The sequence below is a fragment of the Ideonella paludis genome, assembly GCF_018069865.1.
GTDB lineage: Bacteria > Pseudomonadota > Gammaproteobacteria > Burkholderiales > Burkholderiaceae_C > Ideonella > Ideonella paludis.
On record NZ_JAGQDG010000003.1, the window covers coordinates 1 to 456,031 of the forward strand.

A 456,031-nucleotide genomic window follows, 5' to 3' on the forward strand; every position below is an offset into this window, starting at 1 on the left:
GTGCAGGAGGCCTTCAAGCTGGCAGTAGCTATCGCGAAGTCGCTGCGCCCACGTGACGAGGCTATTGATACTCGTCGGCCGGTGGTGGACTCCTTTGCTAAGTTTCGCGAGTGAGCCGTTGTGGATGTTGTAACTGCATGGCGGGCGACGGTTCTCTAGCGCGCAGCCTTGAGCATGGATGATCGAGCGTTTGCCCTTGCCTGGACCGATGCTTCTTTAGCTCGCTGGCTCTGTGCGGGAGCCTTGGCTGGCCTGGCTGCTTGCAGCCCCAGTGAGGCTCAGCTTCAGCCGCGCGGCCCATCACCGCAAGACATTGCAGAGGCCTACCACCCCACCTATGTGCCTGCTGCAGATGTGCGCAGCGAGTGCTTGGGGCGTGTGGTGTTTGAGGTGGGCAGCAAGGTTGAGCTGGCTTGGGGTCTTCCCAGGGGACGAAGCAACGAACAAATTTTGGGCTTTTCTCGCCTACTGCGTGGTGCGCATGACGGCATTCAAATAGGCAATGTGGCCGTGGTGGTGATTGCGGGGGCCAATCAGAAAACCATCTTGGATATGCAGGGTTCCGTCGATGACGATAAGCACATCGCGCTGCAGGACTTTGATGAAAACATCCGAGGCGACCTGTCGGTAGCTCAATCGCTTGAAAAAAGAACTACCGGCCCACAGGATATTTCGGATGCGGAGTGGCAGGCGTATCGTCAGAAGAATATCGCTAAGTTCAGAGCCTCGGCGGAGGAGTACAAACTCCGCAAACAAAACCTCGACAAAGACTGGCACCCCACCGACTGGGGTTTGCCCGACAGCACGGGCTACATCGCAGGCCCCACGCTGTACGCGTTTCTGCTGCGCGGCGGCTATGCCTTTCAGTTCATGTCCACCGGTGGTGAAGGAGAGGCGCCGTTTGAGCAACGGGTGGTCGCCTTCAAAGATTTGCTCAGTCGCTTTGAGCCCCGCTCGCTCTACCAAGTGCCCAACAAGGCGGGCGTTTGCATTCCGCATGGCTTTATTGCGGATGATGGCAAGGGGCCTTTCAATGCCGATGTGTCGTTCCGCTATGCCGACAGCCCTGGGGTGATCTACACCTTGAGCACAGGCATCGTAGGCGAGCGCAATGACGAGCCCAACGACCCGCTGATTGAAGCGACTGCGCGTGCCACGGTCTCGGCCGTGATCGGCAACAGCTACGGCCGAAAGCTCAAGGTGCTGGGGCCAAAGTCCGTCAAGATTGGTGCGCGAGGCGGCTTGTTGGGGGGCATCTCCACCGCAGAGGGTGCACCAGGCTACAGCGTCTATGCAGGCGTGGGTGGCGTGCCGGGCTCACAGGTCTTGCCCCACATCTCTCTGAACATGCGCAGCTTTGACAAGCAAACCGCGCCCGATGACGTCAAGGTCGACCCACCGCCGTTTGAGCAGAGCTTGCAGCGCTTTGAGCAGACCTTGAGCTCGGCGCGGACAAGGCGCACAGGCTCCTTGTAATCCGCCCGCCTGACTCGCAGGCCGCTCAATAGCAAAGATACGTCGTCTGCACCGTCATCGACGCGCCTTCCCAGGCGGTGGCGCCGCCCAGCGAGACGCCGAACTGCACGGTTTGGCCGGCGGTGATGGGCATCAGGGCGGTGCGGGTCACGGTGGGCTGGTAGCCGGAAATGCCGTGGCTGGTCAGGAAGTGGCGCAGGATGCCGTCGTCGCTGTCCACACCGCTGCGGTTAGCGGCCACGCGCATAAAGGCGGTGGTGGAGCCGGCCAGGGGCGGGGTGGTGTCCAGCACTTGCACGCTGCTGGTGACTTGGCACAGCGCGTCTTGCTTGGCCTTGAACGCGCGGGTGGCGTAGTAGTAGGTCTGCGCCGTGCTGATGGTGAACACCGCGCCCACGGAGCCGCTGTTCTTGATGGTGCCTGCGGTTTGGGCGCTGGCGGGGGCGCTGGCGGCCAGGCCGGCGCACAGGGCGGCGGCCAGCAGGGTCAGGCGGGTGGTGGTGTTGGTGGCGTTCATGGTGCTCCTCAGTGTGGTGAATGTGGGGGTCGTGTTAGCAGGCCTAGATCTCTTCTCGCAGGCGCTGGGCCATGGCTTGCATGGATGGTGCCGCGGCCGACAGTCTGGCGGGTAGGGTGCTGAAGTCTACGCGGGCCAGCGCCGCGGTTCGGCCCAAGGTGCTGGCCGCTTGTTGCAGCGCGGCTAAGGGCTCGGTGGTGAAGTCTTCGTAGCGGGCGGCCAGCACGGCCGTGGCGGGCAAGCGGGACAGGGCCTCGTTCAGGGCATCGGTTTCAGCCTTGGCGCGGCGGTAGTGCTGGTGCAGTGCGGCTTGGTCGTAGGGCACTTGGGCGATGAGGGCTTGGTGCTGGCTGCGCACTTGGCCGTGGACATGCCACAGGTCGGTGTGGCCCGCCACATACTTGGAGACGGCTTGCTCGGCCAGGTCGCGGCTGAGGTGGATGAATTGAAAGCCGCGCTCGTGCAGGCAGGCCAGGGTGTCGGCGGCTTTGGCTTGGCCCACCGCGTCGAACAAGAACTCCGAGATGATCTTGGTGCCAAACAGGCCACCCACATGGCCACAAGAGAGCACTTCGTCAAACACCTGTTCGCGCGACACGCCCGCCTGGCGCAGCACATGCACGAGCGGCGGGCGCAGGTGCTCGCGCGGTGCGCCCAGGCCACCGGCCTGCAGCAGCTCGCAGTAAAAGGTGCTGCCGGTGCGCGGCGTGCACACCACGGCAAAGTGCTGTTGGGGCGCGCCTTGGGGCTTGGCCGCCAGCTCGCCCTGCCGCCCCTTGGGGGAGCAGGCCAAGCGCGGGATGACATGGTGCAGCACGCCCAGCACGTCCATCTGCGGGTAGCGCTGGCGCGCGGTGTTCAGCAGCGCGGCCTCGTCCTGGGGGTCGTAGAGGAAGAGGCGCTTTTTGCCTTTGGGGATGTCGTCCAGCGTGGTGGCGCTGCTCCAGCCGGCGTCTGCAGGCGCCTTGGCACGCAGGTGCTGCAGCACATCGGCAGGGGCCACGATGTGCGCGGCGCCCTTGCGGCTGGCCAGGAAGTGGTCCAGCCGATAGTCGGCAGCAGCGGCAAAGAGAGGGACGGACATCTTCAAACTACAAAGATCGGCGGTTCAGTCGGTGCCGTCGTCCAATGCGGTTTCGTCGCAGTTCACCTCGACCAAGTGCGCAGAGCGGGCCAGGTGGGCGTCGCTTTGGGCGGGGGCGGGGTTTTGGGCGGGCACGGGGGCTTGCTGTGCGGGGCGGTCAGTGGCGTGCTTCAAGAAGAGCTTCATCACGTGCGCTACACCGGGCTCGGTGACAGAGCGCAGATCGTCCGCGTAATAGCTGCCGCGAGTGTAAGCGCCGGTGATGATCTCGTAGGAGGGGAAATACGCCACCTCTTCACGCGCTTTGATGATGCTGTCGCAAGCGACACGCAGCACGGCCTTGCTCAGTGTGGTGGAGACCAGCACATGCCGGTCTTCGGCGGTGGCCATCAGCGGCACGGGAGAGACCGTCAGGATCACGCGAGCACGTGGGTTGACGCTGCGCAGGGCGTCGATAAAGGCCAGCATGTCGGCCACCACTTCCTCGTGGGTGTAGTTGTGAAACTCATGCTGCTCGGCACTGAACACGCCGCCAGAGACACCGGGGCAGACCGGGTAGACGGTGCCGTCGCTTCGGGCGCGCCAGGTCTCGGTCAGGCCTAAGGTGAAGATGAACACATCCAGCTCAGCAAAGAGCTTGCGCACGGCGGCCAGGTGGGCGCGGCGGTCGGCTTGCAGCTCGCGCAGGGAGGCAAACCCGCCGGGCTGGATCTGCGGGCGCAGCGGGTCCAGCCAGGTGCCGTCGGCCTCTTGCCAGGCCTCATCAGCGGGGCTGAATTGGCCATGCGCGCGCTGGAAGAGCTGCAGCAGTTGGCGCGCGGTGTAGAGGTTGCCGTAGCGGGCGCTGAAGGTGCCGTAGTTGTACTGCTGGGCCTGCTCTGCACTGAGCATGGGGTGGGCCGCTTCGGTGCAGAAGTAGTTGTAGCCCCGGCGGCGCAGGTGGCGCGCAATGTGCTGGGCAAAGCAGCTTCCGGCGGTGGCAATGCGGTCGGTGGCGCTGAGCTTGAAGGGAAAGCTGACGACCGGGTCTACGTCCGCGGGCGGCACGCCCACCAGGGCGCGGCGCCAGTTGGCATAGCGGGGCAGGCCGTCGTAGGGGTGGCGCTTCATGTGGGGGCTCTTTGGGCGGCGGGGTTGGCCAAGGCGGCGGCGTGGGCTTCTAGCTGTTGCAAGACGCGCTCGCCATACCAGGCGTTGGCATGGGCGGGGTCGAGGTTCCAGCCCTCGGGGCGCAAAAAGCCGTGCTCGTCTTGCGTGCCCTCGGGCACCGGCAACTGGGCAAAGCCCAGCTCGCGGCAGTGCTCGGCCACGCGCTGTTCGTGCAGATGCCACAGCTTCAAGCGGATGGCGGCGGGGGTGACCTTGCCCTCGGCCAGCGCCTCGGCAAAGGCCTCGGGGTGAGTGCGGATGTGTGCCTCTGAGGGAATGGGCGGCGGCGCGGCCAAATGCACCACCGGCACCTTGGCCAGGTGGCTGAGCGCGCGCATCACGCGCAGGCCCATGCGCATTTGGCCTTCTAGCAGTGTGCGCACCAAAGAGAGCGGTAGCAGTTGCCGGCTCTCGTCCAGTGCCGCGTGCGGCTCCATCACAAAATCAAAAGGCACCGGGTGCTCGATCAGGCTCAGCACGGTGTGGGCATTGCCCGCCACCACCGAGACGATCAGCTCGGGCTGCAGCTTCTCCACCAGCTCGCGCACCGCGGGGCTGAAGGCCTCGGGTGAGGTGGGCGGCACATCGGGCGTCATGCGGTAGGCAGGCTTGCGCAACTGCACCACGGTGATCGGCAGGCTGGTGGCGCCACTGGCGCGGCGCTGCATCTGCGCGGTCTCAAGGGCGGCCAAGTGGCTATGGCCGATCATCAACATTTTGGGGAGTGTCATCACAGGGATTGCCCCCTCCTCGGGGCACGGTATGCTGCCACATATGCGATTCGATGAACTGATGTCCTTCGTCTATGGACAGGGGGGGCAGGCTTTGGGCGAACACCAGCCCACTCACGCCGCCCGAGACGAAAAAATTGTGCGCGCCGCCATGGCCGCACTGCGCCAACAACTGGCCAGCCACGCGGGCGGGCCCACCGAGGTGCCGGGCCTGGGCCGCTTCAAGCCCCGGCCCACGCCGCCCGACGCCCCGGCGGATGCGCCGCTGCGCTGGATTTTTGAGCCCGAGGCGGCCGACCATGCGGCCAAGGCTTGGCGCAAAGCCCTGCGCACCGTAGAGCGGCCGCTGATCCACCCCGAGCGCAAATTTGTTGTGCTGTTCTCGGCCAAGTCGGCGTGCTCCACCGTGGTGATCTGGTTCTTGCACACCCTGGGCCTGGCCGCGCAGGCGCGGGAGTTTTCAGAGTGGCCGCACCACTACCGCATCAACAAATACTATGCCCGCGAAGATTACTTGCAGGCGCGTGAAGAGCTGGGCCCAGACGACGTGACCCTGCTGCGCGTGGTGCGCGACCCGGTGGACCGCGCGGGCTCCAGCTTTCGCCATGCACTGGGCCTGAGCTATGCGCGCGACACCATCCGCGAGAAGCTCGGCATCGACACCGATGTGGACGGCTTGTCCTTCGAGCGCTTTATCGACTTTTTGGAGATGGAAGACCTGGACCGCTGCGACCCGCACCACAAGCGCCAGCGCCACCTGATTGAAGACCTGAAGCGGCCGGACTTCATCATCAATGCAAGCCGGAAAGATCTCTTCACAGAGCTGAATCATTTCGAGCGCATGATGGGCATGCCTGAGACCGACTTCAAGGCGCTGTCCTGGGTGCATGAGCTACAAGCCACCCGTGTGCCGCACAGCGTGGCGCATGGCGGCGACTCCTACCGCGCGGTGCTCACCCGCGAGCACGCCCAAAAAGGCCCCTGGCCCAAAGATTTGATCACCCCAGAAGCGCGTGCCCGCCTGGAGCGGCTCTACGCACAAGACATTGCCAGCTACGCAGTAACACCATGAACAACAACAACCCCCTCGACAACCACAAGCCCGGCGTCGCCAAAGCCACCTGGACGCCCGTAGACCTGGCTCAAGCCGTGGTTCAGGCGCACCCTGAGTGGGTCGGCCAGCCCTTGGATGCCCGTTTGCTGGGCCAAGCTCTGCGCGAAGCCTTCGGCATGCTGCGCGAACAGGTGGACGCGGTGGATGTGGGCACGGTGGCCGTGCCCTCGCTGGGCCGCTTCCATGCGCGCCGCGCCCCCAACAAGCCCGACCTGCGCCGCGTGCTGTTTTTGACGCCCAAGGGCAATGAGACTGCCGCGAGCGCGGCGCCGGCAGCAGCGCCGGCGGCTACCCCCGTGGCTGAGCGTGTGGAAGTGCCGCTGGCTGTGCTGGCGGCCCAGCCTGCCGCCGAGCCTGAAGCAGCCCCGGCCGCTGAGCCCGTGCCGGCTGCGGCCGAGGCCGCCCCTGAGCCTGTGGCGGCAGAGCCCGAGGCTGCGGCCCCCGCACCGGCCGAGCCCGTGCCCGCCAAGACCTCCGCCAAGCCCAGCAGCAAAACTGCCAGCAAGAGCAAGCGCAAGCGATAAGGACACCGCGTGGCACAGGTTTTTCTTCATGTCGGGCTGAACAAGACGGGCACCTCGTCGCTGCAAGACTTCATGGCCATGAACGCGGCGCTGCTGCTGGAGCGCGAGGGCGTGCTCTACCCCAGCGCGGGCCGCGTGGGCGCCGCCCACCATGGTGTGACCGAGCGGCTCAAAGGCAAGGCACCTGCCGGCCAGCCTGATGTCTTGCAGGCCTTGGCCGAGGAAATCCGCCACGCGGACAAGGTGGTCATCACCTCCGAGAGCCTGCATGGCATTGGCCCCAAGCCCCTGGCCTTGCTGGCCGAGACGCTGAAGGGCCACGAGGTGCAGGTGGTGTTCTACCTGCGCGAGCATGTGGCGTACCTCGCCAGTTGGTATCAACAGAATGTGCAGGCCTCGCAGTCGTCGATGGGCTTCGAGACCTTCTGCCACTACAACCACAAGCCCTTGCACAAAGTGGTGCAGCCCTGGGCGCAGCAGTTTGGGGCGGGCCAGGTCACGGTGCGGCTCTATGACCGCGAGGTGCTGGCTGGTGGCGACATCGTGCAAGACTTTGCGCAGGTCTTGGGCCTGAAGATCCCGCTCGCCGAGTGCCGCCGCAAAGGCTGGGAAAGCAACCCCAGCGTCTCGGGCAACCTGCTGTTCATCAAACGCTTGCTCAACAATTTCTACCGCCGTGAACAGGCCGCCAAGGTGGTGGACGAGTTGACCGAGCTGTCCAAGCTCAAGCCCAGCTTCAGAGGCCGCATGCAGGTGCCCGCGCACGTGGTGGCCAACTTGGTGAAAGGCTATGCCCAAGACCGCCAAGTGCTGGCCAGCCAGTGGGGCGTGCAGATCGCCCCGCTCAGCAGCGCGCTGGAAGGCCACTTAACGCCAGACCTCAGCACCTTGAAGCAAGACTGGGAGATGGTGATGGACGCAGCGGCCGCCAAAGGCATGGTCTTGGCCCGCGCTGCGCAAGCCTTGCGCTTGGGCGACGATTTGTCGGTGTTCAATGACTGATCGCTTGCGCTTCAGCCCAGGCCGCCGCGCCCTGTGCGCCGCACTGCCCAGCCTGTGGCTGGGTGGCCGGGCCTTGGCCCAAAGCCGTCTTCATTTGCCCAGCCCGCTGCTGCGCGCACGCTGGCTGGCGCGGCTGAGTTGGGGGCCGACGGCCGGCAGTGTGCAAGCGCTGGAGTCACTCGGCCCCGCCGCATGGCTGGCGCGAGAGTTAGCCCCCGCACCCTGGCCCCCGGCGCTGCCCAGCAGCTTGCCCGAGCGCACGCTGGCGCTGGGCACACCCGCGATGGCGGCGCTGCTGCAAAGCACCACCGCCCAGCAGCGCCTGGCCAACCAGCAATCCGACCCCGACGAAAAGAACAAGCAGAACCGCGCCTTTCAAGACCGCCTGACGGCCGAGAGTCGTCACGCGCAGTTTGAGCTGATTTGGCAAGGCTTGTATGGCGAGCGCCAGGTGCAGCAGCAGATGGGCTGGTTCTGGTTCAACCACTTCAGCGTCCACCGCTTCAAAAACCAGTTGCGGCCCATGATGGCCGACTACTCGCAGCAGTTGACCGCGCTGGCGCTGGGCCGCTTCAGAGACCTGCTGGGCTTTGCCGTCAAGCACCCGGCCATGCTGCTCTACCTGGACAACCAGGCCAACGCTGTGGGCCGCATCAACGAGAACCTGGCGCGCGAGCTGCTGGAGCTGCACACCTTGGGTGTGGACGGCGGCTACACCCAGGCCGATGTGCAGGCCATGGCGCGGGTGCTGACGGGCTTTGGCGTGAACATGACGGGCGAGGTGCCCAAGCTCAAGCCCGAGCATCAAGCTACGTATGCGCTGGATGGGCTGATGGAGTTCCACCCCGCGCGGCACGATGCTTCGCCGCAAACCTTGTTGGGCAAAGAGCTGCCGGGCAGTGGCCGGGAGCGCCTGGAGTGGGTGCTCGACCACCTGGCCGCTCACCCCGAGACCGCCCGCCATCTCTGCCAGCGCTTGGCGGTGTATTGGGTGGGCGACAAGCCTTCGCCGGCCTTGGTCGAGCGCCTGGTGCGCCGCTACATGCTGAGCCGTGGCCTGATCGCCGAGGTGATGCAGGAGCTGCTGGCCTCGGACGAGTTGATTGCCAGCTTGGGCCAGCAGTTCAAGACGCCGCAGCAGTGGGTGATGTCGGCCATGCGCCTGCTGTACGAGGACGTGCCCATCATCAACCCCATGCCCGTGCTGCGCTGGATGGAACGCTTGGGCCAACAGCCCTTTGACCGCCAAACCCCGGACGGCTACCCGCTGGAGGGCAGCGCCTGGGAGGCGCCTGGCCAGATGGTGACGCGCTTTGAGCTGGCGCGGGTGTTGGCCGCGCCGCAGGCCAATTTGTTCCGGCCCGAGGGCAGCCCGGCCGACCCCGCCGCGCCGCGCCCGCCCGCCCCCCGCTGGCCCCACGACACGGTGCGCGAGCTGTGGCTGCCCGCAGCCTCCGAGGCCACGCGCCAAGCGGTGCTGAGCGCGGCCAACCCGCGCGATGCTGCTGCGCTGTGGCTGTCTTCGCCTGAATTCATGATGCGCTGAGATGAGCGATTCACCTTCTCTGCTTCAAGACCCTGCGCGCCGCTTGTGGCTGCGCCAAGCCGCAGCCTGGGGCGCGGCCTCAGCGCTGCCAGTGCTCTCCACCCGCTTGTGGGCGGCGCCCGCCAGCCTGCCCCGCTTCTTGCTGGTGTTTTTGCGCGGCGCTTATGACGCGCACGGCCTGCTGGCGCCCACCGGCAGCGAGCTGTACTACAGCAGCCGGCCCACCACGGCCCTGGCCAAGCCCGATGGCAGCGAGACCGGCAGCCTAGCGCTGGACAGCGACTGGGCCTTGGCCCCGGCGGCGGTGCCTGCGCTGGCGCCGCTGTGGCAAGCCCGCCAACTGGCTTTTGTGCCCTTTGCGGGCAGTGCCGACCTGAGCCGCAGCCACTTTGAGACCCAAGACAGCTTTGAGCTGGGCCAGGGCGAGGGCCCTGGCCGCAACTATCGCAGTGGCTTCATCAACCGGCTGGCGGCGGTGCTGGGCGCCAGCTCGCGTGAGCCGGCCGGCCGCGAGGTGCTGGCCTTCACCCCCGGCTTGCCTTTGTCGTTCCAGGGTGCGCAGCCCACGGCCAACCACCCACTGCGCAATCTGCAAGGCTTGGGCGTGAACGAAGCGCAGGCCCGGCTGATCGAGCAGATGTACGGCGGCACCCGCCTTGGGCCTGCGGTGACCGATGGCTTTGAGACGCGCCGCGAGGTGATGAAAGAGCTGGGCCAAGAGTCTGCCGCCAGCCGCGGCGCCATGCCTGCCGCGGGCTTTGAGGCCGAGGCCCACCGCATCGGCACCCTGATGCGCGAGCGCGTGGCCTTGGGCTTTGTGGACATCGGCGGCTGGGACACCCATGCCAACCAAGGCGGCGCCACTGGCACCTTGGCCACCAAGCTGGGCGAGCTCTCGCGCGGCATGGTGAGCTTGTCCAAAGCACTGGGCTCGCAGTGGGAGAACACGGTGGTGGTGGTGGCCAGCGAGTTCGGCCGCACCTTCCGCGAAAACGGCACGCGCGGCACCGACCACGGCCACGGCACGGTCTATTGGGTGCTGGGCGGCGGGCTCCAAGGCGGCAAGATGGCCGGTGAGCAAGTGGCCCTGACCCCCCAAACCTTGCACCAAGGCCGCGACATGCCGGTGCTGAGCAACTACCGCGCGATGTTGGCGGGGCTTTGGGCCCGCCAATACGGCCTGAGCCCCACTCAACTGGCCCGTGTTTTTGCGGACACGCCGGCCTTGGATCTGAAGCTGGTCTAAGCCTTGTGTTCTAGGGCATACGTATAGGTCTTGCCCTAGGCCAAGCCACGACACGCCGTCGATATAGTGCGCCCACCAGCCATAGATGCTGGGCTATATCGTTGGGAGCTGTTCATGACAGGCTTAAGAGGAGGCGCTGCCCAGAAGGCCGCGCTGCTGATGGCTGCCGCCACCACACCCGCCGGCGGCTGGGCCCAAGAGGCCGCTGCAAACCCTACGCAAACGGTGGAGGTGCGCAGTGACGCGCAACAGGCGCAGCGCGCGGACATCGCGGGCAAGCGGGTGGTCAGCCGCGAGGAGCTGCTGCGCCATGGCGACACCCAATTGCTCGACGCCTTGCGGCGCGTGCCGGGCATCACCGTGCTGGGCTCTTCGGGCCGCGCCGAGCTGACGCTGGCAGGCTTGGGCGGGGGCTACACGCAGATCTTGCTCAATGGTGAGCCGGTGCCCAAAGGCTTTGCCGTGGAGCAGTTGTCGCCCGAGTTGATTGAGCGCGTGGAGATCCTGCGCGGCGGCAGTGCCGAGTGGAGCGCGCAAGGCGTGGCGGGCAGCATCAACATCGTGACTCGCCGAGCCCCACGCTGGGCTCAGCGCGAGCTGAAGCTGGGCACAGGGGCCTATGAGGGCCGCGCGCGGGCCTCGGCCGACCTGAGCCTGGGCGACAAAGACGGCGACCTGAGCTGGGGCCTGAACCTGGGCTTGGCCCATGAGCCGCTGCGCTGGCCGGTCAGCATGGTGGTGCAAAGCCGCGATGCGCAGGGCCAACTGACCCAGTCCTATGTGACCGACAAGCAAGAGAGCGGCCGCGACCAGAGCCTGACGCTGGCCCCGCGCCTGGCCTGGCGTTTGGGCGAGGGCCAACAGCTCAGCACCGATCACCTGCTGCGCGTGTTTCAAACCCCTGGGGGTTCCATCGACCAGCGCTTTGCCGAGCAAGGACCGCCACCGCAACTGAGCCGAAACCAACTGGTGCTGGAGCCTCGCAGCGTGATGCTGCGCAGCCGCCTGAGCTGGCAGCTCAAGCAGGCCGACGGCAGCCTCTGGGACGCGAGCCTGCTCTACACCGGCGTGCGGCGCAATCAAGTGGCCGACTTTGTGGGCGACAACGCCGCCGGCCTGCGCGTGCGCGAGACGCATGTGGACTCTTTGGCGGTGGACCAATCTTGGAGTGCCTCGGCCAAGTGGCAGCAGCCGCTGGGCGAGGCGCACACGCTGGCGCTGGGCGCCAACCTGGAGCGCGCCCAGCGCCAAGAAGACCGCATTCAGCGCGAGCAAGCCTTGCCCGGCGGCTGGCTGCCGGAAAACCTGGATGAGATCTATGACGCCCGGGTGCAGCGCATCGCCCTTTTTGCTCAAGACGATTGGGTGTTGAGCCCCGCCTGGACGGCCTCGGTGGGCCTGCGCTGGGAGGGCTTGCGCACGGTCAGCCAGAGTGAGCAGCGCAACCTGAGCCTCGCGGACACGGCGGTGGCGTCGGTGCGCCAGTCGCACTCGGTCTGGAGCCCGGTGCTGCAGGCGGTGTGGGCCGTGCCGGACAGCAAAGACCAGTTCAAGCTGGGCGTGAGCCGCAGCTATCGCCTGCCCAATGCGCGTGAACTGACGCCGCGCCGCTACGTGGCCAATGAAAACAGTGCCGTCACCCCCACCAACCAGGGCAACCCGGCCTTGAAGCCGGAATTGGCCTGGAGCTTGGATGGGGCTTGGGAGCATCCACTCGGCCCCGGCGCCCAGCTCACGGTGAATGCGGGGGTGAAGCGCATCGACAACGTGGTGCTGGACGAGCTGCTGGCCGAGCCCTCCACCCAACTGCCGGGCACCACGACCTGGGTGCTGCGCCGCGCCAACTTTGGCCGCGCCGAGGTCTTCAGCCTGGGGCTGGAGGCCAATGGCCCGCTGCAGCGCTGGTGGCCTGACGGCCCGGCGCTGGAGCTGCGCGGTGGGCTGACGCTGAACCGCTCTCGCCTGCTGGATGTGGCGCTGGCTGGCGGGCGCCTGCCGGCCCAGCCCCCGTGGGCCGTGAACCTGGGGCTGGACTATCGGCCCAAGGATGGGGCGCTGAGCGGCGGGGTGAACGTGCAGGCCCAGGGCAGCAGCAGCGCTGCCCAACCCAGCGGCAGGGTGCTGGGCTTTGGGGCGCAGCGCTCGGTGGATGTGTTCGGGGCTTGGCGCCAGACCCCGCAGTCGACCTGGCGCATGGCCCTGTCGCAATGGCTGGCCCGCGACGAGCAGGAGCGCATCAGCGTGGCCCAGGCCACGGGCAGCACCCGCTTGGATCAGCGCACGCAAACCCGGCCCTCGCTGCGCTTGAGTTGGGAGCGGAAGATCTAAGTTCTGCTCGTAGGCCCTGGCCGCTACGTCGTCCGGGCGGCGGCAAAGTGTTGAAAAGTGCCAGCTTGACCGGAACGCAGCAGGGTATTGGGGGTGGGCGCTTTAAGTTGCGGCCCAATCCGCCGAAGGTCACTGCATGTCTCCACGTCCGTCCTTGTCCAAGCTCGGCCGCGCCGGTGCCCTGCGCCAGCGTGGCTTCACCCTGATCGAACTGATCACCGTGGTGGTGATCCTGGGCTCTTTGTCGGCCGTGGCCTTGCCGCGATTCATCGACCTCAAGGGCAGTGCACAGGTGGCTGTTTTCCATGGCGGCTTGGCGGATGCGCGCTCCAAGATGTTTTTGGTCTATGGCATGGCCGCGCTCTTGGGGCCGGGAGGCACCAAGACGTCGCATGGCTGCACCTCCAGCCTGGACGCCAACGGCAACGGCACCATTTGCCTGCAAGACCTGGCCGTGCACACCGTGGCCTACAACATGAGCTGCCACACCGGCATGGGCCAAGCCACCATGTTCAAAGGCCCTTACACCGCAGGCCAGAACTCCACGGCCACCTATCACACCCAAGGCGATACGCCCGGGGGATCGAACTACTGGACCCATACGGCCTCGGGCTGCACCTTCACCTGCACCGCGGGCAATGGCTTGAACCAGATGAGCAAGATCACCGTGACCTCCTCGTCCTGCCAGTGACCCCCTGGCCCTGACACCATCGCGACGGCCCTGCGACAGGGACGGCCCACCGACAACATGCATACCGGTCTTTCCACCTCCGCGCTTTGGCGGGCCAGCAGGCGCCACGGGCGGGGTTTTACCCTCATTGAGTTGATCACCGTGGTGGTGATCCTCGGCGTTTTGGCGGCGGTGGCCTTGCCCAAGTTCATGGACTTGCGCAGCAGCGCGCAGATTGCCGCGTTTCACGGCCATTTGGCCGACGCGCGCTCCAAGATTGCGATGGTGCACAGTGCGGCGGCCTTGTTGGGGCCTGGTGGCACCAAGACGGCCAACGGCTGCACATCGAGCTTGGATGCCAACGGCACCGGCACGATTTGCCTGCAAGACGTGCCGGTTCAGACCTTGGCGTACAACCTCTCTTGCTTCGCGGGACTGAACCAATCGACCGCCTTCAAGGGCCAGGGCTATGCGAATCAAAACGCCCTGGTCTACTACAACATCTCGGGCAACGTGCCGGGCGGCACGATGTACTGGGATCATTGGCCATCGGGCTGCAACTTCACCTGCACCACCGGCAACGGCTTTGGCCAAATGACAAAAATCACGGTGAATACGGCGGCCTGTCAATAGCCAGCCCATGCAGGGTTGCCGAGGAGCGGACACCCGAGATATTGCGCTTACAGTGAGGTGCCGTATCAGTGTCCCCAAGGAGCACCATCTGTCATGTCAGGGTTTCAAGCCTTCATCGATGCCGCGTGGAGTGAGCACACGGTCGACCCCGAAGGTGTTGCGCAGCGCTTGAGCCTCAAGGGCGCTGCCTTGGCCACGCAGCCGGCCGATGTGCTGGCCTTGCTGCGCTTGACCGCCCACTTGTGGGGCGAGCATCTGGGCCGTTGGGCCGAGGGCGTGGCGCAGTTGCGCACCTGGGCGGCCTTGCCGGCCTGGGATGGTGGCCCCAGCTTGCAAGACGCGCTGGCCTGCCATGTGGCGGCGCTGCAATGGTGTGAAGGCCGCAGCGACGCGCTGAGGGGCCTCTCCAGCCCGCAAGTGGTCACCGCTTTGGCCTATGCCGCTGCAGCCATGACCGGCCGCAAAGAGCTGGCACGCGCTGTCACGGCCTACGGCATGGCGGTCGAAGAGGTGGAGGACGAAGACGGCCTGACGCAATGGCCGCATGAGGCGCCGGTGTGGCGCGCCTTGGCGGTGGCGGGCAACAACCTGGCCGCTGAACTCGAAGAGCTGCCCAGCCGCAGCCCTGCAGAGTCCGCGGCCATGGTGCAGGCGGCGCAAGGTGGCTTGATGGCGTGGCGCTTGGCGGGCACCTGGCTGCAAGAAGAGCGCGCCGAGTACCGGCTGTCCTGCAGCTTGCTCAAGGCGGGGCGGTCTCGCGACGCCTTGGTGGCTGCCCAACGTTGCGCGGCGCTGTGCCAGGCCAATGACGCACCGCCGTTTGAGCGCTTCTTCGCCTTTGCCGCCCAAGCCCAGGCCTACCGCGCCGCGAGCGACACCGCCGGCTTTGAGAGCAGCCGCCAAGAGGCCCTGCGTTGGTATGCCCTGACTCCCGCCGACGAGCGGCAGTGGTGTGAGTCAGACCGGCAGGCGCTGGGCTGATCACGCTGCAGTGCTGCTGGGGAGCGGCCCCAAATAGCGAGACTGCACCCACATGCGTTGCCCCACACCTCGTTGCTCCAGTGCCTGCGCCAAAGAGCCGGCTGTGCGGCTCATGTGGCACAGGCTCAAGGCGCCGTCTCGGGGCGCTTTGAGGGCCCGGCGCAGCGCGACTGCGCCCCAGTCGAGCGAGGGCTGCATCGGGTGCTCGGCACTCATGTGCTGAGCCCAGGTTGCCGCCGGTGAGCCCGCGGCCGTGGCCAGGGCCAAGAGGCCGGCGCCACGCGGGTCCCCCGAGGCAAAGTATTCGTGGTTGAAACCCGGCAGCGTATCACCCCGAGCGCGCCGAGAGGCGGCCACCGCAGCGGCATGGCCACTGGCCACGATCTCATCGAACAGCGCTTCCACCGCCTCGAACTCACCACCGCTGAAGCGCACAAAGCCAAAGCTCATGGCCGTCAGCACGCAGGCCCCCAACGAGCCTTGCACCGAGGCCAACATGCGTGCCGACAAAGACATCAGGTTGGTCACGTTGTCGCACATCAGCACCATGGCTTGACGCAGTTTGTCGTGGTGGGCTTTGGGCACCTTCCAGGCCTGTGCCACTTGCAGGTGCAGGGGGGCCGAGGACGGCGCCTGGCCCAAAAAGCAGGCCACGCCCAGGCGCAGGTGCTCGCCCAAGGCTTTGGCCAGGGCCTCGCCCTGCAGCCAATGGCCGCCCTCCAACTGCGGCATGGCCAAGCTCCACAGCGTGGCCGCACGGTGTTGCGCGGGGCTGTGGCGCAGCTGCTCGGCCAAGCTCAGCCATTCCGCGCTGACGCGGGGCGCGGGCGGTGAAAACGCGGCCTCTAGTGGCACCTGCCACAGCAGGGCCGCGGTGTCTTCCAAGCTGGCGTGCTGCGACCACTGCAGCAGATCATGGCCGCGCATCACCAGGCGGCCGTCCACGATGCCGGTGAGCTGGGTGTCGATCAAGGGCCAGCCGTCCAGCAGCGCGGCCTGCGGCTCCGGCGGCGGGCGCCGGCGCTCGGTGCGCTGGCGCAGCATCAGCTCGATCTCATAGGCCAGGTAGCGGCTTTGCTTGGGGTGGTCGGGGTCTGGCAGCGCCGTCAGCAGGCCTCGACTGACATAGGCGTAGAGCGTGGCCTTGCGCACGCCCAGCAAGGCACAGGCTTCGTCGGCCGTGTGCAGGCGGCCCGTGGAGCGAGGTGGGGGCGGTGGTGCCATAGGTTGATTAGGTTGATCAAGATTGACAGTGCGCCGCAGTGTGGATGAAATGGCCGGCCATGTCGAGGAGGACAACACCATGAAAAGAACACAGCGTGCGATCGTTTGGTCGCGACTTTGCGGCTGCGCCCTGCTGAGCCCGGGCCTGAGCGTGCTGGCGCAGACGCCGGCCACAGCGACCGCGCCCGCGGTGGAGCGGGTGGAGGTGCGCTCCAGCCCTGAGCAGCAGCGCCGCGCCGACATCGCTGGGCGCCAAGTGGTGGGGCGAGATGAACTGCTGAGCCACGGCCAAAGCGGCCTGGCCGATGCCTTGCGCCGCGTGCCTGGCCTGACGGTGGAGGGCCGCGGCACGGGCCTGGAGGTCAAGCTCGGTGGCTTGGGCCAGGGCTATACCCAGCTCATGCTCAACGGCGACCCGGTGCCCCGCGGCTTTGCGCTGGAGAGCATTCCCCTGGACAGCATCGAGCGCATCGAGATCGTGCGCGGCGGCTCGGTGCAGACGGCCCAGGCGATTGCGGGCAGCATCAACATCGTGACGCGCCGTGCGCCGGCGCTGGCCACCCGCGACGTCAAGCTCAACGCGGGCGCGCAGCAAGGGCGCCCGCTGCTGTCCGCGGGCCTGAACCTGGGCGACCGTTGGGGCACAGCGCAGTGGGGTTTGGGGTTGGTGTTGAGCCATGAAGATGGGGTCTGGCCCGCAACGTATCTGCAAGATCGGGCGGAAGGCGCGCAGAGCCTGGTGCAGCGGGTGCGCACCGACAAGCGGGAGACCTCGCTGGACCGCGCGGTGTCGCTGAACCCGCGCTGGAGCTGGAAGCAAGAAGAGGTGGATGGCAGCCAGTGGCAGCTCAGTACCGACCACAGCCTGCGTCACAGCCTGACCGATGATGAGGTGCACGACCGACGGCAGGCGGTGCTGGGCGCACCGCCGGCGCAGACGGTGAGTGACATGGACATGCACTTCAAGACCACGCTGTGGCGCGGCAAGCTGCAAGCCAAGCGGCGCGAGGCCGATGGCGCCAGCACCGAGGCGCGGCTCACCACCACCTGGTCGCGGCGCCTGCAACATGCGCAATTGCTGGGTCGCGACATCACCCTGCGCCCGGTGCAAGACCAAGTGGTGGACGGGCAGGCGGATGATCAGTCCCTCATCTTGGCCGTGAATCATCAGCGCGACCTCGGTGCTGCCCACCGCCTGGATGTGGGGGCGGAGTTGGAGCAAGCGCGCCGCCGTGAGAGCCGGGTGCAAGATGGGCGCGAGCTGCCGCTCGCACCGCCGCCTCAAGACCTGGACGAGCGCTATGACGCGGTGGTGCAGCGCCGTGCGCTCTACCTGCAAGACGACTGGACCGTATCGCCTGGGACGGCCGCGCAATGGGGCCTGCGGCTGGAGCAGTTGAACACCGACAGCAGCGGCAACGTCTTTGAGACGGTGCGCCAAAGCCACCGCTTGGTCGGGCCGCTGGCCCGCGTGTCCATCAAACCTGAAGGCGGCTGGGGTGTTTTCAAACTGGGGCTGACGCGGGGCTTCAAGCTGCCCGAGCCACGCGAGGTCATGCCGCGGCGCTTCACGCCCATTGAGGTGTCGGCCACCGCGCCGGCCATGACCGGCAACCCGCTGCTGCGGCCCGAACGTGCGTTGAGCGTGGATGCCTCATGGCAAGGCGGCGAGGCTGCGAGCCACTGGGTGGTGGCCGGGGCGCTGCGCCGCATTGACGATGTGATCTTGGATCAACTCAGCTACCGCCCCAATGACCCCAACTACCCCTGGTTGCTGGAGCGCTTCAATGGCGGCCGGGCGTGGTCGGCCAGCGTAGAGGTGGAGTGGAGCGGCCAGCGCAAACAAGGGCTGATCGACGGCCAGCCGCTGCGCTGGAAGACCAGCTTGGCACTGTACGAATCGCGTCTGGAGGCCTTGGCCGACAAGCCCAACCCCAGCATCGCCGGCCAAGCGCCGTGGCAGTTCAAGCTCAATGCCACCCAAACCTTGGCGCCCACGCTCACCACCACCTGGGGCCTGCAAGCCCGTGGTGCGGCGGTGGCCGATCAGTTCAGCGAGCGCAGCCTGGCCCTCAATGCACGCTACGGCCTGGACCTGAGCCTGGCCTGGCAGCCCCGGCCGCGCCAGAACTGGACGCTTTCCGTGAGCCGCCTGGGCGCGCCGGACGATGTGGCCACCAAGACCACGCGAGTGACCTCGCCCACAGGCCCTGTGGATTACCGTACCCAAGAAACCTGGTCCCGGGCGCCGCGCTGGCGCCTCGGCTTTGAGTCGGATTTCTGAGCACCCCCAGGTTGGCTGGGGGTCAGGCTCCGCCGGCGTTGCCTTCCGCCACACGCTTGCTCAGGTGGGCCAGGGCTTCTTCGACCTGATCGACCAGCACCAGGCACAAGTCGCCGGCTTTGAGGCGTGCCAGCGCGGTGTCAATGGCAATGAACTCGCCGTTGATCTCTTGCACATGGCGGGTGCGGGCGGCGCCCTCTAGGCCTTGGCGCAGCAGGGCGATGACTTCGCCGTCTTCGCGGCCGCGCTGGCAGGCGTCTTGGTAGAGGATGACCTCGTCAAAGGCCTGGCCCAAGATCTGGGTTTGCTCGCGGATGTCTTCGTCGCGCCGATCGCCCGCGCCGCTGATGACCACGCTGCGGGTGTTGCCGGGCAAGGCCTGCACCGCCGCCACCAGAGCGCGCATCGCGTCCGGGTTGTGGCCGTAGTCGGCAATCACGGTGGCGCCCTTGTAGTCCATCAGGTTGAAGCGGCCCGGCGCATTGCTGGTGTCGGCCTGGAAGCTGGCCAGCCCCGAGCGGATGGCGTCCCACGACAAGCCCACGCCCCAAGCCGCCGCCATGGCCGCCATGGCGTTTTCAACCTGGAAGCCGATGGCGCCGTTGCGGGTCAGGGGGATGTCGCGCAGCGGCACCGACTCACGCCAGGTGCCTTCAGAGGCCACGAGTTGGCCCTCATCGACAAACACGCAGCGCAGGCCTTGGGCGCGGTGCGTGGCCAGCACGGGGTGGTGCTTGTCTTGGGCAAAGTAGATCACGCCGCCCACGCATTTGGCGGCCATGGCCACGCAGTGCGGGTCGGTGGCATTGAGCACGGCATAGCCGGTCTCGGCCACGTTCATCACGATCACGCGCTTCAAGACCGCCAGGTCTTCGACGGTGGTGATGTAGTTCAGGCCGAGGTGGTCGCCCGCACCGATGTTGGTGACGACGGCCACTTGGCAGCGGTCAAAGCCCAGACCTTCGCGCAGGATGCCGCCGCGTGCGGTTTCAAACACGGCCGCATCGACCTCGGGGTTCATCAGCACATTGCGCGCGCTCTTGGGGCCGGAGCAATCGCCGGAGTCGATCTGGCGGCCGTTCACATGCACGCCGTCGGTGTTGGTCATGCCCACGCGCAGGCCGCTGGCGGCAAACAAGTGCGCCATCAGGCGGGCGGTGGTGGTCTTGCCATTGGTGCCAGTGACAGCCACCACCGGGATGCGGCCGTCGTCGCCGGGCGCATAGAGGTGGTTGATGATGGCCTCGCCCACCGCGCGGCCCTTGCCAAAGCTGGGGCTCAGGTGCATGCGCAGGCCGGGGGCGGCGTTCACCTCGACCACGCCACCACATTGCTCTTCCATGGGGCGGATGACGTTCTCGCACACTACATCGACGCCGCAGATGTCCAGGCCGATCATGCGGGCTGCCGCCACGGCGCGGGCGGCGACGTCGGGGTGGACGTCGTCCGTCACATCGGTGGCGGTGCCGCCGGTGGAGAGGTTGGCGTTGTTGCGCAGGATGACGCGCTGGCCCTTTTCGGGCACGGACTCCGGCGTCAGGCCTTGCTGCGAGAGGCGCTCGACGGCAATGTCGTCAAAGCGGATCTTGGTCAGCGAGGTGGCATGGCCGTCGCCGCGGCGCGGGTCGGCATTGACCTGATCGACCAGTTGCTTGACGGTGTGCGTGCCGTCGCCAATGACATGCGGCGGGTCGCGGCGGGCGGCGGCAATCAGCTTGTCGCCCACCACCAGCAGGCGGTAGTCGCTGCCGGGCAAAAACTTTTCGACCATGGGCTGGCCGATGACCTCGGCCGCTTTGTAGGCCAAATCAAGCTGCTCGCGCGTGGTGATGTTGACGGTGACGCCTTTGCCCTGGTTGCCGTCTTGCGGCTTGCAGACCACGGGCAGGCCGATCTCTTGCGCAGCCTCCCAGGCGTCGTCGGGGCTCTCGACAGGGCGGCCCAGCGGCACCGGCACACCGGCGGCGCGCAGCAGGTTTTTGCAAAGGTCTTTGTCTTGGGCGATGGACTCGGACACCGCGCTGGTGGAGTCCACCTCGGCGGCCCAGATGCGGCGCTGCTTGGAGCCCCAGCCGAACTGCACCAGTGAGCCGCTGGTCAGGCGGCGGTAGGGGATGCCGCGCGCCAAGCCGGCGTTGACGATGGAGCCGGTGGACGGCCCTAGGCGGATGTCTTCGTCCAGCTCGCGCAGCTCGGCCAGCACGGCATCGGCGTCAAAGGCCGGCGCGTCGGCTTCGCCCAGTGCGGCGCGGATCAGGGCCTCGGCGGCGGCCAAGGCCTTGCGGCCCACGTCTTCTTCGCTGTACTCGACCACCACCTGGAAGGTGCCACGCTCCACCGTCTCGGTGCTGCGCGAGAAGCTCACCGGGCAGCCGGCTTGGGCCTGCAAGGCCAAGGTGGCCGTCTCTAGGACATGGGCTAGAGAGGCTTGGTCGGGCTGGCGGCGCAGCGGCCCCATGCCGGGGAAGAGCGCGCGCAGGCGGTTCTCAAACTCGGGCAGGTTGGCCAGCGAGCGCTCTTGCTCGGTGCAGGCCACGATGGCCTCGACAGAGGTGTGGCGGCTCCAGAGATTGGGGCCACGAAGCGCGCGAATGCGGGAGATGTCCATGAGGGTGTCCGATGCTCAGGGCGAGGGAAATACTTGAAGAGGTGCTCAGGCGGGAGCGCGCAGCGGGAAGGTCTCAATGCCGGCGGCAATCAGCTCGGGCGAAATGCCAAAGCCCCAGGCGCTGGCCACGGCGGCCAGCAGGGCGTGGGTCAGCGCGGTGTCGCCGCCCATGCCGTGCCGCTCCAGCAGGCCGGCGACGTCCAGCGTGGCCACGCTGCTGGCACCTTGCTGCAGACGCACCGTGCCTTGGCGCAGCACGGCGGCGCGGCCGCCTTGGGCCAGGTGGTCCACCAGGGCGGCGGGCAGTTGGCCGTCCACCTCATGGCCGTAGAACAGCACTTCGCCATCGCACAGCTCGGCCAGTGCCGCCACGCGGGCGTCGTTGGCATTGAGCACGCCGGCGCCGTCGCTGAACACCACGTCGATCTGGGTGCGCAGCACCTTGTGCAGGTGGTCGGCTTCGCGCACATCGTGGCGGGCCAGGTTTTGCCAGCCCTCAAAGTCGGTGACCACGCCGACATGGCAGCGGTCGTAGGGCAGGCCGTCGTCCAGGATCAGGCTGGCGGGGTTCTCGAACACGGCGGCGCGGGCGTCGCGGTTCATCAGCAGGCGGTGGCTTTGGTCCCAGTACTGCTTGCCCGCACGTTCAATGCGGCGGCTGCCGATGAAGAGGCCGTCTTGGCAGGCCAAGGCGGTGGGGCGGCCGGAGAGGTGCACCAGCCAGGCCACGGCGCGCGCAATGGTGGCCGTGCCTTGCGAGCCCGCCACGCCGACGATGGGAATGCGCCCTGGGCGGTCGCCGTCGCTGTCCTGGTCGGAGGGGAAGAGGTGCTCGACGATGGCCTGGCCCACCGGACGGGGCTGGCCTTCGGCGGGCTTCAGGTGCATCAGCAAGCCAGGGCCGGCGTTGACTTCCACAATGGCGCCGCCTTGAGCTTGCAAGGGGCGACGGATGTCTTCGCAGACCAGGTCGATGCCGGCGATGTCCAGGCCCACGGCCTTGGCGGCCAGGCAGACGCTGTGGGCGACCTCAGGGTGCACGTCGTCCGTGCAGTCAATGGCCACATTGCCGTTGCGCTGCACCAGCAGGCGCTTGCCCACCGGGGGCACGTCATCCAGCCCAAAGCCTTGGCGCTGCAGGTCCAGCATGATCACCGGGTCTTCGCGCGGGTCCAAGCGGTTCAGCGGGTGGTCTTCGGTGGTGCCCCGGCGCGGGTCGGAGTTGATCTGGCTGTCGATCAACTGCGTCACGGTGTGCTGGCCATCCGCGGTGATCCAGGCTTCGTCGCCTCGGGCTGCCGCCACCAGTTGGCCGCCCACCACCAGCATGCGGTGTTCGTTGCCGCGAATGAACGTTTCGACGATGACTTCGGAGCCCTCTGCATCGGCGACCTTGAAGGCGGCTTCGATGTCTTCGCGCTTGGAGAGGTCGAGCGTCACGCCTCGGCCATGGTTGGCATCGGTGGGCTTGACCACCACCGGCAGGCCGATGTCTTGTGCTGCCTCCCAGGCTTCTTCGGGGCTGGCCACCACCACGCCCTCCGGCACCGGCACGCCGCAGGCCTTGAGCAAGGTTTTGGTCAGGTCTTTGTCACCGGCAATGGTCTCGGCAATCGCGCCGGTCAGGTCGGTTTCGGCCGTCCAGATGCGGCGCTGGGCGGCGCCGTAGCCCAACTGCACCAAATTGCCGTCGTTCAAGCGGATGTGCGGGATGCGGCGGTCGGTGGCAGCGCCCACGATGCAGGCGGTGGAGGGGCCTAAGTAGCAGTCGTCAATGGCTTCGCGCACCACATCGACGGCGGCTTTGACATCAAAGGGCTGGTCGTTGATGGCGGCCAGCAAGAGCGCGTGGCCCTGCATCAGCGCGGCGCGGCCAACTTGCTCATTGCGGGCCCTGAACACCATGCGATAGACGCCGGGCTGGGAGGTGGAGCGGGTTTGGCCAAAGCCGGTGGGCATGCCCGCCAGGTTCAGCAACTCGATGACGCAGTGCTCCAGGATGTGGCCGGCCCAGGTGCCCTCACGCAGGCGCTGGATGAAACCGCCGCGCTCGCCCACGCCGCAGTGGTGTTCTTCAAGGGCCGGCAGCAGGGCCAGCAGGCGGTCGGTGAAGCCGGGCAGGGCATTGGACGGGCTTTGCTCCAGGGCGCCTAAGTCCAGCCAGACCTCCATCACGGGGCGGTAGGTCCAGATATTGGGCCCGCGCAGGTAGGTGATGCGTTGCAGTTGGAGGTCAAAGGGGGCTGCGGTCATTGGCAATCGGGTCCAAAACGGGAGGAACGTGTCGAGGGTGTGATTTTGCGCCGGGAATGGGCGGTTCTGTGTTCGGGTCAACGCGCTGGCGCACTCGGCGTTGTGAGGCCTCGGCTTTGACCGAGAATCCCCCACCATGCATGACCACGACCACTCTCCCTCGTTGAGCCTGACGGGCGCCGGACCATCCGGGGCCATTGAGGCGGCTTTGGGCGGCGCGATGCCGCCGCTCCATGCGGCGGAAAACGCACTGGCACACCTGCCGGTTGACCTGGACGAGGGCTTGAATTTCGGGGCTGGCCATGTGCTGCTGACCTCGCAGCGCTTGCTGGCCCGCTTGGCCGGCAGCAGCGAGTGGGTGGCCTACCCGCTGACGGCCGGCCACAGCCTGCACCACCATGACCATGCCGGGGTGGGCACTCTGGAATTGCACTCGCCCACGGAGCGCCTGGCGCGCTGGCGCTTCACGCTCGGGGTGAATGTGCAGGCGCTGCGCTTTGTCAAACGCTTTGAGCAAGTGCAGGCTGCCTTGCAAAGCGGCCACACGGCCGAGGGTGATGACCCGACCCGCTGCCCGTCTTGCCATGCGCCGCTGCCCGACGACAGCGATGACTGCGCGCTGTGCAGCCGCGAGCTGACCGAGGCGCCGTCCACCTGGGTGTTGCTGCGCCTCGGCCGCTTTGCCAAGCCCTACAAGTGGCAGCTGATTTTTGGCTTTGTGCTGACCCTGGCCTCCACGGCGGCCACGCTGGTGCCGCCTTACCTGACCATCCCGCTGATGGACGAGGTGCTGATCCCGTTTCAGAACGGCCAGAAGATCGATGCCGGCTATGTGCTGCTGCTGCTCTCTGGCCTGCTGGGCTCGGGGCTGTTGGCCTGGGGCTTGGGCTGGGCGCGCACCTGGCTGCTGGCGTTGGTCTCTGAGCGCATGGCCGCCGACCTGCGCACCACGGCGTTTGAGCATTTGCTGGAGTTGTCGCTGGACTACTTTGGTGCCAAGCGCACGGGTGACCTGATGGCCCGCATCGGCTCTGAGACCGACCGCATCTCGGTCTTTCTCTCCTTGCATGCCCTTGACTTTGCGACCGATGTGCTGATGTTGGGCATGACCTCGGTCATCCTCTTTTCCATCAACCCTTGGCTGGCGCTGGTCACCTTGCTGCCCTTGCCCTTCATTGCCTGGATGATCCATCTGGTGCGCGACCGTCTGCGCACCGGTTTCGAGAAGATCGACCGCGTCTGGGGCGAGGTCACCAATGTGCTGGCCGACACGATCCCCGGCATCCGGGTGGTCAAGGCCTTTGCGCAAGAGGGCCGCGAGGCCGGCCGCTTCCGCGAAGCCAATAAGCAAAACCTGGCGGTCAACGACAAGCTCAACAAGACCTGGAGCTTGTTCACGCCCACGGTGTCCTTGCTCACCGACATCGGCCTCTTGGTGGTCTGGGCCTTTGGCATCTGGCAGGTCAGCAAGGGCGACATCACCGTCGGTGTGCTCACCGCCTTCATTGCCTATATCGGTCGCTTTTATGGCCGGCTCGATTCCATGAGCCGCATTGTCTCGGTCACGCAAAAGGCTGCGGCCGGCGCCAAGCGCATCTTTGACATCTTGGACCATGTCTCCAACGTGCCCGAGCCCACCGACCCTGTCAAAGACCCTCAGGTCTTGGGTGGCGTGACCATGGAGAACATCGCGTTTCGCTATGGCAACCGCTCGGTGATCCGTGGCTTGAACCTGGACATTCGTCCCGGCGAGATGATTGGCTTGGTGGGCCACAGCGGGTCGGGCAAGAGCACGCTGGTCAATTTGATCTGCCGCTTTTATGACGTGACGGATGGCCGCATCTTGATCGACGGCACCGACATCCGCCGCTTCAAGGTGGCCGACTATCGCAAGCACATCGGCCTGGTGCTGCAAGAGCCCTTTTTGTTCTTTGGCACGATTGCCGAGAACATTGCCTACGGCAAGCCCGGCGCCACGCGCGAAGAGGTCATTGCCGCAGCGCGGGCGGCGCACGCGCATGACTTCATCTTGCGCTTGCCGCAGGGTTATGACTCCTTGGTGGGCGAGCGCGGCCAGGGCCTGTCGGGTGGTGAGCGCCAGCGCATCAGCATTGCCCGCGCGCTCTTGATCGACCCGCGCTTGCTGATCTTGGACGAGGCCACCTCGGCGGTGGACACCGAAACCGAAAAAGAGATCCAAAAGGCGCTGGACAACCTGGTGCAAGGCCGCACCACGATTGCCATTGCGCACCGCCTCTCGACCCTGCGCAAGGCAGACCGCCTGGTGGTGATGGACCGTGGTGAAGTGGTCGAGGTGGGGCCACATGATGAGCTGATGGCCAAGCAGGGCCACTATTGGCGGCTCTATGAAGCCCAGGCCCGCAAGGCCGAAGCCGATGAGGACGGCGAGTCCGACCACGACGCTGTGCTGCTGGCCCAGCAGTTGCCCCAGCCGTCGGCCCACTCTGCATCTTGAGGCCCACGCCATGAGTCATCCCATTGCTTCAACGACCGACGGCCTGAGCTTGTCCCGCGACCCGCATGGTCGCCTGGTCTGCACCACCCCGGATGGGCACCGCCACGAGGGCGTGGTGCCGGTCCGCGCTTTTCCCATCAGCGCGCCGCGCGAACATATTTCGCTGGTCAGCGCCGAGGGCAAGGAGCTGGCCTTCATCGCCCGCGTCGATGCCCTGCCCGAGGCCAGCCGCAGCTTGCTGTTGGAAGAGTTGGCCGCACGCGAGTTCATGCCGCAGATCCAGCGCATTCGCAGCGTGTCCACCTTCTCCACGCCCAGCACCTGGGAGGTCGACACCGACCGCGGCCCCACTCACCTGGTGTTGAAGGTGGAAGAAGACATCCGCCGCTTGCCCGAGCGTGGGCGCTTGCTGATCACCAGCGGCCACGGCATAGTGTTTGAGGTGCGCGACCTCACCCAGCTCGACCGCCACTCCAAGCGGCTGCTCGAACGCTTTTTATGAGGTGACGGCGTCGGCGTCGGCCGTTGGTGCCGATGCCGGTGCGGGTGCCGGAGCGCTGCTGCCCGACAGTGCGGGCGGAGTCTCTTCGCGGGCCACAGGCAGCCAGATGCTGACGGTGGTGCCCTCGTTGAGCGCACTGTCCATCTGGATGGTGCCGCCATGCAACTGCACGATCTCTTTGACCAAAGACAGGCCCAGACCGGTGCCGGGGATGTGGCAGGCTTGGTCGGCGCGGAAGAAGCGCTCGAAGGCGCGCGCCAACTGCTGCGGTGACATGCCCATGCCGCCATCCCGCACGCTCATGCTCACGCCCGGCACGCCTTGGTGCGGGCAGGGCTTGGCGGCCACCACAATCTCGCCGCCCTCGGGCCAGTACTTCACCGCGTTGGAGATCAGGTTGTTCAAGACTCGGCCCATTTGTTGGCCGTCCACCGAGACCATGGGCAGCTCCGGCGCCACCTCGATGCGCGCCGAGTGCTTGCCACCGGGCACGATGATGGCCTCAACGGCTTCCTTGATCATTGGCTGCACGGCCTGAACTTGACGCTTGAAGTCCGCGCCTTGGCGGGCCTCGATACGGGCCAGGTCGAGCAGGTCGTTGACCAGCTCAATCAGTCGTTGAGTTTGGCGGTGCACCACCTCCAGCATTTCCTTGCGCTGCTCTTCGCGCACCGGCCGCTTGATCATCAGCTCGGTGTAGCCAAAGATGCTGACCATGGGCGTGCGCAGCTCATGCGCGGCGGTGGCCAAGAACTCGCTCTTCATGCGGTCGATGGCGGCCTCGCGGCTGACGTCGCGCACATACAAGAGCTGGCGGTATTGGCCCACGCCGGGGCGCACGGTGAGGTGCAGCACCATGTCGGTGGGGGTGCTGAAGGGCAGGGTGTACTCGTGGGGCTTGCCGTCCAGCCAGGCCTCGGCCTGCAGCACAGGCGCGGCGGGGGTCAGCCGCTCGCGGATGCCGTCGAGCAGGCCGCTGAGGGACTCGCCCTGGAAGGCGCAGCCCGTCATCAAGCGAAAGGCAGGGTTGGCATAGGCGAGTTGCCCGGTGTTGTCGATGACCGCAAAGCCGTCGGAGGACAGCTCGGTGATGGTATCGAGCTGGGCCACATGCTCGTGCTGGCGTTGGTATTGGTGGTGCAGGTGCACCGACGCAAAGTTCAGGGCCTGGCGCAGCTCGCGGGTTTCTTGCGAGCCGCCTTCGTCGTCCAGCGTGGACCCCACAGCGCGTGGCAGGCGGGCTGCGAAGCGCGCCGCGCGGCGCAGCGGCGAGAGGCTGCGCCGCAGCAGGATGTTGAGCAAGAGCAAGGCGATAGCCATCACCAGCACAGACACCAAGGTGCCGTAGAACAGCGCCGAGCGTTGATCGGCCAGGATGCCCTCGGCCGAGAGTTCGACGCGGATCCAGCCAATGACTTGGGCACCCAAGATGGGCGTCCACACCACGACCGCATCCGTGCGCTCTTCGATCAAGCCACCGTCAAAGGGGCTGCCGTGGACGGGGCGGCTGTCTCGCACCACACGGCCTTTGCGTGCGATGGCAGGGTCTGGGGCGGTGTCGATGCGTTTGCCGTATTGCGCTTTAGGCCGCTCGCTGGCACTGGCCACCACATCAGACAGCACCTTGCCTTCATGGGTGATGGTGAGGCGGCGGGCCTCCGGGAACTCGGCGATCTGCAGCAGCAGGCCTTCCAGTTGGGCCAGCTCGCCGGTCAGCACGGGCGTGGCGGCGGCGCCGCTGAGCGAGCGCGCCAATGCTTGAGCCTGGGCTTCAACGCGAGAGCGCTCATGCAGGCCTGCGTCGTGCACCGACCATGCGGTGAGGATGACGCAGACAGGCAGCATCAGCAGGCCCATGGTCCAGAGCAACTGGGCTTGCAAGCCCAGACGATGATGCCGGGCCATCAGGCGCCGCCACCAAGCAGGGGCAGAGGTGGTGGTCTTAGTTTCTTTGGACATATTTGTCCAGACCCAGGCTTTCCAGTGGCGCGTAGTCACGTCGGTAATCGGCCGTGACGATGCGGTCGAGTTGGGTGGCCTGCAGCAGCTTGCGGCCGGCCTCTTGTTTGGTCAGGCCCAGCAGGGTTTGGGTGATGTGTTGCTGCTGCGCTTCAGGGAGGCGCGGGTGAGCGCACAACGGATGCGAGGGGGTGGCTGGGGTTTCGAACAGCACCCTCAACTGCGCCCGCAGCTCTGCGGGCTCGGCGTCAAAAGTGGCTTTGACGCCGCCGGCCGCAATCGCCGTGCCCGCCACGACGGCGCGGTAGGCATTGCTGTGGGTCTTGAGGTATTGCGGGGTGAAGCGCAGGCCATGCTTTTCGGTCAGCAAGGCGCGCATATAGAGCGAGGCCCCAAAGGCATTCGGCGCGGGGAAGGCGATGCTGCGGTCCATCAACTCGGTGACTTGCCGCACCGTGCTGTCGGCTCGCACCACCAGCAGGCCAGAGAGGGAGTCGTCATCGCGCACCAGGGGCTTGTAGCCGTGGGCGCGATGGGCCATGACCGCGTGATACGGGTTCATGTAGGCCAGGTCCCACTGGCCTTGCATAAAGCCGGCTTCAAAGGCGGGGATGGAGCTGGGCAGCACCAGCTCCAGCTTCAGGCCGGTGCTGGCTTGCAGCGCCTCGACCAGGGGGCTCCAGGCTTTGTGAAGCTCCAGCGCGGGGAACTGCGGCACGATGGCCAGGCGCAGGGGGCCCGCTTGGGCACGGGAGGCGGTGGCCAGCGTGGCGCCAGCCAAGAGCAGTGAGCGACGGGTCAGCACGATGAAAGTCCCCGACAAGGCCCAAAGAGGCCTTTCAGTCAGGTCATCGGCGCTTCCGTGCCGAAGTTGAGACAGGAGCGCCCAGGGGCCCCTGTCTCAGTGAGCGCTTAGACGCGCTCGAAAATGGCGGCGATGCCTTGGCCGCCGCCGATGCACATGGTCACCAGCGCGTAGCGGCCACCAATGCGTTGCAGCTCATACAGCGCCTTGGTGGTGATGATGGCGCCGGTGGCCCCAATCGGGTGGCCCAGCGAAATGCCCGAGCCGTTGGGGTTGACCTTGGCCGGGTCCAGGCCCAGCTCTTTGACGACCGCGCAGGCTTGGGCGGCAAAGGCCTCGTTGGACTCGATCACGTCGAGATCATTCACGCTCAGGCCGGCACGCTCCAGGGCGATGCGGGTGGCGGGCACCGGGCCGATGCCCATGATGGTGGGCTCGACACCGGCGTGGGCATAGGTGACCAAGCGGGCCAGCGGGCGCAGATTGCCGCTCTTGACGGCGTCGTCACTGGCCAGCACCACGGCGCCTGCGCCATCGTTCAGGCCCGAGGCGTTGCCGGCGGTGACGCTGCCGTCCTTCTTGAAGGCAGCGCGCATCTTGGCCAGGGTTTCCAGGCTGGTGCCGGGCTTCACATGCTCGTCCGTGTCAAACACCACCGTGCCCTTGCGGCTGGCGATCTCAACGCCCACGATTTGGTCTTTGAAGCGGCCGGCCTCGATGGCGGCCGCAGCACGGCGATGGCTCTCGACGGCCAGCGCGTCCATTTGCTCGCGGCTGATGCCGAACTGCTCGGCCACGTTCTCAGCGGTGATGCCCATGTGGATCTTGTGGAAGGGGTCGTGCAGCGCGCCGACCATCATGTCCAAGACTTGGGTGTCACCCATGCGCGCACCCCAGCGGGCATTGGGCATCAGGTAGGCGCCGCGGCTCATGGACTCTGCACCGGCGCCGATGGCCATGTCGCAGTCGCCCAGCATGATGGCTTGCGAAGCCGAGATGATGGCCTGCAGGCCCGAGCCGCACAGGCGGTTCACGTTAAAGGCCGGGGTTTCTTTGGGCAGGCCGGCTTGCACCGCGGCCACGCGGGAGAGGTAAGCGTCGCGCGGCTCGGTGGGGATGACCGTGCCCATGGCCAGGTGGCCAATGCGGGCGGCGTCGGCACCGCTGCGCGCAATGGCGGTCTTGACGGCCAAGGTGGCCAGCTCAGACAGCGGGGTGTCCTTCAAGGTGCCACCGTAGGTGCCAATGGCGGTGCGGGCAGCGCCCACGACGAAAACGTCTTTGGTCTGGCTCATGTCAGTCTCCTGAATCAATGGATTGGAATGAGAGGGGCGGGCCTGTCGCCGCGAAGCGCTGCCCGGGTGGGCGCCAAGAGGCCTCGGTCAGGGCACAGCCTACGCCTGCCGGATTGCGGTGGGCTGACAGTGCGGCGCGTGGGGTGGAGGCCGCATGTCACGGGGCTGTCGTTGGGATACATCATCGCAGCCGGGTCGGTGTGATTTATAGGGGCAGACCCTCATTCCTGTCGCTGCGGCGGTGACAAGTTGTCACCGCGGCTCGGCACACTCGCGCCGTTTTCAACCCCTTGCCCGGAGGAGTCCGATCCATGGATACCGCATTTCTGCAGAACTTTCTGAGCACCACCGTCACCGAGCTGGCCATCAAGGTCTTGGCTTCGCTGGCGTTTTGGATTGTGGGCCGTTGGTTGATTGGCCGCGTGGTGGGCTTGGTACAAGCCGCCATGGGCCGCAACCATGTGGACCCGACGCTGACCAAGTACCTGGGCAATATCGTGGGGGTGGCCCTGAACATCGCCTTGGTGATGGGCATCTTGGGCTATGCCGGCATCCAGACCACCTCGTTTGCCGCCCTGTTGGCCGGTGCGGGCGTGGCCATTGGCGCGGCCTGGAGCGGCATGCTGGGCAACTTTGCAGCCGGCGCCTTCATGCTGGTGTTGCGCCCCTTCAAGGTGGGCGACTTTGTCAGCGTGGGCGGCGTGGTCGGCACGGTGCGTGAGCTGGGCCTGTTTGCCACCACCATCGTGACACCGGACAACGTGATGACCATGGTCGGCAACGGCAAGATCTTTGGCGACACCATGCAGAACTTCTCGGTGCTGCCCGCGCGCCGCGTGGACCGCACGGCGCAGTTGGCCGGCAGCGTGGACCCGATTGATGCCATTCGCCGCTTGCGTGAAGCCGTCTCCAAGATCCCCAATGTGGTGGCCGACCCCGGTGTGGAAGTGGCCCTGCTGGACATGAACCTGAACGGCCCAGTGATTGCGGTGCGCCCCTACGCCAACAATCAGCACTACTGGCAGGTGTATTTCGATACCAATGAGGCGATTGTTCGCGTCTGCCAAGAAGCCGGCTGGCCCGCGCCCACGCCAACGCAGATCACCAAGATCCAGCAAGGCTAAACAAATCAAGGATTTGTCCGCCCTTCTTCAAGCCCGGTGCTGCACCGGGCTTTTTTCTGGGTGGGCCTGCGGGTGGCGCGCGACATTTGTCACGCTTTATCGGCGGCTAGCAGAACGGTGACTGAGGTGTAAGCGATATCTGGGGCGAAACCGGCCTTGCTCCATCGATTCGAAATCGGTGGTCTGCCTAACATCGTTCGCATGATCTCGATGCAAGGTGTGCCGTCGGTTCTTATCGCCAAGAACCAATCCTGGGTCCGCAAACAGGCTCAGGCGTTGGTGCGCCATCTGCCTGCCAACGTAGAGCGTGCGGACCTGATTCAAGTGGGCCTGATCGCCGTGGCGCAGGCCGCGGTCAGCTTCGAATGGGAAGGGGACCGAGAGTCCGAAGAGGCGCAAGAAGCCTTTGTGCGCTATGCCCGTATGCGTGTCAAAGGCGCCATGCTCGATGAGCTGCGCCACATGGACTATTTGACGCGCGGCGAGCGCCGCAAGATCAAGGTCTTGCAGATCGCCCGCGAACGCTATCGCTCCGAGCATGGCCGCGACCCCAGCCCCAACCAGTTGGCGGGCCTGACGGGCATGCCCTCTGAAGAAATCAGCTCGCTGCTGCAGGCCGACCAGTTAGGGCGCTATCAGCAAAGCGTCGATGACGAGGAAGACGAGCAAGCGCATCGCTTCCATCCCGCCACGCCGCAAGAAGAGGTGGAGGCCCGCGTGGACACCGCCATCGTGATGCGGCGCTTGGAAGCCTTCTTCGCCGAGCTGCCCGAGCGCGAGCGCATGGTCATCGACGCCTATCTGGGCGTGGGTCTGAGCCCGGTGGAAGTGGCACGCTCTTTGAACGTGACGCCGTCGCGCGTCTCGCAGATCTACCACTCGGTTGTCAAGCGCGTGGCCGCCCACTTTGGCAATGGCCCAGCCGCCCAACCCGGCCGCGCCACCGACCGCCTGCGTGGTGCCGAGCTGACCGACCTGATGCGCGCCCGCGAAGACGAGCTCAAACGCACCGGCCAAGGCGCTTGGGGCGAGATGATGGAACAAGTGCTGCGCAACACCCGCCGCCAGCACGCCGACCCCGACCATCTCGAAGTCACCGACACCACCAGGTGGGGCTGAGGCCGGACGTGAGCCTCTGCCTGCGCAGAGGCGAACGCCTGCCGAAGCGGACCGGCATGCAAAGCCGGGCCGTGGGGCACACGCCAGGCCGGACGTGAGCTTCTGCCTGCGCAGAGGCGAACGCCTGCCGAAGCGGACCGGCATGCAAAGCCGGGCCGTGGGGGGCTTGTTGGCACAATCCCGCCCATGCACATGCCATCAATCCTCTGGGCGGCACTGGCCGCCGCCGGCCTTTTGGCCGCACCCAGCCTGCGCGCCCAAGGCGCGGACGAGTTTCAAACCTGCTTGAAGACGCTGAAGGACGACGCGCGCCGCGCGGGTGTCTCTGCGGCGGGCTATGACAAATTCACCGACGGCCTGCAGGCCGACCTCTCGGTGGTCAAGCTGCTGGATGACCAGCCCGAGTTCAAAACCCCGATTTGGGACTACCTCGCCGCCTTGGTGGACGAGCAGCGCGTGGCCGATGGCCGGGCGCTGCTGAACCAGCACAAAGAGGTGCTGGACAAAGTCGCTCAGCGCTTTGGCGTGGACGCCGCCACCGTGGTGGCCGTCTGGGGCGTGGAGAGCGACTATGGCCGCTCCTTTGGCAAGCGCCCCTTGCTGCAATCCTTGGGCACCTTGGGCTGCTTTGGGCGGCGCCAGGCTTACTTCCGGGGTGAATGGTTTGCCTTGATGCGCTTGATCGACCAGGGCGATTTGCGCATTGATGGCCCCCAAGGCGCAGCCGGCTTGGTGGGCTCTTGGGCTGGGGCTTTTGGCCACACCCAGTTCATGCCCAGCACCTATCAGCGCTTGGCGGTGGACTTTGACGCGGATGGCCGGCGCGATCTGGTGGCCAGCATCCCGGATGCCTTGGCCTCTACTGCCAACTTCTTGGACAAAGCCGGTTGGCGCACCGGCGAGCCTTGGGGCTTTGAGGTCAAGCTGCCCGAAGGCTTGGACACCAAGGGCCAAGGCCGCAAAGCTAAAAAGCCTCTGGCCGAGTGGGCGCAGGCCGGCGTGAAGCGGGTGGACGGCAAGCCCTTGGGCGAGGGCGGCCCGGCCGGGCTGCTGCTGCCTGCCGGCCCCAAAGGCCCAGCCTTTTTGGTGTTCCGCAACTTTGACGCCATCTATGGCTACAACGCCGCCGAGAGCTATGCCTTGGCCATTGCCCACTTGGCCGACCGCCTGCGCGGCGGCAGCCCCTTTGCTACGGCCTGGCCCACCGACGACGCCGGCTTGAGCCGTGCCGAGCGCCGTGAGCTGCAAACCCTGTTGGCCGCCAAGGGCCATGCCATTGGCGAGATCGACGGCATGCTGGGCGCGGCCACCCGCGCCGCCATCAAGGCTGAGCAGCAGCGCTTAGGCTTTGCCGCCGATGGCCGCGCCGGCCAAAAGCTGCTCAAGGCTTTGCGTTGAGATAAACCTCGGCCACGTCCATGCTGCTGCGCTCGCCCACGTCGCCAGCATGGTCAGCCAGCCACGCACTGGCGGCGTTGCGGCCCAGCTCAAACAAGCTCAGCAAGAGCCGCAAGTCGGTGTTGAGCTTGCTGGAGGCATCAAAGGGCGCCAAGCCCGCCTCATCGGCAATGCGGTGCAGGCGCAAGCTCTTGTAGCGGGTCGGGTCTACGCGGTCTTCTTTGAGCAGCTTTTGCACAAAGGCAATGGCACGCATCTCGGCCACCAAAGAGGCATTGAAGGTGATCTCGTTGACGCGGTCGGCAATGTCGGTGGCGGTGCGGGGAATGCCTTCGCGCACTCGGGGGTTGATCTGCACCAAGAGCACATCGTCGGTTTGCGTGCCGTAGATCAGCGGCCACAGCGCCGGGTTGCCTGAGAAGCCACCGTCCCAATAGGGCTCGCCGTCAATCTCCACCGTCTGCGCAATCTGCGGCAAACAGGCCGAGGCCAACAGCGCCTCGATGGAGACCTCCTGCTGGTCAAACACCCGGGGCTGGCCGGTGCGCACCGAGGTGGCGGTGATGAACACCTTCAGCGGCCCTTGGCGAATGGCGTCAATGCTCACATGGGCCTGGATCAAGCTGCGCAGCGGGTCCACATTCAAGGGGTTGAGCTGGTAGGGGCTCCAAAGCTGCAGCCAACTGTTGAACAGCGCCATGCCTGGCCATTGGTCGCGGTTGAAGGCCCAGGCCGGCAAGGTGGTGCTGGGCAAGTGCGCACCGCCCCAGCAGCCTGCGCTGCCCCCCACCGCATGCCAAAAGTCGTGCAAGGCTTGGCGCGCGCCCTCGCGGCCACCTTGGGCCCAGCCCGTGGCCAGCACGGCGGCATTCATGGCGCCCGCGCTGGTGCCTGAGACGCCGTCGGGTGTTAAGCGGCCATCTTCCAGCAGCGTGTCCAGCACGCCCCAGGTGAAGGCGCCATGCGAGCCGCCGCCTTGCAGGGCCAGGTCGATGGCGCCAGCTTGGCTGGAGGTGCGGCGGCGTGGGCGTGTGGAGGCTTTGGTCATGGTGTGGGCGCGGCAGATGAAGGCGTGATCGTAGGCCCAATGTGAGGACGTGGCCTGGAATGCGATGTGTGTGGCACCCAGCGTCGCATCCGCGCCGCAGTGTTGTGATGCCCTTGGGCGCAGGCCGCTTGTAAATCTATGTGGCTCAAAGGCCGCTTCCAGAATGAATGCATTGAACCCGCCCCCGTACCTGGGGCAGGCGCTTGTTTCCTCATCAACCTCTGTGGAGTTTTTTGCTCATGACCTCGATCCGTTTCTTGTCTGCTGTTGCTGTGGCCTCGGCCGCACTGTTTGGCGCTTCTGCCGTCTCCGCTCAAGCGGTCAATGACGGCCAATGGCACGGCAGCCTCAGCGCTGGCGGCGCCTTTGCGTCGGGCAACACCAGCTCGCGCGTGCTGACGGCCGGTGCCGACGCGACCCGCGCCACCGCTGCCGACAAGATCAGCCTCTATGCCAACGGCAACTACGCCCGCGCCAACGGCGTCACCACTGCCAACCTCGGCCGCCTGGGTGGCCGCTATGACTACAACCTGAGCGACGCGCTGTTCGCCTTTGGTGGCGGCGAATATGAAACCAACAAAGCCGGTGGCTTGAAATCGCGTTACGGCGTGAACGCCGGCCTGGGCTACCGCTGGGTGCGCAGCAAAGACGCGCAAGTCGATGTGTTTGGCGGCGTGGGCTACTCGGACAGCAGCTACACCAACAACACCAGCGCCGACGGCGCCGAGCTGATCTTGGGCGAAGAAGGCAGCTACAAGCTCAGCGCCTCCACCACCATCAAGCAACGCTTGGTGTTCTACCCCGGCCTCGGCGACCTGGGCAACCGCGCCACCTTCGACGCCGGTGTCGCCACCGCCATCTCCGGCGGCTGGACCCTGAACACCGGCCTGGCCTGGCGCTACAACAGCGAACCAGCGGCAGGCTTGAAGAAGACCGACACGCTGTTGACCGTCGGGTTTGGTTATAAGTACTGACACGGAAGAAGCATGTCCCCAGTGGGGACATGCCCGTGTCAGCGCGGTGGCGGCGTGAGCCGACACCGACAGGTGCTTCAGGCCCCTCAATGGGGCTTGAAGTGCCCGCGTGATCTGTTCGCGTGTTGGAGCGGGCTGGTGCTTTGCGAGCCCTGTCGCGGGGCAGTCCCCTGGGCTCATGGAGAGGCGGTCGGCTCAAGCCGACTGCCTTGCGGTGCTCGGGCTGGACTGGGCGCTGCAGAACTCGCTGCACTCACTGCGTTCGTTACGCTCAACCATCTGCTGCGAGTCAGAGATTGATGCGCGCTGCGCGCGCCCCAGCCCAGCCCTGCGCTCCTCAGCGCCTCTCAAATCGCCCTGGGGACTACCCCGCGCCAGGGCGGGTGGAGCGGTGGCGCGGCGCTGCCTATTCGCCAATCGCGGCCCGCTGCTGCTTCAGCAGCGGGAGCACAGCATGAAAGTTGCGAATCAAGTCTTGCTCTGACATGACTTGAAAGGGGAAGCGAACTTGGTAGACCCCCCAGCGCCCCGGCGAGGGCGTCGAGATGGTTTCAATGTCTGGCCCACTAACCTCCCACGAGATCCCTGCCTGCCTTCCGTCGGGGTCGACGACAAACAGATCACCTGACAACTTCGGCCACGGGCCGGGCCGTGGGATACCGATGTACCCCAGCATCCAGCCTTCTGACTCCGATGCGGCGATGAGCTTACTGTTGTCGTAAGGGGCGTCGTCCATGATTGACTCCAATGCCTGACGCCGCACCCCGCTCACACTTGAACCAGACGTGATGGGGGCTTGTCGTCACGGGCATCGCTTCAGACGAGAGTTGGTTCATCGTTGTCTCAAATGCACCGCATCTCGATGACGATGCTCGGGAGGTTGCTCTGAGCTTCCTCGCGCCGTGCTGCTAGCGCTGCCTGGCCCGGTATCCGTTTGATGGCCCAGACCGACAAGTAGCGGGCAACCAGAACGACGGCAGCGGCGAGGAAGTTCTGGCGTATGGCGAACACGAAGGCGAGGCCAAGAGACGCTAGCGTGACGATGAGCGGGGCTCGATCCAGCCAACGCTCACGGCATGTACTCGCTACTTCGATGGCCTGGGTGACGACCTCGTCCGGGATGTCGGTGCGATACGCCACCAAAGCATAACTGCCGGGACGGATGACGGCATCCGAACGAATGAGCCTGTTTGGCTTGAAATTTTGATGGGCCGATTCGACCCCGCCAAATGCGATGCGACCCGCGGTAGAAAACCTGCCGACCAGTTTGTCTTCTACAACACAGAAACGCATGATTTGCGCAGGTGGCGGCTCGTCCAATTACAGATGCAACAAGTAGCCACCATCGCCATCCGTCGGCAATCGGATCAGATGCTCCCTTGCGACAAGCGCATCGAGCCCTTCGCTGTCTAGCGAGCCGGAGGGTGGGAGAGACTCGACGTCAAATAGTGCCATCTCTGCAACGTCGGTTCCGGCAGGTAGGCGGTGGAGAGCCATGAGTGACTACACCTTAGTTCAAGCGACCAAGCCAGCGACGCTGGCTCGAGGGCTGCAGAGCGGGGTTCGGCGGCACATCATGGCACGGGGCCTTTGCCGTGAAATGCCTCATGGAATTGTCTGAGTCGCTTTGGCGTTACCTCCCAGTATGGTCGCGCCTTAACGCAGGCAACCTGCCAAAAGAGATTCTCCATAAAGCTGACATCCAAACAGTCGCGCAGTTCCGACGACCCACTAGCGAGCGCCTCGTCCAGAAACTTCAATAGCGCCTTGTAGTCGGCCGGATCGACTTCAGCAGCCATTTCGAGATTGATAGCGTTCGCCAGGCTCTCGAACCAAACGAAGGCGCCGCCTGCCTCTGGAGGGCCCCACCGCCGAATGTGCAACCCATCTGCCGTTTGGCTGATGAGAGGGAATCGCTCTCGAACGGAGTTGTACAACTCAGGCAAAGTCATCTTGTGCTGCTGACCGTTGAAGTTGAGCCGACGCGAGTCGGCTTGAGGGTTTGGCTTGAGCGCAATTGCCGCCACCGTTCCAGTGATAACGCCCATTGAGCGTACCGCCTGACGTGTGGCTTCGCACTCCCAGCACATTTGGCGCATACAGCATGAGTCCTCATTGCATCAATTTGCAGCGCCAAGCGAAGTTGATCCTTGAATTGCTCCGAAAAGGTTCCAGCGGCAAGACGTTCCGTGATGCAGCCTACAAGCGCCTCACGATGGGTCCGCCCAAGCTCGCAGTGCTTAAGGCGACGGCACATCATTGCCCTTGCTCGGCCGTGCCAAAGCCCTTGGGTTTCCGCCAATATGAACTCCACACATCGCTCCACGATCCAAGGCTCGGGCGCAAGCAATCCATCCGCCATGGCATGGAGATCAAGCTTTGAAAGGGCGGCGAAGTCCGTGTGAGCTGACGGGAGCTGCGGATTTCGCATAGGCGCTTTGATGTTTGAGTTCAATTGACCCAGGTTAGCGGAGTTGGCGCGGGTCGGCTGCCGCGAAGGGTTGAGCCTCAGCGCCCTGGACATGCTGCGGTGTACTCTGGATTCGGGCCAACCCGCTCAGCCAGCTTGCCACACAGCAAACGGTGCTTTGGAGAGCAGGCCCGGAGCCGAATGAGCAAGCGGCATGCGCTGTTCACGCCGTTCACCGAGGTTTCCTCTGGGTTGTAGAACACGCCCTGCAGGACCCATTTCAGGTAGTCGGGATCTTGCTCCGCCAAGCCTGCCAGTCTCTCAACTCCACGCTGATCTTGTAGTAGCAACTGAGTATGAATGGAGCTGATCGCCTCAGCCAGTGCGCCATCTGAACAGTGTCCGCGGTACTCCTTGAAATAAGAGTGGGACGCCTCCCAATTGCTGAATCGCTTGTGCCAAAGCTCGCGCTCTGCGGCGGCGCAGTCCTGGGCTGCTGCAGGAGCAGCCAATCCCAGCCCAAGCCACAGTAGTGCAATCGATAGAAGAATCTTGCGCATGATGCCCAACGGTCAAATTCAGCGGGCGGCTGCTGCGTCCGCTGCAATGCAGGGTTGGGCAGAAACGATTAACACCGACGATCCCGTTCCTGCCACCGACGATATTGCTTGATGAATCTGCTTGAGCGAACCTTCCGCAATTAGGGCTTCAGGGGAGGGTTGATTTCCGTGACCCGGATCGTGATACGCCATGAACTCACCCTCGACATCGCGCATAGCGAGAAATGACGTAGCAACGATGCCTTCTCCGCATTGAGCGCATCGCAGTACATACGATCCGTACTCAACGATCGCCTCGCTCTGCTTTGAATCACACTCCGAGCAGGTTGCTGAATCGCTCATTTCTCTGATGCACAACCGGGATTCTGGGCGATAGAGCTGCTGAGTAACAACAAAGCCTGTCCACGCAATGCCATGGGAATCGCAGTCAAAAAAGCCTGCCGTGGCAAAAGCTTGCAGCTTGTCCGATGTCCTTCCATTCAGCATATTCGGCCGTCAAAAGCGGCACCCTCCCTTGAAGACATTTTGTCTGCGAGTTCTGCCTGCAGCAAGCCTCGCTTGCACGAACTGATCACTGACAGACACGGCCTGTTTGGACGCAATGCCCGAGGCACAAAGGAGCGATTCGCCGCAGGCCGATGACGCCGGAATTGCGTTGGCGCAGGCCATAGCCCGGGGCGATTTCTGAGGCGCCGAGGCGCGCAGGGCAAGGGCGTGGCGCGTGTACTCACGCGCTTCAAGAACTGACTCGCCGTCATTGTTTGACCACAGCGAGCCAAAGGCGAGCGGAGGGAGTTTGACGGCGCACGCGCTTGACCGAGTACCGAGGGAAGTCGGCCTTGGCCGACCGCCGATGCATGAGCCCCGGGCTATGGCCTGTGGCAGCGCATGCTCAACCGTTGCAAGCCCAGCAACTGCAGCATGCCAAGACACCGCAGCAAGCCAAGAAACCGCCGATCAAGCGCCAAGCTCAACGCACGCAGGCACGCCAAGCAAACAAGTCAAGCCCGCGAAGAAACCCCCAACATCGCCGCCCCCAGCGCCTCGGCCACTTCAATGCCATCCACACCGGCCGACATGATGCCGCCCGCGTAGCCCGCGCCTTCGCCGGCAGGGTAGAGACCAACTGTGTTGAGGCTTTGGTAGTCGCGGCCGCGGTTGATGCGCAAGGGGGAGGAGGTGCGGGTCTCGACGCCAGTCAACACCGCATCGGCCATGTCAAAGCCGCGGATCTGGCGGCCGAAGGCGGGGAGGGCTTCGCGGATGGTTTGCAGCACATAGGGCGGCAGGCTCTCGCGGCCGGGTTCTGACAGGTCGGTCAGATGCACGCCGGGCTTGTAAGAGGGCATCACGCTGCCAAAGGCTTGGCCGGAGCGCGGGCCGCGTTGGTTCTTGAGGAAGTCGCCCACCAACTGGCCGGGGGCCACATAGCCGCCACCGCCCAGCTCATAGGCACGAGATTCCCAAATGCGTTGGAAGGCCATGCCGTCCAGCGGGTTCACCGGGCCGCTGCCGCCGGGGTCGCGGCGGTAGTCTTGGGGCGAAATGCCCACCACGATGCCGGCGTTGGCGTTGCGCTCATTGCGCGAGTACTGGCTCATGCCGTTGGTGACCACGCGCATTGGCTCGGACGTGGCCGCCACCACCGTGCCACCGGGGCACATGCAAAAGCTGTAGGCGGCGCGGCCGGTGCTGGCGTGGTGCACCAGCTTGTAATCGGCCGCCCCCAAGAGGGGGTGGCCGGCGTTGGGACCGAAGCGGGCCTTGTCGATCACGCTTTGCGGGTGCTCGATGCGGTAGCCGATGGAGAAAGGCTTGGCCTCCATCTGCACGCCGCGCTCGTGCAGCATGGTGAAGGTGTCGCGGGCGCTGTGGCCCAGGGCCAGCACGACATGGTCGCATCGAAGCTCTTCGCCGCTGGCCAATGTCAGGCCACGCACATGGCGTCGTCCCGAGCGGTCTTTCTCAACGCGCAGATCAACCACCTGTTGCCCAAAGCGGATCTCGCCGCCCAGGGCTTCGATGTCGGCGCGCATTTTCTCGACCATGCTCACCAGGCGGAAGGTGCCGATGTGTGGCTTGCTGACGAAGAGGATTTCTTCAGGGGCGCCGGCCTTCACAAACTCCGTTAAGACTTTGCGGGTCAGGTGGCGCGGGTCGGAGATCTGGCTCCACAGCTTGCCATCAGAGAACGTGCCGGCGCCGCCTTCGCCAAACTGCACATTGGAGCCGGGGTCCAGCACGCCCTGGCGCCACAGGCCCCAGGTGTCTTTGGTGCGTTCCCGCACGGCTTTGCCGCGCTCCAGCACGATGGGCTTCAAGCCCATCTGGGCCAGGATCAAGGCCGCAAAAATGCCGCAGGGGCCAAAGCCGATGACCACCGGCCGCAGGCGCTCGCCCGGCGTGTAGAAGTCGGCTGGCGCATGGCCCACAAATTGGTAGCGCGTGTCGGGGCTGGGGCGCACATGGGCGTCGCCCTGGTGGCGCGCCAGCACCGCGGCTTCATCGGCCAGCTCGCAGTCCACGGTGTAGATCAGCACCATGGCGGTCTTTTTGCGGGCGTCATAGGCGCGCTTGAAGACCGTGAAGCTCAGCAAGTCCGCATCGCGGGCCAGCCCGAGGCGGGCCACCACGGCGGGGCGCAGCGCGTCCTCGGCGTGGTTCAGGGGCAAACGCAGTTCGGTGATGCGAAGCATGATGGATGAAGGGTGTCGGCGGGTGGCTGATGGCGCAGGAAAGACGGTGGCCCGAAAACGGCAAAGCGGCCTTGTCGGTGGCACCACCTCGTCAGGTGGCTTCACACGGCAGGGCCGCTGGCGGGGGGCGGAGGTTGAACCGCCCGAAGGCGCTGTGTGAGCAGCACCCTGAGCCGATGAAGCGGATTAACCGCCCTTCTTGGCCCGCTTGCCAGGGTTCTTCTTGCTGCGGGTGTGCGAGCCGCGCTCCAGGCTCACCTTTTGGCCGTGGCCAGCAGTGAAAGCGACGCCAGTGGGGGCAGCAGGACGGGGAGTGGCTTTGCGGTCAGCTTCGGTAACGATCTTGTTGCCCATGAATGGCTCCGTTGAACGAGAAAATCAGGCGGAATGCGCCCCAGTGGCGTCATCCAGAACCCTCAATTAGGCCACAAAACTCAAACGGAGGTCCAAAACCGCTAGGTCAACTGATAGCGCACCTCACACGGGCCGTCGTTTTCAATCACCACCGGCCCGTCGCTGAAGAGCACGCGCGTGTGCCCCGCCGCCACAAAGTGGTCATCCGCATCGCCCGGCTCGGTCAGCCACAGCCGGCCTTGCAGCACGGTGACTTGGCGGCCTGCACAGCCGCGCAGTCGCCGCAAGGCGCCGGGGGCCAGTGTGTGCACTGGAGTGCTGGGCTGAGCGGCCTTGGGCACGGCGGTGGGGGCCATGGCTGCGGTGGCTGCGGGCGCCGCAAGCGGGGGGAGGGCGGTGTTCATGGCCCTGACGATAGGCAGGCACTGTGCGCCCTGCCAGCCACAGCAGGTGGCCAACTGGCCCCATACAGCGCTCGGTTTGCTGGGCCTGTATGGGTCGCTTTGGGCGTCATCTGTGTTGGTCGGGTTGACGGTGAGCCATACAGAATCGAGCCATGACCACGCACGACCCGCTTTACCTGCAAATTGCTGAATCGATTGCCGACTCCATCCGCGCCGGGGCCTTGGTGCGCGGCGAGCGCCTGCATTCGGTGCGGGACGTGGCGCGCACCCGGGGTGTGTCTATGGCCACGGTGGTGCAGGCCTATCGCAGCTTGGAAGATGCGCGGCTGATCGAGGCGCGGCCGCGTTCGGGCTACTTTGTGGCGGCCCGGCCCGCGGCCCTGCCCGAGCCCGAGACCTCGCGCCCGCCCGCCCAGTCGCAGCGGGTGGATGTGGGGGCGCTGGCCGCCACGGTGATGCGCATGGCCCGTGAGCCGGGTGTGGTCTCGTTTGGGGCGGCCTGCCCAGAGTCGGCCTTGTTTGATGTGGAGCGCGTGCGCCGGGCCATGAACCGTGCGGTCACGCGCCACCGCACCACGCTGTGCCAGTACCCGCATGGCCCGGGGGATGAACAACTGCGCCGCGCCATCGCCCGCCATGCCGTGACGCTGGGCTGCGCCGTGGACCCGAGCGATGTGCTGATCACCAGCAGTTGCCTGGAGGCCATTTCGCTGTGCCTGCGTGCGGTGTGCGAGCCGGGCGATGTGGTGGCGCTGGAGTCGCCCTGCTACTTTGGTTTTCTGGAGATTCTGGAGAACCTGCACCTGCGCGCGCTGGAGATCCCCACGCATCCGCGCACCGGCATTTCTTTGGATGCGCTGCAACTGGCCTTTGACACCCAGCCCGTCAAGGCGGTGTTGACGGTGCCCACGCTGTCCAACCCAGTCGGGGCCTGCATGCCGCTGGCCGACCGCCAACGCTTGGCGCGCATGGTGGCCGAGCGTGGCGTGCCGCTGATCGAGGACGTGATCTACAACGGCCTGGCCGAGCAAGAAGAGCGCCGCCGCGCCGTGCGCTCTTATGACAGCAGTGGCTTGGTGATGATGTGCGGCTCCTTCAGCAAGACCATTGCGCCGGGCCTGCGCCTGGGCTGGCTGGACGCCGGGCGCTGGCGCGACAAGCTGGAGCGGCTCAAGGCGGCCACCGCTGGCGGGCAAGCCACTTTCATGGAGCGCGCCATGGCCGACCTGCTGACCCAAACCGGCAATGAGGCCAGCCTGCGCCGCCTGCGCAGCACCATTGCGGCGCGCATGGACGAGGCGCGCGGCTTGATTGCGCAGCACTTTCCGGCGGGCACACGCGTGACCGACCCGCCGGGCGGCTTCATCCTCTGGCTGGAGCTGCCCAAAGGGCTGGACTCTGTGCTGCTCTATCAGGCCTGCTTGGCCGAGGGCATTTGCATTGCACCCGGCACCATGTTCAGTGCCACGGATCGCTTTCGGCATTGTGTGCGATTGGGCTTGGGCGGCCTGTGGGACGACGCGCACCGCCAAGGGCTGCGTCGCGTGGGCCAACTGGCCTGCGCCATGCTGGCGGCAAAGAAGGGCAAAGCGCTGCCGCTGGTGGCTTGAGCACAGCCTGCGGCTGACACAATGCCGGGCTATGAGTGCCCACGCCGAGATCAAGATGACCAAACCTCTGAGCACGCTTGCCCTGATGTTGACGGCGCTGTGCGCGGCATCCGCCGTGCAGGCCCAAGTCTTCAAAGAGCCGGCGCTAGAGGCCCTGCTGCTGAACGACAACTACACCGAGCTGGCGCGCGTGGGCAGCGCTCGGGCGGCCGCCGACCCGAGCGATGAGCAGGCCGTGCTGGCGATGGCCTTGGCGTCCTTGCGCAGCGACGCACCGGCGCAGCGGCAACAAGCGCTGGCCCGGGCGCAGCAGTGTGTGGAGCGCGCGTCCAAGTCGGCGGCCTGCCATTACGCCTGGGGTGCTGTTTTGGGCGTGCAAGCCATGTCCGAAGGCCTGATGAAGATGGCAGGCAGCGTGGGCCGCATCAAGGAGGAGCTGCGCACGGCTTCTGCCCTGGAGCCCGCGTGGTTCCCGGCGCGTGGGGCGGTGGTGGAGTTTTATCTGCAAGCCCCGGGTTTGGTGGGCGGCAGCGTCAGCACCGCCAAAGAGATCGCCCAGGCCGCCCCCAAGCCTGAGCAGGTGACGGCGCTGCAAGGCCGTTTGGCCCTGCATGACAAGCAGTTCGACCAAGCGCTCAAGGTGCTGGGAACTTTGCAGTTGGACCCCAACACCAGCTTGGCCCGCGACGTGCGCCAATGGCAGCTGTCGGCCGCCATGTCTTTGCTGAACGACGGGCACACCGAGCGCGTGCGCCCCACGCTGGAGCGCCTGATGCGCGAGCGCGCCGATGCCCTGGGCCTGTGGGGCATGGCGCGCTTGCACGCCGTCAGCGGCGCGCATGAGCAAGCCCTGCAATTGCTCGACAAGCTCGCCCCCTTGCCCGGCGCAGACCGCCTGCCGGTGGACTACCGCCGCGGTGTCTCGCAACAAGCCCTCGGCCAGTTAGAGGCCGCCAAGGCGGCATTCCAGCGCTTTGTGGCCAAGGGCTCATCCGCCAAGAACTTGGTGGAGGACGCCAAGCAGCGCTTGGACACGCTGCGCTGAGCGCAGCCAAGAAAAAGCCGCCCCGAGGGGCGGCTGGTGCTGTCGGCCAATGGCGCTTACTTGAACTGATAGGCCGCAGAGGCGTACCAGAAGCGACCACGCGGGTCGGCGAAGGAGCCCGCAAAGCCTGCTGCATGGGAGCCATAGCTGGACGAGGCCACAAACGGCGGCTCGGTGTCCAGCAGGTTGCGCACACCCAGTGTCAGCTTCAGGTTCTTGAAGCCGCTGTAGCCCACCGCCAGGTTCCAGCGGCTGGTGTCTTTGACGTTGTAGGGCTCACTCACACCCAGGTTCGAATCCACCACTGCGGCGGTTTCGGTCCAGCCGCTGGTGAAGACGTTTTCCAGTGAGGTGTTCCACGCGCCCCAAGACCAATCAAAGCCCAAGGTGTGCTGCCAGCGTGGCACCGGCGCGTTGACGCCGGTAGACAGTCCAACATAGTCGGCATAGGGCTGATCTTTGCCGTCTTGTTGCGACCACTTGATGACATACGTGCCGTTCAGGCTCACCCCCACTTTGCCCAGGTCGCCCAGGCCAAAGCCGGTGCGCACGTCCAGATCCAGCCCAGACGTCTTCAAGCCGCCGAGGTTTTCAACTGGCGTTTCGATGTAGGAGATGAAGCCTTCGCTGGTGCGCTTAACGCGGTCTTTGTACCTGGCATAGAGCTCAGGCTTTGACATGATGCCGTCGCCAGAGATCACGCCAATCTGATCCTTCTTCTGGATGTTCCAGTAGTCCAGCGCCACGCTCACATTGCGCACCGGCTCCAAGACCATGCCAATCGCGAACTGGCGGCTGGTCTCGGGCTTCAGGTTTTTGTCGCTGGAGAAGCGGACGTTGAACTGCGTCTCGCACCGAGGATCGTCCTCTTTGCCGACCGGGCATTCAGGGTCGGTGCGCGCGTCGGCCGTGTTGGAGTTGGAGACGGGGCTGTTCACGTCCCACAAGGTCGGTGCGCGAAAACCGGTGCCCACGCTGGCGCGCAGCAGCAGGTCTTTGCTGGGCTGTACGCGCAAGGCCAAGCGGGGGTTGAAGCTGCCGCCAAAGTCGCTGTATTTGTCATAGCGCGCGGCTGCGGTCAGCTCCACGCCCTTGGCAAAGGGCATGGACAACTCTGAGTACACCGCATAGATGTTGCGGCTGGCCGTAGTGGTGGGCACCGAGCCCTCACCACCAATGTGTGAGCCCTTGGAGTACTCGGCGTTCACCGGCCGGTCATTGGCCTTTTCTTGGCGCAGGTCGGTGCCAATCGCAATGGCCATCGCGCCTCCGTCCATCTTGCCCAGCTCGCGGCTGGCCTTGGCATCAAATGCCAAGGTGGTGCCGGTGGACTTGCGCACGGTGCCGCTCAGGCCAGCCGCCGCCAGCAAGTCTTTGCCCGCTTGGTCGTTCGGCCCAAAGGGATTGACGTTGCCGGTGCGCAGCGCAGCGAGATAAGGCTCTTCGAGCAGATAGCCGCTATAGACCAAAGTGCCACGAGACTGCGCGTAGTTGAGGCCCGCGTCATAGTCCCAGCCTGACAGCACCCCGGTGGCACCCACCACCACGCGGTACTGCTCGTTCGTGTTGTCGCTCACGCGGTTGCCCACGTCCAGGGAGCGGGTCGCGATCTCGGCAAAGCCGTCGCCGTCCGGGTCCCAGTCGGCGGCGGTATAGCCCAAGCGGGTCAACAACGCGATCGGAAAGTACTGGCTGGTGGTGGGCATCACCACGTTCGGGTAATTGCCGTCGGCGCGCACCTTCATGGCCGAGCCGTCAATCGGGGTGGGGGCCACCCGGCCAATGGTGGCATTGCGAGCCATTGAGGCTTCGACAAAGACTTGGTGATCGGCACTGAGGTTGAAGGTGGCTCGGCCAAACAGGTCCGACTTGGTGCTGTCGGGCAGGTTGTCCAGGAGTGCGGCGTAGATCGCGCGACAACGCAAGACAGGGTCTCCGCTGGGCGTGGTGCCCGCGCCGGTTTGAACCACGCTGTTCACCGGATCACAGGCCGCCATATTGGCGCCGGGGTTGGTGTAAGCGCCAGGGGTAATGCCCAGGTCCATCAAACGGCCCGGAAAGGCTCGGAAGGAGGTGGGAGGGAGCGAGCCGGGCACTTCGCTGGCGTGGCGCAAATACAGCCCTTGGTCGACGGCCTGGATACGGGTCTGCTTTTTGACGTTGCCCGTGACCAAGAAGTTGTAGCCATCTTTGCTCAAGTCGCCTGTACCAAAGGCGAGAGAGGCGCCGGTTTCTTTGCCGCCCACACCAGCTTCGGTGTCACCGTAGCGCAGCTTGATCTCACCGTTGGTGTAGTCCTTGCGGGTGATGAAGTTGATCACGCCGCCCACGGCATCGGTGCCGTAAATGGCGGAGGCGCCATCGCGCAGCACTTCAATGCGGTCAATGGCCGCAAAGGGAATGCTGTTCAAGTCCACCGCCACCGAGCCTCCAATCGAGCCAAAGGGGTGACCCGCCAAGCGCCGGCCATTCAGCAGCACCAAGGTGGAGTTGGGACCCAGGCCTCGCATATTGGCGTTAGAGGTGGCATAGCCCACGCCTTGGGTGCTGTCGGAGAGCATGCCGGAGCTCGCTGAGACGCGGCGCAGCACGTCTTCGACATTGGTGGCCCCACTCTTCTCGATCTGCTCACGGTTGATCACCGTCACCGGCAGGGCGGTTTCAGAAGCCAGTCGCTTGATCGACGAGCCGGTGACCTCAACCCGCTGGGTTTCTGCGGTGGCTTGGGCTTGCGCGCTGCTGCTGAAGGCCAAGCTGCCGCTGAAGGCCAGCATCAGGCTGGCACAGAGTCGTGTGCGTTGGAACATGGGCGTCCTCTCCAGGAAGATTTGATGTACACGCAGGCCTGAGCGAGAGGCTGGCCTGCATGAAGTGGAAACCCATTCTGGCGCTGGGGGTGATCCGCGCCCTCCGTTTCAACCCTATGTGTTGCGTCAGCGTGTATCGCCGTGTGTCAAGGCCTTTTGAGCGTGAGCGGCGGCGCGATGCGCGCTTGCTCAATGTCTGCACGGTGGAAGGGCAGCACCGGCCATTGCTTGGCCACGTAACGCTGAAGTTGATCTGTGGCATGCACGGAACCCGGCTCGCTGCTTTGGCCGTAGGTCAGGAGGGCTTGGGCCAGCGGGCCACGTTCGTCAAAAGTGACGGTCTGCACATAGCTGGTGCCATAGTCGATGCGCAGGCCCTTGGGGCCGATGCCCGGTGCGGCGCGGTCGCCCAGGTTGTTGAGCACGCCTTCGATCTCGTCGCCGCCATGCAGGCCAATGGGCTGGTCGGTGATGACGGGGCGCTGAACGCTGGCCAGTGGCGCATCCAGGGCAAAGCCGGCATCTTTGACCTTCTTGGCCGCACCCGCCAAGGCCTCCCACACCTTGCTGGCCACGGCGTCGTCAGCCATCCTCAAGCCCGTGGGCGTGGCCACAGGCTGGGCGGCGTCAAAAGGAATACGGTGGACTTGAGGAATGCTGCGCGCGGTGCGCCAAAACTCTCTGAAGAGATGGGCGCCGCGGGCGTCCCCATTGCTGGTCAGGTTCCAGCCCTTCAGCGCCGCGCAGCCCTCTCTGGCGTCTGCGCTCGCCGGCGGGCTGGCTTGGCAAGCCGCCAGCAGGTCGGGCACCACTTGGGCGCCGATGAAGTTCTGGTTGGCAAAAAGCTGCTGCTGCACGCTGGCCGGGCTGGCCTTGCCGCGGGCCAGCATCTGCGGTATCTCGCTCAAGCCTGCGCGGGTGCGTGGCCGGTTGACGCTGGCGTCGCCCACCAAGGGCGAGATGCCCTCAAACTTTTGGGCGGGGTGGCTGTAGAAAAAGCTGTCATTGCTGTTGTGGACCCAGTCGGTGCGCACCGCCAGAGGCAGGCGGCTGATGGGCGTCAGGCCCGGCACGGCAGAGGTGCTGTCGCGGCGCCAGTCGCAATCGCTGCGGCTGCCATTGAGCACCACCAAGCCAGCGGCCTTGAACAGCGCGGCTGCCCCTGCGCTGGGCGCGCAGCGCTGGAGTTGGGCGGCGTCGACATCGGGCACCACGCTGGCGTCCGCATACAGGGCTTGGCCATGGCGGTCGGCGGCAATGGTGTTGACCCAGGGCGTGCCCAAATTGGCCAAGCCTTGGCGCATGTCGGCCACGCTGCTCGCACGGTTCAGCGCCAGCCAGGTGTCGACCGAGCGGGCGTTGCCGCTGTTGGCATCTTGCAAGGCATAGGCGGTTTGCGCCGTCCAGCCCAGCCGAGCATTGGGCACCACCACCACCGGGCCCCAGCGGGTGGCCCAGACGGTGTGGGTCTTGGTGGCGAGGCTGCCATCGGCCTGCTTGACCTGAATGCTCAGGCTGCGCGAGCGCATGGCTTCAGGCTTGCCGTCCACCAGGTATTGCGTGGGCTGGCCCTCGACCAAACTCAGCTCATGCAAGGTAAAGCGCTTGCCGGTGGAGACCGTGTGCGACCAGGCCACATCTTTGTTGAAGCCGATCTGCACCACCGCGCCGTGGCCGATGGCCGCGCCCATCACATCCAACTGGCCGGGGATGGTCAGGTGCATCTGCCAAAAGCGGTTCACACCCACCCAAGGGAAGTGCGGGTTGCCCAGCAGCAAGCCCCGGCCATTGGCGCTGCTGTCTTTGCCAAAGGCCCAGGCGTTGGAGCCGTAAGGCGAGTCGAGCAGGCCCCGCTCGCGCATTTCAGCGGCGGCCAGCGCCAGCGGCGGCAGGCTTGCGGCCTGGGCTGCTTTGGCTGCTGGGGGCTGCGCCCCCAACATGCCATCGGCCAGGGCTGCAATGCCGGCCTGCACACTGCTGATCTCACTGAGGCGACGCATGTCGGCTTCGGTCATCGGCCGCACCCAAGCCTGGCCGGCGCAAGACGCCGGCAGCTTCTGGGCATGGTCGGCCAGATAGCGGTTGAAGCCCGCCACATAGCCGCGCACCATGGCTTGGGCTTCAGTGCTGCTGCGGGCCCAGGCGCGCTCTAGCGCGGCATCGTCCATGTGGGCCGCAATGAAAAAGTCGATTTGTTCATTGGGCAATGCCCGCAAGCCCAGCAGGCCGCGGGCGCTGCCGCCCAAGAACTTGGAGCGCTCCCCGCGCACCGTCAGCAACTGCTGCGCGGTTTGGCAGACGTTGTCTTGCGCATGGGCATAGGCCACCCCGTAGGCCAAGGTCTCCATGTCCGGTGCCGTGATGTGGGCCACGCCGTGGGTGGTGCGCTCGATCTGGGCGGTGCGGGCGGCCAAGATGTCGGGAGTGGAGCCGGTGCTGGTGCAGGCACCCAGCAAGGCGGTGATGCTGCAAAGCAGGGCGGCGGAAGGGGGGAAGCGTGACATGCAGGCTCCTGGGTTTGAAGTGATGGCCCCATGTTGCGACTTTGGCCACGCTCCCGCCACCGCATCTACCCCAAGCGCTCAAGCCCCTGTGGCGCCGGACGATAAGCCGATGTCCTCTGACATGCCCACTCATGCCCACCTACGTCTCCCCCTTGCTGTCTGGCGTTGGCGCACCCCGCGCATTGCAATGGGTGTGGGCCGGGGCACGCACTGATGACACCGCGACCCAGCGCCGCAAGCTGATGCAGACCAATGTGGCCGCCGGCATGATGATGGCCATCATCCTGGCCTTCAACGGCATCTACACCGCCATTGGCAATCCGGGTTTGATGCAGTCTGGCTGGGCGCAGCTGCCCTTTGCCATGTTGAGCCCGTTGATTTGGCGCTTCAATGCGCAAGGCCGGCGAGATTGGGCGCGTTGGCTGCTCTTTGCCCTGGCCATGGGCGGCTGCGTGGCCGTCATCACGGGCGGCCAAGGCACCGAGGGCATGGCCCACAGCTACTTTTTGCTCTATGCGGTGATGGCAGCCTGCTTTTTCCCTATGCAAGAGTGGCGCTCCGCCTTGGTGTTCTCCGCGCTGAATCTGCAGATTTTTGCGGCCTTGCACGTCTATGGCTGGCCGGCCCATCACACGGTCTATGCCCTTGACCCCCATGTGCTGACGGGGCTGAAAGTGGCCCTGCAAGGGGGCTGTGTGCTGGTGGTGGTGGGCGTGGTGCTGCTCAGCGAGACCGTGGCCGAGCGCAATGAGCATCAACTAAGGCAGTTGGCCATGACCGACCTGCTGACCGCCTTGCCCAACCGCCGCGCCTTCAGCCAGGCCTTGGTCAATGAGTTGGCTCGCAGCCTGCGCCATGGCCACCCCTTGTCGCTGGCGGTGATGGACCTGGACCACTTCAAGCGCATCAATGACAACCACGGCCATTCGGCCGGCGACGAAGCCCTGCAGCACACCGCCAAAATCTTGCGCAGCCAAGCCCGCTGCGAAGACATGGTGGCCCGTATCGGCGGCGAGGAGTTTGCGCTGCTGATGCCCGAGACCGCCGCCGAGCAAGCCCTGGAAGTGGCCGAGCGCATGCGCAAAGCCGTGATGGCCCAGCCCTTGAGCGCCCGTGCCGGCGGCGAGCCTGTTACGACCAGCGTAGGCGTGGCCACCGTGCCGCCCGGCATGGACGGCGAACAAGCCCTGCACGCCGCCGACCGCGCCCTTTACGAAGCCAAGCGGCGCGGGCGCAATTGCGTGGTGGCGGCCGCGGCGTAGCGTGGGTGGACACGTCGGCATTTTGGATATACATTGACAATTTGTATATCCAAAGGAGCCAGCCATGCAAGTCGCCAAATGGGGCAATTCACTCGCCGTGCGCTTTCCGTCCAGTTTGGTTGCCGCGCTGGATCTCAAAGAAGGCGAAGAGGTGGAGTTGCACTTGGTCGGTGAGCGCAGTTTTGAGGTGCGCAAAAAGGCTAGCGCTGCTGAACTACTGAGCCGACTGCGGCAGATGCGGGGCCGCCTGCCTGCTGATTTTCACTTCGACCGACTCGAAGCCAACGAGGCACCATGAGCGGCGTTTTTCTCGACAGCAACATCATCTTGTATGTGCTGTCGGCAGACGCCAAGAAAGCCGACCGGGCCGAAGCGCTACTAGGGCAGCAACCCACGATCAGCGTGCAGGTGCTCAACGAAGTCACCTCGGTTTGCCGGCGCAAGCTCCAGATGAGTTGGGACGAAACCCATGCGCTCTTGGCTGCCGTCAAAGCCTGTTGCCAAGTGCAACCCCTGACGATAGAGACCCACGCTGCGGCCTGCCGACTGGCTGAGCAACATCAGCTTTCGTTTTACGACGCCAACATCGTGGCGGCTGCGCTGCAAAGCGCCTGCCAAACGCTGATGAGCGAGGACATGCACCACGGCGCCAAGATTCAAGGATTGGAGATCTGCAATCCCTTTGTGGCTGCTGCTTGATCGTCGGGTGGGAAGTCGCTATCGAGCACAGACACTTCACCCATCACCGACACTCGCACTCCAACAAGGGGTCATGAAGTGGATGCTGCTTTGGTGTTTGAGGCCCTCGCTGGAGGAGAGCCCCTTGCTTACCGGCGGTCGCGCATTGGCGCTGACAGGCTTCGGCCTGCGTAGGGCGCAGACTGATCAAGTAGGCCACCAAGAGCGACACCACCACCAACACCAGAAGAGCAAGACCGACCGACAGGCGGCGCTCAAGGTGCTTGAGCATATTTACCTCGATGTGTATTACATACTCCGCCGATACTGCCCACCCACCTCAAACAGCGCCGAGGTGATCTGGCCCATGGAGCAGACGCGCACGGCGTCGACAAGCACCTCAAACACGTTTTGGTTGGCGATCACGGCCTGCTTCAGGCGCTCCAGCATGGCGGGGGCCTGGGCGGCATGGCGGCTGTGGAAGTCGGCCAGGCGCTTGAGCTGGGATTGCTTTTCGTCTTCGGTCGAGCGGGCCAGCTCGATGGGGCCCTGGGCGGCGTCGCCCTTGGGGTTGCGGAAGGTGTTCACACCGATGATGGGGTACTCGCCGGTGTGCTTGAGCATCTCGTAGTGCATGCTCTCTTCCTGGATCTTGCTGCGCTGGTAGCCGGTTTCCATGGCCCCCAGCACGCCGCCGCGCTCGGCAATCTTTTCAAACTCGGCCAGTACGGCTTCTTCGACCAACTCGGTCAGTTCGTCGATGATGAACGCACCCTGGTTGGGGTTTTCGTTTTTGGCCAGGCCCCACTCGCGGTTGATGATCAGCTGGATGGCCATCGCGCGGCGCACGCTGTCTTCGGTGGGCGTGGTGATGGCCTCGTCAAAGGCGTTGGTGTGCAGGCTGTTGCAGTTGTCGTAGATCGCGATCAGGGCCTGCAAGGTGGTGCGAATGTCGTTGAACTGGATCTCCTGCGCGTGCAGGCTGCGGCCTGAGGTCTGGATGTGGTACTTGAGCTTTTGGCTTCGCTCATTCGCACCGTATTTTTCCTTCATGGCCACGGCCCAGATGCGGCGTGCGACGCGGCCCATGACGGTGTACTCCGGGTCCATGCCGTTGCTGAAGAAGTAGCTCAGGTTGGGCGCGAAGTCGTCGATGTGCATGCCGCGGGCCAGGTAGGCCTCGACAAAAGTAAAGCCATTGCTGAGGGTGAAAGCCAACTGGCTGATAGGGTTGGCCCCGGCTTCGGCAATGTGATAGCCCGAGATGGACACCGAGTAGAAATTGCGCACGTCATGGTGCACAAAGTACTCGGCGATGTCGCCCATGACCTTGAGGCTGAACTCGGTCGAGAAGATGCAGGTGTTTTGACCCTGGTCTTCTTTGAGGATGTCGGCCTGGATGGTGCCGCGCACATTGGCCAGCACCCATTCTTTGATCTTGGCCGCTTCGGTGTCGGTGGGCTCGCGGCCGTTGTCGGCCTTGAACTTGTCAAGTTGCTGGTCGATGGCCACATTCATGAACATGGCCAGCATGGTGGGGGCCGGGCCATTGATGGTCATGGAGACCGAGGTGGTGGGGTTGCACAGGTCGAACCCCGAGTACAACACCTTGAGGTCGTCCAACGTAGCGATGCTCACGCCGGAGTTACCCACCTTGCCGTAGATGTCCGGGCGCGGGTCGGGGTCGTTGCCGTAGAGCGTGACCGAGTCAAAGGCGGTGGACAGGCGCTTGGCCGGCATGCCCTCGCTGACGAGCTTGAAGCGGCGGTTGGTGCGGAAGGCATCGCCCTCACCGGCGAACATGCGGGTCGGGTCTTCGCCCTCGCGCTTGAAGGCAAAGGTGCCGGCGGTGTAGGGGTAGCTGCCGGGCACGTTGTCCAGCATCAGCCACTTCAGGATTTCGCCGTGGTCTTCATACTGCGGCAAGGCCACTTTGCGGATGGTGTTGCCCGACAGCGTGGTGTGGGTCAGCTTGGTGCGAATCTCTTTGTCGCGGATCTTCACCACATACTCATCGCCCGCATAGGCCTGCTGCATTTGCGGCCACATGGCCAAGAGCTTTTTGGCGTCGGCGTCCAAGCGGGCTTCGCGTTGCACGGCCAGGTCTTCCACGGCCTCGGCGGCACGGCTGCGCTCGGGCTTGTCCACCTTGAGCATTTGGGCGCTGGCGCGCAACTGTTGCACCTCGCGCGCCAGGCGGGCTTGGGCACGGGCGCGGGCTTTGTAGCCGCGCACGGTGTCGGCGATCTCCGCCAAGTAGCGCACGCGGGCGGGTGGCACGATGGGCGTTTGGTGGGTGCTGTGGCGGGTGTTGACGCGCGGCAGCTTGCCTTCGGTCATCTGGAGGCCCAGCTCGACGAGGCGCGCCTTGAGCGCTTGATAGAGCGCAGTCACGCCGTCATCGTTGAAGCGGCTGGCCATGGTGCCAAACACGGGCATGGCATCGGGCATCACGGTGAAGGCCTCGCGGTTGCGCTGCACCTGCTTGGCCACGTCACGCAGCGCATCGGCTGCGCCCTTGCGGTCGAACTTGTTGATGGCCACAAACTCGGCAAAGTCCAGCATGTCGATTTTTTCGAGCTGGCTGGCGGCACCGAACTCGGGCGTCATCACATACATGGGGATGTGGACCAGCGGCACGATGGCCGCATCGCCTTGGCCAATGCCCGAGGTCTCGACGATGATCAAGTCGAACCCTGCGGCCTTGGTGGCGGCCAGCACATCGGGCAGGGCGGCGGAGATTTCGCTGCCCGTGTCGCGGGTGGCCAAAGAGCGCATGAAGACACGCGGGCCGTTTTGCCACGGCCCTGTGGCGTTCATGCGGATGCGGTCGCCCAGCAAAGCGCCACCACTCTTGCGGCGGCTGGGGTCGATGCTGATGACGGCGATGCGCAGCGCATCGTCTTGGTCGAGGCGGATGCGGCGGATCAGCTCGTCGGTCAGGCTGGACTTGCCCGCACCGCCGGTGCCGGTGATGCCAATGACCGGCGTGCTGCTGCTGGCCGCGGCGGCCTGCACTTGTGCCACCAAGGCGCCATCGGCTTTGCCGTTCTCCAGCGCCGTGATCAGCTGGGCCAAGGCGCGCCAGGCTTCGGGCGTCTGGCCTTGGATGGCGTCGACCGTCTTCGGGGCGTAGGGGGAGAGGTCCTTGTCGGCGCGCATCACCATCTCGCCGATCATTCCTTGCAGGCCCATGCGTTGCCCGTCTTCGGGGCTGTAGATGCGCACGCTATGGCCGGCCAGCATGCTGATCTCCTCGGGCACGATCACACCGCCGCCGCCGCCAAAGACCTGGATGTGCTCGCCGCCTCGGGCCTTGAGCAGCTCGACCATATAGGTGAAGTACTCGTTGTGGCCGCCTTGATAGCTGCTGACCGCAATGCCCTGCACGTCTTCTTGCAGCGCAGCCGTCACCACCTCGTCCACCGAGCGGTTGTGGCCCAGGTGGATGACCTCCGCGCCCATGCCCTGCAGGATGCGCCGCATGATGTTGATGGCCGCGTCATGGCCGTCGAACAGGCTGGCGGCGGTGACAAAGCGCACCTTGTTCGTCGGGCGGTAGTTGGCCAGGGCTTTGAATTCGGCGGAGAGGTCGGTCATGGCACGGCTCGATCAGTCAAAAGGAATGATTGACGTTAACGTAAACGTCAACTCGGAATGATGCCATCAAGCGCTTGGCCTTGCCTGACGCTCTAGGGCTTGGAGCGTGGGTGTTTTCCCCTAAGCCCTCGGAAAAGCCATTTGCGCTGGTAGGCTGTGCGCCCAAGAGCCTTGGGTGGCGCCTGTGTGCGCTACCCCTGAGGAAGAATGCCGCGTTGGGGGCGTGCTGAGCCTGTTGAAGGTGAACGTTTGAGTTTTCTGGCCATCGATATTGGGAACACCCGCCTGAAGTGGGCGCTGTATGACTCGCCCCGCCCTGGGGCGGTGATTCAGGCCCAGGGGGCCGTGTTTCTGGAAACCATTGACGAGTTGGCCGAAAAGGCCTGGAAGCATTTGCCTGCGCCGACCAGCATGTTGGGCTGCGTGGTGGCGGGCGAGGCCGTGCGCCGCCGGGTCGAAGAGCAACTGGAGCTGTGGGATTTGCAGCCGCGCTGGGTGGTGCCTGCGGCCCAAGAGGCGGGCGTCAGCAACGGCTACGACCACCCCATGCGCCTGGGCGCAGACCGTTGGGTGGCGCTGATCGGCGCCCGCGGCCATGTGTTGGCCGGTGGCCCACCGCGCCCGGCCTTGGTGGTGATGATCGGCACCGCGGTGACCGTGGATGCGATAGACCGTGACGGCAAGTTTGTGGGCGGCTTGATCCTACCCGGCCACGGCATCATGCTGCGCGCGCTGGAGAGCGGCACCGCTGGCTTGCGCGTGCCCACCGGCGAGGTGGTGCGTTTTCCGTCCAACACCTCAGACGCCCTGACCAGCGGCGGCACCTATGCCATCACCGGCGCGATTGAGCGCATGGGCCGGCATTTGGCCGAGCTGAGCGGCGGGGAGGTGCCCCGCGTCATCATGACGGGCGGCGCGGGCTGGAAAGTGGCGCCCTACCTGGACATGCCGCACGAACTGATTGAATCACTGATCTTTGACGGGCTGATCCACATCCAGGCCTACCGAGGCCGCTGACCCAGAGGGGGGATGGCGCAGTGCCGCCACCTCGCTGCGCAACTGCGACAGCTCGGCGCTGACCCGGCCGAGTTCCCGGTGCAGGTCTCTCAAGATGTCGTGTTCAATGCGCCGCTCCTCCGTCTCGACCCAGCGGGTGGCGATGGCGGCCGTGACCAAGGTGAGCACGCCATAACCCAGCAGCACCACAAACACCGAGAACACTTTGGCCGTGGGTGTGGTGGGCACCACATCGCCATAGCCCACGGTGGCCGCCGTGGTGAAGGCCAGCCACATGCCTTCGCCAAAGCTGTGAATGCTGGGGTCTATCCACCAGTAGCCCAGGCCACAGCCCGCCAGCACCACCACCGACACCAGTAGCAAATAGGTGACACTGCCGCGGGAGATCAAGTGCTGCACCGACCACACCATGCGCGCCAGGCTGACGAGGGCCACCATCAGGCGCACGCCGAGTGCGACGGCCGAGGTGTTGCTGGGGGGCAGCCCCGCGGCCAGCAACAGCCCGACGATCAAGGCCACGTCGGTCACATTGGTGGCGATGTGCCGCCAGGGGTGTGGGCAGCGCAGGCTGACATGACCCAAGGCACACGCCAAGATCACGGCGGCCACGCCGTAAAGGGCCGTATCGATCCACCCCCAGCGGGCCGGCAACAAGTCGGCATAAAAGGCAGGGATGGTCGCCAGCAGTGCCACCATCACGGGGACCCGCCAGAGCCGTTGCGCCTGCAAGGCGCGCACCTCCCCCGGGCGTGGCGACGACAAACCCCAGCGCTTGGCGCTCTTGGCCGAGTGAGAGGGAGGGGCAGCACGCATGGTTGACATCAGGAGCCGGGGTAAACCACAGTTTGGCACGTGACTGACCAGTACTTTGGGGCTGCCTCTGTCAGTGAGCGGGCGTATGCTTGAAACCCACTTCTTTTGATGGCATGACGAAGGCGCCGCACCGCACTGCTCAGCTCACCGCTCGTTGGCGGTGGTTATCCTTTGGCGTGCGTGCCGAAGACACGGCCACGCAGGTGCGCAAGATTGTGCAAGTCAATGCAGGGGTGTGGCTGCTGATCGGCACCGTGCTGATCTTCAATGCGCTGTTCTGGTTGATTGGCAATGAGGCTTTGATCCAGTCCGGCCTGTGGCAGTGGCCCGTGATGCTGGCTGCCCCCACGGTGTGGTGGCTGAACGCGCGCCGCCATCTGCACGCCGCCCGCTGGCTGATGATTTTGCTGGCCATGGTGGACTGCCTGTTGGCGGTGGCCGGAGGTCAGGGCACCGCGTCCACGGTCCATGTCTACTTTCTGCTGTTTGCCGTGATGACCCCGACCTTGTTTGCCGTCGAGGAATGGCCTGCCACGCTGATTTTGGTGGTGACGAATCTGGGCATGTTCTTGGCGCTGCAGTTTGGCCATTGGCCTGCCCACCCGGCATTTGCGCTGCTGGACGCCCACACCCAAGCCATGATGATTCAGTCGATGGTGGTCTCCTGCGTGCTGATCTTGATCTTGATGACCATGCTCACCGAGATCGCCGCCGCTGATAACGAAAACCGCCTCATCCGTTTGGCAGAAACCGACCCCCTCACAGGCTTGCCCAATCGCCGCCAGTTCCGCCAGGCCCTAGAGGCCGAGGGCAGCCGCATGGCGCGTGAGGGGGGCAGCTTTGTGCTGGGGGTGTTCGACCTGGACCACTTCAAGCGCGTGAACGACGAATGGGGCCACGACGCGGGCGACCAGGCCTTGGTGCACATCGGCCACGTGGTGCAAGGCCAGTTGCGGGCCTACGATTTGGTGGCGCGCACCGGCGGTGAAGAGTTCGTGCTGCTGCTGCCGCACACCGACCTGGCCGAGGCTCGTTTGGTGGTCGAGCGCATTCGCCAGGCCTTGGAGAAGGACCCCTTCACCTATTCCGGGCAGGCGCGCGTGATCACCGTCAGCATCGGCCTGGCCTTGGTGAGCGATGCCGCCACCATGGACCAGCGTCTGCGCCAAGCTGACGAGGCCATGTATCAGGCCAAGCACGAGGGCCGCAACCGCGTCTGCTGCGCGCCCTGATCGCGCTTAGAGGATGTAGCGCGACAGGTCTTCGTTGCGGGCCAATTCGCCCAGGCGCTCGCTCACCGCGGCCGCATCCAGCGTGATGGTTTGGCCCGAGTACTTCGGGGCATCAAAGCTGATCTCTTCGAGCAAGCGCTCCATCACGGTGGACAGCCGCCGCGCGCCGATGTTCTCGGTGCGCTCGTTGACCTCACAGGCAATCTCGGCCAAGCGGCGGATGGCGTCCGGCGCGATCACCAGCGTCACGCCTTCGGTGGCCAGCAGGGCTTGGTACTGCCGGATCAGGTTGGCATGGGTGCTGCTGAGAATGGCTTCAAAGTCATCCACGCTCAGCGCCTGCAGCTCCACGCGAATGGGGAAGCGGCCTTGCAGCTCAGGGATCAGGTCGCTGGGCTTGGCCAGATGGAAGGCGCCTGAAGCGATGAACAGCACATGGTCGGTGCGCACCATGCCGTACTTGGTCTGCACCGTCGTCCCCTCCACCAGCGGCAGCAGGTCGCGCTGCACGCCTTGGCGCGAGACCTCGGCGCTTTGGGTGTTACTGCGCGCGGCGACCTTGTCGATCTCGTCGATGAAGACAATGCCGTTTTGCTCAGCGTTGTGCACCGCCCGGGTCTTGATCTCTTCTTCATTGACCAGCTTGGCGGCTTCTTCGTCGGTCAATTGGCGCAAGGCTTGGTCAATGCGCAGCTTGCGGGTGGTGGTTTTGCCGCTGCCCATTTGGCTGAACAAGCCCTTGAGCTGCTCGGCCATCTCTTCCATGCCCGGCGGCGTCATGATGTCCACATTGGCGCGCGGCTCGGCCAGCTCCAGCTCGATCTCGCGGTCGTTCAAGCTGCCCTCACGCAAGCGCTTGCGCATCACTTGGCGGGCGGTGTTGTCGGCGTCGGCCGCCCCGTGGCGCGGCGGGGGCACCAGGATGTCCAGAACGCGGTCTTCAGCGGCGTCTTCGGCTTTGAGGCGGGCGCGCTTCAAGGCGGCTTCGCGCTCTTGCTTGACCGAGACCTCAATGAGGTCGCGCACGATGGTGTCCACATCCTTGCCCACATAGCCCACCTCGGTGAACTTGGTGGCCTCGACCTTGATGAAGGGCGCATCGGCCAGCTTGGCCAGGCGGCGGGCGATCTCGGTCTTGCCCACGCCCGTCGGGCCAATCATCAAAATGTTCTTGGGGGTGATTTCGGGGCGCAGCTTGTCGTCCACCTGCTGGCGGCGCCAGCGGTTGCGCAAGGCAATCGCCACCGCGCGCTTGGCGGCCTTTTGGCCGACGATATGGCTGTCCAGCTCGGAGACGATCTCCTGCGGTGTCATGCTCATGATTCCAACACCTCGATCGTGTGGGTCTGGTTGGTGTAGATGCACAGCTCGCCCGCAATCTCCAGTGAGCGCTTGACGATGTCCTGGGCCGGCATCTCGGTATGGGCCAGCAAGGCGCGTGCGGCAGCTTGCGCATAGGCGCCGCCCGAGCCGATGGCCACTAGGCCGTGCTCGGGCTCCAGCACATCGCCATTGCCGGTGATGACCAAGGAGTTTTCCAAGTCGGCCACCGCCAGCATGGCTTCCAGATTGCGCAAGACCTTGTCGGTGCGCCAATCGCGGGTCAGCTCAATGGCGGCGCGCACCAAGTGGCCTTGGTGCTTGTCCAGTTTGGCCTCGAAGCGCTCGAACAAGGTGAAGGCATCGGCCGTGGCGCCGGCAAAACCGGCCAGCACCTTGTCGTGGTGCAGGCGGCGAACCTTGCGGGCGCTGGCCTTGATGACGATATGACCCAGCGTGACTTGCCCGTCGCCGCCCAGGGCGACTTGCCAGCCCGTAGGGGTGCGACGACGCACGCTGAGAATAGTGGTGCCGTGATAGGGTTCCATGACGGATCCATCTGGGGCCAAACGGCCCGGGTTCAAGGACAGAGAGTGGCAGCGCAGGGCCGCGCTGCCCAAGTGGCTTTAGTCAGGCGTGGCGCAGTTGGACTTGCGCATGCTCGCCCACACCCATGGCGCTGAACATCAAGGCCACCAAACGGTGCACATCGATGAAGCTGATTTGGCGGCCTTCCGCTCGCTTGGCCACGACCCAGTTCAGCAGGTCGCCCGCCGCCACAAAGTCGACGCGGATCAGCAGCGCGCAGGAAATCCGCACAATCTCTGAGGCGCCCAGCTTGGCGTTGAGGCTTTCCAGGGTGGGGTTGATGTCGCCAGAGAGTTGGCCCACCAGCTCCAGGGTGGTGACGGGCTGCGAGCGGCCCCCTGACTGTTCATCCAGCAAAGTGGTGACGGGCTCGCCCACCAGGGACATGGAGGCCGAGCGGGTGCTGACAGCGCCCGTGGCGCTGCCGCTCAAGCGCGCCACGCACTCGGCCGGCTCCCAGCTCGGCGGCGAGACCTCGTAGGTCACGCAATAGTCGATGGCGACGTCGTCGAACTGGTCGGGCCGGTTGACCAAGCGCATGGCCTCCAAGCGGGCCAGCCAGATGGCGGGGTCGGCGTCACGCACGCCCACCGGGGCGGAGTCTTGCAGGATGGCAAAGAGGTGGTCACCGCCAATCCAGCGCATTTCCACATCCATGCTGGCCCATTGGCGGAACAGGGCGCGCAGGCGCGAGGCGCCATCGGCATCAATCACCTGCAGCACCGACCAATCCAGCACCCAGGGCTTGGGCAATTGCATGGTCTGCGAGCTGAGCTGCACCACGGCCTCGGCATCCAAGGTGTTGGGGCAGACCCAGCCTACGGCCACCGGGCCACCATCGCGCTGACGCGACGCGGTGGAGGTGGTGGCATCAGCCACCAGGCGCGGCAGGGAGAACCACTGCGGCGCCGAGCGTTGGAAGTGCTGGGAGAAATCCAGGGACAGGTTATCGAAGGGATTGTGCTGGCCGGTGGCGCGGAACAGGTCGAACACGGTCAGCCATGTGTCCAAGTGCGTGCGCCGGCTGCCTTTGTGGCTGATCAGGTTGAGCAGCAGTTTCTCGGCATGGGCAAAGTCGGCATTGGCAAAGGCGATGACGGCTTCGTCCAACTCGGGGTCGTGCGCAATGTCGCTGACTTCAAGGTCGTGCAGCGCCCGTTGGGCCAAGAGCAAGCCGCCTGCAGGGGCTTGCGGGGCCTTGGGCGCGGCAGCGACCGGCGCGGACAGAGCGCCCAAGGGGTTGGCCGCAATCGCGTTGGGCTCAGCCGCAGCGGCCGACGGTGCCGAGCCCAGCGTCATGGGCTCGGTGGGCGTGTCAAAGCCGGAGGCCACCAAGCCCATGGGCACGGTGGGCTCGGCATCAATCTGGGCCGTTAAGGTGGGCAAGTTGCTGATCGGTGGACGCACGCCGGGCCGTGGGGCCACGGCTGTGCGTGTCAGCGACGAGGCGCTGCCGACCATCTGCTTTTCGATGGCGTCAATCTTGTCCTTGACGGCCGTGCTGCCGGGCGGCTGGGTGTGCCGGACCTCGGACTCGTCAATGCGCGAGGTGGCGTCCAAGGCCGCCGCTTGCTCGGGGGAGAGGCCTTCTCGGCGGATGCGGCGCAGCATGTCGAGCTCGCGTTTGCGCACGAAGTCGTTACGCCGCTTGCGCTCGATCATGGCCTTGAGTTCGGCCTTCTCGGCCTCGGCCGCCGCGTCGCGCGCTGAGGATTCGCCGCTGAATTTCATCATGTCTCGCGCAGGAGTGGTGGCGCCCCTTCTCTCGTCACTGAGCCAGGTGCTCAGGCAAGGGCATGGGTCATGCAGGGGTCACAGCCCCTGAGTGAAACGCTGAGATCAGTCCCCAAACATTTTTTGCTTCATCTCGCGGCGCTGTTGCGCTTCGAGCGAGAGCGAGGCGGTGGGGCGGGCCAGCAAGCGGCGCAGGCCGATGGGCTCGCCCGTTTCATCGCAGTAGCCATAGTCGCCCGAGTCGATGCTGGCAATGGCTTGTGAGATCTTTTTCAGCAGCTTACGTTCACGGTCGCGGGTGCGCAGCTCCAGCGCGTGCTCTTCCTCAATCGTGGCCCGGTCTGCCGGGTCCGGCACGATGGAGGTGTCTTCGCGCAGATGTTCCGTGGTCTCACCCGCATTGGAGAGCAGGGCGTCCTTTTGCGACTGCAATTCGTGGCGGAAGTACTCCAACTGCTTGTCGTTCATGTACTCCGACTCAGGCATGGCTAACAGCTCTTCCTGGGTCAAATCTTTGCCAGCCTTGGTTTTCCAGGCATTGGCCAACTTGGGGTCCACCTTGGCGGCGGGCTTAACTGCTGTCATGGGTTCCGGATAGGTCTTGGTCTGAGGCTTAGCGGGCGAGAATCGGTCATTGAAACTCGACGTTGAGCCAGTGGGGGCTGCTGCGCGAGCAGGCTCGGCAGCCACAGGGGAAGGTTTGGGGGCCGCCTTGGGCGCAGCCGCGGTTTTGGCTTTGGCAGCCGCAGCAGCCGGGGCTTTGGCTGCAGCAGGTGCTGCAGCCGATGTCTTGCTGGCTGCCGAGGCAGCACTTTTGGCGGGCGTCTTCGCCGCAGCGGCAGGCTTTTTCTCAGCACCTTTTGCCGTGGCGTCAGCTTTAGCCGGGGTCTTGCTCACAGTCCGTCTCCTCACCCAGGTCGCACGTGAAGCGGTGGTTATACCCCCGCACCCCCGGGTGACTGTGGTTAAGACACCACGATGGGCGCGCGGATTGTAGCCACCACGCTGCTGCTGTGGGCGACCAATTTCCCCATCAGCACCAGCTGGGAGCGGACATTCTGCGCACAGACCCTGGCATTTGTCATGCCAAACAACCCTCCAGGCCCTGCAAAAGAATATCTTTGGGCAAATCGATGCCAATAAACACCATCTTGCTCACTTTGGCCTCGCCGGGCGCCCACTTGGGGCCCAAGTCGCTGCCCATGAGCTGGTGCACACCTTGGAAGATGACCTTGCGCTCGGAGCCTTTGAGCCACAACACGCCCTTGTAGCGCAGCATCTTGGGGCCGTAGACCTGCACGATGGCGCCCAGGAAGTCTTCGAGCTTGGTGGGTGAGAGCGCCTTGTCGGTGCGGAAAACAAAGGACTTCACATCGTCATCATGGTGATGGTGGTGCGGGTGGTCGCAGTCTTCGCCATGCTCATGGTCGTGATCATGGTGGTGGTCATGACCGTGGCCTTCGCTGAGGAAGTCAGGGTCGATGTCCAGCTTGGCATTCAAATTGAAGCCACGCAGGTCAAACACGCTGGCAATGGGCACCTCGCCGAAATGAACCTGGTGCTGCGGCGCGCGGGGGTTCATGTGCTTGAGGCGGTGCTTCAGGGCGTCCACGCTGGCGGCGTCCACCAAATCGGTCTTGCTGATGAAGATCTGGTCGGCAAAGCCCACCTGGCGGCGCGCTTCTTGGCGCTCGTCGAGCTGGGTTTGGGCGTGTTTAGCATCCACCAGGGTCAAGATGGAGTCCAGCACATAGCTCTCGGCCACCTCGTCATCCATGAAGAAGGTCTGGGCCACGGGGCCGGGGTCGGCCAGGCCGGTGGTCTCGATCACGACCCGTTCAAAGTCCAGCTCGCCCTTGCGGCGCTTGGCCGCCAACTCGGCCAAAGTGGTGCGCAAGTCTTCGCGGATGGTGCAGCAGACACAGCCGTTGCTCATCTGGATGATCTGCTCTTCGGTCTCGGTGACCAAGATGTCGGTGTCGATGTTCTCTTCGCCGAATTCGTTCTCGATGACCGCGATCTTTTGCCCGTGGCTCTCCGAGAGCACGCGCTTGAGCAGTGTGGTTTTGCCGGAGCCCAAAAAGCCGGTGAGGATGGTGGCTGGAATCAGGGACATGGTGAGTTCTCTAGAAGAATCAGGAAGGCCGAGGGCGGCGTGGGCGGCGCCCTTGCCGGGTGGCCAAGGGCGTGATTGTCAAGCAGATGGAGTATTCTTGCTGGAACTCAACTCCCGGCACCCGTTTGTGTCCGAACCTCAGTCTTCTAGGCCGCCACGAGGCGGCCACGGCCCGCAGCACCGCCACGGTGAGGCGGCCCACGGCGATAAACGCAGCTTGTTCGAGCGCTTGGTGGAGTTCATTTCACCCGGGCCAGACTCCAAAGATGAGCTGATTGAGACGCTGGCTGAAGCCGAACAGCGCGATTTGATCGAGCCGCAAAGCCGAGCCATGTTGGAAGGCGTGCTGCGCATGGCCGACATGGTGGCCGGTGACGTCATGGTGGCCGCGCCGCGCATGGATGTGCTGGACATTGACGCCCCGTATGAAGAACTGCTGGCCACCGTCATTGAGACCGGCCATTCGCGGTTTCCAGTCACCGAGGACGGTCGCGACAACATCATTGGCATCTTGATGGCCAAGGACTTGCTCAAGCTGCAGCGGGCGCCTGAGCTGAACCTGCGCACCTTGCTGCGCCCGGCGGTGTTTGTGCCCGAGTCCAAAGGCTTGAACGAGTTGCTGCGGGACTTCCGCTCCAACCGCAACCACCTGGCCATCGTCATCGACGAGTTCGGCACCACGGCTGGCTTGATCACCATTGAGGATGTGCTCGAAGAAATCGTCGGCGAGATTGAAGACGAGTTCGACGATGCCGATGCGGAGAGTGGCATCTACACCTTGGCCGATGGCAGCCACCGCGTGGCTGGTGACGCCGACATCGCGGTGGTGGCCTCGACCTTTGGTGTGGAGTTCTCCAGCGAAGACTTTGACACTATTGGCGGGCTGATTGCCCACCAACTCGGCCATGTGCCGCGCCGCGGTGAGACGGTGGAGTGCGGCGGCTTGGCCTTCACGGTGATGTTGACCCGTGGTGGCGCTGTGCGCTGGTTCCGCGTGCGCCGCTTGGACGCTGGCTCGTCCTCCACTTCATGAGGGCCGCCGTCACCTCGCGCACCTCGTTCTGGGGTGGCGGGCTCGCGCTGTGCCTCGCTGGCGCGGCGCACAATTTGGCCTTTGCGCCATGGGGCTGGTGGGTGCTGCAATGGCCCTTGCTGGCCTTGTTGGCAGAACTGGTGCTACAGGCCTCACCAAAACGCGCGGCGTGGTGGGGCTGGTGTTTTGGCGTGGGCTGGTTGTCGGCGGGCCTGTGGTGGCTGCACATCAGCATGCATGAGTTCGGCGGCATGCCGGCACCGCTGTCCGTCACCGCGGTGGTGTTGCTGGCGGCGGCGCTGTCGCTGTATCTGGCTTTGGCGATGGCGGCGGTGGCGCGCTGGCGCAGTGGCGCGCCCCTGTCGGACGCCTTGCTCTTTGCCGGGGCCTGGCTGGCCGCCGAGTTGGCGCGTGCCCAGTGGTTCACCGGTTTTCCCTGGATTGCCTCGGGCTATGTGCACACCGACGGCCCGCTGGCCGGCTGGGCGCCTTGGGTCGGGGTCTATGGCATGGGGGCGCTGGCAGCGCTGAGTGCGGCGTGCTTGGGGCGATTGCTGCGCCACCGCTCGCTTGGGGTGCTCGCGGGGTTGCTCTTGCCCCTGCTGTTGGCTGCGGTGCCGCGCTGGGCGGGGGTGTCTGAGTTCACCACGTCCGCCGGCGTGTTGAGCGTCAGCCTGCTGCAGCCCAATGTGCCGCAGCACATCAAGTTCGACCCTGATCGTTTGGCGGGCAATATGCAGGCCTTGTCCGAGCAGATGCAGGCCGCGCGGGGGCAGTTGGTGCTGACGCCGGAGTCGGTGTTGTCGGTGCCGCGCGACCTGCTCGACCCCAGCTATTGGGCTGAGCTGACGGCGCCCATTCGCCGCTCAGAGAACCGAGGTGCTTTGATTGGCACGTTCTTGGGCAGTGATGACAGCGGTTGGGTGAACTCCTTGGCGGGCATCTCGCCCGGCTCGGGCGAAGACTATGCCTATGGCAAACGCCACCTCTTACCCTTTGGCGAGTTTGTGCCGCCGGGCTTCCGTTGGTTTGTGGACCTGATGCGCATCCCGCTGGGCGACCAGGCCAGCGGTCAGCAAGAAGCCCCCTTCGCGATTGGCGGCCAGCGCGTGCGCCCCTTGATCTGCTACGAAGACTTGTTTGGTGAAGACTTTGCCCACAGCGTGCTGGGGCCAGACGCCGCCACCCTGTTTGCCAATGCCACCAACCTGGCCTGGTTTGGCCGCCACATGGTGCAAGAGCAGCACCAGCAGTTCTCGCGCATGCGGGCGATAGAGTTCCAGCGGCCCTTCATCCGCGCCACCAACACCGGGGCGACGGGGGTCATCAACCACCGCGGCGAGGTCACCGCCAGCTTGCCGGCTTGGACCACCGGCATCTTGGAGGCCCAGGTCGAAGGGCGGTTGGGGGAGACCCCGTATGCGCGCTGGGTGGCGCGTGCCGGCTTGTGGCCGCTCTGGGCGCTGGCGCTGCTGTGCGTGTTGCCGGCATGGGTGCGGCGCCGACGCGCCCCTTGAGCCGGCCCCCACCGCCTTAGAATCACCCCTCCCTGATCGATGGGGGCTGCACGCCCTGTCGTCCTCTGCCCCACAAGAACCCTGGCCGCACGATGCTCACCTTCCAGCAAATCATTCTGAAGCTCCAAGCCTATTGGGATGCCCAGGGTTGCGCCCTGCTGCAGCCCTATGACATGGAGGTCGGCGCCGGCACCAGCCACACCGCCACCTTCTTGCGGGCCTTGGGCCCCGAGCCCTGGAAGGCCGCCTATGTGCAGCCCAGCCGTCGCCCCAAGGACGGCCGCTATGGCCAAAACCCTAACCGCTTGCAGCACTATTACCAATACCAGGTGGTGCTCAAGCCCGCGCCGGCCAACATCTTGGAGCTGTATCTCGGCTCGCTGGAGGCGCTGGGCTTTGATCTCAAGAAGAACGATGTGCGCTTTGTCGAGGACGACTGGGAGAACCCCACGCTGGGCGCCTGGGGTCTGGGCTGGGAGGTCTGGCTCAACGGCATGGAGGTGACCCAGTTCACCTACTTCCAGCAGGTCGGCGGCATCGACTGCAAGCCCATCACTGGCGAGATCACCTATGGCCTGGAGCGCCTGGCCATGTATCTGCAAGGCGTGGAAAACGTCTACGACCTGGTCTATGCGCCGGGCATCAGCTATGGCGATGTGTTCCTGCAGAACGAGGTGGAGCAATCAACCTACAACTTCGAGCACAGCAATGTCGAGTTCTTGCTGCAGGCCTTTGGCGCGCACGAGGGCAATGCCCAGCACCTGATGAGCCAGCAGTTGGCCCTGCCGGCGTATGAGCAGGTGCTCAAGGCCGCACACACCTTCAACCTCTTGGATGCCCGTGGCGCCATCAGCGTCACCGAGCGGGCGGCCTACATCGGCCGTATCCGCAACCTGGCCCGCGCCGTGGCCCAGAGCTACCTCGACAGCCGCGCGCGGCTGGGCTTCCCCATGGCGCCCAAGGCCTGGGGTGAAGAAGTCATCGCCCAGCTCGCCGCCAAGGCCGCTAAAGCCGAGCAAGCCGCCCAAAAAGACAGCCCCAAAGCGCAGGCCTGAGACCCACCATGAGCACGCAAAACCTCCTCGTTGAACTGTTCGTTGAAGAGCTGCCCCCCAAGGCACTCAAAAAGCTGGGTGAGTCCTTCGCCGCCACGCTGGCCGCCAGCCTGAAGGCCCAAGGCCTGGCGGCGGCCGATGCGGCTGTCACCTCGTTTGCCTCGCCGCGTCGCTTGGGCGTGCATGTGGCGGCTGTCGCCCCCAAGGCTGCGGACAAGGCCCAGCAGATCAAGCTGATGCCCGTGGCCGTGGCCTTGAATGCGGAAGGCCAGGCGACGCCGGCTTTGCTCAAGAAGCTGGCCTCGGTCGGGGCCGATGCCTCCGTGCTGCCTCAACTCAAGCGTTTGCCCGATGGCAAGGCTGAAGCGCTGTTCTTGGACAGCGTCGTGCCCGGCGCCAGCTTGGCCGAGGGCTTGCAAAAGGCCTTGGACGAAGCGCTGGCCAAGCTGCCCATTCCCAAGGTCATGACCTACCAATTGGCCGATGGTTGGAGCGATGTGAAGTTTGTGCGCCCCGCCCACAAGCTCGTGGCGCTGCATGGCGCAGAAGTTGTCCCGCTGCAGGTCTTGGGCCTGCAGGCCGGCCGCAGCACCCTGGGCCATCGCTTTGAGGCGGCGCAGGCCGTGGTGGAGATCAGCCACGCCGACCACTATGCCCAAGCCTTGCGCGAGCAAGGTGCAGTCATTGCGAGCTTTGACGAGCGCCGCGCTGAGATCGTGCGGCAGTTGGCCGCCGCAGCCGCCAAGGAAGGCCTCAAGCCGATTGACGACGAGGCCTTGTTGGATGAAGTCACGGCCTTGGTCGAGCGCCCGAATGTGCTGACCTGCCAGTTCGAGAAGGAATTCTTGGGCGTGCCCCAAGAGTGCCTGATCTTGACCATGAAGGCGAATCAGAAGTACTTCCCGCTGCTGGACAGCCAAGGCAAGTTGACGAATAAGTTCCTCATCGTCAGCAATATTGCGCCGGCCGACGCCAGCGCGGTGATCCAAGGCAATGAGCGCGTGGTGCGCCCGCGCTTGGCCGACGCCAAGTTCTTCTTCGACCAAGACCGTAAGAAGACACTGGAGAGCCGTGTCCCGGGTTTGGCGCGCGTGGTGTATCACGGCAAGCTGGGCACCCAAGGTGATCGCGCCGAGCGCGTGCGCGCCATCGCGCATGAGATCGTCAAGCAGCTGCGCATGGCCACCGTGCCCTACACGGCCGAAGCCAAAGACGAGTTTGATGTGCTGGACAGCAAGGTGCAGCAAGCGGCCTTGTTGGCCAAGACCGACCTGCTGACCGACATGGTGGGCGAGTTCCCTGAGTTGCAAGGCATCATGGGGGGCTACTACGCCCGGCACGAAGGTCTGCGCGACGGCGTGGCCATTGCTATTGAAGACCACTACAAGCCGCGCTTCGCCGGCGACGCGCTGCCGCGCAACCACACCGGCACCGTGCTGGCGCTGGCCGACAAGCTCGAAACTTTGGTCGGCCTGTTTGGCATTGGCCAACTGCCCACCGGCGACAAAGACCCCTTCGCGCTGCGCCGGCATGCCTTGGGCGTGATCCGCATCTTGGTTGAGAAGAACCTGCCGCTGAACCTGCCCGAGTTGCTGAACGGTGCTGTGCCCGCCTTTGGCGAGTTGATCAGCAACCCCGTGGAAGCCTTGAGCAGCTTCATGAGTGACCGCCTGGCCGTCTCCTTGCGCGACCAGGGCTACAGCGCCCAAGAGGTCGAGGCTGTGCTGGCGCTCAAACCCGCGCGTCTGGGCGATGTGCCCAAGCGCTTGGCGGCGGTGCGCAGCTTTGCGGCCTTGCCGGAGGCGGCTTCATTGGCGGCCGCCAACAAGCGCGTCGGCAACATCCTGAAGAAGGTGGAGGGCGAGCTGCCCACCGTGGTCTCTGAGGCACTGCTGAAGGAGCCTGCTGAGGCCGCGCTGCAGGCGGCGCTGGCGCAGGTGGGCCCTGCCGCCGACCGGCTGTTTGAACAGCATGACTATGCCGGCTCGCTGACGGCGCTGGCGGCGCTGAAGGCACCGGTGGATGCCTTCTTTGATGGGGTGATGGTCAATGCGGACGACGCCGCTTTGCGCGCCAACCGCCAAGCCTTGCTGAACCAGTTGCACCAGGCCATGAACCGCGTGGCCGATTTGGCCGCGCTGGCCAGCTGAGCCCAGGCCCTGCGCCATGCAAGCCCCCAAGCTCATCATCATCGGCCGCGACGGCATCCTCAACCGCTTTCGCGAGGACCACGTCAAAGAGCCGTCGGAATGGGAGCCGCTGCCGGGGGCCCTGGAGGCGGTGGCCAAGCTCAACCATGCCGGCTGGCATGTGGTGATTGCCACCAACCAAGGCGGCATTGGCCGCGGCCTGGTGGACATGAGCTCGCTCAATGCGGTGCACGTGCACATGATGAAGCTCTTGGCGGCCAAGGGAGGGCGTATCGATGCGGTGTTCTTCTGCCCCCACCCTGCGCACGAGCACTGCGAGTGCCGCAAGCCCGCACCGGGCTTGATGCACGAGATCGCCAGCCGCTATGGCGTGGACTTGAAGAATGTGCCCATGGTGGGGGACACCCCACGCGATTTAGAGGCCGCCCTGGCCGCTGGCTGCCCACCGCATTTGGTGCGGACGGGCCGTGCCAGCCGGGTTCAGCCCGAAGAAGTGGCCCAATGGCTGGCCGCTGCGCCAGGCGCCTTGGTGCACGATGACTTGATGGCCTTTGCCCATCACCTGTTGGAGCGTGACGCAAACCCGCGCACCGGACATTGATAACAAGAAAGCCATGCAACGACTGCTCTCGGCGCTGCGTTCAGCGCTCTACATTGCCTTTTTAACGGCCACCGTCATTCCTTGGGCCACCGCAGTGGTCTTGGCCTCCGTGGTCTTGAGTGGCACGCGCATCTACTGGATGTGCGCCGGCTGGCTCAAGCTTTCTATTTGGGGCGCGCGCGCTATTTGTGGCGTGCACTATCGCGTTCACGGCATGGAGAACGTGCCCGACGCGGCCCATGCCCGCGATGCGGTGATCTTGGCCTCCAAGCACCAAAGCACCTGGGAGACCTTTGCCTTCCCGGCCTTGATGCCGCATCCGCTGTGCTATGTGTTCAAGCGCGAGTTGCTGTGGATTCCGTTTTTTGGCTGGGCCATGGCCCGCATGGACATGATCCACATCGACCGTAGCAAGCGCTCCGAAGCTTGGAACAAAGTGGCGGAGCAGGGCAAGCGCTACATGGCCGAAGGCAACTGGGTCATCATGTTCCCGGAAGGCACACGGGCAGCGCGGGGCGAGCAAGGCGTCTACAAATCCGGCGCTTCGCGCCTGGCCATTGCGGCGGGCAAACCCATCGTGCCCATTGCGGTGACTTCCGCCGTGTGTTGGCCGCGCAAGAGCTTTTTGCTGAAGCCCGGCACCATCGATGTCTCCATTGGCCGCCCCATCTCCTCAGAAGGCCGTCAAGCGGATGAGTTGATGCGCGAGGTCGAGACCTGGATCGAGGCCGAGATGCGCCGCCTGGACCCCGCCGCCTACTGAAGGCCAGGGTGGGGCCCGCCTAGAATTTCGGCCATGTCTCGGTTTCGGCTGCCCCTTCAACTTTCGCTGTTCGACGCACTGCTGGAGCCAGCAGAAAAACCGACCGCGGCACCAACGCCGCTGTCGCAAGCCCCGGCACAGCCGCCTCGCCCGCCGGCACCGGAGCATCCGCGTCTGACCACGCTGGCCCCGCATGCGCCGGGCACCGTGGACCACCGCCACCCGCAAGCCGACCGCGAGATCCTGCTGGGCGAGTCGCTGGTGGCCTACCAGCTCAAACGCGCACGCCGCAAGTCGGTGGGCTTTGTGGTCAGCGCTGATGGCCTGGTGGTGACTGCGCCGCGCTGGGTGGGGCAAAGCGAGATCGACAAGCTCTTGCGCGAGAAATCGGCTTGGTTGCTGCGCAAATTGGCCGAGCAGCAAGAGCGTCGCAAGCGCCTGGAGTCCTCGCGCATCGAATGGCGCGATGGGGCGACCTTGCCGTTCTTGGGCGAACCCTTGCGCTTGGTGCTGAATGCATCTGGTGCTAGTGCTCACTTGCAGTCAATACCAGACGCCCCAGCGGGTGAGCCACGCCAAGCTCTGCACTTGGCCCTGCCACTCAGTGCTGAGCCCCAACAGATCCGCGATGTCGTCCAAAGCTGGCTGCAGCGTCAGGCCAAACAGGTCTTCGAAGCGCGTTGCCAACACTTTACGATGGCGCTGGGGGTGACCATGAAGCGCCTGAGCCTCAGCTCTGCCCAAACCCGCTGGGGGAGTGCCACGGCCGATGGCGCCATTCGCCTGAACTGGCGCTTGATCCATTTCGGCCTGCCAGTGATCGACTATGTGGTGGCGCATGAGTTGGCCCACCTGCGCGAAATGAACCACAGCCCGGCCTTTTGGGAGGTGGTGCGGTCGGTGGTACCCGACTTCGCCACCGCCCGCGAAAGCCTCGCGAAAGACGTGTTGCCGCCACTGGGCTAGGGCCTGTTAACACTACGGCAAGGGGCGCGAAGCGACGAATTGGGGCGCCCATGTAGGCGCAATGCGCTGCCCGCACTCGTGTGCGGGCGAGCGTTGCAACGACGAGGGGCACCCCAATACGCCGCTTCCCATCGGGTTGTGGCCAAAAAGGGCGCAAGCGGCGTTGCAAATCCTCGCCGGGCGGATAGCCCGGCTGCGGTTTGCGCCTTGCCTGCGCCCTTTTTGACTCACAACGCGTCCCCTTGCCGTAGTGTTAACAGGCCCTGGCTGATCTTATGTCTCTGAATCGAGAGACGGATGCCAACTTTGTTGCGGAAAACGCCCTTGCCCCCTGTCATCCCCCCCCAAAGGGGGATAGTGGATTGACCCCCCCCTGGGCACACTCTCTTCACCGCTGTCACGCAAGGCTAGATGAAGGTCCAGGGAGGACTAAAACGCTTCTGCGGCATCAAAGAGGGAGGAAGCCGGTCAACGCAAGTTGATCGGCTTTCTTATTTCTGCTGCCTCTCACCGGGCTCTGGCGAGCGCGCCTCTGAGGGTCTCCCTGTGGACCGTCCGGCGAACAGATGACGTAGACTGACGTTTACGTCAACGTCAACTGATCGCTGCCACCATGCCCACTGCTTCCCGCCAAGCGCGCCGCGCTGCGGACGCCGACGACTCGGTCGACAGCCGGGGCGAGCCTCGCACCTTCACCATCACCGAGCTGGCCCAAGAGTTCGACATCACGCCCCGCGCGATTCGCTTCTATGAAGATGTGGGGCTGATGGAGCCTGCCCGCTCGGGCCGTAACCGGGTCTACACCCACCGAGATCGCACTCGGCTCAAGCTCACCTTGCGCGGCAAGCGATTGGGGCTGAGTCTGCAAGAGATCAAGCAATTGGTGGACATGTACGAGTCGGGCACCGACACCCGGCCGCAACTGGAGGCCTTCATGCAGGTGCTGGCCAACCACCGCAGCCAGTTGGAGCAGCAGTTGGAGGATATTCAAGTGACGCTGGCCGAGATCGAACAACATGAATTGCGCTGCCGCAGCCTCTTGGCCAAGCGGCCCAAAACCTGAGCCCTATGACCACCCAACTGACCGAACTGTTTGAAAGCAACCGCCAATGGGCGGCGCGCACCGAGGCCCAAGAGCCTGGGTTTTTCAGCAAGCTGCTGGAGCAGCAAACGCCTCAATACCTGTGGATTGGCTGCGCCGACAGCCGCGTGCCCGCCAATGAATTGGTGGGCCTCTTACCGGGTGAGTTATTCGTCCACCGCAATGTGGCCAATGTCGTCGCGCATTCCGACCTCAACGCCTTGTCCGTCATTCAGTTTGCAGTTGACGGCTTGAAGGTGCAGCACATCATCGTGGTGGGCCATTCCAACTGCGGTGGCGTCAAGGCGGCGCTCAACGATATGCGCCTAGGCTTGGTCGACAACTGGCTGCGTCATGTCAAAGATGTTCGCCACCAGCACCAGGCCTTGCTCGAGCAGATTCCCCCCGAGCGCCGGGTCGATGCCTTGTGCGAATTGAACGTGCTGGAGCAAGCGCGCAATGTCTGCACCACCACGGTGGTGCTCGACGCCTGGGCCCGTGGCCAGGAGATCGTGGTGCATGGCTGGGTTTATGGCCTGCACAACGGCTTGTTGGACGACTTGAAGATGACCGCCCGAGCGGCCGAGGACGTGGACGCGGCATACGCGCAAGCGCTTCGCGGCATTCGCCAACGCTATGTGGCTGATTGAACCCCTGTCTCTGTGAATGAAGGAGCTTTCTCATGAGTGATCCCATCGTCATTGTTTCGGCCGCCCGCACCCCCATCGGTGGTCTCTTGGGTGACTTTGCCAACCTGCCGGCCTGGGAGCTGGGCGGGGTGGCCATCAAGGCCGCGGTCGAGCGCGCGGGCGTGCCCGGCGACGCCGTGAACGAAGTGCTGATGGGCAACTGCCTGATGGCTGGGCAGGGCCAAGCGCCGGCACGCCAAGCGGTGCTCAAGGCCGGCTTGCCGCAGTCGGCCGGTGCCGTCACGCTCAGCAAGATGTGTGGCTCGGGCATGCGCGCCATGATGTTTGCCCATGACATGCTGGCCGCAGGCAGCGTGGAGGTGTTGGTCGCCGGCGGCATGGAGAGCATGACCAACGCCCCGCACCTGATGTTCGCCCGCAAAGGCGTGAAGTACGGCGCCACCCAGATGTTCGACCACATGGCCATGGATGGCCTGGAAGACGCCTACGAGCGCGGCAAGGCCATGGGTGTCTTTGCAGAGCAATGCGTGGCGAAGTACGGCTTCACCCGCGAGGCCCAAGACGCTTTCGCTATTGCGTCAACCACCCGTGCCAAGCAGGCCAATGAAGACGGCAGCTTCGACTGGGAAATCGCCCCCGTGACCCTGGCCGGTCGAGGTGGCGAGGTGCAGATCAAGCACGACGAACAGCCCTTCAAGGCCAAGCTCGACAAGATCGCTGGCCTCAAGCCTGCCTTCAAGAAAGACGGCACCATCACCGCCGCCAATGCCTCCAGCATCTCTGATGGCGCTGCGGCGCTGGTGCTGATGCGGGCCTCCACCGCCGCGCGCATGGGCCTCTCACCTGTGGCGCGCATCGTTTCGCACGCCGTGCATGCGCAAGCGCCCGAGTGGTTCTCCACCGCCCCGGCCGGCGCCATCCAAAAGGCCTTGGCCAAGGCCGGCTGGGGGCCTGAGCAGGTCGACCTGTGGGAAGTCAACGAGGCCTTTGCTGCGGTGACCATGGCCGCGATGCACGAGTTCAAGCTGCCGCACGAAATCGTCAACGTCCACGGCGGCGCCTGTGCCCTGGGTCACCCCATTGGCGCCTCGGGTGCGCGCATCGTCGTCACCCTCTTGGGTGCGCTCAAAAAGCAAGGCAAAAAGCGCGGCATGGCCTCGCTGTGCATTGGCGGCGGCGAAGCCACGGCCCTGGCCGTCGAGATGCTCTGACGCACCATGACTCACCCTCAGTCGGTCCTGGTGATTGGCGCCTCGCGCGGCATTGGCTTGGAGCTGGTGCGCCAGTACCGCGCCGCGGGTGCCCAAGTGGTGGCTACCGCGCGCGATGCGGCGGGCTTGGCCCGCCTTAGCGCGCTCGGTGCCAAGGCCTTAACGCTGGACATCGCTGACGCGGTGAGCGCCTCAGGCTTGGCCTGGCAGATCGACGGTGAAGCCTTTGAGGTGGTGGTCATCAACGCCGGCGTCTATGGCCCGCGCCAAGATGCGCTGAGCATTCCCACCCAGGCCGACTTCGACCAGGTCATGCACACCAATGTGCTGGGCCCGATGCGGGTGTTGCCGCAAGTGGCCGAAGCCTTAGCGCCGCAGGCCCGGCTGGCCATCATCTCTTCGCGCATGGGCTCCATGGGCCTGCGCAGCAATGCCTCGGGTTGGCTCTATCGGGCCTCCAAGGCGGCGGTGAACTCAGTGCTCAAAGATGCGTCCTTGGTGTTGCAGGGCAAGGCCCTGTGCGTGGCCTTGCACCCCGGCTGGGTGCGCACCGACATGGGCGGGCCCGAGGCCGACCTCAGCCCTGAAGACAGCGCCACGCAACTGCGGGCGAACATGGCGGGCTTGCAGGCCGAGCACCACGGCTGCCTCTTGGATATTGACGGCCAAGTGCTGCCTTGGTGACCCACGAGCCAAGCCATGAGTCTTCAAGAAGTCGAGCAGTTTGTTCAGCGCTACCAAGCGGCTTTCAATGCCCTGGACGGCGACGCGGTGGCAGACCTGTGGCACTCGCCGTCGGGCATTGCGGATGAGCGCGCTGGTCAGGGGGCTTTGACTTGGTGGCCTGACGAGGCTCCCATGCGGGCTAACCATCGCGCCCTGTGCGGTGTCTATGCCCAGGCGGGCTTTCATGCCACCGAGGGGCGCATCGTGGCGCATCAAGACCTGGGTGCCCAACACAGCACGGCCTTGCTGCACTGGGTGATCCGTCGCCAAGATGGCTCAACGCTCCAGTCCTTTCACACTCACTATCACCTGATGCGCGGACCGCAAGGCCCTCAAGTGCTGCTGTGCACCGCATTCCAAGAAAACCTGTCGGAGATGAAGCCCTATGCTGCTCAGTGAAGACCATCGCGCCGTTCAAGATGCCGTGCGCTCTTTTGTGCAAGACCAGATTGCGCCCCATGCGGCGCGCTGGGACAAGGAACACCACTTTCCTGAGCTGGAGCTCAAGGGCTTGGCGGCCTTGGGCTGCTACGGGGTGGCCGTGCCCACCGAGTACGACGGCGCGGGCCTGGACTACCTGGCGCTGGCCTTGATCTTGGAAGAAGTCGCAGCCGGTGACGGCGGCACCTCCACCGTGGTCAGCGTCAACAACTGCCCGGTCTGCTCGATCTTGATGGCTTTTGGCAATGAGGACCAAAAGCAGCGCTTTCTGAAGCCCCTGGCGCGTGGCGACATGCTGGGCGCCTTTTGCCTGACCGAGCCGCATGTGGGCTCCGAGGCGGGCGGCCTGCGCACCACCGCGCAGCGGGATGGTGACGACTACGTGCTCAACGGCGTCAAGCAGTTCATCACCAGCGGCAAAAATGGCGACGTGGCCATCGTGATGGCCGTCACCGACAAAGCCGCAGGCAAGAAGGGCATCAGCGCCTTTCTGGTGCCCACGGCCACGCCGGGCTATACCGTGGCGCGCATCGAAGACAAGATGGGCCAGCACAGCTCGGACACAGCGCAAATCTTGTTCGAAAACTGCCGCATCCCGGCGGCCAACCGCCTGGGCGATGAAGGCCAGGGTTTGAAGATCGCGCTCTCTGGCCTGGAGGGCGGCCGCATCGGCATTGCCAGCCAAAGTGTGGGCATGGCCCGTGCGGCTTTTGAGGCAGCCCTCAAATACGCCAAGGAGCGCGTGGCTTTTGGCGAGCCCATCTTTGAGCACCAGGCCGTGCAGCACAAGCTGGCCGACATGGCCACCCAGATCGAGGCCGCGCGCCAGCTCATCTGGCATGCGGCCAGCTTGAAGGACGCCGGCCTGCCTTGCCTCAAAGAGGCGGCCATGGCCAAGCTCTTTGCCAGCGAGATGGCCGAGAAGGTCTGCTCCGCGGCCATCCAAGTGCATGGCGGCTACGGCTATGTCAGCGACTTTCCCGTCGAGCGCATTTACCGCGATGTGCGCGTCTGCCAGATCTATGAAGGCACCTCTGAAGTGCAGAAGATCTTGATCGGCCGGGCCCTCGCCAACGCATGAAGCCGGCCGATGCCGCGGTCTTGCGCGGCTTGAAGCGGCGACTCGACAGGCCGGCCGCTGATGCCTTGGTGCACCTTCACGGCGAGCGCCCGGTATCGCCCACGCTGGCCGCTTGGCTGGCGGCACGCGGCTCGCTGTCAGCGCGCCTGCACCGGGCGATGGGGCCGCTGGCCGTGGCCCGGCTGGCGCAAGGCCTGCAGCCCGCTTGGAGTGATGAGCACGCCTTGTTGGGCCTGCCCGCCACGTCCCCATTGCATGCCCGCGAAGTGCTGCTGTATGGCGCAGGCCTGCCCTTGGTCTATGCCCGCTCGGTGACCTCGCAACAGGCCTCGCGCGGCCCATGGCGCGCCATTCGCGGCCTGGGCCAGCGGCCGCTGGCGGAGCTGCTCTTCATGCGGCGAGACATCACCCGCTCTGAGCTGTGCGCCCGCCGCCTGTGCGGGCCTGAGGCGCAGCGCGTTGGCCACGCTTGGGAGAGGGCGGTTGGCGCATCACCCAGCGGCCCCTGGTGGCGCCGCCATTCGGTGTTCCACTTTCATGGCGCGCCCCTGCTGGTGTGCGAGTACTTTGGGGCCCATGCCCAATACTGGCCCCACCCCTGAGTCCGCTGCCCCTCAGTTTGGCACCACGTCCGTCGGGTACTTCCAGAACTCCTTGAGCAGGTAGTTCATCGGCAGGTTCAAGGCCGTGTTCTTGGGCGGGATGGGCTTCATGAACCAGCGCTCATACAAGGCCTGGGCCTCGCCACTGCGGATCAGGCGCTTCAACTCCTCATCGACCAAGCGCTTGAAGACGGGGTCATCCTTGGGCAGCATGATGGCCAGCGGTTCAATGGTCAGCAGCTTGCCCACCACCTTGAGGCTCTCCGGGTTGGGGCTGGCGGCTCTCAGGCCGAACAACAGCACATCGTCCATCGCAAAGCCATCGGCCTCACCTTTGGCCACCATCTCCACGGCCTTGGCGTGGTCCGGCGCCTCCAAAATCTGGATCTTCAGCAGCCGGTCTTTGTTGGCGCGCTCAATGGCTTTGAGGGGGGTGGTGCCCTTGGTCGACACCAAACGCTTGCCCTCAAAGTCCGCCAGGTCCTTGATGGGGCTGTCCGCCCGGACCAAGTAGCGCGCGCCGGTGATGTAGTGCGGCACGGTGAAGGCGACCTTGGCACGGCGCTCTGCGTTGTTGGTGGTGGAGCCGCACTCCAGCTCGGCCTGGCGTGACTCGATGACCTGAATACGATCCGCCCCACTGACCTGACGCCAGGTGATGGGCAAGTCCTTCAGGGCCAATTGCTTCTTCACCGCCTCGGCCACTTTCAGGCAGATGTCCACCGCATAGCCCATGGGCTTTTTGTCGGGGCCCAAGAAGGAGAACGGCACCGAGGACTCGCGATGTGCGATGGTCAGGTTGCCCTTCTTGCGCACCTGCTCCAGCACGGAGGCGCTGCCCTCTTGCGCTGTGACGGGGCTCGCCAAGGTCAAGGCGATGGTCAGGCCATAAAAGAGGCGACGGGGCTGGCGCATGATGCTCACTCGGGTACTGCAAAGGGGCGAGATACTGCCACGTGAGGGGCTGCCTTGCCAAGAAGGACTTGGCCTAGCGCGGCAAATAGAGTGCGTCGGAGTAGGTGGCCAGCCACTGCGGGCGGAAGGCGACAAAAATCGCCACCATCATGCCGGTCAAAAAGGCATCAGCCCAGGCGGAGAGCCAGCGGCCCAACAGCAAGTCCTCGGCCTGCACGCCGGCCGGCGGGCCTTGCACCAGCCATGCCAGCAGGCCGGCCATGCTCATCGCCAAAAGGCTGGCAAAAAAGCCGCGGCCCAAGATGTAGACGAAGAGGTGGTGCGGCAGCCAGCGGCGGATCAAGGCGCCCAGGACCACGGTCAAGGTCGCGGGCACCAAGCCCAGCCACACCAAGCGCGAGAGGCTCTCCACCCAGCCCAAGTCAGCCACCACGCCGGTGAGGGCGGCCACGCCCACCATGGCCAGCACACTCAGGGGCCAGCCCGCCATCATCACCAAAAGACAAGACCCGGCGATGGGCTGCACCAAGGGAATGCGGGCGATTTGATCCGCCCCCCACAGCAGCGGCATGACTGCCCACCAGGCCAGCCAGGGCCACGGCGGCCCCTCGGCGGGCGTGGCGCGCCAGGGGCGCAGGGCGAGCGCCACGCTCAACGCCACGGCGGCAAGGGCGATGTCCAGGGTCATGGCGGCATGCTAAGGCGCGCGGCGCTGCTGCGCATGACACATCGCAAATCTTGCCCCGTATCATCAGGGGCTATGAACATCATCATCTTGGGCGCGGGCCGCGTCGGGGAGAGTGTGGCCGAGAGCCTGGTCTCCGAGAAGAACGACATCACGGTGATCGACCCTGACCCAGCGCGCTTGCGGCCGCTGCAAGACCGCTTGGACCTGCGTGGCGTGGTGGGCAATGGCATTCAGCCCTCGGTGCTGGAGCAAGCGGGTGTGGCCGATGCGGACATGCTGATTGCCTGCGCGTCGTCAGACGAGACCAATCTCGTGGCCTGCAAGGTGGCGCATGACCTGTTCAATGTGCCGACCACCATTGCGCGCTTGCGCTCCAGTGAGTTTGAGCCCGGCTCGGCCTTGATGGCCAAGACCGGTTTTGCGGTGGATGAGGTGATCTGCCCCGAGGCCTCCGTCACTGCCACCATCCGCAAGCTGATTGCCTATCCTGAGGCCTTGCAAGTCATGGAGTTCGGCCACGGCTTGGTCAGCCTGATGGTGGTGCGGGCCGTGCCCGGTGGTGTGCTAGTGGGCCACCGCTTGGCCGAGGTGCAGACCCTGGCGCCTGGTCTGGACATGCGGGTCGTGGCCATTTACCGGCAAGACCGGGTCATGCCCTCGCTGGATGGGCAAACGGCGATCGAGCCCGGCGATGAGGTCTTTGTGCTGGCCGCCACCGAGCATATTGCCGCTGTGCTGGCTGCCCTGCGCCAAACCGAGCTGCCACCCGTCAAGCGGGTCATGCTGGCCGGCGGTGGCAAGGTGGGCTTGCGCCTGGCGCGCGAGGCCTGCGCCGACTATCAGGTCAAGCTGATTGAACAAGACCGCAACCGCTGCGACTATCTGGCCACACAGTTGGGCTCGCAAGCCCTGGTGCTGCACGGTGACTGCACCGACGAAGACCTGTTGGAGGACGAGAACGTCCGCGACATGGACCTCTTTGCCGCGCTGACCAATGACGACGAAGACAACATCATGGCCTGCTTGCTGGCCAAGCGCATGGGTGCTAAACGGGTGCTAGCACTGATCAACCGCAAGGCCTATGCAGACCTGGTGCAAGGCACGCAAATCGACATTGCGCTCTCACCGGCCAGCGCGGTGATTGGGGAGCTGCTGGCCCATGTGCGGCGCGGCGATGTGGAGGCGGTGCACAGCCTGCGGCGCGGTGCGGCCGAGGCCTTGGAGGCGGTGGTGCGGGGCGATTCGCGCACTTGCCGCATGGTGGGGCGCCGCGTCGATGAGCTGGACCTGCCGCATGGCGTGCAGGTGGGCGCCATTGTGCGAGGCCTGCACACGGCCGATGGCGCTTTGGCGGGCGAGGGTGCGCAGCCGCAAGTGCTGATGGCCCACCACGACACGGTGATTCAAAGCTTGGACCATGTGATCGTCTTCGTGCCCCGCAAGCGCATGCTGCGCCAGGTGGAAAAGCTGTTCCAGGTCGGCGCGACCTTCTTCTAAAGCGCGGAGACTGTTGTGGCTCACTTTGCGCCCGTGTTCACCGTGCTGGGCGGTGTGTTGATGATGTTTGCCCTGGCCATGGGCGTGCCCACGGCCTTTGCGTGGTGGGGCGGCGACGCGGCCTTGCAGGCTTTTCTGGTGTCCATCGCGATCACCCTTGCCTCGGGTCTGTGGGTGTTCCTCGCCACCCGCCACAGCCGGCGCGAGCTGCAGCCGCGTGATGGCTTCTTGTTGGTGACCCTGGTCTGGACGGTGCTGCCAGTTTTCGGCGCGATGCCGCTGTGGCTACAACTGCCCGGGTTGAGCTTTACCGACGCCTACTTTGAAGCCATGTCAGGCTTGACCACCACTTGCGGCACGGTGCTGACCGGGCTGGAGCAGTTGCCCTTGTCCATCAATGTCTGGCGCTGCTTCATGGTGTTGCTGGGCGGCATGGGCATCTTGGTGCTGGCGGTGGCGATTCTGCCTCTGCTGGGGGTGGGCGGAAGTCAAATCTTCAAAGCGGAAACACCGGGGCCGATGAAAGATCAGAAACTGACGCCCCGCATTGCAGAGACGGCCCGAGGTCTATGGGCGGTGTACTTCTTGGTTTGCGTCAGTTGCCTGCTGGCCTATCGGTGGGCAGGCATGGGATGGGCAGATGCCTTCATGCACATGTGCACGACGGTGTCGTTGGGCGGCTTTTCGTCTTATGACGCTAGCCTAGGCGCGTTCAACTCGCCTCTGATCGAGGCTGTCGCTGTGTTTTTCATGCTGGCTGCCGGTATCAACTTCGCGTTGTACTTTGTGGCCTGGCGTCGCAAGAGTCTCAAGGCTCTATGGGCTGACTTTGAGGCGCGCTGTTTTTGGAGCTTGATGCTCGGGTCGGTCTTGTTGATCGCCGGCGTCTTGCTTGCGCACGGGACTTACGCCGAGCCCTTAGAGGCACTACGTTTTGCGGCCTTCAACGTCGTGTCCATTGCAACCACGACGGGCTATGCCACTACCGACTATGCGCAGTGGCCCGTTTTTGTGCCGGTATTCATGCTCTTCCTCTGCGGCTTTGCCACCTGCGCCGGCTCCACCGGCGGTGGCATCAAGCTCGTGCGCAGCTTGTTGCTGCTCAAGCAAGCCAAGCGCGAGTTGGTCCGCATCCTGCACCCACGCGCCGTGCAGCCCGTCACCTTGGGCGGCGGCGTTGTTGGCAACGAGGTGTTGTCCGCGGTGCTGGCCTTCATGCTCATCTATGGTGCGGTCACCATCGGCGCCACCATGCTCTTGCTGCTGTCCGGCCTCGATGTGATCACCGCTTTCACGGCGGTGGTGGCTTGCATCAACAACACCGGGCCGGGCCTTGGCCAGGTTGGCCCCGCCGGCAACTATCAAGGGCTGACGGACTTCCAAACCTGGGTCTGCACACTCACCATGCTGCTGGGGCGCTTGGAGCTGTTCTCGGTGCTGGTGCTGCTGACGCCGCAGTTCTGGCGCAAATAGAGGGCCACTTGAGCGGCATTTCTAGGGGCATTCAGGGCAAGCCCGCTGGGCGGCAGTGCTGCTCAGCGCTTATCGTTGGATCGTGAAACCTGCCATCGAGTTCTACTTCGATTTCTCGTCGCCCTATGCCTATGTGGCTAACGAGTGGATCGACGCCTTGGCGGCCCGACATGGCCGCACCGTGCGCCGCCACGCCATCTTGCTGGGCGTGGCCTTTGCGGCGGCCGAGCTGAAGAGTCCCGTGGCCTACCCGCTCAAGCGCGAGTACTCGCTGCACGATTTCGCTCGCTCTGCCCGTTTTGAGCGCGTGCCCTATGTGCAGCCGACGCCCTTTCCCATTGCCACCCACCACGCGGCCCGCGTGTTCTGGTGGTTGCACGACACCCAGGGTGATGCTCCAGCCGCACAGTGGGCACGCAGTGCCTTTCGGGCGTATTTCACCCAAGGCGTGGTCTTGAGCGACCCGGGCGCTTTGCGTGAGTTGGCGCAAGCCTCCGGCTTGGACGCTGCCGCCGCCGAAGCCGCTTGGAATGATCCGATCTGGAAGGACCGTTTGCGCGAGGCCAATGAGCAAGCGCTGCGCGCCGGCCTGTTCGGTGCCCCCTTCTTCGTGGTGGATGGCGAACCGTTCTGGGGCAATGACCGAAAAGCACAGATTGAACGTAGGTTGGCCGAAGGGCCGTTTTGAGTTTTTTTGTTGGAGTCATCAATGAAATTTGTGGCATTGCTGTTGTGTGGGTTGGTGGTGATGAGCGGTGCAATGCAGACCGCTCAAGCCCAAGACAAAGTACCCGTTGAAGACTTTTTCAGAAAGTCCAAGCTGGCGGGTGTTACCTTGTCTCCAGATGGGAAACATCTGGCTTTTGTCGCCCCTTCCACGATGGGCGACGACCGCATGGTGCTAGCCATGGCTTCTGTCGAGAGTCCTCAAAAGTGGACTGTTGTTGCGCACATGAGGGATGCTGACGTTTCGACCGTCGATTGGGTGAATAACTCGAGGCTGGTGTTTCGCGTTTCTGATAGGCAGTCGACCATGGGGGAGCAAAAGGGCGCCGGTCTTTATGCAGTTAACCTGGATGGGTCTGAGTTTGTATGGTTGATTGCCCGCGAGTACGGGGAGCAAGATCACCCCATCCCATCAAAAAGACCACTGCTATACAACCATGTCTATGTGCGCACCATTGGAGATGGCTCCGACGATGTTCTTGGCACGTTGTATGACCGATTGAGCTATGTCGGCGAACCGACTTACTCGCGTCCCATCCGGCTCAATACCAAGACCAAGGGGGTCAAGGTCATTGAAGACGACTCACCAAAGGGCTCTCGAGGTTGGGCCGTCAACCGCACGGCGACGGCAGCTTCTTTCGTGACGACTTATCTGGATGGGCGAGTTAAGACGCTGTACAAGAAAGCGGGTAAGTGGGAGGTTCTCACGGATTACGACGCCTTTGTCACCGATTCAGAAGAGGTTATCGACCTCGCTTTCGTCGATGGCAAAGGGCAAATGTTCGTGACCGCTGAACGCAAAGACGAGATGCGAACCCGCGCCCTCTATCGCTTCGACCCCGAAAAGAAGCAAAAGGAAAGCGAACCTGTTTTTGCCGTCAAGGGATTTGACTTCAATGGTCAACCTTTGTTTGATGGTGACGACCGTCGCCTATTGGGCGTGAGCTACGTCAGTGATGCCGCTGGTGTTGTTTGGTTTGAGCCTGTCATGAAGGCCATGCAAGAAGAGATTGACCGGCAGTTGCCAGGTACGAATAACTTGATCGGTTGCACCAAGTGCGTACAGGCCAAGCATGTTGTGGTGGCGGCCTATTCCGATCGACAGCCGCTCGTATATTTCTTGTTTGATGTCGCGGCAAAAAAGCTTTCTTTAATTGGTGCTTCTCGACCTTGGATTGACTCCAAACGTATGGCCACTCAAGACCTTGTGTATGTCAAGACACGAGATGGTTTGCAGATGCCCGTTTACGTTACCAAGCCTCAGGGCAAAGGACCTTGGCCTGCAGTGACACTCGTGCACGGAGGACCATGGGTTCGTGGTGGGGCTTGGGGGTGGGATCCAGACGCTCAGTTCTTGGCTTCACGGGGTTATTTGGTCATTGAACCAGAGTTTCGAGGCAGCCTTGGATATGGATCTGAGTTTGTACGGCGGAGCTTTAAGCAGTGGGGCTTGGCCATGCAAGACGATGTGACGGATGCGACTCAGTGGGCGGTCAAAGAGGGGCTGGCCGACCCCAAGCGACTGGTGATTGCCGGGGCTAGTTATGGGGGCTACGCCACCATGATGGGTTTGGTCAAGGAGCCCGACCTCTACAGGGCAGGCATCAACTGGGTTGGTGTGACTGATATTGACCTGATCTATGACATCGGCTGGTCCGACGCGGATGAAGATTGGTTGCGGCTTGGCATGCCGCGAATGGTTGGCGATCAAAAGAAAGACAGAGCGCAACTTGATGCGACTTCGCCACTCAAACAAGCTCATCGCATCACCAAGCCAGTCTTGATGGCTTATGGCACCGATGACAAGCGTGTTCCTCTGCCGCACGGCGAAAAGATGCGGGATGCGCTGAATCGTCTTGGCAAGGCACCGGTGGAGTGGGTGACTTATAGAGACGAAGGCCACAGCTGGATGCTTGAAGCGACCCACATAGACTTTTGGAAGCGCGTCGAGGCTTTCCTCGCCAAGCACGCTAACTGATCGGGGTGGGTTCGCTGTCCACCTCCTCGAGCGCTCTGAAGCCCTGGCAGGTCATCACCGGCGGCATCTGCGGCTTGGTGCTGACCATTGGCTTGGCGCGCTTTGCCTATACCCCGCTGCTGCCGGCCTTGCAGGCGCAGACGGGGCTGAGTGATGCGGCCGCAGGCGGCTTGGCGGCGGTCAATTACGCCGGCTATATGAGTGGCGCCCTGGCGGCCGCCTGGATTGACGATGCGCGCTGGCGCCACCGGCTCTACAGCGCGGGTTTGTGGATGGCGCTGCTGTGCACGGCCTTGATGGCCGTCTCGGCCTGGTGGCCGGCCTGGGCGCTGTGGCGCTATCTGGGAGGCTTGTGTGGCGCGACGGGCATGTTGTTGGGCTCGGGGCTGGTGCTGGGCTGGCTGATGCGCCAAGGGCGGAGGCCGGAGCTGGGCCTGCACTTCATCGGCTTGGGCCTGGGCATTTTGGTGTCGGCCGTGGGGGCTTGGGTCTTACAGCGTGTCTGGCCTTTGTGGTCGTCCCAATGGCTGGCCTTGGCTGTGCTGGGGCTGGTCTTTTTTGTGCCGGCTTGGGCCTGGCGCCCGCCGGTGCCGCCGTCGGTGGCCACCGCCGCCGCGCAAGCCGCAGCGCCCACCGCGTCCAAGCGCTGGATGTGGACCATGGCCGGCAGCTACTTTGCGGCGGGCTGGGGCTTTGTGATCAGCGCCACCTTTACCGTGGCCATCGTCGAGCGCGAGCCGGCCTTGGCCGGGCAAGGGCCGCTGGCCTGGGCACTGGTGGGCTTGGCGGCCATGCCGGCTGTGTTTTTGTGGGACCGCGTCGCGCGGCGTTTGGGCGACACGCGCGCCTTGCTCTTGGCCTTTGGCTTGCAGACGCTCTCGGTGGTGTTGCCCGCGCTGTCGGGCTCACTGGCGGCGGCGCTGCTCGGGGCGGTGGGCTATGGCGCCACCTTCATTGGCATCGTCAGCCTGACCCTGGCCTTGGTGGGGCGGCGCTCGCCGGCCAACCCTGGCAAAGCCATGGCTCGGCTGACGCTGAGCTATGGCGCGGCGCAGATCATCGCCCCGGCCGTGGCCGGTGCCATGGCCCAGGCCAGTGGCAGCTTTCGCGGTGCGCTGTGGCTGACGGCCGCCGTGATGGCGGCGGGTATGGCGGTGTTGGCCACCTTGCCTGAGGACGCCCCGGCACCGCAAGCCTGAAACAGGGCCCAAAGCGCCTGCTTTTTTGCGGGGGCGGCAGGGGCGGCTTGCTCAGAATGAGCGGCATGAACACCGCTCTGAAAAGGACGTTGTGCGGGGCTGCTGCAGCCTGTGCAACATGGCTGACAGCCCTGCCTGCTGCCGCTCAGGCGCAGGGCCAGCACGAGGATGCCCGCCACGGTAAGCTGCTGCTGACAGGCGGCGTCTCCAGCGTGGACGGCTCTGCCGGCGGCGGCCTGACGCCTTGGGCGTTGACAGGCACTTATGCCACCGAGGGGCAATGGGGTTGGTCGGCCTTTGTGACGCGGCTGCGCACCCAAGACTATGGCTATTGGGGCGGCGGCTTGGCCCTCAGTGGGGACGACCGCTGGGAGTTGTCGCTGGCGCGCCAAGACTTTGACACGGGGGCCACCGGCACCGCGCTGGGCTTGCCCGGTTTGCACCTGAAGCAAGACGTGCTGGCCGCCAAGTGGCGCATGGCGGGCGAGGCGCTGTTGGACAGCGACAGCGCCTGGCCGCAACTGGCGCTGGGCGTGCAGATGCGCCGTCTCGACGCTGCGGGCCTGGCGCCGACTTTGGCCGCTTTGGGTGCCCGTACCCGCGACACCGAGTTCACGCTCAGTGCCACCAAGCTTTTGCTGGGGCCAGGGCTGCTGCTCAACGGCACGCTGCGCTGGACCCGCGCCAACCAAAATGGCCTGCTGGGCTTTGGCAGCACCGCCAGCCCTGCGCGCAGCCTTCAGCCCGAGCTCAGCGTGGCTTGGCTCTTGCGCCGCGACCTGGCCGTGGGCGCGGAGTACCGGCGCATGCCCGACAAGCTCAACCCGTCAGCCTTGGGCGAGGGCCTGGCCGCCGACGATTGGAAAGACGTGTTCGTCGCCTGGGCGCCCACCAAGACGGCTTCTTTGACCGTGGCCTGGGCCGACCTGGGCCGCATCGTTCCCGCCGTTGCCCCCAAGCCGCAGCGCGGCCTTTACCTCTCCGTGCAGGTCACTCCATGAGCCATTCTGCGTCTCCCCCTCCAACGCTGCGCTGGTGGTCCCATCCGGCGGCTCAGGCGGTGGCTGCGGCCTTGCTGTCGGCCAGCGTCTTCACCCTGACCTGGAGCCTGGCCACCCAGGCCCGCGCTGAAGAGCCAGACCCGGTGCTGCCCGACCTGCGTGACACCTACTTGCCCCCGATGCCGGCCGACGATGGCCTCTACCGCGCCTTGGGCGGCCAGCCCGGCATCGAGGCCTTGGTGGCGGTCTTTCACACCCGCTTGCTGGCGGATAGGCGCGTGGCGCCGTTCTTTGAAGGCTCGGACGCCCAGCGCTTCAAAACCGAGCTGGCACTGGAGTTCTGCCAGGTCAGCGGCGGCCCTTGCAGCCGCGCGCGCAACCACCGCCGCCTGCACAGCGGCATGGACATCAGCCGCGCTGACTTCAATGCCGTGGTGGAGGTGCTGCAGCACAGCCTGGACGTGCAAGGCCTGCCCTTCGGGGTGCAGAGCCGCTTGCTGGCGGTCCTGGCGCCCATGCACCGAGACATTGTCAATGTCCGTTAAATCTTACCTTAACTGAAGACTCAGAAAAGCTGACTTCACCTTATCCATCTGCCCTCCTAGGATGCTGACCAACGCAACCCAGATGGAGACTTCAGATGGACCAATCGAACCGTTATGCCGACCTGAGCCTGAGCGAAAAGGCCTTGATCGACGGGGGCCGCCACATCTTGGTGGCCTACAAAATGAAGCCCAAATCAGGGCACGGCTACCTGGAGGCCGCAGCGCACTTTGCGGCCGAGTCGTCGACCGGCACCAACGTCGAGGTCAGCACCACGGATGAGTTCACCAAGGGCGTGGACGCCTTGGTCTATTACATCGACGAAGCCAGCGAGGACATGCGCATCGCCTATCCGCTGGACCTGTTCGACCGCAACATCACCGACGGCCGGATGATGATCGTCAGCTTCCTGACCCTGGTCATCGGCAATAACCAAGGCATGGGCGACATCCAGCATGCCAAGATGATCGACTTCTACATGCCGCCCCGCGCCATTCAGTTGTTCGATGGCCCCTCCAAGGACATTTCAGACCTGTGGCGCATCTTGGGCCGCCCGGTCAAAGACGGTGGCTACATCGCTGGCACCATCATCAAGCCCAAGCTGGGCCTGCGCCCCGAGCCCTTTGCCAAAGCTGCGTATGAGTTCTGGCTGGGGGGCGACTTCATCAAGAACGACGAGCCCCAGGGCAACCAAGTCTTCGCGCCGATGAAGAAGACCATCCCGTTGGTGGTGGATGCCATGCGCCGCGCCATGGACGAGACCGGTCAGGCCAAGCTTTTCTCGGCCAACATCACGGCTGATGACCACTATGAGATGGTGGCGCGTGGTGAGTACATCTTGGAGGCCTTTGGCCCCGATGCAGACAAAGTGGCCTTCCTGGTCGATGGCTATGTGGGCGGCCCCGGCATGGTTACCACGGCGCGTCGCACCTTCCCCAACCAATACTTGCACTACCACCGTGCGGGCCACGGTGCCGTCACCAGCCCCAGCGCCAAGCGCGGCTATACCGCCTATGTGCTGGCCAAAATGTCGCGCCTGCAAGGGGCCAGCGGCATCCACGTGGGCACCATGGGCTTCGGCAAGATGGAAGGCGAGATGGACGACCGCGCCATTGCCTACATCATTGAGCGCGACAGCTACCAAGGCCCCATCTACCCGCAAGAGTGGTTCGGCATGAAGCCCACCACGCCGATCATCTCGGGTGGCATGAATGCGCTGCGTCTGCCAGGCTTCTTCGAGAACCTCGGCCACGGCAACGTCATCAACACCGCTGGCGGCGGCAGCTATGGCCACATCGACAGCCCGGCGGCTGGGGCCACCAGCCTGCGCCAAGCCTACGAGTGCTGGAAGGCCAAGGCCGACCCAATTGAATGGGCCAAGGAGCACCGCGAGTTCGCACGCGCTTTCGACAGCTTCCCCAAGGATGCGGACGCACTTTTCCCGGGCTGGCGCGACAAGCTGGCAGGCATCCACCGCTGACCAGAGAGAGGCTTGGCCATGAGCAACGATCCCCTGCGCGACTGGCGCATTGCCGAGCCGCCTCACTACCGGGCGCAAGCGGACGAGGTGGCCTTGTTCGAGGCGGCTTATGCCGCCCGTCTGCCGGTGATGGTCAAAGGCTCCACCGGCTGCGGCAAGAGCCGCTTTGTGGAGTACATGGCTTGGCGCCTGCAGCGGCCGCTGATCACCGTGGCTTGCAATGAGGACATGACGGCGGCCGACTTGGTTGGGCGCTTCTTGTTGGAGCCCAGCGGCACCCGTTGGCAAGACGGCCCGCTGGCCCTGGCCGCACGCCATGGCGGCATTTGCTACCTGGACGAAGTGGTGGAGGCCAGGCAGGACACCACGGTGGTCATCCATGCCTTGACCGACCACCGGCGCCAGTTGCCGCTGGACAAAAAGGGTGAGCTGATCCGCGCCCATCCTGACTTCCAATTGGTGATCTCCTACAACCCAGGCTACCAAAGCCTGATGAAGGACCTGAAGCCCTCGACCCGTCAGCGCTTCACGGCCTTCGACTTCGACTACCCCGAGGCCGATGTCGAGGCGGAAGTGCTGAGCACCGAGACCGGCATTTCCAGTGCGCAGGCCCATCAGCTGATTGCCGTGGCCCATGCTGCCCGGCGCCTCAAAGGACATGGCCTGGTGGAAGGCATGTCCACGCGCTTGCTGGTCAATGCCGCGCGATTGATTCAAGGTGGCGTCAGCCTGCACGCTGCCTGCCAGATGGCCATGGTGCGCCCCCTGACGGACGATGCCGATCTGCGCGATGCCTTAGAGCACGCGGTCTTGGCTGTGATCTGAGCCTGGAGCGGCAGTGAACTCGACCGCCCAAGCCCTTCGCTTGGAAGCCTGGCGCCAGCGCCTGGGCTCAGGCTTTGCTGAGGTGCAAGCCGTCTTCGAAGACCACGTCATGCAGGCCCAACAATGCTTGCCTGCGGGCGACATCGAGGCCTGGCTGGACTTCTGCGCCGGGCTGGGCCGTTTGGGCCGCGGCCCCGAGCCTTTGTTGGCGGGCCTGGACATCTTGCCAGCGTTGATCCAGCAGCAAGGCCCAGCCCTCCTGCCTACAGTGGCTGACACCGTGGCCGTGCTACAAAAGTCGCCCAACGGGCGAGCCATTGCCCCCTACCTGCAGAGCCTGCCGGGTGTGGCGCGGCGCCTGCCCGACATCCAGGCGCTGCAGGTCTACGGGCAGTTGATACAACGCTTGGTGCACGCCACCAGCGTCTCCATCCATGGCCGTCATGCCACCGAACCCAGCCCCAGCTTGATCGACTTCCTGCAGCAAGCGCCTCGGCTGGTGAGACAAGTCCCCTTGGCGGGTTTGGGCCGCTGGATGGAGGTGGGCATTCGCCTGCATGGGCGACATCCGCAGCGGCAACGTGCCTACTTCAGCCTGCAGTCTGAGGACAGCCGCGCCGTGCTGCAGCGGGAGCGCCATGGCGTGCTGCTGATGGATGTCCAAGCGCGCCTGACCTTGGGCCTGCGAGCGCTGTGGGCGCTGGAGGCTCAGCTCGTGCCCATGCCCATCGCACTGCAAGAAGGGGAGGCGGAAGGCCCGCAGGCTGCGGCGCCCTTGCAGCCTTACATGGCGCAGGATGGCGACCTGTTGGGCCTGCGCTTGCCCGAGGTGCTGGAGGACGCCGCCGGCGTCCCCGCACTGCTGAGCTATCGCCTGATGTTGGCGCACATGGCCATGCATAGGCGCGCCTCCAGCCCCTTGGTGGCCGACAACTGGAGCCCCCTGCAGCGCCTGGCCGTGGAGTGCTTCGAAGATGCCCGCATCGATGCCTTGGTGGTGCGCCATGCGCCGGGCCTGCAAACCACCATGCGCCGCCTGCACCCTTCACCGTCCCTGGAGGGGGTGGACGCCCAAGCACAAAGCGCCCTGAGGGTGCGTCTGACACGTTTGTCGCGCGCGCTGCTGTGGGGAGACCTGGAGGCCGACACCGAGCAGGCGGGCTTCATCACCCGTTTTCAAGCGGCCTTGGCCGAGGGCGAGAGTTCGACCCGTGAGATGGCTGAAATGGCCCTGGCCTGGGCGGCGCGCACGCGCCAGCAAAGCGATCAGCGCGCCGCGGTGGCCTTTGCGGATACCCATGTGCCGTGGCGCGACGACAACCGACACCTCTGGACCTTCATTGAGGACGGTGATGAGGAAGATCAACCCCAGCGCACGCGGCCCCAAGCCCCGCCACAAGCCGGCGGCCTGCCGCCGCGCCATTACCCAGAATGGGACCCCAGCAGCCAACACATGCGCCCAGACTGGGTCTGTGTGTTTGATGGCCTGCAGCCCGCCGGGGACGCCACGCAGATTGACCGATTGCTGGCCGAGCACAGCGCCACCAGCAAACACCTGCAGCGCTTGCTCGACGCCCTCAAACCCCAGGGCCGCCAACGCCTGCGCCAGCAAGCGCAAGGGACGGAGCTGGATGTTGATGCTGCGCTGCGCGCTGTCGTCGACGCGCGAGCCAGCGGACACACGCTCGACGAGCGCGTGTATTCCAGCCATCAGCGCCAAGGTCGAAACATGGCCGTGCTTTTGCTGCTGGACCTGTCGGCCTCGGTCAACGATGCGGTGCCGGGGGTGGAGGGGCAGACGGTGTTGTCACTGACGCGCGCGGCCGTGGCGCTGTTGGCCCAAGCCATCCAAACCCTGGGCGATCAGCTGGCGATTGCTGGCTTTCACTCCAACACCCGCCATGAGGTGCGCTACTGGCACATCAAGGGCTTTGGCGAACACTGGCAGGCAGACAGCGCCCCCAAGGCCCGCCTTGCGGCCGTGCAGGGCGCCTACTCCACGCGCATGGGCGCAGCGCTGCGCCATGCCGGGCATCTCTTGAGCGGCCGCCGGGCCGACAAACGTCTGTTGTTGGTCTTGACGGATGGCCAGCCTGCCGACGTGGACAGCAACGACCCGATGGACTTGATTGACGACGCCGCCCATGCGGTGCGCGAGTTACGCGATCAGGCGTCCATCTACACCCATTGCGTCAGCGTGGATGCCCAGGCCGATGACTATGTGCAGCGCATTTTTGGCGCGCGCTATTCGGTCATCGACCGTGTGGAGCAGTTGCCTCGGCGCTTGCCGGAGATCTTTGTGGCGCTGACCCGGTGAAGCACTATTCAGCTCAGCTTGCTCAGCAGGTGGAGCCCGGCAACAACCAGCAGACACAGCCAACCCAAGCCCTTGATGAAGCGGTCTGTGACGCGTAGCACGGTGGGATTCCAGCTGTCCGGCAGAGACAATACATCCGCGATGTCGACACCAAACCACACCAGAAGCCAGCCCACCACCGTCATGCCCGTCATGGTGGAGCTCAGCACGACATAGACCGGCGCCGAGGCGAAGAACGTCCCCAACAGGTACACAGTCAAGCCTGAGGCAATGATTCTGGAGAGCGTCATGGTCGACCACGATTGTGCGACGACTCCGCCACGGTGGGCTGGTCGAATGTCACACAGATCGACAGGACTCAAGGCCTCCGAAGGCCCTGCGCCCGAAGGAGTCTGTCAGCTCGGTAGTTTGAATTGCCCCACTGCCGCACTGAGCACCTGCGCTTGTTGCCGCATCTCCTCGCTGGCGGTGGCGCTGTGCTGCACGAGCGCAGCGTTTTGCTGGGTGGCCTGGTCCATGGCGGAAACCGCTTCGCCCACTTGCGCCACGCCTCGTGCTTGATCTTGGCTGGCCTTGTTGATGTCTTCCACAATATGGCTGACCTTGCGAATGGCCTGGACCACTTCATTCATGGTCGCCCCTGCTTGGTCGGCTTGCCGTGTGCCGCTTTCAACGCGCTCTACGCTGGATTGAATCAAGGCTTTGATTTCGCGCGCAGCGCCGGCTGATCGCTGAGCCAAGCTGCGTACCTCAGAGGCCACCACCGCAAAGCCCCGCCCCTGTTCACCGGCGCGCGCGGCTTCCACCGCCGCGTTCAGCGCCAAGATGTTGGTCTGGAAGGCAATGCCGTCAATCACGCCGATGATGTCAGCAATCTTGCGTGAGCTGTCCTGGATCTCTCGCATCGTGCCGACCATCTGGGAGACAGAATCCCCGCCGCGTGTGGCCACATCGGATGCACTCATGGCCAAGCTGGTGGCCTCTTGGGCATGATGGGCGTTTTGGCGCACGGTTTGGGCCAACTGCTCTGAAGAGGCCGCCGTCTGCTGCAGGTTCTGAGAGGTTTGTTCGGTCCGTTGGCTCAAATCACTGTTGCCTGCGGCTACTTCGACCGAAGCGTGAGAGATGCTGTCTGCGGCCGTACGCACTTGCTGCAGAGCACGCAAGAAGCTGGTGCGCATGGTGTGCAGGCGCTGCATCAACTCCCCGATCTCATCCTTGCCGTCGACCTGGATGTCCGCAGTCAAGTCCCCACTGGCGATGGTGGAGGTCACCGCATTGGCTTGCGCAAACCCATGGGTGATGCGGCGCAAAATCAGCGTGCAAATCACAGCACCGGGCAAGCCAAAGAAGATGGCCAAAAAGATAAAGCCTCCCCCGATGCGCTTCTGCAAGGTGAGTGCTTCTGCCACCGCCAGCCCACTTTGCTGGTTGTGGTAAGCCCGCAGCTCTTCTAGGGCGTCAATCATGGCCTTGCCTTGCTGCCGTGTTGACACCAAGAAGGCCGACATCACCTCAGGGCTGAAGTCGCCCTTGGCAAAGGCAGATGTGACGGCCTGAATGGTCGGTGCGAGGGCGGTTCGGGTCGTCAGTGCTTTTTCCACCAAGGCCTTCTCTGCGGGCGAGGCTTGCTCATTCTTCAAGGAGTCCCACAGGGTGTTGCTCTGCGCCTGCCGCTCTGAGATGGACTTGAAATGGTTGTCTATCGGGTGGTCGTGCGTCTTGCTCAACTCGCTCGAGGGGTCATGCTGGGCTGCTCGCAAGATCTCCAGCCGCTCCTGCTCCACCAAAAGTTGGATCTTGGTCAGGGTTTCGATCTGGACGGATCGATATTGCTGGATTTCAGCCAATACATCAGCAGACTTGCTCATGCCCCACCACGCGGTGCCGACCAGCGCCAGAAAGGCGATCCAGAAGGCCGTGAGTGCTACAAACACAAAGTGGTAGAGCTTGATGTTCTTGAACATGAGCCGTTCTCGTTGATGGGCTGAGGGGTATCGCGGCTGAACAGAGATCCGCGCTGCAGCTTAGCCGCCTCTACGTGCCTCAATCCGACGAGAACACCCTGCCGATGGCCGCATTTCGAGCCTTCGGTCGCAGAGGCCCGCGAGCGGTCAGTGCGGCTGTCCTGTGGCCTTAGCCACCCACCTTTCGCTGTGTTGCCACAAATCCTGGGCCAAGGCCAAGTCTTGGGCCACCGGGCTGATGGACCGCAGCCTGGCCCGGTCGTAATACCCACCGGCCTGCAGCTCAGCGCTGGGCGACAGCGCGCACTTCAGCGTGCTGCGCGCGCCTTCTTCGGGGGTGATCATGTTGAGCATCAGCTTCAGCAGCGGGCGCGCCAGCGCCGGCACGTGGCGCCACACCTCGGTGGCCACAATGCCGGGGTGCACCACATAGCTCTCGACGCCGGTGCCCGCCAAGCGTCGCGCCAGCTCGGTGGCAAACAGCACATTGGCCAGTTTGGACGCGTTGTACTCCGGCACGCCGGTCAGGCTGGCGGTGGGGCGCTGCAGCGCATCCCAATCCAGGCCTTTGGCCCGGAAGTGCATCTTGCTGGCCACCGTGATCACCCGCGCTGGCGCTGAAGCCTGCAAGCAGGGGAGCAGGGCTTGTGTCAGCGCAAAGTGGCCCAGGTGGTTGACGCCAAACGCCATCTCAAAGCCGGAGGCACTGCGGCCTCGCTGGCCTGCCAAGCCGGCATTCAAGATCAAGGTGTGCAGTGGCCAGCCGAGCGCCTCAAACACTTTGACGCAGGCAGCCACTGAGGCCAAGTCGCCCAAGTCCAGGGGCAGCCAGCGTGCCTCGGGGGCACCCGGCAGGGCCGCGATCTCTTCCAGCACCGGCTGGTGTTTGCGTTCACCGCGGCCGGCCAGCACCATGCGATGGCCTGCGCGGGCCAGCGCGAGGGCGGTGACGCGGCCGATGCCACTGCTGGCGCCGGTGATCAGGGTGACGGGGGCGTTGTGCATAGGGATGCTCAGGGTCGAGGAACGGTCAACACGCTTTGTCGGGTTCTGGTGACAGGACCGATCATGACAGCTCAAGGCGCGCATGGCGCAGCACACACGCACTGAGCTCATCCAGCAGCGGCACGTCCAGCATGACGACCTGCCAATACAGCGGCACATCCAGGGGCTTGTCGGGCAGCAGCTCCACCAAGGCGCCGCTGGCCAGCAAGGGGGCGACCAGGGGCAGCGGGTTCATGCCCCAGCCCATGTCGGCCAGGGCGGCGCGTACAAAAGCATCTGATGACGGCAAGCGATGCGCCGGCAAAGCCAGGCTGCGGCGCAGCAGGCGCTTGACCCAGCGCTCTTGCAGGCGGTCGTCTTGGTTGAACACCAGCGAGGGGGCCACGGCCAGGGATTCGGCGTTGACACCCCGCCCAAACCAGCGCGCCATGAAGCGCGGGCTGGCGGTGGCCACATAGCGCAGCGCACCCAGTTTGCGGCTGCGGCAGCCCGGCACTGCGGCGGCTTGGGAGGTGACGGCCGCCAAGACGTGGCCGCGCCGCAAGCCTTCGGCGGTTTGGTCTTGGTCAGCCACGGTCACGTCCAGCCAGGCCGTGCCGGCCTGGGCCATTTCGGCCAGCGCGGGCAAAAACCAAGTGGCCAAGCTGTCGGCGTTCACGGCAATGCGCAAGCTGCTGTGGGCGGTGCTGGCGCTGGCGGTGGCGGGCAGTTGGCGGCGCAGCTCGTCTTCGAGCAGGCCCACCATGTCGGCATGGCGGCAGAGCTTGGCGCCCGCCTCGGTGGCTGTGCAGGGCAGGCCCCGCAGTATCAGAGCCGTGCCCAGGCGGTCTTCCAGCAGGCGTACGCGCTGGGACACCGCCGAGGGCGTGAGGTGCAGGCGCTGCGCAGCGCGCTCGAAGCTGCCTTCCCGCACGACGGCGGCCACGGTTTGCAGCAGGTGGGTGTCAATCATGGTTGTTGTGAAGCATTGCTTCATCGACCTTAGCAGATTTCATCCAAGAAGCCACCCCACTCAGCGACACTGGGCGCATGTGGATCTCTGCTCAAACATGGCCGGTGCTGCTCACGGGCTTCACCCTCAGCGCCTCGCTCATCGTCGCCATTGGCGCGCAAAACACCTTGGTGCTGCAGCAAGGCATCAAGCGCGAGCACGTGGGCGCGGTAGTGGCCACCTGTGCCACGCTGGATGTGCTGCTGATGACGCTGGGCGTCAGCGGCCTGGCGGCCAGCCTGGGCCAGCACCCGGCCGCCTTGCAGGCGCTGGCGCTGGGCGGTGCGCTGCTGCTGGCTTGGTATGCCGTCTCAGCCTTTCGGCGCATGGGCCAGGCAGAATCCTTGAGCGCGGACGCGAACACCGCCACCCGACCGGTGGCCACGGTGCTGGCCCAGACCTTGACGTTGAGCCTGCTCAACCCCCATGTTTACCTCGACACCGTGGTGCTGGTGGGCGCGGTGGGCGCGCGCCAACCCCAGGGCACGCAGGCTGCGTTTTTGTTGGGGGCGGGTGGTGCCAGTGTGTTGTGGTTTGTGCTCTTGGGCTATGGTGCGCGGGCCTTGGCGCCGCTGTTTGCCAAGCCGCTGGCCTGGCGTGTGCTGGACGGCGTGGTCGGCCTGACCATGAGCGTGCTGGCCGTCAGCTTGGCCCGCCAAGCGCTTGAAGGAACACCCCTGTGACGATGTTCACCACCACCTTCACCTTTCTGCCAGGCGACTACGACGAGGCGTTTCATGCGCTGGATGCGCGCATTGCTCAAGCGGCCCGCGCGCTGCCCGGCTACATCGGTGAAGAGAGCTGGGATTCGGCCACGACGGGCCAGGTGTGCAATGTCTACTACTGGCGCGATTGGGCGTCAGTCCAAGCACTGATGGCTCTGCCTGAGCACCGCGAGGCCAAGGCCCTGCAGGCCCGCTGGCTCAAGGGCTATCAGGTGGTCATCGCCGAGGTGCTGCGCCATCATGGGGATGGGCGCTTAGCGCATCCGCTCGGTCAAACAGGGGGCTGAAGCCTCGGCGCAGCCGCAAACGCAAAGGTGTGGCCACGGTCGGCCGCTCATTGCACACTGATGCTGTCGATGCGGCCCTTCCAAAACGGATGCAATTTGCCCTGGGCACGCCGCGAGATGGTGAAATCCATCGGGAGCATTTGCAAGCCTTGGCGTTGATAGTTGCTGCGGGCCACATGCTCGCCAGAGCCGTGGTAAGGCGTGCTGAGGTCGCCGTCTGTTTCTGACTCCATCGCGGTCATCATGCCCTCGGGGCTGAAGTGCGCCACCATGCTGGCCTGCATCCCGGCCCATGTGACCACCGCCCGAGCGCTGTGCTCATTCAACGCTTCCCAGCGCACCGGCCCACCCGGCAGCAGCGCCACGGGGTAGAGCGCGCTCTCCAGCAGCCAGCGGCGAAGTGAGATCTGGTTGAGGGTGGGGCTTTGTCCTTCATCGACGACCGTGATGGTGGAGAGTATCTTGGCCTTCATCTCCATATCGCCCTCGGCAAAGAAGTCATAGGCGCGCGCCCAGACGCCGGGCACGATGGGCGTCGTCGCTGAGAACATCAGGGCCGGCACACCCGCTGCGATGACTTGCCGCGCCGTTGTGGGCGCAAAGCTGCTCGTGCCTGGACGACGGAACTGGCCACTGGCAGCAAGCCGCACGACCTTGTAGCGCGGCACGCCCTCTGGAAAGGTGTAGCGGAAGTAGCGCTGCACAGGAGCCGGCAAGGCCGCGAGATCCTGGGCGCTCACTGTGGGCGACGCATTGGCGCCCCCCAGGGTGGCGATGCGCTCTTCAAAGGCCGCGATGTCCTGTTCAGTGCGCCAATGGGCCAGGCCCACCACCATGCCGCCAACGGTGGCGCACAGCAGCAGAGCGAGGCTGAGAGATCTGAGTCGAGAGGTCATGAGAGGAGGGGTTTAAGGGTTTGATGTGGACTTAGAGTCATCGTTAGTACACGTGTGTACTGTTAATGGTGAAGTGTATATGCATGTACACTTTGGCCGCAAGTGCAATTTCGAGCGCCTCCACCATGCCGCCTACTTCCGACCGCCACGAACGCCGTACAGAGATTGAAGCGGCAGCCTTCGCCTTGCTCAAGGAGTTGGGCTACAAGAAGACCAGCATGCTGCTGATTGCGAAGCGGGCTCAGGCCTCCAACCAAACCCTGTATGCCTGGTACCGCAACAAGCAGGAGCTGTTTCGCGGCATCATTGCCAGCTTCGGCGGGGCCGTGCGTGAGCAGCTTCAAGCGTCGCTCCAGGCCGAACAGGACCCACACCAGGCCTTGCGCGCCCTCGGGCCTGCGCTGTTGCGCTTCACCACCGATGAGTACGCCATCATCATGAACCGCGCTGCGGTGATTGACGCGGCAGAGACTGGTGTGCTGCCTCAAGCGATTGATGAAGTCGCTCGTGATGTGCTGTACCCACTGATCTGTGCCTTGATGCAACGCTTGGTGCATCAGCGGGTGTTTGTCTCCGACATGGCGCCTGAGGGCATGGCACAGACCTACATCGATCTACTTTTGGGCGAGCTGCAGTTTCGGCAGGCCTTGGGCAATGTGCCGCCCCTGACCGAGCCTGAAATGATCGAGCGCTCGGAGCGCGCGTTTCGCCTGACTTGCCGCTTGTTTCAGAGGCCCGAGGCGCCGTGACTCGGCGGCCCCTCCGCTGGCTTCAACCATGGCGCATCATGCGCCGCCAAGTACTTTTCGCCTTCTTCTAGGATGAAGTAGCGAAAGGCCTCGGCGGCAGGGGAGAGCACGCGGCTTTGCAGGTGCACCACATTCCACAGCCGCATCACCGGGGTGTCCTCGACGTTGATGATCTCCAGCTCGCGCGTCTTCAGCTCCAGCCCCAGGGTGTGCAGGCTCAGAAAGCTCAGGCCCATGCCGGCCATCACGGCTTGCTTGATGGTCTCGTTGCTGGGCATTTCCATCGCAAGGCGCGGCTCTACGCGGTGGTCTTGAAAGAAGCGGTCCATCAGCGCGCGGGTGCCTGAGGCCGCCTCACGCACGATCAGCGGAAAGGCCGCCAAGGCCGACACCGGTGGGTGGCCGCTGCGAAAAATGGGGTGGCCCGGCGGCGCCACAAACACATGGGGGTTGGCCGCAAAGGGTTCCGAGCGCGCGGCCAAGTCGCGCGGTGGGCGGCCCATGATGGCCAAGTCCACCTCACCGTTCACCAAATGCGTCACCAACTGCTCGCGGTTGGCGCTGACGGTGAGCTTCACCTCCACGCCCGGGTGCTCCTGACGGAAGTTGACCAAGAGGCGCGGCACAAAGTACTTGGCGGTGCTGACCAAGCCCACCGTCAACAAGCCTGTCTCCAGCTTGCGAAAGCGCGCCATGGCGTCGTCCGCGTCTTTGAGTGTGGCCAGCAGGCGTTTGGCATAGACCAAGAAGTACTCGCCCGCCGTGGTCAGCGCCACTTTGCGGCCTTGGCGGTCAAACAGCGGCAGCTCGATGGCGCCTTCCAACTCCTTGATCTGCATGGTCACCGCCGGCGGCGTGAGGTGCAGGCTCTCCGCCGCCCGCACAAAGCTCAAGTGCCGCGCCACCTCCGTGAAAACCCTGAGCTGGCGGAAGGTCACAGTCTTCATTAAGTTTCTCTGAATCAAAAGCCAAAGATGAATGAATTTACCTTAAACGACGCCATCTCTACATTGCGTCATCGGCCCTGTCGCGCTTGGGGCCCCGCCTGTCAGAACCATAAGGAGACCTCCGCCATGCCTTTGTCCAACCGGTCCACGCTGACCCAGTACCTGATCGAGCAGCGCCGCCGCTTTCCAGGCGCCAGTGGCGAGCTCAATGCCTTGCTGCTGGATGTCTCGCTGGCTTGCAAGGCCATCGCCCGGGCCGTGGCCCTAGGGGAGTTGGGCGGCAGCAGCGGCGACGTGGAGATGGTCGGCGGCGCCGTCAATGTGCAGGGCGAGGTGCAGAAGAAGCTGGATGTGTTGTCGAACGAGGTCTTCATTCGGCGTAACGAGTGGTCGGGCCACTTGGCCGGCTTGGCATCTGAAGAGATGGCCGAGCCTTATCAGATCCCGGCCAATTACCCGCGCGGCAAGTACCTCTTGGTGTTCGACCCGCTGGATGGCTCATCCAACATCGACGTCAACGTGTCTGTGGGCAGCATCTTCTCGATCTTGCGGGCGCCTGATGAGGTGACGCAAACCGGGCGCGATGTCAAAGAGGCCGACTTCATGCAGCCCGGCAGCACGCAGGTGGCGGCCGGTTACGCCCTCTACGGGCCAACGACCATGTTGATGTTGAGCGTGGGCAATGGCGTGGCGGGTTTCACCCTGGACCCCAACCTGGGCGAGTTCATGCTCACCCATCCCGATGTGCGGGTGCCTGAAGACACCCGCGAGTTCGCCATCAATGCGTCCAACAGCCGCTTTTGGGAAGCGCCCATCAAGCGCTATGTGGACGAGTGCTTGGCCGGCGCCACGGGGCCGCGTGGCAAAGACTTCAATATGCGCTGGATCGCGTCCATGGTGGCCGAGGCCCACCGCATCCTGATGCGCGGCGGTGTGTTCATGTACCCCCGCGACAAGAAACCGAGCCCCCAGACGTCCGCGCTGCGGTCGTCGCCCCCCGAGGGGGTGGCGGGCACGCTTGGGAGCGGCCCGGCGCGTGCCCGCGACCCTATGCTGAATGCTGGCCGCCTGCGCCTGATGTACGAAGCCAACCCGGTGGGCTTCTTGATGGAGCAGGCCGGTGGCCGCGCTTCCACGGGCCGCCAGCCCGTGTTGGGGGTGCAGCCCACCGAGCTGCATCAGCGCATCGGCCTGGTGTTTGGCTCCAAGAACGAAGTCGAGCGCATCGAGCGCTACCACCAGCAGCCGGCACCGCGCGACGAGGTGGCCCCGCTGTTCACCGAGCGCAGCCTCTTCAGAGACTGACAGACCCCCTTCAAGCCGCTCTGCTGCACGCAGGGGCAGGCCGCCGCATTGCCCTTTTGGAGACGCACCATGTCTGAGAAACATCCCATCATCGCCATCACCGGCTCATCCGGCGCCGGCACCTCGTCGGTGACCCGAACCTTTGAGAACATTTTTCGCCGCGAAAAAGTCAGCGCCGCCATCATTGAGGGCGACAGCTTCCATCGCTATGACCGCTTGGAGATGCGCAAGCGCCAGGCCGAGGCCGAGAAGGAAGGTAACAAGAACTTCAGCCACTTCGGCCCGGAGAACAACCTCTTCCCCGAACTGGAGCAACTGTTCCGCAGCTATGGCGAATGCGGCAATGGCCAGCGCCGCAAATACCTGCACGACCCGGTGGAGGCTGCGCCCTACCAGCAAGACCCAGGCACCTTCACGCCCTGGGAGGCGCTGCCCGAGGGCACGGACCTGCTGTTCTACGAAGGCTTGCACGGCGCGGTGGTGACGCCTGAGGTCAACATCGCCCGCCACCCCGACTTGCTGATTGGCGTGGTGCCGGTCATCAACTTGGAGTGGATCCAAAAGCTCTACCGCGACAAGAACGTGCGGGGCTACAGCGCCGAGGCCGTGACCGACACCATCTTGCGCCGCATGCCCGACTATGTGAACTACATCTGCCCGCAGTTTGCGCACACGCATGTCAACTTCCAGCGCGTGCCGGTGGTGGACACCTCCAACCCCTTCATCGCGCGTGACATTCCGAGTGCCGATGAAAGCCTGTGTGTGATCCGCTTTGCGAATCCCAAGGGCATCGACTTCCCTTATTTGCTCAACATGATCAACGACAGCTTCATGTCGCGGGCCAACACCGTGGTGGTGCCCGGCGGCAAGATGGAGCTGGCCATGCAGCTGATCTTCACGCCCTTCATCTGGCGAATGATGGAGCGCAAGAAAAGAATCTTGGGCGCGCTCTAAACCGAGGCAAACGCAAATGGCATCAACTTCTTCAGACCGGGTGCTTCGCCCGGATAACGGCCAACGTCACCCCCTGGCCAACGCGCTTCGCGCCTTGGCGATGGATGCGGTGCAACAAGCCAACTCCGGCCACCCCGGCGCGCCCATGGGCATGGCCGAGATGGCCGAAGCGCTGTGGACACGCCACCTCAAGCACAACCCCGGCGACCCGCAGTGGTGGGACCGCGACCGCTTTGTGCTGAGCAACGGCCACGCCTCCATGCTGCTCTATGCGCTCTTGCACCTGACGGGCTATGACCTGCCCATGTCTGAGCTGAAAAGCTTCCGCCAGCGCGGCAGCCGCACGCCCGGCCACCCGGAAGTGGGGCACACGCCGGGTGTGGAGACCACCACCGGCCCGCTGGGCCAAGGCTTGACCAATGCGGTCGGCATGGCGCTGGCCGAGAAGCTCTTGGCCGATGAGTTCAACCGCCCTGGCCACACGGTGGTTGACCACCGCACCTGGGTCTTCATGGGCGACGGCTGTCTGATGGAAGGCATCAGCCAAGAGGCCATCTCACTCGCGGGCGCATGGCGCTTAGGCAAGCTCTGCGCGCTGTACGACGACAACGGCATCAGCATCGACGGTGCCGTCACCCCTTGGTTTGCCGACAACACGGCGGCTCGTTTTGAGGCCTCCGGTTGGCGCGTGATCGGGCCGGTCGATGGGCATGATGTGGACGCGCTGGACGCCGCTTTGCAGCAGGCGCGCGCTCAGCACGATCAGCCCACGCTCGTCATCTGCCGCACCACCATCGGCAAGGGAAGCCCGGCGCGTGAGGGCACGGCCAAGGCCCATGGTGAGCCCTTGGGCGGTGCCGAGATTGAAGCCACCAAGGCGGCCTTGGACTGGACGGCCGCGCCGTTTACCGTGCCGGCCGATGTGGCAGCGCGCTGGGATGCGCGCGAGGCCGGTGCCCGCGCGCAAGCCGACTGGCAGCAGCGCTGGGCGGCCTATGCGCAGGCCTATCCCACAGAGTCTGCAGAGCTGGCACGCCGTATGTCGGGCCAGTTGCCCGAGGGCTTTGAGGCCGAGTGGATCGCGCAGTTGGCGGCGGTGCAGCAGCGCGCCCAGACGGCGGCCTCGCGCAAGGCCTCGCACAACGCCATCGCCGTGCTGGCCCAGCGCTTGCCTGAACTGCTGGGTGGCTCGGCCGACCTGACCGGCTCCAACCTGACCGACTGGCCAGGGGCCCAAGCCGTGCGCGGCGGCGAGCCCGGTGGGCGCTACATCAACTACGGCGTGCGCGAGTTTGGCATGGCGGCCATCATGAATGGCGTGGCGTTGCACGGCGGCTTGATGCCCTTCGGCGGCACCTTCCTGACCTTCAGCGACTACAGCCGCAACGCCATCCGCATGGCGGCGCTGATGCGCCAGCGCGTGGTGCATGTGTTCACCCACGACAGCATTGGCCTGGGCGAAGACGGCCCGACCCACCAGCCAGTGGAGCACGCGGCCTCCTTGCGTTTGATCCCGCAGCTCGATGTTTGGCGGCCGGGTGATGAGACCGAGACCTTTGCCGCCTGGGGCATGGCGCTTGCGCAAACCGATCGCCCGTCGGCGCTGCTCTTGTCGCGCCAGAACCTCGCGGCTCAGCCGCGCAGCCCAGAGCAAGTCATGGCGATTCGCCGAGGCGGCTATGTGCTGAGCGATCGGCCTGATGCGCGCGCGGTGATCATCGCGACGGGCTCGGAGCTGGCGCTGGCCATGGCCGCACAAGCCCAGTTGGACGCGCGCGGCCTGCCGGTGCGGGTGGTCTCCATGCCGTCCACCTCGGTGTTTGACCGCCAGCCCGCCGACTACCAGCGCAGCGTGCTGATGTCTGAGCGTCCCCGCGTGGCGGTGGAGGCCGGTGTCACCCGGCTGTGGGCGGCCTATGGCTGCTGCGCGACCGTGGGTGTGGACCAATTCGGCGAGTCGGCCCCCGGGCCTGAGCTGATGAAGGCCTATGGCTTCACGCCTGAACATGTGGCGCAGGTGGTGGCAAAGGCCGTGGCGCATGCTCAGCCGCAGCCTGCGTCGGCCTCTGGCCATGAACAGTGAGGAGACACCCCTTATGCGTTACAGCGTCATCACCTTTGACCTCGACGGCACGCTCGTCGACACCGCCTCGGAAATTGCTGAGGCCGCCAACCGCACCTTGGTCGAATGCGGGCTACCCCGGCAGTCCGTGGAAGCCGTGTCTCAGTTCATCGGCGCCGGCACGCGCCAAATGATGCAAGGCCTCTTGGCCCATGTGCTGCGCGACTACCCCGGGCATCAGCTCAAGCTCGACGAGCTGCAGATGTTCAATCGCCTGGACTACCACTACAGCTGCACGGCCGGCATGGACCCGCGGCCTTACCCGGGCTGCGCAGAGAGCTTGCAGCGATTGCGAGCCGCCGGCGTGCGCGTGGCCTGCCTGACCAACAAAGAGCACCGCTTTGCCGTCAAGGTCTTGCAGGCCGCAGGCTTGTCGGCTTTGCTGGAGCTTGTGATCGGCGGTGACTCTCTGCCCCAGCGCAAGCCTGACCCTCAGCCGGTGTTCCACATCCTCAAGGTGCTGGGCGGGGAGGCGCACCGCGCAGCCCATGTGGGGGATTCGCGCACCGATGTGCAGACCGCCAAGGCCGCCGGCGTGGCCGCTTGGGCCGTGCCCTGGGGCTACAACGCGGGTGAGCCCATCGAGGCTTCGCAGCCGGACCGGCTCTTCTTCAGCTTGTCGGACATCGCTGATCACGCACTGGCCGCTAAGCGCGCCCACGACCCTCACTCACTGTCACCGTACGGAGCCTGACATGGCCTTGATCTCATTGCGACAACTGCTGGACCACGCGGCCGAACGGGGCTACGGCGTGCCCGCCTTCAATGTGAACAACCTGGAGCAGATCCAGGCCATCATGCAGGCCGCTCAGGCCACCGACAGCCCGGTGATCTTGCAGGCCAGCGCCGGTGCGCGCAAGTACGCTGGCGAGGCCTATTTGCGCCACCTGGTGCTGGCGGCCATTGAGACCCACCCCGACATTCCGGTGTGCTTGCATCAAGACCATGGCGCGTCGGCAGCGGTCTGCATCCAGGCTATTCGCTCGGGCTTTTCCAGCGTGATGATGGACGGCTCGTTGAGGGAAGACGCGAAGACGCCCGCCAGCTACGACTACAACCTGGCCGTCACGGCGGATGTCTGCCGCATGGCGCATGCGGTGGGGGTGTCGGTGGAGGGTGAGTTGGGCTGCCTGGGCTCCTTGGAAACTGGCGAGGCCGGCGAGGAAGATGGCGTGGGCGCAGCCGGCAAGCTCAGTCACGACCAGATGCTGACCGACCCGACGGAAGCCAAAGACTTTGTGGCTCGCACCGGTGTGGATGCCTTGGCCATTGCCATCGGCACCAGCCATGGCGCCTACAAGTTCACGCGCCCGCCTACCGGCGAGGTGCTGGCCATCGACCGCATTGCGCAGATCCATGCCGCCATCCCCAACACGCACTTGGTGATGCATGGCAGCTCCAGCGTGCCCCAAGAGTGGTTGGCCATCATTCGTCAGTACGGTGGCGACATCAAGGAGACCTACGGGGTGCCGGTCGAAGAGATTGTGCGTGGCATTGCCAACGGCGTGCGCAAGGTCAATATCGACACCGACATCCGCCTGGCCATGACGGGGGCGATGCGGCAGTTGATGGCTCAACAGCCCACTGAGTTTGACCCTCGCAAGGCCTGGGCCGCTGCCACCAAGGCCGCCCAAGGCCTGTGCGTGGCGCGCTTCGAGGCCTTTGGTTGTGCCGGCCAAGGCCACGCCATCAAGCCCTTGCCGCTGGAGGCTATGGTGAGGCGCTATGTCTGAGCTGCAATGTCTGCTGTGGGATGTGGACGGCACCATCGCCGAAACCGAACGCGACGGTCACAGGGTCGCCTTCAATCGTGCCTTTGCGCAAGCGGGGCTGGATTGGGGCTGGGACGAGCGGCGCTATGGGGCGCTGTTGCACATCACGGGCGGGAGGGAGCGCATCCTGGCTGACATGGCTGATCGCGAAGGTGTGCCCCGTGACCCTGTGGCGCGAGAGGAGTTGGCCCTGCGTTTGCATCGGCTCAAGAACAAGCTGTATGCCGCTCTGGTCGATGAGGGAGGCATCCAAGCGCGCCCTGGGGTTCTGGGGCTGATGCGGGAGGCCCGTGCGGCGGGCGTTCGGCAAGGCATTGTCACCACCACCAGCCGCAGCAATGTCCAGGCATTGTTGGGGCGGCTCTTGGGGGCTGATTGGCAGGCGTGGTTTGAGATCGTCGTGTGTGGTGAAGACACGCAACGCAAGAAGCCTGACCCGGAGGCCTACGTTCAAGCGCTACAGGCGCTGGGGCTGGAGGCTGACCAAGCCGTGGCGATGGAAGATTCCGGCCCCGGCGTGGCTGCAGCGCTCGCTGCCGGGCTCCAAGTCTGGTGGCGCCCCAGCGTCTACTTCCCGGTTCTGGAGGAGGCTGTCTTGGCCAGCCCCCGCGTGGCCCATTGGGCTGATGGGCCGCCTGGGCGGTGTCGCGCGGGGCGAGTGTGGCAGGGCAGCCGCACAGATGCGTGAAAGTCAGGAGATCGGACGTCGTTCAACTTGTATATCATTAATAAGGAATATAGTGCCTTGAACACAAGGTGAAGCGGGCTCAGCGTTTGAGCTGTGGGTAGTTTTGGAGATGATCAATGATGAACGTCAAGCAAGCAGCGACGGTGTTGGCCTTGGCCTTGGCAGCGGTGCCTGCCGCCCACGCCAACCTCGATTTGGCCAAGAAGAGCGCCTGCATGGCCTGCCATGCGGTGGACAAAAAGCTGGTCGGCCCGGCCTATCAAGACGTGGCCAAGAAGTACGCGGGCGATAAAGACGCCGTGGCCAAGTTGACCGAAAGCATCAAGAAGGGTGGCAGTGGCAAGTGGGGCCCCGTGCCCATGCCGGCCCAGGCCGCACTGTCTGACGCCGACGCCAAGACCCTGGCCGCCTGGGTGGCCGGCGGCGCCAAGTGAAGCAAACGCTGACGGCCCTGGGCCTGATGCTGGTGACGGCCGCCGCTGGGGCGGCCGACTTCACGGCTCAAGATCTAGAAGGGCTGAAACTGGACACTCGTCAAAAGGCGATGCCGGTTTTGCCACAAGTGGTGGGCATGGCCACGGCCGAAGTGCAGCAGCGAGGTGCAGCCCAGGCCATTCCAGTTTGCAAAGAGAAAGCGCCTCAAGCCCTGCAGCGCAAGGCCGAGGAAACCGGCTGGCGCTTGAGCCGCGTCAGCCTCAAGACCCGCAACCCCGAGCGAGGCCGGCCTGACGCCTGGGAGGCTCGGCACTTGGCCGAGTTCAACATCCGCGCAGCCCGGGGTGAAAAGCCTGAGGCCTTAGAGGTGGGTGAGGTGGTCCGGGACAGCCAGGGCAAGCCAGAATTCCGCTATCTGCGCGCCATCCCTGTGGGGCCATTCTGCGTGCAGTGCCATGGCGTTGGCGATCAGGTCAGCCAAGACCTGCGTGCCAGCTTGGCCCGCGACTATCCGCAGGACCAAGCCTTGGGCTACAGCGTCGGGCAGATCCGCGGCGCATTGTCGGTCCGCAGGCCACTTTAGGGCCGCTGCAAGCCCGCTCAAGGCGGGCTTCAGTCTGGCTGCGGCCGATCAACGCAAAGGGGGCCGCAGCCCCCTTTTTTTTGGTGAGCCGCTCAGCGCGGCGAGTACACCGGCGCAGACGCACCGGCCATCGGCGGCGTGCCCGCTGGGGCGCGCGTGACGCGCACCTTGCCGCCCGTGGTGACGATGATGACTTGCTCGCCCGGCTGCAGGGTTTCATTGCCCTTGGCTTGGACGATGGCACGGCGGTCACCGTTCTTGAGCTGAATCAGCAGCTCCACCGCTTCTTCTTGCGTGCCCGCCTTTTCAATGGCGTTGCCGACCACCGCCCCGGCGACGGCGCCCAGCACGCCAACGACCACGGACTCCCGCTTGCCGCCCACGGACGAGCCTGCCACGCCACCGACGACGCCACCAGCGACGCCGCCGATGCCGCTTTGGGAGCCTTCAACCTTGACCGGGCGGGTCGACAGCACCACGCCGTCTTGCACGGTGGACATGCGCTGGGCGTCTTCACGCTTGATGACGTCTGGGCTGGTGGTGGAGCAGGCAGCCAGGCTGGCCAGAACCAAGACGCTGAGAGCAATTTTCTTCATGAGAGTCTTCCTTAGAACAAGAGCGATACAGCGAACGCCGCCAGCCGCTGTGCCGTTGACCGGCGAAGCCTGCAGTATCGCGCCCGTTCGGTAAAGAAGCATGTCGGGCCGGTCAAGGCTTGGCCGTGAATCGGTAGAAGTCGCGGTTGAGTACAGCCGCAATCGCCGTCACTTCCTCAGGGAAAAGCTGCAAATTCAGCTCATTGGCGCACATGTCCACCATGCCGCGCAACGCCGCCGGGGTGTTGATCTTGCCTTTGGGGTTATAGATGTCGTCTGCGGGGCCATTCATGTGGCGGCCGTGGCAGCCGGCGCAGTTGTGGGTGCGGATCAGGGACTGCCCCAGCTTGAGATCGGCGCCTTCAAACAGAGGCACGGTTTGGGCCTGGGCGGAGGTGATCCAGACCCCCGCAGAAACGATGGCGACAAGCCAGGACTTCATCGGTACTCTCCTTTGGGGGCCCAGCGAACGAGGCCCATGATGTCTTCTTCGGTCATTTCACCAGGAATTCGTTCCTTGAACGAGCCATCCGCCGCGATCACGGCAGTGAATGGGATCACCTTGCGCGGTGTGACGCGCGCCCGAAGGGCTTGTGATCCCGCGCTGAGGGCAAAGCTGAGGCCTTGGCTGTCGCGGTAATGGCGCAAGGCGTTCAGGTCGGTGTCGGTCGCGGCACCGATCACCCGAATGCGATCGCCGTATTGGGCGGCGAGTTTGTTCAAGCGTTGGTTGTGGCGGCGGCAATAGGGGCAATCGATGCTGAAGAACACCAGCACGCACGGTTTGCTGCGCAGTTGTTCCTCGCTGAGTGGAGGGGCGTCCAGCAGCGGCAGCTGCGAGGGCCAGGCCATTTGAGCTGGCGCGGCCCCTGGCGTCTGGGCCGACCCCGCGCGCATGCCCGTGCACACCCAGGCCGCACAGGCCTGCGCCCAGCGCCGACGGCTGAGCCCGAGGGGGCGGGGGATGGGACTTGGTGAATTCATAGGCCAGAGGTATCTGTCAGGGTGAACTGTGGCGCCACTAGGGATAACACTGCATCAGCATTCAATGATATTTAGCCACACTTAGGGCCTGTTCACACGACCGTCGATGCAAGAGACAAGTCGGCTGCCCTCAAGCTTTATCGCGAAAGATCCGGATGATGCGAACTCCTACTCCCTCAGCGTTGACGCGTCGGCCATGGGCACCCGCCTTGGCGCTGGCCTTGTGTGCATGGGCGGGCCAGGCTGCGGCCGTCGATGCCAACAGCTTGCGCACCCGCGCATTGGCCGCGACCTGCGCGCAGTGCCACGGCACGGACGGCAAGGCCGTCGAAGGAGAAGCCATGGTCCGTCTGGCCGGCTTGCCTGAAGACTACATCCTGAGCCAGTTGATGGCCTTTCGCAATGGCCAGCGTCAAGCCACCATCATGCATCAGATCACCAAGGGCTACTCCCAGGAGCAACTGGAAACCCTGGCCAAGTACTTTGGCAGCAAGAAGTAAGGACTGATCATGATGCAACGCAGAACCATTCTGGCCGGCTTGGCCGCAAGCGGTGCACTGGGCCTGAGCGGCTGTGCCTCCATGGGCGGCAGCGACAACAGCCGAGCCAAAGTCTTGGTGGTGGGCGGGGGCTACGGTGGCGCCACGGTGTCCAAGTACATCCGCTTGCTGTCGGACTACAGCATCGACGTGATGATGGTCGAGCCCAGCAAGGCCTTTGTGTCCTGCCCGGTCTCCAACTTGGTGATTGCCGGCATGAAGACCATGAAGGACATCACCACGCCTTACGATGGCCTCAGCAGCAAGCATGGCGTGCGCATCGTGCATGACATGGTGACGCGCATCGACCCTGCTAAGAAGGTGGCGGTGCTGGCCAGTGGCGGCGAGGTGCGCTATGACAAGCTGGTGATGTCGCCCGGCATTGACTTCATGTGGGACCAAACAGAGGGCTTGAAAGCGGCCCATGAAGCGGGGCAGATCCTGCACGCCTGGAAGGCCGGCCCCGAGACCCTGGCCCTGCAAAAGCAACTGCAGGACATGCGGGATGGCGGCGTCTATGCCATCAGCATCCCTGAGGCACCTTACCGCTGCCCGCCCGGGCCCTATGAGCGGGCCAGCGTGGTGGCTGACTACTTCAAAAAGCACAAGCCCAAGTCCAAGGTGCTGATCTTGGACGCCAATCAAGACGTGACCTCCAAAGGCCCGCTGTTCAAAAAGGCCTGGAAGGAGTTGTACGGCGACATGGTCGAGTACCGGCCGCAGCACAAGGCCGTGGCGGTGGATGGCAAGACCCGCACCGTCAAGTTCGATGTGCAGGACGACGTCAAGGCTGATGTGCTGAACGTGCTGCCGGTGATGCGCGCCGGTGCGATTGCGGTGAGCACAGGCCTGGCCAATGCCAACGGGCGCTGGTGCCACACCAACTTCCTGAACTTTGAATCTACGGCGGCCAAAGACATTCATGTCCTGGGCGACTCGATTCAGGTGGCACAGGGCATGCCCAAGTCTGGCCACATGGCCAACTCGCATGCCAAGGTCACGGCGGCGGCCATCGTGGCGGAGCTCAAAGGGTGGGAGATCAACCCGCACCCCATGCTCACCAACGTTTGCATGAGCTATGTGGATGCCACCCATGTGATCCACGTGGCCAGCGTGCACGAGTACCAAGCGCCCAAGAAGAGCTTCTTCACCATTGGGGGTTCCGGCGGCGTGTCCGACGTGCGCTCAGACCTGGAAGGCCGCTATGCCGAAGCCTGGGCGGCCAATATCTGGGCCGACACGCTGAAGTAAGTTCACCCACCAGGCCTGGCGGCAGAGGCGGCCGCGCCTGATGCAGGTCAAGCCTCAGAAGCGGCGGCAGTGACACCATTCGTTTATACGAATGGAAAGAAAGAACCCTGGCCATGGGACTGGAATCACTGATGAGCCGCTGGGGGGAGATGTGGACCATCACCCTCACCGGCGGCCTGATCGGGCTGCTGTTTGGCTTTTTTGCGCACCGCTCGCGCTTTTGCCTGCGGTCTGCGGCCATTGAGTTTGCGCGGGGCACCCGCGAGGGCAAGCTCACCGTCTGGCTCTTTGCCTTCGCCACCGCCGTGCTGCTGACCCAGATCTTCATTCTGATGGGCTGGCTGGATGTGCGCGAGGCGCGCCAACTCTCGGCCCGCGGCAGCCTCTCCGGCGCCGTGGTGGGGGGTGCGATGTTCGGCGTGGGCATGATCTTGGCACGCGGCTGCTCCAGCCGCCTGCTGGTTTTGGCGGCCCAAGGCAACTTGCGCGCCTTGCTCTCGGGCTTGGTGTTTGCGGTGACCGCGCAGGCCGCCTTGACCGGCATGCTGTCGCCCGTGCGCCAGACCATTGCCGGCTGGTGGACGGTGGAGGGCGGCACGGCGCGCGACATCATCGCCTTGACCGGCATCGGCCACGTCGGCGGTGCCCTGTTTGGCGCGGTGTGGTTGGCGGCAGCCTTGTGGTGGGCCAAACGCCAGGGCGTGCGCTTCTGGGGCTGGTTCGGTGCGGTCGGTGTCGGTGCCATGGTGGCGGTGGCTTGGCTGTTGACCTACCAAGAGAGCCGCCTGGCCTTTGACACCATCATCCCCATCCAGGCCTTGTCCTTCACCGGCCCCTCGGCCGATGTGCTGATGCTGGTCTTGAGCCCCCCGGGCCAACCCCTCAAGTTCGACCTGGGGCTGGTGCCCGGTGTGTTCCTGGGCTCTTTCATCTCGGCCTTGCTGTGGCGCGAGTTGAAGCTGGAAGGCTTTCAAGGCGGACAGGCCATGCGCCGCTACATCGCCGGGGCCATGCTGATGGGCTTTGGCGGCATGTTGGCAGGGGGCTGTGCGGTGGGGGCTGGGGTGTCTGGGGCTGCGGTTTTCACGCTGACCTCTTGGGTCACTTTGGCGGCCATCTGGGCCGCAGCGGCGGTCACTGACTACTTGGTTGATCGTCGTGTCGAAGAGGCCAAGCCCACCAGCAAGACCTTTATGGAGCCGGGCTACGTCAGCCCTTGAGCCTGAGGGTCGGGCTTGGCAAATGCGGTAAGCACCAAACCTAGGCTCTGCCGAAGTTGGCATTCATCCAAATCAAGGCTTGAGGCCTCTCCAACCCAGGCCGCGTCCGTGGCCCCTTGCAGGAGATCATCAGCGGCCCGCTCGCACAGAGCATTTGGGCTGCTCACCGCCGATCCAGGCTCGGATCAATCTACAGCGGCAACACCCTCATCTCCGTCTGACCGGGCAAATCCCAACAAACGGCTCAGGTCGCGGCTTCGCTTCGCTGCGCGCGACCTAGCTCTTATTCGTTAGACACCAGTTTTTGCGCACACGATCTACCTCCTCCATAGCCTGTGCCAAAAGACCACCGTGCAAGCCCCAAAGAACAAGATGCTCACAAGGGCGGTATCTAGTGGCCCACCTAATACAGCTATAAGAACACCGCAAAAGACGAAAGCAAGCGAACAGAGCAGCATGACCCAGAGTAGCGGCCGACCAAAGGCTTTTGTATTCCTTTCGGTCAAAGTTCTCACGTACTCCGGCGATGGCTTTTCAGGTGGAGAAGTCAACGGTAGTCCGCGCGAGAAGAGCCAGAAGAGAACACAGTTTCCGCCCACGAAGAGTGGCATACCGACGCCTAGCAACTGCAAGATGGAGAAATCGTCGAGGTAGTACGTGAGTACGCAAAACATAATTGCGTAGTACAAGAGCTGAACCCTTGCGCGAACAACGCGCTGCTCCTCGCTCAGCACAAAGCAAGAGCCTCGTTTTCCCCACGGGCGAAACACGATTCGCCCATCTGGCGCACGATAGAAAATTGTGTCAGCAGTGACGTCGACCAAATTCATACCAGCCCGATGTATTTCTGGTGTCTAACGTCTTAGTTGAGCCGCGCTATGCGCCGCAGGGCCGCGAGGCGCATAGCGTCGGTTCGAACGCCAAGTTAGGCATCGCCGTTGCTCTCGTCGCCGACGTCCGGTTGAAGCAAGTGCACCTCGGTTCCCGGCGGAACTTGCTCCTTTGTGATCGGCGCCGGGAGCAGGATCGGCAACGTCAGCTTTTCCGGGCGTCGACTTCCGTAGTTGAGATGCTCCAGGCCTCGGATGTGCGATCGGATCTCACCGCCGTCGGGCATCCGCAGGAGGATTGGGCTGCCGACTCTGACCGGTGGACCGGCCCAATTCGCATTCGGTCCAGGCGCAAGTACGCATCCGCGATTCTTGATCTGGAACGCCAGCTCGACGGTGAAGAGAAGTGCGGGTTTCACGATGCCGAACGTAATGTACAGAGCAAGTTCTCCTCTATAAGTTGGGTGCTGCTCCATAAGTTGGTCATCTGTTCCCCCCCGGAGAGTGGCTTGCTTGCTAGCTCTGTGCTCCTTGAGCTGCATGAATGTACAGCATCAAAAACTCGGCTGAACCCAGCACCCCTGTGCTGTAGTCCAGCCGAATGTTGAACCAGTTGAGCGAGCGCACACGCGGCGCGCTTGGTCAGACCCTGAGGCCTCAGGCAGCCATACCCGGGTTGCCCTGCACACCCACCAACTTGGGCGTATTGATGGTGCGCGGGTTGACCCGGCCGCCCTGCGACTTGAACCAGGTCTCCATCACGTCCCAGATCGGCTTCACACCGGGCATGGTCTTGGCTTCTTCGGCCACCGGGGCCCAGCCCGCGACCTTGTACTTTTTGTCTGCTTCCAAGACCTTGCCTTTGAGGCGCATGTCTGAGATGCGGCTGCCCATCTTCTCGCCCGGTGTGCAGGTATAGGCCAAGCCGCCCACGCGCACCATGTCGCCGCCTTGTTGGTAGTAGGGGTCGGGGTTGAAGAGGTTGTCGCCCACGTCTTCCAGAATGCCCTTGATCTGTGTGCCGGTCATCTCGGTCAGCGTGACATAGGGGTAGGTGATGGCGATCTGGTCCATCATCAACTCGCGGGTGATCACATCACCTGGCAGGAGGGTGGTGCCCCAGCGGAAGCCCGGTGAGAAGGCGATGTCGGCGCCTTGCACGTCCATCAAGGCATCGCAAATGAGTTGGTCCCAACTGCCGTTGAAATTGCCACGGCGGTAGAGCAAGCCATCGGTGACGGCCATCCTTTCGGCCAGCTTGGTCTCATAGGGCTTGCGAATCTTGGTGATCAGGGCGTCCATCTCGGGGTCGGCCTTGAGCTGGTTGGCAAAGACGGGCAAGAGCTTGTAGCGGAAGTCCACCACCTTGCCGTCCTTCACCTCAAAGTCCATCACGCCCAAAAACTTGCCGTTGGAGCCGGCATTGGTGACCAAGGTCTTGCCACCAGCATTGCTGACGGGGATGGCCACGGGCACGCCGTCGTGGGTGTGGCCGCCAAAGATGGCGTCAATGCCCCGCACCCGGCTGGCCATCTTCAAGTCCACGTCCATGCCGTTGTGCGAGATCACGACGACGACCTTGGCGCCCTTGCCGCGCGCTTCGTCGACCATCTTCTGCATGTTCTCGTCTTGGATGCCAAAGCCCCAGTCCGCCACCATGTAGCGCGGGTTGGCAATCGGCGTGTAAGGGAAGGCCTGGCCGATGATGGCGCAAGAGATGCCATTGATCTCGCGCATCACATAGGGCTCAAACACCGGGTCGCCAAAGTCATTCGTCTTGACGTTTTGCGCGACGAAGCTCAGCTTGCCCTTGAAGTCTTTGTCGATGATCTCTTTGACACGCTCCATGCCATAGGTGAACTCCCAGTGGCCGGTCATCACATCCACGGTCAAGGCCTTGCAGGCGTCGACCATGTCTTGGGCATCGCTCCACAAGGAGGTGGCCGAGCCCTGCCAGGTGTCACCACCGTCCAGCAGCAAAGCACCGGGGCGGCTGGCCTTCATCATCTTCACCAAGGTGGCCAAATGCGCAAAGCCACCCACTTTGCCGTAGCGGCGGGCGGCTTTTTCAAAGTCCATGTAAGTGAAGGCATGGGCCAGATCGGTGTTGGGGCGTGCCCCCATGACCTTGAGCAAATGCTCGCCCACCAAGTGCGGCAGGTTGCCTTGCATGCTCCCAATGCCGAGATTGACGCTGGGCTCGCGGAAGTAAATGGGCTTGAGCTGCGCATGGCAGTCCGTCATGTGCAAGAAGGACACGTTGCCGAACCGTGGCAGGTCGTACAAGCCTTTTTGGGCGGTTGCCGCGTCGGCATCGGCCCATCGGCCCAAACCCATGCCGGCCACAGAGGCGGCGCTGAGCACCTGCATAAATTCGCGCTTACTGATATTCATGACGGACTTTCACGTGGGGCAGAGTGATGCGGGCGCCGTGATTGCACTCGACTTCGCTTGTGGCGAAGCCCCTCACGGCGCCCGGGAACAGTGACTTGGGGTTTATTGATTGACGGGCGAGGCCGGGTCCAGCAGCAAGGCCATGATGTGCTTCATCTGGCCCTCATCCAGCAAACCCTTGTGCCCAAAACGAGGCATGTTGGAGCAGGCGTTATAGGCCCAGCCGTTGTAGAGCTTGCCCCAGGTGTACTCCACGATGGGCTTGGAGGCCGGGTCGTTGGGGTTGCTCACGCCGCGCAGCTTGCCGTAGTTGTAGAGGCTAGGGCCGATGGTGCCAAAGGAGATCTCCGCCTTGCTGATTTGGTGGCAGTTATAGCAATTGCCACCGTTGGCAGAAGCGGCGGTGCTCTTGTCGGTCCAGGTCATGCCCCGGCCGTTTTGGGCCAGCTTTTCGCCCTCTTTCCAGTCACCAAGATACTTGCCGTCGCTAGGCGGCTTGATGGTGGCCAGTGCAGCGGTTTCGATTTTCTTGGTGGTGGCCTCATCCGGCGCGGTGCCGGTGGAGCAGGCTGCTTGCGAGGGCTCTTGCTGAATGCGGTCCAGCTTGGCGATGCCTTCGTCGCGGAAGGAGGTGTTCATCATCTGGGAGAACTGAGCGGCCAACTCAGACTCTGAAGGCATAGAGGCGCAGCCCGCCAGTGCGGCGGCCGCCACCGCACCGAGAGCCCAGCGATGTGCTTTGAAAAAGGTCTTCATGGTGACTCCTGGCAGATCAGCGCTTGATGGCGGGGGTGATGCTCTCGGCACCCTTGGCGTTCACGCCCATGTACACACTCAGTGCGATGGTGACGTCCGAGGCAAAGCCGGGGTAGGGGAAGCGCTGCTGGCGATAGCAGTCGTTCAAGCGGCGCTGCATGCTCCACATCTCGCCACTCGAGACTCGGTAGGCGGGCCAAGCCGCAAAGCCGATGCCGTCACCGGGGTTGCTGCGCAGGTCGGGCAGGTCTTGCAGGCGGATGCGCTTGCCGGCCTCGCCGTGGCAGGTGGCGCAGGCAAAGTCCATCGGGCCGCCCCGGAAGAAGAAGGCGCGCTTGCCCATCTCGTACATCTGCTTTTCAGCCGGATGACTTTGAGGCAAGGCCATCCGCAACCCTTTGGATTCGCCGGAGATCCAGGCGGCCAGGGCCTCCATGGTTTTTTGCTCGTCTCTACCAAAAGGTGTGGCGGCAATCTTCTTGGCGTCAAAGCCTTGCAAGGTCTCCATGCAGGTCAGCAGGCGAGACTCCAGGTCTTGCACGCGCTGGGTGTCGGCAAAGTAGCGCGGCAATTCGACCCACGCACCCTTGACGACGCCCGGGCCTTTGCCCAGGTCGCACTTTTCCAGAGAGGCGGCCTTAGGCCCACGCTTTTGCTTCCAGAGGTCTTCGCCTTTGGCTTCAAACAACTCTGCGGGGTTGCCGTCGGCCAACATGGCGCGGTACTCGGCAATGCCATCTGCGGCGGACTTTTGCGCGGCGGCCGGCAAGGCTGTCAGACCGGAGAGGCCCGCCATCAGCCCCAGGCCCATGGGCAGAAGGCGAAGAAGGCCTGATGTTGCGCTTGAAGGACGCGGTGTGAGCGTGAGCTTGGACATGGACGGCTTGTCTCCGGAGTGCGTGTTCTTGGGGCTTGTCTCATGCACGACCACCCGCCGTGGCGGGTGGTCGAGTGCGGCAGCGTGGGGCTCAGCTGACGGTGGCTTCGTCGGTGCGCTTGTCGCCCTTGTTGTCGGTCCAGGTCACGGCCACTTTGTCACCGGCCTTGGCACCCTTGATCGTGAACTGCAGGAAGGGGTTCTTGGACACGGACGGGCCAAACTGAGAGGTCATCACCACCTTGCCATTGAGGCTGGCAGAGAGCTCTTGGATGAACCAAGCGGGGATCACCTTGCCTGCTGCGTCTTTGCGCAGGCCGGTTTCCATTTCGTGGCTCATGAGAACGCGAACAGTGGTCTTGTCGCCGGAAGCTTGGGCGCGAATGCGCATCGGATCAGCCATGAGGGGCTCCTAGAAAATTGAGTGCTAACAAATGAGGATGCTGGTGGTCCACAGTCAGGGGCTTGGCCTTAACCGCCACACCCACCCAAGGTGACCTTGACTTCCTTCTTGGCAAACAGCACCTTGCCGTCGTTCATCATGGCCACGGCAAACACGTCGGACGATTGACCCATCTTGACGCGGGTCGCGACGTTGGCTTCGACAGCGTCGGTCACATCGAATGAGGCGGCCAGCATCGAGGGGTTCTTCTCGATCAGGATCAGCAAGCGCTTGACGCCAGGCAGGCTGGTCGAGGCGCCCACGGGCACCACGGCGCCGTTCTCGGCAATGTCGGGGCCGGTGACCGTGACGTCCTTGCTCTCTGCAGGCGCGCTGCCGCCCAGGGCCTTCATCAGGTCGGCCATGTTCTTGGCTTCAAAAGCGCCGCCATTCCAGGCAGCCATGGCAGAGGCAGGCAAGAGGCCTGCGGCGGCCATCAGGCCAGCGACGGTCGCGCTGTGCGCGAGCATTTGACGACGGGTTTGCATTTCACAACTCCTAGGGTTGGCGGTGATCAGTTTGACTCTATCGCAATACACGAATAGAGGCGAGGGTAGGTTTACTTCTTGGCGCCGTCTGCGATCCACTGGGCGATGGCTCGCGCGTCCGCGTCGGGCAAGGTTTGTGCAGGCATGGGGATCTGGCCCCACACCCCCACACCGCCCGCCTTGATCTTGGCGCTCAGGTAGTCCACAGCGTCCGCTTTGCCGGCCAGCTTCTTGCTGACTTCACGAAAGCCTGGGCCGACCAGCTTGCTCTCCACGCCGTGGCAGGCCACGCAGGTGTGCTTGTTGATCAGCGCCAATGCGGCGGCGCTGCCTGCATCGGCAGCTTTGGGGGCTGCAGCCGGAGCGGCCTTGGCCGGCGCGGCACCTTCAGGCTGGGTGGTGTCGGCACCGCGCTGCGGCCCCACCAGGCGGTTTTGCTCAGCCAAGTTGCCGTGGTTGTTGCGGGCAAAGGCGGGCAAGAAGGAGCCCACCTTGGCTTCCGGCGCGCAGTCGCTCATGCAGGCCTTGGCTTGCACGTCGGGCTTGTTGTGCCCGATGCCCTTGCCCGGCCACATCGCGTGGTCGGTGGTCATACCGTTGCGGTTGGGCATGCGGGCTTGGGCCTCGGCGATGGTCTTGTCAGACAGCACGAAGTTGTCCGGCACGATGCCGCCCATGTTCAGCAGATAGGCCGTGACGCCGTAGACCTCTTCGGTGGTCAGAGACTTCGGGGCCGTCCAGGGCATGGCGCGGTTGATGTAGTCCCACAGCGTGGAGACGGTGGAGACCTTCATCAAGGTGGTGCGGCCGGGGAAGGTCGGGTCCATCAGCTTGGCGACGCGGCCAGTTTTGACGTCATCGGCTGTGGTGCCGCCCACCAGTGGTGAGAAGACTTCATTGGCCTCGCCAAACACGCCATGGCAAGACGCGCACTTGGCCTCCCACACATCTTGGCCTTTGGCCACAGAGCCCGAGCCCTTGGGCAAGCCTTTGAAGTCGGGGCGGACGTCGATGTCCCAGGCGGCCACTTCCTTGGGCGTGGCGGGGCGGCCGACGCCGGGATAGGCGGTGGACTGAGCCAGCGACGCAGTACTCAGGGTGGCCATCGCCAGGGCCCATGTCAGGCGTGCGCGCATGGTGCTTGTCTTAGGAGAGCTGGACATTCTTCACCTCGCCGCTTTCCTGGACCAGCCAGGATTGGATGGAGTTGTTGTGATAGATCGAGCGGGTGCCACGCACCGCGCGGGTTTGCTGATAGCTGGGCTGCACATAGCCGGTTTCATCCATGGCGCGGCTTTGGATGATGGCGGGCTTGCCATCCCAGCTCCAGTCGATGTTGAAGCGCGTCAGCGCCTTGCTCATCACCGGGCCCTCCAGGCGCGCGGTGCGCCAGTTGCGGCCGCCATCCACCGAGACATCCACACGCTTGATCTTGCCCTTGCCCGACCAGGCCAAGCCCGAGATGTTGTAGAAGCCCTTGTCCAGCAAGACCTGACCGCCCGAGGGCGTGGTCACCACGCTCTTGCATTCCTGCGTGCTGGTGTACTGGCGATGCAGGCCGTCCTTCATCAGGTCGATGTAATGCACGGCCTCGTCTTTGGTGCCATAGGGCTTATCGCCCACCTCAATGCGGCGCAGGTACTTGACCCAGCTCACGCCTTGCACGCCGGGCACGACCAGCCGCAGCGGGTAGCCGTTCTCGGGACGCAGCATCTCGCCGTTCTGGCCGTAGGCCACAAAGACTTCACCGGACTCGATCAACTCCATCGGCACCGTGCGGGTCATGGAGGAGCCATCCGCGCCTTCGCCCAGCACAAAGCGGGCGCGCTTGTAATCGACGCCGCACATGTCCAGCAAGATCTTCAGCGGCACGCCGGTGAATTCGCTGCAGCTGATCATGCCGTGGGTGTACTGCACGGTCGGCACCGCTACATTGCCCCACTCCATGCCGGTGTTGGCGCCACACTCAATAAAGTGGAAGCGCGACACCGAGGGCAGGCGCATCAGCTCGTCCATGGTGAAGACCTTGGGGGTCTTCAGCAGGCTGGCGTCCGAGCCGTTGATCATCAGGCGATGCTTGGAGGGGTCGATGTCCCACCAGCCTTGGTGATGTCGCTCAAAGTGCAGGCCCGAGGGCGTGACGATGCCGAACAGCGACTGCAAGGGCGCAAAGGACACCGAGGCTTGCGCGGTCTGCGTCAGGCCCGGGCTTTGGCGGCGCTGCACATTGGCCTCGTACTTGGAGGGCTTGCCGTAGCCATCGGTCACGACCGGTTGGCCCAGGCCCTTGCTGTGCTCGGGCAAGGTCAGGATGTTGGGGTCGCCATCGCCCGACACCGGGTTGGATTGCGCGCGAGCTGTCGCCGCCAGGCCGGTGGCGGCGGCGGCCGCAAAGGCGTGGCGGATGAAGCCGCGACGACCTTGCTTGCCTTCGGCAAACACGGTGCGGACGCCGTCGGCGTCCAAAAAGTTTTCCGGGGCCTTGATCAGGCGACCCGAGGCGCCGTCAGGCCGCAAGATGAGATCGTCGTCGCGTTGCACAGTCGCTCCTTGGTGGATAGCGCAGCCTTGGCAGGCCAAGGCAAAAATCTATAAATAAGCAAAAACAGATATTAAGGCCAAGTGCCTGACGCGAAGCTGGTGAAAACACTGATGAAGCCGGTTGGCGTGTCGCGCGTCGTGGGTTTTGTGGCGCGCAAACCATGCGCCAGATCAAGGTGCCGGGCTTGACAGCACTCACTCAGGCCGGATACCTACAAAGCGGGTGACGAGGCCAGGCCCTTGGTGGCCCGGGCCTTCGTCCAACGTCACTTCGCCTTCCCAGCCCAGCACCTCGTTGAGTTCGCTCGCAAAGTCGGCACGCAGGTCGGCCAGGGTGTAGAGCATGTCCACATCCTGCGGGCCGCCGCTGGGGCGGCCCTTTTGCGCCGGGTGAAAAGCCTCCAGCACCAAGCGGCCGCCGGGTTTGAGGCTTTGCGCCAAGTGGCGGTGGGCGGGGCGGCGTAGCGCAGAGGCGAGGTGGCAATAGATCAGGATCACGGCGTCAGCGCTGTCCGGCGCCGGCCGCCAAGTGGCGAGGTCGGCACACAGCGTGGCATAGCGGCTGGGCTCAAGGTGACGCGTCTTGGCGAGTGCCAGGGCCTTGTCCAGCCCGGCCTGGGCATAGTCCACCGCCAACACCTGGTGCCCTTGCTCAGCCAGCCACACGCCGTTGCGCCCTTCGCCGTCGCCCACGGCCAGCACGGTTTGTGCGGCAGGCCAGGCGGCGGCTTGCTCCACCAAGAAGGCGTTGGGGGCGGTGCCGTATTTGTAGCCCGGCGCAGCGAACCGTTCGTTCCAAAAGCTTTGCATCAAAACGCTTCTTTCTCGGCTTCCAGATAGGCCAAGCTGATGTATTTGCCGATATTGCTGTCCCAGCCCTGGGTGTGTTTGGCATGCTTCATCACCCGCGGGTCAGCCAGCACGCGGGCTTTAGCGGCGGCTTCGTCTTGGCCTGCCTTGACCGCCTGTTCGCAGGGGCGGTAGATGCCTTCAAACAACTCACTCTGTTCGGCCAGCAAGGTGGCCGAGGCGTCGCCGTGGCCGGGCACCCACAGCTTGGCTTGAGTGTTGCGCGTCAACTCAGCCATGGTCTTCAGGCTGCCCAAGTAGCTCCCTTCGTCCATATTGGCAATCCGGCGGTTCATCGCCACATCGCCCACCATCACCACTTTGTCTTGCACCACCTCCACGCAGATATCGCCCGGGGTGTGGGCCACGCCATAGTGGTGGACACGCAGCACCGTGTCGCCGAATTGGAGTTCCTGACCGTGCACGGCGTTGTGCGTAGGCACGACCAACTCGGTGCCGGCAGTGGCGCCGTTGGTCCAACGCTCCATCATGCTGCGCCACATATTGCCTGCAGCACCTGAGATGTACTCGCGGCTGAAGGGGTGGGCATAGATGGGCAGCGCCTTGCCGAACGCGTCGACAAAGGCTTGGTTGCCCAAGAAATGGTCGCCATGGAAATGGGTGTTGATCAGCGCCACCACGGGCTTGCTGCTGAAGCTGCGCAAGCGGCGAATGGCCATTTCACCAATCTGAACCGAGGCCCCGGTGTCCACCACGACCACGCCGGCGCTGGTCTCGATGAAGCTGATGTTGGCCATCATCCCGCGGTTCTCTGGGGTGGGAAAGCCGTCGGGCGTCCAGACCATGCTCACGCGTGGGCTCAAGCGCTTGAGCGGATAGTCGGGTACCGCTGGCCCGCGGATGAAATCCGCCGCACTCTGGGCGGCTTGCAGCACGGGGGGCAGGCTCAGTGCGGCCGTGGCCGCCAGTCCGAAGCGGCCCCATTGCTTGAGCAGGTGACGGCGCGACGAAGCATCAGGGGAGGGCGAGGCGGGCAGCATGGTGGTTCCATCGGCTTTGACTTATAAATAAGCATACACCGATTAAAGCAAGGCGTCTGTACCTCAGACTCCGGCCCTGTCCACCCTCAGCCGTGGAGCCGGCTGCCCCGCGGCACGCTGGCCAGCAAGAACTCCATTTGGTCCGACAAGATGCGCCGGCCGCGCAAGATCATGTCTTCATGCAGGCTGGGCACATAAGGCAGATAGAGCAGGCTCATGCGCGCCTCTTCAGGCAGGCGGTTGCCTTTGTGGCCGTTGCAGCCGCGGCAGGCGGTGATGCAGTTCATCCAACTGTCTTCACCGCCGCGTGAGACGGGGACGATGTGCTCGCGAGTCAGGTCGTCGAGATGGAAGCGATGGCCGCAGTAGGCGCAGACTTGGCGATCCCGCGCAAACAACTTGGGATTGGTCAGCGCCGGGTTCACCCGCCAGGCCCTAGCCGGGATGGCGCCCTTGACGGCGATGATGGCGTGGACCTCGATGCGGGAGTTCAAGCCCGTGCTGCGTTGCACCCCGCCGCGCAGCACTTGGCAGGGGTCGCCCAGCGTCCAGGCAATCGCGTCGGAGGCATACAGCAGCGCCGCTTGACGCACCGTCATCCAAGCCTGAGGGCGACCAGAAATGTCGAGTTGCAAGACATCCATCGCAAACATGCTCCTTGAGCATTGACGCGGATAGGGGGGCACGCGATGCGCCTCCGCGCTGACCTTGGCGCATCAGGCTTGAGCATAGCGCTTTGCCGATGACAGGCTCAAGACACTTTGGCGGCCACGGCCACCATCGACCGAGCGACCAGGGAAAACCCTTGGCTGCAGCGCATTAGGCCGAGAACCCTAGAAATAAACAGGGTTGAGGGCTCGCCAAACGCCACGAGTTCTGCAAAATAGCACGACCGTTCGTTTCAGATTTGCTCTCTTTGTCCGACAACACGCCAGTGAACACCTCCGCCAGCACCCGTCGCAGCTCGTCGCGCACCTTGCACAAAGGCCAGCAGACCCGCGCCGCCATCTTGGAGGCCGCGCTGGGCTTGGCCTCCCACATGGGCTTGGAGGGTTTGTCCATCGGCGCTTTGGCCGAGGTCACCGGCATGAGCAAGTCGGGCGTGTTCGCCCACTTTGGCTCGCGCGAGGAACTGCAGATCTCGGTGATCCGCGAGTACCACACCAAGTTCGAAGAAGAAGTTTTCTTCCCCGCGATTCGCGAGAAGCGCGGTCTGCCCCGCGTGACGGCCCTGTTTGAGAACTGGGTCAAGCGCGTTTCGGTGGAAATCGACTCTGGCTGCATCTACATCAGCGGGGCTGTGGAGTTCGACGACCGCCCCGGCCCCGTGCGCGACGCCTTGGCCAGCATGGTCAAAGCTTGGCAATCCGCGCTGGCCAAAGCCATCTTGCAAGCCATCGACACCGGCGACTTGCAGCCCGACACCGACCCTGAGCAACTGCTGTTCGAACTGCATGGCTTGATCTTGGCCCTGCACCACGACGCGCGCTTCTTGCGCAACCCCGGCGCCGTCGAGCGCGCCCGCCGCGCATTTGCCCGAACCATCCGCGATTACGCCGAGCCCGCACCCACCGCCCCGGTGGTGCGAGCTTTCACCCGTCCCACCCCTTGAGCCGGCAGCGGCGCTGACCCTTTTTTCGACAGGAGCACACCATGGCCCAGTACACTCCACCTCTGCGCGACCTTCAATTCGTGTTGCACGAGCTGCTGGACGTGAGCAGCGAATTCAAGCAAATGCCGGCCCACGCCGACATCGACGCCGACACCATCAACGCGGTGTTGGAAGAGGGCGGCAAATTTGCCGCCGAGGTGCTCTTTCCTCTGAACATCAGCGGCGATGCCGAAGGCTGCAAGCTGGACAAGGTCACCCACGAGGTCACCCCACCCACCGGCTTCAAAGAGGCCTATGCCAAGTATGTGGAAGGCGGCTGGCCCGCTCTGAGCTGCGACCCGGAATACGGTGGCCAAGGCCTGCCGCACACGGTCAACCAGTGCTTCTATGAAATGCTCAACAGCGCCAACCAGGCCTGGACCATGTACCCGGGCCTGTCGCACGGCGCCTATGAGTGCCTGCACGCCCACGGCACCGAAGATCAAAAGCGCCTCTACCTGACCAAGCTGGTCAGCGGTGAGTGGACCGGCACCATGTGCCTGACCGAGCCGCATTGCGGCACCGATTTAGGGCTACTGCGCACCAAGGCCGAACCGCAGGCTGATGGCACTTACAAGATCACCGGCCAGAAGATCTTCATCAGCGCCGGCGAGCACAATCTGGCCGAGAACATCGTCCACTTGGTGCTGGCTCGCCTGCCCGATGCACCGGCCGGCTCCAAGGGCATCTCCTTGTTCATCGTGCCCAAGTTCCACATCAAGGCCGACGGCAGCCTGGGCGAGCGCAATGCCATCCACTGCGGCGCGCTGGAGCACAAGATGGGCATCCACGGCAACGCCACCTGCCAGATGATTCTGGACGGCGCGGTGGGCACCCTGGTGGGCCAGCCGCACAAGGGCCTGGCCGCGATGTTCGTGATGATGAATGCCGCTCGCTTGGGCGTGGGCAACCAGTCCTTGGGCCTGACCGAAGTGGCCTACCAGAACGCCGTGGCCTATGCCAAAGACCGCATCCAGATGCGCTCACTCACCGGCCCCAAGTCGCCCGACAAGCCGGCCGACTCCATCATCGTGCACCCCGATGTGCGCAAGATGCTGCTGACGGCCCGCGCCTTTGCCGAAGGGGGCCGCGCACTGGCCGTCTACACCGTGGTGCAGCTCGACAAAGAGCTGAGCCACCCCGACGAAGACGTGCGCAAAGAAGCCGCTGACGAAGTGGCGCTGCTGACGCCCATCATCAAGGCCTTCCTGACCGACAACGGCTGGCTCGCCACCTCGCACTGCATGCAGGTGTTTGGCGGCCACGGCTACATCCACGAGTGGGGCATGGAGCAGTATGTGCGCGATGCCCGCATCAACATGATCTACGAGGGCACCAACACCGTGCAATCGCTGGACCTGTTGGGCCGCAAGATCCTGGGCGACAACGGCAAGAAGCTGAAGGCCTTTGGCAAGAAGATCGCCGAGTTCGTCGAAGAAGAAGGCGTGCGCGAAGACATGCAAGAGTTCATCAACCCGCTGGCCGACCTGGGCGACAAAGTCACCAAGCTGACCACCGAGCTGGGCATGAAGGCTTTTGGCAATGCGGACGAAGTGGGCGGCGCGGCGGTGGACTACCTGCGCGTGGTGGGCCACCTGACCTTTGCCTACCTGTTTGCTCGCATGGCCAAGATCGCGCTGGACAAGCAGAACTCCGGTGATCCCTTCTACACCGCGAAATTGCATACCATCCGCTTCTACTTCGCCAAGCTCTTGCCAGAGACGGCCAGCCTCATCCGCACCGCGCGTGCGGGTGTGGCCCCGTTGATGGCCATGGACGAAGCCTTGTTCTGAGCCTTGCATCCCCTTCATCCTTCTACCCGACCAGGAGACCTCTCATGAAGACCACCCTCACTGCACTGGCCCTGTCTGTTCTGAGTGCCACCGCCTGGGCCCAAGCCAACCCGGTGGGCTTGTGGCGCACCATTGACGATGAGACCAAGCAAGAGAAGTCCTTGGTGCGCATCAGTGATGCGGGCGGGGTGCTCAGCGGCAAGGTCGAGAAGATCGCGGACCCCACCAAGGCCAATGCCGTCTGCGAGGCCTGCACCGATGACCGCAAGGGCAAGCCCGTGGTGGGCATGACCATCATCCGCAATGCCAAGCAAGGCGACGACAAAGAGCTGTGGGAAGGCGGCGAAATCCTCGACCCCAACAACGGCAAGACCTACCGCCTGCGCATGAAGCCCCTGGAGGGCGGCAAGAAGCTGGAAGTGCGTGGCTATGTCGGCCCCTTCCATCGCAATCAAATTTGGATCCGCGTCGAATAAAGCGGACATGAGACTCTGTGGTGCGGCCCAGCCGGGCGCACCGCTTTTGCCTACCGTTCTGGAACACACATGAGCAAATTCAACCCTCGCAAGGTGGCCGTGCTCGGCGCCGGCGTCATGGGCGCGCAGATTGCGGCCCATTTGGTCAACGTCAAAGTGCCGGTGGTCTTGTTTGACCTGCCCGCCAAAGAAGGCCCCAAGAGCGGCATCGCGCTCAAGGCCATCGAGAACCTGAAGAAGCTCAAGCCCGCGCCCCTGGGTGTGGCCGAGCATGCGTCCCGCATCCAGCCGGCCAACTATGAAGAGCACCTGGAGCTGCTCAAGGACTGCGACCTGATCATCGAGGCCATTGCCGAGCGCATGGACTGGAAGCTGGACCTCTACAGCAAGATCGCCCCCTTTGTGGCGCCGGGCGCCATCGTGGCCTCCAACACCTCCGGCCTGTCCATCAGCAAGCTGGCCGAAGCCCTGCCCGAGAGCCTGAAGCCGCGCTTTTGTGGCATCCACTTCTTCAACCCACCGCGCTACATGTACCTGGTGGAGTTGATCCCCACCCCCACGACCGAAGCGTCGGTGCTCGACCAGTTGGAAGCCTTTGTCACCTCTACCGTGGGCAAGGGCGTGGTGCGTGCCAAGGACACGCCCAACTTCATCGCCAACCGCGTGGGCATTGCCGGCATGTTGGCCACCATCCATGAGGCCGAGAAGTTTGGTCTGAGCGTGGACGTGGTGGACGACCTGACGGGCAAGAAGATGGGCCGCGCCAGCTCCGGCACCTTCCGCACCGCCGACGTGGTGGGCCTGGACACCATGGCCCATGTCATCAAGACCCTGCAAGACAATTTGCAGGCTGACCCCTTCTACCCCAGCTATGCCACGCCGGCGGTGCTGTCGGGCTTGATCGCCAAGGGCGCCTTGGGTCAAAAGGCCGGTGCCGGCTTCTACAAGAAGGAAGGCAAGAACATCCTGCGCCTGGATGCGGCCACGGCCAGCTATGTGCCTTCGGGCGGCAAGGCTGACACCATCGTTGAGCGCATCTTGAAGAAGCCAGCGGCCGAGCGCTTGAAGCTGCTGCGTGAATCCAGCAACCCGCAAGCCCAGTTTGTCTGGGCCATTCTGCGCGACAGCTTCCACTATGTGGCTGTGCACCTGGCCGACATTGCCGACTCCGCTCGCGAAGTGGACTTCGCGATGCGCTGGGGCTTTGGCATGAAGCAAGGCCCCTTCGAGCTGTGGCAAGAAGCCGGCTGGCAGCAAGTGGCCACCTGGGTCAAGGAAGACATTGATGCGGGTAAGGCCCTGTGCAATGCGCCGCTGCCGGCCTGGGTGTTTGACGGCCGCACTGGCGTGCACACGCCAGAGGGCTCGTGGTCCGCCGCCCAAGGCAAGTACCTTCCGCGCTCCAGCCTGCCCGTTTATGCCCGTCAGCACTTCCCTGAAAGCGTGGGCGGCAGCGGCGCGGTGGACCCGCTGAAGTCGGGGACCGAGCTGTTCAAGAACGAGGAAGTGCGGGTCTGGACGCTGGACGGCGAGGTCGTCATCGCCAGCATCACGGCCAAGCTGCACCTCATCAGCCCCACCGTCACCGACGGCTTGCTCAAGGCCCTGGAGATTGCCGAAGCCGGCTATCAAGGCCTGGTGGTCTGGAGCCCGGACGATGTGTTCTCGGCCGGTGCCAACCTGGAGTCGCTGATGCCCGTCTTCATGAAGCTGGGCGCCAAGGGCATTGCACCGGAAGAGAAAAAGCTGCAAGACATGATGCTGCGCTTCCGCTATGCCAGCGTGCCCACCATTGCTGCGATGCGCGGCCTGGCCTTGGGCGGCGGCTGCGAGCTGGCCGTGCATTGCAGCCAGCGCGTGGCCGCGATGGAAAGCTATGTGGGCTTGGTCGAAGTCGGCGTAGGCCTGCTGCCCGGCGGCGGTGGCCTGACCTACATCGCCCGCCGTGCGGCCGAAGTGGGCGCCGCAGCGCCGTCACTCGACCCGCTGGCCTTCTTGAAAGACGGCTTCCAAGCCGCCGCCATGGCCACCGTGGCCACCAGCGCACTGGAAGCCCGCAAGATCGGCTACCTGCTGGACAGCGATGTGGTGGTGCCCAACAAGGATGAGCTGCTCTATGTCGCCATCAGCCAAGCCAAGGCCTTGGCCAATGCGGGCTATCGCGCACCAGCCAAGCTCAGCTTCCCGGTGGCCGGGCGCAATGCCAAAGCCACCATCACGGCTCAGTTGGTGGGCATGCGCGACGGCGGCTTCATCAGCCAACACGACTTCCACATTGCCAGCCTGATCGCCGATGTGGTGTGCGGTGGCGACGTGGACGCCGGCACCCTGGTGACCGAGGAATACCTGATGGCGCTGGAGCGCAAGCACTTCTGCGGCCTGCTGGAGCACCCCAAGACGCAAGAGCGGATCATGGGCATGCTTTCGACCGGTAAACCGGTCCGCAACTGATCAAGGAACACATCATGACCAAGCAAGTGCAAGAAGCCTACATCGTTGCGGCCAGCCGGACGCCCATCGGCCGTTCGGGCCGGGGCTATTTCAAGAACACGCGTTCGGACGATCTGCTGATCACCGCGCTGCGCAGCGCCCTGGGTCAAGTGCCCACGCTGGACCCCAAGGCCATTGAAGACGCCATCATTGGCTGCTCCTTCCCCGAGGGCGAACAAGGCATGAACATGGCCCGCGTGGCCGTGGCCCTGGCGGGCCTGCCGCACTCGGTGGGCGGTGTCACCATCAACCGCTTCTGCGCCTCGGGTCTGACGGCCATCCAGATGGCGGCCGACCGCATTCGCGTGGGCGAAGCCGACGTGATGATTGCCGGTGGTGCAGAGTCCATGAGCCTGGTGCCCATGGGCGGCAACAAGCCTTCGTTCAACCCTGCCGTGTTTGCCGACGACGACAACGTGGGCATTGCCTACGGCATGGGCCTGACGGCGGAGAAGGTGGCCGAGCAGTGGAATGTGACCCGCGCCGACCAAGACGCCTTTGCCTTGACCTCGCATCAGCGCGCCATTGCGGCCCAGGCCGCCGGCCACTTTGCGGCCGAGATCTGCCCGGTCGATGTGATCACCCGCACGCCGAACCTGGAAACCGGTGAGATCAGCACCTCCAGCCGCACCGTCACCCTGGACGAAGGCCCCCGCCCCGACACCTCGCTCGAAGGCCTGGCCAAGCTGCGCCCGGTGTTTGCGGCCAAGGGCTCGGTCACCGCAGGCAACAGCTCGCAAACCAGCGACGGCGCCGGTGCCCTCATCTTGGCCAGCGAAAAGGCGGTCAAGACCTTCGGTTTGACCCCGTTGGCCCGCTTTGTCAGCTTTGCCAGCCGCGGCGTGCGCCCCGAGATCATGGGCATTGGCCCCATCGAGGCCATCCCCGCTGCGCTGGGCTATGCCGGCCTGAAGCAAGAAGACCTGGGCTGGATCGAGCTCAACGAAGCCTTTGCGGCGCAGTCGCTGGCGGTTATTCGCACCCTGAACCTGAACCCAGAGGTCGTCAACCCGCTGGGCGGCGCCATCGCCTTGGGCCACCCGCTGGGTGCCACCGGTGCCATCCGTGCCGCCACCACCATCCACGGCCTGCGCCGCACCAAGCAGAAGTACGGCATGGTGACCATGTGCGTGGGCACCGGCCAAGGCGCTGCGGGCATCTTCGAAGCTCTCTGAGCGCGCATGAGCACCACACCGCGCCGCGCCGTGTTGGCCTTGGGGGCTGCTGCCGTGCTGCCGGGCTGCAGCACCCCGCCGCCGCGGTTCGCCAGCCTGGGCGCGGTGCGCGAAGTGCTGGTGGACCTGTCGGGCTTGCACAGCACCGGGCCCTGGACTTTGGCGCAGGTGCTGGCGCACGCGGCACAGAGCATCGAGTACTCGATCGTGGGCTACCCAGCGCTCAAGCCGGCGTGGTTCCGAGCCAGTGTGGGCAGCGCGGCCTGGGCCTGGTTTGACGCCCGTGCCCAGATGAGCCACCCGCTGGATCAGCCCATTCCGGGTGCGCCCGATCTATCGCCCGCCCTGTCGCTGGACGAGGCGCGCCTGCGCCTGATCCGTGCCATCGACCAGTTCGAGCAACATACCGGCGCGCTTCAGCCTCACTTTGCCTACGGGGATTTGGACAAGGCCAGCTACGCCCGAGCCCATCTCCTGCACATTTGCAACCACTGGAGCGAGATCGAGCGTGTCGCCTCAGCGTGAACAGTCCCCCAACGGAGAATTCTTATGAGCATCAAAACGGCGGTGGTCAACGGCGTGGCCCTGATTGAGATCGCCCGCCCCGAAAAGAAGAACGCGCTGACTCAGGCCATGTACACCGCCATGGCGGAGGCCCTGCGTTCGGCCCAATCTGAGCCCAGCGTGCGGGCCGTGCTGATCACCGGCCAGCCTGGCATCTTCACCTCGGGCAATGACATCGAAGACTTTATGCAGCGCCCCCCGCGTGCCGATGGCTCGCCCGCGCCGGTGTTTGAGTTCATGCAGGCCTTGATCGGCTGCGACAAGCCCGTGGTGGCCGCCGTCACGGGCGCGGCCATTGGCATCGGCACCACCTTGCTGCTGCACTGCGACTTTGTCTTCATCAGCGACGAAGCCCGACTGGCCATGCCCTTTGTGAGCCTGGGGCTGGTGCCCGAGTTTGCGTCCAGCCTCTTGGTGCCGCAATTGATGGGCCATGTGAAGGCTGCACCCAAGTTGCTGCTGGGTGACCCCTTCACCCCGGATGAAGCGGTGGAATGCGGTATTGCCAATGCGGTGCTGCCCGGCGCCGAGGTGGTGAACCATGCTCGCCGCGTGGCCGAGCGCTTCAACCAACTGCCGCCTGCTGCGGTGCGTGAGGCCAAGCGTTTGATGAAGGGCCCGCAGCGTGAGCAGCTCGCCCAGGTCATCAAGACGGAAGGCGCGCTGTTTGCGCAGCGTCTGCAAAGCCCAGAGGCCAAAGAGGCCTTCACCGCCTTTTTCCAGAAGCGAGCGCCGGACTTCTCGCAGTTTTCGTGATCGACAAGCTCGCGCTCGCCCCGCTGCTGCTCTGGCAAGGCCGCCAAGTGCGGCGCTCTGCGCTGCGCCTGCCAGAAGCGGCAGGCCCCCGGCAGGGCGTGGAAGAGCCCGAGATGCGCTTTAACGTCGAAAGTGACCCGCTGAAGCTGCTGGTGCTCGGAGACTCCTCCGCTGCTGGGGTGGGCGTGGAGCACCAACACCAAGCCTTGGCGCAACCCTTGGCGGCTGCCTTGGCCCACCGCCTGGCCCGCCCGGTGGCTTGGCGCTTGCTGGCCCAAACCGGCCACACGGCCGCCGACGCGCTGGCTCAGTTGCAAGCCAGCCCACCCGAACCTACCGACTGGATGTTGGTCATCGTGGGCGTCAACGACGCGGTGGCTCAGACCCCAGCCTCGCGCTTCACACACACCCTGGACGCCATTGACGCTTGGGGCCGCGCCCACTTGGGCTTGCGCCACACCCTGCACAGCGCTCTGCCGCCCATGGACCAATTCCCGCTGTTGCCTTGGCCGCTGCGCAGCGTGCTGGGCCGCGACGCCCGCAAGCTCGACGCCGCCGCGCGCAGCCGTGTCTCCTGCGCCGCCGGCCGCCATCACGCTTTCTTGCCGGCACTGCCCGGCCCAGCCGCTCAATGGATGGCCGACGACGGCTTTCACCCCGGCCGCGCGGGGTATGCGGCCTGGGCCGAGCACCTGGCGAGCTTCATCGCCCAGGTGGATGAGGGTGAGGTGGATCAGGGCTTGGTGGCCTGAGCGTTCGTCCGAGCCGCGTTGGTCGTGCAGTGGATACGGATGTGACTGAGCCCGCCACTCAGTCCGCGAGGGCTTGCCGCTCCGCAGCCCGTTGATGGCTGATCCACTCGCTGCCGGCACGCAGCTTTTTGGCCAGCGGCGAGCCCGGGTCCACCACCCGCCAAAACGGAGTGACCTGTTGCAGCGGCACACCCGCCTGAATGTCGTCCCAGGCGGCTTCAGACACCGTCCTCAGGAAAATGGCGGTGGACACTGGGCAGGTAGCCTCTGCACCGTGCAGGGCGGCGAGTTCGTGCCGCACCTGTTGCACCTCCCGGGTCTCGCCGGCCGGGACTTTTGAGCGCAGGTAGTCTGCCAGTTCCACAGGGCAAGAAATTAACAAGCGTGATCCTGCAGGCACGCCCGCAAAATCTTTGTCCAGCACCACGGTGTGCGGGGGCTTGGCCTTCAATTTGTCCTTCCAGGTTTTGGGCTTTGTGGGCATGGGGGCTCCTTGTGGCGATGTGCGCAGCAGATTTTCTGCGCAGGGGGTCCAGAGACCAATAATCCCCGTGAAGACCCTGAGGGCTGGGCGCTGGCGCGTGACTGCGGCCTGCTTGCTTGGCGGGCAAGAGCGCCCGCCGCTTTTTTGCTACCGTAGGGCTGAGGAGGCTCAACATGAATTTCCCTACTTCTTTGGCCGGCCAACGTGTCCTGATCACCCATGCCCAGGCCTTTATGGGCCCGGCCCTTTGCGAGGTGTTTGCCAAGCAAGGTGCTGAGGTCGTGGCCAGCACGGAGGCCCTGGCCAGTGACGATGAAGTTCAGCAGGTGGTGGCCCGCGCGGGGGCCTTGGATGCCTTGGTCGCCAACCTGGCCTATGAAGCGCCGAGTACGCCGGTGACGGCGGTGGATCAGGCCGAGTGGGATGCCGTGTTTGCCGCCTTGGTGCATCCTTTGCCGTGGCTGTTCAAGGCCGTGCTGCCGGCGATGCAGGCGCGTCGCCGCGGCAAGATCGTGGTGATGGGCAGCGCGGCGGCGCTGCGCGGCATGAAGCGCGCCTCGACCTACAGCGCCGCGCGCGGGGCGCAATTGGCCTATGTGCAGGCGGTGGGCGTGGAGATGGCGCCGCACCAGGTGCAGGTCAATGCCATTGCCCAAAATTTTGTGGACAACCCGACCTACTTTCCGCCCGAAGTGCAGTCCAACCCGCGCTTTCAAGAGCGGGTGCAGCGCGAGGTGCCGCTGGGCCGCTTGGTGTCTGCCGAGGAAGACGCGGCTTTTGCGGCCTATCTGTGCAGCGACGCGGCCCACTGCTTTGTGGGCCAGGTGTTCCCGGTGTGTGGGGGCTGGGTGGGGCGATAGGGCTTAAGGCTTTGGCACCGGCCGGGGCTTGCCCTCGCGATCAATTGCCACATAGGTCAGGTCGGCGTCGGTGACCTTGACGATCTGCGGATTGGCCGGGTTGCGCTCGGCGAACACGTCCACATGCACCGACACTGAGGTGTTGCCGACGCGCGTGACGTGGGCATAGAAGCTCAGCAGGTCACCCACCGAGACCGCTTGCTTGAAGATAAATTGGTTGACCGCCACCGTGGCGACGCGGCCGCGGCTGATGCGCATGGGCAGCACCGCACCGGCCAAGTCGACCTGGGCCATGATCCAGCCGCCGAAGATGTCGCCATTGCCGTTGGCGTCGGCCGGCATGGGCATGACGCGCAGCACCAACTCGCGGTCGGTGGGCAGGGCCAGCGGGCTGGGGGTGGCTTGAGGCACACTGGCCGCAGTGGGATGTGTGTCGGGGCTGTTGGGGCTCATGGCGGCGTCCTGAAAATGTGAAAGCGCACCCGGTGCGCTCGATGAGCAGGATTCTTTCACGATGCGACGAATGAGTGCGGCCCCGGCAGAAATACCTGCTGGCCCCCAAGCTACCCCTGAACCCCGCTCGGATGCGGCCACCTTGAAGCGGCTGCTGCCCTATTTGTGGCCCTATCGCTGGCGGGTGGCGGCAGCGCTCACCTTTTTGGTGGCCGCCAAACTCACCAACCTGGGGGTGCCACTGCTGCTCAAGCAGTTGGTGGACAGCCTGAGTCTGTCCAACACTGACCCCAAGGCCTTGCTGGTGGTCCCTGCGGGCCTGCTGGTGGCTTATGCGGCGCTGCGCCTGGGCACCTCGGTGTTCACCGAGCTGCGTGAGCTGGTGTTTGCCAAGGCCACGCATGGCGCGGCACGGCAGATTGCGCTGGAGGTGTTTCAGCATTTGCATGCCTTGAGCCTGCGCTTTCACCTGGAGCGCCAAACCGGCGGCATGACGCGGGACATCGAGCGCGGCACGCGGGCGCTGCAGTCGCTGGTGTCCTACTCGCTCTACACCATCGTGCCCACGGCGGTGGAGCTGCTGCTGGCGCTGGTGCTGCTGGGGTCGGCCTATGACATGGGCTTTGTGTGGATCACGTTGGCGGCGCTGGCCGCGTATGTGGCCTTCACGGTGACAGTCACGGAGTGGCGCACGCAGTTTCGCCGCCGCATGAATGAGCTGGACTCCAAGGCCCACAGCCGCGCCATTGACGCGCTGCTGAACTATGAAACGGTGAAGTACTTCAACAACGAGGCTTTTGAGGCCCAGCGCTATGACCAGGGCTTGGATGCCTACCGCAAGGCGCAGATCCAGTCGCAGACCTCGCTGTCGCTGCTCAACACCGGGCAGCAGCTGATCATTGCGCTCTCGCTCTTGGCCATGCTGTGGCGCGCCACCACGGGCGTGGTGGAGGGGCGACTGACCCTGGGCGATCTGGTGATGATCAATGCGCTGCTGATCCAGCTCTACATCCCCATGAACTTCTTGGGCGTGCTCTACCGCGAGATCAAGCAAAGCCTGGCCGACCTGGACAAGATGTTTGGCCTGCTGGAGCGCGAGCGGGAGGTGGCTGATGCGGCCGGGGCGGCCGCGCTGCAGGTGCAAGGCGCCACCGTGCGCTTTGAAGAGGTGAGCTTTGCCTACGACCCCGCGCGGCCCATTTTGCAAGGCCTGAGCTTTGAGGTGCCGGCGGGCAAGACCGTGGCGGTGGTGGGCGCCAGTGGCGCGGGCAAAAGCACGCTGGCGCGGCTGCTCTACCGTTTTTATGACGTGAGCGGCGGGCGCATCACCATTGACGGCCAAGACATTCGCAGCGTCACGCAAGACAGCTTGCGCCGGCACATTGGCATCGTGCCCCAAGACACGGTGCTGTTCAACGACACGGTGGCCTACAACATTGGCTATGGGCGTACTGGCGCCAGCCAAGCCGAGATTGAAGCCGCGGCCCAGGCCGCGCGCATCCATGACTTCATCGTGGCCCAACCCAAAGGCTATGACACCGTGGTGGGCGAGCGGGGGCTGAAGCTCTCCGGCGGTGAAAAACAGCGCGTGGCCATTGCTCGGACGCTGCTCAAGAACCCACCCATCATGATTTTTGACGAGGCGACCTCGGCGCTCGATTCCGCCAACGAGCGCGCCATTCAAGGCGAGCTGCGCAGTGCCTCCGTCGGCAAAACCACCTTGGTCATTGCGCATCGGCTCTCCACGGTGGTGGACGCCCACGAAATTTTGGTGATGGATGCCGGACAGATTGTGGAGCGCGGTGCGCACGCCAGCTTGTTGGCCCGAGGTGGGCGCTATGCTCGGATGTGGGCGCTGCAAAACAGCGCCGAAAACGGCAGCGATGGGGCCGCTGCTGTGCCCAATGAAGGACGCTGAGCAATGGATACCAAGTGGCTTGAAGACTTTGTGAGCCTGGCCGAAACCCGCAGCTTTTCGCGCTCGGCGCAGTTGCGGCACGTCACCCAGCCCGCCTTCTCGCGCCGCATCCAGGCCTTGGAGGCGTGGGCGGGCATTGACCTGGTGGATCGCTCGTCCTATCCCACACGCCTGACGGCGGCGGGCGAGACCTTTCACGCACAGGCGCTGGAGATCCTGGGCAGCTTGCAAGCCACCCGCAACATGATGCGCAGCCACCAAGTGGGTGGGCAAGACATGATCGAGTTTGCGGTGCCGCACACCCTGGCCTTCACCTTCTTTCCCCACTGGCTGATGGATTTGCGCCAGAAGTTTGGCGAGGTCAAAACCCGCTTGATTGCGCTCAATGTGCACGATGCCGTGATGCGCCTGACCGAAGGCGGCTGCGACCTGCTGATTGCCTATCACCACGCCACTCACCCGCTGCAGCTCTCGCCCGACCGCTACGAGATGCTGACCCTGGGCCAAGAGACGCTGGCGCCCTATACCAAGGCCGACGCTTCCGGGCAGCCCATGTTCCGCATGCCGGGCAGCCCACGCACGCCGGTGCCGCTGCTGAGCTATGCCTCTGGGGCGTATATGGCGCGTCTGGTGGAGCAGATCATCAAACACGCCGCCACCCCGCCGCACCTGGACCCGATTTACGAGACCGATATGGCCGAAGGCCTGAAGGCCATGGCCCTGGAAGGTCACGGCCTGGCCTTCCTGCCCGCCAGCTCGGTGCGTAAAGAATTGCGCGCCAAGCGCTTGGTGGCGGCCGGCTCTAGCGACTATGAAATCACCATGGAGGTGCGCATCTACCGAGAGCGCCCCGAATCGGCGCGCCACGGCAAGCCGGCGGTGCAAGAACTCTGGGATTTCCTCCAGCAAAGTCGGGGTGCGGCCTAAGGCCTAGGGTTGACCCTCATGACCTATGCGCATAATGCATAGGCCTCCATTCAAACGGCATTTGCGGTGTATAGGCCTGCCCGCTACAGTCCGCGCCCAACGTGTGCGCTTGTGCATTCAAGCCTGCGGGTTCACCGCACATGACGGGTTTTACCGACTCGGCGTGTCGCCCCCTGTCCCTAGAATTCCGTTGTTGGAGTTCCTTCCTTCTCTTTTAGGAGTTTTTATGAAGAAGACTTTGCTCGCCTCTGTGGCGGCAGTGGCCATGTTGGCTGTGGGCGCAGCCCAGGCAGATACCCTGAAGAAGATCAAGGACAGCGGCAGCGTCACCATGGGCGTGCGTGAATCCTCGGGCGCACTCTCCTACACCCTGGGCGATGGCAAGTACACCGGCTACCACGTTGAGATCTGCGACAAGGTCTTGTCCGATGTGCGCAAGCAATTGGGCCTGAGCAGCCTGAGCGTCAAGTACCAGCCCGTGACCTCGCAAAACCGTATTCCTCTGGTGCAAAACGGCACTGTGGACATCGAGTGCGGCTCCACCACCAACAATGCCACCCGCCAGAAGGATGTGTCCTTCGCGGTGACCACCTTTGTGGAAGAAGTGCGCATTGCGGTGAAGGCCAACTCTGGCATCACCAAGATCGGTGACCTGAATGGCCGCAGCGTGGCCACCACCACCGGCACAACCTCGGTGCAGACCCTGCGCAAGAACGAGCGCGCCACCGGTGTGGACTTCAAGGAAGTGTTCGGCAAGGACCACGCTGACAGCTTCTTGCTGCTGGAGTCGGGCCGTGCCGACGCCTTCGTGATGGACGGCTCGCTGCTGGCGGGTTTGATCGCCAAGTCCAAGAACCCCGCCGACTACAAGATCGTGGGCGAAGTGCTGTCGGTGGAACCCATCGCCATCATGATGCGCAAGGATGACCCGGCCTTCAAGACGGCCGTGGACAACAGCATCAAGGCGATGATCAAGTCCGGCGAGATCGCCAAGCTCTACGACAAGTGGCTGATGCAGCCTATCCCCCCGGCCAATGCCAAGGTGGGCCTGCCCATGAGCGACAACCTGAAGGCCGCGTTGGCCAACCCCAACGACAACCCGGCTGAGGCCTACGTCAAGAAGTAAATCGCATCGCCGCCTCTGCCTTGGGCACGAGCCCTGGCACAGGCTGTGCATGCGCTGACGGCGCGGTGCCGCGACAAACGGCCCGCGCCGCGTTTTTTGAGTTGGGAGTCTTGAGTGTCGAATTTCGACTGGCAGGTGTTCTGTAAGGACACCATCGAAGGTGAGGTCGTTGAGCGCTGCTTCGGCAGCGGCGGCTCCATCACCTATCTGGATTGGCTGATGTCAGCCTGGGGCTGGACGCTCAGCGTCGCCCTGCTGGCCTTGCTGGTGGCCCTGGTGGTGGGCTCCATGATGGGCATATTGCGCACCTTGCCCAGCAAGACCTGGGTGTTGGTGGGCGATGCGTGGACCGAGCTGTTCCGCAACATCCCACTGCTGGTGCAAATTTTCCTGTGGTACCACGTGGTGCCCGCCTTGATCCCCGCGCTCAAGAGTGTCCCCAGTTTTGTGCTGGTGGTGCTGGGTTTGGGCTTCTTCACGTCGGCGCGTATCGCCGAGCAAGTGCGCGCGGGCATTCAGAGCTTGCCCAAGGGGCAGCGCTATGCCGGTTTGGCCATGGGCATGACCTTGGCGCAAACCTATCGCTATGTGATCTTGCCCAATGCGTTCCGGGTGGTGATCCCGCCGCTGACCAGCGAGAGCATGAACATCATCAAGAACTCGTCGGTGGCTTTTGCGGTGAGCATTGCCGAGCTGACCCAGTTCGCGATGCAGGCCCAAGAAGAAACATCGCGAGGCATTGAGATTTACCTGGCGGTGACCGGGCTCTATTTCGCCTCGGCCTTCTTGGTCAATCGGATCGCGCTGTTCATTGAGAACCGCGTGCGCATCCCCGGCACGTCGGGAGCGTCCAAATGAGTTTTGATTTTGCTTTCTTGACCTGGGACGTTATCTCCAGCTTCGTCCTCAAGGGCTTGTGGTTCTCGATCCAGCTGACCATTGTGGCGACCTTGGGCGGCATCGCCTTGGGCACCGTGCTGGCGCTGATGCGCTTGTCCGGCAAGAAGTGGCTGGAAGTGCCGGCTGCAGCCTATGTGAACACCTTGCGCTCCATCCCCCTGGTGATGGTGATCTTGTGGTTCTTCTTGCTGATCCCCATGCTGACGGGCCGCCCTATGGGCGCTGAGTTGTCCGCTGTCATCACCTTCACGGTGTTCGAGGCGGCCTACTTCTCGGAGATCATGCGGGCGGGCATTCAAAGCGTGTCGCGCGGGCAGGTCAATGCCGGCTATGCCATGGGCATGACCTACGGCCAGACCATGAAGCTGGTCGTGCTGCCGCAAGCCTTCCGCAATATGCTGCCGGTCCTGATGACCCAGACCATCATCCTGTTCCAAGACACCTCGCTGGTCTATGCCATCGGTGCCTATGACCTGCTGAAGGGCTTTGAAGTGGCCGGTAAGAACTTCAACCGCCCCGTCGAGACCTATGTGGTCGCGGCCGTGGTTTACTTTGTCATTTGCTTCTCGCTGTCGATGCTGGTGCGCCGTCTGCAGAAGAAGATCCAGATCATTCGATAAGGAGCCCTCACCATGATCGATATCAAGAACATCTCCAAGTGGTACGGCAGCTTCCAAGTGCTGACCGATTGCACCACCAACATCCAAAAAGGTGAGGTGGTGGTGGTGTGCGGCCCGTCGGGCTCAGGCAAGTCCACGCTGATCAAAACCGTCAACGCGTTGGAGCCCTTCCAGAAGGGTGACATCGTGGTCGACGGCGTGTCGATTGCCGACCCCAAGACCGACCTGCCCAAGCTGCGCAGCCGCGTGGGCATGGTGTTCCAGCACTTTGAGCTGTTCCCCCACCTGTCGGTGACGGAGAACCTGACGCTGGCGCAGATCAAGGTCTTGGGCCGCAGCGCCGACGACGCCAAAACCCGCGGCCTGAAGATGCTCGAGCGTGTGGGCTTGATGGCCCACAAGGACAAGTTCCCGGGCCAGCTCTCGGGCGGCCAGCAGCAGCGTGTGGCGATTGCCCGCGCTTTGTCGATGGACCCGATCGTGATGCTGTTCGACGAGCCCACTTCGGCTCTCGACCCCGAAATGGTGGGCGAAGTGCTGGACGTGATGGTGCAGTTGGCCAATGAAGGCATGACCATGATGTGCGTGACCCACGAAATGGGCTTCGCCAAAAAGGTCTCCAACCGCGTCATCTTCATGGACGCTGGCAAGATCATCGAGGACTGCAAAAAGGACGAGTTCTTCGGCAACCCCGACGCCCGCTCCCCCCGCGCCAAAGAGTTCCTCTCCAAAATCCTGCAGCACTGAACCCGTCGGCAAAAGAGTCCCTGCGGACTCTTTTGAGGGTTCAGCGCGAAGCTGCATGCAGGCGGCTTCGACCAACAAGCAAGGGCCTTCAATGGGCCCTTTCTTGTTCCCGTTGTCGGCCAAAGAGTCCCTGCGGACTCTTTTGAGGGTTCAGCGCGAAGCTGCATGCAGGCGGCTTCGACCAACAAGCAAGGGCCTTCAATGGGCCCTTTCTTGTTCCCGTTGTCGGCCAAAGAGCCACTGCGGACGCATCTCAGGGTGCAGCGCGAAGTGAGCGACACGCCAAGTGAGCGACTTGGGGGCGTGCTGATCGGCGGCAGCCAAGCGGGAAGCGCTCGATTGTTGGGGTTATTTGGGGCACTGGCGTCTCCGCAAGTTGCTACGATCTTTCCGCATGAAGTTCGTCACTCGTGCGGCAGTTCTGCACGCGCTGCGGGGAGGGTTGCTCCCATCGGTTGTCAGAGCCAGTGTTGTCGCCGGTTTGCTGGTGCTGGGCAGCGCTGCTGGATTGGCGCAGGTCCGCCCCACCTTGCCAGGCTTTGAGGCGGTCGGCTACCTGGAAGACCTCGGCCTTCGCGCTGCTGATGCGCGCCGAGGAGTGTTCCAGGCTATCGGGCCGGATGGCGCGCTCTGGGTCAATTCATCGTCCGGCACGCAACGATTTGACGGCCACGAGATGGTCGCCGTGGCCGATCTGTTCCCCTGGGCCAAGGGCCACGCCCTGTTGCCCTCGCTGTCCGAGGCCGGACAAGGTTTTCATGTCGACCCCCAAGGGCGGGTGTGGGTGGCGGCCAGGGCGGGCGTGGTGGTGCTGGACCCTTCCCTCAAGCGTTTGGATTTGCTTGCGCCGCGGCAGTGGCCGACCAGCCGCATGCAGCTCTTTCGCCGCGAGGGCCAGGTGCTGGTCATTGAGCGATCCGGCGTGCACTTGCGCGCCCTCCACCTCCAAGGCAGCCCGGCAGGCCTGCGGGCTCACCCGCCAGTGGTCCTGCCTCAAGTCAGCAGCAAGCTAGAGGACCTCCTGCCCTTGCATGTCCACGAGCAGGGGTTCAGCTTTGTCGACACCGAGCGCCAAGAGTGGGTGGAGATGTCTAGCCAAGGCCAGGAGCTCAGGCGCCGCCCGGTGCCACTGCCACTCAACAACGATTGGATCGCCATTCCAGGCTCGGACGAGCAGACGCTGCTGGCGGGCACCTCACACCTGATGCTGTGGACGGGGAAGTCGCTGCAGCCTTTGGCCGGCCCCAGCGAGTTCAAAGCCAGGCCGGAGCTGGGCTATGTGTTCAATTGGTTGCCCGCCGCTGAGGGGCGCCCTTTACTGCTGTACACCTCCGGCGGGATTCTGGCCTTGGACACGGCGACGGGGCGCGCCAAAGCTTTGAACTTCATGGTGGGCAACGACCCCGAAGCCATCAGCATGATCCAGTCGGCAGGGACCAGTTCAGCCAACATCAACTGGGCCTTGATCAAGCACTCTGCGTCGCGCTTTCACATCCCTGAGAAGGGGTGGCATTTCCTGAGCCGCGTGGTCCCTGCAGGCCAACAGCTGCCGGACCTCTCCAAGATATACGACCTTGCCGCGTCGCCAGAGGGATTGTGGGCGCTCTTCGGCAACTCAGACCTGGTGCTCTATCCGTCACACCCTGCGGCCAAGCCCCTGCATGATGCGGCGCTGCTGAGGACGGTGGGGGTGGTGTCCACAGCGGGTTTGGCCTGCTTGTCCTTGAGTGACGGAATCGAATGCCATACACCTAAAGGCGAGCGGCGCATACTGAACCGGCCCAAGGCCTATGTGGGTGATGGCTTGCCGATGCTGCACCGGATCGACGCGGAGCACATCATGGTCGCGTCGCAGCGGGCGCTGTACAAGGTGGATCGCCGGACCGGTGAGTGGCACAGAGCGGTCGGCCCTAGCCCCGACGCGCTGTTTCCCACGGAGTCGCGAGGTCTGCACCAAGCGGGCTCGGCGCTGCCCCCTTTGAAGAGCAGCCGACACCTTTGGTTGGGCGGGCAAGGCGATAAGTTGCTGAGATGGCAATTGGATGACAACCGCTGGGACACGGTCAGCCTACCTGCGCATCCGGCACTGGACACCAGTGCCTCGGTGATGGTGTTGGAGGACCTGGGGGAATGGGTGTGGCTGCAGAGCGGCAGTCGCCTGTTTCGCTTCCATCCCGAGCAACAAAAGCTGCAGCAACTGACCGAGGTTCACGGCAAGCGAATGCGTGCTGCTCGTCAAGACGAGCAGACGGTTTGGTTCGTTGCGGACAGTGACATCCTTCGCGTCGACGAACGCAGCTTGACCGTGCAGGCCTTGGACTTGCCGATGTCGGTACGGCGCAAGCTTGGCCGTGGACCGGTCCTCTTGGACAAACGCCTCTATGTGGTCACCGGTGATGGGCTGTTGTCGGTGGACGCCGAGCAGCCCATGCTGCGTCGTGCGGTGGCCGCCCCGGAGCTTCGGCTGCTGAAGTGGTTGGATACGGCGCAGGAGGGGCGCATCAGCCGCGTCATGCCCGAGGGCTTGCAATTGCACTACACCTCGCCGCTGGAGGTTTCATTCACCGTCCCAGGCCTGGCCAAAGGCGACGGCACGGCCTATCGCTATCGCCTGCGACGAGCCGGTGACCCTGCTGACCTTCCCTGGAGCGAATTGCCACCTGAGCAAAGCGAGGTGGTGATCTCCGGCCTTGGGGATGGAGAGCGGGTGCTGGAGTTCTCGGCTCGACTGCCCTATACCGAATGGGTTGATGCGAAAGTGCCCCTCACGTTCTCGGTTGCGCCGGCGCCTTGGCAGTCACCGGCTGCAAAGGCTGGCTATGTGGCCTTGGCGCTCTTGGTGCTTGGGGTCGGTTGGTTCATTCAGCGGCAACGAACCCGTTTGAAGCTGGGCACGGCTCAGCAAGAGCTGGTGGCCAATGTGGCCGAAGGCATTGTGCTGCTCGATGCCCGCGAGCGCATCGTCATGAGCAACGAGGCCGCGCGGCAACTCTTGAGCCGGCCGCTTGGGCAAGAGGGCTGCCGCGATCTAGAGGCGCTGCTGTCCGACCCCATGGGGGGCTTTTTTCATCCCCTGTCAGCGATCCGCAGCGCACTGCGGGGCGAGGGGCATTACGGTTGTGAGCTCAAGGTGCCCCTGCCGTCCGGTGTGTCGCATCGAGAGTTGATGGTGTCGTTCAAGCGCATCCGCGGACAAGATGACTTGCCCGGCTGCGCCGTGGTGTTGACAGACATCTCTGAGCGCAAAGCCCATGAGCAGGAACTGCTGCGGCGCTCTCGGTATGACGGCCTGACCGGCATGATCAATCGCAGCTACTTCAGCGAGCTGTTGGCCGAAGCCATGGACAAGGCTCGGGGAGGAGGGCGGCTCTTGGCGGTGGTGGGCATCGACATCGACCACTTCAAAGATGTCAACGACACCCACGGTCACTTGGTGGGAGATCGGCTTCTGTTCGACTTGGCGCGTCGTGTCAATCAGGCCTTGCCGCCGGAGAGTTGCGCGGCGCGCTTTGGCGGGGACGAGTTCGTGATGCTGGTGCCGGTGTCAGACACGCCGCAAGCACCGCAAGAGGCGCTCCGCATGGCCCAACACCTGCACGAGCAACTCAGCCAGCCCTGGTCGCACGGCACCTTGAATCTCGTGCCGTCTGCCAGCATGGGCATTGCCTTTTTCCCGACACATGCCGTCGACTTGGTGGGGCTTTACCAGTGCGCGGACCTTGCGCTCTATGAGGCCAAGCGCCAAGGTCGTGACCGAACGCAGATCTTCACAGACCGGCTCTTGACCCAGGCCACGCGACGCCTAGAGCTCAGCGAGGCCCTGCGCCACGCCGTGGATCGCCAAGAGCTTCGGCTCTTCTTGCAGGCCAAAGTCGATGCGCGCACTTTGGAGGTGGTGGGCGTGGAAGCCCTGTTGCGATGGCAGCGTGAAGGAGAGATGGTCAGCCCGGCGGAGTTCATCCCTTTGGCTGAAGAAAGTGGGCGCATCGCCGAGTTGGGGGCCTGGGTTCAGGAGGCCTGCTGCCAGTGGCAGCGCCGCCGCTTGGACCGTGGCCTGGCGCTGTTGCCTGTGGCCATCAATGCGTCGAGCAGGGAGCTGGAGACCAAGGGCTTCTGCGAGCAACTCCGCCGCCTCCTAGAGCGCTATGAACTGCCGGCCCAAGCTGTTGAGATCGAGGTCACGGAAGCGGCCATGTTCAACGACAGAAACAGCGCCATTGCGGAGATGAAGGCCTTCCGAGCGCTGGGCATCAATGTCGTGGGGGACGACTTTGGCACGGGCTATGCCTCGCTGTCCTACCTCACCGAGTTCCCGCTCAGCGGCATCAAGATCGACCCGACCATCATCCGCAGCATGACGGTGGATCACCGCATGAAGCTGCTGGTCGAGGGGCTGATGCGTGGTGTGATGAGCTTGGGCATGAGCTCGGTGGCCGAAGGCATTGAAACCCTCGAGCAGCAAGCACTCGCCCGCGAGATCGGTGTAGAGGCCTTACAGGGTTGGCTGTATGCCAAGGCGATACCTGCCGACGCTTTTGACGCCGAGCATTGACCACCGCTCTGCCGCTTTGTTTCAGACCGCCGAAAACCCCCGCAAGCCCTGCAGGTCCAGCACACGCAAACCACCGTACTCAATGCGGATCAGGTCACGGGCTTGGAGCACCTTCAGGGCCTCGTTCACGCGCTGGCGTGACAGCCCCACCAGGTAAGCCAACTCCTGCTGGGTGATGCGCAACATCTGACCCACGCCGGGATAGAGCACCGGGTGGAAGAGGGCCGCCAGATTGCGGGCCACGCGGGTGTCGGGGTCGCCCAGGCGGTCAGTTTCGCGCGCCGCAATGAACTGGCCCAAACGCTCGTTCAACTGGTTCAGCACAAAGCGGTTGAAGGCAATCGAGCGGCCCAGCAGGTCGTGAAACGTGTCCACCGGCAAGCCGGCCACCTCGGAGCGCCGCAGCGCCTCGATGTTGTAGCGATAGGGCTCGCGCTTGAGCAAGGTGCCCTCCCCAAACCAGGCGCCCGGCGGCACACCCGTGAAGGTGATAGCCGGCCCCTGACTTTGGTCGTTACTCATTTTGAGCAGGCCGTCCACCACACCAAACCAAAAGGTGGCCGGGCGGCCAATGCGGCAGATCAAATCGCCCACTTCCGCTGTCGCAATGGCCATGCTGCTGATGGCCATGGCGCGGTCTGGCTCGTCCAACACCGCCAGCCACGGGATGTTGGCCAACTCGTCGGCGCTGGGCTTTCGGGCCCGGTCGCGCAAGGCGCGGGGCGTGTCGCTGGGGTGGCTCATCCAAGCCTCCAAAAAAGGAAGGGGCGGGAAAGTCCGCTCCGGGCAGACCCCTAAATTGTCGTCCAACTGACAACATGACGTCAAACTTCTGCCTACGATGCCGGCATTGAACAGCGTTTCGTCGTGGCCTCGTCCCGGGGCCAGACTCACAGGAGAGCCTGTCCGTGCAGACCACCTTCGTGCAATTGATGCTCGACCATGCCGCCAAGCGCCCCCAGGGTGCTGCCTTGCGTGAGAAGGAATACGGCATCTGGCAAACCACCACTTGGAGCGAGCTGGCGCAAGAGGTGCGGGCCATGGCCTGCGGCTTGGCAGCGGCGGGCCTCAAGCGGGGCGACCACATCGTGGTGGTTGGCGATAACCGCCCCCGTTTGTCGGCGGCCATGCTGGCGGCACAGGCCCTCGGCGCCGTGCCCGTGCCGCTCTACCAAGATGCCCCGGCGGGCGACTATGTGTTCCCCATGACCAATGCTGAAGTCAGCTTTGCTGTGGTGGAGGACCAAGAGCAAGTCGACAAGATGCTGGAAGTGCGCGAGCAAGTGCCGGCGCTCGCCCGCATCTGGTTCGACGACGAGCGGGGCTTGCGCAAGTACGATGAGCCGGGCTTGGCCGCAGTGGATGCGCTGATCGATGCCGGCCGCGCCTATGACCAAGCTCACCCCGGCTTTTACGAGGCCGAAGTGGCGAAGTGCCAGCCCAGTGATGTCGCGGCCATGTTCTTCACCTCGGGCACCACGGGCAACCCCAAGGGCGTGGTGCACACCCACAGCTCCTTGCTGGACAGAGCCACGGCCGGCAAGAACTTCGACCGGCTGACGGAAGATGAGGAAGTCTTGGCCTATCTGCCGCCGGCCTGGATCGGCCAAAACATCTTCAGCTATGCCCAGTGGCTGGCCTGCGGCTACATCGTCAACTGCCCGGAGTCAGCGGCCACGGTGAACATCGACCTCAAAGAGATCGGCCCGACCTACTACTTCGCCCCACCCCGCATCTTTGAAGGCATGCTCACCACGGTGATGATCCGCATGGAGGATGCCAGCCCGATCAAGCGCAAGCTCTTCCATCACTTCATGGCGGTGGCCAAGCGCGTCGGCCCTGCGCTGATGGACGGCAAGCCCGTGGGCTTGATGGACAAGCTGAACTACGCCTTGGGCAATCTTCTGATCTATGGCCCGCTGCGCAACACCCTGGGCATGAGCCGGGTTCGCGTGGCCTACACGGCGGGTGAAGCGATTGGCCCCGACCTGTTCACCTTCTACCGCTCGATCGGCATCAACCTGAAGCAGCTCTACGGCTCGACCGAGACGGCTGTGTTTGTCTGCCTGCAGCCCGACCATGAGGCTCGTGCCGACACCGTGGGTGTGCCTTGTGAGGGCGTGGAGATCAAGCTCTCAGAGAGCGGCGAGGTCTTGGTCAAGTCGCCAGGCTTGCTCAAGGAGTATTACAAGAACCCCGCCGCTACGGCTGAGGTGCTGACGGCGGACGGCTGGTATCACACCAGTGACGCGGGCTTCATCGACGCGGAAGGCCACTTGAAGATCATCGACCGCGTCAAGGATGTCGGCCGCCTGGCGGGCGGTGCGAACGACGGCGCCATGTTTGCGCCCAAGTATGTGGAGAACAAGCTGAAGTTCTTCCCGCACATCAAAGAGGCCGTGGCCTTTGGCGACAAGCGCGAGAAGGTCTGCGCTTTCATCAACATCGACTTTGAAGCGGCCGGCAATTGGGCCGAGCGCCGCAACCTGCCTTATGCCGGCTACACCGACTTGGCCGCCAAGCCAGAGGTGCTGTCGCTGATCAAGGACTGTGTGGAACAAGTCAACGCAGACTTGGCCCGAGACGAGTTGTTGGCCGGCACCCAGATCCACCGCTTCTTGGTACTGCACAAAGAGTTGGATGCCGATGACGGCGAGATGACCCGCACCCGCAAGGTCAAGCGCGGCTTCATCAACGACAAATATCAGGTGCTGGTGGATGCGATGTACGGCGGCAAGAGCGAGCAGTTCATCGAGACCGCCGTCAAGTTTGAAGACGGCCGCACCGGCAGCGTTTCGGCGACGCTGAAGATCATGGACGCCAAGACATTCCCGGCTCAGACCAAGAAGGTGGCCTGACATGAGCAAGAAAATCGGTGACGTCATTCTCGACGTCGAGAACATCAGTTTGCGCTTCGGTGGCGTCAAGGCGCTGACCGACATCAGCTTCAATGTGCGCGAGCATGAGATCCGCGCCATCATCGGCCCCAACGGCGCGGGCAAGAGCTCGATGCTGAATTGCATCAACGGCGTCTACACGCCCCAAGAAGGCAAGATCACCTTTCGGGGCAAAACCTTCAGCCATATGAACTCGCGCCAGGTGGCCGAGATGGGTGTCGCGCGCACCTTCCAGAACCTGGCTTTGTTCAAGGGCATGAGTGTCATTGACAACATCATGACCGGCCGTAACCTGAAGATGAAGACCAACCTCTTCCAGCAGGCGATTCGCTGGGGAGCGGCTGAGCGCGAGGAAAGCGCCCACCGCGAGTTTGTCGAGCACATCATCGACTTCTTGGAGATCCAAGCCTTCCGCAAGACGCCTGTGGGGCGGCTGCCCTACGGCTTGCAAAAGCGTGTGGACTTGGGCCGCGCCCTGGCCATGGAGCCGCAAGTGCTGTTGCTCGATGAGCCGATGGCCGGCATGAACGTGGAAGAGAAGCAGGACATGTGCCGCTTCATCCTCGACGTCAACGACGAGTTCGGCACCACCATCGTGCTGATCGAGCACGACATGGGTGTGGTGATGGACATCTCCGACCGCGTGGTGGTGCTGGACTACGGCAAGAAGATCGGCGATGGCGCGCCCGACGAGGTGCGCGCCAATGAGGACGTGATCAGTGCGTACCTCGGCACTTCCCACTGACGAGGCGGCAGGAGACACATCATGGGATTCTTTCTTGAAACCTTGTTCGGCGGCCTGATGGCAGGCATGCTGTATTCGCTGATCGCGCTGGGCTTTGTGCTCATCTACAAGGCCAGCGGCGTCTTCAACTTTGCGCAGGGCGCGATGGTGCTGTTTGCGGCGCTGGCCATGGCGCGGTTTGCGGAGTGGGTGCCTGGCTGGATCGGGGTCGACAACAAGGTGGTGGTCAACCTCATTGCCTTCGGTCTGGCCATGGCCTGCATGATTGCTTTGGCTTGGGTGATCGAGCGCTTTGTGCTGGGCAAGCTGGTCAACCAAGAAGGCATTGCCTTGTTGATGGCGACCCTGGGCATCACCTACTTCCTCGATGGTTTTGGCCAGACTGTGTTTGGCTCCGACATCTACAAGATTGATGTGGGCATGCCCAAGGACCCGATCTTCTTGATGGAGTCCACCTTCCAAGGCGGCATCCTGATTGGCCAAGAGGACTTGATCGCCGCAGGCATTGCGGCTGCGCTGGTGGTGGTGCTGGCGATCTTCTTCCAGAAGACGGCCACGGGCCGCGCCCTGCGCGCCGTGGCGGATGACCACCAAGCGGCGCAGTCCATCGGCATTCCGCTGAACCGCATCTGGGTCATCGTGTGGTCGGTGGCGGGTTTCGCGGCGCTGGTGGCCGGCATCATCTGGGGCTCCAAGCTGGGCGTGCAGTTCTCGCTCTCGCAGGTGGCACTCAAGGCTTTGCCGGTGGTGATCCTAGGCGGCCTGACTTCGGTGCCGGGCGCCATCATCGGCGGCCTGATCATCGGTGTGGGCGAAAAGCTCTCCGAGGTCTACATCGGCCCCATGCTGGGCGGTGGCATCGAGATTTGGTTTGCGTATGTGATGGCACTGGGCTTCTTGCTGTTCCGCCCGCAAGGTTTGTTCGGCGAAAAGATCATTGATCGCGTGTGAAGCACGCACGTCAATGATGTTTCAGCAAAGTTATGCCGTAGCAAAAAGATCACCTCGAAAGTAAGACACCATGTTTTATCGTGAAAACGGCCAGTTCAAGACCAGCTACCGGTCGGACCAGCAGATCTTCCCCATCTTGCAAGACCGCTGGGCCATCGGCCTGCTGGTGGCTTTTGCTGCGATTGGCGTGCCCCTGCTGGCCAGCGAGTACTTGTTCAGGGCGGTGCTGATCCCCTTCCTGATCCTGTCCTTGGCAGCCATCGGCCTGAACATCCTGGTGGGCTATTGCGGTCAGATCTCTCTGGGCACCGGCGGCTTCATGGCGGTGGGTGCTTATGCGGCCTACAACTTTCTGATCCGTGTGGATGGCATGCCCATGCTGGGCGCCATCATCTTGGGCGGGGTCTGCACCACGGTGGTGGGCGTGCTGTTTGGCATTCCCTCGCTGCGCATCAAGGGCCTTTATTTGGCGGTGGCCACCTTGGCCGCACAGTTCTTCACCGACTGGGCCTTCCTGCGGATCAAGTGGTTCACCAACGACTCGGCTTCTGGCTCGGTCAGTGTCAGTGAGTTGTCGTTCTTCGGGCTGGTGATCGACTCCCCGGTGAGCAAGTACCTGTTCTGCCTGGCCTTTGTGGTGGTTTGCGCCTGGTTTGCCAAGAATCTGGTGCGCAGCCATATCGGCCGTGAGTGGATGGCCATGCGCGACATGGACGTGGCCGCGGCCGTGATTGGTATTCGCCCGGTCTACGCCAAGCTCACCGCGTTTGCTGTCTCGTCCTTTTTTGTCGGCATGGCGGGTGCGCTGTGGGGCTTTGTGCACCTGGGCTCTTGGGAGCCTGCAGCCTTCAACATCAACCGCTCCTTCGACTTGTTGTTCATGGTCATCATCGGCGGTTTGGGCTCCATCATGGGCAGCTTCTTTGGCGCCGCCTTCATCGTGATCCTGCCCATCATCTTGGACAACCTCACGGTCGCGGTGGGCCTGTCGACGGCCACGGCCTCGCACCTGACCTACATGATCTTCGGCGCCTTGATCATCTTCTTCCTGATCGTGGAGCCCCATGGCCTCGCTCGCCTGTGGTCGACCGCCAAAGAGAAGCTGCGTCTGTGGCCCTTCCCGCATTGAGTTCCTAGAGCTGTGGGCCACGAACCCACAGCCCCTTTCGCCCCGCACCACTGTGTGCATTTCACCCCCCTTATTGGAGGTAGACATCATGAAGTTCAAGTCCCTGGCCCAAGCGGCCGTGCTGGCGGCCGCAGGCCTTGCCGCAGTGGCAACTTCGCCTGCATTTGCGCAGGCCAAGGAGCAGTTCTTCCCGGTGCTGGTGTATCGCACTGGCGCTTATGCACCTAATGGTGTGCCCTGGGCCAACGGCCATGTGGACTACCTCAAGCTGGTGAATGCCAAGGGCGGCATCAATGGCGTGAAGGTGTCCTTCGAGGAATGCGAAACCGGCTACGCCACCGACAAGGGTGTGGAGTGCTATGAGCGCCTGAAAGGCAAGGGCGCCACGGTGTTCCAGCCGCTGTCCACCGGCATCACCTTTGCACTGACCGAGAAGGCCCCGGCCGACAAGATCCCGCTGATCACTGCAGGCTATGGCCGCAGCGAGTCGGCAGACGGCAATGTCTTCAAGTGGAACTTCCCGCTGCTGGGCACCTACTGGACGGCGGCCGACATTTTGGTGGGCCAACTGGCCAAGCGCGAAGGCGGTTGGGACAAGCTCAAGGGCAAGAAGATTGCCTTGGTCTACCACGACAGCCCTTATGGCAAAGAGCCGATTCCTCTGCTGCAAGAGCGCTCCAAGATGCACGGTTTTGACGTGCAGCTGCTGCCTGTGACCCACCCCGGTGTCGAGCAAAAGGCGACTTGGTTGCAAGTGCGCCAGAGCCGCCCGGACTACATCCTGCTGTGGGGCTGGGGCGTGATGAACTCGGCCGCCTTGAAGGAAGCCGTGGCCACGGGTTATCCGCGCGACAAGATGTATGGCGTGTGGTGGGCCGGTGCTGAGCCCGACGTGAAGGACGTGGGCGAAGGCGCCAAGGGCTACAACGCCATCACCATGCAGCACGGCGCTGAGCCGAACTCCAAGGTGGCGCAAGACATCCTCGCCACCCTGCATGCCAAGGGCCAAGGCACAGGTCCCAAGGAAGAAGTCGGCAGCGTGCTCTATATGCGTGGCTTGGTGCACGCCATGTTGGCCGTGGAAGGCGTCAAGCGTGCGCAAGAGCGCTTTGGCAAGGGCAAGGTCATGACCGGCGAGCAAGTGCGCTGGGGCCTGGAGAACCTGGCCCTCGACCAGAAGAAGCTGGATGCACTCGGGTTCGCTGGCGTGCTGCGCCCGGTCTCGACGTCCTGCGCTGACCACATGGGCGGCAGCTGGGCTCGTATGCACCAGTGGGATGGCAAGGCCTGGAAGTTCACCTCGGACTGGCTGCAGGCTGACGAGGCGCTGATCAAGCCCATGGTCAAGCAAGCGGCTGACAAATATGCGGCCGAGAAGAAGCTGAGCCGTCGCGACGCGGCGGACTGCGGCTCCTGATCCCCTGATCGCACAGGGCCTCTTCTGTGATTCAGAGGGGGCCCTCTCTGAAGCCTCGCGAGCGGGGTTTCAGAGAGCCAGCGATTCGCTCCCACTGCAAAGGCATGCCATGAGCACTCCCAACATTCTTCTGAACGTCAACGGCATTGAAGTCATCTACAACCACGTGATCCTGGTGCTGAAGGGCGTGTCCCTGCAAGTGCCTGAGGGCCAAGTGGTGGCGCTGCTGGGTGGCAATGGTGCGGGCAAGACGACAACGCTGCGCGCCGTCAGCAACTTGCTCGCCGGTGAGCGGGGCGATGTCACCAAGGGCTCGATTGAGCTGCGCGGTGAGCGCATTGAAAAGCTCAGCACCTCCGACATGGTGGCGCGTGGTGTGGTGCAGGTGATGGAAGGGCGGCACTGCTTTGCCCACTTGACCATCGAAGAAAACCTGATGACTGGTGCCTACACCCGCACCGACGGCAAAGCGGCGGTGGCCCAGACGCTGGAGAAGGTCTACAACTACTTCCCCCGGCTCAAGACCCGCCGCACCAGCCAAGCCGCCTACACCTCGGGCGGCGAGCAGCAGATGTGTGCCATTGGCCGCGCCCTGATGGCCAACCCCAAGATGGTCTTGCTGGACGAGCCCTCGATGGGCTTGGCGCCGCAGATCGTGGAAGAAGTGTTTGAGATCGTCAAAGACCTCAACACCAAGGAGAAGGTCACCTTCTTGCTGGCTGAGCAAAACACCAATATTGCGCTGCGTTATGCCGACTATGGCTACATCCTGGAGAACGGCCGCATCGTGATGGACGGCGCCGCCAAGGACTTGCGCGAAAACGAAGACGTCAAGGAGTTCTACCTTGGCATGGGTGGCGGCGACCGCAAGAGCTTCAAGGATGTGAAGAGCTACAAGCGCCGCAAGCGTTGGTTGGCCTGACCCCTGCAATCCGCTGGAGCGCGACATGAGTGAGCAAGACTGGGGTTTTGCGCTGCCCGCCTTCAAGCCGGAAGACGCGCTGCAGCGCCTGCGACGTGATGCGCGCGACATGGGCTTGACGGAACGCGCGGGGGTGTTCGAGCGCAAAGGGGTGGCCATCACCAAGTTTGTGCTGAGTGAGGGCGTGTTGACCGCAGCCGTGGTCAAGAAGCCCCAACGCAGCGGGCCCGAGTGGCTGAACAAGACATTGAAATCCGGCGCCGAAGTGCGCGACTTTTCGGCGGAGTTGAAGAAAAAGCTCTCCGCCTGGAGCGACCACGATGAGTGATTTTTTCGACGCCCTGGAAACCCGCTCTCCTGCTGAACGCGAAGCCGCCTTGATGGCCGCCTTGCCGGCCATGGTGGCCCATGCCCAGTCTCGCACGGACGCCTTTGGGGCCTCGCTCAAAGGCGTGGATGCGAGCCGCATCACCAGCCGTGCGGCTTTGGCGACCTTGCCTGTGGTGCGCAAGTCCGAATTGCTGGCCCGCCAGCAAGCCAGCCGTGCGGCAGGAGGCGATCCCTTTGGGGGCTTCTCGGCCATTGGTTGGCGCGGCCTCGCTGCTGCCTCGGGTGCCCGGCGCGTGTTCCAGTCTCCCGGCCCGATTTATGAGCCCGAAGGCGAGGGGGCAGATTACTGGCGCATGGGTCGTGCCATCTATGCCGCAGGCTTCAGGGCGGGCGACTTGGCCCACTGCAGCTTCAGCTATCACCTCACGCCCGCCGGCTCCATGATGGAAACCGGCGCCCATGCGGTGGGCTGCGCGACCTTCCCAGGTGGTGTGGGCAACACCGAGATGCAGCTCCAAGCGGTGATGGAGCTGAAGCCCCAGGGCTATATCGGCACCCCCAGTTTCTTGAAGATCATGGTCGAGAAAGCGCAAGAGGCCGGCGCCGACATCCGCAGCGTCAACAAGGCCATGGTCAGTGGTGAGGCCTGCCCGCCCTCGCTGCGCGACTGGTTTGCCAGCCAAGGCATTGCCGCCTTCCAGTGCTATGCCACGGCCGACTTGGGGCTGGTGGCCTATGAAACCTCGGCCCGCGAGGGCTTGGTGTTGGACGAAGGCGTGATCGTCGAGATCGTGCGCCCCGGCACCGGCGACCCGGTGCCCGAAGGCGAAGTGGGTGAGGTGGTCGTCACCACCCTCAACCGCGATTACCCTTTGGTGCGTTTTGGCACGGGGGATCTCTCCGCCGTCTTGCCTGGCACCTGCCCCACAGGCCGCACCAACACGCGCATCAAAGGCTGGATGGGCCGCGCTGACCAAACGGTCAAAGTGCGCGGCATGTTTGTTCACCCCGGCCAGGTCGCCGAGGTCGTCAAACGCCACCCCGAAGTCAGCCGGGCGCGCCTGGTGGTGCAGGGCGAAATGGCGTCTGACCGCATGACCTTGAAGCTGGAGACGGCCACGCCAGCAGACGGCTTGGCGGCACGCATTGCCGACACCGTGCGTGACGTCACCAAGCTGCGCAGCGAGGTTGAACTGCTGCCCGTGGGCAGCTTACCCAACGACGGCAAGGTGATCGAGGACGCGCGGTCGTATCAGTGATGCGCACCAGATCAGTCAGAGCAGCTTAGGCGCAGGGCACTCGTTTTGTCTCTATAAATCCCCGTCAGGGCGATGTCTCCCCGGGGATTCATCAAGCCATTGCTGACGGACGTGAGGCCGCTCACAGTGTCCTCGACGGCCAGGGTGGTGCCTGTGGCGAGGCGAACGAACCACTTTGATTGTCGGCTGACTGGGTCCGTGAAGCGGCCAAGAACCTGGCCGCTGTTGCTGATGGAGATGACATCGCCTGATGCGTTGGCGATCACTTGCGCCGGGCCGGTGGGTAGACCGTCCTTGAGTCTTACGAGAAACACGGTTTGCAAGCTGGGATTGATACGTTGATGTTCTACATAGCTCAGCCATTGACCATTCGCGCTCAACACAGGCTTGCCCACTGCGAAAGTGGCACCGTCTTGCTGTGGTTCGATGCGAGCCGTTTGCTGTCCTGTATCGCGGCGTTGCACCACAACCGCACCCGGCCATGCGTTGAACTCAATGGCCGCAACCCAAGTGGTTCGTGCAGTGCTGCGATATTCCAGAAAAGGTGAGACGCCTCCTTCAGCCTGCTGCCATGCGATGGCTTTTTCCCCATCGATCCATGTGGCAGCCGAATGCCGAATCATGGCTGGCGGATTGGATTGAGACTCCAGCCCGCTAGAGATGGCAGTCAGACCACCATTGCCCGCCCCAAGGTACGCAAAAGTCCGGGGTGCCAATGTTTGGCTGTCCAGTAGGCCGCGGGCAAATGGTCCGATCACTTGCCTGTTGATGAGGCTGGAGCGCAAGCCCACGACGCTTCCGGCATCGCTCACGCCGGTAGGTGTGTACCCGGCCCAGTCTTCCGGGTATGCGAAGGGGTAAGTGGCGGCTGTTTGACCAACTCGCTTGACCCAAAATGCTTCGTCACGTGCAATCATGCCTTGGTCACAGGCAAAGCTGCCGGCCACTGTACCGTTGGGGGAGATGGCGCTGATGTGGAGGGGCGAACCGAACTCGGTGGCTGAGCGTCGACAGTTCGGGATGGTGCCGTCATAAGTTAGGACGCGAGAGCCTTTCCAAACCACCGTTGAAGACAGTGTCTTGGATGGATACAACACCCATCCGGCGACCTGACCGGAGTCGCCCAATGCCGTCACACCGCTCGAAGATGCCTGAGGTGCGAGTTCCACCACGGAACAAGCGGCCGCAGCAAAGGCGAACATCGGTGCTGCCAACGACAAAAGCGCACATGGAAAAACCACGGCCTTGAGCTTGAAGTTCGGTCTGCAACGTTCCATGGGGACCTCCTCACTGTTTCGTGTTGATGTTGTCGGTCACGCAGCTTGGGGGCGATTCAGTCCAGAGCCCCTGCGGCCACGACCTTTCAATCATTGTGCGTGATCCACGATCACAAAGTGCTTGCGCATCGTCTCCAGCACTTCGAATGAGCCTTTGAACAGCGGCGGCAGCACCACCGCTTGGCCGGGGCCAAACTCCTCGTGGCCGCCTTCGGCGCGGTGCACGCGGCAGCGGCCCGAGAGCACGATGAAGTACTCGTGCTCCTGCGGGCCAAACTCAATGCGCCAGCGGCCTGGGTCGCATTCCCAAATGCCGACACACAGGCCCGCCTTGGCGTCTTCGTGCAGCACCCAGGTGCGGCGCTCGGGGCAGCCGACTTCTCGGCGCTCTTCGCGCGGGAAGTCGATGTCAGGTGGGGTGCTTGGCAGATCAATGCGGATCATCGGGGCTGTCATCCTTGCTCAGAGATGGGGCGTTGTCGGCAGGTCAAGCCTGCCTTGGATACGTAGTTTCCGAGTTTCGCAGGCTTGGCGCAGCCACTACGATGCCTGCACGGATCTTTCGATCATCCTCTAAGGAGTTTTTCATGAAGCGTGTCTCCCTCACCGCTGTCGCAGCGGCCTTGTCTTTCGCAGCGTTTTCTGCGGCAGCCGAGTACCCTGAGAAGCCCATCACCGTGGTGGTGCCTTTTGCGGCGGGTGGCCCGACGGACAAGGTGGCGCGTGATTTGGCGGAAGCCCTGCGCAAGCCCTTGGGCGGTCAGACCATCGTGATTGAAAACGTGGGTGGCGCTGGTGGCACGCTGGGCGCCGCCAAGGTGGCCAAGGCGGCTCCGGATGGCTACACCTTCTTGCTGCATCACATTGGCATGGCCACCGCACCCGCGCTCTACCGCAACCTGCAGTACAAGACGCTGGAAGATTTCGAGTATGTGGGCATGATCAACGAAGTGCCCATGACCGTGATTGGCCGCTCTACGCTGCCTGCCAATAACTATGCCGAGCTGGCGAAGTGGTTGGATGCCAACAAGGGCAAGATCAACCTGGCCAACGCAGGCTTGGGGTCAGCCTCCCACCTGTGCGGCTTGTTGTTCCAACAAAGCTTGAAGATCGACATGACCACAGTGCCTTACAAGGGCACGGCGCCGGCCATGACCGATTTGCTGGGCGGTCAAGTGGACATCATGTGCGACCAGACCACCAACACCACCAACCAAATTGAAGCCGGCAAGGTCAAGGCCTTTGCCGTGACCACCACCAAGCGCTTGACCACACCGTCGCTGGCCAAGCTGCCGACCTTGGATGAGTCGGGCATCAAGGGCTTCAATGTGTCCATCTGGCACGGCTTGTACGCGCCCAAGGGCACGCCCAAAGCGGTGCTGGACAAGGTCAATACCGCGCTGAAGGCCGCGCTGAAGGACCCCGAGTTCATCAAGCGTGAAGAAGCGTTGGGTGCCGTCATCGTGACCGACGCCCGCGTCAACGGCCCCGAGCACAAGAAGTTCGTTGAAGCCGAGATCAACAAGTGGGGCCCCGTCATCAAGGCGGCCGGCCAGTACGCCGACTGAAGACAGCTCACTGCGGGCTGACGACAAAAGGGCACCCTCGGGTGCCCTTTTTCTTGGTGGCTTCAGCGCAAGGTGATCGGAATGGTCACGGGCCCGTCGTTGACGAGGTGGACTTGCATGTCTGCCCCGAAGCGACCACAGGCGACTTGCGGGTGTGCTGCACGGGCTTCACGCAGCACGGCCTCATACAAGGCCTCGCCCAAGGCAGCGGGTGCTGCCCCGGTGAAGCTCGGGCGGTTGCCGCTGGAGGTGTCTGCGGCCAAGGTGAACTGCGACACCAGCAGCAGGCCGCCCGGAGTGCCGGCGCCATCCAGGTCTTGCACGCTGCGGTTCATCTTGCCCGCGTCATCGCTGAAGATGCGCAGCTTGAGCAGCTTGGCCACCAGCTTTTGGGCATGAGTGGGGGTGTCGGTGGGCTCGGCGCACACCAAGACCAGCAGGCCGGGGCCGATCTGGCCCACGACCTTGCCAGCGACTTCGACGCGCGCTTCGCGCACGCGCTGAACAAGCGCCAACACGGCGGCTTAGCGCTTGGCAATGCCCAGCAGTTCGACCTCAAAGTGCAAGGTCGCATTCGGCGGGATCACACCACCAGCACCGCGTGCGCCGTAGGCGATGTCGGGCGGGCAGGTCAGCTTGGCCTTGCCGCCGGGCTTCATCTTTTGCACACCTTCGGTCCAGCAGGGGATCACGCGGTTGAGCGGGAACTCAGCGGGCTGGCCACGGCTGTAAGAGCTGTCGAACTCTTTGCCGCCAGGCAGGGTGCCTTTGTAGTGAACACGCACGGTGTCAGTGGCACCCGGGTTGGCGCCTTTGCCCTCGGTCAGCGAGCGATAGACCAAGCCGCTGGGCGTGACTTCGGCGCCGGGCTCTTTGGCCGCTTGGGCGGCCGCGTCGTTGGCCCAGGCATGGCTCACGGGCAGGGTCAGGGCCAGAACGGTGAGGGCCAGTTGGCGTGTCAAAAACATGCAGGTCTCCAAGAGGGGAGGGTCAGGACAGGGTCACGCGCGCGAACTTGCGCTTGCCCACTTGCAGCACCATGGTAGCGGCTTCCACCTTGAGGCCGCGGTCAGACACCACGGTGCCATCAATGCGCACACCGCCGCCGTCCACCATGCGCAGGCCTTCGCCCGTGCTGGCCACCAAGCCTGCGGCTTTGAGCAGGTTGCCAATGGGCATGGGTGCACCGCTCAAGCTCAGCTCAGGGATGTCGTCCGGGATGCCACCCCGCGCACGGTTGTTGAAGTCGGCCTCGGCGGCTTCCGCGGCTGCAGCACTGTGGAAGCGGGTGGTGATTTCTTTGGCCAGCATCACCTTGGCGTCGCGGGGGTTACGTCCTGCCTCCGTCTCTGCCTTGAGCGCGGCGACCTCTGCCATCGGCCGGAAGCTCAGCAGCTCGAACCAGTTCCACATCAAGGTGTCGCTGATGGACATGACCTTGGCGAACATGGTGTTGGCCGGCTCGGTGATGCCGATGTAATTGTTTTTGGACTTGGACATTTTGTCCACCCCGTCCAAGCCGACCAGCAGCGGCATCGTGAGAATGCACTGCGGCTCCTGCCCGTACTCGGCTTGTAAGTGACGCCCCATCAGCAGATTGAACTTCTGGTCCGTTCCGCCCAACTCGATGTCGCTCTTCAGGGCCACCGAGTCATAGCCCTGCACCAGGGGATAGAGGAACTCATGCACCGAGATGGGCGTTTGCGAGGCGAATCGCTTGGTGAAGTCGTCGCGCTCCAGCATGCGTGCCACGGTGTACTTGCCGGCCAACTCAATCATGCCGCGAGAACCCAGGGCGTCACCCCACTCGCTGTTGTATCGCACCTCAGCTTTGTCCAGGTCCAGCACCAGGCGCAGTTGATCAAAGTAGGTGCGCGCGTTCTCTTCAATCTGCTCCCGCGTCAGTGGCGGACGGGTGCTGTTGCGGCCGGAGGGGTCGCCAATCATGGTGGTGAAGTCGCCGATCAGCGGGATGACCGTGTGGCCCAGGTCCTGCAGTTGACGCAGCTTGTTGAACACGACGGTGTGGCCGAGATGCAGGTCAGGCGCAGTCGGGTCCATGCCGAACTTAACGCGCAGCGGCTGGCCGGTGGCCTCGGCGCGTTGCAGCTTCTTGACCCAATCGGCTTGCGGCAGCAGCTCAGAGCAGCCGCGCAGGCTGACTTCCAGCGCATGACGCACGCCGTCGCTCAGGGCGGGGCTGGAGGGCTGTTCGGCGGCGGCGGGCGTGTTGGAGGACATGGCAGACGAGGCGGATGTGAGGGCCTTCACGCAGAAGGCGGGGGGGACGGCGTTCAGGGCTAGCCCGGGCTTCGGGCGGGGCTGGCCTGCGGTAAACTTACAAGGTGGCTGAGATTGCCCTGCCCGCGCTGCGGGCGCCAGGATGTTCTCGCCCAAGCCCGCAGTGTGGCGGCGCCCAATTCTACGGGCCTCCCGCGACCGCGGAGCGTCGAAGTCCCTCGCGTGATGCGTGGCCGCGCTGCGGCGTGTTGTCCCCATCACTCCTGTGCACGGATCCGTGCGTTTCGTCGCAGCGCTCAGGCGTTGCGCAGAGGATTTGATTTGCGTCTCGAACTCGAACAAGGTTTGGTGATGGTGCGAACGGCAGTGGCGCAAGCTGCAGCCATGGCCGCTCGCCATCCTCGCCGCATTGCGGCGGCAGTGCTGACGGTCCTGGCCGGTTTTGGCGTCACCGCCATCGCGATTGCGCCTTTGGCGCCCGATGCTGCGGACCTGCCGCGCCGCATGGTCACTGAAGTGGTCGAACCCGAAGCCATCGCCCCCCAACTGGAGGCATTGGCTGGGCATGAGCTGAAGCTGGAGCGCAGCGAAGTCACTCGGGCCAATGACACGGCAGACAGCTTGCTGCGTCGTCTGGGTCTGCGTGACCCGGCCGTGGCGGCCTGGCTGCGCACCGACAGCATTGCCAAGCGCCTCTTCAGCGGCCGCCCGGGCAAGATGGTGAGTGTCAGCCTTGATGGTCAAGGGCAGTTGCAGCGCTTGGTGGCGCGCTTCCCCGTGGATGCGGAAGGCCAAGGCCAGATGTCGCATTTTTGGCGTCTGACGGTCGAAGACAGCCCCGCCGGCTTGCGCTCCTCCATCATCGCCGCACCGCTCGAAAGCCATGTGCGCTTGGCCAGCGGCACCATCCGCTCTTCATTGTTTGCGGCCACGGATGACGCGGGCGTGCCCGACGCGGTGGCGGTGCAGATGACCGAGATGTTCTCGACCGAGGTCGATTTCCATCGCGAGCTGCGCAAAGGCGACAACTTCAGCGTGGTGTACGAGACGCTGATGGCCGACGGTGAGCCGGTGGCCTGGAACGAAGGCGTGGGCCGTGTGTTGGCGGCGGAGTTCGTCAATGCCGGCAAGACCCACCAAGCCTTTTGGTTCAACGAAGGCAAGGGCGGTTATTTCGACGCCAATGGCAAGAGCAAAAAGCGCGCTTTCTTGGCCAGCCCGCTGGAGTTCTCGCGGGTGACGTCGGGCTTTGCCATGCGCTTCCACCCCATCTTGCGGACTTGGCGTGCCCACCTGGGCACGGACTATGGGGCGCCTGTGGGCACGCCAGTGCGTGTGGTGGGGGATGGTGTGGTTGACTTTGCCGGTGTGCAAGGCGGCTATGGCAATGTGGTGCATGTCAAGCACTCGGGCGATCGCCTGACGGTCTATGCCCACCTCAGCCGCATCGATGTCCGCAAAGGCCAGCGCGTCGAGCAGGGCCAACGCATTGGGGCGGTCGGCGCCACGGGTTGGGCCACCGGGCCGCATTTGCACTTTGAGTTCCGCATCAACGGTGCCCACCAAGACCCACTGCGCATTGCCAAGGCCTCCGAGACCCTGGAGCTAGACTCAGCGCAGCGACCCAAGTTTGCGCAGTTGGCGCAGCGCTATCAAACCAAGCTTGATGTGGCGGACGACCTGCGCGGCTTGGCTGGCCGGGTGGATTGAGCGGGCGGCCTGCCTTGACTCCGACGGGCTTGGCCTTGCCTGCTGAGGCCTGGTACATCGGCCTGATGTCAGGCACCTCGCTGGACGGTGTGGATGCGGTCGTGGCCCGGTTTGGGGCGGGCTGCGCTGCCATCGAGGTGGCTGGTCATCAGCATCTGCCCTTTCCTGCCGCACTGCGAGCTGAACTGCTGGCGCTGAATACGGCGGGTGAGAACGAGCTGCATCGGGCCGCTTTGGCTGCGAACCAACTGGCCCGCGTGCAAGCAGAGGCGGTGCATGCGGTGTTGGGGGCCTCGGGTTTGCCACCTGCGCAGATTCACGCCGTGGGCTCGCATGGCCAGACCGTCCGGCACCGCCCTGGTGAGTTTGATGGTGTCGGCTATACCCTGCAATTGAACCAGCCCGCCTTGCTGGCCGAGCTGTGCGGCATCGATGTGGTGGCCGATTTCCGCAGCCGTGACGTGGCCGCCGGCGGCCAGGGCGCCCCCTTGGTGCCGGCCTTTCATGCCCAGGTGTTTGCCCAAGCCGGGCAGGCGCGGGCCGTCTTGAACATTGGCGGCATTTCCAACCTGACCTTGCTGCCTGCAGACGGTGCCCAGTCCGTGCGGGGCTTTGACTGCGGCCCGGGCAATGCGCTGCTGGACCACGGCGCAGCCCTGCACCTGGGGCAGGCTTACGACGCTGGTGGGGCCTGGGGTGCCCGTGGTCAGGTGGACGAGGCGCTGCTCCAGGCCTTGATGGCGGAGCCCTTTTTGAGCCTGCCGCCGCCCAAGAGCACAGGCCGAGACCTCTTTAATCCGGCCTGGCTGGCGCAGCGCTTGGCGCCGTTTGCAGGCTTGCGCCCTGTCGACGTTCAGGCCAGTTTGGCAGAGTTCACGGCTCGCGCAGCCGCTTCAGCGCTGCGTGCCAGCGCCCCGGAGACCCAGGCGCTTTATGTCTGCGGCGGTGGCGTGTTCAACCTGGATGTGATGCGCCGCTTGCAGGCCTGTTTGCCTGGTGTGCAGGTGGGCAGCACCGAGGCCTTGGGCCTGCCCCCCATGCAGGTCGAAGCCGCTGCATTTGCCTGGCTGGCCCGCGCGCATTGCTGTCGAGAACCTGGGCAGCGCACCGAAGTGACGGGCGCGCGGGGGCTGCGCATTTTGGGTGCGCTCTATCCAGCCTGAAAGCAAAACGCCTCCGTGCTGGAGGCGTTTGAGGGTGAAGCCCGGACGGCTTCAATGGATCAGGGCGATCCTCAGACCGAGAAGCTGGAGCCGCAACCGCAGGTGGTGGTGGCGTTGGGGTTCTTGATCACGAACTGCGCGCCTTGCAGGTCTTCTTTGTAGTCGATCTCGGCGCCGGTCAGGTATTGCAGGCTCATCGCGTCGATCAGCAAGGTGACGCCGTTCTTGCTCATCTGGGTGTCGTCTTCATTGACGATTTCATCGAAGGTGAAGCCGTATTGGAAGCCCGAGCAGCCGCCGCCTTGCACAAACACGCGCAGCTTGAGGTCGGGGTTGCCTTCTTCGGCCACCAAATCGGCCACCTTTGCAGCGGCGCTGTCCGTGAAGACCAGGGGGACGGGCATCTCGCCCATTGCGGGGGACAGGTTTTCAGCCACTGCGTTCATGATGAGGGATCCTTCAGGTCAATAAATCAGTTCTGCGAGGCCGCCAACTTCAGGGCGGGCTTTTCCTCGGAGGCGGCTGCGGTGTGCTTCAGCTCGCCGTCAATCTTGGCGCCTTGGTGCATCTCCAGGGCTTCGTACAGCACATCACCAATGATGCGGGCTTTGGGCTGCAATTCAAGCAACTCGGTCGAATGCACCGGGCCGCGCACTTCCCCGTTGATGATCACATGCCCGGCGATCACCTTGCCATGGATGCGGGCATTCTCGCTGAGCACCAACAGGCTGGGGCCGCTGCCCGCCGCCACCACATCGCCCTGGACTTCACCGTCAATACGCAAGCCCTCGGAGAACCGAAGCTCACCGTGAACGGAGGTGCCTTCGCCCACCAAGCTGCGGATGGGGGGCTGCTTTTTCTTTCCTGGCCACATACTGCTTCTCCAGTGAATTGCCGCTTTCGGCGGCAGGGTGTCCAAACGGGGTCGTGGACGCTTTTGTTAGAGCTTCAGCGTTTGCGTGGCGCGCACGGCACCTCCGCCATCGAGAATCCGAAGCTGCACCGTTTTTACCACGGCCTGCGGCGGATGGTCGATGAGACCCTCCAGCCGTGAGTACTGTTTGACCTGCATCGGCTGCGGCCCTCCCGGCATGGCTTGGGTCCAAGGTTTGTTGTCCAGGGTGCCGATCAAGGTCAGCTCATAGCGGCCATTGAAGGGGTTGACCTGCTTGCCACTCTGCATGATCAGCACTTGATAGCGCATCTGGCCGGGCGCTTGGGCTTCGGCCTGAATGCTGCGCACCGACAGGCCCTCTAGGCCTCCGGCCGCTGGCAATAGGCGCTCAAAAAAGCCCAGGTCGGCCTTCAGGGATAAGTTCTCAGACTCGGCCTGCCGCAGTTGCGAAGCCAGTCGTTCTTGGGTCGCCTTCTCCGTCTTGAGCAGGCTCTCTGCCGTGTTGGCAATACTCTGCGCCTTTTCGCGCTCGGCGCGCAACTCGGCGACCTCAGTGCGCAGTTGGGCCAGCTCTTCTTTCGCGCCTTTATCGAGGCCGGCAATGCTCTTGCCGAACTCAAAAGCCCACAGACCAATGGCGGCTGAGAAGCCCAGGGCCACGGCGGCTACCGCCCAGCGCAGCGGCCAGGGCAGGTGGCTGCGCACCGTCATGCGCGGTGCGGTGATGGAGAGGCGGCGGCGAAGTAGTTTCCAACGCATTCAGATGCTCCAACCACGGGGCCCAGAGACAGCAAAGGCCGCTGAGGAGCGGCCTTTGGGAGGATTGCAGTGCAATCTCGGTGAAGACAGACCCGAGGTCTGCCTTCGATCAGCGCTTGCTGAACTGCTTGCGGCGACGCGCGCCGTGCAGACCGACCTTCTTACGTTCGACTTCACGCGCGTCACGCGTCACGAAGCCGGCACGGCTCAGATCAGGCTTCAATGCTGCATCGTAGTCGATCAGGGCGCGGGTGATACCGTGGCGCACAGCACCTGCTTGGCCGGACTCGCCGCCACCGTGGACATTCACTTGAATGTCGAAGGTTTCTGCGTTGCCAGTCAGCAGCAAAGGCTGCTTGACGACCATGATCGAAGTTTGACGGCCGAAATATTGATCAACGGTCTTGCCGTTGACAACGATCTGGCCAGTGCCCTTCTTGATGAAGACGCGGGCCACAGACGACTTGCGACGCCCGGTGCCATAGTTCCAGTTACCGATCATCAATCCGCTCCTTAGATTTCCAGCACCTTAGGCTGCTGGGCGGCGTGCGGATGCTCGCTCCCTGCATAAACCTTCAGCTTCTTGATCATGGCGTAGCCCAGCGGACCCTTGGGCAGCATGCCCTTGACGGCCTTCTCCAGGGCGCGGCCTGGATGCTTGGCTTGCATGTCCTTGAACTTGGTGCCGTAGATGCCACCGGGGAAACCGGAGTGGCGGTAGTACACCTTGTCATTGGCTTTGTTGCCCGTGACACGGATCTTGTCGGCGTTCAGGATGATGATGAAATCACCGGTGTCCACGTGAGGCGTGTAGATGGCCTTGTGCTTGCCGCGCAAACGGAGTGCCACTTCGCTGGCAACACGTCCGAGCACCTTGTCGGTGGCGTCAATCACAAGCCACTCGTGCGTCACCTCGGCCGGCTTGGCGCTGAAGGTCTTCATGAGAGGTCGATCAAAAAATAAACACGGCTGTGTAACCGGTCAGCCAAGCACCATCGGAACTGTTTTTGGAAGTGCTTTGCAGCACTCGCAGCCTCTCAGGTCGCTTGGGCGCTTTGCCGCAGGCATGAAAAGCAGCACAACTGGCCTGCTCAACACTGCCCGAGCATAGCCCGGTCTCCCCGCCGATTGCAGGAAAGCCCGCGAGTATAGCCCAAAGTTCGAGCCACAGTGTTGAGAACTTTGACCACACAGACCCGTCAAATGCTGCGGCGCAACAATCGGAAAGCGTGTAACCTAGGGTTTGTACTAGATTCCCACCATCCTTGAGGAGGTCACATGGGTCACCCCGGTGCACATTCCGTTGTCGATGCCACTTCGTCCACTGCCGGCACACCGCAGGCTTTGGATGCATCTCAGGCTGCCTCCACACCCCCGGAGGCCACCAAAGAAGTTTTCCGTTGGGTGCCGATCCGCTCGCTGTCTGAGCGCCATCGCCCCCGCGTGTTGGCGCATCTGTTGTCGCTGGAGCCCCACGACCGCTATCTGCGCTTTGGCTATGCCGCCAGCGACACCCAGATCGGCCGCTATGTTGATCTGCTGGATTTCCACCGCGATGAGGTCTTTGGCGTTTTCAACCGCCGCTTAGAACTGATCGCCATGGCCCATCTGGCCTACATGACGGACATTCCGGCCGAGCGCAACATGGCTGAGTTCGGTGTGTCGGTGATCACCAAAGCCCGCGGCCGTGGCTACGGCGCCCGCCTTTTTGACCATGCCGTGCTGCATGCGCGCAACCGCCATGTGGACACGATGATCATCCACGCGCTGTCTGAGAACAGCGCCATGTTGCGCATTGCCCGCAACGCGGGTGCCACCGTGGTGCGCGAAGGCGGTGACTCCGAAGCCCGCCTGAAGCTGCCGCCCGAGACCCTGGTCTCCCACATCGAGGCCTTGGTCGAAGGCCAAGCGGCTGAGTTGGACTATCAGCTCAAGTCAGGCGTCCACCACGTCGACACCTTGCTCAGCATGTTTGCCGAGATTCGCGACGGTGTCGCCAAGGTCCGAAAGTCCACGATCGAGTGAAGACAGATCGGGTGCGGTGCGCTCAGTGCGCCAGCCTGGGCCGCACCCACAGCCAGGCGGTGATGCCAATGAACATCAGCGCCATGGAGGTGCAGGCCAAGAGCAAGGTGGAGTGCATCACCAGCGGGGCGATCACCCCGGCCACCAACGCATTGGCCACACTGCCCAAGCAGGCCTGCAATGAAGAGGCCATGCCACGCCGGTCAGGCGCCTGATCCAGCACCATCAGCGTCACCACGGGCACCATCATCGCCCAGCCAAAGGCAAACAGCGCGATCAGCGGGATGGCCCACCACGCCTGAAGCGGCAGCCACAAATTGGCCGCCACATTGGCCAGCGACACGGCCACCATGATCCGAAAGCCCCGCCGAATTTGCCGCTGCGGCGGCAGCTTGCCCGCCAGCCGGCCTGACACCCAGGCGCCGCCCATGATGCCGCTGATGGTCATCAAGAACAGCCAGAAAAACTGCTGCGGCGCCAAGTGCAAGTGCTCGCCCAAAAACACCGGCGCTGACAGCACATACAGAAATACGCCGTTAAACGGAATGCCGGAGGCAAAGGCCAGCGCCACAAACGTGGGGTTGGAGATCATCTCCCGGTAGCCCCGCATCAGCGGCTTGACGCCAAAGGGCTGCACCTGGTCCGCATGCAAGGTCTCGGGCAGCAGGCGCCAGATGGCCAGCCACAGGCTCACGCCAATGAAGGCTAAGAACCAGAAGATCGAGTGCCAGTCAGCATAGACAAACAAAAAGCCGCCAATCATCGGCGCGATGGCCGGCGCAATGCCAAAAAAGATGGTGACCTGCGACATCACCTTTTGCGCCTCGTCTGGCGGATACATGTCGCGGATGATGGCGCGCGACACCACCATGCCCGCCCCGGCCGACATGCCCTGCAGCGCCCGAAACGCCACCAGCCAGCCAATGCTGTTGGACAACGCACAGCCCACCGAGGCCAGCGTGAACATGGCCACCCCGGCCAAGACCACGGGCTTGCGGCCAAAGCTGTCGGCCAGCGCCCCGTGAAAGAGGTTCATCGCCGCAAAGCCCAGCAGATAAGCCGACAGCGTCTGCTGCATCTCCACCGGTGTGGCGCCAATCGACGCCGCGATGCCCGTGAAGGCGGGCAAATACGTGTCAATGGAAAACGGCCCCAACATGCCCAAGGTGGCCAAGAGGGCAGCGAGAGCCCAGCGCGGGTGGCGCCAGAGGGTAGAAGCTTGTGGGTTCATGCGGCTGGCAAAAAGCCAGTGTAGTGGCTAGCAGGGGTCCCGGCGGTCACACAGGAGACGCCGCAACGCCCGAAAAGAAAAGTGTGGAGCAAGCCGATAGGCCGGATTCTGTGCACAGCAGGCTTCTTGCGAAGCCTGCCGCGTGACCGCCATTCCTCTGGGCTGGGGTGTTACCACCCCTGCTCAATGCCACCTACCCGCCAGCTCAGCGAGCCGCTTCAATGCTGGCCTATTTGGTGTTGCTGCGCGTAGAGATTGCCGCGTTTCACCCGGACTTAACCGGCTCGTCTCTGTGGCTCTGATCCGCACCTTACGGTGGACGGGCGTTACCCGCTACGCTGCTCTGTGCAGTCCGGACCTTCCTCCCATGCGGCCTTTCGGCACTTGCACAGGCGGCGGTCTGGCCTGCTCCACGGGGGCGATTGTCCCATGCCACACGCTATCGCCGTGTCGCTTATGCGTTTTGGGCAGAAGCTCATGGGCGACAAGCGCTGGGGCTTACGGCATCATCAGCGCCTCTTGTCGTTTTGCATCGAGACCTTGCCCATGAAAGCCTCCAACGTTCTCGCCACCATTGGCAACACCCCGCACATCCGCATCAACCGCTTGTTTGGCGACGCAGCTCAGGTGTGGGTCAAGTCGGAGCGGGGCAACCCCGGCGGCTCCATCAAAGACCGCATTGCGCTGGCCATGGTGGAGGCGGCCGAGGCCAGTGGGCAGCTCAAACCTGGCGGCACCATCATCGAGCCGACCTCGGGCAACACGGGCGTGGGCCTGGCCTTGGTGGCGGCTGTTAAGGGCTACAAGCTGGTGTTGGTGATGCCCGACAGCATGAGCATCGAGCGCCGCCGACTGATGCTGGCCTATGGCGCCAGCTTTGAGCTGACCCCGCGCGAGAAGGGCATGAAGGGCGCGATTGCCAAGGCCGAAGAGCTGGCCGCAGCCACGCCCGGGGCTTGGATCCCGCAGCAGTTTGAGAACCCCGCCAACATTGACGTGCATGTGCGCACCACCGCGCAAGAGATCCTGGCTGACTTTCCCGAAGGCCTGGACGCCATCATCACCGGCGTGGGCACGGGCGGCCACCTCTCGGGTGTGGCCCAGGTGCTCAAGGCCCAATGGCCGGGGCTCAAAGTGTTTGCGGTGGAGCCCAGTGCCTCGCCCGTCATCTCGGGCGGCCAGCCCAGCCCGCACCCCATCCAGGGCATTGGCGCCGGCTTTGTGCCCAAGAACTTGAAGACCGAATTGCTGGACGGCGTGATCCAAGTCGAGGCCGAGGCCGCGCGTGAGTACGCCCGCCGCAGCGCCCGCGAAGAGGGCTTGCTGGTGGGCATCTCCAGCGGCGCCACCTTGGCCGCCATTGCCCAAAAGCTGCCCGAACTGCCCGCAGGCAGCCGCGTGCTGGGCTTTAACTACGACACGGGCGAGCGTTATCTGTCGGTAGACGGCTTTTTGCCAACGGCCTGAACACGCCTGCATCTGCATAAAACGCAGCGTCTTGCGCGCCGCCCGGCCACCACCCTGGCAGGCCCATCACCGGTAGTGGGCAAAAGGGCTTTTGGGCCCAGTCCTGGGCGCTCAAGGCCAGCGGGTCGGCCAGCAGCACATGGGCCGTCAGGCCTTTGCGCGGGCTGGTGCACAGGCTGTCCAGCAGGGCATGGCCCACCAGGGTAAAGCGGGCTTCGCGCCAGAGCGCGCGGTGGGTCAAAAACAGGTCTTGCCAGCGCCGCTCACGCAATGCAGCCAGCAGCGGGGCGGGGCCTAGCAGCACCGCACCGTTTTCGTCAAACAAGGTCAGCGCGTCGCGCAGTGGGCCGCGTGTAGTCTTTGGCGCGCTTTGGCTGGCGATGGCGTCGGCCTGCAAGCGGTTGAGCCGCAGCTTCCAGGCGGGCTGGTGCAGCCACAGCAAGCCGTTGAAGAAGTCATGCCGGTTGTCCCGCGTGGGCAGTTGGCCCGTGCGGCGAATAAAGGCTTCATAAGCCTCGCCGTCGGGCAGGCTGGCCTGGGGCACGCAATGGGGCAGGCCGCTGGGCGCTGGCAGTGCGTCAGGCCCGGTCTGGGCGGCTTGCCCGGCTAATGCGTCGTTCAGGGCTTGCGCGACGGGCTGGCCCTGGCCCCAAGCCTGAGCCACCGGCGCACCTCGCGCGGCCAGTGGCGCGAGCCATGGGCTCTGCCAATCGAGCGCGCTCAGGCTTGCAGTTGCCACGCCAGGGTTTCGCCGCCGCGCAAGGGCTTGAGGCTGGCGTCACCAAAGGGGATGCTCTCAGGCAGTGTCCAGGGCTGGCGCAGCAGGGTCACGGTGCCGGTGTTGACGGGCAAGCCATAGAAGGCCGGGCCATGCAGGCTGGCAAAGCCTTCGAGCTTGTCCAGCGCGCCTGCGGCCTCAAAGGCCTCGGCATACAGCTCCAGGGCCGAGAGCGCCGTGAAGCAGCCCGCGCCGCAGACCGAAGCCTCCTTCATCACCGACGCATGCGGGGCGCTGTCGGTGCCCAAGAAGAAGCGGTCTGAGCCGCTGGTGGCGGCGGCCACCAAAGCCTGGCGGTGCACCTCGCGCTTGAGCACGGGCAGGCAGTAGTAATGCGGCCGCAAGCCGCCCATGAAGATGGCATTGCGGTTGTAGAGCAGGTGGTGCGCCGTCAGCGTGGCGGCGGTGTGGGCACCGGCTTCGGCTACATACTGCGCCGCCTCTTTGGTGGTGATGTGCTCGAACACCACCTTCAGCTCCGGGAAGTCGCGCCGCAGCGGGATCATCACTTGGTCGATGAACACCGCCTCGCGGTCGAACAGGTCGATGGCCGGGTCGGTCACCTCGCCATGCACCAGCAGCAGCACGCCTTCGCGCTGCATGGCCTCCAGCGTCTTATAGGTCTTGCGGATGTCCGTCACGCCCGCATCACTGTTGGTGGTGGCCCCGGCCGGGTAGAGCTTGAGCGCCACCACGCCCGCCGCCTTGGCCCGGGCGATCTCTTCGGGCGGCGTGTTGTCCGTCAGGTACAGCGTCATCAGCGGCTCAAAGCCCAAGCCTGCGGGCAAAGCGGCCAAGATGCGCGCCTTGTAGTCCATGGCCTGGGCCGTGGTCGTCACCGGCGGGCGCAAATTGGGCATCACGATGGCGCGGCCAAACTGGCGCGCGGTGCCAGGCAGCACGGCCGCCAAAGCGGCGCCGTCACGCAGATGCAAATGCCAGTCGTCGGGGCGGGTGAAGGTGAGGGAGGTGGGGGCAGTCATGGCCGGTATTGTCCCGCATCAGGCCCGGCCAACCCAGTCGCCCTGTGCCTCAAGCGGATAGCGGCTCCATGCCCGTGGGCCCGCCAAAACAGGGCTCGCCTTCGGGTAGCGTGGCCCATGCGGCTTTGTCCGACGCAAAGTAGTGGCCCTTGGCATTGGGCACGCACTCAGGCGGAAGGATGCCCGCCGGAAGGCCCAGCACCTGCGGCATGCGGGCATCCGCCGTGAAGACATGCGTGCCGCACTGGCCGCAAAAGTGGCGCGTCACATGGGCGGTGGCGAAAAAGCGGCGCAGGGCTGGGCGTTCCTGGATCGCCACAGCGGCCTTGGGCACGGACACCCAAGTCGTCCACGCCGCACTGCTCAGGCGCCGGCATTGGCCGCAGTGGCAGTGAATAGGTGGGCGCAGCGGTAGGGGGACGGTGAGCGAGGCAGCGCCGCAGAAGCAGGATGCCTGCGCAGACTCAGAGTGCGCGTTGAAAGAAGTAGGCATAGGGCGCAATGGCGGGGTCCCAAGCGGCGGTTGGTTCAAACCCAAGCTGGCGATAAAACTGGTGCGAGGTCGTCAGCGCCTTGTTGGAGCTGAGGCAGAGGGTGTGGCCGCCTTGCTCGCGCGCGAACGAAGTGCATGCGGACATGATGCGCTGTGCAATACCCAGGCGGCGGTGGCTCGGTGCGACATAGAGGCGCTGAAACTCATGCCGTCCATCAACCATTCTCAGCACGCCACCGCAGCCCACCACGTCGTCGGCATCTCGTGCCACCAGGAACAGACCGAGAGGCGCACGGTAAGTGGTGGGCGAGAGGCCTTCCAGTACACGCTCATCATTCATGTACTCCCGAACCAAGGGGTCGGGATGGTGGCCAAAGTGTTCGCTCCACACGCAGCGTATCAATGCCTTGGCACCGGCCTGTGTCTGCGGTGTCAGCGGCTCAATGGTGAGTGTCGTCATGCCAGCTCAATCATTACTCACCCCCGCCGCCACATGCCCCGCTGGCACATGGGGCGCGGCGCTGTCACAGTGGCCGGTCTGGTCGTCGAAGAAGAAGTCGGGCTCGAACTCGCGCAGGAACTCGCCCTTGGGCAGGCCGCCCAGGAACAGCGCCTGGTCCACTTCCACCTCCCAGCCCATCAGGGTGCGGATGGCGCGTTCGTGCGCGGGGGCGCTGCGCGCCGTGACCAGGGCGGTGCGCAGGCGCATGCCGCTGGTGGCGTCGCCCCGCAGGCGGTGCAGGGCGTCCAGCAGCGGCTTGAAGGGGCCGGGGGGCAGAGGTGTCAGCGCCCGATGGCTTTCATGCTGTTGGAAGGCCTGCAGGCCGCTGGCCTGGAAGACCCGTTCGGCCTCGTCCGAGAACAGCACGGCGTCGCCGTCAAAGGCGATGCGCACTTCTTGCGGGTGGGCCTCAGACGCGCGCGCCGAGTGGGGATAGACCCGTGCGGCGGGCACACCGGCGGCCAAGGCCTCGCGCACATCGGGCTCGTTGGTGGAGAGGAATAAATGCGCTTTGAGGGGCCGCAAATAGCGCCAGGGCGCCTCACCGCGCGTAAACACGCCGCGCTCAATCGGCAAGCCATAGTGCTGGGCCGAACGAAACACCCGCAAGCCCGAGGCTGGGTCGTTGCGCGAGAGGATCACCACCTCCACCTGTGGCGTCTCGGCATTGAAGGCCAGCAGCTTGCGCACCAGCGAGAAGGCCACGCCGGGCTTGGCAGGCACCTCTAGGCGGTCGAGTTGCAGCCGCATGTAGGCGCGGTCGTCACCCGCCTCAAAGACGCGGTTCTCTTCTTCAAAGTCAAACAGGGCGCGCGAGGAAAGCGCGACCACCAGGCGGTGTTCCAGGGAGGCGGGCATGGCGGCGATGATAGCCGCCACGCCTCAGTGGCTGACCCCTCAGTGCACAAACCCCATCTGCCGCTTGCGCGCATGCACCACCGGCAGGTCGGACACCTGAATCTGCTCGCGTCCGGCCAAGCGGGCGTTGCCGAAGGCGGTCATCCAGGCGCGGCGCATCTCGCGCGGGGCCATGGCGGCCAGGGTGTCCAGCACGTCGGCGGTGGGTTGCTCGTCAAAGCGCTTGCCCCAGTCGTGTTCGCTGCGGATGCTGTCATAGAGCCGCTGGGCAATGCTGCGGGCGGCTTCGAAGCTGGGCATCTCGACCTCGAACACATTCATGCGGTTCAAGATAGGCTCGGGGATGCCGCGCGCGTCATTGGCCGTGGCCACCCAGATCACTTGGGAGGCGTCCACCGCGACCTCGGCAAACTCGTCCACAAAAGCTTTGGCCGTGTCGTGCTCCAGCAGGCTGTAGAGCGAGCCCAGAGGGTCATAGGCTTGCTCGGCGCGGGCCTTGTCGATCTCGTCGACCACCATCACCGGGTTGGCATAGTCGCCATCCACCAGGGTTTCAAACACTTTGCCGGGCTTGGCACCCTTCCATTGGCTGGAGGCACCAGAGAGCAACCAGCCGGCGGTGAGTGAGCTCATGGACATAAAGCCCATGCCGGTGCCCAGCAGCTCGGAGAGCTCGCGGGCGAAATGGGTTTTGCCAATGCCAGGTGGGCCCAGCAGCAGCATGGGCGTGATCTCCAGCGCGTCGCCGCTGCCATCGCACAGGGCCAGTTGGCGCTTGACGTCGTCGAGCACCTCGTGGAAGTTGGGCAGCTCGGCGTAGAGATGCTCCATGGCCGGCAAACCCGAGGGCTTGACCTGAAAGCGCTGGGCACCTTTGTCGAGCATGCGCTCGTAGACGGCGCGCAAGCCGTCGTGCTCCTGCGAGGGCAACTTGGCCATCTTGCGCGCCACGTCTTCTTCACGGTAGACGTTGCGCATGCGGGCCACCGGCAGCGCGGGCGCGCCGCTGAGGGTGAGGGCGTTTGAGGTGGACATCAAGACCTCCATCCAGAACATCAAGGCCTACGCTGAACTTTAGCGGCCTCCGTTCTATTCCAGCAAAAACACCGACACCCAAACTGTGGAATTAGGGGGAGAAGCGCCAGCATCTGCAAGATCGCACACCGCGCGTCGCGCCGTGGCATCAAGGCGAAACAGAGGCCTTCTACACTCCCACCCCAATTGAGGAGCACAACGATGACAAAAGCAGCGCGCTGGGTGTGGCTGGTGGGGGGAATGTTGGGTGCGGCCTTGCCGCTGACGGCGCTGGCCGCCAAAGTCACAACGATGACGCCCCAGGGTGAAACGCCGGTGGTCAAGCAGATTCGCTGGCGTTTTGACACCGATGTGGTGCCTCAAGGTGACCCGCGTCTGCCGGCTCCCGCCGTGCTGCGCTGTGAGGGCAAGCTGGTGGAGGGCAACTCCCGCTGGCTGGCGGGCAAAGAGTGGGTGTTGGACCTGCCCCAGCCCTTGGCCGCCGGCCAGCGCTGCGAGGTGGCCTTGGCCCCCGGCTGGACGCCCAGCCTGAGTGGCGCAACGGCCCCAACGGCCGTCACACACAGCTTCAGCACCAGTGGCCCGTCGGTGGCCAACACCTGGCCCTCGCCCTGGGCGCGCATCGAGGAAGAGCAACACTTCTTGGTGCAGCTCACCGGCCCCGTTCAGCCCGCGAGCTTGGCCAAGAACGCCTGGTGCGAAGTGGATGGCTTGGGCGAGCGCCTGAGCGTCAAGAGCATGAGCGGGGCGCCGCGCGATGAGTTGATCAAGCGCTATCGCTTGCAAGGGCAGGCTGACCGCGTGCTGCTCTTGGCCTGTCAGCGCCCATTTGCGGCTGAGGCCAAGGTGCGCCTGGTCTGGGGCGCTGGCATTGTGGGCACCCAAGGCACGGTGGCCACCAAAACCGTCCAGCGCTTTGAATGGACGGTGCGCGAGCGCTTTGAGGCCGAGTTCTCTTGCGAGCGCGAGCGGGCCCAAGCGCCTTGCATGCCACTGCGCCCCTTGCGGGTGCGCTTCAGCAGCCCGGTGCCGCGTGACTTGGCGGCCAAGCTGAGCGTGGAGGTGCAAGGGGGCTCAGCGCTCAAGGCCCAGCTGGACAAAGATGGCGACGCCGAGACCGTCACCGAAGTGAGCTTTGCTGCACCGCTGCCGGTGAATGCCAAACTCAAGGTTGTGATGCCCAGCGGGCTGAAGGACCAGTCCGGCCGCCCCTTGGCCAACGCCGCGAGCTTTCCGCTGGACACGGGCACTGGCGCCATGCCCCCGCTGGCCAAGTTTGCTGCAGCGCCCTTTGGCATTTTGGAGTCTGACCAAAAGGGCGGCGAGATCGCGATGCTGCCGGTGACGGTGCGCCATGTGCAGTCCGACTTGAGTGGGCTGACGGGCTCGGGCCAGGTGCGTATCAAGCGCATTGACGCTGCGGCGTCAGACTTTGAAATCCTGCGCTGGCTGGGCCGGGTCAACCGCTTTCACGAAAGCACCATCACCGCCAAAGAGGCGGGTTGGCCGGCCGACCAATGGACGGTGATGGAGACCGTCACCGACGGCCAAGGCCGCGAGAAGAAAGTGCGCCGCGAGCGCGACATTGGCACCCGCGAAGCCAGCCTGCTGCTCAGCGAGCCGGGGGTGCAAACGGCCAAGCTGCCGATGCTGGACGGCAAGCCGGATCAAGTCAGGCCATTCGAAGTGCTGGGCATCCCGCTGCCCCAGCCGGGCTATCACCTGGTGGAGGTGGAGTCGCGCCTGCTGGGCAAGGCCTTGCTGGCCAACCCGGCACCGATGTTTGTGCGCACCGGTGCGCTGGTCACCAACCTGGGTGTGCACTTCAAGCGAGGGCGCGAGAACTCCCTGGTCTGGGTCACCACGCTGGACCGCGCCAAGCCGGTGGCCGGTGCGGCGGTGGCCGTCAGCGACTGCCGAGGCAAAGAAGTGTGGTCTGGCAAGACAGACGACAAGGGCCTGGCCCGCATTCCGCGCGGTTTTGATAACGACCAGCATGAGCAATGCTTGGTGCGCCAGGCTTGGTTTGTTAGCGCGCGTGCGCCGGACGCTGCCGGCCGGCCCGACATGGCCTTCACCTTCAGCGACTGGATGGGTGGCATCGACCCCTGGCGCTTCAATCAGCCCTTGGCCTCGGGCGCCACGCCCGACACCGTGGCCCATACCGTGATGGACCGCAGCCTGTTCCGTGTCGGCGAGACGGTGCATATGAAGCACTACCTGCGCCAGCAGACCGCGCGCGGCCTGAAGCTGCCCCCAGCCGTGGGCGCGCCCACCAAGGTGATCCTGACCCACGCTGGCAGCGGCGAAGAAACCGAGCTGCCGTTGAGCTGGCCTGCCGGCAAAGGCCATGCTGCGGGGCAGTGGGCCATTCCGGCCACGGCCAAGCTGGGGGTCTATGACGTGGCCCTGGCCTCTGGCCATGAGCGTTGGTCATCGGGGCAGTTCCGCATCGAGGCCTTCCGCCTGCCGGTCATTGATGCGCGCTTGAGCGGGCCCAAGGCTGCACAGGTGGCGGTCAGCGAGACCGCGCTGGAGCTGCAGCTCAATGTCTTTGCCGGCGGCGTGATGGCCCAGGCTCGCACCACGGTGTCTGCTTTGTTGAAAGACCGCAGCCCCAGCTTTGCGGGCTATGGCGACTTCAGCTTTGACTTGCCCCGTGCCGGCCGTGTCGGCGAGGAGATGGATGATGACAGCGGCGAGACACCCGAGCATGACGACGGTTCACGCATTCTGCTGGCCCATCAAGCACTGAGCACCGATGCGAACGGTGCGGCACGAGTGCAGATCAAGAACCTGCCCAAGACCGAGCGCCCGGCCGAACTGCTGACCGAGGTCAGCTTCAACGACCCGAACGGTGAGGTGCAAACCGTGCGCCAGACCGTGGCCCTGTGGCCCAGCAGTGTGGTGGTGGGTTTGCGCTCGCGCAGTTGGGTCACCAAAGGCGGCTCCACCGCGCTGCAAGCCGTGGCTCTGGGCACCGATGGCAAGCCCCTGGCGGGCCAGGCTGTGCAAGTGCGGGCCAAGCTGATGAAGATGGTCTCCACGCGCAAGCGCTTGGTGGGCGGCTTCTATGCCTACGAGCACCACGAGAACAGCAAAGACCTCGGCGTGGTCTGCGAGGCCAAGACCGATGAGAAGGGCTTGGCCGCGTGTGATGCCGACCTGGGCCAAGAGCCCGGTGAGATCCAGCTCGTGGTCGAAGCCAAGGACGAGGCCAAGCGTGTGGCCAAGGCTGGTTTGTCCATTTGGCTGACGGGCCAGGGCGACAACTGGTTTGCCCAAGACAACGACGACCGCATCGACGTGTTGGCCGAGCAGGCGGAACTGCAGCCGGGCCAAACCGCCCGCCTGCAAGTGCGCATGCCCCACCGCGAGGCCACGGCGCTCGTCTCCATCGAGCGCGAAGGCATTTTGGACACCCGCATCGTTCAATTGCGCGGCGACAAGCCCATCATTGAGCTGCCTATTCCTAAAGCGGCGGGCGAGCAGAGCTGGGCGCCGAATGTCTATGTCAGTGTGATGGTGCTGCGCGGCCGGGTCCGTGATGTGCCCTGGTATTCCTTCTTCACCTGGGGCTGGCAGTCGCCCAGTGAGTGGTGGCAGGCTTGGCGCCATGAAGGCGTGGACTACCAAGCGCCGACGGCCATGGTGGACCTCTCCAAGCCCAGCTTCAAGCTGGGCGTTGCGGCGCTGCGCATCGGCTTGGCCGAGCATGAGCTGAACGTCAGCGTGACGGCCGACAAGGCCAGCTACGCGGTGCGCGACAAAGCCAAGGTCACGGTGCGAGTCACGCGCGGTGGCCAGCCCGCAGCAGGCGCCAGCGTGGCCTTTGCAGCGGTGGACGAGAGCCTGCTGGCGCTCAAAGCCAATGACTCTTGGAATTTGCTGGACGCCATGATGCAGCCGCGCGGCTGGGGGGTGGAGACCTCCACCGCGCAAGGCGAGATCATTGGGCGGCGCCACTATGGCAAGAAGGCCGTGCCGGCGGGCGGTGGCGGCGGGCGCAACCCGACGCGCGAGCTCTTCGACACCCTGCTGCTGTGGCGGGCCGACGTGAGCTTGGACGCCAACGGCCAAGCGCAGTTGGAAGTCCCCCTCAATGATTCGCTCACCAAGTTCCGTTTGGTCGCGGTGGCCGACGCGGCGGTCAAGCGCGGCGGCGAAACCCTGCACGATGTGTTTGGCACCGGCCACACCACCATCAGCGTCAGCCAAGACCTGCAGATGCTGGCGGGCCTGCCTTTGGTGGGGCGTGAAGGGGACCAGTTCGATGCCGGCTTCACCCTGCGCAACACCACGGCCAAGGCCATGACGGTTGAAGCCACGCTGCGCGGCGAGGTGAGTGGCGGCGAGCCGCTGGCCCTGCCCGCCAAGACGGTGAGCTTGGCTGCTGGAGCGGCTGTGGAAGTGACGTGGCCGGTGACCCTGCCCACGGTTGCGCAAGGGCCCGCCAGCGTGCGCTGGGTGGGCAGTGCCCGCGACAGCCAAGGCTCAGCCAAAGACCAACTGGCGGTGACCCAAACCCTGTTGCCCGCGGTGCCCTTGCGCATCTGGTCGGCCAGCATCCAGCAGGTGCAAGCGGCCGCACCCACCAGTGTGGCCGTGGCCGCACCAGCCGATGCGCTGGGGGTGAGCGATCAGCCCAATCCGCCCAAGCGCGGCGGTGTGCAAGCCAGCCTGCAGCCCACATTGGCGGGCGCCATGCCCGGCGTGCGCCGCTTCTTTGAGCAGTACCCCTACACCTGCTTAGAGCAGCGCAGCTCACGCGCGGTGGGCTTGGCGGACAAAGCCGCCTGGACGGCGGTGATGGCCGACCTGCCCGGCTACTTGGACATCGACGGCCTGGCCCACTACTACCCGCCCAGCAGCAGCGATGCATCGGGCGGCAGTGACCGCCTGACGGCCTATCTGCTGGCGCTGTCCGACGAGAGCGCCTGGCCCCTGCCTGACGCCGCACGCCACCGCATGTTGGACGGCCTGCAGGCCTTTGTGGAGGGCCGGCTGGAGCGCCGCTTCAACACGCCCAAGGCCGATCTGGATGTGCGCAAGCTGGCTGCGCTGGAGGCGCTGTCGCGCCACGGCCGGGCTCAGGCCAAACACCTGGGGTCTTTGCAGATCAACCCGGCCCAGTGGCCTACGGCGGCGCTGATCGATTGGGCCTTGGTGCTGCGCCGCGTGGGCACCATCCCGGAACGCGCTCGCCTCTTGCAAGAAGCCAGCAACCTGCTGCGCAGCCGCTTGGACGTCAGCGGCATGTCTCTGCGCTTCACCACCGAAGGCAGCGACTACTGGTGGTGGCTCATGGACAGCCCAGACAGCAATGCCAACCGCTTGGTGCTGGCCTTTGCCGACCAGCCAGACTGGCAGGCGGACATGCCGCGCTTGGTGCTGGGGGCGCTGGGCCGCCAGCAGCGCGGGGCCTGGCTGACTACCACCGCCAATGCCTGGGGCACGCTGGCCATGCGCCGCTTCAGCAGCCTCTATGAACGCAGCCCCGTGACGGGCAGCACCGTGCTGACGCTGGGCCCCAGCAGCAAGACGGTGGACTGGGCCGCCGAGCCCAAGGGCAGCACCCAACTGCTGCCCTGGCCGGCCACCAGCTCTGCGGCTCTGCAGGCGCAGCAGCAAGGCACGGGCAAGCCGTGGCTCACCGTGCAGACGCTGGCCGCCGTGCCCCTCAAAGCCCCGCTGGAGGCCGGCTACAGCCTGCAGCGCAGCGTGGAAGTGGTCAACCAAAAGACCCCTGGGCAATGGAGCAAGGGCGATGTGATGCGCGTGCGCCTGACGATCAACGCCCGCGCCGACATGGCCTGGGCCGCACTGAGCGACCCCATCCCCACCGGCGCCACCGCGCTGGGCAGTGGTCTGGGCGGCGACAGCCAGATCGCGACGCAAGGCGAAGGCAAAAAGGCGGAAGGCTGGACGCCCACCTATGTGGAGCGCGGCGCCGACGCTTGGCGCGGCGTCTGGCAATGGCTGCCGCAAGGCCAGCATGTGGTGGAGTACACCGTGCGCCTGAACCAAAGTGGCAGCTTCAACCTGCCGCCCACCCGCATCGAGGGCATGTATGCGCCCGACAGCTTTGCCGAGCGGCCCAACCCTGTTTTCAAGGTGGCCCCGTAAGGCGGCCTCCACACACTCAACCCATCAAGGAGTGAATCTCTCATGTTCAAACGAATTGCCTCCGAGGCCCTGGGCCTGAGCGACATCGGCGTCATCGTCGAGCCCAAAGACTTCGGCAGCGTCGATGCCGACGACTACCTCTTTCATGAGGACGGTGAAAAGATCTTCTTCCTCATCAAGTCCAAGAAAGATGAATACTGCTTCACCAACTTGGCGCTGATCCATGTGGATGGCGATTCAGCCGTGTCTTCCAAGCGCTCCATCAAGCGCTACGACTACGCCACCGAGCAGATCGAGCACGTGACGCTGGAGACCGCCGGCACCATCGACATGGACGTGGAGTTGAAGTTCAGCATCGGTGGCGAAGTCTTCAGCATCGATGTGCGCAAGACCTTCATCGAGCAACTCAAAGACATCTACAAAGCCCTGATCAGCATTGGCAAGCGCCAGCGCGCCGATGCCCTCTGCCGTGACAACGCGCCCTTGGCGCTGGAGGCCGTGGCTTCGCTGTACAAGATCAACCAAGTGGCCAGCCCGGAGGCGGTGTCCGCCCAGTTCCTGGACGTGTTGAAAACGCTGAACACAGCGGTGCTTGTCAGCTACACCAAGCGCGACTTTGGTGACGTGTTCGTCAAGTACATCCACGCTTGAACCCATGTTCCTGGGGCGGCCTGTCCTGAGCGCGCCTGCGGCATGGCGCCGTGGCCTGCTGGCTGTGCTCCTGGGCGCGGCCTTGCTGCCGGCCGTGCAGGCGGGGGTGCCCAGTTTCCACGCCGTGCGCCAAGCCTGGCGGCCCTCCGACCTGCCGGTGCTGGACCGCCACGGCGTGGTGCTGCAAACCGTGCGGGTGGATGGCAGCGCACGTCGCTTGGGGTGGGTGCCGCTGACCGAGGTGTCGCCCGCGCTGATGGCGGCCCTGGTGCATGGCGAAGACAAGCGCTTTTGGCAGCACAGCGGGGTTGATTGGACGGGCCTGGCCCGTAGTGCCTGGCAAAACACTCTGAACCAGCGCACCCAAGGCGGCTCGACGCTGACCATGCAGTTGGCGGGCTTGTTGGATGCGGACCTGGCACGGCCTGCGGGTGGGCGCTCGGTGCTGGGCAAGGTCTCGCAGATGTCGGCGGCGCGCGATCTTGAGGCGCGCTGGCGCAAGAGCGAGATCTTGGAGGCGTATCTCAACCTGGTGCCGATGCGTGGCGAGATGGTGGGCGTGGCCGCGGCCTCGCAAACGCTGTTTGGCAAGCACCCCAGCGGTTTGGATGCGCAAGAGGGGGCGATTTTGGCGGCCCTGGTTCGCGCACCTAACGCCAATGCTGAGCGAGTCTCTGCGCGGGCTTGTGGCCTGCTGCGTTCCCTGGCGGGCCAGGCGGAACAGCCCGCCGCCCAAGCCTTGCAAGACCCGCGTTGCCAGGGCTTGCCGCTGTTGGCGGCCAATGCCTTTGCGCGTCCGGGTGTTAAGCCACTGGGTGAGCAGGTCGCGCCGCACGCGGCCCGCTGGCTGTGGGCGCAAACCGTGGCGCAGCAGCGGGCCAAGCCCGGCGGCCAAAGCACGGTGGCCTCAGAGGACCAAGCCTTGGCCGACACGACAGTGGGCGCTTTGGCCCAGGCCTGGCCGGCGCAGATTTCCAGCACCTTGGACGCGCGCATTCAGCGCTTGGCGCTGCGGGCGCTGCGCGACCAATTGGGAGAATTGCAGCAGCGCCAGGTCACCGACGGTGCGGTGGTGGTGCTGGACAACGCCACGGGTGAAGTGCGCGCCTGGGTGGGCTCCCCGGGCTTGCTGAGCCAAGCGCCGCTGAGCGGCAGCGGGGCCGCCAAGTTGGCCGCCGGTGCACCGGACGTGGACGCGGCCTTGGCACGCCGCCAACCAGGCTCCACCCTCAAACCCTTTGTCTATGGCCTGGCGCTGGAGCGGCGGCTCATCACCCCGGCCAGTTTGCTGCACGACGCCCCCACTCAGTTGGCAGCGGGGGCGGGGCTCTATCTGCCGCAGAACTACAACCACCGTTATCGTGGTTGGGTGCCGGTGCGCGAGGCCTTGGCCAGCAGCCTCAACATCCCGGCGGTGCAGGTGGGCGCAATGGTGGGGCCCGATGCCTTGTTCGACAAGCTCAATGCCGCAGGCCTCAAGATCAGTCACAGCGGTGGCTTTCATGGCTATGCGCTGGCGCTGGGCAGCGCCGAAGTCAGCCTGATGGACTTGAGCAATGCCTACCGCAGCTTGGCGCAGCAGGGCCGTTGGTCGCCGTGGACGGCGCAGGCCGCTGCGACCCCAAAGACCCGGGTGCCAGTGCCCGCGCCCCAAGCCGTCTTCAGCCCCGAGGTGGCCTTCATGCTGGGGGACATGCTGGCCGACAACGCCGCCCGCGCGCCAACCTTTGGCCTCGACAGCCCCTTGGTTACGCGGGGCTTTGCGGCGGTGAAGACCGGCACCAGCAAAGACATGCGCGACAACTGGTGCATCGGCTTTACCAGCCACTACACCGTGGGCGTGTGGGTGGGCAATGCACGGGGCACGCCCATGCAGCGGGTCAGTGGCACGACGGGCGCGGCCCCCATTTGGCATGCGCTGGTGCAGCGCTTGCACGAGGGCCAGCCGTCGATGCCGCCTGCGCCGCCCGGCGGCTTGGTCCAAGTGGCGGTGCAACAGCCCGGCCAAGCGCTGCGCAGCGAGTGGTTCCTACCGGGCTCAGAGCCTGAGGGGGTGGCGGCCCTGAGCAGCCAGGCCGCTGCGCGCAGCGGCGCCGCCGCACCGCGCTTCGGCATCAAGAGCCCGGTGGGCGGCAGCATCTATGCGCTGGACCCGGACATGCCCCCGGAGGTGCAGCGCATCGTCTTGGACGGCGAGCCCGGTGAGTGGTGGCTCAATGGGCAACGTCTGGGCCGCACCACGGCTGCCCAGCCCACGCTGGCGTGGGCGCCGTGGCCAGGGCGGCATCACTTGGCGTTGCGCGCGGCCGATGGGCGGGAGATTCAAAGCCTCAGGTTTGAGGTGCGCGGTGCGACGCTCAAACCGGGCGCGAAGATAGCCAAGAAGGCCTAAGGCTGCGGGGCCACAAAAAAGCCCGCGCTTCGGGCGGAAGCGCGGGCTGTGTGCCTCTCAAGCGTCGAAGCGCTGAATCACTTCGAGGGCTCAGTAAGCGTAGCTCACACCGACGGTGAAGGAGGTGGGGTCCAGCTTGGCATCCAGGGTTTGGCCGGTGGACAAGGTGGTGCGTGTGCTCAGCTTGGTCTTGAGCACCGCAGCATCCACCGACCACTTGCTGTTGATCGCCACGCTGACGCCCAGCTGCACCGTGGCGGCCCACTTGGACTCCACGCTCAGGGTCGTCGGGGTGGTCGGCGTGCCGCCGGTCAAGGCGCTCAAGGCGGCGGTGCTACGCGCCTTGTAGAACTTGGCGTAGGTCGGGCCAAAGCCGATGTAAGGGCGCACCATGCTGCGGGCATCGCCAAAGCGATATTGCATCAGCAAGGTCATGGGCAAGGCCTTGACCTCGCCAATTTTGCCCACGCCCGCAATGGCGCCGTCGCCCACGATCTCGTGGGTAAAGCCCAGGGCCAGGGGGATGTCCACGGAGACGTTGTCGCTCCACATCCAGGTCACGCCGCCCGTGGGCTGCACATCAGACTTGATGTCGGCCTTGGTGCCCGCAAAGGCCGGGGCGCTGAGGTCACCGCTGGTGACGTCGGGGCTGATTTGTGTCGCGCCAATGCGGGCCATCAACGTGCCCGCGTACTGGGCCTGTGCGGCCGTGGCAGACAGCAGAGCGGCCGCAGCCACAACGGAAAGCTTGAGTCGTGTTCCCATGAATGAAACTCCTTCGGTTGGGCTTCAGAGCCAGCCGGCTTGGGCCAGCGTGCGGGAGATGAGTTGGGCCAAGAGTTGATGGCCGTAAGGGGTCGGATGGAAGCCGTCCGAGAAGGCGTAGGTCTTGTACCAGTCAGGGTTGTTGCTTGACCCTGCAGGCGGCTTAGCGGCCAGAGAAGCGTCGGTGCAGGTCAAGAAGTCGTAGGTCGGCAGGCCATCGGTGCCCACTCCCGTGGCGGGGCAAGCCGGAGTCTTCACGTTGGTCAGCGCGAACTGGGCTGGGGTCGCGATCTGGTTATTGAACTCGGTGTAGAAATCCACCACGGCCACACGTGTGTCACCTGCAAACTTGCTGGCGAGGCGGGCATTGAAGGCGGACACCCAGCCTTTGAACAAGGTTTCGCTGGAGGCACGCGCGGCGGCGCCAGCCGCGGCGGCATCTGCGTCTGTGGCTCCACCGGCCTTGGCTGCAGCGGTGGTGGCCGCGGCGACGCTGTCCAGCACCAACTGGAAGCGCGGCGTGTTGGTGATGCCCGGCATGTTCAACAGGGCGACGCGCTGTGCACCTTTGTCGAGTGCACCCGTTTTGATCAAGTTATAGAAGTTGTCGGCCAAAGCGGTCATGTAGGTCGTCCCCGCACTTGCCAGGCCTGCAGAGCCACCTGCCACGGCTGCCGCAACCTGTTCCGGGGTCAACACCGTGCCCAGCACCGTGGTGTAGGCCACACCACCGTCTTTGCCGGCGGCCAGATAGGCCCCGACCAAGGTTGCTGCGTCATTGCCCCCGCCGTCGATCAGCAACAGGTCATTGGCGCCGAAATTGCCAGCAGCCGTGGCTGTGGCCATTTGCACGGGCAGGCCGCGAGGATCCGCCGTGCTCAGGCCCGAGCCAACGGGGTTGATCACGCCGCCGCCAACGGCATAGTTGGTGCAGCCCGGAGTTGTGTTGGGCACAAAGGTGGTGCCCGTGAATTTGAAGAAGCTGCAACCCTTGCTCAGCCCATAGGTCTGGGCCACGCGCTCAGGGTAGGTGTCATTGCCCTGGATGGTGAATTTGATGCCAAACGTGCCCACGTCGGCCAGGCTGTCGCCCATGACCTTGAGGCTGCTGACGGGCGCGCGGGGGGTGGTGTCGGCACCGCCGCCACCGCAGGCCGAGAGGATGGCAGCCAGCGCCAAGGTGGCCAGCGCGATGTGTCCGGGTCGGTTCAGGATCATGGGAGCTCCTAGAAGGCATGGGCGCGCCAAATAGCACGACCGTTCGATTAAACAGCCATCACTGTAGGTGCAAAGCACCCTTGCCGTCGCATGGACAAACCCTGATGTAGAGGCAACTCTCCAACACCACCGAGGCGGCGTCTTGACGACGCCGCGCTATCGGCTTACTTGACCCAGGTGTTGAGTTGAATAATGGGCAAAAGCACGGCCAGCACGATCAGCATCACGACCACGCCCATCACCACGATCAGCAGCGGCTCCAAGATGGTGGCCACCGCCAAGGCGCGGCGCTGCACTTCACCACCGAGCTGGCGGGCCGCACGGTCGAGCATGACGGGCAATTGCCCCGTTTGTTCGCCCAGGCGGGCGAACATGGCCAAAAGGCCCGGAAAGCGCTTCTTGGCGGCCAGGGCGGAGGCCAAGGGGGCACCTTCGCGCACCTGCACCAAGGCGTCCATCGCGTCGGCCCGCATGGCGCGGTTGGACAGCGTCTCGGCTGCCGCCTGCAGCGCTTTCAAAATCGGCACACCGGCACTGGCCAACATGGCCAAGGTGCCGGCAAAGCGAGCGGCGTTGTAGCCCCGCGCTAAACGGCCAATCAGGGGCAGGGTCAACATGCCGGCATCAAAGCGCTGGCGGAAGGCCTCGCGTTTGAGCGCCACGCTCAAGCCCACGCTGCCCAGGGTGAGCATCACCAGCACCAGCCAGCCATAGCTGCGCACAAACGCGCTCAACGCCAGCATCGCCACTGTCAGGCCGGGCAGGGCACGTTTGCCGTTGCTGAATACGCTGGCCACCTGTGGCACGACATAGGTGACCAAGAACGTGACGATGACGATGGCGATCAAGGAGACGATGGCCGGATAAAGCATGGCGCCCATCAGCTTGGCCTTCAGGGCTTGGCGCTCTTCCAAGTCGTCGGCCAGGCGCTCCAACACGGCGCCCAGGGCGCCGCTTTGCTCGCCCGCCGCCACCACCGCGCGGTAGACATCGTCAAACTCTTTGGGCGCTGTGGCCAGCGCGCGCGCAAACGGGCTGCCGGCATTGACCTCGCTTTTGAGGTGCGCCACCAGCTCGCGCTGGCGCGGCTCCTCCGCCTCGTCAGCCAGCGCGGTCAGGGCACGCTCCAGCGGCAGGCCTGAGCCCACCAAACCGGCCAACTGCCGCGTCCACACCGTCAGGCCCGAGGCGGAAAAGGCCCGGCGCTTGAACTGCATCTGCCCACTGCTGGCGTCGGCCTGGGCCACGGGGGTGACTTCCAGGGGCACCAGCCCCAAGGCCCGCACTTGGGCGCGCGCGGCCTTGGCATGGTCGGCATCCACCAAGCCAGTCTTGGACTTGCCTGCAGCGTCTAGCGCGTCGTATTTGAAGGCGGGCATGGCAGCTTAGCGCTTGGCGGCGCGTTGCTGCGCTGCCCAGTAAGTGAACTCATCTTCGTGGACCTCGATGTCCAACTCGGCCACCCGCGCCTGCAGGCGCTCTTGGGCGTCGGCCACCCCTTGGTTGTAGATGGCGGGGCCAATCTCCTGCAAGAAAAAACCCAGCAAGCCGCCTGCGGCGACATTGCCGATGGGCTCGTCCATGTGCGCTTCAAAGTAGCGCTGGATCGATTCGATGGCCTGTTGCCGGGCCTGCTTGTGAAGCTCGATGGCCATACATCACTCGCGGGTGACCCGCAGCACTTCTTCCAAGGAGGTGATGCCTTCGGCGACCAAGCGCTCGCCGTCAGCCCGCATCGAGCGCAAACCGCCCCGCTCGGCAGCGGCGACGATCTCGGCGTCACTGGCGCGGCTGTGAATGAGGTTCTGCACTTCCTCCGTCACCGTCATCAGCTCATAAACGCCGGTACGGCCTTTGTAGCCCGTATGGCTGCACTCGGGGCAGCCCACGGCATGCCAGCGCGGGCGGCCGTCCAGGTCTTCGCCCCGGCGCTTGCAGTGCTTGCAGAGCTTGCGCACCAAGCGCTGAGCCAGCACGCCCAGCAGCGAGCTGGAGAGCAAGAAGGGCTCCACACCCATGTCGATCAAGCGCGCGACGGTGGAGGGCGCGTCATTGGTGTGCACCGTGGCCAACACCAAGTGGCCGGTCAGCGAGGCCTGGATGGCGATCTGCGCGGTCTCGCCGTCGCGGATTTCGCCAACCATGATCACGTCCGGGTCCTGGCGCAAAAAGGCGCGCAGGGCCTTGGCAAAAGTCAGGTCGATCTTGGCATTGACCTGGGTTTGGCTGATGCCCGGCAGCTCATATTCCACCGGGTCTTCCACCGTCAGCACATTGGTGGTGGAGGTATCCAGGCGGCCCAGCGACGCATAAAGCGTGGTGGTCTTGCCCGAGCCCGTCGGGCCGGTGACCAACACAATGCCGTGCGGCTGCTGCACCAGGCGGTCAAAGGCCTTGAGCACCTCGCCGTCCATGCCTAAGCCTTCCAGGGTGAAGCGGGACTCGCTCTTATCGAGCAAGCGCAGCACCGCCCGCTCGCCGTGGGCCGAAGGCAGGGTGGAGACCCGCACATCGATGGCGCGGCCCCCGATGCGCAGCGAGATACGGCCGTCTTGAGGCAGGCGCTTTTCAGAGATGTCCAGCTCGGCCATGATCTTCAGGCGGCTGATCAGCGCGGCATGCAGGGCACGGTTGGGCTGCACCACTTCGCGCAGCGTGCCGTCCACCCGAAAGCGCACGCTGGAGCTGCGCTCATAGGGCTCGATGTGAATGTCGCTGGCGCCGTCTTTGGCGGCTTGGGTCAGCAGCGCATTGAGCATGCGGATGATGGGCGCATCGTCCGCCGCTTCCAGCAGGTCTTCGACGGCCGGCAGCTCTTGCATCATGCGTGAGAGATCGACCGCGCTCTCCACCTCGCCCACCACGGCGGCGGCACTGGCCTCACCGCCGGCATAGACGCGAGAGATGCGCTCGGTCAGCACCGCGCTGTCTTCGCTCTCAAAGCGGTCCACGGCATAGAGCCGCATGACCTCGCCCAGCGCGCTGCGCGGGGTGCTGTCGGTCAGGCGCAGCACCAGTTGCTGGCCGTCGTCTTCCAGCAGCAAGGTGTTGGCCTTGGCAAAGCCATAAGGCAAGGGGTGACGCGCTGCCATGGTCTCAGTTCGCTCCAGCGGGTGCGGGCGGCGTGACCTTGACCAGCGGGGTGGTGGTTTGGCCCGGCTGCAAGGCAGGCAACACGGGCGCCTCGTTGACCGGCACCAAGACGCTGGGCTCGGGCTGGCGGGCCTCTTGCATGGCGCGAATGGCGTCGTAGCGGTCGACGGTCAAGCGGTCGGCATCGGCCTGGTTGCGCAGCACCACCGGGCGCAGGAAGAGCAGTAGATTGCTCTTGACACGGTTGCGGGTTTCATTGCGGAAGAGATTGCCGATGATGGGAATGCTGCCCAGGCCCGGCACCTTGCCTTCGCTGTCGCCGTACTCGTCTTTGAGCAAACCGCCCAGCACCATGATCTGGCCGTTATCCACCACCACATTGGTTTCAATGGAGCTCTTGTCGGTGATTTGGCTGTTGGGCTGCAGCGAGGAGTTCTCTTGGAAGATGGTCATGCGCACCGTGCCGCCTTCGCCGATCTGGCTCTTGATGCGCAGGGTGATGCCCACGTCCTTGCGTTCAATCGTCTGGAAGGGGTTGACCGCGCCGTTGCCGGTGCCGGTGTTGGTGAAGGAGCCGGTGGTGAAGGGCACGTTTTGGCCGATCACGATCTTGGCTTCTTCGTTGTCCAGCGACACGAGGTTGGGCGTGGACAGGATGTTGGCGCCGGTATTGGTTTCCAGGAAGCGGGCCAAGGCGCCCAAGGTGTAGAAGTCGCCGATCTTCTTGAGCAAGCCGATGTTCAAACCTTGAGCTGGGCGATTGGCGCTGGAGAGCAAGGTGCCCACGCCGGTGCGGCCATTCGCGGCCACGGCCGAGAGGTCCAGAATATTGTTGCCCGAGTTGCCAAAGTTGGTGCCCAAGCCGGAGATGGTGCTGTCGCCCTTGTCGCCGAACAGGTTTTGCCACTGCACGCCAAACTCGGCCGCCTTGTTGGCATCCACCTTGACGATCAGCGACTCGACATAGACCTGAGCGCGGCGCGTGTCCAACTGCTCAATGACTTGGCGCAGTTGGCGATAGACCGGCTCCGGCGCCGAGATGATCAGTGAATTGGTGGATGGGTCGGCCTGGATTTGCCCCCCGGTCGACGGCCCAGCCGACGGCGTGACCGGGCTGGTGGCTGCGGCGCTGAGGCCGGTCGATTGGCCGGTGGTCGCACCTTGCGGCAGGCCGGTCTGCAGGCCTGGATTGGTGGCGCGGCTGGCCGCAGTGCCCAAGCCGCTGCTGCTGCTGGTGCCGCCGCTGCTCGCCCCTGCACCACCGCTCATGGCGGCGCGCAGCACTTCGGCCAGCTTCACGGCGTCTGCATTCTTGAGGTAGACCACCCAAATCTTGCCGGCGGGCCCGCCGCCTTCGGTGGGGCGGTCGAGCTTGTCAATCAGGGCCTTGATCTGGCCCATCTTGGCAGCATTGGCGGCCCGCACAATCAGCGAGTTGCTGCGCGACTCGATCAAGATCTGCGTGCCACCGGCGGCGCTGGGTGCGGCGCCGGGCACCACGATGCCACTGCCGCCTTCACTGAGGCGCTGCACCAGCGGGGCGATGTCGGCCGCGACCGCATGCTTGAGGGGCACCACCTCCACGTCCGAGACGGCGGGCTGATCCAGCGCAGCAATGATCTTGGCCATGCGCTGCAGGTTGTCCGCATAGTCGGTGATGATCAGCGTGCTGTTGCCGGCGTTGGCGTTGATGGTGTTGTTGGCGCTGATCAAGGGGCGCAGCACCGGCACCAAGTTGTTGGGGTTCTCGTGGTTGAGCCTGAAGATCTGCGTCAGGATTTGGTCGCCTCGCGCTTGCGGCTGGCCGATCTGCACCGTGCCCGCTTGCAGCTTGGCTTCGGCCTCGGGCACCACTTTCAGCAGGCCAGCGTTTTCCACCACCGTGAAGCCCAGGCCCCGCAGGGCGGCCAGGTATTGGCGCCAGGCTTCAGCGGGGGGCACCGCCTTGTCGCTGGTCAGGTTGATCTGGCCGCGCACACGCGGGTCGACCAAGACCTGGCGGTCCAGCATGGTGCCCATGGCGCGCGAGACCATCTCAATTTCTGCGTTGGCAAAGTTCAGCGTCACCGGGGCACGGGCACGCGTGGCGGGCAGGGGCATGTCCTCGGCGGCTTGCAGGGTGGGGCTGACCAGCGGGAGCGCCAGACTGAACGCCACAGCACGGGCCACAGCAGACGATGAGAAGCGAGAGATGGAAGTCATGATCACCCGATCGAAAGTACCGAGGCAGCGCCGTTGCGCCGCCCGATGATATTCAGCAAATTATTCAAAGCGGCTTCTTGGCCGCTGCTGGCGCGTGCCTCGCCGCGCAAATGCAAGCCTTTGGCATCGACTTGGCCTTGTCCGCTGAGCTGCAGCGCGCCGTCCAAGGTCCGCAGGTTCACCAGCGTCGCACCACTGGGGTCGCCGGTCAGCGTCAGCTTGTAGCTGCCCAGCGGGTCGAGTGTGGAGAGACGCGACGAGGTTTGCAGCAGGTCCAACTCTAGGCGTCCACTCAGGGCAGCCCCTTGGCCTTTGCGCATCACGCTGGCGTCGTGGGCACTGAGGCGCAGGTGCCCGGCCGGGCGCAGGGTGTTCAGCGGCGCGCCCAAGCCTTCCAGCCAGCCCGCAGGCCATTGGCCAATCTCTTTGGAGGCGCCGGTTTGAATGCCCACGCGCCACTGGCCCCAGCCCGGTGACAGGGTTAATGAAACGTCGGGTGCCATGCAGCAAGCCTGAGCCAAGTCCAGCTTGAGGCCTTGGCCAGAGGCGCCCAAGCGCCACTCCAGGCGCGAGGGCAACACGGCGGCGTCGCGGCTGCCGGGGCCGCCGGTCAGCACCATCAAGGCGTGGCCATTCCAGACCGTGCCTTGGGCGTCGGCCAGGAGCAGGCGGCCATTGCTGGCGCTCTGCACCGCCTGGGCCAACCACGCTGCCGGCGCAAACGCCACCGCGCCCAGCACGGCGCCCAGCAGCGCGCCACCCAGCGCCCAAAGGCTGGCACGCTGACGGCGGGGCGGGCTGTTGCGGGTCATCACGGGGCCGTGGGCAGGGAGACGACAACCTGGCCTTGCAGGCCGTTGCTGCCGCGTTGAAGCTGTGCGGAGATGGGCCGTGCGCGAGCGCCCGCGCGGACCTCGGCCAGCCAAGTGCGCCACTCGGTCGGTGATGCATCGATCAAGGTGAGCGTGGCGCGGTCGCCCACGATGGCCAGCTTGCCATGAGCGCCCAGGCGGTCGGTGGCGGCCTTGAGGGCTTCTTGGGCCTGGGCGGGGCTGATGGTGGGTTGACCTTTGAGGTCTTTGGCATCGCTGGCCAGGAGCTGCAGTTGCAGCAACTCACCCTCGACTTGGCGGGTCTTGGCGGGCAGGTCACGCCACACCGTCCAGACGGGCTTGAGCACCAAAAGCCACACCAACAACAAGCTCACGGCGGCAGCGGCCAGAAGCACCAGGTGGCGTTCGCGGTCGTTCAGCGCCTGCCATCGTTGGGCCAGGCCAGCGCTGTTGGAGGTGGACTCACTCATATCGTTGCCTTGGGCTGGCCCGCACCATAGGGCGGCTGCTGTTCAGGTTGCACTTGCAGAGGCTCTGGCGCGGGCGGTGCGGCGCCGGGCGCGGGCCCGGTTGTCGGCGCCGGCAGTGGCCGCGCGCCTGGGACCGCGGCCGGTGGCGACAGTGGGCTGGGAGCGGCGACTGCTGCTGGTTTGGGCAAGGCCGGGGGGGCACCTGCCGCGGCGGGATTGGGCTTGAACTTGGCGGGGGTCAAGGTCAAGCGGCCCTGGGTGTCATCCACCTGGTAGCCCAGAGGCCGCAAGCGCTCGCGAAAGCCATCGACCTCTTGCGGTGTCCAGCCTGCGCTGACGATGACCAGCTTGCCCGGCTCGAACATCAGGTTGTCCGCCGCACCGCGTGAGGGCGGCCATGCCGTGTCAGCGGCTTGCAGCAGCGGCTCCAGGTCGGCGTCACCCGGCCGGCCGGCCGCGCTGCGCATTTGCTCCACCTCACGCTGCATTTGCGCCAGGGGCTCGCGCACCGCACGGATCTGCGGGAAGGTCTTTTGGACAATTTGCGTGCGGGCTGCGCTTTTCTGCGCCAAGGCTTTCTCCTGCTGCCAAGCCCACAGCCGCCCACCGACCAATTGCACGGCAACCAGGGCGATCAAGCCCCAGCGCACCCAGCGCCAGTTCTCGCCATGCCAAAACAGGCGCCAGCTCTCGGTGGCCATGCGGCTGCCGCGATGGCGGGCGGTCAGGTCGAATTGGCGCAGGTTCCAGTCGCTGCGCGCCGCGGCCAGCAGTTGCTGGTCGGCGGATTGGGTGGCCAGCGCATCACCGGCCCAGCGGGCGGCTTCTTCGGCGCCGTCGGGGCTGGCGGTCCAGGCCACGTTCTGATCCGCGGGCTGGCGGGCCAGCAGCAAGCGTACGGCCTCGCTGGCCAGCGGCAGGTGAAGCGCTCCGTCATCGTCGCGCCAGGCCAGCCAAGCTTGACCGGCTTGACCCGCCTCGGCACCACGGCGCCAGACATGGGCGGCGGGCGGGCCTTCCGGCGTCCAGGCCGGCACCACGCGGTCCACACTCAGGCCGGTGGCTTCAATGGCATCGAGCTGGGCTTTGAGCCAGGGCTTGTTCAGCAAGGCCACCCAGCTGGGCTCGCCCGCCTTGAACTGAGGCGAGAGGGCCACATGCAGGTCGTCCTCGTCATCGAGCACGGCTTCTTCCAGCATGCTGATGACGGCGGCCCGCAGCTTGCCGGCCGGGGCTTTGGGGGCGCTGAGGCGGTGCCAGGCGACGTCGCCAATCGGCACCACCGCCACCAGGGCGTCGGCTTTGGGCCAGTCGGCCACGGCCGCCAAGCCGCGCTGCAGCACCTGCTGACCATCAGCCGTCAAGACAAAGTGCAGGGCTGAATCGGCCCTGGGCAGGGGGACATCCGCCTGTGAAGCCTGGAGGCGGGGCTGTTCGGGCAGCAGGACGATCAGTGTGGACATGAGGATGACAGCAGGGCCGCAAGGCATGCGGCCGTCGGGAGACGCAGTATTGTGGCCTGTGCCTGAGGCGCCACGGCGCTGGGCGGGGCTTATTCTGGGGGGAGTCTTTCCCTACGAAGCACGATGACCTCCAAACCTCGGCGTTGTACCAAGCTGCGTTCCCGCAGCACGTATTGGTCGTAGCGCAGCTCGCCGTCGATCTCGAAATGGGTGGAGGCGATGCTGACCTGCTGGTTGAGCTTGATTTTCTCAGGCAGTTGTTTCTGTACCGCGTCTAGCGTGTCATAGCCTCCCGCAGGGCGGGCGCGCAGCAGCCGGTCGGCCATGCCGCGGTCCAAGCCCTCGATGGCCGCGACCAAGACTTCGGGGCTGGCGCTGTTGACATTCACTGGCGTGGCGGTGGGCAGCAAGACCACAAAGGGCGCCAGGCGCTTGATGGCTTCGGGGTCCAGCCCTAACCAAGACAGTTGCTCGATGCGATGGGGCGGCAAGGGGGTGTCCGGCGAGGCCGCGGTGCCACTGTCTTGCTCCGTGTTGGCGCCATTCAGGCCTTGTGCCACTTTGACGGCCGTGTCACCGGGCAGGCCCAGCGCATCGCAGAGGCGCTTGAAAGCCCGCAGTTGCGTGACGGCGGCGGCCTCATCGTCATTCACCAAATTGCGCAGGTTGAAGCGCCCTTGCGCATCGGTGATCTGGCCCGAGAGCAAGGCCTCGATCCCGCTGGAGTCGGCCACGTTGTTCTTGTCAGCCGCCAAAAAGTCGGACAGCTTCACATCGCGCAGCGGGATGCCCCAGTTTTCATCAGGGCTGTCCACATTGGCTTTGCCGCCGCTGCCGCGCGAGTCCTCCCGCAGGATCAGGCGGGCCCAGTCGGTGGTGCCTTCAATCAGCCAACTGGCCTGGGAGCGGGCGCGCTCGGCACCTTCGACCTCGATGGCGCGCCACTGCTGCCAGACCATGCCGGCGGCCAGCGTCGTGACCAAGGTCACGATGAGCATGGCCATCAACAAGGCGGCGCCGCGTTGGCGGCGAGGGGCAGGGCGGTGCTTCATCCGGCGGGGCGAACTTGAATGTCGCGGGTGAGTGAGCCTTGCGGCACGGTCAGCAACAAGCGCACGCCGATGGGCAGGGTTTCGTCGTCACCGTCGTCGGCGTTCGGTGCAGAGGCGCCTGAGGCCGGCGGCTGCGGCGCGTTAGGGGCATTCACATTGCCGCTGGACTGCGCATTGCTCCAGTTGTTGTCGCCTTGCTGAAAGAAGTAGACCTGCCAGGCGCTGGCCTGAGGCAGCATCACCAAGGCGTCTTTCTGCACCGCTGTCCATTGCTGGCTGCGAATCCACCACTCTTGCAGCTCGCCCACTCGGCTCGACGGCGGCGAGGTCCAACGGTAGAGCTTTTGGTCTTGCAGCGTCCACATCACCAATTGCACGCCTTCGCCGTAGCGCCGCGTCATGCGCAGGGCCGCGCCGTCAAACTTCAGGGCTGGCGCGGCGGGGCCAGGCTGCAGATGGGCCAAGTCTTGTTCCCACTGTGCCAGGACATTGCCCAGGCGCAGGCTGGCTTCTGAGTTGGCCTGGGCGCCATCGCGGGTGCGCACCAGCCCGTCTATGCCTTGCCAGGCCATGCCAGCCAGCACGGCCATGATGAACAGGGCCACCAACACCTCGACCAAGGTGAAGCCGCGCGGGGGCAGGGGCAGGTGGTGGCGGACCATCAGTAACGCGGAATGATGGCTGATAGCCGCACCAAGGGCACGCCTTGGGCATCGGCCACGCCCGCATCGACGATGCGGAAGTTGGGGTTGAAACTCGGCCGCACCAGGACCTTGAGCTTGTATTCGCGACCGAGTTGGGGGCAGACGCTATTGCTTTCGCCCACATCGGGAAAGTAGCGGGTGAGCTTCAAGTTGACCAGGTGGTTTTCAGCACACCACTGGGCGGCCGTGACGTCGCTCAGGCGCTGCGAGTTGTCGAGCAGGGCGCCAGCCGCCCGGCCGCCCGCGGCCAGGGCAATCGCGACGATGGCCACGGCGACCAGCACCTCGACCAAGGAGAAGCCCAGGCTGAAGGGACGTCGGACGCGCTTCATGGTTGCAGCAGCTTGCCGGGCTCCGGCTCCAGCACCACGGTGAAGGGCCCCATGCCGTCGGTGGCCAGCAGCAACTGGCGGTCTTCCAAGCGCAGCAGCACGCGCTGTGCGCCAATAAAGGGCTCGGGGCCGAGGCGCAACAGAGGCGCCCCCACCACCTGGCCTTGTGTGCGGGCGTCCAGCCAGTTCTTGGGCATCTGGGTTTTCTCAGACAGGCCGGTGAAGACAAAGCCGCTGGGCTGGTCGCCCTCAGCGGCGCGCGCTTGCCAACGCACTTCAGAGCCTTGGGTGCGAGAGTGAGCCCGTGCGCCTTCGAGCAGCGCGGCCAAGCGGGCCGCTTCCTCTTCGAGCTTGCTGGCGTTGCCGTCGCGCAAGGCCAGTGCCGCCATGCTGGCCACCACCGCCAACATGGCGACCACCATCATCAGCTCCAACAAGGTGAAGCCGCGTTGGCGTGGTCGGTGTGGCCGGGCCAAGGGGACGCGGCTTATTGCCAAGAGCCGATGTCGGCGTCTTTGCCTTCACCGCCGGGCTGGCCGTCGGCGCCGTAGCTGAACACGTCGATCTCGGCATTCACGCCTGGGTTAGCAAATTGGTAAGGGCGGCCCCAAGGGTCGGTGGGCAGCTTTTCCACATAGGGCTTCCAGTTGCCGGGGATGGGGCCGGCGGTGGGCTTGGCCTTCAGCGCTTCCAGGCCTTGCTCGGCCGTGGGGTAGCGCTGGTTGTCCAGCTTGTAAAGCTTCAGCGCTTGCATCAAGTTGCCCACGTCGGTTTTGGCGGCGGTCACACGGGCGTCGTCGGCGCGGTCCAGCACATTCGGGACGATCAAGGCAGCCAGCACGCCAATGATGACCAGCACCACCATCAACTCAATCAAGGTGAAGCCGCGTTGCACGGCAAGGGCCAATCGGGTGGGGCGGAGGTCTCGCATGATGTTTTGGGGGGGTAAAGAGGTGAGTTCTTGCAGTGCGCTGCGGGTGGCTTCCATCATAATCGCCGCATGGCTTCTAGATTATTAAGCTTCCTCGTCTGGGCACTGGCGATGGCGAGTGCTCTGTTCTGGGGGGTGAAACTCTTCGCGCAGGCGCCCGCGCTGCCCGATCAGGTTCAACTGCCCACGCGACCAGTCCTGCAGGTGGGCGATCTGGCGCGCCTGTTGGGAGCCTCTGACGACGAGGGCGACGGTGACGCTGAGCCTGCGCCTGCAGGCAGTGAGCGCTTTGCCCTTCTGGGCGTGGTGGCACCCCGCGGTGCGGCCATGTCCTCTCAAGGTGTGGCCCTGATTGCCATTGATGGCCAGCCTGCCAAAGCTTTTAAGACGGGCTCTGTGGTGATCGACGACCTGACCTTGTTGGCCGTCGAGAAGCGTCTGGTTCGCTTGGGGCCCAAAGGGGGCCCGTCGTCCATGGAGTTAAGCCTGCCCGAGCCCGAGCAACTGGCCGCTGCAGGCGCTGGCGCTGTCAATATGCCGGCAGGCCGACCCATGGGCATGCCGGGTGGCTTCCCTGGCCAGCCTGGTGCTCAAGGCGTGCCTCGGCCTGGTTTGCCGCTGCAAGCCGGCCAGGTGCCGGGGCAGCCCCAGAACAACGTCAATAACGACGACGAAGACGAAGAGTAAGCGTTCTGGGCACCCACGCTCCTAGGGGCAGCGCAAGGGCAGCTCCGGGGTGATCTCCCAGCCGTAAGGCCCGTCACGCAATTGCACTTGGCCTGCAGTGGCGCCGATGGGCGTGCACGGCGAGCCGCCACGCTGCCACTGCCAATCCATCCGCACCGCCCCACCATCGCCGCGCCAGCCCTTGAAGCTCAGGCGCACTCCGGCTGGGGGCTCATAGCGAAAGGCCTGGGTCCACCGTAAGGCGGTGCGCAGCCAAAGGGTCACGCTGCGGGGGGCCACGACCACCACCAAGCGCCCACCCGGTGCGGGCCAGGGCACATCGTCTGCGGCCATGGGGGGCTGGCCGCTTTCGGCCACCAGCAGCAGCGCTTGCGGTGCAGCAGGGCCGACCGTGCGCACCAATTGCAGGTCGGTGATGCCCAACTCACCCAGGTAGACATGCCGCAGCGCATGAGCGGGGTCACTCAACGCATCGTCCAGCACCAGGGCTTTGCCGCGCCGATGCAGCAGGCTCAGACGCGGCCCTTGGCGGCTGACTTGGCCCTGCGGTGCACGTGCCAAGACCTGAGCTTCAACCAGCGCATGGCAGGCGTGGTCAGGCTTGGCCGGGCATTGCTTCAGCACCTCGGCCAAGTTCTCGGGGCTCAAGCTGCACGCTGCCTGAGCCCAGACCAAGCCCGTCAAGCCGCACAGCGCTCGCGCACACCAGAGCATTCAGACTCCACCGGTAAAAAGGGCCGAACGATTCGCACCGTTCGGCCCCATTGTGGGTCAGAACGCCCGCGGGCGTTCAAGCCTTTGCCTTACTTGATGACCAAGAAGGAGGCGGTGATGGCGCCCCAGTTGCCTGCAGCATCCTTGCCGCGCACAAACACCATGTGTTTGCCCTTGGCCAAGCCGGTGGTGTTGAGCGAGCCCGTGGCGATCTCGGTGCTGGCATTGAAGCTGCCGTCCTTGGCGGTCAAGGCCACAGGGGTGGCGCCGGGCATCCAGGGCGGCGTGTCGATATAGGCTTCGGCCGCCGCAATGGCTTGGGTGGGCTCCGTGCCTTTGCGGGCGCTGTAGCGGGTGTCCACGGCCGTGGCGGTGACCGTCACGGGGGTGCCTGCCTTGACGCCCGTGGTCGCAGCCTTGTTGCTCAGTTTGAGCACGGTCACGTCCGGGCCGGCCGGGGTTTGATACGGCGTGCGCACCACCTTGGCGGCATACATCAGTGCCGGCAGGTTCTTGGGCTTGATGGTGCTTTCGTAGGTGGTGCAGCTCTGGAAGAAAGAAGTGCCCAACTCAAAGGTGAACGCCGCCACGCCCAACTCACCGTAGGAGACGCTGTCCGAGGTGCCGTCCGTGGCGTAGAGGCCAATCGACTGTTCAGGCAGATAGCCGTTGAAGAAGGCAAACTTGCGGCCCAGGGTTTGCAAGGCGATGCCATTGGGCGCCACCGTCTTGGTGTCACCCCAGGGCCACAGCACCAACTCGCTGTAGCTGTGGATGTCCAAGTGAATGCCGCTGGTGTCGACGGGTGCGGCATCGGTCTTGGCGGGGCCACGGCGGTCGGGCCACAGGCTGCGCACATAGCCTTCAATCGCTTGGGTTTCCGGCTCTGAGCCTGCCGATGGGCCACGATAGGTGTCAGCGCAGCCATTGCCACTGGAGCCCGAGCCGCCGGTGCTGTTCCAGCTGAAGGTGAAGTTGCGGTTGAGGTCTGCACCGCGGCTGTTGCTGGTGGCGCCGCAGTAGTTTTGATTGGTGTTCTTGCGCCAAGACAGGCCCGTCTCTGCCTTCTTGCGGCCGTCCGGGTTGGTGTGCAGCATCAGGTGCACTTCATGGTGGTCCAGGATCCAGGTCGCGTCAGCATTGCTGCCGTAGCCTTCGACCAGTTGGCGGGCAAAGGCCAGGGTCAGTGCGGCGGTGGTGTACTCGCGTGCATGGATCGCCGAGTTCACAAACAAGATGGGCTTGGCGGCGCCGTTCGGGCCCGTGGTGTTCTTGTTGGTGAGCTTGAGCACCTTGATGTCATAGCCGCCCAGGCCTTGGGTCTTCTGCCAGCTGTCGCCCACATCTTTCCACTCGGCCAAGCTGGGGTAGGTGGTGGTGAAGCCTTCAGCCGCTGCGAAAGTCTCTTCCACCGTTTCGTAGCAGGCGTAGCCCGGGATGGACTGAATGCTGACATCGCCCGAGGCGGCACGGTTTGCTGCGGCCTTGCCCAGCAAGCTGGGGGTGCCTGCGGCCCGCAAGCGGCTCAAGAACTCATTACGCTTGGCGATGAAGGCGGCGTCGCGCTCAATGCGGAAGTTAAAGGCCTTGAGCTTGGCGATGTCCTCGGCATCCAACTGCATCACCAAGTAGCCAGCCTTCCAGTGCGACTCCAGCATCTGGTTGTGGAAGGTGATGGCGGCTTTGCGGCCGGTGGCCTCGTCGGGGAAATACACGCGGAAGATGTTGTCCGCTGCCATTTCTTGCGACATCAGATGGTCAGTGTCACCGTGGGCCGAGGCCGCGGTGGGGCTCAGCGCAAAGAAAGCACTCAGCAGGGCGCTGAGCAGAACAGTTTTTTTCATGGGTGTCTCCAGCAGGTCGGGACCGAGGCCCCGCCTTGTGGGCGGGGCGGCTTTGGGTGGCCTACCGTCAAGGGTAGGTGCCGCTCGATTATGTTGGCCGCCAAGCCCGCTGCTATATCCCTAAGGACACTGGCCCCCTAATCTGGCGAGGCTCAAGCCGTGAAAAGTGCCTTGAACTGCTCGCGCAGCAGGTTCTTTTGCACCTTGCCCATGGTGTTGCGCGGTAGCTCGTCCAGCACAAACACCTTCTTGGGCACCTTGAAGTTCGCGATCTGGGACTTCAAGGCGGCCACGATGGCGGCGCTGTCCAAAGCGGCGCCAGGCTTGGCAATCAGCACGGCGATCACGGCTTCGCCAAAGTCGGGGTGGGGCACGCCGATGACGGCGCTCTCTGCGACACCGGCCATGTCATTGATGAAGCCTTCGACCTCAGCCGGGTAGACGTTGTAGCCACCAGTGATGATCAGGTCTTTGCTGCGGCCGACGATGGTGACGTAGCCCTCAGCATCGACGCGCCCCACATCGCCGGTTTTGAACCAGCCATCGGCGGTGAATTCTTCTTTGGTTTTCTCGGGCATGCGCCAGTAGCCGCCAAAGACATTCGGGCCCTTGACCTGGATGCCGCCGATCTCGCCCGCAGGCAAGGCTTGGCCGGCGTCATCTTGCACCCGCAGGCCCACGCCGGGCAGTGGGAAGCCCACCGTGCCGCCTTTGCGGGGGCCATCTTGCTCGCGGTAGGGGTTGGAGGTCAGCATCACGGTTTCGCTCATGCCATAGCGCTCCAAGATGGTGTGTCCGGTGCGCTGCTGCCAGGCTTGGAAGGTCTCGATCAACAAGGGGGCCGAGCCGCTGATGAAGAGCCGCATCTTGGCGCAGGCAGCCTTGTTCAAACCCTTCTCGCCCAACAAGCGCACGTAGAGCGTGGGCACGCCCATGAAGACGGTGGCTTCAGGCAAGCGGGCCAGCACGGCCTTGGGGTCGTACTTGGCAAACCAGATCATCTTGGCGCCGGCCAGCAAGGCGCCGTGCGAGGCCACAAACAGGCCATGCACATGGAAGATGGGCAGGGCATGGATCAGCACATCGTCAGCGCGCCAGCCCCAATAGTCTTTGAGCACTTGCGCGTTGGAGAGCAAATTGCGGTGACTCAGCATCGCACCCTTGCTGCGCCCCGTGGTGCCGCTGGTGTAGAGGATGGCCGCCAGGTCATCGGGCTGCTTCACGGCGGGTGTGTGGGTGTCTGCATGGAAGCTCGCGCGGTCCAGCAAGGTGCCGCCGCGCTGCTCATCCAGGGTGTAGACATGCTGGGTGCCGGCCTTGAAGGCCAGGCGGCTGATCCAGGTGAAGTTGTGCGGTGAGCACACCACCACGGCCGGCTCGGCGTTGCCAATGAAGTATTCGATTTCAGCCGCTTGATAGGCGGTGTTCAGAGGCAAGAACACATGGCCCGCCCGCAGCACGGCCAAGTACAGCACCAAGGCCTCGACGCTCTTCTCGGTTTGCACCGCAATGCGGCTTCCCGCCGGCAGGCCCAAAGAGTCCAGCAGATTGGCCAGGCGTGCGGTGGCACGTTCCAGGTCGCCCCAGGTGTAGTAGAGCGGGGCGCCTGGGCCATCGCCGGTTTCAATGGCGGTGGCGTTCAGGTCTTCGGGAAAGGCAGCGCGCAGGGCGCAAAACAAGTTGGCATTCATCTCAGTTCAGCCTGCTTAAATAGACAGTTAAAAGCGCGCTGGGCGCTTCTCGTTGAAAGCGGCCAAGCCCTCGCGGTGCTCTGCACTGGGGGCATAGGCAAAGTGGGGCTCGCGCTCGGCACGGGTGCTGGGCTCGCCGCAGGCAAAGCGGCGCAAAGCCTGTTTGTTGAGCCGCATGGCTTGAGGCGAGAGGGCCGCGATGTGCCGGGCGCTGCGCAGGGCCTCGGCTGCCACGGCCTCATCAGCCACCACGCGGCTGACCAGCCCTTTGGCCAAAGCCTCGTCTGCGCCGAGCACGCGGGCTTCCAGCAGCAATTCGCGCAGCACGGTCGCACCCACCACGCGCGCCACGATCTCGATCTCGGCCGGCGCCATCGGAAAGCCCAGCTTGGCAATCGGCACGCCGAAGCGGCTGCTGCTGCCGCACAGGCGCAGGTCGCAGCAAGCGGCAATCTCCAGCCCCCCGCCCACGCACGCGCCGTCGATTTGGGCGATCAAGGGCACATCACAGGCGGCCAAGGCCCACAGGGCGGGCGCGACGATGTCCTCATGAAAGTGCGCCAGTGTGGTCGGCTCAAAGCGAAATTGAGGGAACTCCTCGATATCGCCTCCGGCCACAAACGTGCCGCCCTCGCCGCAGACAATGACGACGCGGGTGTGCGCGTCTTGCTGCAGGTCTTGAGCGGCCTCGCGCAATTGCCGCCACATCTGCACATCCAGTGCGTTGAGCTTGCCCGGGTTGGACAAAGTCAGGCGGCGAATGCCTTGGGCATCCGTCGCGCTCAGGGTCACCGATCCAGCCATGCGTGCTCCGTGGCTCAATCCAGCTTGGCGCCCGAGGCCTTGACCACGCTGGCCCAACGCTTGACTTCGCTGCTCACAAACTTGCCGAAGTCGTCGCCCCACAGGTTGGGCGTGCTGGTGCCCAGGCCTGTCCAGGTGTTTTTCAACTCGTCGGAGTTCAAGGCTTTCTTGAGCTCGGCCTGCATCTGCGCCACCACCTCCTTGGGCGTGCCCTTGGGTGCCCACAGGCCATACCAAGTGGCCACTTGGTAGGTGGGCACACCGCCTTCAGCGGCGGTGAGCACGTCCGGGAACCCAGGCGCGCGCTTGTCGCTGCCCACGGCCAGGGCCTTGATGCGGCCGTTCTTGATGTGGGTGGCCGAGGAGCCCAGGCCGTCGAACATCACATCGACTTGGCCGCCGATCAGGTCTTGCAGGGCGGGGCCCGCGCCGCGATAGGGGATGTGGGTGATGAAGGTTTGGGTTTGCAGCTTGAACAGTTCACCGGCCAAGTGGTGCGAGGTGCCGTTGCCGGCCGAGCCGTAGTTCAGCTTGCCCGGGTTCTTGCGCACATAGTCCAAAAAGCCCTTCAGGTCGGTCGCGGGCACGCGCTGTGGGTTGACCACAATCACTTGGGGCACGCTGGAGATCAGGCCCACCGGGATGAAGTCAGACTCAATGTTGTAGTCCAGCTTGGGGTACATCGACGGGGCAATCGCATGGTGCACGGCACCCATGAAAAAGGTGTAGCCATCCGGAGCTGCTTTGGCCGCCAATGAGGCCCCCAGCGTGCCGCCCGCGCCGCCCTTGTTGTCGATGATCACCTGCTTGCCCATCTGCTTGCTGAGCACGGCGGTCAGCGGGCGCGCAAAGGCGTCCGTGCCGCCCCCGGCCGGGAAGGGCACGACAAAGGTCACGGGCTTGGTCGGCCAAGTTTGTGCCTGCGCCATGGCGGCCAGGCCCAGGCTGATGGCCGCAAGCAGCGCACGGCGGGTGAGGGCAAAGGTCTGGTTCATGGTGTCTCCGGTATGGTTGTGGTTACAGCAAGCGGCTCACCGCACGGGCATGCGCCACCTCACCTTGGGTGAAGGCTTGATGGCGCGCTTCGATGTGCGCGAGGTCGTACAAATAGTTGACCATCATCCCGGCCGCTTGTGCGCGGCCGCGGGCTGAGAGGTTTCCCTGGGGATTGATGCGTTCGAGCCGGGCGCCGTTGTCCAGATGAAAGCGCGCTACCGGGTCGCCGTGGGGCTGCGGGCTGACGTGCACCAAATAGTGGGCGCACAGTCGGTGCAATGCATCCTGCAGCTCCGCGGGCAGGGTGGGCAAGGTGTCCGCCTGCGTCAGTCTTGAAAGCTCTCCCGCACAGGCCTCGTGCACCTGCTGATGCGCGAGCCGCAATCGTTGGGCCACGGCTTTGCTCAGGGGCGCTAGGCTGTCGTCCAGCCGGCCCTGTTGCAGCCAGGCCATGAAGCCGGGAATGGGCGAGAGCGTGCAAAAGGTCTTCAGCTGGGGCAGCTCGCGTTGCAGCTCTTGCGCCACGCGCTTGATCAAGAAATTGCCCAGCGACACCCCGCGCAGGCCCGGCTGGCAGTTGCTGATGGAGTAGAAGGTGGCTACTTTGAACTGCGAAGGGGCCAGGGTCGGGCTGGCTTTGTCGATCAGGGGCGCGATGGCACCGGGCATCTCGGGCAGCAGGGCCACCTCCACAAAGATGAGGGGTTCGTCCGGCAGTTGGGGGTGAAAGAAGGCAAAGCAGCGGCGGTCGGGCTGCAGGCGGCGGCGCAGGTCGTCCCAGCCATCGATTTCGTGCACCGCCTCATGGCGGATCACTTGCTCCAAGAGTTGGGCTGGCGTGTTCCAGTCCACCCGCACCAGTTGCAAAAAGCCCGGGTTGAACCAACTCGACAGCAGGTGCAGCAGGTCGGCTTCCACGGCTTGCAGCTCGGGGTGCTTGGGCAGCAGCTTGAGCAGGCGTTGGCGCAGGCGCACGATGGCCGCCGTGCCGCCGGGCGCTTTGTTCAGGCGCCGCAGCAGCTCTTGGCGCGGGGGCTCAGCCGCTTCAGACAGAGCCATCAAGTTCGACGCTGTCGCACTGTGGGCATAGGCTTGGGCGCGCGTCAGCACCTCTGCGGGGTTGGGGTTGAAGTCCTCCGCCAGTGCTTTGAAGAAGGCCGGCGCCTGCTCGTCCGCCAAGCTGCTCAAGCGCTGCAACAAGCCTTGCGCCAGGGCGACACCGTTGGCCACACCTTGCTCGGACAGCAGGCGGTGGCATTCGCGCACGAGGGCTGTGAGTGCACGGTCTTTGCCCCGGGCGATGGGGGGTTGCGGCGTCAAGCGCCTTGCCATACGGCTGAGTTCAGGCAGCATGAGGCGCGCCCTTTGCTTCCAAGCGTTGCAGGGCTTTCAGGGCCGCCCATTGGGCCATCAGGTGGTCGTGCATGGCGCGCTCGGCCCGCGGCGCATCGCCCTGCAAAATGGCATCCAGCAGGACGCGGTGTTCATTGATCGAGGCCTCCATGCGGCCGGGCAATGCCAACTGCCGGCCGCGCCACAGGCGCAGGAACTTGCGCAAGTCGCCACAGACGCGGTCTAACCAGCGGTTGGCCGCCAGGGCTTGCACCTGGCTGTGGAAGACGTGATTGGCGGCGTAATAGCCTTCGCGGTCATTGGCGGCGGCGTGCTGCTCCAGCACTTGGTGCAGGCGCCTGAGTTCCGCCAGGTCGGCCGCAGTGGCGCGCTGTGTGGCCTCGTGAGCGCAGCGGCCTTCGAGCATGGCCATCACAGGAAAGAGCTGCTCGGCATCCGCATCACTCAGCTCCATCACCCGGCAGCCGCGCCGGGGCACCAGCTCAACCAGGCCCTCGGCGGCCAAGACCTTGAGCGCTTCGCGCAAAGGGGTGCGGCTGATTTGCCAGGCGCTGGCCAGGGCCAGCTCGTCAATCCAGGCACCGGGCTCTAGGTGGCGCTCGAACACCATGGCTCGCAGCCGGTCTGCCACGGAGTCGTGCAAAGAGGTGCCGCGCAGGGGAGAAGTCAGGGACATGAGCAGAGAATAATTCTGTAATTACAGAATTACAGCAGGGGTTTCCCTGAGCCGGGCAGGCGCCGCGCCGTCAAGTCTCCGAGCCCTCAACCCCCTCTATGGATGCCCCGCCGCACACCCGCGGCGGTAGGGCCAAGCACGAAATCCAAGGGTTGACACCCCCCTAAGCGGGAATTGCGACAAATTGTGGAGTCGGCATAGCATCCGCCCATCACCACAAAAATGAGCCGGGGAGGCAGACCACATGGTGAATTTAACGACGGGCTTGCTGATCCTGTTTTGGTTGACGGTGATCACCACCTTGGCATGGATCTTCATCACCGCAGCGCGGTCGCTGCTGCAGCCTCAGCCCGTGTTGCTGCCGCTGGTGCGGCCTGCAGAGCCTGAGACAATCGCGCCTGCTCCTGATACGGGAGCCAGTGGCCATGTGCGCTTACGCGGGGCATGGTCCCTGCAAACAGCCCATATTGAGGAGCGCGCATGAAACCTACCTTGTCTCGACCCACGACCGCTTTTGTCGGTGCCTCATGGGCCGCTTTATTGATTGGCGCCGTGGTTTATCTGATGGGCCTCTGGAATGCCGATGCCATGCAGCTCAATGAAAAGGGCTACTACTTCACCCTGCTGATGTTTGGCCTGTTTGCGGCGGTCTCACTGCAAAAGTCCGTGCGTGATCGCTTGGAAGGCATCCCTGTCACCAGCATGTACTTCAGCCTGTGCTGGGTCGCGCTGATCATGGCCGTCAGCTTGCTCACCGTTGGCCTGTGGAACGCCCCTTGGCCAGCAGCGAAAAAGGCTTCTACGCCATGTCCTTCCTGCTGAGCCTGTTCGGGGCTGTCGCCGTCCAGAAGAACGTGCGCGACTTGGCCTTGTTTAAAGAGCCGCTCGAGTCCGCTGCGGCCGAGGCTTGAGGGACTGAAGACGGCCGAGTGTACGGATTTCGTACACTCGCACCATGCCGCTCAAACCCTCTGCCGCCGCGCTGCTGCGCGATGCCGATGAAGTCCTGAAGCTTGCTGCCCGCAGCATGTTCGACACCTTTGCCCAGGCCGCCCTGGGCATGTTGGTGGTCGACAAGCGGCATCGCATCGTCTGGATCAGCGAAGGCTACAAACGCTTTTTGCCCGCGCTGGGCTTTGAGCATGAAGACGAGTTTGTGGGCAAGCCCGTCGAAGAGGTGGTGCCCAACACCCTGATGGTGCAGGTGCTGGAAACCGGCCAGCCCATGTTGGTGGATTTGCTGACCAACCGAGCCGGCACCTTCTTGGTCAGCCGCCTGCCGCTGCGCGATGACAGCGGCCAAGTGATTGGCGCGGTGGGTCTGGTGTTTGCCAACCATGGCGAGCACCACGAAACCACGCTGCAGCCCTTGATGCTGAAGTTCAGCCAATTGCAGCAAGACCTGGAGGACGCCCAGCGCCTTTTGGCGGCCGAGCAGGTCAAGAACCGCCGCCCCAAATACACGATCGCCAGCTTCATTGGCACAAGCCCGGCGGTGATGGAGGTCAAGCGCACCGCGCGCCGGGCCGCCAGCAGCGACGCCACGGTCTTGCTCTTGGGTGAAACCGGCACCGGCAAAGAGCTGATGGCCCAGGCCATTCATGCGGCCAGCGGTCGGGCCAGCAAGCCCTTTGTGGGCATCAACATCGCCGCCATCCCTGACAGCTTGTTGGAGGCCGAGTTCTTTGGTGTGGCGCCCGGGGCCTACACCGGCGCCGACCGCAAGGGGCGCAGCGGCAAGTTCAAGTTGGCCGATGGCGGCACCTTGTTCTTGGATGAGATTGGCGACATGCCCATGGCGGTGCAGGCCAAGCTCTTGCGCGTGCTGCAAGAGCAAGAGGTCGAGCCGCTGGGTAGCAACCGGGTCGAGCGCATCAATGTGCGCGTCATCGCTGCCACCAGCCGCGACCTGCCGGCCATGGTGGCAGCGGGCCAGTTCCGGGCTGACCTCTTCTATCGCTTGAATGTGCTGCCCTTGCGCCTGCCGCCCTTGCGCGAAAGGGTGGCTGATCTCGACGCCTTGGCCGAACACTTGCTGGATGACATTGCCCGCCGCAGCCACATGCCGCACAAGAGCTTGAGCGCCGAGGCTCTGGCCGCCTTGGCGCAGCACGCTTGGCCCGGCAATGCGCGAGAGCTGCGCAATGTGCTGGAGCAGGCTGCGCTGATGTCCGACGGCATGACCCTGAATGTCGGTGACCTGCAGCAGGCGCTGCCCGGACTTCAGCCAGGCCCCATCAGCACAGCCCCGCAGCACCAGGCTGCTGCGTTGATGCTGCCGGCGGAGGTTGGGCACAAGACCTTGCCTGCAGCAGTGGCCGAGTTGGAGGCGGCCTATATCGCCCAGGCCTTGGCGCAGACCGGCGGCAATAAGCAGGCGGCTGCCAAGCTGCTGGGCATTGCCCGCGCCACTCTGTACGAAAAGATGGCGAGCAAACCTGGCTGGCAGCCAAATGTCTGATGATCAGACGATCAGTGTCTGACTATTAGTCACTTCGGGCGGCGTGGACCGAGTGGCTGCGTCGCGCGCCCGCAGGGTCGCCCCCATAAAGCGGGTCAAAACGTCCAGATTGAGCCCCTGGAGCCCCCAAAAGCCCGTGTTTACCCGAGGCTGTGGCCGAGATGGCATGGGCGTTGCAAGTGGGACTCCACCCCTATCGAGGAGACCTCGCTCATGACCCGTGTTGCACCCACTGCGTTGGCGGTTCGCCGCGCCCCTCAGCGCCGCACTTTGCTGGCGGCTGCCTCCTTGTTGGCCGTGAGTGCGGCAGCCTTGAGCCTGCTTCCGCGCACCGCGCAGGCGGCCGATGGCGAGATCCGCATCGCCCACATCCACAGCAAGACCGGCCCCTTGGAAGCCTATGGCAAGCAGACCGCGCTGGGCTTCAAGATGGGCTTGGAGTACGCCACGGGCGGCACCATGATGGTGGCGGGCAAGAAGCTGGTGGTCATTGAGAAGGATGACCAAGGCAAGCCGGACCTGGGCAAGAACCTGCTGGCGGCCGCCTACTCCGATGACAAGGCTGACTTGGCCGTCGGCCCCACTTCCTCGGGCGTGGCCCTGGCCATGCTGCCGGTGGCCGAAGAGTACAAAAAGATCTTGTTGGTGGAGCCGGCCGTGGCCGACTCCATCACCGGCGAGAAGTGGAACAAGTACATCTTCCGCACTGGCCGCAACAGCAGCCAAGACGCCATCTCCAATGCCGTGGCGTTGGACAAAGCCGGTGTGACCATCGCCACCTTGGCGCAGGACTACGCCTTTGGGCGCGACGGCGTGAAGGCCTTCAAGGAAGCCGTCAAGACCGCCAAGATCGTCCATGAAGAATACCTGCCGACCACCACGACCGACTTCACCGCCGGCGCCCAGCGCCTGATCGACGCGCTCAAGGACAAGCCCGGCCGCAAGGTGATCTGGGTGATCTGGGCGGGCGGTGGTGGCAACCCTTTCAAGATCGCTGATCTCGATTTGAAGCGTTACGGCATCGAGATTGCCACGGGCGGCAACATCCTGCCGGCGATGGCGTCCTACAAGCAGTTCCCCGGCATGGAAGGGGCGACCTACTACTACTTCGGCATCCCCAAGAACCCGGTGAATGAATGGCTGGTGGCCAACCACTACAAGCAGTTCAAGCAACCCCCCGATTTCTTCACGGCCGGTGGCATGACGGCCGCCATTGCCGTGGTCGAGGCGCTGAAGAAAACCCAGGGCGACACCACGACCAACAAGCTCATCAGCACCATGGAGGGCATGGGCTTTGAGACGCCCAAGGGCAAGATGACCTTCCGCAAAGAAGACCACCAAGCCCTGCAAAGCATGTACCACTTCAAGATCAAGGTGGACCCGGCGTTTGCGTGGGGCGTGCCGGAGCTGGTGCGCGAGATCAAGCCCGAAGAAATGAACGTGCCCATCCGCAACAAACGTTGATGTTTGAACGTGCTTGAAACCCGCGACCTCACCATCCGCTTTGGCGGCCATGTGGCGGTGGACCATGTCTCCTGCGCTTTTGCGCCAGGCAGCTTGACCGCCATCGTCGGCCCCAATGGCGCGGGCAAGACGACCTATTTCAACCTGATCTCGGGCCAACTGCCGGCCAGCGAAGGGGAGGTGTGGCTGGATGGCATGAACATCACGGCCTTGCCTGCGCCCTTGCGCACGCGCCGGGGGCTGGGCCGGGCCTTTCAGCTCACCCAGCTCTTTCCTTCGCTCAGCGTGCAAGAAAACGTGCGCCTGGCGGTGCAGGCCCGTGCGGGCGGCGGCCTGAATGCCTGGGCGATTTGGTCTGACCGTCAAGACTGGCTGGAAGAGGCGCGCAGCATATTGCAGACCGTGCGCCTGCTGGAGAAGCGCGACATGCCGGCGGCCAGCCTGCCGCACGGCGACCAGCGCAAATTGGAAGTGGCCGTGCTGATGGCCCTGGACCCCAAGGTTTACATGTTCGACGAACCCACGGCGGGCATGAGCGTGGATGAGGTGCCAGTGATCCTGGACCTCATCCGCGCACTCAAAGCGCGGCGCGACCGCTGCATCCTGCTGGTCGAGCACAAGATGGACGTGGTGCGCGAGCTGGCCGACCGCATCATCGTGCTGCACAACGGCGCCTTGGTGGCCGATGGCGAGCCCGCCACCGTCATCGCATCGGACGTGGTGCAGCAGGCCTATCTGGGCACTGCCCCCGTGAGCGCGGAGGCCGCATGAGCGCAGCGCCACTGCTCAGCCTCAAGGGCGTGCACACCCACATCGGGGCCTATCACATCCTGCATGGCGTGGACCTGGAGGTGCCCGAGGGCGAGGTCACCATGCTGCTGGGGCGCAATGGGGCGGGCAAGTCCACCACCTTGCGCACCGTCATGGGCTTGTGGGCGGCCTCACAAGGCCGCGTGCAGTTCAAAGGCCAAGCCATCGGCGGCCCGGGCGGCCAGCGCACGACGCCCGAGATTGCGCAGGAGGGCATCGCCTATGTGCCCGAGAGCATGGGCATTTTTGCGGACCTCAGCGTGCAAGAGAACATGCTGCTGGCGGCCCGCGAGGCCCGCCGCGCAGCCGACCTGGACGCCGCCCGCCTGGACTGGATCTTCAGCCTCTTTCCGGCGCTGCATAAGTTCTGGCTCTACCCGGCGGGCAAGCTCAGCGGGGGCCAAAAGCAAATGCTGGCGGTGGCCCGCGCCATCATCGAGCCGCGCGCCTTGATCTTGATCGACGAGCCCAGCAAAGGCCTGGCCCCGGCCATCATCCACAACCTCATCGCTGCTTTGCAAGAGCTCAAGCGCCAGCGCACCACGCTGCTGTTGGTGGAGCAGAACTTCTCGATGGCCCAAGCCCTGGGTGACAGCGTGGCCGTGATGGACAACGGCCGCGTGGTCCACAGCGGCCGCATGGCCGACCTGGCCGCCGATCAAGCCTTGCAGCAACGCCTGCTGGGCTTGTCTTTGGGAGCACACCAATGAGCGTCGCCAAACCTCTGGCTGTGCCGCCTGGTGCGGGGGCGGCCATTCCCAAAGCCCAGTTCGACTGGCGCCCGGTGCTTCTGCTCTTGGCCGTCGCCTTGGCCGGCGTGCCCCTGGTGGGCTCGGGCAGCACCTGGCTGACGTTGACCGTGGCCGGCCTGGCCATGGGCCTGATCATCTTCATCATCGCCTCGGGCCTGACCCTGGTGTTTGGCTTGATGGACGTGCTGAACTTTGGCCATGGCGTGTTCATTGCCATGGGCGCCTTTGTGGCCACCAGTGTGATGGCGGGCATGGCGGATTGGACGGCCAGTGCCTCGCTGATGCACAACCTGGTGGCAGTGTTCTGCGCCATGCTGGCCGCGATGAGCGTGGCCGGTGCGCTGGGCTGGGCCTTTGAGCGCGTCATCGTGCGGCCGGTCTATGGCCAGCACCTCAAGCAAATCCTCATCACCATGGGCGGCATGATCGTCGGTGAGGAGGTCATCAAGATGATCTGGGGCCCGCAGCAGATCCCGCTGCCCTTGCCCGAGGCGCTGCGCGGTGCGCTGCTGTGGGGCGATGCCGCCATCGAGAAGTACCGCCTCTTGGCGGTGGTGATCGGCCTGGGGGTGTTTGCCGCGCTGGCCTACACGCTCAACCGCACCAAGGTCGGCTTGCTGATCCGCGCAGGCGTGCAAGACCGCGAGATGGTGGAGTCCCTGGGCTACCGCATTCGCCGCTTGTTTGTGGGCGTGTTTGTGGCCGGTTCTGCCCTGGCAGGCCTGGGCGGCGTGATGTGGGGGCTCTACCAGCAAAACGTGCACCCGCAGATCGGCGCCCAGGTCAACACCCTCATCTTCATCGTCATCATCATCGGCGGCCTGGGCTCCACCTTGGGCTGCTTCATGGGCGCGCTGCTGGTGGGCCTGATGGCCAACTACGCGGGCTTTGCCTTCCCTAAGCTGGCGCTGTTCTCCAACATTGTCTTGATGGTGGCGGTGCTCTTGTGGCGCCCGCAAGGGCTGTACCCGGTGTCTCAGCGATGAACGGGCTCCACAGACTCCTCTCCAAAGACCTGCCACGCAGCCGCTGGCTGACGGCAGCGATGCTGGTGGTCTTGCTGGGCTTGGCGCTGGAGCCCTTTGTGTTCAGCGGGGCCAAAGCCTTGGGCGTGGCGGCCAAGATGCTGGTCTTCATCTTGCTAGTGGCCAGCTACGACCTGCTCTTGGGCTACACCGGCATCGTCAGCTTTGCCCACACCATGTTTTTTGGCATCGGCGCCTACGGCGTGGCCATCAGTGCCACCCGTTTGGGCGGCGAAGACGGTGTCGGCTTTGGCGCGGTGCTCATCGGCTTGGGCGCTGCCTTGTGCGTGTCGGCGCTGTTGAGCTTGGTCATTGGCCTGTTCAGCCTGCGCGTCAAAGCCATCTTCTACGCCATGATCACGCTGGCCGTGGCCTCGGCGTTTCAGACCCTGGCCTCGCAGCTCAGCGACTTCACCGGCGGGGAGGACGGCCTGAGCTTCAAGGTGCCGCCGTGGCTCTCGCCTTCGTACGAGCCATTCGATACACCGTTTTTAGGCTTGATGATCGACGGCAAGATCATCAGCTACTACCTGCTCTTCAGCGTGGTGCTGCTGGCTGTGCTGGCCTTGCTGCGCATCGTCAACTCGCCCTTTGGCCGTGTGCTGCAGGCCATCCGCGAGAACGATTTCCGGGCAGAGGCCCTGGGCTATCGCACGGTGGTCTATCGCACACTCTCCAACATGATCTCGGCGGCCGGTGCCACGGTGGCCGGGGCCTTGCTGGCGCTGTGGTTGCGCTACACCGGGCCCGACACGACCTTGTCCTTCGAGATCATGCTGGACATTTTGCTGATCGTCGTGATTGGCGGCATGGGCACGATTTATGGCGCGGTCATCGGCTCGGTGCTGTTTGTGCTGGCCCAAAACTATCTGCAAGACCTGCTCAAGCTGGCCGGTGGCGAAGACGGCGTGCTGGCCCAAGTGCCGCTGCTGGGCACGCTCTTCTCCCCAGACCGTTGGCTGCTGTGGCTGGGCGTGTTGTTTGTGCTCGCGGTCTACCACTTCCCCTCCGGGGTGGTGGGGCGCTTGAGGGCGGCCGTCTCGCGCGCATCTGAGTCCTGAACGTAGTCCCGAGGCGCCGGGGTCATGGCGCCGCACAACGAGGAGACCGTGATGATGATGACGATTCGACAGCTCGGCCCGGTGGCCGCCGCCGCGGCATTGGCCGTCACTTTGCCGGTGCTGGCCGCCAGCACGCCCGCCACCCCTTGGCGCGGCCCGATTGCTGTGGCGAGCTATGACGGTGTGAGCAACGACCTGCTCACCGCCGGACTGGGCAAAACCGGCTTGATGGGCGCAGCCCCGGCCTATGCCAACCCGCTGGCCCCTACGGCTGCAGAGCTGCGCCGCAATGCCATCTACACCAACTACCGTGCGCTGGTGGACATCAGCGCATTGGGCGGCATGGGCGTGCTCTACGGCCCCAATATCGACGCGCAAGGCGCCGACACCTTGGGTGAGGGCAAGATTGCCGGCACCGAGTACATCGTCTGGGCAGACGATGGCACCGGCGCCCAGAACGTCACGCTGATGGTGCAGGTGCCCACCAGCTTCAACCCGGCCCGGCCCTGCATCATCACTGGCACTTCGTCGGGCTCGCGCGGCATTTATGGTGCCATCGCGACCTCCGGCGAATGGGGCTTGAAGCGCGGCTGTGCCGTGGCCTACACCGACAAAGGCAGCGGTAACGGCTTTCATGACCTGATGACAGACACCGTCACCGCCCGCGATGGCAGCTTGCTGAACGCCGCCACCGCTGGTACCGAGGCGCAGTTCAAAGCGGCGGTCAGCGCCGAGGACTTGGCCGCCTTCAATGCGGCCACGCCCCACCGCGTGGCCTACAAGCACGCGCACTCGCAGCAGTTGCCCGACAAGGATTGGGGCCGCAACACCCTGGACGCCGTGCGCTTTGCCCTGCATGTGCTCAACACCTATCACACGCCCGCAGCCTTGCCGAACGCAGGCGCCAAGGCCAAAGGAGCGAGCAAGCCCTTCTACCGCGCCAACAACACCGTGGTGATCGCGTCCAGCGTGTCCAACGGCGGTGGGGCAGCGCTCTCGGCGCTGGAGCAAGACACCGAGCGGCTGATCGACGGCGTGGCGGTCAGCGAGCCCAATGCCCAGCCCTATCGCACGCCAGAGCTGCGCATTCAGCAAGGCGAGCAGCTCGTGCCCAAGCACAGCCGTCTGTTGCTCGACTACTTCACGCATGCCAATGTGTACCAGGCCTGCGCCGTGTTGTCGCCGCAAGCCGGCATTGGCCTGAGCCCCTTGTTCTGGCCTGCCGCTTACACGGCCAGTGCCGAGGCCCGCTGCAACGCCCTGGCCGCCAAGGGCTTGATCCAGGGCGAGACCTTGACCGACAAGGCCGACGCCGCCCTGGCCCAGATGCGGGCCTACGGCTGGCAGGCCGAGAGCGACTTCTTGCAGGCCTCGCACTTCCGCTTTGCCACCAATGCGATCGCGGTGACCTACACCAACGCCTATGGCCGCTTCAGCGTGACCGACAGCGTGTGTGGCTACAGCTTTGCCAACACCGATGTCACCGGCGCCGTGGTGCCACAGTTGGCCGTGGTGCAGGCGGGCCTGTTTGCCAGCGGCAATGGCGTGCCGCCGACCAGTGGCGTCAATGTAGTGTGGAATTCCTCTGTGGGCGGCGCCAAGCTCGACTTTTTGGCCGCCTCGCCCAGCAGTGGCACGGCCGACTTCGCGCTGGACGGCGCGCTGTGCCTGCGCAGCCTGGTGACGGGCCGCGACCCGGTCACCCGCCAGCCCTTGACGGGCCTGCTCAAGACCCAAAGCGACCGGGTGCGGGCAGGCTTGTCTGAGGTGCGTCAAACGGCGAAATTGAGGGGGCGCCCAGTCATGATCGTGGCGGGGCGCAATGACGCGCTGCTGCCCGTCAACCACACGGCCCGCGCCTACTATGGCCGCCACCTGCTCAAAGACGGCCAGCCCAGCCAAGCCAGCTATGTGGAGGTGACGAACGCCCAGCATTTCGACAGCTTCATCTCCTTCGGGCCGCTGCTGGGCTATGACACCCGCTATGTGCCCTTGCATGTGTACTTCAACCGTGCGCTGGACGCCGTCTGGGCCCGGCTGACCGAGGGCACACCCCTGCCCCCCAGCCAAGTGGTGCGCACCACGCCGCGCGCCAGCAGCGTCACGCCCTTGGGAGCAGCCAACGTGCCGGCCATCGCCAGCAGCCCCGCAGTGGCCGACCAGATTGTGCTGACGGGCACCACCCTGCGCATTCCCGACTGAGCGAGCCCGCACCGCCATGAGCACCACCCCCACCTCTCGTTATGTGCGCTGCCTGGATCGCGAGATCCATGTCACCGAATGGGGCGCCCAGCACCGGGAGGTGGTAGTGGCCTGGCACGGCCTGGCCCGCACCGGGCGGGACATGGACGACATTGCCGCCCACTTGAGCCAGTGGTACAGGGTGATCTGCCCCGACACCCTGGGCCGGGGCTTGAGCCAATGGAGCCCGGCGCCCGAGCGCGAGTACTGCCTGGCCTTTTATGTCCAACTGGCCGAGAGCCTGCTGGACCAATGGGGCATTGCCCAGTGCCGCTGGCTGGGCACCTCCATGGGCGGCGCCATTGGCCTGCACGCGGCGGCCGGGCGGCTCCAGGGTCGCATCAGCCATTTGGTGCTGAACGACATAGGCCCGCAGTTGGCCACAGCCGCCGTCGAGCGCATTCGCAGCTATGCCGGCAACCCGGCGTCCTTTGCCACGGTCAGCGAGCTAGAGCAGTACTTCCGCACCATCTACCAACCCTACGGCGCATTGACCGACGCGCAATGGCGCCGCCTGACCGAAACCAGCGTGCGCCGCCTGCCCGACGGCCGGGTGACTCCGCACTACGACCCGGCCATGGTGCAGCAGTTCTTCCACCACCCGCAGGACTACGACCAGTGGCCGGCCTGGGACCGCTTGAGCATCCCCGTGCTGTGCCTGCGCGGCGAACACTCGGACCTGCTGGAGCCTGACGTCGCGCAGGCGATGACCCAGCGCGGCCCCCGCGCCCAGCTCATCACCGTGCCCGGCTGCGGCCATGCGCCGGCGCTGAATGTGGCGCAGCACTTCGAGTGGGTGAGTGGGTTTTTGGCGGGGTGAGGTGGGCTGGCGAGTTGACGCAATGCTCGGAGGAGCCCACTGTCGATTAGGTTGCCGCGCTTAGCTGTTCCTCCTAAATTGCGGCCTCCATTCAGGCGGCGCTGGTTTGATCAAGGTGCTGCTCACCCCTTCACCAAGCCATAAAGCGCCATGACGTCTGTCTCTGTCGCTCGCCTCTACCTGCTCGCTTCGGCCTTAGGCCTGGTGCCCATCGCTTTGTCCTATGGGCTTGCACCTGCGGAAGTCCTCCCTCGGGTCTTGGATCTCTCCGTGGGAAGCAGAGATTTGACGCACATCTTCCGAGCCATCATGGGGCTTTACTTTGCCTTTGTGGCGATGTGGCTCGTGGGCGCGTGGAAGCCGCGCTGGATTCGCACGGCCATCCTGCTGGAAGTTCTCTTCATGGGAGGGTTGGCGGCGGGTCGAGCCCTGAGTTTTCTCATGGACGGCGTGCCCAGCCCCATGCTCACGTTCTACTTCGCGGCCGAGGCGGTGTCCGCAGTGATCGGTCTTGTCTTGCTTCGACGTTTGCCAGCCACGGTGTCCTGAGCCGCCCTTCGTCCTGCCTGCGTCAATTGGGCCGTCCGCATTGAAGCGAGCGTAGGTGGGTGGGACATGGGCGGGCAGAATCGGCCCATGCAGATTCTGATCACCGGCGCTTCTGGCAGCGGCACCAGCACTTTGGGTGCCGCACTCGCTGAGGCTCTGCAGGGTCGTCACGTGGACGGTGACGACTGCTATTGGCTGCCTACCACGCCGCCTTTCTTGAGCAAGCGCCCCGCGCATGAACGTGCCGAGATGGTGTGCCGTGCCTTGCAAGCCCCCGGCCCCATCGTGATGAGCGGATCGGTGGTGGGTTGGGGCCACGACATTGAAGACGCCTTCGATCTGATCGTCTTTTTAACCCTGCCCACCGCACTGCGCGTCGAGCGCTTGCGCCAGCGCGAGATCGAACGCTTTGGCCACGCTGACCCGGCTTTTCTGGCCTGGGCCGCTCAGTATGAGCAAGGCCCACCTGAGGGCCGCAGCTTGGCCAAGCACTTGGCTTGGTTGGCGCAGCGCAGCTGCCCCGTGCTGCATTTGGATGGGGATTTGTCAGTGGCGCAGCGGCTGTCGAACGTGCTTCAATGGCTGAATTCGCGCACTCAGCCACAAGGCTCGCAGCAGTTGCGTATTGATCTGCCCGCCACACTTGATGACTCACATCCTTCCGCTCGGTGACGTCCTCGCCCTCGATGCCGAGGGCACCCTCATCAACCCTTGCCGCCGCGACCTGATTGCGCCACCGTGGTCCGCTGCTGTAGAGGCCATCGTCGAGGCCTATTGCGCCCATTTCGGCACCCGCTTGCACAGCGTTTATCTGCGCGGCTCAGTGGCCAAGGGTGGGGCCATTGAAGGCGTGGCCGACATCGATAGCTTTGCGGTGCTGCACTCTGAGCCTGGAGACTCTGACGAGGCATGGGTCGCTGCGCTGCAGGCGCGCATGAGCAAAGAGTTCTCTTTTCATACAGGGCTGGAGGTGAGCCTGGTGTCCCATCGCACGGTGCGCGAGGACCCGAAGGCCAAGGTCTGGCCCTTCTTGATCAAGACCCAATCTTTGTGTCTTTGGGGAGAGGACTTGGCCCCCAGCCTGCCCGGCTATCGGCCCGGGCCAGCACTGGCTGCGCATGCGCACCAGTTGCAGGCGGACCTTCAGGCCTTTCAAGCTGAATGTCCAGAAGGTGACACGGCCGAGATGGCCCAAGACATCCGCGAGTGGTGCCAATGGATCATGAAGCGCGTGGTGCGCAGCGGCTTTGAGCTGACGATGGCGCGGGAGCGCACTTACACCCGCGATCTCTATCCTTGCTATACGGCCTTTGCATGCCATTACCCTGAGCGAGCGCCGCAGATGCGACAGGCGCTGCAATGGGCGATTGCGCCCGCGGACACGAAGCAGCCCCTAGAGCAGTTCTTGGAGGATTTCGGGGGCTGGTTGGTGAGCGAGGTGGCCGCAGTGTTCCGTCGCCCCGAGGGGCCGTGCCACATCCGCCCAGGTACGCCGCTGGACGCGCCTCAAGTGTCTACCCTGGTGTGCAGTCTGACAGACGCGATGTTGGTGGATCCGCAAAGCGAGGAGACACAGGCCTTTTATGCGTGCATGCAGCCCCATTCGTTTGCGTTAACCATGGCCAAGCCAGATCGCTTTTTTCTCGTGGCCGAGCGCGACGAGCGCGTGGTGGGCATGATCATGGTGAAGGACCTGAGCTATGTGGGTCAGTTCTTCGTGGCTGCCGATGTGCAGGGCCAAGGCATAGGCTCGGCGCTCTGGGCCGCTGCGTTGTCACGTGTGCAGTGCGAACGTGGCGCCACGGAGTTCACCGTCTATGCCAGCATCGCGGCGGAGCCGGTGTATCGGCGATTCGGGTTCCTTCCGACAGGTCCAGCCACGGTGCAGGGCGGCTTTCACTGCGTGCCGATGTGCCGGGTGGCAGGCGTGGACTGAACGAAGCGTGCCTCGCGCCGCTGCTGCGACGCCACGCGGCACGCTGCTTTGTCTTCTTAGAGTTCGTCCACCTGCCCCCGCAACCACGCTGCCCGCTCTGAAATCGCCGCCCGCTCCTGGGGCTCAAATTTCTCCAACTGCCGCAGCACCATGCTCAAGCGCGGGTTGTGGGCAAACCGCTCGCGGTGCCGCTCAAAGAAATCCCAGTAGAGGGCATTGAAGGGGCAGGCTAGATCGCCGGTGCGGGCTTGGCGTTGGTAGGCGCAGCCTTGGCAGTAGTCGCTCATGCGGTGGATGTAGGCGGCGCTGGCCACATAGGGCTTGGTGGCCAGCAGGCCGCCATCGGCAAACTGGCTCATGCCCACGGTGTTGGGCAGCTCCACCCATTCAAAGGCGTCGATATAGACGCCCAAATACCACTGGTGCACGGCGGCAGGGTGGATGCCGGCCAGCAGGCAGAAGTTGCCGATGACCATCAGGCGCTGGATGTGGTGGGCATAGGCCGTCTCTAGCGATTGGACTATGGCGGTGCGCAGGCAGCGCATCTGGGTCTGGCCCGTCCAGAACCAGGCGGGCAGCGGCGCGTGATGACCCAGCGCGTTGCGCTGTTCATAGCCCGGCATGTGGGCCCAGTAAATGCCGCGCACATACTCGCGCCAGCCCAGCACTTGGCGGATGAAGCCTTCGGTGGCGGCCAGGGGCGCAGCGCCGGACCGGTACGCAGCCTCTGCAGCTTGCACCACTTCGCGCGGGTTCAGCATTTTGGTGTTGAGCGCGAAGGACAGCAGGGAGTGAAACAGCCGGGGGCTCTGGCTGCTCATGGCGTCTTCATAGTCGCCGAAGTGGGGCAGGGTGTGGGTGACGAAGGCCTGCAGTTGGGCCAGGGCCTCGGCGCGGTTCAGCGGCCAGCGCAGGCTTTCAGCCTGGGGCTCGCCAAAGGTGGCCACACCGGCCTGCACCACGGTCTGCCAGAGCGCCGAATGGTCGTGGCTGGGGCGGCTGTCGGCGGGCGGTGCGGGGTGGCCCGGCCAGGGCTTGCGGTTCTCGGGGTCAAAGTTCCAGCGGCCGCCTTCGGGCTGGCCTTGGGCATCCAGCAGCACGCCGTGCTGCTGGCGCATGCGCCGATAAAAGGCTTCCATCAGCCAGCGCTGGCGGCCCTTGAACTGGGTGGCTAGATCCTCACGCTCGGTGTAGAAATGCGCGCTGCTGACCATGCTGCAGGCATGGGGCTGGGCGGCGCACCAGTGCTTGAGCTGCGCATCCAGCCGCCACTCATCCGGCGCTTGGTACTCAAAGCAACTTGCCGAGTAGGCCTGCATCAGCGCGGCCAAGTTGTCGGGCAGCGTCTGGCGGTTGCTGGGGTCGTCCAGGGCCACATAGCGCACGCGGTGGCCCGCCTCGCGCAAGTGCCGCGCAAAGTCGCGCATGGCCGCCAGAATGGCCAGCACTTTCTGGGCATGGTGGCGCACATAGTCGGTTTCTTGCCGCACCTCCATCAAGACATAGACCACCTCGTCGTCGACCTGCTCAAACCAGGGGTGCAGGGGGTTGAGCTGGTCGCCCAGCACCAAGCGCAGGGTGTGGGCCGGCGTGGGGCGGCGCGGGCTCATGGCTGCGGGCCTGGGGTGGATGAGCCGCGAGCGCGGCGGCAGCGCTCAGAGCAGTACTTCACCTCGGTCCAGACTTTGGCCCATTTTTTGCGCCACACCATGGGCAGGCCGCAGTGGGCGCAGGGCTTCTGGGGCAGGTCGGCCTTGTGCTTCATGCGCATGGTCAAAAGTCCAAGGTTTGTTGCACGGCTTCAGGGGCCGAAGAGCGCCTGCGACGTGTGCCGGGCGCTGCATCCAGCCGGTCCCGCAGCGGGCCGCGCGAGCCGTGCTTGTCGACGATGGCCGCACGTGCGGCGCGCACCTCGGGCTGGGCGCGCAGCGTATGCACGCGGGCCTTGGCCTCGCGGGTGGCCGTGCTCAAGTCCACCAGAGGCACGGGGATGTCCACTCCCACCTGCACGCCGCAATGGGCTTGCACACTGGCGGGCATGCGCCAGGGCTCCAGCAGCCAGGTGTCGGGCACGCGGCGCAGGGCCGGCAGCCAGCGGCGCACAAAGTGGCCGTGGGGGTCGTGGTCTTGGGCTTGCTTGAGGGGGTTGTAGACCCGCGTGGTGTTGATGCCGGTGGTGCCGGCCTGCATTTGCATCTGGCTCCAGTGGATGCCGGGCTCGTAGTCCAAAAACTCACGCGCCAGCCACAGGCCCACCGGCCGCCAATGCAGCCACAAGGCATAGCTGGCCACCGAGACCAACATCGCCCGCATCCGAAAATTGAGCCAGCCGGTGTGGTGCAGCATGGCCACGCAGGCATCCACCAGCGGCCAGCCGGTGCGGCCATTCATCAGGGCTTGCAGGCGGACGGGGTCGGCCACCTCATCGCGCAGGCCGTCGTAGCCACGGTGCAGATTGCGCCACTCCAGCTCGGGCTCAGACTCTAGCTTCTGGATGAAGTGACAGTGCCAGTGCAAGCGGCTCATAAAAGCCTGTAAGCCGCGCTGCTGGCGCTGGCCACTGGTGGAGCTGAGCTGGGCCATGCGCCGCTGGGTGGCTTGCACCACTTCGCGCAGGCCCAGGCATCCCCAGGCCAGATAGGGCGAGAGTCGGGAGCAGGCGCTGGGGGCTGAGAGCGGCGAGGAGATGCCGCCCCGGTAGTCGCCGCAGCGCTCGGCCAAGAAGTCGGTCAACACCTGCAGCCCGGCCCGCCGCCCACCGAGCTGCCGGGCGGGCGGCTGGTGCGACCCCAGGCCCAGATCGGTGGGGCTGGGCCAAGGCCCGCCTGCCCAGGGCATCGTCTGCCTGTGGAGGCCGATCTCTGGGAGTGCTGTCAGACCTCTCAGGCTGCTGTCCTGAGAGACCGTCAGCCCTCTCAGGCTGCTGTCCTGAGAGACCGTCAGCCCTCTCAGGCTGCCGGGGGCCGGCGCGGGCAAGGTCGCCTGCCCCATGTGTTGCTGCCAGCGGGTGGCCCAGTGATCGCGGTTTTTCAGGCGTCGCACCACGCCATGCTGGGCAAACTCGTGCCACGCCACGCTGCGGCTGCGGCACCACTGGCCCACGGCCCGGTCGCGGGCATAGCTGGTGGCATTGCCGGTCTCCTCGTGGGAGAACAGGGCCTCAAACGGCTGGGCCGACCACAGCGCTTCCAAGACCTCCACCATCTCGCCCACGGCCAGGTGCAGGGGCACGCCGGCGCGCTGCAGTTGACGCTGCAGGTCGGCCACGCATTCTTGCCAGAAGGCATAGTGCTGCAAAGAAGCGTCCTCCTGGGCCCAGAGCGTCGGCTCCACCACCACCAGGGCCAAGAGCGGGCCGCGCGCGGCGGCCTGCATCAGCGGGGCATGGTCATGCACCCGCAGGTCGCGTTTGAACCAGACGACGCTGGTGCTCATGGCATGGCGCGCTCTACCAGGGCAAGGCCTGGCCGTCATAGGCGAAGAAGCCGCCCGACTGCTCAGGCCGCAGGCCATCCAACACTCGCAGCATGTCGGCCACCGCATGCTCGGCAGGGCGGCCGATTTCTGCGCCGTTGAACGGGGCCGAGAGGGCCGAGGTGACGGTGCCGGGGTGCAGGGCCACCAGCACGGCCTGGGGCTGGCTGCGCGCCACTTCAATGGCCGCCGTCTTGACCAGCATATTGAGCCCGGCCTTGGAGGCGCGATAGCTGTACCAGCCGCCCAGGCGGTTATCGCCTATGCTGCCCACCTTGGCCGAGAGGAAGGCCATCACCGCCCGTTCGCGACACAGCAGCGGCACAAAGTGCGCCAACACCAAGGCGGGGCCGATGGTGTTGATGCGAAAGACCTCGCTCATCTGCGTGGTGTTGAGCTGGGCCAGGCGCTTCTCTGGCCCGCCGCTGGCCGTGTGCAAGACGCCAGCCGCATGCACGATCACCTGAAACGGCCCCAAGGCTTTGAGCTGCTGGGCGGCCTGGGCCACGCTGGCGTCGTCCACCAAGTCCAGTGCGGGTGTGGAGTGCCGATGCAGCCCGATCACCTGCGCACAGCGCGGGTCGGCCCGCAGCGCCTCGACAAAAGCGTTGCCGATGGCGCCGCTGGCCCCAATGACGAGAGCACGATAACCCTCAGGCAGTGAGGGCAGCACGGAGAAGTCGCTCACGGTGGGTTCGCCTTCAAGGCTTGGGGTCTTGGCGCTCATGGCTGACCCAAATCAGGGCCTCGGGTGCAATGCCTAGCGCCTGGATGCGTGCCGTCAGCGCTTGCCGCAACTCGGGGCTCAAGGTGCGCTCGCGGGTCAAGATCCAGGCATAGCTGCGGTCGGGGCCCACCACGATGGACCAGCGGTAGTCGGCGTCCAAAGCCGCCACGTGGTAGCCGCCGTAGAAGGGGCCGAAGAAGGAGACCTTGAGCGAGCCGGTGCTGGGGGCGCCGGTGAACAGCGCCCGGCCCTCGGCCTCGCGCCAAGCCCCCTTGGCGGTGTCGAAGCCCCGGTTCAGCACACGCACGCTGCCGTCCGGCAGCAGGGTGTAGGTGGCGCTCACGTCCGTCATGCCGCGCTCAAAGCGGTGGTCCAGCCGCGCGGCTTCAAACCAACGGCCTTGGTAGCGCGCCACGTCAAACGGTGTGACGGCCACGATGCCCTCGGGCGGGGTGGTGGCGGCGCAGCCAGCCAGGCCCACTGCAAGGGTCGCGAGGAGGGCGCGTCTCAGCGGCATGTGGTGCATATTGAACTCATTAGTCACAAAATAAACCACATAGTATCAGTGCTTGGCAAGTGCTGCAGAGTGCAGGGCCGGGGATTGCGCCGAAGCCCGCCCGCGCGAGGGCTGGATCGTGTCAACATAGCGGGTTCCACTCCGCCAAAACCCCTGCTATGTCCTCTGGCCTGATCCGTATCCGTGGTGCTCGTCAGCACAACTTGAAGAACCTGGACCTGGACATCCGCACGGGGGAGATGACCGTGGTCACCGGGCCCAGCGGCTCGGGCAAGTCCAGCCTGGTGTTCGACACCCTGTATGCCGAAGGCCAGCGCCGCTATGTCGAGACCTTCTCGGCCTATGCCCGGCAGTTTTTGGACCGCATGGACCGCCCTGCGGTGGACCGCGTGGACGGCGTGCCCCCGGCGATTGCGATTGACCAGACCAACCCGGTGCGCACCAGCCGCTCCACCGTGGGCACGATGACGGAGTTGAACGACCACCTCAAGCTCCTCTTCGCCCGGGCCGCTCAACTCTTTGACCAAGACACCGCGCTGCCCGTGCGGCATGACACGCCTGAGACCATTTATGCCGACTTGCAGGCACGGGCGCTCATAGCCAACGACCCACGCTTGATCTTCACCTTTGCGGTGGAGCTGCCCGCCAACACCACGGCTGAGCAACTGGAGCAGTGGCTGCAGGCCAGCGGCTTTGCGCGGGTGCAGGCGGAACGCGTCGTCGGCGATAAGAAAGTCCTTGATGTGGTGGCGGACCGCTTCCGCCTCGGCAACGCTGAGCGGGTGCGGGTGATGGAGGCCATTGAGCTGGCGCTGAAGCGCGGCCAGGGCCGGCTCACCGTCTATGCCCTCGGTGAGGGCGATGCCACCGATTTCTGGCGTTATTCCACCGGCCTGCATTGCCCCGAGAGCGACCGCCGTTACGGCGAGCCGCAACCTGCGCTGTTCAGCTTCAACTCGGCCTATGGCGCCTGCGAGACCTGCCGTGGCTTTGGCCGGGTGATTGGCGTGGACTTTGGCCTGGTGATCCCCGATGAGCGCAAGACTTTGCGCAACGGTGCTATCAAGCCGCTGCAAACCCCGGCGTGGAAGGAATGCCAGGACGACCTGGTGAAGTACGCGGGCGAGGCCGGCATCCCGCGCGACACGCCCTGGGCCCAGCTCACGGCCGCGCAGCGCGAGTGGGTGCTGGAAGGCTCACCGAACTGGACGGGCAATTGGAACAAGCAGTGGTATGGCGTGCGCCGCTTCTTCGAGTACCTGGAGAGCAAGGCCTACAAAATGCACATCCGGGTGCTGCTGTCCAAGTACCGCAGCTACACCCCTTGCGGCACCTGCGGCGGGGCACGCCTCAAGCTCGAAGCCCTGCTGTGGCGCTTGGGCTCTAAAGCCAATGCGGATGCCGTGCTGCCGCCCGAGCAGCGCAAGCTGCCGCTGGGTGCCGCCTGGAGCGCGGAGCAATTGCAGGCACTGCCAGGCTTGAACCTGCACGACCTGATGCTGCTGCCCATCAGCCGCCTGCGCCGCTTTTTTGATGAATTGACCCTACCGGACGTCCTGCGCGACGAGGCCCTGAAGTTGTTGTTAGAAGAGGTGCGCACCCGCATCAAGTACCTTTGCGATGTGGGCCTGGGCTATCTGACGCTGGACCGCCAAAGCCGCACGCTCAGCGGCGGCGAGGTGCAGCGCATCAACCTGACCACGGCGCTGGGCACCTCGCTGGTCAACACCTTGTTTGTGCTGGACGAGCCCAGCATTGGCCTGCACCCGCGTGACATGAACCGCATCGTGCAGGCCATGCACCGCCTGCGCGACGCCGGCAACACCCTGGTGGTGGTGGAGCATGACCCTGCCGTGATGCTGGCCGGCGACCGCCTGATCGACATGGGCCCCGGCCCCGGCGAGAAAGGCGGCCAGATCGTGTTTGACGGCGGCCCCGAAGCCGCCCGCGATGCCGACACACTGACCGGCGCCTACTTGGGCGCGCGCAAGGTGGTGGGCCTGGGTTTCAAGCGCTTTGTCGATGAGGCCACGCCCAAGCTGATCTTGCAAGGCGCACGCCAGAACAACTTGCGCAACCTGACCGTGGCCTTCCCGCTGCAGCGGCTGACGGTGGTGACGGGCGTCTCCGGCTCGGGCAAGAGCACCTTGGTGCAAGACGTGCTGGTGCCGGCGCTGTTCCGCCACTTTGGCCATGCCACGGAGACGCCGGGCACCTTTGACCAACTGCTGGGCGCCGACCATCTGGCCGACGCGGTGTTTGTGGACCAAAGCCCCATCGGCAAAACGGCCCGGTCCAACCCCGCCAGCTATGTGGGCGCGTTTGACGAGATCCGCAAGCTCTTTGCCGTGGCCCCGCTGGCACAAGAGCGCAACTACACCGCGGGCATGTTCAGCTTCAATGCGGGCGATGGCCGCTGCCCCACCTGCGGCGGCTCGGGCTTTGAGCATGTGGAGATGCAGTTCCTCTCTGACGTCTACCTGCGCTGCCCCGATTGCGATGGGCGCCGCTACCGGGCGGAGTTGCTGGAGGTCAAGATCGAGCGTGGTGACAAGAGTTTGTCCATCGCCGATGTGCTGGACCTGACCGTGTCCGAAGCCGTCAAAGCCTTTGCGGGCGACCGCGAGGTGCTGCGCACCTTGCAGCCGATTGTGGACGTGGGCCTGGACTATGTGCGGCTGGGCCAGCCTGTGCCCACGCTGTCCGGTGGCGAAGCCCAACGCCTGAAGCTGGCCGGCTTCTTGGCCGAGGCGGCCGCCTCGCCGCGCCAGGCCGTGGCCAAAAAGGGCGTGCTCTATGTGTTTGACGAGCCCACCACCGGCCTGCACTTTGACGACATCGCCAAGCTGATGCGCGCCCTGCGCAAGCTTTTGGAAGCCGGCCACTCGCTGCTGGTGATTGAGCACAACCTGGATGTGATCCGCGCAGCCGATTGGCTGATCGACCTGGGGCCGGAGGGCGGCGATGAGGGCGGCGCGCTGGTGGCCGAGGGCACGCCCGAGGCGATGCGCGAGCACCCCACCTCGCACACCGGCCGGGCGCTGCGCGAATACGATGGCGCACTTCGGGCGGCTGAGAAAACCGCCGACGGCGCCTACCTGGGCGCTGTGGTGCGCGAGCGGGCGGTGGCCGACGACGCCATCCGCATCGTCAACGCCCGCGAGCACAACCTCAAAGCGCTGAATGTGGACATTCCGCGCGGCCAGTTCACGGTGGTCACCGGGGTGTCGGGCTCGGGTAAATCAACCTTGGCTTTTGACATCTTGTTCAACGAGGGCCAGCGCCGCTACTTGGAGAGCTTGAACGCCTACGCTCGCTCCATCGTGCAGCCGGCCGGCCGGCCCGAGGTGGACGCCGTCTGGGGCATTCCGCCCACGGTGGCGATTGAGCAGCGCCTCTCCCGCGGGGGCCGCAAGAGCACGGTGGCCACCACCACCGAGGTTTGGCATTTCCTGCGCCTGTTGTGGGTCAAGCTGGGCCTGCAGCATTGCGTGCATGACGGCGCGCCCGTGCGCCCGCAGTCGGTGGAGAGCATTGCGGCGCAGATCCTGCGCGACCACAGAGGCCAGCACATTGGCTTGCTCGCACCGCTGGTGGTGAACCGCAAGGGCCTCTATACCGACCTGGCCAAATGGGCCAAGGGCAAGGGCTACACGCATTTGCGAGTGGATGGCGAGTTCACCCCCGTGGCGCCGTGGCCCAAGTTGGACCGCTTCAAAGAACACACGCTGGAGCTGCCGGTGGGCGACCTGCAAGTGCGACCCGAGAACGAAGCCGAGCTGCGCCACTTGCTGGCGCTGGCGCTGGATGTGGGCAAGGGCGTGATGCACCTGCTCTCGCCCTTGGACGGCTTGGCCGGTAAGTTGGCCGCAGGCGCCAGCACCGTAGGCTTGGGCGAGGTCAAGGTCTTCTCCACCAAGCGGGCCTGCCCGCAGTGCGGCACCAGCTACCCCGAGCTGGACCCGCGCATGTTCAGCTACAACTCCAAGCATGGCTGGTGCGGCACCTGCGTGGGCACCGGCTTGGCGCTGACGCGCGAGCAGCGCAAAGCCTTTGACGACAGCGTGCGCGACGACGACAACAAGGGCCGGGAGCAGAGCTTTGCCGCCGAGGAGCCCGAGGTCGAAGGCATTGCCGGCGAGCCCTGCCCCGACTGCCACGGCGCCCGCCTGAACCCCGCCGCGCGCGGCGTGAGCTTCAACGGCAAAGGCATCCACGAGGTGGCGGCCTGGTCGGTGCAAGAGGCCCGTGCTTGGGTGGCTTCGCTGCACCTAGAGGGCCGTGATGCAGGCATTGCCCGCGACGTGATCACCGAGATTCAAGGGCGCCTGGAGTTCCTCGAGGAAGTGGGCTTGAGCTATCTGACGCTGGACCGCGCCGCGCCCACTTTGTCGGGCGGCGAGGCCCAGCGCATCCGTCTGGCCGCTCAGTTGGGCAGCAATTTGCAGGGCGTGTGCTACGTGCTGGACGAGCCCACCATTGGCCTGCATGCACGCGACAACACCATCTTGCTCAAGGCCTTGCAACGCCTGAGCGACCAGGGCAACACCTTGGTGGTGGTGGAGCATGACGAAGACACCATCCGCCGGGCGGACCACCTGATCGACATTGGCCCCGGTGCCGGCCGGCGCGGTGGTGAGGTGGTGGCGCAGGGCAGCCCGGCCGAGGTGGCTGCCAACCCGGCCTCGCTGACGGGCCGCTTTTTGCAGCATCCGCTCAAGCACCCCTTGCACGCGCGCCGTGAGGTGAGCGCTGAGACCCCTGCCCTGCAACTGCGCGGTGCCCATCTGCACAACCTGCAGCAGGTGAATGTGGACGTGCCGCTGCAGCGCTTGGTGGCGGTGACGGGGGTGTCGGGCTCGGGCAAGTCCACCTTGGCACGCGACGTGCTGCTGGCCAATGTGGCCGCGCTGGTGGCCGCCAAAGGGCGCAAGCCCGATGAGAGCGCAGCGGGCTCGGTGCTGCTGAGCGGCTGCCAAGCCTTGAGCGGCTGGGGCACGGTGGACCGCGTGCTGGAAGTGGACCAAACGCCGATTGGCAAAACCCCGCGCTCCTGCCCCGCCACCTACATCGGCTTTTGGGACACCATTCGCAAGCTCTTCACCGAGACCTTAGAGGCCAAGGCCCGGGGCTACACCGCGGCGCGCTTCTCCTTCAACACCGGGCAAGGCCGCTGCCCGGCCTGCGAGGGCCAAGGCATGCGCACCATCGAGATGAGCTTTTTGCCCGATGTGAAGGTGCCTTGCGATGTCTGCCACGGCCAGCGCTTCAATGCCGAGACCCTGGCTGTCACCTGGCGCGGCAAAAGCATTGGCGATGTGCTGAGCATGGAGGTGGACGAAGCAGTGGACTTCTTCGCCTCCATGCCCACCATTGCCCACCCGCTTCAATTGCTGAAAGACGTGGGCCTGGGTTATCTGACCCTGGGCCAGCCCAGCCCCACGCTGAGCGGCGGAGAGGCTCAACGCATCAAATTAGTGACCGAGTTGAGCAAGGTGAGGGATGACGTGACGAGGCGCGGCCAAAAGGCACCGCATACGCTCTATGTGCTGGACGAACCCACCGTGGGCCTGCACATGGCCGATGTGGAGCGCCTGATCCATGTGCTGCACCGCTTGGTGGATGGCGGCCACAGCGTGGTGGTGATCGAGCACGACTTGGACGTCATCGCCGAGGCCGACTGGGTGCTGGACCTGGGGCCGGAAGGCGGCACCGGCGGTGGCCGGGTGGTCTGCGCCGGCACGCCGGAGACCTTGGTCAAACTGGGCACGCACACGGGCGTGGCCATCCAGCCCGTGCTGGCCCGCTGAAAGGACAACAAGACATGGACATTGAACGTTATCTGCGTGACCACATCCGCACCGTGCCGGACTGGCCGGAGCCCGGCATCCAGTTCCGCGACATCACGCCGCTGCTGCAAGACCCCAAGGTCTTTCGGGTGCTGATCGACAGCTTTGTGCACCGCTATATGGACCCGGCCCTGCGCCCCACGGTGGTGGCCGGGCTCGATGCCCGAGGCTTCATCATCGGTTCCGTGCTGGCCTATGAACTGGCCCTGGGCTTTGTGCCCATCCGCAAAAAAGGCAAGTTGCCCTTCACCACCGTGGAAGAAACCTACGAGCTGGAATACGGCAGCGCCACGGTGGAGCTGCACACCGACGCCGTCAAACCCGGCGACCGCGTGCTGCTGATCGACGACCTCATCGCCACCGGCGGCACCATGATGGCCGGCAAAAAGCTGCTGGAAAAGCTGGGCGCCACCGTCACCGAAGGCGCCGCCATCGTCGACCTGCCCGAACTGGGCGGCTCAGCCCGGCTCAAAGCCGCCGGGCTGCCGCTGTTCACGCTGCTGGACTTTGCGGGGCATTGAGCGGCTTTGCGGATTCCGTCAGGCCGCCAGCCATACAGCGTCCTCGACGCCCCGCCAGAGATGAACTCTGTCGGCAGCCGAAAAGCTCAGTAGCTCCTGCGAGCTTTGGCTTTGCGTGGCGCCGGTGTCAAGCTGGGTTGAGGTGTCTGCCTGGCCAAATAGGCTCGTGTCTTGAAGAAGGTCATTCAAGGCCAAAGGCTCGACGATCGAGATGCTGACGGCCTTGGAGCGAGCGGACTCGTTGCCCGCGAGGTCGAAATAGCTGATGGCCACCTCGTGCTGTCCCAAGCTCAGTTCCTGATTCGGTTTGACAGTGCGTCCATCAACGCTCAATTGGGAGGCGACCGGCCCGCCATCAATCCACAGAGCCACAAAGTGGTCTGCCGGCGGCGATGCAAAGACAAACTCTGGCTGTTTGATGCTGGTGATGCCATCGTCAGACCGGACGCCGTCGTCGTCGATGGCACGAAGTGCAGGCGCGCTAACGGGAGCATCAGGTCGGGTGATGTCAATCAGGATCCGCAGGCTCTCCGAGGCCTCTGACAAAGCCCCTGAAGTACTACGGTATCTCACGGCCACGTCGTGCCAGCCTTCTTGCAATGGGTCGCGAGAAGAAATGTAACTGTCATAGCCTGTGCGGGTGATGGTGGATTCGACTCGCTTGCCGTCAATCAGAAGCTCCGCAACAGTATCGGGCGAATAAGTGACCTTGAATTCGGGCCACATTTCGTTCGTGATGTCGTCGCTCCAGAAGGTTCTTTCACTGCTTCCGTCTGCGGTGTGGGCAATCCAAGACTGAGGCCCTCGGTCATCAGAAGCAGTCAGATCTGGTTTCAATGGCGGTAAATCAGGCACCCGTGTGTCGATCGTGACATCCAGGTCGCCCCGGGCCTTCGGACCGTTGTTGCCTGCCGCATCACTGACGTAGAAATTGAAGGTATGCCGTCCATCGTTGAGTGGGTTCACTGGGGTCAGAGTCCCCTTTTGCTTGTCCCACAGTGATGCCACGGCCACGCCATCCACCAACAACTGCGCTGACGCATAGTCCCTGGTGTGACCCCAGCCGTTGACGATCAATTCAGGATGGAACATTGCGGGCGCGTTGATGCACGTCAGGTTGTCACCCTGATAGCCCAGGTCCGAAGCCGCGTCCAAACGCAGTGGATCAAGGGGGAACTGAACGGGGTCCTTGGTGTCGATGGTCAGTCGCTGGGAGTAAATCATGGGCATGAAATCATTGCCACTCACGGCACCGACCATGATTTGGTGCTCACCGTCTGACAACGGGTTGCTTGCTTGGATCAGACCCGAGGCAGCGTCCCATTGGCTGGCCACAACTTGACCATCGACCATCAAGCTTAGACTGTAGCCTTGGGGCAGTTCCGGGTGTCCGACAAAGAAGCGAGGTGTACTCACTCGGGTCAGACCGTCGATGTTGCTGATTCCTGAGTCATCGCGATCCAAGAGGTCTAGTCGATCAGGGAGCCAAGACGCCACGACACCGACCACCGTTGAGCCGGACAGTGTTGATTCCACGCCGTGTTGATTGACCCGAGTCCAAGCGACTTGGTGATCTTGGCAGGCTTGGTTGGGCAGATTGGAGCCAAATGCTTGGTCCATCTGCACCTGACCCGTCGCGGCGTCGTAGCTGGAGGCCACCAGCTTGCCGTCAACATAGAGGCGGGCGGTTTCATCGGGCCCTAAGCGACCGATGTCGAACACCGGTCGAGCACTTTGGCCAATGATCAACACGCTGCCCTGGCCGCCATCGTCGAACTCGGGCAGAAGCGTTGGTGACTGGGTGGGTGGTTCGGCGACAGCATCAATGTAGAGGGTGAGGGTAGGCGAAATGATGACAGGAGCCCCTACCAAATCACGTGGATAGCCATAGGCAATCTGGCACTCCCCCTCAGGCAGAGGTTGGTCTACCTGGAGAATGCGCTGACTCCTGTCTACCCATGAGAAACCCACCGGCACTCCGTTGACGATCAGAGCTAGACCATCCTGAATTGCGGCATCCGCAGGCAGTTGGAGCTTTGGACGCTGGTTGGCAGTTATGCCGTCTTGGTCGGACGAGCCGGTGTCGCTTATTGCGAGAAGGGCAATAGGATTTGCAGGGCGAGGGTCAATGATGACTTGGCACCAAGCTTCACTAGTCCCACCGCGTAGATCCGTAACGGTGTAGTTGAATCCGGTGATTGTTCGCTCTACCGTTGTCGTGGGAGCGTAGTAGTCGACCCACAAGCCGTTGAATCCGGCAATGGAAGATCCATTGATTGCCGTTCCGATTGACGGCCTGCTCACATCCGCAATAACGAAACGATCCTCGTTGACATCGCTATCGTTCTGTAGGACATAGGCTCTTACCGTTTGCCCTGTGTAGACGTGAAGCACATCATCTTGGACTGTCGGCGCGGTGTTGGTTGAATCGACGATGCGGATATACACCCTAGCCGAAGCACTGCCACCTTTGCTGTCGCTGACGGTGTAGCTGAAGCTGGTTTCGTTGCTGAAAAAAAACGGGCTGGGCGCTGTGAATTGAATCCGTCCGTCGTCCAGTTGGGTGAGATCTCCACTGCCTGACACGCTGCCCAATTCCAGTTTCAGAGGATCACCGTCCGGGTCCATGTCGTTGGCCAGAAGCTGGTCCACCGTTCCGGTGACTGTCGTCCCCGCTTCAATGGTGATCCACTCATCTTGCACTACCGGCGCTGAGTTGACGGGCGCAGTCACATTGATGATCAGCTTGCCTTCCGTGCGCAGGCCTTGGGCGTTTTCGACGGTGTAGCGGATGACTTCTTGGCCGACGAAATCCTTGGCGGCCACGTAGGTCAACTGACCTGAAGTGTCGCGGGTCAAGGCGCCATGTTGGGCCTCGCCGATGCTCACGATCTTGAGGGGGCCATCTAGGGGGTCGACGTCGTTGGCCAGCAAATCGTTCTCGTGGCCGGACACCGGTGTGCCTGCCACCACTGAGACTAGCTCGTCCTGAACGACCGGAGCATCGGCTGCGGCAACAATGGTCAAGTGGACCGTGCCCTGGCTCAATTGGCCTCGCTCATCTCGGACGAGGTAGGTGAATTCGTCGGTGCCGGTGTAGCCTGGCGCTGGGGTGTAGATGAGGATGCCGGCGGGGTCTTGGCTCAAGGTGCCATGAGTGGTTGACCCGATTTGAACTACCTCCAGCAGACCACCTTCTGGGTCGACGTCATTGGCCAGCAACATGGCCAAGGTGCCGAAGACGGTGGTTCCGGTGATGACGGTCACGTACTCGTCGTTGACACGTGGGACGACCATGGTTCTCTCTCCTGAGTTCATTGTTTTGATCACCTTTTTGAGGTGCAAGAACTCTATCAGGAGAGAGTGGCTATCCAAATGTCAAGAAGGTGGCATCCCCTCAATGAAGTCGAACGAATGGCTCAAGTTCATTCAGCGACTCCGTTGCCGCTTCAGCCGCCACCCCAGCAGCACCGCCACCAGTGCGGCATACACCGCCACCTCAGCAAAGTCGTTTTTGCCGGCGCGCATCCAGAAGAAGTGCAGCAGGCCCAAGAGGATGATGGCGTAGCTGAGTTGGTGCAGGCGTTGCCAAGCGCGGCCGCCCAGGGCCTTCATGGCGGAGTTGAAGGAGGTGGCGGCCAGGGGCAGCAGCATCAACCAAGCCAAGGTGCCGACCAGGATGAAGGGGCGTTTGACCACGTCTTGCCACAGTGCGGCGAGGCTCAGCCCTTGGTCCAGCCAGGCATAGGCCAGCCAGTGCAGGGTGGCGTAGAGGAAGGCGGCCACGCCCACATTGCGCCGAAAGCGCGCCAGGGCATGCCAGCCGGTCCAGTGGCGCACCGGGGTGATGGCCAGGGTCAGCACCAAGAGGCGCAAGGTCCAGTCGCCCAGGGCACGGATCAGGGCCTCGGCGGGGTTGGCACCCAAGGTGTTTTGAAAGGCGCCCCAGACCAAGCTGGCCAGGGGGGCGCTGAGCGCGAGCCACAGCACGGGCTTGGCCAAGGGGTGGAGCAGGAGCTTGTTCATGGAAGGGAGCGCCGCACCGCGGCGGGGGGCTGCGGGTGCAGCCCCAGAGGGCGGCACCTGCAAGGACCTCGGGCTGGACATGTCAGTAGAACTTCTTCAAATCCATGCCGGCATAAAGCTGGCCGACTTGGGGCTCGTAGCCGTTGAACATCAGGGTCGGGCGCTTCTTGGCGAACAGGCCGTCTTCGCCAATGCGGCGCTCTGAGGCTTGGCTCCAGCGCGGGTGGTCCACGGCCGGGTTGACGTTGGAGAAGAAGCCGTACTCTTGGGCCGCGGCGCGCTCCCAACTGCTGACGGGTTGCTTCTCCACCAGGCGGATCTTGACGATGGACTTGGCGCTCTTGAAGCCGTATTTCCAAGGCACCACCAAGCGCACCGGGGCGCCGTTTTGGTTGGGCAGCACTTCGCCGTACAGGCCAAAGGCCAGCAAGGTCAGGGGATGCAGGGCTTCATCGAGGCGCAGGCCTTCGGTGTAGGGCCAGTCCAATACGCTGGAGCGGATGCCGGGCATCTGGGCTTTATCGGCCAAGGTGAAGAACTGCACGTACTTGGCATTGCCGGTGGGCTCGACCTTCTTCATCAGCTCGGCCAGTGACCAGCCCACCCAAGGAATGACCATGGACCAGCCTTCGACGCAGCGCATGCGGTAGATGCGCTCTTCCATGGGCGCCAGCTTGAGCAGGGCGTCGAGGTCAAAGGTTTGAGGGCGTTTGCATTCGCCTTCGACCGTCACCGACCAAGGGCGAGGCTTGAGCGTGTGGGCATTGCGGGCCGGGTCGGCTTTGTCGGTGCCGAACTCGTAGAAATTGTTGTAGCTGGTCACATCGCCATAGGCGGTGGGTTTGTCCATCACCTGGGCACCGGCCACAGCACTGCGGGTGGCGGGCAAGCGCGCCAACTTGCCGGGGGCGGCGACTTGGGCATGGGCCTCGCGTGCGGCCCAGCCTGCCAAGGCGGTGCCAGCCGCACCCAGGGCCAGGTGCTGTAGCCAATCCCGGCGGCCATGGTAGACCTCGGGCGGCGTGATCTCAGAGCTTTGGGGGTGGTTGAAGCGGTGCGATTTCAGCAAGTGCATGGCAAGGTCCGGTGGAGGCAAAGGTGCTGAGCGTGCGGCAGCAAGCGCTCTATCGACTCAGCGTAACAGTGAGTCGATCCATCCGGCAAAACCTTACGCGGTTTCGGGCCTTAGCGCCCTTTGGGCGTGCGAGCAGGCGAGGCTTACTCGCTGTGGCTTGAGGGGAAGGTGGGGTCGAAATCACCGAACAGGCTGAGGGCCTGGCTGCCCCGGCGCTCGCGGAAGCTCTTGCGGGAGAACAGCTTGGCTTGCGCCTCGGAGGGCAGGTCGGTGATGTTGATCAGGTGCTTGGCAATCAGCGTGTCGATCACGTCTTCCAGCACCCGCACAAAGCCGGCATCGAGCTTGGCGAACTCTTCGGCTTCGTCGTCGATGCCCAGGAAAGCGCGGACTTCAGGCGCGCTGTCCGGCAGAAACTCGGCCGAGGGCGCAGGGGCATCTCGGTGCAGGCTGGCGATGGCGCCACTGGAGTCACGGCTGATGTAGGGCATGGCCTGACTGTAGAGCCAAAGTGCAAGGCTGAAAAGCAAAACAGCCCAGCAGGGGCTGGGCTGTTTTTCGGTTTGAGGTGGGGGCGCCTCAGAGCTCGCCGTAGGAATGCAAGCCGGAGAGGAACATATTCACACCCAGGAAGGCAAAGGTGGTGATCACCAAGCCACCCAGGGACCACCAGGCCGAGGCCACGCCGCGCAGGCCCTTCATCAGGCGCATGTGCAGCCAGGCGGCGTAGTTGAGCCACACGATCAGGGCCCAGGTTTCTTTGGGGTCCCAGCTCCAGTAGCCGCCCCAGGCTTCGGCGGCCCAGAAGGCGCCCAGCACGGTAGCGATGGTGAAGAAGGCAAAGCCCACCGCGATGGCGCGATACATCAGGTCGTCCATCAGCTCCAAGGAGGGCGAGCGAGCGTTAATGGGGCCGCGCAGTGCAATCATCACGCCAAACATGACGATCAGGCCTCCCAGCAGCCGGGCGGTCTTAACGACTGCCGTCTGCATGCCAGCGTCTGGGTTGCCCAGCAGCCAGTAGGCGCCCAAGGCCAGCAAGATGCTGCCTGGCACATAGACCAAGCCGGCCAAGAGCGCATTGCGGCTGGCGCTCTTGAGCACATAGGCCAAGCCCACCATGGCGGCCACCGCAAACGTGCCATAGCCCACGAAGTTGGCGGGCACGTGGATCTTCATCCACCAGCTTTGCAGCGCCGGCACCAAAGGCTGGATCTCCTGGGCGCCGCGGCTGACCGTGTACCACAGCAAAAAGGACACGGCGGCGCTGATGATGAGCATCACAAAGGCGCCCAGGCTGCGCTGCTGGTAGCGCTGCTCGTAGTAGAGGTAGAACAGGGTGGTCATCCAGCAAAACATCACGAAGACTTCGTAGAGGTTGCTGACGGGGATGTGGCCAATGTCGGGCGCAATCTGGTGGCTTTCAAACCAGCGCACAAAGGTGCCGATCAGGGCCATCACGACGGCGCCCCAGGCCAGCCCAGAACCGATGCGCAGCGCTGCACCATCGGCCTTGGGGCCGGAGCGCGCGAAGCCGATCCAGTATGAGATCGTGCTCATGTAGAACAGCACGCCCATCCAGAGAATCGCACTCTGGCTGGAGAGCATGTACTTCAGAAGGAAGACGTTTTCCGCCGCGGCCAGGTCGGCGCCAAAGCTGTCGGTCTGGCGCACGTAGAGGTTGATCGCCAACAAGCTGCAGGCACCGACCACCACCGTCAGCCAACGCAGAGGCTTCCAGAACCAGCCCAAGGCAATCAGGCTGGGGACGGCGCAGGCCAGGATGCCCAGCTCATAGCCGTCCATGGCCTTGCCGTAGCGGCTGAAGGTGTAGCCGGCGCCGCCGATGATCAGCAGCGCAAACAAGGCCTCGGACAGGCCGATGCGAGCCCAGGGGCTGGGCCGCCCCAAGGTCATGGTGGTGGTGGTCATACAGCGTCTCCGTGTGCAGCTTGGGTCTTCAGACCGGGGGCCAAAATCTCTTGGCGCAGGGCCTCAAATTCAGCATCAGCGTCCAGGGTGCGTCGCGGTGTGGACAGCGCGGTCAGCACATGGGTGGCTTTGTCAGGGGTGTCGGTGAGCCAGATCCACAAACGGCGCTCACGCACATACAGCATCATGATGACGCCGACGATCAACAAGATGGCGCCCAAATAGACCAAGGTCTTGCCGGGCGCGCGGGCCACTTGGAAGACGCTGGCCTGGACCTGCTCGAAATTGTCGAGCTGCAGAATCATGGGCGCGGGGTAGAAGAAGCTGTCCGAGATGGACATCACCGCCTGGGTCATGAAGCGGGAGGTGTCATCGTTGGCTTCCAGCGGCTTCAGGCCGTCGCGCTCGCGCGCGGCTTGGTTCAGCTCGAACAGCGAGCTGTTCAGGATGCGTAGCAGCACCTCCGAGAACTTGGAGCGCTCGGCCTCGGGCACAGTGGCTTCAATGTATTGGCTCAAGGCGGCCAGGCCGCCGGGCGCGTCTTTCTTGACAGAGGCGTCTTGCCCTGCGAACAAGGCCAAGGCGCGTCGCGAGCTCTGGCGCAGTTGCTCGCCCATTTGCGGGTTGTTGGGCGGCGTCGCAATGGCCGCGAAGCGCTGTGCGGCTTTGTCGCGCAGGGTCGGGTCCATCAAGGCCTGGCGTAGGCGTACCCAGCCCGCGATGTCGCCTTGCTCGTCCACCGGAATGCGCAGGTAGCGGAAGGCTTCATTCACGTTGTCGCGCACGCCAAAAAGATAGAGGCGCTGGCCATCCAGTTCGACCGGCACCATGTAGTTATGGAACTCGCGGCGCTGGCCGGCGCTGTCCACCAATTTGTAGGTGACGGCTGGGCCCACATTGCGCAGGCTCTTGTTGCGGTCACCCTTGGCCCCCGAGCCCAGGTGCTTGTTCAGGCTGGCGGTAAGGTCGACCTTGCGCACATCAGTCGCGTCGCCAGCGGACCCTGTGGCACTCATGTTCTCCACATTGATCACTTTGAGACCGGTGAGCTCCAGGCCCAGGGTTTCGGACCCTTTGCTGAGCTGGGTGCTCTCACCGACGCGCAGTTCCAGCGCCAAGGGTTCGGTGTTGCCGTTCAGGGGCAGGCCCTTGAGCTTGACCAGAGAGCCGCCGTCGTCAAAGCTGCTTTGGTAGATGGCAATGCCGCGGTGATGGGTGGGCTCGTTGACCTTGATGGTGGCGGGGGTGCTGGCGCCCGTGTCGCGGTCGTGAATGATCACATCGCTGGCAAACAGCTTGGGCATGCCGGTGTCGTAATACTCGACCTTGAACTTCTTCAGCTCAACGTCAAAGGGCAGGTCTTGCAGCACCGAGCCGTCAGGGGTGGACAGCACCGCGATGCCGGCGCGCGAGCCCTCGGACACAAACAGATTGCCACGGAAGGTGGGGTTGTTTTCAGAGAGGCGGTGCTGATCGGGCACATCGCGGATCATGCCGCCGCCCTCAAACACCGTTTTGCCCTGCCACCACATCTGGGCTTGGACGATCAGGTTGCCGTCCAACAGGCCGCCGAGACAAATCAACACAATGGCCGAGTGCGCGGCGAGGTAGCCCAGCTTGTTGGCGCTGCCTTTGCGAGCCGCCACCATGGTGCCGGTGTCACGGACCTGGGCCTTGGCTTGCCAGCCCCGAGCCGCCAAAACGCCTGTCAAATGGGCCAGAGTGCCAGCACGGTCGAGTGGCAGGGTGCCCTCAGCGCGGTGGTGGAAGGCGCGCAGGGATTGCTCGCGAACATGCTCTTTGAAGCTGCGCAGATCGGCCAGGATTTTCGGCGTATTGCGGATGATGCACAGCGTGGTGGAGATGACCAAAAAAGCCAGGATCACCAAGAACCAGGTGGCGCTGTAGACCGTGTAGAGGTCGAACTTGGCGAACACCTCGGCCCAGAAGGGCCCGAACTGGTTGACGTAGTTGTTGTAGGGCTCGTTTTGGCGCACCACGGTGCCAATGACCGAGGCAATGCAGATCACGCACAGCAGCGAGATGGCAAAGCGCATCGAGGCCAGCAGTTCCAGCACATCGCGGCCGAGGCGGGATTCTGGGTGGGGCGGGGTCGATGTCGCAGTCGTCATGGCGCGGATTATCCGGGCCAAGTGGCCCAACATGAAAAAGGGCCGGTCAATGACCAGCCCTTCAAGGTGTGTTAAGCCCGGCTTCAGCCCTGTGCGGGGGCCGCGGGCGGGGCGCTGGGGTCAGCGCAGGCCGGCGATGTAGTCGGAGACGGCCTTGATTTCTTTGTCGCTCATCTTGGCGGCGATGGCGGTCATTTGCACGCTGTTATTGCGCGTGCCCTGACGGAAGGCCACCATTTGCGCTTCCACGTAGTCGCCGTGCTGGCCGCTGAGGCGGGGGTACTGGGCCGGAATGCCAGCGCCATTGGGGCTGTGGCAGCCCGCGCAGGCCGGCACTTGCTTGGCGGCGATGCCGGCGCGGTAGATCTTTTCGCCCAACAAGACGGTGTCCTTGTTCTTGGCCGCACCGGGCTTGGCGGTCTTGCTGGCATAGAAGGCGGCGACGTTTTTCATGTCGGCTTCTGTCAGCGGGGCGACCATGCCACTCATCACGGGGTTGGCGCGCTTGCCCGACTTGAACTCCAGCAATTGCTTGGTCAGGTAGTCCGCATGCTGGCCAGCCAGGATCGGGTTGGCGGGGCTGCCGCGCGAGCCATCGGCCGTGTGGCAGGCGGCACACACTTGGGTCGAAATCTCTTGGCCACGGGCCAGATCTGGCTTGGCGGGCGCTTTGGCGTCAGCCGCGAAGGCCTGGGAAAGAGTCAGGCTGGCGAGCAAAGCGACGGTGCTTGCGCCGATCAGGAAGCGGGGTGCGCGGGTGGCAGGAGACGTCATCTCGAAGGGCCTTCAGCGTAGGTTGATGCGTGAAACAGCGCGGGTTGGGTGGGGCCATCTGCAAATAGACGGACGGCCCTGCATTTCGCTTAACCGACAGATTTTACAATGCTCCATGGCCGAATCTTCTCGCAATGCTGCTGCCGTGTCGCAAGACGCCCGCACAGCCCTCGCTTGGGCGCACAACGCCCGCTTCCTCACCACGGCCAGCAAGCTGGACCAACTCCCCCAGGGCGACCTGGTGGAGATCGCCTTTGTGGGCCGCAGCAACGCCGGTAAATCCACCGCCATCAATGCTTTGGCGCAGCGTCGGCAATTGGCGTTTGCCTCCAAGACGCCCGGGCGCACCCAGCACATCAACCTGTTTGCCTTGGGGCCTAAAGACGAGCCCGATGCCTATTTGGCGGACTTGCCGGGCTACGGCTATGCCACGGTGGAGCGCAATGCCAAGCTGCGGTGGCAGCAGGTGATGGCCGACTACTTGCTGATCCGCCGCAATCTGGGGGGCGTGGTGTTGCTGGTGGACAGCCGTTTGGGCTTCACACCGCTGGACCGCCAGTTGCTGGAGTTTGTGGCGCCGCGCGTGGCCAATGGCGAGGTCAAGCTGCTGGTGGCACTGACCAAGGCCGACAAGCTCAACCGCAAGGAGCAGCAGGCGTCTTTGGACGCGGCTTCAGCGGTCTTGGGCGAGCTGACCACCGAGGCGGCGGACGTGAGCATGCTGTTGTTCTCGGCCCCCAAGCGCATTGGCTTGGACGATATGGCCACCACGCTGTACGACTGGACGCACCCGCCAGCCGCGGCCCCCGAGGCGCCCGCGTCGGACCCCGTGTCCCCGACTTGACATCAGGCGGCCAGTGGGGCGGCTGATACTTCGGCGGCGCCAATGCGCGTGGTGAACAGGAGGAGCTTGGCATGATCCGCACCCAGCCTGTGGCATTGCCCCATGGCATCACGCTGAGCTGCCATCAGGCGGGCGCAGCAGGCCTGCCCCGCGTGCTGCTTTTGCATGGCTTCCCAGAGGCTGGTTTCATCTGGCAGCCCGTTCAGCAGCGTTTGGCGGGCCGAGCTCAGACCTGGGCGCCGAACTTGCGGGGCTTTGCCGACGCCAGCGCGCCGCCCGAGGTGGCGGCCTATCGCCCGCGGGCTTTGGTGGCTGATGTGGTGGCACTGATCGAGGCCATGGGCGCGCCCTTGGACCTGCTGGTGGCCCATGACTGGGGTGGCGCTTTGGCCTGGAACCTGGCAGCGCAGCGGCCCGACCTGTTGAAGCGTCTCCTGATCATCAATTCGCCGCATCCGGGTGTCTTCTTGCAGGCCCTGAAGCACGACCCGCAGCAGCAAGCCGCCAGCGCCTATATGAACCGGCTGTGTGAGCCGGGCATGGCCGCTCGTCTGGCCGCCGATGACTATCGGGGCTTGTGGGATTTCTTCGAAGGCATGAGCCCTTCTTGCAGCGATTGGCTCACCCCTGCGCTGCGCCAGCAGTACCGGGCGGTGTGGGCGCAGAGCCTGGAGACTTCGCTGAACTGGTATCGCGCCTCGCCCTTGAGGCCGCCTTTATCGGAGCACGATGCGATCTGGAAGGTCGAGTTGCCTGACGAAGCCGTCACGGTGCGTTGCCCCACGCGTGTGGTCTGGGGCGAGGCCGATGCAGCCTTGCCGGTCGGCCTGCTGCAAGGCCTGGAGCGCTTTGTGCCGCAACTCTCCCTGCGCCGAGTGCCAGGTGCGAGTCACTGGGTCATTCATGAGCAGCCCGAGTTGATCGTGGCGGAGATCGCTGCCCTTCTCGACTGAGCGGGCTGAGCTCAGGGACGGCCGATGAACAAGGCGAGCCCTGGCTCGCCGTCAGGCGCCCAAGTCAGGCCCAGGTACATGGGGCCGATGCCGGTGTCTGCCCCCAGGTAGAAACTGCCGCCGCCACGCAGGCCGGAGAGCTTCATGTCACGCCGGCTGGCCCAGGCTTGGCCCAACTCGGCCGAAGCACCGACGAACAAAGCCCGGGCAAAGATGGGCGGTTGGGCCACGCGCATGTACCAACCCAGGCGGCCCAGCAGCAGCGCATTGCCCGCCACCTGGCCGGGCCGATAGCCTGAGAGCTGTTGGAAGCCGCCCAAGGTGTAGGGGCCGACCAAGTTGTCGGATTGCGCATCCGCCGCCTTGACGACGCCATGCAGGTTGAGCGTGTGGGCGCCACGCGTCCAAGCCAGCGTGGCTTGGCCTTCTAGCCGGGCCATCCGGCTGCTTTGCTCGGTGGTGCGGCGGCCCAACACGGCTTCGCCTTCCAGCCGATAGCCGCTCTGCGGAAAATTGGCGAAGTCGAGTTGGTCAACCACGGCGCGCAGCCGCAGGCCAGCTTCTCGCCAATTGTCACTTTTGGCTTGACCATTGAAATTGGCGCCCAGCAGCAGGGGGCTGTTGTGTCCGCCTTGCAGCAGCAGGCCCAGGCGGAACTCGCCGAAGCTGCCCCAGGGCTGGCCCAGGTCCAGGCCCACGCGCCCGCTGCTGCGGCGCCACTCACTGGACTCGATGCCTTGGGCATCAAACAAGGTTTGCAAGCGCCGCTCGCCCAAGACATGCCCTGCCACAAACCAATCATTGGTGGTGCCCATGGTGCGGGTCAGCGGGTGGTAGATCTCGCTGAAGAGTTGTGGCGTCTCGCCGATCTGCACGCGGTTGCGCCACTCGGTGCCGTTGGCGGTGAGCCAGTGACGGTTGTGGCTCAATTTGATGTTGAAGGCGCTGCGGCCGCTGAAGTCGGTGGACAAGTCCAGGCCGACCCGCAGGTAGTTGGGCCCCCAGTGCTTGTCTTCCATGTCCAGCACCAGGCCATGGCCATCTTGGGTGTGCGCCAAGTGGTAGTCCACGCGCACGTAGTCGCCCGTGGCAGCCAGGGCTCGGACATCACGGGCGGCCGCAGCGGGGTCAAACAACTCGCCGGGGCGGGACTGCATTTGGTTGGCGAAGCGCGCCGGGTTGGTCAGCTCGGTGCCTTCAAAGGCGACGAAGTCCAGGACCACAGGCGGAGGCTCGGGGACTTTGCGCGCCTGACGCCATTGCGCGTACTGTGCGGCAGGGTGCCCCAGAGCAGCCAGCCGAGCTTGGTGAGCTTGTGCGCCTTGCTCGCCCACGGCAATGAAGTCCTTGGTGCGGTCGAAATCGGCCGCGGTCAATCGGCCCAGGGCTGGTGCGATCAAAAGGTCCTGCGGGCCCAAGCTTGCCAGGCTGCGTTTGACGTTTTGCTCGGTCAGGATGTTGACCATTTGCGCGGTCAGCCCGATGACGGAATTCAAAGTCTCGCGGCCTGACAGGGGGGTGCCGATGTTGACGGCAATGACCACATCCACGCCCATCGCACGCACCACATCGACAGGCAGGTTGTTGACCAAGCCCCCATCGCCCAAAACGCGTCCGTCGACCTCGATGGGCGGGAACACGCCCGGCACACTCATGCTGGAGCGCATGGCGGTGGCGAGGTCCCCCTTGTCGAGGATCACGGTGTCGCCCGTTTCCATGTCGGTGGCCACGGCCCGGTAGCGGATGGGCAATTGGTCAAAACTTTGCACATCGCGAACGGGCAAGGTGTAGCGCCGCAGCAGAGTTTCCAGGCCACGGCTGGAGACGGTGCCCTGGGGGGCTCGAAATTCGCCGTCGCGAAAGCCCAGCTCTACGGCCGTGGCGATCTCGAAGTCTTCTTCTTTGCGGCGCTGTGATAACTGCTGCCGGCTGACGCGGGGGGCGAACAGCAGGTTCCAGTTCACCCAGAGCAACTCGCGCTCGATCTCCTCGGCCGTCATGCCGCTGGCGTAGAGCCCGCCGACGATGGCGCCCATGGAGGTGCCGGCAATGGCGTCGATGACGATGCCTTGGCGCTCCAAGGCTTTGAGCACGCCGATGTGGGCAAAGCCTCGGGCGCCGCCGCCGGACAGGACCAAGCCGATGCGTGGCCGGGTATGGGCTTGGGGCGTGGCGGCCACGTCAGCCGCATAGAGCGGGGGCAGGGCCAGCACCAAGCCGGCTAACAGAGAAATCAGTCTCGTGAGCATGCGCTGCATTGTCCCAGGCGGAGACGAAAAAAAGCCACCCGAAGGTGGCTTTTGGCTGTTGGCTGTGAAGCCTGGGCCGGAGCAATTACATGTCCATGCCCATGCCGCCCATGCCACCCATGCCGCCGCCGGGCATGGCCGGTGCGTCATCCTTGGGGGCTTCGGCAACCATGCACTCGGTCGTCAGCATCAGGCTGGACACCGAGGCAGCGTTTTGCAGCGCGGTACGGGTCACCTTGGTCGGGTCCAGGATGCCCATTTCGATCATGTCGCCGTAGGTGTCGTTGGCCGCATTGAAGCCGTAGTTGCCCTTGCCAGCCAGGATGGCGTTGACCACCACCGAAGGCTCGCCACCGGCGTTGGCCACGATTTCGCGCAGGGGGGCTTCGATGGCTTTCAACACCAGCTTGATGCCGGCGTCTTGGTCAGCGTTGTCACCCTTGATGTCGCCAGCCGCTTGGCGAGCGCGCAGCAGCGCCACGCCACCACCAGCCACGATGCCTTCTTCCACGGCAGCGCGGGTCGCGTGCAGGGCGTCTTCCACGCGGGCCTTCTTTTCCTTCATCTCGACTTCGGTGGCAGCACCGACCTTGATGACGGCCACACCGCCAGCCAACTTGGCCACGCGCTCTTGCAGCTTTTCGCGGTCGTAGTCAGAGGTGGCTTCTTCGATTTGCACGCGGATTTGCTTGACGCGGGCTTCGATGTCGGCAGCAGCACCCGCACCGTCGATGATGGTGGTGTTTTCCTTGCCCACTTCGACGCGCTTGGCTTGGCCCAGATCGGCCAGGGTGACCTTCTCGAGGCTCAGGCCGACTTCTTCAGCGATGACCTTGCCACCGGTCAGGATGGCGATGTCTTCCAGCATGGCCTTGCGGCGGTCGCCGAAGCCTGGGGCCTTCACAGCCACAACCTTCAGGATGCCACGGATGGTGTTGACCACCAGGGTCGCCAGCGCTTCGCCTTCGACTTCTTCAGCGATGATCAGCAGCGGACGGCCAGCCTTGGCGACAGCTTCCAGCGTGGGCAGCAGGTCACGGATGTTGGACACCTTCTTGTCGTACAGCAGCACGAAGGGGTTGTCCAGAATCGCGGATTGCTTTTCTTGGTTGTTGATGAAGTAGGGCGACAGGTAGCCGCGGTCGAACTGCATGCCTTCGACGACGTCCAACTCGTTGTTCAGGCTCTTGCCGTCTTCAACGGTGATGACGCCTTCCTTGCCCACCTTGTCCATCGCGGATGCGATGATTTCGCCGATGGAGTCGTCGCTGTTGGCAGAGATGGTGCCGACTTGCGCGATTTCCTTGGAGGTGGTGGTGGCCTTGGAGGCCTTCTTCAGCTCAGCCACCAAGGCGGTGACTGCCTTGTCGATGCCGCGCTTCAGGTCCATCGGGTTCATGCCGGCGGCCACGTACTTCATGCCTTCGCGCACGATGGCTTGTGCCAGCACGGTGGCGGTGGTGGTGCCGTCGCCAGCGTTGTCAGAGGTCTTGGAAGCGACTTCCTTGACCATCTGTGCGCCCATGTTCTGGAGCTTGTCTTTCAGCTCGATTTCCTTGGCCACGGACACACCGTCCTTGGTCACGGTGGGGGCGCCGAAGGAGCGCTCGAGCACCACGTTGCGACCCTTGGGGCCCAGGGTGACCTTGACGGCGTTGGCCAGAATGTTCACGCCTTCGACCATGCGGTGACGGGCGTCTGCGCCAAAGATGACGTCTTTTGCTGCCATGTTGATTTCTCCGAATTCAGGGGTTCAAAGTGAAGTTTGCTGTTGTCTCGGGCGGGGTCGTCAGCGGTGCTGACTCAGCCTTTGACGAAAGGTCGTCGCAGGGCGACTTACTTTTCCACCACAGCAAACAGGTCGTCTTCCTTCATGACCAGCAGCTCTTCGCCGTCGACCTTGACGGTCTGGCCAGAGTACTTGCCGAACAGCACGCGGTCACCGACCTTGATGTTCAGGGCCACGAAATCGCCCTTGTCGTTGCGCTTGCCGGGGCCCACAGCCAGGACTTCGCCCTGGTCAGGCTTCTCTGCGGCGTTGTCGGGGATGACGATGCCGGAAGCGGTCTTGGTTTCTTGTTCCAGGCGCTTGACGATCACGCGATCATGCAACGGACGAAGTTTCATTGCGTCTCCTAAGACGGATAAGGGTCAGACATAAAGGGCGAGCCTGCGGTCGCACGCCACCCTTTCACCTCGAGTGTCACCACCTTGGCGGCGGTGACGAATGCTTGTTAGCACTCCACTCAATCGAGTGCTAACAAGCATTATAGGGTCGGCGTGGCGGGTTTCAAGAGGGGCCAAGTCGGCCGGCTCGTTAAGGGGCAACCAGAGTGGTTACTTACTCTTCGTCTTGCGCCGCAGTGGGTGCAGCATTGACGCGGTAGTGCTCACTGGCCCAGGCGCCAAAGTCGTGGCCTTGGCAGCGGGCGCTGCAAAACGGCCGGTAGGGGTTTTGGGCCGAGTACCACGTAGCCTCGCCGCAGCCGGGGCAGGCCACTTCGATGGCTTTGGTCAGGGCGGGCGCGGGCGTGGGGGCAGTCATCATCGAGGCGGCATCCAGGGCGCTGTCAGGCGCAGAGTGCCAAGTCCAGGGCGGTTTCTTCGGTGGCGGGGCGCAAGCGGCCGTCGGCATCGGGGCGCATCAGCCGCACGGAGACCATCAGGCGATGGCCGGTGATCTCAGGCACCAAGCCGCAATTCGGGTCGATGCGAACGCGCAAGAGCTGGTAGGTTTTGCCTTGGGGCAGGCTTTGTTGATACTGACCGCCTTTGGCCACCACACGGTGGGGCACGCCGGCATCGCGCAGCAGGCGCAGCAGCAACTGCAAGGCTTGAGCCAAAGGCACCAGCGAGGCAATCCACTTGCCCAGGTCGGCACGCCGGGCCGCGGCTGGGTGCTGCTGCCAAGCAAAGTAGGCGGGCAAGTCAAACTCACAGGTGCCTGCCGGAATGCTGATGCGGCTGCGGATGCTCATCAGCCATTCGTTGGTGGTCAGGGCTTGCCCCGCCTTGCCGGAAACTTGGTTGAGCGCGCCGTGCGTCTGGTCGATGCGGTCAATGACTTCATCCAGGGCTTTCTCAGACACGCCCGGATGGCCGCGATAGCTCTGCAACTGGTTGCGGTGGCGTTCCAGCTCTTTGAGCACGTCGGACTTCAGGTCCGCCCGCGAGGCCACATCCATGATCTCGAACAGCGTGACCAGGGCAAAGTGGTGATCGACCGCATCCTCCCGGGCCACCAGCATCTCCAGGCGCCCGAACAGGTGTTCGAGCCGCAGCATGGTGCGGATGCCTTCGTTGAACGGGTATTCGTAGAGAACCAAGATGATGTCCAGACCCAAGTGCGGTGACCGTGGATTGTTCCACAGCGCGGAGGTTTCAATCGGCTGAATCAGGGGGATGCCAACGATCCCACACAGCGTCAACCTCTTGCGCCAGGGTTGACAGGCTGATGCCGTCGTTAAGGATGACCGCATCGGCCACGGCAGCGCGTTCTTGGCGGCTGGCTTGCTTGGCGATCACCCGCAGCGTCTCGGCCTCGGCCCAGCCGCTGCGGGCCATCACGCGGCGCACCTGCTCTTCAGTGCTGCAATCCACCACCAAGACCTTGTCCACTCGCCTCAGCCAGTGGCCGGATTCGACCAAGAGGGGCACATCAAACACCACGGTTTGGCCCGCCCGCGCCGACTCAGCTTGAGATTGCGCTTGCGACTGGATGAGAGGGTGCAAGATGGCTTCGAGCTGCTTGAGGGCCACTGGGTTGCCAAACACCCGCTCGCGCATTTTCGCGCGGTCCAGCGCGCCATCGGCGCCGATCGCGTCTGCCCCGAAGGCTTGAGCGATGGCCGGGAGTGCCGCACCGCCTGGGGCGGTCAGGCTGCGGGCGATGGCGTCGGTGTCCACCACCAGCGCACCGCGGGCGGCCAGCAGCGCAGCAACGGTGCTTTTGCCACTGCCGATGCCACCCGTCAGGCCTATGCGCAGGGCTGCCGGCATCTGGGCGTCAAATGTTGATGAGGCTCATCACGGCCTGATGACCCATCAAGATCACGACCATGCCACCGCCTGCCAAGTAGGGGCCGAAGGGGATGGGAACTTCCCGGTTATGACCCTTGGCCACAATCAAAAAGATGCCAATCGCCGCACCCACCACCGAGGACATCAGGATGATGGGCAGCAAGGCTTGCCAGCCCAACAGGGCCCCTAAGCCGGCCAAGAGCTTGAAGTCGCCTTCGGCCATGCCCACTTGGCCTTTGATCAGGCCGTAGACGGTGGAGACCGACCACAGCGACAAATAGCCAAACACGGCGCCCAGCGCTGCATCGGGCAAAGACACACGGGTCCAACCCAGCCAGGCAGCGATCACGCCCAATGCAATCAGGGGCAAGGTGAGGTTGTCGGGCAGCAGCGTGGTGTCCAGGTCAATGAAGGCGGCTGCCACCATCACGGCGGTGGCGGTGCAATACACCAGGGTGGCCGCGCTGGCACCAAAGCGCCAAGCCACGGCGGCAAACAACAGGCCGGTGAGCAGCTCAATGAGCGGGTAGCGCACCGAAATGGGGGCTTTGCATTCCGAGCAGCGGCCCTTCAACAGCAGCCAACTGATGAGCGGAATGTTCTCGTGCCACGCGATCTGGTGCCCACAATGCGGGCAGCGCGAACGCGGCTTGGACAGGCCCAGGGGCGGTAGCTGAGCCAGCTCTGCGGCCAAGCGCTGGCCTTGTCCCGCAGCGTCCCCCAGACGCTTCATAGATGCATCGCCCAGCACGCGGCCCAGCGTCTTGCGGTCTTGCAGGAACTCGCCAATGTCGCCCAGCCAGCCACGCTCCAGCATCAGGGGCATGCGGTGGATGACGACATTCAAGAAGCTGCCAATCAACAGGCCCAGCACCAGCAGTGGCACGGGGGCGATCAGCCACTGCAGGGCGGTCAAGTCGAACATCGCTGCTTAAACCACTTGGCCGAGCTTGAAGATGGGCAGGTACATCGCGACCACGATGCCACCAATGATGGTGCCCAGGAACACGATGATGATGGGCTCCATCAAGCTGGACAGGCCCTTGACGATCTCGTCGACCTCTTCCTCGTAGAACTCGGCAGCGCGGCCCAGCATATCGTCCAAGGCGCCGGATTCTTCGCCAATGCCGGCCATCTGCAGCACCATGCTCGGGAACACGCCCGCTGCGTTCATGGACAGCGTCAGACCGCCACCGGCTGCCACATCACGTTGGATTTGCTCGGTGGCTTTGGCATACACCACATTGCCGGATGTGCCGCCCACTGAATCCAGGGCTTCGACCAAGGGAACGCCGGCCGCAAACATGGTGGACAGGGTGCGGGTCCAGCGGGCGATCACCGACTTGCGCACCAAGTCGCCAAAGATGGGCATGTTCAGCATGAAGCGGTCCATCACCAACTGCATGTGCTCTGAGCGGCGCCAGGTTTGGACGAACATATAACCGCCGCCGCCCAGCACCAGCAGCATGGCCCACCAGTAGTTGACGAAGAACTTGCTCATGGCGATGACCATGAGGGTGGGCGTGGGCAATTGCGCGCCGAAGCTGCTGAATACGCTCTCGAACGCCGGCACCACAAACAGCATGATCACGACCACGACGATGAAAGCCACCACCAACACGGCCGTGGGGTACATCAGCGCGGACTTGACCTTTTGCTTGATGGCCAAAGTCTTTTCTTGATAGATGGCCAGGCGGCTCAACAACTCTTCCAAGATGCCGCCTGCCTCACCGGCCTCGACCAAGTTGCAGTAGAGCGTGTCGAAGTACTTGGGATGGCGCCTGAAGGCCGCAGACAAACTGGTGCCGGTTTCGACTTCCGAGCGAATCTCCGTCAGCAAGCGCGTCATCCGGGGGTTGGCGCTGCCGCGGGCCACGATGTCAAAAGCCTGCAGCAGGGGCACGCCGGCCTTCATCATGGTGGCCAACTGGCGGGTAAAGATGGCGATGTCTTTGGCGCTGATGGAGCGCCCACCCGAGGTGCGGCGCTTGCGAATCTTAGTGACCAGCACGCCTTGCCGGCGCAAGCTGGCCGTGACGGCCGCTTCACCGCCGGCACGCTGCTCGCCCCGCACAATCTTGCCGTTGCGGTCCTTACCTTCCCACTCAAAGATGTAGTCTTTGATGCCTTTAACCGCTGTTGCTGTTGCCATTGAGCCTCCAAGCGCTCCCACGGTGATTTAACTGACTCGCAGCTGTGCTGCGGATCTCATTCATTGGTGGCAGAGATCACTTCTTCCAGGGTGGTTGCCCCGAGCGCGACCTTCACCAAACCAGATTGCCGCAGATCGCGAACGCCTTCCCGCTGAGCTTGGGCTGCGATTTCAGCCACGGTGCCCTGCGTGATGATCAGGCGTTCTATCTCATCCGATATCGGCATGGCTTGGTAAATCCCAAGCCGACCTCTGTAACCATTGTTGCAAGACGAGCAACCCACGGCCTTGTACGGCTTCCAGGTGCCATCCAACTCATCTTCCCGAAACCCCGCCTTGAGCAAAGCCTCACGAGGGTATTCAGTGGGCGTCTTGCAGTTTTCGCAGAGCTTGCGCACCAAGCGCTGAGCCGTGATCAACAGCACACTGGCGGCGATATTGAAGGGGGCTACGCCCATGTTCAACAAGCGATTCAGCGTCGACGGGGCATCGTTGGTGTGCAGGGTGGACAGCACCAAATGCCCGGTTTGCGCCGCCTTGATGGCAATGTCAGCGGTTTCCAGGTCACGAATTTCGCCCACCATGATGACGTCTGGATCCTGCCGCAGGAAAGCCTTCAGGGCCGATGCGAAATTCAAGCCCGCCTTGTCGTTGACGTTGACCTGATTGATGCCGGGCAAGTTGATTTCAGCCGGGTCTTCGACGGTGGAGATATTGACGCCGGGCTGGTTCAGGATGTTCAAGCAGGTATAGAGCGACACGGTCTTGCCGCTACCCGTGGGGCCGGTCACCAGCACCATGCCATAGGGCCTGCGGATGGCGTGAAGCAGGCGCTCTTTCTCGGCGGGTTCATAGCCCAGGGCTTCAATGCCCAGACGAGCGCTGGAGGAATCCAAGATACGGATCACGATCTTCTCGCCGAACAGTGTCGGCAAGGTGCTGACCCGGAAGTCGATCGACTTGGTGCCGAAGCGCAGCTTCATCCGGCCGTCTTGAGGCACACGCTTCTCAGAAATGTCCAGCCGCGAAATGACCTTGATGCGCGAGGCCAGCTTGTCCTTGATGGCGATGGGCGGCTGGGTGATTTCCCGAAGTTCGCCGTCAACGCGGAACCGGACCCGGTAATTGAACTCGTAGGGCTCAAAGTGCAAGTCCGAGGCCCGCATATTGATGGCGTCGACCAGCATTTTTTGCAGGAAGCGCACCACCGGCGCGTCTTCGACCTCGGCCACCGCCTCCGTATTGGTGGGAGCGGCCTCTTCTTCGGCAGAGACTTCGAAGTCGAAATCAGCAGCTGAGATGGCTTCAAGCGCTTGTGCCGCACTGGCATTCTGTTCTTGAAGCCGCATGCTCAGCTTGTCATGCTCGACCAGGATCCACTCGGGTGAGAGCTGGGTGGCGAATTTGATGCGCTCACTGGCCTCTTGATCGGTGGGGTCGGCGCAGGCCAAGAACAGACGGCTGCCGCGTTTGCCCAAGGGCAGCACTTTGTACTGCGCGATCAGTTTGGCATCTAAAAAGCCGCGAGGGATTTTTTGGGCATCAATCGCGTCCAGGTCCAGCAAGGGCACGGACAAGGCGTGAGCCAAAGAGTGCGCCAGGACGCCGGGCGTCATGGTGTTGGAGCTGATGAGCGCCTCGACAAAGCTGACCTTGCGATCTTTGGCTTGCAGCGTGAGCTCTTCTGCGGCTTTGGCCGTGAGGCGTCCGCCATGAACCAAGACTCGGGCAACGCCAGAGAGGGCAGCGGAGGGGAGTTCGTTCAGCGTATCCACGTCAGGGCAGCTCGTTCAGCACGCAAAAATTCCACAATGGAGCATCATCGCCGATGCGCTCGGGCCTGTAAACACGAGTGCCCCTGTGCAGTGACAGACTGCGCACACAGGGCGTTTAACTCAAGACTTGAGCGTGGAGAAAACCAGAGGAGCGGGGCGCAGCGCCACTGACCATTGCAGTCATCAAACTCCAGACTGGTCGGGGTGAGAGGATTCGAACCTCCGGCCTCTACGTCCCGAACGTAGCGCTCTACCAGGCTAAGCTACACCCCGTGCGATCGATGTTTGTGCCGCTCAAGACGAGCGATCAATCGATCGAGCCGATAATTCTAGCAGAGCCTTCAGGGCTGCTGAGGGCGGCAGGGCGGAAATGAATTCACTGGCGGCTTGAGCCTCCAAGCGGGCCGCGTCTCGTGTGGCTTCGAGGGCACCGGTGCGTCGAACGATCTCCACGATCTCCGCCAAGCGCTCCACCTCACCATGCTCGATAGCGTGCCGAATGAGTTGACGCTCTTGCGGTGCGCCACGCTCCATGGCCACCAGCAGCGGCAGTGTGGGCTTGCCTTCACGCAGGTCGTCCCCCACGTTCTTGCCAAGGGCTTCGGTGTGGCCTTCGTAGTCCAGCAAGTCATCGACCAACTGAAAAGCAGTGCCCAGTGAGCGGCCATAGGCCGCGCAGGCATCCTCGACCTCCTGGGGTGCATCGGCGATCACGGCGCCCAAGCGTGCGCTGGCTTCAAACAGCTTGGCGGTCTTGAAGCGAATCACCCGCAAATACTGCTCTACCGCAACATCGGGGTCGTGCATGTTCAGCAGTTGCAGCACTTCGCCTTCAGCAATCACATTCGTGGCATCGGCCAAGACTTCCAGCACACGCATGCGGTTGACCGACACCATCATCTGGAAAGCGCGTGAATAAAGGAAGTCGCCCACCAAAACGGAGGCCGCATTGCCGAACAGTGCATTGGCGGTTTCGCGCCCACGACGCAGCGAGGATTCGTCTACGACATCATCATGCAGCAAGGTGGCGGTATGGATGAACTCCACGATGGCCGCCAACTCGTACTGATGCTCGCCCTCATAGCCCAGCGCCTGTGCAAACAGCAAGACCAAGCGGGGGCGAATGCGCTTGCCGCCAGCGCCGATGATGTAGTGTGAAATCTGCTCAATCAACGCCACGTCGGAGGACAAGCGAGCGCGGATGACATCGTCCACCTTCGCCATCTCGGCGGCCATGGCGTCTGGCTGGCGGGGAGTGGCTGTAGCGGTAGGGGTAGCGGACGACATGATGGAGGGTGTGGGGCGGGGAGGCGGCAAGGAGCGCGATTATAGGAAGCCTGTCACAAGGCGCTCACGCCCCGCTTTTTCAGGAGTTTGCGGACCATTTTGGGTCGTGCTAGAATCTTTGGCTCGCCCGTAATGGGCCTGCCGGGAGTGGTGGGCTTTGGAGGTGCGAGTTAAAGAGGCTCTGGAAACAGGTTTCAGAGCATTGTTCTTGAGAGGTCATATATGTACGCGGTCATAAAAACCGGTGGCAAGCAATACAAAGTTGCAGCCGGCGAAAAGATCAAGGTAGAACAGATTGCTGCGGACGTTGGCCAGGAAATCGTGATTGATCAGGTGTTGGCTGTCGGTAACGGCGCTGAACTGAAGGTCGGGACTCCCCTGGTGAGCGGTGCAAGCGTGAAGGCCACCATCGTGGCGCATGGTCGTCATGACAAGGTTCGTATCTTCAAGATGCGTCGCCGTAAGCACTACCAGAAGCACGGCGGTCATCGCCAGAACTACACCGAGCTGGAAATCAGCGCGGTCAACGGCTGATCCAAGGAGTACTGATCCATGGCACAGAAAAAGGGCGGCGGCTCAACGCGTAACGGCCGCGACTCCAAACCAAAGATGCTGGGTGTGAAGGCCTTCGGTGGCCAAGCCATCTCGGCTGGTTCCATCATCGTGCGTCAGCGCGGCACCAAGTTCCATGCAGGCACCAATGTCGGCATGGGCCGTGACCACACGCTGTTTGCATTGGTGGACGGCACCGTGTCCTTCAAGGTGCAAGGCGAGTTGAATCGCCACACCGTGATCGTGACCCCGCTGTAATCCACAGCAGGTCTCGATTCGCTCCCCAAACTCGGGGGCGGCTCAAAGCCCCGGCATCTCCGGGGCTTTTCCTTTTTGGCGCTGAACATCATGAAATTCGTTGACGAAGCCACCATCGACATCGCTGCCGGCAACGGCGGCGCGGGCTGCGCGAGCTTTCGCCGCGAAAAGTTCATTCCGTTCGGCGGCCCCGACGGGGGGGATGGCGGGCGTGGCGGCAGTGTCTATGCCGTCGCAGACCGCAACCTCAATACCCTGATCGACTATCGCTATGCGCGCCGCCACGAGGCGCGCAATGGAGAGCCTGGGCGCGGGGCAGACTGTTTCGGTGCTGCTGCCGACGACATCATTTTGCGCATGCCGGTGGGCACCATCATCACCGACGTGGAAACCGGCCGCGTCATGGCCGAGTTGCTGGACCCAGAAACCCCGACCTTGCTGGCCAAGGGCGGCGATGGCGGCTTTGGCAACCTGCACTACAAGACGGCCACCAACCGCGCGCCCCGCCAGCACACACCGGGCTGGCCCGGCGAATCCTTCAAGGTCAAGCTGGAGTTGCGCGTGCTGGCCGACGTGGGCTTGCTGGGCATGCCCAATGCCGGCAAGTCCACCTTGATCTCGGCCATCTCCAATGCGCGGCCCAAGATCGCCGACTATCCCTTCACCACACTGCATCCCAACCTGGGCGTGGTGCGCGTGGGCCCTGAAAAGAGCTTTGTCGTCGCCGACATTCCGGGCTTGATCGAAGGCGCCTCAGAAGGTGCTGGCTTGGGGCATCGCTTTTTGCGTCACCTGCAGCGCACCCGTTTGTTGCTGCACATCGTGGACTTGGCCCCCTTTGATGACGCGGTGGACCCTGTCGCTCAGGCCAAAGCCATCGTCGCTGAGCTGAAAAAGTACGACGAAGAGCTGCACAGCAAGCCGCGTTGGCTGGTGCTGAACAAGCTCGACATGGTGCCCGAGGACGAGCGGGTCAAGCGCATCAAGGATTTCGTGAAGCGCTACAAGTGGAAGGGGCCGGTGTTCGAGATCTCGGCCCTGGCGCGCGAGGGCTTGCAGCCCTTGATTCATGCCATCTGGGCGCATGTGGCCGCCGAGCAAACGCCGCCGCCGCCTGAGCCGGACCCGCGCTTCGACCGCACGGATGTTGACCTCGACCCCCGCTTTGATCGCTCTGCAGACCAGTGAGCACCGGATGACTGACGCCCTGAAGCATGCCCGCCGCATCGTTGTGAAGGTGGGCTCCAGCCTGGTCACCAATGAAGGCCGGGGCGTGGATGCCGAAGCCATTGGGACCTGGTGCCGTCAGTTGGCGGCGCTATCCCGCCAAGGCAAAGAAGTCATCATGGTCTCCAGCGGCGCCATTGCCGAAGGCATGAAGCGCCTGGGCTGGGCCAGCCGCCCCAAAGAGCTGCATGAGTTGCAAGCCGCAGCAGCCGTGGGCCAAATGGGCTTGGTGCAGATGTACGAAAGCAAGCTCTCCGAGCACGGCATTGGCAGCGCACAAGTCTTGCTCACGCACGCCGACCTGGCCGACCGCGAGCGCTATCTCAATGCCCGCTCCACCTTGCTGACCCTGCTGGGGCTGCATGTCATTCCGGTGATCAACGAGAACGACACGGTCGTCAACGACGAAATCAAGTTCGGCGACAACGACACCTTGGGCGCACTCGTGGCCAATTTGGTGGAAGCCGATGCGTTGGTCATTCTCACCGACCAGCGCGGCCTCTACAGCGCAGACCCCCGCAAGAACCCCGATGCGCGCTTCATCGATGTGGCGCAGGCTGGCGACCCGGTGCTGGAGCAAATGGCCGGTGGCGCTGGGTCCGGGGTGGGCACCGGCGGCATGATCACCAAGATCTTGGCGGCCAAGCGCGCGGCCGGCAGCGGCGCCAGCACCGTCATTGCTTGGGGCCGCGAGCCGGATGTGCTGCTGCGCCTGGCCCAGGGTGAATCCATTGGCACCGCTCTTTTGGCGGGCACCGCCAAATTGGCGGCCCGCAAGCAGTGGATGGCCGACCACCTGCAACTGCGTGGCGCGGTCACCGTCGATGACGGCGCGGCCATCAAGCTGAGGGATGAGGGAAAAAGCCTGCTGCCCATCGGTGTGGTGGGCGTGGAGGGAGACTTCCATCGCGGCGACGTGATCGCCGTGCGTACCGCCGCGGGTGTCGAGATTGCCCGGGGCCTGGCCAACTACGCCAGCACCGAGGCGCGGCTCATTGCCCGCAAGGCTTCATCACAGATTGAAGCCTTGCTGGGCTTCACCAATGAGCCCGAGCTGATTCATCGCGACAACCTGGTGCTCACGGGCTCGGCGGCCCCTGCACTTCAGGGCTGAGCTCAGCCACCGGCTTGGGGTCGTCGTGCGGCTCGCGCCGCTCACCGCTGCGCATGCCGCTGCGCAAATAGCGGTTGTGGTGGTGCGGGCGCGGCAGATAGCGGGCCAGCTCTGTGAGCGCCATTTCATAGACGCCGCGCTTGAACTCAATCACCACATCCAGCGGCACCCAATAGTCGTTCCAACGCCAAGCGTCGAACTCGGGATGGCTGGTGGCGCGCAGGTTCATGTCGCTGTCACGCCCCAGCAAGCGCAGCAAGAACCAGATTTGCTTTTGGCCTTTGTAATGGCCACGCGCATCCTTGCGGATGAAGTGGTCGGGCACGTTGTAGCGCAGCCAGTCGCGGGTGCGCGCCAAGATTTGCACGTGCTCTGGGTGCAAGCCCACTTCTTCATGCAATTCGCGGAACATCGCCTGCTCAGGCGACTCGCCATACTTGATGCCCCCTTGCGGGAACTGCCAGGAGTGGGTACGCAAGCGCTTACCCCAGAAAACCTGGTTGCGCGAGTTGAGCAGGATGATGCCGACGTTAGGCCGGTAGCCTTCGCGGTCGAGCATAATCAAACCCCAATTTTTGAACTGAAACCAATATAGCACCGTGGGCCCCAGGTGAGCAGTCTCTCGCTTACCCGAACAGGGCCTCTGCTGTTCAGTTGCCTTCCAAAGCCGCGCCCATGAAAGCCTCCCAGTTCTTCATCTCCACCCTCAAGGAAGCCCCCGCCGACGCCGAAGTGGTCAGCCACAAGCTGATGATGCGGGCCGGCATGATCAAGCGCCTGGGCGCCGGCATCTACAACTACATGCCCATGGGTTTGCGGGTCATCCGCAAGGTCGAGGCCATCATCCGCGACGAGATGAACCGGGCCGGTGCGGTGGAGATGCTGATGCCGGTGGTGCAGCCGGCCGAGCTCTGGCAAGAAACCGGACGCTTTGACAAGATGGGGCCGGAGTTAATGCGCGTGAAAGACCGGCACGGCCGCGACTTCATCATCCAGCCCACTTCCGAAGAGGTGGTGACCGACGTGGCCCGCCAAGAGCTGCGCAGCTACAAGCAACTGCCCAAGAATTTCTATCACATCCAGACCAAGTTCCGGGACGAGCGCCGGCCCCGGTTTGGCGTGATGCGCGGTCGCGAATTCACCATGAAGGATGCCTATTCCTTCGACCGCGACCCTGCAAGTGCCGCCAAAAGCTACGAGGCCATGTTTGCGGCCTACAAGCGCATCTTCGACCGCTTTGGTTTGACCTATCGCGCCGTCGCTGCTGACACCGGCGCCATCGGCGGTGACCTCAGCCATGAGTTCCAAGTCATTGCCCAAACCGGCGAGGACGCGATCATTTATTGCCCCACGAGCGACTACGCCGCCAACATCGAATTGGCCGAAGCGGTGGCGCCTGCCGCGCCGCGCGCTGCGGCGACTCAGGCCTTGGCCAAGACACCAACGCCCGGCAAGAGCACTTGCGCCGACGTGGCCGCCTTCCTGGGCCTGGACCTCAAGCAGACGGTCAAGAGCCTGGTACTGGCGACGGATGAGCTCGACGACCAAGGGGTCATCGTCAAGTCCACCGTCTGGCTGTTGTTGGTGCGAGGTGACCACGACATGAACGAGGTCAAGGTCGGCAAGCTCGAAGGCTTGAAGGCGGGCTTCCGTTTTGCCACCGTGCCTGAGATCGAAGATCACTTCGGCTGCAAGCCGGGCTACCTCGGCCCCATTGGCCTGCTCAAGCCGGTGAAGATCGTCGCTGACCGCACGGTTGCTCAGATGAGCGACTTCGTCTGCGGAGCCAACGCTTGGGACCACCACTTCACCGGTGCTAACTGGGGCCGCGACTTGCCCGAGCCCGACATGGTGGCTGACATTCGCAATGTGGTGGAGGGCGACCCTTCCCCGGATGGCCAAGGTGTGCTGGCCATTGAGCGCGGCATTGAAGTCGGCCATGTGTTTTACCTGGGCACCAAGTACTCCAAGGCGATGAATGCCACGTTCTTGGACGAAACGGGAAAGCCTGCTTTGATGGAGATGGGCTGCTACGGCATCGGCGTGACCCGTATCTTGGGCGCCGCCATTGAGCAAAACCACGACGCGCGCGGCATCATCTGGCCGGCCAGCATTGCACCGTTTGAGGTGGCTTTGTGCCCCATCGGCATGGATCGCTCTGAAGAGGTCAAGGCTGCGGCGCAGCGCTTGTACGCTGACCTGCAAGGCGCCGGCGTCGATGTCATCTTGGACGACCGCGGTGAGCGCCCCGGTGCCATGTTTGCCGACTGGGAATTGATTGGCGTGCCGCTGCGCGTGGTCATCTCCGATCGCGGACTCAAGGAAGGCCAGTTGGAAGTGCAAGGTCGTCGCGACGCCGAAGCCTCCAAAGTCGCCCTGACCGAGGTGGTGGCCCAAGTCCGCTCGCGCTTGAGCGCTTGAGCCTGATGGCCATGGCCGGCAACGTCCTTCCGATCGGCCTGCCCCGGCGCAGCCTGTTGGGTGCGGCCGGAGGCGTGTTGGCCTTGGGCGCCGCCACACCGGTGCGGGCCGGGCGCCAGGCCGAAGAGCCGCTGGCCGACTCGGTGCGTGGGGCCTTGGCCGCGGCCGTGGCCGATGGCTCGCCGCCCAAAGTCCAGTTCGACCGGGTCGAAGATCGCTTGGTCTACCTGAAGTGGTTGGGCGCGATGAGCGACCGCCTCAAGCGCCGTAAATCAGAAACTCAAACCCGCTTGGAGTTTTTGGAGACGCTTTGGTATGAAAGCAAGCGCGCCGGGCTGGAGCCCGCGCTGGTGCTGGGCCTGGTGCAAGTGGAAAGCGGTTTTCGCAAATACGCCATCAGCGTGGCGGGCGCGCGCGGCTATATGCAAGTCATGCCTTTTTGGGCGCGGCTGATTGGTGACGGTGACCCGGCCAAGCTGTTTCACATGCAGACCAACTTGCGCTTTGGCTGCGTGATCCTGCGTCACTATCTCGACCGCGAAAAAGGCGACCTCTTCATGACCCTGGGCCGCTACAACGGCAGCCGAGGCAAGGCCGAATACCCGAATGCCGTGATGGCCTCGCGGCGGCTGTGGCTGCCGCCGGCCTGAAGCGCGGGGCCTAGAGCCCGGTCCAGCGCTGCGGTGCAGCCTCGCCCACGCCCAGCATCTCGATCACTCGCTCGACCGTGTCGGCCACCAAGGCCTCAATCGTCTGCGGCCGGTGATAGAAGGCCGGCAGCGGCGGAAAGATCACGCCGCCCATCTCGGTGACGGCCGTCATATTGCGCAAGTGCGCCAAGTTGAAGGGTGTTTCGCGGACCATCAAGACCAAGCGTCGGCGCTCTTTGAGCGTGACATCGGCGGCCCGGGTCAGCAGGTTGTCGCCAAAGCCATGCGCGATGGCGGCCAGCGACTTCATCGAGCAGGGTGCCACCACCATGGCTTGGGTGCGGTGGCTGCCGCTGGCAATGCAGGCGCCAATGTCACCGGGAGAGTGGCTCTCGCTGGCCAAGGCTTCGAGGCCCGCGCGATCCAGCCCCAACTCATGGTGCACATTCAAGATGCCTGCAGGCGTGGCGACCAAATGCGTGTAGGCGCCCAGCTCGCGCAAGCGCTGCAGCAGTTGAACCCCATAGAGCGCGCCGGAGGCGCCCGTGATGCCGACGATGATGCGCGGCGCGCTCATGCCCTGGGCCTTAGGCGGCCAAGGTCTGCTGCAATTCGCCCGACTGGTACATCTCCATCATGATGTCCGAGCCGCCAATGAACTCGCCATTGACATAGAGCTGCGGGATGGTGGGCCAGTTGGCATAGTCCTTGATGCCTTGGCGGATGGCGTCATCCTCCAGCACGTTGACGGTGACCAAGTTGCTCACCCCCGCCGCCTTCAGCACCTGGACCGCGCGGCCCGAAAAGCCGCACTGGGGAAATTGCGCCGTGCCCTTCATGAAGAGCACCACTTTGTTGCTCTTCACGAGTTGATCGATGCGTTGCTGTACGTCGTCCATGGAATGCTCTACAAATTCAAGAAGTGAAGCCGGGTTTATACGGCAAAGCGGGGTTGGAACGCTCGTCAAGCGTTTCAAACCCCGCTGGTTTGTAGTGCTGAGTATGCCGTGAACCGGCGCTGGCGCAGGCTTAGAAGGCGTAGGAGAGGTTCACCTGCAGCATGGGCGAGACCTGCAGGCTGCGCCACAGGCTCTCACTGCCGCGCCCGGCCTGCAGCAATTGGCCAGGGCGCTGGGACACCAAGCCCAGGTCAGCGCTCACGCCAATGCCCGTCTTAGCCCAGTAGGCGCTATAGCCCAGGCCCACATAAGCGGCCGGCTGCGCCGTGATATCGGGTTCGTGCGTGGACCAAGCGACATTGGCATGAGGGGCTTGGCGCCACAAGGGGCTGCTGAAGGGCTTGCTGTCGAGTTGCTGGGGCGTGGTGGCCCAGAGCAGCGCGCCGGTCGCCCGCAGGCCGCCGCTCTCGCCCAGGCGGCCCCAACTGAAGAAGTGATCACCGCTCCAACGGGTCGCGCCCAGCGGCAGATAAGAGCCCAAGCTCAGGCCGGCGTTCGCGGGTGTGGTATTCAGTGCGGCCACACGGCTTTGCCAAAGCGGCCAGGGGTCACGCTGTGCGTCCACTCGCAAGCCCTCGCCGGCGGCCAACGCAGTCGGTGCTTGCAGGCTCAAGGCACACAGCACGGCGGCGGTCAGAGTGAGGTGGCGCATGGTGACTCTCCTAGAAAGGTGACAGGGCGAGAAGCCCTGGGATGACGCTGCCTGGATATCGGCAGTTCACCGTCCATGGAGAACATCCTACTGCGATGCTCTCGAAACAGGGTGTTAATAACGCGGCAAAGTACCCCACAACCCGCCGCTTCAGATCTCAAAACAAGGGTTAACCCTTGGTTGTGCGTCCGCCCGTGCAACGCCACTGTCCACCCCAATCAGCCCGGCTTTGGATGTCCTCAAAGCCTGCCTGGCGCAACAGGCTTTGCACGGCCTCGGCTTGGTCCCAGCCGTGCTCCAGCAGCAGTGCACCGCCAGGGTTCAGGTGTGCGGGGGCCTGGGCAATGATGCGCCGCAGGTCGTCCAAGCCGTCGGGGCCGGAGGTCAAAGCCATCTGCGGCTCATGCTGCAGGGCCGCCAAGTGCGGGTCGCCTTCGGCGATATAGGGCGGGTTGGAGAGCACCAGGTCGAAGCGCTGCCCGGCCACGGCCTCCCACCAGGAGCCTTGGCGCCAAGTGACGGGCAGGCCCAGCCGCTCACCATTGGCTTGGGCTTGGGCCAGCGCGGCCGGGCTCAGGTCCACGGCCGTCATCTGGCAATGGGGGCAGGCTTGGCGCACGGCCAGCGCGATGGCGCCGCTGCCGGTGCCCAGGTCCAGCACCTGGGCGGGCCGCGCGGCTTCGGCCCGCGCCAGCACCTCCACCGCCCAGTCCACCAGGGTCTCGGTGTCCGGGCGGGGCACCAGCACGGCCGGGCTGACTGCCAGCCGCAGGCCATGGAACTCGCGCTCACCGACAAGGTAAGCCACCGGCTCACCGCGCTGACGGCGTGCGCAGAGCTGTTCAAACGCTGCGGCTGCTGCCGGCGCCAGGATCTGATCGTCATGGGTGATCAGCCAGGCGCGCTCGCGCTGCAGCACATGCCCCAGCAGCGCAAAGGCATCGACCCGGTCCAGCGCAGGCCCCGGTGCCGGGCTCATCGCGTGCTTCAGGGCTTGGGCGATGCTGATCCCGCTCACTGCCCGCTCTCCAGCGCCGCCAATTGCTGCTGGGCGCGAGCGGCTTGCAGGGCGGCCATCACGTCGCTCAGATCGCCGTTCATGATCTGGTCCAGCTTGTAGAGGGTCAGGTTGATGCGGTGGTCGGTGAGCCGGCCCTGCGGGAAGTTGTAGGTGCGAATGCGGTCGCTGCGGTCGCCCGAGCCCACCAGTTCGCGGCGGGTGGCGGCTTCTTTAGCTTGGCGTTCACTGCGCTCTTTATCCTGTAGACGCGCTTGCAGCACGGCCAAAGCCTTGGCTTTGTTGCGGTGCTGCGAGCGGTCGTCCTGACACTCGGCCACCAAGCCGGTGGGCAGGTGGGTGACGCGGATGGCGCTGTCGGTCTTGTTGATGTGCTGCCCGCCCGCGCCGCTGGCGCGGAAGGTGTCGATGCGCAAGTCCGCAGGGTTCAGCGTGACTTCAGCGGCCTCGTCGGGCTCGGGCATAACCGCCACGGTGCAAGCGCTGGTGTGGATGCGGCCTTGGCTTTCGGTCTGCGGCACGCGCTGCACGCGATGCCCGCCCGACTCAAACTTCATGCGCTCATAGACCCGGCTGCCTTCAAAGCGCAGCACGATTTCTTTGTAGCCGCCCAGGTCCGACGCGTTCTCGCTCATCACCTCGACCCGCCAGCCTTGGCCTTCGGCATAGCGCAGGTACATGCGCGTCAAGTCGGCCGCAAACAAGGTGGACTCATCGCCACCCGTGCCCGCACGGATTTCCACAAAGGCGTTGCGGTCGTCGTCGGGGTCGCGCGGCAGCAGCGCGGTTTGCAAGGCTTCCAGCAGGCTGCTCATGTCCGCCTCAGCCTCTTTGATTTCCTCGCGGGCCATCTCGCCCATGTCCGCGTCGTCCAGCATCTCTTGGGCCGCTGCGCGGTCGCGCTCACGCTGCGCAAAGCGCCGGAACAGGCCCACCACCTCGGCCGCTTCGGCCTGCTCGCGCGCCAGGGCGCGAAAGCGCTGCATGTCGGCTGCCAAGTTCGGGTCGGAGAGGCTGGCATCCAGCTCGGAGAGGCGCATCTCCAGCCGCTGCAATTGCACGCGCATGGCGTCTTTCATGGGGGCTCCGTGGGGCGTGAGGGCGGCGGCGTTGTGGGCGGGGCCGCGGCCAGAAGGCAAGAGGTGGGCAAGAGGTGAGGGCGCACAAGACGCCCTGCCGATGGGTCTGTTGCGCTGCAGGCTCAGTGGCCCGAGCAGCTTGACGCTGCAGCGTCGCTAGCGCGAGCCAGGTTCGGGGCTGGGCGGCGTGGGGGCTTCGCCCGCCGGGTCCAGCGGCGCTTGGCGCAAGAACAGGCGCGAGACGGTCTCGGCCAAATGCTGGCGCTGCGGGCCTTCGCTGGCGTGCAGCTCGGCCATCGCGCCGTGCAGCATTTTTTGCGTCAGGCCGCGGGTCAGGGCGTCCATCACCTTGTCGAGGTCGGCCCCTTTGGCCAAGGCTTTGCGGGCTCGTGCCAGCTCGGCTTCGCGCCAGGTGTCTGCCTGCTTGTGCAGGGCTTGGATCAGGGGCACGCTGGCGCGCTGATCCAGCCAATGGCTGAAGCTCTGCACGCCGGCGTCGATGATGGCTTCAGCCTGCTCCACCGCGGCTTGGCGCTTTTCACCTGCGGTTTGCACCACCTCGGTGAGGTCGTCCACCGTGTAGAGGTACACATCACTGAGGCGTCCGACTTCGGGCTCAATGTCGCGCGGCACCGCCAGGTCCACCATGAACATGGGCTTGCGTCGGCGGGCCTTCAAGGCCCGCTCCACCGCGCCCAAGCCGATGATGGGCAAGGTGCTGGCGGTGCAGGAAATCACCGCGTCAAACTCATGCAAGCGCGTGGGCAAGTCGGCCAGGCGGATGGCCTGGGCGCCAAAGCGGCTGGCCAGCTTTTCACCGCGCTCTAGGGTGCGGTTGGCCAGCGTCATGCTTTGGGGCTCGCGCGCCGCAAAGTGCGTGGCCACGAGCTCAATCATCTCGCCCGCGCCCACAAACAGCACTTTGATCTCCCGCAGGTCTTCAAACAACTGCGAGGCCAAGCGCACGGCGGCAGCGGCCATGCTGATGGAATGCGCGCCAATCTCGGTGCTGGTGCGCACCTCTTTGGCCACCGAGAACGAGCGCTGGAACAACTGGTGCAGCGTGGTGCCCAACGTGCCGGCTTCGTCGGCGCCACGGACGGCCTGCTTCATCTGGCCCAAGATTTGCGGCTCGCCCAAGACCATGGAGTCGAGCCCCGAGGCCACGCGGAAGGCATGGCGCGCGGCTTCGCGGTCTTCGCGCACATAGGTGTGGGCCAGCAGTTGCTCGCTGCTCACCCCACCATGGGCGGCCAGCCACTCCAGGGCGGGGCGCACAATTTCTTGTGGGCGCGGCACCTGGGCGGCCACATACAGCTCGGTGCGGTTGCAGGTGGAGAGAATGGCGGCCTCGGGCGCGGCGCGGCGCAGTTGCTCATGCAAGGCGCGCAAGGCCGGGGTGAGCTGCTCGGGGGCGAACGCAAACCGGCCCCGCAAATCCAGCGGTGCCGAGGTGTGGTTCAAACCCAGCGAGAAAACGCTCATGGGGCGGGATTATAAAATTGCAGGGCTTTGCCTGGGCTGAACAAACAGCGCTGGCAAGGTCCATCTGATTGATCAATGTCAAGTTTCAGCGGCGTGTGGCAGTCGTCCTGCGCTCTGGTTCTTGTCACTACGGAGTCCTTGTGGGCCCTCTCGACGCCTTCTGGCACCTCGTCAACTTCGCGGCCCCTGCGCTGGGCGTCGCGGCTTTGGCCGCTGTGCTGACCAAACTCTTGTGGCGCAAAGCCCTGGCCGCCCGTCCGCTGCGTCAGCTCTGGGCAGTGAGTGCGGCCGCAGGCCTGGGAGCCTTGGTGCTGGGGTGGGTGCTGTTTGGGCGTGATGGCCGCATGGCCACCTACGCCCTGCTGGTGTTCAGTTGCGCCGGGGCTTTGTGGTGGCGGGGCTTTGTGGCCAAGCCGCGCTGAGCACGAACCGGCATTAAGCGTTCACCCGGTCCACCGTCTTGACCTCCGCCCGCAGCGAATGCGGGTAGGCCAAGGTGATGTCCACCTCAATCATCTGGCCGATCAGCCGCTCAGGGCCGGGGAAGTTGACGATGCGGTTGCACTCGGTGCGGCCCATCAGCTCGCTGGCGTCCTTGCGGGCGCGGCCTTCCACCAAAATGCGCTGGGTGCTGCCCACCATGGCTTCAGAGAAGCGCTTGACGTTGTCTTCCAAGTGGGCCTGCAAAGTTTGCAGGCGCGCCAGCTTGACCTCATACGGCGTGTCATCGTGCAGCGCCGCCGCCGGCGTGCCGGGCCGGGGGCTGAAGATAAAGCTGAACGAGGCATCAAACTCCACGTCTTGCACCAGTTGCATCAGCTTGGCGAAGTCGTCGTCGGTCTCACCGGGGAAGCCGACGATGAAGTCCGACGACAGGCGGATATCGGGCCGCACTGCCCGCAGCTTGCGGATGATGCTCTTGAACTGCAGCCCCGTGTAGCCGCGCTTCATGGCCGAGAGAATGCGGTCTGAGCCATGCTGCACGGGCAAGTGCAAATGGTTCACCAACTGCGGCACGCGGGCATAGACGTCGATCAGGCGCTGCGTGAATTCATTCGGGTGGCTGGTGGTGTAGCGGATGCGTTCAATGCCGGGGATCTCGCCCACATATTCCAGCAGCAGCGCAAAGTCGGCGATCTCTGCCGTGTCGCCCATCTTGCCGCGATAGGCATTGACGTTCTGGCCCAGCAGCGTCACTTCCTTCACGCCTTGGTCGGCGAGGTTGGCCACTTCGGTCAGCACGTCTTCAAACGGCCGTGAGACCTCTTCGCCTCGGGTGTAGGGCACCACGCAATAGGTGCAGTACTTGGAGCAGCCTTCCATGATGGACACAAACGCGCTGCCGCCCTCTACCCGCGCCGGTGGCAGGTGGTCGAACTTTTCGATCTCGGGGAAGCTGATGTCCACCTGCGGCTTGTTCAGCGCGCGGCGCTGCGCAATCATCTGCGGCAGGCGGTGCAGGGTTTGCGGCCCAAACACAATGTCCACGTAGGGCGCGCGGTCCACAATCGCCGCGCCTTCTTGGCTGGCCACGCAGCCGCCCACGCCAATGATCACGCCCTTTTGCTTCAGGTGCTTGATGCGGCCGAGGTCAGAGAACACTTTCTCGGCGGCCTTCTCGCGCACCGAGCAGGTGTTGAACAGCACCAGATCGGCCTGCTCCACATCGTCGGTGGGCTCATAGCCTTCGGCCGCGTTCAGCACGTCGGCCATCTTGTCCGAGTCGTACTCATTCATCTGGCAGCCGAAGGTGCGGATGAATACTTTCTTCGTCGTCGTAGGGGTCGTCATCGCACGTGCTCGCTCAAGGCTTGGTCCAGGTCTGGGCCACCGGGTCAAACACCCAACTCTGCGCCTCTGCAGGGGTGCGCGGCCAGGGCAGCTTGCGAGCCTCTTCCTCGCGCAGGATCCAGATCTCATGCAACTGGCCCAGCGAGTCCAGCGTGTAGTTCACCACCACGCGTTGGCCCTTCAGGCTGCCCGAGACCACCATCATGTTGTTGGTGTCACGAATGCGCGCACCGGGCGCCAACTGGGTGGCTTGGCGGTTCAGCTGCGCCTGCGGCGGCTCACCAAACGTGACCTCGCCGCGCAAAGCCTTGGCGGAGAAATTGCGCTGGACTTGCGCTTGCGCCTCAAAGGGCAGCAAGGTGCTGACGAGCGGCAGGGCGAAAGTGAGGGCGAGGGTGCGGAGGGCCAGCGTGCGCAAGCCAGTGCGGCGGGCGGCTTGCGCCAACGATGCACAGCGGTTCATGGTATGTCTCCAGGGGCTGTGGAAAAAGGAAAAGCCCAAGAGGCTCTTGGGCTAGGCATTTAAAGGCGCTGTGGGGAATGGCGCCTCAAGCCTGTGAATTATGCTTGAGATCGCCTGCGGACAGCGCACAAGCAATCAACCAAGCGCCCGCGCCAACGATGACCGTCCCTTGGGCGCATTCCGTACCCGAGAATAGGCGTCATGAACGTCCAACAACTCGAAAACCAACTCTGGGAAGCGGCCGACCAACTGCGTGCCAACTCCAAGCTGACGGCGGCGGAATACGCGATGCCGGTGCTGGGCTTGATCTTCCTGCGTCATGCGGACAACCGCTTCAAGGCCTATCTGCCTGACATCTTGGCGGGCATCCCGGCCAAGATGCCGCCCGCCCAGCGAGAGGCGCTGATCAAGACCGAGTTCCAGGGCAAAGCCGCCATCTACCTGCCCGAGGCAGCCCGGTTCGACGCCATCGCCAGCTTGCCGCAAGGGGCAAACGTGGGCGAGGCCATCGAGGCCGCCATGGACGCGATCGAGGCCGAGTACCCCGCGCTCGAAGGCGCCTTGCCGCGCGGCTACACCGCCTTCGAGCCCGACTTGCTGGCCGACCTGGTGAAGATCTTCGACCGGCCCGCGCTCAAGACCGCCACGGGCGACGTGTTCGGCCGCATCTACGAGTACTTCCTGAACAAGTTCGCCATGACCGGCGCGCAAGAGGGCGGCGAGTTCTTTACGCCGCCTTCGCTGGTGCGGATGATCGTCAATGTCATTCAGCCAGACCGCGGCATCGTGTTCGACCCGGCCTGCGGCTCGGCCGGCATGTTTGTGCAGACCGGCCATTTCATTGAGGCCGTGCGTCACGCCAGCGTGTTGGAGTCGGTCACCTTCCACGGGCAGGAGAAGAGCGACACCAACACCAAGCTGGCGCGCATGAACTTGGTGGTGCATGGGCTGGACGCCAGCAACATCCGCCAGGGCAACACCTTCTACGACCAGGCCGAGCACCTGATCGGCCAGTGCGACTTTGTCATGGCCAACCCGCCGTTTAATGTGGACGGCGTGGACACCAAGAAGGTCAGTAAGCAGGTCGCCCCGCAAACGCCAGAAGAGGCCGCCCAGGCTGAGGGTGGCCCCTACCGCTTGCCCTTTGGCCTGTCGGGCACGAATGCCAAAACCGGTGCCATCAGCAATGCGAACAGCCTGTGGATCCAGTATTTCTACAGCTACCTGAACGAGACCGGTCGAGCCGGTTTTGTCATGGCGTCCAGCGCCTCAGATGCTGGCAATAAAGACCGCGACATCCGCGAAAAACTGGTGCGCAGCGGCCATGTCGACGTGATGCTGGCCATCGGCACCAAGTTCTTCTACACCCGCAGCCTGCCCTGCACCCTGTGGTTCTTTGACAAGGGCAAGCCTGAAGACCTGCAAAACCAGGTGCTGATGATCGACGCCCGCAACGTCTACCACGTGGTGTCGGCCCGCTCGCATGTGTTCACCGAAGAGCAGTTGCAGAACCTGACCGCGATCACCTGGCTCTACCGGGGTGAGCATGAGAAGTTTGTCGACTTGGTGGCCGGCTACCAGCGCCAAGCAGATGACTGGCTGGCGGCGCTGCCCAGCCGACTGCGCGCCGAGACCCGCACGTTGCGCCGGCTGGCCCTCAAGCTGATGCGCTTCGCGCGCGACGCCAAGGTGGACGAGGACTTGCTGCCGCCCCTGCCAACGGACCCCGCTCCCAAGCCCGAGCAGCAAGCCGAGCTGACCCAGCAGCGCGCAGAGCTGCAAGCCGCGCTCGACGCGTGGCGGGCCGATCTGGCCCAGGCCCTGACCGACACCAGCACCGCCGATGCGCTGGCCGCGCTGCAGGCCCAGGCGGCCCAGGCCCGCACGGCCATCGCCCAGGCCGACTTGGCCAGCCATGCCGGCCAAAAGGCGCTGCAGACCACCCTGGATGCACTGACGCCAACCCTGAAAGCCGCTGGCAAGACGCTGGAAACCCGGCACAAACGTGCGCTGGCCTTGGTGGATGCGGCCGAGAAGACCTTGCGCGCCCGTGCCAGCAAAGCCTGGCATGGCAAAGCCATCCGCGAGGCCCGCCGCGCTCTGCAGCCGGCGGATGCCAAGAAGAACGAAGACCCCACCGTGCGCGATCTGGCGCTGGAGGCCCCCAAGCAAGCCGCCTACTTCATCCACCAAGTGCACTGGCTGCACAGCCGCTTTGCCGATGGCCTGTACGAGGACGTGCCCGGCCTGTGCAAGGCCGTGACACGTGCGGACATCGCCGCCAACGACTGGTCCCTCACACCAGGGCGCTATGTGGGCGTGGCGGTGGCGCAAGACGATGGCGATGAAGACACCTTTGCCGAGCAACTGCGCGAGATTCACGAAGAACTGGCGGAGTTGAACGAGAAGGCGGTGGCGCTGGCGGGGCGGATTGCGGGCAATCTGGAGGGGTTGTTGGGATGACGATGCTCAATGACGTGGCCGACATGCTCGTCGGCTTCGCTTTCAAGAGCGCGGGCTTCTTGGATGAAGATGCTGATGGCCCTCGGCTTGTGCGGGGGGATAACGTTCAGCAGGGCTATCTGCGCTGGGGTGATAAAACAAAGCGTTGGTCTTCCGCCGATCTCGACGGTTTGGAGCGATATCAGCTGGCTGAGGGAGATGTGCTGCTGGCGATGGACCGGCCCATTGTTGGCGACGGCCTGAAGATGGCATGGGTTACCCAGGATGACTTACCGGCCATGCTGGTCCAGCGAGTGTGCCGCTTGCGTGGCAAACCCGGGATAGCTCGGACCGAATTCCTGCGATACGTGCTGTCGGCCCCTGACTTTTCGGCGCACATCCATCGGGTCACGACCGGCGCAAACATTCCGCATATCAGTGGACGAGACATTGGATCGTATGAGTTTGAACTCCCACCTCTTTCTGACCAAGATTCAGTCGCGCATTGCTTGAAGGCCTACGACGACCTGATCGCCACCAACCAGCGCCGCATCGCCCTGCTGGAACAGGCCGCCCGGCTGCTGTACCGCGAGTGGTTTGTGCAGTTGCGGTTTCCGGGGCATGAGTCGGTGCGGGTGAAACTTGGGGTGCCGGAGGGGTGGCGAATGGCGAGCATCGCTGAACAGGCCTCGTTTCTGAACCGCGGAATTGCCCCGAAGTACGACGACACAGCGAAGGGCTGGGTCATCAATCAAAAGTGCATTCGTGACGGACGCATCTCTATGGCACCTGCGCGCCGGCAGTCGAAGGATGTGAAGCCTGATCGCTTGGTGCGCTTGGGTGATGTACTGATCAATTCAACCGGCGCGGGCACCTTGGGTCGCGTTGCCCAAGTGCGGTCACACATCGATGATTGCACGGTTGATACCCATGTCACGATAGTTCGGCCAAGCGACAGTGACGCGTCGGCATATCTTGGCCAGGCACTGTTGAACTTGGAGCCGGTCTTTTCGGACATGGGCAAAGGCGCTACGAACCAGTTGGAGCTGAACCGGGCTGATATCGGCGACTTCAAGATTTGGCTTCCGCCGGAACATGTCCGCGTCGAGTTTCACCGATTGATCTGGCCAATGCTTGATCAAGCGGAGCAACTGAACGTTGCGATCCTGTCGTTGCAGAAGGCCCGCGACCTGCTCCTGCCCAAGCTGATGTCCGGCCAACTGGACGTGAGCCGCGTTCCCTTGCCCGAGGAGGCCGCTGCGTGACCCTGCCGATCGCGCCTGCGGCTGACCCCGTGGTTCAGCACAGCGAGTTCATCATCTACGTGGACGAAAGTGGGGACCACAGCCTGGAGGCGATCGACCCCGACTTTCCGGTGTTTGTGCTGTCCTTTTGCATCTTTCGCAAGGCCGACTATGTGCAGCGGGTGACGCCCGCCATCCGCGCGCTCAAGTTCGGCACTTTTGGGCATGACATGGTGGTGCTGCACGAGGCGGACATCCGGCGCAAGAAGGGCGCGTTCTCGCGTTTGTCCAAGGCGCCGCGCGAGGCGTTCATGACGGCGCTGACCGACATCATTGAGGCCGCAGACTTTCAGTTGGTGGCGGTAGTGATTGACAAGCGCAAGCTCAAGGATCGCTACCGTCACCCGGCGCACCCTTACCATCTGGCGCTGGAGTTCGGGCTGGAGCGCATCTACCGCCTGTTGCAGGCCGCAGGGCAGAACAGCGCGCTGACCTATGTGGTGTGCGAGGCGCGTGGGGCGAAGGAAGATGCTGAGCTGGAGCTGGAATTCCGCCGCATCCGAGATGGTGCCAACTACTTCAATAAGGCACTGCCGTTCGACCTGATCGTGGCGGACAAGAAGACCAATTCAGAGGGACTACAGTTGGCCGACCTAACGGCGCGCCCGATTGGGCTGTCTGTGCTGCGGCCCGATCAGGCCAATCGGGCTTGCGAAGTGTTGGAGGCGAAGTTCTATCGCGACCATCGGGGACACAAGCTGGGCGCAGGCCTGAAGGTGTTTCCGTGAGCGCCAAGCGCTGCCGCGCCCACCCAGAAAGCAGAAGGGCCCCTGTAGTACCAGGAGCCCAGCGCCGGCCGCGTAGTCGCAACCCATTTGCGGGCGAGTTTAGCGTTTCGCTAAGGCCGTGACAAGATGAAAGCGGGGAGAGCCAGTGGGCAAGAGTGAGTATTCCGAGGATGCTTTGATTCAAGCGCCGACGGCCGAGTTTCTGCACCAGGAGCTGGGTTGGGACAGTGTGCTGGCGCAGGACGAAGGCCCGCTGGTAGCCGAGGGCTTGCTAGGGCGCACCGCCGACACCCAGGTGGTGCTGACGCGCGACGTGCTGGCCGCGCTGCGGCGCCTGAACCCGGGCTTGCCTGAGGCGGCCTACACCCAGGCGCTGGAGGCGGTGGTGCAAAACGACAGCACCAAGACCCTGGTGCAGATGAACCAAGAAAAGTACAGGCTGCTGCGCGACGGTGTGCTGGTGAAGTTCCGCGACGCACCCGGCACGGGCACGGGTCAAATGGTCGAGAAGCGCTTGCGGCTGATCGACTTTGACCAGCCTGGGCGCAACCGTTTTTTGGCGGTGCGCGAGCTGTGGGTGCGCGGCCCGCTGCACCTGCGCCGGCCCGACTTGATTGGCTATGTCAACGGCCTGCCGCTGGTGTTCATCGAGCTCAAGCGCTTCGAGGTGCACGTGGACAGCGCCTACAAGCAGAACTACCGGGATTACCTCGACACCATCCCGCACCTGTTCCATTGGAACGCACTGGTGGTGATCAGCAATGGGCACGACGCCCAGTACGGCTCGATCACGGCGACCAAGGAGCACTTCTACCGCTGGAAGCGCCTGGACGAGGACGACCCAGAGCCCGGCCCAGCGCAGCCGCTGCTGCCTCTGTTGCTGCAAGGCATGCTGGACCAGCGTCGGCTGCTGGACATTGTGGAGAACTTCGTGCTGTTTGATGCCACCGAAGACGGTGTGCAAAAGATCGTGGCGCGGAACCACCAATACCTGGGCGTGAACCGGGTGATGGCCCGCCTGACCTCCGAGGACCCAACGGTGAAGGCCGAGGTGGCCGCCGGCCAATTGGGCGTGTTTTGGCATACGCAGGGCTCGGGCAAGTCGTATTCGATGGTGTTCTTGACCGAGAAGGTGCGCCGCAAGCTGTCGGCCAGCTACACCTTTGTGGTGGTGACCGACCGCACTGAGTTGGATAACCAGATTGCTGGCACTTACACCACCACCGGCCGTGCCAGCGCCAAGGCCGACCAGGCCAAGAGCGGTGATGCGCTGCGTCGCATGCTGCGCGACCAAAACCGCAGCTATGTGTTCGGCCTGGTGCAGAAATACCGAGAGCGGGTGACCGAGCCGTACTCCGAACGCGAGGACATCATCGTGCTGTCGGATGAGGCGCACCGCAGCCAATACGGACGGCTGGCGCTGAACATGCGCAAGGGTTTGCCACGCGCCAAGTTCTTGGGCTTCACCGGTACGCCGCTGATCGACGACGGCGAGAAGCAACTGACCCGCCAAGTGTTTGGTGACTATGTGTCGATCTACGACTTCAAGCGCGCGGTGGCCGACGGCGCCACCCTGCCGCTGTTCTATGAGAACCGGGGCGAGAAGCTGAGGATCATCGACCCTACCATCAGCGAGCGCATCGTGCAGCACATCGAGGCGGCCAAGCTCTCTGCCACTGCTGAAGACCCGTGGACCGATGAAAAGGAAGACAAGCTCTACCGTGCATTGGCCAAGGACTACCCCATTCTGACGGCACCGACCCGGCTGGACACGGTGGCCGCAGATTTTGTGGACCACTTCCATCAGCGTTGGCAGGTGGTGGCCAAGGGCGGCAGCAAGTCTCTGGTGGTGTGCCTGGACAAAATCACCTGCGTGAAGCTGTATGACCTGATCGCGGAGAAATGGGCTGCCAAGGCTGATGCGCTGGACGCTCTGGTGACCCACGAAGAAGCACTGTTCGCCGCCAAGGGCAAGGCACCGACCGAAATACTGAAGACACGCCGCGCCCATGTGGACTGGATGCGGGCCACGGAAATTTGCGTGGTGGTGTCGCAGGAGCAGGGGGAGGTGGCGGAATTCAAGAAATGGAAGAACCACCGCGATGAGCCACTGAACATCACGCCGCACCGCGAGAAGATGGTCAAGCGCAACCTGGAAGAGGAGTTCAAAAAGGCCGAGAACCCGTTCCGCGTGGCCATCGTCTGCGCCATGTGGTTGACCGGCTTCGACGTGAAGTGCCTGGCCACGATGTACCTGGACAAGCCCATGCAGGGCCACACGCTGATGCAGGCGATTGCCCGTGTGAACCGTGTGGGCGGCGGCAAGAAGCACGGCTTGGTCATCGACTACAACGGCATGCTCAAGAGCCTGCGCAAGGCGCTGGCCACCTTCGCCCAGGGTGACCGCAAAGGAACAGGAAAGGGCGAAGGTGAAGAGGACACGGTGCGTGACGACAGCGTGGCCCTGGCCGAGTACGCCGACAGCCTGCTGCAGGCGCGCCGCTTCCTGGAAGGGCTGGGTGTGGCTTTGGAAGCAGTGATCGAGGCCAAGGGTTTCGCCAAGCAGGGTTTGCTGCTGGATGCGGTCAACACTCTGGCCATCAATGTGGAGCGCCGCAAGACCTATGAGGTTTATGTGGACGACATCCAGTCGCGCTACCGGGCTTTGTTCCCGAACCCCGGCTTGTTCGAGCATGACGCAGTGGAAGGTGCCTTGGCCGCTATCTACAACAAGCTTCAGGATGCCCGCACCACCCCCGATATCAGCGCCTTGTTGCAATCGCTGTACGAAGTGGTGGACACGGCGCTGACGACGGATGGGCAGCCGCCAGCAACGGGTATCAGGCAAGCCATTGCGCGCTATGACTTGTCCAAGATCGACTTCACCCGCTTACGTGCGGAGTTTGAGAAGACGCCCCACAAAGCGGTGGCCATCCTGAATTTGCAAGAGCAACTGGAACAACGCTTGGCGGCAATGTTGAAGGCCAACCCGACCCGTGTGGACCTGTATGAGCGCTATCGGGAGATCGTGGCCGAGTACAACCGTGACAAGGACGCCGCCGAAGTCCAAAAAGTCATGGACGACCTGTTTGCGTTGAACGACAAGCTCAACGAAGAAGAGAAGCGTTACCTGCGCGAGGGGCTGGACAACGACGCCCAGTTGGCTGTGTTCGACCTACTCCAGAAGGACAGTCTGACCAAAGGGGATCGCGAGAAGATCAAGAAGGTGGCCAAAGACCTGCTGGACACGCTGGCCAACGGCAAGCTGCAAATCGACCATTGGCGCGAGAAGGCGGCAGCCCAGGCTCAGGTGAAGGCCGAGATCGTCAAGCACCTATGGGCGAACCTGCCAGATGGCGCCTACGGGGACGACGAGATCGACCTCAAGGCTGCTGCGGTGTACGCGCACATCTTCATGACGGCTGGCACTGGCGGGGCGCAGGTTTATCACTAACAACCGATGCGAGGTTGCTGGCTTTGACTTGGTCGGTGCAGGCACCGGACTGCACAGAGCCTCCACCGACCTGAGGTAGCCATTGAGCCATCCCTTGCTCACGGCAGCCAGCCAGTCTTTGCGGTCGCATCTATGACCAGAACAGGACCACCGACCACGCGGCCATCGTTGACCGGCCAATGAAAAAGCCCGCAACCTTTCGGATGCGGGCTTTCATTTGTTGGTGGCGCTTCAGGGATTCGAACCCCGGACCTGCGGATTATGATTCCGTCGCTCTAACCGGCTGAGCTAAAGCGCCTTGAGCCCGCTACTATAATCGAAATTTAGCGCTCAACGCAACGGTGTCTGAATCAATTGTTCGACAAATCGGTTGCGCTCCTCGCGGGGCAGGGCGGCTTCGGCGCCGGTCATTTGTGAGGCGGCCACCACGTGGCTGTAGAGCAGAAAGGCGCGGCTGCGGGCCTCCAGCACGCCAAAGCCCAGCGAAGAAAAGATCTGCGAGATGTAGGCCAAGCGGCTGGCGTCGGACTCATCCATCACCTGCCGCGCCACGGGGTCGCGGCGGGCCCAGTCGCGCAGGGCCAGCTCGATCTGCGCGGCCCGCACAGCCGAGCGGCCTCTGAAGGGCAGTGAGAGCACATCACGCACCTGCTCGGCCGGGTCGGTGTGGGCGGTTTCTAGGCGTCGCGTTAGCTCTTCCGTCGACTTGCGGCGCCAGGTTTGCAGGACTTGGGCGAGCAGGTCGTTGCGGTCTTTGAAGTGCCAGTAAAAGCTGCCGCGTGTCACTTGCAGCCGCTTGGCCAGCACGTCCACGCGCACGCTGTCGATGCCGTGGCTCACCAGCACGTCGGTGGCGGCGTCGATCCAGGTCTCGGGGGTCAGGGGGGTGCGTGCCGTGGCCTCCACCGGGGCGGCTTTGGCCTTGGTGGGTCGGCGGCGCGGGGTGGGGAGGGCCACATCAGCAGTCATGGTGCAACTGTATCAAGCCAGGGCGGGCTCTCCTCATGATGCGGCCAAACAGACAGTTGTGTACGGTTCATGGTGTAAGTACTGATGTCTCTGTGCTGCTGGGCTCTTAGCATCAGCACAAACAACATACACATATGTATGGAGACAACGGTGACGACGAATTTCTTCGACGACCCGCGCATGCTGGCCCCGCGCGCCACCACCAAGCTGGACTTGGCCGGCGGTGGTTTTGTGCTGCGCTCGCCCGAGCCTCTGGCGCCCTTTGCCCGCTGCACGGGCGAGTGGCTGGAGCGCTGGGCCCAAGAGACGCCCGACGCCCCGGCCTTTGCCGAGCGGGATGCGGCCGCCCCCGGTGGCTGGCAGCGCCTGACCTGGCGCCAAACCCGCGAGCGCGTGGGTGCGGTGGCTCAAGGCCTGCTGGACCTGAACCTGCCGCCCGGCCAGCCGGTGGTGATCCTGTCCGATAACTCGCTGGACCACTTGATCTTGGTGCTGGCGGCGCAGCACATCGGCCGGCCGGCCTGCACCGTCTCCAGCGGCTATTGCCGCTTGGCGCAGGGCGACTTCAGCCGCATCCACGGCATCTTGCATGCGCTCGGCCCGGCGCTGGTCTATGCGTCGGATGCAGCGGTCTATGCGCCCGCAATGGAGCGCTTGGGCCTGCATCCGGCCGTGGTGTTTTCCAAGGGCGCTGAAGGCGTGCCCGGCGCGCTCAGCTTTGCGCAACTCAGCAGTGCGGTGGAGACGCCGGCCGTGATGCAAGCCTTTGCGGCCATCACGCCCGACACCCACGCCAAGTACTTGCTGACCAGCGGCTCCACCGGAACGCCCAAGGTCGTCATCAACACCCAGCGCATGCTGTGCGCCAACCAGCAGCAGTTGGCCCAGGTCTGCCGCTTTTTTGAAGCCGAGCCGCCGGTGCTGGTGGACTGGCTGCCATGGAGCCACACCTTTGGGGGCAACCACAACATCGGCATCGTGATGCGCAATGGCGGCCAGATGGTGATCGACACCGGCAAGCCCTTGCCCGGCGCTATCGAGGCCACCGTGGCCAATCTGCGCGAGGTGCAGCCCACGGCCTACTTCAATGTGCCCAAGGGCTACGACATGCTCTTACCTTACCTAGAGGGCGACGAAGCCCTGGCGCGCAACTTCTTTGGCCGCCTGAAGATGCTGTTCTACGCGGGTGCGGGCATGCCCCAAACCACCTGGGCCCGGCTGGAAAAGGTGGCCGCCCAAGTGCGCACCGAGCGGCTGTGGATGACCACCTCCTGGGGCGCCACCGAGACCGCCCCGGCCATCACCCTGCCGAACTGGGCGTTGGACCGTGCCGGCGTGATCGGCGTGCCGCTGCCGGGCATTGACCTCAAGTTTGTGCCCAATGCGGGCAAGCTGGAGATGCGGGTGCGCGGCCCGAATGTCTTCCCTGGCTATCGCGGCAACGAGCAAGCCACACGCGACGCCTTTGATGAGGAGGGCTTCTACAAAATTGGCGACGCCGGGTTTCTGCAAGACGAGGCCGACCCCACCCAAGGCGTGGTCTTCAACGGCCGAGTGGCCGAGGACTTCAAGCTCACCACCGGCACCTGGGTGTCGGTGGGCACGCTACGCGTCAAGGTGGTGGCGGCGATGGCGCCTTATGCGCAAGACGTGGTCATCACTGGCCATGACCGCGCCGAGGTGGGGGCGCTGGTGTTCTTGAGCGAAGACGGCCGCAAGGCCACGGCCGAGGCCTTGCACACCCGCTTGCGCGAGGCGCTGGCCGACCTCAAAGCCCATGCCGGAGCCTCCAGCTCACAGTCGCCCCTTCGGGCCTGGGTCTTGCCCGACATGCCCAATATGGCCCAAGGCGAGATCACCGACAAGGGCTACATCAACCAGCGCGCGGTGCTGAGCCTGCGCGCCGACGTGGTGGCTGCGCTCTATGGCAGCGAGCCCGCGCTGCAACGCATCACGCTATAAGTCCTCACAACTTAACGCATTCATTCAGGGAATAGTCCGCATGAATCTTCAAGCCGCCACCGGCCTGCTGGGCCAGTTGCCACTGCTGCGCGTCGAGACCGACGGCCCAGTGCTGCACATCCACTTGAACCGCCCAGCCAAGCGCAACTCCATCAGCGACGAGCTGCTGGCCCAGTTGCACACCGTCTTCGTCAACCTACCCAAAGACATCCGCGTCGCGGTGCTCAGTGGCGCAGGGGATCACTTCTGCGCCGGGCTCGACTTGACCGAGGTCACCGAGCGCAATGTCACCGAAGGCATGAGCCACTCGCGCGCCTGGCATGCGGCCTTTGATGCCATTCAGTTCGGCCCGGTGCCGGTGATTGCCGTGCTGCATGGCGCGGTGGTGGGTGGCGGGCTGGAGCTGGCCTCGGCGGCCCACCTGCGGGTGGCTGAGCGCAGCAGCTTTTATGCGCTGCCCGAGGGCACGCGCGGCATCTTTGTGGGCGGTGGTGGCTCGGTGCGCATCTCGCGTTTGGTGGGCACCTCGCGCATGACGGACATGATGTTGACGGGCCGCGTGTTCGACGCCAACGAGGGCTACACCCTGGGCTTCTCCAACTACCTGGTGGAGCCGCAGCAGGGCTTGGCCAAGGCGTATGAGCTGGCCGTCAAGATCGCCGCCAATGCGCCGCTGTCCAACTACGCCATCACCCAGGCGCTGCCCCGCATTGCCGACCTCTCGCACAGCGACGGCTTGTTCATGGAGTCGTTGATCTCGTCCATTGCCCAAGGCGACGAGGCGGCCAAGGAGCGCGTGCGCGCCTTCCTGGAAAAGCGGGCCGACAAGGTCAGCAAGGGGGCTGCATGATGACCAAAGGTTTATTCAACCGCTTTGACGACGTTTGGATGCTGGACGGCGTGCGCACGCCCCAGGTGGACTACATGGGCGCCTTGGCTGACGCCAACCCCATCGACATGGGCATCAAGGTTGCGCGTGCGGTGCTGGCCCGCACGGGCATTGCGCCCGGGGATGTGGACACCGTGATCGCCGGCAATATGGCGCCGGGCGGGTTTGATCAGTTCTATGTGCCGCGCCATATTGGCCTCTATGCCGGCGTGCCCACCGAGGTGCCCGCCCAAATGGCCCAGCGCATCTGCGGCACGGGCTTTGAGCTCTTTCGCCAAGCGGGCGAGCAAATCAGCAGCGGCGCGGCAGAGCTGGCGCTGGTGGTGGGCACCGAGTCCATGACCCGCAACCCCATCGCCGCCTTCGACCACCGCCAGGGCTTCCGTCTGGGCGCGCCGCTGGGTTTTAAAGACTATATGTGGGAGGCGCTGACCGATTGCGCGGCCGGGATCAACATGATCCAAACCGCCGAGAACCTGGCCCAGCGCTACGACATCCGCCGTGAGGATGTCGACGCCTTTGCGGCACTCTCGTTTGCGCGCGCGGTGGCGGCGCAAGAGAGCGGCTGGCTGGCCGGTGAGATCGTGCCTGTCAGCACCGAGACCTTTGAATTGAGCGGCTACAAGCCCCGCCATCTGCGCCTGGCGGGCAAGGCCACTGTGGCCGACAAAGACACTCACCCGCGCCCTACACCGGCGGAGGTGCTGGCCAAGCTGCGCACCGTGTTTGCGCAGGGCGTGCAAACCGGCGGCAACAGCTCGGCCCTGACGGACGGCGCCGGCGCCGCCTTGGTCGCCAGCGGCGCCTATGCCCAGCGCTGGGGCCAAGCGCCCTTGGGCCGCGTGGCCGCGGCCGCCGTGGTGGGCGTGCCGCCCGAGATCATGGGCATTGGCCCCGCACCGGCCATTCGCTTGCTGCTGGAGCGCGCGGGCCTGAGCTTGGCGGACATCGCCCGCTTCGAGATCAACGAAGCTCAAGGCGCGCAGACCCTGGCCGTGCAACGCGAGCTGGGCTTGGAGGTGAACCGCTTGAATGTGCACGGCGGCGCGATTGCCCTGGGGCACCCGCTGGCGGCCACAGGCGTGCGGCTGACCTTGACGGTGGCGCGTCAGCTCCAAGCCATTGGTGCACGCTGGGGCGTGGCGTCGGCCTGCATTGGGGGGGGGCAGGGCATCGCCTTGCTCATTGAAAACCCACAAGGCCAAGGCCTGGGGAGTGCAGCATGAGCCCCACCCATATCTGGGAGATCGACATCCAGTTCGGTGACTGCGACCCGGCGGGCATCGTTTTCTTTCCCAACTTCTTGAAGTGGATGGACTGCTCCTCGCTGGCCTTCTTCATGGCCTGCGGTGTGCCGCCCTGGCGCGAGCTGGTGCAGACACGCGGCATCGTGGGCACGCCACTGCTGGAGATCCACACCCAGTTCAAAAAATCGGCCACCTATGGCGAGCGCATTCAGGTGCACACCACGGTCGAGAGCTGGGCCGCCAAAACCTTTACCCATCGCCACCGCGTCATGCGCGGTGACACCTTGTTGTGCGAGGGCACCGAGGTGCGCGCCTTTGTGCAAAAGCACCCAGACGACCCGAACCGCTTGCAAGCTATCCCGGTGCCCGAGGACATCAAGGCACTGTGCAGCTGATCGTTTTCAATAGAGCCCGACGCATCGGGCCGCTTCTTTCCTTCTCTCCCACCTTCTTCCACCTGACCCCCGCTTTTTCAGGAGACAAACCGTGAAGACTGCTTTCATCAAGACCGTGCTGGCTTCGGCCGCTGTGCTCGTCACCACCCAGGCTTTGGCCGAGATCACGGTGGGCGTCAGCATTCCCATGACGGGCCCGGCCTCGGGCCTGGGCATCCCGATGAACAACGGCCTGAAGATGTGGCCGGCCACGGTGGCGGGCGAGAAGATCAAGCTGGTGATCCTGGACGACGCGACCGACCCCTCCAAGGGCGTGCAAAACGTGCGCCGCTTGACCACGGAAGACAAGGTCGACCTGATCATGGGCTCGGGTGCCACCCCTGTGGCCATTGCGATGGCCGCCGTGGCCGCAGAAACCAGCACGCCGCAGTTGGCACTCTCGCCCATTCAACTGCCGCCCGGCAAAGACACCTGGTCCTTCCGCCTGCCGCAGTCCAATGGCGTGATGGCTAACGCCATGGTGAGCCACATGCTCAAGGGTGGCGTCAAGACCGTGGCCTTCATCGGCTATGCCGACGCCTATGGCGAAGGTTGGCTGCAAGAGCTGAGCCCGCGCCTGGAGAAAGCTGGCATCAAGCTGCTGGTGACTGAGCGCTTCAACCGCGCCGACACCAGCGTGACCGCCCAAGCCCTGAAGGTCGCGGGTGCCAATCCGGACGCGGTGGTGGTGGTGGCCTCGGGCAGCGGTGCGGCCATGCCGCAACTGGCCGTGTTGGAGCGTGGCTTCAAGGGCCGCATCTACCAAACCCATGCCGCAGCCTCCAAAGACCTGATGCGCGTGGGCGGCAAGGCCGTGGAAGGCACCTTTGTGACCGCTGGCCCGGTGGTGGTGGCCGAGCAATTGCCCGCCACACACCCCTCGCGCGAGTTGGGCATCAAGTTCAACGCGGCTTATGAGCAGATCCATGGCCCGGGCAGCCGCAACCAATTTGCCGCCCACTCCTACGACGGCTACCTGATGCTGGAGCAAGTGGTGCCGGTGGCTTTGAAGAAGGCCAAGCCCGGCACGCCGGAGTTCCGCGCCGCGCTGAAGGAAGCGCTGGAGAGCGCCAAGGGCTTGGCCGTGACCCACGGCGTGCTGGACTACACCCCCACTGACCACTGGGGCTTCCGCCCCGACACCGGCGTGGTGATGAAGGTCGTCAACGGTGAGTGGAAGCTGGAGAACTGAATGCAAATCGCCGGACAACATGCCCTGGTCACCGGCGGTGGCTCGGGCCTGGGTGAAGCCGTGGCGCGGGCCTTGGCCGCCGCCGGTGCGCGCGTCAGCGTGCTGGACGTGAATGCGGCCGGCGCCCAGCGCGTGGCGGCCGACATGGGCGGCTTTGCGGCCACGGCCGATATTGCCGACACCGCCAGCCTGACCGCCGCGCTGGACGCTGCAGAAGCTGCGCACGGCCCGGCCCGCATCGTGATGAACATTGCGGGCATCGGCACGGCCAAGCGCGTGATCGGCCGCGACGGCGAGCCCGCACCGCTGGAGGACTTTGAGCGTGTCATCCGCATCAACCTCATCGGCACCTACAACGTCATCCGCCTCACCGCCGCCCGCATCGCCAAGCTGGAGCCGCTGCAAGACGGCGAGCGCGGCGTGATGCTGATGACGGCCTCAGTGGCCGCCTTTGATGGCCAGGTGGGCCAAGAGGCCTACAGCGCGTCGAAGGGTGGCATCACCGCCATGACCTTGCCCTTGGCGCGCGACTTGGCCCAGCACGGCATCCGCGTGATGACCGTGGCGCCCGGCCTCTTCAGCACCCCGCTGATGAAGAGCCTGCCGCAGGACATTCAAGACGCTTTGGGCGCGTCCATTCCTTTCCCCAAGCGCTTGGGCCACCCCGAAGAATTTGCGGCCTTGGCCACGCACATCGTCAGCAATGTGCACCTGAACGGCGAGACCATTCGCTTAGATGGTGCGGTAAGACTGGCGCCTCGCTGAACGACCGACCACACACACCATGAGCTGGGACTACCGTGCACCGCTGCGCGACATGCGCTTTGTGATCGAGCAGGTGCTGCAAGCCCCCCGGGGCTGGCAGGCCTGCCCCGAGTGGCAAGAGCTGGACGCCGAGACGGCCGGGGCCATCCTGCAAGAAGGCGCGCGGTTTGCGCGCGAGGTCTTGCTGCCGCTCAATGCCAGCGGCGACGCTCAAGGCTGCACCCGTGGCCCAAGCGGCGCCGTGCGCACGCCCGAGGGCTTCCCAGCGGCCTACCGCGCCTTTGTGGAAGGCGGCTGGCCCGCCTTGCCCTGTGCGCCCGAGTGGGGCGGCCAGGGCCTGCCCCTGCTGCTGGATGCGGCCGTGCGAGAGATGCTCATCGCCTGCAACCAAGCCTGGGAGATGTACCCCGACTTGCTGCATGGCGCGTATGAAACCATCAAGGGCCATGCCCGCCCGGCACAGCAAGACTGGTGCTTGGCCAAGCTGGTCAGCGGTGAGTGGCTGGCCGCCATGGCCCTGACCGAGCCCCAGGCCGGCAGCGACCTCGGGCTGCTCAGCACCCGCGCCGTGCCCGACGCCAGCTTCGAGGCCGATGGTGCGCTGCGCGTGACGGGCGACAAGATCTTCATCTCGGGTGGCGACCATGACCTGAGCGACAACATCATCCACCTGGTGCTGTGCCGCCTGCCTGATGCGCCCCCCGGCACCCGGGGCATTTCCTTGGCCCTGGTGCCCAAGGTCTTGCCCGATGGCCAGCTCAACACGATGAGCTGCACCGGCCTGGAACACAAAATGGGCATCCACGGCAGCGCCACCTGCGCCATGCGTTACGAAGGCGCGCACGGCTGGCTGGTGGGTGCGCCGCACAAGGGCCTGGGTGCGATGTTCTTGATGATGAACTCCGCCCGCCTGCATGTGGGCCTGCAAGGCTTGGCGCATTTGGAGATGGCCGGCCAGAACGCGCTGCGCTATGCCTTTGAGCGCTTGCAAATGCGCGCGGCCGTGCGGCCTGAAATTCGTGCGGCCATGCGGCCCGAGGGGGCCAAGTCGGCCGCTGACCCCATCGCCCTGCACCCCGCCATGCGCCACGCCTTGCTCAAGGTACAGGCGCTGACCGAGGCCCAGCGCGTCATCGCCTATCGCGCGGCCCAATGCATTGACGAAGGCCACCACCATCCTGACGCCGCGTTGCGCGAGCGCGCCCTCAAGCTGGCCGCTTTGCTGACCCCGGTGGTCAAAGCTGCGCTCACGCACAACGGCTTTCACGGCACCAGCGACGCACTGCAAGTCTTTGGCGGCTATGGCTTTGTGGTCGAGACGGGCGTGGAGCAATCCTTGCGCGATGCCCGCATCGCGATGATTTACGAAGGCACCAACGAGATCCAGGCCATCGACCTGCTGCAGCGCAAAGTGCTGGTCGACGGCGGCTTGGCGCTCGGCCTCTTGCTAGACGACCTGGAGGCCGAAGCCCAGTGCTGCGAGGCAGCCCCCGCACTCGCCCCCTTTGCCCAGGCCTTGCGCGCGCACTGCCAGCACACGCGCGCGGCCACGGCTGCGCTGATGGAGCGCACCAGTACCAGCACCAGCACCGCTGCTGACCCAGAAGCCGCGCTGCGCGTGGCCGACGACTACCTCTGGGGCCTGACCCACACCCTCTATGCCTGGGCCTTTGCCGCCAGCGCCCGCGCCGCCACCCAAGAGCCCGACACCCCCTGGGCCCAGGCCAAGACCGAGCGCATGCGCTATGGTGTGGACTGGCTGCTGCCCATGGCCCAGGTCCACTGGCACCGGGTGCATGCGGTCGCATTACCCTTGCCTGCGTTGGCCCTGCCGGAGTGATCTCTGCGCTGCTCGGCGCGGGGCGTCTCCACGTGCCACCTTTAACGCTTTCGCGCTCATGAAATTCGCTGACTTCCACGAAGGCCAGGTCATCACCGCTGGCCCCTACCACCTCAGCCAAGACGAGGTGCTGCAGTTCGCCAACACTTACGACCCCCAGTGGTTCCACACCGACCCAGAGGCCGCCGCCCAAGGCATCCACGGCGGCCTGATCGCCAGCGGCTGGCAGACCTGCGGCATCGCCATGCGCTTGGTCGCACTTGCTGCGCTGCAAGGGTCAGAGTCCTTTGCCTCGCCGGGTCTCGCCTACGTCAAATGGCTGCACCCCGTGCGCCCCGGCGACGCGCTGAGCGTCAAAGCCACCGTGCTGCAAACCCGCAGCTCCGCCAGCAAGCCGGACCTCGGCATCTTGCGCTGGCGCTGGCAGCTCTACAACCAGAATGAGGTAGAGGTGCTGGACTTGGAGGCGACGAGTTTGTTCAAGTTGGTTGTCTAGACCACCCTGCGCTTCGCAGGTGCTTCTGGAGAACCGCGCGGTGAAGGCTTTGCCCGTAGCGCATGCATGGCGGTAGCCAATGAGCCGCACTGCGTCAAATTCGGCTCAAAAAATGAGCCGAATGTGTGAGAATGCGGCTCATGAGCCCCAAGATGCCATGGATTTGGCAGCAGCCTGATTGGCCCCGCCTGAGTGTCGATGCACAGCGCATCGCGCCTGATTTGGCGCTGGCGCATCGCTGGTGGGGTGTGCTCGAAGGCAAGGTGGCGGCCATTGGCTTGCCAAGCGGCCAGCAGATCGTGCTGGAGGCCTGGGCCGATGAGGTGCTGGCCACGGCGGAGATTGAAGGTCAGCGGCTGCCCTTGGAGGCTGTTCGCTCTTCGGTGATGCGCCGCTTGGGCCTTTCACAATCCCCTGGCCCGCAAGATAGGCATGTGGACGGCTTGGTCGAGGTGCTGGGCGATGCCAGCACGGCCTTTCAGCAGCCTCTCACAGAAGACCGGCTCTGCCGCTGGCAGTCGGCGCTGTTTCCTGGGGGAGTTTCGGGCATCCAGCGCATCGCCGTGGGGCGCTTGCGTGATCATGACGATCCCATGCAGATCGTCAGTGGTACGCTGGGCCGCGAAGTGGTGCACTACGAAGCGCCACCTTCCAAGCAGGTGGGGCGAGAGTTGCAACAGTTTCTGGATTGGTTTGCGGCCACCACACCTCCTCCCTCGGCACCGAGCGCCTCAGGCATGGACGCTCTGGTTCGGGCTGCCTTGGCGCACCTATGGTTTGAAAGCATTCACCCCTTTGAGGACGGCAACGGCCGCATTGGTCGGGCGATTGTGGACATGACTCTGGCACAACACATGGGCCAACCGCTGAGGCTCTGCAGTCTGTCGCGTCAACTGATGAGGTTTCGCAAGGATTACTACGACGCGCTCAATCAAGCCCAACGCGGCCCTTGCGATGTGAGTCTTTGGGTGCAGTGGTTCGCGCAGCAATGGGCGCAAGCTTGCCAATCGGCCAGTCAGGTCATTGACCAAGTGATCTTGAAGCGCCGCTTCTGGGAGACACATGCCGACATCAACCTGCATGAGCGGCAGCGCAAAGTGTTGCAGCGCTTGCTGGACGACGGTGACGGGGGCTTTCTGGGCGGGCTCAATGCCGACAAGTACATGAGGATGACCGGCGTATCCAAAGCCACCGCCACGCGAGACCTCAGCCAAATGGCGAGGGCCGGCCAACTTCGCAGCCATGGCGTGGGAAAGGCTGTGCGCTATGTGGTCAATGTGCCTGAATGGACGCACGGACTTTGAGCAGCCCAAGCGATTGAAGCGCTGCAGTGATTCTCACTGAGGCGAGTCTGCCCTATCCATCAGTGGCCGTGCTCGATCGAGCCCTTCGTGGCGCCTCTCTGAAAGGCTAGGTCGTACCCGCTGCACACGCCGCACACAGACACGCCTTGCCCCGGCTCTCCACTGGAATCCGCTCTAACGCCCCCGGCGCGATCTTGACAGTGGTGCACCAGCACACCACCTCAAAGCTGCCGGCAGCAGCAGGTGCGCAGCGGTTAGGCTCGCCGCATAAGGGGCAGGTGGGGGCGCAGGTGGGCTGTGTCGTGCAGGCGCCGGCGTTGGGCATGGGGTGCGGTGTCATGGCTTGCTGCGTTGGGTCTGTGAAGCCGCCAGCCACTCGTCGCGCAGCAGCCCCCAGATGTGGGTGTCATAGGTCTTCCCTTTGGCCGTCCAGCGCTGCCGCAGCGTGCCTTCTCGCGTAAAGCCCAGTCGTTGCAGCAGCGCGTTCGAGGCCGTGTTGAGCGGGTTGGCTTCGGCCTCCATGCGGCGCAGGCCTTCGGTGGCCCCAGCACCCGCGTGGCGGGCCAAGGCGTGGTCGAGCAGGGCGCTCAGGGCCTCACGCATCAGGCCTTGGCCCCAGTGGGCTTGGCTCATCAAATAGCCCAGTTCGGCCCGGGCGCTGGCTTCGTCATACTTGAAGATCACGGCCGCACCGATCACCTCACCCGACTCGCGCCGGGTGACCACCCACTGCTGGGTGCCGCCGGTGGCTTGCAGGCCTTCAATGCGTGTGAGCCAAGCCTCGGCATCCGACATGCTTTGCCAGCTTGCATACGGCAGGTGGTGGGTGACGCGGTCGTCCGCGTTGATGGGAAGCAGCTGCGTCAAGTCGGCGGCGGTGACGCCACGCACGGTCAGGCGCGAGGTGTGCAGCGGGGTGATGGGGATGAGGGGCATGGGTGCATCAACGCTGTTTAAGTGCCAATGCTAGTGTTGCCATGGACGTCAAATGAGTCATCCAGCAGTGGAGTCGCTGCCTCCCATGCGGCAATCAGCACCTTGGCCTGCTGCAACTGCTCATCGGGGACTTGGATGCGCACCATGGGCTCCGCGGGGAGCAGGCCTGCAGCCCCTTGCAGATAGCCTCCCAGAATGTGGCACTCCACACCTTCTTCGCGCAGCAAGTCGCACAGGATTTGGGCATCCGCTGCGTTCGCAGCATGGTAGGCGGTTTGCATGGTTTGTGATCCCGTAGTCAGCCGACGGCAGTGGGGGCGACGAGGTGACTATGCATCCAAAAGTCGCGGGCCACACCTCGGACTTGTCGGTAGCTGCGCAGCAAGCCTTCGCGCTCGAACCCACAGCGGGCCAGCACTTGCAGCGAGCGCGTGTTGCTCGCCATCACCGTGGCTTGCACGCGGACCAGCCCCACATGCGTGTGCGCCCAGTCCGTCAAGCTCCGTGCGGCGGCGCTGGCCAAGCCCTGGCCCCAAGCGTCGGGGCAGAGGTCATAGGCCAGCTCAGCACTGCGGTTGTCGGGCTGCACGGTGTGAAAGCCTGCCGTGCCCAAGAAGCGGTCAGTCTCGCGGTCGGCAATGGCTAAGCGCAGCAGGCTGGACGGCGTGAACTGTGCTTCGTCCCACACATACACCGCTAAGCGCTGCAGTGCGTCGGCGTCGTGGGTGGGCAGGTTCCAACTGGTGTGCTCCCACACGGCGGGCGCGCGCAGGGCAGCCAGCCAATGGGGCAGGTCGGCCTCACGCAAGGCCCTCAGCACCGCCTGAGGGTGCTGCAGCACAGGGCCTTGCGTGAACAGCATGGGTGGCCCTCAGCCCACCGCCCGTATACGCAGCCACGGGCTCACGCGGTAGCGCTCGCCGCGGTAGTGAGCGTCCAGGGCGTCCAGCAGGGTCACCACGGCGCCCACGCCCACGCGCTGCAGCCACTCGAAGGGGCCAGCGGGGTAGTTGACGCCCAGCTTCATCGCGGCGTCGGCGCCTTCGGTGCTGCACACGCCTTGCTGTACGGCGTCAGCGCCTTCATTGATCAGCATGGCGATGCTGCGGGCCACCACCAGGCCGGGCGCGTCGGCCATGCGCAGGGGGTGGAGGCCGGCGGCGGCCAGCACACCGGCGGCCGCCTGGGCAAAGGCCTCCGAGGCGCCTTCGGCGACGGCAAAGGCCAGGGGTGAGCCGGGGGCCACCGTGGGGGTCACGCTCCAGTCGAACACCGCCGTCTGGGCTTGGCCGTCTTGCAGCGCGCGCTGCAGCGCGGTGCGGCCGTCGGTCAGCAGCAATCGGCCTCCAGCCTCGCCGGCCCACAGCAGGCTGAGGGTGGGGGTGCTGGTGTCCCGGGTCACACCCACGCCCTGGGCTGTCAGCGCGTCAGCCAAGCGCTGTGCCTGGGCACCTTGGCCGGTGAGCGTCAACGCGGGTACCGGGCTTTGCGGGGCGGCGGCGGGCACCGCCTTGTCGGCCTCGCTTTGCGGGTAACGGTAGAAACCTCGGCCACTCTTGCGGCCCAGCAGGCCGCCATCCACCAGGTCGCGCTGCACGCCGCTGGGCACATAGCGCTTGTCATAGAAGTTGGCTTCATAGACCGAGCGGGTCACGGCAAAGTTGGTGTCGTGGCCGATCAGGTCCATCAGCTCGCAGGGCCCCATGCGAAAGCCCACGCTGCGCAGGCAAGCGTCGGCCACTTGGGGGCTGACGGCCTGTTCGGCCAGCAGGGCCAGGGTCTCGGCATAGTAGGGCCGGGCAATGCGGTTGACGATGAAGCCCGGTGTGGATTTGGCATGCACGGCCGTCTTGCCCCAGGACTGGGCCAGGGTGAAGATGGCCTCGGCCACCTCGGGCGCGGTGTGCAGGCCGGAGACGACCTCCACCAGCTTCATCAGCGGCACCGGGTTGAAGAAGTGCATGCCCACCAGGCGCTCGGGCCGCTTCAGGCCATTGGCCAGCGCGGTGACGGAGATAGACGAGGTGTTGGTGGCCAGCACCGCGTCTTCAGGCAACAGGGCCTCCAGCTCCGCAAACAGCTTGCGCTTGACGTCCAGGTTCTCGACGATGGCCTCCACCACCAGCGTGGCCGTCTTGCCGTAGCGCAGCGCGCTTATGGGGGTGATGCGGGTCAGCGCGGCCTCGACATCGTCATGCTGAAGCTTGCCTTTGCTGACCAGCACATGCAAGGCCACCGAGAGTTGGTCCTTGGCCTCTTGGGCCGCGCCTTCGCGGGCGTCGTGTAAGAACACATGGTGGCCCGCCAGCGCGGCGACCTGCGCAATGCCCGCACCCATGATGCCGGCGCCCACCACCAAGACATTGGCGGCCTGAAGATTCAAAGTGCTCATCGTCAAGTCTCTTAATTAATTGGTTATTCGGGTGCGATCCAAGCGGCGGGGCGCTTGGCCAGGAAGGCTGCAAAGCCTTCGCGGGCCTCGTCGGTGCCCCGCACGCGGGCAATGGTGGTGGCCGTCAATTCACGCACGTCGGGCGTGACGGGGCCGACCGTCAATTGGGCAAACAGGGCTTTGATCTCCCGCAGGGCCTGCGGCCCGCCCACCAGCAGCTCGTCGACCCAGCCTTGCACGGCCGCGTCCAACTGGTCTGCCGCCACGACCTCCTGCACCATGCCCATCTCCAGCGCTTGGGCAGCGGAGATGCGCTCGGTGGTCAGGGCCAGGCGCAGGGCTTGGCGCTTGCCCACGGCATTGGTCAGGTAAGGCCCAATCACCGAAGGCAAGATGCCGAACTTGGCCTCGCTGACGGCAAAGCTGGCGTTCTCGGCGGCCACGGCGATGTCGCACGCGCAGGTCAGGCCCACGCCACCGCCCAGGGCCACGCCCTGCACACGGGCAATGGTGGGCTTGGGGCAGTGGGCAATGCGGTGCAGCATGCCGGCAAAGCGGCGCGCGTCGGCCTGGTTCCATTCCAGGCTGGCAAGGCTTGCTCGTTGCATCCATTGCAGGTCCGCCCCGGCGCTGAAGGCCTTGCCCGCGCCTTCCAGCACGATGACGCGCACTTGCGCGTCGTCGGCGAGTTGGGCAACGGCGGCATCCAGCTCGCCAATCATGGCTTCATCAAAAGCGTTGAACACCTGCGGGCGGTTCATGCGCACGCGGGCCACGGGGCCGCCGGAAATCTCCAAGGTGCTAAAGGTCATCGTCATGGTGGTGTGCTTGTGATCGTGGATCGTGTTGCAGTCAATGGGCTGCAGTCTAAGCGCCTTGCTGGCTCAACCAGTCGCGGGGTGAGGCTCCGACCTTTTGGGCAAACGCCCGTGAAAAGGCCGAGGGGTTGGCATAGCCCAGCTCGTCTGAAATGCGTTTGATGGCCTCGCCTTGCCGCAAACGCTGGCGGGCAATGGCCAGGCGCCACTGCGTCAGATACTCCGCGGGCGACTCTCCCAACACCGCCTTGAAACGGGTCATGAAAGCGCTGCGGGACAAGTGGGCCAGCTCGGCCATGGTCTCGACCCGCCAAGCCTCTCCGGGCCTCTCGTGCAGGGCCACCAGCGCTGCAGCGAGCTTGGGGTCGGCCAGGCCACACAGCAGGCCCACTTCCAGGCCCAATCGCTGAGGATGCTGGATCATCCAGCGCAGCAGCTGCATCAGCACCACCTCGAACAAGCGATTGGCCACCAGGCGTTGGCCGCAGCGCACCTGTTCAGCCTCTCGAAACAGCAGGTTCAAGGCATCGCCCAAGCCATCTACCTCGTGCAGGGGCAGCACCACCAACGGTGGCAATGCGCGCACCAAAGGGTGATCTCCCCCGCCTTCAAACTCGACGGTGGCACACAGAAAGTCAGATCCGTCCTCGGGGGCGTTGTGAAAGTCATGCACCCAGGGCTGGGGGTAAAAGATGAGAGTGGGCTCGGTCAGCCGCTGGCGGCGCGGCAAGCCGCTGCGTGCGGGATGCCGCAGCTCCATCTGACCCTGTCGCAGCACATGCAAAAAGGCCCGCCCAGGCCGGGCGTCAAAGTGGGTGATGCCGCACAGCGGCCCCTCGTGGAACAGCTGCGCCTGCACCCGGAAGCGCTCCAGCAAGGGGGACAGGCGGTCCATGGAGGGCGTCATCACTTGTACGAATGGATATGTTTGGTGGCAATTATGGTGCCAAAAACTCTGTGTATCGACGCACAGTGAGGGTGTTGGCGGTGCTGCCAACACATTCATCACTGCGCCTTTGTGCGCTCAGCCGGAGTTCACCATGTCTCATCTGCCCCTTCTTACTGCCGACCAAGCCCGTGGCCCAGCCGCCCCTCTCTTGGCGGAGATTCAAACGGCTTTTGGCGCCACGCCGAATATGTTCAAGGCCGCGGCCAACTCGCCCGCCGCCTTGCAAGCCCTGTGGGGCAGCTTCAAAGCGCTGGGCCAGGGCACCCTGCCGGCCAAGCTGACCGAGCAGCTTGCCGTGGCCGTCGCCAATCGCAACAGCTGCCACTACTGCTTGGCGGCGCACACAGCCCTGGGCAGAAAGGCGGGGGCGACTGCGCAGGAGATGTCGGCTGCGCAGCTGGGGCAGTCGGAAGACCTGAAAACCGCCACAGCCTTGGGCTTTGCAGTGGCGGTGGTGGAGGGCCGAGGTCAGGTCAATCCGCCTCAGCTCGATGCACTGCGCGCCGTGGGCTTCACGAATGAAGAAATGATGGAGCTGCTGGCGCATGTCGCGCTGAACCTCTTCACCAATTATGTGAATGTGGTGTTTGACGTCGAGCTCGACTTCCCCAAGGTCGAGTTGCGCCTGGCCCAATGATCGATGCATCATGAGCAAAAGCCATCGCATCCTTACACCGCTGCAGGAGCGGGGCTCGCCTGCACCGCAGGCTGAGCATCAACACCGAAGATGGATGGTCCCTGCCTCAATAAGTCTCCAGGTGCAGCCGCCCCTCTGACTTGAGTTGGGCCCCGAGCTGGGCCCAGCTCCCTCCCGACTGCTCGATCAAGTCACGCAAGGCCATCACCACGCCTTCTTCCATGGCCTTCAGGCCGCAGACGTAGACAAAAGTGTTGGCGTCCTTGAGCAGGGGCACCAGGTCTGCGGCCCGCTCTTTGATCGCGTCTTGCACATACTTCTTGGGCTGACCTGCCACGCGTGAGAAGGCAAAGTTGATGTCGATGAAGTCCTTGGGCAGGTTCATCAGCGGCCCGAAGTAAGGCAACTCCTCCGGCGTGCGCGCCCCGAAGAACAGCATCAGCTTGCCGCCTTCGAATTTGCCGGAGGCGCGTAAGCGGCGGCGCCACTCCGTCATCGCCCGCATCGGCGCACTGCCGGTGCCGGTGCAGATCATGATGATGTTGGAGCGCGGGTGGTTGGGCATCAGGAAGCTGTGGCCGAAAGGCCCGATCACCTGCACGGTGTCGCCCACCTGCAGGTCGCACATATAGTTGCTGGCCACGCCGCGCACTGCTCGGCCTTGGTGGTCTTCCAGCACCCGCTTGATGGTCAGGGACAGGTTGTTGTAGCCGGGGCGCTCGCCATTGCGCGGGCTGGCAATGCTGTACTGGCGGGCATGGTGAGGCCGACCCTTCTCGTCAACGCCGGGCGGGATGATGCCAATGCTCTGCCCCTCCAGCACCGGAAAGGGCATGGCGCCAAAGTCCAGCATCACATGGTGGGTGTCGTACTCCTTGCCCACTTCCGTCACCCGCACATTGCCGACCACGGTGGCCGTGATGCTGCTCTGCGCGCTGGTGGGGCCATAGAGCTTGGTGTAGGCATGAGCGGCCGACCACGGCGGCAGCGTGGCGCCCCAATCGGCGCTTCGGAAGGGCTGCTCGCCGGTAGTGTCGGCGGGGGCTGCGGGCGCTGCAGGCGCTGCTGAGGGCTCGGCCGACGCTTCACCGCTGGGGGCCAATGCGGCCAATTGGTCTCGGCTCAACTCAGCCGGCAACTCGTCCCAACTGAGCTGCTCCTCAACGCTGTAGGCATGGCCTGGTGCGACGGTGCGGTAGTTGTCGATGGAGCCCGTGGGGCAGGGCGAGATGCAGGCATTGCACCAGTTGCACAGGTTCACATCCACCACATAGTTGCGCGAGTCGTGAGTGATGGCGTTCTGCGGGCACGTGGCCTCGCAGGTGTTGCAGCGGATGCAGATCTCGGGGTCGATGAGATGTTGCTTGAGCAACTTGGGCAGCGCAGCGTTCATGGAAAGAGCCTCGAAGAGAGATGCGAAGTATCGAAGCATGGCGGCGGCTTGTGTCGCGGGTGAAACCCGTCGACTCGAACCCGCCGGCGCCAAGGTGGCGCCCTGCGGGCGTCCGCCTTGGCGTCAGTTGAAGCGGACGTACTCGAAGTCCACCGGCTGGCGGTTGATGCCCATCACCGGCGGCGCAATCCAGTTTGCAAACTTGCCCGCATCGGTCACGCGGCCCATCAGCGAGGCCACAAAGGCGCGGTCTTCAGCGCTGGGCAGCCACTCGTTTTCACGGGCGGCAAACTCGGCGGCGCTGATGGCCCGGCCATCGGGCGTGATGTTGGCGCCGGCCAAGGTGCCGATCTTGCGGTTGAAGGCCTTGTGCGGGGTGCTCAGGCGGAACGGGATGCCGGCCTTCTCGATGACTTTGTTCCAGCGCTGCACGCCGCCGATGCTGTCCTTGATGTAGTCGTCGCGCAGCACTTCATTCAGGGCATTGAGCATGGGCACTTGGCGCTCGATCAACTGGCCGTCTTTCAGGCCCAGCACCGTGTAATGCTGGCCTTGCAGGCGGTGGTCGTCGCCGCGCTTGGTTTCTTCATAGCGGCCCTTCAAGCCGCTGTTGTAGAAGATGGCCGCATTGCTGGACTCATCGGCGCCGAAGAGGTCGATGGTCACCGAGAAGTGGAAGTTCAAGTAGCGCTGGATGGTGGGCAGGTCGATCACGCCGGCGGCGCGGATCTTGGCCGGGTCGTCCGTCTTCAGCTCATTCATCACCTGGCAGGTGCGCTGGATCACGCGGCTCACGCCCGACTCGCCCACAAACATATGGTGGGCTTCTTCGGTCAGCATGAACTTGGTGGTGCGGGCCAGCGGGTCAAAGCCGCTTTCAGCCAGCGCGCAGAGCTGGAACTTGCCGTCCCGGTCGGTGAAGTAGGTGAACATGTAGAAGGACAGCCAGTCGGGCGTCTTCTCATTGAAGGCCTGCAGGATGCGCGGGTTGTCCTGGTCGCCCGAGCGGCGGTCCAGCAGGGCTTCGGCTTCTTCACGGCCATCGCGGCCGAAGTGCTTGTGCAGCAGGTAGACCATGGCCCAGAGATGGCGGCCTTCTTCCACATTCACCTGAAAGAGATTGCGCAGGTCGTACTGGCTGGGGCAGGTCAGCCCCAGGTGGCGCTGCTGCTCCACGCTGGCGGGCTCGGTGTCACCTTGGGTGACGATGATGCGGCGCAAGTTGGCGCGGTGCTCGCCAGGCACGTCTTGCCAAGCAGCCTCGCCCTTGTGCTCGCCGAAGTTGACCTGACGGCCTTCTTCCTTGGGGTTCATGAAGATGCCCCAGCGGTAGTCGGGCATCTTCACATGGCCAAACTGCGCCCAGCCATCGGCCTCCACACTGACGGCGGTGCGCAGATACACATCAAAGCCATGCGAGCCATCCGGCCCCATGTCTTGCCACCAGTTCAGGTAGTTAGGCTGCCAGTGCTCCAGCGCGCGTTGCAGCGTGCGGTCTTCGCTCAGGTTGACGTTATTGGGAATCTTTTCGCTGTAGTTGATGCTGGACATGAGGTTCTCCATTCACGGTGACATGTGTTTGTCTGGCGAGCGCCGCAGGCGCCTCGGTGGGGCTCAAACTCTGTTGAAGTCGAAGGCAGCTTTTTCGCCCTTGCCATAGAGCTTCAGCGCACCCTTGTCGCCCACTGCATTGGGGCGCTGGAAGATCCAGTTTTGCCAAGCGGTCAGGCGGCCGAAGACGCGGGTGAACATGTTCTCGGGGCCGTTGAAGCGCAAGTTGGCTTCCATGCCGGTCAGGGCGTCGGGCGACATGGCGGCGCGCTCTTCCAGGGCCATGCGCACCTCATCCGCCCAGTCGATGTCGTCGGGGTTGGAGGTCACCAGCCCTAAGGCGAAGGCAGCGTCAGCATCCAGCGGCTGGCCCAAGCGCTCGCGCACGGCGGCCAGCGGGGCAGCCTCGTCATAGAAGCGGCGGCCCAAGCGGGACTGACCGGTGGCCATGGGGTAGAGGCCAAAGTTCGCCTCAGTCAAGGTCAGCTTGGGCGCTGCGGCTTCGTCGTCCGGCAGAGCCAGGTGGTAGCTGCGGTCGCAGGCCAAGGCCAGCTCGGCCAGGGTGCCAGCAAAGCAAGTGCCTTGGTCCAGCAGCGCAAACAAGGAGCGCGAAGAGACATCCAAGCGCGAGAAGGTGCGGCGCAAGAGGCCAATGGTCTCGCGCACCAGCCAGTGGTTTTGGTGGGCCAGCAAGGTGGCATCCAGGGCCAACACGCCTGCCGCGTCACCGGCGGTGCGCAGCACCCAGGTGCCGATGTCCAACTCGTTGGTGCGCAGGTGCAGGATGGCGTCTTCCAACTGGCGCGCCATCGCCAGTGGGTACCAGGCCGCACCGGCGGCTTCAATGTCGGCCACGGTGTTGGGCTGGCTGCCCTGTGGCGCATGCACTGTGATCTGCGCTTGGCGGCGTGCGCGGTCGATCTGCACCCGCACATGGTCCCAGCGCAGCAGGTCGCCGTCGAACTGGCGCTCTAGGCGCGTCAGGCTCACGCCTTGGGCCTGATCGGGCCGCTGGCTGGTGGCGGCCAGGGCCTGGGCACGCTCTTGCACCTTCTGTGCAAACACCGCAGGTTTGGCGACATGGTCCACCAGGCGCCAGTCCTTGGCCTTCTGGCCGCGCACGCCCTCGGTGGTGGTGCAGAAGATGTCGGCCAGGTCATGGCGCACCTTGCGCTTGTCGGTCACACGGGTCAGGCCGCCGGTGCCGGGCAGCACGCCCAGCAGGGGCACTTCGGGCAGGCTCACCGCCGAGCTGCGGTCGTCGATCAGCACGATCTCATCGCAAGCCAAGGCCAGCTCATAGCCACCGCCTGCGCACGCGCCGTTGACGGCCGCCACAAACTTCAGCCCGCTGTGGGTGGAGGAGTCTTCAAAACCATTGCGCGTCTCATTGGTGAACTTGCAGAAGTTCACTTTCCAGGCATGGCTGGAGACACCCAGCATGAAGATGTTGGCGCCCGAGCAGAAGATGCGGTCGCGGCTGGAGGTCAGCACCACGGTCTTCACGGTGGGGTGCTCAAAGCGGATGCGGTTGATCGCGTCATGCAGCTCCACATCCACGCCCAGGTCATAGCTGTTGAGCTTGAGCTTGTAGCCGGGGCGCAGGCCCGCGTCCTCGTTGACATTCATGGTCAGCGTGGCGATGGCGCCGTCCACACTCAAGGTCCAGTGCCGATAGGCGTCTGGCGAGGTGCGGTAGTCCACCAGGGCGGGGGCCAAGTTGGCTTGGGCTTGCGGTGCGTTCATGAGGGTCTCCGTCGATCAGATGCAACATGGTGCCCATACCTTCGGGCGGGATGGGTTGCATTATCGTGCATCAAGATTCATCGTCAACCGAAATGTGCAATTTAATGCCTGTTTGCGGGTTTATCCCAGGAATCGTGTCTGCGGGCAGGCCTGTTGCAGTTGCCGCCAGGCCTCTTCCAGGCTCAGGCCGCCGGTGTGGACCTGGGCGTCGGCCTTGCCGTAGAAGGCGGCGCGCTCGGCCAAGATGCGCTTCAAATCGTCCATGGCTTCGCGGTTGCCAGCCATGGGCCGCAGGTCGCCCTGAGCCATGACGCGGGCCATGTGTTCTTCGGGGCTGGCCTGCAGCCAGACGGTGTAGCAGTGTGTCAGCAAGAGGTTGAAATTGGCGGGGTCGGCCACCACACCGCCGGGGGTGGCGATGACGGCGTCCGGGTAGAGCTGAATGGTTTCTTCCAGGGCGCGGCGCTCATAGCGGCGATAGGCCGCTGAGCCCAGCAGGTTGTGGATCTCGCTGAGCGAACAACCCGCCACCCGTTCGATCTCTTGGTTGAGCTCGACAAAAGGCACATTCAAGTGCTCGGCCAGGCGGCGGCCCAGCGTGGATTTGCCCGCGCCGCGCAGGCCGATCAAGGCGATGCGCTGCAGCCGGGCATCAGCGGCGGGGGCGCCGAACAACTGGGCCAGTGCCTCGCGCCCTTTGCGCAACTCTGGCTCACTGCGGCCCTGCAGCAGGTTGCGGATCAGCATCCACTCGGGGGATTGGCTGCTCTCATCGCCCAGCAGTTCGGTCACCGGGCAATCCAGCGCGCGGCTGACCTGGCGCAGCACCAATACCGAGGCATTGCCCACGCCCAACTCTAGGTTGGCCAGGTGGCGCTCAGAGACCTCGGAGGCGCGCGCCAGCACGCGGCGGGTCATGCCGCGGCGCGCCCGCAGCGAGCGCACGCGCTCGCCCAGGGCGGTGAGAAAGGGGTCGCGCGGGTCGGTGGCGGGGGCGTCTGCGTCCGCGTCGTCCGGGCTGGTGGTCGGCTCTGCCGAGGCGGCTGCAGCCGTTGCTGAACGTGGGTGTGCCGCATCCGCTGAATGTGGTCGCGCCGCATCTGCGGCGGGGTCGTCAAGGGCGCTCATGAAGTCCGTGGTTTCCCGTAGATATGCACTATATTGCTTGACGCTGCGAGCGCCGAGGGCTAAGTTTCGGCCATGCACTAAATTTCCACAAGCACCCTGGCTTGTGGCGGATCAAGAAGTCCAGTGCATTTGGAGACTGCCGTGAGCACCTTGCCGCCCCCTGAGTCCTTTAATTTCGCCCAGCACCTGTTGAGCCTCAACAGCGGCCGTGCCGACAAGCCTGCGTTTGTCGACGAGCAAGGCGTGCTGAGCTACGGCCAGCTTGATGAGCAAGTGCGTCGCATGGCGGCGGCGCTGAAGGCGGCCGGCGTGAAGCGCGAAGAGCGGGTGCTGCTGCTGATGCTCGACAGCCTGGACTGGCCCGTGGCCTTCTTGGGGGCGATGTACGCGGGCGTCGTGCCCGTGGCCGTCAACACCTTGCTGACGGCCGATGACTATGCCTACATGCTGGAGCATTCGCGGGCGCAGGCCGTGCTGTGCTCGGGGGCGCTGCTGCCGGTGGTCAACGCGGCCCTGGTCAAGTCGGATCATGAGGTGCAGAAGGTGGTGGTGTCTCGTCCCGTCGCACCACTGCATCCGGCCGAGGTCGAGTTCCAAGCGTTCTGTGCGGCCCAAGCGCCTCTGGACAAGCCCGCGCCGACGCGTAGTGACGATGTCGGCTTTTGGCTCTATTCCTCGGGCTCCACGGGCCGCCCCAAAGGCACGGTGCACTCCCACGCCAACCCCTACTGGACGGCCGAGCTCTATGGCCGCGGGGTGCTGCAACTGCGCGAGGACGATGTCTGCTTCTCAGCAGCCAAGCTTTTCTTTGCCTATGGCTTGGGCAATGCGCTGAGCTTCCCGCTCAGTGTGGGCGCCACCGTGCTGTTGATGGGGGAGCGGCCCACGCCGGAGGCCACCTTCAAACGCTGGCGGGGCGACATTCAAGGGGCGAAACCGACGGTGTTTTACGGTGCACCTACCGGCTTTGCCGGCATGTTGGCCCACCCCAGCTTGCCAGCGCGGCAAGAGGTCTCTTTGCGCCTCGTGTCCTCCGCCGGCGAGGCCTTGCCAGCCGAGTTGGGCGAGCGCTTCAAGGCGCACTTTGGCGTGGACATCGTCGACGGCATCGGCTCCACCGAGATGCTGCACATCTTCTTGAGCAACCGGCCCGAGCGCGTGCGCTACGGCAGCACCGGCTGGCCGGTACCCGGCTATGTGGTGGAGTTGCGCGGTGACGATGGCCTGCCTGTGCCCGACGGTGAGCCGGGTGATCTCTACATCCAAGGCCCTTCGGCGGCGATGATGTACTGGGCCAACCAAGCCAAGACGCGTGAGACCTTCCAAGGCGGCTGGACCAAGAGTGGCGACAAATACATCCGCAATGCCGACGACGGCAGCTACACCTATGGCGGGCGCAGCGACGACATGCTCAAGGTCAGCGGCATCTATGTCAGCCCCTTTGAGGTGGAGGCCACGCTGGTGCAGCACCCGGCCGTGTTGGAGGCCGCCGTCATCGGCGTGCCCGACGCCGAGGGCCTGACCAAGACCAAGGCCTTTGTGGTCTTGAAGGCCGGTGGTCAGGCCAGCGAAGACGAATTGAAGGCCTTCGTCAAAGACCGCTTGGCGCCCTATAAATACCCCCGCCAGATCAGCTTTGTGGCTGACCTGCCCAAAACGGCCACCGGCAAGATCCAGCGCTTCAAGCTGCGCGACCAAGAAAAGGCTGCGGCCTGATGCAGCCTGAGTTCTGCACGCTGCCCTGGCAGGGCGGCTCGGTGCACATCGAGCTGGCCTGGGTGGGGGTGGACGATGCCGCCGCGCCCCTGATGGTGTTCTTGCACGAAGGCCTGGGTTCGTTGGCGGCTTGGCGCGACACGCCTGAGAAGCTCTGCGCGGCCTGTGGCTGGCGCGGTCTGGTCTATTCGCGCCCCGGCTATGGCGGCTCCACGCCGCGCCCGCACGCGCAAGCCTGGCCACTCGACTACTTGCAGCGCCAAGCCTGGGAGCTGCTGCCCGCTTTGCTGCAGGCTTTGGGTGTGCAAGGCCGCTATGGCCTCTTCGGCCACAGCGACGGCGGCACCATTGCCTTGCTGCATGCGGCACGCCATCCCTTGACGCACAGCGTCATCGTGCTGGCGCCGCACATCATGGTCGAGGAGTTTGGCCTGGCCAGCATCCGCGAGGCGCGTCGACAGTACCTGGAGGGAGATCTGCGCAGCCGCCTGGCCCGCTACCACGCCGATGTGGATTCCGCCTTCTGGGGCTGGAACGAGGCATGGCTGCATCCAGACTTCGGCTCAGCGCTTTCCCTAGGCGCAATTAGTTTAGAACTAAAGCATATTAGAGCCCCGATCCTGGCCATCCAGGGTCAGGAAGACCCTTACGGCACGATGGCCCAGATTGACGGCATAGCCGCCATACTGCCCGCCACCGAGCTGTTGAAGCTCCCGCGATGTGGCCATGCGCCGCACCGTGACCAGCCCCAGCGCCTGACGGAGGCTTGCCAAGCCTTCAGCCGGCGCTGCTTACCGCCCTTGCCACCCCAGAGAGACCTGCCATGATCCAACGCACACTCGGCACCACCCTGACGGCCTTGGCCGCTGCCACCTTGCTGCTTGCTGCACCCGCAGCCCATGCACAAGGCCAAAAGCTCAAGGTCGGTTTGATGCTGCCCTACACCGGCACTTTTGCCGCTCTCGGCACCGCCATCGAAAACGGCTTTCGCCTGCAGTTGGCGGAGCAAGGCGGCAAGATCGGTGGCCGAGAGGTCGAGTTCTTCAAGGTCGATGACGAGTCTGATCCCTCCAAGGCCACCGAGAACGTCAACAAGCTGATCAAGCGCGACGGTGTTGATGTGATCATTGGCTCGGTGCACTCCGGTGTGGCCATGGCCATGGCCAAGGCCGCCAAAGACAACAATGTGCTGCTCATCGTGCCCAATGCCGGTGCTGATGCCGTGACCGGCCCGATGTGCGCGCCCAACATCTTCCGTTCATCGTTCAGCAATTGGCAGCCGGGCTTTGCCATGGGCGAGGTGATGGCTAAGAAGGGCCACAAAAGAGTGGTGACCATCACCTGGAAGTACGCTGCCGGTGATGAGTCGGTCAAGGGTTTCAAAGAAGCCTTCACCAAAGGTGGCGGTGAGGTCATCAAGGACCTGACCTTGCCCTTCCCGAATGTGGAGTTCCAGGCCCTGCTGACCGAGATCGCTGCGGCCAAGCCGGATGCGGTCTTCACCTTCTTTGCTGGCGGCGGCGCGGTGAAGTTTGTCAAAGACTATGACGCAGCGGGCCTGAAGAAAACCATCCCGCTCTACGGCTCCGGCTTCTTGACGGACGGCACCCTGGAAGCCCAAGGCGCATCGGCCGAAGGGCTGTTCACCGCGCTGCACTACGGTGACAGCCTGAACACCCCGCGCGACAACGCCTTCCGCCTGGCCTATGCCAAGACCTACAAGCTGCAGCCCGATGTCTATGCCGTGCAAGGCTATGACGCGGCGCAAATCTTGGGCGTGGGCCTGAATGCCGTGAAGGGCGATGTGAGCAAGAAGGCAGAGTTTGCGGCCGCTGTTCAAAAGGCCAAGATCGACAGCCCGCGCGGCCCCTTCATGTTGAGCAAGGCGCATAACCCGGTGCAGGATTTCTATCTGCGGCAGGTGGTGGGCAAAGAGAACAAGGTGGTGGGGGTGGCGTCGAAGGCTCTGACCGATCCCGCCCGCGGCTGCAAGATGTAAGGTCACTGGCCCCCAGGCTCGCTGGCGCTCGCCACCCCCCAAGGGGGCTGCGCCAGCGGACTGGCAAAGCCAGTTCCGCGGCGCGGGCTTGAGTTTTCGGCGGCCTGCCAGCCGCCTCGTTTTCGCGGCAGCGATGTCGCCGTGATGGACTGTCGTGGACTTAGCCACCTTTCTTGTTCAGTGCCTGAATGCCATCCAGTACGGCTTGTTGCTGTTTCTGGTGGCGTCGGGCTTAACGCTGATCTTCGGCATCATGGGCGTGATCAATCTCGCGCATGGCAGCTTCTACATGATTGGCGCCTACATGGCTTATGCCTTGGCGCCGGGGGTGCAGCAGGTGCTGGGGGGCGGCTTCTTCATCACGCTGCTGGTGGGTGTGGTGCTGTCGGTGCTGCTGGGTTATGTGCTGGAGTGGGTGTTCTTCAGCTACCTCTATGAGCGCGAGCACTTGCAGCAGGTGCTGATGACCTATGGCCTCATTTTGGTGTTTGAAGAGTTGCGCAGCATTGCGGTGGGCGACGATGTGCATGGCGTGACGCCGCCCGAGTGGCTCTCCGGCAGCATCGCCTTGGGCGACTTGATGAGCTACCCGGTCTATCGGCTCTTCATCTCGGCCGTGTGCCTGGGTGTGGCGCTGGCCATGTGGTGGGTGTTGGCCAAGACGCGGCTGGGCATGCGCATTCGCGCCGGGGCCAGCAACCGCGAGATGGTGCAGGCCATGGGCATCAACATCCGCTTGCTTTATCGCATCGTGTTTGCGGTGGGCGTGGCCCTGGCGGCCCTGGCCGGCATGATTGCGGCGCCGGTCTCCAGCGTCTATCCCGGCATGGGCTCCAGCGTCTTGATCATCTGCTTTGTGGTGGTGGTCATTGGTGGCATCGGCTCCATCAAGGGGGCGCTGGTCGCCGCGCTGCTGGTGGGTGTGGTTGACACCTTCGGCAAGGTGCTGGTGCCCAGCGTGGCGGGCTTGTCCGTCTACCTGCTGATGGCGGCCATGTTGTTGTGGAAGCCAGAAGGCCTCTTCAAGGCGAACGGATGATGAGCAAGTTACCGTGGGCGAGGGTCATGCCGGTGCTGTTGGCCTTTGGGGTCTTGGCCGCCTTGCCCGCCTTGATCTCGGGCTTTTATGTCGAGCTGGCCATGAAGGTGATGATCCTGGCCATCTTTGCGCTCAGCCTGGAGCTGCTGGTGGGCCAGACAGGCCTAGTGTGTTTTGGCCATGCCGCCTTTTTCGGCATTGGCGCTTATGCCGTCACGCTGCTCTCGCCGGAGGGCGAAGCGGGCTCGCTGTGGTGGACGCTGCCAGCCGCCTGTGGCGCGGCCGGCGTGTATGCCTTGGCGGTGGGCGCGCTGTCGCTGCGCACCAAGGGCGTGTACTTCATCATGATCACGCTGGCCTTTGCGCAGATGGCCTATTTCGTCGTGCACGACACCCCCTTGGGCGGTGGCAGCGACGGCATCTACCTCTACTTCAAGCCGGTGGCCGCAGTGGCGGGCCACACCCTGCTGGACCTGGACAAGCCCACCCAGCTCTACGGTTTTGTGTGGGCCTGTTTGGGCGCTTGCTTTGTGGCCAGCGCCGTGCTGTTGAAGAGCCGCTTTGGCCGGGCCTTGGCGGGCATCAAGGCCAATGAGCAGCGCATGCGCGCCGCAGGCTTTGCCACTTTTGGCTACAAGCTGGCCATCTTTGTGGTCTCGGCCATGATGGCCGGCTTGGCGGGCTACCTTTTTGCGCTCAAAGATGGCTTTGTGAACCCCGAGATGCTGAGCTGGCACCAAAGCGGCGCCGTGCTCATCATGATCATTCTGGGCGGCCTGGGCCACTTGCGCGGCGCGGTCTTGGGCGCGTTTGCCTTTGCCTTGCTGCAAGAGCTGTTTCAGTCACAAGCCGTGTTCGGCGCCTTTGCCAAGCATTGGCAGTTGATGCTGGGCCTGACCATCATCGCCTTTGTGGCCTTGATGCCGCGCGGCTTGGTGGGCCTGCTGCACAAGGAGGGCGCGAAATGAGCACCTTGATGCTGCAAGCCCAAAGCGTGTCGCGGTTTTTCGGCGGCCTGAAGGCGGTGGAAGACGTGTCGGTGGACCTGCACCGGGATGAGCTGCATGCGGTCATCGGCACCAATGGCGCGGGCAAGTCCACCTTGATCAATCTGCTGTCGGGTGAGCTGCCTTTGAGTGCCGGGCGTGTGAGCTTGATGGGCGAAGACATCACCCACTGGCGCCAGCCCAAGCGGGCCCGGGCCGGCCTGGGCCGCAGCTACCAGCGCAACACCATCTTCACGCCCTTCACGGTGCGCGAGAACTGCCGCCTCAGTGCCCAGGCCCGCTGGCCGCGCGCCTGGAACTGGTGGCAGCCGGCCTCACGCTGTGCGCTCTCCAACACCGCCGCTGAAGAAGCGCTGCAGCGTGCCGGCTTGGGCGATGTGGCCGAGCGCGTGGCGGGCACGCTGTCGCATGGCCAAAAGCGCCAGTTGGAGATTGCCATGTGCTTGGCTGGTGCGCCCAAGGTGCTGCTGCTGGACGAGCCGCTGGCGGGCATGGGTGCTGAAGAAACCGAGCGCATGCTGGCGCTGCTGGGGGAGCTCAAGCGCGACCATGCCATCTTGCTGGTCGAGCACGATATGGATGCAGTGTTCCGCGTCGCGGACCGCATCACGGTGATGGTCAATGGCCGCGTCATTGCCAGCGACGCGCCCGAGGCCATCCGCCAGCACCCAGAGGTGCGCGCAGCCTATTTGGGTGATTCGGTAGGAGCAGGCCATGGCCACTGAGCACACCGCCTTGTTGGCCGCGCAAGACCTGCACGCCCACTATGGCCAGAGCCACATCCTGCAGGGCATCAGCTTCAGCCTGCAGCCCGGCGTGGCCTTGGGGCTGCTGGGCCGCAACGGCATGGGCAAGACCACGCTGATCCGCACGCTGCTGGCCCAGGTGCGGGCCAGTGGCGGCGAGGTTTGGGTCAAAGGCCACAAAGTCACCCAAGAGCGCACCGAGCACATCGTGCGGCGCGGCATTGGTGTGGTGCCCGAGGGGCGCGGCGTCTTCCCCAACCTGAGCGTGCGCGAGAACCTGCAAATGGCCGCACGCCCCGGCACGCGCGGCCAGGTGGACTGGACGTTCGAGCGCGTGCTGCAGACCTTTCCGCGCCTGGGTGAGCGGCTGGGCAACGGCGGCGGCCAACTCAGCGGTGGCGAGCAGCAGATGCTGGCGATTGGCCGTGCGCTGATGACCAACCCCGACCTGCTGATCTTGGATGAAGCCACCGAAGGCTTGGCGCCCTTGGTGGTGGCCGAGATTTGGCGCGTCATTGCCTTGATCCGCGCCTCGGGCATGAGCACCTTGGTGGTGGACCGCAACTATCAAAAAGTGCTGGCCCACACCGACCGTTGCCTGGTGCTGGAAAAGGGCCGCCTGGTGCTGGAAGGCGCCTCAGACGACTTGGCCGACGACGAGGCTGCACTGCACCGCTACCTGGGCGTGTGAGCCACCACTCCGCCGGCACAGGCTCAAGAGCTGGGCTTGGCCAACTGGGCCCGCAAGGCTTCTAGGCTCAAGACCTCCAGGCCTTGGCTGTGGCGTCGCACCACGCCCAGGCGTTGCAGTTGCCCCAGCACTTCGCTGGCGGTTTGCCGAGAGGTGCCGGCCAGCCCTGCCCAGTGCTCCAGCGTGATGGGCAGGCAGCGGGGCAGGGCGGTGCTGTCTGCCATGCCGTAGCCCTCTGCCAGGCGCAGCAGTTCTTGCAGCAAGCGGGCTTGGGCCGACTGTGCCGCTCGGTCGTTCAGGCGCATGAACAGCAGCCGCGTTTTGCCCGTCACCAAGCGCGCCAAATGGCGCCAGAGCACGGGGTGGCGCTCCAGCAAGTCATCCAGCAGGCTGCGAGACACCCACCACAGCCGCGTCGGCCCTTGGGCATGGGCGTCATGGGTGCGGGGGCCGTCATCAATGATGGAGATCTCGCCAAACCACGTCGGAGCCTGTAAGACCGCCAACACCATTTGTCGGCCATCGGCGCGACTGCTGCGGATCAAGACCGCACCGCTCAGCACGGCATACAGGCCATCGCAGGCATCGCCCTGCAAAAACAGGCGCTGCCCTGGCTCCAAGGCCTGAACTTGGCCGTGGGCGAGCAGGGCTTGCTGCAAGCCTCGGGGCAGTTGGGCAAACCACGCACCTTGGCTCAAGCAGGCCTGCAGATCATCGAGCGAGGGTGGGTTCGTCATGCGGTAAACCCTTAGGTGGACTGTCAGCCAGTTGATAGCGCGGCAGAGGCCAAGCTCCGATGATTGTCACCTTGTTCTCACTGCCAGGAGCGGCCCTTGAAAACCCTGAGCCAACACATGATCAGCTACGCGCGCTATCACCGCGACCCGCGCAATATCGCGACCCACTTTGTCGGCATTCCGATGATTGTGTTGGCGGTCACCATCCTGCTGTCGCGCCCGCAGTTCGCAGTCGGCGGCTTGCTGCTGAGTCCCGCCTGGGGCGTGGTGGCCCTGGTCTCGGTGTTCTATATGCGCCTGCATCTGGGCCTGGGTGCGGTGCTCACAGGCGTGTTGCTGGCGTGTGCGCTGTTCGCGCAAGGTGTGGCTGCAGGGCCTACCTCATCTTGGCTGGCTTGGGGCTTGGGCTTGTTTGCAGTGGGCTGGGTGTTCCAGTTTGTGGGCCACTTTTACGAAGGACGAAAGCCCGCTTTTGTCGATGATGTGATGGGCTTGCTGCAAGGCCCCTTGTTCGTGCTGGTGGAGGCGCTGTTCGCCGCCGGCTTGCTGGGTGAGCTGCGCCAAGCCATTGAGGCTGATGCGGGGCCTGTGCGCCGTGATCCGCACCGCGCCTCGGTAGGCGAGGGCCAGGCCCAGCCTTCGCGTTCTTGATGCCGACCCGAAAGGCGCAACGATGTCCACGATCAGCTCGACGGATGTTCGCTCCCAAGTCTCACCCGAAGAATGGGCCTTGCGCGTGGACTTGGCCGCCTGTTATCGCTTGGTGGCCTTGTACGGCTGGAGTGACTTGGTCTTCACCCACATCTCGGCCCGCATTCCCGGGCCTGAGCACCACTTCCTCATCAACCCGTATGGGCTGATGTTTGATGAGATCACGGCCTCCAGCCTGGTCAAGGTGGACCAGCACTGCAACAAGCTGCTGGACAGCCCCCACCCCGTCAACCCGGCCGGCTTCACCATCCACAGTTGCATCCACGCGGTGCGCGAGGACGCAGGCTGCGTGCTGCACACCCACACCCGCGCCGGCGTGGCCGTCAGCGCACAGCAGCACGGCATCTTGCCCATCAGCCAGCAAAGCACGTTTGTGCTGGCGTCCTTGGCCTACCATGACTATGAAGGCGTGGCCCTGCGGGACGACGAACAGCCCCGTCTGCAGCGCGACCTGGGCCAAGCCAACTATCTGGTGCTACGCAACCACGGCCTGCTCACCGTGGGCCGGGGCGTGGCCGAGGCCTTCTTGGCGATGTATACCTTTGAGAACACCTGCCGCATTCAGATCGACGCCTTGAGCGGAGGCAGTGCACTGACCACGGTCAACCCGGCCATCTTGAGCGGCATGGCCCAGGTCTACACCCAGGTCACCAAGGGCATGGGCGCGCAAATCGCCTGGCCCGCACTGCTGCGCAAGCTCGACCGCACCGACCCCAGCTACAAGGAGTGACGTCATGTCCAGCACCGACGCCCAAGCCACGGCCGCCCCCAAGTTCAACAGCTTTGCGGAGTTCTACCCCTTCTACCTGGGCGAGCACCGAAACCGCACCTGCCGCACCCTGCACTTCATCGGCACCAGCATCGGTGCGGGGCTCTTGCTCACGGCCCTGTTCACCGCCCAGCCTTGGCTGGTGGCGGTGGGCTTGGTGCAGGGCTATGCCTGGGCCTGGGTGGGCCACTTTGGCTTTGAGAAGAACAAGCCCGCCAGCTTCAAGCAGCCGCTCTACTCCTTCATGGGCGACTGGGTGATGTGGTGGCAGATGTTGACGGGGCGGATTGGCTGGCAGGGCTGAGCGCTGGGCGGCAAGGAGGCGGCAGCTGTCTGCAGAGTTCAGCCCAAGACGATCCCGACCTTGCCGAATTGCGTGCCGCTGCTGAGCTTGTCCAGGGCGGCATGCACCTCGTCCAGCGCGTAGCTGCTGTCGACCACCGGCACGAGCTGGTGGCGCTGCACCCAGTCCAGCAAGGTGCGGAACTCGCCCAGCGTGCCCAGGGTCGAGCCCATGACCTGCAATTGGCGGATGAAGAGCCGCCGCAGGTCGGCGCCGGGTTGATCGCCAGTGGTAGCCCCGCAGGTCACCAGGCGGCCGCCACGAGCCAGGGCCTTCATCGCGATGGGCCAGACGGCGGCTCCGACATTCTCAAACACCACCTCGACGCCTTGGCCTTGGGTCAGGGCCAACACCTCTTTAGCTTCCTGGCCGCTGCCCAAGAGCACGGTGGCGTCGGCCCCCATCGCGCGCGCTTGCTCTAGCTTGATGGCACTGCGCGAGCACGCAATCACACGGGCGCCCACGCTTTTGGCCAGTTGCAGCCCCGCTAATGACACGCCACCGCCCACGCCAAAAATCAGCACGGTCTCCCAGGGCTTGAGCTGGGCCTTGGTGAAGAGCATGCGCCAGGCGGTGAGGTGGTTCACGCCCAACGCAGCGGACTGAACAGGGTTCAAGTGGCTTGGGCGGGCAAAGACATTGCGTGCGGGCACAGAGACGTAGTCGGCCAGCGTGCCGTCGCGGTGCTCGCCCAGGTAACGGATCTGCGCGCACAGCACATCCTCGCCAGCCAGGCAGTGAGCGCATTGGCCGCAGCTCACAGCGGGGTGCAGCACCACCGCATCACCTTCAGCCCAAGGGCCTGCGCCGGGGGCCACCGCGTCGACCACCCCTGCGCCATCCAAGCCCATGATCTGCGGCAGGCTGTGGGTGATGCCCGCGCCGCTGTTGCGCATGTAGAGGTCCACTTGATTGAGCGTGGCGGCCTGCAGGCGCACCCGCACCAAGGGCTGACCTTGGGCGTCGTGGAGGGCGGGCAGGGGGCGCTCACCCACGGTGACCACCTCGTTGCCACCATGGCCAGTCAGATAGGCTGCTTTCAAGCGCTGCTCCTTCGCATTCAATCGGGTTCACACAGCATGCCAGAACCCACTGAACGAGGGCTGTCAGCCAGCCTGCACAAAGACCCGCGACAATAGCGCCATGTTCAGTTTCTTCCGCAAAAAGTTTGGCTCGGCACCGCCGCCGCCCGCACCCGCGCCCGCGCCAGCGACCGTGCCTGCAGCCGTTCCCGCACCAGCGGCGGTGGAGGTGCCCCCCGCGCCCCTGGCACCGCCATCGGCAGGTGGCGCACCCACGGAAGCTGTGGTCGCCTCAGTGCCGCAAGCGCTGGCCACCCAGCCCCAGGTGGCGGCGCCTGCGCCCGCGCCCATCGCTGCGGCACCTGCCGCGTCGGACCCACACGCCTTCACCCACGCGCCTGAGCCCACGGCCAAGCCGGAGCCCGCCGCGCGCGAAGGCTGGCTCAGCCGCCTGCGCAAAGGCTTGGCGCGCACCGGCTCCAGCATTGCCCAGGTCTTCACCGGCACCAAGATCACCGACGAGCTCTACGAAGAGCTGGAAGCTGCGCTGCTGATGGCCGACACCGGCGTCAAAGCCACCGAGCATCTCTTGGAAGATTTGAAGCGCCGGGTCAAAGAGGCCAAGGCGACAGACCCTGCGGCTGTCAAAGCCCTGCTGGCCGATGCCATCACTGAGCTTTTGGCACCGCTGGAAAAATCCCTGGTGGTAGGCGAGCACCACCCCACGGTGATGATGGTGGTGGGCGTCAACGGTGCGGGGAAGACCACCAGCATCGGCAAGCTCACCAAGCACTTGGCTGAGAGCGACTGCAAGGTGCTGCTGGCTGCGGCCGACACCTTCCGCGCTGCAGCCCGCGAGCAGTTGGGCGTGTGGGCCGACCGCAACCGTGTAGAGATCATCAGCCAAGAAGGCGGCGACCCGGCCGCCGTGACCTTCGATGCGGTGACCGCCGGCAAGGCGCGCGGCGCGGACGTGGTCATCGCTGACACCGCCGGCCGCTTGCCGACGCAACTGCACCTGATGGAAGAGCTGAAGAAGATCAAGCGCGTGATCACCAAGGCCGAGGCCACCGCGCCGCACCAAGTGCTCTTGGTGGTGGACGGCAATACCGGCCAAAACGCACTGACGCAGGTGAAGGCTTTTGACGATGCGCTGGGCCTGACCGGCCTGATCGTCACCAAGCTCGACGGCACCGCCAAAGGCGGCGTGCTGGCCGCCATCGCCCGCGAGCGGCCGCTGCCGGTCTACTTCATCGGCGTGGGCGAAAAGCTCGAAGACTTGCAGACCTTCAAGGCGCGGGAGTTTGCTAAGGCCTTGCTGGATTGAAGTGGCTTGCGCGATTGAGTTAACAACAGAGCGGGCCACTGACGGACGCCCCCCTCGATAGGCCCCCCGCGTGAAGGACGGACTGTGAGGGTGGCACTGCAGAACGAAGTCAAGGAGGAGGACGCGTCAGCGGCCGGGGGACATGAGTGGCGCAGTGCCGCCCTCGCGGTCCGGATGCTCTCCAGCGCAAAGGTTCTCAGCCTGTCGATCAGCTGTAGAGCCTGACAATCCTCCAAGCTTCTAGGGGAGCATCAGCCCCCCCCAAACCCCGGCGGCATCATCCCCTTCATGCCCTTCATGCCGCCCATTTTCTTCATCATCTTCATCAGGCCGCCGCCCTGCATCTTCTTCATCATGTCGCGCATCTGCTCAAACTGGGTGAGCATGCGGTTCACATCTTGAATTTGCACGCCAGCACCGGCGGCGATGCGGCGCTTGCGGCTGGCTTTGCTCTTGCCCTCTAGCAGCAACGCGGGTTGGCGGCGCTCTTTGGCGGTCATGGCGCTCAGGATGCCTTCCATGCGGCGCATGTCTTTTTCGGCCTTGTCCATGTCACCCTGACCGGCCTTGGCCGCCATCTGCGCGGGCAGCTTGTCCATCAGGCTGGAGAGGCCGCCCATCTTCTTCATCTGGCTGATTTGCGAGAGAAAGTCGTTCAGGTCAAAGCCACCGCCAGACTTGAGCTTTTCCGCCATCTTGGTGGCGGCGGCCATGTCCACGCCTTTGGTGACCTCTTCGACCAGGGCCACGATGTCGCCCATGCCCAGCACGCGCCCGGCGTGGCGCTCGGCATCGAACACCTCCAGTCCGTCGATCTTCTCAGAGACACCGGCAAACTTGATCGGCGCGCCGGTGATCTGGCGCACGGAGAGTGCCGCACCGCCGCGTGAGTCGCCGTCGAGCTTGGTCAGCACAATACCGGTCAGCGGCAGAGCTTCTTTGAAGGCCTTGGCGGTGTTGATCGCGTCTTGGCCCTGCATGGCGTCGACCACGAACAGGGTCTCCACCGGGTTCAGCGTGGCATGCAGCTCGCGGATTTCAGCCATCAAGGCTTCGTCAATCGCCAAGCGGCCGGCCGTGTCCACCAGCAGCACGTCAAAGTAATGGCGGCGGGCCCAGTCCAGGGCGGCCAGGGCAATGTCCTTGGGCTTCTGGTTGGGCTCGGAGGGGAACCATTCGGCGCCAGCTTGCTTGGTGACGGTCTTGAGCTGCTCGATGGCGGCGGGGCGGTAGACGTCGGCCGAGACCGTCAGCACCTTTTTCTTGCGCTTTTCGATCAGGTGCTTGGCCAGCTTGGCGGTGGTGGTGGTTTTGCCTGCGCCTTGCAGACCGGCCATCAAGATGATGGCGGGGGGCTGGGCCGCCAGGTTGATGTCGGAGATGCCCTCGCCCATTGTGGCGGCCAACTCTTTGTGCACCACCGAGACCAGCACCTGGCCGGGGTTGAGCGAGCCCACCACCTCTTGGCCCAGGGCCTTTTCTTTCACCCGGGCGATGAAATCGCGCACCACGGGCAGGGCCACATCGGCCTCCAGCAAGGCCATGCGCACTTCGCGCAGCATGTCTTGCACATTGGTTTCGGTGATGCGGGCCTGGCCACGCATGGTCTTAACCAGGTGTGACAGGCGATCGGTGAGGGTGGTGGCCATATGAGAAATGCGCTCCTTGGTGTGCCGGGCAGCAGCTCTGACGGCAAGGGCGCCGGTAAACTGTGGCCATGATTTTATCCGTTGACCCACTTCAAGCACCCGGCTTCGGGCTCACGGTGGTGGGCGCTTTGGCCTATTTGGTGGCGGCCATGCCGGCTTCTATCGAGCGCCGCTGGCCCGCACAGGCCTTGGTCGCCGCCTGGGGTTTGCATGGTTTGGCGCTGCTGGCAGGGCTGGGCCTGGGGCGCCAAGAAGGGCTGGTGATCGGCTTTGCGCCGGCCTTGTCCTTCACCATTTGGCTGGTCGTGGCGGTGTATGGCGTGGAGAGCCGCTTGGTGCCGGTCCCCGGTGTGCGCCGGGTCTTGGCGGTGTGTGCCATGGCCTTGATGGTGTTAGCACTCTTGTTCCCTGGCGAGGCACGGGCCGTGGCCCATTCGCGTTGGGCACCACTGCATTGGGTGTTGGGCCTGACGTCTTACGGCTTGTTCGGTGCCGCGGTCCTGCATGCCTTGATGCTGGATGCGGCCGACCAGCGCATGCGAGACAAGCGGGCCATCGTCTCTACGGTGTATGGCATGCCTCTGCTCAAGCTGGAGCGCATGACCTTTCGCTTTGTGGAGGCGGGCTTTGTGGTGTTGACCTTGGCGCTGGCGGTGGGCATGGCCTCGCCGCACTGGCGCTGGCTGGAGCACAAAACCGTGCTGTCACTGCTGGGCTGGGCCACTTTTGCGGCACTGATCATTGGGCGCGTCTGGCGCGGCTGGCGTGGGCGCCAGGCCACGCGTTGGCTTTATGCGGGCACCTTGCTGATGCTGCTGGCCTATATGGGCTCGCGCTTTGTGCTGGAAGTGTTATTGCAAAGAACATCGGGGTAAAGGCATGGCTCGCTTGATTTTGCTGCTGGCCGCGGTGGCCTTGGTGTGGTGGTGGCTTCGCAGTCGTCGCTCCCCTGTGCGCACCGATAGCGCGGCCCCAAAGCCCCCAGCGAACTCTCACGCTGCGCACGAGATGGTGTCATGTGCGCACTGCGGCGTGCATCTGCCGCAATCGGACTCGGTGTCTGATGCGGCGGGGGCGTTCTACTGCAGCGATGAACATCGACGCTTGGGCCCCGGTCCGGGGGAGAAGCCTTGAGCATGTCCAAGCCCGAGGCTGGCGCGTCACGGGCTCGCCCGGGCAATGAGGGGGAGTCCTGGTTTGCGGACCTGGGCATGCCCGCCGGTGTGGCGGGAGGGGATGACGAGCCCTCGCTGATGACGCCGGACTGGGCTGATAGCAACGAAGGCCCGGAAGACAGCACCTTTTTGTCGCGCCAAGCTCGGCGCTTGGTGCGTGCAGACGACTCCGCTCAGCGACGCGTCTATCGCACCTATCTGGCGGCACGGGCCGTGCTGGGGCTGGCCTTGTTTGTCACCCAGTTGGTGTTGATGTGGCTGTCCAGCCGGGAGCTGTCTTGGCTGCCCTTGGTCTCGGGTGCCTACGCGCTGCAGGCGGGCTTGACGTGGTGGCGCTGGGCGCTTTTGGGCGGTGGCCAGCATCGCTCGCTGCGCCGCCTGCACTGGTGGTCCACCATTGGCGTGGATGTGGTCGCCTTTGGTGTGTTGCATTCCTTGGACCCTGGCTCCAGCCTGAATCACGCGGCTTTGCTGGTGCTGCCGGTCTTGATGGCGGGCGTGCTCAGTCCTCGCTTACCCGCTTTGGCGACAGCGGCGGCGGTGGCCTTGATGCTGCTGGCTGCAGCGTGGCAGCGCGGCATGGCGGGTGGCGATCTGCTGTCCTTGCTGTCGCAGGCGGGCATGGCCGGCATCGGCATGTTTGTGATCGTGCTGGTGTCAGGCCAAATGGCCAGCCGCTTGGCGCGTGAAGAGCGCACCGCACGCGGCAGCTTGGAGCTGGCGCGCCAGCAAGCCGAGTTGAACCGTTTGGTGATTGACGAAATGAGTGACGGGGTGTTGGTGGTGGACCGCCAGTGCCGGGTGCGCTCGGCCAACCCTGCTGCACGCAAGCTGTTAGCCGAACAGGGGCAGTGCCCCGTGCCGCCGTTTTCCTTGCAGAGTGAAGACGGTTGGCGCAGCTTGGCCGAGGCGGTGAGCTCGGCCTACCGGGCCGGCCACTGGCCGCGTGACGGTGTCGACCTGGCGCTGTCCTATGCGGGTGCGTCACCGCATTCGGTGCGGGTGCGTGCCCGCTTTACTCGAGGCCAGCGAGGCACGGTGCTGGCCACCGAGGGCGGTGGTGAGGTCTTGGCCGTGTTGTTTGTGGAAAAGCTGCGGGATGTGCTGGCGCGGCAACGTCAGGAGCGCTTGGTGGCCATGGGGCGTATCTCAGCCGGCATTGCGCATGAGATCCGCAACCCCTTGGCGGCTGTGGCGCAGGCCAATGCGCTGCTGCGCGAGGACGCACTGCGGCCGGACCAAGAGCGCTTGCTGCGCATCGTGGCGGACAATGTGGAGCGGCTCAAGCGCATCGTGGATGACGTGATGGAGGCTGCTCCGGGCGGGCAAGCCCCCTCTAGAACGCTGGACCTGAACCAAGAGGTCAGCACCATTTGTGGAGAGTTCGCGCGAACGGTGGGCTTGGTGTTGGGGCACGAATGTCGACTGCGGGTTCAGATGCCCCTGGAGCCCGTGGGCGCCGTCTTTGACGGGGACCACCTGCGCCGCGTCTTGGTCAATTTGCTGGAGAACGCCCTTCGGCACTCGCGGGACATGGCCGGCTCGGTGCTGCTGTCCATTGAGATGCTGGATGGGCCTTATGTGCGCTTGTCGGTGGCCAGTGATGGCGACCCCATTGCGCCAGAGGTCGAGGCACACTTGTTCGAGCCTTTCCATTCCACGCGCAGCCGGGGTACGGGCCTGGGCCTCTATATTTGCCGCCAGTTGTGTGAGCGGCACGGTGCCAGCATCGACTACATGCGGCGGCCCGGCGCGCGCCACCCGAATGTGTTCCAGGTTGTGCTGCGGCGAGATTCCGTGGCCTCAGAGGGAAGACTCTACGTATGAACAGCGCAACATCTGGCACCGGCGTGCTGGTGGTGGACGACGAACCTGACTTGTTGACGCTCTACGAGCTGACGCTGCTGCGTGAAGGCCATGAGGTGGAGACCGCCTCCACGGTGGCCGAGGCCTGGGAAGCCTTGCAAGGCAAGGTCTACAAACTGGTCATCACCGACATGCGACTGCCCGATGGCACGGGCATGGATTTGCTCAAGCGCTTGGAAGCAGCCAGGCGCCCAGAGCGCACCATCGTCATCACCGCCTATGGCTCCACCGAGAACGCGGTGGAGGCTTTGAAGGTTGGGGCGTTCGACTACCTGACCAAGCCGGTCGATCTGAAGCAGTTTCGCACCGTGGTCTCTGGCGCCATGGGGCAGACGGCCACGCCGTTGCGCTCGGCGGTGGCTGGGCCGCTGGCGCCGCTGGCGCGTTTGGTGGGCCGCTCCAGCGCCATGCATAAGGTGCGGGAGCTGGTCGAGAAAGTGGCGCGCAGCATGGCCCCGGCGCTGGTGCATGGCGAGTCCGGCACGGGCAAAGAGTTGGTGGCCAGAGCCATTCACGATGCCAGCCCACGCGCGGGCCAGCCCTTTGTGGCCGTGAACTGCGGGGCCATTCCGGAAAACCTGTTGGAAGCCGAGTTCTTTGGCTATCGCAAAGGCTCGTTCACGGGTGCGAACGAAGACCGGGACGGTTTCTTCCAAGCTGCTCACGGCGGCACGCTGTTTTTGGATGAGATCGGTGACTTGCCCGGTGCAATGCAAAGCAAGCTGCTGCGTGTGATCCAAGAGCGAGCCGTGCGCCCGATTGGCGCCACGGCGGAAGCAGCGGTGAATGTGCGCATTGTCAGCGCCACCCACCGCGACTTGGCGCAGGAGGTGACGGCGGGACGCTTCCGCCAAGATTTGTTCTATCGCCTCAATGTCATCCGCATTGACGTGCCACCGCTGCGCGAGCGTCTGGATGACTTGGATGACATCACCGCTGCCTTGCTGGTGCGCATTGCCAAAGACGCTGGCTTGGTGCCGCCGCCCAGTCTCAGTGCGTCGGCGCGCAAGCGCTTGGCCGAGTATGACTTCCCGGGCAATGTGCGGGAGCTGGAGAACCTGCTGCACCGCGCGGTGGCGATGGCGGCCAGCGAGGTCATCAGCGCTGATGACCTGGGTCTGCCTGATGCGGCGTTTGGTGACACCGTGGCTGAAGCCGATGTGTTGGCCGCTGAGGCGGCCTTGGGGGGCAGCCTGGGTTCCAGCAAAGTGGTGTTGCCCGCCGAAGAAGAGGTGTTGCCCCATGACCTGGCCGCCCATTTGGATGAGTTGGAGCGGACCATCTTGCGGCGCGCCTTGGCGGCCCATGGCTTCAATCGCACGGCGGCAGGCGCTCGGCTGGGCTTGACGCTGCGACAGATGCGCTATCGCATGGCGCGCTTGGGCATCACCGAGGGCGGTGATGGTGGGGCGGACCTGACGGCACCTGAGTCGTGAGCGAGCCCATATGGCAGGCAGGTTGGTGGGCCAAGGCGCAGCGCTTGGATAGCCCCAACTTTGGCCCCCGGCCCGAGGGCGCAGAGGTCAGCCTGGCGATCATCCACTCCATCAGCTTGCCGCCGGGGGTATTTGGCGGTGGGGAAGTCGAAGCCTTGTTCACCAATCAACTCGATTGGGATGCCCACCCTTACTTCCAGGATATTCGGGGCTTGGAAGTCTCGGCGCACTTCTTCATCCGCCGTGATGGCGCATGTGTGCAGTTCGTGTCCACGCTCGACAGGGCGTGGCATGCGGGACGGTCCAGTTGGGCCGGGCGTGAGAACTGCAACGATTACTCGGTGGGCATTGAGCTTGAAGGCTTAGAAGGCGGGCACTTTGAGTCGGTGCAAATGCACAGCTTGGTGGCCCTGCTGCGCGATCTGGCGCTGCTCCACCCGCTTGATGCGGTGGTGGGCCATGAACATGTGGCCCCGGGTCGAAAGGCTGACCCCGGGCCGGGCTTTGACTGGGCTTGGCTTCGCCTCCAATTGGCGTGGCCTGAAGTGGCCATTGCGGCGGACAAGCCCGAAGAACGCTGAGCCCGCACAGCACGATCCTTGATTGGCAAGGCTTGGCGGGGCCAAAAGCCTGTCTGAGGCCCGTCATTTCAAGGCCTGTTGGGCGGCAGCAAGTCGGCATGGGCCTTGGCGGCAGTTGGGGCGTTTGAGGGGCGCGCTGAGGTGTGAGGTTTGCACTTGCAAATTGATGCGATCACGCTATCCGTAGTGCTTGAAACGCCCTTCGCCCCCAGATATAGTGTGCCCTCGTGCTAATCATTGAGTTGAAAAAGCCGTTCATGCACCCAGGTGTCTGAACCGCAGAACACCCACCAGACCAGTCAGAGCTGGCGGCATCGTGGGCGAACATCCCCCATGCCATGGAGGTTCGAGTTTCAACCAAGGACTCGCTCAACAACGCCAGGGAGGCGTGAACCATGCAAGAGGTTGCGGTGTCTGTTTGTCTTGAGCGCGAGGTTCGTCAGAAGTCCGTCACGACGGCTCCTGAGAACCGCTGAACTTTTATCTCTATCTATCCAACCGAGGAAATCCATGCAAGCTGTTGTGTCCAGCACGACTGACGCTTTGGCGTCCGCCCGTTCTGTCCCTTCATCCGCCGCCACCTCGGGCGCGGTCACGGCCTATCAGGGCTATCAAATCATCCGCCGCAATGGCGCTGTCGTCGCCTTTGCGCCCGACAAAATCGCTGTCGCATTGATGAAGGCCTTTTTGGCGGTTCATGGCACGCAAGGGGCCGCGTCGGCCAGCGTTCGTGAAACCGTCGATGCCCTGACTGAAACGGTCGTGCGCGCACTGATGCGGTCGCGTCCGGGCGGCGGCACCTTCCATATTGAAGACGTGCAAGACCAGGTCGAGTTGGGCCTGATGCGCGGTGGTCACCATGAAGTGGCGCGCGCCTATGTGTTGTACCGCGAGCGCCGCACCCAAGAGCGTGCGCGCCAAGCCACGGCGGCGCCGGCCGTGCCCTCCAATGCCTTGCATGTGCTGGACAAAGGTCAGCGCGTGGTGCTGGACGAGGCCCACCTCAAGAGCTTGATCGAGTCCGCTTGTGCCGGCTTGGGCGAAGACGTGAAGCCCGACCCCATCATTGCCGAGACCCTGCGCAATCTGTATGACGGCGTGCCCATTGATGAGGTCTACAAGGCCGCCATCTTGGCTGCCCGCACCTTGATCGAGCGCGACCCGGCTTATACCCGTGCCACCGCGCGCCTGCTGATGCACACCATCCGCCGCGAGATCTTGGGCGGTGAGGTGCTGCATGCCGAGATGCATGTCCGCTACGCCCAGTACTTCCCCCAGTTCATCCAAAAGGGTGTGGAGGCGGAACTGTTGGACGACAAGCTCTTGCAGTTTGACCTGGCCAAGTTGGGGGCTGCGCTGCAAGCTGACCGCGACCTGCAGTTCGACTACCTCGGCCTGCAGACCCTGTTTGATCGCTACTTCTTGCACATTGAAGAAACCCGCATCGAGATGCCTCAGGCTTTCTTCATGCGCGTGGCCATGGGCTTGGCGCTGAACGAGACCAACCGCGAAGCGCGTGCGATCGAGTTCTACAACGTGCTGTCGACCTTTGATTTCATGTCCAGCACGCCGACGCTGTTCAACAGCGGCACGCGCCGCTCGCAGCTCTCCAGCTGCTACCTGACCACCGTGGCGGACGATCTGGACGGCATTTACGAGGCGCTGAAAGAAAACGCGCTGCTGTCCAAGTTTGCCGGTGGCTTGGGCAATGACTGGACCAATGTCCGCGCCCTGGGCTCCTACATCAAGGGCACCAATGGCAAGAGCCAGGGTGTGGTGCCCTTCCTGAAGGTGGTCAACGACACGGCCGTGGCCGTGAATCAGGGCGGCAAGCGCAAGGGCGCGGTGTGCGCCTACCTGGAAAGCTGGCACCTGGACATTGAAGAATTCTTGGAGCTGCGCAAGAACACCGGCGATGACCGCCGCCGCACCCATGACATGAACACCGCGAACTGGATCCCGGATCTGTTCATGCGCCGTGTCATGGAAGGCGGAGACTGGACGCTGTTCTCGCCCTCGACCTGCCCTGATCTGCACGATCTGATCGGTGCCGAGTTCGAGCAGGCTTATTGCGCCTATGAGGCCAAGGCTGACCGTGGCGAGATCAAGCTGTTCAAGCGCATGCCCGCCAAGGACCTGTGGCGCAAGATGCTGTCCATGCTGTTCGAAACCGGCCACCCTTGGATCACCTTCAAGGACGCCTGCAATGTGCGCTCGCCCCAGCAGCACGTCGGTGTGGTGCACTCGTCCAACCTGTGCACCGAGATCACGCTCAACACCAATGACGAAGAAATCGCGGTGTGCAACCTGGGCTCGGTCAACCTGGCGCAGCACTTGAAGGACGGTGCGATCGACCATGAGAAGTTGAGCAAGACCATTGCCACGGCCATGCGCATGCTCGACAACGTCATCGATATCAACTACTACGCTGTCAAGAAGGCCAAGGACTCCAACCTCCGCCATCGGCCGGTGGGCTTGGGCATCATGGGCTTCCAGGATGCCCTCTATCAGTTGCGCCTGCCCTATGCCAGCGCTGAGGCTGTCGAGTTCGCCGACCGCTCGATGGAGGCGGTGTGCTACTACGCCTACCAGGCTTCCAGCCATCTGGCGGCCGAACGTGGCACCTACTCGACCTACGAGGGCTCGCTGTGGCACCGCGGCATCCTGCCGCAAGACTCGCTGGACCTGTTGGCCAAGGCGCGCGGCGGCTATCTGGAAGTGGACCGCAGCAGCACCCTGAACTGGGATGCACTGCGCCAGCAGATTGCCCAGCACGGCATGCGCAACAGCAACTGTGTCGCCATTGCCCCCACGGCCACCATCTCCAACATCATTGGGGTGGATGCGTCAATCGAGCCGGCCTTTGGCAACCTCTCCGTCAAGTCCAACCTGTCGGGCGAGTTCACCGTGGTCAACGAGTACCTGGTGCGCGACCTGAAGCGCTTGGGGCTGTGGGACAGCGTGATGGTGATGGACTTGAAGCACTACGATGGCTCGCTGCGTCGCATTGACCGTGTGCCCGAAGAGCTCAAGCGCCTCTACGCCACGGCGTTTGAAGTGGATGCTGTCTGGTTGGTCGAGGCTGCGTCGCGTCGCCAGAAGTGGATCGACCAAGCGCAATCGCTCAACATCTACATCTCTGGTGCCTCAGGCAAAAAGCTGGACGACACCTACAAGCTCGCATGGCTGCGTGGCCTGAAGACCACCTATTACCTGCGTACCATGGCTGCGACCCACGCCGAGAAGTCCACGATCTCCAATGGCTCCTTGAACGCGGTGTCTGCAGGTGGTGGTGTGAGTGGAGTCTCTGCCGAAGGTGCCGTGCCCGCAGCGGTGGTGGCCTCCGAGCCGACCCCCGCTACCGACATCAAGTTCTGCAGCATTGACAACCCGGACTGCGAGGCCTGCCAGTAAGCAGCTAACGCACAAATTGTGCGGATGATTTGATGATGCAGTGCTTGTGATGCTGATAAAGCGATGCAAGCCTGCAACATCGACATTGATTCAAAGTCAAGAAGTGCTTGGTGTTTCGACACAACACTCCGATAATTCACAGCCATAGGAAACACGCACATGCTGGTCTGGGAAGACGACACACGTACTCCGTCAACACCTGTTCATCGCAGCGCGCCAGAACCCGTCACCGGGTCCACCCTGAGCACGCGGCCAGCGGCACCGTCGGCGCCTGTTGCCGCCACTGCGACACCCGCTCTCCAATCCGTACCTGTAGCACCAGCGGCCATCGTGCCGGCTGCGCCTGTGGTTGCCGCACCAGCCGCCGCAGTGTCGGTGGTGGCCAGCAGTACGCGCCGCGTGAATGCCGCCGACAAGCGCATCATCAACGGCCAGACCGACGTCAACCAGTTGGTGCCGTTCAAGTACAAGTGGGCCTGGGAGAAATACCTGGCGACCTGTGCCAATCACTGGATGCCCCAAGAGGTGAACATGTCGCGTGACATCGCGACTTGGAAGGACCCCAACGGTTTGAGCGAAGACGAGCGCCGCATCATCAAGCGCAACCTCGGCTTCTTCGTGACGGCCGATTCGCTGGCGGCTAACAACATCGTGCTGGGCACCTATCGCCACATCACTGCCCCTGAGGCGCGCCAGTTCCTGCTGCGTCAAGCCTTTGAAGAGGCCATCCACACCCACGCCTACCAGTACATCGTCGAGTCGCTGGGCCTGGATGAGAGCGAGATCTTCAACGCTTACCATGAGGTGCAGTCCATCCGCGACAAGGACGAGTTCCTGATCCCGTTCATTGACGCGATCATGGATCCGCACTTCACCACGGGCACGCCCGAGACTGACCAGACCTTGTTGAAGTCGCTGATCGTCTTTGCGTGCCTGATGGAAGGTTTGTTCTTCTATGTAGGCTTTACGCAGATCCTGGCGCTGGGGCGCCAGAACAAGATGACGGGTGCGGCGGAGCAGTACCAGTACATCTTGCGCGACGAGTCCATGCACTGCAATTTCGGCATCGACCTGATCAATCAGATCAAGCTTGAGAACCCGCACCTGTGGACGGCCAGCTTCAAGGCCGAGATCAAGGCGCTGTTCGAGAAGGCGGTTGAGCTGGAGTATCGCTACGCTGAAGACACCATGCCGCGCGGCGTGTTGGGCCTGAACGCCTCCATGTTCAAGGGCTATCTGCGCTACATCGCCAATCGGCGTGCCACCCAAATTGGTTTGGAGCCGCTCTTCCCGAACGAGGAAAACCCGTTCCCATGGATGAGTGAAATGATTGACCTGAAGAAGGAACGTAACTTTTTTGAGACCCGCGTCATCGAGTACCAATCCGGTGGCGCTTTGAGCTGGGATTGATCCTGAGGGCAGCGCGCATCGGCGCGTTGTTCAACGGCGCAATGCCTTCAGCCTGATCAGGTTGAAGGCGGGCGGCCAACTCGCAGGCACGCGAGATGTCCTCCCTCTCAGTGTGAGAGATCAAGATCCTCGGCCCGAGTCGAGCGCTGGCAACAGAACCAGCGCCACGGGCCAGCCCCCATTCACCGCATCGGGGGCGCCCGAGTAGGAGTGAACCTGCCGGGAACACCCAGGTGCGGTGGATCGCCGGTCTGTATCGAGCAGGCTGGTGTGTTTCGTAACTTGATCAAGGAGTTTTGACATGGCAACTGCGAAGAAGGCCGCTCCGGCCAAGAAGGCTGCACCTGCAAAGAAGGCTGCCGCTGTGAAGAAGGCTGCACCTGCGAAGAAGGCTGCTCCTGCAAAGAAGGCTGCACCGGCTAAGAAGGCTGCGCCTGCGAAGAAGGCTGCACCGGCTAAGAAGGCTGCTCCTGCGAAGAAGGCTGCACCGGCTAAGAAGGCTGCACCGGCCAAGAAGGCTGCGCCTGCAAAGAAGGCGGCTCCGGCCAAGGCTGCTCCTAAGAAGGCTGCACCGGCCAAGAAGGCAGCTCCTGCCAAGGCTGCACCTAAGAAGGCTGCACCAGCCAAGAAGGCTGCGCCTGCAAAGGCTGCACCTAAGAAGGCTGCGCCTGCTAAGGTCGCTAAGGCGGCTCCTGCTAAGAAGGCCACCAAGGCCGCAGCACCTGCCAAGAAGGCTGCTGCTAAGAAGCCTGCCGCTTCCAAGCCTGCCCCTGCGCCTGCTGCATCGGCTGCCAAGACCGCATTGAGCCCGGCTGCTGCTTGGCCCTTCCCGACGGGCAACAAGCCCTAAGGCGCGCCAGCGCCCTTGAAATGCCCGGCTTCGGCCGGGCTTTTTTCTGCCCAGATCGTCTCCACGCCGTGAGCCCTTCTTTCCCATGCTTGCGAACCAGCGGCACGTTCTGCGTGCTCGACCTCAGCGCGGTCCCCGGCGCTAAGCGCACCGAGGTGGTGGGCTTGCACGACGGCGCCCTGCGCCTGCGCTTGGCTGCGCCACCGGTCGATGGCAAAGCGAATGACGAGATCGTGGCGTGGTTGGCCCAATCGCTGGGCTTGCCAAGGCGCGACGTGCAATTGCTGCGTGGCCTCACCAGCCGCCGCAAGCAAATTCAAATCGACGCGCCAGAGGCCGTGGTTGCGGCTTGGTTGGGCGGCTTGGGCCTGGCTTGAGCGAGTGGCTCAAGCCAAGCTGTTAAAGGCCCAGCGCGGCGCGATCCACATGGTGGTTTTGGCCGCCGCGACAGGCGATCTTCAGCGCGCCTAATTGGTTGCCCAGCGCCACGCAGCGCGCGAGGGGCCAGCCTTGCTCCAGCCCAAACAGCAAGGCGCCACGGAAGGCATCGCCACACCCGGTCGGGTCCAGCACTTCGGTGGCCGAAACGCCCGGCACATGCGTGCGCTGGCCTTGCTCCCACACATCACAGCCCTGTGCGCCCAAGGTCACCAGCACCCCTTTAAGGTGAGAGGTGGACAGCGCCTCGAGTGACAGGCCCGTGCGATCGCAAAGCATCTTGCCTTCGTAGTCATTGACGGCCACCCAAGTGGCCAGCGCGATGAACTGGCGCAACTCCTCGCCATTGAACATCGGCAGGCCTTGGCCTGGGTCAAAGACGAAAGGAATGCCGGCTGCCGAGAGGTCTTGGGCACGACGCAGCATGGCGTCGCGGCCATCGGGTCCGATCAAGGCCAGGCGAATGTCTGAGCGTGCAGGCAGATTGATCTCATGGGCATATTGCATGGCCCCCGGGTGAAAGGCCGTGATCTGATTGTTGTCTGCATCGGTGATGATCATGGCCTGTGCGGTGTAGCTGTCTGCCACTGTCAGCACCGCCCTTGTGTCGATGCCCAGACCCTGCATGCGGGCCAGATATTCCGCCCCATCATTGCCCAAGGCTGCGGCCACCACGGCTTGTCCGCCCAGGGCCTGCAAGGTGTAGGCGATGTTGCCGGCGCAGCCGCCCCATTCCCGGCGCAAGGTGGGCACCAGAAAAGAGACGTTCAGGATGTGAACTTGCTCAGGCAGGATCTGGTCCGCAAAGCGGCCGGGGAAACTGGTGATGGTGTCGAAAGCCAAAGAGCCGGAGACAAGACAGGCCATGATGTGTCGGCTACGCCGCTCGGTTAGGGGTAAAAAAGCTCTGTTGAAAAGCTGGCCACTTTCAGTGAGCCGACCTTGAGCAAGGTGTCTACATGCCAAACGCCATCGGCGTCGATGGCCGCAGGGACGGGCTTGAGATCCTCAGGCAAGATGACCTTGCGGACCAGCGTCTGGCCATTGCTATCGCTGAACAGCAACTCCAAAGCGGGGAGTCTCACCGCATGGTTAGCGGTGTTATGAAGATCTGCCGTAAAGCGCAAAGTCTCAGGGTAGGCGGTGCGTGTCAACTGGCTTTGGTCCAGCACGATGCGCTCCAAGGCGCGTGGCGGTGACACCTTGCACCCCAACACTTGGCACGAGGCCTGAAGGACGGGGGCTGTGATGGGCCATTTGGCCGACAGGTCGTCCCGCCAATGCAGCATCACTTGCAGCAGCAAGAGCAGGCTCAGCGCGGCCGAAGCGGCGCCCAAAACAGCGCGCACACCCGGGCGTTCCCAATGGGCAGCGCGCTCCACGCTGCGCATGAACTCCGGCTTGCGGCGACGTTTGCGTCGGCGACTGCGAGGATCACTCGGGTCCTTGAGGGTGCTGTTGCGTGGCTCTGCGCCGTCGGCCCGACTGCGCTCACGTCGCTTGCTGCGCCGCCGCTTGGGCAGGGCTTCTGCGGCTTCTTCCGCTTGCGGCGCGTTGGCGTCTTGCTCGGCGAACACCGAGGGGGCGGTGTCCACATAAGAAGACGCCTGCGGCGGCTCTGCAGGCGCAGGGGCGCGAGCATGGGGAGGCTCTTCGCTGGCCACCGCCAAGGCGGGTGGAGCCGGTGCCTCTTGCGGGATGCCCGCAAACTGCAAGGGCGGCGTTAGCGTGTCGGCCTCGTCCTCCACGGTAACTTCAGGGACGGGCAGGGGCTCATCGGTGGGAATGGGCCGTGCGCTCTCGAAATCCCAGGTGACCTCCGTCTGCGGCGGCGCGCCCGTGGTCAGCGCCACGTCTTGCGGTGCAGGCTCGGCCATGGCCGGCGCACTCACCGCGATGGAGGGCTCGGCCAGATCGACATCGGTGAAAGGGCTGGGCCGTTGCCGAAGCGGTGTCTCAGGCGGCTGCTCAGGCACCGGGGGGTGCAGATCAAACAAAGAGTGCAGCGCGTTGAAGACCTCCTGGCAGTGGCCGCAGCGGACCCAGCCTTCGGAAATTTTCAACTGGTCTTGGACGACCTTGAATGTGGTGCTGCAAGCAGGGCAGCGCGTGGCCAGACTCATGCGCTGAATGATGCCATGCCCAGATGGTGTCTCTGCGAGGGACGCCAGGCAAGGCGTAACAACGCCTTGCATCGGAAGACGGTGCGCATCAGGCGCGACGTTGGCCCGTCATCAGGATCCAACCGTCGTCGGTGTTGCTCACTTCCAGAGCGATCCACGGCGCATAAGCTTGCTGCAACTCGGCCGCCTGCCGCTCCAAAATGCCGGCCAGCACCAAGTGCCCGCCCTCCGCCACATGGCCGCAGAGCACTGGTGCCAGCAACTTCAAGGGGATGGCCAAGATGTTGGCCAGCACCAGGGGGTACTCGCCTTGTGCCAGGTCGGGCAGGCCGACGTTCAAGGTGACACCGTTGGCCTGGGCATTCAGCGCCGAGGACTCCACAGCGGCGGGGTCGATGTCCACGGCATCGATGTGCTGACCGCCATGCAAGCCCGCCCCAATGGCCAGAATGCCCGAACCGCAGCCGTAGTCCAGCACGCGATGCCAGCTTGACGACAGCGCAGGGGCTTGTTGGGCGATCCAGTTCAAGCACATGCGCGTGGTGGGGTGGGTGCCGGTGCCAAAGGCCAAGCCGGGGTCCAAGCGAATCACCGCGCGGGCCTCCTCGGGCACCTCATGCCAGGTGGGCACAATCCAAAACTCCGGCGTGATGGCCACCGGCGAGAACTGCGACTGCGTCAGGCGCACCCAGTCCTGTTCCACCACCGCACTGAGGGCTTGCACACCCAAGCCTTGGGCCCACTCTTGGGCCAGGAGCAAGGTCGCAGCCTCTTCAGCCTGCGCCTCGGTTTGGAACAGTGCTTTCAAGGTCGAGCGGTCCCAGCCTGCGCGCGGTGGCGGCATGCCGGGCTCCCCAAACAAGGCGTGCTCAGCCTCGGTGTCGGCATCGGCGTCTTCCACCGACACGGACAAAGCCTCCAATTCATTCATCAGGGCTTCAGAGACGGGCTCCACCAAACTTTGGGGCGCGGTCAACAGCAGTTCAAACATCGGCACAGGCGAGATCTCGGCTAAGGGCATGGGGCGACGCCACGACAGGCCCTTCGCCCGTGTGGGCCAAAGGCTTGTCGCGCGTGGCTTTCAGCGGCGGTGTTGGCTGAGCCAGCCTTCCAGGTAATGGATGCTGGTGCCGCCCAGCACAAACTTGGCATCGGCCATCAGCTCGCGGTGCAGCGGGATGTTGGTTTGAATGCCTTCCACCACCGTCTCCGACAGGGCGGTGCGCATACGGGCCAGGGCCTGCTCGCGGGTGTCGCCATGGCAGATGATCTTGCCGATCATGCTGTCGTAGTTCGGGGGCACGAAGTAGTTGGTGTAGGCGTGCGAGTCCACGCGCACCCCCGGGCCGCCGGGCGCGTGCCATGTGCTGATGCGGCCGGGCGAGGGCACGAACTTGTACGGGTCTTCGGCGTTGATGCGGCACTCGATGGCGTGCCCACGCATCTCGATTTGGCGTTGGCTGAAAGGCAGCTTCTCGCCGGCGGCTACGCGGATCTGCATCTGCACGATGTCGATGCCGGTCACCATCTCCGTCACGGGGTGTTCCACCTGCACGCGGGTGTTCATCTCGATGAAGTAGAACTCGCCGTTTTCAAAGAGGAACTCGAAGGTGCCTGCGCCGCGATAGCCGATCTTCTTGCAGGCCGCAGCGCAGCGGTCGCCAATCTTTTCGATCACGCGACGGGGAATGCCAGGCGCTGGCGCTTCCTCAATGATCTTTTGGTGGCGACGTTGCATGGAGCAGTCACGCTCGCCCAGCCAGACCGCATTGCGGTGCTCGTCGGCCAGGATCTGGATCTCCACATGGCGTGGGTTCTCCAGAAACTTTTCCATATAGACCTGCGGGTTGCCAAAGGCGGCGCCCGCTTCGGAGCGCGTCATCTGCACCGCATTGATCAGCGCCGCTTCCGTGTGCACCACGCGCATGCCGCGACCACCACCACCGCCGGCCGCCTTGATGATGACGGGATAGCCGATGCTGCGGGCGATCTTGATGATCTCCTTGGGGTCTTCGGGCAGGGCACCTTCAGAGCCTGGCACGCAAGGCACGCCGGACTTGATCATGGCTTGCTTGGCCGAGACCTTGTCGCCCATCAGTCGGATGGATTCCGGGGTGGGGCCAATGAAGACAAAGCCGCTTTGCTGCACCCGCTCGGCGAAGTCGGCGTTTTCCGACAAGAAACCATAGCCAGGGTGGATGGCTTCCGCATCCGTGACCTCAGCCGTGGCGATGATGGCCGGCATATTGAGGTAGCTTAAGCCCGACGGCGCTGGGCCAATGCAGACGGCCTCTTCGGCCAGCTTGACGTACTTGGCTTCGCGGTCGGCTTCAGAGTAGACCACCACCGCTTTGATGCCCATCTCTTTACAGGCACGCTGAATGCGCAGAGCGATCTCGCCTCGGTTCGCAATGAGAATTTTCTTGAACATAGTGCCTCGGCTCAATCGCAGCACGCTTCGCGCGCCGGGCCATTTGGTGTGACGCTCACATGCGCAGGCGCATATGAGTGCACCCCCGAGCCGGTGGCTCGAGCGCCTCGGTTCGCAATGAGAGTTTTCTTAAACATGGGCGTGGGCCGCTTATTCGATGATGAACAGCGGCTGTCCGAACTCCACCGCCTGACCGTTCTCGACCAGGATCTTGGTCACGGTGCCCGAGCAATCAGCCTCGATCTCATTCATGATCTTCATGGCTTCGATGATGCACAAGGCCTCGCCTTCCTTGACGGCGCTGCCCACGCTGACGAAGGGCTTCGCGCCTGGGGTGGCGGCGGTGTAGTAGGTGCCGACCATGGGCGACTTCACGACATGACCGGTGGGCTCGGCGGCCGGGGCGGGTGCCGCAGGGGCGGCCTCTGCCACAGGTGCTGCGGCAGCGACCGGAGCGGGCGCCAGGGCTGCTGGTGCGGCCATCAGCACGGGGGCGCCAGCCGACTTCACGATGCGAACCTTGCCTTCGTTCTCGGTGATCTCGAGCTCCGAGATATTGGATTCAGAGACCAGGTCGATGAGGGTCTTGAGCTTACGCAGATCCATGGCGTTGACTTCTCCAGGGTGAATAAAGCGGCACTCGCCAGCCTCTGCGGCATCCTTGGCAGCCCGATAGAGGCTGTTCAGGACGACATTCTGGTGCGGGTTGCGCCAGCGCAGGGGTGGTGGCTCAGGTGAGCCGGGCAAGCACGAGCTTTCAGTTAAGTTGCGATCAATCTTTCGCATTTTGCGCCTATCGGGCGGCAAATGCTATCTACTCTCCAGGTGCCCTGTGTGTGCTTGCGGCATTGTTGACCGAGCGCAAGAGAGAGAAATTGAAGTCAGTTCGAATTGAAAGGGGCGAACTTTACGCGTTTTGGAGGAAGATGACTACTTCCTTGCTGAAAAATGTGATGGGGCCTTGATTGCCGGCCTGACCGGTGCGGCCGCTTGGGGCGTGCGCGGCGTCAGGCTGTGGGCCGGGGTCGCCGCAAGCCGTCAGCGGATCGCAGCGGCCCATTGCGTCAATTCGGCGGCCGTGGTGGCGCCCATTTTTTGCTGCACGATCTGGCCGCGCGCGTCGAACAAAACCGAGAAGGGCAAGCCGCCACTGGGGTTGCCCAAAGCGCGCACCAAGCTCAGGCCATCCACGCCCACGATGCCGATCGGGAAGCTGACGGGCGTCTGGGTCAAGAACTGCTTGACGGCCTCTTGTTGATCAACGGCCAAGCCCAGGACCTGCCAGCCTTGGCCACTGTGGGCCTTGGCAAAGGCATCCAGTTCGGGCATTTCTTTGACGCACGGCGGGCACCAGGTGGCCCAGAAGTTGATCAGCAAAGGCCGCCCACGCAGGCTGACCAGGGGCATCTTGGCCCCGTTGGGCGTGAGCACTTCTTGTCGCCACACCAAGTCGGCAGCTTCGGGCGATGCGGCTTCCAACTGGTAGCGACGCCACGCCAGGCCGATGCCGCCCAAGAGGGCCAGCAGCCCCGCGCCCACCAGCACGCCTCGGCGAGCGGCAGGGGATTCAGGGGGAGAAGAGGTGTCGGTCATGGAGCGGTCTCCGGGTTGCTCAGCAGGCGGCGCAGGGCGGGCAAATCGCCTCGCCAACTGCGGCCACGGCTGTCGGGTTTCAAGGCGCCACGCAACTCGTCATGATCGTGGATGATGAAATGCAGGGTCACGGTGTCGTTCAGCGCGCGGCTGAACTCGGCCACGGTCAACACGCCCAAGCCATCGTCGGCCTCGCCGCCGTGGCTGTCGACATCGACGCCGGCATTGAGGAAGGCAATCTCGGCGGCCTTCGGATCGTCCACATACAGGTCAATGAGGACGGCCGACAGGCGGGTGGCGGTGCCCCGCCAAACGGCGCCGCCCAGATGCGGCCGGAACGCCTCCAGGCGTTCCATCCAAACGGCAGCCAGCTCGCGCAGGTGGTGCAACTCAGCGGGCTGGGTGTCGGCACAGAACAGACGCAGATAGTCCCAGACCTCGTCTTCGACGGCCTCGTTGCTGGGCAACTCAGCGCTGCGGCCTTGGCGGCGGCCCAGGTCGCGCGCGGCTTTGCGCTTGGCGGCCGCATAGTCCATGCCTTCTTCCACCACCAGTCGGGCGGCTTGGGCGGCGATCTCCAAGGAGGTTTGTTCACTCATGGCAGCTCCACCGATGACATGCGGGCCACGATGGTCGCAGTTCGGCCATTCATATAGGCAGAATAAGGTTGGCGCTGGCGCAACTTGGGGGCGGGGAGCATCACGGCCAGGCGGGCGGCTTGCTCGGCTGAGACCTTGGCTGCGGAGCTGCGGTAGTAGTGCTGGCTGGCCGCCTCCGCGCCAAAGATGCCGGCCCCGAACTCCACATGGTTCAAGTAGAGGGTCAGGATGCGCTGTTTGTCGAGCAGGCCCTCCAGCATAAAAGCCAGCAGCATCTCTTGGCCCTTGCGGGCCAAGGTGCGCTCACCCGACAAAAAGAGGTTTTTGGCCAACTGCTGGGTGATGGTGGAGCCCCCCACCACCTTGGCTTCAATCTTCTTGGCAGGTGCAGTGCCCCCTTTGGCAGCGGCTTGCGCTGCACGTTTGGCTTGCTGGGCTTGCAGGCGCTCAGCCCGGGCTTCCGCCTTCTCGTTGCGTGAAAGGGCTGCCTCGATCGCGTCCCACTCCACGCCGGGGTGGTCGACAAAACCAGCGTCTTCGCTGGCGATCACCGCGCGGCGCAGGTGTTTGGAGAGCTGATCTGCGGGCACCCATTCCTGGCTCCAACGGAACTCGTCCGCTTCGCCCAGCAGCCGCACCGCTTCGCTGCGCTGGAAACTGGTGGAGGCCGGGTCGATGACGGCCATGGCGGCGATGCGCAGCAAGAACCAGAGTTGCAAGCTCAGCGCACAGATCAAAACCAGGGCCAATAAGCGGCCCAGGTGTGCCCAGACGGGATGGGAAGTGCGCGCGCTGCTCATGGCTGCGGCGCAGGGGCGCTCACGGCAGCACGTAAATCGGCCAGGATCGGCGCCGTTTCGGGCCGCACGCCCCGCCATACCCAAAAGGCTTCAGCGGCCTGCTCCACCAGCATGCCCAGGCCGTCACGGGCCAGAGCGCCTTGTGCGCGTGCCCAATCCAAAAACGGCTGGGCGGCAGGGCCGTACATCATGTCCACGGCCAGGCTGCCCGGTGCCAGCACGCGGTCGGGGACGGGGATGGCGCCACCGCTCAAGCTGCTGGCGCTGCCGTTGATGACCACGTCATAGGCGTCTTCCACATCGCTCAAGCCACCCTGGCTCAGGCTCACGCCGTGCTCTTCGCCCCAAGCTTGGTGGCTGTGGATCAGCGCTTGCGCTTTGTCCGGGCTGCGGTTGACCACGCGCAGTGCCGCAGGCCGGGCGGCAATCAGCGGCCCCAGCACGCCCGCGGCCGCACCGCCGGCACCAATCAGCAAGACGCGTGCACCGGCCAACGGGCGCTGGCCGTGCACCTCGATGTCGCGCACCAAGCCCACGCCATCGGTGTTGTCCGCCCACCAGCCTTCCGCGTCAAAGCGCAAGGTGTTGGCCGCCTGCGCCAACTGCGCGCGCTCACTCTGGCGCGGGCACAAGGCAAAGGCCTCGAATTTGAAGGGCACGGTGATGTTGCAGCCTGCGCCGCCTTCGGCAGCGAAGCGCCTGACCGTGCCCACAAAGTCGTCCAGGGGGGCAAGCACGCGCTCATAGCTCAGGGTCTGCTGCGTGGCCCGGGCAAAGGCCGCATGAATCCAAGGCGAGCGGCTGTGCGCCACGGGGTTGCCGAGCACGGCATAGCGGTCCATCGTCTCAGTCTCTGGCGTGTTCACGGTGCGGGGCGGCCCGAGTTGCCCGCACTCAGCGAGGTCTCCAGGCCCTCATTGGCAGTGAAGCGGAAGCGCGAGGTCACCACAATCTCATCCGCCTGGCTGCGCATCGCGGGGCTGAAGGCGCCAAAGGGGCCTGCCGCGTGGACGATGGCCATGGCATGGCGATTGAGATGCTTGGACTTGGCCGGACGGATGATCTCGGCCTCAATGACATCGCCCGCCGCGTTGATGGTGATGTTCATCGTTAACTCACCATATAGCTTCTGGCCCTGATAGGTCGGGAAGTCGCGTGTGCCTCGGTCTTCGATCTTGCGCCGCAGATTGTCGTAATAGACGGCGTAGACCTCTTCACGGGTGGCGGGGCTGATGTAGCGCTTTTTGGGGCGCGCGTTTTCTTCATTGATGCGCTTTTCGATCTCGGCGAGCATGCGCAGCATCTGGCGGCGGCGCTCTTCGCGCTGGCTTTCTTCGGGCGTGGGCAGGGGCCGCATCGGGTCGGGTGGCGGCAGCAGGGCCACTTCGCGTCGGATCTGCGCCAGCAGTTGCTGCTGCACATCTTGCATCTGGTCGATCTGGCGCTGGTGCGCGTCTTCCGCCGCATCGCCAAACTGCTCAACCATGGACGGCGGCAAGGGCGAGGTGGCGCGGCCTTGCTCGGCCTCGCCTCCGCCGGCCAGCGTGGCTTGGGCAATCGCCTGCGCCTTGCTATTGAGCGCCTCTTCGCTGCGGGCATTGACCAGAATCACCTCCATGGGGGTGTCCTGGAAGATGCGATTGAAGCGCTCGGGGTCGACAAAGCGCACGGTCAATAGGGCGATGTGAACCAGCGCAGACAACACCACCGCCACGGACATGGGCGTCACGTTCGAGAAGGCAGCACGAAGACGAGACATGGTCGGTTGCGGCCTCTCAAGGGGTGTTGGCAGGCGGTGCGGCTTCGGCGTCGCCGGCGGGCTCGTCCACTGCAATGGCCAAGGCCAAGCCTTCGGGGGCGGCCTCGTCGTCGCCGTCGTCCTCACTGCCCTCTGGCGCGGAGGAGACCGTGTCCTCCAAGGCCGTGACCAAGCTGGCGTGGACCTCCAAGGTCAGCAAGTCCAAGCCCGTGATGCGCACCCGCACCCGCGTGCCACGCGGCAGGGGCTCGCAGCCCAGGGCTCTGAAGACCAGGGGCAGGGTGTCGGCCCGCACCAGGCCTTCTTTCATCACAGCCGCATCCAGCTCAGTCACCCCGTTTTGCTCCAGCCAGCGCATCGTCCAATAACGCTCAATGCCAGACTGGAAGCTGTTGTAGGCCGAGTAGGCTCCATCAAAGCCCGAGATGATGGAAAACAGCATCGCGTCCTTGGGCTTGAAGGGCGCGGCCAGCGCTGCTGTGTTGCCATGGCGGGCGCAGGCAATGATCTGCCATTGGTTGACCAAGTCCACATAGCGGCGCAGTGGCGAGGTGGCCCAGGTGTATTGCGACACACCCATGCCGGCATGGGGCGCGGGCTTCACGCCCATGCGCACCTTGACGCCTGGCGCCAGGCTGGCCTGGCTGCGGTAGATGCCGGGCACGCCCAACTCGCCCAGCCAACCGCCCCAGGTGCTGTTGGCCAGAATCATGGCTTCGGAGACGATTAAATCCAGCGGCGCACCACGGCGGCGCTCGCTGATGCGCACCGTTTCGTCGCCTTGGGGCTCGTCGGGGCTGCTGCCGTCGGCGCGTTCCAGCTTGAAGCTGTAGTCCGGCCGGTTGAACAACTCGGGCTTGCCGCGCACCACCTCGCGCGCCGCCTTCAGGTGCTTGGCCAGGCGGTGGCAAAACGCCAATTCGGTGGCGAAGGGATAGTCGGCCGGCGCCTCGCCACTCAGCGAGGCCTCGGTGACGAAGGCGTCCAGCTTGTCGTGGCGCAAGTTGGCAGCAATAGGCACCCGCTCCAGGCGGGTTTCACTGCCTTGGATGGCCAGCGTGGCTTCATCTAGGCGCACATACAGGCTGACGGCCGGGCAGTCGCGCCCCTCAATCAGGGTGTAGGCCTGCACCACGGCGTCGGGCAGCATGGTGATCTTGCCACCCGGCATATAGACGGTAGAGAGCCGCTCGCGCGCCACTTTGTCCAGCGGCGAGTCGGGCAGCAGGGCCAGGCCCGGCGCGGCGATGTGCACGCCAAACGTGATGGTGCCGCTGCCCAAACCAGTGACTGACAAAGCGTCGTCGATCTCGGTGGTCTGAGAGTCATCAATCGAGAAGGCTTGCACCGCAGCCAAGGGCAGCTCGTCGGTGATGGGCGGGGCTTCCCAGGCCGCAAAGCGATGGCCTTTGGGGAAGACTTCGAACAAAAAGCGCCGCCAGTGGAACTGGTAGGGGCTGGTGATGGCGCCGGCGTCTTTGAGCAGATCCAGCGGCGCGCGCTGGCTGCGGCGTGCGGCCTCCACCACGGCCTTGTACTCCGGCCCGTTTTTGTCGGGCTTGAACAAAATCTTGTAGAGCTGCTCGGTGACAGCCGCCGGGCAGCGGCCTTCCACCAGCTCTTGGGCCCAGGCTTCGATTTCCAGCGCCTGCTGCTTTTTGCGCTCAATGGCCAACAAAGCGGCCTTGACGATGTCTTCCGGCGCCTTTTTGAATTGGCCCTTGCCGGCACGGCGGAAGTAATGCGGCGCTTCAAACAAACGGAACAGTGCCGCGGCCTGCTGCTCGACCGAGGCTTGGGCTGAGAAGTACTCGCGCGCCAGGTCCGCAAAGCCGAACTCGCCCTCAGGGGCGAACTCCCACGCCAAGTCCAGGTCGATCTCGGGTGCCAGCGCTTGCGCAGCAGCGATCAGCGCCGCGGGTGCGGGCTTGTCAAAGCGCAGCAGCACATTCGCGGTTTTCACTTTGACGCGCTTGCCGGAATCCAGCTCGATTTGCATCGAGCTGTCGGCTTCGGACATCACACGGCCGGCCAGGAATTTGCCAGCGTCATCGTAGAGGGCATACATCACCGGCGGATTGTCGCCGATTGGTGTCCCTCATTCTCGAAACAGGGTGTGATGCATCACCGCTCAGGGCAGGGGGATGACACTGGCATTGAGCGAGCCAACGGTGCGGTCAAAGCGCCATTGTTTCTTGGTGGCCGACTCCACCAGCAAGGTGATGGTGCCACGGCAGGCTGGCCCGCTGTGGCTGAGGGTCACCTGACCTTGGGTATTGGTCTTGCCCGTCACGGTTTGGCTCAGGCCATAGCTGTCCAGATAGCGGCCTTTGACCGTGACTGCGGATTGAGGGTTGCCTGCTGCGTCGGTCACCGTCGCGACGGTCTGGACTTTTTGGCGTGCCTTTGGGGTGCAAGAGCCTGGCGCTGCGGGGTCACTGATGAAGGTGCCGCTGATGCTCAAGGGGCCGACTCGCAAGCAAGCGCCCGTGCAGGGACCGGTTTCGACCGCGCGGGCCAGCCGGGTCACTGTGCCCAGGGTGACGGCAACCACATGACGACCTTGGGCATCACGTCCTGCCGTGGAAACCAGACCCACCGAGGTGTAAGCCGTTGAGAGCCGCTCCTGCAGCGCCTGGGGTTGGCCGCTGGGGCCTTGTGCCAGGATGGCGCCACCCAGCCCCGTGCCCAAGACGGTGGCATCGGCTTCCAGGCTGCTGACGCCCACATTGCGCAGGGGCAATGCTCCCCCCAGCGCTTGCCATTGCTGGCTGGCGTCCAGCCAGCGGTGCATGCCGCCCAGATTGCTGGACGATGAGGTGGTCAAGAGCACGCCTGCCAAGTCGCCACTGTCATTGATGCGTAGCGACTGCCCCGTGGGGGCGCGGTAGCCGGTGGGTGGCACGGGCAAGCTGGTGACCGTGCTGGGGTCGCCCAAGCGGTAGCGATGGGCATCGGCCACCACCCAGCCTTGCGGGCTGATACGCCAGGGACGGCTGGCGGGATAGCCTTGGGTGCTCAAGTCCGTCATGCCGCTGGCCGCGGTCCACACAAAAGGCTTGGTGCTGACCATGGGCGTCAGCGCATAGCCGATCACGCGCTCTTGCTGGTCGACCGCTGTCGCAGCAGACTGGGCCAAGCCCAGTTGCCCCAATTCTTGAATGCCGTAGCTGGTGCCATTGAACTGCCAGACCACCGCTTTGGCGGTGGAGCCATAGTCGGTCAGCGAGCCCACCGCCATGCCGCTGGGCGAGAGTGCAGCCGGTGCTGCAGAAAGCCCCACTTGAGTCGGCAAGCGCAAGGCCTGTCCATCCCGCCACACGGCAGGCAAGGTCTGAGGTGCGCACAGCGTGGGGTTGCCGCAGGGCCAGCTTTGCTGATAGCCCAGGATGTGCCCTTGCGCATTCACGGTGATGGGGCTGGCATTGGCATCGACCAAATCCAGCACCAGGGTTTGGGCGCTCGCAGCAACCGCGGCACAGCACAGGCCCAAGCCCAAGGTCAGTTTCGTCAGTGTGGGGCGGGATGGGTTGCGCATGAGGCCTCCTTAAATGTGCAAATTGCACTGAGGCATCATGCCCTAGCCGGTAATGCTGATCCAGCCCCGACCTAGGGGGACGTGTGTCAAACCGTCAGACCGCCAGACACCTCGATCACCGCGCCGTTCACATAGCTGGCTTCGTCGCTGGCGAGGAAGGCATACACGTTGGCGATCTCCTCGGGCTGGCCCAAGCGGCGCAGGGGCACCTCGGCGCACATTTCTTGCAGCACTTTGTCGGGGATGGTCGAGAGGATGGGGGTTTCGACAAAACCCGGCGCCACGGCGTTGACCCGCACGCCTTTGGGGCCTAACTCGCGGCTCCAAGTTTTGGTGAAGCCGATGACGCCGAACTTGGCCGCGGCATAGTTGGTTTGGCCAAAGTTGCCGTAAATCCCCACCACGCTGGAGGCGTTCAAGATCACGCCGCTGCCTTGCAGCACCATGGTGTCCGCCACAGCCTGGGCGCAATGGAACACGCCGCGCAAATTGACGTCGATGACGGCATCAAACTGCTCCAGCGTCATCTTTTGCAAGCGGGCGTCGCGCGTGATGCCGGCGTTATTGACCAGCACATCAATGCGGCCGTGCTGGGCCTTGACGGCCGCCACCATGGCGTCCACTTGATCGCGCTGGGTCACATCGACGGTGTGGCCTTGGGCTTGGGCGCCCAGGGCGCGGCATTGGTCTACGGCAGCAGCCACGGCCTCGGCTTGGCGGTCGCAGACGATGACCACGGCACCCTCGCGGGCAAACTTCAAGGCGGTAGCTAGGCCAATGCCTTGGGCGGCGCCGGTGACGATGGCAATCTTGTGGGCGAGTCTCATGCGGTCAGATCCAGAAAGTTCATGACAAAAGGCAGGTGATCTTCAAAGTCGGAGAGGGCGTGGTCGCCGCCCTCGAGCAAGCGCAGGTGGGCGCCTTGATAGCGCGCGCTCATTTCACGCCAATCCAGCAGTTCATCACCCTTGGCGATGACGGCGGCATAGCGCCCGGGCTCGGCCAGCGCGGCGGGCTGCAGCGCGGTCAACTCGTCGACATGCTGCGGCAAGAAATCAAAGGCCGTGGCGGGGTCGTGCCAATGGGTGTGGTGGCCGATGTGCTGGGCCAAGTCGCGCTCAGGGTGGATGGCCGGGTTCAGCACCACGGCCCGGCAACCGCGCTCTTCGGCCAGCACCGTGGCATAAAAACCGCCCAGCGAGCTGCCCATGACGGCCATGCTGCCGGTCGGCCAGGCCGCTACACCGCGGCGAATCAACTGCATGGCCTCTGCCGGAGAGGGCGGCAGCTGAGGCAGCCACAAGGTCAACGCCGGGTGGTGTTGCGCCAGCCATCGCGCCACGATTTGGGCTTTGGCTGAGCGGGGCGAGGAGCGAAAGCCGTGCAGGTACAACAGATGGGTCAGTGCCATGCACTCAGTTTAAGGGAGGGATTCCGGATTGACGCCAGGCGAGGCCTGACGCACAGTCGAGGCAGCGCGCAGTCCCCCCGGAGACTTCGCCCAGTGGCGCTCATCCAGCGCCCTGTCTGGTTTGAACCCGCCACGGATCTGGCGGGTTTGTTGTTTGTTCCAGCATTTTTCAGTCATGCCACAACACACTTTGTCTCGCCCTGGCTCTCTGGCCTTGACGGCCTTGGCCGCTTCTTTGATGTGGGCTGCCGCCAGCAGCGCTTGGGCGCAGAAGCCGCCCGCGCCCCCGGCGGCGGCCGCATCGGGCGCCGCACCAGCGGCCAAGCCGCCCGCCGACCCGACCGCACCCAAGCCGTTTGCCGACGTGATCAAAGATGCCAAGCAGCAGGACGGTTATCTGCCGGTCTGGCGCAAAGATGACAAGGTGTGGCTCGAGATCCCCGAAGCGGTGATGGGCCAAGACCTGATGTTCACCGCCAACGTCAGCCAGTCGGTGGGCGAGCGCGGTCTTTATGCCAGCCAGATGGGCCCGGATTGGGTGGCGCAGTTCCGCCGCGTGGGCAACACCCTGCAATTGGTGGCCCGCAACACGGCCTACCGTGCGGGTGATGATGCGGCCAGCAAGGCGTCGGTGCAGCAGGCGTTTTCGGACAGCCTGCTGGCGTCGGCTCCGGTGGCCAGTGCACCGCACCCTGAGCGCAAGTCGGTGCTGGTCGATGCCAGCTTCTTGCTCTCAGACATCCTGGGCTACAGCACCCGCATTGAATACGCCTTCCGCCTGCCCTATGGCTTGGACCGCGGCAATTCGAACATCGAAAAGGCCCGGGCCGACGCAGAGTTGACCACGCTGAACGTGCGCATGCACTTTGCAACGCCCAAGATGCCGGCACCACCCTTGACACCCAGCCCGGTGCCCATGCCGCCCCCGCCCAAGACGGCCCCCGATGCACGCAGCTTTTTTGTGGGCGTGGTCTACAGCTTCGCACCGCTGCCCAAGGTGGCCATGGCCCCGCGCTTGGCGGATCCTCGCCTCGGCCACTTCACCGAGTCTTTCACCGACTTCAGTGGTGACATGAAGCCCAACCAACGGGTGCACTACATCACCCGCTGGCGCCTGGAAAAGAAAGACCCGCAGGCTGCGCTCTCCGAGCCCGTCAAGCCCATCACCTACTGGCTGGATCGCAACATCCCGGTGCGCTACCGCGCGGCGGTTGAAGCCGGTGTGCTGGAGTGGAACAAGGCCTTCGAGAAGATCGGCTTCAAGAACGCGGTGGTGGCCAAGCAGCAAGCCGATGACGCAGACTTCGACACCCTGGACGCCACCCACGCCTCCATCCGCTGGTTTGTGGGTGCCGATGTGGGCTTTGCGATTGGCCCCTCCAAGGCCGACCCGCGCTCAGGCGAAATCTTGGATGCCGACATTGGCATGAGCGATGTCTTCGGCCGCGGTGCGCGCCGCTTGGTGGTGGAAGACTTGACCGCCAGCAGCGAACAGCGCTTGGCCACCTTGATGAGCAACCATCGCGCAGGTCAAACCTGCAACTACGCCCACGAAGCCGCAGGTGAGTTGCAGATGGCGCTAGACCTGCTGGAAGCCCGGGGCGAAGTGGCGCCGGACAGCCCGGAGGCCGAGGCCATCGTGCAGCAGGTCATCAAGGACACCATCATGCACGAGGTGGGTCACACCCTGGGGCTGAAGCACAACTTCAAGGCCTCCACCACCATCACGCGCGAGCAATTGCGCAGCAAGTCCTTCACCGAGGCTCGGGGTATCTCAGGGTCGGTGATGGACTACAACGCCTACAACCTCTCGCTGCGTGGTGAGGCCCCTTCCACGCTCAACAACACCACCTTAGGCCCCTACGATTACTGGGCCATTGAATACGCCTACAAGCCTCTCGACGCCAAGAACGAAGCGGCGGAATTGGCGCGCATTGCCGCACGCAGCACCGAACCTGCCTTGGCTTTCGCGGATGACGCCGATGCGGATGGCCCGGCGGGCGTGGACCCGACGGTCAATCGCTTTGACCTGGGAGATGACCCGCTGGCCTGGTATCAGCGCCGCCTCAACCTCTCGCGCGAGCTGTGGCAGCGTGTGCAGGCCCGCACGCCCAAGGCCGGAGATGACCCGCTGCGCACGCGCCGCGTCTTGAGCAGCGGCTTCCGTCAGTTGATGGTCATGCCGGATCTGGTGAGCAAGTATGTGGGTGGCCTCTACATCGTGCGCGAGTTGCCCGGTCCGACCCAGTCCATCTACAAGCCTGTTGAGCCAGCGCGTCAGCGTGAAGCGCTGAAGTTCATCACCGAGGCCTTCTTCAAGGTGGACAGCTTCAGCTTCCGCCCAGAGTTCTTGGCCCAAGCGGGCCCGGACTACGTCGAGTGGGACCGTGCCGGTCCGATCAGCATCCCTGACACGGTGCTGCAACTGCAGACGCGGACGCTGGACCGCTTGATGGCGTCTGGCACTGCGCGACGCGTGCTCGATCAGACCTCCTATCTGGCTGAGTCACAGCGCAAGAATGCGCTGGGTCTGGCCGAGGTCTATGGCACGCTGCAAAGCGCGGTGTGGGCTGAGCTCAAGGGCAGCGGCGAGGTGGACCGCATGCGCCGCAACTTGCAGCGTGAGCACCTGAAGCGCGTGCAAGGCTTGCTGACCCGCACCGACCCCAGCATGCCCGCTGACGCGGTCAGCTTGGTGCGCTGGCACGCCGAGCGGCTGCAAGCTGATCTGCGCGGTGCCTTGGGCAAGCCGGGTCTCTCCATCGACACCCGTGCCCACTTGCAAGAAAGCCTGGGTCGCTTGACCGAAAGCCTGCGCGCCACCATGCAGCGCAGCTGATGCAGCGCTGGCTTGCTCAGTTCGGAGGGCTTACCAAGCTGTCTGAACTGAGCGCGCCCGCTGCTGAGTTTGATGCGTCGTCGGCGACGACGCGGTTGCGGCCCTCGCGCTTGGCTTGATAGAGCGCACGGTCGGCGGCGCTGGTCAGACTGTCCCATTGATGACCATGGGCATTCGTGCTGGCCACGCCGACGCTCACGGTGATGAACAAGGGCTCATCGAGTCCCTTGATGTGGATGGGTCTGAGCTCGACGCGGCGGCGGAGCATTTCTGCCTTGTCCAAGGCATGGTTCAAGGGGCAATAGCCCAGCAGCACCATGAATTCCTCGCCGCCGACGCGACCGCTGATGTCCTCGCAGCGCAATGAGAGTTGCAGGACCGAGGCCAAGGTTCTCAAGGCTTCGTCACCCACCGGATGGCCGTAGCGGTCGTTCACCAGTTTGAAGTGATCCACATCCAGCACCAGGGCGCAGACCTCAAAGCCATGGCGCTTGCCTTCGGCCAGCAAGGCCTTGGCCCGCAGCTCCACCGAGCGGCGATTCTCCAGACCCGTCAGCGGGTCCACCCCCACCAGCGTCCGCAATTCCAGCAGTTGCTTTTCTTGGCGGGCCTCCAGCTGCAGGCGCGCCTGGCTTTGCTCGACGAGTGAACCCACCAGCTCGGTCAAGCGGCTCACCTCGTCCTGATCAGCCGATGTCGACTTGCTGTTGTCTTCTTCCTCGCCGGCTGGCGTGCTGGTGATTCTCCGCAGTGACTCGGCAGCCTGGCTCAAAGGCTTCAGCACCCGCCGCTTGACCATCCACAGCAGCGTCAACACCAGCAGGTTCTGCGCCAAGCTCAAGAGCGTCCAGCCGATTTGGGCTTGCTGGGATCGCTCCAGGCTTGTCGCAGCAGCGTCTCGGGCGGTGCGCATGTACTGATTGCGCAGATCGACGATGGGTTCAATCATCGGCACATAGCGCTCTGCAAAAGCTGATGCCGAGACCGGCGCGACCTGCTGGGTGCGCTCGACGTAGTTCAGACCGTCCTTGAAAAAGCGCTGATCAACGCGTGCCAACGCCTGCTGTGTGGCAGCATCGGTCGACAGCAGTATGTTCAAGTCGAGATGGCGACGCATTTCCTCTGAGCGGCCATGAATCCGGCTCAGCATGCGCTGCTCCTCGGCCGTCAACGGTGTGCCGCGAATCAGTGCCATGGAGACGACAGAGCCCATGCGGCCGGCGTAGTCGCGCAGCGCTGCAGCAATGGTGGCCCGTGTCACCAAGGTTCGCAGTGATTGATGGTGGTCCGACACGCTGTTGGTGCCCACGGCCAGGCCGCGCGACAACTGGCTGGCCATATCGGCGGCGACGAACATCTCCTGGATCAATTGATTCGGCAGTGTGGCTTCACGCAATGCCGTGGCCTTGCCCAGATGGTCGTCCATGCGCTGGCGCGTCTGGGACAAATGAGCTTGCAGCGCCGACAGTGCCGCTTGTGTTGAGTCTCTCAGGCTGGGATCTCTCAGCGTGCTGGCGGCTTGGCGCGCGTGCGCCAAAGCACGGTCAGAGCGCTCACGGGCAGTGTCCAATGCGGTGCGGTCGAGGGCTGCTTCACGCGTCCCCATGGCTGCGTTGCTCGGGCCTCGTTCTCGGGCCACCGCCTCCACCATGTGCAGGGCTGAATCGACCACTTCCAAAGTCTCAGCCGCCGCCGCCGCTGAGGAGCGCTCCAGGTTCTTGCTGTAAACCAAGTACCAGCCCGCAGGCAGGGACAGGGCAATGATGACAACGCCCATCGCGCCCAATGTGTTGGACAGCGACATGGGCTTCTTGGGGCCAGCTTGCATTGTGGGCTCAGAGTGTTTGGAGGTGGTCCCGGTCGGCGCTTGGCTTGGTTGGAGTGTCGAGCTCTAGCAGCGCTGCCCACACCTGGGCAGGCCGAGCCAAGACCGCAGCGATGTGCTGGGGGGACTCGGGCCGACCGACCCAATAGCCCTGCAAAGCGCTGCATCCGATCGCATGCATCGCGCGAGCCTGGCCCAGTGTCTCCACACCTTCAGCACAAACGGCCATGCCCATGTCCAAACAAGTCCGCACCAAGGATTGAACGCCCCTGAACTCGCGTTGACTTTGTTCGGCTTTGCGCACCAGAGATCGATCCAGCTTGACCTTGTCGGAATCCAGCTCGATCAGTCGCGCGAAGTTGCAATGACCCGCACCAAAGTCGTCAATGCTGAGTTTGACGCCCAGCGATTGCAAGGCGTGCAAGCCTGCCTGCGGAGTCTCACTCTCGCGCAGCGCGAAGGATTCGTTGATTTCTAACTCCAGGCGTCCGGGAGCGATGCCGTAGCGATCGAGCAGTTCAGCCACTTTGTGAGCGAACTCGCTGGACTCTAGTTGGGTGGCGCTGACGTTGATGGCCAAAGTCAGTGGCACCCCGCCTGGCGAGGGCCATTGCGCCAAGTGCTGGCAGCCCTGCTGCACCACCCACAGGCCGACATCCATGATGTCTCCGGCACGCTCCAAGCGGTGAATGAACTCGCCGGGCAGCATCGCCCCGTGCCGGGGGTGGTGAAGGCGAAGAAGCGCTTCGCAGCCCACAACGCGAAGATCCTGCAGCCCCAAGTAGGGTTGATAGGCCACATGGAATCCAATCTCTGCCATGTCCGCCACCTGGAAGCCGCTGCGCTGCTGGGCATGCAGCACATACAGCTCTTTGAGCAAGGACGGGATGGGCACCTCACGGTCTTGGAGCAGCGCCTCTCGCTTGGCAATCTCGAGACGCAATTGGCGGGCCTCTACTTGAGAGCGCGCCAGTTGCAGGCGACTCTCCAAGTTTTGCAGCATGGTCAAGATGACTTTGGCTTCCAACTTGTCTTGAGTGCCCGCCGAGGGCCGAGCCAAGGCATAGGCTTGCTTGGTCAGCTCGCTGGCCTCAGCGGATTGGTTGTCACGCTGGGCCAGCTTGGCGCGCAGCAGCAGCAGGCGGACGCGTTCGACCGACTCCAGGACCAGGTCGATCTGCAGCAACTCGTTCACTCGTGTGCGCGCACCGTTGGCATCACCCATGGACAACAAAGTGTCGGCCACGATGCGCAGCGTCCAGCAATAGAAGTTCATGTTGTAGGCCGCCATCGGACGCAGGGCGGCCTCACTGTCCAGCATGGCTTGAGGTCGGCCATTGATGGCATGCACCACGGTTTGCAGGCACAGGTACCAAGCCTGTAGTCGCGGCGACAGGCTGGGGATGGCGGTCATCCGCTCGAAGGCCTTCAAGTGGTACTCGGCCTCCTCGGGCCGCAGCATGTCGTCGCAGTGAAAGCCCACCACGACCAGCCTTAAGCGCAGTGCCAGATTCGGGTCGCGCACCAGTTCGATGGCATCCAAGTGAAGCGTCTGCGCGTCTTCCAATCGGCCCAGCAAGGCCAGGGCACTGGCAGTCTTCGTCTTGAGGTGAGCCAAGAGGTCGGGGTCGTGGTTGTCGGTGGCCAAGACCAAGGCGCGCTCGAACAGGGGCAGAGCCTCCCCCGGAAATCCCATGTGAGAGGTGGCCGAGGCCAACTCAATCAAGGCGTCCCGCAGGAGATCAGGATCGTCGGTTTGCTCGGCCAGCGCGGCGGCCAATCCGGACCAATCCAGCCACTCGTCGATCCGGCCCAGGGCTTGCGCGCAGCGGCCCACCGTCAACAGGCCAAAGGCCACCAGCGTCGAGTCGCCAAGGCTGCGAACTTGGGTCAACCAAGCGCACGCCTCTTCATAGGCTTGGGCGGGGCTGTTGTCCCGCAAGCGGGTGATGTCCGACAGGGCTGCCAGCAGTTCTTTGTTGTCAAATGGACCTGCGGCAGTGGAGACCGACAAAAACATGGGCGGCTTTGATCAAGAGCAAACACTGGGTCAAGTTAACCCAGTACTCACCATTGTTTCGGTTCCGCACTGTTCTGCTCAATCCTGACATTTGTGGGGCGTGAGGGGCTGTGCTCACCGGGCCGATAAGGCCTGCAGCAGTTTGTCGTGGATGCCCCCGAAGCCCCCATTGCTCATGCACAACACATGGTCGCCGGGCCGCGCCGCCTGGACGACGGCTGCAATCAGTTTGTCCAGCGTGTCACAGACCACGGCTTGGGGCCCCATCGGGCTGAGGGCTTGGGCAGCGTCCCAGCCCAGGTTGGCGCTGTGGCAAAAGGCCAAATCGGCCTCTTCCAAGGACCATGGCAGTTGCGCCTTCATGGGGCCTAACTTCATGGTGTTGGAGCGGGGCTCAAACACCGCCAAGATGCGGGCATGGCCCACCTTGCGGCGCAGGCCGTTGACGGTGGTGCGAATGGCCGTGGGGTGGTGGGCAAAGTCGTCGTAGACCGTGACGCCTGCGGCCTCTCCGCGCCGCTCAAGCCGGCGACGCACGTTTTGGAACTCAGCCAAGGCGGCTGCGCTTTGCTCTGGGCTCACGCCCACATGCTCGGCCGCCGCGATGGCTGCCAAGGCATTGAGCTGGTTGTGTTCGCCCAGCATGTCCCACTCCACACGAGCGATCTTCAGCGCGCCTCGCAGCACGTCAAAGGCATGTGGCTCACCGCGCGCGCGCAGCGTGCCGGGCTCTTCTTTGCGGGCGCCAAAGCGCACCACCTCGCTCCAGCAGCCCCGCTGCAGCACGCGCTGCAGGCTCTCTTCACGGGCGTTGACCACCAAGCGGCCTTGGGCCGGCACGGTGCGCACCAAGTGGTGGAACTGGGTCTCGATGGCAGCCAAATCGGCAAAGATGTCGGCGTGGTCGTACTCCAGATTGTTCAAGATGGCCGTGCGCGGACGGTAATGAACAAACTTGGAGCGCTTGTCAAAAAACGCCGTGTCGTACTCGTCCGCCTCGATCACAAAGCTTGAGCCCTCGCCCAAGCGGGCCGACACCTGGAAGTTTTGCGGCACGCCCCCGACAAGAAAGCCGGGCTTCAGGCCTGCGTGCTCCAAGATCCAGGCCAGCATCGAGGTGGTGGTGGTCTTGCCATGCGTGCCTGCGACCGCCAAGACATGCCGGCCCTGCAGCACATGCTCAGCCAGCCATTGTGGGCCGCTGATGTAGGGCAGCCCTGCATTGAGCACGGCTTCCATCAGCGGCTTGCCCCGCGTCACCACATTGCCGATGACATAGAGGTCTGGCTTGAGCGCCGTTTGATCCGCTTCAAAGCCCTCAATCAGCTCAATGCCCAAGGCCCGGAGCTGGTCGCTCATCGGTGGGTAGACATTGGCATCGCAGCCTGTCACGCGGTGGCCGGCTTCGCGGGCCAGGGCGGCCAGGCCGCCCATGAAGGTGCCGCAAATCCCCAGGATATGAATATGCATGGTGTGAGTGAAAGAGTCGGGCGCGGGGTGGTCAGCAGCTCAGGGTCTGCAGGCCCACCCATTCGTCGTCGGGCATCACAGTGATGGGTTCGCGCACGCAGGCGGCTTCGACACACAACATCTGTGTCCAGTCCGCATCGGGCATGTCAGGCAGGGCGGCGGCGCCCTCTGCGCCAGGGTTCCACACCACCACATCCTCAAAGCCGTCGAGCTTGATCTCCAGCTTGCGGCCCAGCTCTCGCAGCACCAAGGGCTGGCCGCTGTGGCGGTAGATGCGATCAATGGGGCCAATCACGCTCAGCACATCGCCCCATTGCTGGTGGAACTCGCCTTTGAGGCAGTCTTCATAGGCGCAGGTTTGCAGGCCCTCTAACTGGGCCTTGAGCACATCATTGCAGCGCAAGTAGGTGTGCAGCGCGGCCGTGAAGTCGAGGGGCGTTTCACCGGTGTTGGTGACGGCCATCTCGATCTCTATCGTGTTCCCCGCCAGAGAGAAGGTCAGCTCGAGAGAAAAGGCTTGCGGCCAGATCGCCAGGGTTTCGGCGTTGCTGTCAAAGCGCAGCACCCCCAGGGCGTGGCCCCCCCGCACCACCGACTCCACGGCTTGCCAACCCCGGGTGCGCACCAAGCCATGGCGAGGCAGCGGGCCGCGGGTATTGAACTGCGGAAAGATCACCGGCATGCCGCCGCGCACTGACGAGCCTGCGCCATAGCGGGTGGTCGGTGAAAGATAGAGTTGCTCGCCTTGCCCGAGAGGCACCCACGACACCAAATGCCCGCCGTGCAGCAGCACGATGGCGGTGGAGCCGTCGGGGGCGCGCAAGCGCAGTGCGGGTTGGCCTTGGAAATCGACCAGTTTGATGTCGGACATGGCGAACTGGCTCAAACTTCAGAGGCTGGCAAAGGACTCGCGGGCGGCCGCCACGGTGGCGGCAATGTCCGCCTCGCTGTGGGCGGCCGAGACGAAGCCGGCTTCGTAGAGGGCCGGGGCCAGATACACACCGCGGTCCAGCATGGCATGGAAGAAGCGGTTGAAGCGTTCTTTGTCCGTGGCCATCACGGTGGCGTAGTTCTGCGGCAGGCTGTCGGTGAAGAAGAAGCCAAACATACCGCCTTCGTGGTCGCTGCTCCAGGCCACGCCTGCCGCTTTGGCAGCTTCGTCCAGGCCTTGGCGCAGGGTTTGTGTCTTGGCGGACAGACCTTCAAAAAAGCCGGGCTTGGTGATCTCGCGCAGTGTGGCCAAACCACAGGCCGTGGCCACCGGGTTGCCCGACAGCGTGCCCGCCTGATAGACCCCACCCAGAGGCGCCAAGTTCTGCATGATCTTGCGCGAGCTGCCAAAGGCCGCCAAGGGCATGCCGCCGCCAATGACCTTGCCGAACACCGAGATGTCCGGCGCAAAGCCGGGTAGGGCGCGGGCATAGACGCTCTGTGCCGAGCCGAGGGCCACGCGGAAGCCGGTCATCACCTCGTCGAACACAAAGAGCGCGCCGTACTGATCGCAGAGTTCGCGGATGCGCTTCACAAAGGGCACGCTGGCCCGCACAAAGTTCATATTGCCGGCGATGGGCTCGATCATCACGCAGGCAATCTCGTGGCCTTGGGCTTGGAAGGCGGCTTCGATCTGCTCAAGATTGTTGTACTCCAGCACCAGGGTGTGCTGCACCACCTCGGGCGGCACGCCAGCACTGGTGGGATGGCCGAACGTGGCCAAGCCTGAGCCCGCCTTGACCAGCAGCGCATCGGCATGGCCGTGATAGCAGCCCTCGAACTTGATGATCTTGCTGCGGCCGGTCGCACCGCGCGCCAGACGGATGGCGGTCATGCCCGCTTCGGTGCCCGAGCTGACCAAGCGCACCTGCTCAATGCTGGGCACTTGGGCGATGATGGCCTCGGCCAGCTCGACCTCGCGCTCGGTGGGGGCACCAAAGCTGAAGCCTTCGCGGGCGGCCGCCAACACGGCCTCAAGCACCGCCGGGTGGCCGTGGCCCAGGATCATCGGGCCCCAGGAGCCGATGTAATCAATGTAGCGCTGGCCTTCCGCGTCCCACATATAAGGGCCCTCGGCGCGGGCGATGAAACGCGGCGTACCGCCCACAGCGCGAAACGCACGAACGGGCGAATTGACGCCGCCGGGAATGGACTGCTGCGCCCGCTCAAACAACTGCACATTAGTGGACACGGCGAGGACCTCCGGGGGGAAGATTGGCAAGTTCTCCGCCTTCAGGGGCGGCATCGTCATCAGGCAGGGGCAGGCCATCGGGGCCGAGCATCATCTCTTCGTCCTCCGGCGGCAGCGCCCAGAAAAACCGATCCGGGACCACATTGCCCATGCCGGGCCTGAAGCCCGCATCCAGGCTTTGATCGAGGAATTGCAAGGCCTCGCCCACGGCGGCTTGAAGCTCGCTGCCGACGGCCAGCAATGAGGCCAGGGCCGACGACAAGGTGTCGCCCGCACCGATGAAGCTGACTTCAAAGAGCTCGAATTTCTCCCCCGTCAACGCGCCTTGGGCCGAGGCCAGCACGTTGTCGATGAACTGGTTCTGGCCCTTGTTGACCGATTTGTTGGGCAGCATCACGCCCGTGACCAGCACAAAGGGCGCACCATGCTCAGCGGCGGCCACGGCCAACTCGCGCGGCGAGGCGGGGCGGTCGGCGTCCCAGTCGGGCAGCAGAAAGTCGGTCAGGGTTTTGTGGTTGCCCACCAGCACGGCGCTGGCCGGCAGGATCAGCTCGCGAAAAGCGTCCAAATAGCTTTGCTGCTCATCCTCCTCCATCCATGAGAGGTTGGGCAGGTAGGACACCAGGGGCAGCTCGGCATAGTCCGACAACACCTCGGCCACGGCACTGACGTTTTCGGCCGAGCCCAAGAAGCCTACTTTGAAGCCGGAGGCCGTCACGTCTTCCAAGACGCTGCGGGCTTGCTCGACGATGGCGTCGGCGTCAATGACATGCTGATCAAAGACCTCGGCGGTATCGCGCATCAAGACACTGGTGACCACCGGCAAGGGGTGGGCGCCCATTGCCGAAATGGTGGAGATGTCACCACTCAAGCCGCTGGCGCCCGAAGGGTCGCTGGCATTGAAGCTCATCACGCAGGCGGGCGGTGCTTGATCTTGGATCAGCTCCTGGGCGCCATCGGCGCTGGGGATGGGGGCTGTGGTCATGGAAGAAGGGCCGGTTGGAGGAGGGGGTCGTCGGGTCAAGGCAAAGAGCCGGCCATCGGGGGCTGAGCAAGCACAAGTTTGTAGCATCTGTTCCTATAAACCCTTGGCAGTGCGCCTTGGGCCGTGGCTACAATCAACGACGATTGTAGTGACCTGGTGAAACCGACCGTGAGCGAATCTCGAACCTGGATGTGCCTGATTTGTGGATGGATCTACGATGAGGCTGCGGGCGACCCCGAGCATGGCATCGCACCGGGGACCGCCTGGGCGGATGTGTCCATGAACTGGACCTGCCCGGAGTGCGGCGCCCGCAAGGAAGACTTCGAAATGGTCGAAATCTAGCCTTGGGCCTGCTTTCAAACCCCATTAAAACAAAACACGATGCACCGCCACCGTTGGGAAGGTTGAAGTGACTGAACCCCATCCATCGGATCTCTCGTCCCCTATTCGGGTGCTGGTGATCGACGACAGCAACACCATCCGCCGCAGCGCCGAGATCTTTCTGCGCCAAGCTGGCCATGAAGTGATCTTGGCCGACGATGGCTTTGATGCTCTGGCCAAGGTCAACGACCATCAGCCGCAACTGATTTTTTGCGACATCTTGATGCCGCGCCTCGACGGCTATCAGACCTGCGCCATCATCAAGCGCAACCCGCGCTTCGCCCAGGTGCCCGTCATCATGTTGTCTTCCAAAGACGGTGTGTTTGATAAGGCGCGCGGCAGGATGGTGGGCTCGGACGACTACCTCACCAAGCCCTTTACCAAGGAACAGTTGCTGCGCGTGGTGGCTCAGTTTGGTGCTGTGGCCGCCTGAGGCTGCGGGCCTTTGGGCTTGTTTGATTCCCTGTTTTTCGCGATACCCCCGGTATCCCCGAGGACTTTGCCATGACCATTCGCAACATCTTGCTGGTTGACGATTCCAAGACTGAATTGCATTACCTCAGCGGCCTGCTGACTCAGCATGGCTATGCCGTGCGCACCGCGGAAACCGGCGATGAGGCCATGCGCTTGTTGTCTGAAGCCAAGCCAGACCTGATCCTCATGGATGTGGTGATGCCGGGCAAGAACGGCTTTCAGCTCACGCGCTCCATCACGCGGGACCCGCGTTATGCCGATGTGCCCGTGATCATGTGCACCAGCAAATCCCAAGAAACCGATCGGGTTTGGGGTTTGCGCCAAGGCGCGCGCGACTATGTGGTCAAGCCCGTCAAGGCGGAGGACTTGGTGTCCAAAATCAACGCGCTGGGCTGACGCCTCAGCGGTGAACCGGACTGCTCCGAACCATGGCCAATAAGGACGCCCTCAGAGACCTGCAAGTTCGCCTGGCCAACCGGCTGCGCGAAGCCCGTGAACAGCCGCGCCAAGTGGGTTGGTTGGCGGTGGAATGTGGCGGCAATGGCTTGCTGATGCCACTGGCGCAGGCTGGCGAGATCCATCCTTTGGGCCGCATCACCAAGGTGCCTCATGCCAAACCTTGGTTGGCTGGCGTCGCGAATTTGCGGGGCGAGCTGTATGCCGTTGTGGATTTGCCCGTGTTCCTGGGGCTGCAGGAATCGGCCAAGGCGGCTGGGCCGGCGCAAGGTCAACTGGTCGCTTTGAACGCCTCTTTGAATTTGAATGCCGCGCTGCGCGTTGACCGATTGGTCGGCCTGCGCGATCCCGAGCACATGAAGGTGGAGCACAGCGACGCCCCCCGCCCCGGCTTTGTGTCCGCAGGCTGGCGAGATGCCCAAGGGCGGTTGTGGCAGGCCTTGGACTTGGCCCAAATGGCCAATGACCCCGCCTTCTTGGACGTGGCCCACCGGCCCCAGGCGTCCGCGATCAAGCAGTAAGAGGATGACATGAGTCTGATTGACCGATTCCGTGGCCCTGGGCGTCCCCAGGCTGATACAGGCACCAAGGCCGCCGCACCGCTGCCGACGGCACTCAAGCCCGACGGAGCCGATCCTGAGGTGGACCTCTTGCTCAGTCAAATCGATGAACGACTGGGGCATTCCGCGAGCCCGGAGGACTCGGACTTGGCGGAAAGTGACATGATCGTGTCACGCTTTGTCACCGACGAAGAATTGGACGCCGCGACGCCCAAGCCCGCCGCTGTTGCTGCCGCAGCAGAGCCCACCGTCGACGACGCCGTGACGCTGCCCTTGCTGGGACACCGACCGGTGGCTCAGCACCAGCGTGTGCTCTTGACCATGGTGGGTGCAGGCGTGGTCGGTGTGTTGGCCATTGGTGCCTTGGCGCTGTCCGCCAGCAGCCAGCAAGCTGGGCAGCTGACCGCCACCGGCCAAGCCTTGATGCAGTCGCAGCGTTTGGCTAAATCGGTGTCACAGGCCTTGGTGGGTAACCCCGCAGCCTTCCCTGAAGTCAAGGACAGCAGTTCGGTGCTGGTGCGCAACATCAAGGGCCTGGATGCAGGCGGCGACGGTATCGCGGCCGTGTCAGGCGGTGCGCGTGATGCATTGACGAGCTTGCTGCCCATGATGGAGCGTGCCGAAAAGCGCTCGGCCGACGTGCTCAGCCAACAAGAAACCCTGACCAATGTCGGTCAGGCGCTGCGCCAGATCAACCGCCAATCGTCTGATTTGCTGGAAGTGGCGGAGACGGTCTCTTCGCTGAAGTTGCAGAGCGGTGCGTCGGCGGCCGAGTTGTCCGCGGTGGGCCAGTTGGTGATGTTGACCCAACGTATCGGCAAGAGCGCGAACGAATTCCTGACCTTGGAAGGTGTGAGCCCTGAGGCAGTGTTCTTGTTGGGTAAAGACTTGAACACCTTCCGCGAGATCACGGACGGTTTGCTCAAAGGTAACGCAGACTTGCGCCTGCCAGGCACTCGGGACCCTGCCACCCGCGAGCGGCTGGAGCAGCTCTCGGTCCTGTATGAGCAGACCCGCAAGCAGGCCAGCACCATTTTGGGCAGCTTGCAAGGCTTGGCGGCGGCCCGAGAAGCGCAGTCGGGCATCGTGCAGGACAGTGAGCCCCTGCGCAAAGGCTTGGAGCAGGTGCAAGAAGACCTGCAATCCGCCAGCGGCTTAGGTCTGTTGCGGGGCTTTGCGGTGGTGTTGGCGGCGGCGCTGGCGGTGGCGGGCGGTTTGGGCCTGCTGCGCCTGTATGTGTTCAACCAGGCTTTGCGTGCACGCCAAGCTGAGGAAGTGGCCCTCAAGGCCGAGGCCCAAGAGCGCGATGCCAAGCGTGTCAATGACGCCAATCAGGCGGCGATCTTGCGGCTGATGAATGAGCTGCAAACTGTGGCGGAGGGCGATTTGACCCACCAAGCCACGGTGACGGAGGACATCACGGGCGCGATTGCTGACTCGGTGAACTACACCGTGGAAGAGCTGCGAACCCTGGTGGCCCAGGTCCAGAACGCGGTGGCGCGGGTGACCGACACCACGACCCAGGTGGAGGCGACTTCTACCGAGCTGCTGGCCGCTTCCTCTGAACAACTGCGTGAAATTCTTGAAACCGGTGAGTCGGTGCTGAAGATGGCCTCGCGAATCAACGAGGTCTCGGCCCAGGCGCAGCAAACAGCGCAGGTGGCGCGGCAATCCTTGGCAGTGTCGGACACCGGCCGTAAGGCGGTGAGCGATACCATCGACGGCATGAACCAGTTGCGCGAGAACATCCAAGAAACCGCCAAGCGCATCAAGCGCCTGGGCGAGTCCTCGCAAGAGATTGGTGAAATCACCGAGCTGATCTCCGACATTACTGAGCAGACCAACGTGCTGGCGCTGAACGCGGCCATTCAAGCCGCGTCGGCCGGTGAAGCGGGCCGAGGCTTCTCGGTGGTGGCCGAAGAAGTGCAGCGGCTGGCGGAACGCTCCGGCGATGCGACCCGCCAGATTGCCGCGCTGGTCAAGACCATTCAGACCGACACCCAAGACGCGGTGGCCGCCATGGAGCAGTCCACGCAAGGGGTGGTGCAGAACGCCAAGCTGAGCGATGCGGCCGGCAGTGCGCTGGGCGACATTGACCGCGTGACGCGCCGCCTCTCGGAGCTGATTGAGCAGATTTCCAGCGAGGCGCGGCGTGAGGCCGAGTCTGCTAACGTGGTGGCTGCCAACATCCAGCACATTTTTGCGGTGACGGAGCAAACCGGTGACGGTACGCGCTCGACGGCGCAGATGGTGCATGAGCTGGCCCGTACCGCCGACGAATTGCGTCGCTCGGTTGATCGTTTCAAGATCGCTTGATCGCGCGGATGGTTTTGAATGTCCCTGGATCACACCACCCCTGATGCCGCCAGCCCCGCTGGCCAAGCGTCGGCGCCAGTCGGCGACCTGAGCGCCTTGGCTTGGGTGCATGATGAACTCCGGCGCACCCTGGAAGGTGCCCAGAAGACCTTGCGTCGCGCGCTGCGCGAGTCCACCAGCCGTGCGGCCAGCTTGAGCCCTGGCGCCGATGGGCAAGCCCCCTTGATGCTGCAGGCGCGGGGGCAGCTGCATCAAGTCGTGGGTGCGCTGGAGATGATCGGCCTGCCGGCCGCCGCTCGGTTTGTGCATGGCTATGAAACAGCCGTGCAACGGCTGGCCCAGTTGCCCAACAGCTTTGACACCGAGGCATTGGCCACGCTGGAGCGCGCGGGCTATGTGGTGATGGACTATCTGCGTCGCCAATTGGCGGGGCAGGACATTTCTCCCTTGGCGCTGTTCCCGTCCTATCAGCAAGTGATGACGCTGGCCGGTGTGCAGCGGGCTCACCCTGCAGATCTGTGCACGGTGGTGGTGAACTCTGCAGAGCCGGCGGCGCTGGCAGCCACCGCGGCGCCCTTGACAGCGGGCGTAGACGCTCGCGCCATCATGGAGCGCGAGCTGCTGGCCAGCCTGCGCGGCCGCAACGGCACCGCGCCCTTGCAGCGCATGAGCGATTTGTGCGCCAGCTTGGCGGCGGGGGCGCAAGGCCGTCTGGCTGAGGTGTGGCACTTGGCGTCGGCCTTCTTCGAGGCGCAAGCCTGTGGGCGATTGGCGGCCGATGACTTCAGCCGTCGCATGGCCTCGCGCCTGTTGGCTCAGCTGCGCGCCTCTGAGCGCGGCGTGACCGACACCCCCGACACGCTGATCCAGGACCTGCGCTTTTTCTGTGCTCGGGCCACCTCCGACGGCCAGGGCGCTGCACCGCGTTTGAGCCAGGTGCGGCGGGCGCTGTCGCTGCCGGAGCTGTCGCAGCTGGATTACGCCCAGAGCCCTCTGGGGCGCTTTGACCCTGCGCTGCTGCCATTGGCCAAGCGGCGTGTGGCCGCCTTCCGCGAGTCGTGGTCGGCGCTGTCCTCGGGCGACGCCAGCACGGCGGGCCAGGTCAATGAGCAAGCAGCTTTGGTGGCCGAGTCGGTGCGCCAGCTCTATCCCGATGGCGAGCAATTGGCGCAGGCCTTGCGTGCGGCTGTGGCCTCGCCGAGCCGGCCTGAAGGCGGCCCGCGTCCCGAAGTGGCGATGGAGGTGGCGACAGCCTTGCTGTGCGTGGACTCCTCGCTGGATGAAATGGATCTGGATGAGCCGCAGCTGGGCCAACGCGTCAAGCGATTGGCGGCGCGGCTGGACCAAGTGGCCTCGGGCAAAGAGCCCGCGCCCATCGAGCCGTGGATGGAATCGCTCTACCGAGAGGTGTCCGACCGCCAGACCATGGGCAGTGTGGTGCAAGAGTTGCGCGCCTCCTTGGCCGAGGTGGAGCAGCAACTCGACCGCTTCCATCGCCAGCCCCAAGATCGCGACCCCCTGTTCATGGTGCCGGGTCAGTTGGCCTCGATGCGCGGGGTGCTGTCGGTGCTGGGCCTGGACCACGCTGCGCAGGCTGTGCAGCACATGCGCGACGATGTCGACCGCATTGCGGCCTCGCCGGAGCACCAAGCCACCATTGACGCCCGATTGGCCGACAACCTCGGTGGCCTGTCCTTCCTGATCGACATGCTGGCCGTGCAACCGCAACTGGCCAAGTCGCTGTTCCGCTTTGACGCTGAGACGGGCAGCTTCACGGCCCTGATGGGCCGCGCCACAGTGGCCACCCCAGTGGCCTCTGCCGCGATGGACCCGACGTTGCAGGCCAGCTTGGCCTCGGTGGCGGAAGAAGCCCTGTGGGGCCAGACCACCCATGATGATTTGGCCCGGTCGCTCGAAGGCGTGGCCCAGCAAGCCATGGCGGCGGATGCGCCAGCCTTGGCGCAGGCTGTGACCCGTGCTCAAGAGGCCCTGGCCGATGCGCATGAAGGCGCGGACAAAGTGGCTGCGCGCGCCTCCATCGGTGAGACCATCGGCCAGATCGCCACGGCGCAAAGCGCGGCGCTCGCCAGCGCTGCGCCGCCGGCGCCCCTGGTGGATGCCGACATGCGCGAGGTCTTCATTGAAGAAGCGCGCGAAGTGCTGGCGCTGGCGCGCGAGTCGCTGCAGACCTTGTCGGCACAGCCGCGCGACCTGGGGGCCATGACCTCCTTGCGTCGGACTTTCCATACCCTCAAAGGCAGCGCCCGCATGGTGGGCTTGGCCGACCTGGGTGAGGCTGCGTGGGCTTATGAGCAACTGCTCAATGCCCGCTTGGCTGAAGCCGTGATCGAGGCCGACGCGGTGATGCGCGAGTTTGCAGCGCGTGCCGTGGCTGACCTGTCGGCGTGGGTCGATGCCATCGCCTTGTCGCCACAAGCCGCCTGGGATGCCTCAGCCTTGATGGCCGAGGCTCATGTGCTGCGAGACACGGCTGGGCAAGTCTCTGACGAAGCCCGCGCTGCGCCGCAACCGCCGGTGCTCACCAGCCCGGTCGATGAGGATCTGTCCGAAGACGACGTCACCCACTATGCAGAGCTGGACGTTGGCCCGTCACCCGCTGCGGCGACACCTACCGTCTTGCCCTCGTCATTGCTGGCGCTGGATCTCGACCTCAGTCACGACAACGATCCCCAGCCCACGCCCACGACCACGCCTCAGGCCTTGGATCTGGTCAGCGACACCCAGCCTGGGGCTCTGGACGGCGAAGCAACGCTCGCAGCAGCCGAGACCTCCGTCGCGCAGCCTGCGACCGAAACGGATGCCTCAGCGGTCGACCTGGAGTTGGACTTCTCGGTGCCTGTGGCGGAAGCGCCGACCGAGCCTGCGGACAGTGCGCCGCCGGAGCCCACTCCTGCGCCTGCTGTGCATGTGCCCCCGACACTGACCTTGGTCGAGCCGACCGCGGCGTCAGCGCAGGAGCCCGCCCCCGAGGACGACGCCGATCGCTTCAAGATGGTGGGCCATCTGCGGGTGCCGATTGGCCTGTTCAATGTGTTCTTGAACGAGGCGGATGAACAGTCTCGCCGTTTGTGTGTGGAGCTCGCCGAGTGGTCTTTGGAGCACCACCAACCGGTGTCAGAGACGTCCGAAGCGCTGGCCCACTCCCTGGCCGGCAACTCGGCCACGGTGGGCTACAGCGACCTCTCGGCGCTGGCACGGCGTTTAGAGCATGCGCTGGAGCATTCCCGCACCCGGGGCCAAGGCAGCCCGGCTGAAGCGCAACTGTTTGTCGACGTGGGCGACGAGATTCGTCGCCTCCTGCATCAGTTTGCGGCGGGCTTTTTGCGCGCAGCCTCGCCCGAGCTGCTGCAGCGCTTAGAGGCTCATGAAGCGCATGAGGCCAAGCTGCCCCATGCGGCCACGCCCGCTGCGGCACCCGTGGCACCGACGGTTGCGCTGGGGGAGATGCGTTACGCGGCCCTGAGTGACGAGCCCGAAGCCTTGGCGCCGCACACGCCCGAGCCGACCGCAGTGCATGCTGAGCCCGGTGGCTTGGCGGCTCTGAGCGATGTGCTGGAGTCGCAGGACGACCTGGACCCGGTGTTGTGGCCGGTGTTTGCCGAGGAAGGCGAAGAACTGCTGCCGGTCTTGGCGCAGGAGTTGCGTCATTGGGAGGCGGCCCCGTCGGAGCGCGCTGCGCCCGTGGCCGCCATGCGCGCCTTGCATACCTTCAAAGGCGGCGCCCGCTTGGCCGGGGCCATGGCCCTGGGTGAATTGGCGCACCGCTTAGAGTCCTCGTTTGAACAGGTGTTGGCGCATTTGCCCGCCTCTGCCGAAGGACTGGCCGCCTTGGCAGGCGGCGTCGACCGCTTGGACGAGCATTTCCAGGCTTTGCTGGCTCGTGCGGCTGGGCCCGCACCTTCTCCGGTGCCGCCTTCTGTGCGGGCAGAAGCCGCGCTGGCATCGCCCACCCCAGAAGCTGCTGGAGCGGCCATCGAGGAGCCCGCCAAACCGGCCGAGACTGAAGCGGCCCCCATCACGCCGGTCACGCCGGTCTTGGCCACCGCCCAGGCGGCGCCTGATTGGAGCCGCTTCCTGGGTGAAGAGGCTTTGCGTGGCCCCGACCCCGTGGCCGGCCAGCGCGCGGAGCCCTCCACGACCGTCGGTACGGTGCGCGTGCGGGTGCCTCTGCTGGACCGCATGGTGAGCCATGCCGGTGAAGTCAGTGCAGCGCGTGCCCGCATTGACAGCGAGTTGGGCCAAATGCGTCAGGGCCTCAAGGAGCTGACCGAAAACTTGGACCGTCTGCGTCGCCAGCTGCGAGATTTGGAGATCCAAGCCGAGACGCAAATGGCCTCGCGCATGGAAGCCGCGCGTGCCGCCCAGCAGACCTTTGATCCGCTGGAAATGGACCGTTTCACGCGGGTGCAAGAGCTGACCCGCATGTTGGCCGAATCGGTCAACGACGTGGGCACGGTGCAGCGCACCTTGCAGCAATCCATCCAGGTGGCCGAAGACCAACTGGCGCAGCAAGCGCGTCTGGCGCGCGACCTGCAGGACGACTTGCTGCGTGCTCGCATGGTGGAGTTCGACACCTTGTCTGAGCGGCTCTACCGGGTCGTGCGTCAAGCGGCCAAGGAAACCGGCAAGCAAGTGCGCCTGAACCTGGCGGGTGGCACCACTGAGGTGGACCGCGGCGTGCTGGACCGCATGGCACCTGCGTTCGAGCACCTGCTGCGCAATGCCGTGGTGCATGGCATTGAGGCCACGGCGCTGCGAGAGGCGACTGGCAAGGACCCGGTCGGCACCATTGACCTGCGCCTGCGCCAAGTGGGCAATGAAGTTCAAATTGAGGTGCGTGATGACGGCGCGGGCCTGGACTTGGTCCGGATTGCCGAGCGAGCACGTCGCACCGGCGTGCTCGCTGCCGACGCCAAGCCGACGGAGGCTGAATTGGCCGGCATGATCTTCCGCTCGGGCTTCACCACCTCCGAAGAGGTGACGGAGTTGGCCGGCCGCGGTGTGGGCATGGACGTGGTGCGCGCCGAGGTCACGTCCTTGGGGGGCCGCATCGACACCGCCAGCGCGACGGGCCGCGGCACAGCCTTCCAATTGGTGCTGCCGCTGACCACTGCGGTCACCCAGGTGGTGGTCTTGAATTGCGATGACTTGGTGGTGGCAGTGCCCTCCAATTTGGTCGAGCGTGTGACGCGCACGCCGGTGCAAGAGGTGGAAGCCGCTTACCGCGATGGCGTGATGCGCATTGGCGAAGACACCTTGCCCTTCTTCTGGATGGGCGGGCTGCTGGAACATGGCGGGCGCGGTGCCCTGGAGGGCAAGACGGCCTCTATCGTCGTCGCGCGCAGTGCGTCGCAGCGCGTGGCCCTGCATGTGGGGCAAGTCTTGGGTAACCAGGAAGTCGTGGTCAAGAACTTGGGCCCGCAGCTGGCCCGGCTGCCTGCCCTCTCTGGCTTGTCCATGCTGCCCGACGGCCAGACCGTGCTGATCTACAACCCGGTGGCCTTGGCGGCGATTTACGGAGCACAAGCCCGTGATCGCATGCGTCAGGCCGATGCCATGACGGTGGAAGGCGCTGCGGCTGAAGGGCGCGAGATGGCCATGCCGCTGGCCACCTTGGTGATGGTGGTGGACGACTCGCTCACCGTGCGTCGTGTCACCCAGCGCTTGCTGCAACGCGAAGGCTATCGGGTGCAATTGGCCAAGGATGGCTTGGAAGCCCTGGAGCTGTTGGGCAGTGAGAAGCCTGCCGTCGTGCTCAGCGATATCGAAATGCCGCGCATGGATGGTTTTGATTTGCTGCGCAACCTGCGCGCCGATGCGCGCCTGCGTGACTTGCCGGTGGTGATGATCACGTCGCGCATTGCCCAGCGACACCATGACCTGGCCATGACACTGGGTGCGAACGAGTACCTCGGAAAGCCGTATGATGAGCAGGCCCTGTTGAACTTGGTGCGTGGATTTGTCGATGCCGCCCACGGTGTTGGCGACCAGGGCTTGACGGAGTCCGGCGTAGATGCCCGAAATCATTGATCAACTGGCCGAGTTGACCGGCCTGCGAGACCGCGACACTTTAGATGTCAGCTTGGCGCTGGCCCTTCGCGACTTGCTGGCCCCGGAGTTAGTGGCTGTCCACCGCGTGGTGGGTGAGCCCGGCGACGAGCGCTGGCAAACCCGGGCGCGGCTGGTGCCTTCCGATATCACCGCCACTGCTGACACGACCTATTTCGACAATGGCACCTTGCCGGCCTTGGCGGAGCAAGCGCTCTGGCAGGATTGTTTGGTCAACAACCATACCGTCAGTGTGGATGGAGACCCGGCGGTCACCTTGTTTGCGATGCCCGCTGAATCTGGGGCGTCTGGGGTGGTGGAGGTGCATACCTCTCAGGCCATCGGCGCCGATGTGATCCGCTTGGTCAAAGGCGTGCTGCGGATCTACCGCAATGTGCATGCCTTGCTGGATTACAGCGAGCGAGATACCTTGACCGGTTTGCTCAACCGCAAGAGTTTCGATGAGACCTTTTACAAGATGGTCGCGTTGGGCATGCAGGCTTCTCAGCAGCTGGATGTGGCCGACCCAGAGCGTCGTTTGGCCGTGCCGGTGCGCTATTGGCTGGGGGTGATCGACATTGACCACTTCAAGCAGGTCAATGACACCTTCGGCCACCTGATCGGCGACGAAGTCTTGTTGTTGCTGTCGCGGGTGATGCGCGGCTGCTTCCGCCACAGTGATCGGCTCTATCGCTTCGGTGGCGAGGAGTTTGTGGTCTTGCTGCGCTGCCCCACGGAAGAAGACGCCCATGCCGCCATGGAGCGCTTCCGTGTTGCCGTGCGGGAGTACAAATTCCCGCAGGTAAATCACGTCACCATCAGCGTCGGCTTCACCGACCTGCGCCCGGGCGACACGCCCAGCTCCGCGGTGGAGCGGGCGGACAAGGCGGTCTACCACGCCAAGCACCACGGCCGAGATCAAGTCTGCAGCCATTCTGTGCTCGTCTCCGAGGGCTTGGTGGCCCCCGACAACCGCGACAGCGACGTCGAGTTTTTCTGAGCGCCCCTGCGGTTTCTCAGACCTTGGCCTTGGCCACGCCGAAGCGTTCCAGCGTCAGCTTGCGCGCCTCGTCATGGTCGATGATGGGCTCAGGGTAATCTTTGCCCAGCACCACATTGGCCTCGATCAACTCCATCGGTTTGGCGCGCCACGGTGCGTGGATGGCGGGGGCGGGCAGGGCGGCCAACTGGGGCAAGTAGCGCTTGATGAACTTGCCGTCCGGGTCGAACTTTTCGCTCTGCGAGACCGGATTGAAGATGCGGAAATAAGGTTGCGCATCGCAGCCCGTCGAGGCCGCCCACTGCCAGCCGCCGTTGTTGGCGGCCAGGTCAAAGTCGTTCAGATGCTGCGCAAACCAAGCCTCGCCCCGCCGCCAATCCAGCCCTAAGTCTTTCACCAAAAAGCATGCCGTCACCATACGCAGGCGGTTGTGCATATAGCCGGTCTTGCGCAGCTGCAGCATGCCGGCATCCACCAAGGGGTAGCCGGTGCGGCCCTCGCACCAGGCGGCAAAGCGGGCGTCGGCCTGCTTGCCGTGCTCCCACTTGATGGCGTCGTATTCCGGCTTGAAGGCATGGCCCACCACGCGCGGGTGATGGTGCAGGATCTGGTGATAGAAATCGCGCCAGATCAGCTCTGACAGCCAAACTTCAGCGCCCCGAGAGCCCGCTTGGGTGCGCTGCCAAGCCTCACGCGCACAGCGTCGGATGGAGACAGTGCCGAAGCGCAAATGCACGCCCAGGTAGCTGGGGGCCTTGATGGCCGGGAAGTCCCGGCCCTGGCCGTAGTGGTCGATGCGTTCCAAAAACTCGGCCAGCATGGCTCGCCCCCCCGACGCCCCCAGCCCCAAGCGCAACTGCGCCAGCCCAGAAGGCTCGAAGCCCAAGTCTGCCAGCGAGGGGAGGGGCTGGCGCAGCGCAGGCGGCAGGGCGGCGAGCCGCTCCACATAGCGCTCCACCGGCCAGGCCGAGAGATAGAACGGGGTGACCTTCTTCAGCCAGGCGTTCTTGTAGGGCGTGAAGACGCTGTAAGGGTTGCCAGTTTGGGTCAGCACCTCGTCCCGCTCAAAGATCACATGGTCTTTGACGGTGTGCAGCACGATGCCTTTGTCGGCCAAGGCGCCGCGGACCTTGGCATCGCGCGCCAGAGCGGCCGGCTCTGCGTCGTGGCTGGCATAAACGGCCTGGACCCCCAGGGCCGTTGCCACGCGCACGATCTCGTCCACCGCGGCCCCATGGCGCACCACCAAGCCTGCGTCGGCGGCGCCGTGGCCCTTGGCCGCCTCCCGCAAGTCGGCGTCCAAAGCCAGCACGCTGGCATGGATGAACTCGACACGTCGGTCGGCCCGGGGCAGCGGCGCCAGGATGTCGGTGTCGAAGACAAAACTGCAGTACACCTGTCGCGCGGCCTTGAGCGCGGCGAACAGCGCGGCGTTGTCTTCAAGGCGCAAGTCGCGGCGCAACCAGACCAAGGCGTGGGACAGCAGGGGAGCAGGAGATGAAGGCATGGGGGAAGTGTGAGGCAGAAGCTCAGCCTTTAGAATAGCCCCATGTCCAGCGACGGTATCAATCTCACCAACCAGTTTCTGATCGCCATGCCCGGCATGGCCGACGAGCAGTTCAGCGGCTCCGTGGTTTATCTCTGCGAGCACAGTGATAAAGGCGCATTGGGCTTGGTCATCAACAAGCCCACCGACATCACGCTGGAAGGCTTGTTCGACAAGGTGGAGTTGTCACTGGATCGTCCGGACCTGATGAGCCAGCCGGTTTTTTACGGCGGGCCGGTGCAAACCGAGCGCGGCTTTGTGCTGCATGACGCTCCGGCGAACGACGGTGCAGCCTTCATGTCCACGCTGCAAGTCCCCGGCGGCTTGGCCATGACCACCAGCAAAGACGTGCTGGAAGCCATCTCCAAGGGCGATGGCCCCAAGCGCGTCCTCGTCACGCTGGGCTACAGCGGCTGGTCCGCTGGCCAGTTGGAAGAAGAGATTGGCCGCAATGGCTGGTTGACGGTAGAAGCCACCCCAGAGGTGATCTTCGACACCCCGATCGCTCAACGCTACGAGCGTGCCTTGGGCCTGCTGGGCTTCGACCCCCGCATGCTTTCGCAAGAAGTGGGGCACGCATGAGCGCTGTAAAGCGCCCTGTGCCTGCTTCTGCCGCTTCCTTTTTGGCTTTTGACTTCGGCACCTTGCGGGTGGGCGTGGCCCAAGGCTCACGCTTTTTGGCGCAGGGCCAAGCCTTGCGCACCATCGCCACCCAAGGTGATGCGCGCTTTGCAGCCATTGCCGGCCTGATCAAAGAATGGCAGCCCGATGCCCTGGTGGTGGGCGTGCCCTTTCATCCCGACGGGGCCGAGCACGACAATACGCGCCGCGCTCGCCGCTTTGCCAATCAGTTGACCGGGCGCTTTTGCCTGCCTGTGTTCGAGGTGGATGAGCGCTACACCACCACCGAGGCCCTGGCTGCTGGGGCCCAAGATGCTGATGCCGCCTCGGCGGTGCTGATCCTCGATCAATTTTTCCGAGAGCTTGGACTATGAGTACCCTGACCCTGGACGCCGAAGCCCTCTACGCGGAGCTGCTGCGCGGTGTGCGGCCCTTGATGACCCCGCAGACGGTGTTGGTCGGCGTGTGGTCCGGTGGAGCGTGGCTGGCAGAGCGCCTGCAGGCCGACTTGGGGCTGGCCGGCACACCCGGTGTGATCAGCAGCACCTTGCACCGCGACGACTTTGGGGCGCGTGGCTTGGCCTCCGGGACTGACGCCACGCACCTGCCCTTCGCCATTGAAGGCAGCCACATCCTTCTGGTGGACGATGTGCTCTTCACCGGCCGCACCATCCGCGCGGTGCTCAATGAGCTGTATGACTACGGCCGCCCTGCCAGTGTGCAGTTGGCCGTGCTGGTGGACCGGGGCGGGCGCGAGTTGCCCATTGCGGCCGCCTTTGCGGCAGCGCGTGTGGCCCTGCCGACGACCCAGCGACTTTCGCTCAGCCGTACTGAAGAAGGACGCCTGAGCTTCAACCTGACCGAGGAGCACTGAGCCCATGCTCTCCCGACGACACCCCCAACTCAACAGCCATGGCGAGCTGATTCACCTGCTCTCCATTGAGGGCCTGCCCAAGGCGGTGCTGACCCACATCCTCGATACCGCGGGTACGTTTTTGTCGGTGAATGACCGTGAGGTCAAGAAGGTGCCGCTGCTGCGGGGAAAGAGCGTGTTCAACCTGTTCTTCGAGAACAGCACCCGTACCCGCACCACTTTTGAGATTGCGGCCAAGCGCTTGAGCGCCGACGTGATCAACCTGGACATTGCCAAGAGCAGCGCCTCCAAAGGCGAGAGCCTGCTCGACACGATTGCCAACTTGAGCGCCATGCACGCCGATATGTTCGTGGTGCGGCACTCCGAGAGCGGCGCACCCTACCTGATCGCCCAACATTGCGCGCCGCATGTGCATGTGGTGAACGCCGGCGACGGCCGCCATGCCCACCCCACGCAAGGGCTGCTGGACATGTACACCATCCGGCATTTCAAGAAGGACTTCAGCCAGCTCAGCGTGGCCATCGTCGGCGACATCGTGCACTCGCGCGTGGCCCGCTCGGACATCCATGCCTTGACCACGCTGGGCGTGCCGGACATCCGGGCGGTCGGCCCCAAGACCCTGGTGCCGGGTGATCTGCGCGAGATGGGTGTGCGTGTCTGCCACGACATGCGCGAAGGCATCAAAGATGCCGACGTGATCATCATGCTGCGTTTGCAAAACGAGCGCATGAGCGGCGCGATGCTGCCCTCGGCGGGTGAGTTCTTCAAGACCTATGGCCTGACGGACGACAAGCTGGCGCTGGCCAAGCCCGATGCCATCGTCATGCACCCCGGCCCCATCAACCGGGGCGTGGAGATCGCCTCGGCGGTGGCCGATGGCGGCCACAGTGTGATCCTGCCGCAGGTGACCTTTGGCATTGCCGTCCGCATGGCGGTGATGTCCATCATTGCCGGTAACGAAGCCTAAGTTCGGGAGAGAACAAGACCATGAAAATCCTGATCCAGAACGGCCGCGTGGTGGACCCAGCGACAGGCCGCGATGAAGCGGCCGATGTGGCCATTGCCGCCGGGCGCATCCTCAGCATCGGCCGCGTCTCGCCCGACTTCAAGCCCAGCCAAACCATTGACGCCAGCGGCTGCGTGGTGGCGCCAGGCTTGGTGGATTTGTCGGCCCGCCTGCGTGAGCCTGGCCACGAGCATGAAGGCATGTTGGAGAGCGAGCTCAATGCGGCGGCGGCTGGGGGCGTGACCAGCTTGGTCTGCCCACCCGACACCGACCCGGCGCTGGATGAGCCCGGCTTGGTGGATATGCTGAAGTTCCGAGCCCGCAAGCTCAGCCTGTGCCGGCTCTTCCCCCTGGGCGCTTTAACCAAAGGCCTGGCCGGCGAAGCCCTGACCGAAATGGCCGAGCTGACCGAATCCGGCTGCGTCGGCTTCTCTCAGGCCGAAGCCCCGGTGCGCGACACCGTGGTGCTGATGCGAGCCTTGCAGTACGCGGCGACCCATGGCTACACCGTCTGGCTGCGGCCCCAAGATGCCTGGCTGGGCAAGGGCGTGGCGGCCAGCGGCTCGGTGGCCACGCGTCTGGGCCTGTCTGGCGTGCCAGTGGCGGCAGAGACCATTGCCCTGCACACGATTTTGGAACTCGTGCGCATCACTGGCGCCCGCGTTCACCTCTGCCGCCTCTCCAGCGCCGCTGGGGTGGCGCTGGTGCGCCGCGCCAAGGCGGAGGGCCTGCCCATCACCGCCGATGTCAGCATCAACTCCCTGCATCTGACGGATGTGGATATCGGCTTCTTCCAGTCGGCCATGCGCCTGACCCCACCGCTGCGCCAAGCCGCGGACCGCGACGCGCTGCGTGCCGGCTTGGCCGATGGCACCCTTGATGCGCTGGTCTCCGATCACACCCCCGTGGATGAAGACGCCAAGACCCTGCCCTTTGGTGAGGCAGAGCCTGGAGCGACGGGCTTGGAGCTGCTGCTGAGCATGACGCTCAAGTGGGGCCAAGAAGCGGGCCTGAGCACCGCGCAAAGCTTGGCCCGCATCACCTGTGAACCTGTTCGGGTCTTGGGCGATGCCCTGGGCTCACTGGCCAGCAGCGCAGGCCGCCTGACTGAAGGGGGGGTGGCCGATGTGTGCGTGTTCGACCCTGCCGCCATTTGGCAAGTCACGCCTGCAGCCCTGCGCAGCCAAGGCAAGCACACGCCCTTTGACTTCAGCGTCACGGGCACGGCCTTGCCGGGCAAGGTCCGCACCACCTTGGTGGCGGGCTCGGTGGCCTATCAGGCCGCATGAGTGAGGTGATGGGGTCTTGCGGCAGCGATTCACAGCGGGGCTGACACTGTGCTGAACTTGGTTCGGGTGCTGTGGCGCCTGCTTCGCCTCACCCTGCACTTGTTCTCGGGCATGGCGGTGGTGGCCTGGCGCTTTCCGGCTTGGTCGGCGTCCCAGCGTGCCGACTATGTGCGGGCCTGGAGCTTGGGCACGCTGCGGGTGGCAGGTTTGGGCTTTAACGTACAAGGTCAGGCGCGCGGGCATGGCACTTTGCTGATCGCCAATCACGTCTCTTGGCTGGACATTCCCGCCTTGCATGCCGCCTGCCCGGAGGCCCGCTTTGTGGCCAAGGCGGACATGCTGCGCTGGCCTTTGCTGGGCTGGCTGGCCCGCAGCATCGGCACGGTCTTCATCGAACGGGAGCGCAAGCGCGACGCGATGCGGGTGGTCCACCATGTCGCCGAGACCTTGCAGCAGGGCGGCACGGTGGCCGTCTTCCCAGAAGGCACAACCGGCCCAGGCCCGCAGATGCTGCCCGTGCATGCCAATTTGCTGCAAGCAGCGATTGCGGTGGAGGCGCCCATCCAGCCTGCCGTGCTGCGTTTTCACAGCCCCACCGAACGCTTTGCCACGGCGGCTCAGTTCATTGGTGAGACCACCTTGCTGCAAAGCGTGTGGCGGGTGCTCAGTGCGCAGGGCTTGAGCGTGGAGGTGGTGGTATTGCCCGCCCAAGCCACGGCACACGCGGACCGCCGTGCCTTGGCCGCCCACCTGCAGCAAGAGATGCAGGCGGTGTTGGATCGTGCTTAAGCCTTAAGCCTTGCCTTGGCTGGCGACAGCCGCTGCTGCTTTGGCGGCCGCTTCCGCGTCACCCAGGTAATAGCGCTTGATGGGCTTGAGGTTGGCGTCCAACTCATAGACCATGGGGATGCCGTTGGGGATGTTCACGCCCACGATGTCCGCATCACCAATGTCGTCCAGATACTTCACCAAGGCGCGGATGGAGTTGCCGTGCGCGGCGATCACCAAGCGCTGGCCCGAGCGGATGGCGGGCGCCAAGGTGTCGTTCCAGAAGGGGATGACGCGCGCGACCGTGTCTTTGAGGCACTCGGTCAGCGGCACATCGCTGGGGTTCAGGGCCGCATAGCGTGGATCACGCCGCTCGCTGCGGCTGTCGCCGGCCTCCAGCGCGGGCGGCGGGGTGTCGTAGCTGCGGCGCCAGATCAGCACTTGTTCATCGCCGTATTGCTTGGCCATGTCGGCTTTGTTCAAGCCTTGCAAGGCGCCGTAGTGGCGCTCATTGAGGTGCCAGTCTTTGACCACCGGCAGCCAAGTGCGGTCCATCGCGTCCAGGCAATGCCAGAGTGTCCAGATGGCGCGCTTCAACACCGAGGTGTAGGCCACATCAAACTCATAGCCTTCAGCCTTGAGCAGAGCGCCTGCGGCCTTGGCCTGGGCAACGCCGGTGTCGGTCAGCTCGACATCGGTCCAGCCGGTGAAGCGGTTTTCAAGGTTCCAGGTGGATTCGCCGTGACGGATCAGAACAAGCTTGTACATGGTGGCAGCGCGGACCAGAGGGTCGCAGGTGGGGATAGAGGGGAGGGGGAGGTGCCAAGCGAGGTCCTTGGCGCCGGGGCGAATTCTATAATCCGCCCTTTCTCCGCTCTGACACACCTTCCCATGCTTTCCTTCTTGCTTGAAAACTGGTCGCTCGTGGCCGTGGCCCTGGTTTCTGGGGGCCTGCTGCTGTGGCCCACTTTGGTGGGTGGGGCCGGTGGCGGCGTGGCGCCGAATGAGGCTGTGCGCCTGATGAACCGCGAGAAGGCCGTGGTGATTGATGTCTGCGAGCCCGCCGAGTTTGAAGCGGGCCACATCACGGGCGCACGCAGCATTCCGCTGGCCAAACTGGAGGGCGCCAAAGAACTGCCCAGCAACAAAAACCTACCCTTGGTGGTGGTCTGCGCCAGCGGCATGCGTTCACGCCGGGCCGTGGCCCAGTTGCGCAAGGCAGGCTACGAGAAAGCCGACGCCCTGGCCGGTGGCATGAAGGCCTGGCGCGAGGCTGGCCTGCCGGTGGAGACGGGCGCTCGCTGAGCAAGTCCGTGCTTGCAGCCGGGTCTTGTGACCGGGCAGACAATCCGCCCCTCTCCCCATTGAGCCAAAGAGAGCCCTTATGAGCGCCGTTCTGATGTACACCACCCAAGTCTGCCCCTACTGCGTGCGCGCCAAAGCGCTGCTGCAGCAGCGCGGCGTGACGGCCATTCAAGAGGTGCGTGTGGACTTGGACCCGGCGCAGCGAGATCACATGATGGCCATCACGGGCCGCCGTACGGTGCCGCAGATCTTCATCGGTGACACCCACGTGGGCGGTTGCGATGACCTGATCGCCCTGGACCAGAAGGGCGGCTTGTTGCCGCTGCTGCAGGCCTGACGCACACCCCTTGATGTGGGGTGAACACGGAGCCAGAGGGGCTCTGTGGCTGCGTGATAATGCCGAAGTGCCGCCCGCGTTGCTTGAGGGACGCGGGCTTTTTGTTTTTTTGTTGAGTACGCATCATGGCCGAACAAGATCAGTCCCCCGTGTTTCAGTTGCAGCGCATGTACCTGAAGGATTTGTCGCTGGAGCAACCGAATTCACCGCAAATCTTGTTGGAGCAAGCCCAGCCTCAGGTCGACATCCAATTGGGCATGGCCGCTGAAGCGATTGCTGAGGGCGTGTTTGAAGCCTCGGTGACAGCGACCGTGACCACCAAGGTCGGTGACCGCACCATGTTCCTGATCGAAGCCAAGCAAGCCGGTATCTTCGAGATTCGCAACTTCCCCGAAGATCAAGTCCAGGCTATCTTGGGTGTGGTGTGCCCCCAAACCATTTACCCTTATTTGCGCGCCATCGTCTCGGATGTCTGCACGCGCGCCGGCTTCCCGCCCATCCTCTTGGCGGAAGTCAACTTCCAAGCCATGTTTGAAGCCCAGCAACAGGCTCAAGCCGGCAACGGCGCGAACTGAATCGCCTGACGACCATGCGGGTGGCCGTGTTGGGCGCTGGCGCGTGGGGCACCGCTTTGGCGGTCGCTGCGGCCCAGCGCCATGAAGTGCTGTTGTGGGCGCGGGACGCTGCCCAGGCTGAGGCCATGCGCACGGCGCGCCGCAACACCCGCTATTTGCCTGATGCGGCCTGGCCAGACGCCCTGCAAGTGAGCTCTGATGCCGCTGCGGCAGTGGCGCATGCACGGCGGGGTGGCTTGGTCGTCATCGGGACGCCCATGTCGGCCTTGCGCAGCACCTTGATGTCGCTGGATGCCGGGTGCCGCGTTTTCTGGTTGTGCAAGGGTTTTGAGGCCGCGACGGGCTTGCTGGGCCACCAGATTGCCGCGCAGGTCCAGCCAGACATGGCGGCCGGTGTGCTGTCCGGCCCGAGCTTTGCGCAAGAAGTGGCTGCAGGCTTGCCCACCGCGCTGGTGGCGGCGAGCCCAGACCCAGCGTTGGCCGACGCCGCCGTTGAGGCCTTTCATCACGGCGCGTTGCGGGTCTATACCTCGCCGGACCCGATCGGGGTTGAGGTGGGTGGCGCTGTCAAGAACGTGCTGGCCATTGCCACGGGCATTGCCGATGGTCTTGGGCTGGGGCTGAATGCGCGTGCCGCCCTGATCACCCGGGGCTTGGCCGAAATGACGCGCTTGGGTGTGGCCTTGGGTGCGCAGCCGGCCACCTTCATGGGCTTGGCGGGATTGGGCGACTTGGTGCTGACCGCCACGGGTGATCTCTCACGCAATCGCCGGGTCGGCTTGTTGTTGGCCCAAGGCCAGAGCTTGGCCGACACCTTGGCCACCTTGGGCCATGTCGCAGAAGGCGTTTACAGCGCCGCCACGGTGGTGGCGACCGCGCAGCGCTTGAACGTGGAGATGCCGCTGACCTTTGCGGTGCAAGATGTGCTAACGGGCAGATTGAGCCCTCGAGCGGCCGTCGGGCAGCTGATGCAGCGCGAGGCTCGCTCAGAGGTCTTTTAAGGGTCTCGGCTCGATGGAGACCTGAGGCGGCGCCCACGCTCCTAGCTGCCGCCTTCCCAGCCACATTGGCGCCAAGCGTCAAACACGGCTACGGCCACCGCGTTGCTGAGGTTCAAGCTGCGCTGGCCTTCTCGCATGGGCAGGCGCACCCGCTGGCCGGCGGGGAACTGTTCGCGCAGGGCGGGCGGCAGGCCTGCGGTCTCCTGACCAAACACCAAGGTGTCGCCCGCTTGCCAGCGCATCTCGCCCAGCAGTTGGCTGCCTTTGGTGGTGAAGGCAAACATCCGCGAGGCGTTGGGCTGCTCTGCCGCCAAAAATGCGTCCCAACCGGCATGGCGGCGGACTGGGGCGTACTCGTGGTAATCCAAGCCGGCACGGCGCAGATGCTTGTCGTCCATGTCGAAGCCCAGGGGTTCGATCAGGTGCAGGCTGCAGCCGGTATTGGCGGCCAAGCGGATGATGTTGCCGGTGTTCGGCGGGATCTCAGGCTGAACCAAAACGATGCGAAACATGCGGTGGATTGTCGCTGGAGTCTGCGTCGATGGGCTGGGGTGTGCGCGCCAGCAGCCACAAGCTGACACGGGCTGCACCGCCCTCTAGGGCCGCCATGCAGGCGGCATGACAGGTGGCCCCCGTGGTCATGACGTCGTCAATCAATGCGATGTGTTGGCCTTCGAGTTGGCGGCCGTGCAGCGGATCTGGCATGAAGGCGCCCTGCACGTTGAGGCGGCGTTCGCGGTGACCCAATGCGACCTGGTGCTCGGTTCGGCGCCAACGCGTCAATGCCTTGGCAGTCGCGGGCAAGCCCAACTGGCGGCCCAGTGCTTGTGCCAACAGCCAAGATTGGTTGAAGCCCCGGCTGCGCAGACGCTCCTCATGGAGCGGCAGGGCCACCAGCAAGTCAGCAGACGCGCCGCAGCTCGTCACGCGCTGGGCCATCAGCTCGGCCAAGGGCGGGGCCAACTCACAGCCGTCGTTGAACTTCAGCGCTTGAATCAAGCCTGTCCAGGGGTGGGCGTAGTCCACGGCCACGATCGTCCGTGCAAAGGGCGGCGGGTTCAGCAGGCAAGCACCACACCGCTGAACGTCCTCTGGGACCGGGATGCCACAGCTGTGACAGCGTTGCTGACATTGGGCATACCTGGCGACACAGGCGCTGCACAGTGCGTGTGTAGACCAACAGGCACACAGGGCACAGCGCGTAGGGAAGTGACGTGGCAGCAGGGGCATGGCGCACCGTGACGACGACAATGCGAGAGCCTCAATATACTGCCGCGAATGTCTGTCTCTCGCTCTCCTGATGCGCCTTTGGCGCGCGTCGATGTGGTGGCCGCCGCGCGCGTGAAGCGTCGTTTGGCCCACGCAGCTGATTCACCGTGGTTGCACCAGGAGGCCGCCTCGCGTATGGCCGAGCGGCTCAGTTTCATCAAGCGGCAACCCGCGGTGGTGATGGACTGGTCGCCAGACGCGCCTCTGCCGTCAGGCACACTGGCCAAGGCCAGCCCTCAGGCGCGCGTGCTGTATGTGCGCGACGCTGAGCAAGCGCTCGTGCCAGCGCCATGGTGGCGTCGGCTGGCGGGGAGGGGTGCTCACGAGCGCTGGATGTCCCCGTCTATGGCGGCCGGTAGTCAGGCCCAGATGCTCTGGAGCAATATGGGGCTTCATTTAGAGCCCGATGTCTTGGCGGTGATGCGTCAATGGCGAGCTGCCATGGCGGCTGACAGTTTTGTGATGTTCACCACCTTGGGTCCAGGGTCCTTGCCGAGCCTTCGCGCGCTGTATGCCGAGTGTGGCTGGGGCGAGCCCCATGCGCCTTTGACCGACATGCATGATTTGGGCGATATGCTGGTCGAGGCGGGCTTTGCAGACCCGGTGATGGACCAAGAAATCTTGACCTTGCACTACGCCACGCCGGAGGCCTTGCTGCAGGAGCTGCGTGAGATAGGCATGAACCTCAGCCCTGGCCGCTTCGCCGGGCTGCGCTCCCGGACATGGTTGACGGAGCTCAAGTCGGCCCTCAAGCGCCAGGCTGACGCGAACGGACGCATTCCCCTTCAGCTTGAATTGGTTTACGGCCACGCCTTCAGGGCTGCAGACCGAGGGCCGACCCTATCAGCAGATACCCGCATCCCTCTGGATGACATGAAATTGATGTTGCGCAAGCGGCCATAGGGCCAATCGGAGCAGATAGAATTTCCTGATTGATATCTATCAGGTACGCAGCGTTCCAGAGCGTTGTTTGTGCTCACTCCCTCAGGGTTTCTCTTGGGGAGGGGTGTTCCAAGACCTAGCGAGAATCCCTCTGGCTGACTTGGGGATTGCTCTGAGTGCCATGGTGTACCTGCGATTGATGTTTATCACGGCCTAGCGCCGTGGTTGTACCGAGCAGCGGCCAATCACCGGCCTGGGCCGGACGGGTCTAGAAATCAACTGACGACAACGATGATGATGACAACACTGCAAAAGCGTATCGCCAGTGGCGCGATGGCCATCGCCGCCACTTTGGCTGGTGGGGCGGCGTGGGCGGTCAATGACCTGCCTGGTGGCCCGGCCGTCAATCAGTTGGATCTGCACCCGCCCGTGACTCAGATCGCAAGTGATGTGCAGTCATTGCACTACTGGCTGATGGTGGTCTGCTTGATCATCTTCGTATTGGTGTTCGGGGTGATGTTCTATTCCATCCTCAAACATCGCAAATCGCTCGGTCACAAGCCGGCCAACTTTCACGAGAGCGTGACGGTTGAAATTCTCTGGACCATTGTTCCTTTCCTCATCGTCACAGCCATGGGTTTTGCGGCCACCAAGACCGTGGTGCAGCAAAAGGACACCAGCAATGCTGACATGACCATCAAGGTCACCGGCTATCAGTGGAAGTGGGGCTACGACTACCTGAAAGGTGAGGGCGAGGGCATTGCCTTCTTGTCGGCACTGGACCCCACCCAGCGCGAACTCTCCGATGCTGGCAAGCCTCAGGGCGACAACTATCTGCTCAAGGTTGATAACCCCTTGGTCGTGCCGGTAGACAAGAAAATCCGCATCATCACCACCGCCAGCGACGTGATTCACGCTTGGATGGTGCCCGCCTTTGCGGTGAAGCAAGATGCGATTCCTGGCTTCGTTCGTGACACATGGTTCAAGGCTCAGAAGCCTGGCGATTACTACGGCCAATGTGCGGAGTTGTGCGGCAAAGAGCACGCCTACATGCCTATCCACGTGAAGGTCTTGTCCGCCGAGGATTACTCCAAGTGGGTCGATGCCGAAAAGAAGAAGATGGCCGCCAAGGCAGATGACCCCAACAAAGTCTGGACGCAAGAAGCCTTGGTTGCTCGTGGCGAGAAGGTTTATGCCGCCAACTGCGCGGTCTGCCACAAGGCTGATGGCAAAGGTGCAGGCCCGATCAAGGCGCTGGACGCTTCGGCACTCGTCTTGGATGCTGACAAGACCAAGCAGTTGGGTGTCTTGCTGAACGGCCAAAACAACGGCGCGATGCCTGCATGGAAGCAGTTGTCTGATACCGAAATTGCGGCCGTGATCACCTACACCAAGAATTCTTGGAGCAACAAGACGGGTCAAGTCATGCAGCCTTCCGAGGTCGCTGCGGCTCGCAAGTGATCACCCCCTGGATATCTGAAGAGGAAACGTCATGAGTGCTGTTCTCGACCACCACGGGGCTCACGGTCACGACCATGATCACCACGATCATGGGGCTCCACACGGCTGGCGCCGTTGGGTCTTTGCGACCAACCACAAAGACATCGGTACGCTTTATCTGCTGTTCGCGTTCACCATGCTGATGATCGGTGGCCTGCTGGCGCTGTTCATCCGCCTTGAACTGTTCCAGCCAGGCCTTCAGTACTTCAACCCTGAGCAGTTCAACCAGTTCACGACCATGCATGGTCTGATCATGGTGTTCGGGGCCATCATGCCGGCCTTCGTGGGCTTCGCCAATTGGATGATCCCACTGCAGATTGGCGCCTCTGACATGGCCTTTGCCCGCATGAACAACTTCAGCTTCTGGCTGATGATTCCTGCGGCCATCATGCTCGTGGCGTCGTTCTTCATGCCCGGTGGTGCTCCTGCTGCAGGCTGGACCTTGTACGCTCCGCTGACGCTGCAGATGGGCCCCTCGATGGATGCCGGTATTTTTGCCATGCACATCCTGGGCGCCTCTTCCATCATGGGCTCGATCAACATCATCGTGACGGTGTTGAACATGCGCGCACCGGGCATGACCTTGATGAAGATGCCTTTGTTTGCCTGGACTTGGTTGATCACGGCCTACTTGCTGATCGCTGTGATGCCGGTGTTGGCTGGCGCCATCACCATGACGCTGACCGATCGCCATTTCGGGACCAACTTCTTCAACCCGGCGGGTGGCGGCGACCCGATCATGTACCAGCACATCTTCTGGTTCTTCGGTCACCCCGAGGTGTACATCATGATCTTGCCGGCCTTCGGCATCATCAGTGCCATCATCCCGGCCTTTGCCCGTAAGAAGCTGTTTGGCTACACCTCCATGGTTTATGCCACGTCTTCGATCGCCATCCTGTCCTTCATCGTGTGGGCGCACCACATGTACACCACGGGCATGCCGGTGACCGGTCAGTTGTTCTTCATGTACGCGACGATGTTGATCGCGGTGCCAACGGGCGTGAAGATCTTCAACTGGGTCGCCACCATGTGGAAGGGCTCCATGACCTTCGAGACCCCCATGTTGTGGGCGGTGGGCTTCATCTTCGTGTTCTCGATGGGCGGCTTCACGGGCTTGATCCTGTCGATGGCGCCGGTGGACCAGCAGTTGCAAGACACTTACTACGTGGTGGCGCACTTCCACTATGTGCTGGTGGCGGGTTCCTTGTTCGCGCTGTTTGCCGGTGTGTACTACTGGGGCCCCAAGTGGACGGGCGTGATGTACTCCGAGTTCCGCGGCAAGCTGCACTTCTGGGGTTCGTTGATCTTCTTCAACATCACCTTCTTCCCCATGCACTTCCTCGGCCTGGCCGGCATGCCACGTCGCTACGCCGACTACCCCATGCAGTTCGCTGACTTCAATGCGATTGCATCTGTCGGCGCCCTGGGTTTCGGTTTGATGCAGGTCTACTTCTTCGTCTTCGTTGTGCTGCCCATGATGATGGGCAAGGGCGAAAAGGCCCCGCAAAAGCCCTGGGAAGGCGCAGAAGGCTTGGAGTGGGAAGTGCCCTCGCCCGCACCCTTCCATACTTTTGAGAACCCACCCAAGCTGGATGTGACCGCGACCAAGGTCATCGGCTGAATCGAGTGAACGAAGGGCGACCCACACCATGCGTCAATCTCCAGAACAGCGTCGGGCCAACATCCGCTTGGCGTTGATCTTGGCTTCGGTGGCCTTGGTGCTGGGTCTTGGCTTCATTGCCAAGATCGCCATGACTGGCTCGCACTGACCGACAGCGTCTTCAAGGGCTATCGCATGTCTGGTTTTTTGTCACGACGCAAGGCCAACCTCCAGATGGTGGGCAAGCTCTGCGTGGTGGTGACCATGATGTTTGCCTTTGGCTACGCCTTGGTGCCGCTTTACAGGCACATTTGTGACGCGTTAGGCATCAATGTCTTGACGCTGTCCGAAAGTGGTGGGGTAGCCCGAGGTGCACGGCCTGAGAACACGCAGGTCGACCGTCAACGCACGATCACGGTGGAGTTTGACGCCAACGCACGCGGGCCCTGGGAGTTCAAGCCTGCTGTCAACGCAGTCACGGTGCATCCGGGTGAGTTGGCGACGGTCATGTATGAGTTTCAAAACATGCAGAACCGCACGATGGCAGCGCAGGCCATCCCCAGCTACGCGCCACATCAGGCGGCGCCCCATTTTTTCAAGGTGGAGTGCTTCTGCTTCAATGAGTACACCTTGTCGGCCGGCGAGAAAAAGCAATGGCCCGTGGTGTTCTACATCGACCCCAAGATTCCTAAGGACGTGACCACCATCACACTGTCCTATACCTTCTTTGAAGTCGGTGGCAAGACGCCCCCGGCGCCCACCGGCAAGACCGCAGCAGTCAGCACCGCTCAAGAGGTGCGTCTGTGAAGGACTCTGGCAATGGCCTTCAAGAAGCCGTGGCCCGCAAAGGCAGTTTTGTCGGCACCTTGCGTGCTGTCGCTTGGTCCTTTTTTGGGGTGCGCCGAGGCGCTGATCACGCCCAAGATGTGGCCAAGCTGAATCCGATTCACGTCGTCATTGCGGGTGTCTTGGGCGCAGTGGTGTTCGTGGTGTCGATCATTGTTTTAGTGAATTGGATCGTGGGCAGTGGTGTGGCCGCTTGAGGCCGCATGTTTCGCACACGATTTTTCAGTGTTTTTAGGTGACGAGGAGAGCGAGAACCATGTCCGCAGTCAGCAATCACGGCGGGACGCCGTACTACTTTGTTCCGGGGCCCTCCCGCCACCCCGCGATGGCCGCTTTGGGCCTGTTCTTCGTCATCTTGGGCGCAGGGCAGTGGATCAATGGCGCTGGCTGGGGGGCGTACTCTCTGGCCGCAGGCATGATCATTTGGCTCGCAACCCTTTACCAGTGGTTTGGTGATGCGATCCGTGAGAGCGAGGGCGGCCAGTACTCCGATCGCATTGACGTCTCTTTCCGTTGGAGCATGAGCTGGTTCATCTTCTCGGAAGTGATGTTCTTCGCGGCCTTCTTCGGGGCACTTTATTGGGCCCGAGTGCACTCCGTGCCGATGTTGGGCAATATCGATCATCAGTTGCTGTGGCCTGACTTCAAAGCTATTTGGCCCAGTGCGGCTGCGGGTGCTACAGCCTCACCTGCTGGCACGGTTGACGCGTTCTCGACCATGGGCCCCTGGCCCATCCCGACGATCAACACGGCGCTGCTGTTGACCTCTGGCGTGACCTTGACGATTGCCCACCATGCTTTGCTGGCTGACAAGCGCAGCAAGACCATTTTCTGGATGTGGATCACCGTGCTGTTGGGCGTGGTCTTCCTGGGCTTCCAAGTCTATGAGTACATGCATGCCTACAACGACCTGAACCTCAAGCTCACGTCCGGCATCTACGGTTCCACGTTCTTCATGCTCACAGGCTTCCACGGCTTCCACGTGTTCGTGGGCATGCTGATGTTGCTGTTCATCACCTTGCGCCTGACCAAAGGCCACTTCAACTCCAAGCACCACTTCGGTTTTGAAGGTGCCGCTTGGTACTGGCACTTCGTGGACGTGGTGTGGTTGGGTCTGTACCTGATCGTGTACTGGATGTAAGCCAGAGGCGCCCCGGCAGGGGTGCCCTGACAAAAACGCCGCGTTGTGACGCGGCGTTTTTATTGACGGTGTTCAATGCCCTGTTGGTATGCCGGTGGGTCGGATCCAACCCATCCAATACGAAAACAGCACAAACAAGAAAAGGCAAACCGACAAGCCCACCCGCATGGCCAGCGCCCAAGCCATGCGGCTGTCGCGCCCGCTGGCGTCTGTGGAACGCTTGCGCAACATGAACAGGCCGCCGCCTGCGAGAGCGGCCACAATGGCGAGAAGCGCCAACACAATCAAGGTCTTCATGGGCAGTCATTATTCCATCGTCAGGGTCAGCGCATGACGGGTACATCTGCACCTCTGCGACTTGGCCGCGCAGGCAAGGTAGTGGTGGCCCTGGCTGCGGTGGTGATGATGTTGATCACCGGCAGGTTGGGGTTTTGGCAGTTGGACCGCGCCCAGCAAAAGCTGGCGCTGCAAGCGGCCATTGAAGCGCAGGCGCAGGCTGTGCCCTTGAGCGCCTCTCAGTTGCCTCTCAACGCTGAAGAAGCCCAGACACAGTGGCACCGGCCGGTGAACTTGCGCGGGCGCTGGCAAGCGTCTGCGACGGTGTTTTTGGACAACCGGCAAATGCGTGGGCGGCCGGGCTTTTTCGTGATGACCCCCTTGAGTCTGCCGGACGGCAGCGCCGTGCTGGTGCAGCGGGGCTGGGTGCCCCGAGACCAGTTAGATCGCACTCGACTGCCGACAGTCCCCACGCCGGCGGGCGAGGTCGAGCTCCAAGGACGAATGGCCCCCTGGCCATCGCGGCTGACGCAGCTGGGTGAGGACGCTCCCGGCGCGATCCGGCAAAATCTAGACGCCCAAGCGTATGCGCAAGAGATGGCGCTGAGCTTGAAACCTTTTTCTGTGCAGCAGACCGTTGGTCCCGAAGGCGATGGCTTGTTGCGCGATTGGCCCGTCCCCGCAGTGGACGTTCACAAACACTACGGCTACGCAGGCCAGTGGTTCACCTTCTGCGCCATGATCGCAGGCCTCTATGTCTGGTTCCAAATCATCCGCCCCCGACGCCACCGATAAGCTCACCGAAGCCGTGGCTCTCACCGTTCACGCGGTGGAGCCACCCAGCTTGCCCAAGCCCGGTCGCGGTCGCATCACCTTGCTCTTGGTGCTTTTGGCCTGTGCCGCGCCGGTGATCGTTTCTTACTTCCTCTACTACGTCGTCAGGCCTGAGCCCAGAAGTAACTACGCCACGCTGATTCAGCCCACACGGAGCATGCCAGAGGCGCTGCCGCTGAAGACCCTGCAAGGTGAGCCCGTGGCGTCAAAGTCGTTAAAAGGCCAATGGTTGCTGACGGTGGTGTCGTCTGGCGCCTGCGACGCCCAATGCGAAACGCGTCTCTATCAGCAACGCCAATTGCGCGAGATGATGGGCCGCGAAAGGGACCGCGTCGAAAAGCTCTGGCTCATCACTGACGATGCAGCGGTTCCGCCGGCCGTATTGGCAGCAATGCAGGCGCAGCCTCCGGTCACCGTGCTGCGTGTGCCAGCGGCGGATTTGCAGGCTTGGTTGAGCGCAGGGGAAGGCAAAGCCTTCCACGAACATCTCTTCGTGATCGACCCGATGGGTGAATGGATGATGCGCACCCCGGCGCAGCCCGATCCGATTCGCTTCAAGAAGGACTTGGAGCGTCTGCTCAAGGCCTCCGCCTTCTGGGACAGGGCAGGTCGCCAACCATGAGCTGGCAGAGCATGGACGCGTTGACCTGGGCACGCTTGCTCGGCTTGGTGCTGCTCATGGCGGCCGTGCCGCTGGCCTGGATTTGGGCTCGCAAGCCGGGGGCTTCTCGGGCGCAGCGGTTGATCGCCCTGACCTCATTGACGCTGTTTCTAACCTTTGACCTGATCGTGTTTGGGGCCTTCACCCGTCTCTCAGACTCCGGCCTGGGATGCCCTGACTGGCCCGGCTGCTATGGGGAAGTCAGCCCCCTGGCCGCCCGTGATGACATTCACGCCGCCCAAACTGCGCAGCCCACCGGGCCGGTGACCTGGAGCAAGGCCTGGATCGAGATGATCCACCGCTACTTGGCCATGCTGGTCGGTGCATTGATCGTGGTGATGACGGCCTTGGCTTGGATGGAGCGCCGCAGGCTGCAGCTCAGCCCTTGGTGGGCCACAGCCACTCTTGTCTGGGTGCTGATCCAAGGCTTGTTCGGTAAATACACGGTGGTGCTCAAACTCTATCCGGCCATCGTGACCTTGCATCTTTTGGGGGGTGCGGTCCTGCTGGCTCTGCTAGTCCGTCAACGAGAAGCCTATCTGGGTCGAGCCCTGCCACTGCCTGCGGTGACCAAGGCTTGGGTGCCTGTCAGCTTATTGGCTGTCTTTTTCCAGATGGCATTGGGGGGCTGGGTCAGCACCAACTATGCGGTGTTGGCTTGCCAAGGCTTTCCCTCCTGCAATGGTCAATGGTGGCCGCAGATGGACTTTGCTGCGGGCTTCGAGCTTCTGCGAGAGTTAGGACGTACAGCCGAGGGCGGCTTCTTGCCCAGTGCAGCATTGGTAGCCATTCATTGGGTTCATCGTTTGTTCGCCTTGGTGGTGGTTGCGCTGCTGCTGGCATTGGCCTGGGGTTTGCATCGTGCGCCAGACACTCGACCCTGGGCCTTCGCCTTGGTCGGACTCTTGCTGTGGCAAGTCGGCAGCGGCATGGCCAATGTGGTGTTGCAATGGCCCTTGTTAGCAGCCTTGATGCACACCGCAGGCGCGGCGGCCATGGTGGGCGTGCTCACCGCCTTGTGGGTGCGCAGTCGCGCTGCCCCTCTTTCAATCCGATCTGATGTGCAAACAGGATCGCTCCAACCTTTGCACAGCCTGCCATGACGACTTCTGCAGTCTCTTCCTCGCCCGCACTGTCGCGCTGGGCCCAGTACTACGCGTTGACCAAACCTCGGGTGGTGCAACTCATCGTCTTTTGCGCGGTGATCGGCATGTTGCTGGCCACCCCAGGCCTGCCAGATTGGCGTGTGTTGCTCTCGGCCACGGTGGGCATCTGGCTGGTGGCCGGTGCTGCGGCTGCCTTCAATTGCCTGATTGAAGAGGCGATCGATAAGCGCATGAAGCGCACCGCATGGCGCCCCACCGCCAAGGGCGATGTGCCCCGCGCGTTGACGCTGACCTTCTCTGCCGTCTTGTGCAGTCTGGGCTGCATCATCCTGGCATGGGGCGCGAACATGCTGACCATGTGGCTGACCTTGGCCACCTTTGTCGGCTATGCCATTGTGTATACCGTGGTGCTCAAGCCGCTGACGCCGCAAAACATCGTCATCGGCGGTGCCTCCGGCGCCATGCCGCCAGTGCTGGGCTGGGCTGCAGTGCGTGGCGATGCCGGGCCCGAAGCCTGGCTCTTGTGCCTCATCATCTTTCTGTGGACCCCGCCGCACTTCTGGGCGCTGGCGCTGTACCGGGCGGAGGACTATCGCCAGTCTGGCCTGCCCATGCTGCCTGTGACCCACGGCTCCGAGTTCACCCGGCTGCATGTGTTCCTCTACACCATCGTGCTGTTCGCCGGCACTTTGCTGCCCTTTGTCTATGGCATGAGCGGTTGGATCTATCTGGTCAGTGCGGTGATTCTGGGTTTCGGCTTCATGGGCTATGCCTTCAAGCTGTGGCGGCAGTACTCAGATGCCTTGGCCCGGGCCACGTTTCGCTTTTCGATCTGGCACCTCTCGCTGCTGTTTGCGGCCTTGCTGATCGACCATTACCTCAGCCCCTGGCTGCATTGAGCAGGATATTCAGATGAGACGATTGATGTTGTGCGCAGCCCTGGCGGCTGGAGCTGGTGTGCTGGTGGGCTGTGATGGCAGCAAGCCCACGGCGGCGGCTGGCGGTGGTTTCAAGGGTGTGGACATCACGGGGGCCGAGTACGCCCGTGAGCTGTCCTTGCCCGATGCCTCGGGGCAGAAGCGCAGCTTGGCGGACTTCAAAGGCAAGGTGGTGGTGGTCTTTTTTGGCTACACCCAGTGCCCGGATGTCTGCCCAACCACCTTGGCGGAGCTGGCTGAAGTGCGCAAGCAGCTGGGCGCCGATGGCGCCAAAGTCCAGCCCGTTTTTGTGAGTGTGGACCCCGAGCGCGACACTGCTGAGCTGCTGAAAGCCTATGTCGGCAATTTTGGTGCCGACAACATTGCCTTGCGCGGCACGCCTGAGCAAACTGCGGCCATGGCCAAAGAGTTCAAGGTGTTTTACGCCAAGGTGCCAGGCAAGACAGAGACCAGCTACACCGTGGACCACACGGCGGCGTCGTACTTGTATGACCCGCAAGGTCGGGTGCGGGTGTACAGCCGCTATGGCAGCGGGCCAGAGGCTCTGGGGCACGACATCAAGCGCCTGCTCTCAGGCGCTTGAGGACTTGATGACGCTCAGGCCGGTGCCAGGGCCTTGCGCATCTTCTTGAGCGCGGCCACTTCGATTTGGCGGATGCGCTCGGCGCTCACACCGTACTCGGCGGCCAATTCGTGCAGGGTCATGCCGCCGCTGCTGTCGTCATTGACCTTGAGCCAGCGCTCTTCCACCACACGGCGGCTGCGCTCATCCAGCACCTCCAGCGCACGCTGGATGCCGTCGCCCGACAGCTCGTCGCGCGCACGCGCTTCCAGCACCCGAGTGGGCTCCTGGGAGACGTCCGACAGATAAGCAATCGGCGCAAAAGCCTCCTCGCCCTCATCGCTTTGCGGCTCCAAGGCGACATCGCCGCCAGCCATGCGCGTTTCCATCTCGATGACTTCTTCAGGCTTGACGTTCAAGCCTTGCGCCACCTGCGCCACCTCGTCGGCCGACAGGGTGCTGCGGTGGGTATCGCCATCCAGCGCGTCGCCCTTGAAGCCTTGCTTGAGTGAGCGCAGGTTGAAGAACAGCTTGCGCTGGGACTTGGTGGTCGCCACCTTGACCATGCGCCAGTTCTTCAAGATGTATTCATGGATCTCGGCCTTGATCCAGTGCAGGGCATAGCTCACCAGCCGGACGCCTTGTTCGGGGTCAAAGCGCTTGACGGCTTTCATCAGGCCCACATTGCCTTCCTGGATCAGATCGCCTTGCGGCAAGCCATAGCCCAGGTACTGCCGCGAGACTGACACCACCAACCGCAGGTGCGACAGCACCAGCCGGCCGGCTGCAGCCAGGTCAGCATGGTCGCGCAGTTGGCGGCCGAGGCTGAGTTCTTCGTCGGGCGTCAGCAAAGGAATGCGATTGACGGCGCTGATGTAGGCGTCCAAGTTGCCGATCGACGGCACCATGGCCCAAGGGTCGCGCACCGAGAGGGCGTTGGGGCTGAAAGAGGTGTTCATCGTGACGATAGAGTCCGTGTGGCCGAATTGGTTCCGTCAATATTAGCACTCTCCCGAAAGGAGTGCTAAACAGAGGTCAAGCCCCGGGTCGAGGGCTCCAGCAATTGATCCAACTGCGCCAAAAAGATCCCAATGTCCAGGGGCTTGGTGACGTAATCGGTCGCGCCTTCCCGGAAGGCTTGCTCAATGCTGACCGTTGTCGCGTCGGCCGAGACCATCATCACCGGGATATCCCGGGTGCTGGTGTTGGCCCTCAAGGCGCGCAAGATCGTCAGGCCATCCATGTCCGGCAATTGCATGTCCAGCAGCACCAAGTCGGGCAACTCGCTCAAGATGGTGGCCAAGCCCATCTCGCCCGTTTCTGCAATGCTCAGAGAGACTTGCGGGCGGCGCGACAGCACGCCCTTCATGACCTCGGCATTGGTCTCGTTGTCTTCCACATAGACCACGCGCTTGGCGGAATAGCTTTCTTGCGCACGAGCGCTGGCCTGGGCGCTGATCGCCTGTCCCTGGGGCGCCCGCGCTTCAGGCAATGTCAGTGTAAAGATGGAACCCTGTTGGTCTTGGCTGCTGGCCACCAAGGTTCCAGCCATCAACTCGGCCAAGCGGCGGCTGATCACCAGGCCCAACCCTGTGCCTTCAATCGTGGAGTGCTCTCTGCCCGCGCGGTTAAAAGGTTGGAACAGCCCGGCCAATTGCTCAGGGTTGAGCCCTAAGCCGCTGTCATGGACACGGATCTCCACCTGTCCGGCGCCGCCTCGGCGCACCTCGCATCGTACCGTCCCTTGAGGGCGGTTGTACTTGACCGCATTGCTGCACAAATTGGTCAGGATCTGCTTGACCCGGGTTCGGTCGCCCAGCACATGCAGCGGCCCCTGAGGGAACTCCTGCAGCAGTTGGATGCCTTGGATTTCAGCCGCGGGCTGCACCATGGCCAAGCATTCCGTCAGCATGTCAGACAGGGAGACGGCCGTAGGCTCTAACTTCATGTGGCCAGACTCGATGCGAGTCAGGTCCAGCATGTCGTCAATCATGTGCAGCAAGTGCCAGCCGGCGTGCTGGACCTGGGCGGCCCGTTCGGCCTGCCGAGGCGACAGCGGAGGCTGTTTGTCGAGTGCCAGCAGTTGGGTGAAGCCCAAAATGGCATTCAAGGGCGTGCGCAACTCATGGCTCATGCGGGACAAAAAGTCGCTCTTGGCACGGCTGGCCGACTCGGCGTGTTCCCGCGCCCGCTCTGCGTCAGCCAGCTTCAGATGCTCGGTGATGTCTTCAAACACGCCTACCAGACGCCAGACCTCGCCCTGCGGGTTGCGCAGGGCCGTCAGCCCCATCTGCATCCAGACCACTTGGCCGTCCGAGCGCATCAGCCGCAGGCGCTGGTGCACCGAGCCGGTGGGGTCGCGCCGAATCCGGCGGATCAGGGCGTCCAACGCCTGGCGGTCCGAGGGATGAGCCAGGGCGCCCAAGGAACGGGTGTGCAGTTCAATGGCGTCAAACCCCAGCTGGAGCCGCAGCTGAGGGTTCGCTTCGCGAATTCCCCCTTCCACATCGGCATAGATGATGCCCAGCGGCACATGGTCCAAGATATTGCGGATGCGTTCTTCGCTTTCTCGCAGCGCAGCTTCGGTGCGTTGCCGCTCCTCGACTTCACGGATCAAATCTGCGGTGCGCTCGGCCACGGCTTGCTCCACCCGCCGTGCGCGGCCGGTGATGGTCAGCAGCAATGCACTCAGCATCGCAACAGCCACCAAGCCCACGACGGAGAAGAACCAGAGACTCCAGCGCTGCGTCCCCGGCAGGCTGGCACTGACGGCGCTGACGCGCAACTCCCACTGCCGGCCCGCGAATGCGATGCGGCGGGGCAACACCAAATCCCCCGGGGTGGCCGATTCGCAGCCCAGAGCGCCAGCCAGGCGGGCACGCCCGATCGTCGGGCTCACATCCACCAGGCACCAATTCAGATAGGCCGGCGCTTTACCAATCAGCGCCGTCACGGCAGCGTCGGTTTGCAGCGTCACAAACACCACGCCACGCACACCGGGGCTGGACAGCGTCTGCCCGTTGGGCAACGGGCCTGCGGCGACCATCCGGTAAATCACCACGCCGGTTTCATCGCCCTTGGCTTGGGTCAGGCGAAAGCCTGCGCTGGCGGCGGGTGCATCGGTGGCCAAGGTTTGAAAGATGGCCCCCCGCGCCGCGGGCGCGGAGAGGGAATTCACCCCCAGTGCAGCGGCATTGGTACTCAGGGGCTGAATGTGGCGGATGGCCAGCACTTCTGATTCGTTTTGGGTCTCGGCCAGTCCGTCCGGACGCTCAAAGAATTTGAAATCGGGCAAGCCATCCGCCCGTGCGGCGGCCTCGAAGGCCGGGATCTGTGCCCGGCTGACACGCTGTGCAAAGCCCATAGCGTGCAGGCCGTTATGCATGCTGAGCCACGCCTGGGTGGCGGTTTCCATCTTCGCGCTGGTGACGTTGTCTGCCACCATGAACAGGCCTCGCAACGCATCCAGGGCATGCAAAGGCTCATGCAGACCGACCTCGACGGCATTGGCCAACTGAGATGCATCCCGATTGAACTGGTCGAGCCGGCGCTCTTCGTCACCCCGCGCCATCAGCAAGGTGGCGATGACCAGGACGGTGGTGACGGCTATCAAGGGCAGGCCCACGGTGAGGCGTCGGCTGGCCCACAAGGACCGAGGGGTGCCGATCACCGTCAAGGCGACGGGTGTCGCAATGAGCACCCCCAAGGTGTCGCCCGACCACCACGTCAACCAGGTGGCATACATCGCCTCTTCGGAGACGGCTCCTGAGAGCCGCAGCATCGCGGTGGCCACGCTGGCGTTGAGCAAGCAGGCCAGAGGCCCGCCCAAGAGTCCCAAAGCCAGCGCATCGCGAGGCTCGTCCAAAGCCAACTCGCCCTGAACATGGCGTCTCACCCACCAAGCACCTAGTGCCGCCTGCAGCGCAGCGCCCACACCAATGCCCGCCGCCGTGAGCAGGGCCTGGGCGTCATTCAACATGCGCAGATCACCCAAGGGGCCATTGACGATCAATGAGCCCACAAAGACGGCTGGCACCATGCGCCAGCCGTAGACCAATATCGCGGCAAGAGCCACACCTGCGGCAGGGAAGAGCGGCGCGGCGAAGGCAGGCGGCACGGCCAGCCAAAGCGCCAGCTTACCGGCCGCTCCATAGACCAAGGCAGTCAAGATGAAGGGCGTCAGCCACGTGGAGCGGAGGGACATTGAAGGCATGCGATAGAGGGCAACAGCCACCGAGCCGGGGATGGCGCAGTCCAGACTATCGCATCAAGAAGCTCACTCGGCGAAAGCAAACACGCGATCAAGGCCTCTCAATTTCGGCCCAAGTGATCCAAACCAAGGCTGGCCCGGCTTACAACGCTCAAGCTTCAGGGGGCAGACGTCGATAAGACAGGCTATTGCGGCTCTGTTCTATTTTCCCGCCATGAAAACTTCCTCCACCTTGAGTCGAGTGTTTGCGCTCGCGGCTGTCTCTGCGGCGGTCACTTCGGCATGGGCTTCCGACGCCGCACATGCGCCGGCCAAAGCACCCACCGCCGCGCGCGCCGCACCGGCGCCCGCCGCCAAGCCTGGGGCCAGTCCGGAGTCCATGGACGCGCTGCGCCAGAAGCTGGCGGAGCGCCTGGGCGCCTCTCAGCCGCCCGAGGTCAAGCATCCCAACGTGATGCGGGTGACCAACCCGGCCACCCATGCTGATGCGCAGGTGGCCAGCCCCAAACCAGCGCCCGCTGCTGCGGCGCACGGGGCCGGGCATGCGCCAGCCAAAAAGCGCAGCGCCCCAGCGGCACCCAAGGACGCTGCCCACGGCGGCGGCGCCCACAGCGCAGCGGCAGGCCATGCGGCCCACTGGGCTTATCAAGGCCCCGGCGGTCCGGAAGTCTGGGGTCAGTTGAAGCCCGAATTCTCGAAGTGCTCGACGGGCCAGCGTCAAAGCCCCATCGACATTCGCAGCGGCATTCAAGTGCAGTTGGAAGCCATCGAGTTTGACTATCAGCCCACGGGCTTCTCAGTCGTCGACAACGGCCACACGGTGCAGGTCAACCTGCCCCCCGGCAATGCCATCACGGTGATGGGTCGGCGCTATGACCTGCTCCAATTCCATTTCCACCGGCCATCCGAAGAGCGCATCAACGGACGGCAGTTCGACATGGTGGCCCACCTGGTCCACAAGGATGCCGAGGGTCGCTTGGCCGTGGTGGCGGTGCTGCTGGACCGTGGAGCCTCTCAGCCCGTGATCCAAAACGTCTGGAATGCCTTGCCGCTGGAGAAGGGCGAAGAGCAGGCTGCTCCGTCGGTGATCGACCTCAAGCGTCTGCTGCCCGAAGACAAACGCTACTTCACCTATATGGGCTCGCTGACGACGCCACCTTGCAGCGAGGGCGTGCTGTGGATGGTGATGAAGACGCCTGTCAACATTTCACCCGAGCAGATCAACATCTTTGCGCGCCTCTATCCCATGAACGCGCGTCCCATCCAGCAGGTCTCCGGCCGCTTGATCAAAGAGTCCAACTGAGGCCGGCCTGAGGCCCTTTGGCGGCGCCCACGGCTTCGGGCGCACCGGCCAGGGCCCTGTCGCGCCTGAACATCAGGCGCCTCCCCATCCTGCTGGGTACCCGACCGCAACCCCCTTGGGCTTGCGCCTGAAATGCGGCTGGCTCAGCGCTGGCCGCGGCCAGCCACGACCGCGCCGGGAGGCGCGGCGCAGTCACTTCGACGGCTGTCACCCCTCCGCACATCCATTTGGGTAGGCCGATCTGCGTCCGCGACGGCCCTCAGGGCTTGCCCCAATTGCTCAAAGTTCACTTGCGAAGTCGCGTGCAAGTCCTTGCTTTTAAAGGATTTTCACTTGCGAATGCGCTTGTAAGTGGTTGATTTCATTAGGTTTTTTTGGTCGTTGACGTTGACCCTGATGTGAAACGCCGGTACAGTGCAGATTAGTGCATTGGAGTGGGTTTTTGTGTCTACGACGGGCTTTTTCGGTGCGGCATCGCTGACCCTCGACGGGAAGGGGCGCTTGACCGTGCCTGCGCGCCACCGCGAAACCCTGCAGACCGAGGCCAAAAGCCAGTTGGCCATCACCAAACACCCGGACGGCTGTTTGCTCGTCTTTCCGCAACCGGTGTGGGAGCCCTTCCGTGACCGCGTTGCCGCGCTGCCCATGGAGGCTTTGGCCTGGAAGCGGGTTTTCCTGGGCTTTGTCAGCGAAGTGGAGATTGATGGCGCCTCTCGGGTGCTGATCGACCCCGTGCTGCGGGCTTATGCCGGCCTGCAGCGCGACGTGCTGCTGATGGGCATTGGCTCGCACTTTGAGTTGTGGGATGCCGGCCGCTATGCCGAGCGTGAGCAACAAGTCATCGCCCAGCCCATGCCGGACGCCATCAAGGGGTTCACCTACTGATGGATGCGCCCACCTTCATCCACACCACTGTCCTGCTGCAAGAGACGGTTGATGCGGTCTTCACCAGGCCTGATGGCACCTATGTGGACGGCACTTTCGGCCGGGGCGGTCATTCGCGTGCGCTGTTGGCCAAGCTGGGGCCGCAGGGGCGCTTGATCGCCTTCGACAAAGACCCTGCTGCCATCGCGGCCGCCCAAAGCGGCCCAGACGCCATCACCGATCCGCGCTTTCAGATCTGCCACACCTCGTTTGCCAATGCTGTTGAGGCCTTGGCGGAGATTGGCGTGCATCAGGTGGACGGTGTGATGCTGGACCTGGGTGTGTCTTCACCCCAAATCGACGATCCAGAGCGTGGATTCAGCTTCCGTTTTGACGGCCCGCTGGACATGCGCATGGACACCACCCGTGGCGAGACCGCTGCGGAATTCCTAGCCCGCGCCGATGAGCGCCTTATTGCACAGGTGATTCGCGACTATGGGGAAGAACGGTTTGCTGTATCGATTTCAAAGGCGATTGTTGCTCGCAGGGCGAGTGGGAAACCGCCTCGAACCACAGCTGAATTGGCCCAGCTCGTGGCTGGCGCGGTCAAGACCCGCGAGGCAGGCCAGAACCCTGCAACGCGCACATTTCAGGCTCTACGGATTCTCGTCAATGCCGAGCTTGAAGAGCTCGAGCAGGGGCTGAAGGCTGCGCTGGCGCTGTTGGCGCCGGGTGGGCATTTGGCGGTGATCAGCTTCCACTCGCTGGAGGATCGCATCGTCAAAACCTTCATCGCCCATGAAAGCCGTGAAGAGATTGATCGTCGCGCGCCCTTTGCGCCGCCCACTCGTGCGCTGCGCTTAGCGCCTTTGGGTCGCATCAAACCCAGCGAAGGCGAGGTGCGCGGCAATCCTCGTTCGCGCTCGGCCGTGTTGCGGGTGGCTGAGCGTGTGCGAAGCGCGCTGGAGGAGGGCGCATGACCCGGCTGTCCACGGTGCTGTTGATTGCCCTGGTGGCCAGTGGTTTGTACCTGGTCAAGGTGAGCTACGAAGCTCGGCGTTTGTTCGTTGATTTGGAGCGCGCCAAGGCGGAGGAGCAGCAGCTTCAGGCAGACGAGCGCCGCTTGGAAGCCGAGCGGCGCACGGCGGCCACCCACTTGCGCGTCGAGCGCGTGGCGCGTGACAAGCTGAACATGCGCCAAGCCAACGCCGAGACCACCGTATATGTGGCGGAGAAGCCCGCGTCGGGAGCATCGCGGTGAAGGCTCTGCGTCCCCAGGCTGGCGCCAGCCAATCCGTCAAAGGCGTCAACTATTCCACCAGCCCACTGCTGGCGTCCAAAACGCCACCGTGGCGCAGCCGCTTCCTGGTCTTTTTGGTCGGCGCAGCCTTTGCGGTGTTGGTGGGGCGGGCGCTGTATGTCCAGGTGCTGGAGTCCAGCTTCTTCATGAAGAAGGGCGAAGAGCGTTATGCCTCCACCCTGACGCTGCCCGCCAGCCGTGGCCGTATCTTGGACCGCAACGGCCAGATTTTGGCCATCAGCGTCAATGCACCCACCCTGGCCATCAATCCCAAGCACTTCGACCCGACACCCGAGCAAAAGCGAGCCCTGCTCGGTCTCTTGAAGGTCAAGGCGCAAGACTTTGACAGCAAGGTGGCTGACGGCGGTGCCTACGTGGTGATTCGTCGGCAGATGGATGACGGCATTGCACAGCAGATCAGAGCTTTGCGCATCAAGGGTGTGCAGATCGAGCCCGGCTATATGCGCCGCTACCCCGAGAGCGAAGCGGCTGCTCATGTGGTGGGCTTCACCGACATCGAGGACAAAGGGCAAGAAGGCATTGAGTATTCCTTCCAGAGTGCCTTGCAGGGCCACCGCGGTTCTCGCGGCGTGGTCAAAGATCGGCTTGGCCGCGTGGTCGAGGAGCTGGGTGAAGCCGTCGACCCTCGCGACGGCAGCGATGTGCAATTGACCATCGACTCCAAGATCCAGGCCTTGGCTTATCAGCGCATTCGCGACGCCGTGCAAGAACACAAGGCCAAGGCAGGCAGCATCGTGGTGTTGGATGCGCAGACCGGCGAAGTGCTGGCGCTGGCCAACTACCCCAGCTATGTGCCGGGAGAGCGCAAGGGCCTGAGCGGCAGTCAACTGCGCAATCGAGCCATCACCGACGTGTTCGAGCCGGGCTCCACCGTCAAGCCCTTTGTGGTCTCGCTCGCCTTGGACCAAGGCTTGATCAAGCCGGCCCAGATTTTGGACACCAGCCCCTTCAAGGTCGGGCCACTGTTGGTCAATGACGGCAACCACGGTCGTCCGTCCATGTCGATCTCCCAGGTGATTCAGAAGTCGAGCAATGTGGGCACGGTTCACATTGCTCAGCGTCTGGAAAACAGAGACATGGGCGAAATGTTTGCGGCCCTGGGCTTTGGCAGCAAGCCGCAAATCGGCTTTCCAGGCACCGCCACGGGCAAGCTGCGGCCCTGGAAGAGCTGGAAGCCGGTGGAGAAGGCCACCATGAGCTATGGCTATGGCTTGTCCGCCTCACTGCTGCAAATCGCCCGCGCCTACACGGCGATTGCACGAGATGGCGAGCTCGCACCGCTGACCTTGATCAAGGATCACCCGTCGCAGCCCGGCGCTCGGATCTTCAAGCCTGAGACGGCCCGCACCATGCGCGACATGCTGCGTGGCACCGTCAGTACGGACGGCACAGCGCCCAAGGCGCAACCCATGGGCTATTCCGCAGGCGGCAAGACCGGCACGGCTGAAAAGCTTGAAGGAAAGGGCTACAACAGCGACAAGCACCGGGCTTGGTTCGCTGGCATCTCACCCATCGACAACCCGCGGGTGGTGGTGGCGGTGATGGTGGACGAACCCTCCGGCGTCTACTTCGGCGGCTTGGTGGCTGCGCCGGTCTTCAAGACGGTGGTGGAGCAAACCTTGCGCACCATGGGGGTGGCCCCCGACATTGACATCAAGCCGCAGGTCGTGGCGCAAGCCGCAACGACCAACGCGCCAAAGGAATCGCGCCCATGAAGCGCCCATACGACATCGCCCGCTTGGGCTCCGCTATTCAGCGTCTTGGGAGGACCGGCCCATGGCGCTGACACGTCTGAAGAGCCCGGCTGCTGCGGCTCGCTGGTTGTCGTCCTGGGTGACGGGTGAGCTGCGCACAGACAGCCGCAAGGTCCAGCCCGGCGACGCCTTCATCGCTTGGCCGGGCTATGCCACGGACGGCCGACACTATGCAATGCAAGCCCTCAAGGCGGGTGCGACGACTGTGCTGGTGGAAGCCGACGGTGTCGAAGCCTTTGGCTTTGAACACGCGCGCATCGCTGCCTTGCCTGCACTCAAGGCGGGCACGGGCGCGATCGCCGATGCCTACTACGGCCACCCCAGCCAGACCATGAAGCTGGTGGCGACCACCGGCACCAATGGCAAGACCTCCACCGCCTGGTGGACGGCGCAAACGCTGAGTCTGCTGGGCCAGCCTTGCGGCGTGGTCGGCACCTTGGGCATCGGCCAGCCTCCCGCACCCGATGGCAGCTTGCCGCCAGAAGGCGCGATTGAGTTCACCGGCTTGACCACGCCGGACCCCGTCGTGCTGCAGGCGGGCTTTGCCCGCATGGTCGCGCGGGGCGTGCAGGCTTGTGCCATCGAGGCCTCTTCGATCGGCATCGTTGAGCAGCGTCTGGTCGGCACATCACTGGATGTGGCCCTTTTCACCAACTTCACGCAAGACCACCTCGACTACCACGGCGACATGGCCGCCTACTGGCAGGCCAAGCGTGAGCTGTTCAACTGGCCTGGCTTGCGTGCGGCTTGCATCAATGTCGACGATGCCCAAGGCGCGCTGCTGGCCGCGGAGTTGGCGGCTGGTCCACTCGATGTCTGGACGGTGTCGGTAGGCGGTGCAGCGCGCTTAACGGCTCAAAACCTGCGTTATTTTCCCGAAGGCTTGTGCTTTGATGTGCACGAAGGCGAGGAGCAGGCGACGCTCAGCACAGGCTTGATTGGTGACTACAACGTCAGCAACCTGCTGGTGGTGATCGCGGGCCTGCGGGCCCTGGGGCATGGCTTGGCGGACATCGCCGCGGCAGCCCGCCAAGTCACGCCGGTGCCCGGGCGCATGCAGCGCGTGGTGAATGACAACAAGGCTGGCGGCCCGGAGGTCGTGGTCGACTATGCCCACACGCCCGATGCGCTGGACAAAGCCCTGTCGGCCTTGCGGGCCATGGCCACCGCGCGCGGTGGGCGCCTGCGCTGTGTCTTCGGCTGCGGTGGCGACCGCGACCCCGCCAAGCGTCCTCTGATGGGGGAGATTGCAGCGCGATTGGCGGATGTGGTGATTGCCACCAGCGACAACCCGCGCAGCGAGTCGCCGCAAGCCATCTTGGAACAGATCACCGCCGGCGTGCCCGGCGGCGCCTCCCACCCCGCATGGCGCGTGATGGCTGATCGTCGTGAGGCCATCGCCACGGCGATTGCTGAGGCCGACCCACGCGACGTGGTGTTGATTGCCGGCAAGGGCCACGAAGACTATCAAGAGATCCAGGGCGTGAAGCATCACTTCTCGGATGCTGAAGTGGCCGAACAGGCCTTGAGCACCCGCCGCAGCGGAGGGGCCGCCTGATGATGACCTTGGCCCAAGCCCAGCGCTTGATCCTCGGCGCCACCTTGGTGGGGGACCCTGAGCAGCGCTTCAGTCGCGTCCACACCGACACCCGCAGCTTGCAAGCGGGTGACTTGTTTGTGGCGCTCCGTGGTGAGCGCTTTGACGCCAATGACTTTCTGGCGACTGCCAAGACGCAAGGCGCCAGTGCTGCTTTGGCCGAGCGCGGTTTGGCTGACGCCGGCCTGCCTGGTTTGCAAGTGCCCGATGCCCTGCAGGCTTTGCAGCAGTTGGCGAAGGGCTGGCGCGGCCAACACCAACTGCCGGTGATTGCAGTCACGGGCAGCAATGGCAAAACCACGGTCACCCAGATGGTGGCCAGCATCTTGCGCGCCGCTGTGGGTGAGGCGGCCTTGGCCACGGTCGGCAACTTCAACAACCACATTGGTGTGCCCTTGACGGTGCTGCGCTTGCGCCCTGCCCACCGTCTGGCCGTGGTCGAGTTGGGCATGAACCATCCGGGCGAGATCGCGGAGTTGGCGGCCATGGCGCAGCCGACCGTGGCCATCGTCAATAACGCACAGCGTGAGCACCAGGAATTCATGCACACGGTCGAGGCCGTGGCCCAAGAAAACGGCAGCGTCTTGAGCGCCTTGCCGGCCGATGGCGTGGCCGTGTTCCCGGCCGATGATGCTTATGCACCGCTGTGGGCGGGCTTGGCCGCAGGCCGTCGCTTGATGCGCTTTGCGCTGCAAGGCGACGCCGAGGCCGAAGTGCAGGGGCAGGCGCAGTGGACTGTGGATCACTGGCAGGTGCACATGCAGACGCCGCAGGGCTCGGCCTCTTTCAGCCTGCACATTGCGGGCGCTCACAACGTGAAGAATGCCTTGGCAGCCAGTGCCGCCGCCTTGGCTGCCGGCGTGGCGCTGGCGGATGTGGTCAAGGGCTTAGAGCAATTCGCCCCTGTCACCGGCCGCTCGCAAGTCAAACCCTTGGTGCGCCATGGCCAAGCCTTGACCTTGGTGGACGACACCTACAACGCCAACCCTGACTCCGTGCGCGCTGCCATTCAAGTGCTGGCGGCTTTGCCCGCACCGCGTCTCTTGATCCTGGGCGATATGGGCGAGGTCGGTGACCAAGGCCCGCAGTTTCATGCCGAGGTGGGCGCACAGGCCGCGGCTGCGGGGCTGGAGCAGGTGTGGTGTGCGGGCGCCCTGATGACGCATGCCGCCCAGGCCTGTGCGGGTGCTCGTCACTTCGCGGACACAGCCACTTTGCTGCAAGCCCTGCCAGAGCTGAAGCCCTTTGCCTCGGTGCTGGTCAAGGGCTCTCGATTCATGAAGATGGAACAGGTGGTGGCGGCTTTGCAAGGCACCCCTCCCGCACAAGGAGCCGCTCATGCTGCTTAGTCTGGCTCAATGGTTGCAGGGGCTCTATCCCGAGCAATTCGGTTTCCTGCGCGTCTTCCAATACCTAACTTTCAGAGCGGTGTTGGCCGCCATGACGGCTTTGCTCATCGGTCTGGCTTTTGGGCCCTGGGTGATTCGTCGCTTGACGGAGCTGAAGATCGGTCAGCCCATCCGCGAGTACGGTGTGCAAAGCCACTTGGCCAAGCGTGGCACCCCCACCATGGGCGGTGCGCTGATTCTGATTGGCATTGGCGTGGCCACCTTGTTGTGGAGCGACTGGAGCAATCGCTTCGTGTGGATTGTGATGATCGTGACCTTTGGTTTTGGGGCCATTGGCTGGACCGACGATTGGCGCAAAGTCGTGCTCAAAGACCCTGAGGGCATGCGCTCGCGTGAGAAGTTTTTCTGGCAATCACTGATCGGCATCATTGCGGCCATCTACCTGGCCTTTGCGGTCTCTGAGAACTCGAATCTGCGCGTCATTGAGCTGTTCTTCAGCTGGGTGCAGAGCGGCTTCTCCAACGACCTGCCGCCCAAGGCCGACTTGATGGTGCCCTTCTTCAAGACCATCAGCTATCCGCTGGGTGTGTTTGGATTCATGGCCCTGACCTACTTCGTCATCGTGGGGGCCAGCAATGCCGTGAACCTCACCGATGGCCTGGACGGCTTGGCCATCATGCCGGTCGTATTGGTGGCCTCGGCGTTGGGCATCTTTGCCTATGTCACGGGCAATGCGGTGTACTCCAAGTACCTGCTCTTCCCCTACATCCCGGGCTCGGGCGAGTTGATGATCTTTTGCTCGGCCATCGCCGGGGCAGGCTTGGCCTTTCTGTGGTTCAACGCTCACCCTGCGCAGGTGTTCATGGGTGATGTGGGCGCTTTGTCTTTGGGGGGGGCGCTCGGCACGGTCGCCGTGATCACGCGCCAAGAGATTCTGCTGGGCGTGATGGGCGGCGTGTTTGTCGCCGAAGCACTCTCGGTGATGCTGCAAGTCTCTTACTTCAAGTACACGAAGAAAAAGTATGGTGAAGGCCGCCGCATCCTGAAGATGGCGCCCTTGCACCACCACTTTGAAAAGTCGGGCTGGAACGAAACCCAGGTCGTCATCCGCTTCTGGATCATCACCATGCTGCTGTGCCTGATTGGCCTGGCCAGCTTGAAATTGCGTTAAGTCGCTGTTGCTGTGAATCATCTGCAGAACCTCTCTGTGCTGATCCTGGGTCTGGGGGACTCAGGCTTGGCCATGGCGCGCTGGTGCGCACGCCATGGTGCGGCGCGCATTCGCGTCTGGGATTCGCGCGCTACGCCGCCGCAGTTGGGCGCGCTGGCGGCCGACGTGCCAAGTGCCGAGTTCTTCAGCGGTGCGCTGGCCGAGTCTCAGCTTGACGATGCCCGCTTGGTCTTGAAGAGCCCCGGGCTCTCGCCGCTGGACGAGAAGGTCAAGCCCTTGCTGCAAGCCGCACAGGCGGTGGGTATTCGGGTGGCGGGAGAGCTGGATCTTTTTGCTCGCGCCCTGGCTGATTTGAAGCAGCAACGCCGCTATGCGCCCAAGGTGCTGGCGATCACCGGCACCAATGGCAAAACCACCACCACCTCACTGACCGCGATGCTGGTGGAGCGGGCCGGGCGTCGGGTCACCATGGCGGGCAATATCGGCCCGACCATGCTGGATACCTTGGCGGCTGCGCTGGACTTGGAGCCTGCACCGCAGGCGCCCGCCGCCGAGGCAGAAGAGGTGTCACAGAGCGCCGAGCTGCCGGGCACATTGGCCGATGACTCGGCCTTGAGCGACGACGCGCCCGACGAAACGCCTGATCTGAGGGCGCTCGACGGCGCCACGGAGCACGAGGTTGCCGCAGCGTCCGACGAGGCTGTGCCTGCGGACGATGTTGGTCCCGATGACGACGCTCCCTTGGTGCTGGCGCCGCCGCCTGAGCAGGCTCCCGTCTTTGAGCATCTCCCCGAAGTCTGGGTGTTGGAGCTCTCCAGCTTCCAACTCGACGGTGTGCAAGGCTTCGAGCCCGATGCTGCCACCGTCTTGAATGTCACCCAAGATCACCTCGACTGGCATGGGTCGATGGCGTCCTATGCCGAAGCCAAGTCCCGCATCTTTGGCCAGACCGCAATGATGGTGATCAACCGTGACGACACAACGGTGGAGGCCATGGTGCCGCCGCCGGTGTTGGTCAAGGGCGGACGCGGTCGACCGACCAAGGCGGTGACCCGTCCGCTGATACGTTTTGGTCTAGATGCGCCTCAACATGGCGGCGACTTCGGCCTCATCACCGAAGGTGGTATGGCTTGGTTGGTGCGTGCCATGCCGGTGGACGAGACCATCAAGCGCCGCAAAGGTGAGGAAGAGGAAATCCTGCTGCAGCGCTTGATGCCTGCCGATGCGCTGAGGGTGCGCGGCCGCCACAATGCGGCCAATGCCTTGGCGGCACTGGCCTTGGCCACTGCGATTGGATGCCCTCTCGCACCCATGTTGCACGGCTTGCGGGAGTACCGCGGCGAGCCCCACCGTGTGGAGTTGGTGGGCCAAATCGGCGGCGTTGAAGCTTTCGATGACAGCAAGGGCACCAATGTGGGCGCCACGGTGGCTGCCTTGCAAGGATTGGGCGCTGACAAGCTCAGCTCCAAGTTGGTGGTGATCCTCGGTGGCGATGGCAAAGGGCAGGATTTCGGCCCCTTGGCCGCGCCTGTCGCCCGCCATGTGCGGGCCGTGGCCACGCTGGGCAAAGATGCCGAGGCCATTGAGAGGGCCCTGGCTGAGACAGCCGTTCCCCTGCAGCGCCATGCTGACTTACCCAGCGCGGTGCGCTGGGCTTTCGAGCAGGCCCAAGCGGGCGACGCAGTGCTGCTGAGCCCGGCCTGTGCCAGTCTCGACATGTTCCGCAACTACGCGCACCGCGCCGAGGTCTTCATTGATGCGGTGAAGGCACTGGCCGAAGAGCGCGGGGAGATGATGGCGTGAAGTTCGCCGCCGATACCGCATCGTCCAGCGAAGAACCGTCCAGCGCCAGCTGGGGCAGCCGCTCGCGAAGCTGGCTGGGCCAGTGGTGGCGTCGGGGACGCGCAGCCGCAGGGCGCCTGCCCATCCGTGACGGCACTCCCTTGGGGGCAGGGCGTGCGGCGCCGGTGGCAGGCTTCGATGTGGCCCTGATGTGGGTGGTGATCTGCCTGCTGGCGCTGGGCTTGGTGATGGTGTACTCCGCATCGGTGGCACTGCCTGATAACCCCAAATTTGCGAAGTACACGCCGACCTACTTTCTCTACCGCCAAGCTTTGTTCATTGGGGTCGCGTTTGTTGCGGCCTTGATCACCCTGCAAATCCCAATTTCTGTGTGGGAGCGCTGGGCACCTTGGTTGTTTGCAGGCTCACTCGCCTTGCTGATCATTGTGCTGGTGCCCTTCATCGGCAAGGGTGTGAACGGCGCACGTCGTTGGATCCCGCTGGGCTTTATGAGCTTGCAGCCCAGTGAGTTGGCCAAGCTGGCCATCGCCATGTACGCCGCCAGCTACATGGTGCGCAAGATGGACGTGAAGGAGAACTTCATCAAGGCGGTCTGGCCCATGGCCGTGGCCTTGGGTGTCATTGGCGTGCTGCTCTTGGCCGAACCCGATATGGGTGCTTTCATGGTGATTGCAGCCATTGCCCTGGGCATCTTGTTTCTCGGCGGTGTGAATGGCCGCATGTTCTTCCTCAGTGTGGCGGTGTTGGTGGGCGCCTTTGTGCTGATGATCATGTTCAGCGAGTTCCGTCGCCAGCGCATCTTTGCCTATCTGGACCCGTGGAACCCGGCCTACGCCCAAGGCAAGGCCTATCAACTCACGCACTCCTTGATTGCCTTTGGCCGCGGTGAACTGTTTGGCCAGGGCTTGGGCTCATCAATTGAAAAGCTGCACTACCTGCCCGAAGCCCACACTGACTTCTTGTTGGCCGTGATCGGGGAAGAGCTGGGCTTTGTCGCGGTGCTCGGCGTGATCGTCGGATTCTTCTGGCTGACCCGCCGCATCTTCCATATCGGCCGTCAGGCCATTGCGCTCGACCGCGTGTTCGCCGGCCTGATGACCCAAGGCATCGGCATTTGGTTTGGCGGCCAAAGCTTCATCAACATGGGCGTGAACCTCGGCGTGTTGCCCACCAAAGGTCTGACCCTGCCCCTCATGTCCTACGGCGGCTCCGGCATCTTGATGAACCTTGTCGCACTCGCCATCGTGCTTCGCGTCGATCAGGAAAACAGACAACTCATGCGAGGAGGCCGAGCATGAGTGAGATGCGCAGCATGGTGCTCGCACACGGTGCGAGAGTGACGTTTCGGCGCAGCCAAAACAGACAACTGATGCGTGGAGGCCGAGCATGAGCAAGCGCTTGGTCATCATGGCAGCGGGCACAGGCGGGCATGTGATCCCGGGCTTGGCCGTGGCGCGAGAGATGCAAGCGCGGGGCTGGACCGTCACCTGGCTGGGCACGGCCGGTGGCATGGAAAACCGGTTGGTGCCACCCACGGGCATTGCGATGGACACGCTGGCCTTCAGTGGCCTGCGCGGCAAAGGCCTGCTGCAAACCATGACGGGCGGCTTGCGCCTCTTAAAGGCCTTCTGGGATTCTTTGGGCATCCTGCGGCGCAGGCAAGCTGATGCTGTCTTGGGCATGGGCGGCTATGTCTGCTTTCCGGGCGGCATGATGGCCTCACTGCTGGGCAAGCCCTTGATGCTGGTGAATGCTGATGCTGCCTTGCTGATGAGCAACAAGGCCTTGCTGCCCGTGGCGGACAAGGTCGCCTTTGGCTTTGATGGCCCGGCGGTCGCCAAAGTTAAGCAAGGCCTGGTCACCGGCAACCCGGTTCGTGCGGAGATCCAAAGCATGGTCGTGCCCGAGCAGCGCTTTGCGGAGCGAACGGGTCCGCTGCGCTTGCTCTTGGTGGGTGGCAGCTTGGGCGCCAAGGTGCTCAATGAAACCTTGCCTGCGGCTCTGGCGCAGATTCCTTTGGAGCAGCGCCCTTCGGTGACCCACCAAACCGGCATGGCGCATCTGGACGATGTGCGCGCGCGCTATGCCACCTTGGGGGTGGAGGCCGAAGTGCTGCCCTTTATTGACAACATGGCCGACCGGCTGGCGCACTGCGACGTGATGCTGTGCCGGGCAGGCGCCATCACGGTCAGCGAGCTGTGTGCGGCGGGGGTGGCCAGCGTCTTGGTGCCGCTGGTGGTGAGCACCACCTCGCACCAGCGCGATAACGCGCAATGGCTGGCCGAGCACGGTGCGGCCATTCACCTGCCGCAATCCGAGCTGACACCGCAGCATCTGGCGGAGGTGATTCGTGGCTTGACGCGCGAGCGCCTCTTGGCCATGGCTGTGGCTGCACGCCGGGTGGCCAAGCCCGATGCTGCGGCCAAGGTCGCCGACGAAATTGAAAAGCTGGTGCAGCAATGAACATCAGCGGGAGCTACACATGAAACATGCGGTCAAGCACATTCACTTTGTGGGCGTTGGCGGCGCCGGCATGAGCGGCATTGCCGAGATCCTTCACAACCTGGGCTATGTGGTCTCGGGCTCGGACCAGTCTGAGAGTGCCACCACCCGTCGACTGGGGGGCTTGGGCATTCGCATCTACCAAGGCCACGACGCTGCCAACATTCAAGGTGCCGAGGCCGTGGTGACCTCGACGGCCGTCAAGGGCGACAACCCGGAAGTGATTGCTGCGCGGGCCAAGCGCATCCCGGTGGTGCCTCGCGCGGTGATGCTGGCGGAGCTGATGCGCTTGAAGCAAGGCATTGCGATTGCGGGCACCCACGGCAAAACCACCACCACCTCTCTGGTGACCAGCGTGCTGGCCGAGGCGGGCGTGGACCCCACTTTTGTGATCGGCGGCAAGCTCAACTCGGCGGGCGCCAACTCGCGCTTGGGCTCCGGGGACTTCATCGTGGTCGAGGCCGACGAGTCCGATGCCTCTTTCTTGAACCTGATGCCCATCTTGGCCGTCGTCACCAATATTGACGCCGACCACATGGACACCTACGGCCATGATTTCGCCAAGCTCAAGAGCGCTTTCGTCGAGTTCCTGCACCGCATGCCTTTCTACGGTGCGGCCATCCTCTGCGGCGACGACCCTGGCGTGAAGAGCATCATCCCCATGGTGTCTCGCCCGGTCATTACCTATGGCTTTGGGCCGGATGTGCAGGTCAGAGCCGTGAATGTCCAGGCCTTGGAAGGCGGACAGATGCGCTTCACCTGCCAGCGCCGCAATGGTGTGGTGATGCCGGATATCGAGATCACCTTGAACCTGCCTGGTGAGCACAATGTGCTGAATGCCTTGGCCGCCATTGCCGTGGCCACCGAGCTGGAGTTGCCTGATGGCCCCATCGTCAAGGCCCTGGGCGAGTTTGATGGTGTGGGGCGCCGCTTCCAGCGCTATGGCGACTGGCCCACTCGCGCCAGCGCTGAGGCTGCCAGCGGCAGCTTCACGCTGATCGACGATTATGGCCACCACCCCGTCGAGATGGCGGCCGTGATTGCGGCCGCGCGTGGTGCCTTCCCCGGCCGTCGCTTGGTCTTGGCCTTTCAGCCGCACCGCTATACCCGCACGCGTGACTGCTTTGAGGACTTCGTGAAAGTTATGGGCCAGTCAGACGCTGTGCTGCTGACCGAGGTCTACGCTGCCGGAGAGCAGCCGATCGTGGCCGCCGACGGCCGCTCATTGGCCCGCGCTCTGAGGGTGGCGGGCAAGGTGGACCCGGTCTTTGTCGACGATGTGAGCACCTTGCCCGACGAGATCTTGAGCTTCGCGCGGCCTGGCGATGTGGTGATTGCGATGGGCGCTGGCTCCATCGGCGCGGTGCCTGCCCGCGTGGTCGAGTTGGCGAAGGAGATGGCATGAGCACCGATGTGAAGGCACTGGGCAAGGTGGCGGTCTTGATGGGCGGCACCTCCGCAGAGCGGCCGGTCTCCTTGATGTCGGGTCAAGGTGTGTTGGAGGCTTTGCGCTCGCAGGGCGTGGACGCGCATCCCTTTGACCCTGCGGAGCGTGACCTGGGCGACCTGAAGCGCGAAGGCTTTGCCCGCTGCTTCATTGCCCTGCATGGCCGCGGCGGCGAAGACGGCACGGTGCAAGGCGCCCTGGAATTGCTGGGCATTCCGTACACCGGCTCTGGCGTGATGGCCTCGGCGGTGGCCATGGACAAAGTCATGACCAAACGGGTGTGGCTGGCAGAGGGTTTGCCCACACCGCAGTGGCGTCGCCTGGGTGCGGGCCAGCACAGCTTGGAGGCGATTCGCACCGTGCCCGATGCCTTGGGTTTGCCGGTCATCGTCAAGCCTGCGCGTGAAGGTTCCTCCTTCGGTGTAACGCGTGTAAATGGCTACTCCGACATGAAGGAGGCCGTGAGCCTCGCGGCACAATATGACCCCGACGTGCTGTGCGAAGAATTCATCATCGGTGACGAAGTGACCTGCCCTGTCTTGGGCGAGGGTGATGCCGCGGTGGCGCTGCCCGTGGTGCGCATTCAGGCGCCCGACGGCAACTACGACTTCGAACACAAGTACGTCTCTAACGACACCCGCTATCTCTTGCCCAGCGGTTTGCCTGAGGCCGAGGAGCGCGAGATCCAGCGCATCGTGGTGCAGGCCTACCGCTTATTGGGGTGCCGGGGCTGGGGCCGCGCCGACCTGATGATCCGGGCGTCGGACCGCAAGCCCTTCTTGCTGGAGATGAACACCTCTCCGGGCATGACCAGTCACTCCTTGGTGCCCAAGTCTGCGGCACATGCCGGCATGAGCTACGAAGCGCTGTGCTTGCACTTGCTGGCCCAGGCCAGCTTGGATGGCCGCAGCGCGGCTGAGGCCGCTGGCCACTGACATCATGCGCGCCTCGCCCAGCCTCCCTCTGCCCACTGACGTGCGCGTCATGAACCTCACCGCGCGGGTGGTGATGGTGCTGATGCTGCTCTTGGTGTTGGCTGGGGCAGCGTTGTGGTTGGCAGCTCGGCCTTTCTTCGCCATCGGCAGCATTCGGCTGGAAGGCGATGTGGCGCGCAACAACGAAGTCACCATTCGAGCCAACGCCGGGCCACGTCTGGCCGGCAACTTCTTCACGATGGATCTCGACGCGACGCGCGCCGCGTTCGAAGCCGTGCCCTGGGTGCGCCATGCGGTGGTGCGGCGCATCTGGCCGAACAAGCTGGTGGTTCGACTCGAAGAGCACAGCCCAGTGGCCATCTGGAAGGGCGACGAAGGCAACGACCGCTTGGTCAACTCGCATGGCGAGATCTTTGAAGCCAATGTCGGCGACGTGGACGACGACAGCTTGCCCGACTTTGGCGGCCAAGACCAAGACGCCCCAGCGGTGTGGGCCTTGTATCAACGGCTCACACCCCTCTTGGCTCGCATCGACAGAAGCGTTGACAAGCTCAGCGTGAGTGAGCGCGGTTCCTGGACAGTGAGCCTGGACAACGGCTCGTCCATCGACATGGGGCGAGGGAGTGAAGATGAAGTGATCGCCCGCGTGGAGCGCTTTGTGGCCAGCGTGCGACAAGTGGCGGCCCGACAGCAACGCGCCTGGGACCATGCCGATCTGCGCCACGCTGACGGCTATGCCCTGAGATTGCGTGCCCCTTTGGGCGCCACCCCTAACTGAGAGGCTGAGGACAGCATGGCCAAAGACTACAAAGATATCGTCGTCGGACTGGACATCGGCACCGCCAAAGTCATGGTGGTGGTGGCCGAAGTGGTGGGGGGAGATTTGCGCTTGGCAGGTCTGGGCGTCGCCACGACCCATGGGCTGAAGCGCGGTGTGGTGGTGAATATCGACGCCACGGTCCAGTCCATCCAGCAGGCCTTGAAGGAGGCCGAGATGATGGCGGCCTGCAAAATCGAGCGGGTTTATACCGGGATCACGGGCAGTCATATCCGCGGTCAGAACTCCACCGGCATGGTCATCGTGAGAGATAACCGAGAGGTCACGCCCACGGATGTGGGCCGCGTGATTGAAACCGCCAAGGCGATCAATATCCCGAACGATCAGAGATTGCTGCTGGTGGAATCCCAGGAATTCGTGATCGACGGCCATGAGGTCAAAGAGCCTATTGGTATGAGCGGCAGCCGTTTAGAGGTGAAAGTTCACATTGCCACAGGGGCTCAAAGCGCGGCAGAAAACATTTTGAAATGTGTTCGGCGCTGTGGTTTGGAAGTCGAGCAACTTTGTTTAGCGCCCACCGCTTCATCGGCCTCGGTTTTGACCGATGACGAAAAGGAGTTGGGAGTGGCTTTGGTGGATATTGGTGCGGGCACGACGGATGTAGCCATCTATACCGGTGGCTCGATTCGCCATACGGCGGTGATTCCCATTGCTGGCGACCTGATCACCAGCGACATTGCCATGGCTTTGCGCACGCCGACCAAAGACGCCGAAGAAATCAAAGTGGAGTATGGCGTCGCCAAACAATTGCTGGCCGACCCGAGCGAGCAGGTCGAGGTCCCCGGCTTGGGTGACCGGGTTCCGCGCATGCTCAGTCGGCAAGCCTTGGCCGGTGTGATTGAGCCACGGGTTGAAGAAATTTATTCCCTCGTGCATCAAGTTATTAGAGAATCGGGGTATGAAGAATTGCTATCCTCCGGGATTGTGATTACAGGAGGTACGGCGGTGATGCCTGGCATGGTGGAGTTGGGGGAAGACATCTTCCTCAAACCAGTTCGTAAAGGGCTGCCCACTTATTCAGGCCCGCTTTATGACATGGTGGCGAGTCCGCGCTCAGCCACGGTGATGGGGTTGTTAGAGGAAGCTCGCTCCGCGCACACACGTGGCTACAAAGCTGCGCAACAGGCCGGGTCGATGAAAACATTTGTAGGTCGAGCGCGGGACTGGTTTCTTGGTAATTTCTAGATTAGCGGCCCAAAGAGGCTGGCACATCTGTTCATTCAATTTTGGCAACTGCTGACGACGAAGGAGGTTCCACATGGCCATCGAGATGATCGAAGAATTTGATCAAGGCACGCAGATCAAGGTGATTGGCGTGGGCGGCGGCGGCGGAAATGCTGTCGAACACATGATTGCGCAAGGCGTGCAGGGCGTGGAATTCGTCGTCGCGAATACCGATGCACAAGCTTTGAACCGCAGCGGCGCACAACACCTGATTCAATTGGGTGCCACTGGTTTGGGCGCGGGCTCCAAACCAGAAGTCGGCCGCGCTGCGGCCGAAGAAGCGGTGGAGCACATCAAGGCGGTGATCGCGGGTGCCAACATGCTGTTCATCACCGCGGGCATGGGCGGCGGCACGGGCACGGGCTCCGCCCCCGTCATTGCCCGCGTGGCCAAAGAAATGGGCATCCTGACGGTCGGTGTCGTGACCAAGCCTTTCGAGTTTGAAGGCGGCCGCCGCACCAAGCAAGCCGATGCTGGCGTGGCCGAGTTGGAAGCCAATGTCGACTCCCTGATCGTGGTGCTGAACGACAAGCTCCTGGAAGTCCTGGGCGACGACGTCACGCAAGAACAGGCCTTTGCGCATGCCAATGACGTGCTGAAGAACGCTGTTGGCGGCATTTCCGACATCATCCACATCCCCGGCTTGGTCAACGTCGACTTTGAAGACGTCAAGACCGTCATGAGCGAACCTGGTCGCGCGATGATGGGCACCGCCACGGCGGCTGGCCCTGACCGTGCCACCAAGGCTGCCGAAGCCGCCGTGGCGTGCCCGCTGTTGGAAGGCATTGACTTGGCCAATGCCAAGGGCGTGCTGGTCTTGATCGCAGCGTCGCGCACCAGCTTCAAGTTGGCCGAGAGCAAGAACGCGATGAACACCATCCGTCGCTATGCGGCCGAAGATGCGCATGTCATTTATGGCACGGCTTATGACGACAGCTTGGGGGACCAGCTGCGCGTCACGGTCATTGCCACTGGCCTGTCGTCTAACGCCAAGCGCCAGCAGGCCCCACTGACCGTGGTGCAGAGCGAGCCTGTGGCCTTTCAGCGCACCGGCACCGACAACCTGCCCATCATGAACCACCCGGTCGGTGGCATGGGCCTGGGGCAACCCGTCCAGCCCAACTACGACGGGCTGTCCACGCCCAGCGTCTGGCGCAATGGCCGCACGCAAGCGGCGGCCAAGGTGGAGGCACTGAGCTCCAACGGCATGGACGAAATCGAGATCCCGGCCTTTCTGCGCAAGCAAGCCGACTGAGTGCCCATCGTGAGGCCCGGGTTTCCTCCGGGTCAACGACAATACGGGGTGAGGGGTTCAATTCAGAGCCTCCACCCCGTTTGCCATTGGCGGACCGATTTTTATGCTCAAGCAACGCACCCTCAAATCCATCACGCGCGCCGTCGGCGTGGGCCTGCACAGCGGCCAACGGGTGGAGTTGACCTTGCGACCTGCGGCACCCGACACTGGCATCGTGTTTCGGCGTGTCGACCTGCCGCAGCCGGTCGATATTCCAGTGCGCTTTGACTCCGTGTGTGACACCCGCATGGCGTCCACCATTTCGCCCGGCGGCGACCCCGGCGCTCCCAAGGTCCAAACCATTGAGCACCTGATGTCAGCTTGTGCAGGTTTGGGCTTGGATAACCTCTATGTCGACATCACGGCCGACGAGGTGCCTATCTTGGACGGCTCGTCCGCCAGCTTTGTGTTCTTGCTGCAGAGTGCCGGTATTGAGCTGCAGAATGCCGCGAAGAAGTTTCTGCGGGTCAAAAAGACGGTGGAGATCAAGGAGGGCGAAGGCGAGCGCGCCATGTGGGCCAAGCTGGAGCCCCACCATGGCTGGCGCTTTACCTTTGAGATTGCCTTCAACCACCCGGCCCTGGATGCCACCGGCCAACAAGTGGTGTTTGAAATGGGCTCGGGCCGCTACAAGCAAGAGATTGCTCGAGCGCGTACCTTTGGCTTCACCAAAGATGTGGAAGCCATGCGCGCGCGTGGCCTGACCCTGGGCGGCAGCATGGATAACGCGATTGTCATTGACGACTATCGCGTGCTGAATGCTGATGGCCTGCGCTACGACGACGAGTTTGCCAAGCACAAGATCCTGGACGCCATTGGCGATCTCTACATCGCCGGCCACCCGCTCTTGGCGGCCTACACCTCGTTCAAAGGCGGCCATGCCTTGAACAACAAGTTGCTGCGCAAGCTCCTGGCCGATGCAGAGGCCTGGGAGTTGGTGACCTTCGAAGACGAGGCCAGAGCACCGGCAGGTTTTGCGCAACTGGCGCCTGCCTGGTGAGGACGGAATGCTGATCTTCCGCCTGGTCTTCGGCCTCTTGCTCTTGGCGGCCTTGCTGTGCTTTGGCACCTATATCGCCACACGCGACCCGCGTTGGCGGCAGCGCGGACAAGTCTTGGTGAAGTGGACCGTGCTGGCAGGGCTGGGCTTTTTTGCGGTGATCTTTTTGGAGCGTTTGGCCGTGATGCTGTAGCGCTATAGCGCACGCATCAATAGGTGCGCCCACCCTTGAACTGCGCATGGGTGCGGCGCTTCAAGTCGGTGGCTTTGGCCATGGCCGCAAATGAGGTACTGGCATGCGCATGGGTGATGGCCAGCCCTAAGGCGTCAGCGGCGTCCTTGCCCGGTAAGCCCGGCAGGTTCAGCAAGCGCTTAACCATCTCTTGCACCTGAGCCTTGTCGGCGTGGCCATTGCCAACGATAGATTTTTTCATCTGCAGCGCGGTGTATTCGGCCACCGCCAAGCCACTCGTCACCAGGGCCGCCAGGGCTGCGCCCCGCGCCTGCCCCAAGAGCAAGGTACTCTGCGGATTGACGTTGACGAACACGATTTCACAAGAGGCCTGCTGCGGCTGATAGCGCTCGACCACCTCGCGCACACCCTCAAAAATAATGCGGATGCGCCCGGGCAAATCACCTTGGGCAATGCCTGTCCCCGCGCCCGTGGTGCGGATGGTGCCGCTGGCCACATAGTGCAGCGCATTGCCTTCCTTCTCGATCACGCCAAACCCCGTGCATTGCAAGCCAGGGTCTATGCCCAGCACGCGCAAAGGGAGGCTTGGTGTCTGCACGGCTCAGCCTCGCAACTGGAAATACCAGCGCACGGAGTGAAAGAACACAGGGGCAGCAAAGGCCAGCGGCGCGATGCGGTCCAGCAAGCCCACCGCGCCCGTCAGGCCAGCCTGCGACAGGCTGCTGCCCGCTAGAGCACCCGCACTGTCCGATCCGGCGGTGATGGTGCTGCCATCTGGCATCTCGTGGGTCAGCGTGCGGTTGCCCCAAAAGCGTACGCCCACGTCTTTTTTGAGCGCCTTCATCACAAACTCGCCCAGCAAGCCGGAGCCTCCAGCGATCAGGCCCATGGCGAAGGCCTGCCAGGGCTTGAACGGGGTGATCCAATACAGCGCTGCGCCTGCCAAGGCACCGACCAGCGCCCCCAGCATCCAGGCCCGCCAAGAGAAGGAGCGGCTGATGGCCCGCGCCAGTGGCCGGCGACGCAGCCAGCGGCTGAGAGCCTCTTGCGTGACCTGAGCCACCATGGCCACCACCACCAGGAAAAAGACCAAAAAGGCACCTTGCCCGGCATGCTGGGGGAAATCCAGCAAGAGCAGGGCGGGGGCGTGCGAGAGGCCAAAAACGCAAACCATGATGCCCCACTGAATCTTGGCGTTACGCTCCAAGAATCGCTCTGGGTCTCCCGCCAAGGCGCTGATGACCGGAATGGCGATGAAGGCATAGACGGGAATGAAGACCGTGAAGAGGTCAAAGTTGCGGTTGCCGACCAGGGCGTACTGCAGCGGCAGCACCACAAAAAACGCGGCCAGCAGGCTGCGATGGTCACTGCGGCGCGTGTGCATCAGGGTGATGAACTCGCGCAGGGCCAAGAAGGACAGCAGGCCAAACAGCAAGGTCGCTCCCAGCGGCCCGCTCACCCAGGACAACCAGAACACGGTGGCGCCCAACCATGCCGCTCGCAGGTCCCGCTTGAAGCGCAGGTCGCGGGCCGCGGCGCTGCTGTTGCGCTCTCGCAGGCTGAAGAAAAAAGCGCCCAAGGTCACCAGGCCCAACGCGCCAAACACCATCACAAACAGCAGTGAAATCTGCTGGTCCACACTCAACTCACGCAGCCAGCCCATCTCAGCCTCCTACGGGCCGCAGGGCCATCACAGCGTCACGCGCCCGGGTCAGAAAGCTGGCTTTGTCCTCGTCGGGCAAAACTTGCATGGGTGCACCGAAGGTGACGGTGCACAAAATGGGCACCGGCACGACTTCACCCTTGGGCATCACCCGCTGCACGTTGGAGATCCAGGTCGGGATCAGCTGCACCTGGGGAAACTGCTTGGCCAAATGGTAGATGCCGCTCTTGAACGCCATGGGCTCGCCCTTGGAGCTGCGCGTGCCCTCGGGAAAAATCACCAAGGAGTCGCCGCCTTCCAAGGCCAGCGCCAAGGGGGCCAGCGGATCTTCGTCGTCGGTGCGCTGGCGATTCACGTAGACCGCCCTGAAGATCTCGCGCGTGATCCAGTGCTTCAGTGGCGAGGAGGTCCAGTAATCCTTGGCCGCAATGGGCCGCGTGGTGGCCCGCAACTCTGACGGTAAGGCCGCCCAAATCAACACCCAATCCAGGTGGCTTTGATGGTTGGCAAAGTAGATGCGCTGCAGCGCCTCGGGGGGGCATCCGCGCCAGTGTCCTTGTGCGCCGGTGATGAGGCGCGCCACAAAGGCCAGCACTTTGCCCGCAAGTTCAGCTCGGGTCATGTCGAGGATGGTAGCTCAGCCCCGGGGCCGCAGCACTTCAGGGGCGCTGCAAGGGCGGCATGGCGGCAAACGGCGTGATGCCGTGCGCACGCCAGATGTGGGCTGGGTCCAGCATCACGCCATCGCGGATCACCAACTGAACGCGTCGCACGGCGTTGATGTCGCGCGTCGGGTCACCGCTGACCAGGATCAAATCTGCTCGTTGCCCGACCTCGATGGCCCCCACGTCATGGGCCATGCCTGCAACTTTGGCGCTGCCCACCGTCGCCATGCGCAGCACCTCGCCGGGTGGAATGCCAGCCTTCACATAGAGCGCTAGCTCGCGCGGGTACATCAGGCCAGGGAAGTCGTCCGTGCCGGCCACCAGGGGCACGCCGGCCTGATGCATCTTGGCGACCAAGGCCAGCATCTTGTCGTAGGAGGCCGAGAATCGCTTGGCATTGCTGTTGTTAACGTCCATGGAGTTGCGGCGCAAGCTGCGCGCAAACTGCGGGGGCAGGTTCTCAGCAATGTCGTGATAGCTGGGGTTGAGTTGGCCTTGGCGCTGCTTGAAGCTGCCTTCAAAGGTGGACAAGGTGGGGTCCACCACCGTTTGGCGCTTCACCAATTGGCTCACAAAGCTGCGGGCTTCTGGGCTGTCGAGATTGATGCGATGGGCGTTGTCGCCGACCAGGTAAAAGCGCAGCAAGGTGCGGGTGTCGTCCTTGGGTTTGACAAAGAAGTTCAGCATCACTTGGTTGATGTGATGGATCTCGTCAAAGCCCGCCTCCAGCACATCCGCTGCACGCATAAAGGCCGGGACATGACCGCCCACCTTCAAGCCCTTTTTGTGGGCATGGGCCACGGTGGGGCCAACCCACTCTGGCTTGAAAGAGTTGTAGAGCTTGAGCTGGGTGTAGCCCTTGTCCGCATACAAGTCGACCGCCTTGAGCGCGTCGTCCAGTGAAGCCACCACAAAGCCGCCCCGCGCGGAAAAGGGGCTTTCCCCCTCAATGAAGCCGTTAGCCAACACCCTGGGGCCAAGCAACTCGCCCTGGCTCAACTGCTGTCTCAGTTTTCCCAGGTAGTCGTTGTCATTGCTCAGGTCGCGCACGGTCGTGACACCGGCGGCCAAGTGCAAGAGCAGGTCGGACTTGCCCACATGCACATGCATGTCCCAGAGACCTGGCAACAGGCTGCTGCCCGGCGCGTCAATGGTGTTCGTGATGTTGGCGTGGGCCGAAGCGGCAGGCCCGCGCGCGATGATGCGGCCGTTCTCGATCAGCACATCTTCTGGCTCGCGCATCACCGCTGCAGGGGCATCGAACCAGCGAGCGCCGCGAATCAAGGTCTTGCCCGGCAGGGACTGGCGAACGGCACTCATCAGGGCTTTGAGGCGCGCTTGCTCGGCGGCGTCTTGGCGCGCCAGCAGCTCGGGTGCGGCCGCTTCAAAGCCCTCTTCAATCAAGCTCCAACTGGGCCCGATATCCGCAAAGAAGGCGCGATCGGCATCCTCGCGCACCCAAGCCAGTCTCGGGAACACATCGGCACCGTGCAAAGCCACCAAGGCAAGCGGTATGGCCGTGGCATCCGCCTCGGGCTTGCGCCACAGCAGGCGGTCTAGCACTTCAATCCGCGCCGCGCCGCGGGGCAGGGTGGGCACGGAGTCCAAACCCAGTCGATGGGCAATGGTGAGCAGCGGGCTCAATGCCCCGGGGCTGCCCTCCATCGGGCTGTAGAACGCCAATTCGTCGGCGCCAAGCTTGGCACTCCCTTGATCGGCGCCGGAATCCCAACGCGCAGTCTCGCCTGTGCGGCTGAAGACTTCGCGGACGGGCGAGCCAAACTCCGAGCGGCCACTTATAGCGTGCTGCAACAGCCGCCCTTGCTCATCCACCTGCAGGGTCTCGGACAGGGTTGGCCCGCGCCCGTTGTTCAAGTACTGATACTGAATGCGCCACTGCGTCAGCGCTTGGGGGCTTGCACCGCTCTTGGACTCACTGACCACCATCTTGCCGGCAGCATGGCCTTGCGCCCAAGCCCCATAACGTGTGACGCGCTCTTGGGCCAGCACGGACAGACTGAGGCCTCCCGCAACAAGCGTCGCGGTCAAAACCCGAAGGATTGCGGGGCAAATCTGGGCATTGAAGACAGTGGATGCAGGCATGATGAGCACAAGGTGGGCTGACTTGGCCCGAAGCGTATCAAGGAATTGCGGCGCCGATGGCTCGGCATGACCCCGGGGCGGCGCACGTCATGATGGCCAGACTTCCTCGCCTTGTGTAGGACTCCAGCGCATGAAGATGATGTTATGGCGAGGCTTGGGCTTGCTGCTGATGTTGACGGCAATGGCTTTGCCCTTGATGCGTGCGATCGATCGACCGGTCGAGTCCTTGGTGGGCCGCTGGGCCATGCCGCCGTCCGACTTCATGGAGGTGGATGGCCAGTTGGTGCACTGGCGCGACGAAGGGCCACGCCAAGACCCGCACCCGATCGTGTTCTTGCATGGTGTGGCGGCCAGCTTGCATGTGTGGGAGGCCTGGGCGCAAGACTTGTCACCTCGGCATCGCATCATTCGACTGGACCTGCCGGGCTTTGGACTGACCGGGCCGCTCTCAGAGAGTCATCTCCAGGGCGCTACGGCTGACTACAGCGCAGAGAACTTGGCGCGATTCACTTGGCGCGTGCTCAATGAGCTCAAGGTCGAGCAGGCCACCATCGTGGGTCATGATTTAGGAGGTGAGGTGGCGTGGCGCTTGGCCCTGATGGCGCCCAGCAAGGTGCAGCGGCTGGTGCTGATGGGGGCCACGGGCTGGCCGGACCCACCCCAGCGCCAAGTGCTTGGGCTGCGGATGGCGCGCTGGCCGGTGCTTGGCGCTTTGGGTGACGGCATCATGCCGCGGGCCCTGGTGGCGCGGAGCCTGGCCGACACCTACGCACAGCCTGAACGCATCACCCCTGAGCAGGTCGATCGCTACCATGAACTGCTGCTCAGAGACGGCAACCGCGCTGCCTTACGACAGTTTCTGGCGCAGCCCGCAGATCACGATGCGGTGACGCGCTTGAAGGTCATGAGCCGCCCGACGCTGCTGATCTGGGGCCAGCAAGACTTGCAAGTCCCGCCGGCTGCGGGCGAGCGCTTTGCACGCCTGATGCCCCACGCTCGACTGTTGTTGCTGCCGCATGTGGGCCACCAAGTGCCCGAGGAGCAACCGGGCCTCGCGCTGGAAGCGCTCCGAACCTTTATGCGCCAGCCCTTGGGCTCAACGCAGCACCAGTAACGGCAGCTTGCACTTGCTCATCACCGACTTGGTGTGAGAGCCAAACAAGCGCTCACCGAATGAGCCGCGGCCGTGCGTCACCATCACGATCAAGTCGCAGCGCTGCGCTTGCGCGGTGCTGATGATGGCGTCATCGATCTCTGCGGTATGCGCCATCACGCCCTCGAAGGGGACCTGGGCTGCTGCCGCTTGGGCCTGAAACTCTTCCAGCACCTTGCGGGCATGGGAGTCTGCTGCCGCCTTGGCTTTTGAGGGCGTCTTGTCAGTTGCCGCGGGCTTGTCAGAGGCCGCACGCAGATCGGGCTCGGCGATAAAGCCGACGATGGCGGCGTGCAACTTACGAGCTAGCGCAATGCTGGCCGACATGGCGCGCTCAGCGGTGGTCGTGCCGTCGATGGGAACCAGGAGGCGCTCAAACATGGAGGGGTCTCGTCAGCAATGAAGACAAGACCATAAGCCTCGGCAGAGCGCGGTGGCTTGACTCCCGTCAAGAACCGCGCACTGTCTCAGGCCGATCCGTCAGGCCAGGGCCTGTCAGTTCGAGGCTGCCGAGGCGGCAGGCGTTGCTGCAGAGGCTGCGGGCATGACGGCTGCGGAAGCCGCCGCTGCTGACGATGCCATGGGTGCAGACGCACCGTGCGGAGCCGCGTGATCGACGCCGTGCGACTCACCCGCCATGCTCAAGCTATCGCCACCCTTGCTGATGACCCACATGGCAAGTGCCGCAAACACGACAAAGCCAACGACAATTTTCCACATATCTTTGCTCCTACGATGGTGGATGATTCCAGGGGAACCTTAGCTTATCAGCCTGACATTCAACCAACATTGAGCGTCAATGAAATGGCCTTGCTGATGTGAAAAAGCGGACCCGACAGGGTCCGCTTCGATGGAGGAGGGTGTCAGTTCTCCGACGCCCTCAGCGGGGGGGCTCAATCCCCAGCGTAGATGTCGACGTCGCGGGTTTCCTTGACGAACAACAGACCGATCACAAAGCAGATGCCAGCGATGGCGATCGGGTACCAGAGGCCGTGATACATGTTGCCGTTCTGGGCCACCATGGCGAAGGCGATGGTGGGCATCAGGCCACCGAACCAGCCGTTACCGATGTGATACGGCAGCGACATGGAGGTGTAGCGGATGCGGGTCGGGAACATTTCCACCAGCATGGCGGCGATCGGGCCGTACACCATGGTGACATAGATCACCAGGATGCTCAGGATGATCACGATCTTGACCTTGTCCATCTTCGCGGGGTCAGCCTTGGCGGGGTAGCCAGCAGCCTTCAGGCTGTCAGACAACTCCTTCTTGAAGGCCTTGATCGCGTCGCCGGAAGCTTGGTCGAACTTGTGACCACCAGCGGTCAGCACGCCTTGAGGAACGGCCAACTCCTTGTCGCCGATCTTCACCACCGTTGCGGTGCCAGCAGGCACAGCTTCGTTGGAGTAGCTGGCAGAGTTTTGAGCCAGAGCACGCTTAGCGATGTCGCAAGGGTTGGTGAAGTCCACCTCACGTGCAATCGGGCTGCCCTGGAAGGAGCAGGTGTTCGGGTCAGCCTTCACCGAGATGGGCACTGCAGCTTGCGCCTTGGCCAAGTCAGGGTTGGCGGCTTCCGTCAGCGCCTTGAACAGCGGGAAGTAGGTCAAGCAAGCCAGCAGCATGCCTGCCAAGATGATGGGCTTGCGGCCGATCTTGTCAGACAGCGATCCGAACACCACGAAGAACGGGGTGCCGATGATCAGCGACATGGCGACCAAGATGTTGGCCGTAGCACCGTCCACCTTCAACACATTGCTCAAGAAGAACAAAGCGTAGAACTGGCCGGAGTACCACACCACAGCCTGACCCATGACCAAGCCCACCAGCGCCAAGATCACGATCTTCAGGTTCTTCCACTGGCCGAAGGATTCGGACAGAGGTGCCTTAGAGGTCTTGCCTTCTTCCTTCATCTTCTTGAAGGCGGGCGATTCGCTCATGGACAAGCGGATCCAGACCGAGATGGCCAGCAGCAAGATGGAGACGATGAACGGAACGCGCCAGCCCCAGTCACCGAAGGCTTCTTCGCCGACGGCCGTGCGGGTGCCCAGAATCACCATCAGCGACAGGAACAAACCCAGCGTGGCGGTGGTTTGAATCCACGCGGTGTAGGCGCCACGGCGACCGTGCGGTGCGTGCTCAGCGACGTAGGTCGCAGCACCACCGTACTCACCACCCAGTGCCAAGCCTTGCAGCATGCGCAGGCCGATCAGGATCACAGGGGCAGCAACACCAATGGAGTTGTAGTTCGGCAGGACGCCCACAATGAAGGTCGCCAAGCCCATGATCAAGATGGTGACCAAGAAGGTGTACTTCCGGCCGATCATGTCTCCCAAACGACCGAACACCAGTGCGCCGAAGGGACGCACGATGAAGCCGGCCGCGAAAGCGAGCAAGGCGAAAATGAAGGCGGCTGAGGGGTCGAGGCCTGCAAAGAACTGCTTTGCAATGATCGGCGCCAAAGAGCCGTAGAGGTAAAAGTCATACCATTCAAACACCGTGCCTAGCGAAGAAGCGAAGATAACCTTCTTCTCTTCCTTGGTCATTGGCGCATGGGCGACAGCTGATGCCATGTGTTGTCTCCTAAGAACCCACGTCACTCGAAATTGGTGACGCTGGCCCGCACTATCTCGGCGCCCTCTGACCGTCTTCTGACGCGGGGCTGAACCGAAACTGACAATCTCGGGTGCAACCCTCGGGTTCTGTTTCAGCAGGTGAGATGGCGGGGGTGGGTGCGGGAAAGTCCCAGGGACTTGACCGAGCCGTTTGTCAGGCTTGAGCGCTCGGCGGATGGCTTGCGGCAGTGCGCTTTGGCAGTTCGGCCCAGACGGCCCGTTTGGCCTCGTCGGAGAGGCGCGACCAGGCCGCGATCTCATCCAAGCTGCGTGCACAGCCCGCACACAGTGCTGTGCGCGGGTCGATGCGGCAAACCCCGGTGCAAGGGGATGGGACGGGCGCGGTGCTCATGGGCTTGGGGTGGCTGTCTTGGCGTGCTGAGCCACATCCGCCGCTGGCGCACCGGTCAGCCGCAGCAAATCTTGCGGGCTGCAGCGAAACACACCGTTGGGGTGGCCGGCAGCGGCCCACACTTCGCTGAAGCGGAACAGCGTGTCGTCCACCAGCGTGACCGGCGGATGCAGGTGCGCCACAGGTGAGACGCCACCGATGGAAAAGCCGGTTTGCGCTTTGACGAAGTCCGCGTCGGCCCGGCCGATGGGGCCTACCAAGGCGGCCACCTTCTTTTCGTCGACCCGCTGGTCCCCTGAAGCCACCACCAGCACCGCCCGGCTGTCACTCTTGCGCTTGAAGATCACGCTCTTGGCGATCTGCCCAGTTTGCAGGCCCAAGGCGTCAGCCGCTTCTTGGCAGGTGCGGGCCGGCGTGGTCAGCCATTGGGCCGGATGAGGGTGGCCCTGGGTTTGCAAATGCTGGCTGACACGGTCAAAGCCATCGTGGCTGGGCTCTTGCGCTGTGTGGGTCATGGACAAATGGTCAAGGTTGCAGCCAGGCGGCGCGTTCAGGGGGACAGAGGCGGGCGCGGCGGTGGCCTTCAGGGTTCAGGCTCAACCAGTCCAAGGCTAACACCCGGGCGTGTACCACCGCAAAGTGGGGGCGGCTGGCCCCTGCCGGGCTCAGGCCCTGAAGGCTTTCGCCCGGCGCCAATGGCGAGAGGTAGTCTTGCGCCGCAGGCGACATTTTCAGGCGAGCCCAGCGTGAGGTCACGGCCAAGCCCTCGAAAGTCACCTCGGTGCGTACGGTCATGCGCAATTGCCAACCCAGACCGGGGTGCCACAGCACCAGCACCGCCTGGGCTTGGTGCTGCAGGTGCTGCAGGTGCTGCACTTTGGGCGAGCGGGCGTCGGTGAAGAACACCAAGGTCTGCTCGCGTTCATCCCACTCCCTGAGCACCACTGTGCGGGCGTCAGGCAGGCCTTCGGGGCTCACGGTGGCCAAGGTGGCCGTGCGCCAGGGGTGACCGCGGGTCGACACTGCCTGGGCCAACTCACCCCAGACTCGGGCGGCCAGCGCAGACAGCTCGTCCATGGCTTTAGCCTTCGCGGCGCAGCGCGGGGAAGAGGATCACGTCGCGGATGCTGGGCGAGTCGGTGATCAGCATCATCAAGCGGTCAATACCGATGCCGCAACCGCCGGTCGGGGGCATGCCGTACTCCAGAGCGCGGATGAAATCGGCGTCATAGAACATGGCCTCGTCGTCCCCGGCTTCCTTGTTCGCCACCTGGGCATGGAAGCGAGCGGCTTGGTCTTCGGCATCGTTCAACTCGGAGAAGCCATTGCCAAACTCGCGCCCAGTGATGAACAGCTCAAAGCGCTCGGTGATGGCCGGGTTGCTGTCCGAGGCACGGGCCAGTGGCGAAACCTCGACGGGGTAGTCGATGATGAAGGTCGGCTGCCAAAGCTTGTCTTCGACGGCGGCTTCAAACAGGCCGAACTGCAGCTGCGCCAGGCCCCAGTGCTTGGGTGGCTCTTCGCCCAAAGCTTGCAGCTTGGCCTTCACGGCTTCGGCCGAGTCGGCTTCGGCCTCGGTCAAGCCCGCATGCTTGACGAGAGAGTCGCGCACCGACAGGCGGGCAAAAGGCTCGTCCAAATGCACCTCTTTGCCCGCATAGGTGACGCGGGCATTGCCCGTGGCCGCGCGCGCGGCGTGGCGCAGCAGGGCCTCGGTGAAGTCCATCAGGTCGTGGTGGTTCCAGTAGGCCGCATAGAACTCCATCATCGTGAATTCGGGGTTGTGCCGAACGCTGATGCCTTCGTTGCGGAAGTTGCGGTTGATCTCGAACACCCGCTCAAAGCCGCCCACTACCAGGCGCTTGAGGTAGAGCTCGGGCGCAATGCGCAGGAACATCTCTTGGTCCAGCGCATTGTGGTGGGTCACAAACGGCCGGGCGTTGGCACCGCCAGGGATGGGGTGCAGCATGGGGGTCTCGACCTCCAGGAAGCCGTGCTCGACCATGAAATTGCGGATCGAAGACACCGCTTTGGAGCGGGCCATGAAGCGGGTGCGCGCGTCCTCGTCGGTCATCAGATCGACATAGCGCTGGCGGTACTTCTGCTCCTGGTCGGTCATGCCGTGGAACTTGTCCGGCAGGGGGCGCAGGCTCTTGGTCAGGAGGCGCACGGCGGTCGCCTTGACCGAGAGCTCACCCGACTTGGTCTTGAACAGCGTGCCTTCGCAGCCCAGGATGTCCCCCAGGTCCCAGTGCTTGAAGGCGGCCAGGACATCCGCACCCACGGCGTCCAGCGTGATGTAGAGCTGGATGCGGCCCGAGGCGTCTTGCAGGGTGGCAAAACAGGCCTTGCCCATCACCCGCTTGAGCATCATGCGCCCAGCCACCGCCACCCGCACGGGGTGGGCTTCCAGGGCCTCGTTCTCCAGCGTGCCGTGGCTGTGGTGCAGCGTGGCGGCATGGTGCGTGGGCTTGAAGTCGTTGGGGAACACCGCCACCCCACTGGCTTTGGCCTGCTCGCGCAGGGCGGCCAGTTTCTCGCGGCGCTCAGCGATCAGTTGGTTGTGGTCGTCGGGCGTCAGCGGGGTGGTGGAGTCGGCGCTCATGGCGGAGTGTGGGGGAGGTAAGAGAGAAGGTAGGGCGGGCCGAAGGGCCTGCCAAAGGAGGTCCGATTTTACGGGCAGCCCTGACGCTGGCCCAACGCCCTCCTAAAATCAATCCCTTTTGGCTGAACAGCCCTGGTTGAAGCTGGGGCTGTAGGAACTCTCATGCAACGTTTGGTCGATGTCGTCGGGTTGGGCTATGGTGTGGGGGTACCTACGGCTTTCGCATTGGGCCGCAAAGTGGCCTTCCTGGGCGGTAAGCCATGAGCAGATTTGCATTGGTCGGTGCCGCCGGCTACATCGCACCCCGCCACATGCGCGCCATCAAAGACCTGGGCCATGAATTGGCCGTGGCTTATGACGTGAATGACTCGGTGGGCATCATCGACTCCATTGCGCCGCAGGCTGATTTCTTCACTGAATTTGAGCGCTTCTACGAGCATGCCCAGGTCTTGCGCCGCGACCCAAGCACTGCGCTGGATGTGGTGAGCGTCTGCAGCCCGAATCACTTGCACCATCCGCACATTGCGGCGGGCCTGCGCTTGGGCTGCGATGTGATTTGCGAGAAGCCCTTGGTGCCCAACGTGGCGCTGCTGGATGAATTGGCTCGCATTGAAGGCGAGACAGGCCGCCGGGTCTTCAACATCCTGCAACTGCGCCATCATGAGGCGATCCTCGCCTTGCGCCACAAGGTGCAGCAGGCGCCCGCTGATCGCAAGTTTGATGTGGAGCTCACCTACATCACCTCCCGCGGCAAGTGGTACCACGAGAGCTGGAAGGGGGACCCGCGCAAGTCTTTGGGTGTAGCGACAAACATTGGCATTCACTTCTTTGACATGCTGCACTTTTTCTTCGGCGAGTTGCAGCAGAGCGTCCTGCACTTGAGGGATGACGATAGGTCGGCAGGTTTTTTGGAGTACGAACGCGCCCGGGTGAGATGGTTTCTCTCCATTGATGGGCGTGACTTGCCCCCACACGTTCAAGGCAAGAAGACCACCTTCCGCAGCATCGATATCTCGGGTGAGCAACTGGAGTTTTCGGAGGGCTTCACCGAACTGCACACGGTCAGCTACCGCGAGATTTTGCAGGGGCGTGGCTACGGTTTGGCAGATGCCCGCCATTGCGTGGAAACGGTCGAGGCGCTGCGGCAAATGGGCTTGACGGCCCCGGGTGCTGATGCCCATCCTTTTGTGCGGGCCGCACAGCCATGACGGCCTGGGTGCATCCAAGCTCGGTGGTGGATGAGGGCGCTCAGCTGGGCGCTGGCACCAAGGTCTGGCACTTCAGCCACGTGTGCGCAGGCGCCCGCGTGGGCGAGAACTGCTCGCTGGGCCAAAACGTGTTTCTGGGCAACGATGTGCGCATTGGCGACGGCGTCAAGATCCAAAACAATGTCTCGGTGTACGACGCCGTGACATTGGAAGACGGTGTTTTTGTCGGCCCCAGCGCGGTCTTCACCAATGTGCACAACCCGCGCGCCACCGTGGTGCGCAAGCACGAGTACCGCCGCACCCTGGTGTGCCAAGGCGCCACCTTGGGGGCCAACTGCACTATTGTCTGCGGCAGCACCATCGGGGCCTTTGCCTTTGTGGGGGCTGGGGCGGTGGTCACCAAAGATGTGCCCGCCCATGCCTTGATGGCCGGTGTGCCGGCGCGGCAGATCGGCTGGATGAGCCGGCACGGCGAAAAGCTGGCGCTGCCCCTCAAAGCCGTGGACGGCGCCGAGGCCACCTGCCCCGCCACCGGCGAGCGCTATCGGCTCAGTGATGGCCACCTGACCTTGATCGCTTGACATGCAATTCATTGACCTCAAGGCCCAGTACGCGGCCCTCAAGACCGACATCGACGCAGCCATCCAGCGCGTGCTCGACCACGGCCAATACATCATGGGCCCGGAGGTGGCGAAGCTGGAGTCTGCGCTGGCCGAGTGGGTGGGGGTGAAGCATTGCATCACCGTGGCCAGCGGCACCGAGGCTCTGCTGATCGCCTTGATGAGCCTGGGGCTCAAGCCGGGTGACGAGGTCATCACCAGCCCCTTTACCTTTGCCGCCACCGCGGAGGTCATTGTGTTGCTGGGGGGCGTGCCGGTGTTTGTGGATGTGGAGCCCGACACCGCCAACTTGGATGCCCGCCAAGTGGCCGCCGCCATCACCCCGCGCACCCGCGCCATCATGCCGGTGAGCTTGTACGGCCAAGTGGCAGACATGGCCGAGATCAACGCGATTGCAGCGACTCATGGGCTGCCGGTGATTGAGGATGCGGCGCAAAGCTTTGGGGCGCTCTATCGGGGGCAACGCAGCGGGGCATTGAGCACTTGGGGCGCGACCAGCTTTTTCCCCAGCAAGCCACTGGGCTGCTATGGCGACGGTGGCGCGCTGTTCACCAACGATGCGGCACTGGCCCAGGCCGCCCGGGAGATCCGAGTGCATGGCCAAAGTGCCCGTTACACCCATACCAGGGTGGGCGTGGGCGGCCGCATGGACACCTTGCAATGCGCCGTGGTGTTGGCCAAGCTGCCGCGGCTGGAGTGGGAGCTGGCGCGCCGCCATGCGCTGGGGGCGCGCTATCACCAGCTATTGGCAGGGGTCCACGTGGGCCTGATCACCCTGCGGCCCGACCGGGATTGCGTGTGGGGCCAGTACACAGTGCTGGTGGAGCAGCGCGCCGAGGTGCAGGCCGCACTGCAGGCCGCAGGTGTGCCCACGGCCGTGCATTACCCCAAGCCCTTGCACCAGCAAGTGGCCTATCAGGCCTATGCGCCCCAGGGCGGTTGCCCGGTGGCTGAACACCTGGCCCAGCGCGTGATGAGCCTGCCGATGAGCCCCGACTTGAGCGAGGCCGACCAAGACCAGGTCGTGGCCGCGCTGGCCGCTGTGGTGGGGCGGCGTGCCTGACACCCCCGCGCCGGGCGGCAGCCAGAGCTTCAGAGGCCTGGGCCGGGCCAGCCTGACGCTGCTGGCGGGCGGTGCGGCGGCCCAGGCCTTGCCGCTGCTGCTGGGGCCGCTGCTGACCCGGCTCTTCAGCCCGGTGGAGCTCGGCGTCTACCACCTGTTCGCCGCAGTGGCGGCCAATGTGGCCGTGGTGGCCTGTGCGCGATTTGAGTTTGCATTGCCCTTGGCGCACGACGACGATGAGGCGCAGGCCTTGCGGGTTTTGTGCCTGCGCCTGCTCTTGGCGTGCACCGTGCTCAGTGGGCTGGGCGCTATGGGCTGGTGGTGGGCGGGGGCCGGGCATTGGGTGGCGTGGCTGCCCCTGGCGGTGGCGGTGGCGGGCGCTTTGTCATTGGCCACGCTGTGGGCCACACGGGCCCAGCGCTTTGCGGCCCTGGCCACGGCGCGCGTGCTTCAGTATGGGGGGGCGGCGCTGGCCCAGGTGGCGGCGGGGTGGGCGGGTTGGGGCGTCCAGGGCTTGGTGGCGGCGCCCATCGCGGCGGCGCTGGTGGCTACCCTGTGCCTGCGCTTGCCTTTGAGTTTGAGCTGGCCAGTGCGCGAGGACGCAGGCTCTTCGTGGCGTGCATTGGCGCGCAAGTTCTCTGACTTTCCTTTGCTCAACACCCCTCACGCCTTTGCGGGGGCCTTGCAAGACACCGTGGCACTCGGTCTGGTGGCGGCCGCTCTGGGCCCTGCCGCCGCAGGCTTTTGGGGCCTGACGCTGCGTTATCTCAAAGCACCAGCCAGCTTGGTGGGTGGAGCGGTGTCTCAGGCGCTTTACCCCAAGCTCGCAGCGGCGGGGGATTCGCGGCAGGCGCGTGCCGCGTTGCGTCAAGTGATGCTCTTGCTGGGCGGCCTGGGCCTGGGCCTGACGCTGCTGTTGATGCTGGCCGCGCCTTGGGGCTTTGAGGCGGTGTTTGGCGCGCCGTGGCGGCCTGCGGGCGAACTGGCCAGAGCCCTGGCGCCCTACATTGGCCTGCACTTCGTGGCCTCGCCGCTGGGGGTGGTCACCATGGCGTGGGGCGGGCAGGCCTGGGCCTTGAAGCTCGCGCTGGTGGGGCAGGTCTTGTTTGCCGGGGCGCTGGCGCTGGGTTTGGCCTGGGGCGGCTTGGTGGGAGCCGGTTGGGCCGTGTCTGGCGCCATGGCGGCTTACTTCGCTTACTACTTTTGGCGCTTGCTGCATTGGCCCATCGGGCAGGTGGCTCAGCCGGGTAGCGGACAATCCAGCCTGTGAAAACCTCAACCGCCTTCAGAGCTTGGCTCAACCGTCTGCGCCGCCGCTGGTGGCATCTGTGGGCCTATCGCATGGTGTTTGGTGAACGCTCTGGCGGCGCGGACCCTCAGTTGCGCCGCTTTACCCGCATCTCGCCGGCCGCCTGCATCGAGCACCCCGAGCACCTGAGCCTGGGCGACCATGTCTATGTCGGCCCCTTCAATTTCCTGGAGTGCAGTGGCGGCCTCAGCCTGGGTGAGGGCGTTCAGATCACCAGCCATTGCAGCCTGGTGACTCACAGCTCGCACCGGGCCTTGCGCTTGCTCGGTGAGGGCTATACCGAGTGGCCCGCGCACCTCGGCACGCGCCCAGGCTGGATCGCCGGGCCGATTCGCATCGGCGCCTACAGCTTTGTAGGCCCGCATTCGCTGATCGAAGCCAACACCACTTTGGGCCGGGGCACGCTGGTTTGCGCCGGTAGTTTTGTGCGCGGCGACTACCCCGACTTCGCCATCCTAGAAGGCCGCCCCGCGCGCATCGTGGGCGACACCCGTCGCGCTGACGAGCGCCTTTTGCAGCGTTATCCCGACCTGGCACCGCTGCGTGAAGCCTGGGCAGGCCGCTTGGATGACGCAGGGGCGCGTTGAGCATGTTGCGCTTGGTGTTGATGGGCGATGGTGAGAGCCCGCACTTGCTGAAGTGGGCCCGTGCGCTGCAGGGCCGGGTTGACCTCTGGGCGGTGTCTAGCCGAGGCTTTGCCCCGGGCTTTGAAGACATCATCCCTGCCACGCAACGCTTGGCCCTGGGCACGCAGCCGAACTTTGAAGGCGGGAATGCCGGTTTGTTGCGTGCCTTGCCCACGGTGGTCCGCTGGCTCAAGGCGGCTGACCCTGACTGGCTGGCCCCCCACTACCTCACTTCCCACGGCACCTTGGCCTGGTTGGCGCAGCGCTGCGGCGTTCAAGCCCGCATTGTGGGCTCGGCCTGGGGCACGGACATCTTGTTGACTCCGCAACGCAACGCGGTGATGCGCTGGCTCACCCGCCGCGTCTTGCGCGCCTGCACGCTGTGCACCAGTGACTCGGCCCACATGACGCAGCGCATGCAGCACTTGGGCGCCGGCGAGGTCATGACCTTTCCCTTCGGCCTGGAGCAGATGCCCCCAGCCCCCATACCGGGTCACAAGAACGAGGCTTTGTTCTTTGCCAACCGTGGCCTGGAGCCCATCTATGCGCCTGAGCGCGTGCTGGCCGTGTTTGCCCACCTGGCCGCGCAGTGGCCCGAGGCTCGTTTGGTGATGGCCAACAGCGGCTCCCTGGGCCCAGCCCTGCAAGCTCAGGTAGCGCAGCAGGGCTTGGCCGAGCGGGTAACTTTGGTGGGGCGGCTAGGGGCAGACGAGCAAGCCCGCTACTACGCCCAAGCGCGCTGGTACCTGAGCCTGCCGCAGAGCGACTCAGTGGCAGTCTCGGTGTTAGAGGCGATGGCGCATGGCGCGATACCCGTTCTGTCGGACCTGCCCGCCAACCGCGAACTGGTGCAAGACGGCCGCAATGGTGTGATCTTGAAGGACGGCCAGGTGCTGGAGTGTGCGAGCCTGCAGCCCTTGGCGCAGCGTGCCGACGCGGTGGCGCGAGAGCTGCACGAATGGGTCGCTGAGCACGCACTGTTCCCTGAAGCTGTGAGCCGCTATGTGCAACGTCTAGAGGCCTTGACGCCATGAGCCCAGGCCTTCTGCCGACGTGATGCCAAGATGACGCAGCCATGAACATCCTCTACCTCAACCACTATGCGGGCTCGCCCCTGCACGGCATGGAGTACCGGCCTTACTACTTGGCGCGCGAGTGGGTGCGTGGGGGCCACCGCGTGCGGATGCTGGCGGCCAACTTCTCGCACGTGCGCTCGCGCCAGCCGAAGCAGGTGGGCCTTGAGCACATCGACGGCATTGAATACGAATGGTTTGCCTCGCCGCCCTACCAGGGCAATGGCCTGGGCCGGGTGAAGAACATCTGGGCGTTTCAGCAAGCCTTGTGGGCGGCCAGCCGCCGCATCGTCACCGAGGTGGCCCCTCAGGTGGTGATTGCCTCCAGCACCTACCCCATGGACATTTGGGTGGCCCGCAGGCTGGCCCGCATGGCCCGCGCCAAGCTGGTCTTTGAGGTGCACGACCTCTGGCCGCTCTCGCCGATTGAGCTCTCTGGCATGTCCCCTCATCACCCGTTTGCGCTGCTGTGCGGCTGGGCCGAGAAAACGGCGTACCGCGATGCTGATGTGGTGGTGTCCATGCTGCCCAAGGTGCACGACTATATGGCCTCGCGCGGGCTGGACCTGCGCAAGCTACACATCGTGCCCAACGGCATCTCGCCCGACGATTGGGCGCAAGCGCCTGCCGCCTTGTCGCCTGCAGTGGCGGCAGTGCTGGAGAAGGCCCGCGCGGCCGGTGAGGCCGTGGTGGGCTATGCCGGCTCCATGGGGTTGCCCAATGCGCTAGACACCTTGCTGGACGCCGCCGCGCTGCTGCGCGATGCGCCCATTCAGTGGGTGTGGGTGGGCGATGGTCATGAACGCGAGCGTTTGCTCACGCGCATCCAGGCCGAGGGCTTGAACAAGGTGCACTGGTGCGGCCCTATCCCTAAGGGCCAGATCCCTAGCTTTTTGGCGGCCCTGGATGTGGCCTATATCGGCTGGCAGCGCGTGCCCATCTACCGCTTTGGGATCGCACCCAACAAGCTGATGGATTACATGATGGCTGGCGTGCCCGTGCTGCATGCGGTCGAGGCGGGCAATGACCCCGTGGCCGAGGCCGGTGCCGGCCTGACCACGCCGCCGGACGATGTGCCAGCCATTGCGGCAGCGCTGCAGCGATTGCTCCAGCTCAGCCCTGAAGAGCGGCAAGCCATGGGCCAGCGCGGCCGTGCTTTTGTGCAGGCCCACCACACCTATCCGGTCTTGGCGCGGCGCTTTGTGGAGGCCTGCCAATGAGCGACGACCTGCGCCAGATGGCCGAGCGCTATGCCCGACGCGAGGCCGGCATGAGCCGCTATAGCCTCTTGCAGCCCGATGTGTGGCAACTGGTGCAAGAGCGCCAGCGCGCCATCCTGCAAGGCTTGAGCGCCCGAGGCTGGCACGATGTGGCCGGGCTGCGCTTGGTGGAGGTGGGCTGCGGTGCGGGGGGCAACCTGCTGGAGTTCTTGCGCGCGGGCTTCACACCCAGCCATTTGACGGGGTGTGAGCTGCTGCCGGAGCGGCTGGCCACGGCGCGCGAAGTGCTGCCGGCAGGGGTGCAACTGCTGGCGGGTGATGCTGCCGGCTTGAGTATCGAAGCCGCCAGCCAAGACATCGTGTTTCAGGCCACGGTGTTTTCGTCTCTGCTGCAAGACGACACCCAGCAACGCCTTGCCCAAGCCATGTGGCAGTGGCTTAAGCCGGGGGGGGCAGTGCTGTGGTACGACTTCTGCATGGACAATCCACGCAACCGCGATGTGCGCGGCGTGCCGCTCAGCCGTGTGCAGGCCTTGTTTCCTCAGGGGCGCCTAAGCGCACAGCGCGTCACCTTAGCCCCGCCCATTGCGCGCCGCGTCTGCCGCCTGCATCCTTCGCTGTATCACCTCTTCAATGCTTTGCCGCTGCTGCGTTCGCACCGGCTGGTTTGGATCCATAAGCCCCATCAGTCATGAGTACCGACAAGTTGCCCTTCCTGCCCTTTGCCCTGCCCGAGATCGGTGAGGAAGAAATCGCCGAGGTGGTGGACACCCTGCGCTCGGGCTGGGTCACCACCGGCCCCAAGGCGCGCCGTTTTGAAACCGACTTTGCGGCCTTTCTCGGCGATGAGGCTCTGCACTGCATCGCCGTCAACTCCGCCACGGCCGGCCTGCATCTGGCGCTCGAAGCCCTGAACATCGGGCCGGGCGATGAGGTCATCACCACCACCCACACCTTCACCGCCACGGCTGAAGTGGTGCGTTATTTGGGCGCAGACGTGAAGCTCGTCGACATTGACCCGGCCACGCTGAACATCTCGCCCGCCGCCATTGAGGCCGCCATCACACCGCGCACCAAGTGCATCATCCCCGTGCACTATGCAGGCTTGGCGGCCGACATGACGGCCATTTTGGACATCGCGCAGCGCCATGGCCTGAAGGTGGTGGAAGACGCTGCCCACGCCCTGCCCACCACGCATGCGGGCCAGATGATTGGCACTTTGGCCAGCGACGCCACGGTATTCAGCTTCTATGCCAACAAGACCATCACCACCGGTGAAGGCGGCATGCTGGTGACCCGCAATGCGGCGTTGGCGGCCCGCGCCAAGGTGATGCGCCTGCACGGCATCAACCGCGACGCCTTTGACCGCTTCACCGCCAAAGTCCCCAGTTGGTACTACGAGATCGTGGCGCCTGGCTTCAAGTACAACCTGACGGACATTGCGGCGGCGCTGGGGATTCACCAGCTTAAGCGGGCGCGAGACTTTCAGGCCAAGCGGGCGGTCTTGGCCCAGGCCTACAACGAAGCCCTGGCCGACCTGCCTGTGGTGCTGCCGCCGGCACCACAGCCCGGCGAGCTGCACTCTTGGCACCTTTATGTGCTGCGCCTCAAGCCCGAGGCTGCACTGCAGCGTGACGCGCTGATTGAAGCGCTCTATGCCGCAGGCATCGGCTGCAGCGTGCATTACATCCCGCTGCATCAGCACCCCTACTGGAAGTCTTGCTATGCGCTGCGCGCCCAAGACTTTGTGCACAGCCAAACCGCCTATGAGCAGATGCTGAGTTTGCCGCTCTACACCCGCATGAGCTTGGACGATGTGGAGCGGGTGACGACGGCGGTGCGCCAGAGCTTGATGTCCTGAGCGGCAGCCCATGTTCAAGCGCGCTTTTGATGTGCTTTGCGCGGCGCTGGGGCTGCTGATCTTGCTGGTGCCGGGCTTGCTGGTCGCGGCTTGGGTCAAACTTGACTCCCCTGGTCCCGTGTTCTTCCGGCAGGAGCGGGTGGGCCGGGGAGGGCGCCTCTTTCGCATCCATAAGTTCCGCACCATGCGGGTGGACGCCCCCAGCTTGGGTCCGCAGATCACCATTGGTGCGGACCCGCGCATCACGCGCTCGGGCCAGTGGCTGCGCGCCAGCAAGGTGGACGAGCTGCCGCAACTGCTGGATGTGCTGCGCGGCGAGATGAGCCTGGTAGGGCCGCGTCCTGAAGTTCCGCGTTACGTTGCTCTGTATCCGGCTGAGTTGCGCGAGCGGGTGTTGTCGGTTCGGCCCGGCATCACCGATCCGGCCTCGCTCAGCTTTCGTCATGAAAGTGAGCTGCTGGCGGCGTCGGATAACCCTGAGCAGACCTATGTCGAGCAAGTGCTGCCCCAAAAGCTGCAACTCTCGGCCGACTACATTCGGCGTGCGACGCTGGGGCGAGACCTCGTGGTGATCCTGCAGACCTTGCGGGTGCTGTGAAACGTGACACGCCGCAGCGGGCTGCGACAATCTGCCCACCATGAATTGGCTTGACCTTGACACCCTGTTGACCCGTGTGCGCCCTCATCGCGAGCGGCTGGCCCTGCTGCTGGACGCGTTGATGGTGGTGCTGGCTTGGCAGGCCACCTATTTGTTTCGCCTCGGCTTTGAGCGTTGGTTCTCGGCGAGGCCCAGCTATGACGTTTGGGTGCTGTGCGGCGTGGTGGCGGTCTACGGCCTAGGTCTCACGGCTTTAAAAGTGCCACAAGGCATGTGGCGGTTTTCAGGGTTTGGCGAGATCAAACGGCTGGCGCTGGTTTGTACAGCGGCGGGCTTGATCAGTGCGACGGGGGTGCTGATGCTGCAGTTGCAGCAGGTGCCCCGTGCGGTGCTGGCCTTGCACCCGCTCTTCACTCTGATGGGCCTGGCCATGATGCGGATGGGCTACCGCATGCTCTACGAGCATATGCGCCGCCAGATCAGTGGCAGTGCTCAAGAGCAACGCCGCGCCTTGGTGTTGGGCGCCGGTGATGCGGGGCGCTTGTTGGTGGCCGGCATACAGCACAGCCAGGGCTGGGTGGTGGTGGGCTTTTTGGATGATGGGCCTGGCAAGCAAGGTGGGCGCATTGCCGGCATTCCGGTGCTGGGAGACCTGAGTCAAGCGCCGCACTGGGTGTCCGTGCATGGCATCACCCATTTGATTGTGGCCATGCCTGGTGCCTCACCCAGCCAGCGCAAGCGGGCCTTGGAGTTGGCCTCGGCCACCGGCTGCCCTGTGCTGACGGTGCCCAGCCATGATGAATTGCAAGCGGGACGCTCGGTGAACCAGGTTCGCGACATCGAGCCTGAGGATTTGTTGGGCCGCGAGCCCGTGATGCTGGACGAAGGGGGCATTGCCGACAGCTTGGGCGGCAAAGTGGTGCTGATTACCGGTGCGGGCGGCTCGATTGGGTCAGAACTGTGCCGCCAAGTGGCGCGCTATGGCCCGCAGCGCATCGTGCTCTATGAAATGAGCGAATACGCGCTCTATGCGATTGAGCAGGCCTTGGGTGAGACCTATCCCCACATCCCCCTGCTGCGCATCATTGGGGACGTCAAGGACTTGGCGCATCTCAGCCACACCATGTCGCAGGTCCGGCCGCATGTGGTCTTCCATGCTGCGGCTTACAAGCACGTGCCCTTGATGGAGGACCACAACGCTGCCGCCTGCTTGCGTAACAACGCGCTGGGCACTTACAACGCCTGCCGAGCGGCGGCGCAGCATGGCGTGGGGCGCTTTGTGCTCATCAGCACGGACAAAGCCGTCAACCCGACCAATGTGATGGGAGCCACCAAACGGGTGGCCGAAATGGTGGTCAGCCACATGGCGCAGCAAGCGGCCGCCCAAGGCCTAAAGACGCGCTTCATGGCCGTGCGCTTTGGCAATGTCTTGGGCTCCTCTGGCAGCGTGATCCCCAAGTTCAAGCAGCAGATCCAGGCCGGTGGCCCCATCACCGTGACGCATCCGGACATCATCCGCTACTTCATGACCATTCCTGAAGCAGCCCGCCTGGTGCTTCAGGCCGCCGCCATTGGCGAGTCGGGTCAGGTGCTGGTGCTCGACATGGGTGAGCCGGTTCGGATCTTGGACCTCGCCAAGAGCATGATCCGGCTCTCAGGCTTGCGAGAAGAAGAGGTCGGCATCCGCTTCACGGGGCTGAGGCCAGGAGAGAAGCTGTATGAAGAACTGCTGGCAGACGCGGACACGACGCTGGCTACCCCTTTTCCGGCCATTCGTTTGGCCCATTTGAAGGCGCAAGACCTGGGGGCGCAAAGCGCCATGTTGCAGGGTTTGGAATCCACCACGTCGCTGCACTCGGACCAACACATACGCCAATGGCTGGTCGAGGTGGTGCAAGAGTTCGCACCGAGCCGGCCTTAAGCCGAAGTGTCCTCAGGGCTGTTGTTCAGGCTCTGCGTCGACTTGCTTGCTGTGCCTGAAGCGGCCCATCCAAGAAGGCGTGCGGAAGGTGACGATGCGGGAGTACAGGCTGAGATAAGCCAGCACAAAGACACCACAGGCGACAAGCATGGCCACGGAGTTGTCCCAGAAAACGGTCGCAGGGACGACGGATACGCTACTCAACACCCACAGATAGGGCGAGGTCATGGAATTGCCGCGCGTCGGCTCCATGCTGCCATCACGGCCAAGCGCCCAGCGCATCAGGCGGCGATAGATCAAGGTGTGCAGGTGGATGCCATCCGGCAAGGTCATCGGTCGCCCACGAATCACCTTGCGCCGATACATGGTGAAAAGCGTTTCAAACATCGGATAGGCCAGCAGCGTGAAAGGCAGCAAGGGCGAGACGGATGGGTTGCGTGCCACCAGCAGCAGCGACAGGGCCGACAGCCAAAACCCCAGCAGGTAAGCGCCGCCATCCCCCAAAAAGATCAAGCCCCGTGGATAGTTCCAAACGAAAAATCCAAGGCAAGCGCCAACGCCAGCGACCGACATGGCGGCCACAAAAACATCCCCCACCTGCAGCGCCACATAGGTCATGGCTGCAAACATGATGGCGGAACACATCGAGGCCAGACCGTTCATGCCGTCGATGATGTTGACGGAGTTCGCGAGACCTGCAACAAACAGCATGGTCACGCCTAGCGACACGGCGGTAAAGCCCAGAACTTGATCCACCACACCCATGCCAAGTGGCGCGACCTTAGCGCCTAGCAGCCACCAAGCGAGCAAGCCCGAGAAAGCCGTGGCCACCAAGCGGCGCCGGGGGGACACCGCTTTAGTCAAATCTTCATGCAGTCCTAGCGCAAAGGATGGGAGGGCAGCCGCCAACAACCACGCCAAGGAATTCCCCAGAGCGGGCCACTGCCAATAAGCTACGCCTAAGCTGGCCAACAAGCCGGCTGCAATGCCCACGCCCCCAATGCGCGGCACCACGTGTTGGTGCATCTTCTGTGGGCCGTCCAGATCGTGATCGGCCGACCATGCCGCATGGCGATGCGCCGAGGCAATCAGGCCAAAGCAGGTCGCCAATGCGATTGCAAAGGAGATGATGAGGACAATCAGCACGACATGACCCTGAGTAAGTGATGTGTCATCGAAGGGGTGCGATGCACCCGGCAGATGTTCTTATGATGAGTGTTGGGAGATAGGCTCGTTTAGATGCATTCTAAGTGCCTGACGAAAGGGGCAGATGGCCCAGGACCACGCATGATCAGGTTGCTGCTTCGGCGGGGCAATGCCACTTTTCCACCGAGCCACATTTCCGCGCCATGTGGTCGTTCAACTCGACAACTGCAACCTCACTCAAAGCTAGGCTCCCGCTTCCTCAACTTCGGCCGGGAGATGTGTTGTCTTCTTGATCAGCCGTGCGCCAAACTACCGTCGCTGAACGTCGAGCCAAAATTCTGCCGGTGCCTCTGAGCAGTTCCGCTCATCTGACGTCCGGGCCTGAGGTCTTCGGTCTACCAAAGTGCAGGTGCCGATCTGCTGCCGACGAAAATCTACAAAGGGAACGAAGCCACACGACGCAGATAGTCCCAGAGCCCAATTACAATGTTCAAGTTTAAACAGACCAATAAGAGCACGTTTGCCGCCAAGCCACCCCTGCAGTGGTCGTCTGCGCATCTGCTGAAGGAGACGCGGCGACGCGTAGCCCGCTTAGAGCATCCTTTCATCATGAACAGTCGCCAAGCCAAGCTCCAAGAAGACACGTCGTTTCGTGTGCTGCGTCTCCTTCAAGATAATCCCGACATCACCCAGCGCGAACTGGCCAGCAAGCTGGGTATCAGTGTTGGGGGGTTGAACTACTGTTTGAAGGCACTCATGGGCAAGGGCTTAGTGAAGATGAAGAACTTTGCTAGCTCTAAGAATAAATTTGGTTACGTGTACGTGCTAACTCCGAGTGGCATGGCGGAAAGGGCTGCTGTTACCCACAGGTTTCTGCAGCGCAAGATGGATGAGTATGAAGCACTTAAGGCTGAGATTGAAGCCTTAAAGAATGAAATCGCGATCAACACGCTGAAAGGATAAATTCCAATGAAGTCTGAGAAAAAAATTGCAATTATTGGCCTTGGCTATGTGGGTCTTCCCCTCGCTGTCGAGTTTGGAAAAATCCGTTCAGTTATCGGGTTTGATATCAACGCCAAGCGAATTGAGGAGTTGAAAGGGGGGCGGGATCATACGTTGGAGTGCAGCCCGCAAGAGCTATCTGAGGCAACGCATTTGCAATATAGTTGCCACCCCCAAGACCTTCTGAAGGCCCATATCTTCGTTATCACCGTACCTACCCCGGTAGATCAAGCCAACCGGCCGGACATGACGCCACTGATCAGAGCCAGTGAAACTGTTGGTAAAGTACTCAAAGTCGGTGACATCGTTATTTATGAATCTACCGTCTACCCCGGTGCCACAGAGGAAGTTTGCGTACCAGTATTAGAGAAATTGAGCGGTCTCAAGTTCAACCAAGATTTTTTCTGTGGTTATAGTCCTGAGCGCATTAACCCTGGCGACAAGGAGCATCGTCTACCCACCATCAAAAAGGTAACGAGTGGCAGTACCCTTGCAGTGGCCGAGGAGGTCGACCAGATTTATAAGGAAATCATTACTGCAGGCACTCACAAAGCGAGCAGCATCAAGGTGGCTGAGGCAGCTAAAGTGATTGAAAACACCCAGCGCGACGTCAACATTGCGCTGATGAACGAACTGAGTCTGATCTTTCACAAGTTGGGCATCGACACTCTCGAAGTGCTGCAGGCCGCGGGCACTAAGTGGAATTTCCTACCCTTCAGGCCTGGTTTGGTGGGCGGGCACTGCATTGGAGTTGATCCATACTACTTGACGCACAAAGCTCAAGAGGTGGGCTACCACCCGGAAGTTATTCTTGCGGGCCGCCGTATCAATGACAGCATGGCCAGCCATGTGGCCGATGAAACCGTCAAACTCATGTTGCGCAAAGGCTTGCCAGTGTTGGGGGGCAAAGTGTTGGTGCTGGGTTTGACTTTCAAGGAAAACTGTCCAGATGTACGTAACACTAAGGTAGTGGACATCATCAAGGCTTTGCAGGGCTACAACACCCAAGTAGATGTGTACGACCCTTGGATCGACCTGCAAGAAGCTGAACACGAATACGGCTTGAAGTGTCTGGCTGAAGTCCCTTCGGCGGGCCAGTACGCTGGCATCGTGTTGGCTGTTGGGCACCATCAATTCATTGAACTGGGCGAAGAAGGCATCAAAGCATGGGGCCAACCCAATGCCGTCCTGTTTGACGTAAAGAGCATCTTGCCCCTGGGCGCGGCAGACGGGCGTCTGTGATCATGAGCCGCTACGAACAATTGCAAACCCAACTGCGTCAAGAACCCAAGATCTGGCTCGTTACGGGTGTCGCTGGCTTCATCGGTAGCAATTTGCTGGAAGCTCTGCTAAAGCTCGACCAGCGCGTTGTGGGCTTGGACAACTTTGCGACAGGCTACCAACACAACCTCGACGAAGTACAAGGCTTGGTCACACCCGCGCAATGGGCTAACTTCCGGTTCATTCAAGGGGATATTCGCCAATTGGCTGACTGCCAACGGGCTTGCGCGGGGGTGGATTATGTGTTGCACCAAGCTGCCTTGGGCAGCGTGCCTCGCAGCTTAGCCGACCCAATCACCACCAATGGCTCCAACATCACAGGGTTCTTGAACATGCTGGTTGCAGCCCGCGACGCACAGGTGAAAAGCTTCACCTACGCCGCCAGCAGCAGCACCTACGGTGACCATCCAGCTCTGCCCAAGGTGGAGGACCAAATCGGTAAACCGCTGAGCCCCTACGCCGTAACCAAATACGTCAACGAGCTATACGCGGACGTATTTTCAAAGTGCTACGACTTTCACACCATTGGGCTGCGCTACTTCAATGTATTTGGCCCTCGCCAGAATCCCAACGGAGCTTACGCCGCTGTGATCCCTAAATGGGTGGCCTCGCTACTCAAAGGCGAAACGGTTTTTATCAACGGCGACGGTGAAACCAGCCGAGATTTTACCTTCATTGAAAATGCCATTCAAGCCAATCTGCTTGCCGCTACTTTGAAAGATCGTCAAGGCGGGAAGTGCACCGACGCGGCGACCCATCACCCTGCCCTAAACCAAGTCTACAACATGGCCGTCGGAGACCGCACTACCCTGAAGAGTCTCTTTGCCCTAGTGCGCGATAACCTTGTGCCCTTTGGTGTAAGGGCCAGTGCTGAGCCGGAGTACCGTGACTTCCGTGCTGGCGACGTGCGCCACAGCTTGGCTGATACAACCAAAGCCCACCGATTGTTAGGCTACGAACCCACCCACCGCATTGCCGACGGCATCCAGTCGGCGACCCGTTGGTATGTGGATCACCAGAATTTGTTGCAATGAACCACGAAGTTTGGAGTTGATGTGACCGATAAACCTATTTATGTGACTCAGCCCTACCTGCCATCACTGGACGAGTTCACACCATATCTTCGCCAGATATGGGACAACAAAATCCTTACCAACGGTGGGCCTTTTCATCAGCAACTCGAAAAGGCCCTGTGTGAATACCTCGGCGTTGAACACGTAGCGTTGTTCTCGAACGGCACATTGGCACTCATCACTGCATTGCAGGCGTTGCGCGTCAGTGGCGAGGTCATCACCACCCCCTACAGCTTTGTTGCCACGGCTCACTCCTTGCTCTGGCACGGCAATAAGCCCGTATTTGTTGATGTAGAACCAGAAACGCTTAATTTAGACCCGGCCAAAATTGAGGCCGCCATTACCCCGCAAACCACGGCCATCATGCCCGTCCACTGCTATGGGAATCCCTGTGACGTGGATGCCATTCAGAAAATTGCCGATAACTATAATCTAAAGGTGATTTACGACGCCGCTCACGCCTTTGGTGTGCAGTGTCATTGCGGTAGTGTGCTAAATCATGGCGACCTGTCGGTGCTAAGCTTTCATGCTACTAAGGTCTTCAACACCTTTGAGGGTGGAGCCATCATCTGTCCCGATGCCAAAACGAAACAGCGCATCGATCACCTAAAGAATTTTGGCTTTGTGGATGAAACCACGGTAGTGGCGCCCGGCATCAATGGAAAGATGAGCGAGATCAACGCTGCCTTTGGCATGTTGCAATTGAAGCACATGCCAGCCGTCATGCAACGACGGGCCGAAATTGATGCAACCTACCGCGAGGGGTTGAAAGGTGTGAAGGGCATTCGCTGCTTGCCCAAAGCGGGTCAAATCGTAGCCAACCACTCATACTTTCCAGTCATGGTGGACGCTGATTACCCCTTCAGTCGGGATGAGCTTTATCAACGGCTCAAAGATCACGGTATTTATGGCCGTCGCTATTTTTATCCACTGATTACGGACTTCCCAATGTACAGGGGCTTGCCTTCGGCTGCACGCAGTAATCTACCTGTGGCAACCGCTGCTGCTCAGAAAGTTCTCTGCCTACCCATTTATCCAAATTTGTCTAGTGATGCGCAGGGGCGTGTAATAGATTTAATTGGAGGTTGATCAGTATGGGCATGCTTTCAAGAGATGATCTAGTCAAGATGGGATTTCCATCTGTTGGCCAAAATGTCCTAATATCATCTAAAGCATCAATTTACGGTGCCAGCAGAATAAAGATTGGTGACAATGTTCGCATTGATGATTTTTGCGTCCTGTCTGCAGGCAGAGATGGTATTGTCATTGGAAGTAACGTTCATATTGCGGTATATTCTTTATTGATTGGGGCTGCGGAGATTGTGATTTCAGATTTTGCGGGTCTGTCGTCGAGGGTTTCAGTCTACTCAAGTAGTGATGACTATTCGGGTTGGACGATGACAAACCCAACTATTCCCGATAATTTCAAAAATCTGAATCATGCCTCGGTATTTATAGGAAGACACGTTATCGTAGGGAGCGGGTCAGTTATTTTGCCGGGCGTAAGGATTGAAGAGGGTGCCGCCATTGGTGCATTGAGTATGGTTAGTCGTGATTGCGAGAGCTTTGGTATATATTCTGGTAATCCTGCAAGGAAAGTCAAAGATCGTCAGCGTCATTTACTAAGTTTGGAGAAGGAGTTTTTGAGAGTGGGTAATTCCTAGCAATGAGCCTAAAGCGCAATATTGTCGCCAACTATGCTAGCCAACTGTATGTGACCGTAGTAGGCATCGTGATGGTGCCGCTCTACATACGATACATGGGCGCAGAGGCCTATGGCTTAGTTGGTTTCTTTGCCATGCTCCAAGTTTGGTTCGGGCTGCTTGACGTGGGATTGACACCGACCATGGCGCGCGAGTCGGCTCGGTTCCAAGGGGGGGCAAGCACTGCGCTGGAGTATAGACGTTTGACGCGTGCCCTTGAAGGTGTTTTTGTTGTAGTGGCGTTGTTTGCAGGCCTTTTGCTGTTTGCGACAGCCAGTCTTTTGGCCACAGAGTGGCTAAAGGCCGCTGAGCTACCTAAGAAAGAAATTACTCAATCCTTGCAGTTGATAGCGTTCATCATCGCGCTGCGTTGGATGAGTGGGCTATATCGGGGTGTGATCACGGGCGCAGAACGTCTGGTTTGGCTCAGCGGCTTTAACAGCCTAGTGGCCACCGGGCGGTTTGTATTGGTACTTCCCGTTCTCATGTATGTAAGTGCCACGCCATTGACTTTCTTTGCCTATCAACTCGGCATGGCCATGCTTGAGTTGATTGGGTTGGCTTGGATGGCCTACCGATTATTACCACCTATCGCTGAGGGCCAACGCATCCAATGGCAATGGGCGCCACTAAAGCCGGTTCTTAAGTTTTCGATGTCAATTGCTTTCACTTCATCTGTATGGGTCTTTGTCACGCAGACCGATAAGTTGATTTTGTCTAAGCTATTGCCCTTGGCGGACTATGGCTACTTCTCTGTGGCAGTCTTGGTTGCCAGCGGTATCATGATTGTGAGCAGCCCTATCAGCAGCGCCATCATGCCTCGCATGACCCGCTTGCACGCTGAGCGGAAAGACGCTGAGGTGATAGCAGTGTATCGGCGCGCGACGCAAATCGTATCCGTCACCGCGATTCCCATTGCAATTCTATTGATCTTCTTTTCGCCTAAAATTCTTTGGGCATGGACAGGCGATTCCGCTCTGGTGGAGCGGGCGGCCTCTGTTCTCCGCCTTTACGCTACTGGATATGCCTTTCTGGCTGTGAGCGCTTTCCCTTTCTATTTGCAATATGCTAGAGGTGACTTACGGCTGCACATGATCGGCAACGCATTATTTGTAGTACTACTCATTCCGTCTGTTATTTGGGCTGCTAATATTTATGGCATGAATGGTGCTGGTTGGGCTTGGCTGTTATCCAATGCAATATATTTTGCCGCATGGACGCCAATAGTCCATCATCGCTTCTCTCCTGGTTTGCACAAACTTTGGCTTTTGAGAGATATCGTTTCTATGACCATCTTGCCGCTTTTGGTTGTTGGACTTTGCTATCTATATTTTGGCGCAAGGGGAGATAGGTTATACATTGTTTTGGAATTGATATTTGTCGCGCTAATTTTATCGGTCTTGTCGTATGTGCAGCTTAAATTAATTAATCGAAATATAGAATGAGAAAAATTCACTTAGTCAAAAGCGAAGGTCCGGTAGTGTTTATTGGCGGAATGAATGCGATGCCAATGATGTATGCTATCGAGCTGCGTAAAGTTGGAATTGATGTCATTTACATTGTTGATCGGCCGAAATCAGATGGCTTGTCTCGACCTGAAAATCACTTCGAAGATATTCCCTATCCCTATCCTGATTGGATTATTGAATCGGTGCTTCCATCGCAGATTTTGGTAGCCATTTTTCCAAGATTGGTTTTCTGGTGGATTTCACGGAAAATCAAGTCCAGAACCACAAAGAGTCCGCAGGCCTGGGTATTGAACGGTTTTTTCTGTTCTATGGCATTTCTGATCCCAAAAAATAAACCTAAAGTGTTTTTGTCTCATGGCTCCGATCTGGACTGTTGGGCGGATGTTGAGTTGTCTGAAAAGTTGGCATCTTCTTTCCAAAATAGATCATTTTTCAAGTTTTTGCCATCGAAAATATCCACGTTTTTAATAAAAAGAATAGTTGCTCGGCAGCTTTCTGGCGCCTTGAGTTGTGACAAGGTTATATATTTTCCAAAGGGCTTTAATTCGTTTGGTGATCGTGTTGTAAGTAAGCTGGTTGATTCGGGTGTTGGGTATATTCCACGCTACGATGTTTCATTTGATGCATTAAAAAATGAGCCTCGTGGAATTCCTGACCGAGGTTCTGTATTGAGGATATTTTCTGGTGTCAGATTTTTGTTCGCTACCTTTCCCGAGGGAAATGAGGGTTATGGCAAGGGAAATGATGTAATTATAGAGGGGTTGGCGAAATACTTCAAGAGAAATAGGGATATTGAAATTCATTTCGTCGAGAAAGGAGAGGACGTTCTTTTGGCCAAAAAAATGTGCAAAGATCTTGGGATAGAGGATGTTGTCATTTGGCATAAAGAAATGAGGTTTATTGACTTGCTTAGTCTTTACAGAACTTCGGATGTTTGCTTTGATCAAGTCGGAGCTCATTGGATCGGCGCTATTGGTGTATATGCCCTTTGGCTTGGAAAGCCGTTGATTGCAAATGATTATCATCCGAAGGTGGTTGGGCTTTGGGATCATGGCTCACCAATACTATCCGCGAGCACTGCGGATGAAATATTTGGCCATCTTGTTTCATTGGAGTCAGTTTCGGAATCCAAAGTAATTTCTTCTAGATCGATGGAGTTCGCTGAGAACGTATTGGGCCCCCAAGCTGTTATGGACAGATTGTTTGAGGTGTCTGCATGAAGGTGCTGCACATAATTACTGGTCTTGATACGGGTGGTGCAGAACTCATGCTGTATAGACTCACTCAAGAGTTGCCAGGTGTGCAGCATTTTGTGATTTCTTTGACATCAATGGGTTCAGTCGCGGATCGATTGGCGAAGGCAGGAATCTCTGTCCGAGCACTAAATCTTAGTCCTGTAAATTTGGTGCGGTCATTCTTTAGGCTATATTCTTCTTGTAGAGCTATTAATCCCGATGTTGTGCAGACTTGGATGGTCCATTCCGATCTCTTGGGAGGGCTAGCGGTGCGTCTGGCGGGAGTACGTTCGCTGGTTTGGGGCGTTCGAACCACAGATTATTCAGTGGAGTCCCACAGCACACGCTTGGTGCGCTGGCTGTGCGCACGCTTGTCGCGTGTACTTCCTGCGCGCATCGTATGTGCAGCACACGCGTCGCTGCTCAATAGCCAAGCCGCTGGGTACGCTGCTGCCAAGCTGATGGTAATTCCCAACGGCTTCGACGTCGCTCGCTTGTCTGAGTCTTTAGGCGCAGGTGAGCCGATGAGGCAGACCTTAGGGCTGAATCGAGATGCGTGCGTGGTGGGTTGCTTGGGCAGATACAACCCAGCCAAAGATCACGCTAATTTTGTAACTGCGGCGGGCTTGCTGGCTGATCGCTTCCCCCATGTACGGTTCTTGATGGTGGGTCGTGGCTTGGATAAGGCTAATCAGGCGCTGATGCAGCATATTGAATCCACGGGCTTCCCAGAACGATTCATTCTGTTGGGGGAGCGATCCGACCCCGCAGTTTGTTTGAACGCTATGGATGTGTTTGTGCTCTCGTCATGCACTGAAGGATTCCCCAATGTCTTGGGAGAGGCTATGGCCATGGGCCTGCCTTGCGTCAGCACCGATGCGGGCGATGCAGCCATGCTTATGGGGAGCCGCGAATGGGTTGTACCTGTTCGAGACTCGAAGGCCTTAGCTGACAGGTTGGCGCAGTTGCTGGCTTTGCCGCTTGAAGTTCGTCAGCAAATGGGTGCGCAGGCGCGGCAGCGAGTGGTGGAGCAGTTTTCTATGTCTGCCACAGCTGATCAATTTATGAACCTCTATACCAGCTTGGTCACAGCCAAGTCATAAAGTGAAGCCAACATGTGCGGATTGACAGGATTTTTGGGCCGCAGCGTCTTAGAGCATCGTGATGCGGTAACTGAGGTTTTGGCTCACATGGCCCAAGCCATCGAATCTCGAGGGCCTGATGCTTTTGGTGCATGGTCTGATCCAGAGGCTGGCATTGCTCTGGCCCATCGACGTTTGGCCATTGTCGACCTATCGCCCGCTGGTGCTCAGCCTATGGTTGCTACGGGTGGGCGGTACGTATTGGTATTCAATGGCGAGATTTACAACCATGTTGCTTTGCGGCGTGAACTGGAATCCGTCGGGGCTTCGTCCGGCGCAACGACAATCGACAAAGTTTGGCGGGGCCATTCAGACACCGAGACCTTGTTGGCAGGGTTTGTGGCGTGGGGCGTGGAGGCCACGCTGCGTCGTGCTATTGGCATGTTTGCCTTTGCGTTGTGGGACCGTGAAAAAAGGGTATTGACGCTGGGCCGTGACCGTTTGGGCGAGAAGCCGATGTACTACGGTTGGCAAGGCCAAGGAGCGCGCGAGGTATTCTTGTTTGGCTCTGAGGTATCTGCTTTGCGGCGCCACCCAGAGTTTGCTGCGCCCATCAACCGCGATGCGCTGGCCTTGTACATGCGTCACAATTGCGTCGGCGGTGGGCATTCGATATATCAAGGCATTCACAAGCTGTTGCCTGGTCATTTGCTTACCTTAGCCGCGGGTCAAAATGAGCCCCGTCTGCAAGCTTGGTGGTCTGGGGCTGAAGTGGCGCGGCGTGGCGTTGCTCAGCCCTTTGACGGTTCGCCTGAGCAAGCGGTGGACGAGCTAGAAGCGTTGCTGAGCAGCGCTGTAGGTCAGCAAATGATGGCCGACGTGCCGCTGGGCGCATTTCTATCGGGAGGCATAGATTCTTCCACTGTCGTCGCCTTGATGCAGGCGCAGTCCAGTCGTCCAGTTAAGACTTTCAGTATCGGCTTCCACGAGGCTGGTTACAACGAGGCCGAACATGCGAAGGCCGTAGCCCAGCACTTGGGCACCGAGCACACGGAGCTATATGTCAGCGCGCGGCAAGCACTTGACGTCATTCCAAAACTGCCCAGGCTGTATGCCGAGCCCTTCGCCGATTCATCCCAAATACCCACTTTCCTAGTCAGCCAATTGGCGCGGCAGCACGTGACAGTATCCCTGTCGGGAGACGCGGGGGATGAACTGTTTTGTGGCTATAACCGATACCAAATGACTGCAAGGATGTGGGGGAAACTACAGCGGGTGCCTAAGTCAATGCGCCGCGCAGCCTCAGCCACTATCTGTGCTGTACCTCCTGCCCGTTGGGATGCGCTAGGCCGCCTGATGGCGGTGGCACGTTTGGGAGACAAGTTGCACAAGGGAGCGGCCTTGCTCTGCAACCAATCGGTGGGCGATCTTTATCGAGGCTTGGTGTCTCATTGGCCTGACCCTTGTGCGCTTGTCCTGGGTGGGCGTGAGCCGGCCACGGTACTCAAGGGCAACGAGCCTCCACTGGAAGGCTTGAACGATGTGGAGCGGATGATGGCGCTTGACATGCTCAGCTATCTTCCAGACGACATCTTGGCCAAAGTGGACCGCGCCGCCATGGGCGTCAGCCTCGAAACACGGGTACCTTTTCTCGATCACCGAGTAGTGGAGTTTGCATGGACTCTGCCTTTGACCCATAAACTGAATCACGGCGTGACCAAATGGCCGCTGAGGCAGATTCTCTACCGACATGTACCGCGAGAGTTGATAGAGCGGCCCAAAATGGGCTTTGGCGTGCCAATTGACCAATGGCTCCGTGGCCCCTTGCGCGATTGGGCCGAGTCATTGCTGGCTGAGTCTCGTTTGCTTTCTGAAGGTATATTTAATCCAGAACCCATTCGCCGAAAATGGTCTGAGCATTTATCTGGTCAGCGCAATTGGCAATACCATCTTTGGGATGTCTTAATGTTCCAGGCGTGGCATGAGGCTAATTCTTAAATGTGGCCCTATTTTATTTTGCCTCTTATCGTCCTATGGCCTGCTCTGACAGAGAGGTCGCAGTTTTATGGCAAGTGGAAGAGGCCGATGGAGTGGTATTGGCTGTTTGTCGCTGCTGTGATGGCCATGTTTATAGGTTGGCGGCATGAGGTTGGTGGTGATTGGATCAGCTATCTAGTATATGTAGATGACTTAGTCGGTGAAAGTGTGTCTGCAATAAGAGTAAACAATGACCCTGCCTATGCTGTTTTGAACTGGATTGGCGCTAACGTATTCGGAGATGTGTACTTTACAAACATTGTTAGTGGTATTATTTTTACAGGGGGGCTTTTCTATTTCTGCAAGAAGCTTTCTCGTCCGTGGCTAGGATTGTTTGTCGCCATCCCATATCTTGTAAATGTTGTTGCGATGGGTTATACCAGGCAAGGTGTCGCCATAGGTTTGGCCATGGTGGCAATAGCAAAGTTACTTTTTGAGAATAACGCCGGGAAATTCTTAATTTGGATAGCATTGGCTGCAGCGTTCCATAAATCGGCAGTTGTTTTGATTCTTGTAGCGCTACTTGCAGGTTCGAAGGGGAAGTGGCTTAAATTCTTCATGGTGGCTGTTAGTGCGCCATTTCTCTTTGTTTTGCTGTTGCAGGAATCCATGGATAGCCTGGTGCGAGGATACATCGAAGCAGAGTATAGCTCGGCAGGCGCGGATATCCGAGTATTCATGAATGCATTGCCCGCATGTCTTTTTCTTGTTTTTAAGAATAGATTTGAGCTTAAGGACGAGCATAAGGTCTTTTGGACGTGGATATCATTGCTGGCACTCGCCTTTGTTTTGCTGTTGAAGATTTCACCATCGTCAACTGCAGTAGATCGCCTTGCCCTCTATTGGATTCCATTGCAAATTTTAGTTTGGTCATCTATTCCGGATGTATTGGGAAGAAAGGGTGGGAAAAATTACAAATGGTCGGGCCTAGTGATTTCTTCTCAGATTTTTGTTTTGATGGTTTGGTTGTTTTTTTCCAATAATTCGGATGCCTGGATACCGTACAAATTTTATCCCTGGGAATGGATCTGGTCGTAGAAGTACACTGAATATTGAGTCAATGGTGTCGATTTGCGTCACGTAACGTGATGGATTGAGAAATCAACTTGCTTTTACTTGAGTGTTCATTTTTTTGATTCGGTGAAAGGCTTCTGTGGATTCTATCAATTGGAATTTTCAACAATATTAGTCGAGTGCCTAGATATCGCAAAGATGTGGCATGTGTGCCTTTTAATATTTCAGTTAAGAGCTAAAGAAGCTTAAATTTTCGATATGCGTATTGCAGTTGTGGCCAATACAGCTTGGTATTTAGTCAACTTCCGTTTGAACTTGATGAGTGCCTTGCAGGCGGCAGGGCACGAAGTGGTTGCGATTGCTCCCCCCGATGACTTGCAAGAGAGGTGTCTGCAAGCGGCGGGAGTGCGGTTTATCCCAGTCCCAATTTCGGGCTCAGGTACACATCCTTTGCGTGAATCGCGGAGTGTGCTACTTTTGCGGCGTGCCTTTCAAAGGCAAGGCGTGCATGTGGTTTTGAGCTACACGCCAAAGGGAAATCTATATTCCGCTCTGGGTGCCTTGAGTTTAGGCTTGCCTTTTGTCCCCAATGTATCGGGTCTGGGGCGTGCCTTCATTCGTAAGAATTGGGTCACGGCGGTGGTTAAGCTGCTATATCGACTGACCCTCGGGCGGGCGTCCACGGTTTTTTTCCAGAATTTGGACGATATGGCCATATTCGTGCACGCTGGTTTGGTTCCACCTGAGCGTTGCAAGCGTTTGCCGGGCTCAGGGGTGGACTTGTCACGATTTTCGGTCGCTCCCTTCCGTGTGCGCGAACACGACGCCCCAGTATTTTTATTGGTGGCACGTTTGTTGTGGGACAAGGGGGTTGGTGAGTTTGCCAAAGCGGCCCGAATGGTGCGCCGGCATTACCCCAATGCACAGTTCCAGTTGCTGGGCTTTCTGGATGTCGACAACCCGTCTGCGGTGCCTAGGGCTCAGGTGCATGAATGGGAGGCTGAAGGCTTGTTGACTTACCTGGGGCCGACTGATGATGTTCGCCCATTTTTGGCGGCAGCTGATTGCGTAGTGTTGCCCTCATACCGCGAGGGTGTGCCTCGCACCTTGTTGGAGGCTGCAGCCATGGGGCGTCCGGTGATCACAACAGATGCACCGGGCTGTCGAGATACGGTGGTGCATGGGCAAACAGGATTGATGTGCCGTGTGGCGGATGCCGATGACCTAGCTTCGCAAATGTTGGCTTGGTCGGCCCTTCCCGTTACTGAACGCCATGCCCAGGGCCAGCGTGGGCGGAAGCGAGTTGAAGCTGAATTTGATGAGCGGCTAGTGATTCAGGCGTATGTCCAAGTGGTGCAGCAGCTGGCAGCGAGCTTGAACAAATAGGTTTCACGATTGAGGTGATGACCGTGACTCCTCACTAGGGTGGTGTCAACCATCGCCACCTCCAATTGTCTTGCAGAGCTGTTGTCCATCTACCCTAACGAATAGCGTTTATCTGCCGCGCCACCCTGGCTGGAGACTGCACAGCCACTGATCGCGACAGTTAAACCCGGTTGAACTGAACCATGTGGAGTCGGCGGCAGGCAGCGCCTCGGTTTGTACTGGGGGTTTGATACGGAGGCCCCCGCTGATGCTGCTCATTGTCACCAGCGTCGCGGCCAGCAGACTCCAGATTTGCCACTAGCGGTGGGCTTGGCATCCTCAGTTTCTGGGATGCTGTGGACGGATTGCAGGACTCGCGCGGGCTTGCACCGGCTTCGGCGCATGCCCGCCCCACACGGCCCACAGGCCGCGTAGCGATGGCGATGAACCACGGCACAGCAGTTCATGGCGGTGGCCCCCTGGCTGTCGTCGGTGGCTGTGCTTGCCCCGGCGCAGGCAAGTGCTTCAGCTCTGGCAGTGTCTGCACAATCTTGAGCGGCGCTTGGCAGCATGGGCAGGCATTGAATTTGATGCGAGCCACGAGCGCCATGAAGTCTCTGGCCGATTCCGTGGCCTGCAGGTTCGGTGTGGGCTGATGCAGTGCTTGGCGCGCTTGCGCCAGTTGCGCCTTCTTGCAGCCATTGGCCAGCACGCCGTAATGGCGGATGCGCTTGATGCTGACCTGCCTCCTTCAGCCGTGCCAGTGAATTGTCAGGGGTCCTGAGGTTGAAGGTTAATGGATCTGGGCAGGAGTTTCGTGACGAGCTGCGTCGCCTGCCTGTCGACGTAACTGCTCGGCATACTTGGCCGGAGGAATCCGACCAATGCTGCTGTGGGGCCGCACCTCGTTGTAGTCGCTGCGCCAAGCAGCAATCTCGGTGCGTGCTTGGCTCAGGCTCTGGAACCAATGCTCATTGAGGCATTCGTCGCGGAACTTGCCGTTGAAGCTTTCGATATAGCCATTCTGCATGGGCCTGCCTGACTCGATCAGGATGTGCCTGATGGGGTGCTCCTGCGTCCAGGCAATGAATGCTCTGCTGGTGAACTCCGAGCCGTTGTCGGTTCTGACAACTTCCGCATATTCCCGAAAGCACGCCGCTTTGTGTAGCAGCCTGGTCACGTACAGGCCGCTGATGCCGTAGTCCACAGCGATATCAACACATTCGTGGCTGAAGTCGTCGGCCACGGTCAGGCATTTGATCCGCCGCCCATTGGCCAAGCTGTCGCTGACGAAGTCCATGCTCAATGCCTCATTGACTTGCCGTGCGATGTTGAGGGGTGTGCGCTCCATCACCGGCCGCTTGCGCACCGCCAAGTTGGCTGCACTGTAGAGCCGGTACACCCGTTTGTGGTTGACGCCCGGAAACTCCCGCCGCAGCAGGTCGTGCACACGTCTATAGCCAAAGCGCCTGCGGACGTGCGCGATCTCGACGATCTTGTCCTTCAGTGCTTGGTTTTGCACATTGGGCTGCGGTGGGCGCCTGTAGCTGTCTCTGCTTAGCCCCACAAGCCTACACGCGCGACGCTCAGACAACTGATGCTCCTGCACCAGCTTCCTGATCATCTCGCACTTGGCCTGTGGGGCTACCTTTTTACGCCAAGCACGCTCTTGAGCGCATGCAGGTCCAGATGGGCTTCGGCCAAAAGATGTTTGAGCTTGGCATTCTCAGCTTCCAGCTTGCGCAGCCAGCGCGCCTCCGAGACATCCATGCCGCCGAACTTCGCCCGCCACTTGTAGAACGTGGCGTCCGAGAACCCGCCTTTGCGGCAGATCTCCGCCACCGCCATGCCGGCCTCGGCCTGCTTCAGGAACCCAATGATCTGCTGCTCTGTGAATTTGCTCTTCCTCATGTCCGCGATTCTCCAGAAAAGCGGACCTCTTGCTACTTTAGGTTGGTAGGGCTAGAGGGGGGCAAGTCACACGTGCCGAAACAAAAAGCGGCTGGCCGATGCTACGTGGTTGATGGTCGAGAAGCAGTTCCCGCAGTCGCGCGCTAGGTGCACCATGTAGGCATCAATCTCGGCCGCATCCAGCGTGTCCGGGCTGCGCTTCAAGTGCTTGGCCATGCGCGCCAGGGCGTCCACATAGGCCTCTTGGGTGCGCGGGGCCAAACCCCGCACCACCATCGCATTGAGCATCTTGTGCCGCGAAGTAGTGGTCATCATCGTCTCCTTCAAGCTGGGGATCATTCCCCAGCCCGAAGGCTTGACCCACTTGCCTTCCCAGGCAAGCTACCCCACAACGAACAACACGGTGGCTGCCCTCAGCAGGCAGCCACCGCGTAGCGGTTTAGTTCAACGACTCTGTAGCCGGATCAATCCACGTCCAATCAGCCACGCTGACAGGGCAAGTCCCGCACCTAGCGCGGTCAGTATGGTGATGATAGACCGCTTCGGCTTATGCTTCAGCTCCGCCGCCTCAGCCACATCCACTACCTGAATTAAGGCTCCTTCACGCCCTTCATCCACTTTCGCTAACTCGTACTGCTTGGCCATGAGTTCAAACAAGGTTTCTTGATATCTGAACTCGCGGTAGCGGCTGACGTAATCTGTCTGTCTCTCGCTGTTTTTTCCGACCGTAAGCTCTTGGTCCGATAGCCGTTGGCGCAAAGCTTCGAGGGTGGTGCTAAGGGCCTGAACTTCGGGTGTGCTGTTAGCCAAGGTCGTGCGTAAGGCGCGCAGCTTAATCTCCGTCGCAGTGAGCTCAGCCTTGGTGCGTGCGTACGCCTCAGCCGCTGACTTTGGGTCCGCATTTAGTGCGCCAGAGTTGAAACCACTCTGCTCTAGAGAGACCTGGGCGTCGATGAGCTTTTGCCTGGACTCCTGCCACTGTTTCTCAAAGAACACCCGCCGCTGCTGGGCTTCGGTCAATGCGAGCTTGGCGTTGAGGGCGCGCAACTCCAAGACAAATTGATTGGCGATGTCCGCGGCACGTTTGGGGTCTGTGTCTTCAACTGTCACGTTGATCAGGCCATCTTTTTTACCCAAAGAAATCTGAACACGTTCATCAAGTTTTTTGCGTGCGTCGACACGGTACTTGGTTTCGTACGCTTCGGTGAGCCTGAACTTGTCGATAATCTTGTCGCTGACGGTCACACTCTGCATAAGTGCGACCATTTGGTCTGCTGGGGTCTTCATGCCTGCAGCACCGCCTGCCAAGCCAGCTAGGGAACCCAGTGAAGCCAGCGCCGACGCGGCGGCGCTTTGCTGTTGCTGAGGCGGCAAAAATGTGGTGGTGGCGACAAAGGTTGGCGTGATCAAAAAGCTGCACGCATAGCCTAGCCCACCAGCCACGAGCGGGGCAGAAAGCAATAGTTTCCAGTTTTGCAGCAATGGGTGGATGAGTTGACTGAACGTGATCTCGTCCTCCAACTGGTCATGGTGGGAAGGAGTAGTGGGGAATTGTTCACTCATATTCAAATCCCCAACGCCTTGATGCCGGCCAGGCCCAAACCAAACTGATAGAGGATTTGCGTCCAATCCTTGGCGTCTTGTGTGAAGGTTGTCTTATTCAACTCCTCAGGCACAAAAATGGTGTCGCCAGGCAATAGAGATGCGGCTTCAAAACCTGAAACACCCGAGCCCCAAAAGTTCGCACCTTGACGGGCGCTCACCACCGAACCATTGGCTCGGACCACGAACATGCTCCGTGCGTCCGCCCCCCGTGTGGGGCCGCCAGCCAATTTCAGGAAATCACCGGTTGTAGCACCAGCAACATAAATAAAGCTGCCGGCGTTGAAGACGCTGCCGAAGACACCGACCGACGTACTTTGACTAGGGATGTGTAGCTGATCGCCGTCTTCTAGAGCCAAATTAGGCAAATCCTTGGCTTCAGGGGCGACTTGCAAAACAACCCGGCCAGTCGGCCTCACCAAACGCAGCCGCTCAATCAGGCGCGCACTGGCTGCTGTAGCGTTAGTCTGGGCCGCTACTTCTTCACCCGTCGACACCCGCCGACTGGCCTGAGACTTGGCCATTTCAGTTTCAAGGTCACGCAAAGCTTTGTCGTAGTTGTCTTGCTGCTGTTGCCGAACACTCTCACGAGTGAATTCCGTGCCAAAGACGTACGCTGCGTTCGTCAAACCACCAGCGGCCTTGACCGCGTCGGAAATGGTGCTACCGGCAGGGAGGATGTACTCGCCCGGGTTGACAACTTCCCCTTCAACTTTGACGCGCTTGCGTTGCTTGTCCTTAGGTAGAGCGGCTGAGATACCGCTGAACGCGCGCACCAAGTCTCCGGTACCCAGCAAGCTGTTGCCGTTCTCAGGCAGGCGCATTTCAGCGACTCGACCGGTGGCGCGGTCTTCAAGACGCTCCACCGCGACACGTGTCCTATCTGCGACAGCGTTGAAGCCTCCAGCCATGCGCAGCGCGTCGTTCAGGTTTTCTTTGGGTTTGAGCTCGAACACCGCAGGTAGATTCACGCTCCCGACGACGGCGACTTGTGGGCCTACGGGGCTGATGTGGATGACATCATCGGCCTGTACGATCTGATCAGCCTTGCGGTCGCCGTGGATCAAGATGTCATATAGATCCAGTTTGGCGACAACCTGGCCAGCGCGGCGCAGTTGGATGTCTCTGAAGCTGCCAGCCGCCGATGGGCCACCGGCCTTGACCAAAACGTGGAGCACGGAGGCCAATCCGCTGACTGTCAGGCTGCCAGGGCGTTGGGCATAGCCGGTGACGAACACGCGCACGCCTTTGATCTGGCCGAGCGTCGCCGCAATCTGAAAATTTCTGAAGACGGTTGCAACCCTGCGGGCGATCACATCAGCCAGATCAGCATGGCGAACACCCGCCACCTGTACAGCGCCTATGCGAGGGATGGAGATCTTTCCGGTGCGGTCGACATTGAGGCGCAAATCAGCGTCGACTGAGCCCCACAGCGTCAGGCTGATTTCATCGCCGGGGCGGATGGTGTAGTCCGGCGGGATGGCGGTTTGGGCTTCGCTTCGGCCGTTGACAGGGTCCGTCAGCAACTCAGCGCCGAATCGCTTGAGATCCGTGATGCCAGATTGCGTTCGCGCGTACTGCTCAAACTCACCCGGTACATACGGTGTCGCCTTGGCACGTACTGGAGTGCTTGCGCTCTCCTCGACGTCCAACAAGTCCCGCGCTGAGGCTTGTGGCTGACGAAGGCGTACCGCACCCGAAGGCGCTTGGCTTTCAGCACCTTGCCCGGATCCAAAGGCATCGCGGCCCGCGTCGGCTGTGCTTTGCGCGAATGCGGGTTGACCGGCCGAAATGAAGAGGGCCACTAGGGCGCCCATCCATGGGAGTCGCTGAGTCAAGGGCTTGTTCATAGAGACAATGGTGAGTGGAGGAGGGCATTCGGCACCCCGCCGCGTGGTTCTAACGTAGGCGGACGATTCTATCGAGCACCAAGAGGCTCAATGCCTCATCTGTACAACTTCGCATGGGAGACTGAAGTTGGGCTGGCCGTAGCCGAGCCAGCGGTCAGCGGGCCTGATAGTTCGCTGCCACCCACTCTTTGTAGGCGCCGCTCTGCACTTGGGCCACCCATTCAGCATGGTTCAAGTACCACTGCACCGTCTTGCGAATGCCCGTCTCAAAGGTCTCTGCCGGCCGCCAGCCCAGCTCGCGTTCGATCTTGCGGGCGTCAATAGCATAGCGGCGGTCGTGGCCGGGGCGGTCCGTCACATAAGTGATCAAGCGCGCATAAGGGCCGGCCGGGTCTGGGCGCAGCTCATCCAGCAGCTTGCACACTGTCTTGACGATGTCGATGTTGGCCATCTCGTTCCAGCCGCCGATGTTGTAGGTCTCACCTAGGCGGCCGCCGGCCAGCACCGCGCGGATGCCGCTGCAGTGGTCTTTGACATAGAGCCAATCGCGGATCTGCTGGCCGTCGCCATAGACAGGCAAGGGCCTGCCTGCCAAGGCGTTGACGATCATCAGCGGGATCAGCTTCTCGGGGAAGTGATAGGGGCCGTAGTTGTTGGAGCAGTTGGTGGTGAGCACCGGCAGGCCATAGGTGTGGTGCCAAGCGCGCACGAGGTGGTCGCTGGCCGCCTTGCTGGCGCTGTAGGGGCTGTTGGGCTCGTAGGGGTTGGTCTCGGCAAAGGGCGGGTCGGTGGGCTTGAGGCTGCCGTAGACCTCGTCCGTAGAGACATGGTGAAACCGGAAGTTCGCCCGGGCCTCGCCTTGCAGCGTGCCCCAGTAGGCGCGGGCCGCCTCCAGCAGATTGAAGGTGCCTTCGACATTGGTCTTCATGAAGGCGCCGGGGCCATGGATGGAGCGGTCCACATGGCTTTCGGCCGCAAAGTGGACGATGGCGCGAGGCTGATGAGTGCTGAGCAATTGATCGACCAAGGCCCGATCGCCGATGTCACCATGCACAAACACATGGCGGCTGTTGCCTTGCAACGACGCCAGATTGGCCAAATTGCCGGCGTAAGTCAGCGCATCTAAATTGAGGACGGGTTCATCTGACTGGGCCAGCCAGTCCAACACAAAGTTGCTGCCGATAAAGCCGGCGCCGCCGGTGACAAGAATCATGATAGGCCTTTGAATGCGGGTGAGTGTGGCGATGCTTTTTTAAGTCTTTTTGGGCGCATCTCCGGAAAAACGCCATGGCGCATGCCAACCCGAGAGTGTAGTCAATCGCCGCAATTTCTAGCAAAAGGAGATAATGCAAGGCGATGACCCTTTCAAACACTGCCTTAGAGCCCAGCGTCCCTGTGGACGCTTCCCCCGCCCGTTTTGACACGCTCCCACTGGATCCCAAGCTCTTGCGAGCGGTGGAAGACCAGGGCTACGCCTTCATGACGCCGATTCAAGCCAAGGCCATTCCGGTGGTGTTGGCGGGCCGCGATGTGATGGGTGCCGCGCAAACCGGCACGGGCAAAACGGCAGCGTTTTCCATCCCGCTGTTGCAAAAAATGTTGCGGCACGAGAACAGCAGTGCCTCTCCCGCTCGCCACCCGGTGCGTGCCTTGGTGCTGGCGCCTACGCGCGAGCTGGCCGACCAAGTGGCTCAGAACGTCAAGGCCTATGCCAAGCACAGCAACTTGCGCTCGCTGGTGGTGTTTGGCGGGGTGGACATGAAGCCCCAGACGTTGGATTTGAAGCGCGGCGTCGAAGTCTTGATCGCCACTCCCGGCCGTTTGCTGGACCATATTGAAGCCAAGAACTGCTCACTGGGCCAAGTGGAGTACGTGGTGCTGGATGAAGCAGACCGCATGCTGGACATCGGCTTCTTGCCAGACCTGCAGCGCATCCTCAGCTACCTGCCCAAGCAGCGTCAAACCTTGCTGTTCTCGGCGACGTTCTCACCCGAGATCAAGCGCTTGGCCTCCAGCTATTTGCAAGACCCGGTGCTGGTGGAGGTGGCGCGTGCCAATGCCACGGCGTCCACGGTGGAGCAGCGCTTCTACAGCGTCGAGGGCGATGACAAACGTCGCGCGGTGCTCAAGCTGCTGCGGGACAACGACATCAAGCAGTCCATCGTCTTTGTCAATTCCAAGCTGGGTGCCGCACGTTTGGCCCGCTCGTTTGAGCGTGATGGCCTGCGCACCTCGGCCTTGCATGGCGACAAGTCGCAAGATGAGCGGCTCAAGGCGCTGGCCGCCTTCAAGGCCGGCGAGGTCGACTTGTTGGTAGCCACCGATGTGGCGGCACGCGGCCTGGACATTGCAGACTTGCCGGCCGTTTTCAACTTTGATGTGCCTTTCAATGCCGAGGACTATGTCCACCGCATTGGCCGCACCGGTCGCGCAGGGGCCTCAGGCTTGGCGGTGACTTTGGTGGCGCGCAGTGATGCGCGTCTGATTGGCGATATTGAAAAGCTGATCAAGAAGAAGATCGATCTTGATGCGCTGGAGTTCGAGGACGATCGGCCAAGACGCCCGGCCTATCGTGACACCGAAGACGCACCCGTTGCGCGGCCGCGCAGCGAGCCGCGCTATGAGTCGCGCGCCCCGGCCGCACCCAAAGACCCGTTCTTTGACAAGCCTTACGAGTCCTCGGAGCGCGACCAGCCCGCAGCGTGGGAGCGTGGCCCGGCACCTCAGGCGCCGGTGCGTCTGTCCCCCAACATCCGACCCAAGCGCAAAGTGGCGGCCTTGTTGGGCGGCAGCAAGCCCTGAGCGTCCGCATGCGTACTGATTGGCGCCCGCGGCTCTGGCGCGCTGTGTTTGTGTTCACCGTGCTGGCCATTCTGGTTTTGGCCCTGGCACCCATGCCGCCTTCACCCAGATCCGTGCCTTACGCCGACAAGGTGCAGCACGCTTTCGCCTTCTTCGTCTTGTGGGTGATGGGTGCTCGCACGGGCTGGTGGCGCACGCTGCCGCTCGCTGGCCTGCTGCTGGGGCTCGGCGCCCTGATTGAGGTGGCTCAGGGCTTCACGGGCTATCGCGATGCGAGTTGGGCCGACTTGGCGGCAGACGCTTTGGGCGTTGGCCTTGGCTGGGGATTGGTGGCCGTCAGGCCAGCCACATGAACACGGCGGGCAGGTCCGCGGGTAGCGTTGGGCTGGCTTGCTGGCGCCACTGAGCCACACTCAGTGTTTTGCAGCCACCGCCGGCCGAGGTCAGTCCCCAAGCGACGCTGAGTCGGGTGTTGGGCTTCAGGGCTTGGATCAAGGCCACCAACAGTGCGGTGTTTCGATAGGGCGTCTCGATCGCAATCTGGGTCTGTCCTTCTTGTGCGGAGCGCGCCTCCAGTGCGCGCACGCGTTGAGCCCGCTCAGCAGTGTCTTGCGGAAGATAGCCTTCAAACGCAAAGCGCTGGCCATTCAAGCCGCTGGCGGCCAAGGCCAAGGTCAATGAACTCGGCCCCGCCAAGACGTCCACCACGATGTCGCGTCGGTGCGCGGCGCTCACCAAGCCAGCGCCAGGGTCGGCCACGCCGGGCAAGCCCGCGTCTGACAGCAGGCCGATATCGTGCCCGTGCTGCGCAGGGGCCAGCAGCGCCTCCCAGGCCTCGGCGCTGATGCCGTCGGTGCTGCCTTTGCGGGCTCTGGGCATCTCCTGAATGGACAGTTCCTGCAAAGGCTGACTCAGAGGCTGCACCTCATTCACACGCTTGAGAAACGCTCGGGCGGTCTTGGCGTTTTCCACCACCCAGTGCTGCAGGCCTGCAGCGCGTTGCAGCGCGCCTCGGCTCAGCACCTGCTCAATCGCCGTCGGGCTGGTGGCCAAATCCAGCGTATTGGGCACCAAGATCAAGCGACCGCGGGAGGCGCTCATGCCAGCCCCTCTGCGGTCAGCAGCGGGTCCAGCCCGGCAGCGCGCATCAAAGCCGCAGTGCGGATCAAGGGCAGGCCGATCAAGGCGGTGGGGTCGTCAGAGACGATGGCTTCCAGGAGTGAGATGCCCAGCGTCTCGCACTTGGCGCTCCCGGCGCAGTCGTAGGGTTGCTCTAGACGAAGATAACGCTCAATATCGCTGGGCTCGAGTGTGCGGAACCGCACCTGCACCGGGGCCAGTTGCACCTCTGCAAAGCCGGTACTGCGGCGCACCACAGCCACCGCGGTTTGAAACACAATTTGTCGACCGCTCATGCGGGTCAACTGGGCCGCTGCGCGCTCGTGGGTGCCGGGCTTGCCTACGGCTTCGCCGTCCACGTCGGCCACCTGGTCAGAGCCAATCACCACCGCATCGGGGTACTGCTCGGCCACGGCTTGGGCCTTGGCCAAAGCCAGTCGCAGCGCCAAGTCTGCGGGCTGCTCGCCAGGCAGCGGGCTTTCATCGACGTGGGGCGACACGGCTTGAAAAGGGGTCCTGAAACGCTCCAGCAGCTCGCGCCGGTAGCGCGATGTGGAGGCCAAAATCAATGCAGGGGAGGGCGACATGCGCCGATTTTCCCACTCTTGCCCCTTTAAACTCCCGGCCATGACGGCAACTTCATTTAACCCCTTGCGGCTCGACATCAAGCCGCTGATCACGGACGCCCAAACAGTTCAGGGCCAAACTCCCGTGGCACAGTTAGAGCGCCTGCACGAACTCGTCATGGCGGAGCACATGCCGACAGAGGCTTCCGTGGCGTGGCAATTCCAAGGGGAGTTGCGCCCAGTGACCGGTGGGGCTCCTGAGATGTGGGGTCGATTGGCGGCCGATGTCGAAGTGGCGCTGGTCTGTCAGCGATGCCTGGGGCCGGTGCGTGAGCATCTGTCGCTGGACCGCTGGGTGCGCTTTGTGAACACCGAAGAGGAAGCCGAGGCGCTGGATGCGGAGTTGGAAGACGATGTCTTGGCCCTGCCACGTTGGCTGAACATCCTTGAGCTGATCGAGGACGAGTTGATTCTGGGCATGCCGCTGGTGCCGCGTCATGGCGTTTGCCCGAAGCCCCTGCCTGTGCCGGTGGATGACCTGCCGGTGGTGCCCGAGGAGAACCCGTTCGCTGCCTTGGCGGGCCTGAAGGGCAAGTTGGGCAAATGACGGGTGCATGCTATACTCGCGGACTTTCCCGGGCTTACAGCAGGCGTCGCAGTGATTGCGATATGCCCCTGATGAGAGCGGCGGGCGGCTCGCGAGGGCCGTGTGTGCGGTTTGGGCTTCAGTCCTGAATCGGTGATTTGACGAGCGCTGGGGTAAGCCCGCTGAGTCTTGTGGATGCAAGTGTCAGCCCTTGGGTTTATGTCGCGCTGTTTTGCGTTTTTTTAAGCGCACCAGGAGATTTCCATGGCTGTTCAGCAGAACAAAAAGTCGCCCTCCAAGCGGGGTATGCATCGTTCCCACAACGCGCTGACCCAGCCGGGCACTGCCATTGAGGCCACCACGGGTGAAGTGCATCTGCGTCACCACATCAGCCCGACCGGTTTTTACCGTGGTCGCAAGGTTCTGAAGACCAAGGCTGACGCCTGATCTTGAGGGTGGCTGAGCGCGCACCCTCCTGTGCGCGCTTGATGTCCATGTGGTGCGCCGCAGGTCCTCTCGAACGTTTACGCGTTCAGAGAGTGGGCGCTTGAAGTTTGCGCCCGCTTTGCCTACGCTGTGTCTCACACCGATTCTCTGACGCCCCTGTCGCGTGTCCGCTTAGCCGTGGACTGCATGGGGGGCGACCATGGCCCTTCCGTGACCTTGCCGGCCTGTCAGTCCTTTCTGGCAGCGCATCCGCAGGCCGAGTTGGTGCTTGTCGGTACGCCCGAAGGTCTCGCGCCTGCTCTGGGCTGGCCGCGCTGCATTCACGTTCATGCCTCCGAAGTCGTCTCCATGGACGACCCCGTTGAGGTGGCGCTGCGTCGCAAAAAAGACTCGTCCATGCGGGTTGCGATCAGCCAGCTCAAAGCGCAAGGGGAGGTCCCGGCTGCTGCAGATGCTTGTGTGTCTGCCGGCAACACTGGGGCCTTGATGGCACTGGCGCGCTACCTGCTGAAGACCTTGGACGGCATTGATCGGCCCGCCATCGCGTCGGTGATCCCCAACGACCGTGGCGAGTTCACGACCATGCTGGACCTGGGTGCCAATGTGGACTGCACGGCCGAACATCTGCTGCAGTTCGCGGTGATGGGCAGCGCCTTGGTGTCGGCGGTGGATGGCAAGACGGAGCCTTCCGTGGGGCTGCTGAATATCGGCGCTGAAGCCATCAAGGGCAGCGACGTGATCAAGCAAGCGGCTGATTTGCTGCGCGCGGCCGCCGATGATGGCCATCTCAATGTCTACGGCAATGTCGAAGGCAATGACATCTTCAAGGGCACGGTGGATATCGTGGTCTGCGATGGTTTTGTCGGCAATGTGGCGCTCAAGACGACCGAAGGCCTAGCCTCGATGCTGGCGCACTTCATCAAAGAAGAGTTCACTCGAACATGGTGGACCAAACTGGCGGCCTTGGTGGCTTTGCCGGTGCTGAAGCGTTTCAGAGCTCGGGTCGATCCGCGCAGTTTCAACGGTGCCGCGCTGCTCGGTTTGCGAGGCCTGGTGTTCAAGAGCCACGGGTCGGCCGATGCATTTGCTTTCGAGCGCGCATTGGTGCGCGCTTATGATGCAGCCAGAAATCGTCTGCTCGATCGGGTGCGCGACCGCATCATCGAGACCTTAGAGGCGATGCCTTCTGCAGCCGACAATGCGTCGGGTGCGCCTGTTGCAGCATGACCTCCTCTTCATCATTGCCCCGATACACCCGCATTGCTGGCACCGGTAGCGTGCTGCCACCGCGTCGCGTCACCAACGCTGATTTGGTGGCCCAGCTCGCAGAACGTGGTCTGGAAAGCTCGCACGAGTGGATTGTCGAGCGCACAGGCATTCACGCGCGCCACTTTGCAGCGCCCGAGGTGACCTCCAGCGACCTCGGCACAGAGGCCGCTCAGCGGGCGCTTGAGGCTGCGGGCATCTCCGCCCAAGAGATCGACCTGATCATCGTCGCCACCTCCACGCCAGACATGGTGTTCCCCTCGGTGGCCTGTTTGATCCAGCGTCGCCTCGGCATTGTGGGTTGCCCCGCCTTCGATGTGCAGGCGGTGTGCGCCGGCTTTGTCTATGGCTTGACAGTGGCTGACGCGATGATTCGCGCAGGCACCGCCAAAAAAGCCTTGGTCATCGGCGCCGAGGTCTTCTCTCGCATTCTCGATTTCAACGACCGCACCACCTGCGTGCTGTTCGGTGATGGTGCTGGCGCTGTTGTTCTCGAGGCCAGCGCTGAGCCTGGCCTCTTGGCCACCAAGCTTCATGCTGACGGCCGTTACGCCGATGTGCTGTGCACACCCGGTACGGTGTCTGGGGGCGAGGTCTTGGGCTCGCCCCTGCTGCGCATGGACGGCCAAGCCGTCTTCAAGCTCGCGGTCTCTGTGCTGGAAAAAGTCGCCCGTGAAGTGCTCGAGGCTGCCGGCCGTACCGAAGAAGACATCGACTGGCTGATCCCGCATCAGGCCAATATCCGCATCATGCAGGGCACCGCGCGCAAGCTCAAAGTGCCCACCGACCGTGTCATCGTGACCGTCGATCAACATGGCAACACCTCTGCGGCCTCCATCCCGCTGGCCTTGGATCACGCTGTTCGTTCTGGCCGTATCGGCCGGGGAGATACCGTGATGCTAGAAGGCGTGGGCGGTGGATTCACCTGGGGCGCGGTGTTGTTGGATTTCTGACTTCCCCACGCAAGACCGCCATGACAGCATTTGCATTTGTTTTTCCGGGCCAAGGCTCTCAAGCCGTGGGCATGTTGGATGCTTGGGGTGACCACCCCGCCGTTCGCGACACCCTGCGTGAAGCCAACTCAGCCCTGGGCGAAGACCTGGCTGGTTTGATCCAAGCAGGCCCCAAGGAGCAATTGGATCTCACCACCAACACGCAGCCTGTGATGCTCACGGCGGGCATTGCCTGCTACCGGGCTTGGCTGGCAGAAGGTGGCGCTAAGCCGGCTGCTGTGGCAGGGCATTCCTTGGGTGAGTACACGGCGCTGGTGGCTGCAGGCAGCCTCAGCTTGGCAGATGCGCTGCCGCTGGTGCGTTTGCGTGCGCAAGCCATGCAAGAAGCCGTGCCGGTTGGCGTGGGCGCCATGGCCGCCATCTTGGGCTTGGAGGCAGACGCTGTCAGAACAGGCTGTCTGGATGCCGCTGCCGCCAGTGGGCATGTGGTTGAGGCGGTGAACTTCAATGACCCCAAGCAAACGGTGATTGCTGGGACCAAAGAAGGGGTGGCTGCCGCCTGTGAGTTGCTCAAGTCGCGGGGCGCCAAGCGCGCCTTGCCGCTGCCGGTCTCCGCGCCCTTCCACTCGTCGCTGATGAAGCCAGCCGCCGAGCGTTTGAAGGCTCGTTTGAGCGAGATCGAGGTCCGCTCGCCCGAAATCGCTGTCGTCAACAACATCGATGTGGCGGCGGTGCAAGATCCGGCGGCCATCAAAGATGCGCTGTATCGCCAGGCTTTTGGCCCGGTGCGTTGGGTGGAAGTGATCCAAGCGCTGCGCGCGCGGGGTCTCACCCACATCATGGAATGTGGCCCGGGCAAAGTGCTGTCCGGCATGGTCAAGCGCATTGATGCTGAGGCTCAAACTGCGACTGTGTTTGACCCGGCCAGTCTGCAAGACGTTAAAGGAATGCTCGCATGAGTGAGGTCACCACCTTCGCGGGGCAAGTGGCCCTGGTCACCGGGGCGTCGCGCGGCATCGGCCGCGCCATTGCCATGGAGCTGGCGCGTCAAGGCCTGCATGTCATCGGCACGGCGACCTCAGAGTCCGGTGCGCAAGCCATCTCCGACGCCTTGGCGGGCTTGGGCCAGAGCCGTGGCGTGGTGCTGAATGTCAATGATGCTGCAGCCGTCGATGCCACCATCGATGGCATCTTGAAGGCGCATGGTGCTCTGCACGTGCTGGTCAACAATGCCGGCATCACCCGCGACACCTTGGCCATGCGCATGAAGGACGACGACTGGGATGCGGTG

General features: G+C 63.6%; 415 protein-coding genes, 2 tRNA genes, 1 other RNA gene and 1 pseudogene (1 of these 419 cut by a window edge). 234 read left to right on the forward strand and 185 right to left on the reverse strand.

Translation table 11 applies throughout. The features are described from left to right. Positions 1-174 precede the first annotated feature (174 nt). Positions 175-1,476 (forward strand): T6SS immunity protein Tli4 family protein, encoded by a 1,302-nt coding sequence (locus KAK11_RS07780; protein ID WP_210808003.1) that lies wholly within the window; start codon positions 175-177, stop codon positions 1,474-1,476. Between the two features lie 25 nt (positions 1,477-1,501). On the opposite strand, the gene KAK11_RS07785 is transcribed toward KAK11_RS07780, so the two are convergent. The 4 genes from KAK11_RS07785 to KAK11_RS07800 are packed head-to-tail and all read right to left on the reverse strand — an operon-like array spanning position 1,502 to position 4,957. Further along, positions 1,502-1,993 (reverse strand): hypothetical protein, encoded by a 492-nt coding sequence (locus tag KAK11_RS07785; protein ID WP_210808005.1) that lies wholly within the window; start codon positions 1,991-1,993, stop codon positions 1,502-1,504. Between the two features lie 43 nt (positions 1,994-2,036). Next, positions 2,037-3,077: a Stf0 family sulfotransferase gene (locus KAK11_RS07790; RefSeq protein WP_210808007.1), complete on the reverse strand. Its 1,041-nt coding sequence runs from the start codon at positions 3,075-3,077 to the stop codon at positions 2,037-2,039. Positions 3,078-3,101: 24 nt separating this feature from the next. Continuing rightward, on the reverse strand, positions 3,102-4,187 hold the full coding sequence (locus KAK11_RS07795; protein ID WP_210808009.1) for a GSCFA domain-containing protein: 1,086 nt from the start codon (positions 4,185-4,187) through the stop codon (positions 3,102-3,104). Beyond that, entirely contained in the window at positions 4,184-4,957 is a 774-nt protein-coding gene (locus KAK11_RS07800; RefSeq protein ID WP_210808011.1) for a hypothetical protein, read from the reverse strand. Before KAK11_RS07800 ends, KAK11_RS07795 begins: the two co-directional genes overlap by 4 nt. 43 nt (positions 4,958-5,000) lie before the next feature. Here KAK11_RS07800 and KAK11_RS07805 point away from each other — a divergent pair, with 43 nt between their 5' ends. From KAK11_RS07805 to KAK11_RS07845, 9 genes are all read left to right on the forward strand, one after another. After that, positions 5,001-6,029, forward strand: a complete 1,029-nt coding sequence (locus KAK11_RS07805; RefSeq protein ID WP_210808013.1) for a sulfotransferase family 2 domain-containing protein — start codon at positions 5,001-5,003, stop codon at positions 6,027-6,029. Continuing rightward, positions 6,026-6,595, forward strand: coding sequence for a hypothetical protein (locus tag KAK11_RS07810; RefSeq protein ID WP_210808016.1), 570 nt, complete (start codon positions 6,026-6,028; stop codon positions 6,593-6,595). Before KAK11_RS07805 ends, KAK11_RS07810 begins: the two co-directional genes overlap by 4 nt. A 9-nt stretch (positions 6,596-6,604) precedes the next feature. Beyond that, positions 6,605-7,597, forward strand: a complete 993-nt coding sequence (locus KAK11_RS07815) for a hypothetical protein (RefSeq protein WP_210808018.1) — start codon at positions 6,605-6,607, stop codon at positions 7,595-7,597. Further along, positions 7,590-9,143, forward strand: coding sequence for a DUF1800 domain-containing protein (locus tag KAK11_RS07820; protein WP_210808020.1), 1,554 nt, complete (start codon positions 7,590-7,592; stop codon positions 9,141-9,143). Before KAK11_RS07815 ends, KAK11_RS07820 begins: the two co-directional genes overlap by 8 nt. Position 9,144: 1 nt before the next feature. Further along, a complete protein-coding gene (locus KAK11_RS07825) occupies positions 9,145-10,389 on the forward strand; it encodes a DUF1501 domain-containing protein (RefSeq protein ID WP_210808022.1) in 1,245 nt (414 codons plus the stop codon). A gap of 114 nt (positions 10,390-10,503) precedes the next feature. Next, complete coding sequence (locus tag KAK11_RS07830) at positions 10,504-12,717, forward strand: TonB-dependent receptor plug domain-containing protein (RefSeq protein WP_210808024.1); 2,214 nt, start codon at positions 10,504-10,506, stop codon at positions 12,715-12,717. A 136-nt stretch (positions 12,718-12,853) separates the two neighbouring features. Then, positions 12,854-13,408 (forward strand): type II secretion system protein, encoded by a 555-nt coding sequence (locus KAK11_RS07835; protein WP_210808026.1) that lies wholly within the window; start codon positions 12,854-12,856, stop codon positions 13,406-13,408. A gap of 57 nt (positions 13,409-13,465) precedes the next feature. Next, on the forward strand, positions 13,466-14,020 hold the full coding sequence (locus KAK11_RS07840; RefSeq protein ID WP_210808028.1) for a type II secretion system protein: 555 nt from the start codon (positions 13,466-13,468) through the stop codon (positions 14,018-14,020). A gap of 93 nt (positions 14,021-14,113) precedes the next feature. Further along, a complete protein-coding gene (locus KAK11_RS07845; protein WP_210808030.1) occupies positions 14,114-15,001 on the forward strand; it encodes a hypothetical protein in 888 nt (295 codons plus the stop codon). Here KAK11_RS07845 and KAK11_RS07850 read toward each other — a convergent pair whose 3' ends face one another. Next, entirely contained in the window at positions 15,002-16,225 is a 1,224-nt protein-coding gene (locus KAK11_RS07850) for a citrate synthase (protein WP_210808032.1), read from the reverse strand. A gap of 79 nt (positions 16,226-16,304) precedes the next feature. Between KAK11_RS07850 and KAK11_RS07855 the strand changes: the two genes are divergently transcribed. Beyond that, complete coding sequence (locus KAK11_RS07855; RefSeq protein ID WP_210808034.1) at positions 16,305-18,509, forward strand: TonB-dependent receptor plug domain-containing protein; 2,205 nt, start codon at positions 16,305-16,307, stop codon at positions 18,507-18,509. A gap of 22 nt (positions 18,510-18,531) precedes the next feature. Here KAK11_RS07855 and cphA read toward each other — a convergent pair whose 3' ends face one another. Together cphA and KAK11_RS07865 are read right to left on the reverse strand one after the other, a co-directional pair. Continuing rightward, complete coding sequence (gene cphA, locus KAK11_RS07860) at positions 18,532-21,117, reverse strand: cyanophycin synthetase (protein ID WP_210808036.1); 2,586 nt, start codon at positions 21,115-21,117, stop codon at positions 18,532-18,534. 45 nt (positions 21,118-21,162) lie between these two features. After that, on the reverse strand, positions 21,163-23,370 hold the full coding sequence (locus KAK11_RS07865) for a cyanophycin synthetase (protein ID WP_210808038.1): 2,208 nt from the start codon (positions 23,368-23,370) through the stop codon (positions 21,163-21,165). Between the two features lie 136 nt (positions 23,371-23,506). Between KAK11_RS07865 and KAK11_RS07870 the strand changes: the two genes are divergently transcribed. Both KAK11_RS07870 and KAK11_RS07875 read left to right on the forward strand, forming a co-directional pair. Continuing rightward, positions 23,507-25,846, forward strand: a complete 2,340-nt coding sequence (locus KAK11_RS07870; protein WP_210808040.1) for a cyanophycin metabolism-associated ABC transporter — start codon at positions 23,507-23,509, stop codon at positions 25,844-25,846. Positions 25,847-25,856: 10 nt separating this feature from the next. Then, a complete protein-coding gene (locus tag KAK11_RS07875; protein ID WP_210808042.1) occupies positions 25,857-26,348 on the forward strand; it encodes a cyanophycin metabolism-associated DUF1854 family protein in 492 nt (163 codons plus the stop codon). Here KAK11_RS07875 and KAK11_RS07880 read toward each other — a convergent pair. From KAK11_RS07880 to KAK11_RS07890, 3 genes are all read right to left on the reverse strand, one after another. Continuing rightward, positions 26,343-28,307, reverse strand: coding sequence for a sensor histidine kinase (locus tag KAK11_RS07880; RefSeq protein ID WP_210808044.1), 1,965 nt, complete (start codon positions 28,305-28,307; stop codon positions 26,343-26,345). The genes KAK11_RS07875 and KAK11_RS07880 overlap by 6 nt on opposite strands. Next, complete coding sequence (locus tag KAK11_RS07885; RefSeq protein WP_210808046.1) at positions 28,291-29,112, reverse strand: phosphate/phosphite/phosphonate ABC transporter substrate-binding protein; 822 nt, start codon at positions 29,110-29,112, stop codon at positions 28,291-28,293. Before KAK11_RS07885 ends, KAK11_RS07880 begins: the two co-directional genes overlap by 17 nt. A gap of 107 nt (positions 29,113-29,219) precedes the next feature. Beyond that, positions 29,220-30,407, reverse strand: a complete 1,188-nt coding sequence (locus KAK11_RS07890; RefSeq protein ID WP_210808048.1) for an acetyl-CoA C-acyltransferase family protein — start codon at positions 30,405-30,407, stop codon at positions 29,220-29,222. Between the two features lie 311 nt (positions 30,408-30,718). Here KAK11_RS07890 and KAK11_RS07895 point away from each other — a divergent pair, with 311 nt between their 5' ends. The 3 genes from KAK11_RS07895 (at position 30,719) to KAK11_RS07905 (ending at position 34,048) form a co-directional block, all read left to right on the forward strand. Then, positions 30,719-31,531 carry a mechanosensitive ion channel family protein gene (locus KAK11_RS07895; protein ID WP_210808050.1) on the forward strand — a complete coding sequence of 271 codons (813 nt, stop codon included), beginning with the start codon at positions 30,719-30,721 and terminating at the stop codon, positions 31,529-31,531. A 201-nt stretch (positions 31,532-31,732) separates the two neighbouring features. Further along, positions 31,733-32,650, forward strand: coding sequence for a sigma-70 family RNA polymerase sigma factor (locus tag KAK11_RS07900; RefSeq protein ID WP_210808052.1), 918 nt, complete (start codon positions 31,733-31,735; stop codon positions 32,648-32,650). Positions 32,651-32,842: 192 nt separating this feature from the next. Continuing rightward, a complete protein-coding gene (locus tag KAK11_RS07905; protein WP_210808942.1) occupies positions 32,843-34,048 on the forward strand; it encodes a lytic murein transglycosylase in 1,206 nt (401 codons plus the stop codon). On the opposite strand, the gene KAK11_RS07910 is transcribed toward KAK11_RS07905, so the two are convergent. Further along, the gene (locus tag KAK11_RS07910) at positions 34,032-35,096 is read right to left on the reverse strand and encodes a patatin-like phospholipase family protein (RefSeq protein WP_210808054.1); all 1,065 of its coding nucleotides are present in this window, start codon (positions 35,094-35,096) and stop codon (positions 34,032-34,034) included. The genes KAK11_RS07905 and KAK11_RS07910 overlap by 17 nt on opposite strands. Positions 35,097-35,335: 239 nt before the next feature. Between KAK11_RS07910 and KAK11_RS07915 the strand changes: the two genes are divergently transcribed. Then, positions 35,336-36,070 (forward strand): DUF481 domain-containing protein, encoded by a 735-nt coding sequence (locus KAK11_RS07915; RefSeq protein ID WP_210808056.1) that lies wholly within the window; start codon positions 35,336-35,338, stop codon positions 36,068-36,070. A gap of 406 nt (positions 36,071-36,476) precedes the next feature. Here KAK11_RS07915 and KAK11_RS07920 read toward each other — a convergent pair whose 3' ends face one another. The 3 genes from KAK11_RS07920 to KAK11_RS07930 all read right to left on the reverse strand — a co-directional run bounded on the left by KAK11_RS07920 (position 36,477) and on the right by KAK11_RS07930 (position 38,118). Further along, a complete protein-coding gene (locus KAK11_RS07920) occupies positions 36,477-36,806 on the reverse strand; it encodes a hypothetical protein (RefSeq protein WP_210808058.1) in 330 nt (109 codons plus the stop codon). 107 nt (positions 36,807-36,913) lie between these two features. Continuing rightward, positions 36,914-37,363, reverse strand: coding sequence for a peptidase associated/transthyretin-like domain-containing protein (locus KAK11_RS07925; RefSeq protein WP_210808060.1), 450 nt, complete (start codon positions 37,361-37,363; stop codon positions 36,914-36,916). Between the two features lie 281 nt (positions 37,364-37,644). Next, the gene (locus tag KAK11_RS07930) at positions 37,645-38,118 is read right to left on the reverse strand and encodes a DUF7674 family protein (RefSeq protein ID WP_210808062.1); all 474 of its coding nucleotides are present in this window, start codon (positions 38,116-38,118) and stop codon (positions 37,645-37,647) included. Between the two features lie 56 nt (positions 38,119-38,174). On the opposite strand from KAK11_RS07930, the gene KAK11_RS07935 reads away from it, so the two are divergent. Continuing rightward, complete coding sequence (locus tag KAK11_RS07935) at positions 38,175-38,453, forward strand: hypothetical protein (protein ID WP_210808064.1); 279 nt, start codon at positions 38,175-38,177, stop codon at positions 38,451-38,453. Between the two features lie 125 nt (positions 38,454-38,578). Here the strand turns inward: KAK11_RS07935 and KAK11_RS07940 are convergent, their stop codons facing one another. From KAK11_RS07940 to KAK11_RS07960, 5 genes are all read right to left on the reverse strand, one after another. After that, positions 38,579-39,040 (reverse strand): hypothetical protein, encoded by a 462-nt coding sequence (locus KAK11_RS07940; RefSeq protein WP_210808065.1) that lies wholly within the window; start codon positions 39,038-39,040, stop codon positions 38,579-38,581. 18 nt (positions 39,041-39,058) lie between these two features. Continuing rightward, positions 39,059-39,526 (reverse strand): hypothetical protein, encoded by a 468-nt coding sequence (locus KAK11_RS07945; protein WP_210808067.1) that lies wholly within the window; start codon positions 39,524-39,526, stop codon positions 39,059-39,061. Positions 39,527-40,041: 515 nt separating this feature from the next. Beyond that, a complete protein-coding gene (locus KAK11_RS07950) occupies positions 40,042-41,736 on the reverse strand; it encodes an NAD(P)/FAD-dependent oxidoreductase (protein ID WP_210808069.1) in 1,695 nt (564 codons plus the stop codon). Positions 41,737-41,922: 186 nt separating this feature from the next. Beyond that, on the reverse strand, positions 41,923-42,090 hold the full coding sequence (locus KAK11_RS07955; protein ID WP_210808071.1) for a hypothetical protein: 168 nt from the start codon (positions 42,088-42,090) through the stop codon (positions 41,923-41,925). Positions 42,091-42,191: 101 nt separating this feature from the next. Then, positions 42,192-42,494: a DUF2917 domain-containing protein gene (locus tag KAK11_RS07960; protein WP_210808073.1), complete on the reverse strand. Its 303-nt coding sequence runs from the start codon at positions 42,492-42,494 to the stop codon at positions 42,192-42,194. A 152-nt stretch (positions 42,495-42,646) separates the two neighbouring features. Here KAK11_RS07960 and KAK11_RS07965 point away from each other — a divergent pair, with 152 nt between their 5' ends. Then, positions 42,647-44,104 (forward strand): aminotransferase-like domain-containing protein, encoded by a 1,458-nt coding sequence (locus tag KAK11_RS07965; protein ID WP_210808075.1) that lies wholly within the window; start codon positions 42,647-42,649, stop codon positions 44,102-44,104. 55 nt (positions 44,105-44,159) lie between these two features. Beyond that, positions 44,160-45,149, forward strand: coding sequence for a tetratricopeptide repeat protein (locus KAK11_RS07970; RefSeq protein ID WP_210808077.1), 990 nt, complete (start codon positions 44,160-44,162; stop codon positions 45,147-45,149). 56 nt (positions 45,150-45,205) lie between these two features. On the opposite strand, the gene KAK11_RS07975 is transcribed toward KAK11_RS07970, so the two are convergent. Beyond that, positions 45,206-47,956, reverse strand: coding sequence for a TonB-dependent receptor plug domain-containing protein (locus tag KAK11_RS07975; protein WP_210808079.1), 2,751 nt, complete (start codon positions 47,954-47,956; stop codon positions 45,206-45,208). A gap of 146 nt (positions 47,957-48,102) precedes the next feature. After that, positions 48,103-50,460, reverse strand: a complete 2,358-nt coding sequence (locus KAK11_RS07980) for a penicillin acylase family protein (protein WP_210808081.1) — start codon at positions 50,458-50,460, stop codon at positions 48,103-48,105. 131 nt (positions 50,461-50,591) lie between these two features. Between KAK11_RS07980 and KAK11_RS07985 the strand changes: the two genes are divergently transcribed. The 3 genes from KAK11_RS07985 (at position 50,592) to KAK11_RS07995 (ending at position 52,421) form a co-directional block, all read left to right on the forward strand. Next, complete coding sequence (locus KAK11_RS07985) at positions 50,592-51,722, forward strand: GGDEF domain-containing protein (protein ID WP_210808083.1); 1,131 nt, start codon at positions 50,592-50,594, stop codon at positions 51,720-51,722. A gap of 64 nt (positions 51,723-51,786) precedes the next feature. After that, the gene (locus KAK11_RS07990) at positions 51,787-52,020 is read left to right on the forward strand and encodes an AbrB/MazE/SpoVT family DNA-binding domain-containing protein (RefSeq protein ID WP_210808085.1); all 234 of its coding nucleotides are present in this window, start codon (positions 51,787-51,789) and stop codon (positions 52,018-52,020) included. Beyond that, complete coding sequence (locus KAK11_RS07995) at positions 52,017-52,421, forward strand: PIN domain-containing protein (RefSeq protein ID WP_210808087.1); 405 nt, start codon at positions 52,017-52,019, stop codon at positions 52,419-52,421. Before KAK11_RS07990 ends, KAK11_RS07995 begins: the two co-directional genes overlap by 4 nt. Positions 52,422-52,709: 288 nt before the next feature. Here the strand turns inward: KAK11_RS07995 and icmF are convergent, their stop codons facing one another. Continuing rightward, complete coding sequence (gene icmF / locus KAK11_RS08000; RefSeq protein ID WP_210808089.1) at positions 52,710-56,000, reverse strand: fused isobutyryl-CoA mutase/GTPase IcmF; 3,291 nt, start codon at positions 55,998-56,000, stop codon at positions 52,710-52,712. A 249-nt stretch (positions 56,001-56,249) separates the two neighbouring features. Between icmF and KAK11_RS08005 the strand changes: the two genes are divergently transcribed. Continuing rightward, positions 56,250-57,017: a type III pantothenate kinase gene (locus tag KAK11_RS08005; protein WP_210808092.1), complete on the forward strand. Its 768-nt coding sequence runs from the start codon at positions 56,250-56,252 to the stop codon at positions 57,015-57,017. On the opposite strand, the gene KAK11_RS21770 is transcribed toward KAK11_RS08005, so the two are convergent. Continuing rightward, entirely contained in the window at positions 56,967-57,830 is an 864-nt protein-coding gene (locus KAK11_RS21770; protein WP_246498686.1) for a potassium channel family protein, read from the reverse strand. The genes KAK11_RS08005 and KAK11_RS21770 overlap by 51 nt on opposite strands. Positions 57,831-57,943: 113 nt before the next feature. Between KAK11_RS21770 and KAK11_RS08015 the strand changes: the two genes are divergently transcribed. Continuing rightward, positions 57,944-59,062, forward strand: a complete 1,119-nt coding sequence (locus tag KAK11_RS08015) for a GGDEF domain-containing protein (protein WP_210808093.1) — start codon at positions 57,944-57,946, stop codon at positions 59,060-59,062. A gap of 6 nt (positions 59,063-59,068) precedes the next feature. Here KAK11_RS08015 and hslU read toward each other — a convergent pair whose 3' ends face one another. The 5 genes from hslU to KAK11_RS08040 all read right to left on the reverse strand — a co-directional run bounded on the left by hslU (position 59,069) and on the right by KAK11_RS08040 (position 64,820). Further along, entirely contained in the window at positions 59,069-60,385 is a 1,317-nt protein-coding gene (gene hslU / locus KAK11_RS08020; protein ID WP_310737782.1) for an ATP-dependent protease ATPase subunit HslU, read from the reverse strand. Then, entirely contained in the window at positions 60,379-60,930 is a 552-nt protein-coding gene (gene hslV, locus KAK11_RS08025) for an ATP-dependent protease subunit HslV (RefSeq protein WP_210808095.1), read from the reverse strand. Before hslV ends, hslU begins: the two co-directional genes overlap by 7 nt. Positions 60,931-61,012: 82 nt before the next feature. Further along, positions 61,013-62,704 carry an STAS domain-containing protein gene (locus KAK11_RS08030; RefSeq protein WP_210808097.1) on the reverse strand — a complete coding sequence of 564 codons (1,692 nt, stop codon included), beginning with the start codon at positions 62,702-62,704 and terminating at the stop codon, positions 61,013-61,015. A gap of 105 nt (positions 62,705-62,809) precedes the next feature. Continuing rightward, a complete protein-coding gene (gene dksA / locus KAK11_RS08035) occupies positions 62,810-63,601 on the reverse strand; it encodes an RNA polymerase-binding protein DksA (RefSeq protein ID WP_310737767.1) in 792 nt (263 codons plus the stop codon). Between the two features lie 184 nt (positions 63,602-63,785). After that, positions 63,786-64,820: a CobW family GTP-binding protein gene (locus KAK11_RS08040; protein ID WP_210808099.1), complete on the reverse strand. Its 1,035-nt coding sequence runs from the start codon at positions 64,818-64,820 to the stop codon at positions 63,786-63,788. Between the two features lie 127 nt (positions 64,821-64,947). Here KAK11_RS08040 and KAK11_RS08045 point away from each other — a divergent pair, with 127 nt between their 5' ends. From KAK11_RS08045 to KAK11_RS08110, 14 genes are all read left to right on the forward strand, one after another. Then, entirely contained in the window at positions 64,948-65,853 is a 906-nt protein-coding gene (locus KAK11_RS08045) for a CorC family transporter (RefSeq protein ID WP_210808948.1), read from the forward strand. Beyond that, complete coding sequence (lnt, locus tag KAK11_RS08050) at positions 65,850-67,370, forward strand: apolipoprotein N-acyltransferase (RefSeq protein ID WP_210808101.1); 1,521 nt, start codon at positions 65,850-65,852, stop codon at positions 67,368-67,370. The genes KAK11_RS08045 and lnt overlap by 4 nt, the downstream gene beginning before the upstream one ends. Before the next feature lie 92 nt (positions 67,371-67,462). Continuing rightward, positions 67,463-68,425: a glycine--tRNA ligase subunit alpha gene (gene glyQ, locus KAK11_RS08055; RefSeq protein ID WP_210808103.1), complete on the forward strand. Its 963-nt coding sequence runs from the start codon at positions 67,463-67,465 to the stop codon at positions 68,423-68,425. 8 nt (positions 68,426-68,433) lie between these two features. Beyond that, the gene (glyS, locus tag KAK11_RS08060; protein WP_210808105.1) at positions 68,434-70,575 is read left to right on the forward strand and encodes a glycine--tRNA ligase subunit beta; all 2,142 of its coding nucleotides are present in this window, start codon (positions 68,434-68,436) and stop codon (positions 70,573-70,575) included. A 16-nt stretch (positions 70,576-70,591) separates the two neighbouring features. Then, the gene (gene gmhB / locus KAK11_RS08065) at positions 70,592-71,176 is read left to right on the forward strand and encodes a D-glycero-beta-D-manno-heptose 1,7-bisphosphate 7-phosphatase (RefSeq protein WP_210808107.1); all 585 of its coding nucleotides are present in this window, start codon (positions 70,592-70,594) and stop codon (positions 71,174-71,176) included. Between the two features lie 13 nt (positions 71,177-71,189). Further along, on the forward strand, positions 71,190-71,939 hold the full coding sequence (locus tag KAK11_RS08070) for a lysophospholipid acyltransferase family protein (protein ID WP_210808109.1): 750 nt from the start codon (positions 71,190-71,192) through the stop codon (positions 71,937-71,939). A 33-nt stretch (positions 71,940-71,972) separates the two neighbouring features. After that, positions 71,973-72,905, forward strand: coding sequence for a M48 family metallopeptidase (locus tag KAK11_RS08075; protein WP_210808111.1), 933 nt, complete (start codon positions 71,973-71,975; stop codon positions 72,903-72,905). Between the two features lie 613 nt (positions 72,906-73,518). Then, positions 73,519-73,968: a MerR family transcriptional regulator gene (locus KAK11_RS08080; protein WP_210808113.1), complete on the forward strand. Its 450-nt coding sequence runs from the start codon at positions 73,519-73,521 to the stop codon at positions 73,966-73,968. A 5-nt stretch (positions 73,969-73,973) separates the two neighbouring features. Next, a complete protein-coding gene (can, locus tag KAK11_RS08085; protein ID WP_210808115.1) occupies positions 73,974-74,636 on the forward strand; it encodes a carbonate dehydratase in 663 nt (220 codons plus the stop codon). Positions 74,637-74,668: 32 nt separating this feature from the next. Then, the gene (locus KAK11_RS08090) at positions 74,669-75,847 is read left to right on the forward strand and encodes an acetyl-CoA C-acyltransferase (RefSeq protein ID WP_210808117.1); all 1,179 of its coding nucleotides are present in this window, start codon (positions 74,669-74,671) and stop codon (positions 75,845-75,847) included. Between the two features lie 6 nt (positions 75,848-75,853). Beyond that, a complete protein-coding gene (locus tag KAK11_RS08095; RefSeq protein WP_210808119.1) occupies positions 75,854-76,531 on the forward strand; it encodes an SDR family oxidoreductase in 678 nt (225 codons plus the stop codon). Between the two features lie 15 nt (positions 76,532-76,546). After that, positions 76,547-76,972, forward strand: a complete 426-nt coding sequence (locus KAK11_RS08100; RefSeq protein ID WP_210808121.1) for a DUF6841 family protein — start codon at positions 76,547-76,549, stop codon at positions 76,970-76,972. Next, complete coding sequence (locus tag KAK11_RS08105) at positions 76,959-78,095, forward strand: acyl-CoA dehydrogenase family protein (RefSeq protein ID WP_210808123.1); 1,137 nt, start codon at positions 76,959-76,961, stop codon at positions 78,093-78,095. The genes KAK11_RS08100 and KAK11_RS08105 overlap by 14 nt, the downstream gene beginning before the upstream one ends. After that, on the forward strand, positions 78,092-78,697 hold the full coding sequence (locus KAK11_RS08110) for a chorismate--pyruvate lyase family protein (protein WP_210808125.1): 606 nt from the start codon (positions 78,092-78,094) through the stop codon (positions 78,695-78,697). Before KAK11_RS08105 ends, KAK11_RS08110 begins: the two co-directional genes overlap by 4 nt. Positions 78,698-78,709: 12 nt before the next feature. On the opposite strand, the gene KAK11_RS08115 is transcribed toward KAK11_RS08110, so the two are convergent. Together KAK11_RS08115 and KAK11_RS08120 are read right to left on the reverse strand one after the other, a co-directional pair. Beyond that, positions 78,710-79,612: an amino acid ABC transporter substrate-binding protein gene (locus tag KAK11_RS08115; protein ID WP_210808127.1), complete on the reverse strand. Its 903-nt coding sequence runs from the start codon at positions 79,610-79,612 to the stop codon at positions 78,710-78,712. A 73-nt stretch (positions 79,613-79,685) separates the two neighbouring features. Further along, positions 79,686-80,300: a hypothetical protein gene (locus KAK11_RS08120; RefSeq protein ID WP_210808129.1), complete on the reverse strand. Its 615-nt coding sequence runs from the start codon at positions 80,298-80,300 to the stop codon at positions 79,686-79,688. 72 nt (positions 80,301-80,372) lie between these two features. Between KAK11_RS08120 and trkA the strand changes: the two genes are divergently transcribed. From trkA to KAK11_RS08170, 10 genes are all read left to right on the forward strand, one after another. After that, positions 80,373-81,797 carry a Trk system potassium transporter TrkA gene (gene trkA / locus KAK11_RS08125; RefSeq protein WP_210808131.1) on the forward strand — a complete coding sequence of 475 codons (1,425 nt, stop codon included), beginning with the start codon at positions 80,373-80,375 and terminating at the stop codon, positions 81,795-81,797. Between the two features lie 15 nt (positions 81,798-81,812). Beyond that, positions 81,813-83,270: a TrkH family potassium uptake protein gene (locus KAK11_RS08130; protein ID WP_375140675.1), complete on the forward strand. Its 1,458-nt coding sequence runs from the start codon at positions 81,813-81,815 to the stop codon at positions 83,268-83,270. 82 nt (positions 83,271-83,352) lie between these two features. Next, positions 83,353-83,958, forward strand: a complete 606-nt coding sequence (locus KAK11_RS08135) for a 2-hydroxychromene-2-carboxylate isomerase (RefSeq protein ID WP_310737768.1) — start codon at positions 83,353-83,355, stop codon at positions 83,956-83,958. 21 nt (positions 83,959-83,979) lie between these two features. Beyond that, the gene (locus KAK11_RS08140) at positions 83,980-85,974 is read left to right on the forward strand and encodes an alpha/beta hydrolase family protein (RefSeq protein WP_210808133.1); all 1,995 of its coding nucleotides are present in this window, start codon (positions 83,980-83,982) and stop codon (positions 85,972-85,974) included. A 5-nt stretch (positions 85,975-85,979) separates the two neighbouring features. Further along, positions 85,980-87,173 (forward strand): YbfB/YjiJ family MFS transporter, encoded by a 1,194-nt coding sequence (locus KAK11_RS08145; protein WP_210808135.1) that lies wholly within the window; start codon positions 85,980-85,982, stop codon positions 87,171-87,173. Positions 87,174-87,238: 65 nt separating this feature from the next. Continuing rightward, on the forward strand, positions 87,239-88,174 hold the full coding sequence (locus KAK11_RS08150; protein ID WP_210808137.1) for a DUF3034 family protein: 936 nt from the start codon (positions 87,239-87,241) through the stop codon (positions 88,172-88,174). Next, positions 88,171-88,719 (forward strand): group I truncated hemoglobin, encoded by a 549-nt coding sequence (locus KAK11_RS08155; RefSeq protein ID WP_210808140.1) that lies wholly within the window; start codon positions 88,171-88,173, stop codon positions 88,717-88,719. The genes KAK11_RS08150 and KAK11_RS08155 overlap by 4 nt, the downstream gene beginning before the upstream one ends. Before the next feature lie 95 nt (positions 88,720-88,814). Beyond that, a complete protein-coding gene (locus KAK11_RS08160; RefSeq protein ID WP_210808142.1) occupies positions 88,815-90,197 on the forward strand; it encodes a ribulose-bisphosphate carboxylase in 1,383 nt (460 codons plus the stop codon). An 18-nt stretch (positions 90,198-90,215) separates the two neighbouring features. Then, complete coding sequence (locus tag KAK11_RS08165; RefSeq protein ID WP_210808144.1) at positions 90,216-91,022, forward strand: CbbQ/NirQ/NorQ/GpvN family protein; 807 nt, start codon at positions 90,216-90,218, stop codon at positions 91,020-91,022. A gap of 13 nt (positions 91,023-91,035) precedes the next feature. Then, positions 91,036-93,339, forward strand: coding sequence for a nitric oxide reductase activation protein NorD (locus KAK11_RS08170; RefSeq protein ID WP_310737769.1), 2,304 nt, complete (start codon positions 91,036-91,038; stop codon positions 93,337-93,339). 8 nt (positions 93,340-93,347) lie between these two features. Here KAK11_RS08170 and KAK11_RS08175 read toward each other — a convergent pair whose 3' ends face one another. From KAK11_RS08175 to KAK11_RS08190, 4 genes are all read right to left on the reverse strand, one after another. Further along, complete coding sequence (locus KAK11_RS08175; RefSeq protein WP_210808146.1) at positions 93,348-93,629, reverse strand: hypothetical protein; 282 nt, start codon at positions 93,627-93,629, stop codon at positions 93,348-93,350. Between the two features lie 105 nt (positions 93,630-93,734). After that, positions 93,735-95,306: a methyl-accepting chemotaxis protein gene (locus KAK11_RS22035; RefSeq protein WP_259373544.1), complete on the reverse strand. Its 1,572-nt coding sequence runs from the start codon at positions 95,304-95,306 to the stop codon at positions 93,735-93,737. A gap of 147 nt (positions 95,307-95,453) precedes the next feature. Then, entirely contained in the window at positions 95,454-96,311 is an 858-nt protein-coding gene (locus KAK11_RS08185) for an SDR family NAD(P)-dependent oxidoreductase (RefSeq protein WP_210808148.1), read from the reverse strand. 61 nt (positions 96,312-96,372) lie between these two features. Continuing rightward, a complete protein-coding gene (locus KAK11_RS08190) occupies positions 96,373-97,263 on the reverse strand; it encodes a LysR family transcriptional regulator ArgP (RefSeq protein ID WP_210808150.1) in 891 nt (296 codons plus the stop codon). Positions 97,264-97,340: 77 nt separating this feature from the next. On the opposite strand from KAK11_RS08190, the gene KAK11_RS08195 reads away from it, so the two are divergent. Further along, entirely contained in the window at positions 97,341-97,985 is a 645-nt protein-coding gene (locus tag KAK11_RS08195) for a LysE/ArgO family amino acid transporter (RefSeq protein WP_210808152.1), read from the forward strand. A 2-nt stretch (positions 97,986-97,987) separates the two neighbouring features. Then, entirely contained in the window at positions 97,988-98,314 is a 327-nt protein-coding gene (locus tag KAK11_RS08200) for an antibiotic biosynthesis monooxygenase family protein (protein WP_210808957.1), read from the forward strand. Between the two features lie 47 nt (positions 98,315-98,361). On the opposite strand, the gene KAK11_RS08205 is transcribed toward KAK11_RS08200, so the two are convergent. Next, a complete protein-coding gene (locus KAK11_RS08205; protein ID WP_210808154.1) occupies positions 98,362-99,210 on the reverse strand; it encodes a DUF6920 family protein in 849 nt (282 codons plus the stop codon). Between the two features lie 125 nt (positions 99,211-99,335). Between KAK11_RS08205 and KAK11_RS08210 the strand changes: the two genes are divergently transcribed. Continuing rightward, positions 99,336-99,959: a TetR/AcrR family transcriptional regulator gene (locus tag KAK11_RS08210; protein ID WP_210808156.1), complete on the forward strand. Its 624-nt coding sequence runs from the start codon at positions 99,336-99,338 to the stop codon at positions 99,957-99,959. Here the strand turns inward: KAK11_RS08210 and KAK11_RS08215 are convergent. Beyond that, on the reverse strand, positions 99,938-100,906 hold the full coding sequence (locus tag KAK11_RS08215; RefSeq protein WP_210808158.1) for a LysR family transcriptional regulator: 969 nt from the start codon (positions 100,904-100,906) through the stop codon (positions 99,938-99,940). The genes KAK11_RS08210 and KAK11_RS08215 overlap by 22 nt on opposite strands. Positions 100,907-101,032: 126 nt before the next feature. On the opposite strand from KAK11_RS08215, the gene KAK11_RS08220 reads away from it, so the two are divergent. The 8 genes from KAK11_RS08220 (at position 101,033) to KAK11_RS08255 (ending at position 108,765) form a co-directional block, all read left to right on the forward strand. Continuing rightward, positions 101,033-102,211, forward strand: coding sequence for a class 1 fructose-bisphosphatase (locus KAK11_RS08220; RefSeq protein WP_210808160.1), 1,179 nt, complete (start codon positions 101,033-101,035; stop codon positions 102,209-102,211). A 69-nt stretch (positions 102,212-102,280) separates the two neighbouring features. Beyond that, on the forward strand, positions 102,281-103,165 hold the full coding sequence (locus tag KAK11_RS08225; protein ID WP_210808162.1) for a phosphoribulokinase: 885 nt from the start codon (positions 102,281-102,283) through the stop codon (positions 103,163-103,165). A 16-nt stretch (positions 103,166-103,181) separates the two neighbouring features. Further along, on the forward strand, positions 103,182-105,248 hold the full coding sequence (tkt, locus tag KAK11_RS08230) for a transketolase (RefSeq protein WP_210808164.1): 2,067 nt from the start codon (positions 103,182-103,184) through the stop codon (positions 105,246-105,248). A 13-nt stretch (positions 105,249-105,261) separates the two neighbouring features. Then, on the forward strand, positions 105,262-105,981 hold the full coding sequence (gene gph, locus KAK11_RS08235; protein ID WP_210808166.1) for a phosphoglycolate phosphatase: 720 nt from the start codon (positions 105,262-105,264) through the stop codon (positions 105,979-105,981). A 1-nt stretch (position 105,982) separates the two neighbouring features. Further along, positions 105,983-107,020 carry a class II fructose-bisphosphate aldolase gene (gene fba / locus KAK11_RS08240; protein ID WP_210808168.1) on the forward strand — a complete coding sequence of 346 codons (1,038 nt, stop codon included), beginning with the start codon at positions 105,983-105,985 and terminating at the stop codon, positions 107,018-107,020. Then, the gene (locus tag KAK11_RS08245) at positions 107,013-107,747 is read left to right on the forward strand and encodes an HAD-IA family hydrolase (protein WP_210808170.1); all 735 of its coding nucleotides are present in this window, start codon (positions 107,013-107,015) and stop codon (positions 107,745-107,747) included. Before fba ends, KAK11_RS08245 begins: the two co-directional genes overlap by 8 nt. A 119-nt stretch (positions 107,748-107,866) precedes the next feature. Next, complete coding sequence (locus KAK11_RS08250) at positions 107,867-108,181, forward strand: c-type cytochrome (protein WP_246498735.1); 315 nt, start codon at positions 107,867-107,869, stop codon at positions 108,179-108,181. Then, entirely contained in the window at positions 108,178-108,765 is a 588-nt protein-coding gene (locus KAK11_RS08255) for a Tll0287-like domain-containing protein (protein WP_210808174.1), read from the forward strand. Before KAK11_RS08250 ends, KAK11_RS08255 begins: the two co-directional genes overlap by 4 nt. 92 nt (positions 108,766-108,857) lie before the next feature. Here KAK11_RS08255 and KAK11_RS08260 read toward each other — a convergent pair whose 3' ends face one another. The 3 genes from KAK11_RS08260 to KAK11_RS08270 form a co-directional block, all read right to left on the reverse strand. Further along, positions 108,858-109,361 (reverse strand): outer membrane lipoprotein, encoded by a 504-nt coding sequence (locus KAK11_RS08260; protein WP_210808176.1) that lies wholly within the window; start codon positions 109,359-109,361, stop codon positions 108,858-108,860. Between the two features lie 112 nt (positions 109,362-109,473). Further along, complete coding sequence (locus KAK11_RS08265) at positions 109,474-109,803, reverse strand: c-type cytochrome (RefSeq protein ID WP_210808178.1); 330 nt, start codon at positions 109,801-109,803, stop codon at positions 109,474-109,476. After that, on the reverse strand, positions 109,800-110,345 hold the full coding sequence (locus tag KAK11_RS08270) for a TlpA family protein disulfide reductase (RefSeq protein WP_210808180.1): 546 nt from the start codon (positions 110,343-110,345) through the stop codon (positions 109,800-109,802). The genes KAK11_RS08265 and KAK11_RS08270 overlap by 4 nt, the downstream gene beginning before the upstream one ends. 158 nt (positions 110,346-110,503) lie before the next feature. Here KAK11_RS08270 and KAK11_RS08275 point away from each other — a divergent pair, with 158 nt between their 5' ends. From KAK11_RS08275 to KAK11_RS08285, 3 genes are all read left to right on the forward strand, one after another. Further along, on the forward strand, positions 110,504-110,845 hold the full coding sequence (locus KAK11_RS08275; RefSeq protein ID WP_246498689.1) for a c-type cytochrome: 342 nt from the start codon (positions 110,504-110,506) through the stop codon (positions 110,843-110,845). A gap of 9 nt (positions 110,846-110,854) precedes the next feature. After that, positions 110,855-112,135 (forward strand): NAD(P)/FAD-dependent oxidoreductase, encoded by a 1,281-nt coding sequence (locus KAK11_RS08280; protein WP_210808184.1) that lies wholly within the window; start codon positions 110,855-110,857, stop codon positions 112,133-112,135. Positions 112,136-112,248: 113 nt separating this feature from the next. Beyond that, entirely contained in the window at positions 112,249-113,355 is a 1,107-nt protein-coding gene (locus KAK11_RS08285; RefSeq protein ID WP_210808186.1) for a YeeE/YedE family protein, read from the forward strand. A gap of 925 nt (positions 113,356-114,280) precedes the next feature. Here KAK11_RS08285 and KAK11_RS08290 read toward each other — a convergent pair. The 11 genes from KAK11_RS08290 to KAK11_RS08340 form a co-directional block, all read right to left on the reverse strand. After that, positions 114,281-114,661, reverse strand: a complete 381-nt coding sequence (locus KAK11_RS08290; RefSeq protein WP_210808188.1) for a hypothetical protein — start codon at positions 114,659-114,661, stop codon at positions 114,281-114,283. 181 nt (positions 114,662-114,842) lie between these two features. Next, on the reverse strand, positions 114,843-116,579 hold the full coding sequence (gene soxB, locus KAK11_RS08295; protein WP_210808190.1) for a thiosulfohydrolase SoxB: 1,737 nt from the start codon (positions 116,577-116,579) through the stop codon (positions 114,843-114,845). A gap of 102 nt (positions 116,580-116,681) precedes the next feature. Beyond that, positions 116,682-117,335, reverse strand: a complete 654-nt coding sequence (soxX, locus tag KAK11_RS08300; protein WP_210808192.1) for a sulfur oxidation c-type cytochrome SoxX — start codon at positions 117,333-117,335, stop codon at positions 116,682-116,684. Between the two features lie 16 nt (positions 117,336-117,351). Further along, the gene (gene soxA / locus KAK11_RS08305) at positions 117,352-118,146 is read right to left on the reverse strand and encodes a sulfur oxidation c-type cytochrome SoxA (RefSeq protein WP_210808958.1); all 795 of its coding nucleotides are present in this window, start codon (positions 118,144-118,146) and stop codon (positions 117,352-117,354) included. A 157-nt stretch (positions 118,147-118,303) separates the two neighbouring features. After that, the gene (soxZ, locus tag KAK11_RS08310) at positions 118,304-118,615 is read right to left on the reverse strand and encodes a thiosulfate oxidation carrier complex protein SoxZ (protein ID WP_210808194.1); all 312 of its coding nucleotides are present in this window, start codon (positions 118,613-118,615) and stop codon (positions 118,304-118,306) included. Positions 118,616-118,683: 68 nt separating this feature from the next. Further along, on the reverse strand, positions 118,684-119,142 hold the full coding sequence (gene soxY, locus KAK11_RS08315; RefSeq protein WP_210808196.1) for a thiosulfate oxidation carrier protein SoxY: 459 nt from the start codon (positions 119,140-119,142) through the stop codon (positions 118,684-118,686). A gap of 71 nt (positions 119,143-119,213) precedes the next feature. Beyond that, positions 119,214-120,305, reverse strand: a complete 1,092-nt coding sequence (locus KAK11_RS08320) for a c-type cytochrome (RefSeq protein WP_210808198.1) — start codon at positions 120,303-120,305, stop codon at positions 119,214-119,216. Beyond that, the gene (gene soxC / locus KAK11_RS08325) at positions 120,289-121,683 is read right to left on the reverse strand and encodes a sulfite dehydrogenase (protein WP_310737770.1); all 1,395 of its coding nucleotides are present in this window, start codon (positions 121,681-121,683) and stop codon (positions 120,289-120,291) included. Before soxC ends, KAK11_RS08320 begins: the two co-directional genes overlap by 17 nt. 195 nt (positions 121,684-121,878) lie before the next feature. Beyond that, positions 121,879-122,493: a class I SAM-dependent methyltransferase gene (locus tag KAK11_RS08330; RefSeq protein ID WP_210808200.1), complete on the reverse strand. Its 615-nt coding sequence runs from the start codon at positions 122,491-122,493 to the stop codon at positions 121,879-121,881. Further along, positions 122,493-123,533, reverse strand: a complete 1,041-nt coding sequence (locus KAK11_RS08335; protein ID WP_210808202.1) for an MBL fold metallo-hydrolase — start codon at positions 123,531-123,533, stop codon at positions 122,493-122,495. The genes KAK11_RS08330 and KAK11_RS08335 overlap by 1 nt, the downstream gene beginning before the upstream one ends. 86 nt (positions 123,534-123,619) lie before the next feature. Further along, complete coding sequence (locus KAK11_RS08340) at positions 123,620-124,177, reverse strand: HNH endonuclease (RefSeq protein WP_210808204.1); 558 nt, start codon at positions 124,175-124,177, stop codon at positions 123,620-123,622. Positions 124,178-124,467: 290 nt separating this feature from the next. On the opposite strand from KAK11_RS08340, the gene KAK11_RS08345 reads away from it, so the two are divergent. The 8 genes from KAK11_RS08345 to KAK11_RS08380 all read left to right on the forward strand — a co-directional run bounded on the left by KAK11_RS08345 (position 124,468) and on the right by KAK11_RS08380 (position 133,190). Further along, positions 124,468-125,145: a TetR/AcrR family transcriptional regulator gene (locus KAK11_RS08345; RefSeq protein ID WP_210808206.1), complete on the forward strand. Its 678-nt coding sequence runs from the start codon at positions 124,468-124,470 to the stop codon at positions 125,143-125,145. Positions 125,146-125,186: 41 nt separating this feature from the next. Continuing rightward, positions 125,187-126,977: an acyl-CoA dehydrogenase C-terminal domain-containing protein gene (locus tag KAK11_RS08350; RefSeq protein ID WP_210808208.1), complete on the forward strand. Its 1,791-nt coding sequence runs from the start codon at positions 125,187-125,189 to the stop codon at positions 126,975-126,977. 44 nt (positions 126,978-127,021) lie between these two features. Next, positions 127,022-127,453, forward strand: a complete 432-nt coding sequence (locus KAK11_RS08355; RefSeq protein ID WP_210808210.1) for a DUF2147 domain-containing protein — start codon at positions 127,022-127,024, stop codon at positions 127,451-127,453. 69 nt (positions 127,454-127,522) lie between these two features. After that, the gene (locus tag KAK11_RS08360) at positions 127,523-129,904 is read left to right on the forward strand and encodes a 3-hydroxyacyl-CoA dehydrogenase/enoyl-CoA hydratase family protein (protein WP_210808212.1); all 2,382 of its coding nucleotides are present in this window, start codon (positions 127,523-127,525) and stop codon (positions 129,902-129,904) included. Positions 129,905-129,918: 14 nt separating this feature from the next. Continuing rightward, positions 129,919-131,118, forward strand: a complete 1,200-nt coding sequence (locus KAK11_RS08365; protein WP_210808213.1) for an acetyl-CoA C-acyltransferase — start codon at positions 129,919-129,921, stop codon at positions 131,116-131,118. Positions 131,119-131,124: 6 nt separating this feature from the next. Continuing rightward, positions 131,125-131,643 carry a DUF1569 domain-containing protein gene (locus KAK11_RS08370; protein WP_210808215.1) on the forward strand — a complete coding sequence of 173 codons (519 nt, stop codon included), beginning with the start codon at positions 131,125-131,127 and terminating at the stop codon, positions 131,641-131,643. A 24-nt stretch (positions 131,644-131,667) separates the two neighbouring features. Beyond that, positions 131,668-132,438, forward strand: coding sequence for an enoyl-CoA hydratase (locus KAK11_RS08375; RefSeq protein WP_210808217.1), 771 nt, complete (start codon positions 131,668-131,670; stop codon positions 132,436-132,438). Continuing rightward, on the forward strand, positions 132,435-133,190 hold the full coding sequence (locus KAK11_RS08380; protein ID WP_210808219.1) for an SGNH/GDSL hydrolase family protein: 756 nt from the start codon (positions 132,435-132,437) through the stop codon (positions 133,188-133,190). Before KAK11_RS08375 ends, KAK11_RS08380 begins: the two co-directional genes overlap by 4 nt. A 58-nt stretch (positions 133,191-133,248) precedes the next feature. Here the strand turns inward: KAK11_RS08380 and KAK11_RS08385 are convergent, their stop codons facing one another. Further along, positions 133,249-133,674, reverse strand: coding sequence for a hypothetical protein (locus KAK11_RS08385; RefSeq protein ID WP_210808221.1), 426 nt, complete (start codon positions 133,672-133,674; stop codon positions 133,249-133,251). Positions 133,675-133,847: 173 nt separating this feature from the next. Between KAK11_RS08385 and KAK11_RS08390 the strand changes: the two genes are divergently transcribed. Further along, positions 133,848-134,534 carry an SDR family oxidoreductase gene (locus KAK11_RS08390; protein WP_210808223.1) on the forward strand — a complete coding sequence of 229 codons (687 nt, stop codon included), beginning with the start codon at positions 133,848-133,850 and terminating at the stop codon, positions 134,532-134,534. Between the two features lie 3 nt (positions 134,535-134,537). On the opposite strand, the gene KAK11_RS08395 is transcribed toward KAK11_RS08390, so the two are convergent. Beyond that, positions 134,538-134,987: an acyl-CoA thioesterase gene (locus tag KAK11_RS08395; RefSeq protein WP_210808225.1), complete on the reverse strand. Its 450-nt coding sequence runs from the start codon at positions 134,985-134,987 to the stop codon at positions 134,538-134,540. 61 nt (positions 134,988-135,048) lie between these two features. On the opposite strand from KAK11_RS08395, the gene KAK11_RS08400 reads away from it, so the two are divergent. The 7 genes from KAK11_RS08400 to KAK11_RS08430 all read left to right on the forward strand — a co-directional run bounded on the left by KAK11_RS08400 (position 135,049) and on the right by KAK11_RS08430 (position 145,777). Next, complete coding sequence (locus KAK11_RS08400; RefSeq protein WP_210808227.1) at positions 135,049-136,905, forward strand: ABCB family ABC transporter ATP-binding protein/permease; 1,857 nt, start codon at positions 135,049-135,051, stop codon at positions 136,903-136,905. Between the two features lie 3 nt (positions 136,906-136,908). Further along, entirely contained in the window at positions 136,909-137,832 is a 924-nt protein-coding gene (locus tag KAK11_RS08405; protein WP_210808229.1) for a LysR substrate-binding domain-containing protein, read from the forward strand. A 226-nt stretch (positions 137,833-138,058) separates the two neighbouring features. After that, the gene (locus KAK11_RS08410; RefSeq protein ID WP_210808231.1) at positions 138,059-138,958 is read left to right on the forward strand and encodes an amino acid ABC transporter substrate-binding protein; all 900 of its coding nucleotides are present in this window, start codon (positions 138,059-138,061) and stop codon (positions 138,956-138,958) included. A gap of 114 nt (positions 138,959-139,072) precedes the next feature. Further along, positions 139,073-139,816: an amino acid ABC transporter permease gene (locus tag KAK11_RS08415; protein WP_210808233.1), complete on the forward strand. Its 744-nt coding sequence runs from the start codon at positions 139,073-139,075 to the stop codon at positions 139,814-139,816. Next, positions 139,813-140,478: an amino acid ABC transporter permease gene (locus tag KAK11_RS08420; RefSeq protein WP_210808235.1), complete on the forward strand. Its 666-nt coding sequence runs from the start codon at positions 139,813-139,815 to the stop codon at positions 140,476-140,478. Before KAK11_RS08415 ends, KAK11_RS08420 begins: the two co-directional genes overlap by 4 nt. Before the next feature lie 12 nt (positions 140,479-140,490). Continuing rightward, entirely contained in the window at positions 140,491-141,225 is a 735-nt protein-coding gene (locus tag KAK11_RS08425) for an amino acid ABC transporter ATP-binding protein (protein WP_210808237.1), read from the forward strand. A 394-nt stretch (positions 141,226-141,619) separates the two neighbouring features. Continuing rightward, the gene (locus tag KAK11_RS08430; RefSeq protein WP_210808239.1) at positions 141,620-145,777 is read left to right on the forward strand and encodes a putative bifunctional diguanylate cyclase/phosphodiesterase; all 4,158 of its coding nucleotides are present in this window, start codon (positions 141,620-141,622) and stop codon (positions 145,775-145,777) included. A gap of 21 nt (positions 145,778-145,798) precedes the next feature. Here the strand turns inward: KAK11_RS08430 and KAK11_RS08435 are convergent, their stop codons facing one another. Continuing rightward, positions 145,799-146,521, reverse strand: a complete 723-nt coding sequence (locus KAK11_RS08435) for a Crp/Fnr family transcriptional regulator (protein ID WP_210808241.1) — start codon at positions 146,519-146,521, stop codon at positions 145,799-145,801. Positions 146,522-146,685: 164 nt separating this feature from the next. Here KAK11_RS08435 and KAK11_RS08440 point away from each other — a divergent pair, with 164 nt between their 5' ends. The 8 genes from KAK11_RS08440 (at position 146,686) to KAK11_RS08475 (ending at position 155,427) form a co-directional block, all read left to right on the forward strand. Continuing rightward, complete coding sequence (locus KAK11_RS08440) at positions 146,686-148,635, forward strand: AMP-dependent synthetase/ligase (RefSeq protein WP_210808243.1); 1,950 nt, start codon at positions 146,686-146,688, stop codon at positions 148,633-148,635. A gap of 1 nt (position 148,636) precedes the next feature. Continuing rightward, the gene (locus KAK11_RS08445) at positions 148,637-149,419 is read left to right on the forward strand and encodes an ABC transporter ATP-binding protein (protein ID WP_210808244.1); all 783 of its coding nucleotides are present in this window, start codon (positions 148,637-148,639) and stop codon (positions 149,417-149,419) included. Between the two features lie 21 nt (positions 149,420-149,440). Next, complete coding sequence (locus KAK11_RS08450) at positions 149,441-150,370, forward strand: branched-chain amino acid ABC transporter permease (RefSeq protein WP_210808246.1); 930 nt, start codon at positions 149,441-149,443, stop codon at positions 150,368-150,370. 70 nt (positions 150,371-150,440) lie between these two features. Then, entirely contained in the window at positions 150,441-151,499 is a 1,059-nt protein-coding gene (locus KAK11_RS08455; RefSeq protein ID WP_210808248.1) for a branched-chain amino acid ABC transporter permease, read from the forward strand. An 88-nt stretch (positions 151,500-151,587) separates the two neighbouring features. Then, positions 151,588-152,916, forward strand: coding sequence for an ABC transporter substrate-binding protein (locus KAK11_RS08460; protein WP_210808250.1), 1,329 nt, complete (start codon positions 151,588-151,590; stop codon positions 152,914-152,916). A gap of 109 nt (positions 152,917-153,025) precedes the next feature. Further along, a complete protein-coding gene (locus tag KAK11_RS08465; RefSeq protein ID WP_210808252.1) occupies positions 153,026-153,838 on the forward strand; it encodes an ABC transporter ATP-binding protein in 813 nt (270 codons plus the stop codon). A 25-nt stretch (positions 153,839-153,863) separates the two neighbouring features. Continuing rightward, positions 153,864-154,166 carry a hypothetical protein gene (locus KAK11_RS08470; RefSeq protein ID WP_210808254.1) on the forward strand — a complete coding sequence of 101 codons (303 nt, stop codon included), beginning with the start codon at positions 153,864-153,866 and terminating at the stop codon, positions 154,164-154,166. Then, positions 154,159-155,427: a phenylacetate--CoA ligase family protein gene (locus tag KAK11_RS08475; protein ID WP_210808256.1), complete on the forward strand. Its 1,269-nt coding sequence runs from the start codon at positions 154,159-154,161 to the stop codon at positions 155,425-155,427. Before KAK11_RS08470 ends, KAK11_RS08475 begins: the two co-directional genes overlap by 8 nt. 11 nt (positions 155,428-155,438) lie before the next feature. On the opposite strand, the gene KAK11_RS08480 is transcribed toward KAK11_RS08475, so the two are convergent. Both KAK11_RS08480 and KAK11_RS08485 read right to left on the reverse strand, forming a co-directional pair. Next, the gene (locus tag KAK11_RS08480; RefSeq protein ID WP_210808258.1) at positions 155,439-156,704 is read right to left on the reverse strand and encodes a hypothetical protein; all 1,266 of its coding nucleotides are present in this window, start codon (positions 156,702-156,704) and stop codon (positions 155,439-155,441) included. 90 nt (positions 156,705-156,794) lie between these two features. Next, entirely contained in the window at positions 156,795-157,148 is a 354-nt protein-coding gene (locus KAK11_RS08485; protein WP_246498691.1) for a cupin domain-containing protein, read from the reverse strand. A gap of 143 nt (positions 157,149-157,291) precedes the next feature. Between KAK11_RS08485 and KAK11_RS08490 the strand changes: the two genes are divergently transcribed. Further along, positions 157,292-158,272 carry a tripartite tricarboxylate transporter substrate-binding protein gene (locus KAK11_RS08490; protein ID WP_210808262.1) on the forward strand — a complete coding sequence of 327 codons (981 nt, stop codon included), beginning with the start codon at positions 157,292-157,294 and terminating at the stop codon, positions 158,270-158,272. 62 nt (positions 158,273-158,334) lie between these two features. Here the strand turns inward: KAK11_RS08490 and dtd are convergent, their stop codons facing one another. Genes dtd through tyrS form a run of 3 tightly spaced genes read right to left on the reverse strand, consistent with a single transcriptional unit; the run spans position 158,335 to position 160,513 of the window. Further along, positions 158,335-158,790: a D-aminoacyl-tRNA deacylase gene (gene dtd, locus KAK11_RS08495; RefSeq protein ID WP_210808264.1), complete on the reverse strand. Its 456-nt coding sequence runs from the start codon at positions 158,788-158,790 to the stop codon at positions 158,335-158,337. A 6-nt stretch (positions 158,791-158,796) separates the two neighbouring features. Further along, complete coding sequence (locus KAK11_RS08500) at positions 158,797-159,240, reverse strand: FKBP-type peptidyl-prolyl cis-trans isomerase (protein ID WP_210808266.1); 444 nt, start codon at positions 159,238-159,240, stop codon at positions 158,797-158,799. 22 nt (positions 159,241-159,262) lie between these two features. Continuing rightward, the gene (gene tyrS, locus KAK11_RS08505) at positions 159,263-160,513 is read right to left on the reverse strand and encodes a tyrosine--tRNA ligase (protein ID WP_210808268.1); all 1,251 of its coding nucleotides are present in this window, start codon (positions 160,511-160,513) and stop codon (positions 159,263-159,265) included. A gap of 351 nt (positions 160,514-160,864) precedes the next feature. Between tyrS and KAK11_RS08510 the strand changes: the two genes are divergently transcribed. After that, positions 160,865-162,223, forward strand: coding sequence for a M23 family metallopeptidase (locus KAK11_RS08510; RefSeq protein WP_210808961.1), 1,359 nt, complete (start codon positions 160,865-160,867; stop codon positions 162,221-162,223). A 14-nt stretch (positions 162,224-162,237) separates the two neighbouring features. After that, a complete protein-coding gene (locus tag KAK11_RS08515; protein ID WP_259373545.1) occupies positions 162,238-163,386 on the forward strand; it encodes an anhydro-N-acetylmuramic acid kinase in 1,149 nt (382 codons plus the stop codon). A 71-nt stretch (positions 163,387-163,457) separates the two neighbouring features. Here the strand turns inward: KAK11_RS08515 and erpA are convergent, their stop codons facing one another. The 5 genes from erpA to rplM all read right to left on the reverse strand — a co-directional run bounded on the left by erpA (position 163,458) and on the right by rplM (position 165,982). Then, positions 163,458-163,832: an iron-sulfur cluster insertion protein ErpA gene (erpA, locus tag KAK11_RS08520; RefSeq protein ID WP_210808270.1), complete on the reverse strand. Its 375-nt coding sequence runs from the start codon at positions 163,830-163,832 to the stop codon at positions 163,458-163,460. A gap of 26 nt (positions 163,833-163,858) precedes the next feature. Beyond that, positions 163,859-164,260 (reverse strand): bactofilin family protein, encoded by a 402-nt coding sequence (locus KAK11_RS08525; protein WP_210808272.1) that lies wholly within the window; start codon positions 164,258-164,260, stop codon positions 163,859-163,861. A gap of 66 nt (positions 164,261-164,326) precedes the next feature. Further along, a complete protein-coding gene (locus tag KAK11_RS08530) occupies positions 164,327-165,040 on the reverse strand; it encodes a DUF6776 family protein (protein ID WP_210808274.1) in 714 nt (237 codons plus the stop codon). A gap of 109 nt (positions 165,041-165,149) precedes the next feature. Then, positions 165,150-165,542 (reverse strand): 30S ribosomal protein S9, encoded by a 393-nt coding sequence (gene rpsI, locus KAK11_RS08535; protein WP_210808276.1) that lies wholly within the window; start codon positions 165,540-165,542, stop codon positions 165,150-165,152. An 11-nt stretch (positions 165,543-165,553) separates the two neighbouring features. Further along, positions 165,554-165,982, reverse strand: a complete 429-nt coding sequence (rplM, locus tag KAK11_RS08540) for a 50S ribosomal protein L13 (RefSeq protein WP_210808278.1) — start codon at positions 165,980-165,982, stop codon at positions 165,554-165,556. 336 nt (positions 165,983-166,318) lie between these two features. Here rplM and KAK11_RS08545 point away from each other — a divergent pair, with 336 nt between their 5' ends. Beyond that, entirely contained in the window at positions 166,319-167,065 is a 747-nt protein-coding gene (locus KAK11_RS08545; protein ID WP_210808279.1) for a GNAT family N-acetyltransferase, read from the forward strand. A gap of 22 nt (positions 167,066-167,087) precedes the next feature. Here KAK11_RS08545 and KAK11_RS08550 read toward each other — a convergent pair whose 3' ends face one another. Together KAK11_RS08550 and rnpB are read right to left on the reverse strand one after the other, a co-directional pair. Next, complete coding sequence (locus KAK11_RS08550; protein ID WP_210808281.1) at positions 167,088-168,296, reverse strand: multidrug effflux MFS transporter; 1,209 nt, start codon at positions 168,294-168,296, stop codon at positions 167,088-167,090. Positions 168,297-168,377: 81 nt separating this feature from the next. Further along, positions 168,378-168,708: RNase P RNA component class A (gene rnpB / locus KAK11_RS08555), an RNA gene on the reverse strand. 134 nt (positions 168,709-168,842) lie between these two features. Here rnpB and cysK point away from each other — a divergent pair. Continuing rightward, complete coding sequence (cysK, locus tag KAK11_RS08560; protein ID WP_210808964.1) at positions 168,843-169,763, forward strand: cysteine synthase A; 921 nt, start codon at positions 168,843-168,845, stop codon at positions 169,761-169,763. Here the strand turns inward: cysK and KAK11_RS08565 are convergent. The 6 genes from KAK11_RS08565 to KAK11_RS08590 are packed head-to-tail and all read right to left on the reverse strand — an operon-like array spanning position 169,705 to position 174,412. After that, complete coding sequence (locus KAK11_RS08565; RefSeq protein ID WP_310737772.1) at positions 169,705-170,502, reverse strand: DUF3025 domain-containing protein; 798 nt, start codon at positions 170,500-170,502, stop codon at positions 169,705-169,707. The two genes, cysK and KAK11_RS08565, sit on opposite strands and share 59 nt — an antisense overlap. After that, positions 170,484-171,524 carry a dihydroorotase gene (gene pyrC / locus KAK11_RS08570; RefSeq protein WP_210808283.1) on the reverse strand — a complete coding sequence of 347 codons (1,041 nt, stop codon included), beginning with the start codon at positions 171,522-171,524 and terminating at the stop codon, positions 170,484-170,486. Before pyrC ends, KAK11_RS08565 begins: the two co-directional genes overlap by 19 nt. Before the next feature lie 49 nt (positions 171,525-171,573). Continuing rightward, a complete protein-coding gene (locus KAK11_RS08575) occupies positions 171,574-172,017 on the reverse strand; it encodes a GFA family protein (RefSeq protein ID WP_210808285.1) in 444 nt (147 codons plus the stop codon). Continuing rightward, positions 171,989-172,477: a GNAT family N-acetyltransferase gene (locus tag KAK11_RS08580; protein WP_210808287.1), complete on the reverse strand. Its 489-nt coding sequence runs from the start codon at positions 172,475-172,477 to the stop codon at positions 171,989-171,991. The genes KAK11_RS08575 and KAK11_RS08580 overlap by 29 nt, the downstream gene beginning before the upstream one ends. A 6-nt stretch (positions 172,478-172,483) precedes the next feature. After that, positions 172,484-173,377, reverse strand: a complete 894-nt coding sequence (locus KAK11_RS08585) for a 5'-nucleotidase (RefSeq protein WP_210808289.1) — start codon at positions 173,375-173,377, stop codon at positions 172,484-172,486. Positions 173,378-173,416: 39 nt separating this feature from the next. Further along, positions 173,417-174,412: an AAA family ATPase gene (locus KAK11_RS08590; protein ID WP_210808291.1), complete on the reverse strand. Its 996-nt coding sequence runs from the start codon at positions 174,410-174,412 to the stop codon at positions 173,417-173,419. A 201-nt stretch (positions 174,413-174,613) separates the two neighbouring features. Here KAK11_RS08590 and KAK11_RS08595 point away from each other — a divergent pair, with 201 nt between their 5' ends. Genes KAK11_RS08595 through pbpC form a run of 3 tightly spaced genes read left to right on the forward strand, consistent with a single transcriptional unit; the run spans position 174,614 to position 183,581 of the window. Then, positions 174,614-180,538: an alpha-2-macroglobulin family protein gene (locus KAK11_RS08595; RefSeq protein WP_210808293.1), complete on the forward strand. Its 5,925-nt coding sequence runs from the start codon at positions 174,614-174,616 to the stop codon at positions 180,536-180,538. Between the two features lie 42 nt (positions 180,539-180,580). After that, entirely contained in the window at positions 180,581-181,189 is a 609-nt protein-coding gene (locus KAK11_RS08600) for a PH domain-containing protein (protein WP_210808295.1), read from the forward strand. A gap of 4 nt (positions 181,190-181,193) precedes the next feature. Then, complete coding sequence (gene pbpC / locus KAK11_RS08605; protein ID WP_210808297.1) at positions 181,194-183,581, forward strand: penicillin-binding protein 1C; 2,388 nt, start codon at positions 181,194-181,196, stop codon at positions 183,579-183,581. A gap of 90 nt (positions 183,582-183,671) precedes the next feature. Here the strand turns inward: pbpC and KAK11_RS08610 are convergent, their stop codons facing one another. The 14 genes from KAK11_RS08610 to gspG all read right to left on the reverse strand — a co-directional run bounded on the left by KAK11_RS08610 (position 183,672) and on the right by gspG (position 196,644). Then, positions 183,672-184,346, reverse strand: a complete 675-nt coding sequence (locus KAK11_RS08610; RefSeq protein ID WP_210808299.1) for an OmpW/AlkL family protein — start codon at positions 184,344-184,346, stop codon at positions 183,672-183,674. A gap of 24 nt (positions 184,347-184,370) precedes the next feature. Further along, positions 184,371-185,564, reverse strand: coding sequence for an SGNH/GDSL hydrolase family protein (locus tag KAK11_RS08615; protein ID WP_210808301.1), 1,194 nt, complete (start codon positions 185,562-185,564; stop codon positions 184,371-184,373). A 164-nt stretch (positions 185,565-185,728) separates the two neighbouring features. Next, entirely contained in the window at positions 185,729-186,943 is a 1,215-nt protein-coding gene (gene gspF, locus KAK11_RS08620) for a type II secretion system inner membrane protein GspF (protein ID WP_210808303.1), read from the reverse strand. Positions 186,944-186,949: 6 nt separating this feature from the next. Then, positions 186,950-187,219 (reverse strand): DUF2164 domain-containing protein, encoded by a 270-nt coding sequence (locus KAK11_RS08625; RefSeq protein ID WP_210808305.1) that lies wholly within the window; start codon positions 187,217-187,219, stop codon positions 186,950-186,952. A gap of 3 nt (positions 187,220-187,222) precedes the next feature. Next, positions 187,223-188,656 (reverse strand): type II secretion system ATPase GspE, encoded by a 1,434-nt coding sequence (gspE, locus tag KAK11_RS08630; RefSeq protein WP_210808307.1) that lies wholly within the window; start codon positions 188,654-188,656, stop codon positions 187,223-187,225. 4 nt (positions 188,657-188,660) lie between these two features. Further along, complete coding sequence (gene gspD, locus KAK11_RS08635) at positions 188,661-190,859, reverse strand: type II secretion system secretin GspD (protein ID WP_210808309.1); 2,199 nt, start codon at positions 190,857-190,859, stop codon at positions 188,661-188,663. 2 nt (positions 190,860-190,861) lie between these two features. After that, positions 190,862-191,671 (reverse strand): type II secretion system protein N, encoded by an 810-nt coding sequence (gspN, locus tag KAK11_RS08640; protein ID WP_210808311.1) that lies wholly within the window; start codon positions 191,669-191,671, stop codon positions 190,862-190,864. Next, positions 191,671-192,162 (reverse strand): type II secretion system protein M, encoded by a 492-nt coding sequence (locus tag KAK11_RS08645; protein WP_210808313.1) that lies wholly within the window; start codon positions 192,160-192,162, stop codon positions 191,671-191,673. Before KAK11_RS08645 ends, gspN begins: the two co-directional genes overlap by 1 nt. Beyond that, the gene (gene gspL / locus KAK11_RS08650; protein WP_210808315.1) at positions 192,159-193,625 is read right to left on the reverse strand and encodes a type II secretion system protein GspL; all 1,467 of its coding nucleotides are present in this window, start codon (positions 193,623-193,625) and stop codon (positions 192,159-192,161) included. The genes KAK11_RS08645 and gspL overlap by 4 nt, the downstream gene beginning before the upstream one ends. 89 nt (positions 193,626-193,714) lie before the next feature. Further along, positions 193,715-194,677: a type II secretion system minor pseudopilin GspK gene (gspK, locus tag KAK11_RS08655; RefSeq protein WP_210808317.1), complete on the reverse strand. Its 963-nt coding sequence runs from the start codon at positions 194,675-194,677 to the stop codon at positions 193,715-193,717. After that, a complete protein-coding gene (locus tag KAK11_RS08660; RefSeq protein ID WP_210808319.1) occupies positions 194,674-195,339 on the reverse strand; it encodes a PulJ/GspJ family protein in 666 nt (221 codons plus the stop codon). Before KAK11_RS08660 ends, gspK begins: the two co-directional genes overlap by 4 nt. Continuing rightward, positions 195,339-195,713 carry a type II secretion system minor pseudopilin GspI gene (gene gspI, locus KAK11_RS08665; protein WP_210808321.1) on the reverse strand — a complete coding sequence of 125 codons (375 nt, stop codon included), beginning with the start codon at positions 195,711-195,713 and terminating at the stop codon, positions 195,339-195,341. The genes KAK11_RS08660 and gspI overlap by 1 nt, the downstream gene beginning before the upstream one ends. Further along, on the reverse strand, positions 195,710-196,189 hold the full coding sequence (locus tag KAK11_RS08670) for a pilus assembly FimT family protein (RefSeq protein WP_246498693.1): 480 nt from the start codon (positions 196,187-196,189) through the stop codon (positions 195,710-195,712). Before KAK11_RS08670 ends, gspI begins: the two co-directional genes overlap by 4 nt. An 11-nt stretch (positions 196,190-196,200) precedes the next feature. Further along, complete coding sequence (gene gspG, locus KAK11_RS08675) at positions 196,201-196,644, reverse strand: type II secretion system major pseudopilin GspG (RefSeq protein WP_210808967.1); 444 nt, start codon at positions 196,642-196,644, stop codon at positions 196,201-196,203. A 135-nt stretch (positions 196,645-196,779) separates the two neighbouring features. On the opposite strand from gspG, the gene KAK11_RS08680 reads away from it, so the two are divergent. Beyond that, positions 196,780-197,331, forward strand: a complete 552-nt coding sequence (locus KAK11_RS08680) for a hypothetical protein (protein ID WP_210808323.1) — start codon at positions 196,780-196,782, stop codon at positions 197,329-197,331. A 21-nt stretch (positions 197,332-197,352) separates the two neighbouring features. Here KAK11_RS08680 and KAK11_RS08685 read toward each other — a convergent pair whose 3' ends face one another. The 7 genes from KAK11_RS08685 to KAK11_RS08715 all read right to left on the reverse strand — a co-directional run bounded on the left by KAK11_RS08685 (position 197,353) and on the right by KAK11_RS08715 (position 205,409). Further along, positions 197,353-198,045 (reverse strand): hypothetical protein, encoded by a 693-nt coding sequence (locus KAK11_RS08685; protein ID WP_210808325.1) that lies wholly within the window; start codon positions 198,043-198,045, stop codon positions 197,353-197,355. 89 nt (positions 198,046-198,134) lie between these two features. Then, complete coding sequence (locus KAK11_RS08690; protein ID WP_210808327.1) at positions 198,135-199,889, reverse strand: M14 family metallopeptidase; 1,755 nt, start codon at positions 199,887-199,889, stop codon at positions 198,135-198,137. A gap of 152 nt (positions 199,890-200,041) precedes the next feature. Further along, positions 200,042-201,580 (reverse strand): malonate--CoA ligase, encoded by a 1,539-nt coding sequence (locus tag KAK11_RS08695; RefSeq protein ID WP_210808329.1) that lies wholly within the window; start codon positions 201,578-201,580, stop codon positions 200,042-200,044. Between the two features lie 27 nt (positions 201,581-201,607). After that, the gene (locus KAK11_RS08700; RefSeq protein ID WP_210808331.1) at positions 201,608-202,384 is read right to left on the reverse strand and encodes an enoyl-CoA hydratase/isomerase family protein; all 777 of its coding nucleotides are present in this window, start codon (positions 202,382-202,384) and stop codon (positions 201,608-201,610) included. 14 nt (positions 202,385-202,398) lie between these two features. After that, on the reverse strand, positions 202,399-203,379 hold the full coding sequence (locus KAK11_RS08705) for a Bug family tripartite tricarboxylate transporter substrate binding protein (protein WP_210808333.1): 981 nt from the start codon (positions 203,377-203,379) through the stop codon (positions 202,399-202,401). Between the two features lie 22 nt (positions 203,380-203,401). Then, complete coding sequence (locus KAK11_RS08710; protein WP_246498695.1) at positions 203,402-204,700, reverse strand: malonyl-CoA decarboxylase; 1,299 nt, start codon at positions 204,698-204,700, stop codon at positions 203,402-203,404. 22 nt (positions 204,701-204,722) lie between these two features. Next, entirely contained in the window at positions 204,723-205,409 is a 687-nt protein-coding gene (locus tag KAK11_RS08715) for a GntR family transcriptional regulator (RefSeq protein ID WP_210808337.1), read from the reverse strand. A 244-nt stretch (positions 205,410-205,653) separates the two neighbouring features. Here KAK11_RS08715 and KAK11_RS08720 point away from each other — a divergent pair, with 244 nt between their 5' ends. The 13 genes and pseudogenes from KAK11_RS08720 (at position 205,654) to KAK11_RS08780 (ending at position 218,528) form a co-directional block, all read left to right on the forward strand. Beyond that, entirely contained in the window at positions 205,654-205,893 is a 240-nt protein-coding gene (locus tag KAK11_RS08720; protein WP_210808339.1) for a hypothetical protein, read from the forward strand. Beyond that, positions 205,890-206,320: pseudogene (gene yiaA / locus KAK11_RS08725) on the forward strand (inner membrane protein YiaA). The gene KAK11_RS08720 and the pseudogene yiaA overlap by 4 nt, the downstream one beginning before the upstream one ends. A gap of 44 nt (positions 206,321-206,364) precedes the next feature. After that, positions 206,365-207,870, forward strand: coding sequence for a sigma-54 interaction domain-containing protein (locus KAK11_RS08730; RefSeq protein WP_210808341.1), 1,506 nt, complete (start codon positions 206,365-206,367; stop codon positions 207,868-207,870). Between the two features lie 213 nt (positions 207,871-208,083). Further along, on the forward strand, positions 208,084-209,334 hold the full coding sequence (locus KAK11_RS08735; RefSeq protein ID WP_210808343.1) for a substrate-binding domain-containing protein: 1,251 nt from the start codon (positions 208,084-208,086) through the stop codon (positions 209,332-209,334). Positions 209,335-209,343: 9 nt separating this feature from the next. Beyond that, on the forward strand, positions 209,344-210,105 hold the full coding sequence (locus KAK11_RS08740) for an ABC transporter ATP-binding protein (RefSeq protein WP_210808345.1): 762 nt from the start codon (positions 209,344-209,346) through the stop codon (positions 210,103-210,105). After that, positions 210,102-210,854 carry an ABC transporter ATP-binding protein gene (locus tag KAK11_RS08745; RefSeq protein WP_210808347.1) on the forward strand — a complete coding sequence of 251 codons (753 nt, stop codon included), beginning with the start codon at positions 210,102-210,104 and terminating at the stop codon, positions 210,852-210,854. The genes KAK11_RS08740 and KAK11_RS08745 overlap by 4 nt, the downstream gene beginning before the upstream one ends. After that, positions 210,851-211,882: a branched-chain amino acid ABC transporter permease gene (locus tag KAK11_RS08750; RefSeq protein WP_210808349.1), complete on the forward strand. Its 1,032-nt coding sequence runs from the start codon at positions 210,851-210,853 to the stop codon at positions 211,880-211,882. Before KAK11_RS08745 ends, KAK11_RS08750 begins: the two co-directional genes overlap by 4 nt. Beyond that, complete coding sequence (locus KAK11_RS08755) at positions 211,879-212,982, forward strand: branched-chain amino acid ABC transporter permease (protein ID WP_210808351.1); 1,104 nt, start codon at positions 211,879-211,881, stop codon at positions 212,980-212,982. Before KAK11_RS08750 ends, KAK11_RS08755 begins: the two co-directional genes overlap by 4 nt. A gap of 51 nt (positions 212,983-213,033) precedes the next feature. After that, entirely contained in the window at positions 213,034-215,184 is a 2,151-nt protein-coding gene (locus KAK11_RS08760) for a 3-hydroxybutyrate oligomer hydrolase family protein (RefSeq protein ID WP_210808353.1), read from the forward strand. 16 nt (positions 215,185-215,200) lie between these two features. Next, a complete protein-coding gene (locus tag KAK11_RS08765) occupies positions 215,201-216,043 on the forward strand; it encodes an alpha/beta fold hydrolase (RefSeq protein WP_210808355.1) in 843 nt (280 codons plus the stop codon). Between the two features lie 150 nt (positions 216,044-216,193). Then, positions 216,194-216,592 (forward strand): DUF4345 domain-containing protein, encoded by a 399-nt coding sequence (locus KAK11_RS08770; RefSeq protein ID WP_210808357.1) that lies wholly within the window; start codon positions 216,194-216,196, stop codon positions 216,590-216,592. An 87-nt stretch (positions 216,593-216,679) separates the two neighbouring features. Further along, positions 216,680-217,264: an AAA family ATPase gene (locus tag KAK11_RS08775; protein ID WP_210808359.1), complete on the forward strand. Its 585-nt coding sequence runs from the start codon at positions 216,680-216,682 to the stop codon at positions 217,262-217,264. After that, positions 217,239-218,528: a GNAT family N-acetyltransferase gene (locus KAK11_RS08780; RefSeq protein WP_210808361.1), complete on the forward strand. Its 1,290-nt coding sequence runs from the start codon at positions 217,239-217,241 to the stop codon at positions 218,526-218,528. Before KAK11_RS08775 ends, KAK11_RS08780 begins: the two co-directional genes overlap by 26 nt. A gap of 56 nt (positions 218,529-218,584) precedes the next feature. Here the strand turns inward: KAK11_RS08780 and KAK11_RS08785 are convergent, their stop codons facing one another. Genes KAK11_RS08785 through KAK11_RS08805 form a run of 5 tightly spaced genes read right to left on the reverse strand, consistent with a single transcriptional unit; the run spans position 218,585 to position 223,255 of the window. Beyond that, positions 218,585-220,138 (reverse strand): cryptochrome/photolyase family protein, encoded by a 1,554-nt coding sequence (locus KAK11_RS08785; RefSeq protein ID WP_210808363.1) that lies wholly within the window; start codon positions 220,136-220,138, stop codon positions 218,585-218,587. Continuing rightward, complete coding sequence (locus KAK11_RS08790) at positions 220,135-220,299, reverse strand: DUF2256 domain-containing protein (protein WP_210808365.1); 165 nt, start codon at positions 220,297-220,299, stop codon at positions 220,135-220,137. The genes KAK11_RS08785 and KAK11_RS08790 overlap by 4 nt, the downstream gene beginning before the upstream one ends. Positions 220,300-220,301: 2 nt before the next feature. Then, on the reverse strand, positions 220,302-221,963 hold the full coding sequence (locus tag KAK11_RS08795; RefSeq protein WP_210808367.1) for an FAD-binding domain-containing protein: 1,662 nt from the start codon (positions 221,961-221,963) through the stop codon (positions 220,302-220,304). 13 nt (positions 221,964-221,976) lie between these two features. After that, a complete protein-coding gene (locus tag KAK11_RS08800) occupies positions 221,977-222,729 on the reverse strand; it encodes an SDR family NAD(P)-dependent oxidoreductase (protein WP_210808369.1) in 753 nt (250 codons plus the stop codon). Continuing rightward, on the reverse strand, positions 222,704-223,255 hold the full coding sequence (locus KAK11_RS08805) for a lipocalin family protein (protein ID WP_210808371.1): 552 nt from the start codon (positions 223,253-223,255) through the stop codon (positions 222,704-222,706). Before KAK11_RS08805 ends, KAK11_RS08800 begins: the two co-directional genes overlap by 26 nt. A 149-nt stretch (positions 223,256-223,404) precedes the next feature. Between KAK11_RS08805 and uvrA the strand changes: the two genes are divergently transcribed. Further along, a complete protein-coding gene (uvrA, locus tag KAK11_RS08810) occupies positions 223,405-229,056 on the forward strand; it encodes an excinuclease ABC subunit UvrA (RefSeq protein WP_210808373.1) in 5,652 nt (1,883 codons plus the stop codon). 14 nt (positions 229,057-229,070) lie between these two features. Continuing rightward, entirely contained in the window at positions 229,071-229,616 is a 546-nt protein-coding gene (locus tag KAK11_RS08815; RefSeq protein WP_210808375.1) for an adenine phosphoribosyltransferase, read from the forward strand. Between the two features lie 18 nt (positions 229,617-229,634). Here the strand turns inward: KAK11_RS08815 and KAK11_RS08820 are convergent, their stop codons facing one another. From KAK11_RS08820 to KAK11_RS08850, 7 genes are all read right to left on the reverse strand, one after another. Next, complete coding sequence (locus KAK11_RS08820; RefSeq protein WP_210808377.1) at positions 229,635-232,961, reverse strand: Ig-like domain-containing protein; 3,327 nt, start codon at positions 232,959-232,961, stop codon at positions 229,635-229,637. A gap of 84 nt (positions 232,962-233,045) precedes the next feature. After that, on the reverse strand, positions 233,046-233,642 hold the full coding sequence (gene msrQ / locus KAK11_RS08825; RefSeq protein WP_210808379.1) for a protein-methionine-sulfoxide reductase heme-binding subunit MsrQ: 597 nt from the start codon (positions 233,640-233,642) through the stop codon (positions 233,046-233,048). 82 nt (positions 233,643-233,724) lie between these two features. Next, positions 233,725-234,717, reverse strand: a complete 993-nt coding sequence (msrP, locus tag KAK11_RS08830) for a protein-methionine-sulfoxide reductase catalytic subunit MsrP (RefSeq protein ID WP_210808381.1) — start codon at positions 234,715-234,717, stop codon at positions 233,725-233,727. Between the two features lie 143 nt (positions 234,718-234,860). Beyond that, a complete protein-coding gene (locus KAK11_RS08835; protein ID WP_210808383.1) occupies positions 234,861-235,208 on the reverse strand; it encodes a hypothetical protein in 348 nt (115 codons plus the stop codon). An 88-nt stretch (positions 235,209-235,296) separates the two neighbouring features. Continuing rightward, on the reverse strand, positions 235,297-236,649 hold the full coding sequence (gene ccsB, locus KAK11_RS08840; protein WP_210808386.1) for a c-type cytochrome biogenesis protein CcsB: 1,353 nt from the start codon (positions 236,647-236,649) through the stop codon (positions 235,297-235,299). After that, entirely contained in the window at positions 236,646-238,781 is a 2,136-nt protein-coding gene (locus KAK11_RS08845; RefSeq protein WP_246498698.1) for a cytochrome c biogenesis protein ResB, read from the reverse strand. Before KAK11_RS08845 ends, ccsB begins: the two co-directional genes overlap by 4 nt. Positions 238,782-238,901: 120 nt before the next feature. Beyond that, on the reverse strand, positions 238,902-239,555 hold the full coding sequence (locus KAK11_RS08850; protein WP_210808388.1) for a c-type cytochrome: 654 nt from the start codon (positions 239,553-239,555) through the stop codon (positions 238,902-238,904). A 115-nt stretch (positions 239,556-239,670) separates the two neighbouring features. Here KAK11_RS08850 and yihA point away from each other — a divergent pair, with 115 nt between their 5' ends. Together yihA and KAK11_RS08860 are read left to right on the forward strand one after the other, a co-directional pair. Continuing rightward, entirely contained in the window at positions 239,671-240,399 is a 729-nt protein-coding gene (gene yihA, locus KAK11_RS08855) for a ribosome biogenesis GTP-binding protein YihA/YsxC (RefSeq protein WP_210808390.1), read from the forward strand. A gap of 71 nt (positions 240,400-240,470) precedes the next feature. Beyond that, on the forward strand, positions 240,471-241,352 hold the full coding sequence (locus KAK11_RS08860; RefSeq protein ID WP_210808392.1) for an alpha/beta fold hydrolase: 882 nt from the start codon (positions 240,471-240,473) through the stop codon (positions 241,350-241,352). 11 nt (positions 241,353-241,363) lie between these two features. Here KAK11_RS08860 and KAK11_RS08865 read toward each other — a convergent pair whose 3' ends face one another. From KAK11_RS08865 to KAK11_RS08915, 11 genes are all read right to left on the reverse strand, one after another. After that, positions 241,364-243,601 (reverse strand): patatin-like phospholipase family protein, encoded by a 2,238-nt coding sequence (locus KAK11_RS08865; protein WP_210808394.1) that lies wholly within the window; start codon positions 243,599-243,601, stop codon positions 241,364-241,366. A gap of 85 nt (positions 243,602-243,686) precedes the next feature. Then, positions 243,687-245,330, reverse strand: a complete 1,644-nt coding sequence (gene groL, locus KAK11_RS08870) for a chaperonin GroEL (protein WP_210808395.1) — start codon at positions 245,328-245,330, stop codon at positions 243,687-243,689. Positions 245,331-245,437: 107 nt separating this feature from the next. After that, positions 245,438-245,728: a co-chaperone GroES gene (gene groES, locus KAK11_RS08875; RefSeq protein ID WP_210808397.1), complete on the reverse strand. Its 291-nt coding sequence runs from the start codon at positions 245,726-245,728 to the stop codon at positions 245,438-245,440. A 214-nt stretch (positions 245,729-245,942) separates the two neighbouring features. Beyond that, a complete protein-coding gene (locus KAK11_RS08880) occupies positions 245,943-246,149 on the reverse strand; it encodes a DNA gyrase inhibitor YacG (protein ID WP_210808399.1) in 207 nt (68 codons plus the stop codon). Positions 246,150-246,171: 22 nt separating this feature from the next. Further along, positions 246,172-246,927, reverse strand: a complete 756-nt coding sequence (zapD, locus tag KAK11_RS08885) for a cell division protein ZapD (RefSeq protein WP_210808401.1) — start codon at positions 246,925-246,927, stop codon at positions 246,172-246,174. A gap of 55 nt (positions 246,928-246,982) precedes the next feature. Next, a complete protein-coding gene (coaE, locus tag KAK11_RS08890; protein WP_210808403.1) occupies positions 246,983-247,600 on the reverse strand; it encodes a dephospho-CoA kinase in 618 nt (205 codons plus the stop codon). A 7-nt stretch (positions 247,601-247,607) separates the two neighbouring features. Beyond that, a complete protein-coding gene (locus KAK11_RS08895) occupies positions 247,608-248,546 on the reverse strand; it encodes a prepilin peptidase (protein WP_210808405.1) in 939 nt (312 codons plus the stop codon). A gap of 6 nt (positions 248,547-248,552) precedes the next feature. Continuing rightward, positions 248,553-249,773, reverse strand: coding sequence for a type II secretion system F family protein (locus KAK11_RS08900; protein ID WP_210808407.1), 1,221 nt, complete (start codon positions 249,771-249,773; stop codon positions 248,553-248,555). 56 nt (positions 249,774-249,829) lie between these two features. After that, positions 249,830-251,548 (reverse strand): type IV-A pilus assembly ATPase PilB, encoded by a 1,719-nt coding sequence (gene pilB / locus KAK11_RS08905; protein ID WP_210808409.1) that lies wholly within the window; start codon positions 251,546-251,548, stop codon positions 249,830-249,832. Positions 251,549-251,744: 196 nt separating this feature from the next. Beyond that, a tRNA-Pro gene (locus tag KAK11_RS08910) sits at positions 251,745-251,821 on the reverse strand. A gap of 21 nt (positions 251,822-251,842) precedes the next feature. After that, complete coding sequence (locus KAK11_RS08915; RefSeq protein ID WP_210808411.1) at positions 251,843-252,835, reverse strand: polyprenyl synthetase family protein; 993 nt, start codon at positions 252,833-252,835, stop codon at positions 251,843-251,845. A gap of 222 nt (positions 252,836-253,057) precedes the next feature. On the opposite strand from KAK11_RS08915, the gene rplU reads away from it, so the two are divergent. The 4 genes from rplU to proB all read left to right on the forward strand — a co-directional run bounded on the left by rplU (position 253,058) and on the right by proB (position 255,986). Beyond that, positions 253,058-253,369, forward strand: coding sequence for a 50S ribosomal protein L21 (gene rplU / locus KAK11_RS08920; RefSeq protein WP_210808413.1), 312 nt, complete (start codon positions 253,058-253,060; stop codon positions 253,367-253,369). A gap of 18 nt (positions 253,370-253,387) precedes the next feature. Then, positions 253,388-253,645 carry a 50S ribosomal protein L27 gene (rpmA, locus tag KAK11_RS08925; protein ID WP_210808415.1) on the forward strand — a complete coding sequence of 86 codons (258 nt, stop codon included), beginning with the start codon at positions 253,388-253,390 and terminating at the stop codon, positions 253,643-253,645. 90 nt (positions 253,646-253,735) lie between these two features. After that, positions 253,736-254,833, forward strand: a complete 1,098-nt coding sequence (cgtA, locus tag KAK11_RS08930) for an Obg family GTPase CgtA (RefSeq protein WP_210808417.1) — start codon at positions 253,736-253,738, stop codon at positions 254,831-254,833. A 7-nt stretch (positions 254,834-254,840) separates the two neighbouring features. Further along, positions 254,841-255,986, forward strand: coding sequence for a glutamate 5-kinase (proB, locus tag KAK11_RS08935; RefSeq protein WP_210808419.1), 1,146 nt, complete (start codon positions 254,841-254,843; stop codon positions 255,984-255,986). Here the strand turns inward: proB and KAK11_RS08940 are convergent. Beyond that, on the reverse strand, positions 255,952-256,545 hold the full coding sequence (locus tag KAK11_RS08940) for an RNA pyrophosphohydrolase (RefSeq protein WP_210808971.1): 594 nt from the start codon (positions 256,543-256,545) through the stop codon (positions 255,952-255,954). The two genes, proB and KAK11_RS08940, sit on opposite strands and share 35 nt — an antisense overlap. 116 nt (positions 256,546-256,661) lie before the next feature. Here KAK11_RS08940 and KAK11_RS08945 point away from each other — a divergent pair, with 116 nt between their 5' ends. Both KAK11_RS08945 and KAK11_RS08950 read left to right on the forward strand, forming a co-directional pair. Next, entirely contained in the window at positions 256,662-258,407 is a 1,746-nt protein-coding gene (locus KAK11_RS08945) for a proline--tRNA ligase (RefSeq protein WP_210808421.1), read from the forward strand. Positions 258,408-258,418: 11 nt separating this feature from the next. Beyond that, entirely contained in the window at positions 258,419-259,057 is a 639-nt protein-coding gene (locus tag KAK11_RS08950) for a lytic transglycosylase domain-containing protein (protein WP_210808423.1), read from the forward strand. Between the two features lie 10 nt (positions 259,058-259,067). On the opposite strand, the gene KAK11_RS08955 is transcribed toward KAK11_RS08950, so the two are convergent. The 6 genes from KAK11_RS08955 to hemA all read right to left on the reverse strand — a co-directional run bounded on the left by KAK11_RS08955 (position 259,068) and on the right by hemA (position 264,250). Then, entirely contained in the window at positions 259,068-259,634 is a 567-nt protein-coding gene (locus KAK11_RS08955) for a UbiX family flavin prenyltransferase (protein ID WP_210808425.1), read from the reverse strand. Positions 259,635-259,644: 10 nt separating this feature from the next. Further along, positions 259,645-259,956 carry a Grx4 family monothiol glutaredoxin gene (gene grxD / locus KAK11_RS08960; protein WP_210808427.1) on the reverse strand — a complete coding sequence of 104 codons (312 nt, stop codon included), beginning with the start codon at positions 259,954-259,956 and terminating at the stop codon, positions 259,645-259,647. A gap of 130 nt (positions 259,957-260,086) precedes the next feature. Beyond that, positions 260,087-260,668, reverse strand: a complete 582-nt coding sequence (locus tag KAK11_RS08965; protein ID WP_210808429.1) for a hypothetical protein — start codon at positions 260,666-260,668, stop codon at positions 260,087-260,089. Positions 260,669-260,837: 169 nt separating this feature from the next. Then, entirely contained in the window at positions 260,838-261,647 is an 810-nt protein-coding gene (gene prmC, locus KAK11_RS08970) for a peptide chain release factor N(5)-glutamine methyltransferase (protein ID WP_246498752.1), read from the reverse strand. Positions 261,648-261,682: 35 nt separating this feature from the next. After that, positions 261,683-262,765, reverse strand: coding sequence for a peptide chain release factor 1 (prfA, locus tag KAK11_RS08975; protein WP_210808433.1), 1,083 nt, complete (start codon positions 262,763-262,765; stop codon positions 261,683-261,685). Positions 262,766-262,921: 156 nt separating this feature from the next. Then, positions 262,922-264,250, reverse strand: a complete 1,329-nt coding sequence (gene hemA, locus KAK11_RS08980; RefSeq protein WP_210808435.1) for a glutamyl-tRNA reductase — start codon at positions 264,248-264,250, stop codon at positions 262,922-262,924. A 140-nt stretch (positions 264,251-264,390) separates the two neighbouring features. Here hemA and KAK11_RS08985 point away from each other — a divergent pair, with 140 nt between their 5' ends. Next, positions 264,391-264,672: a hypothetical protein gene (locus KAK11_RS08985; RefSeq protein ID WP_210808437.1), complete on the forward strand. Its 282-nt coding sequence runs from the start codon at positions 264,391-264,393 to the stop codon at positions 264,670-264,672. Between the two features lie 13 nt (positions 264,673-264,685). Here the strand turns inward: KAK11_RS08985 and miaB are convergent, their stop codons facing one another. Together miaB and KAK11_RS08995 are read right to left on the reverse strand one after the other, a co-directional pair. Next, a complete protein-coding gene (gene miaB / locus KAK11_RS08990; RefSeq protein ID WP_210808439.1) occupies positions 264,686-266,041 on the reverse strand; it encodes a tRNA (N6-isopentenyl adenosine(37)-C2)-methylthiotransferase MiaB in 1,356 nt (451 codons plus the stop codon). 13 nt (positions 266,042-266,054) lie between these two features. After that, on the reverse strand, positions 266,055-266,504 hold the full coding sequence (locus KAK11_RS08995) for a hypothetical protein (protein WP_246498700.1): 450 nt from the start codon (positions 266,502-266,504) through the stop codon (positions 266,055-266,057). 201 nt (positions 266,505-266,705) lie between these two features. Here KAK11_RS08995 and KAK11_RS09000 point away from each other — a divergent pair, with 201 nt between their 5' ends. From KAK11_RS09000 to KAK11_RS09015, 4 genes are all read left to right on the forward strand, one after another. Continuing rightward, the gene (locus KAK11_RS09000; RefSeq protein ID WP_210808441.1) at positions 266,706-268,967 is read left to right on the forward strand and encodes a type I restriction-modification system subunit M; all 2,262 of its coding nucleotides are present in this window, start codon (positions 266,706-266,708) and stop codon (positions 268,965-268,967) included. Next, positions 268,964-270,211, forward strand: coding sequence for a restriction endonuclease subunit S (locus tag KAK11_RS09005; RefSeq protein WP_210808443.1), 1,248 nt, complete (start codon positions 268,964-268,966; stop codon positions 270,209-270,211). Before KAK11_RS09000 ends, KAK11_RS09005 begins: the two co-directional genes overlap by 4 nt. Continuing rightward, positions 270,208-270,978 carry a DUF3800 domain-containing protein gene (locus tag KAK11_RS09010; protein ID WP_210808445.1) on the forward strand — a complete coding sequence of 257 codons (771 nt, stop codon included), beginning with the start codon at positions 270,208-270,210 and terminating at the stop codon, positions 270,976-270,978. The genes KAK11_RS09005 and KAK11_RS09010 overlap by 4 nt, the downstream gene beginning before the upstream one ends. A 145-nt stretch (positions 270,979-271,123) precedes the next feature. Then, positions 271,124-274,432, forward strand: coding sequence for a type I restriction endonuclease subunit R (locus tag KAK11_RS09015; RefSeq protein ID WP_210808447.1), 3,309 nt, complete (start codon positions 271,124-271,126; stop codon positions 274,430-274,432). A gap of 221 nt (positions 274,433-274,653) precedes the next feature. Here the strand turns inward: KAK11_RS09015 and KAK11_RS09020 are convergent. Continuing rightward, a tRNA-Met gene (locus KAK11_RS09020) sits at positions 274,654-274,730 on the reverse strand. 32 nt (positions 274,731-274,762) lie between these two features. Beyond that, complete coding sequence (locus KAK11_RS09025) at positions 274,763-275,401, reverse strand: TetR/AcrR family transcriptional regulator (protein ID WP_210808449.1); 639 nt, start codon at positions 275,399-275,401, stop codon at positions 274,763-274,765. Between the two features lie 138 nt (positions 275,402-275,539). On the opposite strand from KAK11_RS09025, the gene KAK11_RS09030 reads away from it, so the two are divergent. From KAK11_RS09030 to KAK11_RS09070, 9 genes are all read left to right on the forward strand, one after another. Continuing rightward, positions 275,540-277,363: a feruloyl-CoA synthase gene (locus KAK11_RS09030; RefSeq protein WP_210808451.1), complete on the forward strand. Its 1,824-nt coding sequence runs from the start codon at positions 275,540-275,542 to the stop codon at positions 277,361-277,363. 40 nt (positions 277,364-277,403) lie between these two features. Beyond that, a complete protein-coding gene (locus KAK11_RS09035; protein ID WP_210808453.1) occupies positions 277,404-278,213 on the forward strand; it encodes a crotonase/enoyl-CoA hydratase family protein in 810 nt (269 codons plus the stop codon). After that, positions 278,210-279,478 (forward strand): thiolase family protein, encoded by a 1,269-nt coding sequence (locus KAK11_RS09040; RefSeq protein WP_210808455.1) that lies wholly within the window; start codon positions 278,210-278,212, stop codon positions 279,476-279,478. The genes KAK11_RS09035 and KAK11_RS09040 overlap by 4 nt, the downstream gene beginning before the upstream one ends. Beyond that, a complete protein-coding gene (locus KAK11_RS09045; RefSeq protein WP_210808457.1) occupies positions 279,475-279,894 on the forward strand; it encodes an acyl-CoA thioesterase in 420 nt (139 codons plus the stop codon). Before KAK11_RS09040 ends, KAK11_RS09045 begins: the two co-directional genes overlap by 4 nt. A gap of 91 nt (positions 279,895-279,985) precedes the next feature. Then, positions 279,986-281,125 (forward strand): ABC transporter substrate-binding protein, encoded by a 1,140-nt coding sequence (locus KAK11_RS09050; protein WP_210808459.1) that lies wholly within the window; start codon positions 279,986-279,988, stop codon positions 281,123-281,125. Beyond that, on the forward strand, positions 281,126-281,890 hold the full coding sequence (locus KAK11_RS09055) for an SDR family NAD(P)-dependent oxidoreductase (protein WP_210808461.1): 765 nt from the start codon (positions 281,126-281,128) through the stop codon (positions 281,888-281,890). Between the two features lie 19 nt (positions 281,891-281,909). Next, on the forward strand, positions 281,910-283,730 hold the full coding sequence (locus tag KAK11_RS09060; protein WP_210808463.1) for an acyl-CoA dehydrogenase family protein: 1,821 nt from the start codon (positions 281,910-281,912) through the stop codon (positions 283,728-283,730). 58 nt (positions 283,731-283,788) lie between these two features. Further along, positions 283,789-284,226 (forward strand): MaoC family dehydratase, encoded by a 438-nt coding sequence (locus KAK11_RS09065; RefSeq protein ID WP_210808465.1) that lies wholly within the window; start codon positions 283,789-283,791, stop codon positions 284,224-284,226. A gap of 152 nt (positions 284,227-284,378) precedes the next feature. Continuing rightward, complete coding sequence (locus KAK11_RS09070; RefSeq protein ID WP_246498702.1) at positions 284,379-285,530, forward strand: Fic family protein; 1,152 nt, start codon at positions 284,379-284,381, stop codon at positions 285,528-285,530. A 106-nt stretch (positions 285,531-285,636) separates the two neighbouring features. On the opposite strand, the gene KAK11_RS09075 is transcribed toward KAK11_RS09070, so the two are convergent. Genes KAK11_RS09075 through KAK11_RS09105 form a run of 7 tightly spaced genes read right to left on the reverse strand, consistent with a single transcriptional unit; the run spans position 285,637 to position 290,571 of the window. Beyond that, on the reverse strand, positions 285,637-285,870 hold the full coding sequence (locus KAK11_RS09075) for a cysteine-rich CWC family protein (protein WP_310737773.1): 234 nt from the start codon (positions 285,868-285,870) through the stop codon (positions 285,637-285,639). Next, positions 285,867-286,466 (reverse strand): GNAT family N-acetyltransferase, encoded by a 600-nt coding sequence (locus KAK11_RS09080; protein WP_210808467.1) that lies wholly within the window; start codon positions 286,464-286,466, stop codon positions 285,867-285,869. The genes KAK11_RS09075 and KAK11_RS09080 overlap by 4 nt, the downstream gene beginning before the upstream one ends. A gap of 17 nt (positions 286,467-286,483) precedes the next feature. Continuing rightward, positions 286,484-286,747, reverse strand: a complete 264-nt coding sequence (locus tag KAK11_RS09085; RefSeq protein WP_210808469.1) for a putative signal transducing protein — start codon at positions 286,745-286,747, stop codon at positions 286,484-286,486. 17 nt (positions 286,748-286,764) lie between these two features. Continuing rightward, positions 286,765-287,328: a GNAT family N-acetyltransferase gene (locus KAK11_RS09090; RefSeq protein ID WP_210808471.1), complete on the reverse strand. Its 564-nt coding sequence runs from the start codon at positions 287,326-287,328 to the stop codon at positions 286,765-286,767. Between the two features lie 9 nt (positions 287,329-287,337). Next, complete coding sequence (locus tag KAK11_RS09095) at positions 287,338-288,858, reverse strand: 3-hydroxyacyl-CoA dehydrogenase (protein WP_210808473.1); 1,521 nt, start codon at positions 288,856-288,858, stop codon at positions 287,338-287,340. Between the two features lie 23 nt (positions 288,859-288,881). Next, positions 288,882-289,676 (reverse strand): enoyl-CoA hydratase-related protein, encoded by a 795-nt coding sequence (locus KAK11_RS09100; RefSeq protein ID WP_210808475.1) that lies wholly within the window; start codon positions 289,674-289,676, stop codon positions 288,882-288,884. Positions 289,677-289,725: 49 nt separating this feature from the next. Beyond that, the gene (locus tag KAK11_RS09105; protein ID WP_246498705.1) at positions 289,726-290,571 is read right to left on the reverse strand and encodes an AraC family transcriptional regulator; all 846 of its coding nucleotides are present in this window, start codon (positions 290,569-290,571) and stop codon (positions 289,726-289,728) included. A 145-nt stretch (positions 290,572-290,716) separates the two neighbouring features. Between KAK11_RS09105 and KAK11_RS09110 the strand changes: the two genes are divergently transcribed. Further along, entirely contained in the window at positions 290,717-291,262 is a 546-nt protein-coding gene (locus tag KAK11_RS09110; RefSeq protein WP_210808477.1) for a carboxymuconolactone decarboxylase family protein, read from the forward strand. 106 nt (positions 291,263-291,368) lie between these two features. Here KAK11_RS09110 and boxA read toward each other — a convergent pair whose 3' ends face one another. The 4 genes from boxA to KAK11_RS09130 all read right to left on the reverse strand — a co-directional run bounded on the left by boxA (position 291,369) and on the right by KAK11_RS09130 (position 297,080). After that, positions 291,369-292,655, reverse strand: a complete 1,287-nt coding sequence (boxA, locus tag KAK11_RS09115) for a benzoyl-CoA 2,3-epoxidase subunit BoxA (protein WP_210808479.1) — start codon at positions 292,653-292,655, stop codon at positions 291,369-291,371. Between the two features lie 123 nt (positions 292,656-292,778). Further along, positions 292,779-294,206 carry a benzoyl-CoA 2,3-epoxidase subunit BoxB gene (boxB, locus tag KAK11_RS09120; RefSeq protein ID WP_210808481.1) on the reverse strand — a complete coding sequence of 476 codons (1,428 nt, stop codon included), beginning with the start codon at positions 294,204-294,206 and terminating at the stop codon, positions 292,779-292,781. A 63-nt stretch (positions 294,207-294,269) separates the two neighbouring features. After that, positions 294,270-295,952 carry a 2,3-epoxybenzoyl-CoA dihydrolase gene (gene boxC / locus KAK11_RS09125; protein WP_210808483.1) on the reverse strand — a complete coding sequence of 561 codons (1,683 nt, stop codon included), beginning with the start codon at positions 295,950-295,952 and terminating at the stop codon, positions 294,270-294,272. Positions 295,953-296,072: 120 nt separating this feature from the next. Beyond that, positions 296,073-297,080 (reverse strand): helix-turn-helix transcriptional regulator, encoded by a 1,008-nt coding sequence (locus KAK11_RS09130; RefSeq protein WP_210808485.1) that lies wholly within the window; start codon positions 297,078-297,080, stop codon positions 296,073-296,075. A 141-nt stretch (positions 297,081-297,221) separates the two neighbouring features. Here KAK11_RS09130 and KAK11_RS09135 point away from each other — a divergent pair, with 141 nt between their 5' ends. The 7 genes from KAK11_RS09135 to KAK11_RS09165 all read left to right on the forward strand — a co-directional run bounded on the left by KAK11_RS09135 (position 297,222) and on the right by KAK11_RS09165 (position 304,278). Further along, a complete protein-coding gene (locus KAK11_RS09135) occupies positions 297,222-298,796 on the forward strand; it encodes a benzoate-CoA ligase family protein (protein ID WP_310737774.1) in 1,575 nt (524 codons plus the stop codon). Further along, positions 298,796-299,623: an alpha/beta fold hydrolase gene (locus KAK11_RS09140; RefSeq protein ID WP_210808489.1), complete on the forward strand. Its 828-nt coding sequence runs from the start codon at positions 298,796-298,798 to the stop codon at positions 299,621-299,623. Before KAK11_RS09135 ends, KAK11_RS09140 begins: the two co-directional genes overlap by 1 nt. After that, positions 299,620-300,795, forward strand: a complete 1,176-nt coding sequence (locus tag KAK11_RS09145; protein ID WP_210808491.1) for an ABC transporter substrate-binding protein — start codon at positions 299,620-299,622, stop codon at positions 300,793-300,795. Before KAK11_RS09140 ends, KAK11_RS09145 begins: the two co-directional genes overlap by 4 nt. Before the next feature lie 154 nt (positions 300,796-300,949). Beyond that, positions 300,950-301,834 (forward strand): branched-chain amino acid ABC transporter permease, encoded by an 885-nt coding sequence (locus KAK11_RS09150; protein ID WP_210808493.1) that lies wholly within the window; start codon positions 300,950-300,952, stop codon positions 301,832-301,834. Continuing rightward, entirely contained in the window at positions 301,834-302,802 is a 969-nt protein-coding gene (locus KAK11_RS09155; protein ID WP_210808495.1) for a branched-chain amino acid ABC transporter permease, read from the forward strand. The genes KAK11_RS09150 and KAK11_RS09155 overlap by 1 nt, the downstream gene beginning before the upstream one ends. After that, the gene (locus KAK11_RS09160; RefSeq protein WP_210808497.1) at positions 302,799-303,566 is read left to right on the forward strand and encodes an ABC transporter ATP-binding protein; all 768 of its coding nucleotides are present in this window, start codon (positions 302,799-302,801) and stop codon (positions 303,564-303,566) included. The genes KAK11_RS09155 and KAK11_RS09160 overlap by 4 nt, the downstream gene beginning before the upstream one ends. After that, positions 303,556-304,278 carry an ABC transporter ATP-binding protein gene (locus tag KAK11_RS09165; protein WP_210808499.1) on the forward strand — a complete coding sequence of 241 codons (723 nt, stop codon included), beginning with the start codon at positions 303,556-303,558 and terminating at the stop codon, positions 304,276-304,278. The genes KAK11_RS09160 and KAK11_RS09165 overlap by 11 nt, the downstream gene beginning before the upstream one ends. 23 nt (positions 304,279-304,301) lie before the next feature. Here the strand turns inward: KAK11_RS09165 and KAK11_RS09170 are convergent, their stop codons facing one another. Continuing rightward, positions 304,302-305,015: a Crp/Fnr family transcriptional regulator gene (locus KAK11_RS09170; RefSeq protein WP_210808501.1), complete on the reverse strand. Its 714-nt coding sequence runs from the start codon at positions 305,013-305,015 to the stop codon at positions 304,302-304,304. Positions 305,016-305,111: 96 nt separating this feature from the next. On the opposite strand from KAK11_RS09170, the gene KAK11_RS09175 reads away from it, so the two are divergent. The 3 genes from KAK11_RS09175 to KAK11_RS09185 are packed head-to-tail and all read left to right on the forward strand — an operon-like array spanning position 305,112 to position 306,799. Beyond that, positions 305,112-305,666, forward strand: a complete 555-nt coding sequence (locus tag KAK11_RS09175; RefSeq protein WP_210808503.1) for an Mpo1 family 2-hydroxy fatty acid dioxygenase — start codon at positions 305,112-305,114, stop codon at positions 305,664-305,666. 22 nt (positions 305,667-305,688) lie between these two features. Beyond that, positions 305,689-306,456, forward strand: coding sequence for a class II aldolase/adducin family protein (locus tag KAK11_RS09180; protein WP_210808505.1), 768 nt, complete (start codon positions 305,689-305,691; stop codon positions 306,454-306,456). Positions 306,457-306,460: 4 nt separating this feature from the next. Continuing rightward, a complete protein-coding gene (locus KAK11_RS09185) occupies positions 306,461-306,799 on the forward strand; it encodes an Mpo1-like protein (protein ID WP_210808507.1) in 339 nt (112 codons plus the stop codon). Positions 306,800-306,837: 38 nt separating this feature from the next. On the opposite strand, the gene KAK11_RS09190 is transcribed toward KAK11_RS09185, so the two are convergent. Further along, positions 306,838-307,881 carry a zinc-binding dehydrogenase gene (locus KAK11_RS09190; protein ID WP_210808509.1) on the reverse strand — a complete coding sequence of 348 codons (1,044 nt, stop codon included), beginning with the start codon at positions 307,879-307,881 and terminating at the stop codon, positions 306,838-306,840. 100 nt (positions 307,882-307,981) lie between these two features. Here KAK11_RS09190 and ftsY point away from each other — a divergent pair, with 100 nt between their 5' ends. Beyond that, complete coding sequence (ftsY, locus tag KAK11_RS09195) at positions 307,982-309,187, forward strand: signal recognition particle-docking protein FtsY (protein ID WP_210808511.1); 1,206 nt, start codon at positions 307,982-307,984, stop codon at positions 309,185-309,187. A gap of 251 nt (positions 309,188-309,438) precedes the next feature. Here ftsY and ffh read toward each other — a convergent pair whose 3' ends face one another. Then, the gene (ffh, locus tag KAK11_RS09200) at positions 309,439-310,836 is read right to left on the reverse strand and encodes a signal recognition particle protein (protein WP_210808513.1); all 1,398 of its coding nucleotides are present in this window, start codon (positions 310,834-310,836) and stop codon (positions 309,439-309,441) included. 68 nt (positions 310,837-310,904) lie between these two features. Between ffh and KAK11_RS09205 the strand changes: the two genes are divergently transcribed. The 9 genes from KAK11_RS09205 (at position 310,905) to KAK11_RS09240 (ending at position 321,945) form a co-directional block, all read left to right on the forward strand. Continuing rightward, complete coding sequence (locus tag KAK11_RS09205) at positions 310,905-311,711, forward strand: cytochrome C assembly family protein (protein ID WP_210808515.1); 807 nt, start codon at positions 310,905-310,907, stop codon at positions 311,709-311,711. 4 nt (positions 311,712-311,715) lie between these two features. Beyond that, positions 311,716-311,970, forward strand: coding sequence for a PP0621 family protein (locus KAK11_RS22040; RefSeq protein ID WP_259373546.1), 255 nt, complete (start codon positions 311,716-311,718; stop codon positions 311,968-311,970). Between the two features lie 2 nt (positions 311,971-311,972). Then, positions 311,973-313,838, forward strand: a complete 1,866-nt coding sequence (locus KAK11_RS09210) for a sensor histidine kinase (RefSeq protein WP_210808517.1) — start codon at positions 311,973-311,975, stop codon at positions 313,836-313,838. After that, positions 313,835-315,313 carry a sigma-54-dependent transcriptional regulator gene (locus KAK11_RS09215; RefSeq protein ID WP_210808519.1) on the forward strand — a complete coding sequence of 493 codons (1,479 nt, stop codon included), beginning with the start codon at positions 313,835-313,837 and terminating at the stop codon, positions 315,311-315,313. Before KAK11_RS09210 ends, KAK11_RS09215 begins: the two co-directional genes overlap by 4 nt. Then, positions 315,310-315,894, forward strand: coding sequence for a 1,6-anhydro-N-acetylmuramyl-L-alanine amidase AmpD (gene ampD, locus KAK11_RS09220; protein ID WP_210808521.1), 585 nt, complete (start codon positions 315,310-315,312; stop codon positions 315,892-315,894). The genes KAK11_RS09215 and ampD overlap by 4 nt, the downstream gene beginning before the upstream one ends. 510 nt (positions 315,895-316,404) lie before the next feature. Beyond that, a complete protein-coding gene (locus KAK11_RS09225) occupies positions 316,405-319,308 on the forward strand; it encodes a ribonucleoside-diphosphate reductase subunit alpha (RefSeq protein ID WP_210808523.1) in 2,904 nt (967 codons plus the stop codon). Between the two features lie 159 nt (positions 319,309-319,467). Beyond that, complete coding sequence (locus tag KAK11_RS09230) at positions 319,468-320,718, forward strand: ribonucleotide-diphosphate reductase subunit beta (protein ID WP_210808525.1); 1,251 nt, start codon at positions 319,468-319,470, stop codon at positions 320,716-320,718. Positions 320,719-321,019: 301 nt separating this feature from the next. Then, positions 321,020-321,568 carry a hypothetical protein gene (locus KAK11_RS09235; RefSeq protein WP_210808527.1) on the forward strand — a complete coding sequence of 183 codons (549 nt, stop codon included), beginning with the start codon at positions 321,020-321,022 and terminating at the stop codon, positions 321,566-321,568. A gap of 68 nt (positions 321,569-321,636) precedes the next feature. Then, a complete protein-coding gene (locus tag KAK11_RS09240; RefSeq protein WP_310737775.1) occupies positions 321,637-321,945 on the forward strand; it encodes a DUF167 domain-containing protein in 309 nt (102 codons plus the stop codon). A gap of 22 nt (positions 321,946-321,967) precedes the next feature. Here the strand turns inward: KAK11_RS09240 and KAK11_RS09245 are convergent, their stop codons facing one another. The 14 genes from KAK11_RS09245 to KAK11_RS09310 all read right to left on the reverse strand — a co-directional run bounded on the left by KAK11_RS09245 (position 321,968) and on the right by KAK11_RS09310 (position 336,260). Beyond that, positions 321,968-322,873: a carbohydrate kinase family protein gene (locus tag KAK11_RS09245; RefSeq protein ID WP_210808531.1), complete on the reverse strand. Its 906-nt coding sequence runs from the start codon at positions 322,871-322,873 to the stop codon at positions 321,968-321,970. 23 nt (positions 322,874-322,896) lie between these two features. After that, positions 322,897-324,129 (reverse strand): zinc-ribbon and DUF3426 domain-containing protein, encoded by a 1,233-nt coding sequence (locus tag KAK11_RS09250; RefSeq protein WP_210808979.1) that lies wholly within the window; start codon positions 324,127-324,129, stop codon positions 322,897-322,899. An 88-nt stretch (positions 324,130-324,217) separates the two neighbouring features. After that, a complete protein-coding gene (prmA, locus tag KAK11_RS09255) occupies positions 324,218-325,120 on the reverse strand; it encodes a 50S ribosomal protein L11 methyltransferase (RefSeq protein ID WP_210808980.1) in 903 nt (300 codons plus the stop codon). 90 nt (positions 325,121-325,210) lie between these two features. Next, positions 325,211-326,560: an acetyl-CoA carboxylase biotin carboxylase subunit gene (gene accC, locus KAK11_RS09260; protein ID WP_210808533.1), complete on the reverse strand. Its 1,350-nt coding sequence runs from the start codon at positions 326,558-326,560 to the stop codon at positions 325,211-325,213. Positions 326,561-326,710: 150 nt separating this feature from the next. Continuing rightward, positions 326,711-327,166: an acetyl-CoA carboxylase biotin carboxyl carrier protein gene (gene accB / locus KAK11_RS09265; RefSeq protein ID WP_210808982.1), complete on the reverse strand. Its 456-nt coding sequence runs from the start codon at positions 327,164-327,166 to the stop codon at positions 326,711-326,713. Between the two features lie 432 nt (positions 327,167-327,598). Continuing rightward, on the reverse strand, positions 327,599-328,153 hold the full coding sequence (locus tag KAK11_RS09270) for a TlpA family protein disulfide reductase (protein ID WP_210808535.1): 555 nt from the start codon (positions 328,151-328,153) through the stop codon (positions 327,599-327,601). Continuing rightward, positions 328,150-328,752: a hypothetical protein gene (locus KAK11_RS09275; protein ID WP_210808537.1), complete on the reverse strand. Its 603-nt coding sequence runs from the start codon at positions 328,750-328,752 to the stop codon at positions 328,150-328,152. The genes KAK11_RS09270 and KAK11_RS09275 overlap by 4 nt, the downstream gene beginning before the upstream one ends. Further along, complete coding sequence (locus KAK11_RS09280) at positions 328,749-329,552, reverse strand: transglycosylase domain-containing protein (protein ID WP_210808539.1); 804 nt, start codon at positions 329,550-329,552, stop codon at positions 328,749-328,751. The genes KAK11_RS09275 and KAK11_RS09280 overlap by 4 nt, the downstream gene beginning before the upstream one ends. Further along, on the reverse strand, positions 329,549-330,394 hold the full coding sequence (gene aroE / locus KAK11_RS09285; protein WP_210808541.1) for a shikimate dehydrogenase: 846 nt from the start codon (positions 330,392-330,394) through the stop codon (positions 329,549-329,551). The genes KAK11_RS09280 and aroE overlap by 4 nt, the downstream gene beginning before the upstream one ends. 20 nt (positions 330,395-330,414) lie before the next feature. Next, a complete protein-coding gene (locus KAK11_RS09290; RefSeq protein WP_210808543.1) occupies positions 330,415-331,311 on the reverse strand; it encodes an energy transducer TonB family protein in 897 nt (298 codons plus the stop codon). Between the two features lie 16 nt (positions 331,312-331,327). Next, on the reverse strand, positions 331,328-333,379 hold the full coding sequence (locus tag KAK11_RS09295) for a ribonuclease catalytic domain-containing protein (RefSeq protein ID WP_210808545.1): 2,052 nt from the start codon (positions 333,377-333,379) through the stop codon (positions 331,328-331,330). A gap of 63 nt (positions 333,380-333,442) precedes the next feature. Next, positions 333,443-334,849 carry a hypothetical protein gene (locus tag KAK11_RS09300; RefSeq protein ID WP_210808547.1) on the reverse strand — a complete coding sequence of 469 codons (1,407 nt, stop codon included), beginning with the start codon at positions 334,847-334,849 and terminating at the stop codon, positions 333,443-333,445. A gap of 86 nt (positions 334,850-334,935) precedes the next feature. Further along, entirely contained in the window at positions 334,936-335,676 is a 741-nt protein-coding gene (gene fabG / locus KAK11_RS09305) for a 3-oxoacyl-ACP reductase FabG (RefSeq protein WP_210808549.1), read from the reverse strand. Then, positions 335,673-336,260 carry a YqiA/YcfP family alpha/beta fold hydrolase gene (locus KAK11_RS09310; protein ID WP_210808551.1) on the reverse strand — a complete coding sequence of 196 codons (588 nt, stop codon included), beginning with the start codon at positions 336,258-336,260 and terminating at the stop codon, positions 335,673-335,675. The genes fabG (KAK11_RS09305) and KAK11_RS09310 overlap by 4 nt, the downstream gene beginning before the upstream one ends. A 175-nt stretch (positions 336,261-336,435) precedes the next feature. Between KAK11_RS09310 and KAK11_RS09315 the strand changes: the two genes are divergently transcribed. Beyond that, a complete protein-coding gene (locus KAK11_RS09315; protein WP_210808553.1) occupies positions 336,436-339,099 on the forward strand; it encodes a zinc-dependent metalloprotease in 2,664 nt (887 codons plus the stop codon). A gap of 16 nt (positions 339,100-339,115) precedes the next feature. Here the strand turns inward: KAK11_RS09315 and KAK11_RS09320 are convergent, their stop codons facing one another. The 6 genes from KAK11_RS09320 to thiD all read right to left on the reverse strand — a co-directional run bounded on the left by KAK11_RS09320 (position 339,116) and on the right by thiD (position 347,581). Further along, positions 339,116-340,903: a diguanylate cyclase gene (locus tag KAK11_RS09320; protein WP_210808555.1), complete on the reverse strand. Its 1,788-nt coding sequence runs from the start codon at positions 340,901-340,903 to the stop codon at positions 339,116-339,118. Positions 340,904-340,934: 31 nt separating this feature from the next. Further along, a complete protein-coding gene (locus tag KAK11_RS09325) occupies positions 340,935-342,944 on the reverse strand; it encodes an EAL domain-containing protein (protein ID WP_210808557.1) in 2,010 nt (669 codons plus the stop codon). A 114-nt stretch (positions 342,945-343,058) separates the two neighbouring features. Beyond that, positions 343,059-344,414 carry a UDP-N-acetylmuramate:L-alanyl-gamma-D-glutamyl-meso-diaminopimelate ligase gene (gene mpl / locus KAK11_RS09330; protein WP_210808559.1) on the reverse strand — a complete coding sequence of 452 codons (1,356 nt, stop codon included), beginning with the start codon at positions 344,412-344,414 and terminating at the stop codon, positions 343,059-343,061. Positions 344,415-344,445: 31 nt separating this feature from the next. Then, positions 344,446-345,285 (reverse strand): D-hexose-6-phosphate mutarotase, encoded by an 840-nt coding sequence (locus tag KAK11_RS09335; protein ID WP_210808561.1) that lies wholly within the window; start codon positions 345,283-345,285, stop codon positions 344,446-344,448. An 18-nt stretch (positions 345,286-345,303) separates the two neighbouring features. Then, positions 345,304-346,596, reverse strand: a complete 1,293-nt coding sequence (gene hemL / locus KAK11_RS09340; protein WP_310737776.1) for a glutamate-1-semialdehyde 2,1-aminomutase — start codon at positions 346,594-346,596, stop codon at positions 345,304-345,306. Continuing rightward, positions 346,586-347,581: a bifunctional hydroxymethylpyrimidine kinase/phosphomethylpyrimidine kinase gene (thiD, locus tag KAK11_RS09345; protein ID WP_246498707.1), complete on the reverse strand. Its 996-nt coding sequence runs from the start codon at positions 347,579-347,581 to the stop codon at positions 346,586-346,588. Before thiD ends, hemL begins: the two co-directional genes overlap by 11 nt. Positions 347,582-347,770: 189 nt before the next feature. On the opposite strand from thiD, the gene KAK11_RS09350 reads away from it, so the two are divergent. The 7 genes from KAK11_RS09350 (at position 347,771) to KAK11_RS09380 (ending at position 358,837) form a co-directional block, all read left to right on the forward strand. After that, positions 347,771-347,923, forward strand: a complete 153-nt coding sequence (locus KAK11_RS09350; protein ID WP_210808987.1) for a rubredoxin — start codon at positions 347,771-347,773, stop codon at positions 347,921-347,923. Between the two features lie 67 nt (positions 347,924-347,990). After that, positions 347,991-348,395, forward strand: coding sequence for a response regulator (locus KAK11_RS09355; protein ID WP_210808563.1), 405 nt, complete (start codon positions 347,991-347,993; stop codon positions 348,393-348,395). A 71-nt stretch (positions 348,396-348,466) separates the two neighbouring features. Beyond that, positions 348,467-348,832 carry a response regulator gene (locus KAK11_RS09360; RefSeq protein ID WP_210808565.1) on the forward strand — a complete coding sequence of 122 codons (366 nt, stop codon included), beginning with the start codon at positions 348,467-348,469 and terminating at the stop codon, positions 348,830-348,832. Positions 348,833-348,864: 32 nt separating this feature from the next. Further along, entirely contained in the window at positions 348,865-349,413 is a 549-nt protein-coding gene (locus KAK11_RS09365; protein WP_210808567.1) for a chemotaxis protein CheW, read from the forward strand. A gap of 9 nt (positions 349,414-349,422) precedes the next feature. Beyond that, positions 349,423-351,768 (forward strand): methyl-accepting chemotaxis protein, encoded by a 2,346-nt coding sequence (locus KAK11_RS09370; RefSeq protein ID WP_210808569.1) that lies wholly within the window; start codon positions 349,423-349,425, stop codon positions 351,766-351,768. Between the two features lie 18 nt (positions 351,769-351,786). Further along, the gene (locus KAK11_RS09375; RefSeq protein ID WP_210808571.1) at positions 351,787-357,819 is read left to right on the forward strand and encodes a hybrid sensor histidine kinase/response regulator; all 6,033 of its coding nucleotides are present in this window, start codon (positions 351,787-351,789) and stop codon (positions 357,817-357,819) included. Then, complete coding sequence (locus KAK11_RS09380; RefSeq protein ID WP_210808573.1) at positions 357,803-358,837, forward strand: GGDEF domain-containing protein; 1,035 nt, start codon at positions 357,803-357,805, stop codon at positions 358,835-358,837. The genes KAK11_RS09375 and KAK11_RS09380 overlap by 17 nt, the downstream gene beginning before the upstream one ends. 16 nt (positions 358,838-358,853) lie before the next feature. On the opposite strand, the gene KAK11_RS09385 is transcribed toward KAK11_RS09380, so the two are convergent. After that, the gene (locus KAK11_RS09385) at positions 358,854-360,344 is read right to left on the reverse strand and encodes a cryptochrome/photolyase family protein (RefSeq protein ID WP_210808575.1); all 1,491 of its coding nucleotides are present in this window, start codon (positions 360,342-360,344) and stop codon (positions 358,854-358,856) included. A 42-nt stretch (positions 360,345-360,386) separates the two neighbouring features. Between KAK11_RS09385 and KAK11_RS09390 the strand changes: the two genes are divergently transcribed. From KAK11_RS09390 to KAK11_RS09415, 6 genes are read left to right on the forward strand one after another with little or no spacing between them, the layout of a single operon-like run. Beyond that, a complete protein-coding gene (locus KAK11_RS09390; RefSeq protein WP_210808577.1) occupies positions 360,387-360,965 on the forward strand; it encodes a YqgE/AlgH family protein in 579 nt (192 codons plus the stop codon). Next, positions 360,962-361,378, forward strand: a complete 417-nt coding sequence (gene ruvX / locus KAK11_RS09395; protein ID WP_210808579.1) for a Holliday junction resolvase RuvX — start codon at positions 360,962-360,964, stop codon at positions 361,376-361,378. The genes KAK11_RS09390 and ruvX overlap by 4 nt, the downstream gene beginning before the upstream one ends. Continuing rightward, on the forward strand, positions 361,375-361,878 hold the full coding sequence (gene pyrR / locus KAK11_RS09400) for a bifunctional pyr operon transcriptional regulator/uracil phosphoribosyltransferase PyrR (RefSeq protein ID WP_210808581.1): 504 nt from the start codon (positions 361,375-361,377) through the stop codon (positions 361,876-361,878). The genes ruvX and pyrR overlap by 4 nt, the downstream gene beginning before the upstream one ends. A 4-nt stretch (positions 361,879-361,882) precedes the next feature. After that, positions 361,883-362,845, forward strand: a complete 963-nt coding sequence (locus KAK11_RS09405) for an aspartate carbamoyltransferase catalytic subunit (protein ID WP_210808584.1) — start codon at positions 361,883-361,885, stop codon at positions 362,843-362,845. Positions 362,846-362,865: 20 nt separating this feature from the next. Beyond that, the gene (locus KAK11_RS09410) at positions 362,866-364,173 is read left to right on the forward strand and encodes a dihydroorotase (RefSeq protein ID WP_210808586.1); all 1,308 of its coding nucleotides are present in this window, start codon (positions 362,866-362,868) and stop codon (positions 364,171-364,173) included. Positions 364,174-364,221: 48 nt separating this feature from the next. Next, positions 364,222-364,962, forward strand: coding sequence for a lysophospholipid acyltransferase family protein (locus tag KAK11_RS09415; protein ID WP_310737777.1), 741 nt, complete (start codon positions 364,222-364,224; stop codon positions 364,960-364,962). 3 nt (positions 364,963-364,965) lie between these two features. Here the strand turns inward: KAK11_RS09415 and gpmA are convergent, their stop codons facing one another. Next, positions 364,966-365,709, reverse strand: a complete 744-nt coding sequence (gene gpmA, locus KAK11_RS09420) for a 2,3-diphosphoglycerate-dependent phosphoglycerate mutase (RefSeq protein ID WP_210808587.1) — start codon at positions 365,707-365,709, stop codon at positions 364,966-364,968. Between the two features lie 123 nt (positions 365,710-365,832). Between gpmA and KAK11_RS09425 the strand changes: the two genes are divergently transcribed. The 4 genes from KAK11_RS09425 to KAK11_RS09440 all read left to right on the forward strand — a co-directional run bounded on the left by KAK11_RS09425 (position 365,833) and on the right by KAK11_RS09440 (position 368,159). Next, positions 365,833-366,246, forward strand: a complete 414-nt coding sequence (locus tag KAK11_RS09425; RefSeq protein WP_210808589.1) for a rhodanese-like domain-containing protein — start codon at positions 365,833-365,835, stop codon at positions 366,244-366,246. 79 nt (positions 366,247-366,325) lie between these two features. Next, a complete protein-coding gene (gene grxC, locus KAK11_RS09430; RefSeq protein WP_210808591.1) occupies positions 366,326-366,583 on the forward strand; it encodes a glutaredoxin 3 in 258 nt (85 codons plus the stop codon). Between the two features lie 125 nt (positions 366,584-366,708). Continuing rightward, complete coding sequence (gene secB / locus KAK11_RS09435; protein ID WP_210808593.1) at positions 366,709-367,158, forward strand: protein-export chaperone SecB; 450 nt, start codon at positions 366,709-366,711, stop codon at positions 367,156-367,158. Between the two features lie 14 nt (positions 367,159-367,172). Then, the gene (locus tag KAK11_RS09440; protein WP_210808595.1) at positions 367,173-368,159 is read left to right on the forward strand and encodes an NAD(P)H-dependent glycerol-3-phosphate dehydrogenase; all 987 of its coding nucleotides are present in this window, start codon (positions 367,173-367,175) and stop codon (positions 368,157-368,159) included. 41 nt (positions 368,160-368,200) lie between these two features. Here KAK11_RS09440 and KAK11_RS09445 read toward each other — a convergent pair whose 3' ends face one another. Together KAK11_RS09445 and KAK11_RS09450 are read right to left on the reverse strand one after the other, a co-directional pair. After that, positions 368,201-368,671, reverse strand: coding sequence for a tRNA (cytidine(34)-2'-O)-methyltransferase (locus KAK11_RS09445; protein WP_210808597.1), 471 nt, complete (start codon positions 368,669-368,671; stop codon positions 368,201-368,203). Further along, entirely contained in the window at positions 368,643-369,185 is a 543-nt protein-coding gene (locus tag KAK11_RS09450; RefSeq protein WP_210808599.1) for a ComF family protein, read from the reverse strand. The genes KAK11_RS09445 and KAK11_RS09450 overlap by 29 nt, the downstream gene beginning before the upstream one ends. Before the next feature lie 252 nt (positions 369,186-369,437). Here KAK11_RS09450 and KAK11_RS09455 point away from each other — a divergent pair, with 252 nt between their 5' ends. The 7 genes from KAK11_RS09455 (at position 369,438) to KAK11_RS09485 (ending at position 375,397) form a co-directional block, all read left to right on the forward strand. After that, positions 369,438-370,331 carry a biotin synthase gene (locus KAK11_RS09455; protein WP_210808601.1) on the forward strand — a complete coding sequence of 298 codons (894 nt, stop codon included), beginning with the start codon at positions 369,438-369,440 and terminating at the stop codon, positions 370,329-370,331. Positions 370,332-370,607: 276 nt separating this feature from the next. Further along, positions 370,608-371,771 (forward strand): cytochrome c oxidase subunit II, encoded by a 1,164-nt coding sequence (gene coxB, locus KAK11_RS09460; protein WP_210808990.1) that lies wholly within the window; start codon positions 370,608-370,610, stop codon positions 371,769-371,771. 31 nt (positions 371,772-371,802) lie between these two features. After that, positions 371,803-373,431 (forward strand): cytochrome c oxidase subunit I, encoded by a 1,629-nt coding sequence (gene ctaD, locus KAK11_RS09465; RefSeq protein WP_210808603.1) that lies wholly within the window; start codon positions 371,803-371,805, stop codon positions 373,429-373,431. Between the two features lie 28 nt (positions 373,432-373,459). Beyond that, on the forward strand, positions 373,460-373,579 hold the full coding sequence (locus KAK11_RS09470) for a cytochrome oxidase small assembly protein (protein WP_210808605.1): 120 nt from the start codon (positions 373,460-373,462) through the stop codon (positions 373,577-373,579). A 38-nt stretch (positions 373,580-373,617) separates the two neighbouring features. After that, a complete protein-coding gene (locus KAK11_RS09475; protein WP_210808992.1) occupies positions 373,618-374,217 on the forward strand; it encodes a cytochrome c oxidase assembly protein in 600 nt (199 codons plus the stop codon). After that, the gene (locus tag KAK11_RS09480) at positions 374,214-374,453 is read left to right on the forward strand and encodes a DUF2970 domain-containing protein (protein WP_210808607.1); all 240 of its coding nucleotides are present in this window, start codon (positions 374,214-374,216) and stop codon (positions 374,451-374,453) included. The genes KAK11_RS09475 and KAK11_RS09480 overlap by 4 nt, the downstream gene beginning before the upstream one ends. Before the next feature lie 59 nt (positions 374,454-374,512). Further along, positions 374,513-375,397 carry a cytochrome c oxidase subunit 3 gene (locus KAK11_RS09485; RefSeq protein ID WP_210808609.1) on the forward strand — a complete coding sequence of 295 codons (885 nt, stop codon included), beginning with the start codon at positions 374,513-374,515 and terminating at the stop codon, positions 375,395-375,397. A gap of 72 nt (positions 375,398-375,469) precedes the next feature. Here the strand turns inward: KAK11_RS09485 and KAK11_RS09490 are convergent, their stop codons facing one another. Next, positions 375,470-375,694 (reverse strand): twin transmembrane helix small protein, encoded by a 225-nt coding sequence (locus tag KAK11_RS09490; RefSeq protein WP_210808612.1) that lies wholly within the window; start codon positions 375,692-375,694, stop codon positions 375,470-375,472. A 33-nt stretch (positions 375,695-375,727) separates the two neighbouring features. Here KAK11_RS09490 and KAK11_RS09495 point away from each other — a divergent pair, with 33 nt between their 5' ends. The 5 genes from KAK11_RS09495 to KAK11_RS09515 are packed head-to-tail and all read left to right on the forward strand — an operon-like array spanning position 375,728 to position 379,795. Continuing rightward, positions 375,728-376,468 (forward strand): SURF1 family protein, encoded by a 741-nt coding sequence (locus KAK11_RS09495; protein ID WP_210808614.1) that lies wholly within the window; start codon positions 375,728-375,730, stop codon positions 376,466-376,468. Continuing rightward, complete coding sequence (locus KAK11_RS09500) at positions 376,428-377,129, forward strand: redox-active disulfide-containing membrane protein (RefSeq protein WP_210808616.1); 702 nt, start codon at positions 376,428-376,430, stop codon at positions 377,127-377,129. The genes KAK11_RS09495 and KAK11_RS09500 overlap by 41 nt, the downstream gene beginning before the upstream one ends. 11 nt (positions 377,130-377,140) lie before the next feature. Further along, positions 377,141-378,271: a COX15/CtaA family protein gene (locus KAK11_RS09505; protein WP_210808618.1), complete on the forward strand. Its 1,131-nt coding sequence runs from the start codon at positions 377,141-377,143 to the stop codon at positions 378,269-378,271. Beyond that, a complete protein-coding gene (gene cyoE, locus KAK11_RS09510) occupies positions 378,268-379,173 on the forward strand; it encodes a heme o synthase (protein WP_210808620.1) in 906 nt (301 codons plus the stop codon). Before KAK11_RS09505 ends, cyoE begins: the two co-directional genes overlap by 4 nt. A gap of 13 nt (positions 379,174-379,186) precedes the next feature. Then, complete coding sequence (locus KAK11_RS09515; RefSeq protein WP_210808622.1) at positions 379,187-379,795, forward strand: SCO family protein; 609 nt, start codon at positions 379,187-379,189, stop codon at positions 379,793-379,795. A 14-nt stretch (positions 379,796-379,809) separates the two neighbouring features. Here KAK11_RS09515 and rpoH read toward each other — a convergent pair whose 3' ends face one another. Together rpoH and KAK11_RS09525 are read right to left on the reverse strand one after the other, a co-directional pair. Then, a complete protein-coding gene (rpoH, locus tag KAK11_RS09520) occupies positions 379,810-380,733 on the reverse strand; it encodes an RNA polymerase sigma factor RpoH (protein WP_210808624.1) in 924 nt (307 codons plus the stop codon). A gap of 65 nt (positions 380,734-380,798) precedes the next feature. Beyond that, positions 380,799-383,978, reverse strand: coding sequence for a CHASE domain-containing protein (locus KAK11_RS09525; protein ID WP_210808626.1), 3,180 nt, complete (start codon positions 383,976-383,978; stop codon positions 380,799-380,801). Between the two features lie 220 nt (positions 383,979-384,198). On the opposite strand from KAK11_RS09525, the gene KAK11_RS09530 reads away from it, so the two are divergent. From KAK11_RS09530 to KAK11_RS09615, 18 genes are all read left to right on the forward strand, one after another. Beyond that, positions 384,199-385,287, forward strand: coding sequence for a carbonic anhydrase (locus tag KAK11_RS09530; RefSeq protein WP_210808628.1), 1,089 nt, complete (start codon positions 384,199-384,201; stop codon positions 385,285-385,287). Positions 385,288-385,731: 444 nt separating this feature from the next. After that, the gene (locus KAK11_RS09535) at positions 385,732-386,172 is read left to right on the forward strand and encodes a division/cell wall cluster transcriptional repressor MraZ (RefSeq protein ID WP_210808630.1); all 441 of its coding nucleotides are present in this window, start codon (positions 385,732-385,734) and stop codon (positions 386,170-386,172) included. Continuing rightward, positions 386,172-387,131: a 16S rRNA (cytosine(1402)-N(4))-methyltransferase RsmH gene (rsmH, locus tag KAK11_RS09540; RefSeq protein ID WP_210808632.1), complete on the forward strand. Its 960-nt coding sequence runs from the start codon at positions 386,172-386,174 to the stop codon at positions 387,129-387,131. Before KAK11_RS09535 ends, rsmH begins: the two co-directional genes overlap by 1 nt. Further along, the gene (ftsL, locus tag KAK11_RS09545; RefSeq protein WP_210808634.1) at positions 387,128-387,412 is read left to right on the forward strand and encodes a cell division protein FtsL; all 285 of its coding nucleotides are present in this window, start codon (positions 387,128-387,130) and stop codon (positions 387,410-387,412) included. The genes rsmH and ftsL overlap by 4 nt, the downstream gene beginning before the upstream one ends. Then, complete coding sequence (locus KAK11_RS09550; RefSeq protein WP_210808636.1) at positions 387,409-389,187, forward strand: peptidoglycan D,D-transpeptidase FtsI family protein; 1,779 nt, start codon at positions 387,409-387,411, stop codon at positions 389,185-389,187. The genes ftsL and KAK11_RS09550 overlap by 4 nt, the downstream gene beginning before the upstream one ends. A gap of 61 nt (positions 389,188-389,248) precedes the next feature. Then, positions 389,249-390,784: a UDP-N-acetylmuramoyl-L-alanyl-D-glutamate--2,6-diaminopimelate ligase gene (locus KAK11_RS09555; RefSeq protein WP_210808638.1), complete on the forward strand. Its 1,536-nt coding sequence runs from the start codon at positions 389,249-389,251 to the stop codon at positions 390,782-390,784. Beyond that, complete coding sequence (locus KAK11_RS09560; protein WP_210808640.1) at positions 390,784-392,172, forward strand: UDP-N-acetylmuramoyl-tripeptide--D-alanyl-D-alanine ligase; 1,389 nt, start codon at positions 390,784-390,786, stop codon at positions 392,170-392,172. The genes KAK11_RS09555 and KAK11_RS09560 overlap by 1 nt, the downstream gene beginning before the upstream one ends. Next, a complete protein-coding gene (gene mraY / locus KAK11_RS09565) occupies positions 392,162-393,343 on the forward strand; it encodes a phospho-N-acetylmuramoyl-pentapeptide-transferase (protein WP_210808642.1) in 1,182 nt (393 codons plus the stop codon). Before KAK11_RS09560 ends, mraY begins: the two co-directional genes overlap by 11 nt. Before the next feature lie 12 nt (positions 393,344-393,355). Further along, positions 393,356-395,146: a Mur ligase family protein gene (locus KAK11_RS09570; protein ID WP_210808644.1), complete on the forward strand. Its 1,791-nt coding sequence runs from the start codon at positions 393,356-393,358 to the stop codon at positions 395,144-395,146. Next, on the forward strand, positions 395,143-396,444 hold the full coding sequence (gene ftsW / locus KAK11_RS09575; RefSeq protein ID WP_210808646.1) for a putative lipid II flippase FtsW: 1,302 nt from the start codon (positions 395,143-395,145) through the stop codon (positions 396,442-396,444). The genes KAK11_RS09570 and ftsW overlap by 4 nt, the downstream gene beginning before the upstream one ends. A gap of 88 nt (positions 396,445-396,532) precedes the next feature. Next, positions 396,533-397,609 carry an undecaprenyldiphospho-muramoylpentapeptide beta-N-acetylglucosaminyltransferase gene (murG, locus tag KAK11_RS09580; RefSeq protein ID WP_210808648.1) on the forward strand — a complete coding sequence of 359 codons (1,077 nt, stop codon included), beginning with the start codon at positions 396,533-396,535 and terminating at the stop codon, positions 397,607-397,609. Between the two features lie 19 nt (positions 397,610-397,628). Beyond that, complete coding sequence (gene murC / locus KAK11_RS09585; protein ID WP_210808650.1) at positions 397,629-399,053, forward strand: UDP-N-acetylmuramate--L-alanine ligase; 1,425 nt, start codon at positions 397,629-397,631, stop codon at positions 399,051-399,053. Further along, positions 399,050-400,030, forward strand: a complete 981-nt coding sequence (locus tag KAK11_RS09590) for a D-alanine--D-alanine ligase (protein ID WP_210808652.1) — start codon at positions 399,050-399,052, stop codon at positions 400,028-400,030. The genes murC and KAK11_RS09590 overlap by 4 nt, the downstream gene beginning before the upstream one ends. A 4-nt stretch (positions 400,031-400,034) precedes the next feature. Then, positions 400,035-400,808: a cell division protein FtsQ/DivIB gene (locus KAK11_RS09595; RefSeq protein ID WP_210808654.1), complete on the forward strand. Its 774-nt coding sequence runs from the start codon at positions 400,035-400,037 to the stop codon at positions 400,806-400,808. Positions 400,809-400,823: 15 nt separating this feature from the next. Continuing rightward, entirely contained in the window at positions 400,824-402,053 is a 1,230-nt protein-coding gene (gene ftsA, locus KAK11_RS09600) for a cell division protein FtsA (RefSeq protein WP_210808656.1), read from the forward strand. Positions 402,054-402,126: 73 nt separating this feature from the next. After that, positions 402,127-403,347 (forward strand): cell division protein FtsZ, encoded by a 1,221-nt coding sequence (gene ftsZ, locus KAK11_RS09605; protein WP_210808658.1) that lies wholly within the window; start codon positions 402,127-402,129, stop codon positions 403,345-403,347. A 103-nt stretch (positions 403,348-403,450) separates the two neighbouring features. Then, positions 403,451-404,386 carry a UDP-3-O-acyl-N-acetylglucosamine deacetylase gene (gene lpxC, locus KAK11_RS09610; RefSeq protein ID WP_210808660.1) on the forward strand — a complete coding sequence of 312 codons (936 nt, stop codon included), beginning with the start codon at positions 403,451-403,453 and terminating at the stop codon, positions 404,384-404,386. 7 nt (positions 404,387-404,393) lie between these two features. Beyond that, a complete protein-coding gene (locus tag KAK11_RS09615; protein WP_210808662.1) occupies positions 404,394-404,579 on the forward strand; it encodes a hypothetical protein in 186 nt (61 codons plus the stop codon). A gap of 16 nt (positions 404,580-404,595) precedes the next feature. Here KAK11_RS09615 and ruvC read toward each other — a convergent pair whose 3' ends face one another. The 4 genes from ruvC to KAK11_RS09635 are packed head-to-tail and all read right to left on the reverse strand — an operon-like array spanning position 404,596 to position 409,010. Further along, positions 404,596-405,156 carry a crossover junction endodeoxyribonuclease RuvC gene (gene ruvC / locus KAK11_RS09620; protein ID WP_210808993.1) on the reverse strand — a complete coding sequence of 187 codons (561 nt, stop codon included), beginning with the start codon at positions 405,154-405,156 and terminating at the stop codon, positions 404,596-404,598. A 24-nt stretch (positions 405,157-405,180) separates the two neighbouring features. Next, positions 405,181-406,242 (reverse strand): phosphatidate cytidylyltransferase, encoded by a 1,062-nt coding sequence (locus KAK11_RS09625; protein WP_210808664.1) that lies wholly within the window; start codon positions 406,240-406,242, stop codon positions 405,181-405,183. A 1-nt stretch (position 406,243) separates the two neighbouring features. Beyond that, on the reverse strand, positions 406,244-406,864 hold the full coding sequence (locus KAK11_RS09630; RefSeq protein WP_210808666.1) for a lysophospholipid acyltransferase family protein: 621 nt from the start codon (positions 406,862-406,864) through the stop codon (positions 406,244-406,246). A gap of 37 nt (positions 406,865-406,901) precedes the next feature. Next, entirely contained in the window at positions 406,902-409,010 is a 2,109-nt protein-coding gene (locus KAK11_RS09635; RefSeq protein WP_210808668.1) for an amidohydrolase family protein, read from the reverse strand. A gap of 130 nt (positions 409,011-409,140) precedes the next feature. Between KAK11_RS09635 and KAK11_RS09640 the strand changes: the two genes are divergently transcribed. Further along, entirely contained in the window at positions 409,141-410,124 is a 984-nt protein-coding gene (locus KAK11_RS09640) for an alpha/beta fold hydrolase (RefSeq protein WP_210808670.1), read from the forward strand. On the opposite strand, the gene KAK11_RS09645 is transcribed toward KAK11_RS09640, so the two are convergent. After that, positions 410,107-410,544, reverse strand: coding sequence for a universal stress protein (locus tag KAK11_RS09645; protein WP_210808672.1), 438 nt, complete (start codon positions 410,542-410,544; stop codon positions 410,107-410,109). The genes KAK11_RS09640 and KAK11_RS09645 overlap by 18 nt on opposite strands. A 228-nt stretch (positions 410,545-410,772) precedes the next feature. On the opposite strand from KAK11_RS09645, the gene KAK11_RS09650 reads away from it, so the two are divergent. Then, on the forward strand, positions 410,773-410,985 hold the full coding sequence (locus KAK11_RS09650; RefSeq protein ID WP_210808674.1) for a hypothetical protein: 213 nt from the start codon (positions 410,773-410,775) through the stop codon (positions 410,983-410,985). 71 nt (positions 410,986-411,056) lie between these two features. Here the strand turns inward: KAK11_RS09650 and KAK11_RS09655 are convergent, their stop codons facing one another. The 5 genes from KAK11_RS09655 to lysS all read right to left on the reverse strand — a co-directional run bounded on the left by KAK11_RS09655 (position 411,057) and on the right by lysS (position 415,732). After that, on the reverse strand, positions 411,057-412,733 hold the full coding sequence (locus KAK11_RS09655; protein ID WP_210808676.1) for an MFS transporter: 1,677 nt from the start codon (positions 412,731-412,733) through the stop codon (positions 411,057-411,059). A gap of 196 nt (positions 412,734-412,929) precedes the next feature. Beyond that, entirely contained in the window at positions 412,930-413,127 is a 198-nt protein-coding gene (locus tag KAK11_RS09660) for a DUF1289 domain-containing protein (protein WP_210808678.1), read from the reverse strand. Beyond that, a complete protein-coding gene (locus KAK11_RS09665; RefSeq protein ID WP_210808680.1) occupies positions 413,124-413,642 on the reverse strand; it encodes a YbaK/EbsC family protein in 519 nt (172 codons plus the stop codon). The genes KAK11_RS09660 and KAK11_RS09665 overlap by 4 nt, the downstream gene beginning before the upstream one ends. A gap of 10 nt (positions 413,643-413,652) precedes the next feature. Next, positions 413,653-414,204 carry a pyridoxamine 5'-phosphate oxidase family protein gene (locus KAK11_RS09670; protein WP_210808682.1) on the reverse strand — a complete coding sequence of 184 codons (552 nt, stop codon included), beginning with the start codon at positions 414,202-414,204 and terminating at the stop codon, positions 413,653-413,655. 4 nt (positions 414,205-414,208) lie between these two features. Continuing rightward, positions 414,209-415,732, reverse strand: coding sequence for a lysine--tRNA ligase (gene lysS / locus KAK11_RS09675; protein ID WP_210808684.1), 1,524 nt, complete (start codon positions 415,730-415,732; stop codon positions 414,209-414,211). A gap of 260 nt (positions 415,733-415,992) precedes the next feature. On the opposite strand from lysS, the gene KAK11_RS09680 reads away from it, so the two are divergent. The 11 genes from KAK11_RS09680 to KAK11_RS09730 are packed head-to-tail and all read left to right on the forward strand — an operon-like array spanning position 415,993 to position 427,231. Beyond that, positions 415,993-416,940 (forward strand): Gfo/Idh/MocA family protein, encoded by a 948-nt coding sequence (locus KAK11_RS09680; protein ID WP_210808686.1) that lies wholly within the window; start codon positions 415,993-415,995, stop codon positions 416,938-416,940. Beyond that, positions 416,937-417,521, forward strand: coding sequence for an acyltransferase (locus KAK11_RS09685; protein WP_210808688.1), 585 nt, complete (start codon positions 416,937-416,939; stop codon positions 417,519-417,521). Before KAK11_RS09680 ends, KAK11_RS09685 begins: the two co-directional genes overlap by 4 nt. Position 417,522: 1 nt before the next feature. Continuing rightward, positions 417,523-418,623: a DegT/DnrJ/EryC1/StrS family aminotransferase gene (locus tag KAK11_RS09690; protein WP_210808690.1), complete on the forward strand. Its 1,101-nt coding sequence runs from the start codon at positions 417,523-417,525 to the stop codon at positions 418,621-418,623. Then, positions 418,616-419,893, forward strand: a complete 1,278-nt coding sequence (locus KAK11_RS09695; protein ID WP_210808692.1) for an oligosaccharide flippase family protein — start codon at positions 418,616-418,618, stop codon at positions 419,891-419,893. The genes KAK11_RS09690 and KAK11_RS09695 overlap by 8 nt, the downstream gene beginning before the upstream one ends. After that, positions 419,890-420,519: an acyltransferase gene (locus tag KAK11_RS09700; protein WP_310737778.1), complete on the forward strand. Its 630-nt coding sequence runs from the start codon at positions 419,890-419,892 to the stop codon at positions 420,517-420,519. The genes KAK11_RS09695 and KAK11_RS09700 overlap by 4 nt, the downstream gene beginning before the upstream one ends. Before the next feature lie 2 nt (positions 420,520-420,521). Then, positions 420,522-421,592 carry a glycosyltransferase gene (locus tag KAK11_RS09705; RefSeq protein WP_210808996.1) on the forward strand — a complete coding sequence of 357 codons (1,071 nt, stop codon included), beginning with the start codon at positions 420,522-420,524 and terminating at the stop codon, positions 421,590-421,592. A 41-nt stretch (positions 421,593-421,633) separates the two neighbouring features. Further along, the gene (locus KAK11_RS09710; RefSeq protein ID WP_210808694.1) at positions 421,634-422,851 is read left to right on the forward strand and encodes a glycosyltransferase family 4 protein; all 1,218 of its coding nucleotides are present in this window, start codon (positions 421,634-421,636) and stop codon (positions 422,849-422,851) included. Continuing rightward, positions 422,848-423,546, forward strand: a complete 699-nt coding sequence (locus KAK11_RS09715; protein ID WP_210808696.1) for a class I SAM-dependent methyltransferase — start codon at positions 422,848-422,850, stop codon at positions 423,544-423,546. Before KAK11_RS09710 ends, KAK11_RS09715 begins: the two co-directional genes overlap by 4 nt. After that, the gene (locus tag KAK11_RS09720) at positions 423,543-424,712 is read left to right on the forward strand and encodes a DegT/DnrJ/EryC1/StrS family aminotransferase (RefSeq protein WP_210808698.1); all 1,170 of its coding nucleotides are present in this window, start codon (positions 423,543-423,545) and stop codon (positions 424,710-424,712) included. Before KAK11_RS09715 ends, KAK11_RS09720 begins: the two co-directional genes overlap by 4 nt. 10 nt (positions 424,713-424,722) lie before the next feature. After that, positions 424,723-425,310 carry a sugar transferase gene (locus KAK11_RS09725; RefSeq protein WP_210808700.1) on the forward strand — a complete coding sequence of 196 codons (588 nt, stop codon included), beginning with the start codon at positions 424,723-424,725 and terminating at the stop codon, positions 425,308-425,310. Positions 425,311-425,350: 40 nt separating this feature from the next. Beyond that, positions 425,351-427,231, forward strand: coding sequence for a polysaccharide biosynthesis protein (locus KAK11_RS09730; RefSeq protein ID WP_210808701.1), 1,881 nt, complete (start codon positions 425,351-425,353; stop codon positions 427,229-427,231). 12 nt (positions 427,232-427,243) lie between these two features. Here the strand turns inward: KAK11_RS09730 and KAK11_RS09735 are convergent, their stop codons facing one another. Continuing rightward, complete coding sequence (locus tag KAK11_RS09735) at positions 427,244-428,377, reverse strand: MraY family glycosyltransferase (protein WP_310737779.1); 1,134 nt, start codon at positions 428,375-428,377, stop codon at positions 427,244-427,246. Positions 428,378-428,863: 486 nt separating this feature from the next. On the opposite strand from KAK11_RS09735, the gene KAK11_RS09740 reads away from it, so the two are divergent. From KAK11_RS09740 to KAK11_RS09790, 11 genes are all read left to right on the forward strand, one after another. Continuing rightward, positions 428,864-429,340, forward strand: a complete 477-nt coding sequence (locus KAK11_RS09740) for a MarR family EPS-associated transcriptional regulator (protein WP_246498710.1) — start codon at positions 428,864-428,866, stop codon at positions 429,338-429,340. Between the two features lie 6 nt (positions 429,341-429,346). Then, positions 429,347-430,621 (forward strand): Vi polysaccharide biosynthesis UDP-N-acetylglucosamine C-6 dehydrogenase TviB, encoded by a 1,275-nt coding sequence (tviB, locus tag KAK11_RS09745; protein ID WP_210808703.1) that lies wholly within the window; start codon positions 429,347-429,349, stop codon positions 430,619-430,621. A 2-nt stretch (positions 430,622-430,623) separates the two neighbouring features. Further along, positions 430,624-431,694 (forward strand): NAD-dependent epimerase/dehydratase family protein, encoded by a 1,071-nt coding sequence (locus tag KAK11_RS09750; protein WP_210808705.1) that lies wholly within the window; start codon positions 430,624-430,626, stop codon positions 431,692-431,694. A gap of 21 nt (positions 431,695-431,715) precedes the next feature. Then, positions 431,716-432,822 carry a DegT/DnrJ/EryC1/StrS aminotransferase family protein gene (locus tag KAK11_RS09755; protein ID WP_210808707.1) on the forward strand — a complete coding sequence of 369 codons (1,107 nt, stop codon included), beginning with the start codon at positions 431,716-431,718 and terminating at the stop codon, positions 432,820-432,822. A gap of 38 nt (positions 432,823-432,860) precedes the next feature. Beyond that, the gene (locus KAK11_RS09760) at positions 432,861-433,397 is read left to right on the forward strand and encodes an acyltransferase (RefSeq protein ID WP_246498712.1); all 537 of its coding nucleotides are present in this window, start codon (positions 432,861-432,863) and stop codon (positions 433,395-433,397) included. A gap of 2 nt (positions 433,398-433,399) precedes the next feature. Next, the gene (locus tag KAK11_RS09765; RefSeq protein ID WP_210808711.1) at positions 433,400-434,881 is read left to right on the forward strand and encodes an oligosaccharide flippase family protein; all 1,482 of its coding nucleotides are present in this window, start codon (positions 433,400-433,402) and stop codon (positions 434,879-434,881) included. Next, a complete protein-coding gene (locus KAK11_RS09770; protein ID WP_210808713.1) occupies positions 434,878-436,125 on the forward strand; it encodes a glycosyltransferase in 1,248 nt (415 codons plus the stop codon). Before KAK11_RS09765 ends, KAK11_RS09770 begins: the two co-directional genes overlap by 4 nt. Further along, on the forward strand, positions 436,122-437,243 hold the full coding sequence (locus KAK11_RS09775) for a glycosyltransferase family 4 protein (protein WP_210808715.1): 1,122 nt from the start codon (positions 436,122-436,124) through the stop codon (positions 437,241-437,243). Before KAK11_RS09770 ends, KAK11_RS09775 begins: the two co-directional genes overlap by 4 nt. Before the next feature lie 12 nt (positions 437,244-437,255). Continuing rightward, positions 437,256-439,220: an asparagine synthase (glutamine-hydrolyzing) gene (asnB, locus tag KAK11_RS09780; protein WP_210808717.1), complete on the forward strand. Its 1,965-nt coding sequence runs from the start codon at positions 437,256-437,258 to the stop codon at positions 439,218-439,220. A gap of 87 nt (positions 439,221-439,307) precedes the next feature. Next, positions 439,308-440,297 (forward strand): EpsG family protein, encoded by a 990-nt coding sequence (locus tag KAK11_RS09785; protein ID WP_210808719.1) that lies wholly within the window; start codon positions 439,308-439,310, stop codon positions 440,295-440,297. 234 nt (positions 440,298-440,531) lie between these two features. Then, complete coding sequence (locus KAK11_RS09790; protein ID WP_210808721.1) at positions 440,532-441,659, forward strand: glycosyltransferase family 4 protein; 1,128 nt, start codon at positions 440,532-440,534, stop codon at positions 441,657-441,659. Between the two features lie 772 nt (positions 441,660-442,431). Here KAK11_RS09790 and KAK11_RS09795 read toward each other — a convergent pair. The 5 genes from KAK11_RS09795 to rfbB form a co-directional block, all read right to left on the reverse strand. Further along, a protein-coding gene (locus tag KAK11_RS09795) for an IS3 family transposase (RefSeq protein WP_375140676.1) occupies positions 442,432-443,549 on the reverse strand; the annotation gives its coding sequence in 2 pieces (ribosomal slippage) (positions 442,432-443,288 and positions 443,288-443,549; 1,119 coding nt in all). Positions 443,550-443,615: 66 nt separating this feature from the next. After that, entirely contained in the window at positions 443,616-443,861 is a 246-nt protein-coding gene (locus KAK11_RS09800) for a site-specific integrase (RefSeq protein WP_210808725.1), read from the reverse strand. A 132-nt stretch (positions 443,862-443,993) separates the two neighbouring features. Then, a complete protein-coding gene (locus KAK11_RS09805) occupies positions 443,994-445,112 on the reverse strand; it encodes a Wzz/FepE/Etk N-terminal domain-containing protein (RefSeq protein WP_210808727.1) in 1,119 nt (372 codons plus the stop codon). Between the two features lie 2 nt (positions 445,113-445,114). Continuing rightward, a complete protein-coding gene (locus KAK11_RS09810) occupies positions 445,115-447,001 on the reverse strand; it encodes an SLBB domain-containing protein (protein ID WP_210808729.1) in 1,887 nt (628 codons plus the stop codon). A gap of 154 nt (positions 447,002-447,155) precedes the next feature. Next, positions 447,156-448,214, reverse strand: coding sequence for a dTDP-glucose 4,6-dehydratase (gene rfbB / locus KAK11_RS09815; protein ID WP_210808731.1), 1,059 nt, complete (start codon positions 448,212-448,214; stop codon positions 447,156-447,158). 143 nt (positions 448,215-448,357) lie between these two features. On the opposite strand from rfbB, the gene KAK11_RS09820 reads away from it, so the two are divergent. Continuing rightward, entirely contained in the window at positions 448,358-449,803 is a 1,446-nt protein-coding gene (locus KAK11_RS09820; RefSeq protein WP_210808733.1) for a DEAD/DEAH box helicase, read from the forward strand. Between the two features lie 8 nt (positions 449,804-449,811). Continuing rightward, positions 449,812-450,156 carry a VanZ family protein gene (locus tag KAK11_RS09825; protein WP_210808735.1) on the forward strand — a complete coding sequence of 115 codons (345 nt, stop codon included), beginning with the start codon at positions 449,812-449,814 and terminating at the stop codon, positions 450,154-450,156. On the opposite strand, the gene KAK11_RS09830 is transcribed toward KAK11_RS09825, so the two are convergent. Then, positions 450,140-450,904 (reverse strand): SAM-dependent methyltransferase, encoded by a 765-nt coding sequence (locus tag KAK11_RS09830; protein WP_210808737.1) that lies wholly within the window; start codon positions 450,902-450,904, stop codon positions 450,140-450,142. The two genes, KAK11_RS09825 and KAK11_RS09830, sit on opposite strands and share 17 nt — an antisense overlap. Beyond that, the gene (locus KAK11_RS09835) at positions 450,901-451,509 is read right to left on the reverse strand and encodes a Maf family nucleotide pyrophosphatase (RefSeq protein WP_210808739.1); all 609 of its coding nucleotides are present in this window, start codon (positions 451,507-451,509) and stop codon (positions 450,901-450,903) included. Before KAK11_RS09835 ends, KAK11_RS09830 begins: the two co-directional genes overlap by 4 nt. Positions 451,510-451,549: 40 nt before the next feature. Between KAK11_RS09835 and KAK11_RS09840 the strand changes: the two genes are divergently transcribed. The 6 genes from KAK11_RS09840 to fabG (KAK11_RS09865) form a co-directional block, all read left to right on the forward strand. Continuing rightward, positions 451,550-452,095, forward strand: a complete 546-nt coding sequence (locus KAK11_RS09840; protein ID WP_210808741.1) for a YceD family protein — start codon at positions 451,550-451,552, stop codon at positions 452,093-452,095. 243 nt (positions 452,096-452,338) lie between these two features. Further along, positions 452,339-452,521 carry a 50S ribosomal protein L32 gene (gene rpmF / locus KAK11_RS09845; RefSeq protein ID WP_210808742.1) on the forward strand — a complete coding sequence of 61 codons (183 nt, stop codon included), beginning with the start codon at positions 452,339-452,341 and terminating at the stop codon, positions 452,519-452,521. A gap of 129 nt (positions 452,522-452,650) precedes the next feature. After that, entirely contained in the window at positions 452,651-453,748 is a 1,098-nt protein-coding gene (plsX, locus tag KAK11_RS09850) for a phosphate acyltransferase PlsX (RefSeq protein WP_210808744.1), read from the forward strand. 14 nt (positions 453,749-453,762) lie between these two features. Further along, positions 453,763-454,740, forward strand: a complete 978-nt coding sequence (locus KAK11_RS09855; protein ID WP_210809000.1) for a beta-ketoacyl-ACP synthase III — start codon at positions 453,763-453,765, stop codon at positions 454,738-454,740. A gap of 20 nt (positions 454,741-454,760) precedes the next feature. Further along, positions 454,761-455,699 (forward strand): ACP S-malonyltransferase, encoded by a 939-nt coding sequence (gene fabD, locus KAK11_RS09860; RefSeq protein ID WP_210808746.1) that lies wholly within the window; start codon positions 454,761-454,763, stop codon positions 455,697-455,699. Beyond that, on the forward strand, positions 455,696-456,031 hold the start of the coding sequence (gene fabG / locus KAK11_RS09865; protein ID WP_210808748.1) for a 3-oxoacyl-ACP reductase FabG. Its footprint extends 417 nt past the window's final position; 336 of the gene's 753 nt are visible here — the first part of the coding sequence; its start codon is at positions 455,696-455,698; its stop codon lies beyond the right edge, outside the window. The genes fabD and fabG (KAK11_RS09865) overlap by 4 nt, the downstream gene beginning before the upstream one ends.

Bases quoted from the DNA above. Each gene is read 5' to 3' on its own strand.
- KAK11_RS07780 (WP_210808003.1), top strand. From the start codon at position 175: ATGGATGATCGAGCGTTTGCCCTTGCCTGGACCGATGCTTCTTTAGCT.
- KAK11_RS07785 (WP_210808005.1), bottom strand. From the start codon at position 1,993: ATGAACGCCACCAACACCACCACCCGCCTGACCCTGCTGGCCGCCGCC.
- KAK11_RS07790 (WP_210808007.1), bottom strand. From the start codon at position 3,077: ATGTCCGTCCCTCTCTTTGCCGCTGCTGCCGACTATCGGCTGGACCAC.
- KAK11_RS07795 (WP_210808009.1), bottom strand. From the start codon at position 4,187: ATGAAGCGCCACCCCTACGACGGCCTGCCCCGCTATGCCAACTGGCGC.
- KAK11_RS07800 (WP_210808011.1), bottom strand. From the start codon at position 4,957: ATGACACTCCCCAAAATGTTGATGATCGGCCATAGCCACTTGGCCGCC.
- KAK11_RS07805 (WP_210808013.1), top strand. From the start codon at position 5,001: ATGCGATTCGATGAACTGATGTCCTTCGTCTATGGACAGGGGGGGCAG.
- KAK11_RS07810 (WP_210808016.1), top strand. From the start codon at position 6,026: ATGAACAACAACAACCCCCTCGACAACCACAAGCCCGGCGTCGCCAAA.
- KAK11_RS07820 (WP_210808020.1), top strand. From the start codon at position 7,590: ATGACTGATCGCTTGCGCTTCAGCCCAGGCCGCCGCGCCCTGTGCGCC.
- KAK11_RS07825 (WP_210808022.1), top strand. From the start codon at position 9,145: ATGAGCGATTCACCTTCTCTGCTTCAAGACCCTGCGCGCCGCTTGTGG.
- KAK11_RS07830 (WP_210808024.1), top strand. From the start codon at position 10,504: ATGACAGGCTTAAGAGGAGGCGCTGCCCAGAAGGCCGCGCTGCTGATG.
- KAK11_RS07835 (WP_210808026.1), top strand. From the start codon at position 12,854: ATGTCTCCACGTCCGTCCTTGTCCAAGCTCGGCCGCGCCGGTGCCCTG.
- KAK11_RS07840 (WP_210808028.1), top strand. From the start codon at position 13,466: ATGCATACCGGTCTTTCCACCTCCGCGCTTTGGCGGGCCAGCAGGCGC.
- KAK11_RS07845 (WP_210808030.1), top strand. From the start codon at position 14,114: ATGTCAGGGTTTCAAGCCTTCATCGATGCCGCGTGGAGTGAGCACACG.
- KAK11_RS07850 (WP_210808032.1), bottom strand. From the start codon at position 16,225: ATGGCACCACCGCCCCCACCTCGCTCCACGGGCCGCCTGCACACGGCC.
- KAK11_RS07855 (WP_210808034.1), top strand. From the start codon at position 16,305: ATGAAAAGAACACAGCGTGCGATCGTTTGGTCGCGACTTTGCGGCTGC.
- cphA (WP_210808036.1), bottom strand. From the start codon at position 21,117: ATGGACATCTCCCGCATTCGCGCGCTTCGTGGCCCCAATCTCTGGAGC.
- KAK11_RS07865 (WP_210808038.1), bottom strand. From the start codon at position 23,370: ATGACCGCAGCCCCCTTTGACCTCCAACTGCAACGCATCACCTACCTG.
- KAK11_RS07870 (WP_210808040.1), top strand. From the start codon at position 23,507: ATGCATGACCACGACCACTCTCCCTCGTTGAGCCTGACGGGCGCCGGA.
- KAK11_RS07875 (WP_210808042.1), top strand. From the start codon at position 25,857: ATGAGTCATCCCATTGCTTCAACGACCGACGGCCTGAGCTTGTCCCGC.
- KAK11_RS07880 (WP_210808044.1), bottom strand. From the start codon at position 28,307: ATGTCCAAAGAAACTAAGACCACCACCTCTGCCCCTGCTTGGTGGCGG.
- KAK11_RS07890 (WP_210808048.1), bottom strand. From the start codon at position 30,407: ATGAGCCAGACCAAAGACGTTTTCGTCGTGGGCGCTGCCCGCACCGCC.
- KAK11_RS07895 (WP_210808050.1), top strand. From the start codon at position 30,719: ATGGATACCGCATTTCTGCAGAACTTTCTGAGCACCACCGTCACCGAG.
- KAK11_RS07900 (WP_210808052.1), top strand. From the start codon at position 31,733: ATGATCTCGATGCAAGGTGTGCCGTCGGTTCTTATCGCCAAGAACCAA.
- KAK11_RS07905 (WP_210808942.1), top strand. From the start codon at position 32,843: ATGCCATCAATCCTCTGGGCGGCACTGGCCGCCGCCGGCCTTTTGGCC.
- KAK11_RS07910 (WP_210808054.1), bottom strand. From the start codon at position 35,096: ATGACCAAAGCCTCCACACGCCCACGCCGCCGCACCTCCAGCCAAGCT.
- KAK11_RS07915 (WP_210808056.1), top strand. From the start codon at position 35,336: ATGACCTCGATCCGTTTCTTGTCTGCTGTTGCTGTGGCCTCGGCCGCA.
- KAK11_RS07920 (WP_210808058.1), bottom strand. From the start codon at position 36,806: ATGGACGACGCCCCTTACGACAACAGTAAGCTCATCGCCGCATCGGAG.
- KAK11_RS07925 (WP_210808060.1), bottom strand. From the start codon at position 37,363: ATGCGTTTCTGTGTTGTAGAAGACAAACTGGTCGGCAGGTTTTCTACC.
- KAK11_RS07930 (WP_210808062.1), bottom strand. From the start codon at position 38,118: ATGGGCGTTATCACTGGAACGGTGGCGGCAATTGCGCTCAAGCCAAAC.
- KAK11_RS07935 (WP_210808064.1), top strand. From the start codon at position 38,175: ATGAGTCCTCATTGCATCAATTTGCAGCGCCAAGCGAAGTTGATCCTT.
- KAK11_RS07940 (WP_210808065.1), bottom strand. From the start codon at position 39,040: ATGCGCAAGATTCTTCTATCGATTGCACTACTGTGGCTTGGGCTGGGA.
- KAK11_RS07945 (WP_210808067.1), bottom strand. From the start codon at position 39,526: ATGCTGAATGGAAGGACATCGGACAAGCTGCAAGCTTTTGCCACGGCA.
- KAK11_RS07950 (WP_210808069.1), bottom strand. From the start codon at position 41,736: ATGCTTCGCATCACCGAACTGCGTTTGCCCCTGAACCACGCCGAGGAC.
- KAK11_RS07955 (WP_210808071.1), bottom strand. From the start codon at position 42,090: ATGGGCAACAAGATCGTTACCGAAGCTGACCGCAAAGCCACTCCCCGT.
- KAK11_RS07960 (WP_210808073.1), bottom strand. From the start codon at position 42,494: ATGAACACCGCCCTCCCCCCGCTTGCGGCGCCCGCAGCCACCGCAGCC.
- KAK11_RS07965 (WP_210808075.1), top strand. From the start codon at position 42,647: ATGACCACGCACGACCCGCTTTACCTGCAAATTGCTGAATCGATTGCC.
- KAK11_RS07970 (WP_210808077.1), top strand. From the start codon at position 44,160: ATGACCAAACCTCTGAGCACGCTTGCCCTGATGTTGACGGCGCTGTGC.
- KAK11_RS07975 (WP_210808079.1), bottom strand. From the start codon at position 47,956: ATGTTCCAACGCACACGACTCTGTGCCAGCCTGATGCTGGCCTTCAGC.
- KAK11_RS07980 (WP_210808081.1), bottom strand. From the start codon at position 50,460: ATGTCACGCTTCCCCCCTTCCGCCGCCCTGCTTTGCAGCATCACCGCC.
- KAK11_RS07985 (WP_210808083.1), top strand. From the start codon at position 50,592: ATGCCCACCTACGTCTCCCCCTTGCTGTCTGGCGTTGGCGCACCCCGC.
- KAK11_RS07990 (WP_210808085.1), top strand. From the start codon at position 51,787: ATGCAAGTCGCCAAATGGGGCAATTCACTCGCCGTGCGCTTTCCGTCC.
- KAK11_RS07995 (WP_210808087.1), top strand. From the start codon at position 52,017: ATGAGCGGCGTTTTTCTCGACAGCAACATCATCTTGTATGTGCTGTCG.
- icmF (WP_210808089.1), bottom strand. From the start codon at position 56,000: ATGACCGACCTCTCCGCCGAATTCAAAGCCCTGGCCAACTACCGCCCG.
- KAK11_RS21770 (WP_246498686.1), bottom strand. From the start codon at position 57,830: ATGCGTGCTGCCCCTCCCTCTCACTCGGCCAAGAGCGCCAAGCGCTGG.
- KAK11_RS08015 (WP_210808093.1), top strand. From the start codon at position 57,944: ATGACGAAGGCGCCGCACCGCACTGCTCAGCTCACCGCTCGTTGGCGG.
- hslV (WP_210808095.1), bottom strand. From the start codon at position 60,930: ATGGAACCCTATCACGGCACCACTATTCTCAGCGTGCGTCGTCGCACC.
- KAK11_RS08030 (WP_210808097.1), bottom strand. From the start codon at position 62,704: ATGATGAAATTCAGCGGCGAATCCTCAGCGCGCGACGCGGCGGCCGAG.
- KAK11_RS08040 (WP_210808099.1), bottom strand. From the start codon at position 64,820: ATGTCCCTGATTCCAGCCACCATCCTCACCGGCTTTTTGGGCTCCGGC.
- lnt (WP_210808101.1), top strand. From the start codon at position 65,850: ATGAGGGCCGCCGTCACCTCGCGCACCTCGTTCTGGGGTGGCGGGCTC.
- glyQ (WP_210808103.1), top strand. From the start codon at position 67,463: ATGCTCACCTTCCAGCAAATCATTCTGAAGCTCCAAGCCTATTGGGAT.
- glyS (WP_210808105.1), top strand. From the start codon at position 68,434: ATGAGCACGCAAAACCTCCTCGTTGAACTGTTCGTTGAAGAGCTGCCC.
- gmhB (WP_210808107.1), top strand. From the start codon at position 70,592: ATGCAAGCCCCCAAGCTCATCATCATCGGCCGCGACGGCATCCTCAAC.
- KAK11_RS08070 (WP_210808109.1), top strand. From the start codon at position 71,190: ATGCAACGACTGCTCTCGGCGCTGCGTTCAGCGCTCTACATTGCCTTT.
- KAK11_RS08075 (WP_210808111.1), top strand. From the start codon at position 71,973: ATGTCTCGGTTTCGGCTGCCCCTTCAACTTTCGCTGTTCGACGCACTG.
- KAK11_RS08080 (WP_210808113.1), top strand. From the start codon at position 73,519: ATGCCCACTGCTTCCCGCCAAGCGCGCCGCGCTGCGGACGCCGACGAC.
- can (WP_210808115.1), top strand. From the start codon at position 73,974: ATGACCACCCAACTGACCGAACTGTTTGAAAGCAACCGCCAATGGGCG.
- KAK11_RS08090 (WP_210808117.1), top strand. From the start codon at position 74,669: ATGAGTGATCCCATCGTCATTGTTTCGGCCGCCCGCACCCCCATCGGT.
- KAK11_RS08095 (WP_210808119.1), top strand. From the start codon at position 75,854: ATGACTCACCCTCAGTCGGTCCTGGTGATTGGCGCCTCGCGCGGCATT.
- KAK11_RS08100 (WP_210808121.1), top strand. From the start codon at position 76,547: ATGAGTCTTCAAGAAGTCGAGCAGTTTGTTCAGCGCTACCAAGCGGCT.
- KAK11_RS08105 (WP_210808123.1), top strand. From the start codon at position 76,959: ATGCTGCTCAGTGAAGACCATCGCGCCGTTCAAGATGCCGTGCGCTCT.
- KAK11_RS08110 (WP_210808125.1), top strand. From the start codon at position 78,092: ATGAAGCCGGCCGATGCCGCGGTCTTGCGCGGCTTGAAGCGGCGACTC.
- KAK11_RS08115 (WP_210808127.1), bottom strand. From the start codon at position 79,612: ATGCGCCAGCCCCGTCGCCTCTTTTATGGCCTGACCATCGCCTTGACC.
- KAK11_RS08120 (WP_210808129.1), bottom strand. From the start codon at position 80,300: ATGACCCTGGACATCGCCCTTGCCGCCGTGGCGTTGAGCGTGGCGCTC.
- trkA (WP_210808131.1), top strand. From the start codon at position 80,373: ATGAACATCATCATCTTGGGCGCGGGCCGCGTCGGGGAGAGTGTGGCC.
- KAK11_RS08140 (WP_210808133.1), top strand. From the start codon at position 83,980: ATGAAATTTGTGGCATTGCTGTTGTGTGGGTTGGTGGTGATGAGCGGT.
- KAK11_RS08150 (WP_210808137.1), top strand. From the start codon at position 87,239: ATGAACACCGCTCTGAAAAGGACGTTGTGCGGGGCTGCTGCAGCCTGT.
- KAK11_RS08155 (WP_210808140.1), top strand. From the start codon at position 88,171: ATGAGCCATTCTGCGTCTCCCCCTCCAACGCTGCGCTGGTGGTCCCAT.
- KAK11_RS08160 (WP_210808142.1), top strand. From the start codon at position 88,815: ATGGACCAATCGAACCGTTATGCCGACCTGAGCCTGAGCGAAAAGGCC.
- KAK11_RS08165 (WP_210808144.1), top strand. From the start codon at position 90,216: ATGAGCAACGATCCCCTGCGCGACTGGCGCATTGCCGAGCCGCCTCAC.
- KAK11_RS08175 (WP_210808146.1), bottom strand. From the start codon at position 93,629: ATGACGCTCTCCAGAATCATTGCCTCAGGCTTGACTGTGTACCTGTTG.
- KAK11_RS22035 (WP_259373544.1), bottom strand. From the start codon at position 95,306: ATGTTCAAGAACATCAAGCTCTACCACTTTGTGTTTGTAGCACTCACG.
- KAK11_RS08185 (WP_210808148.1), bottom strand. From the start codon at position 96,311: ATGCACAACGCCCCCGTCACCCTGATCACCGGCGCCAGCAGTGGCATC.
- KAK11_RS08190 (WP_210808150.1), bottom strand. From the start codon at position 97,263: ATGATTGACACCCACCTGCTGCAAACCGTGGCCGCCGTCGTGCGGGAA.
- KAK11_RS08195 (WP_210808152.1), top strand. From the start codon at position 97,341: ATGTGGATCTCTGCTCAAACATGGCCGGTGCTGCTCACGGGCTTCACC.
- KAK11_RS08200 (WP_210808957.1), top strand. From the start codon at position 97,988: ATGTTCACCACCACCTTCACCTTTCTGCCAGGCGACTACGACGAGGCG.
- KAK11_RS08205 (WP_210808154.1), bottom strand. From the start codon at position 99,210: ATGACCTCTCGACTCAGATCTCTCAGCCTCGCTCTGCTGCTGTGCGCC.
- KAK11_RS08210 (WP_210808156.1), top strand. From the start codon at position 99,336: ATGCCGCCTACTTCCGACCGCCACGAACGCCGTACAGAGATTGAAGCG.
- KAK11_RS08215 (WP_210808158.1), bottom strand. From the start codon at position 100,906: ATGAAGACTGTGACCTTCCGCCAGCTCAGGGTTTTCACGGAGGTGGCG.
- KAK11_RS08220 (WP_210808160.1), top strand. From the start codon at position 101,033: ATGCCTTTGTCCAACCGGTCCACGCTGACCCAGTACCTGATCGAGCAG.
- KAK11_RS08225 (WP_210808162.1), top strand. From the start codon at position 102,281: ATGTCTGAGAAACATCCCATCATCGCCATCACCGGCTCATCCGGCGCC.
- tkt (WP_210808164.1), top strand. From the start codon at position 103,182: ATGGCATCAACTTCTTCAGACCGGGTGCTTCGCCCGGATAACGGCCAA.
- gph (WP_210808166.1), top strand. From the start codon at position 105,262: ATGCGTTACAGCGTCATCACCTTTGACCTCGACGGCACGCTCGTCGAC.
- fba (WP_210808168.1), top strand. From the start codon at position 105,983: ATGGCCTTGATCTCATTGCGACAACTGCTGGACCACGCGGCCGAACGG.
- KAK11_RS08245 (WP_210808170.1), top strand. From the start codon at position 107,013: ATGTCTGAGCTGCAATGTCTGCTGTGGGATGTGGACGGCACCATCGCC.
- KAK11_RS08250 (WP_246498735.1), top strand. From the start codon at position 107,867: ATGAACGTCAAGCAAGCAGCGACGGTGTTGGCCTTGGCCTTGGCAGCG.
- KAK11_RS08260 (WP_210808176.1), bottom strand. From the start codon at position 109,361: ATGAAGAAAATTGCTCTCAGCGTCTTGGTTCTGGCCAGCCTGGCTGCC.
- KAK11_RS08265 (WP_210808178.1), bottom strand. From the start codon at position 109,803: ATGAAGTCCTGGCTTGTCGCCATCGTTTCTGCGGGGGTCTGGATCACC.
- KAK11_RS08270 (WP_210808180.1), bottom strand. From the start codon at position 110,345: ATGAATTCACCAAGTCCCATCCCCCGCCCCCTCGGGCTCAGCCGTCGG.
- KAK11_RS08275 (WP_246498689.1), top strand. From the start codon at position 110,504: ATGCGAACTCCTACTCCCTCAGCGTTGACGCGTCGGCCATGGGCACCC.
- KAK11_RS08280 (WP_210808184.1), top strand. From the start codon at position 110,855: ATGATGCAACGCAGAACCATTCTGGCCGGCTTGGCCGCAAGCGGTGCA.
- KAK11_RS08285 (WP_210808186.1), top strand. From the start codon at position 112,249: ATGGGACTGGAATCACTGATGAGCCGCTGGGGGGAGATGTGGACCATC.
- KAK11_RS08290 (WP_210808188.1), bottom strand. From the start codon at position 114,661: ATGGAGCAGCACCCAACTTATAGAGGAGAACTTGCTCTGTACATTACG.
- soxB (WP_210808190.1), bottom strand. From the start codon at position 116,579: ATGAATATCAGTAAGCGCGAATTTATGCAGGTGCTCAGCGCCGCCTCT.
- soxX (WP_210808192.1), bottom strand. From the start codon at position 117,335: ATGAAGACCTTTTTCAAAGCACATCGCTGGGCTCTCGGTGCGGTGGCG.
- soxA (WP_210808958.1), bottom strand. From the start codon at position 118,146: ATGGGCCTGGGGCTGATGGCGGGCCTCTCCGGTCTGACAGCCTTGCCG.
- soxZ (WP_210808194.1), bottom strand. From the start codon at position 118,615: ATGGCTGATCCGATGCGCATTCGCGCCCAAGCTTCCGGCGACAAGACC.
- soxY (WP_210808196.1), bottom strand. From the start codon at position 119,142: ATGCAAACCCGTCGTCAAATGCTCGCGCACAGCGCGACCGTCGCTGGC.
- KAK11_RS08320 (WP_210808198.1), bottom strand. From the start codon at position 120,305: ATGTCCAGCTCTCCTAAGACAAGCACCATGCGCGCACGCCTGACATGG.
- KAK11_RS08330 (WP_210808200.1), bottom strand. From the start codon at position 122,493: ATGCAAAGCTTTTGGAACGAACGGTTCGCTGCGCCGGGCTACAAATAC.
- KAK11_RS08335 (WP_210808202.1), bottom strand. From the start codon at position 123,533: ATGCTGCCCGCCTCGCCCTCCCCTGATGCTTCGTCGCGCCGTCACCTG.
- KAK11_RS08340 (WP_210808204.1), bottom strand. From the start codon at position 124,177: ATGGATGTCTTGCAACTCGACATTTCTGGTCGCCCTCAGGCTTGGATG.
- KAK11_RS08350 (WP_210808208.1), top strand. From the start codon at position 125,187: ATGGCCCAGTACACTCCACCTCTGCGCGACCTTCAATTCGTGTTGCAC.
- KAK11_RS08355 (WP_210808210.1), top strand. From the start codon at position 127,022: ATGAAGACCACCCTCACTGCACTGGCCCTGTCTGTTCTGAGTGCCACC.
- KAK11_RS08360 (WP_210808212.1), top strand. From the start codon at position 127,523: ATGAGCAAATTCAACCCTCGCAAGGTGGCCGTGCTCGGCGCCGGCGTC.
- KAK11_RS08365 (WP_210808213.1), top strand. From the start codon at position 129,919: ATGACCAAGCAAGTGCAAGAAGCCTACATCGTTGCGGCCAGCCGGACG.
- KAK11_RS08370 (WP_210808215.1), top strand. From the start codon at position 131,125: ATGAGCACCACACCGCGCCGCGCCGTGTTGGCCTTGGGGGCTGCTGCC.
- KAK11_RS08375 (WP_210808217.1), top strand. From the start codon at position 131,668: ATGAGCATCAAAACGGCGGTGGTCAACGGCGTGGCCCTGATTGAGATC.
- KAK11_RS08385 (WP_210808221.1), bottom strand. From the start codon at position 133,674: ATGCCCACAAAGCCCAAAACCTGGAAGGACAAATTGAAGGCCAAGCCC.
- KAK11_RS08390 (WP_210808223.1), top strand. From the start codon at position 133,848: ATGAATTTCCCTACTTCTTTGGCCGGCCAACGTGTCCTGATCACCCAT.
- KAK11_RS08395 (WP_210808225.1), bottom strand. From the start codon at position 134,987: ATGAGCCCCAACAGCCCCGACACACATCCCACTGCGGCCAGTGTGCCT.
- KAK11_RS08400 (WP_210808227.1), top strand. From the start codon at position 135,049: ATGCGACGAATGAGTGCGGCCCCGGCAGAAATACCTGCTGGCCCCCAA.
- KAK11_RS08405 (WP_210808229.1), top strand. From the start codon at position 136,909: ATGGATACCAAGTGGCTTGAAGACTTTGTGAGCCTGGCCGAAACCCGC.
- KAK11_RS08410 (WP_210808231.1), top strand. From the start codon at position 138,059: ATGAAGAAGACTTTGCTCGCCTCTGTGGCGGCAGTGGCCATGTTGGCT.
- KAK11_RS08420 (WP_210808235.1), top strand. From the start codon at position 139,813: ATGAGTTTTGATTTTGCTTTCTTGACCTGGGACGTTATCTCCAGCTTC.
- KAK11_RS08425 (WP_210808237.1), top strand. From the start codon at position 140,491: ATGATCGATATCAAGAACATCTCCAAGTGGTACGGCAGCTTCCAAGTG.
- KAK11_RS08430 (WP_210808239.1), top strand. From the start codon at position 141,620: ATGAAGTTCGTCACTCGTGCGGCAGTTCTGCACGCGCTGCGGGGAGGG.
- KAK11_RS08435 (WP_210808241.1), bottom strand. From the start codon at position 146,521: ATGAGCCACCCCAGCGACACGCCCCGCGCCTTGCGCGACCGGGCCCGA.
- KAK11_RS08445 (WP_210808244.1), top strand. From the start codon at position 148,637: ATGAGCAAGAAAATCGGTGACGTCATTCTCGACGTCGAGAACATCAGT.
- KAK11_RS08450 (WP_210808246.1), top strand. From the start codon at position 149,441: ATGGGATTCTTTCTTGAAACCTTGTTCGGCGGCCTGATGGCAGGCATG.
- KAK11_RS08455 (WP_210808248.1), top strand. From the start codon at position 150,441: ATGTTTTATCGTGAAAACGGCCAGTTCAAGACCAGCTACCGGTCGGAC.
- KAK11_RS08460 (WP_210808250.1), top strand. From the start codon at position 151,588: ATGAAGTTCAAGTCCCTGGCCCAAGCGGCCGTGCTGGCGGCCGCAGGC.
- KAK11_RS08465 (WP_210808252.1), top strand. From the start codon at position 153,026: ATGAGCACTCCCAACATTCTTCTGAACGTCAACGGCATTGAAGTCATC.
- KAK11_RS08470 (WP_210808254.1), top strand. From the start codon at position 153,864: ATGAGTGAGCAAGACTGGGGTTTTGCGCTGCCCGCCTTCAAGCCGGAA.
- KAK11_RS08475 (WP_210808256.1), top strand. From the start codon at position 154,159: ATGAGTGATTTTTTCGACGCCCTGGAAACCCGCTCTCCTGCTGAACGC.
- KAK11_RS08480 (WP_210808258.1), bottom strand. From the start codon at position 156,704: ATGGAACGTTGCAGACCGAACTTCAAGCTCAAGGCCGTGGTTTTTCCA.
- KAK11_RS08485 (WP_246498691.1), bottom strand. From the start codon at position 157,148: ATGATCCGCATTGATCTGCCAAGCACCCCACCTGACATCGACTTCCCG.
- KAK11_RS08490 (WP_210808262.1), top strand. From the start codon at position 157,292: ATGAAGCGTGTCTCCCTCACCGCTGTCGCAGCGGCCTTGTCTTTCGCA.
- KAK11_RS08500 (WP_210808266.1), bottom strand. From the start codon at position 159,240: ATGTTTTTGACACGCCAACTGGCCCTCACCGTTCTGGCCCTGACCCTG.
- tyrS (WP_210808268.1), bottom strand. From the start codon at position 160,513: ATGTCCTCCAACACGCCCGCCGCCGCCGAACAGCCCTCCAGCCCCGCC.
- KAK11_RS08510 (WP_210808961.1), top strand. From the start codon at position 160,865: ATGGTGCGAACGGCAGTGGCGCAAGCTGCAGCCATGGCCGCTCGCCAT.
- erpA (WP_210808270.1), bottom strand. From the start codon at position 163,832: ATGAACGCAGTGGCTGAAAACCTGTCCCCCGCAATGGGCGAGATGCCC.
- KAK11_RS08525 (WP_210808272.1), bottom strand. From the start codon at position 164,260: ATGTGGCCAGGAAAGAAAAAGCAGCCCCCCATCCGCAGCTTGGTGGGC.
- KAK11_RS08530 (WP_210808274.1), bottom strand. From the start codon at position 165,040: ATGCGTTGGAAACTACTTCGCCGCCGCCTCTCCATCACCGCACCGCGC.
- rpsI (WP_210808276.1), bottom strand. From the start codon at position 165,542: ATGATCGGTAACTGGAACTATGGCACCGGGCGTCGCAAGTCGTCTGTG.
- rplM (WP_210808278.1), bottom strand. From the start codon at position 165,982: ATGAAGACCTTCAGCGCCAAGCCGGCCGAGGTGACGCACGAGTGGCTT.
- KAK11_RS08545 (WP_210808279.1), top strand. From the start codon at position 166,319: ATGGGTCACCCCGGTGCACATTCCGTTGTCGATGCCACTTCGTCCACT.
- KAK11_RS08550 (WP_210808281.1), bottom strand. From the start codon at position 168,296: ATGAACCCACAAGCTTCTACCCTCTGGCGCCACCCGCGCTGGGCTCTC.
- cysK (WP_210808964.1), top strand. From the start codon at position 168,843: ATGAAAGCCTCCAACGTTCTCGCCACCATTGGCAACACCCCGCACATC.
- pyrC (WP_210808283.1), bottom strand. From the start codon at position 171,524: ATGACTGCCCCCACCTCCCTCACCTTCACCCGCCCCGACGACTGGCAT.
- KAK11_RS08575 (WP_210808285.1), bottom strand. From the start codon at position 172,017: ATGCCTACTTCTTTCAACGCGCACTCTGAGTCTGCGCAGGCATCCTGC.
- KAK11_RS08580 (WP_210808287.1), bottom strand. From the start codon at position 172,477: ATGACGACACTCACCATTGAGCCGCTGACACCGCAGACACAGGCCGGT.
- KAK11_RS08585 (WP_210808289.1), bottom strand. From the start codon at position 173,377: ATGCCCGCCTCCCTGGAACACCGCCTGGTGGTCGCGCTTTCCTCGCGC.
- KAK11_RS08590 (WP_210808291.1), bottom strand. From the start codon at position 174,412: ATGTCCACCTCAAACGCCCTCACCCTCAGCGGCGCGCCCGCGCTGCCG.
- KAK11_RS08595 (WP_210808293.1), top strand. From the start codon at position 174,614: ATGACAAAAGCAGCGCGCTGGGTGTGGCTGGTGGGGGGAATGTTGGGT.
- KAK11_RS08600 (WP_210808295.1), top strand. From the start codon at position 180,581: ATGTTCAAACGAATTGCCTCCGAGGCCCTGGGCCTGAGCGACATCGGC.
- pbpC (WP_210808297.1), top strand. From the start codon at position 181,194: ATGTTCCTGGGGCGGCCTGTCCTGAGCGCGCCTGCGGCATGGCGCCGT.
- KAK11_RS08610 (WP_210808299.1), bottom strand. From the start codon at position 184,346: ATGGGAACACGACTCAAGCTTTCCGTTGTGGCTGCGGCCGCTCTGCTG.
- KAK11_RS08615 (WP_210808301.1), bottom strand. From the start codon at position 185,564: ATGATCCTGAACCGACCCGGACACATCGCGCTGGCCACCTTGGCGCTG.
- gspF (WP_210808303.1), bottom strand. From the start codon at position 186,943: ATGCCCGCCTTCAAATACGACGCGCTAGACGCTGCAGGCAAGTCCAAG.
- KAK11_RS08625 (WP_210808305.1), bottom strand. From the start codon at position 187,219: ATGGCCATCGAGCTTCACAAGCAGGCCCGGCAACAGGCCATCGAATCG.
- gspE (WP_210808307.1), bottom strand. From the start codon at position 188,656: ATGGCAGCGCGTCACCCCTTGCCTTATGGCTTTGCCAAGGCCAACACC.
- gspD (WP_210808309.1), bottom strand. From the start codon at position 190,859: ATGACTTCCATCTCTCGCTTCTCATCGTCTGCTGTGGCCCGTGCTGTG.
- gspN (WP_210808311.1), bottom strand. From the start codon at position 191,671: ATGACCCGCAACAGCCCGCCCCGCCGTCAGCGTGCCAGCCTTTGGGCG.
- KAK11_RS08645 (WP_210808313.1), bottom strand. From the start codon at position 192,162: ATGAGTGAGTCCACCTCCAACAGCGCTGGCCTGGCCCAACGATGGCAG.
- gspL (WP_210808315.1), bottom strand. From the start codon at position 193,625: ATGTCCACACTGATCGTCCTGCTGCCCGAACAGCCCCGCCTCCAGGCT.
- gspK (WP_210808317.1), bottom strand. From the start codon at position 194,677: ATGAAGCACCGCCCTGCCCCTCGCCGCCAACGCGGCGCCGCCTTGTTG.
- KAK11_RS08660 (WP_210808319.1), bottom strand. From the start codon at position 195,339: ATGGTCCGCCACCACCTGCCCCTGCCCCCGCGCGGCTTCACCTTGGTC.
- gspI (WP_210808321.1), bottom strand. From the start codon at position 195,713: ATGAAGCGCGTCCGACGTCCCTTCAGCCTGGGCTTCTCCTTGGTCGAG.
- gspG (WP_210808967.1), bottom strand. From the start codon at position 196,644: ATGCGAGACCTCCGCCCCACCCGATTGGCCCTTGCCGTGCAACGCGGC.
- KAK11_RS08685 (WP_210808325.1), bottom strand. From the start codon at position 198,045: ATGCTCTGGTGTGCGCGAGCGCTGTGCGGCTTGACGGGCTTGGTCTGG.
- KAK11_RS08690 (WP_210808327.1), bottom strand. From the start codon at position 199,889: ATGAAAAAAACTGTTCTGCTCAGCGCCCTGCTGAGTGCTTTCTTTGCG.
- KAK11_RS08695 (WP_210808329.1), bottom strand. From the start codon at position 201,580: ATGAATGCCAACTTGTTTTGCGCCCTGCGCGCTGCCTTTCCCGAAGAC.
- KAK11_RS08700 (WP_210808331.1), bottom strand. From the start codon at position 202,384: ATGGCTGGATCGGTGACCCTGAGCGCGACGGATGCCCAAGGCATTCGC.
- KAK11_RS08705 (WP_210808333.1), bottom strand. From the start codon at position 203,379: ATGAACCAGACCTTTGCCCTCACCCGCCGTGCGCTGCTTGCGGCCATC.
- KAK11_RS08715 (WP_210808337.1), bottom strand. From the start codon at position 205,409: ATGTCCCTGACTTCTCCCCTGCGCGGCACCTCTTTGCACGACTCCGTG.
- KAK11_RS08720 (WP_210808339.1), top strand. From the start codon at position 205,654: ATGGTGAATTTAACGACGGGCTTGCTGATCCTGTTTTGGTTGACGGTG.
- KAK11_RS08730 (WP_210808341.1), top strand. From the start codon at position 206,365: ATGCCGCTCAAACCCTCTGCCGCCGCGCTGCTGCGCGATGCCGATGAA.
- KAK11_RS08735 (WP_210808343.1), top strand. From the start codon at position 208,084: ATGACCCGTGTTGCACCCACTGCGTTGGCGGTTCGCCGCGCCCCTCAG.
- KAK11_RS08745 (WP_210808347.1), top strand. From the start codon at position 210,102: ATGAGCGCAGCGCCACTGCTCAGCCTCAAGGGCGTGCACACCCACATC.
- KAK11_RS08750 (WP_210808349.1), top strand. From the start codon at position 210,851: ATGAGCGTCGCCAAACCTCTGGCTGTGCCGCCTGGTGCGGGGGCGGCC.
- KAK11_RS08755 (WP_210808351.1), top strand. From the start codon at position 211,879: ATGAACGGGCTCCACAGACTCCTCTCCAAAGACCTGCCACGCAGCCGC.
- KAK11_RS08760 (WP_210808353.1), top strand. From the start codon at position 213,034: ATGATGATGACGATTCGACAGCTCGGCCCGGTGGCCGCCGCCGCGGCA.
- KAK11_RS08765 (WP_210808355.1), top strand. From the start codon at position 215,201: ATGAGCACCACCCCCACCTCTCGTTATGTGCGCTGCCTGGATCGCGAG.
- KAK11_RS08770 (WP_210808357.1), top strand. From the start codon at position 216,194: ATGACGTCTGTCTCTGTCGCTCGCCTCTACCTGCTCGCTTCGGCCTTA.
- KAK11_RS08775 (WP_210808359.1), top strand. From the start codon at position 216,680: ATGCAGATTCTGATCACCGGCGCTTCTGGCAGCGGCACCAGCACTTTG.
- KAK11_RS08780 (WP_210808361.1), top strand. From the start codon at position 217,239: ATGACTCACATCCTTCCGCTCGGTGACGTCCTCGCCCTCGATGCCGAG.
- KAK11_RS08785 (WP_210808363.1), bottom strand. From the start codon at position 220,138: ATGAGCCCGCGCCGCCCCACGCCGGCCCACACCCTGCGCTTGGTGCTG.
- KAK11_RS08790 (WP_210808365.1), bottom strand. From the start codon at position 220,299: ATGCGCATGAAGCACAAGGCCGACCTGCCCCAGAAGCCCTGCGCCCAC.
- KAK11_RS08795 (WP_210808367.1), bottom strand. From the start codon at position 221,963: ATGAGCACCAGCGTCGTCTGGTTCAAACGCGACCTGCGGGTGCATGAC.
- KAK11_RS08800 (WP_210808369.1), bottom strand. From the start codon at position 222,729: ATGAGCGCCAAGACCCCAAGCCTTGAAGGCGAACCCACCGTGAGCGAC.
- KAK11_RS08805 (WP_210808371.1), bottom strand. From the start codon at position 223,255: ATGCACCACATGCCGCTGAGACGCGCCCTCCTCGCGACCCTTGCAGTG.
- uvrA (WP_210808373.1), top strand. From the start codon at position 223,405: ATGTCCTCTGGCCTGATCCGTATCCGTGGTGCTCGTCAGCACAACTTG.
- KAK11_RS08815 (WP_210808375.1), top strand. From the start codon at position 229,071: ATGGACATTGAACGTTATCTGCGTGACCACATCCGCACCGTGCCGGAC.
- msrQ (WP_210808379.1), bottom strand. From the start codon at position 233,642: ATGAACAAGCTCCTGCTCCACCCCTTGGCCAAGCCCGTGCTGTGGCTC.
- msrP (WP_210808381.1), bottom strand. From the start codon at position 234,717: ATGCACTTGCTGAAATCGCACCGCTTCAACCACCCCCAAAGCTCTGAG.
- KAK11_RS08835 (WP_210808383.1), bottom strand. From the start codon at position 235,208: ATGCCCTACATCAGCCGTGACTCCAGTGGCGCCATCGCCAGCCTGCAC.
- ccsB (WP_210808386.1), bottom strand. From the start codon at position 236,649: ATGACCACCACCACCATGACCTTGGGGCGGCCCAGCCCCTGGGCTCGC.
- KAK11_RS08845 (WP_246498698.1), bottom strand. From the start codon at position 238,781: ATGACGACTGCGACATCGACCCCGCCCCACCCAGAATCCCGCCTCGGC.
- KAK11_RS08850 (WP_210808388.1), bottom strand. From the start codon at position 239,555: ATGACGTCTCCTGCCACCCGCGCACCCCGCTTCCTGATCGGCGCAAGC.
- yihA (WP_210808390.1), top strand. From the start codon at position 239,671: ATGGCCGAATCTTCTCGCAATGCTGCTGCCGTGTCGCAAGACGCCCGC.
- KAK11_RS08860 (WP_210808392.1), top strand. From the start codon at position 240,471: ATGATCCGCACCCAGCCTGTGGCATTGCCCCATGGCATCACGCTGAGC.
- KAK11_RS08865 (WP_210808394.1), bottom strand. From the start codon at position 243,601: ATGCTCACGAGACTGATTTCTCTGTTAGCCGGCTTGGTGCTGGCCCTG.
- groL (WP_210808395.1), bottom strand. From the start codon at position 245,330: ATGGCAGCAAAAGACGTCATCTTTGGCGCAGACGCCCGTCACCGCATG.
- groES (WP_210808397.1), bottom strand. From the start codon at position 245,728: ATGAAACTTCGTCCGTTGCATGATCGCGTGATCGTCAAGCGCCTGGAA.
- KAK11_RS08880 (WP_210808399.1), bottom strand. From the start codon at position 246,149: ATGATGACTGCCCCCACGCCCGCGCCCGCCCTGACCAAAGCCATCGAA.
- coaE (WP_210808403.1), bottom strand. From the start codon at position 247,600: ATGCCGGCAGCCCTGCGCATAGGCCTGACGGGTGGCATCGGCAGTGGC.
- KAK11_RS08895 (WP_210808405.1), bottom strand. From the start codon at position 248,546: ATGTTCGACTTGACCGCCCTGCAGTGGCTGATCGCCCCCGTGCCACTG.
- KAK11_RS08900 (WP_210808407.1), bottom strand. From the start codon at position 249,773: ATGGCAACAGCAACAGCGGTTAAAGGCATCAAAGACTACATCTTTGAG.
- KAK11_RS08915 (WP_210808411.1), bottom strand. From the start codon at position 252,835: ATGTCGTCCGCTACCCCTACCGCTACAGCCACTCCCCGCCAGCCAGAC.
- rplU (WP_210808413.1), top strand. From the start codon at position 253,058: ATGTACGCGGTCATAAAAACCGGTGGCAAGCAATACAAAGTTGCAGCC.
- rpmA (WP_210808415.1), top strand. From the start codon at position 253,388: ATGGCACAGAAAAAGGGCGGCGGCTCAACGCGTAACGGCCGCGACTCC.
- cgtA (WP_210808417.1), top strand. From the start codon at position 253,736: ATGAAATTCGTTGACGAAGCCACCATCGACATCGCTGCCGGCAACGGC.
- proB (WP_210808419.1), top strand. From the start codon at position 254,841: ATGACTGACGCCCTGAAGCATGCCCGCCGCATCGTTGTGAAGGTGGGC.
- KAK11_RS08940 (WP_210808971.1), bottom strand. From the start codon at position 256,545: ATGCTCGACCGCGAAGGCTACCGGCCTAACGTCGGCATCATCCTGCTC.
- KAK11_RS08945 (WP_210808421.1), top strand. From the start codon at position 256,662: ATGAAAGCCTCCCAGTTCTTCATCTCCACCCTCAAGGAAGCCCCCGCC.
- KAK11_RS08950 (WP_210808423.1), top strand. From the start codon at position 258,419: ATGGCCGGCAACGTCCTTCCGATCGGCCTGCCCCGGCGCAGCCTGTTG.
- KAK11_RS08955 (WP_210808425.1), bottom strand. From the start codon at position 259,634: ATGAGCGCGCCGCGCATCATCGTCGGCATCACGGGCGCCTCCGGCGCG.
- grxD (WP_210808427.1), bottom strand. From the start codon at position 259,956: ATGGACGACGTACAGCAACGCATCGATCAACTCGTGAAGAGCAACAAA.
- KAK11_RS08965 (WP_210808429.1), bottom strand. From the start codon at position 260,668: ATGCGCCACCTCACTCTGACCGCCGCCGTGCTGTGTGCCTTGAGCCTG.
- prmC (WP_246498752.1), bottom strand. From the start codon at position 261,647: ATGAGCCCGGCACCGGGGCCTGCGCTGGACCGGGTCGATGCCTTTGCG.
- prfA (WP_210808433.1), bottom strand. From the start codon at position 262,765: ATGAAAGACGCCATGCGCGTGCAATTGCAGCGGCTGGAGATGCGCCTC.
- hemA (WP_210808435.1), bottom strand. From the start codon at position 264,250: ATGAGCGTTTTCTCGCTGGGTTTGAACCACACCTCGGCACCGCTGGAT.
- miaB (WP_210808439.1), bottom strand. From the start codon at position 266,041: ATGACGACCCCTACGACGACGAAGAAAGTATTCATCCGCACCTTCGGC.
- KAK11_RS08995 (WP_246498700.1), bottom strand. From the start codon at position 266,504: ATGAACCGCTGTGCATCGTTGGCGCAAGCCGCCCGCCGCACTGGCTTG.
- KAK11_RS09000 (WP_210808441.1), top strand. From the start codon at position 266,706: ATGAACGTCCAACAACTCGAAAACCAACTCTGGGAAGCGGCCGACCAA.
- KAK11_RS09005 (WP_210808443.1), top strand. From the start codon at position 268,964: ATGACGATGCTCAATGACGTGGCCGACATGCTCGTCGGCTTCGCTTTC.
- KAK11_RS09025 (WP_210808449.1), bottom strand. From the start codon at position 275,401: ATGACTGCTGATGTGGCCCTCCCCACCCCGCGCCGCCGACCCACCAAG.
- KAK11_RS09030 (WP_210808451.1), top strand. From the start codon at position 275,540: ATGGAGACAACGGTGACGACGAATTTCTTCGACGACCCGCGCATGCTG.
- KAK11_RS09035 (WP_210808453.1), top strand. From the start codon at position 277,404: ATGAATCTTCAAGCCGCCACCGGCCTGCTGGGCCAGTTGCCACTGCTG.
- KAK11_RS09040 (WP_210808455.1), top strand. From the start codon at position 278,210: ATGATGACCAAAGGTTTATTCAACCGCTTTGACGACGTTTGGATGCTG.
- KAK11_RS09045 (WP_210808457.1), top strand. From the start codon at position 279,475: ATGAGCCCCACCCATATCTGGGAGATCGACATCCAGTTCGGTGACTGC.
- KAK11_RS09055 (WP_210808461.1), top strand. From the start codon at position 281,126: ATGCAAATCGCCGGACAACATGCCCTGGTCACCGGCGGTGGCTCGGGC.
- KAK11_RS09060 (WP_210808463.1), top strand. From the start codon at position 281,910: ATGAGCTGGGACTACCGTGCACCGCTGCGCGACATGCGCTTTGTGATC.
- KAK11_RS09065 (WP_210808465.1), top strand. From the start codon at position 283,789: ATGAAATTCGCTGACTTCCACGAAGGCCAGGTCATCACCGCTGGCCCC.
- KAK11_RS09070 (WP_246498702.1), top strand. From the start codon at position 284,379: ATGCCATGGATTTGGCAGCAGCCTGATTGGCCCCGCCTGAGTGTCGAT.
- KAK11_RS09075 (WP_310737773.1), bottom strand. From the start codon at position 285,870: ATGACACCGCACCCCATGCCCAACGCCGGCGCCTGCACGACACAGCCC.
- KAK11_RS09080 (WP_210808467.1), bottom strand. From the start codon at position 286,466: ATGCCCCTCATCCCCATCACCCCGCTGCACACCTCGCGCCTGACCGTG.
- KAK11_RS09085 (WP_210808469.1), bottom strand. From the start codon at position 286,747: ATGCAAACCGCCTACCATGCTGCGAACGCAGCGGATGCCCAAATCCTG.
- KAK11_RS09090 (WP_210808471.1), bottom strand. From the start codon at position 287,328: ATGCTGTTCACGCAAGGCCCTGTGCTGCAGCACCCTCAGGCGGTGCTG.
- KAK11_RS09095 (WP_210808473.1), bottom strand. From the start codon at position 288,858: ATGAGCACTTTGAATCTTCAGGCCGCCAATGTCTTGGTGGTGGGCGCC.
- KAK11_RS09100 (WP_210808475.1), bottom strand. From the start codon at position 289,676: ATGACGATGACCTTTAGCACCTTGGAGATTTCCGGCGGCCCCGTGGCC.
- KAK11_RS09105 (WP_246498705.1), bottom strand. From the start codon at position 290,571: ATGGACCGCCTGTCCCCCTTGCTGGAGCGCTTCCGGGTGCAGGCGCAG.
- KAK11_RS09110 (WP_210808477.1), top strand. From the start codon at position 290,717: ATGTCTCATCTGCCCCTTCTTACTGCCGACCAAGCCCGTGGCCCAGCC.
- boxA (WP_210808479.1), bottom strand. From the start codon at position 292,655: ATGAACGCTGCGCTGCCCAAGTTGCTCAAGCAACATCTCATCGACCCC.
- boxB (WP_210808481.1), bottom strand. From the start codon at position 294,206: ATGTCCAGCATCAACTACAGCGAAAAGATTCCCAATAACGTCAACCTG.
- boxC (WP_210808483.1), bottom strand. From the start codon at position 295,952: ATGAACGCACCGCAAGCCCAAGCCAACTTGGCCCCCGCCCTGGTGGAC.
- KAK11_RS09130 (WP_210808485.1), bottom strand. From the start codon at position 297,080: ATGAGCGCCCTTGACGACCCCGCCGCAGATGCGGCGCGACCACATTCA.
- KAK11_RS09140 (WP_210808489.1), top strand. From the start codon at position 298,796: ATGCAGCCTGAGTTCTGCACGCTGCCCTGGCAGGGCGGCTCGGTGCAC.
- KAK11_RS09145 (WP_210808491.1), top strand. From the start codon at position 299,620: ATGATCCAACGCACACTCGGCACCACCCTGACGGCCTTGGCCGCTGCC.
- KAK11_RS09155 (WP_210808495.1), top strand. From the start codon at position 301,834: ATGAGCAAGTTACCGTGGGCGAGGGTCATGCCGGTGCTGTTGGCCTTT.
- KAK11_RS09160 (WP_210808497.1), top strand. From the start codon at position 302,799: ATGAGCACCTTGATGCTGCAAGCCCAAAGCGTGTCGCGGTTTTTCGGC.
- KAK11_RS09165 (WP_210808499.1), top strand. From the start codon at position 303,556: ATGGCCACTGAGCACACCGCCTTGTTGGCCGCGCAAGACCTGCACGCC.
- KAK11_RS09170 (WP_210808501.1), bottom strand. From the start codon at position 305,015: ATGACGAACCCACCCTCGCTCGATGATCTGCAGGCCTGCTTGAGCCAA.
- KAK11_RS09180 (WP_210808505.1), top strand. From the start codon at position 305,689: ATGTCCACGATCAGCTCGACGGATGTTCGCTCCCAAGTCTCACCCGAA.
- KAK11_RS09185 (WP_210808507.1), top strand. From the start codon at position 306,461: ATGTCCAGCACCGACGCCCAAGCCACGGCCGCCCCCAAGTTCAACAGC.
- ftsY (WP_210808511.1), top strand. From the start codon at position 307,982: ATGTTCAGTTTCTTCCGCAAAAAGTTTGGCTCGGCACCGCCGCCGCCC.
- ffh (WP_210808513.1), bottom strand. From the start codon at position 310,836: ATGGCCACCACCCTCACCGATCGCCTGTCACACCTGGTTAAGACCATG.
- KAK11_RS09205 (WP_210808515.1), top strand. From the start codon at position 310,905: ATGATTTTATCCGTTGACCCACTTCAAGCACCCGGCTTCGGGCTCACG.
- KAK11_RS22040 (WP_259373546.1), top strand. From the start codon at position 311,716: ATGGCTCGCTTGATTTTGCTGCTGGCCGCGGTGGCCTTGGTGTGGTGG.
- KAK11_RS09210 (WP_210808517.1), top strand. From the start codon at position 311,973: ATGTCCAAGCCCGAGGCTGGCGCGTCACGGGCTCGCCCGGGCAATGAG.
- KAK11_RS09215 (WP_210808519.1), top strand. From the start codon at position 313,835: ATGAACAGCGCAACATCTGGCACCGGCGTGCTGGTGGTGGACGACGAA.
- KAK11_RS09225 (WP_210808523.1), top strand. From the start codon at position 316,405: ATGCAAGCTGTTGTGTCCAGCACGACTGACGCTTTGGCGTCCGCCCGT.
- KAK11_RS09230 (WP_210808525.1), top strand. From the start codon at position 319,468: ATGCTGGTCTGGGAAGACGACACACGTACTCCGTCAACACCTGTTCAT.
- KAK11_RS09235 (WP_210808527.1), top strand. From the start codon at position 321,020: ATGGCAACTGCGAAGAAGGCCGCTCCGGCCAAGAAGGCTGCACCTGCA.
- KAK11_RS09245 (WP_210808531.1), bottom strand. From the start codon at position 322,873: ATGGCCTGTCTTGTCTCCGGCTCTTTGGCTTTCGACACCATCACCAGT.
- KAK11_RS09250 (WP_210808979.1), bottom strand. From the start codon at position 324,129: ATGAGTCTGGCCACGCGCTGCCCTGCTTGCAGCACCACATTCAAGGTC.
- prmA (WP_210808980.1), bottom strand. From the start codon at position 325,120: ATGTTTGAACTGCTGTTGACCGCGCCCCAAAGTTTGGTGGAGCCCGTC.
- accC (WP_210808533.1), bottom strand. From the start codon at position 326,560: ATGTTCAAGAAAATTCTCATTGCGAACCGAGGCGAGATCGCTCTGCGC.
- accB (WP_210808982.1), bottom strand. From the start codon at position 327,166: ATGGATCTGCGTAAGCTCAAGACCCTCATCGACCTGGTCTCTGAATCC.
- KAK11_RS09270 (WP_210808535.1), bottom strand. From the start codon at position 328,153: ATGACCGACACCTCTTCTCCCCCTGAATCCCCTGCCGCTCGCCGAGGC.
- KAK11_RS09275 (WP_210808537.1), bottom strand. From the start codon at position 328,752: ATGAGTGAACAAACCTCCTTGGAGATCGCCGCCCAAGCCGCCCGACTG.
- KAK11_RS09280 (WP_210808539.1), bottom strand. From the start codon at position 329,552: ATGAGCAGCGCGCGCACTTCCCATCCCGTCTGGGCACACCTGGGCCGC.
- aroE (WP_210808541.1), bottom strand. From the start codon at position 330,394: ATGGACCGCTATGCCGTGCTCGGCAACCCCGTGGCGCACAGCCGCTCG.
- KAK11_RS09290 (WP_210808543.1), bottom strand. From the start codon at position 331,311: ATGTCTCGTCTTCGTGCTGCCTTCTCGAACGTGACGCCCATGTCCGTG.
- KAK11_RS09295 (WP_210808545.1), bottom strand. From the start codon at position 333,379: ATGTATGCCCTCTACGATGACGCTGGCAAATTCCTGGCCGGCCGTGTG.
- KAK11_RS09300 (WP_210808547.1), bottom strand. From the start codon at position 334,849: ATGCGCAACCCATCCCGCCCCACACTGACGAAACTGACCTTGGGCTTG.
- fabG (WP_210808549.1), bottom strand. From the start codon at position 335,676: ATGAGACTCGCCCACAAGATTGCCATCGTCACCGGCGCCGCCCAAGGC.
- KAK11_RS09310 (WP_210808551.1), bottom strand. From the start codon at position 336,260: ATGGCACTGACCCATCTGTTGTACCTGCACGGCTTTCGCTCCTCGCCC.
- KAK11_RS09315 (WP_210808553.1), top strand. From the start codon at position 336,436: ATGCCACAACACACTTTGTCTCGCCCTGGCTCTCTGGCCTTGACGGCC.
- KAK11_RS09320 (WP_210808555.1), bottom strand. From the start codon at position 340,903: ATGTCGCTGTCCAACACATTGGGCGCGATGGGCGTTGTCATCATTGCC.
- KAK11_RS09325 (WP_210808557.1), bottom strand. From the start codon at position 342,944: ATGTTTTTGTCGGTCTCCACTGCCGCAGGTCCATTTGACAACAAAGAA.
- mpl (WP_210808559.1), bottom strand. From the start codon at position 344,414: ATGCATATTCATATCCTGGGGATTTGCGGCACCTTCATGGGCGGCCTG.
- KAK11_RS09335 (WP_210808561.1), bottom strand. From the start codon at position 345,285: ATGTCCGACATCAAACTGGTCGATTTCCAAGGCCAACCCGCACTGCGC.
- thiD (WP_246498707.1), bottom strand. From the start codon at position 347,581: ATGACCACAGCCCCCATCCCCAGCGCCGATGGCGCCCAGGAGCTGATC.
- KAK11_RS09350 (WP_210808987.1), top strand. From the start codon at position 347,771: ATGTGCCTGATTTGTGGATGGATCTACGATGAGGCTGCGGGCGACCCC.
- KAK11_RS09360 (WP_210808565.1), top strand. From the start codon at position 348,467: ATGACCATTCGCAACATCTTGCTGGTTGACGATTCCAAGACTGAATTG.
- KAK11_RS09365 (WP_210808567.1), top strand. From the start codon at position 348,865: ATGGCCAATAAGGACGCCCTCAGAGACCTGCAAGTTCGCCTGGCCAAC.
- KAK11_RS09370 (WP_210808569.1), top strand. From the start codon at position 349,423: ATGAGTCTGATTGACCGATTCCGTGGCCCTGGGCGTCCCCAGGCTGAT.
- KAK11_RS09375 (WP_210808571.1), top strand. From the start codon at position 351,787: ATGTCCCTGGATCACACCACCCCTGATGCCGCCAGCCCCGCTGGCCAA.
- KAK11_RS09380 (WP_210808573.1), top strand. From the start codon at position 357,803: ATGCCCGAAATCATTGATCAACTGGCCGAGTTGACCGGCCTGCGAGAC.
- KAK11_RS09385 (WP_210808575.1), bottom strand. From the start codon at position 360,344: ATGCCTTCATCTCCTGCTCCCCTGCTGTCCCACGCCTTGGTCTGGTTG.
- KAK11_RS09390 (WP_210808577.1), top strand. From the start codon at position 360,387: ATGTCCAGCGACGGTATCAATCTCACCAACCAGTTTCTGATCGCCATG.
- ruvX (WP_210808579.1), top strand. From the start codon at position 360,962: ATGAGCGCTGTAAAGCGCCCTGTGCCTGCTTCTGCCGCTTCCTTTTTG.
- pyrR (WP_210808581.1), top strand. From the start codon at position 361,375: ATGAGTACCCTGACCCTGGACGCCGAAGCCCTCTACGCGGAGCTGCTG.
- KAK11_RS09405 (WP_210808584.1), top strand. From the start codon at position 361,883: ATGCTCTCCCGACGACACCCCCAACTCAACAGCCATGGCGAGCTGATT.
- KAK11_RS09410 (WP_210808586.1), top strand. From the start codon at position 362,866: ATGAAAATCCTGATCCAGAACGGCCGCGTGGTGGACCCAGCGACAGGC.
- gpmA (WP_210808587.1), bottom strand. From the start codon at position 365,709: ATGTACAAGCTTGTTCTGATCCGTCACGGCGAATCCACCTGGAACCTT.
- KAK11_RS09425 (WP_210808589.1), top strand. From the start codon at position 365,833: ATGCTTTCCTTCTTGCTTGAAAACTGGTCGCTCGTGGCCGTGGCCCTG.
- grxC (WP_210808591.1), top strand. From the start codon at position 366,326: ATGAGCGCCGTTCTGATGTACACCACCCAAGTCTGCCCCTACTGCGTG.
- secB (WP_210808593.1), top strand. From the start codon at position 366,709: ATGGCCGAACAAGATCAGTCCCCCGTGTTTCAGTTGCAGCGCATGTAC.
- KAK11_RS09440 (WP_210808595.1), top strand. From the start codon at position 367,173: ATGCGGGTGGCCGTGTTGGGCGCTGGCGCGTGGGGCACCGCTTTGGCG.
- KAK11_RS09445 (WP_210808597.1), bottom strand. From the start codon at position 368,671: ATGTTTCGCATCGTTTTGGTTCAGCCTGAGATCCCGCCGAACACCGGC.
- KAK11_RS09455 (WP_210808601.1), top strand. From the start codon at position 369,438: ATGTCTGTCTCTCGCTCTCCTGATGCGCCTTTGGCGCGCGTCGATGTG.
- coxB (WP_210808990.1), top strand. From the start codon at position 370,608: ATGACAACACTGCAAAAGCGTATCGCCAGTGGCGCGATGGCCATCGCC.
- ctaD (WP_210808603.1), top strand. From the start codon at position 371,803: ATGAGTGCTGTTCTCGACCACCACGGGGCTCACGGTCACGACCATGAT.
- KAK11_RS09470 (WP_210808605.1), top strand. From the start codon at position 373,460: ATGCGTCAATCTCCAGAACAGCGTCGGGCCAACATCCGCTTGGCGTTG.
- KAK11_RS09485 (WP_210808609.1), top strand. From the start codon at position 374,513: ATGTCCGCAGTCAGCAATCACGGCGGGACGCCGTACTACTTTGTTCCG.
- KAK11_RS09490 (WP_210808612.1), bottom strand. From the start codon at position 375,694: ATGAAGACCTTGATTGTGTTGGCGCTTCTCGCCATTGTGGCCGCTCTC.
- KAK11_RS09495 (WP_210808614.1), top strand. From the start codon at position 375,728: ATGACGGGTACATCTGCACCTCTGCGACTTGGCCGCGCAGGCAAGGTA.
- KAK11_RS09500 (WP_210808616.1), top strand. From the start codon at position 376,428: ATGTCTGGTTCCAAATCATCCGCCCCCGACGCCACCGATAAGCTCACC.
- KAK11_RS09505 (WP_210808618.1), top strand. From the start codon at position 377,141: ATGGACGCGTTGACCTGGGCACGCTTGCTCGGCTTGGTGCTGCTCATG.
- cyoE (WP_210808620.1), top strand. From the start codon at position 378,268: ATGACGACTTCTGCAGTCTCTTCCTCGCCCGCACTGTCGCGCTGGGCC.
- KAK11_RS09515 (WP_210808622.1), top strand. From the start codon at position 379,187: ATGAGACGATTGATGTTGTGCGCAGCCCTGGCGGCTGGAGCTGGTGTG.
- rpoH (WP_210808624.1), bottom strand. From the start codon at position 380,733: ATGAACACCTCTTTCAGCCCCAACGCCCTCTCGGTGCGCGACCCTTGG.
- KAK11_RS09525 (WP_210808626.1), bottom strand. From the start codon at position 383,978: ATGTCCCTCCGCTCCACGTGGCTGACGCCCTTCATCTTGACTGCCTTG.
- KAK11_RS09530 (WP_210808628.1), top strand. From the start codon at position 384,199: ATGAAAACTTCCTCCACCTTGAGTCGAGTGTTTGCGCTCGCGGCTGTC.
- rsmH (WP_210808632.1), top strand. From the start codon at position 386,172: ATGGATGCGCCCACCTTCATCCACACCACTGTCCTGCTGCAAGAGACG.
- ftsL (WP_210808634.1), top strand. From the start codon at position 387,128: ATGACCCGGCTGTCCACGGTGCTGTTGATTGCCCTGGTGGCCAGTGGT.
- KAK11_RS09555 (WP_210808638.1), top strand. From the start codon at position 389,249: ATGGCGCTGACACGTCTGAAGAGCCCGGCTGCTGCGGCTCGCTGGTTG.
- KAK11_RS09560 (WP_210808640.1), top strand. From the start codon at position 390,784: ATGATGACCTTGGCCCAAGCCCAGCGCTTGATCCTCGGCGCCACCTTG.
- mraY (WP_210808642.1), top strand. From the start codon at position 392,162: ATGCTGCTTAGTCTGGCTCAATGGTTGCAGGGGCTCTATCCCGAGCAA.
- murG (WP_210808648.1), top strand. From the start codon at position 396,533: ATGAGCAAGCGCTTGGTCATCATGGCAGCGGGCACAGGCGGGCATGTG.
- murC (WP_210808650.1), top strand. From the start codon at position 397,629: ATGAAACATGCGGTCAAGCACATTCACTTTGTGGGCGTTGGCGGCGCC.
- KAK11_RS09590 (WP_210808652.1), top strand. From the start codon at position 399,050: ATGAGCACCGATGTGAAGGCACTGGGCAAGGTGGCGGTCTTGATGGGC.
- KAK11_RS09595 (WP_210808654.1), top strand. From the start codon at position 400,035: ATGCGCGCCTCGCCCAGCCTCCCTCTGCCCACTGACGTGCGCGTCATG.
- ftsA (WP_210808656.1), top strand. From the start codon at position 400,824: ATGGCCAAAGACTACAAAGATATCGTCGTCGGACTGGACATCGGCACC.
- ftsZ (WP_210808658.1), top strand. From the start codon at position 402,127: ATGGCCATCGAGATGATCGAAGAATTTGATCAAGGCACGCAGATCAAG.
- lpxC (WP_210808660.1), top strand. From the start codon at position 403,451: ATGCTCAAGCAACGCACCCTCAAATCCATCACGCGCGCCGTCGGCGTG.
- KAK11_RS09615 (WP_210808662.1), top strand. From the start codon at position 404,394: ATGCTGATCTTCCGCCTGGTCTTCGGCCTCTTGCTCTTGGCGGCCTTG.
- KAK11_RS09625 (WP_210808664.1), bottom strand. From the start codon at position 406,242: ATGGGCTGGCTGCGTGAGTTGAGTGTGGACCAGCAGATTTCACTGCTG.
- KAK11_RS09630 (WP_210808666.1), bottom strand. From the start codon at position 406,864: ATGACCCGAGCTGAACTTGCGGGCAAAGTGCTGGCCTTTGTGGCGCGC.
- KAK11_RS09635 (WP_210808668.1), bottom strand. From the start codon at position 409,010: ATGCCTGCATCCACTGTCTTCAATGCCCAGATTTGCCCCGCAATCCTT.
- KAK11_RS09640 (WP_210808670.1), top strand. From the start codon at position 409,141: ATGAAGATGATGTTATGGCGAGGCTTGGGCTTGCTGCTGATGTTGACG.
- KAK11_RS09645 (WP_210808672.1), bottom strand. From the start codon at position 410,544: ATGTTTGAGCGCCTCCTGGTTCCCATCGACGGCACGACCACCGCTGAG.
- KAK11_RS09655 (WP_210808676.1), bottom strand. From the start codon at position 412,733: ATGGCATCAGCTGTCGCCCATGCGCCAATGACCAAGGAAGAGAAGAAG.
- KAK11_RS09660 (WP_210808678.1), bottom strand. From the start codon at position 413,127: ATGAGCACCGCGCCCGTCCCATCCCCTTGCACCGGGGTTTGCCGCATC.
- KAK11_RS09665 (WP_210808680.1), bottom strand. From the start codon at position 413,642: ATGACCCACACAGCGCAAGAGCCCAGCCACGATGGCTTTGACCGTGTC.
- KAK11_RS09670 (WP_210808682.1), bottom strand. From the start codon at position 414,204: ATGGACGAGCTGTCTGCGCTGGCCGCCCGAGTCTGGGGTGAGTTGGCC.
- lysS (WP_210808684.1), bottom strand. From the start codon at position 415,732: ATGAGCGCCGACTCCACCACCCCGCTGACGCCCGACGACCACAACCAA.
- KAK11_RS09680 (WP_210808686.1), top strand. From the start codon at position 415,993: ATGAGCAGATTTGCATTGGTCGGTGCCGCCGGCTACATCGCACCCCGC.
- KAK11_RS09685 (WP_210808688.1), top strand. From the start codon at position 416,937: ATGACGGCCTGGGTGCATCCAAGCTCGGTGGTGGATGAGGGCGCTCAG.
- KAK11_RS09690 (WP_210808690.1), top strand. From the start codon at position 417,523: ATGCAATTCATTGACCTCAAGGCCCAGTACGCGGCCCTCAAGACCGAC.
- KAK11_RS09705 (WP_210808996.1), top strand. From the start codon at position 420,522: ATGTTGCGCTTGGTGTTGATGGGCGATGGTGAGAGCCCGCACTTGCTG.
- KAK11_RS09710 (WP_210808694.1), top strand. From the start codon at position 421,634: ATGAACATCCTCTACCTCAACCACTATGCGGGCTCGCCCCTGCACGGC.
- KAK11_RS09715 (WP_210808696.1), top strand. From the start codon at position 422,848: ATGAGCGACGACCTGCGCCAGATGGCCGAGCGCTATGCCCGACGCGAG.
- KAK11_RS09720 (WP_210808698.1), top strand. From the start codon at position 423,543: ATGAGTACCGACAAGTTGCCCTTCCTGCCCTTTGCCCTGCCCGAGATC.
- KAK11_RS09725 (WP_210808700.1), top strand. From the start codon at position 424,723: ATGTTCAAGCGCGCTTTTGATGTGCTTTGCGCGGCGCTGGGGCTGCTG.
- KAK11_RS09730 (WP_210808701.1), top strand. From the start codon at position 425,351: ATGAATTGGCTTGACCTTGACACCCTGTTGACCCGTGTGCGCCCTCAT.
- KAK11_RS09740 (WP_246498710.1), top strand. From the start codon at position 428,864: ATGTTCAAGTTTAAACAGACCAATAAGAGCACGTTTGCCGCCAAGCCA.
- tviB (WP_210808703.1), top strand. From the start codon at position 429,347: ATGAAGTCTGAGAAAAAAATTGCAATTATTGGCCTTGGCTATGTGGGT.
- KAK11_RS09750 (WP_210808705.1), top strand. From the start codon at position 430,624: ATGAGCCGCTACGAACAATTGCAAACCCAACTGCGTCAAGAACCCAAG.
- KAK11_RS09760 (WP_246498712.1), top strand. From the start codon at position 432,861: ATGGGATTTCCATCTGTTGGCCAAAATGTCCTAATATCATCTAAAGCA.
- KAK11_RS09765 (WP_210808711.1), top strand. From the start codon at position 433,400: ATGAGCCTAAAGCGCAATATTGTCGCCAACTATGCTAGCCAACTGTAT.
- KAK11_RS09770 (WP_210808713.1), top strand. From the start codon at position 434,878: ATGAGAAAAATTCACTTAGTCAAAAGCGAAGGTCCGGTAGTGTTTATT.
- KAK11_RS09775 (WP_210808715.1), top strand. From the start codon at position 436,122: ATGAAGGTGCTGCACATAATTACTGGTCTTGATACGGGTGGTGCAGAA.
- asnB (WP_210808717.1), top strand. From the start codon at position 437,256: ATGTGCGGATTGACAGGATTTTTGGGCCGCAGCGTCTTAGAGCATCGT.
- KAK11_RS09785 (WP_210808719.1), top strand. From the start codon at position 439,308: ATGGAGTGGTATTGGCTGTTTGTCGCTGCTGTGATGGCCATGTTTATA.
- KAK11_RS09790 (WP_210808721.1), top strand. From the start codon at position 440,532: ATGCGTATTGCAGTTGTGGCCAATACAGCTTGGTATTTAGTCAACTTC.
- KAK11_RS09800 (WP_210808725.1), bottom strand. From the start codon at position 443,861: ATGACCACTACTTCGCGGCACAAGATGCTCAATGCGATGGTGGTGCGG.
- KAK11_RS09805 (WP_210808727.1), bottom strand. From the start codon at position 445,112: ATGAGTGAACAATTCCCCACTACTCCTTCCCACCATGACCAGTTGGAG.
- KAK11_RS09810 (WP_210808729.1), bottom strand. From the start codon at position 447,001: ATGAACAAGCCCTTGACTCAGCGACTCCCATGGATGGGCGCCCTAGTG.
- rfbB (WP_210808731.1), bottom strand. From the start codon at position 448,214: ATGATTCTTGTCACCGGCGGCGCCGGCTTTATCGGCAGCAACTTTGTG.
- KAK11_RS09820 (WP_210808733.1), top strand. From the start codon at position 448,358: ATGACCCTTTCAAACACTGCCTTAGAGCCCAGCGTCCCTGTGGACGCT.
- KAK11_RS09825 (WP_210808735.1), top strand. From the start codon at position 449,812: ATGCGTACTGATTGGCGCCCGCGGCTCTGGCGCGCTGTGTTTGTGTTC.
- KAK11_RS09830 (WP_210808737.1), bottom strand. From the start codon at position 450,904: ATGAGCGCCTCCCGCGGTCGCTTGATCTTGGTGCCCAATACGCTGGAT.
- KAK11_RS09835 (WP_210808739.1), bottom strand. From the start codon at position 451,509: ATGTCGCCCTCCCCTGCATTGATTTTGGCCTCCACATCGCGCTACCGG.
- KAK11_RS09840 (WP_210808741.1), top strand. From the start codon at position 451,550: ATGACGGCAACTTCATTTAACCCCTTGCGGCTCGACATCAAGCCGCTG.
- rpmF (WP_210808742.1), top strand. From the start codon at position 452,339: ATGGCTGTTCAGCAGAACAAAAAGTCGCCCTCCAAGCGGGGTATGCAT.
- fabD (WP_210808746.1), top strand. From the start codon at position 454,761: ATGACAGCATTTGCATTTGTTTTTCCGGGCCAAGGCTCTCAAGCCGTG.